Here is a 446027-nt window from a genome sequence, read left to right as displayed (position 1 = left end):
CATAGCGCGGGCTGTCATCGACCTGGTAGACGGTTTGAGACCAGGCGCCGCGCGACTGGTCCGGGCTCAGAACGTCCATCGTCCATTCGCCGAAGCCTTGATAGGCCATCAGGCGCGAAGGCTCGTACGCCCAGTCCTGACGCCAGTGCTTGACCACGAACGGGTCTTCCAGATCGCCGACCAGCAACAAATGCTGCAGCGAGATGAAGTCGCCGTCATCGGCGATCACATAGACCACTTCACGCGCGGGGGTGACCTTGGGGTCGGCCAGCTCATACCCGGCCGAGATCGGCAGGAATTCGGTGAAATCAAACGTCACTTCGTACTCGCCCGCCATGGCCAGGATCGCCTGACGGTCCGCTTCCAGGTCCGCCTGTAGAGGACTGTGCGTGTACGGCGCATCAGCGAATGACGCGTTGGGTTGGGCGCCGGTGCTGGCGCAGGCGCTGAGCGACAATGCGGCCAGGCTGGCGGTGGCGAGCGTCATGAAATGAAGTTTGGTCATCTGTGTCCCCCTGTCTGGGTCGCCGCTGCAGAACGGCGATCGGATCGTGGTCAGGCGTTTATCGCCAGTCTGCGATCTGCATAATGCGAAAGATTCTTACTTGCAATCGCAAATGACCTGCGCCATTCAGTCTCGTAATGAGAACGGTTCGCAATCAGGGGCGAGACATGAGACCAATGATTTCCAAATTCGACGGGCGCGGCTGGTTGGCGGCCAGCGTCTCGCTTCTGGCGCTGACAGCGCCGGCGCTGGCCAAGGCTGACGCCGGGCAAGGCGCAGAAGCCAGTGATGTGATCGTGGTCACCGCCACGCGCACCCAGTTGACCAATTTTGACTATCCGGGCCTGACCAGCGCCATCTCGCTGCAGACGCTGGATGAGAACCGACCGACCGACCTGATTGAACTGCTGGAAGATATTCCGGCGCTGCAGGTTTCGGGCGGGCCGCGCCGGACCGGGCAGACCCTGAGCCTTCGCGGGCTGGGGCGCGAAAACGTCACCTTGCTGATTGACGGCGCCCGGCAGAATTTCAACAGCGCCCATGACGGAGTCTTGTTTCTGGACCCGGCCTTGCTGGGGCGGGTGGAGAGCGTTCGCGGATCCGCCTCCTCCTTGTACGGGTCGGGCGCGGCAGGCGGCGTGATCGCTTTTGAGACGCTGGAAGCTGACGATCTTCTGGACGACGGCCAAAGCTTTGGCGTGCGCGCTTCGGCGGGGTATCGCTCGGTCAATGAAGAAAGCCGTGGATCGGTGGCCCTGGTCGGCGATGCTGGAAACTTTGAGGGCGTGGCCGCGCTCAGCGTGCGCCAGTCCGGCGATATCGAGCTGGGCTCAGGCGACGCCTTGACGGTTGAAGACGATATCGTGTCCGGTCTTCTGGGCGGCGAGTGGGATATCAGCGACGCCCTTGAGCTGGAGCTGGGTTGGCTGAGCTTCCGCAATGACAGCGTCGAGCCCAATAACGGGCAGGGCGCGGCAGGCGTGGACAGCCTGAACCCGCTGATGAACAAGGATGTCTCCTCTGACAGCCTGCGCGCAACGCTGCGCTTTGCTCCGTCCAATCCGCTGATCAATCTTGAGACGACGCTCTATCACAATATTGGCGCTGTGGATGAAACCGACGAGAGCATCAACCGCCTCGTCGAGCGGGATCTCACGACGACCGGCATCCGGGCTGAAAACCGCGCCGAGTTCGCTCTGGGCGGTCTCGACTTGGCGCTCGTCACCGGAGTGGAATGGTATGAGGACGAGCAAAAGGGCTTTGACTCCGCCACCCCGACCGGCGTGCGCGGCGGCGTGCCCAGCGGGTCGACCCGTTTCACCGGCGTCTGGGCGCAGCTTGAGAGCACGCTTGATCTGGGCGCGGCGGGCGAGTTGATCGTGCTGCCCGGCGTGCGGTTTGACCAGTTTGAGAGCGAGTCAGACCAGGCCGACAGCAATGATGACGATGCGATCTCCCCGCGCCTCGCCGCGACCTGGGCGCCCAATGACAGCGTGCGCGTGTTTGGCAGCTGGGCCGAGGCGTTCCGGGCGCCGTCGCTGAACGAGCTCTATCTCAGCGACACCCACTTCTCCCTGCCGCACCCGATCCTGGGCGCGCCGGTCTTCATCACCAACAGCTTCATCGCCAACCCCGATCTGAAGCCCGAGCACACCGAAACCCTAGAGATCGGCGCCGCCTTCAGCCATCAGGGCCTGTTCACGGGCGATGACCGGTTCGAGATCAAGGGCGCCTGGTTCCAGACGGACGCCGAAGACCTGATCAATCTCAATGTGGACTTCGCCTTCAACCCCACCTGTTTCGCGCCGCCCTTCCTGCCGTGCTCGGCGGGGACGACGTATTCGGAAAATCTGGCGGAAGCGGAACTGGAAGGCTTCGAGATCGCGGCGGCCTATTCGGTTGGCGCGTTCGAGCTGTCCGGCTCACTCTTTGAAGTGGATGGCGAGAACAAGGCCACGGGCGAGCCGCTGGGCGCGCTGCAGCCGGTGATGGGCTTTGTGAACGCGCGCTACACGTTTGAAGCCCAGCGTCTCACCCTGGGGGGACGCGTGGCTTTTGCGGCGGATTTCGACAAGGCCGACAGCGTCGCGCAAGAGCGTGACGGCTATGCGGTTCTCGATCTGCACGCCGGCTGGACGCCGCTGGCGGATCAGCCGCTTCGCATCAATCTGGGCGTCGATAACGTCTTTGACGAAGACTATGAGCGCGTGTTTGCAGGGGTCTCCGAAGCGGGCCGCAGCGTGCGCATTGACCTGACCTGGACGGGCGCTTGGTAGAGAGGGCCTGACGCCTGTCCCATGAAGGGCGCGTCCGGACGCGGGCGCGCCCTTTTTTCATTCATCGCTTGCCGCTTGCCCGTCGCCGGGACACAGTCCGGGAAAAGCGTATCGGGGAGGCTGTTCATGCGTTTGGGTCTGAAGTTGGCGGCGATCATGTCCGCCCTGTTTGCGGTGTCTGCGTGTACAAGCGTCGAGCCGACGCCCGAGCCGCATCCCGACACGCAAAGACTCCTGTCTTCCGGTCCCGTGGTCGGGTTCTTCAGTGAAAATGGCGCTCCGACCTGGCTGGGCCTGCCGTATGCGCAATCGACAGCCGGGGACAACCGCTGGCGCGCGCCCGCGCCGACGCCGTCCCGTACAGAGCTGTTTGAAGCGTTGCAGCATCCCGAGCCCTGTCCCCAGATCGTCAATCGGCTGAGCACGGAAACCACCGGCTTGCCGGTGGGCGCGCTCTATGGCGCGGAAGATTGCCTGAAGCTTGATGTCTACGCGCCCGCCGGGGCGGACGCGGACGGCCTGCCTGTCATGATGTGGATTCATGGCGGCTCGAACACCTGGGGCTACGCCAGCCAGTATGACGGCTCGAAACTGGCTCAGGAACAAGGCGTGGTCGTGGTGGTGGTCCAGTACCGTCTGGGACCGCTCGGCTTTTTCGCCCATCCCGACATTGACGAGGGACAGGGCGCCAATTTCGCGCTGCTGGACCAGGTGGCGGCCCTGAACTGGATCCGGGCTGAAATCGCGCAGTTTGGCGGCGATCCGGACAATGTCACGATCTTCGGTGAAAGCGCGGGCGGCCAGAACGTGGCCGCTTTGCTGGCTTCGCCGCTGGCGTCGGGATTGTTTCATCGCGCGATCGTGCAATCGGGCTTCTTTGACAGTGTTCCGCTGGACGAGGCGCGCAACGGTGACGTCAACAGCGCCATCCCCGCCGCAAACCGCATGGTGCAGGCGCAAGGAAACGCGGATTTGCGCGCGCTTTCGCTGCAGACCGTTTTTGACGCGTATAATCTGGGCGATCCGCGCGCCGAACTGCCCCGCGTCATCGCCGACGGGGTGAGCTTGCCAAGCGCTGGTCTGGCGAGCGCATTCGACAGTCCGGACACCTTTAATGCGGTGCCGGTCATCACCGGCACGAACCGCGATGAAATGAAGCTGTTCAATGCGCTCAATGACGATCTGACGCGCCGTCGGCTGGGTCTGTTCATCTCCATCCGGGACCGAGCGTATTATGACCGGTTGAGCCATTACCAATCGCGGCTCTGGCGTATTCTGGCTGTGGACCGGGCTGCCGAGCGGATGCGGGCGGCAGGCCATGATGAAGTCTGGGCCTACCGGTTTGACTGGGATGAGGGCGGGCGCCTTCTGACCATGGATCTGTCGGAAATTTTCGGCGCGGCGCATGCGATGGAAATCCCATTTGTGTTCAACCATTTTGACTTTTTCGGGCAGTTGGATCGGGCGCTATTCAATCGCAGAAACGCAGACCGGAGGGACGCGCTGGCGGCCAGCATGGGCGCGTACTGGGCGAGTTTTGCGCGAGATGGCGATCCCGGCGCGGCGGGCGGCCCGGACTGGCCCCGCTGGTCCTCTGAAGCGACGCTGATGCGGTTTGATGCGCCGTCCTCTGAACTGATCGCAGGATCGGACAGTCTGTCTGCATTGCTCTCCGATCTCAGCAGCGACCCCGCGCTCAATCCGGCGCAGATCTGTCGTGCGGCGCGGGCGCTGGGCAACTGGCGTGACGAACTGGAGGATCAGATCCTGACGCAGACCGATTGCGCGGCCTGAGGACGATCCCCTCTTGCGACATTGAAGTGAACAGTGTTCACTCTTGTCAGAAAACGAGCGGCTTGATCCGCCAGGGAGGAACTCATGTCGTCCACACTCGCCACGCCCTATGAGGCGGAGCTTGATGTTCTCATTGTCGGGGCGGGTCTGTCCGGCGTCGGCACCGCTTGGCATTTGCAGCATCGCTGTCCGGATCAATCCTATCTGATCCTGGAATCGCGTGAGGCCCTGGGCGGCACCTGGGATCTGTTCCGCTATCCGGGCATTCGCTCTGACAGCGACATGTACACCTTCGGCTACGCCTTCCGTCCCTGGACGGACGGCAAGGTGTTCGCCGATGGCCCCTCCATCCGCAAGTATGTCAATGATACGGCGGAAGAGGCGGGCATTTCCGAGCATATCCGGTATGGCCACAAGGTGATCGGCGCGCACTGGAGCACCGAGGACGCCCGCTGGACGCTGGAAGTCGCCGTCGACGGCTCAAACGAGATCAAGCGTTTTCGCTCGAAATTCATGGTGCTGTGCTCGGGCTATTACCGGTACGAGCATGGCTACATGCCGGAGTTTCCGGGCATGGCGGATTTCAAGGGCGATATCATCCATCCCCAGCTCTGGCCTGAAGACTATGACTACACCGGCAAGCGCGTGGTGGTGATCGGGTCGGGCGCGACGGCGATCACGCTGGTGCCCTCCATGGCGGAGAAGGCGGCCCATGTGACCATGCTGCAGCGATCGCCGAGCTATGTCGCGGCGCGGCCTTCCGTGGACAAGACCGCAGATTTCCTGCGCAAGATTCTGCCGTCCAAGGCCGCCTACTCGCTGACGCGGATCAAGAATGTGCTGCAGGCGATCCTGGTCTTCCAGTTGTCACGGCGCTGGCCGGACTGGGTGAAGAAGGGCGTGCTCAAGGCCATTCAGGACGAGCTGGGCGAAGACTTTGATGTCGAGAAGCATTTCTCGCCCAGCTATCGCCCGTGGGATCAACGCTTCTGCCTGGCGCCGGAAGGCGATTTCTTTGAGGTGCTGAAGTCGGGCGACGCCGATATCGTGACCGATCAGATCGAGCGTTTCACCGAAACAGGAATCGCGCTCAAATCCGGCGAGACGCTGGAGGCGGATTTGATCATTCCCGCCACGGGTCTTGATATGCTGGTGGGCGGCGGCATCGACATCAGCGTGGATGGCGAGCCTTTTGTGGCGCCTGAACACGTCACCTATCGCGGCATGATGTTGTCAGGCGTGCCCAATGCGGCTTTGGCCTTTGGCTACACCAACGCCTCCTGGACGCTGAAAGTGGACCTGACGGCGGAGCGGGTGTGCCGGCTGATCAATCATATGAAGGCGCGCAATCTCGACTATGTGGTGCCGGTCCCGCCCGCAGATCTTGAGACCCTGCCGCTGCTCGATTTCTCGTCCGGCTATGTCCAGCGCGCCTTGCCGACCCTGCCGCGACAGGGGGCGACGACGCCGTGGCGGACCTATCAGAATTATATCCAGGACATGCTGGCGATCCGCTTTGGCAAGCTGGCGGACGGTCATGTCCGGTTCGGCACCGCCGGCGATCAGGTGTTTGACGCCAAGGAGCCGTTCAGCGAGGCGGCGGAGTAGTCTATTCGGGCGTCCGTATCACCGGCGGCATCTCCCACGCGCCGCTCAGAGCGTCCGCCTGGGGTGCGTAGAGCCGCGCCGTGATCGCAAAGGGCTCGCCTGCACGGACGGGCAGCCAGTTGCTGAGTCTTGTGGGCGGGGGCTCGGCGCTGAACGTCAGGGTCAATCCGCCGTCAGCATCACGCACAAGACCTGACTGGCTATGGATCGCATACCGGTCGGAAGGCGTGTCCATCAGATAGCCTTGCGCGTCATAGACCGTGACGGACCAGAAGGCGTTCACGGGCGGCAATTGATCCGCTCCAAAGTGAATCTGGTAGGCATGATCGCCCGTTAACGGCGCGCCTTCGCTGTCGATGTCCGTATTGGGATAAATCGCGTCCTCGGCGCGGTTCGCCCCAAGGCCGATCAGGGCGACGCCCGCGCGCAGCGCATAATCCTCACCATACTCGCCGACGCCCTCTCGCAAGGTGCGCCAGTGTGTGGGGCCATAAGGGCGGTCGCGCAATCCCTCCTCAAGACGCTGCCGCGCGACGGAAACGCCGCGATTCACCGCCCAACGCGCCAGCGGCCCCAGCTTTCCAGGAGTGTCTTCCGACTGCGGTCCATAGCCCAGCGGTGTGAGCGCATTGAGGGCGTCTGGATCAGGGTCAGAGGCGGACATCACCTCCGCCATGCGGGTGAAAAACGCGTCAGCGCTCAGGGCGTTCACATACTCCGGCGGCAAGCTGTCGATGGGCGCGGGCCGCGCTATGGGAGCTTCGCCGGTCAGGCGCACAGCGTCTTGAAGCGCATGGATCGGGGCGAGGTCTTCGCCGGGCGCAATGGCGATGCGACCGATCAGCCAGGCGGTGTGAGTGGGAACGGTCATCACCGCCATGCTCGTGTCATCCGGACGGGGCTGGTCCGGGCCGAGGATCAGGACGTCCTGCGGGCCTGGACCGTTCAGCCGTCGGCTGGGCGCGCCTGCGACGTCGGTCCAGGCGTCCAGCACCTGAAACATCCAGTCGCGGTCATCAAAGTCCGGCGTGCTCAGCAGGAGGGGGCCTTCAGACAGGTCGAGAAAGGCCAGCGTGTACAGCGTATCGAGATTGGGGCGGACGACGGTGCGGTCTTCATGGGTCGGCCGCGTGCGCCGGTGATAGAGCGTGTTCAGGGCTGGGGTCTCGGCACGCGCCAGAAAGGCCTGACGGGTGACATCGCTGAGCACCAAGGGGTAGCCATAGATATAGGCGTGGCCGGACCGCTCGCCGAGCGCGCGCATGCCCAGCCCTTCGGGGTTTCTGGTCAAGGCGGGCCATGCGCCGATCGTGATGAGCCCCATCACGATCACCAGTCCCGCCAACACGATGATCTGTCGCATGTCTCGCCCTCTGCCCGGAGCGGATCAGCCTTGCGCGCTTATCCGACACGCGCAAGGCTGAAGCCATGGACAAGGATTTGTATAAAGCCGAGCTCTACCCGCTTCAGGTCAATCTGGTGGCGCTTCAGCGTCATCTGATCGCGGATGACCGCAAGCTTCTGGTGATCTTCGAGGGGCGAGACGCCGCCGGCAAGGACGGCGTCATCAAGCGCATCGTGCAGCATCAGTCGCCGCGCGAAACGCGCGTGGTCGCGCTGGGAAAGCCGTCTGACCGGGACCGGGCGAGCTGGTATTTCCAGCGCTGGGTCAATCATTTGCCGTCACAGGGTGAAATGGTTTTGTTCAACCGCTCCTGGTATAATCGCGCCGGGGTCGAGCGGGTGATGGGATTCTGCTCCGAGCAGGAATATGTGCGCTTTCTGCGTGATGTGGACCCGTTTGAAACCTTGCTGGTGGATGATGAGCTGATCGTGCTCAAATACTATCTCGACCTGTCCCGCGACGAGCAGGCGGACCGGCTGGAAGCGCGCAAGAGCGATCCGCTGAAAACCTGGAAGATCTCGCCCATCGACGCCGTGGCGATGGAGAAGTTTGACGCCTATTCCGAGGCGCGCAACGCCATGCTGGCCGCAACCGGCGACGCCGCCCCCTGGCGGGTGGTGAAGGCGGATGACAAGCGAGCGACACGCTTGGCGGTGATTCGGGATCTTCTCTCTGCGGTCCCCGGCATTGAGTATCCCTATCCGCTCGGTCCGGCGGACCTGGATGTGCTGCGGATCTGGTCAAAGGGTGACAGACCGACAGACTTTCTGGAACATTAGTGCTTAACTAACATTCGATGAGGCGGATCACCGCCCGCGCAATTTGGGGAGGACGCCATGGGTTGGGCCCTGGCCATCAACAAAGCCGATATTTCCGACGCCAAGCTGGTGGACACCCAGCCGCAGCCGTTGAGCGACGGGCAGGCGCGGCTTGCGATCAAACGCTTTGCGCTGACCGCCAACAACATCACCTACGCCGCGTTTGGCGCGCCCATGCGCTATTGGGACTTTTTCCCCGCTGAGGACGGTTCAGGCCGCCTGCCGGTCTGGGGCTTCGCCGATGTGGCGGAAAGCAAAGCGTCCGGTCTTGAGGTCGGCGAGCGGGTCTATGGCTATTGGCCGGCGGCGGACGAAGTGGTCCTGACCGTGGATGCGGTGAAACCCGGCTCGTTTCAGGATGTCTCGCCCCATCGCGCAGACCTGCCGGGCGCCTATAACCGCTATGTGCGCTGCGCGGGTGATCCGGGGTATGCGCCCGAGCGTGAAGCCGCGCAGATGGTGCTGCAGCCGCTGTTCATCACCTCCTTCCTGATTGACCTGCATTTGCGCGACCATGATTTTCTGGGCGCCGGGCAGATCACCCTGACCAGCGCGTCGTCCAAGACGGCGCTGGCTCTGGCGCATCTGCTGCACGCTGATCATCCTGAGGGCGTGAAAATCGAGGCGCTGACCTCGGCGCGGAATAAGGGTTTTGTCGAGGGCGCCGGCTATTACGACGTGGTCAGCACCTATGACGAGATCAAAGACTTCAAGTCTGAACCGCGCCGTCTGGTGGTGGATTTCGCTGGAGATTCCAAAGTGAACATGGCGATCCATGAGACGCTGGCGGACAGTCTTGTGGGCAATATCCGGGTTGGCGGCGCCCATTGGGAAAACTCCGCCCCGCCCGGCGCCATGCCGGGGCCGAAACCGGTGTTCTTCTTTGCGCCCGACCATGTGCGCGACCGCATGAAAGCCTGGGGCAGCGAGGAATTCGGCCGCCGCTATGGCGCGGCCTGGATGAGCTTCGCCGAGGCGGGTCAGAAACTGTTTGAAGAGCAGGAGCTGGAGGGCGGCGAGGGTGCGCTCAAGGCTTATGACGCGCTGATCGGTGGCCAGTTCGACGCCGCCGCCGCCATGACGATCAAGCTGGGGTAGGGTCTGGCTTTCCCCTCTCCCCCTTGAACAAGGGGGAGAGGGACGCTCACAAGCGTCGTGTTGTTTTCTGCGCTCACCCGCCTTCAATCTCTTCGCGCAGCATTTCAAGCTCCAGCCAGCGTTCTTCCTTGGCGGCTTTGTCTTCAGTGAGCCTGGCGTGCTCTTTCGTGGCGGCGTTGAAGCGATCAGGGTTCTTCATGAACAGATTGGCGTCCGCCAGCTCGGTTTCGAGCTGAGCGAGACTCGCTTCGATTTTTTCGATCTCGCCGGGCAGGGTCTCAAGGGCGTGCTTGTCCTTAAAACTCAGCTTTCCGCTGGACTTGGTTTTGGGCTTGTCGACTTTCGCCTTGCCGGCTTTGGCGACTTTCTCTTCGGCCTTGCGCGCTTTCACGCCTTCGCCGCGCTGGTCGATCATGTCCGAATAGCCGCCGGCATAGACCTGCCAGACGCCATCTGATTCCCAGGCGATGGTCATTGTCGCGGTGCGGTCGATGAAATCGCGGTCGTGACTGACCAGAAGCGCGGTGCCGTTATAGTCGCCGATCAGTTCTTCCAGAAGATCCAGCGTTTCCAGATCAAGGTCGTTGGTCGGTTCGTCCAGCACCAGAAGGTTCGAGGGCAAGGCCAGGGCGCGCGCCAGCATCAGGCGGGCGCGTTCGCCGCCGGACAGAGCGTGCACGGGCGTGCGGGCCTGTTCGGGGCTGAACAGGAAATCTTTCATATAGGCCTGAACGTGCTTGGTCTTGCCTGCCACCTCGATGCGCTCGCCGCCGCCCGGCGCGATGGCTTCAGTGACCGTCCACTCCGGCTTCAGCGCCGCGCGGCGCTGGTCCAGGCTGGCGATCTCGAGATTGGTCCCGAGCTTCACTGTGCCGGAATCCGGTTCGATCTGACCGGTCAGCACCTTGATCAGCGTGGTCTTGCCCGCGCCATTGGGCCCCACAAGGGCGATCCGGTCGCCGCGGGCGATCTTGATGGACAGATCGGTGAAGATCGGGCGTCCGTCATAGGCCTTGCTGATATGTTCGGCCTCGATCACCAGCTTGCCCGACCGGTCCGCTTCGCTGACCGACAGGCTGGCGGCGCCTTGTGGGCCGCGCCAGTTCTTCAGGTCCGACTTCATGGACTGCAGCTCGCCCACGCGGCGCACATTGCGCTTGCGGCGGGCGGTCACGCCATAGCGCATCCAGTCTTCTTCGCGCGCGATCTGGCGTTCCAGCTTGTGACGCTCAAGCTCTTCGGCCTCAAACACCTCGTCGCGCCAGCTCTCAAAATGCGCAAAGCCGCGATCGAGCCGCCGGGTCGTCCCGCGGTCGATCCAGATCGTCTGCCGGGTCAGGTTTTCCAGAAAGCGCCGGTCGTGACTGATCAGAACCAGCGCGCCGCGATGGGCGTTCAGCTCGCTCTCCAGCCATTCGATGGCGGGCAGGTCGAGGTGGTTGGTGGGCTCGTCCAGGAGCAGGATGTCGGGCTGGGGCGCAAGCGTGCGCGCCAACGCCGCCCGGCGCGCCTCGCCGCCCGACAGGGTGGCGGGGTCGGCCTCGGGATCAAGCCCCAGATGTTCGGCCAGATAGTCGGCGCGATAGGCGTCGTCCCCGGGCGCCAGACCGTCGCGGATATAGGCGATGACGCTGTCATAACCTGTCAGGTCAGGCTCTTGCGGAAGGTAGCGCAAGGTGGAGCCGGGGTGCACGAAGCGCTCGCCGCTATCGGCCTCGATGATGCCCGCCGCGATTTTCAGGAAGGAGGATTTGCCCGATCCGTTCCGTCCCACAAGGCCGATACGCTCATTCTCGCGCACGATCAGGTCGGCGCCGGTGAGCAGGGGCGTCGCCCCAAAGGTGAGGCGGGTGTCGGTGAGGGTCAGTAGCGGTGCGGACATGACTTAGCCGTTAGCGGAGGGGCGCAGCGCTGTCACCCTCCCAGATCAGGATGCGAGGGGGTTGAGGCGCAACTCCGTCAAGTTGTTTTGAGGCAGATGTGCAACCGGAAAAGAAAAATTCATATAAAAATACTGGATAATTGAAAATCGATTTGAAAATAACGAGTAAGTCCATGAAATGGATTCCGTCTCTGATTTCGTTTATAAGTAATCAGATTGCTAGCTTGTGGAGAAAAGAACCGTGAAATCTGAGAATGAGATTCTTGACCGGATTTACAACTTGAGTGGCGATCCTGAAGAGTGTCGAGATGCTTATAAGGATTGGGCGGAGAACTATGACACCGATACCGTGGAGGGCATGGGCTATGTGGCGCCGGCCGTCGCCAGCGACAAACTCCGCGCGCTCCATCCCGACACCGCCATCCGCATCCTGGATGCCGGTTGCGGCACGGGGCTCGCCGGTCTTGAGCTGAGCAAGCGCGGCTACGCCCATGTGGACGGCATGGACCTGTCCCCCGACATGCTCACTCTGGCGCGCCGCAAGGAGGTCTATGAGGACCTGCGCGAAGCGGATATGACCGAAAAGCTCGATTATTCCGACAACGCCTATGACGCGATCATCTGCGTCGGCGCATTCACCCACGCCCATGTGGGGCCGCAAGGCTTTGACGAGCTGGTGCGCATTACGCGTCCCGGCGGCAGCATTGTCGCGACGGTGCATGAGGATGTCTGGGACGAAGACAAATACCCCGCCCACCTCAAGGCGCTTGAAGCGTCCGGCAAGGCCAGGATCCGCGAGGCGGATGAAGCGGACTATCATGTCCACAAATGCCGGCTGGTGGTGCTGGAGCCCGTCTGAGGGCTCAGTCCAGCGGCAGGGCTGTCGTGCGTTTGACCGTGCCGAAGGCGAAGCTCGTTTCTACGGCGGCGATGCCCGGTACCGGATGCAACCGCTCGCGCATGAAGCGCTCATACCCAGCCTGGCTGTCGACCACGACCTGCAGCAGATAATCCTCAGCCCCGGAGGTGAGGTGGCATTCGAGCACTTCATCGAGCCGTAAAATCGCCTTTTCAAATCCGCTGACCGTGGCGGGGGCGTGGTTCGCCAGCTTGATGCGCAGGAAGGCGGTGATGGGCAGGCCCGCCTTTGTGCGGTCAAGAAGGGCGGCATATCCGGTGATCAGCCCCCGCTCTTCCAGAGCCCTCACGCGTCTCAGGCAGGGTGAGGGCGACAGGCCGATCTGGTCGGCCAGGGCCTGGTTGCTGATGCGTCCATCTTGCTGGAGCGCGGTGAGAAGGCGTCGATCTGTGCTGTCCATGGGCACATATTAGCAGAATCTGCCAAATTGAACACAGTTCGGGGCTGAAATGGCAAGCCTCTGCTCGTCCGTCCCCTGTAGTCTTCCGCGTGTCAGTCAGGGAGGACGACGTCGTGGACGGATCAGCACCAATCACCCGCCAACCCGGTTTTTCCACCCGCGCCATTCACGCGGGGTATGAGCCGGCCCAAGAAGGTGGTGCGCTGGTCCCTCCGCTGCATCTGTCATCCACCTTCGCTTTTGAAACGGTCGAAGATGCGGGCGCCGCGTTTTCCGGCGAGCGGCCCGCCCATTTCTATACCCGCATCTCCAACCCCACGCTGGATCTTCTGGAGCGGCGGATCGCCGATCTCGAAGGTGCGGCGGCGGGTGTCAGCTTTGGCTCCGGCATGGGCGCGATCACGTCCGTCCTATGGAGCCTTCTGGAGCCGGGTGATGAAATCCTCGCCGACAAGGCGCTCTATGGCTGCACCTTTTCGTTCCTGAATCACGGGCTCGCCCGGTTCGGGATCAAGGTGCGCCATGTGGACATGAGCGATATCGACGCGGTGATCGCAGCGTTCAGCGACAAGACCCGCGTGGTCTATTTTGAAACCCCCGCCAATCCCACCATGACCTTGGTGGACATCGCCGCCGTGTCAGCGGTCGCGCGCGCCCATGACGTGCTGACGGTGGTCGATAACACTTACGCCACGCCGCTGATCACCCGGCCGATTGAACTGGGCGCGGATGTGGTGGTGCATTCGGCCACCAAATATCTCGGCGGTCATGGCGATCTGGTGGCCGGGATCGCGGTCGGTTCGGCCGAGGTGATGGAGCGGGTGCGGCTTTATGGCCTGAAAGACATGACGGGCGCGGCGCTGTCGCCGTTCAACGCCATGCTGATCCTGCGCGGGCTTAAAACCCTGTCCCTGCGGATGGAGCGCCACAGCCAGACCGGACTGGCCGTTGCGCGTTGGCTTCACGCCCATCCCCAGGTGCGCACGGTGGCATATCCGGGCCTTGAAGACGGGCCTCAATACGCGCTCGCCAAGGCCCAGATGCGCCATTTCGGCGGCATGATCGCGTTCGAGCTTGAGGGCGGCTATGAGGCGGGCGTGACGATGATGAACGCCATGAAGCTGGCGCTGCGCGCCGTGAGCCTTGGGGATGCGGAAACCCTGATCCAGCACCCGGCCTCCATGACCCATTCCGCCTACAGCCCGGAAGAGCGCGCGCTGCACGGCATCTCAGACGGGCTGGTGCGCCTGTCGGTGGGGTTGGAGGATGCAGACGACATCCTCGCCGATCTCGAACAGGCGCTGATGGCTTAGGAGTTTTGAAACCCCGGCCAAGCGCAGCGCAGAGCCGGGGCCTCCATCAGGATGAGGCGCTTTTCGCGGAGGGAGGTCCCGGATCGCTGCGCGTCCGGGAATTCAGATGTTCTCTACTTCACGACCCGCAGGAACCCGCCGATACGATTGAGCGTATCGGTGATCTCGGGGAAGTCCTTGGCGCCTTCCGCCGCGATTCCGGCGGGCACGTCATGGGTCTCGGCGATGGCGTGCAGCGTCTTGTAGGCGGCGACGGTCGCGGGATCGTTGGCCGCAATGTCCCTGGCCAGTGAGGCGACGGCGTCGTCCAGCGCGTCCTTGCTGTCATGACTGGCGTTCGCCAAACCCCAGGCGGCGGCGTCTTTTCCGCTGAAGGTGCGCGCAGAGTAGGAAATCTCCTTGGCGCGGCGCAGCCCCACCGCATCCACCAGGGTCTGGCTCATCCCCCAAGTGGGGCGAATGGCGAATTTGGCGTGAGTGTCGCCGAACTTGGTGTCGTCGGTGGTGTGGATGAAGTCGCAATGCAGGGCGAACTCCAGCGCGCCGGTGAAGCAGGCGCCGTGCACTTTGGCGATGACGGGTTTGGAGCTGGCGCGCACCGCCTGCATGACCCGGCTGGCGGGTTCGTCAAACACTGACCCGACCCGGCCCGCTTTCGGCTGGGCGCCCGACAGCACTTTCAGATCCACACCGGCGCTGAAGGCCCGGCCTGCGCCCTCGACGATGATCACCGACGGGCCATTGGCGCTTTCGGCGCGGTGAAAGGCGTCGATCAGTTCTTCAAGCATGGGCGGGATCAGCGCATTCATCGCGTCAGGCCGGTGCATGCGGATGGTCAGCACGGCGTCGTCGCGATAGGTCTGAATATGGTCGTAAGTCATCTGCGCCTCTTTGCGTCGACCGCGCATTCGACAGGCGGTCACGTCAAGCCTGATCGGTTCTGGCGCCACGCTAGCTGTGCTCGTCTTTTGCGTCAGCAAAAAATCGTCTAAGACCAGCCTCCCTTCCGCTTTCTCATCAGACATATCGGTCCGCCACATGAAACCGTTTCCCAACAAGTACGACGCCAAAGCCTCTGAAGCCGCCCTGCGCGCCCGCTGGGCCGAGGACGACGCCTTCGTCTGGGATCCGAGCGCGCCGGCGGACTCTGATTATGTGATCGACACGCCGCCGCCGACTGTGTCGGGGGCGCTGCATGTGGGCCATGTCTATTCCTACACCCAGACCGACATCATGGCGCGCTATATGCGGATGAGCGGCCGAAACGTGCTTTATCCCATCGGCTGGGACGACAATGGTCTGCCGACCGAGCGCCTGGTGGAGAAGGTCAAGAAAGTGCGCGGCGGGACCATGTCGCGCGAAGACTTCGTGGCGCTGTGCAAAGAGGTGATCCCGCCTTACGAGCAGCAATTCCGCGATCTGTTCTCGCGTCTGGCTTTGTCTGTGGACTGGAGCCGCGAATACCAGACCATTTCCGACGAGAGCCGGACCGTCAGCCAGATGTCTTTCCTGGACCTGTTCCACAAGGGCCTGCTGGAGCGCCGCCTTGAGCCGACCCTGTGGGATCCGGCTGACCGCACCGCCATCGCCCAGGCCGAGGTCGAGGAGACCGAGCGCGAAGGCAAGCTCAACTATATCCCGTTCGAGATTGAGGGCGGCGGGCTGGAGCCTGCGATCATCGCCACCACGCGCCCCGAACTGATCGGCGCGTGCGGCGGCCTGATGATCCACCCTGATCATCCGCGTGCGGCGGAGCTGATCGGCAAGCGCGCCATCAGCCCGCTCTATAACGTGCCGGTCGAGATTTACGCCGAGGACACGGTGGACCCTGAAAAGGGCACCGGCATCGTGATGTGCTGTACGTTTGGCGATGTCACAGACATCCAGTGGTACCGCACCCACAAGCTGCCCCTGCGCCTCGTCATCGATCAGGCCGGCAAGATGATCGACACGCTGCCGCTGGGGACGGACGACTGGCCGTGTCAGGACCTTGAGAGCGCGAAAGCGACCATGGCGGCGCTGGCGGGCCTGAAGGCGGCGAAAGCCAAGGAGGCGATCCTTGAGCTGCTGATCGAAAAAGATCTGGTGATCAAGCAGGAAGCCACCCATCAGGTGATCCCGATCGCGGAACGCTCCGGCGCGCCGCTTGAGATCATCGTCACTCCGCAATGGTTCATCCGCACCCTCGATTTCAAGGAGCAGATCCTTGAGAAGGGCCGCGAGATCACCTGGCGTCCCGAATACATGCGCCAACGCTTTGAGTCCTGGGTGGACGGACTGAAATGGGATTGGTCGATCTCGCGCCAGCGCCATTTCGGCGTGCCGCTGCCGGTCTGGTATTCCAAGCGTCCCGGCGAGGAAGGCAAGATCCTTGTTCCGTCCAAGGACCAGCTGCCGGTCGACCCGACCACCGACCTTCCGGAAGGCTATGCGGCCCATGAGGTCGAGGGTGAGCGCGATGTGATGGACACCTGGGCGACGTCATCTGTCAGCCCCCAGCTCAACACGCGCTCGATCAATGAAGACTATGCGCTGGATATCGAGGCGCACCGTCGTCAGTTCCCGATGGCGCTGCGTCCGCAGGCGCACGAGATCATCCGCACCTGGGCGTTCTACACCATCGTCAAGGCGCTGCATCACGAGAACAAGGCTCCCTGGTCCAACATCGCCATTTCGGGCTGGTGCCTGGCGAGCGACGGCTCGAAAATGTCAAAATCCAAGGGCAATGTGATCGATCCGATCAAACTGCTCGACGAATATGGCTCCGATCCGGTGCGCTACTGGACCGGCACCTCGCGCCTCGGCCAGGACACGGCGATGTCGCCCAACACCCTTAAACAGGGCAAGCGTCTGGTCACCAAGCTGTGGAACGCCTCAAAGCTCGCCGCGATGAGCCTGGAAGCCGCCGACGCCGCGGGCGCGCTGAAGCCGACGACGCCGAAAGCCGATATCGAGAGCGGGCTGATCAGCCATCCGCTGGATCAATGGCTGTTGGGCGAATTGTCCCAGACCATCGCCAAGGCGACCAAGGCGTTCGAGAACTACGAGTACGCCGCGGCGCAGCGTGATATCGAGGATTTCTTCTGGCGCACCTATTGCGACAACTATCTGGAAATCGTCAAACGTCGCACCCGGTTTGAAGGCCAGCCCAATGCCGATGAGATCTCGGCGGTGCATACGCTGTGGCATGCGACCGACGCCCTGATCCGCCTGTTCGCGCCGTTCATTCCCTATGTGACCGACGCGTTGTACGAGGTCATGATCGGGGACCGCGAGGGCGCGCCTTCAACGGTTCATGCGCGCGGCATGTGGCCGAAAGCGGACGCGCAAGCGCCGACGGGGGTTTTCGCCGCGGAAGGCGAGGCCTTCGTCCAGATCCTGGCCGCCGCGCGGAAGGTGAAGTCTGAAGCGCAGGTCTCCATGAAGACCGCGGCGAACACGCTGACCATTTCAGGGCAGGGCGCTGGCTCGGTCGCTGCGCTGATCGGCGAGACGGCCGAAGACCTCAAGGCTGTGACGAGCGCGGGCGAGATCGTCCGGGCTGAAACCGCGCCGGCTGGCGTCGCCTCGGTCCCCTCGCCAGACGAGCGTTTCACCGTGTCCATGGATCTGATCATCGAGGAGAAGAAGGCGGAGGGCTGACCCTGCGTCTTGCCGCTCGCGGCGCCGCTGGTCCTGCGGCGCCGAGAGCGCTGGCGTTGAGGCGCGCAACAGCTATTGTGCAGGACTTTCCATAGAAGTCTCTGCCTCTGGAGCCACCGTTTTGACTGCCAAAGCTGCGCCGATCTTTCAGGTATCCGACCTCAATGTGCGTTTTGACACGCCTGATGGTGAAGTCCACGCCGTCCGCGGGGTCAATCTGGAAATCTCGCCGGGCGAATGCCTCGCCGTGGTGGGAGAGTCCGGATCCGGCAAGAGCCAGACCTTCCTGGCGGCCATGGGGCTTCTCGCCTCCAACGGCAAAGCGGAAGGCTCGATCAAATACGCCGGTCAGGAAATCCTGAACCTGCCGCCCTCCAAGCTCAATGCGGTGCGCGGCAAGTCCATGACGATGATTTTCCAGGACCCGCTGACCTCGCTGACCCCGCACATGAAAGTGGGCTCCCAGCTTGAGGAAGTTCTGAAGATCCATACCGACCTGCGGGGCGACGCCGCCACCAAGCGCTGCCTGGACTGGCTGGAGCGGGTTCGTATTCCCGAGGCCGCGCGCCGTCTCAAGCAGTATCCGCACGAGCTGTCAGGCGGCATGCGCCAGCGCGTGATGATCGCCATGGCGATGCTGTGTGAACCTGATCTGCTGATCGCGGACGAGCCCACGACTGCGCTTGACGTGACCGTTCAGGCCCAGGTTCTGGACATCATGGACGAGCTCAAGGCGGAAACCGGCGCGGCGATTGCGCTGATCACCCACGATATGGGCGTGGTCGCGCGCATGGCCGACCGGGTGCAGGTCATGAAGCATGGCGAGTATGTGGAAGGCGGCGATGTCTATGACATCTTCAACGCCCCCTCGCACGCCTATACCCAGATGCTGCTGGACGCCATGCCGCGCATCGACCAGCCCGACAAGCCCGGCCATGAAGCCCTGCCGCCGCATGAAGCCATCGGCGAGGACAAGGCGCTGCTCGTGGCCGATGACGTCAAGGTGCATTTCCCGGTCGTGGTCGGCGGCGGACTGTTCCCCAAGACCAAGCCCCTGAAGGCTGTGGACGGGGTCAGTTTCGAACTCAAAGAGGGCGAGACGCTCGGCATTGTGGGCGAGTCCGGCTGCGGCAAGTCCACCCTGGCGCGCGCGGTTCTGCGTCTGGTGCCCGCCAGCGCCGGCTCGGTGAGCTGGATCGGCAAGGATCTGCTCTCGCTCAAGCCCAAAGACATGCGCGATGCGCGTGAGGATCTGCAGATCGTCTTCCAGGATCCGCTGGCCTCCCTGAACCCGCGCATGAGCATCGGCGCCTCTATCGCCGAACCCATGCTGACCTTCCGCAAGGGCATGTCGTCCAAGGAGCGCGAGGTCGAGGTCAAGTCGATGATGGAGCGGGTCGGCCTCGATCCGAACATGATCAACCGCTATCCGCACGAATTGTCCGGCGGCCAGAACCAGCGCGTGGGAATCGCCCGCGCGATGATCCTGAAGCCCAAGCTGGTGATTTGCGACGAGGCTGTGTCCGCGCTCGACGTGTCCATCCAGGCGCAGATCATCGAGCTGCTGATCGGACTTCAGAAGGATTTCGGCCTGTCCATGCTGTTCATCTCCCACGACCTGTCGGTCGTGCGCGAGGTGTCTCACCGGGTCATGGTGCTGTATCTGGGCCGCATTGTGGAGCTGGCGGATCGCGAGGCGATCTATACCGACGCCCGCCATCCCTACACCCAGGCCCTGATCAGCGCGGTGCCGATCCCGGATCCCGAGATCGAGAAAAATCGCGAACGTCTGGAGTTGACCGGCGACCTTCCCAGCCCGCTCGACAGCCGCGCCCAGCTGCGCTTCATGAAGTCCAAGCTGATTGATGATCCGGATGCTGAGCAATACCGCCCGCAGCTGATCGAAGTGGCGCCCGGTCATTGGGTCGCCGAGCACGATCCGATCAAATAAGGCGCAGCAAGGGATAAATCCCAGCTTTTAACGGGAATTCATTTGCCTGTGATCGCGCTGTCCTTATTTTCGCCCTAATTGGCACATGCCCGAAACTGAGGTTCCTGATCATGGTTAAGCTCCACCCACGCGGTCTCGCCTGGTGTCTGATCCCAATCGCTGCTGCGGTGTTGTGGGCTTGCTCTGATCGCGGAGCGCTCGAGGGCGGGGAAGACCAGGCGAAGCTCGCCGCCGCTTTTGAAGCGGCGAGCTTTCCGCATGAAGCCAGCGACATCGCGGCCCAGTCTGATGTGCGCTATGGCGTGCTGGAGAACGGGCTTCGCTACGCGATCCTGGAAAACGACACCCCGACCGGCACGGCGGCCCTGCGCATGGTGTTTGATGTGGGGTCGCTGGCTGAAGAGGATGATCAGCGCGGTCTGGCGCACTTCATTGAGCACATGGCGTTCAACGGCACCACTCACGTGCCTGAAGGCGAGATGGTCCCGCTTCTGGAGCGTTACGGGCTGGCGTTCGGTCCGGACACCAACGCCTTCACGGGCCGTGAAGTGGTGGGCTATCAGCTGGATCTGCCCAGCAATTCCGAAGACATGTTGAATGTGGGTCTGTTCCTGTTGCGTGAAACCGCTTCGGAAATGGTCTTCGACAGCGAGGCGATTGATCGCGAACGCGGCGTTATCCTGGGCGAGGAGCGCTTCCGCAACACGCCGATCCGGCGCTTCTTCAACGCGTATTACACCTTCCTGTATCCCGACACGATCATCACCGAGCGTGACGCCATCGGCACGGTGGAGGTGATCGAGACCGCGCCGGCGGAACGGCTGGAAGCGTATTATCGTGATTATTACACGCCTGAGCGCGGCATGCTGGTCGTGGTCGGCGATGTGGACGCGGACCTGGTGGAAGAGAAAATCCGCAACGGTTTCGCCATCAGCCTGGACGGGCTGGACGTGGACTCTGTTGAAAGTTTCGCCGCCTGGGAGCAACCGCAACCGGCGGCGCCCGATCCCGACATCGGCACGGTCGAAGACCCGCAAGAGCCCGCCTTCGGCTTTTTCTATGATCCGGACGTGTTCACCCTGATCACGGTGGATGTGGTCGAGCCCGGCCCGGCTGCTTACGACACCAAGGCCGAGCGGTTTGAGGATTTGTTGCGTCGTCTGGGCGGCGCCATCGTGCAACGCCGCCTGCAACGCGAGATCAATCGCGGCGCTTCGCCTCTGGTTCAGGCCAGCCTGTCTTATGGCAATGAGTTTGGTCTTGTGAACAAGGCGGGCCTGTTCGCCGTCTCCAGCCCGGCGCGCTGGCGCGAAGGCGTGGCGGTTCTGGAACAGGAGCTGCGTCGCGCTCAGGAGCACGGCTTCACCCAGGCCGAGCTCGACGAACAGCTGGCCAATGTACGCACCAGCCTGCGGAACGCTGTCGATCAGGCCGATACGCGCGAAAGCGGCGATCTGGCCGATGGCCTGTGGTCGAGCTGGATTGAAGGACAGGTGTTCTCGTCGCCCCAGGACGCGCTGGCGCGTTTCGAAGCGCAGGAAGACCGCATCACGGTTGAAGCGGTTGAAGATGCCGTGCGAGCGGTCTGGGACGCCTCGCCGCCCATGGTGATGGTCGCCGTCAACCAGGATCTGGCCGACGGCGAAGCGGCCGTGCGCGAAGCCTGGCTCGCCTCGTCCGCTGAACCTGTGGAGCCGGTGGAAGACGCGGGCTCGGCCGAGTTCGCCTATACCGAGTTCGGCCCTGCCGGCGAGGTGGTCAGCACGGAGCGGGTCGAGGATCTGGGCGTCGACCAGATCGTCTTTGACAATGGCGTGCGCCTGAATGTCAAAACCACTGATTTTGAAGACAATGTCATCCGCGTGCGTGTGGATTTCGGCGCGGGCGATCTGACCCCGCAACCCAGTCCGGCGGCAGGCACCATTCTGGGCGCCGTGTTTGGCGGCGGGGGGCTGGAAGCCCATGACCGTGACGAGCTGCAACGGCTTCTGGCCGGGCGTTCCGTGGGTTATGGCCTGAATGTGGGGACTGACACCTTCTCGTTCAGCAACGCCACGACACCGACCGATTTTGAGCTTCAGATGCAGGTCCTGGCGGCGTTCATGACGGCGCCGGGCTGGCGTGAGGACGGGCTCAACCAGTTCCGCGCCATCGCCGAGGAGATCCGCCGCGGCCAGAACGCGCAAGCGGTTCAGGTGGCGGTGAACCGGGTCGGCCGCATGCTGCGCAGCGGCGATCCGCGCTGGGGCTTCCCGACCGCAGAGGAAGTCAGCGCTTTCACCATGGAGCATGCCCGCACCATGCTGGAGCCGGCGCTGAACAGCGCGCCGATCGAGATCACCATCACCGGCGACGTGACCACCGAACGCGCCATTGAGGTGGTGGCGACGACCTTCGGCGCCCTGGATGAGCGTGACGCCAGCTGGCCGGAGTATGAGGAGAATGCGCAGATCCGCTTCCCTGAAGCGACGCAGGATCCTGAAATCGTGACCTTCAACGGTCAGGACTATCAGGGCATGGCGAATGTGTATTACCCGACCACGGACGGCATCGATCCGCGCCAGCGTCGGGCCTATGACCTGCTGCGCGCCGTCTATAATCTCAAGGCGATCGACCGGTTCCGGGAGCAGGAAGGCGCGACCTATTCCGCCATTGTTTCCAGCCAGCAATCGCGGGTCTCTGAAGGCTATGGCTTCTTCTGGGTCGGGCTGGACGTGAACGTGTCCGAGATTGATCGCATGTACGACATCGCCGACGAGATTTCGCTGGCCATGGCGGCGGGCGACATCACCGAGGATGAGCTGCAGCGCGCGCGACAGCCGATCCTGGAAAGCCTGGAAGAGAATCTCGAACGCAATCCGTTCTGGGTGAACGCTCTGGCGCGCTCCCAGAGCCGTCCCGAGACGCTCGACCATATCCGCTCGGTGCAAGACGATTATCGCGCCGTGACGGTGGATGAGCTGGCGGCGCTGGCGGCGGACTCGCTCAAGCCCTCAGAGGCCTACCGGGTCACGATTCTGCCCCAAGCGATGTCTGGAGATGCCGGCGAGTAAACGGATGGCTCGCTTCAGGCCTTCACCGATGTGCTAGAGCTCAACTGAGCGCTTCACACACCCACTCGACGCGCGGCGCGGGCCTGATAAGCTCGCGCCGTTTCGCGTTCAGGCTCAGGCCTGACACTCCGCGCCCGTCGGCGCGTGAGGACTTAGGGGAGTTCACCATGAACCGTATTGCGCTTTTGACCACCGCTGCGCTTGTCAGCCTGGGCCTCGCCGCCTGTGGCGCGCCGTCCGCCGAAGAACCCGCCGCTGATGCGGGTGGTGAAGAGGCGCTGAGCGAGAGCGAAGCCCAGGTCAACGACATCCTTGAAGCCATGGCTGGCTCGGCCGCGATGTCTGAAGAAGAGACCATCGTCGCCGAAGCGCGTCAGTGCCGCGTCGAAGGTGACGATCCTGAATTCAACGTGCCCGAACAGGGCGAGGATCAGGCGCTGGCTGATTACAATGCTGAGGTGGGCGCCGCCTTCCTGGAGCAGAACGCCGTCAATCCGTGCGTGTTCACCCTGCCGTCGGGCTTGCAGTTCCGCATCAATCGCGCCCGGGACGGCGTTTCGCCCGATCCGCGCGGCGAAATGGTGGAAGTCGATTACGAAGGCACGCTGATCGACGGCACGGTGTTTGACAGCTCCTATGCACGCGGCCAGTCCGCCACCTTCCCCTCCAACCGTCTGATCGCAGGCTGGGTGGAAGCGCTGCCGCTGATGCATGTGGGCGAGGAGTGGACCCTCTTCATTCCTTCAAATCTCGCCTATGGTCCCACCGGCACGCCTGGCGGTCCGATCGGCCCGAACGCCACGCTGATCTTCCGCATGGAGCTGATCAGCCTGCCCAACCGTCCGATCGACGAGCAGTAAAGCCGATGCGCACCGCGACCGACTGGCTGGCCGAGCTGGTGTCCTTTGACACCACGTCTCGCAATTCCAACCTGGCTCTGATTGACCGGGTGGAAGCGTATCTGGCCGGTCTGGGCGCGGTGTGCCATCGCATCGCCAGTCCGGACGGCAAGAAAGCCAATCTGCATGCGGTCCTGGGGCCGGATGTGGATGGCGGCGTCGTGCTGTCCGGCCATACCGATGTGGTGCCGGTGGATGGTCAGGACTGGAGTTCTGATCCGTTCACGCTGACCGAACGCGACGGCAAGCTCTATGCGCGCGGATCGTGCGACATGAAGGGGTTTATCGCCTGCGCTCTGGCTCAGGCGCCGAGCTTCGCCAAGGCCGGTCTCAAGCGGCCCGTGCATTTCGCGTTTTCCTATGACGAAGAAGTCGGATGCCTGGGGGCGCCGGACATGATCGCCCAGATGGCGGGCCATACGCCCCGACCGTCTTGCGTGATCGTGGGCGAGCCCACCGAGATGGCGGTGGTGACGGGCCATAAGGGCCTGTTCTCGGTGCGGGTCGAGGTATTCGGCAAGGAGGCGCATTCCAGTCTTGTGGAGGATGGCGCCTGCGCCGCGACCAACGCCGTGCGCCTGATGAACTGGATCGTCGAGGAAGCCGATGCCCTCAAGGCCAAGGCCCCGGCGGACAGCCCGTTCAACCCGCCCTATGGCACGATGACCATCGGTCAGATGGGCGGCGGCACGGCGATCAATATTCTGGCGCGTCACGCCTGGTTTGAATCCCTGATGCGCCCGGCGCCCTGGGATGACGGGCCGGGGCTGGGCCGGCGTCTGGCGGAACGGGCGCGCGCGCTGGAAGCGGAGATGCGCAAGACCGCGCCGGACGCGAAGATCACCATCGAGATTCTCTCCGACGTGCCGCCTCTGCGGCCGGAAGAGATGGGAGAGGCGGAAACCCTCGCTCGCGCCCTGACAGGCGATAACAGCCCGCGTGTCGTCGCCTACGGCACTGAAGGCGGCCAGTTTCAGGAAGCGGGTTTCTCCACCGTGATTTGCGGGCCAGGCTCGATCGAGCAGGCCCACCAGGCCGATGAATTCGTCGCGATCAGCGAACTTGAGGCCTGCATGGCCTTCCTGAGAAAGCTCGAACAGCGCCTCTCCGCTTAGACGCGCCTAGCCGCCGGTGCGGGTGATCACACCGTCTTCGCTGATATGGATGCCGCATTCGGTCTTGTCCTGACCCGCCCAGCGTCCTGCGCGTGGATCTTCCGCAGGGTCTGAGACTTGCGTGGTGCAGGGCAGGCAGCCGATTGAGGGATAGCCGTCCGCCACCATGGGGTGAGGCGGCAGGTCATGGGCTTCGAAATACGCGTTGATCTGATCGCGTGACCAGTCAAAGAGCGGGTTGAGCTTGAGCTTGCCGTCCTGAATCTCGACCCGCGGCAGGGCGGCGCGGTCTCCGCCATGATGGCGTTTGCGCCCTGAAATCCAGACTTTATAGGGCCGCAGCGCGCTGATCAGCGGCAAGGTCTTGCGGATATGACAGCACAGATCAGGATTGGTCTTGTGCAGCGTGCCGTCGGGATCATCGGCCTTGAGGTGGTCCTGGTTGGGCGACAGGGTCCGAACATCGCTCAGGCCTAGCCGCTCTGAGAGAGCGTTGCGATAGGCGAGCGTCTCGTCAAACAGCTGGCCGGTATCCATGAACAGAACCGGCGTATCGGGTTTGGCCTGGGCGACCAGGTGCAGGATCACCGCGCTTTCCGCCCCGAAAGACGACACCACACAGGATTCGCCGGGATAAATGCCGGCCAGCACCCGGCGCACCGCGCCCGCGGCGTCGAGCCCGTCCAGCGCCGCGTCGAGCGCCTGTGCGCCAGCTTCCAGCGCCAGCCTGTATTCTGATTTCAACGCCGACATGGGCCACCTGTGATCGCCCTTGGCAGGGTGAGCGGTCAGAGCGTCCGCTTCAAGGGGCGGGGTGCGCGAAGGGGAGAAAAAAGGCCGGAGACAATGCTCCGGCCTTGGGTCGTCTGGCTCGGATCAGAGCGCTCAGCCTTTCTCAGACTGGGCGGCTTCACGATCCTTGTTCCAGTAAGAGACGGATTTGACTTTGGAACGGTCACAGCGATCGGAATATTTCTTCGCGATCTCGGTGACTTCCTCCATCAGGCCTTCGGCCAGGGTGATCGGCTTCAAACCCATGGACAGGAAGGTGTCGTTCTCCACGTGAAGCTCGTTCTCGTCAGCTTCATTGCGCGGATTAGGCAGATAGGCGACCTCGGTCTTCGTCATGTTGGCGATCATTTCCGCCAGTTCGCGAACCCGGTGGGTCTCGGTCATCTGGTTCATGATGCGCGTGCGCTCGCCATGTTCGGGCGGGTTCTCGACCGCCAGCTGGATGCAGCGCACCGTGTCCTGAATGTGGATGAAGGCGCGGGTCTGACCGCCAGTGCCGTGCACGGTCATCGGGAAATCGATGGCGGCCTGCATCAGGAAGCGGTTCAGAACGGTGCCGTAATCGCCGTCATAATCGAAACGGTTGATCAGGCGCTCGTCTTTTTTGGTTTCTTCAGTCTGGGTGCCCCAGACAATGCCCTGGTGAAGGTCGGTGATCTTCACCTTGTCGTTCTTGTTATAGAAGTGGAAGAACAGCTGATCCTGGGTCTTGGTCATGTGGTAGATCGAGCCCGGATTGGCCGGATACAGGATCTCCTGATCCTTCAGGCCTTCGCGGGTCTCCACTTTGACCTTCAGATAGCCTTCGGGGATTTTCATGCCCGCCGTGCCGTAGCCGTAAACGCCCATGGTGCCCAGGTGAACAAGGTGGATGTCCAGCCCGGTGTCCACGATTGCGGCCAGCACGTCATTGGTGGCGTTCAGGTTGTTGTCGACGGTGTAGCGCTTGTGGCGCGCGGACTTCATCGAATACGGCGCAGCGCGCTGTTCGGCGAAGTGAATGATGCTGTCAGGTTTTTCTTCAAGGATCAGGTCGACCAGTTCCTGATAGTCCTTGCCGATGGTGAGATCCTTGAAGCGAATCTCCTTGCCGGACACGTCCTTCCAGGCCGCCAGACGTTCGCCCATGGGGCGGATCGGCGTCAGAGAGTCGACTTCCAGCTCGATATCGATCTTCCGGCGAGACAGATTGTCCACGATTACAACGTCATGGCCACGCGCAGACAGATGCAGCGCAGACGGCCAGCCGCAGAAACCATCACCGCCGAGCACGAGTACTTTCATCTCAATCCCCAAAAAAAGACTGTCCTGACCCTGTCAGAATTTTGACGAGGTTTCTTGCAGTTCATGGGCTCGGATGCAAGGGCGGGACGCGGTCCCGGCGCCTCGCGTATGGACGGACAGTCGGGAACCGTCTAAACCGCGCGCGATATGTCTCAAGGCCGCAAGCGCTTGGCTGCGCGCGGCTCAAACTGGTTAAAGGAGCGGATCATGGCGCTGCGTGTGGCGATCAACGGGTTTGGCCGGATCGGCCGTCTGGCTCTGCGTGCCCTCATGGAGCACGAGCGGACGGACGAGTTCGAGGTTGTGGCGATCAATAATTCCGGCACCGCTGAAGCCATCGCCCATCTGTTCGCGTTTGACAGCGTGCATGGCCGCTATCGCGGCGATCTGACCACCGGCGAAGACTGGATGGATCTGGGCTTCGGCAAGATCACCAAGGTCAATGAGCGTGATCCGTCCAAGCTTCCCTGGGCCGAGATGGGCATTGATCTCGTGCTGGAATGCACCGGCGCCTTCAATGACAAGGCCAAGGCGATGGCTCATATCGAGGCGGGCGCCAAACGCGTTCTGTGCTCGGCTCCGGCCAAGAACGCCGACAAGACGATTGTTTATGGCGTGAACCATGATCAGCTGACGGCTGACGACATCGTGGTCTCCAACGCCTCGTGCACCACCAACGGCCTGGCGCCGGTGGCCAAGGTGCTTAATGACGCTGTCGGCATCGAGCGCGGCCATATGACCACCATCCACGCCTATACCGGCGACCAGCCGACGCTCGACCGGAACCACAAGGATCTGCACCGTGCGCGCGCCGCGGCGATGTCCATGATCCCCACCTCCACCGGCGCCGCCAAGGCGGTCGGCCTGGTGCTTCCCGAGCTGGCGGGCAAGCTCGACGGCTCGGCTGTCCGCGTGCCGACCCCGAACGTGTCGCTGATCGACCTGGTGTTCACGCCGGGCAAGCCGACCTCGGTCGAAGAGCTGTCGACGGCGATCAAGGCGGCGGCGGACGGTCCGATGAAGGGCGTTCTGGGCTATGACACGGCGCCGCTCGTCTCCATCGACTATAACCATGACAGCCGCTCGTCGGTGGTGGCGCTCGACAAGATCAATGTGATCGACGAACGCCTGGTCCGCGTCATGACCTGGTATGACAATGAGTGGGGCTTTGCGTGCCGTATGCTCGACACCGCCAAGGCCATGGGCCGCTTTCTCTAAGCTGACGGACCCTGAAGGGACGCTCCAATGATCCGCCGCATCGAAGACGCCGACATCGCCGGTAAACGTGTTCTGGTCCGTGTGGACTTCAACGTGCCCATGCAAGGCGGGAGCGTCAGCGACGACACCCGCCTGCGCGCGGCGCTGCCGACCATCGCCTTCCTGCGCGAGGCGGGCGCGAAAGTGATCCTGATGGCGCATTTCGGCCGCCCCAAGGGAAAGCGCGACCCTCAGATGAGCCTGGCGCCCGTGGCCACGCCGCTGTCCGATCTGATCGGCCATCCGGTGAAGTTCGTCTCTGATTGTGTGGGCGAAGATCCGAAAGGCGCGATCTCCTTCATGAAGGCGGGCGACGTGCTCTTGCTGGAGAACACGCGCTTTCATGAGGGCGAAGAGAGCAACGACCCGGAATTCTCCGCCCAGCTGGCGGAACTGGCGGACGTGTATGTGAACGACGCCTTCTCCGCCGCGCACAGGGCGCATGCGTCCACCGAAGGCGTGGCCCGGCTGTTGCCGGCCTATGCCGGTCTGGCGCTTCAGCGTGAAATCGATCATGTGACCGCGGCGCTCGACAATCCCAACCGCCCGGTGCTTGCGGTGGTGGGCGGGGCCAAGGTCTCAACCAAGATCGCGCTTCTCAAAAACCTCGTCAAAAAGGTGGACCGCCTGTTTGTGGGCGGCGCCATGGCGAACACCTTCCTGGCCGCGCGCGGTCATGATGTGGGCGCAAGCCTGTATGAGGTCGATCTGATCGACACCGCCAAGGCCATCGACGAAGCCGCCGGCCAGGCGCAGTGCGCCTTGCTGCTGCCCACCGACGTGGTGGTGGCCAAGGAGTTCAAACCCCATGCCGACCGCCGTGTGGCTTCGGTGGAGGATGTAGCCGCGACCGAGATGATCCTCGATTGCGGACCTGAAACGGTCGATCAGCTCGCTGACGCCATCGCCGCTTCGCGCACTCTGGTGTGGAACGGGCCGCTGGGCGCGTTTGAAACGCCGCCCTTCGACACCGCCACCGTGGAAGCGGCCCGCTACGCCGCCTCGCGCTGCAAGGATCATGGGCTGACGGCCGTGGCGGGCGGAGGCGATACGGTCGCCGCGCTCAACCAGGCGGGAGTCTCAGATGACTTCACCTTTGTCTCGACGGCAGGGGGAGCGTTTCTGGAATGGCTTGAGGGCAAGGCTCTGCCGGGCGTGGAAGCGCTTCGGGACTAAGGCTTGACCCTTCGCTCGCTCGGGGCGAAACACACTCAATCCGGCGAGCTTCGCCACACTTTCTTCTAAGGGGGACGACGGTCATGGACATCGATCAGCTCAACGAAATCGCGATCCGCATGACAGCGCCGGGCAAGGGCCTTCTGGCCGCCGACGAATCCACGCGCACCATCGGCAAGCGCTTTGACGGCATCGGTCTTGAAAACACTGAAGACAATCGCCGTGACTGGCGCGAGATGCTGTTCCGCACGACCCCCGCCATGACCGACCATGTCTCGGGCGTCATCCTGTTTGACGAAACCCTGCGCCAGAAAGCCGCCGACGGCACGCCGCTGGTGAAGCTGATCGAAGATGCGGGCGCGATTCCGGGCATCAAGGTCGACGCCGGGGCCAAGGCGCTGGCCGGCGCCGAAGGCGAGACCATCACCGAAGGCCTTGATGGTCTGCGCGAGCGTCTGGCCGAGTATCATGATCTGGGCGCGCGCTTCGCCAAATGGCGCGCTGTCATCGACATCAATGGCGAGGACATCCCTTCTCAATACGCCGTGGATGTGAACGTGCACGCGCTGGCCCGCTACGCCGCCCTGTGCCAGGAAGCCAATATTGTCCCCATCGTCGAGCCTGAGGTTCTGATGGATGGCGATCATTCCATCGAGCGCTGTTATGAGGTGACCGAGTTCACGCTCAAGCGCCTCTACGCCGAGCTGTTTGATCAGGGCGTGATCCTGGAAGGGACGATCCTGAAACCCAACATGGTCATCGCCGGCAAGAAGTGCGCGGATCAGGCCAGCCGCGAGGAAGTGGCCGAGATGACGGCCCAATGCCTGTTGAATACGGTTCCGGCGGCGGTTCCGGGCATCGCCTTCCTGTCGGGCGGTCAGTCCGATCTGGACGCCACCGCGCACCTCAACCTGCTCAATGAAGGCTTCGACATGCCCTGGCCGCTGACCTTCTCCTATGGTCGCGCGCTGCAGGCCGCCCCGCTGAAAGCGTGGAACGGCTCTGATGTGGACGCCGGTCAGAAAGCCTTCAACCACCGCGCCCGCATGAACGGCCTCGCCGCGCTGGGCGAATGGAATGAAGGTCTGGAAAGCGAAGGCTAAGCGCTTCGCCAGACGTGATGTCTTGCGCCCCGGTCCTTGCGGCCGGGGCGTTTTCGTTTCACGCTCGCCCCATGACAGCAAACCCGTTTGAACAGGGCGGCGAGCGCTACGCCCAAGGCCGCCCGATCTATCCGCCCAAGCTCGCTTTCACGCTGGAAGGTCTTGTGAGCAAGCACAAGCTTGCGGTGGATGTGGGCTGCGGGACGGGACAGTTATCCGTGCTGCTGGCGGAGTATTTTGATGAGGTGCGGGCCTTTGATCCCAGCGACAGCCAGCTCGCCCATGCGCGCGCCCATCCCAAGGTCAGCTACGCCAAATCCCCTGCCGAAGCCCTGCCGGTCGCGAGCGGCAGCGCCAATCTGATCACGGCGGCGCAGGCGGCGCACTGGTTTGACCGGCCGCGGTTTTACGCCGAGGTGCGCCGGATCGCGGCGCCGGGCGCGGTGCTGGCGCTGATCACCTATAACAACGCCGAGGCGGATACGCCCGCCATGAAGCCCATAGGCCAGCTTTATCATGCGCTTGATCCGTGGTGGCGGCCCGAGCGCGAAGATGTCGAAACCGCTTATGCACGGTTTGACTTCCCCTTTGACGAGATCGCCGTGAAGGGCGGCGCCATCGTTCATGACTGGACGTTTGATGAGATGGCGGCCTATCTCGAAAGCTGGTCGGCGCTGCGCGGCGCGCGGGCTGCGGGCGAGGATGCTTTGGTGGACGGTTATCTCGATCAGGCGCGTGATGCCTGGGGCGAGGGCGAGATCCGGGTGCGCTGGCCAATTACAGTGCGCGCCGGTTTCGTCCACACGCCGCCAAAACGCTAATCCGCCCCCTGTCGCGGCGCCGCGATACTGAGACCCGTTTTATCAAAGGGGTGTCAGATGACCGGAGACGATCTTGTCCATATCGCCAGCGCACATATTGGCGAAGCCTATCGCTTGGGCGCTGTGGTGGCGCTTGAAGATCCCGACTATGCCGGGCCGTGGGATTGCGCCGACTTTGTCAGCTGGTGCGTGTATCAGGCCTATGGGATCAAAGCGGGGCTCACACCAGCCGGGCATCCGTATTCGGGCGCCTGGATCGTCCATGCCGAAAACCCCGCCCACGCTCTGAGTGTCGAAGCGGCGTTTGAGACGCCGGGCGCCGTGCTGGTGCGTCGCCCCCATCATTACGGCGCGGGCCATGTGGCGATCAGCGACGGGGCGGGCGGCACGATCGAGGCGCGCGGCGAGCGCTATGGCGTGGTGCGGGCCAAGGGGCGGGGGCGGGTCTGGGATCTGGGTTGCACGATTGCGGGCGTTGCGTATCAGGAGCCGCCCTGAGCGCGACGGATACAGATTGTTCCTTTTCAGCCTGCGCCGGGTTAGGAGAAGGGCATGGCCGAGCTTTACCTTCTGACCCCGCCCAAAATCGACGATGACTTTGCAGACGTGCTGGCGCGCACGCTGGACGCCGGACGCGTCTCCGCCTTGCAGCTGCGCCTCAAAGAGCATTCGGACGCGGAGATCGAGGCGCTGGCGCCGAAACTGATCGAGATCGCGCATCAGCGCGGGGTGTCCGTGATCCTGAACGATGATGCGGCGCTGGCGGCGAAGCTGGGCTGCGACGGCGTGCATATCGGCCAGGAGGACGGTTCGATCCGTGACGCCCGCGCCGTTATGGGACCCAAAGCCATTGTGGGCGTCACCTGCCATGACAGCCGCCATCTGGCGATGACGGCGGGTGAGCAGGGCGCCGATTACGTCGCTTTTGGCGCTTTTTTCGACACCGCCACGAAATCGCCCAAGACGCGCGCTGATCTGGACATACTGGTCTGGTGGACCGAGTTGTTCGAACTGCCCTGCGTTGCGATCGGGGGAATAACCGCGGAGAACGCCTCCGAACTGATCGCCGCCGGGGCTGATTATATAGCAGTATGCGGCGGGGTCTGGTCGCATCCCGATGGACCGGAGGCCGCATGCGCGGGCTTGTCTCAACTCTTGGATTGATCCTGTGCCTGGGCGGCTCCGCCTGGGCTTTTCAGGACGCGCCGACCGTGCCGACTGCTGATGATGTGCAGGGGGCGCCAGCGGCGGAAACGGCCTTGCCGCCTTTGCCTGAAGGGCTCGCGGAAGACTTCTCGCGCGACGCCAGCGGTGATGCGGTGGAAGGCCGGTCGCTGACCAATTCCGCCATGGCGAGCGCGTCTGCGGCCTATCTGGTCGGCGATTATCAAGGCGCCTTGATCCACGCCCAGCGGGCGGCGGCGGGCGGTGAAGCGCGCGGCGCGACCCTGGCGGGGCATATCCTGCTGCATGGCCTGTCCGCTGAGGCGAGCGATGAAGACGCGGTGCGCTGGTTCCGCCGGGCGGCGGATCTGGGCGAGCCGGATGCGCTGATCATCCTGTCGCGACTGGCGGAAGAAGAACGCGGCGGGCTTCAAGTCTGGGAAGCGCGTGAATACCTCGCTCAGGCTGCGGAAGCCGGTGATGCGCGGGGGGCCCATGAATACGGCCTGTATCTGATGGAGCGCGGTGATCCCGGCGCGGCCGAAGAGGCGTTGAACTGGTTGCAGCTGGCCGCCCAGAGCGGACGGGCCGAAGCGTATGGTGATTACGCCTATGCGCTGGCGGACTGGGATCACGGCCCGCATGATCTGAGCTCGGCGCGCACCTGGTACGAGCGCGCGGGCGAGGCGGGCGATCCCAGTGCGGCGCTGATTGCGGGCCTGATGATGATGCAGGGCGAGGGCGGCGAGAGTGATGAGGCGGGCGGCGCGCGGATGATCCGCATGGCGGCCGAATACGGCCTGCCCGCCGCCATGGGCCAGCACGCGCTTTTACTGTTTCAGGGCGTGGCGGATCAGCCGCCTAATCCCTCGGGCGCCGTGGATTGGGCGCGCCAGGGCGCGGACGCCAATGATCCCGACAGCCAGTTCCTGCTCGCCTATGCGCTGGCGAGCGGCAATGGCGCGCCGCAAAATCTCGAACGCGCCTATTACTGGGTGCTGCGCGCCGCCGCGCCGCGGGGCGGTCGCACGCCGGAAGACTTTGACCGCGACCGGCTGGAGGCGTCTCTGGAAAACGCCTTGCCAGAACCCGTTCAGGAGCGTGTTCGGGTCGAGGCGGCGGTGCAATCAAGCCCGTTTTAACTGCGTCACGCCCGCTCCTGCGGGTCTCGCGTCAGACGTGCAGCTTGCCCGTACAGGGCGGCCCTGTTAAACGAGCGCGGCTGAATTCATGGGCGGCGCTGAAGGTTTGTGCGGCGCGCCTGTTCCAGAAACGGACCTTCCGATGAAAATCAACGGCAATGAAATCAAGCCTGGCAACGTGATCAAGCACCAGGACACCCTGTGGGTGGCGGTGAAAGCGGATCACGTGAAACCGGGCAAGGGCGGCGCGTTCGCCCAGGTCGAACTGAAAAACCTGCTCGACGGTCGCAAGCTCAATGAACGCTTCCGCTCTGCGGACAAGGTTGAGAAGGTGCGCCTTGAGCAAAAGGACCACCAGTTCCTCTACCCTGAGGGTGAAATGCTGGTGTTCATGGACACTGAAAACTACGAGCAGACCAGCCTGCCCATCGATTTTGTCGGCGAAGATCGCGCGGCGTATCTGACCGACGGCATGATGGTCGTTCTGGAAATCTACGAAGAGAAGCCCATCGGCATCGAGCTGCCCAAGCATGTGGAGCTCGAGGTGATCGAGACCGAGCCGGTGGTCAAGGGCCAGACGGCGGCGAACTCGTTCAAGCCCGCCATTCTCACCGGGAATGTCCGCACCGCCGTGCCGCCTTTCGTGGGTGTGGGCGAGCGTATTGTCGTGGCCACGGAAGACGGCTCCTATGTCCGTCGGGCGGAGTAAGTCTTGGCTCAAATTTCTGCATTGATGCAAGTCATGACCGACGCGGTCCGCAAGGCGGGCCGCCGTCTGGCGCGTGACTTTGGCGAAGTCGAACACCTTCAGGTGTCCAAGAAAGGCCCGGCGGATTTCGTCACCCAGGCCGACATGAAATCTGAAGAGATCCTCTTTGACATCCTGTCCAAGGCGCGGCCCGGCTATGGCTTCGTCATGGAAGAGCGCGGCGTTGTCGAAGGCACCGACAAATCCCACCGCTGGATCATTGATCCGCTGGACGGCACGCTGAACTTCATGCACGCCCAGCCCCATTTCGCTATTTCCGTGGCGTTGGAGCGGGAAGGCGAGCTGATGGCGGGCGTTGTCTATAACCCCGCGACCGATGAGCTGTTTCACGCCGAGAAGGGCCGGGGCGCGTTCATGAACGACCGTCGCCTGCGGGTGGCCGAACGCCGTGATCTGCATGATTGCGTGATCGCCACCGGCATGCCGTTCTTCGGCAAGAAGGGGCATGCCCAGTTCCTGAAGGAATTGCACCAGATCATGCCGATGACCGCGGGCGTGCGCCGTTATGGCGCCGCGTCGCTCGACCTCGCCTGGACGGCGGCGGGCCGGTTTGACGGTTTCTGGGAACGCAATCTGAAATCCTGGGACATCGCTGCAGGTCTCGTGCTGGTGCGTGAAGCGGGCGGCTATGCCGGCGCGATCGACCCCGGCACGGACGTGCTCGAAACCGGCCATATCGCGGCCGGCAACGAGATGGTGATCAAGGAATTGCGCGAAATGCTCGCAAAGGTCGCCAGCTAGCTCTGCGGTTTTTGAACGCTCTGCGCGGCGCGACGGCTTTCCGGCCAGGCGCCGCGCGGCGCGTCCAGCCGGCCTCTCACGGCCCGGACCGGCGCAGACGCCGGAACGCCATAGGCCCAAAGCTCGGAATGCACGCTTAGAAAGCCCGGCGTGACAATGGCTTTCAGCGGCATGGGCGGTTGAGCGGCTTTTATCTGAGAATCCAGCGTCAGCGGCCAGAAGCGGCAGCCGGAGGTCTGGACCAGCCTGTCGCCGTCTACGGACAGGCGCGCCTGCGCCCATCCCCACAGCGTATAGCCGCACTCCAGCACGATGTCGTGCCGGTTGATCCGGTAAGTCCAGCGTTTCAGTCTGAGCGACATGGCGGATCCGGTGCTGCGCTGCAACATCTGCGCTGCTATGGTTAATCCCGGTTAAGGGTTGCGGCAAGTTGAAACTGGCGAGTGCGCGTTTTGCAAGCGAGGGCGCCGCGGGTCTTCACCCGGCCCCATCCCTGCCTCATTCCCGCCAAGACCCTTGCGTTTGATAGCGGCGTAGGCCAAGCCTGCAGGGAAGCTGACGCGTCAGATGAGGGAGCCGCATCGCATGGCTGATCCGAAAGAACCGCGCCGCAAGGCCCGTTTCACCGGACCGGGAAACTACATTCTCTGGATGGTGGTGTTTCTCGCTATAGTGCTGGCGCTGGCGGCCGCGCTGCACCAACCTCTGATCCTGGCGTTCGAGGCCAATCCGGCCATCAACGGCCTGATCCTGGGCGTTCTGTTCATTGGCATTCTTTATACCTTCCAGCAAGCGCTGGCGATTGGGCCGAGCGCGCGCTGGCTGGTGCGCCTGAACGAAGCCGACCACCCTGATCAACTGCCCAGCCCGCCCGCCCTGATCGCGCCCATGGCGGCGCTGATCACCGATGCGGCGGACGGCCGGTCGCGCCTGTCGGCGGCGTCAGCGCGCGTGGTGCTGGATTCCGTTGCGGCGCGGATGGCGGAAAGCGGTGCCTTCACGCGCTATTTCGGCCGCCTTCTGATCTTTCTGGGCCTGCTGGGCACCTTCTACGGCCTGCTTCTGGTGGTGTCGGATGTGGGCGACGCGGTGCGCGCCGTCTCTGCGACCTCCTCCGGCGCCGGGGAAACCGACGCCATGGCGCTGATGAGCGCCATTGAAGAGCCCATAGCCGGCATGGGGACGGCCTTCGCGTCCTCGCTGTTCGGTCTGGCGGGCTCGCTGATCATCGGCTTTCTCGAATTGCAGGCGAGCCGGGCGCAGAACCGGTTTTATAACGAGGTCGAGGAATGGCTCTCCACGATCTCGCGCCTGTCGAACGCCGGCCCGCAGGGCGCCAGCGCGGACGAGGCGGGCGGTTCCGGCGCGTATGTGGGGGCCTTGCTGGAGCAGAGCGCGGATGCGCTGGACCGGCTGACCCACACGCTGGAGCGCCATACCCGTCAGCTTGAAACCATCATGACCCGCTTTGCCGACGATGCGGCGGAAAGCCAGCGCGAGAGCGCGCGTCTTCTGCGCGATGAGATCAAGGTTCTGGTGCGGGCGCTGGAGGCGCAGGCGCGCCTGAACCGGGAACGCGGCCAGGACCGGAACGAGTAAACCATGTCCCTGCCTCGGCACCTTCAGTCCAGCCAGAGCGATTCCGGCGATTACTGGCCGGGATTCGTCGATGCGCTCGCGACCTTGCTGCTGGTCATCGTCTTTCTGCTGGCGGTGTTCACCGCCGGGCAGTTCGCCCTGTCCCAGGCGCTGACCGGCCGCGATGAGCAGCTGGCCGATCTCAACAGTCGTCTCGCCACGCTCGCCGAAGAGCTCAACCTCGCGCAGAGCGAGAACGAGCAATTGAGCCTGCGCGTCAGCGTCCTCAATCAGGAAAACGGCGCCTTGCAGGAAACCAATGCCGGCCTCAGCTCTCAAATTGCGGGCTTGCAGGACGGTCTCGCAGCGGCGCGCGCGAGCCTGGCGGAAGAAGAAGCTCTCAATGAGGAGGCGCAGGCGACAGTCGCGCTCTTGAACAATCAGATGGCGGCGCTGCGCGAAGAGCTGGCCCGGCTCAACGAGACCCTGAACGCCTCTGAGGCGCGTGAGGCGGAGCTGGAAGCCGAAGTGGTCAATCTGGGACGACGTCTCAATGCGGCGCTCGCCAGCGAAGTGGCGCGGCTGGCGCGCTATCGCTCGGAATTCTTCGGTCGGTTGATCGAGGTGTTGGGCGACCGGTCCGGCGTTCGCGTGGTGGGCGACCGGTTCGTGTTCGAGACCGATGTTCTGTTCGCCTCCGGCTCGGCCGAGTTGAGCGAAGAGGGGCGCAGCTCGCTTGCGCCGATCGCGGATGCGATCATCCAGCTGACGGATGAAATCCCCGATGACCTTGATTGGGTGCTGCGTGTGGACGGGCATACCGACCGAGTGCCGCTCGGTCCTAATGCGCCGTTCGAGTCCAACTGGGAGCTGTCCACGGCGCGCTCTCTGTCGGTGATTTCCTATTTTGAGAGCCGGGGCGTGCCGCCCCGCCGTCTGCTGGCCGCCGGTTTCGGGCAGCATTACCCCATTGCGGAAGGCCGCACCCAGGAGGCCTATGCCCGCAACCGCCGCATCGAGCTGAAGCTGACCTCGCGTTAGGGGTTTGTGAACCATAAATGCAGCTGAGCGGCGATTAAGTTTTCGGTAAGTCCTTGTATTTGCGCTATCTGACTCAGGGCGCTTGAAACAGTCGATTTCGGGGTGTATACACCGCGCCTCAATTCATGCAGATTTCCACTTGTGGGCGGCTCTAACGGCCGCCTTCAAGCGTAAAGAGGGCCGGAGCGGCACGATGAAACAGGACACTCACCCCGACTATCACTTCATCGAAGTGGTGCTGCCGAACGGATCGCGCTTTAAGACTCGTTCTACCTATGGTAAAGAAGGCGCAGTGCTGCAACTGGACATTGATCCGTCCACGCACCCGGCCTGGACTGGTGGCAACCAGACCCTGCTGGACCGTGCGGGTCGCGTGTCCAAGTTCAAAGACAAGTTCAAAGGCTTCGGCGTCTAAGGCCCTATCCCCCCTCGATCGGGCAGAGCTTGGCTCCGTTGAAGTCTTTCGAGGAACGCCCGCAGTCTCCCCTCGGCTGCGGGCGTTTTTCTCGCCTGCTCGATACGCCTTTGGGGGTGTGTTGAACAAGAAAACGGCCGCTCCTCGGAGCGGCCGTTTTTCTGTCTGGAAACTGTTTGGGGCTCAGGCTTCCGAGAACGCGGCGCTCAGTTGCGACAGCTGGCTCGCGACCGGATTGTCCGCCGGCTTCACTTCGGCTTCAAACAGGGAATCGTCAAGCCGCATCAGGCGTTCGTGCAGCTCGCGCGCGCGCAGGGCCAGATCGCCCAGACGCGGCGGGCAGGGGTCATCCCCGGCCGGCCAGCTCGGCGGGCTGAACTTGTTCGGCGACAGGCGATACCGCTCTTCAGCGGCTTCATCGGCGTGCATGTCGCCTTCCGCCACGGCGCGCTGGGTCAACAGCCAGGAAGCGCATTGCATCAGTTGCGTGGTCAGGCCCATGGATTCCGAGGCGTAGGCGAGCGCGCCCGACCGGCCCAGACGCTTGGCGTCATCGCGGCCCGGCCCGTCCAGATAGCTGGCGGTTTCCTCAACCAGATCCATGCCGTCGCGAAACAGGCGGCGGAACATTTCAGACTCCGCGAAATCGGAAACTCGGGCGGCGGTGCTGGCGATGTGAGGCGTGACCGGGGTCATGTGGATATCCGTGCTGTCTCGTTACGCATCAGTTCAAGATTGTATAGGAACTCTTAAGCAAGGCTGAGGCCAAGCGCCCGTTACTGGGAGCCAGGCGTGGTGAAAAAGGCTTCTGCAGCCGACAACCCGGCCTTCTTGTCCTTGATCGCCGTTTCAGTCCGGGCCATTTCTTGGCGTAAGGCCTCAAGCCTGTCCGTCAGTTGTTCGACCCCCAGCTCGCTCAGGTCTTCGCCCGGAGTGATCGCCTCGGCGCCGGAGGTCAGCGGTTCATCTTGAAACATCTGCATCGCTCTCCTCTCAAGGAACAAGGCGACAGATACTAGTGCATTAACCCATCGGAGTCCCGTTCATGGTTGAGATTTCATCGCGCATCGTCGTCGCTCCCGAACCTGGCGGACCTGAAAAGCTGGTTGTGAAAACCGTCCAGCTGGCGCCGCCGGCGCCGGGCGAGGTGCTGATCGACGTGGCCGCCGCCGGGGTGAACCGGCCGGACGTGTTTGAGCGGATGGGCTTTTATCCTGCGCCTGAGGGCGCGCCTGAGGGGTTGGGACTTGAAGTGTCCGGCACAGTGCGGGCGTTGGGCGAGGGCGTGACGGAGTTCGCGATCGGCGACCCGGTCGTGGCGCTGGTGTCCGGCGGCGGTTATGCGGATGTGGCGCGCGCCAAGGCTGGCAGCGTTCTACCTGCGCCGGACGGCGTGTCGCTTGTGGACGCGGCCGGCCTGCCCGAAACCGTTTTCACTGTCTGGACCAATGTGTTTGACGCCGGGGCGCTGAAACCCGGTGAGCGGTTTCTGGTGCATGGCGGCGCCAGCGGTATCGGCACGACGGCCATCCAGATGGCCAAAGCGCATGGCGCATATGTCATCGCGACGGCGGGCGGCCCCGACCGGGCGCAGCTTTGCCGGGATCTGGGCGCAGATCGCGCCTTTGATTACCACGCCGAGGACTGGTCCGCGGCGATCAGCGCGGACGTGATCCTGGACATGGTCGGCGGCGATTATGTGCAGAAGAATCTCAACTGCCTGAACCGTCTGGGGCGCATCGTGATGATCGCCTTCCTCAAGGGCAGCCGGGTCGAGGTGGACCTGATGGGCCTGATGCTGAAACGCCAGACCCTGACCGGCTCGACCCTGCGCGCGCGACCGGATGCGGAGAAAGCTGCAATCGCCCAGGCGGTTCAGACCCATGTCTGGCCTTGGGTCGAGGCGGGGAAGGTGCGCCCACGGGTGGATTCCACATTTGCGCTTGATGAGGTCTCCAAAGCTCATGCGCGCATGGATGCAGGCGGTCACGCCGGCAAGATCCTGCTTGTTCCCTAGCGCCTGACGGCGGCGTGTCAGGGGTGTTTCCAGCGCGCCACAAGCGCGCTATAAGGAGGGACACACTTTCCCTCTTCAATCGTGACTGGCGTGATGAGGGGCGGTCGACGGCGACAACCCGGCGGTCCGCGCCGGGTTTTCTTTTGTTTCGTGTACGAGGACTGACATGGCCGAGATTCTCATGCCAAAGGCGACGGCGGTTTGGCTGGTGGACAACACCGCGCTGAGCTTTGAACAGATCGCTGACTTCACCGGCCTGCACCATCTGGAGATCAAGGGCATCGCAGATGGCGACGTGGCTGCTGGCGTGCGTGGGGCAGACCCGGTCGCCTCCGGCCAGCTGGACCGTGAAGAGCTGACCAAGGCGGAAGGCGACCCCTCCTACCGCATGAGCGCCTCCAAGCCGAAATACGCCGAGTTCCAGGAACGCAAGAAAGGCCCGCGCTACACGCCGTTGTCGCGGCGCCAGAATCGTCCGGACGCCATCGCCTGGCTGGTTCGCAATCACCCTGAACTCACGGATCCGCAGATCTCCAAGCTGGTCGGCACCACCAAGACCACGATCGAGGCGGTGCGTGAGCGCACGCACTGGAATTCGCCGAACATCAAGCCGACCGACCCGGTGACGCTGGGGCTGTGCACCCAGATCGATCTGGATGCGCAGGTCTCCAAGGCATCCGCCCGTCGCAAGCAGATGGAAGAAGATGGTCAGGTGATCATCGAGGAAGACACCCTCAAGCCGGCTGACGATCAGGACGGCGAATCCTCCAACTCGCCGACCACGCTGGATGAGTTGTTCGGCAAGCCCAAGGGCGATAGCGATTAAGCCTTCAACAGCTTGTGCATGAAAAAAGCCCGGCTCTGAGAGCCGGGCTTTTTGCTGTGCGATTGGCGCGTGCTCAGTCTTCGTAATCTTCAGGCCGCATGGTGTAGTTGAGCGCCAGTCGACCGCCGTCGGCGTAGATGCATTCGCCGGTGACATAGCTGGCGTCCTTGCTGGCGAGGAACCAGGCGACGCCGGCGATCTCGTCGGGATCGCCCAGACGGTTGAGCGGCGTCCGCGACAGAATGCGCTTCATCGCTTCGCGATCATCGGCCACGGCCTTGAGAATGTCGGTATTGATCGAGCCTGGCCCGATGGCGTTCACCCGCACGCCCCAGGGCGCCAGGGCCAGGGCCATGGATTTGGTCATCTGGTTGAGCGCGCCCTTGCTCATCGAATAGGCGAGCTGGTCAGGCAGGGAGACCACGGCGTTGACCGAACTCATATTGATGATGGCGTAGCGCTTGCGACAATCCTCGGCGCGTGTTTGCTCTTCCTCGATCTGCTCGACCATCTGCTTGGAGGCGGCCTTGGCGACCAGAAAGGCGCCGCGCATATTGACGTTCATCACGGCGTCAAAATCATCCGCCGACAGATCCATAACATCGCCCTTGGCGAGGGTTGCAGCGTTGTTGACCAGAATGTCCACCCGATCGAATGCAGACCGGGTCTCGGCCATCAGGTTGGCCACTGCAAGCTTGTCAGATACGTCGCAGCTGACAAACAGCGCGCGCTCCTTGCCGGCGTTGAGGGTTTCAACCAGGGCTTCCCCGGCCTCGTCATCAATGTCAGCGACCACGACGCGCAGGCCTTCTTCGACAAAGCGCCGGGCGCAGGCCGCGCCAATGCCTTTGGCGCCGCCCGTGATGATGGCCACACGATCAGAGACCGCCATGGGTAAACTCCATTTTCAATCAGTCGGCGGCGATCAAACAGATGCGCGAGAGCCCTGTAAACAACTCAGTCAGCCTTTGTGTGGAAGGCCTTAGGGCGTGGCGCCGAAGACGCGCTCATAATCTTGGGTGATTTCAGGATCATCAGGGGCCTGCTCATGGGCGCGCGCGTACAGGGCGTGCGCTTCTTCAACCTCGCCTACTTGTTCCAGCGCGGCGGCGAGCGAATGGGTGATCGAGCCTTCCTCCGGCGCGGCGTCTGACGCGGCGCGGCAAATCGTCAGGCCGTCGGCGGCCCGCTCGGCCCGCACCAGCGCCCAGCAGAGCGCGTTCAGCGCGCCCGGATCGTCAGGCTGCAGGCTCACCGCTTCACGCGCATCCTCGATCGCCAGCGTGCTCATGCCCAGCTCGACGAAAGCAGCGGAGCGCCCGATCCAGGCGGACGCGTAGGCGGGTTCAGCCCGCACGGCGGCGTCAAAGGCGGCGACGGCTTCGGCGGCGCGGTCCAGATCGAGATAGGCCGAGCCGGCCAGCACGGCGGTGAAGCCGTCTTCAGGGATCCGCGCCAGGGCGATTTCGAGATCAGGCAGGGCGTCTTCCGGACGATCAAGCTGCAGATAGGCGGCGGCGCGATTGCGGCGGATCAGCGGATTGTCCACATCGCCGTCATTGGCCTCCACCAGCGCAAAAATCTGATTATAGGCGATCAGTGCCTCTTCAGAGCGCCCGGAGGCCAGATAGGCTGCGCCCAGACGGGTTCGCAGCTCGGCTTCTTGCGGCCAGTCATAGAATTTCTCGGCCAGGCAGGCCTGGAAGGCGGTGATCGCGGCTTCCGCTTCATTGTCGGAGAGCGCGGCATATCCCTCTGGGCAGAGTTGCTGGCGCGCGCTCTGTGCGTGCGCGGGTTGGGCGATCAGCCCCAACATCACAGTAATCGTCAGAAGGCGGATGAGATGAAGCACGACCGAACTCGACTGTCAGCGGATAAAAAAGAAAAGGGCGGACGCGAGGTCCGCCCTTTTCGGTCAGGCTAGCAGGATACCTGGTTATTGTCGTCGCCTGAGGGCTTCAATCTCTTCTTTAAGTTTAAGCTTTTGTTTTTTAAGGGCGGCGACCGCGAGGGTGTCGCTGGAGGGACTTTTCATCTGCTCGACAATCTGATGATCCAGTCTGTCGTGGCGGGCGTCCAGTTCACGAATACGCGCGTCAGTGGCCATATATGCCTCCCTTGCTCTAGGACTCACATTGAACCATCTGATAGCGCCAGATGACAATTCAAAATCGGTTGCGACATTTTATCGGAGTTAATCAGCAGTGACGGATATGACCCCAGATCGGCTTGTGGTCGGGATTTCCGGCGCGTCTGGCGTGGTTTACGCCATGCGTGCGCTTGAGGCGTTGAAAACCTTAGGTGTGGAAAGTCATGTGGTGGCCTCCAAGGCGGCCGAGATGACCCTGTCCTACGAGATGGGTGAAAAGCCCAGCGTGCTGCGTGAGCGCGCCGACATGCTCTACAAACAGGCCGATGTGGGCGCGCCGATCGCGTCAGGCTCGTTCAAGACCCGCGGCATGCTGATCGCGCCGTGTTCGGTGCGCACCATGAGCGAGATCGCAACGGGCGTGACGTCCTCTTTGCTGACCCGCGCGGCGGATGTGGTGCTCAAGGAGCGCCGCCTTCTGGTGCTGATGGTGCGTGAAACCCCGTTTCATCTGGGCCATCTGCGCACCATGACCCAGCTGGCGGAGATGGGCGCGGTCATCATGCCGCCGCTGCCCGCATTTTATGCGCATCCCAAAAGCGTTGATGACATCGTCAATCAGTCGGTGGGGCGGGCGCTCGACCTGTTCGGGCTGGACTGGGACGGCACAAAGCGCTGGGGCGAGGATCTGGAGCAGGGGCGCCGCCCGCAAGCGCGGACGCGGGCGCCGTCCGAATGAGCGCGTTCTGGACTTTCTCCGTCAAACTCTATGGCAAGGACGGGGTCAAACCCGCCTGCCTGGCGCTGCAGGCGGCGGGCATGGACGTGAATGTGGGGTTGTGGATTGTCTGGACGGTGATGAACGGGCGTGATCCGGGCCCGGCGCTCGGGCAGGCGGTGGAGCTGTCCGCGCTGTGGAGCGCGCGCGTGGTCAAGCCGCTGCGCATGGCGCGCGACCATCTCAAACACCCGTTCGCAGACGTTGATCCCGACGCCGCGACCGCCTTGCGCCAGAAGGTTCTGACGGTCGAGCTGGAGGCGGAAAAGCTGGAACAGCATGGTCTTGAGTCCTTGGCCCAGGCCTGTCCCGAAAATCGCGAGGACGACCGGCGCGCCCTGGTCCTTCGCCGCCTGCATGAGTACGCCGCCCGCTGCGGCGCTCCGGGCGACAGTGCGACCGCATTTGTGGAAAACATTTTCGAGACGAGCAAAAATGTGTAATATGGGCCTCCTCGAATTGAAGTGAGCGCAAGCGAGACGCTTTTTGCGCCCGAGGTCTTTTCGATAATCTACTCAGCCGGATATGCCCGGCCTGTGTCTGATTGAAAGGGTCGATCTGGACAATGGATGGCGAGTTCGACGAAACCGCGCTCAAGCGCCAGCTTGAGGAATTACAGCTTGAGCACCGGACACTGGACGAAGAGGTCTCGGCTCTGGCGGAATGCGGCGTCACTGATCAGCTCAAACTGGTCCGCCTCAAGCGCCGGAAGCTCTACCTGAAAGACGAGATTTATCGTCTGGAAGACATCCTGAACCCCGACATCATCGCCTAAAGCGCTCTGCGGGCGCGCGCCCTAGCTGGCGGCGCGATCCTTGGCGGCTTGTTTGTGCGCGTACATGGCCGCATCCGCAGCAGCCATGGCGTCTTCCACCGCTATGCCCGATGAGAGCGGGTGCACGCCCCAGGCGGCGCCCAGATCCAGCGTGTGTCCATTATGGGTGATGGCGCTGTCCGAAATCGCTTTTGAGAGATCGCGCGCCTTGTCTTTGGCGGCGCTTTCGGGCGTCAGGGTCAGGACGATGCCGAACTCATCCCCGCCCAAACGGCCGACGGCGTCGGTTTCCCGCACATGATCTGTGATCAGATTGGCGATCTGCTCCAGAGCGGCGTCGCCGGCGGCGTGTCCATGCTTGTCGTTGATCTGCTTGAAGCCGTTGAGATCGAGATAGATCAGGCTGGACGGCGCATTATGCCGCTCCGCCAGCGACAAGGCCTTTGACACTTCCCGCAAAAAGGCGCGGCGATTCAGAACGGGCAGCAAGGCGTCCCGGTCCGCCAGACTTTCCAGCTCGCGCATGCGTCCGCGCAGGGCCTCGGTCTCGCGGCGCAACTGGTCGACCTCGCCCATCAAGGACAACAGGGCGCGCTGGACGTTGGGCGTCAGCTCGGCTTCGGGAACGCCCAGGATGGACGCGCTATCGGTCGGCGCGCTCGCTCCGCGCGGCGCAGCCTCGCTGCGCCGGGTCTCCTCGCGGCGACCCACAGGGCCGGCGCCAGCGAGCGGACCGCCGGATCGTATTCGCATGTCGCGGGCTCCATCACACGGGTCTCTCAGCCTAAGCCTCGGCGCGTGTGGTAAAAAAACCGTTCATTCCTGACTTTGCGGACAGAGTTTCAACCGGATCGGGATGAGGCTTTGCCCGCCTCAACCCAAGGTCATCGCACGGCGTCGCGATACAGTGTGATGGACCGGCAGGCTGGCAATCACTTCAGAGCTTCTTGAAGTATTGCGCCGGATCATTTATTTCAGAATTTCCTGAAGTGTCGGGGCGATTTGAAGCGGAGAGCCTGCGTGTCCGATGTCATGACTGATCCCCTGCCGAATCTGGCGATCGATTGCATTGCGCCGGTCCAGACAGAGAGTCTGGCGCCGCGCGGGCGTGTCACGCACAAACCGCGCATCCTGCTGATGTACGGCTCGCTCCGGGAGCGCTCCTTCAGCCGCCTGGCGGTGGAGGAGGCGGGACTCCTGCTCGAGCTGATGGGCGCCGAGACCCGGATGTTTCACGCCCATGGCTTGCCGTTGCCCGATGACACGGAGGCGGATCATCCCAAAGTGGCGGAGCTGCGAGAGCAGGTGACCTGGTCTGAGGGCATGGTCTGGTGCAGTCCCGAACGCCATGGCGCGATGACGGCGGTGATGAAGGCCCAGATTGACTGGATTCCGCTGGCGCTAGGGGCGGTGCGTCCGACCCAGGGCAAGACCCTGGCCTTGATGCAGGTCTCTGGCGGCTCGCAAAGCTTCAACACGCTCAACCAGATGCGGGTTCTGGGGCGGTGGATGCGCATGATCACCATCCCCAACCAGTCCTCGATCCCCAAGGCGTTCCTGGAGTTTGACGCGGCGGGGCGGATGAAGCCCTCAGGGCTTTATGACCGCATTGTTGACGTGATGGAGGAGCTGGTGAAGTTTACCTGGATGACCCGGGAAAACGCCGACTATCTGGTCGACCGATACTCCGAGCGCAAGGAAACCGCGGAGGAATTGATCGCGCGGGTGAAACAGCCCTCGCGCTGAATACAGTGCAGACTGGGGTTTTGCTTGACCGAAAGCGCGCCACAGTTAAGTTGACGTGCTTTCCAATCGCCTGTCAGGCAAGGCTATTATGAGCGAAAGCAATTCGAGCGGCGCACAGGCCGCTCCCATCTCCATCATCATGGGTTCGCGTTCGGACTGGCCGACCATGAAGGCCGGCGCCGATCTGCTGGATCAGCTGGGCGTGGCGTATGAGGCCAAAGTGGTCTCCGCGCATCGCACGCCGGACCGGCTGGTGGAGTTTTCCAAGTCTGCAGCGGATCGTGGCGTGAAAGTCATCATCGCCGGCGCGGGCGGCGCGGCGCACCTGCCGGGCATGGTGGCGTCGATGACCCATCTGCCGGTGCTGGGCGTCCCGGTGCAATCGCGTGCTCTGTCGGGCCTCGACTCGCTTCTGTCGATCGTTCAGATGCCCGGCGGCGTGCCGGTGGGCACGCTGGCCATTGGCGAGGCGGGCGCCAAGAACGCCGCCATCATGGCCGCCTCCATTGTGGGCCTGTCTGATGACGCCCTGATGGAACGCCTGAAAGCCTATCGCGCGTCGCTGACGGAGTCAGTGGACGAAAGCGTCGAGGACTGATCCATGGCTGACGCGCTCGCGCCTTGCGCCCGGATCGGCATTCTGGGCGGCGGCCAGCTGGGCCGCATGCTGGCGCTGTCTGCGGCGCGGCTGGGTCTGGACGTGGTGATCTTCGATCCTGAGCCTGATTGCCCGGCGAGCCGGGTGGCGGTGGAGACCATCACCGCCGCCTATGATGATCTGGACGCAGTCGCGAAATTCGCCGCCAGCGTCGACGCCGTCACCTACGAGTTCGAAAATGTGCCCGCCGCGACCGCCGCGGCGGCGGCCGAGCATGCGCCCCTGCGTCCGGGCGCTTTGGCGCTGGACGTCGCTCAGGACCGCCTGACGGAGAAAACCTTCCTGAATGAGCATGGGGCGGAGACCGTGGCGTTCAGGCCTGTGAGCACCCTTCAGGAGCTGCACACGGCGATTTCACAGCTGGGCCTGCCCGCCATTCTGAAAACCCGGCGCTTTGGCTATGACGGCAAGGGCCAGGCCGTGATCCGCGAGATGACGGACGCGGAAGACGCGTTCGCCGCCATGAACGGTCAGCCCGCGATTCTCGAAGCCTTTGCGGATTTCACGGTGGAGCTGTCCATCATCGCCGCCCGTGGGCTTGATGGCGAAGTCGCCGCCTATCCCTTGTCTGAAAACCGGCATTCCGGCGGCATTCTGCGTGAAAGCTTCGCCCCTGCCGAGATCAGCGAGGATCTGTCGCGCCGCGCCTTCGCCATGGCCGCCAGCGTGCTCAAGGCGCTTGAGTATGTGGGCGTGATGGGGATGGAGCTGTTTGCGCTGAAGGACGGAACGCTTCTGGTCAACGAGATCGCGCCGCGCGTCCACAATACCGGACACTGGACCCAGGACGCCTGCACGGTCTGCCAGTTCGAGCAGCATATCCGCGCCGTGGCCGGCTGGCCGCTGGGCGATGCGACGCCGCATTCCTCAGCTCAGATGATCAATCTGATCGGTCATGACGCAGACGGCTGGAAGCACTGGCTGAAGACGCCAAACGCCGTGTTGCATCTCTATGGCAAACGCGAGACCCGCGCCGGCCGCAAAATGGGTCATGTGAACGTGCTGGGTAAGCTCTAACACCTCTTTCCCGGCCTTGAGCCGGGATCCAGCGACCATAAAGCGCTGCGTGTCATGCTCTGGTTCCCTGCTTTCGCAGGCAAAGAGAAGAGATGGCTTACTTTGCTCGCCGCATCCCGTAGCGCAGATCGCCCATCATCGCGGTGAGGTCGGGCAAAGTCTTGGTGAGTTTGCGCACCTGACCCTTCGCCTTTTCAAACTGCATGATGTTGTCGATGCGGCGGCCGAGGAATTCTGCCGTTTTGGCGCGGTCCTCGCTGTCATCTTCCAGCCAGATGGCGAAGGTCGAGGCGTAAACGCCTGAGAGAATCGCCCGTTTGGAATAGAAATTCCCGTCTGTGCTGGTGTCGCCGATGGCGCTCCAGATCATGTGCGAAGTCGCCCAGATCAGCCGCGCGCCGCGATCAATCCCATCGGGCAATAGCAGGCGGGCGCGGGCGCGGGCGGCGGCCTCTTCCTCACCGTCATATTGCGCCAGACGCAGGAGCACGCCCTGGCTGACCTTGTCGCGAATTCGGTTGGCGGGATTGGCCTCGATCTCGGCGCGGGCGGCGTCGTCACAGCGCCGCGTCCAGGTCTCGATCACGTCGAGAATCCCTGCCGGACAATAGAGTTGCACCTCGCCTTCGCTCAGGCCGGCGTCCCTGGCGGCCTGGGCGAGAGTGGCCTCGCTCCAGCCGTCAAAGGCGGCGTTGGGCAGGGCGGCGTCCACCAGCGCGTCGCGTGCGGCCTGGGCGCGAGAGGGTGCGGAGTTTTGTGCTTTTGCGGTCATGATGGTATATTTAGTGCGCTTGAAGCCTGTCGTCACGGGGCGTTTCGCCGCGCTCTGTGCTGGACAGGGGCTTTCAGACCCGGTATATCGCCCGCCTCTGTTGGAAGCGATCCGGCGCGGACGGTGGAGCCACGCGGCTCTTTGTGTTCGCGTGAGCTATACCTTTCAAAGTCCGGAGCGGGCTTTGAGCACCTATTCGAAGGGAGAGACTACCATCGTTCAGATCGTCGTGCGCGATAACAACGTTGAGCAAGCGCTCAAAGCGTTGAAAAAGAAGATGCAGCGGGAAGGTACTTTCCGCGAGATGAAGCGCCGCAACCATTACGAAAAGCCGTCTGAGAAAAAAGCGCGCCAAAAAGCGGAAGCGATCCGTCGCGCCCGCAAACTGGCTCGCAAGCGCGCCCAACGTGAGGGCCTGCTGCCCAAGCGTGGCGCCGGTGCTCGCCGCTAGGACGCTGCGCCGGGCTTAACCGCTCCAAAGCAGACACGAAAAACCCCGTACGCCTCGCGTACGGGGTTTTGCTGTATCTGAGCATGCCTGAGAGAGCGGCGAAGCCTGAGCGTTTCCGCTCAGGCTTTTTTCTTGCCGCCCATCTTCAGGAGTTTGCGCACCGAGTCCGCATTGGCGTGGCCCAGCGCGCCCTGACGGAACACGGCTGCGGCGCCCCACAGAACGATGACAGTGGTCGCCACCATCAGCGCGCACGCGGCCGCGAGTTCCCAGAACGGCGGATCGGTGGGCAGACGCGCCATCATCACAAACGGCGTCCACAGCGGCACCCAGGAGCCGATCTGGATCACCATGGAATCGAGCGCATTGATCGAGAACACGATGATCAGCATGGGCAGCATCAGGATCCAGATCACAGGCCCCATCAGCGTCTGGGCGTCCTGCAGGGTGTCGCATAGCGAGCCCATGGCGAGGAAGATCGCGCCATACATCAGATAGCCGCAGGTGAAGAAGAACAGACCCGCGAGCAGCAGGCCCGGATCAAACACGGACGTCAGAAGCTCCAGAAGGTCAGGGTCGATAGAAGCGAGGGCGGAGCCGCCGAGCGTGCTCAGACCGACGCCCACCCCGCCCCAGACGGCGAAGAGGGTCACTGAAACGCCCGCCACGCCCAGAAGCTTGCCCAGAAGGATGTCTTCGAGCCGGGCGGTGGAGAGCAGAAGCTCGATGATCTTGCCGCCCTTCTCCTCGATCATGGAGGTGAGCAGCATGTTGGCGACCGAGAACACCGCCATCCACAGGATGAAGGCGAGGCCCAGCGCCACAAAGAAGGGCGCGCGATCGGCAAAGGTCACTTCTTCCTCTTCGCCGGCATCGCTGTTCACATCGAGGCTGGTGACCAAAGGCCGGATGTCGAGAATGGTGTTGATCTCGTCAGGGTCGAGCCCTTCGCTGACCAACGCGTCCTCGCGCATATTGGCGCGCAGGATGTTGCGCACATCGGTGCGCAAATCGTTGTTTGTCAGGTTGGCGGACAGATAGACCAGCTCCAGACCCTGTTCGGGATGCGGGCGAAGGAAAAACGCCGCGAACAGCGATTTCGGCCCTTCGGGGGTGTCCACGGTCTGATCGCCCGCCAGATAGGCGCGCAGGGCTTCGACAGTCTGCGCAGGCGGGTCGACCTGCACGGCCTTGGTGCGGCCGGCGTCCAGCGCGCTGGCGGCGTCTGAGAGCCCCACAGCCTGCAAGGCGTCCTCGGCCCGGCTGACGCCGTCGGGGTCTTCGTCAAAGATGGCGAGCGCACGCGCCGCGGCGTCATCGCCGCCCATGCCGCGGGCCATCATCTCGATGGCGCTGCGCACGCGCTCCCGGCGTTCTTCAAACCGGGTCTCCTCGATCAAACGGTCGAGCCCCTGGCCGGTCTCGTCGATGACGGTGAAATAGCGCACCGGCTGGCTCGACTGGATCAGGGCCGGGGTCAGCCCGCCAATGGCGGCGAAGATCGGCACCGCCAGCAGTGACAGCCAGAAGCCCCAGGTGGCGACATAAGACAGGTATTCGCGGCGGGCGATCAGGTATGCAGCGCGCATGATCAGGCCTCTTCGCTGACAGTTTCGACCGCATCCTCGCCCACAAGGGCGACGAAGGCGTCGTGAAGATGGGGGCGACGGGGCTCGAACCGGGTCAGCGGCACGCCCGCCTGCACGCAGGCGCGCAGCACGTCCTGCGCGTCCACGCCGGGCTTGAGCGTCAGGTGCAGGTTGATGGCGCCGTCGGGATCGGCCTCCAGCGTCTCCACCTCGCCCATATCGGCGATGACTGAGGCGAGGTCAGAGCCGGCCGCAGCGCCCAGCGTCACCTGACGCGGCACACGGGCGAGGGCTTCGTCCACGCGGCCGTCAAACACCTTCTGCCCACGCGCCATCAGGATGATCCGGTCGCACAGACGTTCGGCATGCTCCATCACATGGGTGGAGAACAGCACGGTGCGGCCTGCTTCAGCCTGCTCGCGGATGACCTGTTCGAGCATGGCCTGGTTCACCGGGTCGAGGCCCGAAAACGGTTCGTCGAGAATGATGAAGTCAGGCTCGTGGATGATCGCGGAGATGATCTGGATCTTCTGGGCCATGCCCTTTGAGAGTTCCTTGATCTTCTTGGTCGCGGCGTCCTTGAGGCCGAAGCGTTCCAGATAGACCAGCGCGCGACGCCGCGCTTCACCGGCCGACAGGCCTTTTAGGCGGGCGAAGAAGACGATCACGGCTTCGGCGGTCATCTTGCGATAGACGCCGCGCTCTTCAGGCAAAAAGCCGACCCGGTCCATGCTCATGGCGGTGGGCGCGCCGCCAAACAGCGTGACGCTGCCTTGATCAGGGGTGATCACCCCCAGCGACATGCGCAGCGTGGTGGTCTTGCCGGCTCCGTTCGGACCCAGAAAGCCGGTGATATCGCCTTTTCGAGCCTTGAACGACACATTGCGCACGGCGGGCTTGCCAGCGAAGGTCTTGCTCAGGCCGTCCACCTCCAGGGCGTATTCAGTCATCAGATTGGATGCTCCCGAAACACATTTCTTCAAGGTTTAGGGTGATGCGCAGCGGTAATCCAGCTATGAATAGCGCCAGTGAATCGCGCACGATGCAATCGCGCAGGATGGAGCATGAAAATGGCTGAGCGACCCTTCCCGCTGGATTTTGCGACTCTGGTCCCAGATGCGCGGCCGCGGCGCTGGCTGGTGCTGCCGACGGGATTTGATGCGGACGCCTCGCCTGATCAGCACAGCCCGGTCTTTGAGCAAACGCCAGAAGCGCTGCTGGAGGCCTTCAGGGCCGTTGCTCTGGCTGCGCCGCGCGTCGCTCTGGTCCGCGAAGAGGCGGGCCAGATCGAGCTGGTGCAACGCTCGAAACTCTTTCGTTTCCCCGATTACATCACGGTCCAGGCCTTTGAGGCGCAAGGCGGCGCCGCGCTGGCGATCTATTCGCGCGCCGTGATCGGCTATTCTGATATGGGCGTGAACCGCAAGCGCATCAAAGGCTGGCTTGAAAGCCTTCAGGCGTCGCCGGCCTAGGCGGTCGGCAGGGCGAAGTACAACAGGTCGAGCGAGGGCGGCTCGGCCACGCCCAGCTGACGCAGGATGTGGGTCGCCTGTCCGCGATGATGGGTCTGGTGGTTGAACACATGGGTCAGCACCACGCCCAGCGGCAGGGCTTTTTCTTCGCCGCGCGTGTTGACGTACTCAAAGACGTCCTCGAGCTGCTCGGGCTTCACAGTCGCGGCGTAATCCATCAGCCGCTTGTCCTCGGCCTCGCGCGCCTCGCGCAGGTCCGAGAACTGCTCGAACAGCACGGTGTCGAGCTTGGCGGGCGCATCGCCCTCGCCCGTGAGGCGCTTGAGCCAGATCCGGTCCGCCGTCAGCATGTGATTGAGCGTGCCGTGCAGGCTGGTGAAATAGGCCTTCACATCCCGCTTGCGCTCAAAATCGTTCAGCGCTGTCGCCGCGTCATACAATCGAGCGTTCGCCCAGGTGTTGTAAGCGGCCATGCGGGAGGGGTGGCTGTACAGCATTGCTCTATGACGTCACTTCTGCAGACGGCCCATCAGGATGCGGCCAGGGAGCCTAAGTGTAAGCAGGCTGCTCCACTCGGGGCCAGAGTGGTTTCAGGCCTCTGACCTAGCACTTTGTTATTGATGGATCATCGCCCTGTAAAGACGCACCATCGGCGCATGGACACGCCCGATTAGCGCAAACTGGCCGCCCCGGCATAGTTGAAGCTGGCGAATTTCGGGCTTTTGGGCAAATAGTCCGCCGTCATGTCCGTGATCGAAAACCCAGCCGCTTCGATCAGGGCGTCCGGACGCCGGGTCAGATGGCACCCGCCGCCAATGGGTTTCCATACCGGTTCGATGATCTTTTGCCAGCGCTGCACGCCGGGATCGGGCGCGAGGCCATGCTCGGAGAACAGCAGGCGTCCGCCCGGTTTCAGCACCCGGCGCATCTGGGCCAGGGCCGCGTCCACATCGGGAATGGTGCAGGCGGTATAGGTGAGCACCACGGTGTCCACGCTGTCATCGTCGAGCGGGATTTCTTCACCCGGCAGGTCAATCAGCTCCACCTCGACCGGGCAGGCTTCAATCGCCGCGGCGGCCTTGCGGCGCATGCCTTCCGAAGGTTCCAGCGCAAAGACGCGGCTGACCTTGGCCGGATCATAGAACTCCAGATTGGGACCGGCGCCGAAGCCGACCTCCAACACGCGCCCTTCCGCTTTGGGGACCAGAAGCGAGCGCTGTTTCATGATCTGCGGCGCGCCACAGGCGCAGCCGATCAGATGGGGCAGGATATGGTTTTCATAAAAGGACATGCGAAGAAGGCTAGCGCGCTTTCGGGACGGTGGAAACGCGGCCTTTCGTCAGCTCGGGCCGTGCGTCTTCCTGCGGAAGGATCGGGTCGATGACGCTCATATCAGGTGCGGCGGAAGACTGACCGCCCAGACAGGCGCAGCTTTCAGCGAAGAAGCGGATATGCTGGTTGAAGACGGCCTGGGTGTAGATGCCGAAATGGTTCGCCCCTTTCACAAGGGCTGCATATTTCGTCGATACGGCGGCGTCATACAGCCGTCGCCCGCGTCCCTGGGGGATCACCCGGTCCTGATCTCCATGAATCCAAAGCAGGGGCGAGGTCACCCGGCCGATCTGGCGGATGGAGTCGTAGCGTTCGCGAAAGATCGCCCGCGGCAACAGCCAGGCCGTGCGCGAGCGGACAAATTCGCGAAAGCTGTCATAGGGCGCATGAAGGATCAGCCCGCCCACGGGCCGCGCGGCGGCCAGCTGCACCGCGGTGCCCGATCCCAGGCTCTCGCCATAGACCACGATCCGGCTCGGCTGGATTCCCTCGGCCACCAATGCGTCAAAGGCGTGGATGGCGTCGGCGACATTCGCAGGCTCGCTGGGGCGGCCCGTGGAGCCGTTAAAGCCGCGATGGGCCAGCGCGCTCAGCCCCCATCCCGAGGCGATGAAAAGGCGAAAGAACCGCGCCCGCCGCCACAGCGCCCGGCGATTGCCATGCAGGTAGAGGATGTGGGGCAGGGCGTCGCGCTCGGCGTCGGCGCGCCAGATCACCAATGTCTGGCCGTCCGGCGTTTCCAGCTCGGCCTCGCGTGTGCGCTCCAGCCCGCAGTCTGAAGGGTGTATGCGCGTCGGGTCGGTGAAATAGAGGATGCGGCGCTGGGTGAAGAACAAGACCAGCCACAGGACGTAGACAAAAAGCAGAAGGATTGCGCCATAGCGCAGCCAGTCCGGCGCAAGCGTCCAGACTTCCCAGGCCCTGCCACATGCATGGGCCAGCCCCTGTATAGCGGCGTCCATCCCCGTCACGCCTGTCCCCCTTGGCGTTTGCCCTAGAAAGGCGGAGCGGTCGCTCAGAGTCCAGCTTCAAGCCAGGGCGAGGTCGTGAAATCAGGTCCGTGCGGCGCAGATGCCTCACATGCGCCTGACGCAAAACGCCCCGCCGCGGACAGATCCGGGCGGGGCGTTCAGGCCGTGACAGGCAATCGCTGTTAGTCGAGCGCCTTGACGATGCTTTCGCTCATCTTCTTGGCGTCGCCGAGCAGCATCATGGTGTTGTCGCGGTAAAACAGCGGGTTCTCGATGCCGGCATAGCCCGACGCCAGCGAGCGTTTGACGAAGAAGACGGTTTTCGCCTTCCACACCTGCAGCACCGGCATGCCGTAGATCGGGCTTGAGGGATCATCCTCGGCGGCGGGGTTGGTGACGTCATTGGCCCCGATCACGAACGCCACGTCGGCGGTGGCGAATTCGGAGTTGATGTCCTCAAGCTCGAACACCTCGTCATAGGGCACCTGGGCTTCCGCCAGCAGCACGTTCATATGCCCCGGCATGCGGCCCGCCACCGGGTGGATCGCGTAAGACACGTCCACGCCCTCTTCCTTGAGGGTGTCCGCCATTTCTTTCAGCGCATGCTGGGCCTGGGCCACCGCCATGCCGTAACCGGGCACGATGATGACCTTGCCGGCGTTCTTCATGATGAAGGCGGCGTCATCGGCCGAGCCTTGCTTGACCGAACGATCCACATCCGACGCCGCAGCGGCGGCCGTGGTGTCGGCGCCGAACCCGCCCAGGATCACCGAGATGAATGAGCGGTTCATGCCCTTGCACATGATGTAGGACAGGATCGCGCCCGAGCTGCCCACCAGCGCGCCGGTGATCAGAAGGGCGGTGTTCTCCAGCGTGAAGCCCAGAGCCGCCGCGGCCCAGCCCGAATAGGAGTTGAGCATGGACACCACCACCGGCATGTCCGCGCCGCCGATCGGGATGATCAGCAAGACGCCGAGCACCAGCGCCAGCACGGTGATGATCCAGAATGCGATCTTGGCGTCCCCGCCCGATGCGGTCAGGAAGGTGATGAAGACGGCGATGGCGACGCCTAGCGCCAGGTTCAGCCAGTGCTGGCCCTTGAAGACGATGGGCGCGCCGCTCATCAGGCCTTGCAGCTTCATGAAGGCGATGACCGAGCCTGAAAACGTGATCGCGCCGATGCCGACGCCCAGCGACAGCTCCACCAGCGACAGGCCCTTGAGCTTTCCGGTGGCGGTGGCGATGTGGAAGGCTTCAGGCTCGTAGAGCGCGGCGGCGGCCACGAGCACGGCGCACAGGCCCACAAGCGAGTGAAAGCCCGCGACCAGCTGGGGCATGTCCGTCATCGGAATGCGGCGGGCGATGACCGCGCCGATGCCGCCGCCAATGGCGACTGCGCCGAGGATCAGAATGAGGCCGAGACCGTCGAGCTGGACGTAGAACAGGCTGGTGCCGATGGCGATCGCCATGCCGGCCATGCCCAGATAATTGCCCTGGCGGGCGGTTTCTGGGCTCGACAGGCCGCGCAGGGCCATGATGAACAGAATGCCCGAGACCATGTAGAGAATTGCGGCGAGATTGGCTGACATGTCTTAGCCCTCCGCCTTCGGCTTGGCCGCCGGCTTTTCTTTTTTCTTGTACATCGCAAGCATGCGCTGGGTGACCAGGAAGCCGCCGAAGATATTGATGCTGGCGAGGATCACCGCGAGTACGCCGACGCCTTTGGAGAACTGTCCGGCCTGGTCCATGGCGGTGGCGCCCGCTGCGATCAGCGCGCCGACAATGATCACCGAGGAGATGGCGTTGGTCACGCTCATCAAGGGCGTGTGCAGGGCCGGGGTCACCGACCAGACGACATAATAGCCCACGAAAACGGCGAGGATGAAAATCGCCAGGCGAAAGACAATCGGATCAACGGCTTCCATATCAGGCTCCGTAAGCGGGGGCGGTCAGGGAATGAGGGGCGGGGCGAGAGGCGCGCATCGTCATCAGGCGTCTCCGCTCAGGCTGGGATGGATCACCGCGCCGTCCTTGGTCAGCGCCATGCCGACAATCACTTCGTCCTCCCAATGGGGAGCGAAGCCGCCATCCTCGCCCACCAGAAGGGGGAAGAGATTGACGAGGTTCTTGGCCAGAAGCTGGCTGGAGTCTGCAGCAAGACGCGCAGGCAGATTGGTGAAGCCGGCGATCTTCACGCCGTTATGCTCGACCACTTTGTCGGGCTCGCTCAGCTCGCAATTGCCGCCATTGCCAGCCGCGATGTCGATGATCACCGACCCCGGACGCATGCTCTCCACCATCGCCTTGGTGATCAGGCGCGGCGCGGGGCGGCCCGGGATCAGTGCGGTGGTGATGACAATGTCCTGCTTGGCGATATGGCTGGCCACCAGCTCGGCCTGCTTGGCCTTGTAGGCGTCGCTCATCTCCTTGGCGTAGCCGCCGGCGGTTTCCGCTTCCTTGAATTCATCATCCTCGACGGCGATGAATTTTGCGCCCAGCGAAGCCACTTGTTCCTTGGCGGCGGGACGCACATCGTTGGCCGACACCACAGCGCCCAGACGGCGCGCGGTGGCGATGGCCTGAAGGCCCGCCACGCCGGCGCCCATGACGAACGCCTTGGCCGGGGCGATGGTGCCGGCAGCAGTCATCATCATGGGGAAGGCGCGGCCATAGAGCTCGGCCGCCTCGATGACGGCGCGATAGCCCGACAGGTTCGATTGGCTCGACAGCGCATCCATGGATTGGGCGCGGGTGATTCGCGGCGTGTATTCCATCGCAAGGGCGTTGACGTGAGCGTCGGCGCAGGCCTTGGCGAAGTCGGTCGCGCCATGAGGCTCCAGAAGGCCGATGACCAGCGCGCCGTCCTTGAGGCGCTTGAGCGTCTCGTCATCGGGACGGCGGACGCAGAACAGGGCGTCCGCGCCTTTGACGGCTGCGGCGCGCGTGGCCAGCTTGGCCCCGGCGGCCTCATAGGCTGCGTCGGTATAGGCGGCGCGCTCTCCCGCCCCCTTCTGAACCGTCACCTCGGCTCCGGCCTTGATCAGCGCCTTGACGCTATCAGGCGTGGCGGCGACCCGGGATTCTCCATCCCGGGTTTCGGCGAGTACGGCGATGTGCATGCAAAGACCCCGTCGTCCGGTCGTTAACGTTGTGCGCAGTCTGCGACAAACGTCTAACGCCGGAAAGGGGTTAATTTGGCTTGTACGGACATAATCCCGTCAACAGGTGGTGAGCCGGTTGTGAGATCGGGGGTGAGTCCTAGCCGAGCAGGGAGACGAGACCGCCCGTGATGAAGCCGATGATGGCCAGAACCACCAGGGTAGCCCAATAGCCGGCGCCTTGCTTCAGAAACACGCCGCCCAGACCGCCGACAATGGCGGAGACGAACATGGCGGTCAGCCAATGAAAATGCGCGCCGAAGACGAGGATCACGCACAACAGCGTGACGGTCACGACCAGGGTGGAATACACCGACACGCTGATAAAGCCGTCGAAAGAGGCTTTATGCTCGGAGATGTCCATCTCTCCACGGGTGTATTCTTCAGCCATGATCGTCCTCATCTGAAAAAGAAGTCCTATGATCGCGCATGTATCACGCTCCTTGGCTCTCGCCAAGATGCGCAAGCGGTCTAGACTGGCTTGTGCGCCCATCCTTCGATCAGAGCGTCGAGCGCCGCGGTCACCGCCAGCGGGGCGTCCAGGATCAGATGGTGCTGGGTGTTCGGTATGCTGACAAAGGGCGAACGGGTGAAAGTCGCCTTCATGTAGGTCCAGGTCTCCTCGCCCATCAGCACGGAGTTTTCCCCGCGAATAAACGCCAGCGGACATTTGAGATTGGCCGCAGCGGCTTCGGGGTCGCGACGTTGATAGGTGAGCTTCGCCCAGAGATCGGGATCAAACAGCCATGTATAGCCTTCATCGACAGCTTTCAGGCTGCCGCGGGCGATATGATCGATGATCCACAGATTGTCGCACTCCTGCTCAGGCAGCAGCCGGAAGCGCGCCAGCGCCGCTGAAAGATCGGAATACACGCGCCCGCCGCGACGGGGCGGGCTGCCTTCGCGTTGCTTTTCGGGCTTGCGGATCGGGCTGTCGAGAATGATCGCCGCCTCCAGCTGATCGCCAAGCATGGTGGCGGCCTGAAGCGTGACGAAACCGCCGAACGAATGGCCGATCATGATCGGCTTGCCGGCCTGACACGCGCCGCCCGCTTGAGCTGCGACCAGCATATCCTGGGCGTGCTCGTCCATGGTGTAGACGTCCCGCCAGCCGCTTTCGCCCATGCCTGAAAGGTCCGCGGCGACGACGCGGCGTCCGCCGCCTTCTTTCGCCAGGAACGGCCCCATGGCGTCCCACCAGCCTTTATGGGCTGTGCCGCCATGCACCAGCAGCACGCCGGGCTTGCCGCGTTCGCCCCAGGCTTTCCAGGCGAGGGACACGCCGTCCCGGTCCGCCACGCCAGTTTCAACCTCGGTATCGAGCGCGTGGTTGAACCAGTCCGGCGCGGGCACAGGCTGGCCGTCAAACGGGGCGAGGGGTGGGGGTAAGCGGTCAGCTTTGGTCATGATCGGACCTTGGGTCTCTTATACTTAGGAGCTTCAGGGGTAGACCGCGCAGGGCCGACCCGTCAAACGGCAGAGTCTGAGCAGGGCCTTAAGAACAGGCTAACTCTCTATTTACCCTAACAATTTCTGAGTCGTCTCTACACCTCATCTTTACGCCGGGTGTCCCATAAAGGGTCACACAACAGGTGGGAGGGCGGTTTGGGCCGGCACGGGGAAAACCTCGGTCGGCCCGCACAAGAACCGCCCCGATAAATAAGCGACCGAAAAGGCGTGGGTGTGATGGCCAAGACCGTACTGATTGTCGATGACGATCCGACTCAGCGCCGCCTGATGCAGGCGGTTCTGGAAAAACAGGGGCATCTGGCGGAGACCGCCGAAGATGGGGAAGCCGGCCTTGAGCGCGTCAAGCGCGGCGGGGTGGACGTGGTCATGCTCGACATGGTCATGCCGGGCATGGACGGCATTGAGACGCTGGAAGCGATCAAGGCCCGAAACCCCGACCTTCCGGTCATCGTTCTGACCGCTCATGGCGGCATTGAAACCGTGGTAAAAGCCATGCGGGCCGGGGCTGTGGATTTCTTTGTGAAGCCCGCCAGCCCGGAACGCATCGCGGTGTCGATCCGCAACGCCCTCAAGGTCAAGGATCTGTCCGGCGAAGTCAGCCGCCTGAAGAAGAAAACCTCCGGCGCGCTGGGCTTTGCCGACATGATCGCCGGCGCTCCGTCCATGCGCCAGGTGGTGCGGCTCGGAGAACGTGCGGCCAAGTCCAACATTCCGATCCTCGTCACCGGGGAAAGCGGCGTGGGCAAGGAGCTGGTGGCGCGCGCGATCGCGGCGGGCTCTGACCGGGCGGGCCGTCCCTTTGTGGCGGTCAACTGTGGCGCCATCCCTGAAAACCTGGTGGAATCCACCCTGTTTGGTCACGAAAAGGGCTCGTTCACCGGCGCAGTGGCCAAGCATCTGGGTAAATTCCAGGAGGCCGATGGCGGCACGCTCTTCCTTGATGAAATCGGCGAACTGCCGCTCGACATGCAGGTGAAACTGCTGCGCGCCCTTCAGGAAGGCGAAGTGGATCCGGTGGGCTCCAAGCGTCCTGTGAAGGTGGATGTGCGCATCGTCTCGGCGACCAACCGTGATCTCGCCGAACAGGTGAAGACCGGCGCTTTCCGCGAAGATCTGTTTTACCGGTTGAACGTCTTCCCGATCGAGGTGCCGTCCTTGAGTGAACGCACCGAAGACATTCCGGCTCTGGTGCGCCATTTCATTGCGCGCTTCAACGCCCAGGAAGGCAAATCGGTGCTGGATGCGACGGCTGAGACCATGCACATGCTCTCCAGCCATCACTGGAAAGGCAATGTGCGCCAGCTTGAGAACGCAGTGTTCCGCGCCGTGGTTCTGTCAGACACCGATTATCTGACCGAAGAGGACTTCCCGCAGATTTCCGGGCTCGCCCCGACCCTGCGTGATGCGCCTGCTGCGCCGCCCGCCGCGGTCCAGGCCGTGCCGACCGCTGCGCCGAGCTTGCCGGCCGAGCAGTTTGAGGGCGCTGCGGCGCATGCGGCTGAAGACGAGCATCTGCCCGTCGACATCATGGATGAAGGCGGACATTTGCGCTCACTGGAAAGCATTGAACGCGATCTGATCGCCTTCGCCATCGAGACCTATTCCGGCCGCATGGCGGAAGTCGCCCGACGCCTGGGCGTGGGACGCTCCACGCTCTATCGCAAAGTGCGGGAATACGATCTCGACGTGGATAATTTCCGCGAAGCGGGCTGAGGCGACGCTGTATTCAGGGCTGGACGTCCAGTACGGCGTCCAGGTTTTGAGCCAAAACTTCATCGCGGTTCAGGCGTTCAGCCTGGGCCGCGATTTGTTGTTGGATACGGGTGAAGACCGGCTCCGCTGCGCCGCTCTCGATAAGCGCAGACAGGAACGGCGAATGGCGCAACGCGCCTGCATCGCGCCAGCCCAGGCTGACGGCGGTCTGCAAATCCTCTAGCGCGCGATCAAATTCGCCCTGCGCACAGGCCAGTTCAGCCCAGCGCACATGCTCTTCGGGCCATTGCCCCCTGTCTGCAGTTTGAAGGGGAGCGAGGCCTAGCGCGGCCCGTTCAAACCGGGCTTCGCCGCCCGCCAACTCAAACAGGGTGATCGCCCGGGCCTCGTCTCCATCAAGCAAGGCGAGCCGACCCAGGAGATGCTGGATGGACCCGGTCCTCTGATCGGGGGGCAGACGGGTCAGAAAATCATAGGCCATGTCGGTTTCGCCGCGCGCCAGAGCCGCTTTCGCCAGGCCTGACAGCACGACGGGTTGATCGGGATTGAGCAGCTGCGCGCGCGCCTCGAACCGCCGCGCGCGTTCCTCATCCCCCAGCAATCTCAACACGTTCGCCACTTGCAATTCGGTGTAGACCCGACCGCGGCCCAGCTCCAGCGCGCGCACATCCGCCCTGAGGGCTTCATAGAGCCGTCCCTGAACACTGAGCAGATAGGCCATGGAGGACAGAGCGGCGCCGTTATCGGGATCATAGCTCAGCGACTGGCCATAGGCGGCCAGGGCTTCGTCAGTGCGGGACTGGGCGTCCAGCGCATAGCCGAGCGCGCTCCAGGCCTGGGCGTTCTCGGGTTCACGATCCAGCGCGGACCGCGCCAGCGTTTCGGCCTCGGCGATGCGGTCGCCGCCATATTTGGTGGCGTCTGTGCTCAGGGCGACGGCGAGCAGAACCTCGACCCGGGGGTTTTCGGGCGCCAGCGTGCGAGCGTCTTCCAGAAGCGCAATGGCGCGGCGGGTGTCGTCTTCGTCCTGCAGCGCGATCATCGCGCCCGCCCGGCTGAGCAGGGCGTCAACGGGGCGGACGGGGCCGCTTGTCTCTGCAAGGGGTCGGGGTGAGGCATCCGTTCGGACATCGATCATCCAGTTGACGCTCAACCCCAGGATTGCGGCGACCAGCACCCCGCCGAGCGCCATCAGCTCAAGCGGCCAGCGGGCGCCGTCAGCCGCGTCCGTTCCCATTTGCACGGCTTCAAGAGGCGCGATCAGGGCATAGCCTTCTCCGCGCAGGGTGCGGATGAATTCAGGCGCGCGCGGATTGTCGCCAAGCGCTTTTCGAAGCTGGGCGATGCGCTGGGCCAGCGTGTCCTCACTGAGATGGGCCTGCCGCCAGGCTTGCTCCGCGAAGGTTTCAAGACTGACAGGCCCTGGCGCATGCGCGATCAGCACGTCCAGCGTCCGTGCCGTCAGGCCGGTCAGTTCGGCCTCAGCGTCCAGAGACGTCAGACGTCCGCTGGACGGCTGATAGGTCCAGTGTTTCAGGTGGAACGCAGTCTGGGGCACGGCGGGGTCCGTCAGGTTCAGGTTTCTTCAGACAGATTCAGGTGACTTCACACAGACACCAAGCCCATCGCTATGGCCGTGTTCCTGCGATCATGGAGGTTATCGCAATGCGGCTCAAATCCGTTCTTCTTCTGGGCGCGCTCGCCTGTGCTCTCACTGCCCCGGCCCGGGCTGACTGGGTCTTTTCAGACGAGACTGCTGAAACCCTCACAGCCGCCATCGAGGAGGGGCTCTATGGCCCCGTCACCAGCGCCCTGATCCTGCGCGAAGGCGAGGTGGTCTATGAGGGCTACTTCAATGACGCGGACGCGGAAACGCTGCATGACACCCGCTCGGTGGGGAAAACCGTCACCGGCATGTTGGCGGGGCTTCTCGTGGATCAGGGCGTCATGACGCTCGATCAACCGCTCGCGCCCCTGTTTGAGGACATTCAGCCCTTCGCCTATCCCGATCCGCGCAAGCAGGCGATCACGCTTGAAGATCTTCTGACGATGAGTGGTCCGCTTGATTGTGATGACTGGAACCAGTTTTCGCGCGGCAATGAAGAGCGGATGTACACCATGGAGGACTGGGACCGGTTCTTCTGGGACCTGCCCATGCGCGGTTATCCGTCCTGGACCACGCCGCCGCGCGACGCCGCCTATGGCCGAAGCTTTTCTTACTGCACCGCCGGCGTGCAGATCGTCGGCGAAGCGTTGGGGCGGGTGCTGGGCGAGGATCTGGAAGCCTTTGCAGAGCGCGAGCTGTTCGCGCCTGTCGGGATCGAGACCTATGACTGGCCGCGCGCCGGCTCCGGGCGCATGCATCTGGGCGGCGGCTTGCGCCTCGCCACGCGCGATTGGGCGACGCTGGGCGAGCTGCAACGCAATCATGGCCTGCACGACGGCCAGCAGGTGTTGAGCCAGAACTGGACCCGCGCCGCCGTGACGCCGCACGCCGCCATGGACGGGCAGGATTATGACTATGGCTATCTGTGGTGGCTGGGTCAGGCCGAGAGCCCGGCAGGCGAAGTGAGCTTCGCCATGATGACGGGCAATGGAGGCAATCGCGTCTGGGTGATCGAGGATGAGGGGCTGACCGTCGTCCTCACCAAGACCGAATTCAACACGGCCGGCATGCATGAGCGGGCCGATCAGTTTCTGTCCGACGCTGTGCTCAACCATCTGCAATAGCGGATGGACACGACTGTGTGCGGGTAGAGAATGCGGGCTGCCGTCTTCGGCAGCTTGCCTCATCATCAAAGGAGGACTGCATGTTCAATCACATCATGGTCGGATCGAATGATATCGAGCGGTCCAAGCGCTTTTACGACGCCGTTCTGGGTGTTCTGGGCGCGGGCGAGCCTGTGCGCAATGAAGCGCCGACCGGTCATGTCCGCTTGTTCTATATCCACGATGGCAGCGTCTTCTGCGTCAGCGAGCCCATTGACGGACAAGCCGCGACCGCTGGCAATGGCTCGACCTTCGGCTTCAAGTGCAGCTCGTTCGATCAGCTCAAGCAATTTCACGATGTGGCGGTCGCTCATGGCGGCGCGTCCATCGAGGATGCGCCCGGGCTGCGTGAGAGTGATATGGGCGCGATGAATCTCGCCTATGTGCGCGATCCGGACGGCAACAAGCTCTGCGCCATCCATCGCCCCTAACCGATTTCAGGAGAGGCGGGTGAAAGCCCGCCTCTTTTCATTTCCTGGCGCGTGGGGTCCAGACCAGCTCGAAGCGTTCGCAAACCACGTCGAGATCGTCTGAATACTCAAACCCCTCACGCGCGGCTTCGCGTCGCCAGAATTTGCGGTGCTCGGTGATCCAGTACGCATAAGACCGGTCGCCTTCGCCTTCGACCCAGGCGAAGTCGGCGTCCACCTGATGGATGGGCATGACGTCGACGCGCGTGGTTCGCGTGACGCAAGCCGGCGCGCCGCGCCCGTCTGTGATCAGCCACAGATCACCGGGTTTGGGCAGACCGAACGGATCGTCCACGAACCAGCGCGCCAGGCTGGCGGTGGCCTGTTTGGTCCGGCTCAGCACCAGAGCGAGCAGGTCATCCATCATCTCCGGACTGTCGCCGAAGGCGTCGACGCCGCGCAGCGGGGCCTTTATCCCGGTTTCGGCCTGAAACTGCGCCCAGAGCGCAGCCTGTTCAGCGGTCAAGTCAGGCGTCATTTCTAGTCCTTGCCGCCATCAATCACCCGAAAGCCGCCGCGCCGGGGCGGTTGGGGCGGAGCGTGCGTTTCAGACGGGCCGGTTTCAAGCGTGTCCGCCGGATCTGGCGGCAGGTCCTCTGACTTTGGCGGTGTCTGCACGACTTCCGGCGTGAAGCCCTTTCGCACCAGACCTGACTTGCGCAACTCGTCCACCGGGTCAGGCGATGTGTGCTCGACCGGCGCGATGACGTCTTCATGGATGTCGCGATCGCGGGAGCGGCGTTCAGGCCCTTTGCGCTTGAAGCCCGAGCCCGTGTTCTTGAAGCTCGACCCGCCGCCGCGCGCGAAGCCCTTGGGGGCCTTGCCCTGGGCTTTTTTCTCGATTTCCTTGAGCTTGGCGAGCTGCAGCCGGGACAGCGCTTCGCCTTCAGACCCCAGGGAGGGATCGGCATAGGCGGACCCGAACGTGTTCAGGCGCTCCTCGACGGAGGCCATGAACTCGTCTTCCCAATCGGTCAGCTCGACCCGGGCGGCTTCAGCGGCGTCGGGATCATCTGATTCCGCCTTGGCGATGGCGCGCTCCACAGCGGCCTTGGCCCGGCGGATGCGGGCCAGAGCCTTGCGGGTCGATTTATCCTCAACCTCACGCGCCATGATCAGACTTAGTGCTCGCCGACTGCGCCCAGATACAGCTCCAAGAGCGCTTCCATTTCCTGGCGCTCATGGGCGTCCTGTTTGCGCAGGGAGATCACCTTGCGCAGAACCTTGGTGTCATAGCCCATGGATTTGGCCTCGGCGTAGACCTCCTTGATGTCGGCGGCGACGCCGGCCTTGTCTTCTTCAAGGCGCTCGATGCGGGCCACCAGGGCGCGCAACTGGTCACGCGCGGCGGCGCCGATGGCGTCGGATTCGTCTTTTTCAGGCGTGGAAGCGGCAAAGTCGGCCATGAGGGTCTCCTGGCGGGGGATTTACGATCTTGCCCTCTTCGATAGGCGAGGGGGGCGGGGCGGGGCAAGCCGGTCGTGACGCCCAAAGCGCAGATCATGCAGACGCGTTGCATGCTTTCCTTCCGGCCCGGAAGCGATTAGAGCCCTTGCCAGCATGACAACAGGAGACTGACATGACCACGCTCTGGCGCATTGAAGGCCGCGGCCCCATGCCGATCATTCGCGCGGCGAATGCGCGTCTGGATGATGAGCTGGAGCCCTTGCCGGTCAGCTGGTCGGTGTTCGAGGACGGCTCGCCCGAAGCAGGCCGCATCGACATTCTGTTTGACCATCAGCCCGATGCGGACGCGTTCGTCGGGGACATCGGTCTCGATCATGATGATGTGGAAGTGCTGTTTGCGCCGCTGCCTGATGAAGACTGGATCGCCATGTCGCTCGAAGGCCTGCCCAGCGTCGAGGCCGGCCGCTTCCTGGTTTATGGCGAGCACACCTCAGGCGATCTCGCCGAGGGACAGATCGGTCTGTGGATTGAAGCCGGGCCCGCTTTCGGCACCGGTCATCACGGCACCACCAAGGGCTGTCTGGAAGCGCTCGACAAGATCGACCGCTCGGGCTTTCGCCCCGAAACCGTGCTGGACCTCGGGACCGGGACCGGGCTACTCGCCATCGCCGCTGCGAAGATCTGGCCCGACTGTGAAATTCTCGCCACCGATATCGACGAGGAATCAGTGATCGAAACGGTGGAGAACGCCGCCAAGAACGGCGTCAAACCCCGCATAGAAGCGGTGGTGGCGGACGGCTTCCATCATCCGGTTCTGGAGACGCGCTCGTTTGACCTGATCTTCGCGAACATTCTGGCCGGTCCGCTGATCACCCTGGCGCCGGGTATCGTCAGCCGTCTTGAAAAGGGCGGGCGCGTGATCCTGTCGGGCCTGCTTGAAGAGCAGTCTGACAAGGTCGAGGCCGCCTATGACGCGCTGGGCCTTAAACGGATCGACAAGGCGATCCTCGATGGCTGGGTGACCCTGGTCTACGCCGGATAAGACGCCGGGAACGCCTGAAACGAAAAAAGCGCGCCAGCTGTGAGGTCTGGCGCGCTTTTATTAAGCCGGTAAGGGGACCGGCTCAGAGTTTGCGGGCGCGGCCGCCGAGGCCGATTTTCTCAAACAATGAGTTGGCGTCGGTGTTGCGCGGACGGGCGCGCACGCCTGCCGTCTCGGCGCGGCGAACAGAGCGCAGGCCGTCGCAAGCGCTCAGGCGAAGATGGGCGTCATGATGAAACATGCGGGGGCTCCGTTACGGGCTGAAAAATCGTAACGGGGATATGAGCTTGTAGGGTTATTTGCGCCATAACCATTTGTGCAGGCCCGACCTGCAGAAATGCAAGGCGGGCGATTTCGCTGCGCACTGTCGCATGGATGAGATTGATAAGCCGCGGGCGCGGGCCTAGCTTTGGCTCATGACCCATCAGATCCAGCAATTTCACGTGAAGGGCGGGCCTCAATACGGGCGCGAAAACCTTCCCAAGCTCCGCGCCAGCCTGGCGAAAGCCGGCCTGGACGGATTCCTGATCCCTCATGAGGACGAGTACAATAACGAGTACTTGCCCGCCAATGCAGAACGCCTGGCCTGGGCGACCGGGTTCACCGGCTCCGCCGGCGCGGCGGCGGTGCTCGGCGATGTGGCGGCGGTCTTTGTGGACGGCCGCTATACCGAGCAGGTCAAATCCCAGGTCGATCAAAGCCTTTTTGACTATGAGGACCTGGTCAAGACCGGCATGGCGGGCTGGATCCGCAAGACGGCCAAGCCTGGCCAGACCATCGGCTATGATCCGCGCCTGCATTCGCCGGACGCGCTGACCAAGCTGCAGGACGCCGCCGACAAGACCGGCGCCAAGCTGGTCGCGGTTGAAACCAACCCGATCGATCAGGCTTGGGAGAACCGTCCCGCCGCTCCGCTCGCAAGCGTGCATCCCCAGCCGCTGGACGTCGCAGGCGAAGCCCATGGCGACAAGCGCAAGCGGATCGGCGAGGACGTGAAGGATGACGGCGCGGACGCCGCCGTGATCACTGATCCCGCCTCCATCGCCTGGCTGTTCAATGTGCGCGGCGGCGATGTGGCGTGCACGCCGCTGCCGCTGTCCTCGGCGATCATCGAGCCGTCCGGGCAGGCGACCTTGTTCATCAACGAGGCCAAGCTCACTGACGCCACCCGCAGCCATCTGGGCAATGAAGTGGCGATCCGGCCCGAGACCGAATTTTCGGACGGGTTGAAAGCGCTCTCCGGCAAAACGGTGCGTGTGGACCCGGCCACGGCCTCGGTCTGGGTCGTGCAGCAGCTGGAAGGCGCCAACGCCAAGGTTCAGCGCAAACCTGATCCGGTCGCCCTTCCGAAAGCGTGCAAGAATCCGGTCGAGGTCGAAGGCAGCCGTCAGGCGCATATCCGCGACGGCGCCGCCATCGCCCGTTTCCTGCACTGGCTCGACACCGAAGCCCAGTCTGGCGAGATGGACGAGATCCGCGCGGCGATGAAGCTGGAAGAGTTCCGGCACATGTCGCCGCAGCTGAAAGACATCTCCTTTGAGACGATTTCCGCCGCCGGTCCGAACGGGGCTTTCCCGCACTACCGGGTGAACACGGATTCCAACCGGACGCTGGAGAAGGGCTCGCTTTTCCTGGTGGATTCAGGCGGCCAGTATCCGGACGGCACCACCGACATCACGCGCACGGTGCCGATTGGCGAGCCGACCGCGCAGATGCGCCGTCATTTCACGCTGGTTCTGAAAGGGCATATCGCCCTGTCGCGCATCCGCTTCCCCGAAGGCACGTCCGGTCATGCGCTGGACGCTGTGGCGCGTCAGCCGTTGTGGAACGCCGGGCTCGACTATGACCATGGCACCGGTCACGGCGTGGGCAGCTATCTGGGCGTTCATGAAGGTCCGCAGCGCATTTCCAAGGCGCCGAACGCCATTGCGCTTGAAGCGGGCATGATCGTGTCCAACGAGCCGGGCTATTACCAGGTCGGCGATTACGGCATCCGGATCGAGAACCTGCAGGTGGTCACGCCTGCCGAACCGGTTCCGGGCGGCAACCGCTCCATGCTGGGCTTTGAAACCCTGACCATGGCGCCCATGCACCGTGCGCTGGTGGATGTCTCCTTGCTGGACAAGGACGAGCTCGTCTGGCTCGACGCCTATCACGCCGATGTGCGCAAAAAAGTCCTGCCGCTGCTGGACGGGGAGGCTGCGGCCTGGCTCGCCAAGGCGTGCGAGCCCATTCTGGGCGCAACGCCCTGATGAGCGCTTGGGCGCTCCGTATTGTGAAAGCGAGCCTGCGCGTCAGCGTCGGGCTCGCTTTTGCGTTGGCTCTGTCGGCGTGTTTCGCCAGCGAGACAGAGCTCGTGGGGTATTGGGGGGCGGACCGGCCTGTGGCCGAAGGTGTTTATACGCACACACCCACCCATCCCGATGGCCTTGAATGGGATCGGCCGACCTGGTCAGGGTCGATCGGTTTGTCACAGCGCCGGTATGTCTCGGACGCCGAGAATTTTCCCCATCAGAACGCGCGGTTCCATGCGCTGTTTGACAATGTCTATATTGTCCAGTCCCCGCGTGAGGATGGCGTGGGCTATGGCCTCGCCTTCGTCTATGAAGACGGCGCACTGGTCACTTATCACCAGCCCTCGTGCAGCGATGTGTCCGAGGCTGTTTTAGAAAGCGCCAATGTGGTTCTGGATGCGGAAGGCTATTGCCCGATCCACGATCTCGATCAGCTCACCACGCTGATGCAGGCGCTCTACAGAGCGCAAGACGGGCAGCTGCGTATTGACGGCGTGTATCGCCGGATCAGCGACTAATTTTTCTCAGCTTCTCCCTCGCCTCCGCTCAGTCGATCCTCGCTGACGCTGCGGACGGCCTTTGGCCTTGCGAACCCTTTGGGTTCGTCTTTGCTAGACGGTCCTGGCTGCGCTTGCGAACCTGCGGTTCGAGGCGGCGTTTCAGCGTTTGCGCGCGACCACGTCCGCCACGGCTTGCGTCACCTCGTGGGAATAGGCGTGGTGCAGATTGTGACCCGCTTTCGGCAGCAGCCGGAGCTCGCCGCGCGGCAAGGTCTTGGCGACCGGCTCGGCATGACGGCTGGTGCGCACCACCGTGTCCTTGGGACCGGCGAGGAGGATCACCGGCTGGGTGATCTCGCCATAGCGGGTTTCCTGCTCGGCCAGATGCGTGTTGACGCGGGCCATGTCCGCGGCGTTCGCCTTCCAGACGGATGGCGCGAACAAGCGGTCGAGGCGGGCGGTTTCGATATAGCCGGTCGGGACAGGTTCAGGATGGAACGCGCTTTTCACCCCTTTGGGCAATTGACCCGGCCCCAGCACGGGCGCGACCACATGGCTGATCAGCGGGCCGATCACCGGCCAGCCGGTCATCTTGTTATAGCCCGCCGCTTCACCGACCCAGGCGCGCGCCGCCGGGCTGATCAGAACGCCGCCGCCCGTGCGCTGGGGAAAGTCCATCAACAGGCGCAAGGCGATGGCGGCGCCCCAGGAATGGCCCAGGACCACGACGCGCGGCACGCCGATCGCGGTCAGGAAGTGCTCGATCAGTTCCGCTTCCCGGCCCGGCGACCAGGGGCCTTCTGGACGTTCGCTCCACCCCAGACCCGGCCGGTCCAGCCAGATCACGCGATAAGCCTCCAGCGCTGTCGAGAGCGCCATGAAGGGCTCAAGATAGGAGGTGGAGGCGCCGTGCAGCACCAGCAAAGCGGGCGCGTCCTCCGGGCCAGTGATGTGGTGGTGAAGTTGAACGCCGCCCAGCTCGATGAAACCGCCTGTCATGAAGTCATCCTCATTCGGTCGGTTTCCTCTGCGCGCCTAGAGCGCGCGTCCGGCGAGCTCACGCTCCAGCCGAGCCAGGGCGGGTCCAGCGGCGGGATGCAGCGGATACAGCGCCAGCGCTTCACGATAGGCCTCCATCGCCGCTTCACGCGCCTGTGCTTGCTCTAGCGCCCGGCCCAGAAGCGCCCAGGCGTCGTAGCGCCGCGCATCGAGCGTCACGGCCTGGTTCAACGCCTCAAGCGCGAAATCCCAGTCTGTTTCCTCGATGGCGAGTTCGGCGGAGACGACCCAGCCTTCGGCATAGTCAGGCTCCAGCGTGCGCAAATGGTCATAGCTGCGCCAGGCGGTGGTCTGATCGCCAGCCTCGCGCGCCTCGGCGCCGCGTTGCAGGAGAAGATCTGCGGTCGGCCCGGCCTGTTGCCGCCAGAGTGACCGGACCTGGCTGGCGATTTCTGCGGCGGCTTCTTCTCCGGGCGCGGTCAGCAGCTCATCGAGCTTTTCTTCCAGGCGCTCGGAGGCGGATTGATAGGCGCGCGGCGGTTCGGCATCCGGCGCGGGCGCCAGATCCAGTAGCGGCGTCGCCTGAACAGCGGCCAGAAGGCTCAGCAGCATCATGCAGGGGAGGATAAGCGAGACACAGGATGCGGCAAGCGCGCTATGCGGTTTTTTGAGAGATCAGTCCTGTCTTCATCAGGATGATGCTGATCGGCGCGCCAGCCAGAGATCCGGCGACAAAGGCGCGCAAGGCCTGGGGGATTTGAGGAAAGACCGTTGCGGCCGCCAGCTGAATGAGGATGGCGATCGCGAGAATGGCGAAACTGACCAATGTCCAGCGAACAGTTTTGCTCATAATGATCCCGTCGATTGCTCGACAGTAAAATTAGAAGGCCATCCGCCCGACTTCAACCGGATCGTCTAGAGATCGACGCCATGATCGCGCAGGGCTCTGACAGCCCCTTCGGCGCCTTTGAAGACATGGCCCTTGAAGCCCGCTTCGATTCCGGCGCGGATATTGTCATCGCGGTCATCGATGAACAGCACGTCTTCAGGCGCATGGCTGATGCGCTGGATAGTCAGCTGGTAGAGACGGGGATCGGGTTTGACCATCTTCTCGGCGCCGGAGACCACCACAGCGTCAAAGGCCGCGATCTTGGGATAGGTCTCTTGGATATGAGACCATTTCTCGGCCGGCAGATTGGTCAGGGCGTATTGCGCGACGCCCAGAGCGTTCAGGCGGTCGACCACCGCCTCCATGCCCGTGATCCAGCCGTCAAACATGTCCGGCCAGCGCGTCTCCCAGGCCGTGATCAGATCGGCCTTGTCGGGGTGCGCCTCGATCAGGGGCTTGCGGTTGTCCGCCATGGGCACGCCGCGATCATGCTCGGTGTGCCACGCCATCGTACAAACACCGCCGAGGAATTGCTCCACGGCGGCGTCGTCAGGCATAAGCGTTCTGTAGACCCGGCGCGGGTCCCAGTCGACCAGGGTATGACCCAGGTCCCAGAGAACCGCGCGCGACACGGCTGTCTAGCCGGCGCGGGCTTTGAAACGCGGGTCGGTTTTGTTGATCACGTAGACCTTGCCGCGGCGACGCACGACTTGGCAGTCGCGGTGGCGGTTCTTCAAGGACTTCAGGGAGCTGCGCACTTTCATGGTCGTCGCCCTAGCTTAATTAGGTATGAGGACGCAAACGGCCCCCGGAAAAATCAGGAGGGCGGGATTTACGCAAAGCTTAGAGCAGAGTCAACGCTTCTGGCGCCTCGCATGTGTGTGCGAGCAGCGCTATCATACAGCTTCGGTGAGGGGCGCAAGCATATAGTCAGGATCGTCATGACGCTAAGCACACTGTTCAAGGGCCTGGGTCTGGCCCTGGCCATATTCATGACCGCAGCCGCTGGCGCGCAGGAGATGAGCTTTGAGGACTGGGCGGACGGCTTCCGCCAGCGCCTGGCCGAGCATGGCGCAGAGCCCGCCACAATCGCGATCATGATGGACGGGCTGGAGCCTGATTCGCGCATCATCGATCGCGACCGCTCCCAACCTGAATTCGTGCGGCCGGTCTGGGTCTATCTCAATGGCGCCGCGTCCGACGCGCGCACCCAGAACGGGCTCAGCGCCCAGGCGCGCCATCGTGAGGCGCTTGATCAGGTCGAGGCGCAGTTCGGCGTCGATGCGGACATCCTCACCGCTATCTGGGGGCTGGAAAGCGCCTATGGCGTCATCATGGGGGATTTCGACATCGTGCGTTCGCTGGCGACGCTCGCCTGGGAAGGCCGCCGCCGACAGTTCGCCGAGAACCAGCTTCTGGCGGTCGCCGATATGCTCGAGCGCGGCTATGCGGATCGCGACCAGCTTGTAGGCAGCTGGGCGGGCGCCATGGGGCAGACCCAGTTCATCCCCACCACCTATCTTGAACGCGCCGTGGACATGCATGGCGATGGTCATCGCGATATCTGGACCACTGAAGCGGATGCGCTGGGCTCGGCGGCGAACCTGCTCGCCCGCGCAGGCTGGGAAACCGATGCGCCGGTGGTGACCGAAGTGACGCTGCCCGAGACCTTTGATTTCGCAGGCTGGGAAGAGCGCGACCGCCGCGCCGTCTCCGCCTGGGCCCTGGATGGCGTGCGACCGGCTCAGGGTGAATGGAGCCCGGACGATTTGTACCGTCCCGCCCGCATCGTCCTGCCGTCGGGCGCGCAAGGCCCGGCCTTCATGGCGTTTTCCAACTTTGACACCCTGATGCGCTACAACAATTCCACCGCCTATGCGCTGGGGGTCAGCTATCTGGCCAAGCGGCTGGGCGGGCTCGACGCGCTGCCGGACGGCTGGCCGGAAGACAATCCGCCGATCAGCCGCTCCCAGTCGCGCGAGTTGCAGCAGACATTGACCGATCTCGGCCATGACACGCGCGGCGTGGACGGCATCTTTGGGGCGAACAGCCGCCGCGCGCTGAAATCCTTTCAGGCCGCCAACGGCATGACGCCGGACGGCTATGCCGGTCAGCTGACCTATGAAGCGGTGATGGCGCGGGCGCGCTAGTCGCGTCAGGCGGGCGGCGTATCCTCGACCGCAGGGGTCAGGACCGCGTCGGCCGCCCGCACCCTGGGATGCAGCAGAGCCAGCGCGAAGCCGACCACGGCGAGTGCAGCGTTCAGCTCGAACGGGGCTGCGGGCGCAACGCTTTGATAGAGCCATAAGCCGGTGATCGGGGCGATCATGAAGCCCACCCCCGCCGTGGCGGTGGTCAGCCCCGCCGCCCGGCCTTGCTCTTCGGGCTCGACCGCCAGCGAGGCGCCGGCGGTGAAGCCCGAGCGGGCGAGGCCGAAGCCGAAACTGTTGAACACATAGCCGATCACGATGACCAGATAACCGGGCGCAAAGACCATGGTGACATTGCCCAAAACCACCATCACCGCGCCAATGGCCATCAGCACGCGCGGGCTGGTGTTCAGCACCGGGATCACCACCAGCTGAGCGAAGATCAAGCCGGCCGCGCCTGCCGTCAGCGCGATGGAGCCCAGCTGCAGCCCGCCTGCGGCGTCCATGCCCAGCCGGTCCATGATGTAAAAGCTCAGTGATTGCAGGCTGGCGGCCTGGGCCATCCACATGGCGCAGCCATAGATCATGAAGGCGGTCAGGCGCGGATCGCCCGCGAACTGGAACTGGACCAGCGGATTGATCGGCCGCCCTTTTTTCTTGGGCGGGGTCTGTTCAGGCAGGAACAGGCGCACGCAGATCGCCGCCGTCGCCACCATCACCGCCACCGCGATCATGAAGGTGGAAATGCCGATCCGGTGCGAGAAAAACCCCGCCAGCGCCGGGCCGATCACAGTGCCGAGGCCAAACGCCGCCGTCAGGCTCGACAGGGCGCGGGTGCGTTGGGCGGGTTCGGTGCGGTCAGCCACATAGGCTTGCGCGGCGGGGTTCGTCGCAGACCCCAGCCCGCCAAAGATCGAGCGCGCCATGGCCATGGCGATGATCGCGGCCATGGGCGGCAGCAGCCCCACCTGACCGGCCCAGGCGCCCGCGGCGAAGACCAGGCAGGATGAGGCGAAGGCGGACAGACCGAAAACAATCAGCGGACGGCGGCCATGACGGTCCGACAAGGCGCCCCAGACCGGACTCATGATCAGAAACAACAGGGCGGACACCGTGTAGATCGCGCCGACGAACACCTCGTCCACCTGAAGGTCCCGCGCCAGAGGCGGCAGGATCGCAAACAGCATGGAATTGCCGATCGAGGTCGCGATCAGACACAAAAACAACAGCCGGAAGGCGCGCCTGCGCGTCTGTTCACTCGAGGGATTGGCGGGATCATACAAAGGGGTCATGTGGCTACAGACTTAGGCCCGCGCTCGTCCCCCGTCCATGTTTATGAGAGCAGGGCCGCTATGCGCGCCGTCAGATGCAAGAGTCTTTCCCACCTCCTAACGGCTTGAAAACCGGGCTTTAAGCATCAGCGCGTATAACCGTCCCGAAATCGGACGTTGAAGGCGACAGAGTGGCAGGAGCCGCCGGGTCTTCAATGAACCTAGAACGGGTGGTGGGAATGTTTCAGATTATCGGGATTGTGGTCCTGTTTGCGATGGTGTTTGGCGGCTTTACGCTCGCCGGCGGCCATTTCGACATCATCATCAAGGCGCTGCCGTTCGAGCTGATGATGATCATGGGCGCGGCGATCGGCGCCTTCTTGATCAGTAACGCCTTTTCGACGGTCACCAAGACCGGCGCCGACTTCGCCAAGCTGATCTCGGGGCCCAAATGGGGCAAGCAGGATTATATGGACCTGCTGACGCTGCTCTTTCAGCTGACCAAAACCATGAAGACCAAGGGCGTCATCGCGCTGGAATCTCATATCGAGAACCCGCACGACAGCTCGATCTTCTCCGCCTACCCGAAAATCATGAAGGACCATTTCGCCATCGACTTCATCTGCGACACGCTGCGGATGATGACGATGAACCTGGAAGACCCGCACCAGGTTGAAGACGCGATGGAAAAACAGATCGAGAAGCACCACCACGAGGCCGCCACTCCGGCCCACGCCCTGCAAAGCATGGCGGACGCCCTGCCGGCGCTGGGGATCGTGGCCGCGGTGCTGGGCATCATCAAGACCATGGGCGCGATCGACTCCCCGCCGACCGTGCTGGGCGCCAAGATCGGCTCGGCCCTGGTGGGCACCTTCCTGGGCGTGTTCCTGGCCTATGGTCTGGTGGGACCGTTCGCGGCGCGTCTGAACGAGATCTACGAAGAAGAGGGCGCGTTCTACAAGATCATCCAGGCGGTTCTGGTGGCGCACCTGCACGGCAACGCCGCCCAGATCTCCGTCGAGATCGGACGCGGCAGCGTGCCGAGCTCCTTCCAGCCCAGCTTCGCCGAGCTTGAAGAAGCCAGCTCGAACGCGCCGACAATCTAACGCCTTCGGGCGCTCATAGAGACATTTCCCCTTGCGCCCGCCTTGGTCTTTGGCCATGGCGGGCGCTGTCATGACTGAAACCAGTGATCCTCACGGGCTCAAACGCCCGCACGCTGTTCTGGACTGGGCGGAAACCGGTCCGGTGGCTGTCGATGCGGGGGATGTGTACTTCTCTGCGGAGGACGGGCTGGCGGAAACGCGCTCGGTCTTCTTGCAGGCGGCGGGGTTTCCAGAGCGCTTCAACACGACGCGTCCCACGATCGTGGGGGAGCTGGGATTTGGCACCGGGCTGAATTTCCTGGCGTTGTGGGATCTGTTTGTGAAGACCGCGCCAGCGCATGCGCGGCTGCACTTCGTCAGCGTTGAAGGCTTCCCCCTGCGAAAGTCCGACGCGGAGCGGGCGCTGTCCGCCTTCCCCGAACTTCAAGCTCTGAGCGCTCAGCTCACCGCAGTCTGGCCCAGCCCGCACACCGGCGCGCACCGGCGTGTGTTTGAAAACGGCCGCGTCATGCTGACCGTGTTTCATGATCTGGCCGAGACCGCCTTGCCGAATATGGCGTTTGAAGCGGACGCCTGGTTCCTGGACGGGTTCGCGCCGGCCAAGAACCCCGACATGTGGGCGACCGATCTGTTCTCCGAGCTGGCCCGCTTAAGCGCGAAAGATGCGCCCGCAGTCACCTTCACAGTGGCGGGCGCCGTGCGCCGCGGGCTGGCGGCGGCCGGGTTCAGCGTCGAGAAAAAGCCGGGCTTCGGACGCAAGCGCGAACGGCTGGAAGCGATCTTCACCGGGGGGCGACCCGCAAGTGCGTCCACGCCGTTCCCGAACCCCGCTCCTATCGACGGCCCGATCGCTGTGATCGGCGGCGGCGTGGCGGCGGCGAGCCTGGTCAAGGCGTTCAGCTATCGCGGTCGTACGGTCGATGTCTTTGCGCATGGCGGTTGGGCGTCCGGCGCATCCGGCGCGCCGCGCGGATTGCTGACGCCGCGTCTGGAGCTGTCTGACCGGCCGCATAACCGGGCTTTGCTGGCCGCTTTTGACTATGCGCGCGTGATGTTTGGAGCCTTTGAGGGGTTTGAAGCGACCGGCGTGGCGCGGCTGGCCAAAGACGCGTCGGGCGCGGAGCGTCTGGCCCGGCTGGCGGAGGCGCTTGATGACGGCTTTTCATTTCTGGACGCGGACGCCGCCTCCTTGCGCAGCGGACTGGGCGGCCAGGCGGGCGCGCTGTGGATGAAGGGGGGCGGGCAGTTTCGTCCTGAGCGTCTTGTTCCGGCTCTGGCGAGCCATGCGGCGGTGCGGGACGGGCGGATCACCGGGCTTGAAGCGGTGGCGGGCGGCTGGCGACTGCAGGATGAAAAAGGTCAGCGTTTCGGCCCGTATGCCGGCGTGATTTTGGCGGGGGGCTGGGAGCAACACGCCTTGCTTGCAGGGCAGGGGCTGACGCTTGAGCCTACCGCCGGTCAGCTGGCGGTGTTTGAGAGCGGCTTTGATCTGCGCACGCCCGCCGCTTGGGGCGGCTATGCGGCGCGGCTGGACGGGGCGCTGATGGTGGGGGCGACCCATGTGAAACGCGCCGAGCCGGACTCAGATGACGAGGCGGAAGCGGCGCTTCGGGCGTTGGCGGCGGAGGCCCCGGGAGGCCCTGTGACGCTGGGCGCGCGCCTGGGCGGCTGGGCGGGCGTGCGCGCTGCGGTCGCGGATCGTCTGCCGCTGGCGGGCGCTTTGGCGCCGCGGGGCTTTGAAGAGGTTTGGCGCGGTCACGCCAAGGGCGGCCCGGCGCCTGTCTCTGTGAAACTGAACCCGTCCGGGCTGATGGTGCTAGGCGGGTTCGGGGCGCGCGGGTTCGCACACGCGCCCTTGCTCGCCGAGGCCCTTGTCAGCGCGCTCTGCAACGAGCCATCCCCGATGGAGCGCGCCGGGCTGGCAAGCCTGCATCCGGCGCGGTTGCTGTGGCGCGCCTTGCGTCGGGGCTGAAGTTTCAAACGACAAGGCCACCAGCGGACAGGCGTGCTCCAGGCAATTGGGGACCGTTTTGATTCGGGCCAGTCGCGGCCCGCCCAGCTGGACGGTCAGCGGTCCGGTTTGCAGTTGCAAAGACGGATGGCGCGACCGTTGTTCGGCGACGGGCCCGCTCACAAGCAGGACGCCGGCGGCGATGGACCCTACCGACAGGGCCAGGATGCGGTCGTAATGGGACACGGGCGTTCTCTCGTGTTTGTGCGTGTGTGCCTGTTAGATGCAGCCTGACCGGCTGTTGGATGCGGCGCCGAATTTGCTCGTTGAATTTGGACGCAGTTCTGGCTGGAGCATTTCGGCACGCATGACCGCCCACCTTGATTCCAAGAAGCTCGCTTCCCTGTCCTCCGGGATGTCCTGGCCGGGTGATGACCGGCGTCAGGGCGCGCGGCATATCTGGTTCCTGAACGCGGCGTTTGACCGGATCGCTTTCGACACGGCGCTGAAGCGCGTGGCGGACCGCCCCGCAGATCATCCCTTCGCCTTCGTCGTGACGCCGAATGTGGATCATCTGGTGCGGCTGCAGCGCGAAAGCGTGCTGGCGCATCTTTACGCACAGGCCTGGCTGACCGTGTGCGACAGCCGGGTGCTGGAGCTGATCGCCGACCTGTCCGGCGAAGCCCTGGACGTGACCACAGGCGCCGACCTGACGGCGGCTGTGTTCGAGCAAGTGATCGAGCCGGATGAGCCCATTGTGATCATTGGCGGCAATGACGCCGTCATTGCGGGATTAAAGGCGCGCTACGGGCTCAAGGACGTGCGCTGGCATCAGCCGCCCATGCACTTGCGCCACAAACCCGACGCGATTGCAGAGTGCGCCGCCTTCGTCGCTGATAATCCGGCGCGCTTCACCTTCCTCTGCGTGGGATCTCCCCAGCAGGAGCTGGTGGCCGAAGCCTGTCTGGAACGCGGCGATTGCACAGGGGTCGGCCTGTGCGTCGGCGCTTCGCTCGATTTTCTGTCCGGTCAGGCGCGTCGTGCGCCCAAATGGGTGCAGAGCTTGCGTCTGGAATGGCTGTTCCGTCTGGCCGAGCAGCCGCGCCGGATGTGGAAGCGCTATCTGGTGGACGGCTCACGCATCGCCTTTTTGTGGTGGTGCTGGCGTCGGGATCGAAAGCGCGTCCAGGCGTTTGAACAGCGACTCCTCGAGCGGCTCTGACGCCTGCCTGATACTCAAGTCATGACGCTGGGCGGCGCTGCACGCGCGGCCAGACGTCCGGCGCGCCAAAAGGCGCCGACAATTGGGTGGTATGGCTGTCATGCAAAAGAGTAGGGAATGGTGGGCGCGACAAGATTCGAACTTGTGACCCCTACGATGTCAACGTAGTGCTCTAACCAACTGAGCTACGCGCCCGCTATGGCTCGCCATAGGCTCTGTCCGCCCCAGGGGCGTCGAGAGAGGACGCGTAATAAGTCGGCGGGCTTGCTGGTGTCAATTGGCAAGGCTGCCGCTCGCTGATTGTTTTGCAGCTCTTCCGCTTTCGAGCCAGTGGCGCAACTATGCATCGGAATAGAACATTGCAAAAAAGCAACATGCATGGCGAAAGCGTTTCTAAAGTGTGTCAAATCTGTGATCCGGCCCTTTGACCCAACGCATTCCTGATCTAGAAAACCTGACAAGCGCATAACAATAGCGCGTACCGTCCCTGCCTTTTTTCAGGCGGGGTTCAAATCCGAAGGGGAACGATCGTGAGCATGACTAACAAAGAGCGCCTGTTGCGCTCGACCGTTCTGGCTGGCGTTGCGGCGCTGACCATGGGCGGCGCACCGGTTTTTGCACAAGAAGCCGAGCAGACCTCCGAGCAGGAAGAACAGGTTGAAGCCAGCGATGACCGCGTTGTCATCACCGGTTCGCGCCTGCGCCGCAACGAGTTCACCTCGTCGTCGCCGATCCAGGTGATCAACGCTGAAACCGCCGCCCTGCAGGGCATGGTGGATACGGCTGAACTGATCCAGGGCAGCTCTGTGGCCGCCGGTTCGGTGCAGTTCAACAACCAGTTCGGCGGCTTCGTCGTTGAAGGCGGCACCGGCATCAACTCCGTGTCTCTGCGTGGCCTTGGCGCCCAGCGTTCGCTGGTGCTGCTGAACGGCCGCCGCCCGGGTCCGGCCGGTTCCCGTGGCCAGGTCGGCGCGTTCGACCTGAACGTGATCCCGACCGCCATCCTGCAGCGTGCTGAAATCCTGAAAGACGGCGCAGGTTCGGTTTACGGTTCTGACGCCGTGGCCGGCGTGGTCAACCTGATCACCCTGACCTCCGTCGATGAGCCGACTGTGACCGCACAGTACAACGCGCCGTTCGAAAGCGGTGGCGAGACCTATGAAGTGTCCGGCGCCTATGGCCTGAACTTCGACAGCGGCAATGTGGTTCTGGCCGCCGAGTGGGGTCTTCGCGAAGACCTGTCCATTGGCGACCGCGATTACCTGTCCTGCCCGCGTGACGGCTATACCGATCCGCAAGGCAACAACATCGACCGCGAAGACCGCTCCATCCTGGCGGGCACCGAGCTGTCGGGTTGTAACAACATCTACTTCAACACCTTCATCGATGCGATCTTCGGCACCCGCTACATTCCGTCTCCCGATGGCGTGACGATTGGCGATGTTCCGGGCTACCGCCCGCGCCAGAACGGCCGCTATGACGATGCTGGCGGCGAAGCCTTCTACGAAGACGTTCTGAACACGCCGGAAGCGCTGACTGAAGACGCCATCAACAAGCAAGAGCGTTTCAGCTTCTATTCGCAGTCCAACTTCACGATCTTCAACGGCATCGAGTGGAACACCGAGTTCCTGTACTCCTACCGTAAGACGACCTCTGAAGGCTGGCGCCAGTTCTTCCCGCTGACCGGCGGCGCGACCTCTATTTTCGCACCGACCTACACCTATGCGAACGATCCGGGCTATGTGACTCCGGTCGCTTCGGGCATCGCACAGCCGGTTCTGCTGTTCCCGTCCAACAGCGAAGTGGAAGTGAACTACTACTCGCTCGCTTCCGGCCTTGACGGCGGCTTCGGCGCGGGCCTGGGTTTCCTGTCTGACTGGAACTGGGCTCTGGACGCGGTTTATTCGCGTTCCGACGCTGACTATGGCGGCATCGGCATTTCCGCCGAGCGTTCGGGCGACGTGCGTTTTGACGACGACGCACCGGTTCTCGACTACTTCTCCCCTGACATGCTGGCTGGCAATCAGGTCGACGCGCTGGTTGACGCCGTTGGCGTGGAGAACTTCGGCAACACCGTCTATGAGCAGACCACTGTCACCGGTTACGTGACGGGCGATCTGTTCACCCTGCCGGCCGGCCCGGTCGGCCTGGTGCTGGGCGCGGAATACCGCACCTTCTCCATCGACGATCAGCCGTCTGAAGCTTCGCGAAACGGCGACCTCTGGGGTTCTACTTCGGCTCAGGTCACCGCGGGCGAAGACACCGTGGTTGAGGCTTTCGCTGAAATCGAAGTGCCGCTTCTGGCGGGCCAGCCGCTCTTTGAAGAGCTGACCCTGAACGCATCCGGTCGTGTCTTTGATTACGACTCTGCGGGCAGCGACTCGGTCTACAAAGTCGGCCTGAACTGGCAGATCAACCCGCTGGTTCGCATGCGCGCCACGCAGGGCACCTCGTTCCGCGCCCCGGCGCTCTACGAGCTGTTCCTCGGCAACCAGTCTTCCTTCGTCGGCCAGCTTGCTATCGACCCGTGCGTTGACTGGGGTCAGAGCAACAACGACAACATCCGTACGAACTGTGCGGCTCTGGGCATTCCGGCTGACTTCGCTGGCGGTCCGAGCTCTGCAACGGTTCTGACCGGCGGCGGCGATGGCGTCCTGACGCCTGAGACCTCCGACGCTCTGACCATCGGCGCCGTGTTCACCCCGACCGATCTGAACCTGAGCATCGCCGTGGATTACTTTGAAATCCAGGTCGACAACCAGATCAGCCAGTTGGGTTCCGGCTCCATCGTGTCCGGTTGCTACAACGCGGACAACTTCCCGAACAACTTCTGTACGTTGTTTGACCGTAATGGCGACACCGGCGGCAATGACGCCTTCGCCATCACCGAAGTTCGCGACTCCTACATCAACGTGAACAAGCAGCGCACCGAAGGCGTGGACGTGACCGTGCGTTACGATCACGAGTTTGATTTCGGTGATCTGATCCTGGAAGGCCAAGGCACGTTTACGTTTGAAAACGTGGAAGAGCTGTTCGATCCGGCTCTGGAATCGGGCTTTGACTCCACGGACTTCACGGGCCGTATCGGTTACCCGGAATTCGTTGGCAACGCTCGCGTGGCGTTCCAGCGTGGTGACTGGACCGCGTCCTGGTTCATGGATTACGTCGCAGAAGTGTCCGAAGAAGGCTTCTTCGATCGCGAGACGACGTATTTCGGCGCCGATGCTATCCGTGATATCGAAGCTGAAGCTGTGATCTATCACGACGCATCCGTGCTGTATCAGCAGCCGACCTGGTCGGTTCTGGTTGGCGTGTCCAACGTGTTCGACGAGCATCCCCCGACGATTTCGTCCGGTTCCGTTGCACGTCGCGGCAATGTTCCGGTCAGCGGTTCCCAGTACGACCTTCGTGGTCGCACCGCCTTCGTCCGTCTCAACAAGACGTTCTAAGGACAGGGGCAGCAGGCCTAGGCCTGCGGACCAGACAGGGAAGGGCGGCGCACTGCGCCGCCCTTCTTTTTTTAACGTCTCCAGCGTGGTTGAACGGCGTTCAGCCCTTGCCGGAAACACATACAATCTTAAACTATGGTTGTGCTGGCCGGTCACCGGATGCCAGCTGTTATCAAGTAGGGGAGAAAGTCATGTTGAAGAAAGCGGCGCTCTCGGCCGCGCTCGTCATGACGACGTTCGCACCAGCCTATGGTGAGGTCACCGCGCAGCCGATTCCGATCGACGATTTTGCGCGTATACCAAATATCCAGTCCATCTCGTTGAGCCCTGAGGGGTCTGCGCTGTCCGCCATCATCGCTTTGCCCGGGTCCAATAATGAGGATACGGCGCTGGCGACGTGGGATCTCGACAACCCGTCTGCGCCTCCGGTGGTGACGCCCAGCGGCGACCGGATGAAGTTCCTGGCGACCACCGCACTTGGCGCCGACAGCATCTTCGTCATCGGCCGCCAGGAGTGGACAGGACGTCTTGCGGGTTGCGGCGAGGGCAGAACGACAGGTTCTACGGCCACGTTCGTGACCAAACCCTATTTGACGTCGGTCTCCCAGAATGATTTCGAAGAGGCGTTCGCTAGCGGCGGCCGCACGCTCGGCGTCAGTGAAGCGACCTTGCGCTGTTTCGAGCTGGCGGGGACCGCCGGCATCGTCAACACGCTGCCGCTTGATCCTGAGCATGTGATCATCAACCAGACCAATCAGGTCTCGTTCCAGTCCAATTATTACCGTTACAATCTGCGCACCGGTCAGCGCGAGTTGATCACGAGCGGTGGCGGCGGCTCGGCTCCCGCGCTGTTCAGCAGCCGTACCGGCGAACTGCTTGTTCGTAACGAAGTCCAACCCTCTGAAGGGGGCGACTTCGAAATCCGGACGCTGATCAAGAACCAACAGACTGGTGAATTCGAGCATCATACGGCGCTCGATACCCAGATCGGCGATCGCTATACGGTCAATCTGGTCGGTTTCACCGATGACGGGCAGTTCGCGTACGTCATCACCAACCGTTTCTCTGATAAAGCGGCGGTGTATCTGTATGACCTCAACACGCGTGAGTTCGACAGCGAAGCGCTGATGGCGCACCCCGACTTTGACGTGTCCAATATCGTGTTCGGCAATCAGCCGAGCAATTTTGGCGAAGTCATGGGCTTCACCTATCTGGGCCTGACGCCGACCACCTATTGGGTGGATGACCAGATGAACGCCATCCAGACCGGCCTCGAAGCGGCTTTCCCGGATCTGGAAGTCAGCATCATGGACTACTCGGACGGCTATGACATCGTGCTGTTCTCCACCGAGAGCCCAAGCAACCCGCCGACCTATTATCTCTTGCGCAACCAGTCCGAGGTTCAGCAGCTTGGCGCTTCGCGTCCCTGGATCGAGAGCGAAAACGTCGGCGAACAAAGCTGGGTGTACTATACGGCCCGTGACGGCCTTCAGATCCCGGCCATCCTCGACTTGCCTGCAGGTTGGGAAGAAGGCGATGCGCCGCTTCCCACCATCATCCACCCGCATGGCGGTCCCTGGGCGCGTGACTTTGGCGGTTGGGACGCGTCTGGCTGGGTGCCGTTCTTCACCTCGCGCGGCTATGCGGTTCTACGCCCGCAATATCGCGGTTCTGACAGTGTGGGTCGTGAGCTCTGGCTCGCGGGCGACAATGAGTGGGGCCAGGCCATGCAGGATGACAAGGATGACGGCGCAGCCTGGTTGGTTGAACAAGGCATTGCTGATCCCGATCGGATTGCGATCATGGGGTATTCCTATGGCGGCTTCGCCGCGATCGCTGCGGTTGTTCGTGAGAACAGCCCGTATCAGTGTGCGATCGCCGGTGCTGGCGTGAGCAATCTTTCGCGCATTCAGAACAACTGGAGCGAAAACTTCATCCAGCGCGTTCTGCAAGGCCGGACGCTTGGCGGCATGGATCCGATGAACAACACCGACAAGGCCAATATCCCGATCCTGCTGTTCCATGGTGATCGGGATGTTCGGGTGCCGATGTTCCACTCTGTGGATTTCTACAATGCGGTGCGCGATCAGGTGCCGGCGCAGTTGGTGCAGATCGAAGACATGCCTCACAGCCTGCCTTGGTATCCGCGCCATTTCCGCACCATGCTGAGCGCCATGGAAACCTATCTTGAAGAAGATTGTGGCCCTGGCGGTCTCTAATCTGACCTCAAGTCACGATAATAAAGAGCCCGCCCCGGAATGCCGGGGCGGGCTTCTTTGTGTCTTTAGGCTGCCGGTGGGGCTCAGGCCGCCGCCATCACCTTGGCGACTTCGTCCACGAGGTCCCGCAAGTGGAAGGGCTTGGAGAGCACTTTCGCCTGGTTCGGCGTCGCTTCGCCGGCATTGAGGGCCACGGCAGCGAAGCCGGTGATGAACATGATCTTCAGGCCGGTGTCGATCTGAGCGGCGCGGCGCGCCAGCTCGATCCCGTCAACACCGGGCATGACGATGTCCGTGAGCAGCAGCTCATAGGCGCCAGGGGCTTCCCCGAGCGCGTCCAGACCTTCCTCGCCATCGGCTACGGCGTCTACCTCATGACCGGCGCGATTGAGCGCCTTGGCCAGGAAGTCACGCATGGAGTCGTCATCTTCTGCGAGCAGAATGCGGGCCATCGCCGCCCCCTTGTTTGTTGTCCACCGGTATCGACGCTAGCGTGAACTCGTAAAAGTCCGCTGAACGCATGAACCCGGATGCAGGTTTTTTCTCAGTGCATCGTATGTCTCATTGACCTGGCTCGCACAGCGATGACAATCACGAAATGACGTCCGTTGATGATTATACCATTGGCCCGATAGAGGATCCGGTGATTGTCCACGCACCGGAGGTGCGGACTTCGCCGTTCATCTTCGCTTCCCCTCATTCAGGGCGGCGATATGAAAAGGACTTTCTTGACCAGGCGAGCGCGCCGCTCTCGGTCTTGCGCCGGTCTGAGGATGCCTATGTCGATCGTTTGTTCGCTCATGTCCCGGCTCTCGGCGCCAGTTTTGTGGAAGCGATTTTCGCGCGGGCCTTCGTGGATCCCAACCGAGGCCCCGACGAGCTTGATGCGCGCTTGTTTGACCGCGCGCCAGAGCAGGGGTTCAGTGCACCGAATGCGCGCACCTCAGCAGGACTGGGCGTGGTGCCGCGTCTGGCCGCAGACGGGCGATGTATTCATCCCGGCTTGATTTCCTATGCGGAAGGGCGCCGTCGGATAGACCGCTATTACCGACCCTACCACCTTGCATTGAAAGCAGAAATTCATGCCGCCACTGAGCGGTTCGGCTATGCCGTGGTGATTGACTGCCATTCCATGCCGTCCTCCAGCGCCCGCGGTGCGGACATGGTTCTGGGGGACCGGTTCGGTGCGTCTTGCGGTCGAAACCTCGTTAATCATGCAGAATCGTATTTTAAAGAACTCGGGTTTACGGTAACCCGGAACCGTCCGTATGCAGGGGGGTATACGACCGAGCATTATGGGCGCCCCGTCAGCGGCGTTCATGTTATGCAACTGGAAATCAATCGCGGATTGTATTTGCGAGAGGTTGAAGTTCGGCCTTCTGCGCGTATGGAGAGCCTGAAGGAGCGCCTGATAAAGTGGACTAAGTCCATGGTTTTTACAGAACACTCAGGTAGACTTGCAGCAGAGTAAAGTGTTTTGGAAAGCATATTTCAAACCTCTTGCCTCTGAAGAGTTTTGTGCTGTTGCGTTCACTTGCTACGCGAAGATGAGTGTGGCATATCTCAACAGTCATTGAAGTGTCGTGTTGCGGTGATGACGGGGGAGTCGCAACAGAAAGTTTGATCGAGGGTTTTCACAATGACCAATGCAATTGACCATCATGTGGGAAAGCGTATCCGTCGTCGCCGCCGTCTGCTGGGCCTGACGCAACAACAGCTCGCGCAGTCTGTCGGCATTCGCTTTCAGCAAATTCAGAAATATGAAAGCGGCGCCAACCGGGTGAGCGCATCGCGCTTGTTCGAGCTTGCAGAAGCGCTGGATGTTCCGGTTCAATATTTCTACGAAGGTCTGCAAGGCTCTGGCGAGTCTGCGGCTCCGGAAGGCGAGAACGTCGCTGCTGACGTGCTGTCGCAAAAGGAAACGCTGGATCTCGTTCGAGCATACTACAAGCTCAATGAGCGTCCGCGCCGTCGCCTGCTCGAGCTGGCGCGGTCTCTGGACCCGGATGCTCGTGGCGAGAGCGCTGCCTAATCTCAGGTCTGTGTAAACTGAGAGACTGATGCCTGATCTGGATATGGACGCAGAGCTGGCGATCGCTGCTCGACTTGCGGACGCCGCTCGTCCTATTGCTCTGAAACATTTCCGGACCGGGCTGAGCGTCGACGCCAAGCCTGCATCTGAATTTGATCCCGTCACCGAAGCGGACCGGGCGATCGAGGCGCAAATGCGCGCCTTGCTTGCTCAGTGGCGTCCGGAAGACGGCGTGCTGGGCGAGGAGCAGGCCGAGACTCCGAGCCGTTCAGGTCATACTTGGGTTCTGGACCCGATTGACGGCACGCGCGCTTTCATAGCCGGCCTGCCGACTTGGTGCGTGCTCATTGCGCTTTATGGCCCCGACGGCCCGCTGCTTTCCATCATTGATCAACCGTTTACGGGGGAGCGTTTCAGCGGCGTGTCTGGTCGCGGCGCGTGGCTTGACCATGCGAGCGGACGCGAGCCTCTGAAGACCCGCGACTCCGTGTTGCGTGTCGAAGACGCCATCGTGTCCACCACCGATCCGGGCCTGTTTACCGGCGCCGAAGCTGACGCGTTCGCCCAGATCGCGCAAAGCGCGAAGGTTCGGCGTTTCGGATTGGACGCCTACGGTTATGCAGCGTTGGCGTTGGGCGGTGTGGATCTGGTCATTGAAAGCGGGCTGAAGCCCTGGGATGTGGGCGCTCTCATACCCGTGGTCAGCGGGGCGGGCGGCGTCATCACCAATTGGCGGGGCGGACCGGCTCATGAAGGCGGCCAGCTGATCGCTGCCGCCAATCCTGGATTGCACGCCCAAGCGCTCGAGCGGCTTGCGGGCGCAGCGCTCTGATCCGTTAAAGAAAAAAGCCGGCCCGGATTGTTCCGGGCCGGCTTCTTCTCAGGCTTACCCGCCTGCATCACCTTCGGGTTTGAAGAACAACAGGGTCATGCGATCTGATTCACCGATTGCGTCATAGGGCGCGCGGTCAAACTCGGGGTCCGCAGGCTCGCCAAAGGCGGATGAACGTGAAACCGGCGGCAGGGTCCACACCCCGAACGGATGGTCCGCCGTGTCCATGGAATTGGCGTTGACCTCGCTGCTGTCGATCAGTTCAAAGCCCGCTTCCTCGGCCATGGAGATGACGAGGTCTTCTTGCACATAGCCGGTGCTGGCGCGGGGGTCCTGGACACGGTCCGCCGGCAGGCGGTGCTGCACCAGACCCAGAATGCCGCCCGGGGCGAGCACGTCATAAAAGTCGCTGAAGGCTTTTTCCGCCGCGCCGCGGCCCATCCAGGAATGGGTGTTGCGGAAGGTCACGATGGCGTCGACCGAGCCAGGCTCGCCCAGCGGGCCGCTTTCGCTGTCGAAGGTGGCGAGCTCGACATCGCCGAACCGCGGATCGTCGAACTTTTCCACGAAGCGCGCCTGAAAGGCGACGGCGCGTTCATTGTCGGCCGGAATGTCGGGCCAGACAGCGATGTACTGGCCGCCATTGGCCGTGATCCAGGGCGCCAGAATGTCAGTGTACCAGCCGCCGCCCGGCCAGATCTCCATCACGCGCCAGGATGGATCAATGCCGAAAAATTCCAGCGTTTCCATCGGATGGCGATAGGGGTCACGCGCCTGGTCTTCCTCGCTGCGCCACTCGCCGCTCATCGCCCAGGCCAGGGTGCCGGCTTCGGGGCGGTTTTCCTCCATCATCGCCGCTTCGTCGGCGGCCATGTCATCTTCGGTCAGCGCGGTTTCGCCGTCATCACTCATTTCGGCGGATGGCTCAGACGCGGTCATATCGTCCTCAGCGGGAGGCGCGCCGCACGCCGTCAGGAAGGCGAGGGCGGATGCAGCGGATAGTAGGGCGGTCAGACGTGTCATGGGCTCACTCCGGATTGGCCATAATTGCGTTTATCATAAAGGGATAACGATCCGCGCCACAATGGCGCTCGCGCGCCTCGGGACGCCAGTTTGAAAAAAATCTCCCCTCCCTCTTGCGAGGGCTGACGCGCTTTCCCAAATCTTTGGATGTAAGGCCGCCAAACGGGGCTTTACGGATTGCCGGACAGGCCGCGCTGCAACAGGCGGGCGGTTTGGATGGCGGACCTTGAACCATACACAGCCCTTGCGAGGGCCCGATCGCTTCCAAGGAGGATCGACACCATGCGTACCACTGATTTCACCCCGCTTTACCGTACGATTGTCGGATTTGACCGTCTGGCCAATATGATCGACAACGCGGCAAAGCTGGAGCCTTCGGGCGGCTACCCGCCTTACAATATCGAGCAGCTGTCCGAGCATGAATACCGGATCGAGCTGGCCGTCGCCGGATTTGGCGAAGATGATCTGGATCTTCAGGTTCAGGAAAACGTATTGACCGTTTCCGGCAAACGCATCCCGGCTGAGGATGCGGAGGACCGCAATTATCTGCATCGCGGCATCGCGGAACGCTCATTCGAGCGCCGCTTCCATCTGGCCGACCATGTCCAGGTGCGGGATGCTTCGCTTGCGAACGGTTTGCTGTCCATCCGTCTGGAGCGGGAGATTCCCGAGGCCAAGAAGCCTCGCCGGATCGCCGTAAACGGCAAGACGGATGCGAAACTCATCTCGGCGAACAAGGCGGACGCCGCCTAGCCGAGACAAGGCCCGGTCGGACGGACGTGCGTCGTCCCTCCCCCCGATTGTCGGCGTCTGGCTGATCGGGCCGCACTTTCTTTGACGACCTTCCCCTGATTTCAGACTTTGGCGGCGCTTCATCCTCAAGACGAAGCGCCGCTTTTTTATGTCAGAGAATTTCGTCCTTCAGGGCGGCGACGGCGTCACGCCACACTTTCGCGCTTGAATCAGAGGGCATGCGCCAGTCTCCGCGCGGGCTGAGGGCGCCGGCCGAGGTCAGCTTGGGGCCGTTGGGAACCGCAGAGCGCTTGAACTGGCTGGTCCCGAAAAAGCGCCGAGCGAACTCACCCAGCCAATGCAGGATCGTCTGACGATCAAAGGCGCGCTTGTCCGCCGCGCTCACATGGGGCGGCCAGTGGCCGCTCTCCGCGTCGCTCCAGGCCGCTTCCGCCAGAAAGGCGATTTTGGCGGGGCTGAAGCCGTGACGCACCACATAGTGCAGGAAGAAATCATTGAGCGGGTAGGGGCCGATGGCGTCTTCCGTGCTCTGGATCGCGCCGTCTTCGCCGGCCGGGATCAGCTCGGGCGAGATTTCGGTGTTCAGAACATCCAGCAGCGCTTTGGAAACCGGCGCGCCGTATTCCTCGCGCCGGGCGGCCCATCCGATCAGGTGCTGGACCAAGGTCTTCGCCACGCCGCCATTCACATTGTAATGGCTCATATGGTCGCCGACGCCATAGGTGCACCAGCCCAGAGCCAGCTCGGACAAATCGCCTGTGCCGATGACCAGCCCGCCCTCATGATTGGCCAGGCGGAACAGATAGTCGGTGCGCAAGCCCGCCTGCACGTTTTCAAAGGTGATGTCGTACTGATTGGCGCCGTCTGAATAGGGATGATCGAGATCGGCCAGCATGCGTTCAGCCGCGGGTTTGATGTCGATCTCGCGATGGGTGGCGCCCAGGCCCTCAATCAGCGCCAGGGCGTTCGACCGCGTCCCCGCCGAAGTGGCGAAGCCGGGCAGGGTGACGGCGAGAATGCCGGCGCGGTCCAGCCCCAGCCGGTCAAAGGCGCGGGCGGTGACGATCAGCGCTTGCGTTGAATCAAGCCCGCCGGACACGCCGATCACGGCGGTTTTGATCCCGGTCGCCTTCAGGCGCTGGACCAGTCCCTGGACCTGAATGTTATAGGCCTCGTAGCAATCCTCATCGAGCCGGTCGGCGTCGTTCGGCACGAAGGGAAAGCGCGCGACCTCCCGCTGAAGGGGGATGTCCGCCTCAAGGTCCGGGTCCAGCGTGAAGCCGATTCGGGAGAAGCTGCGCAGGTCCTCCACATGACGGGCGCAGGAGTCACGCCAGGTGGATAGGCGTGCGCGCTCAGAGGTGATGCGGTCAAGGTCGATATCAGCGAAAAGCGTAGCCGGCGCATCATTGAGGAAGCGCTCGCCCTCTGCGATGAGATCGCCTTGCTGGTAGGCCAGAAGCTGGCCGTCCCAGGCCAGGTCCGTGGTGGATTCGCCGGTTCCGGCGGCCGAGAAAATATAGGCGCCCTGGGTGCGGCGAGACTGGGCGTCGCACAGGGCGGCGCGTTCACGCGCCTTGCCGATCGTGGCGTTAGACGCGGAGAGGTTGACCATGACGGTTGCGCCCGCCAGCGCCCCATACAGGCTGGGGGGAATGGGCGACCAGAAATCCTCGCAAATCTCCGCATGCACCACGAGGCCCGGCGCATCCAGCGCTTCAAACAACAAATCGGTTCCGAACGGCGCGATGTGACCGCCAACCGCAATTGTATCTTCGATCACGCTCGAGGAGTCAGCGAACCAGCGCTTTTCATAGAATTCGCGATAATTGGGCAGATAACTTTTGGGCACGACGCCCAGAAGCTGGCCGTTCTGCACCGCGAGCGCGCAGTTAAACAGCTGCCCGGCGCTGCGCAGGGCGCAGCCGAAAAAGATGAGGGGGCGCAGACCTTCACTGGCTTCGATGATCCGGGCGGCGGCGGCTTCTGAAGCGTCCAGAAGCGCGTTCTGGTGATGCAGGTCATCCACCGAATACCCGGTCAGCCCCAGTTCGGGAAACAGCGCCACGGCGGCGTGACGTTCATGGGCGGTGCGCACCAGCCCGATCAGGGTCTCGGCGTTGCGTAGCGGATCGGCCAGATGCACCTCGGGCGCAAAGGCTGAAATCCGGGCGAAGCCATGGCGATAGATATTCGTGAAAGCGGTCATCAGGTCACCGGTCAGAGGGGCGTGCGCCCCTTATGCTCAGGATGAGTATTTATCGGCTGACGGGGGAAACGTCCACTCAGGCGGCGTTGATATCGATCGCGTCCGTCAGGTCTTCGACCGTTTTGGTGAAGTTTGCGCCCAGCTTGGCGCCGGTGAACAGGGCGCGCGTGAACACGGCCTTGCGGGCGTCTGCGCCATGAAGGCGAGCAAAGGACATATCCGCGCCTTCAGCGTTCAGATGATGCAAATCGGCGCCGGACAGATCCGCGTAGCGCAGGCAGGCCTCGGCGATAGAGGCGGCCAGAAGCCGGTCATTGGGCAGGACGAGCGGGCCCAGTTGCACTTCGCGCAGATCGGCGTTGTTGAGCTTGGCGCCTTTGAGGTCCGCGCCGCGCAGGTCCGCGCCGCGCAGCGAGGCCATACGCAGATCCGCGCCGGAGAGTTTCGCGCCCTGCAGCTCCACGCCCTCCATGTCGAGGCCGTAGAGAATGGCGTTGCGCGCCTGCAGCGCGGTGAGGTTCCGGCCAGCCAGAGATTTCAGCCCGCGCAAATCCTTGTCGTTAAACGTGGAGGGCTCTCCCTCCGCGCCGCCGGTTTCGCACCATCTTGCATGACGGTCGAGCGCCTTGGCCGTCTCCCCGCCCGGATCGGCGATTTCAGGCGGCGGCGCGTCGCGCAAGGCGCCTTCCATATTGGCGCGCTGGAACTGGGCCATGTCCGTCTTCGCGCCGATCAGCACGCAATCACGCATGTCCGCATCGCTGAGGTCGGCGCCATACAGGTCAGCGCCTTGAAGATTGGCGCCGGGAAAGCGCGAGCCGCGCAGATTGGCGCGAGTCAGGCGCGCGCCGATCAGAACCGCGTCGGTGAAGTCAGAGGACTGGGCGACGGCGCCGGTCATCTTGGTTTGTGACAGGTTCGCGCCCTTGAAGCGGGCTTCGCTGGCTTCGCCGGCGCGTTGCTCATGGGTGATGACGGCGAGGCCTTTTTCGCGATCCACCTGGGCGATGGCGCCTTCGCGCAGATCGGCCTGGCTGAGATCGGCGCCGGTCAAGTCCGCGCCGCGCAGGATCACGCCGCGCATATCCGCCCGGTGCAGCACGGCGCCCGACAGGTTCGCCTGGCGCATATCTGCGGCGAAAATGGTCGCACGGGTCAGGTTGGCGCCGGAGAAATTGGTGCCTTCCAGAATGGCGCCGGACAGATCAGCGTCGGCGAGATTGCGACCGGACAGGTCCAGGCCCTTGAGAATCTTGTAGGAGAAGTTCGCCCGCGCGCCGCCCATGCGCCCGTTCATCAAGAACTCGTGCTTGCGACAGGCGTCATCAACCTCAAGCTGGCTCATGGGCTGATACTGGATGGGCTTGCCGATCATCTGCGGTCCGTTGCGGGTAAGGGCTCACGCGCCCAGAGAGGCGTAGTGTGGACGCAGTCCTCTTAACGCTATCTTGTCGCAAAGCGCGCAGATGCGGTTTTTACACCTGCCGGATCCGCGTCAGGCCGGCTTTGCCGAGACGGTCCAGCGCCAAATCGACGCTTTCGCCCGGCTCAAGGTTCAGGTCTGCGTCGAAAAGCGCGGGCCGCAAATCGCGCGCCAGCAAGGGCCGTCCCGTCTTCAGCCTGTGAAAAAATCCGGCGTTCATCGCCAGAGCCTGCGCTTCCCGCACGCCCTCCAGAACGTCGATGCCCGCGTCTTCCAGCATGGCGGCGCCCCGTCCCGCCACATGCTCGAACGGGTCGCGGCAGGCGATGATCACTTCAGCGGGACGCGCCTTGATCAACGCCTCGGCGCAGGGCGGCGTCTGGCCGTAATGGGCGCAGGGCTCCAGCGTGACGTAAACGCTCGCGTCTTGCGCGGCGTCACCCGCCTGCGCCAGCGCCTGGGGTTCGGCATGGGGGCGACCGCCCGGTGCGGTGGCGGCGGCGCCGATAATCCGGCCTTGCCTGACGATGACGCAGCCGACGGACGGGTTCGGCGCTGTTGCGCCGAGCCGGGCATAGGCCAGCGCCAGCGCCGCATCCATGTAGCGCAAATCCTCGACGCTGACCGGGCGCGCGCTCATCGGGTCTTAATCCGCAAAACTCAGGGGCTGGGCGCGGTCTTCATCGAGATAGCGCGCGGAGGTCGGCTTGAGGCCGTCCAGCTCGATCATCAGCGGATTGCCGGTGGGCACCTCCACCTTGACGATGTCGTCGGCGGAGACGTCAAACAGCATCTTGATCAGCGCGCGCAGGGAATTGCCGTGCGCGGAGATCAGGATGTCTTCGCCGGCTTTGATTTTTGGCGCGATCGTGTTGTGGAAATAGGGCGCGACGCGATCAAGGGTCAGCTTGAGGCTTTCCGTGCCGGGCAGCAGCGCCGGATCGAGCTTGGCGTACCGATCGTCAAAGCGTGGATGGCGCTTATCGTCTGCATCCAGCGCGGGCGGCGGGATGTCATAGGAGCGCCGCCAGATCTTCACCTGCTCATCGCCATGTTTCTCGGCGGTTTCCGCCTTGTTCAGGCCCGTCAGCGCGCCGTAGTGGCGTTCGTTCAGTAGCCATGTTTTCTCGACGGGGACCCAGACCCGGTCGACGCCCTCGAGCGAAAACCACAAGGTGCGGATGGCGCGTTTGAGCACCGAGGTGCAGGCGAAGTCAGGTTTGAAGCCGGCTTCGGCCAGCAATTGACCGCCGCGCTTGGCCTGTTTGACGCCTTCGTCAGTCAGGTCCACATCCACCCAGCCTGTAAACCGGTTCTCAAGGTTCCAGACGCTCTGGCCGTGACGGGTGAGCACAAGACGGGTCATGATGGCGTTCCTTTGACGGACAGACTGCTGTGGCGCGCGGTTTACCCCTTTTACCGCCTGTCCGTCGAGCCCATCTGCAGACGCATCCGTGTCTAGCCTGTACGCGCCCGGCTTGGTACAGGGGGCGCCCACCCGCCTTAGACTCGGTTTAGAGCCGGGACAGACCAAGGGAATGGACCATGTCGCCGTCCGAAACCGCTCTTCAAACCGCTCCGATCCTGGAGGCCATGCGCCGCACCTTGAGCCTTGAACAGGACGGCCTGGCGCAACTGAGCGCCGCGCTGGACGAGGTCAGCGTTGAGGCTGTGCGCGTGATCAGCGGGCTCAAGGGGCGCCTGATCTGCGCAGGCGTCGGCAAATCGGGCCATGTGGCGCGCAAGATCGCCGCCACGCTCGCCTCCACCGGCACCCCGGCCTCTTACGTGCACCCGGCTGAAGCCAGCCATGGCGATCTGGGCATGATCACGGCGGATGACGCCGTGCTGGCGCTGTCAAATTCCGGCGAAACCAAAGAGCTGGGTGATCTGATCGCCTATTGCCGCCGGTTCGGCGTGCCGCTGATCGGCATGACTGCGGGCGCGGAGTCTACGCTGGCCAAGGGGTCTGACGTGGTGTTGCTGTGTCCCAAGGCGCCGGAAGCGTGCGGAGAGACCCGGGCGCCCACGACCTCGACCACCATGATGATGGCGTTCGGCGACGCCCTGGCGGTGGCCTTGATCGAGGCGCGGGGCTTCACCGCGACCGATTTCGCCCGGTTTCATCCCGGCGGCGCGCTGGGCTCTGCGCTGGCGCGCGTGGATGAGCTGATGCACGCCGGCGACGCCATACCGCTCGCGCCCGAACTCGCCAGCATGGGCGACGCCCTGATCGTGATGAGCGAGAAAGGGTTCGGCTGTATCGGCGTGACCGATGGCGACGGCAAGCTGTCCGGCATCGTCACCGATGGAGATTTGCGCCGCAAAATGGGCCCGGATCTCATCGAGCAATCGGTGAAAAGCGTGATGACGGCCAGTCCGGTCACCACCAAGCCCGGTGCGCTGGCGTCCGACGCCCTGCGGATCATGACGGCGGGGAACCGCAAGATCACGCAACTCTTTGTGTGCGACGATCAGGGCAAGCCCGTGGGCTTGTTGCATATCCACGATCTTCTGCGCGCCGGCGTCAGCTAGGCGCGGCGATACGGCCCTTTGCCTCTGGCCCAAACGCGTTTTATGACACCGCACACCGTTCAGCCTACAGCATGACAGGGCATCTCCATGACCAAGACGGCGACCTCTCCCTTGCGCGCAGGCGTTATCGGCGCGGGTGTTTTTGGCGGCTATCACGCTGGCAAATATGTCGAGAACCCTGACACAACGCTGACGGCGATCTTTGACCCGGACGCGGAGCGGGCGCAGGCGCTGGCGGGTCAGCATGACGCGACGCCGTATTCCGATCTCGACGCGTTTTTGCAGGCTGTGGACGTGGTCACCATAGCCAGCCCGGGCGTCACCCATGCCGAGATGGGCGCCAAAGCGTTGATGGCGGGCAAGCCGGTGCTGATCGAAAAACCGCTCGCCGTCACCGGTGAACAGGCAGACCGTCTGGTCGCGCTGGCGGCTGAACATGATCTGGTCCTAGCCTGCGGGCACCAGGAACGCCTGGTCTTTGACGTGATGGGGCTGACGGCGATCCAGACGCCGCCCAAGCGCATCACCGCCTGGCGCGAAGGGCCGTGGAGCGGGCGCAGCACCGACATTTCGGTGACGTTTGATCTGATGGTGCATGACCTGGACCTCGCCCTGACCCTGATCGGTCAGCCAGAGGCCGAAACACTGAGCGTTGAGGGCAAGACCGAGCGCAGCGACAGTCTGGACGAGGTGAGCATCGAGGCGCGCTTTGAGAACGGCGCTGTGCTTGACCTCAAGGCCAGCCGCATCGCTAACGACCGCCGCCGCGGCATGGTGGTGGAGTATGACAGCGGCGTCATCGAGATCGATTTCGTGGCGCGTACCTTCAACAACACCACCGGGTTTGACCTCAATCCCGATTACATGGACACGCCTGAAGGCCGCGACCCGCTGGGCGCGAATGTGGCGCGGTTTGTCGATGCGGTGCTGGGAAGGGCGGACGGTCCCGCCGCGTCCGGCGAAGCGGGCGCCGCCGCCGTGCGGTTCGCGCAAGCTATAGACGCGATGGCGGCGCAGTAGACGTCACACTTGTTTGCTAATTCCGTACGCGGCAGAGTTGAAATGAACGTGGGCGCGCCGCAGGCCGCGCCGGCAAAGGGGATGAGAATGCGCACCGATCTTCAGCCGAACACCTGGGATTATGAAACCGAGGCGTTCGTGACGCCGACCGGCTTTCGGGAGTATGACGCGCGCTGGTGGTTCGGCCATCCGGGCTCTGACAAGCCGCCCCAGATCAATCTCTATGGCATACAGGCGCTTGGGCTGGGCCTCGGCACGCTGATCCATGAACTGGGCAAAGAGCCCAAGATCGTCACCGGTCATGATTTCCGCAGCTATTCGCTCAGCGTCAAGCAAGCGCTGGAAGTGGGGCTGATGCAGGCGGGCATTGAAGTCCACGACATTGGCCTGGCGCTGTCGCCGACCGCCTATTTCGCGCAATTTCATCTTGATATTGAATCGGTGGCGATGGTCACCGCCAGCCATAACTCAAACGGTTGGACCGGGGTGAAAATGGGCGTGGAGCGTCCGCTGACCTTCGGCCCCAAGGAAATGACCCGCCTGAAAGAGATCGTCCTCAATGATGAGGGCGTGGCGCGGCCGGGCGGCGGATATGTGCGCGAAATGGGCGTGGCGGACGCCTACAAGGCCGAGCTGTCAGACAGTCTGTCGCTGAAGCGCAAGATCAAGGCCGTGGTCGCTTGCGGCAATGGCACGGCGGGCGCGTTCGCGCCGCAAGTGCTTGAGGCCATGGGCGTTGAGGTCATCGCCATGGATTGCGAGCTCGATCACACCTTCCCCAAATACAACCCCAACCCTGAAGACATGAAAATGCTGCACGCCATGTCGGCGCGGGTGAAGGAGACCGGCGCGGATCTCGGTCTCGCCTTTGACGGCGACGGAGACCGCTGCGGCGTGGTGGACAATACCGGTGAGGAAATCTTCGCCGACAAGGTGGGCCTGATGCTCGCCCGCGATCTGTCCGAGCGCCATAAGGGCGCGAAATTTGTGGTGGACGTCAAATCCACCGGCCTGTTCGCCATCGACCCGGTGCTGAAAGCCAATGGCTGCGAGACCGAGTACTGGAAGACCGGCCATTCCTACATCAAGCGCCGCGCCAATGAGCTGGGCGCGCTGGCGGGTTTTGAAAAGTCGGGCCATTTCTTCCTGCAGCCGCCGGTGGGGCGCGGCTATGACGACGGCATCGTCGCCGCGCGCTGCATTCTGGAAATGCTGGAACGCAATCCCGGCAAGACGGTCGCGGATCTGAAGAACGACCTGCCCGTCAGCTATGGCTCGCCGACCATGTCGCCGGCGTGCTCGGATGAAGAGAAATATGGCGTCGTTGATCGCATTGTGGCGGCTTTCCAGAAACGCCATGCCGACGGCGTACAGCTGGCGGGCCGTACCATCATCGATGTGAACACCGTCAATGGCGTGCGCTTCACGCTCGAGGGCGGCGCCTGGGGGCTGGTGCGCGCCAGCTCCAATACGCCCAACCTTGTGATTGTGGTGGAAAGCCCCGACAGCAAGGACGATGTGAGAGCGATCTTCGCCGCCATCAAGGACGAGCTGGCGAACCATCCCGAGATCGGCGCGTTCGATCAGGAGCTGTAAGAGCGCATCTCAGCCTGTTTTTTTGAGTTGTCACATTCTGGCCGGAATGGCCTATCACAGACGCCTTTTAGATCTCGACTGTCCCAAGGAGACCCCCCATGCGCGTAGCAATGATCGGCACCGGATATGTGGGGCTCGTGTCCGGAGCCTGTTTTGCAGACTTTGGTCACCATGTGACCTGCATCGACAAGAATGCGGACAAGATCGAACAGCTGCGCTCTGGCGGCGTGCCGATTTACGAGCCGGGGCTGGACCTGCTGATCGAGCGCAATGTGCGCGAGGGGCGTCTGGATTTTGAAACCGACCTGACCGAAGCGGTGAAGGCGGCGGATGTGGTGTTCATCGCGGTGGGGACGCCTTCGCGTCGCGGCGACGGTCATGCTGATTTGAGCTATGTCTATGCGGCTGCCGAAGAAATCGCTCAGGCCATGGACGGCTTCACGGTCGTTGTGACCAAGTCCACCGTGCCGGTCGGCACCGGGGACGAGGTGGAGGCGGTGATCCGCAAGACGCGGCCTGACGCGCAATTCGCTGTGGTGTCGAACCCTGAGTTTCTGCGCGAAGGCGCGGCGATCGAAGACTTCAAACGCCCGGACCGTGTGGTTGTGGGGGTTGAGGACGACAAGGCGCGCGAAGTGATGCGCGAGCTCTACCGGCCTCTGTTCCTGAATGAGACGCCGATCGTATTCACCGCGCGCCGGACCTCGGAGCTGATCAAATACGCCGCGAACGCCTTCCTGGCGATGAAGATCACCTTCATCAACGAGATGGCGGATCTGTGCGAGGCCGTCGGCGCGGATGTGCAGCAAGTGGCCAAGGGCATCGGGCTCGATAACCGCATTGGCGGCAAATTCCTGCACGCCGGTCCCGGCTATGGCGGGTCATGCTTTCCAAAGGACACGCTGGCGCTGACGCGCACGGCCCAGGAATATGACAGCCCGGTGCGTCTGGTGGAGACGGTGGTCGAGATCAATGACGCGCGCAAGGCGGCGATGGCCGACAAGGTCATCAAGGCGTGCGATGGCGATGTCGCTGGCAAGACCGTGGCGGTGCTGGGTCTGACCTTCAAGCCGAATACGGACGATATGCGCGACGCGCCCAGCCTCGACATCATTCCGGCGCTTCAGAAAGCCGGCGCGAAGATCAAGGCCTATGACCCGGCCGGCGCGCTGGAGGCGGAAAAGCTGCTCAATGATGTGGAGATGACCACAGGCGCTTATCTGTGTGCGGAAGACGCTGACGTGATGGTGATCATCACCGAATGGAACGAGTTCCGGGCGCTTGATCTTGACCGGGTCCGCGAGTGCATGAAGGGCTCAGTCCTGGTTGATCTGCGCAATATCTATGATCCCGCAGACATGACTGAACGCGGCTTCAAATATGTCAGCATCGGACGATAGCCACAGACTCGCCTGAAACCTGTCGCAGTAATTGTTGAAGCCTTTCGTGCGATTACGGCATGTCTTTCGCTAGTCAGGGTCCAGCGCTCTGACTATCGAAGACAAGCGCGAACGGTTTGAGCTCAGGAGCAGTCTATGTGCGGTATTGTCGGCATTGTCGGTTCGACCCAGGTCACTGAACGTCTCGTGGACGGGCTGCGGCGGCTCGAATACCGCGGATATGATTCAGCCGGCGTCGCTGTCATCACCCCTCAGGGCGTGCTCGAGCGTCGCCGGGCGCCCGGCAAGATCGCCGGTCTGGATCAGGCGATCGCAAGCGCGCCGACCGATGGCGTCATCGGCATCGGTCACACCCGCTGGGCCACTCATGGCGCTCCCACCCTTGAGAACGCGCACCCTCACGCATCGGGGCCGGTGGCGATTGTTCATAACGGCATCATCGAGAACTTTCAGGATTTGCGCGGGGAATTGAAGACTGAAGGTTTTGACTGCGTCACGCCGACCGATTCCGAAGTCATCGCGCATCTGATCGCATCAGGCCTCAAACAGGGCCTCGACATGGCCGCGGCCTTTAATGCGGCGGTGGACCGCTTGCGCGGCGCCTATGCGCTGGCGGCGCTGAACGTGGACGAGCCGGGTGCGCTCTATGTGGCGCGGTCGGGCTGTCCGCTGGTGGTGGGGCTGGGCGAAAGCGAAGGCTATGTGGGCTCGGACTCCCTTGCGCTCGCGGGCTGGACCAACAAGGTGATCTATCTCGAAGAGGGCGACCGCGCGGTTGTGACCGCCGATGACGTGCGCATCCTCGACGCGGAGAAGCGCCCCGCTAATCGCGAAGTGCATGTGTCTCGCGCCGTGGCCGGGTTCGCCGACAAGGGCGAGTATCGCCACTTCATGGAGAAGGAAATCCATGAACAGCCCGACGCCATCGCCCATACCTTGTCGCGCTATGTCGATGTGGATGCCGGGCGGTTCAACACGGGTGAGCTGCTCGATTGGGCCAATATCAATCGCTTGCTGAGCACGGCGTGCGGCACCGCGTATTACGCTGGCGCCATCGCCAAGCACTGGTTTGAAGCTCACGCCCGATTGGCGGTCGAGATCGACGTGGCGTCGGAGTTCCGCTATCGCGATCCGGTGATCGGCCCCAGGGACGCTGCGCTGTTTATCTCGCAATCGGGTGAAACCGCCGACACGCTGGCCGCGTTGCGGTACTGCAAGGCCGCGGGCGCGAAGACGCTGGCGGTGGTGAATGTCGCTGAGTCTTCCATTGCGCGGGAAGCGGACGCGATCGCTCAGACCCAGGCCGGCCCTGAAATCGGTGTGGCGTCCACCAAGGCTTTCACCGCGCAATTGACCGCGCTGGCGTGCCTCGCCATCGGTGCAGGCCGGGCGCGGGGTGTTTTGACCGAAGCGGACGAAGCGCGTTTCGTCACAGAGCTTCTCGAAGCGCCGCGTCTGATCAACGCCGCGCTGGCGGCGGAGCCGCAGATCGAGGTGATCGCTCATCGCCTGACCCAGGTGCGCGATGTGCTCTATCTGGGACGGGGAGTCTACCACCCGCTGGCTATGGAAGGCGCGCTGAAGCTCAAGGAAATCAGCTATATTCATGCCGAAGGCTATGCCGCCGGCGAGCTCAAGCATGGCCCGATCGCGCTGATTGAAGAGGGGACGCCGGTTGTGGTGGCCGCTCCGTATGACGGCCTGTTTGAGAAGACGCTGTCCAACATGCAGGAAGTCGCCGCCCGCGGCGCCGAGGTCATTCTGATCACCGATCAGAAAGGCGCGTCGCTTGCAGGCGACGCGGCGTCCCATGTGGTGACCATGCCCGATTGCCCGGATTTCATCCGGCCCATCGTCGCGGCGGCGCCGATCCAGCTGCTCGCCTATCACACCGCCTCGCTGAAAGGCACGGATGTGGACCAGCCGCGAAATCTGGCAAAGTCTGTGACGGTTGAATAAACCGGCTCGCGCAGACATTGCGGCGGGGCGGCCCACAAGCTATCAACCACGCAGAACACGCTAGGGGGTGAGTATGTCGCGGGCCGTTCGCAAAGCTGTAATTCCGGTCGCCGGGTTCGGGACGCGTGTCCTGCCCGCCACCAAGGTCATCCCCAAAGAATTGCTGCCGGTCTATGACCGACCGGCACTGCAATATGTGGTCGATGAGGCCATCGCCGCCGGGATCGAGCATTTCATCTTCATCACCGGGCGCAACAAGGGCGCGATCGAAGACTATTTCGATCACGCCTTCGAGCTGGAAGCGGCGCTGGCGCAAAAGAACAAGACCGCGCTTCTGGACACCCTTGATGCGCTGCGCCCTGAAGCCGGCGCGTGCAGTTTTGTGCGACAGCAGGCCCCCAAAGGCCTGGGACACGCCATCTGGTGCGCGCGCGATCTGGTAGGCGATGATCCGTTCGCGGTGATGCTGCCCGACATGATCATGGATGGCGCCAAGCCGTGCCTGAAGGGCATGGTCGACGCCTATGCCGGAACGGGCGGCAATATGGTCTCCGTCGAGGCCGTGCCGCATGAAGATGTCTCAAGATACGGCGTGATCGAACCCGGTGAGGACAAGGGCGTGCTTCTGGAAATGACGGGCATGGTGGAAAAGCCGCCCGTCGATCAGGCGCCGTCCAATCTGATGCTGTCGGGCCGTTATATCCTCGAGCCGCAGATCATGGATCTGCTGGGCGCTCAGGCGCCGGGCGCGGGCGGCGAAATCCAGCTGACGGATTCCATGGTCACGCTTTTGAAGAGCCGACCTTTCCACGCTTACAAGTTTGACGGCGTCACCTATGATACCGGCTCGCCGCAGGGCTATCTCGAAGCGTTTGCGGCGATGGCGCTGAAGGCGGACGAAACCGCGAGCACCGCGCTGCTGTCGGGTCTTCTGAACGGTGAGCGGCGGGTTTAGGACGCCGCTTGCCGGATCGCTTCGGCCAGATCTTCGGCCACGGAGGTGACCAGCTGGTCGTCGTCGCCCTGGGTCATCACCCGGATCAGCGGCTCTGTGCCTGATTTGCGCAAGACCAGACGGCCCTGATTGCCCAGTCGGGCTTCGGCGTCGGCTTGCGCCTTCTGCACGCTTTCAAGCTCCAGCGGCGAAGCGCCCTGATAGCGCACATTGATCAGGACCTGCGGGGCCGGCTCGAACAGATGGCAGATTTCGCTCGCGGGCTTCTGCGCGCGGACGCAGCTCGCCAGAACCTGCAGCGCGGCGATCAGACCGTCTCCGGTGGTGGCGTGATCAAGCAAGACCACATGCCCAGACTGCTCGCCGCCCACATTATAGCCGCCGCTGCGCATGGCTTCGACCACATGGCGGTCGCCCACCTGGGTTCTGATCAGCTTGAGGTTTTCTGACGTCAGGTAACGCTCCAGACCGAAATTGCTCATCACCGTGGTCACCACGCCACCGCCGCGCAGCTGGCCGGTGTCATACTGGTCCTTGCCGATGCGGGCGATGATCTGGTCGCCGTCGATCAGATGGCCTTTCTCATCACACAAAATGGCGCGGTCTGCATCCCCGTCGAGGGCGATGCCGATATCCGCGCCCAGCTCGCGCACGGCCGTGATCATGGCGTCTGGCGCGGTGGAGCCGCACTCGCGATTGATATTGGTGCCGTTGGGCGACACCCCGATCGGGTGAACGTCTGCGCCCAGCTCCCACAGGGCGATCGGCGCGGTCTTGTAGCCGCCGCCATTGGCGCAATCGACGACCACCTTGATACCCGCCAGCGACAGCTCGCGCGGAAAGCTCGCCTTGGCGCCCTCGATATAACGACCATAGGCGTCTTTATAGTGATCCAGCTTGCCGATCTTCTCGCCGTCCACGGATGAGGCGTCAGGATCCTGCTCGATCAGGCGTTCGATCTCCAGCTCGCTATCGTCCGCCAGCTTGAAGCCGTCGGGGCCGAACAGCTTGATTCCGTTATCGGTGTAGGGGTTGTGAGACGCAGTGATCATGATGCCGAGATCGGCGCGCATGGAACGGGTCAGCATGCCGATGGCGGGGGTGGGGCAGGGGCCGATCAGGCGCACATCCATGCCGGCTGCGGTCAGCCCGCCCACCATGGCGTGTTCGATCATGTAACCCGACAGACGCGTGTCTTTGCCGATGACGACCATATGCCGCCGTTCGCCCTGACGGACGAAAGAGCCGATGGCCCGGCCCAGCTTCAAGGCGACTTCGGGGGTCATGGGAGGTTGGTTCGCCCGACCGCGAATGCCGTCAGTGCCAAAATACTGTTTCATGGGCTCGGTCCCCGTGCTGGCTACGGTGCTGAGGTGGTAGGCTGATCGGCGGCCCGATGCAATCGCGCGCCCTTGTTGCGCATACGGTGAAATAAAACGACAGGCTTCGTGACTTTTCTCCAAACACCGAAGCCAATATGAGCGTGTCGTCATCTTATTCGCACAGCGTCAGGAATCCGCGCCATGCTGCCTTTCATCGATCTCGCCACACAGCGCGCCCGCCTTCAGCCCAGGCTTGATCAGGCCATCGCCAAAGTTATCGAGGAGGGGCGCTATATCTTCGGGCCTGAAGTCACCGAGCTTGAAGAGCGTCTGGCGCAGTTTGGCGCAGCCAAGCATGCGCTGACCTGCGCCAACGGCACCGATGCGCTGGCCTTGCCGCTGATGGCCTGGCAGGTGGGCGAGAAAGACGCGATTTTCGTGCCGAGCTTCACCTTCGCCTCGACGGCTGAAATGCCGGCGCATCTGGGCGCGCACCCGGTGTTTGTGGACATCGACCCTGACACCTATTGCATGGACCCTGCACATCTGGAGCAGGCGGTCGCCTGGGCGAAGGCGGAAGGCCTGAACCCGCATACGGTGATTGCGGTGGACCTGTTCGGCCAGCCTGCGGACTATCCGGCGATCGCCGAGATCTGCAAAGCCAATGGCATGAAGCTGATCGCTGACAGCGCCCAGGGCTATGGCTGCACCCTGAACGGTCAGCACCCCGCCCAATGGGCGGATGTGACGACCGTCAGTTTTTACCCGGCCAAGCCTTTGGGCTGTTATGGCGATGGCGGCGCGGTGCTGACCCAGGATGACGAGCTGCAGCATCTGATGAAGTCGCTGCGCAATCATGGCGAGGCGGATGAGCGCTATTACTATGCCCGCATCGGCCTCAACTCGCGTCTGGATACGATCCAGGCCGCGGTCCTGTTGCTGAAGCTCGAAATCTTCGCAGACGAAATAAAGAGCCGAAATGTGGCGGCGGACGCCTACGCCAAGGGCTTTGGCGATGTTGTGAAGGCCCCCAAGGTGATCGAGGGCGGCGTTTCCACCTGGGCGCAATACACTGTGGAAGTCGAGGATCGCGACGCCTTCCGCGCCAAGCTGGCCGAGCGTCAGGTTCCGACTGCGGTCTATTATCCGGTGCCGCTGCACCTTCAGGACTGCTACGCCGCGTTCAAGCAGATGCCGGGGGGGCTGCCGGTCACCGAGGCGGCGGCAGGCCGCGTCGTGTCGTTGCCGATGGATGCGTATCTGGAAGGCGAGCGGCTTGAGCAGGTGATCGCAGCGGTGCGTTCTGCGGTCTAAGTCAGCGCGGGCGCAGGGCTTTGATGCTGCGCCGCCAGGGCGAATCTGATGCGTGAAAGCGGGCGGTCCATTCGGGCCGCCCGTTTCATATTCGCTACAAGCGCCCAGAATTATGGTGCGCTGCACACAAGGTTTGATTTGACCGGTTTCTAGACTTTGCAAAAGTCCATAAACTGACTACCACAACCGCTGATCATCTCCTGACCAAGGGACGTCGACATGACCGACATCCACTCGCGTATTCGAGCTTATGCGCAGCGCTTCAATGGCAGCTCCGCCGAGCCGAGACGCCGCCTCTCGCCGCATCTGCAGGCGCTGGAAGCGGAAGCCATTCATATCATGCGCGAAGTGGCGGCGGAGTTTGAGCGCCCGGTCATGCTTTACTCGATCGGCAAGGACTCCACGGTCATGCTTCATCTGGCGATGAAGGCGTTTTTCCCGTCCAGGCCGCCATTCCCCTTCCTGCATATCGACTCCCTGTGGGAGTTTCAGGCCATGGGCGCCTTCCGCGATACGCTGAGCGAAGCGCTGGGGCTCGACATGATCGTCTGGGTCAACGAAGACGGTCGCAAGCAGGCAATCAATCCGTTCACGGACGGCTCGGCCCTGCATACCCAGGTCATGCGCACTGAAGGACTTTTGCAGGCGCTGAATGATGGTCAGTATGATGCGGCTTTCGGCGGAGGCCGCCGCGATGAAGAGAAATCGCGCGCCAAGGAGCGCGTCTTCTCGTTCCGCAACACGGCGCATGCCTGGGACCCGCGCAATCAGCGCCCAGAGCTCTGGCGCACGTATAACACCCGCATCCGCAAGGGTGAGAGCATCCGTGTGTTCCCGCTGTCCAACTGGACCGAAGTGGATATCTGGCAATACATCCTCGAAGAGGACATCCCGATCGTCCCTCTTTATTTCGCAGGCGAAAGACCCGTTGTGGAGCGTGACGGCACGCTGATCATGGTCGATGACGACCGGATGGATTTGCAGGCGGGCGAAACGCCGCAAATGCGCAAGATTCGCTTCCGTACGCTGGGCTGCTACCCGTTGACGGGGGCGGTGGAGAGCGAGGCGGAAACGCTGGACGACATCGTACTGGAGATGCTGACCGCGCGGACGTCTGAACGCGCTGGCCGCCTGATCGATTTTGACGAGGCGGGCTCCATGGAGAAGAAAAAGCGCGAGGGGTATTTCTAAGATGGCTGATGATGCGATCCGCACGGAAGTCACAGAACGCCTCACGCGTGCAGGTGAAAACGGCGTTCTGCGCGTCATTACCTGCGGCTCGGTGGATGATGGCAAGTCGACCCTGATCGGCCGCTTGTTATTTGATTCCAAGCTGCTTTTTGAAGATCAGATCAAAATTCTCGAGCGCGATTCCCGCAAGCACGGCACGGCGGGCGAAGAGATTGATTTCGCGCTGCTGCTGGATGGTCTGGAAGCCGAGCGAGAGCAGGGCATCACCATCGACGTGGCCTATCGGTTCTTCAACACCGAGAAGCGCAAATTCATCGTCGCCGACACGCCCGGCCATGAGCAATATACGCGCAATATGGCGACGGGCGCTTCAACAGCCGACCTCGCCATCATTCTGGTGGATGCGCGCAAGGGCGTGCTGACCCAGACCAAGCGTCATACCTATATCGCCAACATGATGGGCATTCGCCACGCCGTTGTGGCGGTGAACAAGATGGATCTGGTGGATCATTCGCGCGCGCGTTTCCATGAGATCGTGTCCGAGTATCTCGGCATCGCCGAAGACCTGGGATTTGCGTCCATCACGCCAATCCCGATTTCGGCGCGCTATGGCGACAACATCTTCTCGCGCTCGGACGCCATGAAATGGCATGACGGCCCGACGCTGATGGAGCATCTGGAGCGTGTGGACACCAACGCCGACAAGGAAGCGGCCTATGCCTTCCGCTTCCCGGTGCAATGGGTGAACCGTCCCAATCTTGATTTCAGGGGCTTTTCCGGCACGGTCGCTTCGGGGATCGTGGCGCCCGGTGATGACGTGGTGGTCGCCCATTCGGGCAAAAGCGCCCAGATCGCACGCATTGTCACGGCGGACGGCGACCGCGACAGCGCGAAGGCTGGCGATGCGGTGACCCTGGTCCTGGACCGCGAGATCGATATCGCCCGCGGCGACATGCTCACTGATCCGCAGCAGCGCCCTGACGTGTCTGATCAGTTCGCAGCCGAAATACTTTGGATGACCGACGAAGAGATGCTTCCCGGTCGGTCCTATCTGTTGAAGGCCGGCGGTCAGATTGTTCCGGCGTCGGTGACGACCCTCAAGCACAAGCTCAACGTCAACAGCTTTGAGAAAGAGCCGGGCAAGTCGCTCAAGCTCAATGAGATCGGCGTTTGCACCCTGTCGACCTCGCGTCCCATCGCGTTCGACCCTTATACCGATCAGCGCGAGACGGGTTCTTTCATCCTGATTGATCGCTTCACCAACCAGACGGTGGGCGCGGGCATGATCGAGTTCTCTTTGCGCCGGGCGAGCAATATTCACACCCACGCCATGGATGTGAACAAGGATCGCCGCGCCGAAATGAAGGGTCAGAAGCCCGCCGTGCTCTGGTTCACGGGGCTGTCAGGCGCCGGCAAATCCACGATCGCCAATCTGGTCGAGCGCAAGCTGGCGGAAGCGGGGCGTCACACCTATTCGCTTGATGGCGACAATGTGCGCCATGGGTTGAACAAGGATCTGGGTTTCACCGATGTGGACCGGGTGGAAAACATTCGCCGCATTGGCGAGGTGGCCAAGCTGTTCGTGGATGCGGGCCTGATTGTAACCTGTTCGTTCATCTCGCCCTTCCGCTCTGAGCGTCAGATGGTGCGCGAGCAAGTGGAAGCGGGTGAGTTTGTCGAGATCTTCGTCGACGCGCCGCTTGAGGTCTGCATCGAGCGTGACCCCAAAGGGCTCTACAAGAAGGCTCAGGCTGGCGAGATCAAGAACTTCACCGGGTTTGACAGCCCGTATGAAGCGCCAGAGACCGCCGAGATCCACCTCAAGACGGATGATTTGTCGGCGGAAGACGCCGCCGAACGCGTCATCGAGGCGCTGATCGAGCGCGGCTTTATCGGCTAGAGCGGCGTCTGGCTGAGCGTCAGCCGCGGTGACTAGCGCGGCGGCTGACCCCAGGCGACGAACGCGCCGTTCTTGTAGCCGTCAGCGGTCTTGCCATAGCGGAAAGGCGCGCCGTCCGGACCGGTCACCGCGCCGCCGGCGGCGTTCAACACCGCATGGCCCGCGGCGGTGTCCCATTCCATCGTAGGACCAAAGCGCGGATAGAGGTCTGCTTCGCCCCCGGCGAGTTTGCAAAACTTCAGCGATGATCCTGCCGAAATCGCTTCGACAACACCCCTGGCTTCGGCGAAGGCCTTGGTTTGGTCGTCTGCGTGAGACCGGCTCATCACGGCGGTCATGCCGGCGTCTGGCGTGGAGCGAGTTCGGGCTGCGGACAGCCGCGAGTCGTCCAGGGTTTCGCCAGGCTCGAACATGCCCGTAAAAGCGGTCTCGCCCCCCAGATAAAGCTGCTTGAGGGCCGGAGCATAAACTGCTCCTGCGACGGGCGCGCCGTTCCGGATCAACGCGATATTGATGGTGAATTCGCCCCGTTTGGCGATGAATTCCTTGGTGCCGTCCACCGGGTCCACCAGCAGGAACTCGTCGCTGACGCTGGGCCGCACGCCCGCCTCAAAGCTTTCTTCGGCGAGAACCGGCGTGTCGGGCAAAAGCTTCGCCAGCGCGTCCAGAATGATCACTTCAGCGCGTTTGTCCGCTTCGGTGACCGGAGACTTGTCGGCTTTTTGCTCGGGCGTGAAGTCGCTCTCATAAACCTCCATCACCGGGATGGCGGCCTCAAGGCAGATCTGACCGAAAGAACGTGCGAGAGCGTCGAGAGGCATGGTCAGATCCTTTGTCGGGTGATCGGCTAGCGGCGTTCCGACTTGAGCAAATTCTTCAGATACGCGCCATAGGCGTTGGGGATGGCGTTGGCCGTTTTCTTGAGTTGTTCGTCAGTGATGAAGCCGTTGCGCCAAGCGATCTCTTCAGGGCAGGCGATCTTGAGACCCTGGCGTTTCTCGATGGCGCGCACATATTCCGTTGCTTCCACCATGCCTTCGACCGTGCCGGTGTCCAGCCAGGCGACGCCGCGCGACAAAAGCTGAACCTTCAGCTGCCCGCGCTCCATATAGGCTTCGTTGACGGAAGTGATCTCAAGTTCGCCGCGTGCGGACGGCGTGATCGACTTGGCGATCTCGACAACGCTGGAATCATAGAAGTAAAGCCCGGTCACCGCCCAATTGCTGCGCGGTTTTTTCGGCTTTTCCTCCAGGCTGATGGCGCGACCCTCATCATCAAGTTCGACAACGCCGAAAGCGGTCGGGTCGGCCACATGATAGGCGAAGACCAGCGCGCCTTCGTCAAATTCGCCGGCCGTGCGCAAGCCTTCAACCAGGCCTGCGCCATGGAAGAGATTATCGCCCAGGATCAGGGCCACATTGTCGTCGCCGATGAAGTCTTCACCGATCAGGAAGGCTTCGGCCAGGCCGCGCGGCTCGTCCTGTTCGGCGTACTGGATGGTCACGCCATAGCGCGAGCCGTCTCCGAGCAGGGTTTCGTACGAGGATTTCGCCTCTGGCGTGGTGATGATCAGGATTTCACGGATGCCGGCGAGAAGAAGCGTCGAAAATGGATAGAAGATCAGCGGTTTGTCGTAGATCGGCAGGAGCTGCTTTGACACCGCCAGCGTAATCGGGCGCAGACGACTGCCCAGCCCCCCGGCCAGAATTATGCCTTTTGTTGTTTTCGACATGACGGATGCTCACTCAACCTATGCGCTGCTCATAGCGTTGAGCGATCACTTCAGGCAAGCCCGCGCGCCAGTCCCCGGCTCCGATTCCGGTCGCGTCCAGCAAGGCTTGCGCATCCAGTCGCGTGTCTTTGGGACGGTCTGCAGGTTGCGGAAAGGCGGTTGAATCCACAGCCGTGATCACAGGTCCGGTGCTCAGGTAAGGCCGCGCCAGTTCCGCTGCGGCGTGCGCGAAATCGTACCAGCTGGCATAGTCTCCGCCTCTATAATGAAAGACGCCGCTCGGCCGCTCATCTCTCGCGGCAAGGGTCAGGAGCGCCTGCGCCAGATCGGGCGCCCAGCTGGGCGTGCTGATCTGGTCATCGACGACCTTGAGAGGCTGCCCCTGGTCGAGACGGTTCAGGATGGCGTTGAGAAAACTGCCGCCGCGTGCGTCAAAGATCCAGGCGGCGCGGAGGATCAGCGCTGTATCGCAGACATCGAGGATGGCCTGCTCGCCCTCATGCTTGGTGCGCGCGTAGACATTGAGCGGATTGGTCGCCGCCGTTTCGGCATAGGGCGCCTGCCCCGGCGTTCCGTCAAAGACATAGTCCGTCGAGACGTGGAGTAACCCGACGCCGCGCGCCTGACAGGCCGCCGCCAGCCGGGCCGGGCCGGCGCAATTGAGCGCATGAGCGGCCATTTCGTCGTTTTCCGCGCCGTTCACATCGGTGTAGGCGGCGGCGTTGATCACGATCCGGGGGCGATGATGATCCAGCAAAGCAGCGGGGTCATGCTGGGCCAGGTCGAACTGATCCCGCCCGCAGGCCGTCACAGCGTCGCTTTGCGCCGCCAGCGCCCGCGCCAATTGACCATTGCGCCCGATCACCAGGATCGGGGCGTCGGCGTCCGTGCGGTCCGGCGTCATGCGCTGAGACCCAGCCGTTCACCCTGATAGCTCTTGTCGAGAATCGGTCGCCACCAGTCTTCATGAGCGAGATACCAGTCCAGCGTTGCGGCGAGGCCGTCTTCAAAGCTGACCGACGGGCTCCAGCCGAGCTTGGCTTTGATCGTGCTGGCGTCGATGGCGTAGCGCTGGTCATGGCCGGGGCGATCGGTGACGAACTGGATCTGAGCGGCGCGGTTTGAGTCTGCGGGGCGAACCGCATCCAGCCGGTCGCAAATGGCCTGAACCACTTGCAGATTGGTGCGCTCGGCGTCGCCGCCAATGCAATAGGTCTGCCCGGCCTCGCCCTGGCTGACCACCAGCTCCAGCGCCCGCGCATGATCATCCACATACAGCCAGTCGCGCACGTTTGACCCGTCGCCATAAACCGGCAGGGCTTCGCCTGACAGCGCTTTCAGGATCATCAGCGGGATCAGCTTTTCAGGAAACTGCCGCGGCCCGTAATTGTTGGAACAGTTCGACACCCGCACATCCAGCCCGTAGGTGCGGCCCCAGGCGCGCGCCAGATGGTCAGACGCCGCCTTGGAGGCGGAATAGGGCGAGGACGGATCATAGGCCGTGGTCTCTGAGAACTTGCCGTCGTCTCCCAGTGAGCCGAACACTTCATCTGTGGACACATGCAAGAAGCAGAACCGGTCCGCCGCGGCGCCGCGCGTGTCGCGATAGGCGCGCGCGGCCTCTAAAAGCGTGAACGTGCCCAGCACATTGGTGTCGACGAAATCCTTGGCGCCGGTGATCGAGCGGTCCACATGGCTTTCCGCCGCCAGATGCATCACGGCATCGGGTTCAAACCGGTCAAACGCCTGAGCCACCGCCTCGGGGTTGCGGATGTCGGCGTGCAGGAAGCTGTAGCGGGGATGATCCTCAAGGTCCGCCAGTGAGGCGGGTGAGGCGGCATAGGTCAGCGCGTCTATATTGAGCACGTCCCAGCCGGTTTCAAGCACCAGACGCCGCACCAGCGCCGAGCCGATAAAGCCCGATCCGCCCGTCACCAAAACCCGCATGCCTATGCTCCCTCCCACCCCGCCGGGAAGAGCGGGGCCACGTCTTTCAGGCGCGGGGCGGCGGCGTCTTTATCCGACAGAACCGGATCGTCCACCCCCCAGTCGACGCCCAGATCGGGGTCATTATAGGCCACCGATCCATCGTGTTCCTTGGAGTAATAGTCGGTCACCTTATAGGCAACCCGGGTGTTGTCGGTCAGCGTCACAAAGCCATGCAGGAAACCGGGCGGAACCCAGAGCTGGCGGCCGTTCTCCTCGCTCAGCTCCACCGCCGCCCACTGGCCATAGCTGTCAGAGCCGTCTCGCACATCCACCACCACATCGCGGATCGCGCCCGTCATCACGCCGACCAGCTTGCCCTGGGCGTGCGGCGGCGACTGATAATGCAGGCCGCGCAGCGTGCCGGCGTGTGCCGAGAAAGACAGATTGTCCTGCACGAAGCGCACGTCGAAGCCGGCCTCGGCCAGGCGGCGCTGATTATAGCTCTCGCTGAACCAGCCCCGCGAATCGCCAATCCGGGCGGGCGTGATCACGAGCGGCGCGTCGGGCAGGGACTCAAACCGGGGTTTGAACGGCGGCAAGGGAGAAACGGACATGAAAGCTCTGGCGCTGGAATGGAAGGCCTCTCGACCTACCCTAACACTGCGCGTCTGCAAACCCGCCGATGCGCCCGGTCGGGATTGTGCAGCGCGCTAGCGCCTCATTAACCTTACGCGGTCTATCTCTTGCCTTGCATGGGTCCCTGTTTGCAGGGCGGAGACGGCGTGCGTTGCGCGAATGTGACACACGCGACTTCGAACGCGTAAGCTGTGATCATGTACGCGGTTCGGGCGAATAAACGGTTGACACCACAGCCGCCTCTCGCCTTTACTCCGCGATGTTCGGCGCCTCGCTTGAGGGGGGCGTGAAACCGTGTTCTCTGCAGGAGCACGACAAATTCATGTTTGGCCCCATGGCGCTGAACAGCCATGGCTATATCAATTGGGGGATACCCAGATGAAACTGACGAAACTTCTCACCGGCGCAGCGGTTGCTGCCCTACTCACTGGCGCTGCTAACGCGCAGCTCGTCGTTGTCGACACTGACACTGACACCTCCGTCGAGTTTGCGTCGCAGGTCGACCTTGCTGCGGCTGCGTATCAAGACGAGCTCACAATTACGCTCAGCGCGGCTGACTACACCGCGATTACTGCTTTGGCGCCGACCGATGACGTAAACCTTTCGTTGACGCTTGACGGTGGTCTGTCTTTCTAGACGTTTCTGAGCAATGCAAACTCCACCCAAGGCGGTGTAGCAAACGCCAGCTGTGTGTTTGTAATTAGCTCTGGTGGCGCGAACGGTGGTCAATCCGTCTCTTTCGCAGGTGACGCATCCTTTGACCCGACATCTTGCGTCGGTGCTGGCGCAAATGAGAACATTCAGATCACACTGCCGATCGATATCGAAGGTGTGGGTAATGTTGCTTATGAGCTGACCCTTGATTCTACTGGCGCTGTTCTTGCGTCTGGCGAGTATGATGCCGATCCGGCCCCGACCGCGACCCAAGATTTCTACACGGCTCGCAACTCTCTCGATGTGACCTTCACGACGGACACCGCGGCCCCCGAGCTGGACGACAGCTATGAGCTGTTCGACGGCAGCGTTACGACCGATGTGGTCGGCACGCTTCAGGTTGATGATGTCGACGGTGGTGCAACTATCTACTCTGTCTCGGTTGGCGGTGCGTCTGTGCCCTTCGACACTGCGACTGCAGCACAATTTGATGGTGCTGAGCTGGTGGTGACGGTTCCGTCCCCGGCAGGTATCGCAAGCGTCACCCTGGCCGGCATTGGCACTGAAAATCTGGATGCCAATGGTCAAGCGACTTTTGCTCTCACTAACGCCAACCTGACCGCCCTTGCTGCAGCCCCGGTGAACATTTCACTGGTTGCTGACACCACCACCCCGGCAGCGATTGCGAACCAAGACATCTCGGCTGATCTGACGTTTGATGAAGCCACTGGCTCTGATCTCAACGTCGATGATGTGCTGGGCGCGGCTGTTGGTAACGTGGTTCGTGAAGGCTCCAACACGGGTCTGTTTGAGTGGGTTGGCGACACTTCTGCCAGCACCTCGAATGTGTTCCGTGCAACCGGTCTCGGCGCCACCCTGCCGACCATCCGCGTGACCCTCGCCAACTCCACCGCTGACGTGGACGACGAGTACGTGATGACCCCGGCTGGTACGCTGACCAACGGTGAACTGATCCTGACCGAGGCTGACATCGAAGCTGCTGTGGGCTCTGCCTTCGGCCGCGCTGATGTCTCCTTCTCCTTTGAAGCGGCCGGCGTGAACGTGCGTCGCTTTATGGTGACCAATGGCATCGTGTCTGAGAACTCCACCGATTACACTGTCCCTGGCGGCGAAATCGGCGGCTAATCCTTCTGATCTTCGGATCATCGGATGGGAAAGGGCGGCTTCGGCCGCCCTTTCTTTTTGTCTGGAGGTCTGGTGGATCGGCGCGAATTGACTGAAGGCGGCGGCTGTCCCCGGATGAGAGATGCAGTATGCTCTGGCCATGAGCGCCAGGCTGAGCGGCGTATCGGGGCAGGTGGTTTCATGGACGACAGACGGATTGGCGACATTCTGCTGGAACGCGGCTTTGTGACCGCGACCGATGTGGAACGCGCTGCGCGCTATCAGGGCGAGATCGGAGCGCTGTTCGGCCAGGCTTTGCTCAGATTGGGCGCGGTTTCTGAAGACGTGCTGCTGTCCGCCCTGTCTGATCAGCTGGATCTGCCCGTCCTGACGCCGGATCAACTGCCTGATGCGCCATCGCTCTATCGTCAGGCGGCGGATTCGCTGGGCGTGTCCGTGGACTGGCTCCTCTTGCATGATACCGTACTCTGGTTCGCACCCGCGGAAGGGGAGGAGGCGTCCTCATCAGACTTGGGTGAGGCCATTGGCGAGACGGCGGCTCCGGATTTCAGCGGCCGCACCTTGATCGTCTTCGCTCGGTCGCCGATGGATCCGGCCTTGCACGAAACCCTGTCGCGGCATGCGCAGGGCGACGTGCAGATCGTGCTCGGCCCCAATCGTTTGCTGGACACCGCCCTTGCGGGCCTGCGTTCGGCGGGGCGGGTGCAGTCGCGTGACGATATGGACGACGCGCAGCGCCTGCGCGAGATGGCGGAAGAGGCGCCGGTCATCGATTTTGTGAACGGCGTGTTTGAAGATGCGCTGCAGCGGCGCGCCTCGGATATCCATATCGAGCCGTTTGAAAGCCATTTCCAGATCCGCTTCCGCGTCGATGGCGTTCTGCACCAGATGCAGACCCTGCCGCGCGCCCGCTTTGACGCCGTGGCGAGCCGGATCAAGCTGTTGTCCAATATGGATATCGCCGAGCGCCGTCTGCCCCAGGATGGCCGCCAGTCGGTGCGGTTCGCCGGTCAGGATATTGATCTGCGCGTCTCTTCCCTGCCCGGCGCCTGGGGAGAAAGTCTTGTGCTGCGCCTCTTGCGCAAGCAGCAGGAATTGCCAAGCCTTGAGGGATTGGGGCTTGAAGGCCACGCCATGAGCGTGTTCCAGCAGCTGATCGCCGAGCCGAACGGCGTGATTCTCGTCACGGGCCCCACGGGGTCGGGCAAGTCCACCACGCTCTATCGTGGTCTGGAGCTTGTGAATGATGGCGAGCGCAAGATCATCACCATTGAAGATCCGGTCGAATACGACATGGCCGGCATCACCCAGGTCCAGGCGCGGTCCGAGATCGGCTACACCTTCGCCAAGGGGCTCCGCGCCATTCTGCGTCAGGACCCGGATGTCATCATGATCGGTGAGATTCGTGATGGTGAAACCGCATCCATCTCCGCCCAGGCGGCGCTCACGGGGCACCTGGTGCTGTCAACGCTTCACACCAATTCCGCGCTGGCGGCGATCGAGCGCCTGATTGATCTGGGGGTTGAGCCTTTCCTTGTCTCCTCGGCCCTGCGCGGGCTCATGGGCCAGCGGCTGGTGCGGCGCTTGTGCGAACATTGCGCCCGCCCCGCAGACGCCGACGATGTGCGTTTGGGCGAAAAGATGTTGGCCGAAGCGCGCAGCGACGGCGCGGTCGGTCTGCCGTCGCATTCCCAATGGCGCAGCGCGGACGGCTGCCATCATTGCGGCGGGCAGGGCTATACAGGCCGGGTGGCCGTGTTTGAAGCGGCGCGCGTGACGCCGGCCCTGCGCAGCGCCATCAATGACCGGGCGGACGCGGCGGGCCTGCTGGCCGCTGCGCGTCAGGACGGCTATCTGACCATGCTGGAAGATGGTTTGATCAAGGCGTCCCAAGGCGTCACCTCAATCGGTGAGATCTTGCGGGTTCTGGGCGCGGGGCAGATGCGTCAACAGGCCAGGGCCTGAACGGAGACGAAGCGATGAGTGCGCAGTACAGCCATTACGACGCCCTTGAAAATATGAAAAAGGCCGTGGCGGACGGTCATCATCGCGCCGTGATCGGCGGCATGTGGGATGAGCTGGGCGCGCTTCAGAAACGCTTTCTGTTGTCCCAGGGGCTCAAGCCCCACCATCGTTTCATCGATATGGGCTGCGGCTCCTTGCGGGCGGGCGTGCCGCTGACCGAGTATCTCGACCCGGACCGCTATTACGGCGTGGATATCAGCGCTGACCTGCTTGAGGCTGGGTATGAGCGCGAGATCGTTCCCGCCGGGCTCGACGCCAAACTGCCGCGCGATCATCTGGCTGCGAACGCGGACTTCGACGCGACCGGCTTTGGCGTGAGCTTTGACTATGGCATCGCCCAGTCGGTCTTCACCCATATGCCGATTGCGCGCCTGACCGATTGTCTGACGGCGCTGGCGCCGGTGTTCGCGGAAGGCGGCCGGTTCTATGTGACCTTCTTTGAGCGCCCGGCGGAGACGCCCGCCGATGCGCCCTTGCCCCATGAGCCAGGCGGGGTTGTGACCTATCCGGACCGTGACCCCTATGACACCACGATCGCGGCGCTCTCCGCCGCGACGCCCCAAGGCTGGCGGCTGGATGTTCTGAACCATTGGGATCATCCTCGCGATCAGCGCATGGCCCTGTTTGTGCGCGAAACCGGTCAGGACTGATCATGCCCACCTATCTCTATCGCGGTTTGAATTCTGACGGCGCAGAGGTGGACGGCCGCCTGACAGCCGCTGATGAGGTGGAGGCTCTGCGTCAGCTTGAAGTGCAGCGCATCGCGCCTTTCAAACTCAATGAAGCAGGATTGGAGCCGCGCAAATACGAGCGCAAGAAGGCGCGCCCTCAGGACCGCTTCCGCTTCATGCGGCAATTGTCGGTGTTGCTGAAAGCCGGTACGCCCTTGCTGGACGCGTTTGATTCGCTGAGCGCGGACGAGCCGTGCAAGGACCTGGCGGAGCAAGCCTTGAGCGTACGGCGGGATTTGCGGTCCGGGGCGCAGCTCTCGCTGGCCATGCGAGACGGGTTTCCTGACCTTCCGGCCTATGCGCCGCGCCTGATCGAGCTGGGTGAGGCGACGGGGCAATTGCCCAAGGCGCTGGCCGATATTTCCTCCCAGATGGAGCATGACCTGAAAGCGGCGTCGGAGATCCGCAATGCGCTGGCCTATCCGGCGTTTTTGGCGGTCGCGGGCGTGTTCGCCATTGTCTTCATCTTCCTGTTCGTGGTGCCGCGCTTCGCCAATCTGCTCGGCGATGACCGAAGCTCCTTGCCGGCGCTGTCGCGCTGGGTGATCGAGACCGGCGTCTTCATGAGCGAGAACATGGTTCAGACCGGGCTGTTCGTCGCGGGGGCGGCAGCGGTCGTGTTTGCGCTGTCACGCAATAAAGGCGTTCGAACCAGCGTGTCCGAACTGATGCACCGGATGCCGGTGGTCGGCAGCTTTCTGACGGCCTCGGAAGTGGCGCGCTGGGCGCGGGCGTGCGGCACGGCGTTGTCTGGCGGCGCGCCGCTGGTGGACGCCCTGGTGCTGGCGGAATCTGCGGTCACGTCGGCTCGGCGCAAACAAGGCCTGGCCGAGGCGCGACGCGCCATCCGCTCAGGCGAGCCCATAGACGCCGCGCTCAAAACCCATGCCGGATTTGACTCAATGACGGTCAATCTGGTGCGCACCGGTCGGGCGTCGGCCAGCCTTGATGAAATGCTGCTCTTTGTCGCCGACCTCTATGAGGAAGAATCGCGCAACCGGGCCAAGCGGCTGACCTCTCTGGCTGAGCCGCTCGCCATTTTGTTCATCGCCATGGTGGTCGGCACGATCGTGATCAGCCTGGTGCTGGCGATGACCAGCATTTACGACATCGCGATCTAGTCGCGAGGTTGCGCTCAGGCGCGCCAGCGCTTCGCGGGTTTGCCCGCCAAGCCCAATTGATCATCGAGCGCTTCGAGACGGCGCGGGTCCCGCGCGATCGCCGCCCATTGCGCGCCCGGATGGTGCCAGTTGATCAACTTCATCACCATGCCATTGTCCGCGCATTGCTGGTCGAGCCAGGGTTTGGGATAGGGCACGTTGAACGGATAGGTCCAGTCCGCCTCGGGCAGGGGCGTGTCGTCCTCGCCCAGAATGAAGCTGAACAGGAACAGGCCGTCCTGTTTCAGGCTTTGCGCTGCAGTCCGGATCAGGTTCGCGGTCTGCTTCGGGCCTGAATGGGTGATGATGGATTGCGCCATGATGAAGTCGAACTCGACGTCAAACACGCTGCAGTCAAATGTGTCGTCATTGGAAAACAGCGGCGCTTTCAGCGTGCGCAGCTGACCGCCGGTTTCATGGGTGAAGCCGTCCTGGATCAGCCAGTCATGGGGCTCGATCCCATAGTACTTGCCGCGCAGCAGGAACGGGATCAGGCATCGTCCCAGACGCAGCGAACCACAGCCGAAATCAAGCACGGTGTCTGTTTCCTCAAGACCCAGAGCCGTCAGCAGGTTCATCTGCAGCAAACCGAGCAAGCCATAGCGGCCCGGCGGGCCCACATAGGCGCGGTAATGGTCATCACCGGCTGAAAGCTGGTTGGCGTCGGTTGCGGAAAGATGGCGGGTCATGTTCGGCTCCTCTGGGTTCAAGAGCTATATCAGCGCCTTGCCCGTGCGAAAACCGATCAAACCGCACTTGCGTCTTTCATTGCCCGTTTGGCGGGTGGTATGAGTGTCTGAAGCGGCGAGGGGAGCCGCGTATGACACTCCAGTATCGGTGAGGTGCGCCCATGATCAGTCTGGCTCGACGCTTTCAGCCCATCACGCGGGCGACGCGGAAGACGCGCTCGGGGTATTCTCTCATGGAAGTCCTGATCGCGGTGGCGATCATCGCTGTCCTGGCGACCTTGGTGGGGCCGCGCCTTTTGGGGCAGCTGGACCGGGCGAATGTAACGGCTGCGGAGACGCAAATCCGTATGATTGAAACCGCGCTCGACACTTTGCGGTTGGATATTGGGCGCTACCCGACTGAAGAAGAAGGCTTGGCCCTTCTCGTCACTCCCAATGAAGCGGTGATAGGCATGTGGGCCGGTCCCTATCTTGATGGGGATGACGGAGTGCCGGCCGACCCCTGGGGGCGCCCATATCAATACCGGGTGGGCGGCGGTTCTGATCGCGGCCAGGTCTTCTCGTACGGCGCTGATGGTCAGGAAGGCGGATCGGGTCTCGACGCCGATATCGGCCTGTAAGCCATGACCGGTGGGCTGAGTCGCGCCCTCCTGGCTGTTCGGGCGGGGTACTCCCTTCTCGAGGTGATTGTGGTGGTTGCGATCCTGGGGATTGCGGCCACTCTCAGCGGACCCTCCATCGGCCGTATGATCACGGGCCAGCAGGCCCAGCAAGTCGTGCGCGGCGTGGCGACCGAGATGGGGGCCTTGCGGGCCGAAGCCTTCCTCAACAACGTCGCGTTTAGCGCAGATGACGTCCAGACCCGTCTGGAGGCGCACATCCCGTCTGACTGGCGTATCGAAGTGGATGAAACCCTTCATCTCGCGTCCAGCGGATATTGTACGGGGGCAGGCGTGGCTATAATCGCGCCAGCGGGGCGCCGCTGGGCGTTCGATGTGTCTGAGGGCGATTGCGCCCTCAGGCCGACGACATCCTAGAGCTGGGTCGGATCGCGGACCTGGATCCAGCCTACGCGCCGGATCGTCAGATCTCTCCGGGTATCGCCGTTTTCGAGCGTCGCCTGGACTTCAAACAGTCCCACCCCCCAGATGCTTGATCCCAGATAGCCGTCGGCAGGGCTTTCTGACGCAAGCTCACGGCTCTCCCAGCTGAGCCGCCAGTCGCCAAGCTGCATGTCGCCTGAGGGCTGGGCGATCGGGTCAATCGTTTGCAGCACGGCCAGAGCGCTTTCCTGTGCGTCCAGCAGATCTGACGCGGTTTGAAGCCGCGCGGCGGTGTTCGCCAGAGTTTGCTGAAACGCGTAGAGCGGAATGATGGCGATCGCCAGCAGGGCGACCGCGACCAGCGTCTCCATCACAGAAAAGCCGGGCCGGGTGCGGATCGAAGTCATGACAGTCTGTCTACGATAAACGCCAGGATGAAACCAGCAGCGAGACCGGGCGCGAAAGGGAGACGGGTCTGGCGGCGCGCTTTTAAAAGCACACCCAGAATCAATGTGAGTGCGGCGCCGACGCCCACGCCGAGCGCGGCTGTGACAGGTGGGCACCATAACCCCAAGGCGCCGACGAGCACGATGTCACCGCCGCCTAATCCCATCTCGCCGCGTCTCAACCGGCCATACAATCCTGCCAGTCCCAGAATCCCCATGGCCAGAAAGGCGGCGATCACCATGTCCAGACGTGTGAGACCAGGCGTCAGGAGCGGCGCCGCCATCAGGGCGGCGAGCGCGATTATGACGCTCGTGAGGTCGGCGAGCACGCCAAAGCGCCAATCCATGCTCACGGAGACGCATAGGGCAGTCATCGCGGCCAGAATTGCGCTGGCGAGGATCAGGTCGCGGGTGAGACCATAGGCGGCGAAGGCCAGAAGCCCGCCTATCCCGCCACAGAGGGTGGGGCTGATGCGGGACGCGGCGCCCGTATGCTGCACGCTGATTTCACGATCTATCCAGACAGCGGACAGGCTGGCCAGTACGCCCGCAAGCAGCGCCAGACCTGTCAGCAGGGTCATGTCTGATCCTTAGTCTTGTTCCGCTTCCTGATCCGCGGCTTCGCCCCCAGCGGCGCGAATCTGGAAGGGTTCGCTGGGCGGCAAGAGCGTGCCGTTGGCGCGGGTCTGGTTATGGAAATTATCGTTTAGGGCGCGCACCAGGGTGTCGACCACCTGCTGGCGGTCATTGCGGGTGTCGAGCACGAAGGGCGTGACCAGAACCACCAGCATGGTGCGTGTCGCGTTCAGGGTTTCACTGCGGAAGGGCGTGCCCAGGATCGGGACGTCCTTGAGCAGCGGGATACCAGAATTGCCGCGCGTGAACCGGTTTTCTATCAGGCCGCCCAGAACCGCCGTCTGGCCGTCTTGCAAAGACAGTTGGGAATTCATCGACCGGGTGGAGATGAGCGGGCTGGATATGGCGGAGTTGTTGTTGGCTTCCGCCGCGCTGGTTTCCTGAGAAATCTCAAGATCAATACGATTGCCTGAGTACACCCGCGGGGTAACGCTCAACAGCACGCCTGTGCTGCGGTACTGGACGGTCTGCAGCACATCGGTCGAGCCGCTGGACTGTGAGTTCGCTGCGCGTTGCGTGGTGATGATCGGCACATCATTGCCGACCTGGACCGTGGCTTCGGTGCCCGAACGGGCCACGATGCGCGGCGTCGACAGCACATTGACCTGGCTGTTATTGGCGGTCGCGCTGGCGTTCAGGGTGACCTGGCCCGTACGGACCGTGCCCGAGAAGCTGCCGTTACTGGTCAGAGACGTGCTGAAAGTCGGCGCGATTTCAGAGTCAAACACCGCATCGAGGCCATAAGATGAATCGTCGGTCAGCGTGACTTCGGCGATGGTGACTTCGATCATCACTTCAGGCACTGGCGTGTCCAGCTGGCGCGCCAGGCTGACGAATTCGTCATACTGGGCTTGCGTTCCGTAATAGATGACGCGATTGCCTTGCTCATCCACGGTGATGTTTTCAAAGCGGGTGTTGCCGCCGCTTTCACCGGATGAGGCTTCTGTAGAGGAAGCCTCAGGTGCGCCGCCTGTTCCGCCTGCGCCGGTTGCGCCCATCACGCCGGCAATGATTTCGGCAAGCGCGGTCGCTTCTGTATTCTGAGCCTGGTAGACATGTGCGGAACGCACTTCACCGTTGAAGGCCTCGCGGTCGAGGCGCACAGCCAGCGCAAGCGCCCGGTCCGCCAGATCGCGCGAGGCGGCGAAGATCATGACCTGATTGGTGAAGTCGAGCGGCAGCAGGGTCAGTGTTCGCGGCGCGGTGACGCCGACCCCGACCATATAGCCTTCAAGCGTCATGATCTGGCTCATGGACGCGGCCAGCTCTGCTGCGTCCCAATTGCGAACCCTGACCGTGACCACTTGCGTGCCCGCGAACCGCAATTCATCCATCTCCTGGACAATGGACATGGCGGCGTTGACGTCTTCGGCCAGTCCGCTGAGGGTCAGCGTGTTCAACAGGCGGTTATTGTTGATGGTCAGGACATCCCTGTCAGGGAAAGCCTGCTGCAGGATTTGCTGCATGTCTGCAGCGTCGATCGCCTGCAATTCGACGAACTGGACCACAGGGCGCAAGTCCGACGGAACATTGGCATGGGCGCGGGCGCGGATGAAACGCGGCATCTGGGCGCGCAGCTCCGAGAGTTCCACAATACGGAAGAGGCCGTCGTTATAGGTTACGCCCAGTCCGTAATCTTGCAGGGCTTGTTCAATCAGCGCCAAGAAAGTCGCAGGCGCCATATCATTGACGCTTCTTAGCGAAATCAGTTCCTGACGCTCGGCCACATTGGGGCCAAGACTGAAAGGCTGTTCCAGAATGTCGCTGAAAATGGTGTTGATGAAGACCGGCAGCGGCTGTGGCGGCAAGGTGACGTTGATCGAGGCTTCAGGCAGTTGCGGCGTATCTTGATATGAGACATCGCCGTTGCGGCCGGAATTGCGCAGCGATGGCACGGTGTTCCGTGTGACGGATGGAACCGTTTGCTCGGGAATGACCCCGCTATCCAATTCCTGTTGCGTTGTGTTGCGTGTCTCGTTCGCGTCCTGGGTCGAAGCCGCGTCAGGCAGGACAAGCCATTCAGGGCGAGTCGGACCGCCTTGTGTCGCACAGCCTGCAGCAAAGAGCGCAGTCGCGCAGGCGAGTGAAATGCGATGTGCGTTCATTGTGTGTCAGGCTCCGCCTTGAAAACCTCAATACGACGAGATTGCTCGCCCTTGATCAGAAGGACTGAAGTCGAGTCAATATTTTGAATGATCCAGCCGTCCGCCAGCTGGTCCCCGATCTCGCGCACTTGCGCCCCCTCGTCGTCACCATAAAGAAAGATCCGCCAGACGTCTTCCCGTTTGACAAGCGCGGAAAGGGAGGGGTCATTCAATGATTGCTCAAGCTCTGCGAGGGTTTGCGCTGCGTTCGCAGTCTCAGCTCCGTCATCGTCGGGCCGAAGCCGCGCATTTGGAAACAGATCCGATTGGTAAATCGACTGGACATACCGATCAACGTCGTCTGAGGCTGCGAGTTGCGGGGTGTTCAGACCTGTATTGCGTCCTGACGGGGCTTGGCCATTTGTGGCCACACCGTTGAACAGCCCCGCCAAGAGCGCGAGACAAGCTGCGATGGCGGCGGCGAACAACCGAAAGCGTGATGTCATGACGCGGCCTCCTGCGGTCCGATACGTGCAGGGGCCTGCAACCTGATATCGAGCGCTCCATTACTGCGCCGCCAGTCAAAGCGTGTGATCACAAGCTGGTTTTCGGTTCGGCTGAGTTCCTGAAACAGCGCCAGGAATTGGCCATCCGTATCCCGGGCCGTCAGGGAGACTTCGAAGGTTTGCGCCTGCGCGCCCAAAGAGTCTGGCGCTGATTCCACATTGACCCGAACGCGGGTCAGCTCGGCGTTGCGGGCCGCACGTTCCACCGCGCCTTGTAACTGAGCGGCGACAATGCCGTTGGTGTCGCCTTCCCAGAAACCCGCCTGGGTTTGTTGCAGTTGGGCTTGCAAGTCCGCGGCTTGCTCAAGCCAGTTCTGATCACTGAGAAGGCTGAGCTCCAGGCGCTGAGCGCGCTGCAATTCTTCAACATCCTGACGCAGGCTTGAGACATTGGCGCTCAGCTCGCCCAGGCCCCAGACCGCGAGGATAATCACAAGAGCCGCGAGGCCGGCCATGGCTCTGGGCGTGGCTTGCTCGCGCAGTTGCCTGCCCCATTGGCTGTCACGCATACGCTGGATCATTGCGCGCTCTCCAGCTGGGCGGTCAGAAGCCATTCTCCAGTGCCTCGCCCTGGTTCCAGTCTGACGCTGTTCATAAGCGGGTTATTCTCCATCGCACGAACCAACGCTTCCGGAGCGAAATCGGCATCCGCGTTCAGAGTCAACGACAGAAGGTCATCATTCTGCTCAAAGGCGTCCAGCCGTATGGAGAAGCGGGCGAGCTCCTCGCTGACGCTGGCCAGCAGCTCGGCGGGATGACGGCGATTGAGCGCCTGAGCGTACAGCGCCAGCTCGTTGGATGCGGTTTGTGCTATCAGGCGCGCCTCACCGATTTCAGCGGTCTCTTCAGACAGGGCGGACAGTTCGGCGCTGGCTGAGGCGCGCGTCTGACTCAAATGCGCCCATTGTCCCAGCAAATAAAGACCGGGTACGGCGATGCAGAGCAGGGCCAGGGCGGTCATGTCGCGCAGGCTGATGGATTTCACCCTGTCCACAAGCGCTGTGTAAGGTTGGCTGTGTGCGGGGCGGTCGGTCAGGATGAGGTCTTCAGCGACAGGTCGGTGCTGATCTGCGCCGGTTGAACGCGTCACGCGCAGGAAACTGGCCCAGTCCGCGTCGCCAGGCTGGCTCGGCCACCACCGGCTCGCTTTCAGCTGGCCCTCGCTCCAGACCTGGCCTTCATATCCGTCAATCGTCGCCATCAGGCGCGCTCCGTCTTGCAAGGGCGGATGCAAGACTGTTTCGGGCAGGATTTCGCCTTCAAAATCGGTCAGGTCGGCCGTGAGGCTCTTGGGCCAGCTCCAGACCCCGATCTGATCCTTGCCCCAGTCGAAATAGAAGGCTGGGTCGGCGATTGGCGTGCGCGCCCGCGCGCTAAGCTTGGCGGCTTCATAGCGGCGCAGGCTTTGCCCGCCGGGCAGGGCGTTCATGGTCTCGAAATGGCAAAGCGCACGGCTGATGATGACCCGTTCGCCCAAGACCAGGCGTTCGACGGGCCCGCCCCGGCGCTCGACGCCGCGCCTAGCGCTCAGTACGGATTGAGGTCGGTTGGGGAAGCGGCGCGACATCGTCGAGTCTCTCAATTCGCAAAATGTTTTGCGTATAATCTCCCCCAATAGCGTACTTGCTGTGAACCACAAAGGGCGAGATCAGGCTGTTCGGGGTGAGTTCAATAACGGATCGCTGAGCCACACGTGCATCCGGGGTGTGGGAGACCAGCGTCAACAGCGGCCCCGGGGCGCTGATGTTGCTCAGAGGGTCACGGATAATGTCAAACGCGTCAGCGCCGATTTGCCCGAAGCGCGTATAGGTCCTGTTGGCGTAGTTCGCATGCGCATCGGCGATGGCTTCAGCACTGGCGTCTGGCATCAAAATACCCAGCAGCGCTTCAGACGTCAGTCTGGGGTTGAGCCGATCACTTCTACGGGTGCGCATCGTCAGCAGCAATCTGGCTGGATCGTCACAAACGGGAGATGCCTCCCAGTACTTGATCGCACAAAGCTCCAAGGCGTCGCGTAAGGGTTTGTTGGTCGGCAGACCCGGCTGATCATAATCTGACGCTTCAGCGCCGCTGAGCGTTCTCAGATCATCTTCATCCTGGTAATCGCGTAGCGCAGCCGCATACCTGGAATGGTTGGTCCTGGGGATGCCAAACAGTGAGAGGATGTCGGAGACATAGGCTGGGTCCGAGCTGGCCGCGTTCAGAAAGGTCTGATCATCGTATAGCCGAATGATTACAGGCGTCGGCTGGCCGATTTGATACGGATGTCCGTTAGCGCGCACGACAGAGGAATCTGGTCTGGATGAGCTGGCGCCCAGAGCGAGCAGTGTGACATCGCTTTGAGCGCCAATCGCGACTCCATCAATCGTCATCGGCTCTGTCAGCATTTCATAGATCAGGCTTTGCTCGGCTGAAATGAGCGCGGTCTGGTATCGGATCTGATCTGAAAGCGCGCTGATGGTGCGCGTCGAACTGCGAACCTGTTCAGCCGCAATCGCTGCGACCAGTGCGATCACGATGATAGCTGCCAGCGTTAATGGCAGCGCATATCCGTTTCGTGTGGTCATGGTCCTAGAGTGCCTAACACGTCCTCAATCCGTGGCGTCGGCGGGGCGGTTGCCTGGATTTGAAAAACGATGATGTGCGCCTCTCCATTCGGCAGTTCAATTTCGGCGCGGATCGCTAAGGGCAAAGCCCGGAAGTAGGACTGATCAGATCGAGAGCGGAGACCGGACTGAAACGGCCATTCAGAGCGCCACACCCTGTCCGTCGGCTCGCCAGCGCGCGCAAAAAAGCCGCCTTGCCGTTCAAGCTCGGGTCCATAGTAAGAAAAACGACCCTGAGACTTGGGCCAATATGAAACTCGAAAGTCTCCTGACGGGTCCTCATACATGAGCGATACGCCGTCTGGCTCATTGATCAGACGAAGCGTATATCGCTGCGCATAAGGCCTGTCTGTCATGAGAGCCTGGCTCGTCAGCGCGCTGAATTGGGTTTCATCGCCAACAAACACGCCGGGTTCGTTCGTATATTCGGCGCGCGTGTTCTCCACAGTACGGCGGACGCCCGCCAGAGTGATGTAATCCTGAGACGCGTTCCGGGCGGCCTGTTCGATCCGCAAGCCGTTCGACGCAGAGGCGCGGACGGTTTCCAGCACCGTCGCTGCTAGGATCGCCGTCACCGCGAGCATGACAAGCACTTCAATCAGCGTGTACCCGGCGGAACGGTTCATGGTTTTCCAGATCGGTTCAAAAGCGCCCCTAGGCCATAGCACGGCTGAAAAGCGGTTTGAACGCGCTCGGCCTGTGTGCTGTGCAAAGTTAATCACGGCTGGAGACGCGCTCGCCTTTCCCGGTGAGCTTGGCGCCGCGTCGTGTCACCAGAACGGGCGACCAGATCATGGCGCGCATGAGGGATAAGACGGATCCGGTTCGGATGGCGCGCAAGCCCTTGCGTTGCCGCATCACCGCGCTCAAGCCCTGCCAGGCGGCGCCATAAGCGCGTTTGAGATAACCGCGCCGCTCTGTGTCGGCTCGCAGGTAAAGATAAAGGTTGATGGCCAGGTGAACCGGGGTCAGCACGGGCAGGAGCGCGGTCGGTGTGTTTTTGAAAAACACCCAGATCCGGTTGCGATGTCCGTGAAACAGAGTGAATTCCGAATGCCTGCCGGTAGTCCCCGAGCCGGCGTGATAGACGATCGCGTCCGTGAGCTGGATGCAGACCTGTCCTGTCAGGCGGACGCGATATCCGTAATCGACATCTTCGCAATAGCAAAAGAAGCTTTCGTCAAATCCGCCAAGCTCTAGAAAACGCTCGCGGTCATAGAAGGCGGCCGCGCCGCAGGGCGCGAAGGTCTCGCCCGCAGGCGGATTGTCTTTGAGGGGGCGGCCTTCCAGCGCCCGCCAGGCGACACCGCCCGCATACCAGACATCGCCGGCGCCATCGAGAATGTCCGGGTCATCCAACCGAAGTTGCGTCGAGCCGAACGCCGGACAGTCCGGCCAGCGCCGGGCGCCGTCCAGCAGGGCGTCCAGCCAGTTTGGCGCGACCCGGGTGTCCGGGTTCAGCAAGGCGATCCAGGGCGCGCGGGACTCGCGTGCGGCGCGGTTATTCCCGCCTGCAAAGCCCAGATTGGCGCCGGGTCTGTCGATGCGGAAACGCGCGTCCGGCAAGTCCAGCGTCTCCACGGCGCCGTCAGTGGAGGCGTTGTCGACGATCACCGCCTCGAAATCTGTAAAACTCTGCTTCGCCAGCGCATCCACGCAGGGCTGCAGAAAATCGCCGCTATTATAGGCGACGATGATGACGGTGATCTGCGGTGACGTCCTCGGGCTTGAAGCAGGCGTCATGATCGCCCACCCAGCAGCGGCCTGTCCGCGGAGAGAGATTCAAAGCGCTTCTGGATATATTGCTCGCCTGCTTCGCGCCCTTCCGCAGTCTCTGTCCTGGTCGCGGTGATGGCGTCGTATAGCGCCGCCGCCTCCTTGAAGCCGGCAAGCGCGCCCAACGTGTCGCGAATATCGGTTTCATGCGTTCCTGAAGAGTTCAGTCTGCGGTTCAGGAAAGCGACGCACTCCGAGCATGATGGCTCATTCAGAAACGCACAGATGTCACCCATCAGCGCTTCCGGGTCAGATTGCAGGCGGTCAAAGTCGACGCGGAAGACGCGGTCAGGGCCGAGCGCTCTTTCTGTGTTCCAGGCGGCGCGCACATGCTCCGTCCAGATGGCCACGGCCGCTTCGTGTTCGGTGGCGACGCCGCCGGCCACATCAAACTTTTCGAGCGAGGCGATGACGCCCTGCGGCGCACGCAGATGAAACAGGAATTGCGCGTCGGGGAACATTCGGGCCAGCGCCCAGGTGTAGAACGTGTTGATCGGCGCGCCGTCCACCCAGCGTGTCTTGGGGTGATCTGGATCGAGACGGATATGCAAGAACTCAGGATCGGCGAGTTGGTCGGCGCTGGGGCGGCCTTCGTCGCCATACTTGTCCATGAGCCGTCTGGCGAAAGCGTCATGAACCACGGCGTCGATCGCACGGCCCTTGTGCTCCAGGAACGCATCGAAGGGGAACCGGACATTGGAGAGATGAGAGAATTCTCCGCGTTCAGACCCCAGTCTGAACGATTGCAGGCTCGCCACGGCTTCTGCCGCGATCCAGGCCGTTTCCGGCATGGGCTGAATGTCGGGATGCTGGCCGAGCGCCCAGGTCATCACCGAAGTGCCCGAGCGCGGCGCGCCAATGATGAAAACGGGCCGGGGCGGTGACGTGGTCATGCGGGAAGAGCCTGGGGCGAACAGTAATCTGCACGAAGACAGCGTGTTTAGCATTTTTCCCTCCAGACGCAATCAAGCGCACACTTCCCGCCTTGACGGGGCGGCCCCGATGAGGGCTACACAGGTGGTCATGACAAGGCGCTGGCGGGACAGATGACGGAAAACACTTCAACGGCGATCATGGTTCTGGGCATGCACCGCTCTGGGACTTCGGCGCTTACGCGCATCCTCAACCTTCTGGGGGCGGATCTGCCGGGCGATCTGATGCCGGCGAACGCCTACAACAAGTCCGGCTATTGGGAGCCCACCGATGTGGTCGCGCTCAACGACGCCTGGCTGGCGAAGGCGGACGCAGCCTGGGATGCGCCCTTCCTGGAAGACGATACGCTCCATGGGGCGCTGCCGCGCACAGCCGTGAAGACGGCTGCAGACACGATCCGGACGGCGTTCGGCGACGGTCATGAGCTGATTGCGGTGAAGGATCCGCGCTGCACGCTTTATGCGCCGACCTGGCGTCAGGCGCTGCAACACGCTGGTTATGCGCCGGCGCAAGTACTGATCCATCGAGACCCGGCGGAAGTCGCGCAATCGCTGGCGCACCGTGACAAATTCACGGCCGATGAAGCGGGGTTGTTATGGGCCTGGTATAGCTTGAAAGCGCTCAAGGCGTTCCAGGCGGATGGCGGCGTGGTGGTCAGTTACTCGGCGCTACGCCAAGATTGGCGTTCGGTTATTGAGACAGTGCGCAAAGGGCTTGAGGTTGACGGGCTCAAGATCACTCAGGACGCCAGCGCACGGATTGATGAATTCCTCAAAGAGCCCCGGTCGGCGTCGGATGCGGTCTTCAGCACCGACATGACGAAAGTTCTCGATGCGATCAGTGACTTGTATGGCGAGGCTGAGGCCGGAGCACATTTGGCTGATCTAGGCGCGTTGGAAGACGAAGTCCTGAGGCTGGCCGGTCAGAGCCGGGCCTCCATTGTGCGCGTTCGCGCGGAAGGCCACAAACAGGTCGCAAAAGTTGAGCGTGAGCGCGATAAGGCTCGCAATGATCAGAAGGCGACCGAGCAAGGTCTGCTAAAGGAGCTGGATGCCGCTCGCGAGACTTTAGAGCAGGAAAAAACGCGTCTTTCCAAAGAGCGGGATGCCGCTCGCGAAGCGTTCGAAGTTCAAACGGCACGCCTCGCTAATGAACGAGATGCGGCTCGCGAGGCGTTCACTTCAGCCTCTGCCTTGGCGGAAAAGATTAAAACCGAGTTGGAGCAATCCAATCATGAAGTGCAGCAGGCGCGCGATGAACTGCAAGTGCTCACTACTGAATTTATAGCGCTCGAAGACTCTGTTCACGCTTATCAAGATCACGCGCAATCGCTGGAGAACGAGCTTCAGAAAACCCAGGCGGATTATGTGGCGGCTGATTCCGAACGCCGGGCCTTGCGTGCGGAAGCCGTGCGTCTGAAAGCCATCGAGGACAGCTCGATCTGGAAAGCCACTACGCCCGTGCGGGCTGTGATGACGCGCCTTCCGGGCGTCCGGAATCTCATCCGCCGGGGGCTGAAGGCTGCCTGGTGGACGGCGACCGGGCAGATCGGCGCGCGGCTGCGCGCTCGCAAAGCGTCTCAGCTGGCGTCTCAGCTTGATGCTTCGCGCGCGCCAGAAAGCGGCGCGTCCGCACCCTCAAACCGGTCACAGATAAAAACGCTCAACAGCATGCTGACCGAAGAGTTTGGAGATGCCGCGAGCTATATTCCGGAGCTGATCAGCCGATACGATCTCGCCTTTCAGTCAGAAGGCCAGCCGCCGATCAAGACCGTGGTGGGCGATGACGCCGCGCGCAAGCTGGCGGAGCGTTTGGCGAAGGTCGCAGCCAAGCGGCCTGTCGCATCCTCGCCTGACGTCTCCATCATTATCCCGGCCTATAATCAGATTTCCTATACGCTGGCCTGCATCGAGAGCGTCTTCGCCAGCAATCCGCATGCGAGCTTTGAAATTCTGGTGGGCGATGACCAGTCCACAGACGGCACTCTGGCGGCGGCCAACGTGCCGATGGATCATGTGCGCTGGGTGCGCCACGAGACCAATCAGGGTTTTGTCGGCAATTGCAATCTGACCGCGGAACAGGCCCGTGGCCGGCATGTGCTGATGCTCAATAATGACACGCTGGTGCTGCCCGACTGGCTGGATACGCTGGTGGAGACGCTGGACGGTGATCCCAAGGTCGGTCTGGTCGGCTCCAAGCTGATCTATCCTGACGGCCGGTTGCAGGAAGCGGGCGGGATATTCTGGCAGGACGGTTCGGCCTGGAATCTGGGCCGGTTTGACCACCCCCGACGTCCAGAGTTCAGCTATGCCCGGGACGTGGATTACATTTCCGGGGCTTCCATCGCATTGCCCCGGGGTTTGTGGGAAAAACTGGGCGGTTTTGATGATATCTTCCGCCCGGCGTATGCCGAGGATGCGGACCTGGCGTTCCGCGTGCGCGCCGAAGGGCTGCGCACCGTCTTTCAGCCCCGTTCCATGCTGATCCATTTCGAAGGGGTGAGCTCGGGCACGGATCTCGCGTCCGGGGCCAAGGCGTATCAGGTGAAAAACCTCGAACAATTGCGCGACCGCTGGTCGGACGTGCTGGCGGCGCACCGTCCCAACGGGCAGCAGCCCGAGCGCGAGAAAGAGCGCGGCGTCACAAAGCGTGTGCTGTTCATCGACATGACGACGCCCGAACCCCAGCACGACGCCGGGTCGCTGGTGGCGGTGGAGACGATGCGGGCTCTGCAGGCGCTGGGCTATAAGGTGACCTTCGTCCCGGTCGATAATTTCCTGTGGACCAAGGCGTATTCCGCACCGTTGCAGGCGATGGGCGTCGAGACGATCTATCACCCGTTTTATTCGCGCTTCGAACCGTTCATCACGGCGCGGGGGGCAGAGTTTGATCTGGTCATCGTGCACCGCTTCGCCGCCGCCGAGCGCGTGATGGGCGCTTTGCGCACTCACGCGCCGCAGGCGAAAATCGCCTTCATGCCCGCGGATTTGCATTTCCTGCGCGAGCATCGGGAGGCTGAACTGGCCGATGATGCGCTGGCCCAGGACTCCGCGGCGCAGACCAAGCTTCGAGAGTTGGCGATCATTCGTGCAGCGGATGCGGTGCTGCCGCATTCGGACACCGAAATCGCGTTGCTGGATGAAGAGGCGCCGGAAACGCCCGCGTTCAAATTGCCCCTGATCTATGACCCTGAGCCCATCGCAGCGGGCTTTCATCGCCGCGAAGGTATCGGCTTTCTCGGCGGGTTTGGACATCCGCCGAATGTGGACGCTGTCGACTGGTTCTTGTCAGACGTCTGGCCCGAGGTGCGCGCCCAGAAGCCGGATGCGCGCTTTGTCCTGGCGGGCAGCAAGATGCCCGATCGCTTCAAGGCGCTGGATGGCAAGAATGGCGTAAAGGTGTTGGGCTTTGTCGAAACAGTCGACATCTTCTTCAGTGAGGTCCGCGCCTCGGTCGCGCCGCTGCGCTATGGCGCGGGCGCGAAGGGCAAGGTTGCAGCCAGCCTGGCGCTGGGCACGCCTTGCATAACAACGCCGATCGGGGCGGAGGGCATGGGATTGACCCCGGGGGTCGATGTTCTGGTCTCTGAGGACGCAAAAGGCTTCGTGCGCCATATCCTCGCCATGCTTGACGATGAAAACCGTTGGAATGACGTGCGTCAGGCCGGCGTGGAGTTCGCCCGCCGGGAGACCTCGCGCGAGGTCGTCCGGGCCCGTTTGTCAGACATGTTGGCGCAGTTGAAGCTGAGCTGAAGGCCGGGCGCAGAGATTCTTTCAGGCTCGCCCTGTCACACTGCTTGAACTTTTGCCGTTAAAGGCGGATTTTAAGGGCATGAGTGCGCCTGAACCCCCTGCCGCCGACGATCCGTTGGCTGATGCCGTCGACCGGCTGAATCGGGCCGTGTCCCGCGTGGGCGCGCGTCTGGATGACTACCAGCTGCGCTTGAGCGCGGCTGCTGGCGATGTGGAAGCGGCGCGTGATCTCGATGATGACCGCGCCCGCCTGGCTGCAGCGCTGGATGAGGCGCAAGCGCGTGAAGACGAACTCCAGGCTGCTGCGACCGACGCCGCACAGGCGCTCGACGCGGCCATGAGCGACCTTCAAACCCTGCTCGCCGCGAGCGACGATGCAGAGGAGACAGCGTGAGCAAGGTCACCATCTCCCTGAACGGGCGCGCCTTCACCATCGGCTGCGAAGAGGGCCAGCAGGCCTATCTGCGGGAGCTGGCCGGACATCTGGACACCCATGTGCGCGATCTGGCGAACAAGGTGGGACAGATCGGCGATGTTCGCCTGCTGTTGATGGCGGCCCTGATCGTGACCGATGAGATGCGCGAGGCCCGGGGCAAGGTCGATGAGCTGGAAGACACGGTTCTGGACCTCAAAGGGAAGGTGTCTCAGGCTGACGCCCGCCGTCGTGCGGACCGGGCGCGGGCTGCGGAAGCCCTCATAAGTGCAGCGGAACAGCTCGAATCCATGACCGGCGTCCAGGCGGCGACCGATGCCATGACTGCGTCACCGGAGCCGTCTGATGGAGAAAGCGCTTGAGCGCGAGGCCCCGCGACCCCATCTATATCAGCGGCGGTAGCTGGACCGTTCGACAGGTCTTAACATCCCGAGGACCTTACATCTCTGAGAGGGAGCTGCCTCTGGACTGGACCGTGGTCCTATCTAAGCGGCGCCCACCTGGTTTACCGGGTCATCAGGGTTGGAAAACGACCACCGGCGGAATTGGCGCCGCCACCTTGCCTTTCCACCTTTCATGCTGACGGCCTGGCGCAAGACAAACGCCAGGCGCGCGGCGCGGGCCGCGCGGGCGGCGTCCTACGCCAAAGAGCCCGACGCCGGGCGCAGGCTGGTCGAACACTTCCCCGACAGCCTTTGGCCGAAGGTTCGGCAAGTGGTGGCGGGGTATGCCGCGATCGGCGACGAGATCGACCCTCAGACCTTGCTTGAGACCTTCGCGCTGGAGCAGGCGCGCATCGCCCTGCCCTGTGTCGTAGGCAAGGATCAGCCCCTGACCTTTCGAAGCTGGACGCTCGACCAGCCTTTGGAGCCCGGACCGTTCGGGACGCGGCAACCGGGAGCGGACCATGCTGAACTGAACCCGAGCCTCATCCTTGTGCCCCTCGTCGGATTTGACCTTAAGGGGCGGCGGCTGGGTTATGGCGGCGGGTTTTATGACCGCACGCTGGAAAAGCTCAGACAATCGGGTCCCTTGACCGTCGTCGGGCTGGCCTATGCCGCCCAAAGGCTGGCCAAAGTTCCCGCCGAGGCGCACGACATGCGTCTCGATTGGGTCGTCACGGAGCAGGGCGCGCACCAGATCGCCCCCTGAACCGCATTACAAAGCGGCAAGCTGGCGTTCACGCCATTGACCCCAAGCCGCCCTGCTGTCTGACTTGCGGTCCAAAACCAAGCGGCGGAATGAATGAACGCGCTCGCCTCCCCATCGTTTGCGGCGGTTTCCATGTCGAAACTGACCGGCGAAATCAGCCCGACTGTGCTGAAATGGGCGTCGGGCGCCGTGGCGGCGGCCTTGCATCTGGGGTTGGGCGCTGCGGCATTGTATCTGTTGCATGCGCCGAACCCGCAGCCGCTACCGGATCGCACGATCCATCTGACCATGGTGACGGTCCCCGAAGTCGAGCCCGTGCCTGTTGTGGAGCCGGAGGAGATTGTGGCGCCTCAACCCGTCCTGGAGCCGCTGCAAGAGGCGCCAGAGCTCACTTCTGATGCATCGCCTGCAGAACCTGTTCCTGCGCCCCAGCGTCCGGCCGAGGTTGCGACGCCGGCCCTTTCGCGACCCTCTGAACCGGCGCCGCAACAGGTGTTGACGGCGGAAGGCGGACAAGCGGGCTGGGCGCCGGATTCCGGCCCGGCCGTCAGCGAACGCACGGCGGGGGCCTTGCGCGGGTTGTTGTGTGCGGGCGGCTCTGAGCATACGCGCGCCGCAGCCGGCTGCGATCCGGCGGCGCAAACTGATCCCAATGGCTACGCCGCTTATGCGGATGCTGCAGGCATCGCGCAGATCGAGGCGGCCTTCGGCCCGGTCGAGAGCCTGGGCTATGCCGGCGGCTCCACCGTGGATATGGGGAGCTTCACCCTGCCCGGGCAGGTCAATAACAACCAGCCCCATTATGTCTCCGGCGTGCATTCGGTCTTTGGCCAGCTGCCGGTGTCCGACAAGGTCCGTGATCCCGGATTCGGCGACTGAGCCAGCCTGTCACGGGCGTGACCGCGCGCCGCAGCGCGAACCATTGGCAAGACCTCGGCTCCGGCCTAGAACGCCCTCACTTATCAACTGCACAAAGCGAGACGACGATGGGCGCGTTTACGGAAGAGGACGTTATTGCGGTTCGGCATTATACCGACCGATTGTTTTCATTCCGGGTGACCCGCCCGCAAAGCTTCCGTTTCCGCTCGGGCGAATTTGTGATGATCGGCCTGATGGTCGACGGCAAGCCGCTCTTGCGCGCCTATTCCATCGCCAGCCCGGCCTGGGATGAAGAGCTTGATTTTTATTCGATCAAGGTGCCCGACGGACCGCTGACCAGCCAGCTGCAGCATATAAAGCCCGGCGATAAAATCCTGATGGGAAAGAAGTCTGTCGGCACGCTGGTGCTCGATGCGCTGGAGCCGGGCAAGCGGCTCTATCTCCTCTCAACCGGCACCGGCATCGCGCCCTTCGCGTCGGTGATCCGGGACCCGGAGACCTATGAGCGCTTTGATCAGGTGATCCTGACCCATACCTGCCGCGAGGTCGCCGAGCTGACCTATGGCAAGGAGCTGGTGGACGCTGTGCGCGAAGACCCGCTGGTGGGCGAGTTTGTCGGCGACAAGCTGGTCTACTACCCGTCCGTCACGCGCGAGGAGTTCGAGCGCAAGGGCCGCATCACCCAGCTGATGGATGACGGCGTCATCTATGACGAGCTGGGCGTCCCGCCGCTCAACCCCGACACCGATCGGGTGATGATCTGCGGCTCCATGGAGATGCTCAATTCGTGCAAGGAGCGGTGTGACCGCGCGGGTCTGAAAGAAGGCTCCAACGCGCGCCCGGCCCAATATGTGGTCGAGAAGTCGTTTGTAGGCTGAGGCTTTAGAAGCTACTTTACTAAGATAGCTTCTATCTGAGCGTGCCATGCTTGTTACTGACCCATCCCGACTTGTTTCCAACTTGCTTGAGAAAGGCAAGGAGAATGAATGGTTGGAATTTAAAGAGAATAACTTTTCTGCAGACTCTTTGGCTAAGTATATTTCTGGATTGGCCAATTCGGCTATGTTGGCGCAGAAGCGTCACGCGTACATACTCTATGGGATCAAGGATAAGACACTTGAAATTGTAGGCACCTCTGTAGATCTTAGTTCTGAGACACAGGGTTCGGAACCACTCAAAAAGTGGCTTTCAAAGGTAATTCGGCCTAGATTAAATATTGAATTCTGTACAGCCTGGTTTGATGAGCTACGTGTTGAAGTCGTAGTGATAGATGCTGAAATGCTGAGCCCTGTTCAGTATAATGGCAAATCCTATATCAGAATTGGAGAGTCCCTATCTCCGCTATCGACATATCCAGAAAGAGAACGAAGCCTCTGGTCCGCTACTTCAAGATATAGTTTCGAAGGTAGTGTTTGTTGTGGCAACCTTTCTATCGCTGAGATATTCAATTTATTCGATGTCGAATCATTTTGTTCAATGTTGGACTGCGTGAGAGCCTCTCATGAGGCTTATATTGATTATCTTGTCGGTTTGGATTTGATATCCGAAGATATTGAGGGTGGCTTTAGTGTCACTAATCTTTTCGCATTGCTTGCCGCGAAAAACGTTAAGCAGTTTCCTGCATTGAAAGGAAAAACGCCTCGTCTAATTAAGTATAAGGGTAAAAATAAATTAGTTGCAGAGGATGATGTTATAGGTGCTCGTGGATATGCGATTGCCTTTCCACGGTTATTGTCGGCGATTATGCAGAGGTTGCCTCACGAAGAAGAGATGAAGCATGGGGTTAGGAGGGTTAAGCACGCAATACCTGAGTTGGCTGTGCGTGAATTCTTGGCTAATGCCTTGGTTCATCAAGATTTTTCAGAATCAGGTTCTAGGCCAACAATAGAAATTTTTGAGGATAGGCTTGTAATAACAAACCCAGGCGTTCCTCTTATTAATACTGATAGATTCATAGACGCTCCTCCGAAATCAAGAAACGAATCTTTAGCGGACATGATGAGGCTGGCGAAGCTATGCGAAAATAGAGGTTCTGGGGTTGATAGGGCGTTAGTTTCTATTGAAAAATCATACTTGCCGGCACCCATGTTTCAAGTCGTTGAGGGTGCAACGGTCGTTACAATCTATTGTAAGAAAGCATATGCGAAGATGACGAGCCACGACCGCTTGAGGGCATGCTATCAGCATGCATGTCTCAGGTGGGAGGCGTCTGAATATCTTACGAATATGAGTTTGAGAAAGCGTTTGGGATTGTCAGACAGCCAAATATCACAAGTTTCACGCCTTATTGCGGAAGCTGTTGAGGCTCGTTTAATCCGGCCGCTAGCTGACGACCAGCCTAAGAAAAATGCTAAATACGTTCCTATTTGGGTCGAGTAATTTATTTGCTTGTCAAACCGTGCTTAAGTGGTCGACGGTATTTTTTCTATATATATCAATAAATTAATTCTGGACTCGTAATTGATTCGAATCGCCAGCATGAGTCTGGTTAATAAGATATAAACTGTAAGGCGGGCGGCTGGAGTTAACATAGCACCGCTGGCCTAACAGGCTCGCTTCGCCTATATCCGCACGCCTGAGCAAGGATAGGCGGTTTCATGCGTATTGCGTTTTTTGGCGATGTAGTCGGCAAGTCGGGCCGGGACGGGCTGTGCGAGGCGTTGCCGGATCTGCGCAAGCAGCTCCAGCTCGATTTTGTCGTGGTCAACGCCGAGAACGCGGCAGGCGGTTTCGGCATCACCGAAAAGACCGCCAACGAGATGTACGACGCGGGCGCGGATGTTCTGACGCTTGGCAATCACGCCTGGGACCAGTCTGAAACCCTGTCGCACATTGAGCGCGAACCGCGCCTTCTGCGCCCGGTGAACTATCGTGAAGGCACGGCGCCGGGGCGCGGGGCGGGGCTTTATGACCTGCCGGACGGCCGCCGGGTGCTGGTGATGAATGTGATGCTGCGCCTGTTCATGCAGCCGCTGGAAGACCCGTTCGCCTCGGTCAGCCATGAAATCGATTCCTGCCCGCTGGGCGCCGTGGCGGACGCCATCATCGTCGACATGCATGGCGAGGCGACGAGCGAGAAAGTGGCGCTTGGCAATTATTGCGATGGTCGCGCCAGCGTGGTGGTCGGCACCCACACCCATGTGCCCACCGCCGATCATCGCATCCTGCCCAAGGGCACGGCCTATCAGACCGATGCGGGCATGTGCGGGGATTATGATTCCGTCATAGGCATGGTGAAGGACGAGCCGATCAATCGCTTCGTCACCCATATGCGCTCGGGCCGCTTCACCCCGGCCTCGGGCGAAGCGACCGTGTGCGGGCTCTATGTGGAGACCGATGACGCGACGGGGCTGGCGGTGCGCTGCGAGCCGATCCGCGTGGGCGGTCAGCTCGCAGAGATCATCCCCGAGGTCTGATCACAGACGCTCGCCCAGCCACCGCAAATGGTCTTCCATGAAGGTGGCGATGAAGAAATAGCTGTGATCATAGCCGTCCTGCCGGTGCAGGGTCAGCGGCTGGCCGGCCTTGCGGCAGGCTTCTTCCAAGAGTTCCGGCTTCAGCTGTTCAGACAGGAACTGATCGCTCAAACCCTGATCCACCAGAATGCCGGCCTCGCACCGGGCGCCGTCTTCAATGAGGGCGCAGGCGTCGTATCGGCGCCAGGTCTTCAGATCGTCGCCGAGATACCCGCCGAGCGCTTTCTGACCCCAGGGGCAATGGATCGGCGAGCTGATGGGCGCGAAGGCGCTGATCGCCTTGAACAGGTCGGGGCGCTTCAGGCCCAGGGTCAGCGCGCCATGCCCGCCCATGGAATGGCCGGTGATGGCGATGTCTTCCAGATCGAGGCAAGGCGCGGCCTCGCCCACGACCTTCAGAAGTTCGCCGGTGACATAGCTTTCCATACGATAGTGCTTGGCCCACGGGTCCTGCGTGGCGTCCACATAAAAGCCTGCGCCAGAACCGAAATCATAGCTGTCATGCTCGCCGGGCAGATCGAGACCGCGCGGTGAGGTGTCGGGCGCCAGAAACGCCAGGCCCAGCTCGGCGCAGACGCGCTGGAAGCCGCCCTTGTCGGTGACATTGGCGTGGGTGCAGGTCAGGCCTGACAGATAAAGCACGACCGGAACCGGGCCGTCTTCCGCGGCGGGCGGCAGGTAGAGCGAGAACGTCATCTGCGTGCCGGTCTCTTTGGAGTCATGGGTCCAGACTTGCTGGCGTCCGCCAAAGCTGCGGGTCTCTGAGTTGAGTTCCATAATCCTACCGTCCTCGTTTGAGATCCTGAAACAGGCGTTCGAGCCCGTTGAGAAAGTTCGACCGGTCGCGGGGGCCGAAGGGCTTGCCGCCACCGCCCTCCATGGTTCCGGCGCTGCGCAGATCCGTCATCAGGTCGCGCATGGCGAGTTTCGACCCGATGGAGTGGGCGTCAAACTCGGTCCCGCGATGGTCGATCGCCTTGCCGCCCGCCTTCAAGCAGCGGTCGGCCAGGGGAATATCCCCGGTGATGCAGATATCGCCCGGACCGATCCGCTCCGCGATCCAGTCATCCGCCGCGTCCGCGCCTTCCGGCACGATCACCAGCTCCGCCCATTGGCTTTGCGGGCGGCGCAGGCCGCCATCGCACACCAGCTTGATCTCGGTGCGATGGCGTTCGGCCACCCGGATCGCCTCGTCCTTCACCGGACAGGCGTCAGCATCGATGAACAGCGTCAGATCAGAACTCCACGACCGAGCGGATGCTTTCGCCCGCATGCATCAGGTCGAAGGCGGTGTTGATGTCATCGAGCGGCATTTTGTGTGTGATCAGGCTGTCGATATCGATCTTGCCGTCCATGTACCAGTCGACGATTTTCGGCACATCGGTGCGGCCACGCGCGCCGCCAAAGGCGGAGCCTTTCCAGACCCGGCCGGTGACCAGCTGGAAGGGGCGGGTGGAGATTTCCTGCCCGGCCTCGGCCACGCCGATGATGATGCTTTCGCCCCAGCCGCGATGGCAGCATTCCAGCGCCTGACGCATGACATTCACATTGCCGGTGCAGTCAAAGCTGTAATCCGCGCCGCCGCCGGAAATGTCGAGAATGGCCTCGACCACCTTGTCCATGCCGATCTCGTTGGGATTGATGAAGTCGGTCATGCCGAACTTCTCGGCATGGGCGCGCTTGGCAGGGTTGATGTCGATGCCGATGATCTTGTCTGCGCCGACCATGCGGGCGGCCTGGATGACATTCAGGCCGATGCCTCCAAGGCCGAACACAGCGACGTTCGCGCCCGGCTCAACGCCGGCGGTGAAGATCACCGCGCCCACGCCTGTGGTGACGCCGCAGCCGATATAGCAGACCTTGTCGAAGGGGGCGTCTTCGCGGATTTTCGCCAGCGCGATCTCCGGCATGACGGTGAAGTTCGAAAAGGTCGAGCAGCCCATATAATGGTGGATTTTTTCGCCATTCAGGCTGAAGCGCGACGTGCCGTCCGGCATCAGGCCCTGGCCCTGGGTGGAGCGGATCGAGGTGCACAGATTGGTCTTCTGGCTGAGGCAGCTTTTGCACTGGCGGCATTCGGGCGTGTAAAGCGGGATCACATGATCGCCCGGCTTCACACTCGTCACGCCTTCGCCGATTTCGCGCACGATACCCGCCCCCTCATGGCCCAGAATGGAGGGGAAGATTCCTTCGCTGTCCTTGCCGTCGAGCGTATAGGAATCGGTATGGCAGACGCCGGTCGCCATGATCTCGACCAGGACTTCACCGGCGCGCGGCCCTTCAAGGTCCACCTCATGGATTTCGAGCGGTTTGTTCGGGGCGAATGCAATTGCGGCGCGGGTCTTCATGAAAGCCTCCTCAAGCGATGGCGGTCTGATCGACGGCGTATGGCGTCCAAATACGCGTGCGCGCGGGTGGCGGCAAGGCGAGGCGCAGGATGAAATCAGGATATGCCCGAACGCGGCATTGAAATGCCCGGTCATTTAGGCACAGTGGTGCAACGCAACATGATCATTGGACGCCCTCATGGCCCATACACCTGAATACACCGCCCTTTTGCTTGAAAACGTGCACCCGGACGCTGACAGCGCGCTGCAGACTGCCGGTCCGGTCACCGTTAAGCGCTTGTCGGGATCTCCCGATCGTTCGCAGCTGGAGGCGGAGATCGCCAGCGCGCATGTGCTGGGTATTCGTTCGCGCACTCATGTGGACGCCGCCTTGCTGGACGCGGCCAAGGACCTTCAGGCCATCGGCTGTTTCTGCATCGGCACCAATCAGGTGGATCTGAACGCCGCCGCCGAGCGCGGCGTGCCGGTGTTCAACGCGCCTTTCGCCAACACCCGATCGGTGGCGGAGCTGACATTGGCGTCAGTGATCATGCTGATGCGGCGCATTCCCGAAAAAATGTTCGCGATCCAGCGCGGCGAATGGCTGAAAACCGCTGACGGCGCCAATGAAGTGCGCAAGAAGAAGCTCGGCATTATCGGGTACGGCAATATCGGCGCCCAGCTTTCTGTGCTCGCCTCGGCGCTTGGCATGCATGTCTATTACTATGACATCGCGCCCAAGCTGGCCCATGGCAATGCCCGCCCGATGGATACGCTCGACGGTCTTCTGTCTGAGTGCGACGTGGTCACCTTGCATGTGCCCTCCACCGCCCGCACCAAGAACATGATCGGCGAGGCCGAGATCGCCCGGATGAAGCCCGGTGCGTTCCTGATCAATCAGGCCCGTGGAGACCTGGTGGATGTGGATGCCTTGGCGGCGGCGCTCAATTCAGGCCATCTCGCCGGCGCGGCGGTGGACGTGTTCCCCGTGGAGCCCAAAAGCAAGGATGAGCGCTTTGAAAGCCCGCTCACCCAGTGCGCCAATGTCATCCTGACGCCTCATATCGGCGGCTCGACGCTGGAAGCGCAGCAGGCCATTGGTCTGGATGCAGCGGGCAAGTTGGCGCGATACCTCTATGAAGGGTCGACCACGTTTGCCGTGAACTTCCCCCATGTGGATCCCGGTCCCATTCAGCCGGGCCGCACTCGCGTTCTCGCCCCGCACAAGAACCGTCCGGGTTTCCTGCGGCGCTTGAATGACGCGGTCGAGCAGGTGGGCGCCAACGTCGCCGCGCAGTTCCTGCAAACCGAAGGGGATCTGGGCTATGCGGTCGCTGATCTTGAAGGCGATCTGCCGACGGATTTCCTGGATCGCGTTCGCGCTATCGACGGCACGATCCGCGCGCGCCTGATCCAGGGCTAGGGCATGACGGCGGCGGGCTAGACCAGCCCGTCGCGTCCTGTGGCCTTCCAGTCCGCCATGAAGGCGTCCAGTCCCAGATCCGTCTGGGGGTGCTTGATCAGCTGATCGAAGGTTTTCACCGGCAGGGTCGCGGCGTCACACCCGGCCAGGGCGGCCCCTTCCACATGCTTGAGATGGCGCAGGGAGGCGGCGAGGATCGAGGTTTCAAATCCGTACTGGTCATACATCGCCCGGATGTCTTCAAGCAGGTTGATCCCGTCTGATCCGGCGTCGTCGATACGGCCCACAAAGGGAGAGATGAAGGTCGCCCCGGCCTTGGCCGCCATCAGCGCCTGGCTCAAAGAGAAACACAAGGTGACATTGGTGGGCACGCCTTCGGCGTGGAATTCGCGGCAGGCCTGAAGCCCGGCCGCCGTCAGCGGCAGCTTGATCACCACATTGTCGCCCAGGGCGCGCAGCTTGCGGCCTTCTTCCAGCATGCCGTCATAATCTGACGCCACCACTTCGGCGCTGACCGGGCCAGACACCGCTTTGGCGATCTCCTTGACGCGGTCAAACACGCCAGCCCCGGATTTCGCGATCAGGGACGGGTTGGTGGTCACCCCATCGATCAGGCTGGCGCGAGCTTCAATCTCGGCGATTTCGGCGGTGTCGAGAAAGATCTGCATGAGCCACTCCGGTCAGTCATGAAACGTCGATATCTTGAACCAGCTTTAGTCCTCAATCATAACAGCACCATAAAACCGGTTTGAAAATGAGGAAGGCTGCATGGGCGCTGCAAACGCGGTCAAAACCTGGACGCATCAGACCCTGCCGCGGCCTCTTGTGAATTTCCTGTGGAATCTTGCAAGCGACGCCAGGGATTTGCCGGCCCGCTGGCGCGCGCCGGGCGAGCCGCGACCCTGGCGGGTCTGGCATAATGTGGGCGGCGGTGACTTCCATCAGATCGGTCACGCCTATTTCAGCTGGTTTCAACGTTCGGCCCGGCTTTCACCCTCCGCCCATGTGCTGGATATGGGCTGCGGCGCCGGACGGATTGCGTTTCGACTTGCGGAATATCTGAACGCGCAGGGGCGCTATACCGGTTTTGATTTGTCCGAGCGGGCGCTTCGCTTCGCCCGCAATCATGTCTCCGGCGAGGCGCACTTCGTCTTCGTGCGGGCCGATGTGCAAAGCCGCGAATATGGCGGCGCGGGCGAAAAGGCGACCGGGTATCGCTTTCCGGCCGACACCGCCAGCATCGACGCCGCACTTGCGATTTCACTGTTCAGCCATTTACTCCCCGAAGACGCCGCGGCCTATCTCAAGGAAGCCGGTCGCGTCCTGAAACCGGGCGGGCGCTTGTGCCTGACCGGGTTCATTGTGGAGCCGGGCATGGAGCTGTCAGGCGCGGTTCTGGCGTTGCAGCCGTTTCGCGACGGGGCCTGGGCGGCGGATCCGCGAGAACCCGAACGCGCGATCGGCTATGAGCGCGCCGTGTTTGAGGACTGGATGCGTCAGGCGGGGTTGAGGCTGGCTGAGCCTGTCGAGCCCGGACATTGGTCGACCCCTCAGCGTACGGGCGAGTTTCAGGACCGGATCGTTCTGGAAAGGCTGCCGCTTTAGCGCCCGGAACTGAACAAGACCTCGCGGACCGTCCGCACCAGGATCACGACGTCGCGCCACAAGGACCAGTTCTGGACGTAATGGCTATCAAGCCGGGCGCGTTCTTCAAACGTGGTGTCGTTGCGACCATTGACCTGCCACAAGCCGGTCAGGCCCGGACGCACGCGCTGATAATCCAGCATCGCCTGACCATAACACTCTTGCTGATCCAGCGTCATCGGACGCGGCCCCACAAGGCTCATATCGCCCTTGAGCACATTGATCAGCTGGGGCAGCTCATCCAGGCTGGTCACGCGGAGCAGGCGGCCGACCGGTGTGATGCGCGGATCATCGTCGAGCTTCTGATAGGCGCGCCATTGCGCTTCGCGTTCGGGGTCGCTCTCCAGTATTTCAGCCAGGCGCGCTTCGGCGTTGACCACCATGGTGCGGAATTTCAGACAGCCGAAAGGTCGGCCGTCTGCGCCCACGCGTTGCTGGCTGAACATCACCGGCCCGTCATCCTTGCGGATGGCGACCATGATGAAGACCAGGACCGGGCTGAGAAACGCCAGCGCGCAGGCCGAGGCGATGATGTCAAAGCCGCGCTTGACCATTTGAGCAAAGGGACGGTGCTGCGCATTGATCATCGACAGGATGACGCCGTCTTCGGGCGGGAAGCGGACCAGATCGAAGGATTCTCCGGAAATGGCGCCCAGGGCAGGGCGATAATAATAGGATGCGCCTGCTGCCGACAGGAGCCGCGCCAGCCGTGCGGCGATGTCTTGCGTCGCCGCGTCCGGCGCCAGAAAGACGGGGCGCTGGACGAGCGGTGCGATCTGTTCAAGCAGCGCCGCGTCGCTGAGCTGGGCGAACGGCTCCAGCGCGAGGCTGCGTTCGGCATGCAGACCATGACCCGCTTCGGAGCGGATGACGCTGTCGGGCGAGAGAGTCAGCGCTTGGGGGGCGAGCACTGTGACCGGCTGAAGCCAGCCGCCGCTGACGGTGAACAAGGCGCGCACGCCAAGCCGCAACGCCAGAATCAGAACCGGCACGCACAGCCAGGCCGCTATGAGGGGCCAAGCGCCCGCCAACTCACCATAGGCGTAAAGGCCGGCGATCTGGGCCAGACAGGCAAGGCCGCACGCCTTGAGGACCGAGCCTGCGACCCCCATCACCGGCTGTCGGCTGCGATAGTGTCCCTGGGCGTTGAACCAGCCCATGAGCAGAACGCCTGCGAGAAAGAAGATCGCCAGTTCGCCTTGGGCTGCGACGCCGCCGTTCACGGCGTGCAGCGCCTGAAGCGCAATGCCGGACAGGCTGATCGCGCTCATGTCGGACAGGACGAAAACCTGCACCGGATTGATCGAGCCCGCAGCGCGCGCAGGCGCAAATGACGGTGCGTGTGCATCAATCCGGGACGACATGGGCTCTCCTCGATCCACTGGCGCCGCTCTGCTGGCGGCTTTGAGTGTGAGGAGCAAGAATGGCGCCGCGCTGGGACGCGTTAATCAGGAGCGTCTGTCCTGTTCAGGAACGCTGCGAAAACACCCAAGGCGAGCGCGGCGTGATGCCATTCCTGATAAACGCCATAGCCCAGCATGACGGTGACCAGCCAGATGCCGCCCACATAAGCCAGGCCCGCGATCTGATCCGTGTTCAAAGGGGCGCGGCCAACAGCGCGGGCTCCGGCGAACAGCGTGGCGGCGCAGAGCAAGGCGCCGATCGCGCCTGCATCCATCCAGATGTGCAGACCGGCGTTGTGCGCGTGGAGCGGCAAGCGGTCGATGATGATGTCCCGGTAAGGAACGGGATCCGCCATGACCCGCATGCTGTCAAGCCCGTGTCCGATCAGCGGCGCTTGTCGGATTTGCTCCAGCACCGCTTTCCAGATTTCCAGCCGCCAGGCCCAGGACACTGGCAGGCCTTGCTCTACGCTTTCAGGCAGCAAGGCCAGCCCGATGCCCATGAACAAGGGCGCGCCCAACACCCAGACGCCAGCGCCCAGCAATATGACTTGCAAGGCTGTACGCGAGGCGAGCTGGGTCGCGGCGGCGGCGAGCAGGCCGAAGACAAGAGCCAGGATGTTGGCTTCGACATCAAAACTGGCTGACGCGAACGCGGCCATGGCCAGAAGCGTCAGGGCCAGCCCGCGCCGCCAGGCGCCCTCTCGACGCCACATATACAAGGCGACAGGACCCGCCACCATCATGAAGGCGGTGGCGCCGCGTGACAGCGTGACCTTGGCGTTGCGAATGGCTTCTGCGGGATAGTTTGAGTCTTCCAGCTCAAGCTCGATCCAGCCGCCGATCAGGCCGCCCGTCAACGCTTCAATGAGAAAATAGCCCCCCGCGAGAAGTGACAAGACGCTGAGTAGCTTGGCTTGCCGTCCGGCTTCTTCATCGGTCAGGCGGCACGCAATATATGCGCCCATGACGAATAACGGGATCAGAAGCGCGAGCTTGTAAGCCTGGTCGGCCCGCTCATACGGCGACCATAGATGTGAGGCGCATAGCCAGGCCACGCTCAGTACGCCAAGAAACGCCAGAGTCGGCGCACTCTTGAATGACCGCCAGCCGGACACGAAAATGACCGGCGTGAAGATGAAGCCGATCAGCGCCATGGATGTGGCGAGCCCCAGGCCGCCCGCGGCGATAAAGACGGCGCTCAGCGTCAACAGCACCCCGAGGGTGACCGAGGAGAGACGCCATCGAGTCGTCACGGATGCAGAGCCTTTACGAAGTCTTCTGGCGACAGGTTCCACGCTAGCAACTCGCGTCCGTCAGCGGTCACGCGCACAGCGCCCATATGGCCGGTTTTGACCTTGGCCTCTTCGCTCGGGGCGGAATCCTTGGCCAGAAGTGCATGGAAATATCGCAGTATCCCGTTGGACGTCAGGACGAAGACAACCGTGTCATCATTGCGATCGCGCGTCACTGAATCCAGTACGCTGCGGGCGTTGGCCTTGAGGGTTTCCACAGTGGGGCTCCAGCCTGCGCCATTGGGCGGAATAGAGCGCTCACGCCAGTCGGTGATGGCGCTTTCCCCCCAGCTTTCGGCGATTTCTGCGTCAGTCTTGCCGCCCCAGACGCCGTAATCGATCTCGCGCAAGCGGTCATCGATCTCGACCTCGCCGGTGAACCCGCAAATCTCGCCGACCAGCCGGGCGCCGGTGCGGGTGCGCTTGAGCGGTCCGGCGATGATCCGGTCGGGCAGTTGATTGAGCGTGCGCAGGGCTTCACCCATGGCGCGTGATTGCTCGAGGCCTTTTTCAACGAGGGGAAGGTCTTCGTTCGCTCCGACCCAGACAGGCGTGTCGTCCGGGCCGAATGTATTGCCATGGCGCGCCAGGATCAGCAGCATTTAGATAATCTCCCCTTCGCGAGCGATGATGTCCGCCGCGACGACGGCGTCCCGCGGCGAGTCCACAGAATACGGCGTTCGGCCGCGATAATCGGTCAGCACGATCCGGATCGGGATGCCGTTTTCCAGCGCCCGCAATTGCTCCAGGCTTTCGGCCAACTCCAACGGACTCGGCTCCAGCGCCACCAGCTTGGACAAGGTGTCGAAGCGATAGGCGTACAGCCCGATGTGCTTATAGATCGGCAGGCCTGTCTGTTCTCGTTTGAATGGAATGATGGCCTTGGAAAAATAAAGCGCATTCAGGGTCTTGTCGAATACGACCGTGGTGCCGCCGACTTCGCCGCGGCGTTTGGCTTCACTCAGCTTATCCAGTGCGTCTTCACTCAGCGCAACTGCAGGCGTGGCGAGCCGCAGGGTCGGGTCCGCCTTCATCGCGGCGGCGGCGGCGTCTACGACCCAGGGTGGGGTCAGGGGCGCATCGCCTTGAAGGTTGACGATGACATCGTTGGGCTGGGCGAAGTCGCGCACGGCTTCAAAGGCGCGCTCGGTGCCGTTCCGGCAGCTTTCCGGGGTCATCACGGCTTCGCCGCCGAAAGCCTTCACGGCCTCAAGGATTCGCGCATCGTCGGTGGCGACGATCACGCGGTCGATTGCGGGCGCGGCTGCGGCCAGTCGGCGCACGCGCTCGACCATGGGCACGCCAGCGATTTCATGAAGCGGTTTGCCCGGAAAACGCGTGGAGCCGTAACGGGCGGGAATAACGGCGATAACAGACATGAGGCGCCTATAAAGAACAGCAAAGCGGACTGGCTTGTTCAATGCCATGGCCCGCCGCTGAAGACCAGTGCGCGCGGTGAGCGCTCAAGGTCTTGGCCGAAGCGGTCTCAATAGGGTAGAAGGCCCGCTTCAAGAATTCATGCTGCCGCGCTTGGCAGCTCGCCATTTGCCTTCCGGAGGTTTCGACCATGGCCGGCCACTCAAAATGGGCCAATATCCAGCACCGCAAGGGTCGCCAGGATAAAGCTCGCGCTAAATTGTTCTCGCGTTTGTCCAAGGAAGTCATGGTCGCCGTGAAAATGGGCGGACCGGACCCGGACATGAACCCGCGCCTGCGTCTGGCGATTCAGAACGCCAAGGGCCAGTCCATGCCCAAGGACAATATCGAACGCGCGATCAAGAAAGCGGCGGGCGGCGATGTCGAAGAGTATTTCGAGATCCGCTATGAGGGCTTCGGTCCCGCCGGCATCGGCCTGATCGTGGAAGCCTCCACTGACAACAAGAACCGCGCAGCGGGAGAAGTGCGCGCCGCCTTTTCCAAGAATGGCGGCAATCTGGGTGAAACCGGATCTGTCAGCTTCATGTTCGATCAGGTGGGCGAGATCCGCTTCCCGCTTTCGGTCGCTGATGAAGAAGCCATGTTTGAAGCCGCCATTGAAGCCGGCGCTGAAGACGTGGTGCAGGAAGACCTGCTCGATGATGACGGCGAGCCGGCGCCCGAGCATGTGATCTATTGCGCCCGGGAAGACCTGGCCGAGGTCAGCTCGAACCTCCAAGAGCGCTTTGGCGACGCCAAGTCCGCCAACATCATCTGGAAGCCGCAAAACCTGATCGAGGTGACCGGCGACAAGGTGGCGACTGTGATGAAACTCATGGAAGCGCTTGAAGACCTTGATGATGTGAGCACCGTGTTCGCGAACTTCGATATTTCCGACGAAGACATGGCGAACCTCGAATAATGGCGGGTCAGTCGCGCCCCATCGTCATCGCCGTGGATGGTCCGCTCGCTTCTGGCAAGGGGACCATTGCGCGGGCGCTCGGGGCGCGTTTCGGCGTGCCGCATCTGGACACGGGCGCGCTCTATCGCGCTGTGGCGGTTTCAATGCTCGAGCAAGGTTTGCCGCCGGAAAATGCGGATGAAGCCGAGCGAGTCGCGCGGGAACTTGATGTCGCCGCCATCGACGAATCCAAGATCCGCACCGCCGGCGCCGGCGTGGCCGCCAGCGTGGTGTCGGCTCATCCGCGGGTGCGAGCGGCGCTTCTGGATGTCCAGCGCGCTTTCGCCGCCCAGGACGGCGGGGCTGTGCTGGATGGACGCGATATCGGCACGGTGATCTGCCCGAATGCGGATGTGAAGCTGTTCGTCACCGCAGATGAAGAATCGCGCGCCTGGCGGCGCCGGGCGGAGCTCGTCAATCGCGGCGAGGAGATCAGTTTCGAGCAGGTGCTGGGCCAGCTGCGCCAGCGCGACGCGCGCGACGCCAGCCGCGCGGACGCCCCGATGATCAAGGCCGATGACGCGATCGAACTCGACACGTCTGACATGTCGGTGGACGAGGCTGTGCGCGAGGCGATCAAGCTGGTGGACGCCAGGCTGGGCTGAGGCCCCGACCCCTTAAAGAGGCCGGGGCTCATCGGCTTTAGAAGCCCAGACGCACCTGCAGGCGCGCCTGCAGGCTTTCCGTGCCGTCGCCAGAACGACCCGCAGCCGTCAGGGCGACGCTCAACCGGTCGCGAATCTGGGCCTCATAGCCCAGCTGGGCGCGCAGCAGCCCATCTTCATTCCCGCCAATCCGGGCCGTGGACAGGTCGATGTCGTTCAAGAGAACGCCGACCGTTCGCTCGGCGTCATCTTCGCTCTCATACGCGAGGCCCGCTTGCAGTTTGCCTGCTTCAGACACCTGCCAGCTGGCGCGGACGCCGGCTTCATAAAGCGTGCTGCTGAAATCAAGCGCCTGGACGCGGCCGTTCAGAAGCACGCCTTGCTCGACATTGGCTGCGAGGTCGTAATCGGTGAACACCGCTCGCAGATAGGGCGTCAGCGCAAACGATTCGGACGCAGCGAAGTCCAGCCCGGCTTCAAGCGCCGTGAAGCTGTGATCCACGACCAGCTGGCCGGTCACCGTGTTGCGGGGAGCGAACCCGGTGGCCCTCACGGTGTCCATGTCGGTGCGGCCCAGACCCGCGCCGCCCATCAGGTAAAACGCGCCCGTCGACCAGCCGCCATGCACGGCGACGGCGAAAGTCTCTGCATCGCCAGAGGCGGGCAGAACGCCGCTAATGGTGCTGCTGGTGTCGGCGAAGCTGGCGCGCGCGCCGGCGAAGAAGCCGTTGTCGAGATTGGCGGTGAAGCCCGCAGAGGCGGACCAGCCGTCATAATCAACACCAGCTGCGCTTGCGCTGGCGTCTACGGACCCGTCCAGCCAGCCGCCGGTGATATAGCCGCCGGTCTCTGATTTGGCGCGTCCTGCGTCGTCGAGCGCGTCCACGATCAAATGGCGGCCGATCTGATAGGCGTGCTCGGTCAGGCCGCCGGCGCTTTGCCCGGCATAATCCGCGTTCGCGCCGCTGGCGACGACGAAAGCGGCCAGCACGGCGTGAGACTGCGTGGTCGGATGGATGCCGTCATAATCGCTCCAGTCCGACGGGCAGGCGTCGAGCAGCAAGCCCTGGCTGACGCAATCGGTGGACGTTTCGCTGAAGCCGTAAAGCGACGAATTGGCGTAGACGTCGAGAAGCAGGTCTTCGACATTGATGTAGAGCACATCTGCGCCGTATTGCGCGCTGATCGCGGCGTCCACGCCGCGCAACCCGATATTGAACTGCGCCGCAGCCTGATCGAACTGGGCGTCAAAGGGGGCGGGCGCTTCCACGGATGATCCGATGGGCGGCACGCCGAACAGCACAAAGCGCCGGGCGCCAGCGTCCGCCAGCGTTGACAGGGTTTGCTGGATGTCGGCCACGCCCTGATTGATATCCAGTGATCCGCCGCTCAGCGCCGCAAGGAAGTTGTTGCCGCCGATCCAGATGGAGAAGATGTCCGAGCTGTTTGGCGCCGCGATCTGCCCGCTGGCGACGCCGGCGGCGAAGAACTGTGCTTGCTCGATGGAGCCGGGCAGGATCGGACCGCCGGGTGTGCTGGCGAAGCCGGCGGTGCGCGCGCCGCCATGGGCGAAATTGATGCCGTTTGAGGCGTCGCCGAGTACGCCGGTCAGGAAGGGCGACAGCGCCAGCGTCTGCCCGGTCAGATATTCATGCCAGACCGGTCCGTTGGAAAAGCGGCCGTTGAAATAGACCGGCGGGCCGCCAGCGCCTGCCGCCAAAAACACATTGCCGGTGTCAGACAGGCTATCGCCAAAGACGTAAGACTTGCCGGCGGTGAAGTCCCACGATTGCGCAAGTGCTGGCGCAGACGCGAAAGACAGGGCGGCCAATGAGGCCCCCAGCATTTGTTTAAACATAAAGCTCCTCCCCAGAGCGTGTATCGGTGCGCATTATTTATTGTTCGCACACTGTGATTAGCTGTTCTGAACTGTAAGGTTGTCAAGTTGCACCGATTGGGCGAGGCGCGGAATCTGCACATGGCGGTTTGGGGTGGGACGGCTTAGCCTGTGGGAATGATGAAGTTTTCCGCTCTCGGCTTTGGCGTCTCCGGCGCCCATGGCACGCCCCTTGTTCCAGCCTCAGAGACGCTGGCGCTGATCAAGGCGGCGGTGGAGGGCGGCGTGCGAATGTTTGACACCGCGCCCTCTTATGGGGCTGGCGAGGCCGAGCGGCGTTTGGGTGTCGCTCTGAAAGCGCTGGATCGCTCGGACCTTGTCGTCTGCACCAAGGCGGGACTGACCAGCCATGGCCTTGCCGGGCGGCGGCGCGATCTGTCGCCCGATGGCGTTGAGGCCAGCGTGCGCGCCTCGTTGGGCCGATTAGGTGTTGAGGGGGTCGACATCCTCTTCCTGCATGGCGCGGCGCCCCATGAGCTGGATGCGGCTTTGCTGGCGCGTTTGCGGGCGCTCAAGCAGGCCGGCGCGTTTCGGTCTTTGGGCGCAGCGGTACGCGGTCCAGCGCTCGACTGGGCGCTGGATGCAGGATGGTTTGAGGTCCTCATGACCCCGATTCACCCTTTTCTGGACAGCGCGGAGACGGCGGCGCTCGACCGGGCTGCGCAGGCGGGGCTTCCCATCATGGCGATTGAAACCGCCGGTGATGCGCCTCCCAGATTGCGGGCGCCGCGTTCACTGGCGGACCTCTATCCGCTCGCCAAGAGAGTGCGCGCAAAAGGCGCCGGGCGCGGGCGAATCGCGGTTCCGGACGGGCTCAAGCTGGCGCTCGGTCGGCCGGGCGTGGTCAGCGCGCTCTTCACCACCACGCGCAGGGCGCATCTCAACAGCAATCTGGAGAGCGCCGGACTTTCCTGACGCAGATCCCGGTCTAGCTCCGCCCCGATGAGCCAGACAGAGTTATTCGCTTCGCCACCCGTGCCGCCAACGCCCGACCGCCAGGCGGGCCTGGAGCGCCTGAAAGCCTTCACGCCCATGATGGGGCGGCGCTATGCGACGCAGCGCAATTTTGATTTCGGTCCTGAAGACCGCTCCAACATCTCTGTGTTGAGCGCGCATGTGCGCCACAGGCTGGTTCTGGAGCCTGAACTGGCCCAGGCGGCATTGAACGCTCATGGGCTTCAAGCCGCCGAGAAATTCATTCAGGAGGTCTGCTGGCGGACCTATTGGAAAGGCTGGCTGGAGCTGCGCCCGTCGCGCTGGTCAGAGTACAAGACTGAGCTGTCTCAAGCCCTGGACGCGCTGGGCGAAGACGAGGCTCTGCGCCGCCGGTATGAAGCGGCCCGGGACGGTCTGACAGGGCTTGAATGCTTTGACGCCTGGGCGGGCGAGCTGATTCAGACCGGCTATCTGCACAATCATGCACGGATGTGGTTTGCCTCGATCTGGATCTATACGCTTGAGCTGCCCTGGGTTCTGGGCGCGGATCTGTTCCTGCGCCATCTGATCGATGGCGACCCGGCCTCCAATACGCTGAGCTGGCGTTGGGTGGGCGGCCTGCAGACGGCGGGCAAGACCTATCTGGCCCGCGCCTCCAACATCGAAAAATATACCGGGGGCCGCTTCTCGCCGGATGCAGGCGCGCTGGCGCAAGAGGCGCCGCCGCTTGATGCGTCGCTTGAACATCCGGCCCCGCAGACGCTTGCGGCTGGGGAGGCGCCAGACCCTGACTCCCCCACTCTGGTCTGGTTGCATGAAGAGGATTTGCATGCGGAAAGCTGGGCTGCGGACAGGCTCGACGTGCGTGCAGTGGTTTATCAGGCCGAACCTTTAGCGCGGGGCGCGCTGGCGTTGGGGGAGTGCGCGGCGCGCTTTACGCAGCAGGCCCTCATAGACGGCGCGCAGCGTGCGGGCGCTCATTTCGGGCGCACCGCGCAAGCTGCCCCGGACATTGACGCTGCTATCGATACGGCGCGGACGCTGGGCGCAAAGCAGGTTGTGACGCAGCGCCCGGCGGTTGGGCCGGGTCAGGACCAGATGGCGGCGTATCGAGCCGCGCTGGCGCAAGCCGACCTCACGCTGTGCGAGATGCAACGTCCGTGGGATGCGGCCTTCTTCCCCTATGCGACCAAGGGGTTTTTCAAGTTCAAAACAGCGATCCCGGCTGTCTTCGACCAACTCCGCCTGAGCTGACCGCGCCTTAAACCGCGCCGAAAAGATGACTTTTCGGCATTCTCCCGCTAAGCGGTGGGGGATAGGCTACAGGCGCGGTTCGGCGCTGGGTGGGAGAGACCATGCAATCTGATCTGTTGGCGAAGCTCAAGGCTCTTGCGGAGCCGACACGCCTGCGGATTGTGTCTTTGCTGGCGCAGGGCGAACTCACCGTCAGCGAGATCATGCAGGTGCTGGGACAAAGCCAGCCGCGTATTTCGCGCCATCTCAAACTTCTGGCCGACGCCGGTCTGTGCGAACGCTTTCCCGAAGGCGGCTGGGTGTTTTACCGCCTGATGCGCACCGGGCCGGTGAGCCGTCTCGCCGCGCTGGTGGAGGAATTCACCGAAGCCAACGAGCCTCAGGTCCATCGTGATCGTCAGCGCCTGCAGGAGCTCAAGCGTCTGCGCGCCGAAGAGGCTGCGAAGTATTTCGAAGCCGCCGCCCAGGAGTGGTCTCAAATTCGCTCCTTGCACTTTTCCGACGCCGAGGTGGAAGCTGCGATGCTGGATCTGGCCAAGGACCGCCGCTTCAAGCAGCATGTGGATGTCGGCACCGGGACGGGGCGTATTCTCGAGCTCTTCATTGATCAGGCCGATGAGGGCATGGGCGTCGATCTGAGCCGTGAGATGCTCCATGTGGCGCGGGCCAAGCTGACCGAAGCGGGCTTGTCATCCCGCTTTGTGCGTCAGGCCGATGCGTCAGCCCTGCCGCTGGATGAAGGCGCCGCCGATCTCGTCACCCTGCATCAGGTGCTCCATTACTTGCCAGACCCCCAGGCCGCATTGTCAGAATGCGCCCGAGTGCTGGCGCCCGGCGGCTTGCTGTTGGTGGTGGATTTCGCCGAGCATCACCACGAGACCCTGCGCATCCAGCATCATCACCGCTGGCTGGGCTTCCCGCCCGCTCAGGTCACAGCCTGGCTGCAGACCAGCGGGCTCACGCTGAAATCATTGCGGACGCTTGAGCCCGAAGGCATTGAGGGCGGGCTGACGGTATTGATCTGGGCGGCGGAGCGTCCGATCGAAGGGGATGAGGATGACGTCTGAGACGGGGATGAAGGCGATCGCCGCGGCGCAAGCCAGCGTCGACATGGCGAGCCTTCTGTCAGACGAGGCGCGGTCAGACGCGCTGCAGTTCGAGGCGGCGGGGCTTTATCTCGATTTGCGGCGACAAAAGCTGACCCTGCCGACCTGGCGGGCGCTGGTCGAGCGGGCTGACATGTTAGGCGTCGACGAACGGCTGGCGGCCCTGTTCGCGGGCGAGATCGTGAACGGCACCGAACAACGCCCGGCCCTGCACCCCGCCTGCCGTAATCCTGCGCTGTTGGGCGAGTCGGACGCCGCCGCGGCGATGATCGCCACCCGCAAGAAGACGCGCGCTTTCGCCGACCTCATGGGGCGGCCCGATGCGCTGGACGGACATCCGGTGCGGCGCGTGGTCAATATCGGCATTGGCGGGTCCGATCTGGGACCGCGCTTTGTCTATGACGCGCTTGGCGCGTTCCGCCGCGACGGCGTCGAGACGCATTTCGTCTCCAATCTCGATCCGGCCGATCTTGATGACGCGCTGGAAGGCGCTGATGCTGAGACCACGCTGATCCTGGTGATCTCCAAATCCTTCACCACCCAGGAAACCTTGATGAATGCGCGCGCGGCGCGCGCTTGGGTCGTCGAGCATCTGGGGGAGGCGGGCGTCAGCGCCCGCTTCGCCGCCGCCACCGCCTGTCCTGACAAGGCCAGGGCGTTTGGTCTGGATGACGAACGGATCTTCGCCTTTCTCGATGGCGTGGGCGGGCGCTATTCGCTGTGGTCAGCCGCCGGGCTGGCGCTGGAGACGGGTCTGGGCTCTGACGTGTTTGATCGCCTGCTCAAAGGCGCGCAAGCGATGGACGAGCATGTCGCGACAACGCCGCTCGCGCGCAACATGCCCGTGGCGAAAGCGTTGATCGACGTGTTCAATCGCGCGGGCCTGGGGCTGCCGTCTCGTTGTGTGGCGGCCTATTCCTCGCGCCTGGAGCGCCTGCCGAGCTATCTGCAGCAGCTGGAAATGGAAAGCCTGGGCAAGTCCGTGAACGCGGAAGGCGAGCCCTTGTCTGAGGGCCATAGCGGACCCCTGGTCTGGGGCGGACGCGGATCAGACCTGCAGCATTCCGTGTTTCAATGGCTGCATCAGGGGCTGGATGAAGCGCCGGTTGATTTCATCGCCATCGCCGATCATGGCCGGACGGATGAGCGCGTTCGGGCGCTAAACGCCAATCTCGCCGCTCAGGGCGCGGCTTTGACTCATGGCCGTACGGGCGAAGGCGATCTGGCGAAGCACAAGGCGATCCGGGGCGGGCGCGCCAGCGCCACATTCGTGATGGACCGGCTGAACCCAGAAACCCTGGGCGCGCTGATCGCGCTGCACGAGCACAAAGTCTTTGTGGAAGCCGTGATTTACGGCCTCAACCCGTTTGACCAATGGGGCGTCGAGCTGGGCAAAAGCCTTGCCCGCTCCATCCTTTCCGGCGACATGGCCGGGTTTGACGGCCCGGCGCGTGAGCTGACGCACCGATTGGGCCTTGATTGATGATGCTCAGGGCTGTGTAAACACTTTGCCGATACGCCCTTCGCACCCGCACACGATAAAGGCCAGCGATATGACCCAGCCCGCTCTTGATCCGGCCCGGATCCAGCCCCTCGCCAATGCGGTTCGCGCCCTGTCCATGGACGCTGTTGAAGCCGCCAAGTCCGGTCACCCCGGCATGCCCATGGGCATGGCCGATGTGGCGACGGTCTTGTGGACCCGGCATATCAAGTTTGATCCCAAGGACACCCAATGGGCCGACCGGGACCGGTTCGTGTTGTCGGCGGGTCATGGCTCCATGCTGCTCTATTCGATCCTGCACCTGATCGGGGTTGAAGAGATGACGATGGAAGAGCTCAAAAACTTCCGTCAGCTGGGCTCGAAAACCGCCGGTCACCCTGAATTCGGTCATGCGCCGGGCATCGAGACCACCACCGGCCCGCTGGGCCAGGGCCTGGCGACGGCTGTGGGCATGGCGCTGGGCGAGCGCATGATGAACGCGCATTACGGCGATGATCTGGTGGATCACCGCACCTGGGTGATCGCCTCTGACGGCGACCTTCAGGAAGGCGTCAGCCAGGAAGCGATCTCTATCGCCGGCCATCTCAAGCTGAGCAAGCTGGTGGTGCTGTGGGATGACAATTCCATCCAGATCGATGGCGACACCGCGCTGTCTGACACGGTCGATCATCGCCAGCGTTTTGAGAGCGCAGGCTGGACCACGATGGAAGTGGACGGTCATGACGCGGCGGCTGTCGACAAGGCGCTCAATGACGCCAAGATGTCTGACAAGCCGGTGCTGATCGCGTGCAAGACCACGATCGGCTTTGGCGCGCCCACCAAGGCGGGCACCGCCGGCAGCCATGGCGCGCCGCTGGGCGCCGAGGAGATCAAGGGCGCACGCGAAGCGCTGGGCTGGAGCCATGAGCCCTTCGTGATCCCCGACGAGATTTATGACGGCTGGCGCTTTGTCTCCGAGCTGGGAGCGCAGACGCGCGAGGCCTGGGACGCCCGCCTGAAGGCGTCTGACAAGGCCGCCGCCTTCACCGCGCAACTGGCGGCTGAACCGCCGAAAGCCGCTTTGGACGCGCTGGACGCGCACATCCAGAAAACGCTCAGCGACAAGCCGGCGCTGGCGACCCGCGCGTCGTCCGGCAAGGCGATCGAAGCCTTCTGGCAGGCCTTCCCCGGCCTCATCGGCGGTTCCGCCGACCTGACGGGCTCCAACAACACCCACGCGCCGGGCATGGCCTCGATCACGCCGGACGATTTCTCGGGCTCCTATGTCCACTATGGCGTGCGCGAGTTCGGCATGGCGGCGGCCATGAACGGCATGGCGCTGCATGGCGGCTTGCGGCCCTATTCGGGCACCTTCCTGGTGTTCTCTGACTATTGCCGCGGCGCGATCCGCCTGTCTGCGTTGATGAACCAGCCGGTGATCTATGTCTTCACCCACGACTCCATCGGTCTTGGCGAAGACGGCCCGACCCACCAGCCGGTCGAGCATCTGACCGCGCTGCGGTCCATGCCCAATGTGGCGGTGTACCGCCCCGGCGATGCGGTGGAAGCGGCGGAAGCGTGGAAATGCGCGCTCGAACGCACCGACGGCCCGACAGTTCTGGTGCTGTCGCGTCAGAAAGTTCCCCATGCGCGCCAGGACGACGGCGCGACGAACCTCTCCGCCAAAGGCGCTTATGTGATCCGCGAAGCGGAGGGCGAGGCGCAAGTCACCCTGATCGGCACCGGCACCGAGCTGAGCCTTGCCATCGAGGCGCAGGCCAAACTCAAGGACAAGGGCGTTCGCGCGCGCGTCGTCTCCGCGCCGTCGCTGGAAACCTTCCTCAAGCAGGATGCAGGCTATCGCGCCTCCGTGGTTGATCCGAAACTGCCCGTCGTGGCGGTCGAAGCGGCCTTGCGCTGGGGCTGGGACGGCCTGATCGGCCTGGAAGGCGGCTTTGTGGGCATGGAGGGCTTTGGCGCCTCGGCGCCCGCTGAAGCGCTCTATGAGCATTTCGGCGTCACCGCCGACGCGGTGGTGGAGCAGGCGCTCAAGCGCGTGTGACCTTTAGGACATAGGCGGTCTGGGTGTTTTGTGATATCCAGACCGCTTATGCGTAATACTCTGTCTGAGACCCGATAGGGCCTCTCCTCGCGGTTTGCGGGGGAGAGGCGGCCTTCAAGAGCCCGTTCGCTGCATGCCGGCGAGCGCCGTTTTCTTGTGTCTGCAGCCCGGCTGCGGACCCTCGGGACCGACAGATCCAATGGATATCTCAAAAGACGAACAGCGCGTGTTGCACGCGCTGGCCAAGGGCGGCTGCATTACAGCCGTCAAAACTTCATCGGGCCGCATTTTGACTGTGGAGCTGATCACGCGCGAAGGCTGGAAGATGCCCGGCGTGACGCCGCGCCTGTTCAGAAAGCTCAAGGCCAAACGCGCGCTCGCCTCCCGCAAGGGCGGACCCTATCGGGTCACGCGCCGCGGATTGGAGCTGGTCCGCGCCCAGCCTGATAACCGTTAAACGTGTGGCCTCGGGGAGGGCGGGGCGGGTCAGGCCCGCTCCGCCACCCCGTACGCGATCAGGCGCTCCATCACATCACGAGCCTTGGCGTCGTCCATGGCGCTGAAATCAGACAGGCTGATCGTTGCGCCTGAGAGCAGGCGCTCAAGCCCGGCCTCGGCGTCTCTGTCAAAGGTCAGCGCGCCGCCAGGGGCGACCAGGGCGATGTGCTCGTCATCCTCGGCGAGCTCCAATGCGATCAGCGGCCGGCGTTTGAGTTGCGTGTCCGGGGTAAGCGCGCCGAAGGTCAGCGCGCCGCGCGTGTCCGCCGGGCGCGAGGTGATGGCGGTGTCAGTGAACAGGCCGATCACCGCATCAAGATCAGCATTTTGACCCACATCGCGCAGCGCGCTTTTAAACGCCGCGTCAAAATGTTCGCGGCTGACCGCGCCCCTGGCGTAGCCCGGCGGCAAGGCCCGGCGCAGGGCGGGTGTGCGCAGGGCGGCTTCGGACACCGCTTCCAGCAGGAAGTCCGCCCATGTTTTCGCCAGCAGACCCGTTGTGATGTGAAGCGAGGCCTGATCATCGCCCTCATTGACCGCGTCGTGCATCAGCCCGCGCGGCACATACAGGACATCGCCCGGCTCCAGCACCAGCTCTTTGCGAGGCTCGGTCTGGGCGAAGCGGCCCGGGGTGAAGCGTTCGCCGCGATAGGGCGTACCCACCGGGGCGTCATAAAGCCGCCAGCGCTTGCGGCCCTCCACCTGCAGGACCAGAACGTCATGATTGTCGTAATGGGTCTGAAACCCCTGCGCATTGGGCGGCGTCAGGTAGATATTGGTCTGCACCGGGCAGGAAAAGTCCGCCTCCAGCTGGCGGCACAGATCCGCAAGAGGCCGGTGTCGCGCCTGCAATTGCGGCAGGATCAGCGTCGCGCCTTGCTGATAGAGCCGGGCGACCTCGCCGCGATCCACCAGGCCATCCTCGCGCAACCAGGCGCCGTCAGGCAGGCGCGGTTCGGCGCGCGCCATGGACAGATCGCCTTCGCGAAACAGACCTTCGGCCAGCATGGCGTCAATCGCCGCAAGGCTGATCAGGGGCGTGAACCGATCCGGCGCCGAGCCCGGCGCGTGCAGCGCCCGGGTCTCGAACACCGTCTCGAAAAAGGCTTCAGCCGCATGCGGAGCGATCAACTCGGCCAGCACGCCCGGCGTTACATCAGATAGGGTCATGTCGTTTAGCAGCGCCGGCCCTGATTGGCGGGATCGGCATACGGGCCGGAATCAGAATCCGAACACTGACGACCGCCGCGCCGGCCGCCTCTCTGACCGCCGCGACCCTGTCCGACCGGATCCGCGTAAGAGCCCTGATCGTTATCGGTGTAACCGCCGCCACGCTGGCCGCCGCGCCCTTGTCCGGGCGGGTCCGCATAGGGGCCCTGATCGCTATCGGTATGACCACTGCGCTGGCCGCCCCGGCCCTGACCCGGCGGGTCGGCATACGGACCCTGGTCATTATCGGTGTGACCGCCGCCGCGCTGGCCGCCACGCCCCTGTCCGGGCGGATCGGCGTACGGACCCTGATCGCTATCAGTATACCCGCCTTGCTGGCCCCCTCGGCCCTGTCCGGGCGGATCGGCGTACGGGCCCTGGTCTGCATCGGTGTAACCGGATTGGCCGCGGCAATTGCGTCCCTGATTGGCGGGGTCTGCATAATTGCCCTGATCGGCGTCCGTACAGTTGCGCCCGCCGCCATACCGACCATTGCGTCCATATCCCACAGCGTCCGCATAGGGGCCGGAATCCGCATCCGTTTGACCGGTGTAACCCTGACCGCTGGCGGTCGCGCAACCGGTCAGACCCGCCGCGCCGATCACTGTGACGCCGCCCGCGACTTGCGTCAGAAAAGAGCGCCTTGAGAGCTTGCGTTTCTTACTCATGTCCGTCTCCCCCATAGACTAAAACCTTACACGCATTATGGGTTGGAGAAAACTGAACGCGACCTGAACGGATGAACGTGCATGCAATGGTCGCCTTTTGTTCTGGGCGCCTTATGGTGTGAGCGATGAGCGCTTCGATTCGCATATTGGGCATTGATCCGGGGCTGAACGCCACGGGCTGGGGGGTGATCGACCAGACAGGCTCTCGCCTGTCGCTGGTGGAGTATGGCGTCATCAAAGCGCCGCCCAAGGCGCCGATGGCGGAGCGTTTGACCGTGATCTACAACGCCATCGAAGTGCTGGTTGAGCAGTTCAAGCCGCATGAAGCTGCCGTTGAGGATCAGTTCGTTCACGCCAGCGCCGTCAGCGCGCTCAAGCTGGGCCAGGCCCGGGCTGCGGCCATGCTGGCGCCGGCGCGCGCCGGGCTGGTGGTGGGCGAATACGCGCCCAAACTCGTGAAAAAGTCGGTCGTGGGCACCGGCTCCGCAGAAAAGGCGCAAGTGGCGGCGATGATCGCGATTTTACTGCCCGGCTCGAAGGCGGATGCGGACGCGGCGGATGCGCTGGCGGTCGCGGTCTGCCACGCTCACCACAGAACCGCTATGAAAGGACTGGCGTCATGATTGGCAAGCTGAAGGGCGTCGTGGACTGTGTCGGCGAGGAAGAAGCCGTCATTGACGTCAATGGCGTCGGATATCTGGTCAGCGCCGGATCGCGCACCCTCGCCCGGCTGGAGCCGGGACAGCCCGTGTCGCTTCATATCGAGACCCATGTGCGTGAGGATCAGTTCAAACTCTTCGGTTTCTTGAGCGATTCAGAGCGCGCCTGGTTCGTCCGTCTGCAATCAGTGCAAGGGGTCGGCGCGAAACACGCCCTCGCCATGCTCGATGCGATTGATGTGGGCGAGATTGAAAGCTCGGCGATCCTGGGCGATCCCATGCCGTTTGAACGCGCCAAGGGCGTCGGCAAAAAGCTCGCCCAACGCATCGCCACGGAACTGAAAGACAAGGCGCCGCCGCTCGGCCGGTCCCTGGGCGCCGGCGCAGCCGGACTCGCCGCCGCTCTGGCGCCTGCAGGCGCCGATACGCCAGCCGCCACGTCGTCTCGCACGGACAATGTCATGCGTGAAAGCGCCGTCTCCGCGCTGGTCAATCTGGGCTATGCGGAAAGCGATGCGCGCAAGGCCGCTGCGGAAGCCTTGCGTCAGCTCGGCGATGATGCGACCGAAGGGCTGGTGATCAAATCGGCCCTGAAGGAGCTGGCGCGTTGAGCGAGCCGGACGAGCGCATCATCTCTGCAGACGCGAACCCCGGCGATGGCCGGGACAAGGCGTTGCGTCCGCTCTCGTTTGACGAGTTCGTGGGCCAGCCTGCGGCCATCGCAAACCTGAAAGTCTTCACCCAGGCGGCCGGGCGGCGCGGCGAAGCGCTGGACCATGTCCTGTTGTCCGGCCCGCCGGGCCTGGGCAAGACCACTTTGGCGCAGATCGTGGCGAAAGAGCTGGGCGTGAACTTTCGCGCCACATCAGGCCCGGTCATCGCCAAGGCGGGCGATCTGGCGGCGATCCTGACCAATCTTGAAGAACGCGACGTCCTGTTCATCGACGAAATCCACCGGCTGTTGCCCGCCGTCGAAGAGATCCTCTATCCGGCGATGGAGGATTTCTGCCTCGATCTGGTGATCGGGGAGGGGCCGAGCGCGCGTACTGTGCGCATCGATCTGCCGCCGTTCACCCTGGTGGGCGCCACCACGCGCGCCGGCCTTCTGGCGACGCCGCTGCGCGACCGCTTCGGCGTGCCGGTGCGGCTTGAGTTTTATTCGGTTGAGGAATTGTCGGGCATCGTCGCCCGCGCCGCGCGCAAGCTGGGCGCGCCCATGAGCGAGGATGGCGCGATCGAGATCGCCAAGCGCGCCCGCGGCACGCCCCGCGTCGCTGGACGGCTTCTGCGCCGGGTGCGTGATTTCGCCGAGGAAGACGGCGCGCCGGAGATCGACGCCAAGGTCGCCGACGGCGCCTTGCGGCGGCTTGAAGTGGACGCGGTCGGGCTCGACAGTCTCGACCGGCGCTATCTGCGCGTCCTGATCGAGGGCTTTGGCGGCGGACCTGCGGGCGTTGAGACGCTGGCCGCAGCCTGCGCCGAGGCGCGCGATGCGCTGGAGGACGTGGTCGAGCCTTTCCTGATTCAGCAGGGCTTCATCATGCGCACCCCGCGCGGGCGTGTGGCCGCCAAGCGCGCCTATGAGCATCTGGGCTTCACCATGCCGCAACACTTGAATGATGATCTGTTTGGAAACTAGTTTTGCTTATCAAGGTCGGAATAGGCGAGGGGTGACAATATGATACTCAAGACAGCATCAGCCTTGATTGTTAGTCTTGCGGCGACGGGCGCCGCCATGGCGCAATCTCAGGATCTATCTGCTTGCGATGAGAGCGCCTACACGCCGCCTTTCAGTACGGTGGTGATCTCGGTCATCTGCTTTGTGCCGGCAGCGGGAGGCCCGAATCCGTCGCCGAGGGTGGGGCGGATGACTTTCTTTCCAGACCCCTCTCAACCCGGCAGGGGTGCTATCCAGACTTCGCTCCCTTCCCACTCTGATTGCAACTCGAGTGGCGAGTTTCACACCGGGTCCTGGCAGGTCATGCCCGGCTCGTGTGACGTGAGCATCGAGTTCACTCATTCCATGAATAGCGACTATTTCCTCAGCTCCGGCCTCTATGGCGCGCTAGGGTTCTCGATCTTCTCTGTCGGCTCAAGTGATGGAACCGGCCCTTGGAGAAATGTCTTTGATTTTAACAACGTCACTCATATCCAGTCGTTTGAATAGCCACCATGAGCCAACCCCATGCCGGCGTCTGGCTGGATGACAAGACGCACCATTTGCCTGTCCGGGTCTATTACGAGGACACCGATTTCACCGGTGTCGTCTATTACGCCAACTATCTCAAATTCCTGGAGCGAGGACGGACCGACGCGCTGCGCTGCGCGGGCGTCAGCCATGCCGAGATTCTGAAACTTGATCCGCCGCTCGGCTTTGCGGTGCGCAAGATTCAGGTCGAGTATCTCAAGCCCGCCCGCATTGATGACGCCCTGACCATCGAGACACGGTTCAAGACCGTCAAAGGCGCGCGTCTGGTCATCAGCCAGCGTGTCGTGTGCGCCGCCGAGGTGCTGGTCACGGCGGATGTGGAAGCCGCCTGCATTGATCTCCAGGGACGACCAAGGCGCTTGCCCAAGACCATGCTCGATCAGGTGCAGCGCTACGTAACCGGCTAGAATCCTCCCTGAATTCGCCTCAATCTGCGTCTTTTCTCAGCCTGTCACACTGACGAAGCCGAGTTCGGCTTGGCGTGACGCGTGCGTGCGGTTACACCTGCAGCCCGAGGGCGTTTCATTATGACGCATCCGTTTCGCCGGATGCGCGAGGGTCTAGCGGAGTTTCCATGGAAAGCGTTGCAGTTGAGCTGACGGGTCCGGCCACTGAACTGACCATCATGCATTTGTTCATGCGCGCCGACATCGTGGTGAAAGCGGTGATGGCGATCCTGGCGTTCATGTCGATCTGGTCTTGGGCCATCGCCATCGAGAAATGGCTGCAACTCAATAATGCCCATGCTGGCGCATCGCGCTTTGAAAACGATTTCTGGTCTGGCGGGTCGCTGGACGAGCTGGTCGCCAAATACGCCAAGCCCGCCAAGGAGCCGTTCGGCCGGGTGCTCGCTGCGTCCATGCGCGACTGGGACGGCTATGCGGTCGCCAAGAGCGGTGGCGCCGAAGCCAATCGCGAACTGAGCAAGATGGAAAGCGGGCTGGGCGTTCTGGCCATTATCGGCTCCGCGGCGCCCTTTATCGGTCTGTTCGGCACGGTGTGGGGCATCATGAACGCCTTCCGCTCGATCGCCGCGTCCGAGAACACCTCGCTGGCGGTCGTGGCGCCGGGCATTTCCGAAGCCCTGTTCGCCACCGCGCTGGGTCTGCTGGCTGCGATCCCGGCCGTGATCTTCTTTAACGCCCTGTCGTCAAACCTCTCCAAATACGCCTCCCGCCTTGAAGGTCTCGTGGATGATCTGGCGGCGCTGGCGAGCCGGGGGAGCTGATTGATGGCTGGCGGACTCGACACCGGCGGCGGCAATGGACGTCGCCGCTTCAAGCCCAACGCCGAGATCAATGTCACGCCCTTTGTGGATGTGATGCTGGTGCTGCTGATCGTGTTCATGATCTCCGCCCCGCTTCTGACCGTGGGGGTCGAGGTGGATCTGCCGGACACCGAAGCGCGCGCCATGACCACGTCGGAAGAGCCCTTGACCCTGACCATCCAGTCAGACGGCACGCTCTATCTGATGGAGACAGAAGTGGCGTTTGACGAGCTGGCGCCGCGCCTTCAGGCGATCACGGGAGCCGGGTCTGAAGCGCGCATCTATATCCGCGCCGACGATGGCGCGCCCTATGGCGACGTCATGCGCGTGATGGCCCGGGTGTCAGCCTCTGGCTACACCAATATCGGGCTCGTCACCGAACCGATCCGGGAATAGGGAGGCCGGGCCATGCGTCAGGCCCTGGGGTTCATCCTGTCCCTGTGCGTTCATGCGGGACTGGTCGCGAGCGCGCTGATCGCGTTTCCGCAATCGCGTCGCCTGACCGAAGAGCTGATGGTGGTTCCGGTGGAGCTGGTGACGCTGGCGCAGGAGACGAATGTGCGCGCGGCGCGTCCCGAGCCAGAGCCTGAACCCGAGATCGAGCCGGAAACGCCCGCGCCTCAACCCGCGCCGGAGCCTGAGCCTGCCCAGCCTGAAGCCGAGCCGGAAATCATTCCGCCAGCGCCTCAGGATGAACCGGAGCCGGAGCCGGAACCCGAACCAACCCCGACAGAACCCGAACCTGAGCCCGAGCCCGAGCCCGAGCCGACACCGAGACCGCGCGAGCCTGAGCCGCAACAGCCGTCCCTGGATCTGGGCGCATTGTCCCAGCTGGTGGACCGGTCGCGTGAGAACGCCGCGCCGCAAGGTCCCGCAGAAACTGGCGAGACGCGCAATCAGGTGGGGCCGGGCACGGCGATGACCGCCAGCCTGTCGGCGATGGCGGCGTCTCATATCAGCAGCTGCATCCGGTCAAACGCGGATGCGCCCGCCAATATGGACCTTCGCGTAGCCATGGAAATCAGACTGGAGCGCAATGGTCGCCTGTCGGTTCCGCCGCGCCTGATTGACGAAGCGCGTATCATGAATTCGCCCAATTCCTTCCTGAGAGTTGCGGGCGAGAAAGCTATACGTGGCGCGATCCGGTGCCAGCCCTATCCTCTGCCTCCCGAACACTACGCCCAATGGCGCGTGCTTCGGGTCAATGTCGACACGCAACGCAATCGCTGACCCCAGTCGTTCGAACCCGGGAGCTTCCCATGACCGCCCTGCGCCAATTCTTCGCCTCGATCTTTGCGCTGATCGTGATGGCCGCATCGGCTTTTGGACAAACACCCCTGGTGGTGGATGTGACCGAAGGCACGCTCGACCCGACCCCGATCGCCATTCCTGATTTTCTGGGCGAGGAAACCCGCGAAGCCGAGATTGGCGCCGACATTTCCCGCGTGATCACGAATAATCTTCAGACTTCAGGGCTGTTCGCCCCGGTCGAGCCCGAAGCGTTCATTGAAGACATCACCGACATCAATCTTCGCCCCCGCTTTGGCGACTGGCGGGTGATCAATGCGTCGGCCTTGTTGGTCGGCGAGGTCAGCATTGACGAGAATGACCGCATGCTGGTGGCGTTCCGGCTGTGGGACGCCAACACCGAGCAGCAGATGCAAGGGCTTCAGTTTGTGACGTCGCCGGACAATTGGCGCCGGATCGCGCACAAGGTGTCTGACGCCGTCTATCAGCGCATGACCGGCGAAAGCGGGTATTTCGACACCCGCATCGTTTATGTGTCCGAAGGCTATGGCCCCAATGACGAGCCCATTCGCCGCCTGGCGGTGATGGATCAGGACGGCGCGAACCCGTCCTTCCTGACCGACCGCTCCTATATGGCGCTGTTGCCGAACTATTCGCCGAGCGCCCAGCAGATCACCTATGTGTCGTTCCGCGACGGCCGGGCGACCAGCTATCTCTATGATCTTGAGACCGGGCGTCAGGAAGCGCTGTTTGATTCAGGTCCCTCGCTCGCCAGCGAAGGGCAGTCCCTGTCCGCCCGGTTCCATCCCGAGGGCCGCGCGCTGGTGGTCTCCGCCGAGCGCCATAGCGGGCATGACCTGTTCCGTTTTGATCTGCGCTCGCGCACCTTGCGCCAGCTGACCACGCACCCGGCCGATGATGTGGAGCCGTCCTATGCGCCGGATGGCGAGCGGATCGTGTTTTCCTCCTCGCGCGGCGGACAATCTCAACTCTATGTGATGAACGCGGACGGGACCGACCCGCAACGCATCACGTTTGGCGAAGGTCGCTATACGACTCCGGTCTGGAGCCCGCGCGGCGATCTGATCGCTTTCACGAAACAGCGCAATGGCCAGTTCATGCTGGGCGTTGTGGCTGCGGACGGCTCGGGCGAAGAGCGAATTCTCTATGAAGGCTACTTCGTGGATACGCCCGCCTGGTCGCCCAATGGCCGCGTCCTGTTGTTCACACGGGGCGACAGAACACGCGAGGGAACAACGTACTCGATCTGGAGCACTGACCTTGCGGGCTTCAACCTGCGTCGCCTGCCGACGCAGGGCCAAGCGAGCGACCCGGCCTGGTCGCCCTTGATCGACTGAGCTTTGCTCGGCTAAGGTCTTAACCGAGGTGCGCGTTTTGGGGTTTTTTTGGGGTGTGAAGCGCGCCAATTCTGATAGCATCCACACCGATTTGCCTATGCGGATCGCCATAGGCTTGGAGAGGGACGACACCAATATGAAACGCCTGTCAATTCTTGCCGCCCTGGCGCTCAGCGCCACGCTGGCCGCCTGTGCTTCCCAGCCGGAGCCGGTGGCGCCGATGCCTGAGCCTGAGCCGCAGCCGGTCTATGAGCCTGCGCCTGAGCCGGCTGGTCCGACCCCGGGTTCGGTTGAAGACTTTGAAGTGAATGCGGGCGACCGCGTTTTCTTCGCGCTGGATCAGAGCACGCTGTCCAGCGAAGCCCGCGCGACCCTGCGCCGTCAGGCCGCCTGGCTGGCGTCCTATCCGGGAGCTCGCATTCTGGTCGCCGGCAATTGCGACGAACGCGGCACCCGCGAATACAACCTCGCCCTGGGCGCTCGCCGCGCCAATGCGGCCCGCGACTTCCTGGTGAGCCAGGGCGTCGACCCGTCGCGCATCTCCACCGTGTCCTACGGTAAAGAGCGCCCGGTCTGCCGCCAGTCCAATGAAAGCTGCTGGGCGACCAACCGGAACGCCATGACCATGATCCAGTCGGGCGCCGTGTCTTAAGACCGGACCTGAAAAGGATTGATCGAAACGCCCGCAAGGTTCATCCTTGCGGGCGTTTCTGCTTGAGGGGGCAGCCTTATGATTATCAGAGCTTTCGTTGGACTTGTCGTTGCGCCGGTGGCCGCTGTCGCCGCGCTGTACGGTCTCTCCATGGTGATGGAGCCGTCACCGGGCGTGTATGGCGCGCCTGAGACTGAGCCGGTCGCCACTGAAGAACCGGTTTCCGAACCCCATGAAGAACCGATGGGCGAGCCGCCGATCGCTCTGCCCTATGACGAGGGCGGCGCTGCGGCGTTTCTCGCGGATGTCTTTGAAGGGACGGAGGCCTACTGGCTGTGGGGCGTGGACAGTCGCGCCGATCTTGCGAATTTTTCCGAGCAAGTGGCGCTGCCCGGCTCCGGCGGTGACGCGTCCTGCACGCCCAGCCATGTCCAGCTTCAATGCACGCTGCAGCGCGCAGACGGGTATGGCTATACGTTCGGGCTTCAGCAATCGGCGGATGGCGGCTGGTTCTTGGTGAACGATGAAGTCCGTCTGCTGGACAATTCCTGACTTCGCCTTGATTTCGCCGTTTGCTCGACGACACTAGCGCTCATAGCCCTGAGCCGCTTCACAGGACATGTGCGCCATGATTCGTTCGCTTTTCTCCGCCCTGTCAGCGCTTTTGCTGATGACCGCCCTGATCACCGTTCCAGCCGAGGCGCAATCGCGTCGGGAGCTTGCGGCGCGCCTGGATGCGGTGGAGGCGCGATTGGCGGAGGTCGAGGCGAGGGCGCTGCAAGGCGATCCTGTCGCGGAAACTCTGATGATGCGCGTTGACGATCTGGAGCGTCAGCAGCGGGTTCAGACGGGCGAGATCGAACGTCTGAACTTTGAAAACCGCCGCATGCGTCAGGAACTCGAACAGCTGGGCGTCAATGTGGACCGGCTGCTGTCAGGCGGCGGAGCCTATGGCGCGGCAGGGGATGAAACGGGCGCGACGGGGGATCCTTTGTCCCTGGGCGGGCCGTCAGACCTGTTGTCCTCTGACGAAATTGATTCAAGCGATCCTTACGCTGAAGCCCGCGCGTCCACCGTGCAGCCCTTGCGCGCGCCGACCCCTGGCCAAAACGCGCAAGCGCCACGCGGGTCTGGGAGTGAAAACCTGTCTCAGAGCGCGGCTTTGCCCCAGCTGAACGCAGACATCAGCGAACTGGACGCTCCGCCCGAAGTCGTGATGGACGCCGACACCTTGTACCAGACCGCAAACGCCCGCCTTCTGGACGGCGATTTTGGCGGCGCGCGAGAATTGCTGCGCGAGTTCACCCAGGCCTATCCTGAAGACGCCAAAGTCGGCCAGGCCTGGTACTGGCTGGGCGAAACCCATTTCATCAACGGCGACTTCCAGGATGCGGCGGACGCCTACATCGCGTCCTTGCAGGCGGATCGTCAGGGCGCGCGCGCGCCGGACGCTCTGGTGCGTCTGGGGGCGTCTCTCGCGGCGTTGGGCGAGACCAGTCGCGCGTGTCAGGTGCTGGCCACCTTCCCGTCCGAATTCCCGCGCGCCGGCGAGGACGCCCGCCGCAAGGCGCAACGCGAAACCGCCCGGATCGGCTGCCGATAGGGGGCGTGGTGTCTGAGGCGCTGGCGCTCGGGTATTCAGGCGGCGGAGATTCAACCGCTCTGCTGCATGCGTTATGCGCCTGTCACCCTGATCAGACCGTGCATGCCTTGATCGTCGACCATCAACTGCGCCCTGAAAGTGCAGAAGAAGCGGCGGACAATGCCGACTACGCCCGGTCTCTGGGCGCTGAGCCTCATATCTTGCGCTGGACGGCGCCCAGAAAAAGCCAGGCCGCCGCGCGTCAGGCGCGACACACGCTGCTGGCGGGCGCGTGTGAGGGGCTTGGCGTCAGTCTGCTGTGTCTGGGGCATACCCTGGATGACCGGGTCGAGACCTTGCGCATGCGGGCCAAGCGTGAGGGGGCGTGGCGCACGCTGACGGGCATGACAGCGCTCGACGCCTCTCCAGTCTGGCCTGAAGGGCGGGGCGTGACAGTGGCGCGCCCCTTTCTGGAGCTGAGACGCGCGCAATTGCGCGACTATCTCAAACGCCTTGACGCGCGCTGGATCGAGGATCCCTCAAACGAGGACGCTCAGTATGAGCGCGTGCAGCTGCGCCAGAAGGCGTACCCGCCCGGCGGCCCGGCCGAACATGGGTTGTTGAGCCTGTCAGACCAGAGCGTGGACGCGGAGCGCTTGCTGCGCGGCGCCGCCTGGCGCCTGGTCGAACGGGCTGTGAGCTGGACAGCCTGGGGCGGGGCGCGACTGAATGCGGACATGTTCTCGCTGGCGGCCAAACCCATGGCGCTGCGGGCGATGGAAGCAGTGATGCTGGCGGTGTCCGGCGAGGCGCGGACGCCCGCTCCTGATGGGGTGGCGGCTTGCCTGAAGGCGCTCGAGGCGCAAGAGGCGCATACGCAATCGGGCGTGTTGCTGACCGCAGACGGCGTGATGGGCCGGGACCCCGGTGCGGTGCTGGGCCGGGCGGATGGCGGCGCAGAGCCTGCGGTGCTGGAGCTGCAAGCGGGTGAAACCGGCCTGTTTGACGGCCGGTTCGAAGTGCGCGCAGAGACGGCCTGTCAGGTCGCAGCTCTCGGCGACAGGGCGACGCCGGAGGGCGTTTCCCTCTCGGATGTGCCGCCAGCGCTTCGCCAATCCTTAACTGTCATCTCATGTATTTCAGACCCGGAAGTGGTCGAGCTGCCGGGCTTGGCCCTATCTGAGACAGACAATTGGTCGCTGCTTTGCATGACACGCTTGCGGCGCTGGCTGCTTCCTTGCGAAGCGCCGACATGGTTTGATGGGGATAAATATGCGTCGCATATCCGCGCCGCACTGGCGAAACCGGTCTGACGCCCCAATATCAGACATAACATTTTGACGACGGCCTCAGATGCGCGCCCGGCTTGATGGCGGCGCGGACAAGGACACTGACGATGAATATGCGCAATATCCTGGTTTGGGCGATCTTGCTGGTGCTGCTTCTGGCGCTGTTCAACATGCTCCAGGGGCCGAGCCAATCGACGCCCTCCAACGAGATCAACTATTCCCAGTTCATGAATCAGGTCGAGAGCGGGCAGGTCAGCTCCGTCACCATTCAGGGCGACACGATCACGGGTCAGACAACGGGCGGCGCCACCTTCCGCACCACCATTCCGGCAGACGCCAATGTCACGGCGGCGCTGCGGTCTGCGGATGTGGACATCACCGCCCAGCAGCCCAGTGAAGGCGGCATCAGCCCGCTGGGCATTCTGATCAACTGGTTCCCGATGCTGCTGCTGATCGGCGTGTGGATCTTCTTCATGCGTCAGATGCAGGGCGGCGGTCGCGGCGCGATGGGCTTTGGCAAATCCAAGGCGAAGCTGCTGACCGAGAAGACAGGCCGCGTCACCTTTGACGATGTGGCCGGCATCGATGAAGCCAAGGAAGAGCTTGAGGAGATCGTCGAGTTCCTCAAGGACCCGTCGAAGTTTCAGCGCCTGGGCGGTAAAATTCCCAAGGGCGCCTTGCTGATCGGCCCTCCGGGCACGGGTAAAACGCTCACCGCGCGCGCTGTCGCCGGTGAGGCGGGCGTGCCCTTCTTCACCATTTCGGGTTCTGATTTTGTGGAAATGTTCGTCGGCGTGGGCGCATCTCGTGTGCGCGACATGTTCGAACAGGCCAAGAAGAACGCGCCCTGCATCATCTTCATCGACGAGATCGACGCGGTGGGCCGCTCCCGCGGCGCCGGTCTGGGCGGCGGCAATGACGAGCGCGAACAGACCCTCAACCAGCTTCTGGTGGAGATGGACGGGTTTGAAGCCAATGAAGGCATCATCCTGATCGCAGCGACGAACCGTCCGGATGTTCTGGACCCGGCTCTGCTGCGTCCTGGCCGTTTCGACCGTCAGGTCATGGTGCCGAACCCGGACATCACAGGCCGTGAGAAAATCCTCAAAGTGCATATGCGTGATGTGCCTCTGGCGGATGATGTTGACCCAAAAGTCATCGCACGCGGCACGCCGGGCTTCTCGGGCGCGGATCTCGCGAACCTTGTGAACGAAGCGGCGCTGCTGGCCGCACGCCGCAACAAGCGCGTCGTCTCCATGGCGGAATTCGAAGACGCCAAGGACAAGGTGATGATGGGCCCCGAGCGCCGGACCATGGTCATGACCGAGAAGGAGCGCACGCTCACCGCCTATCACGAATCCGGTCACGCCATCGTGGCGCTGAACGTGCCGGCGGCCGATCCCGTCCACAAGGCGACGATCATCCCGCGCGGTCGCGCGCTGGGCATGGTCATGCAGCTGCCCGAGGGCGACAAGCTGTCGATGACCCATCAGGAGATGACGTCGCGTCTCGCCATCATGATGGGCGGGCGTGTGGCTGAAGAGCTGAAATTCGGCAAGGAGAACGTCACCTCCGGCGCCGCCAGCGACATCAAGCAGGCCACCCGTCTGGCTCGCGCCATGGTCACCCAATGGGGCTTCTCTGAAGAGATCGGTCCGGTGGATTATGGCGAAGACCAGGGTGAGGTTTTCCTCGGTCAGCAATTGGTTCAGTCCTCCTCGATCTCGGCGGAAACCGCCGCCAAGATTGAAAAAGAGGTCAAAGGTCTGGTTGAGGGCGGTCTGAAAGAGGCCCGCCGCATCCTGACCGAAAAGAATGATGACTGGGTGGCTCTGTCCGAAGGGCTTCTTGAATACGAAACCCTGTCCGGTGATGAGATTGTTGAGCTCCTGAAGGGCAATAAGCCTCATCGCGACACTGAAGTGCCGCCCAAGGCTGACGGTGGGTCGCCGCCGTCCGGCGCCGTGCCGGTCATCGAAGATGACGAGGATGAAGCGCCGAACACGGGCGGGCTTGAGCCCAAGCCTGGCGGCGCCTGACAGGCCCCTCAGTCCAGACGATCGAACGGCCGCTCCAGCAGGAGCGGCCGTTTGTCATTCAGTGCGCCTCGGTGAGCATTTTGATCAGATGATCAAGCGTGGTCGGATCCAGAAAGGTCCGTCCGCTTTCCAGCGCCATCGCCTCGATCGTGCAGTCAGCGTCTTTGAACCAGTGTGTTCCCGCGCCCTCCTGACGCAAGACCTGTCCTTTGACGCAGAGCCAATGCAGGGCGGGACTATCTTGCTCGATACGGATGCCGCGATAGCCGAGCCTTGTGGGCGGGGTCCATTCCGGGCCGGGGGGCAATCCTTCAAGGGCTTCGAGCAAACGGGTTTCAAGCTCGCCCGTCACAAGCCATTCAGGATCACGTCGGCCGGAATATATTTGAAGGATCACACGAAGGGTCATTGAACCGGCCTAGCTGATCACCACGCCGGAATTGGTGATCATGTAACTGCAGAACTGCGTGTAGTGACCGCGGTCACAGGTCGCGGGGTCTGTGATCTGGGCGCCGGCATTGTCAGTGTTGATCACAGGGGTTGAGCCGGGTTTGTGCGACCAGCAGCCGTTCGTGTCCTGACGGTACCAGTGAAAATCAGTGTCCGGCCAGATGACCAACGCCACGTACCAGCCTGGCGTCTCGTCTGAAAAATTGGCCGAGGCGACGAGCCCGTCCGAGACGGCGCTGGGCTGAACCCCGCCGCAGCTCATACCCGCAATGGGCGTTCCTGAGGCGCGACCGGGCTGGGCGAAGGTGTTGGTGGCTTGGTTGTTGGCGTAATTATAGCAATTATTGTTCGCTAACCGCACAGCATTGTTGTTCCACCAATCAGGATCATAGGCGGGCGCGTTCTGGCCTTTGCAGTCCGGACAATCCACTTGCGGCAGGGCGGTGAGCAAGGGAATTTCATGCGCGTTTGAGAGGGCGGATTGCACGGAAGCGCTTAGCTCCAGACGCTTGAGCGCCAGCGCGATCAGTTCTTGCTCAAGCTCGGGCGCGCCCATGAGGGTCAGGCCGTGCGCGCTCGCGGCGCCGAGAGCGTCCTGGCTCATCGCGTCCATGTCTGATCCGGGCTCAACAGGCAGGAGCGTGAACCCTTGATATCCGAGCCCGCGGCTGGCGTTCGGGCTGGCGGGACCGGCTTCGAGCGCCCGTTTGAACAGGGATATCGCTTCTGTCTCTGACAGAGTGAAGCGCGGGTTGGGGCGGCCGGAGAAGATGTTCAATTGCACGGACAGGCTCATGGGATCCTCCCTTGATGAAGAGCGCCACAAGTATGCCCGAGGGTAAAATACAACCTATGAGTTTGTTCGGCGACACTGTCGCTCCACACATATCAGCCCTGCACGCTTGCGCATGCAGGGCTGATGGAGAAGGAGGTGCGATCAGTGCGCGATGCGGACGCCGTCCGCGTCTTCTAGCGCAGCGGTGACGCCCCAGCCGCCAAAGGTCTCAGACACCGCAAAGGTCAGGGTGTTTTCGCCGTCACGCAGGTTCAGCGGCACGGCCACATGCCGGGTGATGGTGCCCAGATAGCGATAGTCGCGGCTGCGCCAGTTGTTATTGCCGACAAACAGACGCTCGCCATTCAAGAACACCTGCACCCGGTCAGAATAACCAAAGCGGACCAGCGCGGTGCGGGGGCCGTCCGCGACAATCGTGGTCTCAGCAAAGACCGTGTCGCCTTCGGAATGGCGGGTGACGCTCGCCAGATTGGCGATCTCGTTATAAGCCGCGTCAAGCGCGGTCCAGCGATTGCGAGAGGCGTGCAGGCTTTCAAAGCTCTGCTCGGCCAGTTGGGCTTCGCTGAATGGCGCGGAAACGCGCCAGGTGCGCACGAGGTTCGCCGTAGGCTCCATCATGCTGCGTTCGGAGACGCCAATGATCTCAGGGTTCCTCTGAGGCGTGACCTGGACATTGCGCACATAGCCGGACGCCACGCCATTGGGCGCCAATTGCCAGAAGCCGACCCAGCCCGCGCCGTCTTCGCGCTGCAGGTCGGGAATGTGATGGATCCGCTGGCCGTCCATGAAGATGTCGGCCTGATCCTCGGCGACGACCACGCGCACATCCATCCAGCGGTTCAGGCCATGATTGACCTGGCTGATGGCGTCCGGATCGGAAAAGATCTGCCAGCCTGTCACAGCGTCATAAGCAGGGGTGTACTGAACCGAATCCGGCATGTTGTTGAGATGGTGCCGGAAATAGAACTTCTCCCAATCACCCACGCCCTGGCCGCGCCACAGAACGCCGGTATGGCCCGGAGAGCCGCTGATCGCCATCTCGAACGTGATCTCGCCGGTTTCAAACCGGGATCTGTCAATCCAGATCACGCCGTCGCGAAAATGCAGGGCGTCACGACCGAGAAACTCCGACCGTTCGGCCAGTTCAGCCTCGATGCGCCAGCTCAGGCCCTCAAATTCAAGCGTTTGCTGCGCCAGGGCGGGGGCGCTCATCGCCGTGCACAAGGCGGCGGTCATCAACAGTTTCATCACGGGGCTCCTGCCAGAAAGAACGATGGCTGGAGGCTGGCCCTAAAGTGCCGGTTCGGTCTTGAAGATTTCGGACTCCACGGACCTTTCCGCATGAAGCGCGGTCGGCGTCAGTCCGGTCAGGGATTTGAGTGACCGGCTGAGATGGGCTTGATCGCTATAGCCGCTGGCGATCGCAATGTCGGCCCAGTCCGGATGGTCGGAGCGATCGGCGCGTTCGATGGCCGCCAGGGCGCGGATCTGAGCGGAAAGGGCTTTGGGTCCGACGCCCAGACGTCCGCTCATGCAGCGATGAAGATGGCGTTCGCTCACCCCGGCGCGCGCTGCGAGGACATTGGCGCGGACACGGCCTTTCGTGGCGCGGACCAGCCGGGCCGCCCAGATCGCCAGCCGGTCTTGTTGACGCGGCGGATGCACAGGCAGGCGTTCCAGACGTGGGAAGTCGCTTTGCGGAAGAATGGCGTCGGTCAGCTCGTCAGGACGCACGCCCAGCTGACATAGGGCGTGCTCGGGCAGGATAAACGCGCCTTCCAGCACGGAGCCAGGCGGGGGCGCGTAAAGCCGAGGGGTTCGTATGGGGCCAAAAACCCAGTGCGCCTGGCTCAGCACTTCGCCAGACGGCGCATACAGGCTTTCGGTCACAAGGCTCAGCCGGCTTTCGGGGAGAACCCGGTGGGGCGCTGGCGGCTTCTGAAACCCGGCGTCATACCGCCACATATTCAGAGTGCGCCCGGCGGGAGACCGCGCTTCGCTATAGGGGCCCAGCTGAGTGATGAATTGCGCCGTCATAGGTTACCGGTTACCGGACAGACCCTGACGGCGCAAATCGCATTCCTGTGATCAGGTGATTAGTTGCCTGCGCCTGCGGACGGTGCGCCGGCCATGCGGGTTTGCACCGCAGACAGGTTGGACGCCAGCACGGTGTTGTTCGGCGCCAGGGCCAAAGCGGTTTCACACGCCTGAGCCGCTTCGGCGGTCTGGCCCAGCTGATGCAGGGCGATGCAGGCGTTGGCATGGGCGGCGATGCGCACGCTGGTGCGCGAGCCGCCGTCCAGCGCGGCGCGGCTGAAGTGCAGCGCGGTGTTCCAGTCGCCCTGATTGAGGGCGCGGACGGAGCCGCGAATATCGGAATCGGCCACACGGACCGGGGTGAAATCCTGGACCGGCGCGCCGGTCAGTTGCAGGGCGAGAATTGCAGTTGCAAACACGGACATATAAGCCTCCATTCAGTGATGGAACGAGTATGACGCGCCGCAGCATATGTGCAATTGACTGAAACTGCATAATTGGTATTCATAGTTGAATGGATAACTGGTCAGACTATTATCTCGCCCTCTCTGTTTTTGAAGCGGGGAGCCATGCCGCCGCCGGCCGTGTGCTGGGGCTCAGTCAACCCACGGTCAGTCGCCGGATGCGGGCGCTGGAAACCCATCTGGGCGGCGCCTTGTTCGAGCGCCGTGGCGATCTTCTGACGCCGACAGCGCTTGGCCGGTCGGTTCTTGATCACGCGCGCAACATGCAAGACGAGGCCGCCGCGATCGAGCGCGCGGCGCGCAGCGGCAATGAGCGGATCGAGGGGCGTGTCACCGTGGCGGCCAGCGACGGCGTGGGCGCGGACTGGCTGCCGGGCGCGCTGACGCCCTTGCTCCAAGCGCACCCGGACCTGTCGGTCGAGCTCAAGATCGGGTTCGAACCGGCCAATCTGGCGGGCGGCGACGCCGACATCGCCCTGCGTTGGGGCCAACCCGGGCCGCAGCACAGCCTGCTCGCCCGCCGCGCGGCGGAGGTGGGCAGCGGCATGTACGCCTCTGAGTGCTATCTCGAACGTCATGGCGCGCCGCAAACGCTTGATGACGTCGCCGATCACGTCGCGGTGGGCTGGGCGGCGCCGATCGCCTTTCAATGGCCGCGGACGCCCATTGGCGACGAGCTCAAACCCCGGCGGGACGTCATGATCGCGACCCATCCCAGCGCCCATCTGGAGGGGCTGCGCAATGGTCTGGGGCTTGGGGTGACCTCGCACCGTCTGGCGCGGGTCAGTCCCGGGCTTGTGCGCATCCTGCCCGATTTCGAGGTCTTGCTGGATTTGTGGCTGGTCGCCCACGGCGCCGTGCGCCGGTCCCGCGCGCAAGCCACGGTGCTCGATCATATCGCCGAAGCCCTGCGCGCGGATCGGGACCATTTCCGCAATGGCGAGCCGTCGCGCTATTCCAAGGCGTCGAGCCGTCCATGCTAGCCTTCCCGATCCGTCCGCACAGCGATGGTCGTCCGCAGGTCATGGGCATCGTCAACGTGACGCCGGACAGCTTTTCAGATGGCGGTCGTCACGCCAGCACGCAGGCGGCGCGCGATCACGGGCTGGCCTTGCTGGATGCCGGCGCGGATTGTCTGGATGTTGGCGGCGAGAGCACCCGTCCGGGCGCCGAACCCGTGTCTGAAAGCGAAGAACTGGACCGCGTCGCGCCAGTGATCGAGGCGATCCTTGAGGAACGCCCGGACACGCCGATCTCGATTGATACGATGAAGCCGGGCGTGGCGCGCGCCGCCGTGCATGCGGGCGCGAGCCTGTGGAATGACGTCAACGCCCTGCGCGCGGATACGGCGCCGGAAACCGCCATGGAGCTGGGGGTGCCGGTGTGCCTGATGCATATGCAGGGCGAACCGCGCACCATGCAGGCCGCGCCGCACTATGACGATGTGGTCAACGACGTGGCGCGCTATCTGGGCCAGCGCGCTGGAGTTTTGCTCGCCACCGGCTTTGACCGCGATCTGATCGTGCTCGATCCCGGCATCGGCTTTGGCAAATCGCTGGAGCATAATCTCCAGCTCATGGCCTCGCTCGAGCATTTCGTCTCGCTGGGCCTGCCGGTTCTGTTCGGCGCCTCGCGCAAACGCTTCATCCAGGCGATTGATCACACGGCGGAAGATGCAATGGATCGGCTGGGCGGCTCGCTCGCTGTCGCCCTGCACGCCGCACGGGCCGGTTGCGCCATTGTGCGGGTCCATGATGTGCGCGAGACGGTTCAGGCCCTCAAGGTGCAGGCGGCGGTTCTGAACGCCGGGGCCTAAGCCCAGCCCAAAGCCAGACGCAGGGCCTTGTCGCCCATGATCTGTTCGCTGTGCCGCCAGTCCGCGTCTGGCTGCAGGCCCGCTTCAACCAGCAGAGCGGCGCAGGCGATGTGCTCATCACGGGCGCCGCGGGGCGGCTCCAGCCAGCCTTGCACGGCCCATCCCAGCGGCGTGGCGCTGTACTGGGCGTCGCGCAGATAGATATAGACGCCATGATCCATCAGGCGTTTGACGAGATCAGCCATGCCCATGATCGCGGCCCAGTGCAGGGCGGTGGCGCCGAACAGGCCGCGCGGATCGGGATTGGCGCCCTTGTCGAGCAGGCGATGGGCGATGGAGGGGCAGGACAGGCTGATGGCGCTGATCAGCAGAGTGTCGCCATTACCCGGATGAACAGCATCCAGATCCGCGCCCGCCGAGATCAAGGCGTTGGCGAAGGCCAACCCTTGCGGTTCGGTCAGACGGCCGTCAAATACCCGATCACAAATGGCATGAAGCGGGTGAGGCGTCTGATCGCCATCCTTGACCGGTGCGTTGGTCAAATGCGGCAAGCGCCCGAGCAAATGGCTCAGGGCGATTGCGTCTTGGGTTTCAAGGCATTCAATCAGGCTCGACATGAATCAAGCCTGCCGCACGGCGGCAGGCTTGTCCTGTCCATAGCGTGACCGCTTGGTAAGCTAGCTGTCAGTTTTGCGCTTGATGCGCTTCAGCGGGCGATCGCCGCCCTCAGCTTTCTTGAACGCCGGCTTGGCGCCGGGGCCTTTCTTGAAGCCGCCGGGTTTGGCCGCATAGGGCTTGTCGCCATCGCGTTTCTTGAATGGCGGCTTGCCTTTCGGCGCCCAGTCGCGCTTGGGGCGGGTGTCTTCAGCAGAGCCGCCGAAGAAATCATCGTCATCATGACGCTTGGCGGCGCGTTCGTTCTTGCCAGGACGCGGCGCGCGCTTGGGCTTGCTCCGGTCACGATCGCCGCCGCGCGGACCCTTGTTGAAGTCCGGCGCCGCGGTTTCAAACGGTTCGTCGCCCGCCAGTGAGACCCGCACATTCTTGTCGGTTTCTCGCGGCTGGTTCATCGCCTGCTTGAAGCCTTCGATCTTGTCTTCGGCGATCTGGAAGCGGGTCGCAGAATCGCCAATCTTGATGGCGCCGATATCATTGCCCGCGACGCCGCCAACACGGCAGATCAGCGGCAAAAGCCAACGCGGTTCGGCGCGCTGCTTGCGGCCCAGATCAATCTCGAACCACTGGCCGTCGTCAAAGTCTTCGCGGCCACGGCGCGGACCCCGATCGGCGCGCTCTTCGCGCGGACGATCCGCTGGCGTTCCGGACAGCTCTTCCGGGGCCGGCATGCGGCGTTCAAGCTCGGCCAGGAAGCCGGCGGCCAGTTTTTCAGCGCCAAACTGTTCGATCAGGGCGCGGATCTCCTCGATCCGATCTTCATCCACATCATTGGCCAGCGCCGGATGTTCGGCCAGGCGTTCGCGGTCCTTCTCGCGGACATCGTCCGCGTCCGGCGCGTCCACCCATTGCGCTTCAACCTTGGCGTCGCGCAGCAGGCGGATGATCCGGCCCTTGCGGGAGCTGGCGACCACGAACACGCTGGTGCCTTTGGAACCCGCACGACCGGTTCGGCCAGAGCGGTGCAGAAGGCTTTCCGCATTGGTCGGCGGCTCGGCGTGAACCACCAGGTCAAGACCCGGCAGGTCGATGCCGCGCGCGGCCACATCGGTGGCGACGCAGACATTCGCCCGACCGTCGCGCAGCGCTTGCAGCGCCTTGGTGCGTTCGGCCTGGGTCAGCTCGCCCGACAGCGCCACAGCATGGAAGCCACGATTGTGCAGCTTGGCGGCGAGACGGTTCACTTCATCGCGGCGGGCGCAAAACACCAGAGCGCGCGGCGCCGCATGATAGCGCAGCACGTTGATCACGGCGTTCTCGCGGTCGTGACCGGACACGGTGTGCGCCACATAGCTGATGTCGGCGTGCTGGCCGGTGGCGCTGAGCTTGGAGATGCGCAGGGCGTCGCGCTGATAGGTCTCGGCGATGCGGGCGATCTCTTTGGAGACCGTGGCCGAGAACAACAGGGTGCGGCGCTCTTCGGGCGCAGAGCCGAGGATGAATTCAAGGTCCTCGCGAAAGCCGAAATCGAGCATTTCGTCCGCTTCATCCAGCGCGATGGCGCGGATATTGGACAGGTCCAGCGCCTTGCGCTCGATATGGTCGCGCAGTCGGCCCGGCGTGCCCACGACGATATGGGCGCCGCGATCGAGAACCCGGCGCTCGGTGCGGGCGTCAAGACCGCCCACGGCGCTGGCGAGACGAGCGCCGGCGTTAGCGTACAGCCAGTCGAGTTCGCGCTGAACCTGCAGGGCAAGCTCGCGGGTCGGGGCGATGATCAGCGCCAGCGGCGCGCCCGCTTGCGGCAGGCGGTCTTCGCCGGCCAGCAGGGTCTCGGCCATGGCCAGACCAAAGGCGACGGTCTTGCCCGAGCCGGTCTGGGCGGAGACCAGAAGGTCGCGGCCTACAGCCTCGTCGGTCAGAACCGCGGACTGGACTTCGGTCAGGGCGTCATAGCCCTTCGTCTCCAGCGCTGAGACCAGCGCTGAAGGAATGGTGGTGGGGAACTTCATATGTACCTCGCAAAGGACGTGCGCCTCACAATCCCTTGCTTGAGGCCAGCCCTGAAAACCTGATCGCGCGGAGTGCCCCAGCGCGACTGAGCGGCGGCTGATAGCAGGCCTCGCACCGAAAAGATACGAAAAACCTGCATCAGCCCCGAAATGGCCTTGATTGGGCCTAGCCCTCCGCCAGCGCTGCGAGGCGCGCATAAACGCCTTCACCCTGGGCGGCCAGCTCGTCATGCGTGCCCTGTTCGACGACCCGTCCCTTGTCAAAAACCAGGATGCGGTCCGCATCCCGAATGGTCGACAGCCGGTGCGCGATCACAATGGCGGTCTTGCCTTGGGTCACATCCGCCATGGCCTCTTGAACGTCGCGTTCGGTCTCGTTGTCCAGCGCGCTGGTGGCCTCGTCAAAGATCAGGATCGGCGCATCCGCCAGCACGGCGCGCGCGATGGCGATGCGCTGGCGTTCGCCGCCTGACAGCTTCACCCCGCGCTCGCCCACCAGTGTGTCATAGCCTTTGGGCAAGGTGACGATGAAGTCATGGGCGCGGGCGCGTTTCGCGGCGTCCACGATTTGCTCATCGGTGGCCTCCGGGCAGGCATAGGCGATGTTCTCCGCAATGGTGCGGTGAAACAGGGCCGGGTCCTGGGGCACCAGCGCGATGGAGCGGCGCAGGCTCGACTGGGTGACAGTCCGTACGTCCTGGCCGTCAATGACGATGGCGCCGGCATCCACATCGTGAAAGCGCTGGACCAGCTTGACGAAAGTGGACTTGCCCGAGCCGGTCGGACCGACCAGCGCCACCCGCTCGCCCGCCGGAATGGTCAGGGAGAAGTCTTCGTAAAGCGGCGTGTCCTGTCCCTGATAGGTGAAGCGCACATCCTTGAAGACCACTTCGCCGCGTCCGGGTTTGAAATCGGGCGCGCCGGGCAGATCTGCGATCTGGGCGTCGGTCCGGGCGAAGGCGGCGAGGTCCTGGATCTCGTCCAGACCGCGCTGGACGTTCTGCACTTCCTCGCCGAACCGGCGCATATAGCCCGCCATCATCAAGAAGGCGGTGATGCCGAACACCACGTCGCCCGCGGTCGCCTCGCCTTGCGTCCACAGCTGCAGCAACAGGCCCGCGAGGCCCGCTTGCAGCATGATGACGGCGGTCATCTGGATCAGCCAGGCGTTGGTGAAGCGAAGCCAGGTCTTTTTCGCTGCAGCGCGCCAGCCCCAGGCCAGGGTGTGAAACCGGCTGTCTTCACGCGCTTCCGCGCCGAAGCTTTTGACCGTGGCGACGCCGGAGATCACGTCCGCGATCGCGCCGCCGAGCTCTGAATCCTTGGCGTTCGAGATGACGTTCTGCGGGCGGATGTAATAGGTGGAGACGAGCACCGTCAGCACGATGAAGGTGAAGGTCACCGCCAGTGCATACAGCCCTACGATCGGCCAGTGCAGCAACATGTACACGCCCAGCGCCACCATCACGCCGATCGACGGGATCATCGAGAACCACAGCGTGGCGGTGATGGTGTCATACGCCCACATGCCGCGGGTGATCTTGCGCACCACCGCGCCGGCGAAGGCGTTCGCATGCCAGTCCGCGCTGAAGCGCTGGACCTTGGCGAAGGCCTCAGACGTCATGTCCGCCATGTTGGCGCTGGAGAACGGGATCTCGCAGCGAACCATGATCTGCCGGGCGGCGTTCACCAGAATGGCGAGTCCCACAAACACGATCAGCGCGGTCCAGTGGCTGTCGCCTGACGGGTCAGCGTTGGCGCCGCTGATGGAATCAATCAGCTGGCCGGCGGCCACGGGAATAAAGACGTCCGCCAAAGTGGCGAGCGCCGAGAACCCTACCACCAGGCTGAACAGCCAGGGACGGCGCGCCCATTGCCGGGCGACAAAACGGAGCACGTCAAAATTGGACAACACCCGCGCGCTGGGGGTGTTGTCGTCTTCAAAATCGTTGAAATCGGTCATCTCGGTCCTGCGTACGTGCGGGGCGTCATCAGCCGGATTCCGGCGACGGGCGACACGCATGATCTGTAAGGCTGCGGTACAGGCGAGGGATTTAGCGTTCGGGCCAGACGCGATGCGCGCCGTGGTCCACATTTGCTGCGACGCTCACCGCCTGGATTTCACCAGGCCGCCGCTGCTCTCAAGATCGTGGCACGGATCCGAATACTCCTTCTGGACAGAAAAGCCTGTCAGGTAAGCGGGTCTTAAATCAGCCCTGGACCGGAGACCAGAGTGAAGTTGGGCGTCCGTTGCGAATAAGCGTCAGTGTGTCTGTCTGGACACAGCCTCCCGACTTGCGCGGGCTGGCTGCACAGACTAGCTCACACCTGACATTGAGGGAGCACAGCCATGACCGACGAGACCGACATCGCAGAGGGCGAGTTTGAGAACCCGAAGGGCCGGGTCCTGATCGTCGCCGGGTCTGACAGCTCGGGCGGCGCCGGTGTTCAGGCCGACATCAAGACGGTGACGGCGCTGGGCGGCTACGCCTCGACGGCGATCACTGCGGTGACGGTTCAGAACACCAAGGGCGTATCGGGCGTGCATCCCATTCCTGATGATGTGATCGCCGCTCAGATCAGTGCGGTGCTGTCTGATATCGGCACGGACGCGATCAAGACCGGCATGCTGGGATCTGTCAGCACGATTGAAGCCGTGGTCAAGGCGCTGGATGACGAGGGCACGGTCGGTCTGCCGCTGATCGTCGATCCGGTCATGGTGGCGAGCTCGGGCGATTCCCTGGTCAGTGAAGACACCGCGGAGGCCATCCGCACGATTTTGCTGCCGCGCGCCAGCCTGATCACGCCCAATGCGCCTGAAGCCGCCGTTCTGGCGGGCGGAACCATCGAAGACATGGATGATCAGCGCGCCGCCGCCGACGAATTGCTGGAGATGGGCGCCAAGGCGGTGCTGGTCAAAGGCGGTCATCTGGAAGGCTCTCAGATCATCGATCTTCTGGCGACGCGCAATGGCGTGCGCCTGTTCACGCGCCCGCGTATTCACACCCGCCATACTCATGGCACGGGCTGCACGCTGGCGAGCGCGATCGCCGCGCTGATGGCCCAAGGGCAGGGCCTTGATCGCGCTGTCGAGATGGCGGGCGATTATCTGTATGAAGCGATCCGTCGCGCGCCCAAGTTTGGCGAGGGTCATGGCCCGGTCCAGCATGGCTGGACGGTCAATGCGTCCGAATTCGCTCACGCGCCGGTCCGCGGGGATCTCGACTAGGGCGCGGCTTTGGGTTTGCGCCGGGCGACATAGACGCCCAAGAGGATGACGCCGAGCGCGATCATCGTGGTCAGGGTCATGGGTTCGCCGCGCAGGAGCCCGATCGCCGCGGCGACCACCGGGACCATGTAATTGATCAGCGCGACAAACGACGCGCCCACCTTTCGCGCCACGCCCATATAGACGATGGTCGCGAGCGCGGTCGGCAACAGCCCGAGCGCCAGCACCGCCATCATGGACGGCAGGCTCGGCGTGATGGGGGCGCCGGCGAAGATGTCGTAAAGCGCCACCGGCAGGCTCAACAAAGCCGCGCAGATCATCGAGCCTGCTGCGATGACGCTGGGCGGGGTTTCGGGTGAGGCCTGATAGGTCACCGCATTGGCGGCATAGCTCAAGGTCGCGATGAAGATCAGAAGCTGGGCGAGGAAGTCCGCCTCCAGCATGCCCTTCAGCGCCGCAGGCTCCATCAGGATCACGATGCCGGAAAACCCGATCAGGAATCCCGAGGCTTTCCGAAGACTCAGGCGTTCATTGGGCAGGATGAAATGCGCCGCCGCGATCACGGTCAGCGGCATCATGCCCATCAGAATGCCCGCAATCCCGGACGGCACCGTCTTCTGACCAATGGCGATCAGGGTGAAGGGCAGGGCGTTGCCGAGGAACCCGAGCGCCAGGAACCAGAGCCAGCGCACGTCGCGCAGCGGCGGAAAGCGGCGACGGCGATAAAACGCCCAGCCCGTCAGGATGACGGCGGCGAGGCTCAGTCGTCCCAGCACGATGATCGAAGGCGGCAGGGTGTCGACGGCGACCGCAATGAACGCGAACGCGCTGCCCCAGACGAGCGCCAGAAGGCCGAGCGCGCTCCAGCCTTTCGCTCCCGGACTGTCCGACGTCATCCCAGTATGGCTTTCAAGGCGGAGACGAGGCGGCCCACGTCTTCGTCGGTGTTATAGATATGGGCGCTGATCCGCAGCCGCGGGCCGCGTTGGGAAGCGTGAATATCCTGCTCTCGCAGTCGCGCGGCGATGTCCGCGGGGGCGGTTTCAGGAAGGCTCAGCGACAGATAGTGCGCGGCCTGATCCGGAATGTCGGCCAGCAGGCCCAGCGGCGCGACACCCTCCTTGATCCGTGTGCTGGTCGCCGCGCACTGGCGTGCGATGTCAGCGACCCCAAGCCCGTTGATCAGCTTGAGGCTTTCAAGCGCGGCGGGCAGCAATTGGTGGTTGGAGCGTTCGCCCATGTCAAACCGCCGCGCGCCCGCATCATAGCTGTCGCGATAATCGGTCAGCCGGGTGAAGTCCTGCGCGTCGCTGCGATTGATCCAGTTTTGCTCCAGCGGCGCGCCCGATTGGTGGCGCGGCGCCACATACAAATACCCGGTCGCATAAGGGCTCAGCAGCCATTTATAGGCGGCGGCGACGGCGAAATCAGGATCGACGACTTTAACGTCAAACTCCATCACGCCCAGCGACTGGGTCAGGTCCAGCACAAGCGCCGCGCCCTGCGCCTTGGCGGCGTTTGACACCGCTTCAAGATCAATCCGGCCGCCATCAATCCAGTGCAACGCCCCGCAGGCCACAAGACGCGTGCGCGACGAGATCGTGGCGAGCAGCGCCTGCGTCCAGGTCCCGGTCTCGGTGCGTTTGGCGGTTTTAATGACTGCGCCGGTCTGCTGCGCCAGCGCGCGCCAGGTGTAGACATTGGAGGGAAATTGCCCGTCCAGAATGACGATCTCATCGCCTGGTTTGAGGTCAAGATTGCGCGCCGCGGTCGCCAGGCCATAGGAGGCGGCGGGGACCAGGGCGATGTCGTCGGCGGTCGCGTTGAACAGCCGGGCGGCTTCGCTCCTCACGCTTTCCGGCAGATCGAAGAACAGCTGGTTCGTGGTGTGCGCCCAGGGGCGCAGCTTGTCACGGAAGGCAGCCTGCCCGGCTTCCGCCGCGCGGATCGGCAAGGGCCCGACCTGAGCGGCGTTGAAGTAAGCGGTTTCAGCGGGCAGATCGAACAGGGCGCGATAATCGGTCATGGCATTTGCGCTACGGCGTGTACGGAACATGGTCAAGTCAGGATTTTTCCTCGCCTTGCGCAATTGACCGCATGTGCAGCACGGCCTACCGGTGGAGCCCTGTCGATAACAAAGCTGAGGTCATCGTGTCATGACGGTTCTCAAACCCACCAGCCGCCCCAATGACGCCCGCTTCTCTTGCGGGCCTACCAAGAAGCGTCCGGGTTGGGAATTGTCTGCGCTGGCCGCCGCGCCGCTGGGCCGAACCCATCGCGGCGGCACGCCGAAAGCGCGCCTGGCCGAAGCCATTGAGCGCACCGGCGCGATCCTGGAAATCCCCGACGATTACAAGGTGATCATCACTCCGGCCTCTGACACCGGCGCGATGGAAGGCGCCATGTGGTCCATGCTGGGCGCGCGCGGCGTGGACGTGCTGGCGTGCGACGAGTTTGGCGGCCGCTGGTTGATCGATGCGCGCGACGAGCTCAAGCCTGAGGGCCTGACCATCCATCACGCGCCTTATGGCCAGGCGCCCGATTATTCCAAGGTCGATTTCAACAATGACGTGGTCTTCACCTGGAACGCCACGGCGGCGGGTGTGCGCGTCACCGATGGCGACTGGATTGCGGACGACCGCGAGGGCCTGACCATCTGCGACGCCACGTCAGCCGCCTTCGCCATGGACATGCCCTGGGACAAGCTGGATGTGACCACGTTCAGCTGGCAAAAATGCATGGGCGGCGAAGCCCAGCACGGCATCGCCATCTTCAGCCCCCGTGCGCGTCAGCGCCTGCGCGAGTTCCGCCCCAGCTGGCCGGTGCCGCGCCTTCTGCAATTGTTTGAAGCGGGCGAGGAAACGGCGGCCATCTACGAAGGCTCCACCATCAATACGCCCTCGCTTCTGTGCACCGAGGATTATCTCGATGCGCTGAAATGGGCGGCGAAAGAGGGTGGCGTGTCAGCGCTGATCGCTCGGACCCAGGCCAATTTCGATGCTTTGGCGTCCTGGGTGGAAAAGACCGACTGGATCGAGTTTCTGGCTCAGGATCCCGCCACCCGCTCGCAAACCTCGGTGACGCTGAAATTCTCCGGCAAGGAGCTGGAGGGCAAGTCCGAGGCGGAACGCTGGGCGGTGTCGCGCCGCATGGGCGTGCTGCTGGACCGCGAAGAAGCGGCGTTTGACGTCATTCCCCACCCGAAGGCGCCCGCTGGCTTGCGCATCTGGTGCGGCCCGACGGTGGACGCAGACGATCTCGTGGCGCTCGGCCCTTGGCTGGACTGGGCGTACCACGAAGCGCTTGCGAACCCCGCCGATTAGGCGTCCTCAAAAGACTTTGCCAGCGCGCTTCTTGCCCCTGGGCTGAGAAGCGCGTAAGCCACCCCCGGTTTTTCCGCGATACGGAGTATGCGCGATGTCCAATGTTGTGGTTGTCGGCGCCCAGTGGGGCGATGAGGGCAAAGGCAAGATTGTCGACTGGCTGTCTCATCGCGCCGACGTGGTCGTGCGCTTTCAGGGTGGTCATAACGCCGGTCACACGCTGGTTGTGGACGGGGTGACCTACAAGCTGTCGCTGATGCCGTCGGGCGTGGTGCAGAAAAAGCTGTCCCTTATCGGCAATGGCGTGGTCGTCGACCCCTGGGCGTTCATCTCCGAGATCGAGAAAGTGCGCGAGCAGGGCGTGGACATCAGCCCCAAACTCGTGCGCGTGGCGGAAACCGCCACTTTGATCCTGCCGGTCCATCGCGAACTCGACGCCCTGCGCGAGAACCGCGATGACGGCATGAAGATCGGCACCACCCGCCGCGGCATCGGCCCGGCCTATGAGGACAAGGTGGGACGCCGCTCCGTCCGGGTCATTGATCTAGCCGATGAAACCCAGTTGCGCCGCCGTGTGTCCGAACTCTTGCATCACCATAACGCCCTGCGCCGCGGTATGGGCGTGGAAGAGGCGGATGAAGACGCGCTGGTCGCCGAGCTTCTGGATATCGCGCCGAAAATCCTGCCCTATGCGGACCCTGTCTGGCGCACGCTCGACCGGGCTATCGCAGACGACAAGAAAATCCTGTTTGAAGGCGCCCAGGGCGCATTCCTGGACGTGGATCACGGCACCTATCCCTATGTGACCAGCTCCAACACCGTCGCGGGTCAGGCGTCCGCCGGATCAGGCGTGGGGCCGGGCAAGGTCGGCTATGTGCTGGGCATTGTGAAAGCCTACACTACGCGCGTCGGCGAAGGACCGTTTCCCACCGAGCTGACCGACGAGATCGGTCAGAAGATCGGCGAACGCGGACGTGAGTTCGGTACCGTCACCTCCCGCCAGCGCCGCTGCGGCTGGTTTGACGCCGTGCTGGTGCGCCAGAGCTGCAAGATCAACGGCATCAACGGCGTGGCGCTGACCAAGCTTGATGTGCTGGACGGCTTTGACGAGCTGAAAGTTTGCGTGGGCTACAAGTTCAACGGCGAGATGTATGATCGTCTGCCCGCCGGCACGGGCGCCCAGGCGGGGGTCGAGCCGGTCTATGAGACCTTCGAAGGCTGGGACGGCTCTACGGCCGGTGCGCGCTCCTGGGCGGATCTGCCCGCTCAGGCTGTGAAATATGTCCGCCGTATTGAAGAGCTGATCGAGACGCCGGTGGCGCTCTTGTCCACCAGCCCAGAGCGCGACGACACCATCCTGATGCAGGATCCGTTCAAGTCCTGATCGGGCTGATCCAGCCGTGTGATGATGTTTAGAAAGGGCGGCCCGGACGGGTCGCCCTTTTTGTCTGTGCGCTGAGTCCAATTTGGAACGCGAGCCCTGACCAGGCGTTGAGTCAGAACGAACGCCCGATCACGAGCCCTGTGGCGCCCCCCCCGGATGACGCGGGCCGTGTTCAGAACTCCCATAAAGGAGACCAAACCATGGACACTTTGAAAGACCTCTACATCGACCAGCTGCAGGACCTTTACAGCGCTGACAAGCAATCGCTGTCAGTGACGAAAGAGCTTTCCGAAGCGGCGACCAATCCTGATCTCAAGGCCGCGCTCAAACGCGGCGCCGAGGGCGTCAAAGAGGGCATGGCGACGATCCAGGCCTTGATCGAAACCCATGACGCCAATCCCAATGGCAAGCATTGCAAAGGTATGGAAGGCCTGGTGGCGGAAGCCCGCGCTCATGCGCTGGAAGAAGATTTCAGCGATGATGATGTCCGCGACGCGTCCATCATCTCCCAATACCAGCGCATGACCCATTATGCGCTTGCGGGCTATGGCGTCGTACGGGCTTTCGCTCAACGACAGGGTCTGAAATCAGACGTCGTCCGCATTCAGGAATGTCTGGATCAGACCTATGGCGGTGATCGCGAGATGACGCGCATTGCCGAAACCCAGGTGAACGCGGCTGCGCTTGGCTGACCGATCAGGCGTCCGACCTGATCATCATTCAAACCAAGCGGAGATTCCCATGGGACACCAAACAGCTGCTGCCTTGAACAACATTCTGCCGATTCTCATCGACAGCCGACGCGGCTATGAAATGGCGTTGAACCTGGTTGAGGACGACTATGTCCACAAAGCCAAGTTCGCCAAGAAACTGGCCGAGCGTCAGGCCATGATCCTTGAATATCAGGCCCATGTGCGCCTGCAGGGCGAAGAGCCCAAGGATGAAGGCGGTCCGCTGGGCAGCCTGCACCGAATGCTCACCGGGATGAGCGCCAATTTCGGCAGCGAAGAGAAAACCGCGCTCAAGGCCATTGATGATGGCGAGGCCTTTCTGGTTCAGGCCTGCGAGACCGAGCTTGAAAAAGACGATGTCGACGACATCGGCCGGGGTCTGCTGAAACAGGCCTTGAGCTCGGCGAAAAGCGGTGAAGCCTATGCTGACGAGAAAGCCTGACAGGGCTCTCACATGCTGATGCATCCAGTCTGTTGATTGGCGGCATCTATTCAGAAGCCGGCGGGGCGTCCGCCGGCTTTTGTTGTTTTATGGGGTGGCGCCGCATGATCGCGCGCACGCTCCATTTCAGGACCAGGACAGCCGATGCTCCAGCCTCTCCAACCCAAACGCCGGCCCCTGGCCCGGTTCGAAGGCGCTGAGGTGATCCTGAGCTATTACCCGTCGGGGCATTACATGGCCGCGCATACGCATGAGTGCGACCAGCATTCCATGATCCTGTCCGGAGGGCTGTGTGAAGAGACGCCGTCTCAAATTGCGCAACCCTCGGCGTCTCATGTGGGGTTCAAGGCGGCCGGTCATAAACATGAGAACCGCTATGGTTCGAACGGCGCGCTCTTGGTGGCGGTGAACTCAGAGCCGTGTTCAAGCCCGGAGACGCTGTGGAGCTGGAGCCCGGCCGCTTGCGCGGCGGATGCAGCCCATCTTGTGCGGCTGATGGTGGAAGGCGTCGCGAACGATGATCAGGTGCTGATGGACCTTCTGGCGGTGCTCGCAGGTCCGGCTGAGCCGCCAATTTTGAAACCGCCGGCATGGTTGTCGCGCGTGCGCGAGGCGGTGCGGGACGACCCTGCCGAGATGAACGTTCAAGCGCTGGCGGATGAAGCCGGGGTGCACCGGGTGCATCTGTCGCGTAGCTATGCCCGGTTTTATGGCGCGCCGATCAGTCTGGACCGTCGCCGCATGCGGCTGAGCCATGCGATCCGCAGTCTGCTGGAAGAGGGTGTGAGCGCCGCAGAGGCCGCCCAGATCGGCGGCTTTTCAGACCAGCCCCATCTGGCGCGCACCTTGCGGTCCGAGACTGGACTGACCGCGACTGCGCTCAAGGCGGCGTTCGCCTGATCTCATGCTGCACAGGGTTACATGCGTACAAGACCGAGTGTCTGCGCGGGGCTAGCTTGCCGGTAAAGTGTGCGGCCTGAAATGGAGATTTAGATGCGTTTTTCAAACCTTGTCGCTGGCGCGGCGTTGGCCCTTCTGTCGCCGACCCTGGTCGCGCAAGCGCAAACCCCGGAAGCCGCCGCGGCGCGGATGCAGGGCTTTCTGTCGGGGTTTGAGGAACTTGGCCCCGGTTACGCCGTGGTGGCCGTAACGGCCGATGACGTGTTGCTGCGCGAGGTCTGGGGTGAGCGCAGGGCGAGCACCGGCGCGCCGCTGACCGCGGATACGCCGATCTACATCGCGTCCCAGACCAAGGCCTATATGGGGCTGTTGGCGGCTGAGCTGGATGCAGAAGGTGTTCTCAGCCTTGAGTCAACGCTGGCTGATCACTGGCCGGATGTGCGCTTTCCAGACGGGGTGAACCCTGCGGATTGGACCTTGCGCGATCTGATCAGCCACCAGGTCCCGGTCAGCGCCGATCTGATCGTGATCTTGGAGGCTTATGTCACGCGCATTGATCCGGCGGACTATCCCAGACTGATCGAAGCCGTGATGACCGCGCGCGAGCCCGGCTTTGATTACGATAATCTGGGCTACAACCTTTATGGCGCGATCCTGGAAACGGTGACGGGGCGCACCTGGCAGGACTGGCTGGAGGAGCGGGTCTTTGACCCGTTGGGCCTTGAGCACACCAGCGCGCGCACCTCGGATTTCGAGCTTGATGCGCAAAGCTGGAACCATATCTGGACCGGGGCCGAGACGGGCTGGTTTGAGGTGCGGCCCAAGACCGACGCACAGATGCAGTCTGCCGGCGGGATCACTACCTCGCCCGATGACATGATCACCTGGTTGCAGATGAATCTGCGCGGCGAGGGACCGGCCGGTTCCGGCCTGACCGAGGCGGTCGTGACCGAAGCCCACACCATCGCCGCCGAGGTCAGCCGTGAGGCGCGCAACGCCTATGAGCTGCCCTGCTATGGCTATGCACTGGGCTGGAATGTCTGCGATTTTGAAGGGCATGTTCTCTACGCGCATGGCGGCGGCTATACCGGCGCGCGCACCATGATGGCGTTTTCGCCGGATCTGGGCGTGGGGATCGGCGTGTTCTCCAACTCCGACAATATGACGGGCTGGCTGACCAGCCGCACCATGATCCAGTTCCTGCAGTTCGTGATCGACCATGAGGACGTGGATCGCTGGATGCAGATCCGTCAGGAGCAATACCCCCAGCGTGTCGAGCGTTTGCTCGGCATGCGCCGGCAGAGTGTGGATGAAGACCGTAATCATCCGGCATTTGGAGATTGGAGCTGGACGCCGTCTGCGTCTGACCTCGCCGTCTATGAAGGTGAGTACGTCAATGACGTGATGTACGCACCGGTGACGGTCTCTGTCGTGGAGGGACAGCTTCAGGCCGCTTGGGGGGATTATCGGTTCACGGGCGCGCCAGCCCAAACCGATGTTTTCGGGCTGCAACAACATCCTCTGGACGAAATGCTGCCCTTGCAGTTCGAACGCGATGAAGCGGGGGAGATCGTCGCGCTGACCTATGAGGACGCGCGTTTCGAACGGCGCTGATCCTGAATGCTTTATTCGCCGCCGCGTTCCGGCCTTGCTCCTCCGCCCCGCTGGGGACTAGCCTTCCCTGTCTTGGAAAAAAGGGGAGAGGGCGATGAAGGCTTGGATGGCAGGCGTTGCGGCGCTGGCGCTGACCGGTTGTGTGAGCGTGGAGTATTCCGAAGAGGCTGGCTACGCCCCTTCTGTTGAGACGGGGGCGCAGTCGCTACGCGGCGCGGATGCGCTGGGCGAGACGGATCGTTCGCTCCATGACCGGGTGCTGACCATGGACACCCATGTGGACATTGGTCAGGGCTACGCCACCGCAGCGCTTGATCCGGGCGGCTTCACCCGCGCTCAGGTCGATCTGCCGAAAATGCGCGATGGCGGTCTCGATGCCGCGTTTTTCATCGTCTATGTGGGCCAGGGGCTGATCAGCCCGATCGGCTATGAAGAAGCCGCCGATCAGGCCGAAGACAAGTATCAGGCCATCATGCGGATGATCCGCGGCTATCGCGATCAGATCGCTCTCGCCACCACCGCCGATGAGGTGGAGGCCATCCATGAGTCGGGCCGGCTGGTCGCGCTGATCGGCATGGAGAATTCCTGGCCGCTGGGTGAGGACCTGTCCAATGTGGGCATGTGGGCGGAGCGCGGCGTTCGCTATGTCTCCATCACCCATTTCGGCAATAACCAGTTTGGCGGCAGCTCCAACCCCAATCTGGCGCAGGGCGACCCCTCTGAAGATCCGGGGCTGACCGAGCTGGGCCGCGGCCTGGTGTCTGAACTCAATGATCATGGCGTGATGGTGGACGTGTCTCACGTGGGCAAACGCACCATGCTGGAAGCGATCGCCCTGAGCCGCGCGCCGGTCATGGCCAGCCATTCCGGCGCCCGCGCGGTTTATGATCATCCGCGCAATCTGGATGATGAACAGCTGCGCGCCATTCGTGATAATGGCGGCGTGGCCCAGATGGTGGCGTTCCGCCGCTATATCGGTGAGGTCGATCCGGAGCTTGCCGAAGCCGAGCGTGCTCTGGCGCAAGAGTTCGGATTCGCCAGCCGTCAGGATTTCGCGGCGGCGACCGAGCGCCAGCGGGACGCCTATCAGGCGCGCCTGCGGGAGCTTCGGGCGTCGATGAATGACATCACCATCTCAACCCTGGCCGACCATATCGACCACGCTGTCCAGGTGGCCGGGATCGATCATGTGGGCATTGCGTCAGACTTTGACGGCGGCGGCGGCGTCGGCGGCTGGGATGACGCCAGCACCACGCCGGCGGTGACCGCCGAGCTGATCCGACGCGGCTATTCTGAAAGCGACATCGCCAAGATCTGGGGCGGCAACCTGCTGCGGGTGATGCGGGCGGTTGAGGCGGCTGCGCGCTAGATATCTCAATAGTATAGCGAAAATGAAAGCGCCGGCGTGAGGGTTCACGGCGGCGCTTTTTCTGTGTGAGGGTGGCTGCCCCCTCAACGCGACTAGGACGTGCGCTCTTGCGCCTGTGCTTGCACGCCGCTGCGTTGCAGCCGCTGGACTGTGCGGACGCTGACCCCGCAGAGGTGCGCCACTTCCGCGGTGGACGCGCCTGCGTTGAGCGCCTCTACGGCGATGAACCGGCGAATATTCTCGATGAAGCCGGATTTGGATTGAATTTCCACATAGCCGGTCTGACCCGCATTGTTCATCACCACCGAGGTGAACCGGGAGGAGCCCGGAATATCGGCCAGGATTTTCTGGGTGCTGATCCGCTTGGAGGCGTGGCGATCCAGATACGCCAGCCCGCGTGCGACGCCGCATTGAAAAAACAACTCTACGGTGAACCAGTTCAGATGCGGCGTCAGCGCGTCAAAGTGGACCTCTATGAACTTTATCAAGGAGGGGTCCTGGGTCGCACCTAGCCGCGGGGCGATTAATTTGTATGGCGCATCAATAGCTTCGATGGATTTCGCCAGCATGTCGGCGCCTTTCAGGGGAAGGGGGTGCGAGGTCAATTGTACTCTCCTCAACGTCAAGTCTGAGCGCCTGAGCGCGGTTCCTCCTTTGTTCGGCTTCAATTTAAGCGCGAAGTCAATCTGCAACGCAAGGGACATTGTCGCCATAGCGACTCTCGTCAGGGTTGTTTTTACTCACCGGGTATTCAGGAGGTGAGAGATGGCGAGTTCTGACGAGGTCAACGGGAAGATCACCGATGCGGTGGCGCAAACCGCTGTCGGCGTGTTGGCCGAGGCGCCATCCGTGGCGATCGGGGCGCTCTACCAGAGTCTGGCGAACGCCAACGGGTTGGCGCTGACCAATTCGGTCTCCAACCAGCAAAACCTCAACCAGCTCAATCCTTCGATCGTCGCCCAGGCGATCGCCAAGATTAACGGCTCATAGAGCAGGAGGATCCGGCGATGGCGAGACAACCCACCCCCAGAACCCCGCGCACGCGGCTGGGCAAGGCCAAGCCCAAGCCCACCAGCCCGTCAGCGGCGCAAGCTGCTGAAGATGCGGCCCTGGACGACGCCGTCACCGACGCACAGGACCTGGCCGACGACGTCATCTCCGATGAGGGCGACACGCTGGCCAGCGCCAGCCTGCCGACGCCCACAACCGATGTTCAAAAAGCGGTGGCCTTCAATCAGGCCCAGCTGACCGCGCAGACGGGTGAAGTCCTCGCGGCGCTTGAAAACCCGGTCGCGGACCAGGCGGCGGTGATGATGCTCGAGGATTTGCGCGGCTACATGCAGGGCTCCGAACAACTGGTGCTCGCCGCCTCCGGTCAGGCGATGGCGCTTCTGCTCGACCCCGCCACACAGGATACCGGCAAGAAGGCGCTTCAAGAGCTGGCGACCTGGCAAACCTCGCTGATCACCTTCTCGAGCGGCGTCACCAGCACCGCCAGCAGCATCAAGGGAGACTTTGGATCATGAACCGCCAGGCCACAAAAAACGATCCATCAGACAGCTATGCGGCGCGGTTGAAGCCGGTCTTCACCCCCGGGATTCCGCCCATCGAAGCGCTTGAACCGCAAGTCTATCTGGACGCGCAAACTGAAAGCTATGACGCCGTCGGCGCGCCGCGCCTGCATCTGGGGGCGTCGTCGCCAGACACCGGCAATCCCCTGGTGCGCGTCATGCTGAACGGCAGCGCGCTGACGCCAACAATCCGCCGGGTCTTCATTCCCAGCAAATCTGGGTGCGCCAGCTTTCTGGTCGAATGGGCCGACGGCGAACCGGGGCTGGTGGTTCTGGCGCTGGAAGCGCTGAATCCCAACGAGATATCGGCTCAGGTCAGCTATCTGCCGATGACCGACATCGCCGACATCGCCCAGGGCGATCATGACGGTCTGTTGCAGATCACGGTGCCGACATCGTGCCTCGCCCAGACCTTGATCAGCATCCAGAAGAACGGCGCCGGGGATCTGAAATACCGGACCGAGAATACGACAATCGCTTTTGATGAGCTGTCTTCTGACGAAGCGGCCAATCTCAAGCGCTTCATGGATATGGAGCTCGCCGCTGAAGTGGCGTCGGTCTGCGGGTCTTTCGGGTTCGAGCTGACCGATATGACCGCCACGTCGCAACAGGCCGCCCTGGGGCTCGGCATTTCTTCCACCGCCAAGAAAGTCACGATCGGGGTTCTGCAAGCGGGCGGGTTGATCGCCACCGGGCTCAGCTTCGCCTTTGGCCCGATTGCAGCCGGGGTCGGGGGCGCGCTTCGGGGCGTAGCCGGACTGACCGGTCTGGTGACTCCGGAAGATGATGATCTTCAGAACGTTCCCGGTCGCGGTGCGCCGATGGTGGTGGGGCGTCGCTACACGCGCAATCCGGTCCCCGGTGGTGGTCCTAACGACGTCTTTTTCACGATCTAACGCGCTGAAGGATCACGAGGTTCAGCCATGAATGAAGCCTTCAAACAGCAAGTCCGTTCGATCGTGATGGCGGAGATCGAGCCTTTGAGCGCGGTCCTGAACCAGATCTGGGCGGATATCCAGGCGATGAAGGCGGACAATGGCGAGGTCATTCCCGATCCGCCCATCCCCGACCCGTCAATCCCGGACCCGCCCATTCCTGAAACCCGGGTCCCGCAAACGCCCATCGATATTCCGCCCATTCCGGGGTTCGGGCCGGGGGCGAAAATGACCGAGGCCGAGGCGCAAGCGTCAGACGAAGCGGCGATGCGTCAACGTCTCGAACAAGCGGCGATCGCCCGCCAACAGGAACAATCCGCCTCCATCGCCCGCCGCACCAGCCTGATCCAAGCCCGGATCGCCCAGAAACTCGCGGGCATTCCATTCTAAAGGAGACCATCATGAGCGAAGAAAAACAGATCACCCTGACCATCGACGAGCTCGGGGTCGTCAGCAGCGAAAGCATCGCGACGAACGCCAGCGCCAGCTCCCTGGCGAAGCTGTTCGAAGGCAATGTCCAGAGCCAGCTTCTCAACAACCAGACCGCAGCCGCCACCACAGCGACTTGCGTCGCCTACATCCTGACGCTCGGCCGCAGCGCGGAGACCATCTGGAATCCCAATAACGGCCCGTCGGTCAGCGTCAATCAGGACTGATCCCAAGTTTCTGAGGGCGTCAGCGCTCCAGAAAGCCTCGCAGATCCCGCTCACAGGGATCGGGTCTGCACTTCACCACGACACAACAATGAGGACTTGAAATGTCTACCCAAGCCAACGAACAAGTGAATTCCCAGGTCACCGACGCGGTGACCCAGTCAAACGTCAAAGTGGTCGGTGAAGCGCCGGCCATGGCGATGGGCAATGTCTATCAGGCGCTGGCGCACTCGCACGGCCTGATGTTCGAGAACGCGGTGAACGCCCAGTCGCACGCCTTCACCAACGCCCAGGCCGCCTCCACCCAGGGCGTGATGCAGATCTATTCCGTGGACACCATCTCCGACGCCATCGCCGTCGCGCGGATGATCTCGGCCAACTTCTCGTCGACCTAAATGCGATGAAGCCGACGAGATCGCTCTCGCCGGCTCCATGCGACTTGGACCTAGACCCGCTCCGGATCCCCCCGGGCGGGTCTTTTTTCTGTGCGCTTCTTATATCCGGTCAGTGCGCATTTGCCCAGAGCGAATGAACGCAAACCCTTGCCAAGCGCGTCAGGCGTCTTCAGTGTGGGAACAGTTCCAAGGGGTGTCCCGCACGGTGGTCGTGCGGGGCTGAGACGTCACCCTCAGGACCGGATCCGGGTCATGCCGGCGGCGGGATGGAGCAGCGCGATGACGCTCGAAGAGTATAATGATTTTTGTCAGTCCCTTCCCCATGCGGCCCATGTGGTCCAGTGGGGCGGCGCCCATGTCTGGAAAGTGGGTGGGCTGGAGAAGGGTAAGGTCTTCGCCATCGGCATGTGGCCGGACTCAAACGGCCCGCTTGCCATCACCTTCAAATGCTCCGAGATCGTCTATGAAGTGCTGCGCGACGCCGAGGGCTGTCGCCCCGCGCCCTATCTCGCCAGTCGCGGGATGACCTGGATCCAGCGCACCTCTGACGCCGCCGTCTCCGATAAAGACCTCACCGAACATCTGCGCGCCTCTCACGCTCTTGCCGCGCAAGGGCTGACCAAGAAGCGCCGCACCGAACTTGGCTTGCTGGACCTCTAGCAGCCCCGCTCCCTCTCACCTCTCTTGTGAAAGCCCCTCTCATGAACAAGCCCACCAACCAGGCCGAATTTCCGACCCCGACCGTGACCACTGGCCCGCTGGCGGGCTCGTCGCGCGTTTACACCTCGCCCAAGGCGGCGCCGCATCTGAAAGTGCCCCATCGCGAGATCGAGCTTCATCCCACGGCGATGGAGCCGCCGGTGCGCGTCTATGATTGTTCGGGGCCGTATACTGATCCGAACCAGACGATCGACGTGGAGAAGGGCCTGCCGCGCACCCGCATCGACTGGGTCAAGGCGCGCGGCGGCGTTGAGGAGTATGAAGGCCGCGAGCCGAGCCCGCTCGATAATGGCGGCGCCACGGGCAAGTATCTGGCGCGTGAATTTCCGGTGCGTCACCGCCCGCTGCGCGGCGTCGGCTCGGCCCCGATCACCCAGTATGAGTTCGCCATGGCCGGCGTCATCACCGACGAGATGATCTACGCCGCCGAGCGCGAAAATCTCGGCCGCGCTCAGGCGCTGCACGACGCCCATATCCGCCATGCGGATGGGGAGAGCTTTGGCGCGGCGGTGCCTGAATTCGTGACGCCCGAATTCGTGCGCGACGAGATCGCCCGCGGCCGCGCCATCATCCCCGCCAATATCAACCATGGCGAGCTGGAACCCATGGTGATCGGGCGGAACTTCCTGGTGAAGATCAACGCCAATATCGGCAATTCCGCCGTCGCCTCCTCGGTCGAGGAAGAGGTGGACAAGATGGTCTGGGCCATCCGCTGGGGTGGGGACACGGTGATGGATCTGTCGACCGGCAAGAACATCCACAACACCCGCGAATGGATTTTGCGCAACTCGCCCGTGCCCATCGGCACCGTGCCGATCTATCAGGCGCTGGAGAAGGTCGGCGGCGTCGCCGAGGACCTGACCTTTGACATCTTCGCCGACACGCTGATCGAGCAGGCCGAGCAGGGGGTGGACTATTTCACCATCCATGCCGGGGTGCGCCTCGCCTATGTGCCGCTGACCGCGGACCGGGTGACGGGCATCGTGTCGCGCGGCGGCTCGATCATGGCGAAATGGTGCCTCGCGCACCACAAGGAGAGCTTCCTGTATGAGCGCTTTGACGAGATTTGCGACATCATGCGCGCCTATGACGTCTCCTTCTCACTGGGGGACGGCCTGCGCCCCGGCTCCATCGCCGACGCCAATGACCGCGCCCAGTTCGCCGAGCTCGAAACCCTGGGCGAGCTGACCCAGGTGGCGTGGAAGAAGGGCTGTCAGGTGATGATTGAAGGGCCGGGCCATGTGCCCATGCACAAGATCAAGGCCAATATGGACAAGCAGCTCGAAACCTGTGGCGAGGCGCCGTTCTACACGCTCGGCCCGCTCACCACCGACATTGCGCCGGGCTATGACCACATCACCTCAGGCATCGGCGCGGCGATGATCGGCTGGTTCGGCTGCGCCATGCTTTGCTATGTCACGCCGAAAGAGCATCTGGGCCTGCCCGACCGCGATGACGTGAAGACCGGCGTCATCACCTACAAGATCGCCGCCCACGCCGCCGATCTCGCCAAGGGCCATCCGGCGGCGAAGCTGCGCGATGACGCGCTAAGCCGCGCCCGGTTCGAGTTCCGCTGGGAAGACCAGTTCAACCTGTCGCTCGACCCCGACACCGCCCGCGATTTCCACGATCAGACCCTGCCGAAAGAAGCGCACAAGGTCGCCCATTTCTGCTCCATGTGCGGGCCGAAATTCTGCTCGATGAAAATCACGCAAGAGATCCGCGACGAATTCGGCACCGCCCGTTCGCCCAATACCACCCTCGCCGCTGAAGAGGTCGACCAGGCGATGGCCGAGAAAGCCGAGGAGTTCAAGGCGAAGGGGTCGGAGATTTACCTCAACGACAAGGGCGAGACGCGCGAGCCGATTGATTAGGGGAGCAGGGCAAAGACGTAGGAAAATGGAGCAAGATTCGACGCCTTACTCTATTTTCCTGTGTTCGTTGGGTCGCGTCGAATGGCCCATATCAGGGCAGCAACTGATCCGATCACAGTCGACAAGCCGAATAAGAGCATCGGGTCCAAAATGAGCATAAGTTGTTCCTCTTGATCTGGTCTTCCATTGCCGCGCTTACAGCATCGATTGCAAGAAATTAGATGTGGATTTGGCTTCGAACCCCCATAGAAAAACAATGTCTTGGGCTTTCTATGTGGGACACCTTGGACAGCTACGCCAAATTACCCTTCAGTTTTCTCCATGGTTCGCTCTGAGCCGCAAGAAAGCAAAAGCGGGAAAAGGGAGAGGTGCTTCAGATATTTCTGACGCTTAGACCTTGGACCTCCCAACCTTTGGGCATTCCTGCCAAATTTCATGGTGTCAGTTGGTTATGTGACGAGCTGCCATGAGTTGCTAGAAATCGATTGTAGCCGATCCAGTTCCTTTTTGTTCGAAACCAACAGCTTAGGGGGAGGCGTGTGTCGGGTATTGGACAGACTGGCCACTATGTATTGCATAGCGATATCATGCCTGAGGTGCCCGCAGGCAAGAAATTGAAAGCGTTGAAATCTAGCGGCGCTCTATTTAAGTATCTGTATTAATTGTATTAAGTTTGATATTCAGGTTTGTGTGTAGAGAGTTTGGACGTCATGGCCTCATTCTGTAAGTCTTGGTTGCCATGCCTGTTTCCAAAATTGATGGTGGTAGAGGTGGCTAGTCTGTGTGTCGTTAAGTGACTTTCGAAATTTCACGACCGAAATGTAAGGTATTCCCTTTATCCTTAGAGCTTGTGACCATGTCGCGTCGATTGTCTGTAAATGCGACTTCAATCCCTCTCTCGGCGACGGAAACAAGTAATTCTTATAAGTGCTCTTATCTGTTTTGTGAGTAAGGGCCTTTTCAAGCCATGTCCCTGCATCTTTAGACACTTGTTCAAATCCGAGCCATCCTTCTGCCCATCGAAAGTTCACATGAGAGGCATGGGATTGATCGCCGTCCGTTGGGACCATAATTTCGAGTTGGTCCCAACATGCAGATAATAGTTGGGATAGGGGTATTCTTTTTAAAGATAGAAACAAGCAGATGGCGATACGAGATTGCCATGGTGCATCAAGATCATATATAAAATTAATAAAGCTTTCGGTGTCATCGTTATTCCAATCGTTTAGTTGTGTGATCGAAACTTTATCATTAAATTTTCGATCAATTTTGGATATGTCCCAATTCTTTATTGTTTCTATGGGGCCATAAAATTGAGCGAGCTTGTATGACCTTCCAATTAGGGGGCGGAGGACGTTAAAGTTGGAATCTGTCAAATGGTAATCGTTTAGTATTAAATTTATTTTTTCTATATCAATGCTTGTTATTTTGCATGATCGGATTGCATCGGGAAAGTATCTGTAAAATAGTTTTGCTGAGCGATCGATGTAATTTTGATCTATATCCCTATATTGCATTCGCTTTAATTCTAGCTCAACTAATTCCTCAAAGCTCAAATTGCTCATTTGGTTGCGCTTGAACGCTCTGAATTCCTCCTGTTCTGCCTCTTGTTCAGCTAACGTGGGCAGCCCTCTTAAGGCTAGTATCTGCTCGTTTGCCCACTCTCTCGCAAAGGGTAGAAGTTCCCCAAAAGTTGGCTCTTCAAGGTCACCATACATTTGACGCCAAAGTTGGTGTTCCTCGCGCCAATCGTACGCAAATCGCCAGCTTGGTCCTGTTTTGCGTACGTACTTTCCGTCGGAACCTTTGGCCCGGACGGCGTACGCGCAGCCAAAGGAGCCATGAGGCTGACGCCACACTCTAAGACCAAATCCGCGAACCTTGAGATCAGATATCCAGCGTTCACCGGCTTCTGGTGGCTCAACTGAATTGACGAATTCTGGAGTAAGAAGAACACGTTCAGGCATGTGCAACTTATAGCACACTGCTCCCCCCATTCACGCCCCCTTCATCCCCCATTGCGCAAACACTGCGAAATGGGAAAAGGCAAAAAGCGCGAGCCGATTGATTAGGGGCGGTTGGCGCTTGAGGGATTGCGAAAGGCCGGGCAGGGTCGCTCGGCCTTTTTGCCGTCTTCTTTTCCTCACTCACCTCTCTTTCCCTGCGAAGGCGGGGACCCAGAGAGGACAAGCGCAGGCGTTTCAAGGCTCTGGATCCCGGCCTTCGCCGGGAAAGAGAAGACAGGGTAAGAGCCCTTCCCCGTCCCCCTTATCCCCACCCCATCCCCCACGCTTTAAGCTGCGCGCACTTCCCTGAGGGTGGGGCGTGTCCGGAGGCGTCTTGACAGGTTCGGGGAGGGGGCATGCCTCGAGCGGCGGGTTCGCACCCTGTCGCAAAAGAGCGGACAGGCGCGCTGACGGCGGCGCGTGTGGGGTCCGGTCAGGTATGAAGCGGCCTGTGACGGTCTGTACGGACGGGATCTGATCGGATGTGTTCTGGATGACATGACTCGCCAGGGCAGGATCTCAGAGACCAAGCGTCAGGGGTAAGGCTTGAAAAGGGATCAACCGGGGCGCCATCCGCCCCGGCCCTTCATATCGGACCGGCGTAATCGGGCGCGTCACTGCGCCCGGCCCCACCCCGGATAACATGCTCGCGCGCGGGACTCGTCGGACCTCGCTGTACCTTGCTGCTTGCCGGCCTCGCCGGCCGAAGACGACAGTCTCGCGCGCGCTCGCCACCCTGCCGGACTGCTCCGTGCGGGGTAAACGTGCGGCGCGTCAGTCGCCGCCTCAAGGTCTCATTAACCTATAAAATCAAAGCGATCGGCCTCTATTCATCCCCCCTTCATCCCGGATCGCGCAGGCTTTGCGAAACGGGCAGAGGGGACAGCCATGACATCAGTACTGAAAACCGCTGCGGCGGGGCTGGCCTTGGGCGTGATGACGCTGGGCGTCGCGTACGCCGATGAGGCGGGCGCTTCGCCCGCCGGACAGTCTTATACGATCAATTTCGAGGACGAGCGCTGCATGCTCGAGATCGATTACGAGCTGGCTTTCATGTTCAGCTGTGATGGTGGGGCGTTCCTGCGTGAAGGCGTGATCGAGATGAGCAGCGGCGCGCCGCACTTTACCGGTGATGTCGAGCAGTTCTTGTCCAATGACTGCACGCATTGGCCGGAGATCGCCGAGGGCGAAACCACGCAAGATGTCTGCTGGATGGACGTCGATCTGCGCGAGCATGCTCTGGTGATGCGGATCCGATGAAACAGCTCCTTGCACTCTTTGCGCTCATCGCGACCCCCGCCGCTGCGTTGGCTCAGGAGGGCGTCCGCACGCCCGACGGCGAAGTCGTGGAGGTCGTCTACCAGGGCGATACGTGTCAGGTCACATTCACCGCCGACGGCGACGTCCTGTCAGAGGGCGACGATCCCCATACCTGCATGTTCTTTGTCGGCAGCTGGGAATCGACAGGGGAGACGATTATTCTTGAGTTCCCGCGTGGCCATTCGCTTTGCGATGTTTGGCCTGTGCTGGAGGCGGGCCAGGATTGGGACGGTCGACCCGACTATATCCGCGACAGTTCCGGGCCAGCCTGGCTCAATGAGGATGCAGGCTGCTGGGCCGAGCTGCATCACCCCGAGCGCTATGGCGCGATGCGGGTGATCTCCGGACCGCAAGGAGAGTAGGCGCCGGATAGGTCTTCATCAGGTCTTTGTGGGGCTTGTCCGCTGTTATGGCGCACCAGGCTGAGCTGTCAGCGAAGAGGGATGCATCATGAAAACTCCATGGACCGCTTTGGCGGTTCCGGGCGGGATCGCCTTCGCTTCCGGGTCATCGGTCATCATGCTGGATATATTGAACGGACAGAGGAAACAGCCATGATTTCAAACCTGATTTTTCTTGCGGGCAGCCTGGCCTTGGCGAGCCTGGATGCGTCTGAAGACGCCGCGCCAGAATACCCGTTGGGGCATCTCTATGACGTTATGATTGATCCCACACTCTCATGCTCGCTTCAGTTCGATGCTGAGACGACACAAGACGACATTCTGACGGGCAGTCTGATTTGCAGCGGCGCTCAGGATACTGCGAACAATATCTCGGGGTTCGTACTGTTAACGCTGTCGTCCTATGCGGTGCAATTTGATGTAGAGTCCGCAGTGCAACCGGTGTTTTTCGAAGACATCTATTGTAACGCCTGGCCAGACATGAGTGTGGGCGAGACCCGCACGGACGTTTGCTGGGTCAATGCGCATAATTATCGTGTGCGGCGTATAGAATAAGGTGAGCGCCGCTCATGCCCGACAGGATCATTCCATGATTGCGGGTCAGAATAAGGATGTGTCGTGAAACTCGTACTGGTCCTCACAGCGGTCCTCGCTGTCATGTTTGGCTCACCCGCACTGGCGCAAGACGCCCACGATGCGGCGTTTTATCCCGAACACGCAGACGCCGCCGCAATGGTCGACGCGGCGCTGGCGCAGGCGCGTGACGAAGACAAACAGGCGCTGATCGTGTTCGGCGCTGACTGGTGTCATGACAGCCGGGGGCTGGCGTCTAAACTTGAGGACGATGCGCGGCTCTCCGCCCTGATCGCGGATCATTACGTGCTGGTGCGCGTGGATGTGGGCCAGCGTCAGCGCAATCAGGACCAGCTCCAGCGCTTCGGGGTGATCGAGAGTTTCGGTACGCCGACGCTGGTGATCAGCGATGGCGCAGGCGTGCTGCAGAACGGCCTGACCGCCCATGACTGGCGCACGGCGGACAGCGCCGCGCTGTCGGATGTGGCGATGTATCTGAGCCGGTATGCCGACACTGACGCTGAAGGCGAGACCCCCGTTTCAGGCGCGGATCTGGACGCCGCGGCCCAGACCTGGCCGCCTTATATCCAGGCCCAGACCGAGATTGATGCGCGCCTGGCTGGCGGTGAGATGAGCGAGGCCGAGGCTGCGCGCGCCCGCATCTATGCACGCGGCATGGCGCGGTCCATTGCGCGCTTGGGGATGGGACGGGTGGCCGAGGCGCAAGAGGTCGAGATCGCCGATAGCGCTGATCTTCAGGCGCTCGGAGTCGCGCCCGCCACAGACCTGACAGCAGCGGTCAGTGAGCGGATTTCAGAGATTGATTTTGATCTGCTGGCGCGGCTGGCCTCACAGGACGCGGAGACCGCAGAGGCGATGGCTGAAGACGCGGCCTCGCCTCAACGGGTCGAATAGACAGGTCAGCCGCAGTCTAGCGAGGCGAGGCCGCGCCGTGTCAGGGCGCGGCGACAGACCCGTTATTTGCGGGTGCGGTCCATGACGCCGCCGACCGAAGTCGGGGACAGCGCCGCGCTGGCGGCTTTCTTGTCCGCTTTGGGCTTCTTGATTTCCTTGTTGGATCGTTTCTGGCCTTTGGCCATGGTGTGCTCCTTCGCACGGGGGCATCCAGCGGATGCGCTCACGCCATGATACGCCTTGCGCACAGCGATTGATATGATCATTCCAGCGCGGTCTGCGTCGGCGGCTTGAGGCGGTTCTGGGGGAGGCGCCTGTCTAAAAAGACATCTTTCAGACCCAAGGTTTCGCTGTCACGCAAGGGCGGAATGGATGAAGCTGAGGGTTCGTCACCTTGGAGTCTTGCTCATGTCCGTCTTGCTCGCCGCCGCCCTGATGTTCGCCCAGCCTGCGCCGGATGCGGGGGGTGAAGCCCCTTTGCTGGAAACGGTCATTGCGCTGGATGCGCAGGTGTTTGAGGCGTTCAACTCCTGTGACGGCGAGGGGTTCGGCGCCTATATCGCTGAAGGTATCGAGTTTTATCACGATGTGGACGGGCTGATCCTGGATCGTGCGGCGCTGATTGATTCCGTGAACACGTCGATCTGCGGCAATTTCCAGCGGCAGCTGACGCCAGGCTCCATCGAGGTCTGGCCGGTGCCGGGCTATGGCGCGATCCAGACCGGCTGGCACGCCTTCATCAATTACGGCGCGGACGAGCCGCATGGACAGGGGCGATTCCTGCATGTCTGGCGTCAGGACGCGGACGGATGGAAGCTCACCCGCATCGTCAGCTATGACCATGGCCCGTTTGACGGCGCAGGGCGCGCCCCTGACTAAAGCGCGTGATCGCGCAACGCTCACCTGATCTTAAAGACCTGTCGCCTAGTCTTCGCCCATCAAATTTGCATGGGGGAAGACGGCATGCCTTTGAGATTGAAAATGATCTGTGGCGCAGCGATTAGCCTGACGCTGACCTCGGCGGTCACGTGTGGGAGCGCGCTTGCCCGGCAGGATGAAAGCGCATCGCCGCTCAATCAGATCTATCGTGTCGAATTTGGCAGCGCCCCGCCTATTTATGGCGGCGCGATCTCTTTCTCGTTCGGTGACGGTCTGATCGACAGCTACACCGAAACGGGCATTGGCGGCGCTGATCAACCCGGCGGGACCGGTACCTGGTATGCGGAAGGGGGCGGCCGGATCTCCATTTTGGGCGATGCCGCGGATCCGGGTTATGAGGGTGAAGAATTACCGCCACGACCCGCTTTGCAGCTTCTCGCAGACGGGCAGAGCGAGGTCAGTTGCGAGTCCTGGCCGCACATTGACGTGGGCTCCAGCGCGCAGCCTTCGGACCTGTGCTGGATCACTAATTCAAACGTCCTTTCGGTGACGCGGACGCAATAGCGCTGAGCCTTTTCATGCCGCCAACACGGCCGCTCCAGAGCGGCGGAGACAGGATACGATTATGAACAAGACGATTATCGCCAGCCTCGCGCTAAGCCTTCTCGCGCCGTGCGCTTTGGCCAATGACGGCCCGGCGGGTCAGGTCTTTCAGGCCGTGGCGACCCGCAACACCGATTTCGCGCGGGTCGGCGACACCGCCACCATCCGCTTTGAAGAGGGCGGCTCGGTCACCGTCTCCGGCATTTCTGACGCCATGGGCAGCGATCCCTGGTCGACGGAGTGGAGCGAAACCAATAATGGCCGGTTTTATGTCGACGCCGACATTTTCTGGATGGATCCGTGGGGTGAACGTCCCGAATGCCGCAGCTGGCCCGATTATCCGATCGGTGAAGACATCACCTCGGTCGGCGGCGACTGGGAAGCCACGGGCGTCTGTTGGCTCGGACCAGAGGGCGGCGCGCTCGACTGGCGGATCACCCGTATCGAATAGGGCGGTCGAGCGGCGACGCCTGGTCTCGTTCGCTCCGAGAGCCCCAGCTCATCGGTCACCTGTTCGCTGGTAAGCGCGATCTTAACCCTGATTGTGCAAGCCTTCCGGGCAATTGAGCCGAAGGGGGCGAGACATGACGTCATGGATGATCGGGCTGTTGGCGAGTTTGGCCCTCGTTACTGAGGGCGAGGGGGCGGTCAGCCCGGCCGGGCAAAGCTATGAGCTGGGCGAGTTAGGCTCTGTCTTCTTTGGTGAAGGCCCCAGCTCTGGCGGTGCGGAGCTTCATAAAGACATTCTCTTCTGCACGGCGGAAGCACATTTGGACTGGCGTGTTGACGGCGACCAGATTGTGCTGAGTACGGGTAAAAATACATGCGCCGAGGCGGACGCTATGATGAGTGACGCCTTTTCCGCGGACTGTCCCGACGGCTGGCCTGATCTGCAGGTCGGCGAGAGCCGGGATGTGTGCTGGTTCACCCTTGGTCCCGTAATGCGCACCGAATAGCAGGCATAATCATGCGTTCAGTTTTCCAATATGGTCTTGCCAGTCTGGCGATGACCGTCTCCAGCGCGGCGGCCTTCGCCGAGATTCCGCCCGCTTATCGCAATCTTCTGGCTGAGGCGGACAGGCGGGACATCGACGACGCGCGATTTGTAGAAACCGCGGATATGGTGGCTGTGCTGGTTCCTGGCGGTCGGGCGGCGGTGCATGCTGATGTCATTGCGCATTTGCCCAGCCGGGCCGGCGCGCTCAGCGACTGGCCGCTGCCAGAGCCTGAGCCTGAAGCAGAAAGCGCGCCTCAGTCCGAGGCCGAGCCTGAACACGAGCATCGCTCTCTGGGCGGCGCCCCTGTGGCGCTGTCGGGCGCGCCGGAAGGGTCTGGCGGCTGGCTCGCCGCTCCGATCCGGGCGCTGCATGGCGAGCTATGGTCCGGGCAGATCCGCGCGGGCGTCCAGGTTGAAAACGGCAATTCAGAGCTGATTGATTTCTCGTTTGCGGTCGAGATCGACCGCCAATTGCCCCATGGCTGGCGGGTGGATAACCAGTTTGAGTATTTCCTGACCGAGCATGGCGACCGGACGAGCCGCGACAACTGGCTGGCGGAAAGCCGCATCTCCCGCGCGCTGGATTCCGGTTATGGGTATTACGCAGGCGGCTCGTACGAGCGCGATCTGGTCGGGGCCTATGAACAATCGGCCTTTGCGACGGCGGGCGGGGTCTGGCACGCCATTGACGGCGACCGGCTGGGTCTTGAGCTGCGGGCGGGTGTCGGCCATCGCTGGCGCGAGCGCGCCGGCAGCGGAGAGACGCTTGGCGATTGGGTAGCCGAGGCTGCGTCTGATCTGACCTTCCAGATCAGCGACACCAGCCGTTTTGAATCCAGGACCACTGTGTATGGCGGCGGCGGCTCGAAGGTGGATCAACGCTTCACTCTGACCAATCGCCTGTTTGGTCATTGGGCGGTGCAGACCGGGCTTCATATTGAGCACGAGTTTGAAACCGAGCCGGGCTTCGAGCCCACCGATACGCGACTGGACGTGTCGCTGCTTTACGGCTTCTAGGCTTCCACGTTTAAAATTTTGCCCCTAGTCTTGATGCATCTGCGAAGACACGGGGGAAAGATCATGTCGCGTTTGCTTATGGGAGTGCTGGCGGGCGCGACCGCCATCTCTGTCAGCTTTGCGGGCTGGGCCCAGACCGCAGGCGGCCAGTCAGGATACGATGAAAGCCTGGAGGCGATTTCGCCGACGGACGAAGCCGTCAGCATCGGCCTTGCCGGTGAAGATCCCGCTGACATTGCGCGCTATCTGCTGGCCGCCAATGGTGCAGCCGGCGGCGCGCAGCTCTCCCCGGATGGATCGCTCGCAGCGTTCCGCTGGTCGATCACCGGCGAACCCCAGCTGTGGATCATGCCGGCTGAAGGCGGACAGCCCACGCGCCTGACCTATGGCAATGGCGTGACCTTCTTTCGCTGGTCGCCGGACGGCGAGAGCCTGATCTATGGCGCTGACAATGACGGCAATGAGCAAGAAGCCTATTACCGCATTTCCGCAGATGGCCTGACCGAGCGCCAAGTCTTTCCCGCCGAAGCCGGCGCTTTCCGGGTGTTTGGCGACTTTGGCGCGGACGGAGAAACCATCGTCTTCGCCTCAACCGCGCGTAACAATCTCGATTTCGACATCTACGCCGCCAATCTCGAGACCGGCGACCGGCAGATGATCTATGAAGGTTCGTTCGCGAACTATCCGGGCGCCATGTCGCCGGATGGACGCTATGTGACCGTCAGCCAGTCGCGCGGCGAGGATTCAAACGATCTCGCCTTGCTCAATCTGGCCAATGGCGAATTCACTCAGATTTCAGCCCCTGAACGCCGTGCTGCGCATGGGTCGATCGCCTGGCAGGACGATTCCTCGAGCTTCTACCTGGTCTCAAACCGGGAGCGCGAATACAGCGCCCTGATGAAGTTTGACGTCTGGACCAACTCGTTCAGCGTCATTGAGACGGCGGAGCACGACATCGAAAGCGTCGATCTGTGCGGCGCAGATGACCGCTATCTGGTCTGGACCGTCAATGAAGGCGGCTATTCGCGTCTGCACGCCAGAGACCTTGAGACAGGTGAAACACTAGACACTCCTGTGCTGGCCGAGGGCGTTTACGGCGTCAGCTGCACCGATCAGTCCAGCCGCATCCTGATCAATGTGAACGGCTGGCGCACGCCGGGCGGGTTCCAACTCTGGGACATGCAAACCGGCGAGGTCTTCGAGACCTTCTCGGCGTCCATGGCGGGACTGGACGCGGATCGCCTGGTGCGACCCGAAGATGTGCGCATCACCGCACGCGACGGCGTCGAGCTGCAAGGTCTTTTGTATCTGCCCGACGACAGCTCGCGTCCCAGCGACGGCCTGCCGCCGGTGGTCTTCTTCGTCCATGGCGGCCCGACCGCGCAATCGCGACCGACCTTTGATGCGGTGGTCCAGTATCATGTGGATCGCGGCATGGCGGTGTTCGAGCCCAATGTGCGCGGCTCCACGGGCTTTGGTCATACCTATGTGACGCTGGATGATCGCGAAAATCGTCTGGAATCCATCGCGGATCTGGTGGACATGCTCAACTGGCTGGCCGAGGACGGCCGCGTTGATGCGGAGCGCGCCGCGGTCGTGGGCGGCTCTTATGGCGGGTACGCCGTGAACGCTGTGCTGGCGAATTTCCCCGGTCATTTCGCAGCAGGCGCGTCGCTGTACGGCGTGGCGGACTGGGTGACGGCGCTGGACATCGCCTCGCCAGGGCTCAAGGCGTCTGACCGGATTGAATATGGCGACATCACCGAGCAGCGCTGGCGCGATTACTACACCGAGAACTCACCCATCCGTCAGGCCGATCAGATCAATGTGCCGGTGCTCTACTCGCACGGCGTGATGGATCCGCGCATCGACATTTATGAGACCGAAGTGATGGTGCGCACCCTGCGCGAGAACGGCGTGCGGGCGGACTTTATCCGCATCCCTGACGAGGGTCATGGCTGGCGCAAGCTGTCCAATCAGCTGTTTTACTATCGTCGTCAGGCCGAGTTCCTGGAAGAGGTGCTGGGGCTTGTGGACGCTGACTGATCGCTGGAAGTGGTCTGAGAAACGAAGGAAGCGGCTGGATGTCCAGTCGCTTTCTTTGGTTGTGAGCTTGCGGCGAGCTTTGTGCTGGGCGCATAGACAGGCATGACCCAGAGCCCGCTTGACCCTGCTGCAGTGAAACCCGCTCCTCGCGCGGCCGCCACCGTCTTTATCACGGGGACCGTGGCGATCGATGCGCTGGGCTTTGCGCTGATCATTCCCGTCCTGCCGACCCTCCTGATGGAGCTGACGGGCGGCGGCGTGGGTGAGGCGGCGCGCTGGGGCGGGCTGGCGACCTTTGTCTTCGCGCTGATGCAGTTCGTCTTCTCGCCGATCATCGGGGGATTGTCAGACCGGTTCGGGCGACGTCCGGTGCTGCTGCTGTCGCTGACCGCCCTGATGATCGATTTCCTGCTGATGGGGTTGGCGCACGCCCTTGTGGTGTTCTTCATCGCGCGCTTGCTGTCGGGCGTTTTCGCCGCCACCCATTCCACCGCCAACGCCTACATCGCCGACATCTCCACTCCGGAACAACGCGCGCGCCGCTTCGGGCTTCTGGGCGCGGCCATGGGGGCGGGCTTCGTATTGGGGCCGGGGCTCGGCGGTTTGCTGGGGGAGTTGAGCCCGCGCGCGCCCTTCTTTGCGGCGGCGGCGCTGGCCGGGATCAACGCCCTCTATGGCTGGTTCGTGGTGCCGGAATCGCTCAAACCCGAAAGCCGTCGTTCTTTCTCCTGGAAACGGTCAAACCCCATCGCCACGCTGATGCGCTTGCGTCGGGCCGAGGGGCTCGGGGTGCTGGTCTGGGTCTATTTCCTGTCTCAGCTGGCTGGCTTTGTGTATCCGGCGGTCTGGGCCTATGTGGGCATCGCCAAGTTTGACTGGACCGAAGGCGAGATCGGCGTCTCTCTGGTGGCCTATGGCGTGCTGTTCGTGATCTGTCAGGCGGTGGTGACACCCTTGCTGATGCCCCGGATCGGCGAGCGCCGGGTCATCTGGATCGCCTTCGCCCTGGAGGCCGTCGCCCTGATCGGTCTGGCGACGGCGCCATCGCCCTGGGTGCTGTATCTCTGGCTCTTGCCCGCCCTGTTCACAGGCATGGAGGGGCCGGCGCTTCAGAAGGTGATGACCGAGCGCACGCCGCCGGACGCTCAGGGCGAGCTGCAGGGCGGATTGTCCGGCCTCGGCGCGATCGTGCTGATCCTCAGCCCGCTGATCTACACCCAGCTCTTTTTCGCCTTCCAGCAAGGGGTGGGCGGGGTGGTGTTTCCGGGCGCGCCGTTCGTCATGGCGGCGGTGTTCAACGTCATCGCGCTGACGCTGTTCGTGGTGCGAAAACGCCAGACGGGCGGTTAAAGCCCAACCCGCTTGCGCAGGCTGTCCGGCGTCTCACCAGCCTCCCGCAAGGCGCGCAAAGTGAGGGACTGATCGCGCTTGGCGAAGCGCTTGCCGTGCTCATCGAGCATCAGGGGGTGATGGCGATAGACCGGGACCGGCCAGCCCATCAGCTCCTGAAGCAGGCGGTGCAGATGGGTGGCGAAATACAGGTCCAGGCCGCGGATGACATGGGTCACGTCCTGCAGCGCATCATCATGGGTGCAGGCGAGATGATAGCTCGTCCCCACATCCTTGCGCCCCAAAATCACATCGCCCAGCGTTTCAGGTCGGGCGCGCACCTCACCGGTTTCGCCGTCCGGGCCTTCGCCTGTTTCGGTGAATGTCAGACGGTCAAAGTCCGCGCCAAGATGATCGCGGCAGGCGGTGATGGAGAGCCGCCAGGAGAAAGCGTCGCCCGTCTCCAGACGCTCGGCTTCCTCGTCCGCGCTCATCGGCTGGGACGGGCCAGGATAGATCACGCCTTCGGGGCCTTCGCCGGGATGATGGGGCGCGCGGGCGATGTCCTCGGCGATTTCCCGCCGCGTCTTGAAGCAGCGATAGACGAGCCCTTTTGAGTGAAGCTGCGCAAGGGCTGCGTGATACTCGGCGAAATGCTCGCTCTGCCGACGTACAGGCTCGGGCCAGTCACAGCCCAGCCAGCGAAGGTCTTCCAGAACCGCCGCCTCGTATTGAGGTTTGCAGCGCGTCGTGTCGATATCCTCGATCCGCAACAGACACATCCCGCCTGCCTCTCGCGCAGCATCGAACACCGTCAGCGCCGAGAAGGCGTGACCCAGATGCAGGAAGCCGGTGGGCGAAGGGGCGAAGCGGGTGCGAAAAGCGGTCATTGCGCTTGCATATCACCGTGCTGAAGCTTGTGCGAGGCTTGGGGTTTTCCCGTCCTCCAAGCGGTCTATGATCGCCTGCAGGCATAACAAAGGAACGCCCCTCCATGATCTTGATCGACGGTCCGCGCATCGCGCCCAAATCCGGGCAGGCGAAGAAACTGGTCATCCTGTTTCATGGCTACGGCTCTAATGGCGCAGACCTTGCGGGTCTCGCCCAGCACTGGGCGCCGCATTTTCCGGATGTGGCCTGGGCGTCGCCCGATGCGCCTGAACCGGTGCCCGGCGCGCCGGGCGGGTATCAATGGTTCCCGATTTCGCGTCTTGATCCGGCGCTGATGGAACAGGGGGTGCGCTCGGCGCACGCCACGGCGGAACAGTTTGTCCGCTCCGAGCTGAACCGCTGGGAAGTGGCGCCGGAAAACCTCGTTCTGATCGGGTTTTCCCAAGGCACGATGATGGCGCTTCACACCGCGCTCCGGCGCGAGGTCGCGCCCGCAGCGGTGATCGGCTATTCCGGCGCCCTGCCGGGGCCGGAGCGGCTGAAATCTGAAATGACCGTCAAGCCGCCGATCCTGCTGATCCATGGCGACAGTGATGACGTGCTGCCGGTGGGCATGACCTTGATGGCGGCCCAGGGACTTGCCGAGGCGGGTCATGGCGCCCAGTTTCATATCTCCAGAGGCATTCCCCATTCCATCGGCCCGGACGGGCTGGAGCTGGGGCGGCATTTCATGGAGGCGGCCTTTTCGGGGCGCCTGCGCGGCTAGGCGCCGATGTCAAGCAAGCGTCGAGCGAGCGTCATGGCGCCGTCACACGAACAGGGTTAGTGTTAGATCGTCTCAAGGAACGGGGCGTTGATTCGATTATGGATCAACGCGAAGGCTTAGAGGGAGGCGCGTCTTCAAGATAGCGCTTGCATATCAGAGGGATCACCTCCTGAAACTGCGCCGCCCGGCGCGTGTGTGCGGGGGCGGTGATGCGAGTCTTTAAGACGGCGCCCACCGATCTTCGATGCCTTGTCCTGAACGCGGACTTCCAGCCGCTGTCCTATTATCCTCTGTCCACCTGGCCCTGGCAGGACGCCATCAAGGCGGCGTTCCTGGAGCGCGTGGACATCGTCTCTGAATACGCCACAGAGATCCGCAGCCCGTCACGCTCGATAAGGGCGCCGTCAGTGGTGGCGCTGCGTGATTATGTCAGCCAGAATCGTCCGCCCGCCTTCACCCGCTTCAACGTGTTTCTGCGCGACGGGTTTCGGTGTCAGTATTGCGGCGCAGACAGTCTTGATCAGCTGACCTTTGACCATGTGACGCCGCGCGCCTATGGCGGCCGGACGACCTGGGACAATATCGTCGCCGCCTGCGCGCCCTGTAATCTCAAAAAAGGCGGTCGTACGCCGCGAGAAGCCAAGATGCCGCTGCTTCAGCAGGCGGACCGTCCCAGCCAGCATCAGCTGCAATCACAGGGGCGACGCTTCCCGCCCAAATACCTGCACGAAAGCTGGCTCGATTATCTCTACTGGGATGTGGAGCTTGAGGCCTAGCGTCCTGCGCTCTTGCCAATTGACCCAGATCAGGTTTCACCCTCGCCCATGACCCGCACCCCGACCATCGCCATCGCCTATGATTTTGACGGCACGCTGAGCCCGGGCTCCATGCAGGAGCATTCCTTCATCCCCGAAATCGGCGAGCAGATCGACGCGTTCTGGGGGCGGGTGAATGGCGAGGCGGCGCGGCTGGGCGCAGACAACATCCTCATCTACATGCATGAGATGGTGAAAGCCGCCCAGCGTGAGGATGTGCGCTTCCGTCGCGAGGATATCGAACGCCATGGCGCGTCCGTGGGCTTCTTTCCCGGCGTGGTCGAAGGCTGGTTTGAGCGTTTGCGGGCCTATGGCGCCGAGCGTCAGGTGCGGGTCGAGCACTACATCATTTCGTCCGGGCTCAAGGAGATGATCGCGGCCAGCGCCGTCGGCGATCAGTTCGACGCTATTTTCGCCAGCGAGTTCAAATACAACGCCGATGACGTGCCGGTCTGGGCGGCGTCTGCGGTGAACTACACCAACAAGACCCAGTTCCTGTTCCGCATCAATAAGGGCGCGCTGGATCTGTCGGACCACACCGAAGTGAACGCTTATGTGCCCGAGGATGACCGGCCCGTCCCCTTCCGCAATATGATCTATGTGGGAGATGGCGATACGGATGTGCCGTGCATGCGCACGGTGAAGGAACAGGGCGGCGTGTCGATCGCCGTGCATCCCGCAGGCGACGTGAAAGGCGCGGAGAAGACCGCCAAGCTCAAGACGGATCGCCGCGTGCATTTCACCACGGACGCCGATTACTCAGACGGCTCGAAGCTGGATGCGTACGTGAAGGCCGCCATCGACAAGATGGTCGCCGTGGAGCGGCTCAAAACGCTGGAGCGCTAGATCCGTTTGCACACCGCGATGGCGGCGTGGCAGCCGGCGGTGATCAGCGCGGAGAGGACCGGATAGCCGGCGGCGTCTTTAGCGCCTTCTTCCACAGCGAGCTCTTTGTGGGCGACCTCTTCATCGCGAAACTGGGCGAACTGGTCCGCCAGCGCGTCCTGTTCGGCGAGGCGCAGCTCCTGCACTTGTTCGTCGTAATGCCCCTCGATCACCGCTTCGACCGCTTCGGTGCAGGCGTGGGCCGCTTTCTCGCCCAGCAGCGCTGTTCCGGCGCCGAGCGCGAATCCCGCCAGATTGGCGATGGGCGCCAGCAGGGTCGGACGCGCTTTCCCGCTCAGGATGTGATCGTCAAACGCCTGCAGATGGTGCTGTTCGTCCGCTTCCATATGCACCAGCTGGCTGGCGATGCGGGCCTTGTCGGGGCGGCCTTTGAACACGGCGCGCTGGCCCTGATAGATCGCCACCGCGGCATACTCGCCTGCATGATCGACGCGCACCATGGATTCAATACGGGAAGCGTCTGCTTTCCGACCGGGGCGACGGACGGTTTTGCGGGTTTGCGGTTGAGACATCACACGCTCCGATACGGTTTGCGGAACACCACCAGGATCGAGATCAGCATCACGGCAGCGCTGATCAGAACATTATAGCCCGCCATGGATACGCCCAGCAGGGTCCAGGCTGGCTCATCACACAGCACCACATTGGTCGGCGTGTTCAGCGAGCTCAAGAGTGCATCCACGCTTAAGGACGTCGTGTCGCCCGCCTGGCATGACAGCGGCCAGAAGCCGTATTCACCCCCTGCGTGATAGCCCGCCACCCAGGCGCTGAACCCGGCCAGAACCGCGATGAGCGCGCTGGCTGCGCGGCAGAACAGGGCGTTGGCGGGTTTCAGGATGTGAAGGGCGGCGAACGTGATCAGCCCGCCCGCCAGAACATAGGCGTGCGCCCAGCGTTGCTCGATGCAGAGCGGGCAGGGGGCGTAGCGCCCGATCAATTCGAACCCGAAAGCCCCGGCGAGCAATGCGGCGGAAACGAGCGCCCCGATGAGCGGCCATTGATCCGGGCGTGTCCAGCGGTCGGCGAAGGTGGAAAGTTCAAGCATGGCGATAAACCTAGATCACAGACAGGGGCGAGGCGAGTACGGAGCTGAGCCGCAGGGCGACGCAAGTCTTAGCCGCCAGCGCCGAACACCCCCAGAATGAAGGTTTTCAGCACATCAATAAACGCCGCTCCAAAAAACGTGAAGCCGACGACCAGAAGGCTGACCCAGACGACGCCTAAGACCAGTCCCGCCAGAACCAGCAGCCCGTCGCGGGTGATCAGGCCGATGGAGGCGATGGCGATGGCGATGCCCGGCGTGGTGTTGGTGGCCGGTAAAGGGACGAGTATGGACGCGCAAAACAGGACGAAGACGCCGCCGACAATCCGCTCTGCGGTCGGGCCTGACAAGACACTCAGCCGCGGACGGGCCAGAGCCTCCAGCCACCCAAACCATTTGCGGGACCAGGTCGCGATGCGGACGAGACCGGGCTTGTCCAGCTGACGGTTGCGAAAGCTCTTCGGCATCCAAGGGTGCGCGCGTCCGCCCGCCATTTGCACGGCGATGGCCATCATGGGCAGAGCGACAATCTGAGGCACGCCGTAGAGAAAGGGCATGCAGACCGGAATGGCGAGCGCAAACAGCAAGGCGCCGAACACCCGTTCGCCCAGAGCGTCGCTGAATGCGCCAAGCGACAGCCCCTCTTCAGGGGCGGCGTGCGCGATTCGCGCCAACTCGGCCGTCAGACTGAGCGGCTGATCTTGCTCGGCGTCTTGCGAGCCGGCTTCATCCTGCTGGGATTGCACCATGGCGTGTCACCTTTGGGGAGGAGAGGCGCTTCTGTCTTAATCAGCGGGAGGCGAACCGTCCACGCAGCTCTGCGGTGGCGCTGGCTGAAATTCATGTCGATGACGGTACTGAAAGCCGGGGTCGACCAGGCAGAAATTTCGAGGCATATACACCGCTTGCGTCGACATGCGTGCGGGCGTGGCGGAATTGGTAGACGCAGGGGACTCAAAATCCCCCGGGCGCAAGCCCTTGTCGGTTCGAGTCCGACCGCCCGTACCATCTCGTCCCTGGTCAGTCTCGAACCGCCCAGGGCGAAAGCGATGTCGACCATCCACCTTTCCACAACAAAAGATGAAATGATTGCGAGGGCTTAAATGCCCTGAAACGTGATTTTCATTTTTTCGCTCAAGGTCTTGAAAGTTTTTCCGATAATTGAATTCGATATATTAATTCAATGGCTTGATAGGAATTGACGCGGAATGAAGGTCTGGCGCAAATTCTCTTTATGAGTGATACTTGCCGAACACACCTGAGAGACCTTGCGCAAACTCCTGTTAATCCTGACGCTTATCAATTGACCAAGAGTCTATACAAATAAGTTGAGGCCATTTCATTTTTCAGGACATGAATCATTGAACGCCAGTAAGCAGCCCTTGGTGATCATCGCCGCCGCGAACGCCGACGAGGCGTCCGCACAGAACCTGCGGCAAGCCCTGCTCGACAGGGGCGTTCGCGTGGCCATGGCCGCTGATGTGGGCGTGGCGGAGAAAAAGGCGCGATTGATCGTTCTGTGTTCTCCCGCCTCTTTGAAATGCCAGCCGCTCAACAATTTTCTGGAAGACTTTGTCTGGTCCAACGGGATGCACCACGTCCATGTCGTCGGACTGGAGAGCGAACGGCCCGTGCTGCCTATGGCGCTCCGAGCCGAGCGACGCAGCAACGGCGCCTTCTGGACCTTGCCGCGGCCGCCGGTCATCGGCGCGCTCTATAATGACACCATGAGCCTTGAGCATCTGGCTGACGACATCGCGCATGAGTGCAGTACGGATTCGTCCGCGACTTTGGCGCGCACCGCAGCCAGTTCTGTGGCGCGCCGGCCTCTGGCGACCGGACTTGCGGCCGCTTGCGCCCTGATGCTGGGGGTAAGCGTCTGGCAGGCAGACCAGATCAGCGCCTATCAGGATGAGGCGGAGGACGCAAAAGCGTTCTCAAGTCGCCTGTTGACCGACATCACACAACATTTGCCCAATACGGCGCGCCGGGAAACCTTGATCCGCCTGGCCGATGATCTGACCGAGACCTATCTCACCACGTCCGCAGCCGGACTGTCAGACGATGAGCTGGGCCGCCGCGCGCGACTGTTCAATCTGATCGGCGAAGCGCGTGACGTGCATGGCGACCCTGAGGGCGCACGGGAAGCGTTCTCGGCGGCCTTTGAGCTGACCCAGGCGCTTCTGGACCGGGCTCCCAACAATATGCAGCGCGTCTATGACCATGCGCAGTCCGCATACTGGGTCGGCAATCAGGCCTATCGCAGCGGTGATCTTATGACCGCTGATCGCTATTTCGACATTTACGCCCAGATGGCGGAGGTTCTGATTGCAGGCGAGCCCGGCAATCCCAGCTATCAGGCTGAACAAGGTTATGCGGCCTTGAACCGGGGCGTGATCGAACTCGAGAGCGGCAGCCCTCTGACCGCCGCGGATCTTTTTTCGCAGGCGGCCGACCGGTTTGGAGACGGATTGGTCCAGGCGGGCGTGGTGGGCGTGTCCGACCTTGGCAATACGCTGGGTTGGCTGGCGGACGCACAGCGCGAAACGGGCGATATGGGGGCGGCGCGCAGCAGTCGTGAGAGGCAGCTGGCGCTATATCAAGAGCAGCTTGCCCAAGCGCCGGGTGATTCCCGCACGCTGGTGAAAGTCGCACATACGCGCGCCCAGATCGCTTCGCTAGCAACCGATATGGGTGAAGATGAACAAGGCGCGCAGTTTCTGGACCTGGCTCTGGACAGCGTCAGCGCACTCTATGAAGCGTCGCCTGACAATGACCGGTATGCGCGGCTGTATGTCAGTTTGATTTTTCAGCGCGCCCAGATCGCTTTGATGCGCGATGACCTGATCAGGGCGCAATTGCTGATTGGCGAGGCGCGCCGACTGGCGGCGCGAAGTAATGAAAACGGTGAGAATGACGGGCGGTTCCTGAGCCGGTCCGCAGCCCTCACTCTCTCGGCTTCGCTCGCGTTGAAAGCGGGATCGTATGACACCGCCGTTCTGGAGGCGACCCAGGCCGTCAGCGCCGGCGAGCAATCGGTGGCCGCAGGCTTTGAAACCGCGCGTCCTTACCTGGCTGAAGCGTCTTATGTGCGCGCCGAAGCCTTGAGTGCGCTGGGGCAGCAGGGGGAGGCGGATATGATGTACCGCTCTGCGCTCAATCAGATCGCTCTGATCGCCGAACCGCGTCCGATGCAGGCGCGGGATCTGGAAGCGCGAATCGCCTGGCGCATGGGTGATGTCAGTCGGGCTTTGCAAGTAAGACAGTCTTTACAGGAATTGGGCTACGCTCGTCGCTCTTTCTTGGCGTTTTGGTCTGAAGTGGATCAGGCGAACACCGCCGAGAGTGGGGTATCTCAAGGGGGCTGATATGAGTGGCGTTCAATCACAGGTCGAGCGTGTCAAGGCGCTCGGATTCAGCGGGCGCGATGTTCGCCATATCGCCGTCTATGTAGAACCTGCCATCACCGAAATAGATAATGAGCTCGTTCAGACCTTTTCCGCCTATGTGGGCGAACGAAACGGCAATTTCTTTATCGACTTTCCCACCGACATGATTTTCGTCGTCATGACGCAGGGCTGGGAATTCGAGCGTTTCGAGCTGGACGGGAAAGTCTGGGACGGCATCGCCGTCATGCCTGAAGACACAGACTTTGAGGTGTCTTTCGGTGATGACGGCAGACAAAGCGTCGTCGTGCTGGATCGGTGCAACGAGTTTTTCACCTATCGCTATCAGATCGTTCTGCGAAACCAGGAGACGGGCCAGCGCGTCGTGGTTGATCCCGGAGTCGAGAACGAGGACCGCCTCCCCTTCCCCTAGGCGTTCGGGAAGAGGCGTCTGAACGCCGGGCTCGAGGCTCTCATCTCTTGTGTGGATCCTTGATCGGCGATCTCGCCTTTATCAAGAACCGCGACTTGATAGGCCCGCTCCAGCAGGCGTGCACGGTGCGTCACGATGAGCGTGCTGCGGCGTGCATCTTCATCCAGCCAGTCATCCAGCGCATTCAGGAAATCAGTTTCGGTGCCCGCGTCGAGCCCTTCTGTGGGTTCGTCGAGCAAGAGCACCGGAGCGTTCTTGACGAAGGCGCGCGCCAGGGCGATCCGGCGCGCCTGTCCCCCTGACACCAAGCCGCCCAGCTCGCCGGTCCAGCTCATCAACCCGTCAGGCAATTTGCGGACGAAATCCGCCGCGCGCGCGCGTTCCAGCGCATGCCAGAGCGCCTCATCGCTCGCCTCGGGATCCGCCAGGCGCAAATTGGCGCGGATGGTCGTCGACAAGAGCTCCGCGCGTTGATCGACAAGGGCGAAGCGGCTGCGGGTGTCGGCGATCGGAAGGGCGTCCAGCGCTGTCCCGCCCAAGCTGATTTCGCCGGACTGAGCTGCGTAAAAGCGCATCAAAAGTTTGATCAGGCTGGATTTTCCGGCGCCGGATGCGCCGACCAGCGCCAGCCGCCCGCCTTCGGGCAGGCCCAGATTTGCGTTTTGCAGGACGGGCGCATCCGTATCCGGATAGCTGAAATGAAGCTCCTTCACCTCAATATCCCAGCGATCAGGCAAGGGCTGAGGCGAATCGGGATCGCTTACGGCGGGTGTGATTTCCGTCAGCGCCTTGAGCCGGCGGGCGGAGGCTGTGGTCTTGCCATAGAGCTCGGCCGCCTGAACCAGTGGCGCGGCGGCTTCAAAAAGCGCGAAGGCGACAAAGCCCGCCAGCGCGGAGACTGGTGCGGAAGCGCCTGACGCCGCGGCCAGGCCAAAGCCAAGCACGAAACTTGCGGGCGCAGAGAGCGCCAGAAGCGCGCCATTCCACATGGAGATGCGGGCGATCTCGCGCTGCGCTGCGACGCATTTGGCGTTTGAGTCTTCCAGATGGGCGATGATGCGGTGTTCAGCTCCATAGGCCTTGAGTTCAGCCAGTCCGGAGACCAGGTCTGCGGCGTCCGCCCGCATGGAACTGGCGTTTTGCGTCAGGGCCTCGCCGGCCTTGCCTGCGGTCTTGGCGACGCGCAGAGGCAGGATCACGCTCGCCAGAACGAACACCCCCAAGACGCCCGGCAAGGCGGCTGGCGCCAGAAACGCCAGCAGCACGCTGGTGAACAGCGCGCCCGCCAGTGCGGCGGTGACAGGCGTCACAAAGCGCAGATACAGCGCATCCAGCGCGTCCACATCCTGGGTGACGCGGGAGAGCAGATCTCCCCCTCTTATGCGCCCGAGCCCGGCGGGGGCCAGCGGTGCGGCGGTTTCAAACACCCAGAGGCGCAGGCGCGAGAGAATCCGGAATGTGGCTTCATGGGTGACCATGCGCTCGGCATAGCGCCCGACCGTGCGGCTCAGGGCAAAGCCGCGTACGCCGCCTGAGGCGAACAGGTAGTTGAAGGCGCGTCCGGCGCCCGCCAGTCCGGCGACCGCGGACGCGGTGATGAACCAGCCTGACAAAGAGAGAAGACCGATGCCGGCCAGCAGCGTCAGCGCGGACAAGGCGGCGCCCAGGCGAAGCCACCAGCGGTCCGGACGCGCCAGGGCGAGGAAGAAGCGCAGATCCTTCATGACGCGCCCTCGGTCTCAAGCCTGATGACCTGATCTGCGACATCGCGCACGGCGGGGCTGTGGGTGGCGATGATCACGGTGCGGCCTTCGCTGATGCGTTTGAGCGCCGTGAGAAAGCGCGCTTCCGCCTCGCCGTCCAGATGGGCGGTGGGTTCGTCCAGCAGGACGATTTTCATATCCACCGCCCAGGCGCGCGCCAGCGCCAGGCGTTGCGCCTGGCCGCCAGACAGGCCGTAGCCTTGATCGCCGATGAGGGTTTCAAGACCATCAGGCAGGCTGGCGGCGAAATCCATGACGCCCGCGGTTTCCGCCGCGCTCTGGATACGATCAAGAGGCAAGGAGCGGTCAAACAGGCTGATATTGTCGATCAGACTTCCGTAAAACACATGGGGACGTTGCGCGATCCAGGCCGCTTGCCCGATCAGAGGCGCTGTGAGCTCGACGCCGTCCACAAGGACCTGGCCGTCCGTATGCGGCGCATAGCCCATCAAGAGTTTCAGCGCGGTGGACTTTCCAACGCCGGACGGCCCCCAAAGGGCGGTGATTTGGCCAGCAGGCGCTTCAAAGCTGAGCGGGTCGAGCCCGCGGCGCCCATCGGGATAGACGGAGCCTGCTTGCTCGAACCGGATTGCGGGAGGGGCGGGTATGTCTGTGGTGACGGTCGTCGCCAAAGTGGTTTGAGGCGTCGCGTCAGCCTCCGCCATGAAAGGCGCTAGCGCCTCAGCCCCAGCCTCGGCGTCCGCACGGTCATGATACGCCGCAGAGAGGCGTCGCAATGGCATATAGAATTCCGGCGCCAGGATCAGACAGAACAGCCCGGTCTGAAGCGTGATGGTCTCGCCGGTGCTGAACGGCATCTCGCCCAATAGCGAAAAGCCGATATAGATCGCGGATCCTGCAACAGACAGCGCTGCGAAAAACTCCAGCACGCCCGACGACAGGAAGGCCATCGCCAGCACCTTCATCGTGCGCCGCCGGAAGTCTTCAGACGCCTGGGCCAGGCCGTCGCGCTCGCGTTCCACAGCGTTAAAGGCGTTCAGGGTTTCAAGCGCACGCAGGCGGTCGTTGAACCGTCCTGCGAGACGCTGCAGCGTCGTGAGCTGGTCTTTGGACGCCGCAGCTGCGCCTGCGCCTACCAGCGCCATGAAGACGATCAGCAGAGGGGCGGTGATCAGGAAGATCAGGCCGACGATGTAGCTGGCGCTGAACGCCGCCGCCATGATGATCAAAGGCCCGGCCATGACCACGCCCATCAAGGGACGATAGCGTCCATAATACCCGTCAAGCTTGTCCACGGCGTCGATCAGGGCGGAGGTCGTCTCCCCTGAATCAAAGCGCTCCGTATAGCCTGGGCCGAGGGCTGCGAGCTTGCGGGCCGCCAGGGCGCGTACGGTCTGGCGCACTTTCAGGCTGGCCTCCACCCCGGTTCGGGTTTCTGCAGCCTGCAGGGCCGCCCGAACGCCTGCGCACACTAACGCAAGACACAGTCCGGGCCAGACTGCACCGCCGTTCACCAGGGCGCTGACCGCCCAGGCCGCCCCCCAGGCGAAGCCGATGAAAACGGCATACTGGGCCGCGCCGAAGGCCGTGCTTTGCCGGGTCAAGGCGGTCGCGGGTTCGCCCCACGCCTTCAGTAGGGCGCCCAGCTCCGCCTTGCGGGCTTTACGGGCTGCTGCTTCGGTGTCGGCTGACAATTCAGATGTGCTCATGGCCTGCGACATACACGCCCTTGCCCGGTTTTGACTGCGGCGCCTCGTCCCATGCGACACCTTGCAGACGATACAAACTAACGTTTCTGCCTGATAAGGGCGGCCAATGCGCTTTCGGGCGTACTCATTTAAAGACTGCTTTTAAAGCCTTGGAGGGTGAAATGGTCGATATGACCGTTGTGGAATTATCGCGGTGGCAGTTCGCGCTGACCGCGATGTATCACTTCCTCTTTGTACCGCTCACGCTTGGACTGTCCATCATACTCGCCATCATGGAGAGCGTTTATGTGATGACGGGCCGGCAGGTCTGGCGGGACATGACGAAGTTCTGGGGCACGCTGTTCGGCATCAACTTCGTGCTGGGCGTGTCCACCGGGATCACCATGGAATTCCAGTTCGGCATGAACTGGTCCTACTATTCTCATTATGTGGGCGATGTGTTCGGGGCGCCGCTGGCGATTGAGGGCCTGATGGCCTTCTTCCTGGAAGCCACGCTGGTGGGCCTGTTCTTCTTTGGCTGGGATCGGATGAGCAAGCGCGGGCATCTGACCGCGACCTGGCTGATGGCGCTGGGCACCAACCTGTCAGCGCTGTGGATTCTGATTGCCAATGGCTGGATGCAGAACCCTGTGGGCTCCGAGTTCAATCCCGAGACCATGCGGATGGAGGTCACTGACTTCATGGCGGTGCTCTTCAACCCGGTCGCCCAGGCGAAATTCGTACACACCGTGTCCGCCGGCTATGTCACAGGCGCGCTGTTCGTCCTGGCGATCTCAGCCTTCTTCTTGCTCAATCGCCGCTTTGTGGGCTTCGCCAAGCGCTCGATGACGGTCGCCGCCGCGTTTGGTCTGGCGAGCGCCCTGTCGGTCGTGGTGCTGGGCGATGAAAGCGGTTACGCGCTGACCGATAACCAGAAAATGAAACTCGCCTCACTTGAGGCCATGTGGCACACCGAACCCGCGCCGGCGCCCCTGACGCTGGTGGGCTTTCCCAATCGCGAAACCCAGGAAACCGAGCACGCCATCAGCATCCCGTGGGTGCTGGGTCTGATCTCGACCCGGTCTCTGGATGGCGAGGTGGAAGGCATTCTGCCGTTGGTCGAGCAGGCGGAGACCCGTATCGAAAACGGCGTTCTAGCTTATGACGCCATGATGCGCCTGCGCGAGGATCCTGAGAATGCAGACGCCCAGGCGCAGTTTGAAAGCGCCCGGGATGATCTGGGCTACGCCATGCTGTTGCGGCGCTATGTGGCTGACCCGCGCGAGGCGGGGCCGGACCTGATCGCGCAAGCTGCGATGGACACGGTGCCCAATGTGGCGGTGATGTTCTGGAGCTTTCGTTTCATGGCGGGGCTGGGTTTCTACTTCATCGCCCTGTTCGGGACCGCTTTTGTGCTGAGCTCGATGCGCAAGCATGAAACGCGCTGGTTCCTGAAGCTGGCCCTGGTGTCGTTGCCGCTGCCCTGGGTGGCCGCCGAGCTGGGCTGGCTGTTGGCGGAATATGGCCGCCAACCCTGGATCATTGAAGGCGTCTTGCCGACCTTTGAAGGGGTGTCGAGCCTTCATCCCACGCAAATGATCATGACCATTGTCGGTTTCACCGCGCTCTATGGCGCGCTGGCGGTCGTGGAAGTGATGTTGATGATCAAATATGTCCGCAAGGGACCGTATCCGGACGGTCCATCACGCGGCGCATCCCATAAGCCTCAGGGCGGGTTCGCCCCGCTGCCGGCCGAATAGGGAGGATGGATTATGGAAATTCCTCTGTCATATGAACTGTTGCGGGTGATCTGGTGGGCGCTTCTGGGCGTTCTGCTGATCGGTTTCGCGATTACGGACGGCTTTGATCTGGGCGTTGCGGGGCTGTTGCCCTTTGTCGCTCGCACAGACGCCGAGCGTCGGCTCGCGATCAATACGGTTGGTCCGACCTGGGAAGGCAATCAGGTCTGGCTGATCCTCGGGGGCGGCGCCATCTTCGCCGCCTGGCCGCTGGTCTACGCCGTCTCCTTCTCGTCGTTCTATCTGGCCATGTTCGTCGTGCTGGCGTCGCTGATCCTGCGCCCGGTGGCGTTCAAATACCGCTCCAAGCGGGAGGATCCGCGCTGGCGCAGCTTCTGGGACTGGGCGCTGTTCACCGGCGGTTTCGTCCCGGCGCTGATCTTCGGCGTCGCGGTGGGCAATGTGCTGGTGGGCGCGCCCTTCCGGATGAATGACGACATGCGCATCTTCTGGGACGGGTCGTTCTTCGGATTGCTGAATCCCTTCTCGCTGCTGTGCGGCCTTCTGAGCGTGACCATGCTGTTGCTGCACGGAGCCGCCTGGCTGTCGATGAAGACCGAATACGGCATCGTCCGGGACCGGGCGCGCGCCTATGCGCCGCTCTTCGCGTTCGCCTCAATCGTGCTCTTCGCTCTGGCGGGCGCCTGGGTGGCGTTCGGGGATATTGGCTATCAGGTGACAAATACGGTCGCCGCTGACGGCCCCTCCAATCCCAGATTGACGGAGACCGTGCGTGAGGGCGGCGCCTGGCTGTCCAATTACGGCCGGTACCCATGGATGCTGATCGCGCCTGTGCTCGGGTTCGGCGGCGCGGCTCTGGCCCTGTTCGGCCTGCGGTCGAACTCCGAGGCGCTGACCTTTGTCGGCTCCAAGCTCTCGGTGGTGGGCATCATCTCGACGGTGGGCGTCTCGATGTTCCCGTTCATCCTGCCCTCCAGCGTGGATCCAAATGCGTCACTGACGGTCTGGAACGCCTCGTCCAGCCATACGACCTTGTTCGTCATGCTGATCGTGACCGCTGTCTTGTTGCCGATCGTGCTGCTCTACACCGCCTGGGCGTTCAAGGTGATGTGGGGGCGGGTGACGACCGAAGCGGTCGCCAACGGCGATTATTACTGACACCAAGGAGAGACGACCCATGTGGTATTTCACCTGGATTTTGGGCCTCGGGCTGGCCTGCACCTTCGCCATTCTCAACGCCATGTGGCACGAGCTGTCGCTTAGCGACAGCGGTGACACTGGCAGCTCGGATGAAGCGTTCTAGCGCTGGGCGCCTGCTGAAAACAAAACAGCCCGGACCGTCTGGTCCGGGCTGTTTTGCAAGCAGAGTGGGAGGGGTTCAGGCCGCTGCGGTGTCGTTGGCGGCTTTGGGCTCGGACTCCGCTTCGTCATCAGCGAAGGTGCGCACCTTGATGGGGCCGCCCCAGTCTTTCAGAAGCTGTTGTTTTTCTTCTGCGGTGATCTGCACGTGCGCGCCATGCAGATACCAGCGGCCGGCGTCGTCTCGCACCGGGATTTCGGTGGTGCGCCAGTGGGAGACCGGGTCGCCTTCATTCTCGTAGGTCCAGGTCACCTGCATGGAGGCGATGCGCCCAGAGAAGGCGCCCAGATCCAGAAAGGCGTCCAGGATCTCGATCACGTCCGAGTTCTTGGATTCAAGAACTTCACCGGGGGTGAGCAGATGGAAAGGTGTTCCATGATCGCGCAGCGCTTCACTGACCGTGTCCACATGGACCTTGCCGTCGACCTCAGCGAGCATGCTGATCAGGTGCGGTGAATGGCTGATGGTCGTGCGGAAGTGCTCAAACAGCGGCCTGTGTTCAGGCTCCTGCAGCAGGCGCTCGAGTTTGGTTTCCAATTGTGTGGATGGCGACGCCGTAGAGTTTTCCAGTCGCGAGACATAGGCTTGGCTGACGCCGAGCAAATGAGCCGCCGCCTCTTGTTTGAGGCCGGTGCGTTGGCGGAACGCTCTAAGCTCTTTTCCCCAATTCATGATTTTAGACCCATTCAATTGTACGGAGCACTGCGGTGCGTTTATTGAATCTGACTCAGTGATTTATCCGGTCATATTCCCAATAGTGCTGCACTGCAACGCATTCGCGGTTGAAAAATGCGTCTGTGACCTGTCGAGCTGAACTTGACCGGACGTTTTCGGGCCGTACTGTCGCCTCAACAAAGCCGCCAAACGTGCGGCTACGAGGGAGGACAGTGCTATGGGCTTATGGTCGGCGATCCGTCGCGAGTGGTTTTATACGACGCAATTGGCGCGCATGCTGGGCGCACTGAAAAAAATCACGCCGGATTCTGACTATCTGACCCCGGACCTGTTTGAAGACAGCGTTGACAAGCACCAGCAACGTACGGCGTTCATCACTGAAAGCGGCGTTGAGATCAGCTACGCCCAGTTTGATCGCTACGCCAACCGGGTCGCCCATTGGGCGCTCACCCAGGGCCTGAAGCCCGGCGACACTGTCGCGCTCTACATGGCCAATCGCTGGGAATATGTGGCGATCTGGTACGGCCTGTCCAAGGTCGGCATCATGGCGGCGCTCCTCAACAACCAGATCACCGGGCACTCGCTGGCGCATTGCATCAACGTGTCGGGCGCCCAGCATGTGATCGTCGAGGGCGATATGGCGGAAGCGTATGAAAGCGCTTGCGAGTTGATTGACTGCGCCATGACGCCCTGGGTCAGCGACGGCGGACAGGCCAAGGCGCCCGGCGGCAAGGATTTTGATGCGGCGTTGTCCGGCCAGTCTGATGTGCGTCCTGACCGGTCCTATCGCGCTCAGTTCACCGCCAAGGACCCGTGCATGAAAATGTACACGTCGGGGACGACCGGCCTGCCAAAAGCGGCGATCGTGGCGCATACGCGCGCGCTGTATTACCTGCAGGTTTTCGGTGTATCCGGTCATGCGACCAAAGACGATCGCATGATGATGGTGCTGCCCATGTATCACGCCACCGGGGGGCTATGCGGGGTCGGCGCGGCGCTGTCGTTCGGCGGCGCTGTGATCGTGCGCAAGAAATTCTCTGCGACGCGCTTCTGGCAGGACGCCACCGAAACCGGCGCGACCATGCTGATGTATGTGGGTGAGCTGTGCCGCTTCCTGGTCGCCGCCGAACCCAATGAATGGGAAAAGAAACACAAGATCCGCATCGCCATCGGCAACGGTTTGCGCCCTGACGTCTGGCCCCGCTTTGTGGAGCGGTCCGGCATTCCGCGGATCATGGAGTTTTATGGCGCGACCGAAGGCAATGTGGGCCTGATCAATCTGGACTCCAAGCAAGGCGCCATCGGCCGCGTGCCGCCGCACCTGTCCAAACGCTTCAACATCAAGCTCGTCCAGTTTGACATGGACGAGGAAGCTCCGATTCGGGACGCCAACGGTCATTGCATCGAATGCAAACCCGGCGAGGTCGGCGAGGCGATTGGCGAGATTCGCGCCGATGACGCCCGCTATCGCTTTGATGGCTATGGCGATGAAGAAGCCACCAAGAAGAAGATTCTGCGTGACGTTTTTGACGAAGGTGATCTGTATTTCCGCACCGGCGATCTGATGAAACGCGACGCGCAGGGTTATTTCTACTTCGTCGACCGGGTGGGCGACACCTTCCGCTGGAAGTCGGAAAACGTCTCCACCAATGAAGTCGCGGAAGTGTTCGGCACGCACGACAAAGTCGTTCAGGCCAATGTCTATGGCGTGGAGGTGGCCGATTATTCGGGCAAGGCCGGCATGGTGGCGCTGGTGGCGGAAGACGGGCTGGATCTCAAATCGCTTCATGCGCATGTGACGAAAGAGCTGCCGCACTTTGCACGCCCGCTCTTCATTCGCCTGAGCAAAGATACTCAGGACGAGAACACGACCGGCACGTTCAAATTGAAGAAGACGGACCTGGTCAAACAGGGCTGGGACCCCGAAGCGATTCCCGAACCTGTATATTTCGATGATCCCGAAGCGGGGGAATACATTCCCCTGACCGCGGAGATTCGCGCCCAGATCATTTCCGGCGAAAAGCGGGTCTGATCATGGTGTTGTTGCCGGAAGACGTTCTCGACTTCTGGTTCGAGCAGGCTGGACCTAAAGCCTGGTTTTCGGTGGATGCGGCCTTTGACGCCCGTGTCCGCCGGATGCTGGGCCCGGCCTGTCACAGCTTTCTACAGACCCGTTCCGTGCTGGATCATCCCTGGATGGTCGAGCCCGACAGCGCACTCGCGCTGGTGATCGTGCTCGATCAGGCGCCGCGCAATGTCTGGCGTGGCTCGAACGCCGCGTTCAGGCTGGACCCGCTGGCGCGTGAAGCCGCCATGGCCATGCTGGAGGCCGGGTTTGACTGGGCCTTGCCCAAAGAGCGCAGGGCTTTCGTCTATTTGCCGTTCTCGCATTCTGAAGACATTGAGGATCAGGCCCTGGCGGTTCTGATGTGCGAGGAACGGTTGGGACCGGACAGCGAGAACACGCGTCATGCCCGCGCGCACATGGATGTGATCGCGCGCTTTGGCCGCTTCCCGCATCGCAACGCCGTGCTGGGGCGTACGCCGCGCGCCGAAGAGATCCGGTTTCTGGAAGAGGGCGGATATGCCCCCGGCTTGAAACGCCCGGCAAAATAATCCCAAGGGCAGTCCTGACTCAGCGCTGATCTTGAGAGTTTAATCTAACCAATTGATTTATTAGGCGTTGAGTTCGGCAGGCGCTTTGCAAGACGGGCAAGAAGCGATTTCTCAGGAGCCCCCGTTCATGTCCGCCCAACGCCAGTCCCGCATCACGCCGCTCGACATTCGCGCCATCGCCTTCACCCTGGTGGACCGCCATGGCGATCAGGCGCTGAACTATGCTGATCTTGCCGTGATGGAGCTTGAAGAAAAGGGCGAAGATGAAAGCGCCAACGCCTGGCGGGTGTTGCGCTGGGAAATTCAGGATGCTCTCTCGGGGGTGATTGTCCGTGAAAGTCCGATCCAGATGCAATAGTGCGCGGATGACATGGCAGTATGTCTTGCCATGCTGCACGCGCTCAGACAGCTTTAAGACATGAGCGACCCTTCACTCTTCGACACCTGGATCAGTCAGGCCGGGCTGAACGAATTGTTCAACCCGCAGAAAACCGTCACCGCCATGCGCGACGCCATGGCGCGGATGGAGGAACTGGTGGAGGTCGCGCCGCCTCCGGTCGCAGCCATCCATGATATCGAGATCGCAGGCGGCGCGGGTGCGCGCCCGGCGCGTGTGTATCTGCCTTATGGCGCGCAACCTGACAGCGGACCGGGCCTGATTTTCTATCATGGCGGCGGGTTCATGGTGGGCTCGCTCAAATCGCATGATCCGTTGTGCCGTCGTCTCGCGGCGGTGTCGGGCGTGCGCATCTGTTCGGTCGATTATCGACTGGCGCCCGAGCATCCTTTTCCCGCAGCCGTTGATGACGCCTTCGCCGCCATGGACGCCGCGCTGGCTGGGGAGCTTTCGGCCTACGGCTTTGATGCAGACCGTCTCGCGGTCGGCGGGGATTCTGCTGGCGGCAATCTGGCGGCGAGCGTCGCGCGTGAACGCCGCGATCAGCTGCACTATCAGCTCTTGCTCTATCCGCTGATGCAACTGTTGCAGACCAAGAAAGATCGTCCGCGCTGGCAGGAAGGTCCTTTGTTGTCCGAGTTCACGCTCGAAGAGATCCGCAAGCATTACATCGCCAGCGCCGATCCGGCTGATGTGCGGATTTCTCCGCTTCTGGCGGACGATCTGCAGGGCTTGCCGCCCGCCTATATCCTCGCCGCAGAGATGGACCCGCTGCTTGATGAGGGCGCGGCCTATCGCGATCGGCTGACAGCCTCGGGCGTCCCGGTGGAATACAAGCTCTGGAAGACCGTGCCGCACGGCTTCTTGAACATGTCACGCCTGTTTCCCGCCTGCATTTCGGCGATCGAGGCGTCTGCGCGCTCGCTCAGCAAGACCTTTGAGGCCTGAGCCTTGCCGAGGGCGGGGGCATATCTTAGCTCAACGCCATGAGCGTAACACCCAGATACCAAGCCGATCCGCGTTTCGCCGCTTTGGGCGACGCCTTTTCTGACACTGTGGAACCTGCCGACTTCCCCCAGGCGCATTTGCGCTGGTGGAATGCGCGCTGGGCGCAGGAGGTCGGGTTGGACGGGCTGGATGACGCAGAGCGCCAGGCGTATTTCCATCGCTTCTCGCCCTTGCCGGACAATCAGACCGAGCCGCGCGCCCTGCGCTATCACGGCCACCAGTTTCGCGTTTACAATCCGCAGATCGGCGATGGGCGGGGTTTTCTTTACGCCCAGCTTCGTGACAGCCATGACCGCTTGCTGGATCTGGGGACCAAAGGCTCGGGCCAGACGCCGTATTCGCGCTCCGGCGATGGGCGTTTGACCCTCAAGGGTGCGGTGCGTGAGGTGCTGGCCTCTGAAATGCTGGAGGCTCTTGGCGTCTACACATCCAAGACCTTTGTGGTGTTTGAGACCGGCGAACAGCTTCACCGCGGCGATGAACCGTCACCGACGCGCTCGGCTGTGATGACCCGGCTGCAGCATTCCCATCTGCGCTTCGGGGTGTTTCAGCGTCATGCCTATCATGACCGGCCGGACCTGATCTCTGAACTGGTCGAGTATGCGATTGAAAACCTGGCGCCAGAAGCCGCTGAGCTTGAGGGGGATCGGGCGACGGCCTTGCTGGAGGCTGTGGTGCGACGGTCGGCGACGCTGGCGGCGCAATGGATGGCGGCGGGGTTTGTTCACGGCGTTCTGAACACCGATAATCTGGTGGTGACTGGTGAGAGTTTTGATTACGGCCCCTGGCGCTTCCTGCCGTATTTTGAACCGGGCTTCACCGCCGCCTATTTTGACGAACAGGGGCTTTACGCGTATGCGCGTCAGCCCGAGAGCGTGTTCTGGGCGCTTCAGCAACTGGCGGCGGCGCTGAGCCTTGTGGGCGAACGCGACGGCCTGATCCAGGCGCTGGAACGGTACCCTGAGCTTTACAAGCGCGAGATCACCCACGCCTTTCATCACAGGCTGGGTGTTGAAGCGTTGGGCGATGACAGCGACGGCGAACTGGTCAGCGGTCTTTTGAACGCTGGTCGCGAGCTTCAGATCCCGTTTGAAGCCCTGTTTTTCGACTGGTTCGGCGGTGAGGCGTCGCGCGAACGCGCGCTGCATTCAGACCGGTCAGGCCTGTATCGTCAGGACGCCTTCGCGCCCGTGATCGAGGCGCTGAGTTCGCGGACGCCTGTGCGGCCCGAGCGCCTGTCTCATTCCTATTTCCAGCGCGAGGATCCTGTTCATATGACCATTGACCATGTGGAAGGCCTCTGGGCGCCGATCGCCGCAGATGATGACTGGTCAGCTTTCGAGCAGACATTGACGGATGTGAGCGAGGCTCGCCGCGCTTATGATCTGGGCCGGGACCGGATCGGCTTTCTGTCGGAGTAGGGCATGCTGGACATTCTACGTGCGGACGGGTTTGGCGATGACCGCATTGCGCATGGCTTCACCACGCGCACAGGCGGGACCAGCACCGGTCCTTACGCCAGCCTGAACCTGTCCTGGTCGCGCGGCGACGACAAAGCCGCCGTCGAAGCCAATCGCGCCCGCGTGTCACAGGCGTTCGACGGCGCCCGACTGGTCTTCGCCAATCAGGTTCATGGCGCGACAGTGCTGAAGGTGGACGCCGCCCCTGAGGACTGGTCCGCTGGTGAAGGCGATGCGCTGATCACCAATCAGCCCGGCCTCGCCTTGTGCGCCCAGACCGCCGATTGCACGCCGGTCCTGCTTTATGATCCCGAGAACGCCGCCATCGCCGCTATTCATGCGGGCTGGCGCGGAGTGATCGCCGAGGTCATTCCTGCGGCGATCAACGCCTTGAACCAAGCCTATGGCAGTCGCGCTGAAGCGCTGCAGGCTGTGATCGGCCCCGCTGTCAGTCCTGAAAATTACCGGGTCGGTCCGGAAGTGCTTGAGCAATTCGAGACGATGTTCGGACCGCTTGATGACGGACTAGCCTTGCCGCGCGACAGCGAGGGCGGCGCAGGGCTGAACGTCTCCGAAGGTGCGCGGCGTCAGCTGGTGCGCGCCGGGCTGTCAGAAGACGCCATAGAATGGCTGGAGGCCTGCACCTTTGCGGACGAGGACCGGTTCTTCTCGTGTCGCCGCGCGGCGCGGGACGGCCATGCCGGTCATTTCGGCGGTCAGTGCGGCGTCATCATGCTGACGGCTTAGGACAGAAGCTCGACCATGGCGTCGGCGATCACCGCCTCTTCATCGGTCGGGATCATCCAGACATCGACCGAGCTGTCCGCTGCGCTGATCCGGGCGGCGTCGTCGCGCACAGCCCGATTGGCGTCCTGGTCGATCGCGAGACCGAGATACTGAAAGCCTGAACAGATGCGCTTGCGCAGGGATTGGGCGTTCTCGCCCACACCGCCCGCGAACACCAATGCGTCCAGACCCTCCAGCACGCCCGTCAACGCCCCGATTTCCCGGCGACAGCGAAAGACGAAATAGTCCAGCGCCTGCGCCGCCTCTTGGGTCTCACTGGCTTCAAGCACGCGCATGTCGCCGGATAGCCCCGACAGGCCTTTCAGCCCGCTCTGTTTGTACAGAAGTTCGGTCAGGGCGGCGGCGTCCAGGCCTTCGGCCTCCATCAGGTGCAGCAGGACGCCGGGGTCGATCTGGCCGCAGCGCGTGGCCATGGGCAGCCCGTCCAGCGCGGAAAACCCCATGGTGGAACCGATGGATCGGCCATCCCTGACCGCGCACATGGATGCCCCGGCGCCCAGATGCGCCAGAATCACTTTTTGCGGCCGCCCGCCCGGAGACAGGTCCCCAAGACGCCGTGTCAGCCATTGATAGGACAGGCCGTGAAACCCGTATCGACGCACGCCCTTGTCAAAGTATTCCAGCGGCAGGGCGAAGGTGTCGTTCACCCAGGGATGGGTGCGATGAAACGCGGTGTCGAAGCATCCGATCTGAATGGCGTCAGGAAAGGCGCGCCGCGCCGCCTGCACGCCCGCCAGATTGTGCGGCTGGTGCAGAGGGGCGAGCGGGCTGAGCGCGTCAAGATCCGCTTCAACCTCCGGGGTCAGAATTACAGGATCGGTGAAGCGGGTCCCCCCATGTACGATCCTGTGCCCGACGCCGCGCACCTGATCGTCGATTTCATCGGCCAGGATGTCGAGCGCCGCCGCCATGGCGCCGCCATGATCAGCGGCGGCCGGGACAGCTTGCGTTTCTTCAGCGCCGTTTCTTTTCAAGGTCAGCTGCATGGCTTCGCCGACACCATCGATATGCCCGGTGAGCTGACGGTTCTGGCCATTGGCGGTGAAGACGGCGAATTTGAGCGAGGACGAGCCCGCATTCAGCACCACAAGGCTCATTGTGCGGCCTCTGGCACGGATTGAGTGAGGGCGGGCGCGGGATGACCGGTCTTGAGCCATTGGGCGTGCAGCGCCGCCACCGCGCAGGACATCAGGCGCGAGAACTCAGAATCCGCCCGGCTGGTCAGGATCACGGGGGCTGCCGCGCCCAGCACCACGCCGGCGCTTTCCGCGCGCGCTACAAATGTCAGCTCCTTGGCCAGCATGTTGCCCGCCTCCAGATTGGGCGCGACCAATATATCGGCGCGGCCTGCGACAGCGCCCGTCAGCCCCTTCACCCGCGCCGCTTCCAGATCCACGGCGTTGTCCATGGCCAGCGGCCCGTCCACCAGGCCGCCGGTGATCTGGCCGCGATCGGCCATTTTCGACAGGGCGGCGGCGTCGAGCGTCGACGGCAGGGCCGGGTTGATGGTCTCCACCGCTGACAGGATGCCGGCCTTGGGCAGTGCAATTCCAAGCCCGCGGGCCAGGTCGATGGCGTTCTGGGTGATGTCGGCCTTGGCCGACAGGTCGGGCGCAATGTTCACCGCCGCATCCGTGACCAGCAAAAGCTTGTCATGGGCGGGCACGTCCATCACGAAGACATGGGACAAGCGGCGTTCAGTGCGCAGCCCATGGCTGCGGTTCAGCACGGCGCGCAGCAGGGTGTCGGTATGCAAGTGCCCCTTCATCAGGCTTTGCGCCTGCCCGTCCGCCACCAGCTTGCAGGCGAGCGTCGCCGCGCTTTGGGCGTCTGGCGCCGCTTCAATGCGGATGCCGTCAAGGGAGCGCCCGGCAGCTTGTGCGGCCTTGGCGATGGCGTCTGGATCGCCCACCAGTATAGGCGTGATCAAGTCGCGATCCGCCGCCGCCATTGCGCCCGCCAAGGCATCTTCACTCTGGGGGCAAACGACGGCTGTGACGGCAGGGGCGATATCGCGGCAGGCGGTCAGCAAGCGTTCGAAATGGCGGTGGCGCTGCACCATCAGGTCCGGCAAGTCATACGGGCCGAAATGACGCGACTGGCTGGGCGGGACTACATCCAGTTCAGCGCTCAAGGCGGGGCCGTCGGGGCCATCTACGCTGGCGGAGAGGGTGACGTAATCCTTGTGCTTGGCGATGAGATGCACCCGGATCGCCACTTCATCGCCGATGCACACGGGTTCGCCCGTTTCAAAGCGCCATCTGCGTTCGCGCGAGCCCGGTCCGGGCAGGCGTTGGCCGACCACGGAAGAGATCAGGCTGGCGAGAAAGGCGGGCGGGCAAATCCCCTCGGGCTTGCCGTCGCCATCGCCATCCAGTTCCGGAATATGCAGCGGATTAAGGTCGCCCGACGCATGGGTATAGAACACCAAGGCATTGGGCGTGATCCGCCGTACCTCTTCCGCGCGTTGACCTACGCTCAGGGCGGATAGATCAAGACCCTGTCGGCCCGCTGTCTCGGTCATGGCGCACTCCTTGTATTCGAGCGCGCATTGTGTGCCCGAGCGCTACAAAGGTCGACCGTTATTGGCTTCAACCAGCATGCGGCGCAGTTTGCGCATGCCTCCGACCCAGCGGTCCCGCTCGCTGCCTTTCTTGGCGACGTATTCGGGGGTCTGGGCGTGGGTGGTCACCAGGAAACGGTTCTCCTCCATGGCCTTGAGCAGCGTCTCCGCGACCTCTTCAGGTTCGAGATAGCCGCTTAGCCCCTGGGCGCCGCCTTCAATGCCCTTTACCAGCGGCGTATTCACGCCTTCCGGGCACAGGCACTGAACCTTCAGGCCGTCATCGCCATGGGTGATCGCCAAACTCTCGGCAAACGATACCGCCGCCGCCTTGGTGGCGGAATAGGGGGCGTCGCCGATCTGGTTGAGCAGGCCGGCCGCCGAAGCCGTGATGATGAAGTGACCGTGCCGCTCCGCCATTGAGCGCGCCAGCATGCGTGCAGCGAAGACGCTGGCCATGACATTGACCTGCCAGCAGGCATCCCAGGACGGGGTTGGCGCATCGCCTGCGCCCCAACCAGGGCCGTCAGAGACGCCAATGCCGGCGTTTGACATGAAGATGTCCACAGGCCCCAGCTGACGCTCCACCCGATTGACCAGACGCGCCAGCGCGGATTCATCGGTGACGTCGACGCCCAGGCCGAACCCGCCGAATTGTTCACCCGCCGCTTTGGCGGCGTCATGATTGAGGTCTGCGATGACGACTTTGGCGCCGCGCGCATGAAAGGCGGACGCGCAAGCCTTGCCGATGCCGCTGGCGCCGCCGGTGACGATGGCGATTTTACCGTTGAGATCCACTGCTCTGTCCTCCCGCATGGTTTTGCAGGAAGCTTAAACGGTTAAGGACAAGTCGCAAGGCGCAAGGTGGGCGCCGGATCAGGCCACATCCAGCGCTGCGTGAAGGATCGCCATAACGATGGTCAGGGCGGCGCGATATTGCTCAAGCGTTTCAGGCTTGCGCACTGACGAGACCACATTGGCGTACTGTGAGCAGGCCTGTTGCAGGCGCTCTGCATCGCCTGAGAAGACAATCACCGGGATATGGGAGAAGGCGGGATTCTGTGACAGCTGCTCAAGAACCCAGACGCCGTCTTCACCCGCGAGCTTCAGGTCAAGGACAATACAATCATAATCAGGATTGGAGCGCACAAGGTCCAGGGTCTGCTCACCTTCCACGGCGCGATCGATAACGGCCGCTCCGGATTCTTCGCGGAGCATCTTCTCGAACAGAAAAGCCTCTTGGTCGTCATCTTCAACCAGGAGCAGAGTAGGTTTGTATGTTCCCATCGCCTTCATAGGGCATCCCCAAGCCTAAATTTTTGTCCATGTTGACGCTAATGTGACGTTTTGACTGTGAAAAGCGATATTTCGGATAATGTTGAATTTTGAACAGTTGCTAAGAAGCATTCTCAGGGGTCAAGTGAAAGCTTGTTCAGGTCGGGTGTGTTATTGCCTGTGATTGTGGTTGCTGCGCAAGTGCTTACGCTCCGGCAGTCTTGAAGACCGTTTCTGTTCATCTTTGTGTTCATTTTGTAACTGAACCGACAGGTTTCGGCGCGGCGCCTCCATTTCGCAATCCCGGTCTGCGACGGGTCGACAAACAGGCTCGCCTGCGCTGATTCGGCAATTGCGGCGCGTGAGTGGGGAGTCAGGTTGTCAGCTGGCTGGTGTCCCCGACTGGATTCGAACCAGTGGCCCTCAGATTAGGAATCTGATGCTCTATCCTGCTGAGCTACGGGGACACGCGCAGGGAAAATAAGCCGGGATGACAGGCGCGTCACCCCGGCGAATGCTTATTGCGGCGCCTGGGTCAGCGCGGCGCGGATTGCGGCGAGGTCCGCTAGTTTGAAATTCTGGCCGCCCGTGTCTTCGGCGTCGTCCTGCGCCAGGAACACGCCTTCGGGGTAGCCAGGCAAAGGCAGGGCGTGCACGTCGATGCCGTCTGTTTCGCTGGTGCGGTCGATCTCGCCGCCATTGATCTCGAAACGACCGATCAGGCCATTGTCAGCGGTGTTGAAGACAGCATAGGCGTTGTCGCCTTGGCTGGAGACGACGAGCCAGGGTGCGGCGCCGTCTTGCGGCCACAGGGCCACGCCTTCCGCATCGGCGATCAGGCTGTCAGAGTTCACGTCCGCCAGCTTGGAGCGCGCATCGCCGCTCTCAGGATCTGCGTCATAGACCCAGACCGCCACATTCTCTTCAGCGATATAAAGCGTGCCCGTCTGATCATCGACGGCGCAGCCTTCGGTGATCGTGCCCAGGGAGAAGCTGCGTACAGTCTCGCTGCGCATCGCCCCGTCTTCGAACCGCAGGCGTTGCTGCATCAGGCGACCGGTATCGTCTTCTGTGACAAAGGCGAACAGGGCGTTGTCGGACGGGCGCTGATACAGGCACAGGCCATAGGGATCGACAAAATCGAGCGGCAGGACCCCGCCGGGCGCCGCGCTCAGCGCTCCCGTTTCACGGTCGATGAAAAACACGGCCAGAGCGATATTGGTGCGATCCGAGGCGACCGCGATGTCCACGGTCTCATCGCCGGCCTCAAAGCCATAGCGCACATCGACATTGTTCATGCGCCCGGCGGCCAGGTATTGAGCGGTTTCTCCGTCCAGCGTGTAGACGTAGAGCCCGCTTTTCTTGTCTGTGCCGAGGATGCGCGACCGGGCCGGGTCTGCGGCGCGCCACAGGGCGGGATCATCCGCCGCGTCGCCAGCGCCGGCGACGGCTGCGGTTTCCATGCTGGCGGGGACAGAGACGCGCGGAAGGCTCGGCGCGGGAGCCCCGGAACAGGCGATTAAAGCGCCTGCGCACGCTGTCACAAAGAGCATAGAAACTGTCGTGCGCATAACGCATCCCCCTTTTGTCGGACTGAACCGGTTCTCTCGGCAGCTTGCATAAAGGGAGTGTCCTGTCTTGGACAAGTCGCGTTCAAGCATTGTCATATTGAGTGCGTACAGCCGACATAAAGCCGTATCGCAGGCAACATGAAAGTGTCGTCAGAGCTCTTCATAACCTCTTCCTCTCAGCGTGCAGTTTTGCGCGTGACTTATTGCGTCTTGATTTATGTCGGGGGACTTTCAGATGAAGCGTATGACCAGTTTGCTGGGTGCGGCGTCCATGATGGCGCTTGCGGCGGGGGCGGCCCAAGCGGGCGAGATTACCGGCCGTGTGACAGAATCGACCGGAACGGTCGGTCTTCAGGGCGCTATTGTCCGGATTTCCGAGACCGGTCAAACAGTGTCCTCCGCGCGTGACGGCTCCTTCCGTCTCAGCAATGTGCCGGCAGGTGATTTCACCCTGGTGGTGGATTATCTGGGCGCGGACGCCCAGACCCGTTCCGTCACCCTGATCAGCGCCGACGATCAGGTCGAGACCAATTTCGTGCTGGGCGCGGACGTCGCCGCCGATGACAATATTCTCATCATCGGTCAGCGCGGTCAGCTGACCAGCGCGCTGAACCGACAGCGGGCCGCAGCAGGTCTCATTTCTGTTCTGTCAGCCGACGCTGTGGACCGCCTGCCTGACGAAAACGTGGCGGAAGCCGCTCGCCGAATCGCGGGCGTCAACGTGCTCAACGATCAGGGCGAAGGCCGCTTTGTCTCGATCCGCGGCATCGACCCGAACTTGAACACCACCACGGTGAACGGCGTGCGCCTGCCGTCCCCTGAAGCGGACAACCGCCAGGTTCCGCTCGATGTGATCGATTCCGATGTCCTGTCCTCGATCGTGATCTCCAAATCGCTGACCCCGGACATGTCTGGCGACACCATTGGCGGCAATATCGAGATCGAGACGCTTTCGGGCCTGGATCAGGACGAGCGCCTGCTGCAGTTCAGCCTGCGCGGCATTTATGCCGATGTGGTGGAAGAGTTCGGCTATCGCGGCTCTCTGACCTTCGCCGACAACTTCATGGATGGCCGTCTGGGCGTCGCTCTGTCGATCTCCGACCAGCTCCGCAAGTTCGGCTCGGAAAACGCCGAAGTGGATGGCGGCTGGGAAACCGGCGTGTCGGTTCCGTTCCCGGGTGAGTTTGAGAACCGCAATTACGACATCACGCGCGAACGCACCTCCGTGGTCTTCAATCTCGATTTTGACGCCACTGAATCCACCAACCTCTATCTGCGCTCGACTTATTCCGATTTCTCCGATCAGGAATATCGCTCGCGGGTCGAGAACAAGTTTGAAGACCCTGATTATCTCGATAGCTCGTCGGGAGGCGGCGCCTTCTTTGACGCCTCCACCGGCGATGAGTTCGAAGTCGACCGCGACATCAAGGATCGTCTGGAAGAGCAGACCATCTACGCCATCGCTGTGGGCGGCGAGACCTTCACCGGTCCCTGGACGCTCGATTACCAGCTGGCCTACGCCTATGCCGAAGAAGCCGAGCCCGACCGGATCGATACCGGGTTTCGCGCCAAGTTCGATGAGGGCGTTTTCGGCGTCAACGTGAACGACGCCATGCTGCCGCAAGTGATTTTCGGCGACGCCGCCGCCGAGGCCGCCTATCTGGATGCGTCAAACTATGAGTTTGATGATCTGGAGTTCCTGAACGGCGTTGCGGAAGATGACGAATGGTCCTTCCAGTTCAACGTTCAGCGCGACATGGCGTTCGGTCAGTATTTCGGCTTTTTGAAATCCGGCGTTCAGTATCGCACCCGTGAAAAGTCCTATGATGCAACCACTTTGGTGTATGGCGGCTATGACGATGGATCCGGCGATGACCTGACCCTGGCCGGTTTCGCGTCGTCGGTGGAGTATCCGCTGGGTGAGTTCGGTCCGGCTGCAGTGCCTCAGACGGTTCGCGGTTTCTTCAACGCCAACCGCGCCAATTTCGAACTCGATGACACCGATACGCTGTTCGCCAGCGCCGGGGATGATTATTCCGCCTCGGAAGACGTCTTCTCGGCCTATCTGATGGGCTCTGTGGACATCGACGCCCTTCGTATCGTTGCGGGCGTTCGGGTTGAAGACACCCAGTTTGACACCACGGGCAACCAGATCGACGAAGATCTTGAGAGCGTCACCTCGGTCAGCGCCGAGAACGCGTACACTGACTGGCTGCCCAGCGTGAACCTGCGCTATGAAGCCGCCGAGAACGTGATCGTGCGCGGTGCGTACTACGCCTCGATCTCGCGCCCGAACCTGGCGCAGACGGCGCCGCGCATCGTCATCGACGATGATGACGAGGCCGAAGCCGGCAATCCGGATCTCGATCGCCAGCAGGCCCAGAACTTTGATCTGATGGTGGAGTATTATCCTACCGAAGACGCAGTGATCTCCGGCGGCGTGTTCTACAAGTCGATCGACAATCTGATCGCGACCTTCGTGGATGACAATCCGGGCCAGCTGAATGGCGCAGACATCAACGAGCTGACCACCTTCGCCAATATCGACGAGGCGGATCTGCTGGGCTTCGAGTTCAACTACCAGCAGGCGCTCACCATGCTGCCGAGCGTTCTGCAGCACACCCTCATCGGTGCGAACTACACGTATGTGGACTCCGAAGCGACGTTGGCGGATGGTCGTGAGATCACGCTGCCTCTGCAGTCCCAGAACGTTTTCAACCTGATGCTTGGCTATGATGACGGACGTCTCGATCTGCGCGCTGCGCTGTCGTATCGCGACGATTTCATTGATGAGCTGGGCGGCGAAGCGGCGGAAGACCGGATCGCTCTGGAACACACCCAGATTGATTTCTCCGCCAAGTACGATCTGACCGATAATCTGCGTCTGTATTTCGACTTCAAGAACGCCTTTGACGAGCCGTTCCGTGCGGCCTTCCGTGATGGCGGAGTTGAGTTGAACTCCCAGTATGAAGAGTATGGCTGGCAGACCCAGTTCGGCTTCCGCTACACCTTTGGCGGCTAGGCCTGAGCGTCTTTAACGACGCGCCATGGACTGCAAGCGCCCCGGAGCGAACAGCTCCGGGGCGCTTTGCTGTCCGCTGCACTATGTCGCGCGCCGGGTATTTCCAATAAAGGCGAGCTTGTCTTATAGCGCTGTCATGTTTCGTGCGTCTCACCCTGTCCTGTGCCGGATTGCGGCGGCCTTCATCGCCTTGCAGGCGTTGTGGTCGTCCATGGCGGCGACGGCCTATGCCGCTGGGTTTGATGAGGCGAAATATCTGTGCGGCACGCTGGCGATGGAGCTGGACGCGGAAGCCCGCGCCCAGATCGCCGAACTGGTCGCACTGACCGGACTGGAAGAGCCTCAAGACCACCCGTCAGGCTTTGAACCCTATGACTGCGTCGCCTGCGCGCTGGGGCATGTTGCGGCGGTGATCGCAGACGCGCCGCGCCTGGCGCACCGAACACCGATCCAGTCCGAACCCGCTTTCTTGCGGGTGGATCAGGCGAGCCCCCGCACGCCCACCGGCCCTCCCGTCGGGCTGCGCGCACCTCCGTTTTACAGCTGATCGTCTCCTCGCCGCGCCCGAAGGCGCGTGTCGGCGTCTGTCCCGTGGGGCGGGCGCGGAATCTGTTCTGTGAAATGAGAAACCATGTCTGTCATCCTGTGTGCGGGCGCGTCTGCGCTCGCCTTGTCCGCCGCAGCCTCAACCTCAACAGCCGAGGCTGCGCCCCAGTCTGACAATCCACGCTGGGTGGATGTCATCACCGTCACGGGCCGCTCGCCCTTGTCTCCAGACACGACTGCCGTCTCCACCGAGCTTGCGCCCGCGGTGGCGCCGGACGCCGCCGGGCTCGCTGCGCGCCTGCCTGGCGCGGCGCTCGTGGATAACGGCGCGCTATCGGGTCAGGTCCAGTATCGCGGCCTGTATGGCGCGCGTGTCGCTGTTCGCCTTGATGGGCAGGCCTTCCATTCGGGCGGCCCCAACCTTATGGATCCGCCGCTGCATTATGCGCCGGCGCCCTTGCTGGAGCGGCTGGAAGTGACACGCGGCCCGGCGCAGGTGAGCCAGGGTCCGTCCCTGAGCGCAGGTGTGAACGCGGTGTTCAAGCATGTCGACTATGCCGAGACCGCCAGCCCCGTTTTGAGCGCGGATATCACCTCCATCGTGCGCAGCGTCGACGAAAGCTATGCCGTCGGCGGCGTGGCCGGGATTGCGACGGATCGTCAGCGCTTTGAAGTGATCGCATCCACCGAGCGCGGTGAGGATCGAGACACGCCCTATGGCCCCCTGAATGGGACCGGCCATGCGCGCGATGTCTACGGTTTGGGCTATGGCCTGCGCCTGACCGCGAACACTGAAGTGACGGCGGACTTCCGGCGCCAGGAAGGCGGTGAGACGGGCAACCCGCCTTTCCCCATGGACATTCGCTATATGGACACCTCCACGAGCCGTCTGGGCCTGAATACGCAGGTTGAGGCATGGAGCTTGTCAGTGCGCGCCGAGCATGCGCGCGTCGATCACGCGATGAACAACTTTGATCAACGCCCGGCGCCGGCGCCCATGCGCTGGCGAGAGACTTTGGCGAGTTCTGAAACCGTGACATTCGGGTTCGATGCGGAACGCGCCCTGCGTGACGGCGTCTTGCGTCTCGGACTGGACCGCGCAGACATTCGTCATGACACCACCATCACCAATCCCATGAATGCAGACTTCTTCGTAACGCCGTTTCCTGATGTGGAGCTGGCGCGTACGGGCGCCTATGCCGAATGGGAGGGGCCGCTCTCGGCTTACGAGCTGTATGCCGGCGTGCGGCTCGACGCTCATGATGCAGATGCGGGCGAGCCGTCGCTTGGAGCGGCTCTGCCCATGGGGCCGCGCATGTTGGCGGCGGCGTTCTCTTCGGCGGATCGGTCCTGGGATGATATGACGGTGGACGGCCTGCTGCGCCTTGCGCGTCCCGTCACAGAAACCCTGACGCTGCGGGGCGCGCTGGCGCGCAAATCCCGCGTCGCCGGGCAGGTGGAGCGCTATGGCTGGCTGCCGATCACGGCGTCTGGCGGTCTGGCGGACGGCAACACCTATGTGGGGACGCTGGATCTGAACCCGGAAGTGGCGACCAGCCTGGAAGCGGGTTTCGACTATGCGTCAGACCGGGCGTATTTGCGGCCGACCGTCTATGTTGCTTGGGTCGAGGATTATATCCAGGGCGTTCCGGCAGATCCGAATACGCCGGGCGTCGCCGACACGCCGCTTGAAATGGTGTCGGCGATGAATGGGGATCCGACGCCCTTGCGGTTTTCCAATGTGGATGCGCGGCTTTACGGCATTGATGCGGATTTCGGTCTGGTCCTGACGCCGAGCTGGCGGTTGGACGGCGTGCTGACCTATGTGCGTGGCGAACGCGATGATGTGGACGATGACCTCTACCGCATCACCCCCGCCAGCTTGCGCCTGAGCGCCACCTATGAGCAGGCGGTGTGGTCCGCGACCGTCGAAACTTTGATGGTCGCCGAGCAAGACAAGGTGTCCGCCGAGAACAGCGAGCTGGAAACTCCGGGTCATGTGGTGCTGAACGCTTACGGGCGCTGGGCGGTCAATGATCAGGTCAGCCTGTCTGCGGGCGTCGAGAACATTCTCGACCAGCCCTATCGCGATCATTTGGCGGGCTATAATCGCAATTCCGGTCTCGGCGTGCCCGTTGGCGAACGTCTGCCGGGCGCTGGCGCGGGAGTCTGGTTGCGGCTCAATACCCGCTTCTAGGCTTTGATCTTGTGAGGCTGACAGGCAGTATGCTCCCCTTCTGGGGGAGTTCTAAATGCTCAAAATCGCGCTTTGCGTGTTGGTTTTGGCCAGCCTGTCAGCCTGTCATGCGCCGGAACGGGCCGAGGTTTCGAGCGTCGCGCCTCTGGGCGCGCGCTCGGGTCACAGCTTCACTTATCTGGATGAGGAGGGCGCACGGCAAACCGCCCTGCTTGCAGGAATACGAGGCGCGGAGACGCCGCACTCCCGTGAACAGCTTCAACGTCTTCTTGATGAAGCAGGGCCGGCGCTGATGTTGATCGAAACAGAGGCGGGACGCGACCGATATGAACGGGCTGTGGTTCTGGCGCTGTTTGATCGGATGGAGGATGAGGCGTATCTGGATGCTGAAATGGTGCGCTCCGGCCAAGCCATGGTCTGGCCCAGACCTGGCGGGGACGAGCGCGCCCATAGTCTGTATGCGCTGGAAGCTGAAGCGCGACTGGCCGCAGAGGGAGCTTGGGGCAGCGGTGATTTTACAATCCGAGATCCGGACCCGGACCGCCTGGCCCAGACTCTCGACAGCGCCCAGATCATTGAAGGCCGCGTCGTGGCGGTGGGAGAGGCGCGCAATGGCCGCCTTTATCTCAATTTTGGCCTGAATTGGCGCACGGATTTCACGGTGAGCCTGAACCGGGCGGACCGCGAGCGGTTTGAAGCGCAGGGGCTTTCGGACCCGGCCGAGTTGGAGGGCGCCGTCATTCGCGTACGAGGTTGGCTGTATGCCGAGAATGGACCCATGATCCATGTGTCGAGTCCGGCGCAGATCGAAATCCTCGATGCGCCAGACCCGACACCTTTGCCTTGAACGTCAGTCGGTAGGGATCAGGCCGGCTTCTTCCGGGTCTCCGACCACTTCGGTCAGATATTGTTTGAGTTTTTTCAGCGCTTGATGCTCGACCTGTCGGACACGTTCTTTTGAGATGCCCAGGCGTTCGCCCAGTTTCTCAAGCGTGACAGAATCTTCGCCCAGACGGCGCTCGCGGATAATGAGCTGTTCTCGCTCGCTCAACCGGCCCAAGGCCTGGCCGAGCCATTGCGAGCGTTGGTTCTGGTCGCGGCCTTCCATGACCTGCGTTTCGGGGTCCGGGTTGTCATCCTGTAGCAAGTCCTGCCATTCGCCTTCACCATCCTCGGTGAAGGGGGCGTTAAGGGAGCGATCCACAGCAGCCAGACGGCTCGCCATCTTCTCCACATCGTCTTCGCCGACGCGCAGGGCCTGGGCCACATAGGCGCGGTTTTCCGGCGTCAGCGCGCCAGAACTCGTGTCCTTGATCAGGGCGCGCAGACGGCGGAGATTGAAGAACAGGGACTTCTGGGCGGCGGTGGTGCCGGTGCGTACGATGGACCAGTTGCGCAGGACGTAATCCTGAATAGAGGCCCTGATCCACCAGGTGGCGTAGGTGGAGAAGCGAACCTCGCGTTCCGGTTCGAAGCGGGCGGCGGCCTGCATCAGACCGATATTGCCTTCTGAAACCAGGTCGGGGAACGGCAGGCCGTAATTGCGAAACTTGGCGGCGATGGAGATGACCAGCCTCATATAGGCCGTGGTCAGCGCATGCAGCGCCTCTTCATCGCCCTTCTCTTTCCAGGCGGTGGCGAGGTCCAGCTCTTGCTGACGCTCGAGCAAAGGAGCATCCATCGCCTGCTTCATGTAACGCCGATCAGGATCGACGGAGCGCGATGGGGCGGAGCGAGTCGGCGCAGATTGTGACATCTTGTTCGCTTTCGTTTCGCATGGGCCACTAACTTGTTCGTGAGCTTATACGAACGATGTCCGGACCTGGATCACGCTCTGATGTGATGGTTCACGATTTGCTGGGGTGGAACGAAAAACGCCCCGCCAGATCGCTCTGGCGGGGCGTTGAACTGTGAATGTCCTGACTGGACGAAGCGGGGTTTAGGCGGCTTTTTTGGTCAGGGTGGTGGTCAGAAGCTCAAGCGCTTCCTCGCGGTCGACTTTTTCGACCGCCGCCACTTCGCGGACCATGCGGTCGAGCGCGGATTCATAAAGCTGGCGCTCGGAATAAGACGGCTCGGGCTGGTCTTCCTGGCGGTGCAGGTCGCGCACGACTTCCGCGATGGAGATCAGATCGCCGGAATTGATCTTGGCTTCGTATTCCTGGGCGCGGCGGCTCCACATGGTGCGCTTGACCTTGGGTTTGCCCTTCAGGGTTTTCAGCGCGTTCTGCAGGACATCGTCACTGGCGAGCGGGCGCATGCCAGCATCGGTCGCCTTGGCGGTCGGCACGCGCAGGGTCATTTTGTCTTGCTCGAAGGAGACGACGTAGACCTCGATATCAAATCCGGCGACGCTTTCTTTTTCGACGCCCACAACGCGGCCCACGCCATGTGCTGGATAGACCACATAGTCGCTTTTCTTGAACGTCTTATTATCGTTGGCGGATTTCTTGGTCATACGAGGCCCTCTCGTCCAAAGCCTGCCGAACTGGTCATGTTCGCGGGTCAGAATAGACCACACGAAAACCCGTTCTGATCTAAGTGGAAGATCAGCGGTCGGACTTTCTATGATACAGTTACATCAAGGCGGTTGCTGTCCCGGAATACGCGCTTGTGCGCTTACCGAAGACGAAGATCATAACAGAAAAACTGCAAAAACTCAACTTGATGCGCAGTCGTGTCTATTCCGCACGCGGAGGGCGGTTAACCAATCGCTAAGATTTTGAATGAGTTCAGAGATTTTCAAGCCGGCTTTTCGGAGAAATATTTCTCCAGCTTGTTCGTGATGGTCTCGAACTCTTTATAGTCGGCGGGCGGGTCTTTACGCACCGTGATGTTCGGCCAGACGGTGGCGTATTTTGAGTTCAGCGCCAGCCACTTGCCGTCTGCATCGTCTTCCGTGTCCGGCTTGATGGCTTCAATCGGGCATTCAGGCTCGCAGACACCGCAATCAATGCACTCGTCAGGATGAATGACGAGCATGTTCTCGCCTTCATAAAAGCAGTCCACAGGACAGACTTCGACACAGTCGGTGAATTTGCAGCGAATGCAGGCGTCAGTGACGATATAGGTCATCGCGCGGGCGGCCTCGGGACAGGGATAAGAGACGATAAGTTGGCGGGGACATGGCCCCCTGCAGGGCGTTTGTCAACGTTCCGAGGCGGCTTGCCGCGCTTCGGCGCGGTCACGATCTGACAAGCCCAGCAGCGGCGCCAGGCGTCGGATCAATGCATCTTCATGCGCGTCCCGTTCGCCATCCGCCAGGACCACGCGCCACAGATCGGTCAGGATCGTGAGCCGTTGATCGCGCGGCAATTGCTTGACCACGCGTGTGAAGCGGTGATGGTCCACGGCGGCTTCCGCCAGTTCCTCCGCTTCTTGCAACACTTCGGCGGCCTTGGTTTCATCGAGGTCAAACCCGGTGCGAAGCACGGATACGATCTCGGCTTCCTCAACATCGGCGTAAATGCCGTCTGAGAGCGCGGCTTCAACCATCAGCGCAGCGGTGCACACTTCCGGGGTCAGAGCGTCCCGGGCTGCGGGCTCTGCGGATGTGAAAAGGCGTTTCAGGGTTTCAAACATGATCAATCCAGAAAACTTGATGCTTTAGTCAGTGGCGAGGCTGTAGCACGCCTGGGCTTCAACGGCAGGACCGCGCCGCTCTGGCAGGTCCAAGATGACAAGCCGGAAGGGCGCATCGCCGCGCCGGATCACCAGCTGATCGCCCGCGCGGACCGGGCTTGAGGCTTTGGTCAGGCGCATCACCTTGCCCCCGCGGTCAATGCGGACAGCGCCTTTCTCGACCATCTGACCCGCCAGCGCGCGCGACTTGAACAATCGTGTCCGGAACAGCCAGACATCGCAGCGCTGGGCTGGGCCGTGCTCACTCATGAGCGCTCTTGTGTCGTCTCCGCCGTGTCAGATGCGGCTTGGGTGTCTGCCTGGGTCTCATCTGCGGTCGTCTCTGCAGGCGTTGCAGGCGCAGCATGTTGCGCGTCCAGCGCATCGGTCGGCGAGGGCGACTGCTCGGATGCCGCCTCCGGCGCACTTTCGTCTGCATGCGCTTCGGCGGGCTTGGCTTTGGGCTTCTTGCGCGGCTTGCGGCGTTTCTGGGCGGCCGGTTTGGGTTGCTCCAACTCCAGCGCGGCGAGCGCGGCGAAGGGCGAATCCGGGTCGATCGGCCTGTCCTGAACCGGCGCAGGCTTGGCGGCGCGTGCATCCTTGCGCGGACCTTTGCCCTTGCCGTGGGGCTTGTTTCCGCCTTGCGCCGGACGGGCGCTGGAGCGTGATCGGCCCGCCCACAATTCGGGTTGCTCCTCGGTCGCAGTCTGGACGCGTCGATAGCCAAGGGCTTTCAGAACTTCTCTGAGATCTTCATTGGAGCACCCCAGCAGCGCCGTCATGGGCGCGTTGGGCTCAAACCGTCGCTCCTTGTTTTCAGAGCGCTGATCCCGGATCAGATCGGCGAGACGTTCCAGCATGTCGAGGCGCACTGCGCGCGGTCCACACGGCTGAAAGCCCGCCGCCGCATAATCAGCCAGGGTGTAACGGCGATCATTGGGAATGCTGGTCAGGCCTGGCGGCGGATTGACCGCCCGATCGATATCGCCCTCATGCACCGCCTTGAGCATGGACAGGAGGCGGGCCGCGCCGGGCTTGAGCAAGGCCGGCATGAACACCGCATGCTCGCCGATGCGCACGCCGGCGCGCCGCAAGGACTGGCGCTCGGGCACGGACAGGGCGGATAATTCATCCGCCAGCTTGGCGCGTGACATGGCGCCGAAATTTTCCACCAGCTGATAGGCGACGCCGCGCGCCAGGCCGTCGAGGCGACCTTCTTCCTTGAGCGCCTTGCGCATATCCAGAAGCGGTTCGAGCCGGGTGCCGGCCTGTTCGGCGGCGAACGTCATCAGGCGTTTTTCGGCCTGGGCGATCAGTTCGCTGGATCCCAGCTCGCCGCCGATCAGATCAACGCCCGGGGTGAACGGATCACCGCCTGCTCTCAGGCGACCCACAGGATCGTCTTTCCAGTTCAGCAGGCCGTCTTCGCCCAGAGCCAGTTCCGCATCGTCAGCCTGGGAGAGCTGGGAGAGGAGCCGGTTCACTTCCGGACGGACGGCTTTCATGGCGGCGTTCGCCACGGCCCGACGCGCCAAAGGCTCGCCTGCAGCGTCGGCTTCAAAGCTCAGCCCGTTCAATCGTCCCACGAAATGGCCCTCCACAGTGACCTCGCCCAGGCGGTTGAGCCCGGATTGCAAATCGGTTTTCTCACGCAGCCCTTTCATCAGCGCGCTGGTGCGCCGGTCGATGAAACGGGCCGTCAGGCGCTCATGAAGCGCGTCCGAGAGCTGATCTTCAACCTCTCGGGTACGGCTCGTCCAATATTCAGGGTCTTTTGTCCAGTCCTTCCGGTGGGCGGCGTAAGACCAGGTGCGGACATAAGCCAGTCTTTGCGCCAGCGCATCCACGTCTCCCGCGGTCTTGGCCAGACGCGTCAACTGGGCGTCCAGCCAGCTGTCGGGCAAATAGCCCTTGGCGCTGGTCAGGTGCATGTAAAGTGTTGAAACCAGACGCGCATGTTCTTCCGGGCTGGATTTGCGGAAGTCCGGAGTCCGGCAGACATCCCAGAGCCTTGCGGTCCCGTCGCGAGCGGCGGCGCGCTCTCGAATATCGCTGTCGCGCGACACAAGGTCGAGCACATGCTCATCGGCTGCATTGCGGACGCGCTCCAGCACGGGATCGGGAGACGGCTGGTTCAAGGACCGGCGAAGCGTGTCCAGCGAGCGCAGGTCAAGCTGGGTCTCTCGCCAGGTCAGCTTGCGGACAGGTTCAAAGGTGTGGTTCTCCACCCGCTCGATGATATCTGTGTCCAGAGGGCGGGCGTCCGCGGTTTGTCCAAACGTGCCGTCAGAGCGGAACCGGCCAGCGCGTCCGGCGATTTGCCCGATCTCATGGGGGAAGAGCTGACGGCGCTTGCGCCCGTCGAACTTTGAGAAGCTGGCGAAGGCCACATGGTCCACATCCATGTTCAGCCCCATGCCGATCGCGTCCGTCGCGATCAGGAAATCCACTTCGCCTGATTGGTAAAGCTCGACCTGGGCGTTGCGGGTGCGGGGGCTGAGCGCGCCCATGACGACCGCCGCGCCGCCGCGCTGACGGCGCACGAGCTCGGCGATGGAATAGACGTCCTCGGAGCTGAAGGCGACGATGGCGGAGCGCCTGGGAAGTTTGGTCAGCTTCTTTGCGCCGGCATAGGTCAGCACCGAGAAGCGTTCGCGTTCCTCGATCTCCGCTTCCGGGATCAGATGGCGCAGGATAGGCCGCATGGTGGTGGAGCCCAGAAACAGGGTCTCCGCCGTGCCGCGCGCATGAAGCAGCCGGTCGGTGAAGATATGTCCGCGCTCGGGGTCTGCGGCCAGCTGGATCTCGTCAATCGCGAGAAAAGCCGGGCGCATGTTCAATGGCATCGCCTCGACCGTGCACAGGAAGAACCGCGCGGTCGGGGGCACGATCTTTTCCTCGCCCGTGATCAGGGCGACGGCGGCGGAACCCTTGGCCTTGACGACCTTGTCGTAGAGCTCTCGCGCCAGCAGCCTGAGCGGCAGGCCGAACACACCGGTGCTGTGCGCCATCATGCGTTCAAGCGCCAGATGGGTCTTGCCGGTATTGGTGGGGCCTAGGATCGCGGCGATACGGCTATCGCCAGCGCGGGCGCGTGACATGACGCTCTCCAGCGTGGTTTCGCCTTACAGATAGGTGGGAAAGGGCTTATTGCGAAGCGTCGCCCGCATAGAGCTGCGTCGCGGTGATGTTGATCGACCCGATCCGGGTCTGGGCGCGGAACCGCACCGGCACATAGACGCTCTCGATCGGCGCCAGCCAGATCGTCACCGGGCGATTGGTTTCCTCCGCGTCGGGGCGATCGCCTTCATCATAGCCGCTGATCGGCTCGATATAGGCCTGGCAGCGGATAGCCTCGCCGCTCCAGCCGCGGGTGCGGACGTCATCCGGGCCAGCGTTATTAAAGCGCAGGTCATAGCGCGCCTTGCCGTCAAAGACGGGCAGGCGACCCTGGCAGATCTCGTCCTCGCCTGATTGGATCGACAGCATCAGCCCGAGCAGGGTCGAGATCGGATCAAGCGCGCCCGCGCGTTCTTCATCATTGGCGGGCGGCTCCCCCATGGAGCCGAAGGGCGGCTGAACGTCCGGCATGGCGACGCCGTCATCGAAATTGATGCCGACGACGCGTCCCTTGTTGCTGGCGTGATTGATGTGCTCATAGCGATAGGGACGCAGTGAGTCCGGCGCGCGATAGCCCGATGTGGTCGCCTCGATATTGGTGTCGTCGAACCAGCGCAGCAAACCGCCGCTCTCAAAGGTCGCGGCCGCTGAGTAGGTGCCGTCCTGAAAGGCGGCCGACAAGGAGATGTCAGCCACTTTCAGGATCAGCACCGAGCCTGAATACTGGGCGTAGATTTGCTGGGGCGGCTCAACGCTCTGAGCGCTGGCGGTCACAGGAAGGCTCGCGACAGCCAGGGTCGCCAAAGTCATGCGGGCGTAATTCGACACAGTCAGCATTTCACTCTAATTCCTTCGGCCCCAGCCGAGTTTGCATCCTATCTAACGCGATCTGGCTGCAAGATGAACGCCAGTCTCTGTGCGCCTACGCCTTGACGCAGGCGGTCCAGACCGGTACATCGCCCGCTCTCGCGCCGCACCTTGGATTTTCCATGTAAGCGGTCGCATATGATTTTACGACTGTTGTGGAACAAGGTGGAAGCTATGTCGCGCCGCTGCGAACTTACTGGGACGGGTCCGGTTTCGGGCAACAACGTTTCCCACGCCAACAACAAGACCAAGCGCCGCTTTCTGCCGAACCTGTGTCAGGTGACGCTGGCGTCTGAGTCTCTGGGCCGGTCTTTCCGTCTGCGTATCGCCGCCAAGGCTCTGCGCAGCGTCGACCATGTTGGCGGTCTGGACCAATTCCTGCTGAAAGCTCGTGATGAGCAGCTTTCTGGCGCCGCGCTGAAAATCAAGCGCGAGCTGAAGAAAGCCGCTGCAGCCGCCTAATCGGCTCTGAGCTTGACGCGAGACACAACGCCCGCCGGAAACGGCGGGCGTTTTTCTGTGCGTGATGCTAGGGACTCAGTCTCGCGGCTCGATGGCGAAGCTCAGCAGGAGCGTGCGTTGAGCCTCATTGAAATTGTCGTCCGAGATCAGGAACAGGCGCGTTTCGCCATTGAACTCGACGACCGCCAGACCTTCGAAATTATCCACCGTCATGTCGGGCGTGAGCTCCGCCAACAGCGCAGGCTCTAGCGCCGCCTCACCCGCCGCTGCGATTCGGTCCGCCGTGAGGTGCAGGATGCGGATCCGGTTGCCCACATCGCGCCGGTAGAAACGCTGCAACAGGTACAGACCGCCGGCGCTGTCGGTCTCAAGGCTGGTGATTCCGTAATCGGGATCGAGCGCGAGCTGAAATTCAGTTGGAGCCGCGTCCATGTCCGCGCGGTCATAGCGCCAGAGCGTGTGGGTCTCCTCGCCCCGGATAGGGTATTCTACACTGGCCCATAAAGAGGCGTCGTCAATCGCCAACCCTTCAAGGCCCGCATTGTTGCCGACGCCTTGCGTGCGAGGGGGCAAGGCCAGAGGCGTTGCGATCAACGGCGATTCGCGCTGGTACCGCCACACGCGGTGGTCGCGTTCGAAACTGACGGCCAGCTCAGTCCCGGAGAGCATCGCCAGGCCTTCCGCATCAGCGGCGGCGCCCTCCAGCGGCGCTCCGTTCAGGTCCGTCATTGGTTCATAGCGATCCAATTGAACAGAAAGCGGGCTCTGCCGGTCATCCAGTTCCAGCCGTCCATAAGCCAGCCCACCCCGGTCTGACGCCACGATCAGCTCAAGAGCGTCTGAGGCGCCGCTGACGTGCAAGGCGGACCAGCCGCCGAAGCGCTCGTCAGTGCTGCTCAGCTCAACTCCGCCGGTATAGCGAAGATCGCCGACGCGCATGCGGCCGGGGTCATCTGGAAACAGAACCACGTGCTCAGCGCTGACGGTCAAGCCTGCGTCTGATGGTGGTGACTCGTCCTGAGCCTGTCCGCCGCACGCGGCTGTCAGGCTGAAAAGGGCGGCGGTGAGAGCCGTACGGATCATGGCGAGCCTCTTGGGAAAGGCGCGCCCCTAGCGTCGAGCGCGCGTACCGGTCACAGCCCGTTTCATAGCCGAGCCGCCGGCCGGGCGCACCTTGTTTTCGCCTTTTGCGCGAATTTTACCGTCGGCTTTGCGGTCGCGTTTCTCATCGAACAGAGCCGCGAGCTGATCGGTCATGGCGCCCGCTAGCTGCTCCACATCCACGATGGTGACCGCCTTGCGGTAATACCGGGTCACGTCATGACCGATGCCGATGGCGAGCAATTCCACATCGGATTTGTTCTCGATCATGGCGATGACTTCGCGCAGATGCTTTTCAAGATAGGCAGGTGAGTTCGCCGATTGCGTGCCGTCGTCCACGGGGGCGCCATCGGAGATCACCATCATGATGCGGCGTTGTTCGGGGCGGGCCATCAGGCGTTTATGGGCCCAGAGCAAAGCCTCGCCGTCGATGTTTTCCTTGAGCAGGCCGTCGCGGAGCATCAGGCCCAGATTGGGTCGCGCCCGGCGCCAGGGCGCGTCTGCGGCCTTGTAGATGATATGGCGCAGATCATTGAGGCGACCCGGATTCGGCGGCTTGCCCTGGCTGAGCCATTCCTCTTTCGAGCGTCCGCCCTTCCAGGCGCGGGTGGTGAAGCCCAGAATTTCGGTCTTCACGCCGCACCGCTCCAGTGTGCGCGCCAGAATGTCGGCGCAGGCCGCCGCGACCAGGATCGGCCGTCCGCGCATGGAGCCTGAATTGTCGAGCAGCAAGGTGACGACCGTATCGCGGAAATCGGTGTCTTTTTCCTGCTTGAAGCTGAGCGGCATCATCGGGTCCATGATGATGCGGGGCAGGCGCGCCGGATCGAGCATGCCTTCTTCAAGATCGAACGACCAGGAGCGCTGTTGCTGGGCCATCAGGCGGCGTTGCAAACGGTTGGCGAGGCGTCCGACCGCGCTCTCCAACCCTTTGAGGTGCTGGTCGAGGGTGCGCCGCAGACGGTTGAGCTCGGCCGCATCGCACAGATCCGACGCCTGGATCACTTCGTCGAACTTGTCGGTGAAGACTTTGTAGGCGTTGGGATCTTCGCCGGGCGGGCTGACCCAGTTGGGTTTCGCCGACTGCATGGACTCGCTGGGCTCGTCATCGGCCTCGACGCGGGTCTGGCTGTCCTCGGCGAAATGGATGTCATCGGTGTCCGCTGCGGTGCCCTTGGCGTCGGCGGCGTCGTCCTCATCCTCGCCCTGATCGGGATCGTTGTCTGAATCGTCCTGGCCGGCTTCAGGCTCCTGCTCGACGCCGGAATCGTCCTGGCTGTCGTCTGTGTCGTCTTCGTCCTGGTCGTGCTCGCCCAGCTCGTCCGTCAGGTCGAGATCCCGGATGACCTGCCGCAGAGCATCCGCAAAGGCGCTTTGATCATCAACCGCGCCCGCCAGCGCATCCAGCGCGCCGCCTGCGCTGCTTTCCAGGTCCTCGCGCCAGACCTGCATCAGGCCCTTCGCATCGTCCGGAGCGGGCCGACCTGTTACGCGCTCACGCACCAGCATGGAGATGGCGTCCGCCAGGGGCGCGGTTTGCCGGTCCTCGGCATGGTTCCAGCCTTCGCGGCGGCAGCGATCAGCCAGCGCGGCGTCCAGATTATCGGCCACGCCGCGCATGGCGCGTGCGCCCAGGGCTTCCACTCGCGCCTGTTCGGCGGCTTCAAAGATTTGCCGCGCCCGGGCTCCGGGCGGCAGGGCGGTCTGATGCGAGCGTGCATTATGAAGCTGCAGACGCAGCGCCAGCGCATCGGCCTTGCCGCGCAATTTTGCTGCATCATCCGCGGTCAGTTTTTCCGGCGGATTGGGCAGCACGACCTTGCCGTTCGACAACGCCGCGGACTCGCCACCGAACTTCACGTCCAGTTCGCGGTCGTGAGAGATGGCGCGTGTCGCAGCGGACAGCGCGCGCCGGAACTGGTCAGCAGGCGAAGCGTCAGACATGAAAGGCCTTTAGGCTGCAGTGCCGGCGGCGAGGGCGCTTTCCGGCAGATCCTCGCCAAAGACCCGCTGATAGAATTCCGACACGATCGGGCGTTCCAGCTCGTCGCATTTGTTCAGGAAGGTCAGGCGGAAGGCGATGCCGGCGTCACCGAAAATCTGGGTGTTCTCTGCCCAGGTCAGAACGGTGCGCGGGCTCATCACGGTGGACAGATCGCCATTGATGAAGGCTTCGCGGCTGAGATCAGCCACCGTGACCATGTCGGCGATCATCTTGGCGCCGGCTTCGGACTGGCCAACTTCGCCCAGCTTGGCGGCGACGATCTCGCGCTCGGTCTCGGCTGGGAGATAGTTCAGCGTGGCGACCAGGGACCAGCGGTCCATCTGACCCTGGTTGATCTGCTGGGTGCCGTGATAGAGCCCCGTCGTGTCGCCCAGGCCCACCGTGTTGGTGGTGGCGAACAGGCGGAAATTCGGGTTCGGGCGGATCACCCGGTTCTGGTCGAGCAAGGTCAGAGAACCTGAGGCTTCCAGAACGCGCTGGATCACGAACATCACGTCAGGACGGCCCGCATCGTATTCGTCAAAGAGCAAGGCGACGGGGCGCTGGACGGCCCAGGGCAGAATGCCTTCCTGAAATTCGGTGATCTGTTGGCCGTCTTTCAGGACGATGGCGTCCTTGCCCACCATGTCGATCCGGCTCACATGGCTGTCGAGATTGACCCGGATCATCGGCCAGTTCAGACGCGCGGCGACCTGTTCGATATGGGTGGATTTACCCGTGCCGTGATAGCCCTGAACCATGACGCGGCGGTTGAAGGCGAAGCCCGCCAGAATGGCCCGCGTGGTGGCGGGGTCGAACACATAGGTGTCGTCAATATCGGGCACGTGGGAATCGCGACCGGAAAAGGCGGGGACCTCAAATCCGGGATCAAAGCCAAACAAGGCCTGACAATCGGCGGTCGTGTCGGGGGTGAGGCTGATCAGGGTATCGTCGGTCATACGCGGAAGGGCTCTTTGTTGCAGCGCGACAGGGTGGTTCAAACCATAAGCCCCAGACATAGAGCGTCCAAGCCCTGTCGCCACTGCTGTTCAGCACCGTGTCTGGTTCAAAGGGATCAGGCCGCGCAACCGCTCTCGATAAAGGTCGCTAGATCGTCAATCAGAGCGGCCTGACTGGACGGCAAATCCGAGGGGCTGGATGCGAGCCAGTCTTCCAGGCTTTGCCCGGATGCGAGCGTCTGCGCGAGCGTGTCAAAGACGACGTGAGAGCCGGTGCGCGTCATCAGATAATCCACCAGAGCCCGGGTCAGGCCGTAAAAACGCTCCGCTCCGATCATGTCCGCGCCCTGGCTCGAGAGCGCATCGCCCGACATCACCATGATCTGGGGGCCGTCCGCAGCTTCGCCCCGGGCGCGTGCGGCGGCGGCGGCGCGGTCCGCCGCCAGAGCCGCCATCTGCAACAAGGGATGCTCCATGGTGAAATACCGGCTCAATTGCGCGGAGATGTCATCAGGCAAGTCTTCGCACAGGTTTGATCGCCGCTCGCCCGTTAATTGCTCGCTTTCCATCAGCACGGCGGCGGTCTCGTCAAACCAGTCTGGCGCAGCGGCGGCGCCGTAGGTGCGCGCACCCCCAGTATCGATGTCGGGCCAATCATAGGTGTCGCGCAGCCAGAGATGACCCAATTCGTGCGCAATGATGGCTTCGCCGTGACGCACGCGTTCATTGCCGTCCACACGGTCTGACAGGGCGGAATTGATGGCCGCGTCGATCACGGCCTCTGGCGCGCCGGCCATTTGCGCCTCAAGCGCGGGTCGCAGTTGAGCCTCCAGCTGGTCGCGCATGGCCTGGGGGGAGACCCAGGGTTTGACGGTATAGCCTTGACCGTCCAGCTCCAGCGCCAGACCGGGAAATTGCGTGCTGTCCTCGATGACGGCGGTCAGGCCCGGCGTGCGCGAGAACACGTCGCCATAGCGCGCCTGCGCAGTCTGCATGGCGGACAGGATAAAGGCGGCGCGGTCCGGATTGGCGGACACCGCCAGTAAGGTCTCATCTTCAAGGCAGTGCGCCCCGGCCGGACAGGACGCGAGGCTTAGGGATGCGGCAAGTGCGGTGATGATCATGGAAACTCCCCCAGAGATTGAGGAAGTGAAGGTGACCGCAGTCACATTTCGGCTTGGTGTCCGGGTGATGAACTTTTAGACAGGCTCATCCCATGCCGCAGCTTTTGAGGATCTGGTAGGCCTCGACCACTTTCTGAAGCAGCTCTTCCATCGAGCGGTCGCCGCCATTTGAGTCCGGATGATATTGGCGCACCAGCTCGGCATAGCGCCGCCGGATGGCGGTCTTGTTCGCCTTGGGGTCGAGATTGAGCGTATCGAGGGCGCGCTTTTGAAGCCGCCCCATCCCGGCGTTCGGGTCTTCGGCTTCGCGCTGGGCGCGTTCCTGTCCGGGGGGCGGGCCGTCGCCGAACAGATTGAATGGATCGACGAAGCCGTCCTTGAAATCCTTGCTGGCGTTCTGCGCGGCGCGGCGGGCGCTGGAGCCGGACGCGAACCCCCAGGTGGGGCGATGGCCATACATGTCGGCCGCGGCATGGGCCTTGGCCGCATCCTCGCTCATGCCCTCAAAGAAATTCCATTCCTTGTTGTACTGGGCGGCGTGTTGTTGGCAGAACCAGTAGAACTCGGTGCGGTTGGCCGGGCTCTTGGGCGCGCGCGCGGTCGCTTTCGACCGGCACTGGGGATGCTCGCACACCTTATCTTCTTGCCGCGCCTCGGTTTTGGGCGGCTTGATGCGGATGTCTTTAAATTTGGGTCGGTATTTGTACGAGCCGTCCATAACCCCAAGTATGGGGCGCACCGGCCTGACGGACAATAAACAGAGGATGACAATGTCCAGCGTAAAGCAGCAAATCGAAGACCAACTGACCCAGGCGCTGGCGCCGACCCTATTGAAAGTTACTGATGACAGCGCGCTTCATGCCGGTCATTCCGAGCAGGCGCGTGCTGGTGAAAGCCATTTCACCGTCGAGATCGTGTCTGACGCTTTCACGGACCAGAGCCGCGTCCAGCGTCACCGTCTGGTCAATCAGGCGCTGGGCGAGCTGCTGAAAGCGCAAGTGCACGCCCTGGCCATCAAGGCCAAGGCGCCCGCCGAAGCGGGCTGATCAATCGTCCGTGTCTGCGGCCTCGGGCTCTTTCTTGAGCCGCATGCGGGTGATCTGGTTGCGGCGACGTTCCAGGATTTCAAATTGCACCCCGTGAAAGCGGAAGATCTGCCCCGCTTCGGGGATGGTCTGGGCTTCGTGGATCACAAGACCGGCAATGGTGACCGCTTCGTCGTCGGGCAATTCCCAGTCAAGCGCGCGGTTCACGTCGCGAATGGGCGCGCCGCCATCCACCAGGATGAAGCCGTCGGGCAGGGGGGTGACCCCCTCGACCGTGACATCGTGCTCGTCCTCGATCTCGCCGACGATTTCCTCGATGATGTCTTCCAGTGTCACAACGCCCATCAAGGCGCCGTACTCGTCCACCACCAGGGCGAAGTGCTCGCGCTTCTGCCGGAAGGCCGTCAGCTGTTCAAGCAGTTCGGTGGTTTCAGGGATGAACCACGGTTCGCGCTTGATCGCTTCAATGTCGAGCTTGCTGGAATCCCCGCCAGCATTGTGCAGTTCACGCGCCAGGTCGCGCACATGCAGGATGCCGACAATGTTCTCCGCGTCATCGCGATAGAGCGGCAGGCGGGTGTGCGGACAGCTCAGTGCATCGGCCACCAATTGTTCGACCGGTTGGTCGATGTCGAACATCACCAGGCTTTTGCGGTGAACCATGACGTCGTCCACCGTCAGCTCGCGCAGATCGAGCACGCCGCCCAGCATGTCGCGGTCGGTTTTCACCACGCCGCCTTCCTGGTGGTGCAGGTCGATCTGACCGCGGATCTCGTCATGGGCGGACAGGACCGGGCCCTCCACCGACAGACCCAGAATGCGCAACGTCGCGCGCACCAGCCATTGCACGGCGGCCACAACAGGCGCGAACAGCATCACGAAAATGCGGATCGGCAGGGACACGGTCAGCGCCATGCGGTCCGGGTTCGACAGGGCATAGGTCTTGGGCAGCACTTCAGCGAAGATCAGCACCAGAAGCGTCATCACCAAAGTGGCGATGGGGACGCCCGCTTCGCCGAACATGGCCAGAAACACCGCCGACGCCAGTGACGCCGCCAGGATGTTGACGAGGTTATTGCCCAGCAGGATCGCGCCGATCAGGCTTTCGCGATCATCAATCAGCAGATTGACCCGCCGCGCGCGGTGATCTTTTTCTTTTTCAAGGGTCAGCATGCGCGCCTTGGAAGTGGCGGTCAGCGCGGTTTCAGAGCCTGAAAAGAACCCTGAAAAGGCCAGCAGGCACAAAATGCCAAGTCCGGTCCAGGCCATCCACGGTTCAAAAGTCATTGGTCTTCAACCTCGCTCGACAAAAACGCCGCCAGATCCTTGTGATCCACATCGCGTGTGATGAAGGCATTCCCGATGCCGCGCGCAAGGATCAATGTAATCGCGCCGCCTGAATTTTTCTTGTCGTCCTGCATCCGCGCCAGCAAACGATCCGAAGTGTACGGTCCGCCGGGCAGTTGTGAAATCCGGGCCGGAAGCCCCACAGCCTTCAGATGACGTTCGACACGGCGCGCATCTTCAGGCGCGCACAGGCCCTGCCGTTCCGAAAACCGGAATGCGAGCGCCAAGCCGCAGGCGACGGCCTCGCCATGCACCAGCGCGCCTTTTTCCGCTTCCGCCTCAAACGCGTGTCCGAACGTATGGCCCAGATTGAGCAAGGCGCGCTCGCCGCTTTCACGTTCATCCTCGGCGACGATCCTGGCCTTGAACGCAACGGCGTCCGCGACGGCCTGGACCAGACCGTCTCCCGTCACGGCGTCCACGCCCTGAGCTTCAAGGCGGTCAAACAGCGGGGCATCCTGGATGAGGCCGGCTTTGACGATCTCGGCATAGCCCGCGAGCACTTCGCGCCGGGGCAGGGTGTCGAGAAAGGCGGTGTCTGCGATCACGAGGTCTGGCTGATGAAACGCGCCGATCAGGTTTTTACCGTGCTGCGTGTTGATGCCGGTTTTGCCGCCGACCGAGCTGTCGACCTGAGCCAACAGGGTCGTCGGGATCTGTATGAAGCGCGTGCCGCGCTTGAGAACCGCCGAAGCGAAGCCTGTGAGGTCGCCGACAGTGCCGCCGCCAAAGGCGATCACCGGCTCGCTGCGCTCCACATTCAGGTCCAGCAGACGATCACAGAGAGCTTCCAGCCCGCGCCAGCTCTTGGCGCTTTCGCCGCCCTCGATCTCGATGAGTTCGATCTTGAGGTTCGCCGCGTCAAACGCCTGGGTCAGGCGTGTCTTGTGGTGTTTGAGCGCGTGTGAATCCGCGACGATGACAACGCGTCCGCGTGGGGCGCGGTTCGCCAGCCGGTCCGCACGTGCGGACAGGGCGTCGCGCCCGATCACGACTTCATAGGCGCCTGAGGCCGCGTTCACCTCGATCACGCGCAGCACGCTCATCCGCGCACTCCTTCCTGATAAGTCCTGAGGGCGTCCATCACCTGGTCGGCCGATTGTTCATGGCTGCCGACCGAGGTGTCCACCACAATGTCCGCCTCGGCGTAGAGGGGAGAGCGTTCGCGTTCAAGCCGGGCCATGATCTCGGCGGGATCGCCTTGTGACAATAAAGGGCGTGCGCCGGGCTTGCGGCCCACCCGCTCGATCAGCACGTCGATATCGGCTTTGAGCCATATGGAGATGGCTTTGTCTTTCACCAGCGCCCGCGTGTCCTCCTGGATGAAGGCGCCGCCGCCCAGCCCGATGATTAGTGGGTCTGGCTCTTCCAGCAGACGGCCAATCACCTTGCGCTCACCATCGCGGAAGGCCGGTTCGCCGAAATCGGCGAAAATCTCGCTGACGCTACGGCCCGCGGCGCGCTCGACTTCTTCGTCAGCGTCGCGAAACTCGACGTCCAGCCGCCGGGCGAGCCTGCGTCCAATCGTTGTTTTGCCGACGCCCATCAGGCCGACCAGCGCCAGATGCCGGGTCAGCACGAGCGGGTTTTCAGAATTTGTCATCACACTGTAAGGCTATACGCCAATGCTGCGCGGGCGAGCAATCACTGCTGACGTCTGGAAAACGCCGCATTCGCCTGCTTTAGTATCCTCACAGGGCGAGCGACATGGAAAAGGCACTCTCATGAAAACCATTCTGATCGGCTTGGGCGTAGGGCTGGTGGTCATTATCGGCGGGTTCATTGCTTTGCTGGGACTGGCGGACAGTAATGCGCCGACCCCTGAAGAAGTGCGTGTCGAGGTGACTGATGCATTGGTCGATTAAAGCCGCTTTGCTGGCCGCAAGCGTGTTTGCGTGCGGCCAGGCGTTCGCCCAGGCCCGGCCTGCCGATGGTCAGATTGAAGTGGCCGAGCTGGGCGCTGTCGATCCGTTCGAAGTGGGCGTCAATTCAGTCCTGCCCGAAACGGTCTGGAATTCAGGGCATGCAGGCGCGCTGAACGGTGCGTTGTCGGTCCTGCCTGATCGCGCCAGCGCCGGATGGAGCAACCCGGCTGCGGCGAGACTGGCTTTGGCTGCTTTGCGGTCCTCGGGCGAGCCGCCCCGGGGCGGTCGGGACGATTTTGTGCTCGCCGCGAAACGCGCAGACCGGGCTTTATCCGCAGGCCGCGCTCAGCTGGTCTATGAATTGATGGCGCGCACGCCGCGGGTGAACGAATCAGACGCTTTGTCACGTGTCTATGCGGAAACCGCGCTGGCGATGGGCCGCACACAAGAGGCTTGCCGGGCCGCGGACGCGTTGCTGGAAGGTCGGGACGCGGCCTATTGGCTGCGGCTGCGCGCCAGCTGTCTGGCGCTGGACGGCGCCATTCCCGCTGCCGAGCTGACCGCTGAACTGGCGCGCGCCCAAGCGCAAACGCCCGCTTTCGATCAGGTGTTTGATGCCCTGACGCTCAATCAGCCGGCGCCTGAAGGCTTTCGTCCGCGCACCGCGCTGCAGCTGACCCTGCTGGAAGCGCTGGCGCCGGGCGTACGCCTGTATCCGCATGAGGATGCGCCCAACTGGCTGCATCTGGCGGCGGAACGCACCGGCCCCACCATCGCCCTGCCTGAAACCTTGCCAGAAGCGCTGGAAGCGGCGGTCGCCATGGACGGCGCAGAGCGCGCCGCGGCGCTGGGCGCCTTGATCGGCCAGGATCTCGATCGCGAGATCGCCGCCGAGGCTCTCGCCATCCGCCTGTCGGACGCGGCGCAGCAAGGCCTGTTCATGGAGGCCGCCCTGACGTTCGGGCCGGAAGTGGCGAGTCTGCCGATCACTGAAAACACGCTCGCCCATGGCGTCCATTTCGTCCTGGCCGCCATGGCGGCTGACGACCTCGTCGCCGCCGAGCGTTGGCGCGAAGCCCTGCTGGACGGACCGCCGGAGCCTGAGCCAGCGATGCAACCCGCATCAGAATTGGGCGGGTTGCCGACATTGGATGGCGCAGGTTCTGAACCAGACGCAGACGAGAAAACGCAGGCTCCGGCGTGGCAACCGCCTGCGCCGGGCCTGATGGTGGCGATTGATTTCGCCCACGCCATAGCGCTCGATCAGATCGAGGATGATGCGTTCATGGCGCTATTGGCGGCGCGACTGGAGACGGCGACCCCTGAACGCTTGTGTCAGGCGGCTGGCCTTGTGGCGCTCGGCGCGGATGATCAAGGCGAGTTGCAACAGGCGCTGTCCGGTCTGACCCGCCAGACGGGCGTTACGCCCCCCGCTTTGGGGCCGCTGCTGCTGGCGTCCGGGGCCGGGGCTCTGGGCGAGACGCAACTGCACGCTGCGTCCTTGCTGGAACGCCATCCCGCTGACGCTGAAACCTGCGCTGCGGCCATGCTCGCGCTCGATCATGCCGGTCTGCGTCGGCAGGCGCTGCAATACCTCTTGGCGCGGGTCATCGAGGACGCTGCGTGAGCGCGCGCTCGATTGATCTCTTCCTCGACATGATGGCGGCTGAGCGCGGCGCCGCTCGCAATACGCTCGACGCCTATCGCCGCGATCTTGAAGACGCCGCCGCGCGTCTGGGCGGGCGCGGTGTCGGTCTTGAACAGGCGCAAACCCGTGATGTGGAAGCCTTGCTTTCAGATCTCGCCGCGGACGGTCTGTCGCCCGCTACCGCCGCGCGCCGGCTCTCCGCGCTGAAGCGCTATTACCGGTTTTTGCTCAAGGAAGGGCTGCGCGGCGATGATCCGGCGAAGACCCTGTCCGGCCCCAAAAAACCGCGGCCTTTGCCCAAAGTGTTGAGTGAAAGCGAGGTCGAGGCACTGTTTGACGCGGCGGAGCGCATGGAGGGGGCGGAGGGGCTGCGACTGCGCGCATTGCTGGAGTTGCTGTATGCGGGCGGCTTGCGCGTCAGCGAGCTTGTGACCTTGCCGCTGTCAGGCTTCGCCCGCTCTGAACGCTGCCTGATCGTCACAGGCAAAGGCGGCAAGGACCGCCTGATTCCCCTGACCGACGCCGCGCTGGAAGCTGTGGACGCCTACAAGGCGGTGCGGGCGGAGCATTTGCCCCATCCGAAAGCGCCGGCCTATGCAATAGCTGCGCGGTATCTGTTCCCGTCGCGCACCGCGCGGGGCGGGCATCTGACGCGCGAACGGTTCGCCCAACGTCTCAAAGAACTGACGATGGTCGCGGGTCTTGATCCCCAACGGGTCAGCCCGCACGTGATGCGCCATGCCTTCGCGACGCATCTTCTGGCCAATGGCGCGGATCTGCGCAGCGTTCAGACCTTGCTGGGACATGCCGATGTCTCAACGACCGAGATTTATACGCATGTGCTGGAGGCTCGCCTCAAGGCTCTGGTGCATGACGCACACCCGCTGAGCCATGATGAGACAGGCTCTGAGGGATGAAACCGGCCCGGCATTTGCTCATAACAGTGCATAGATTGCTTCGCGCTTGAGCGCCCTTTAGTTTGCGCCCTCCACCGGGGCCCATCCACCAGGACCGTCCATGTCAGATACAACGCGCACCTATCTCGATTTCGAACGGCCGATCGCCGAGCTTGACGCCAAGATTGAAGAACTTGAAAGCGTCCTGTCCCGGAACGGCGAAGACGCGCCGGATGCGGCGGACGAGATCGCCAAACTGCGGCAGAAGTCGTCCGATCAGCTCAAATCGATGTACTCCAAGCTCGACGCCTGGCGCAAAACCATGGTGGCGCGTCATCCCGAGCGTCCGCACCTGCGCGATTATATTTCCGGCCTTGTGACGGATTTCGAAGATCTGGCCGGTGATCGCCGCTTTGGGGAAGACCATGCGATCGTGGGCGGTCTGGGCCGTCTGAAAGGCCGTCCGGTCGTGATCATGGGCCATGAAAAGGGCCATGACACCCAGACCCGCCTCAAGCACAATTTCGGCATGGCGCGCCCAGAAGGGTATCGCAAGGCCATGCGTCTGATGGACCTGGCGGAACGTTTTGATTTGCCGGTGGTCACTTTGGTGGATACGGCGGGCGCCTATCCCGGCATTGGCGCGGAAGAACGCGGCCAGGCTGAAGCGATCGCCCGCTCCACCGAGCGCTGCCTGACGCTGGGCACGCCTATGGTCAGCGTGGTTACCGGCGAAGGCGGATCAGGCGGCGCTGTGGCGCTGGCGTCCGCCAACACGGTGATGATGCTGGAGCACTCGATCTATTCGGTGATCTCGCCTGAAGGCTGCGCGTCCATTCTCTGGCGCGACGGCGCTCGCGCCCGTGACGCAGCGCTCGCCATGAAAGTCAGCGCGCAGGATTTGATCGAGCTCAAGATCATCGACTCAATCATCGAGGAGCCGCTGGGCGGCGCGCACCGCGATCGCGCAGACACCATCCGGCGGGTGGGGGATGCGGTTGAGACCGCACTGGCGAGCCTTGACGGGTTGAGCCCCGCTGAGTTGCGCCAGCGCCGCCGGGATCGCTTCCTGACTATTGGTCGTTCGCTTCTGGAGACCTGACGCCACCGTCAGGTCAGAGCGTCGCGATCCACATCAACCCAGTCCTTCATGGATGCGGGACGATAGTGCGCGTCTTCATCATCAAAGCGCACCCAGACGCTGGGATGGAAATACGCCACCGCCTCCTGTGAGGGGGGCGGCGCTTCACGCACCTTGTCGCCCAATGCGCTCAAGAGACCGCCCGGCGCTTTGAACGGACACAACGGGTCGGGGTCCAGCCGGGAATCAAGGACGGCGTATTCAATTGACAATCCTTGCTCGCGCGCCTGATCAGCCATCCATTTCAGGGCGATGTCCGATAAGGGCGTGTTGGCCGCTTCACCGCCCCCGACACCGCCATGCGGCCCGATAAACCAGACCTGCCGCAAGGGATCGATCTCGTTCAGGGCGTCTTTGGAGGCTTCCATCGGGGTGAGAGGAAAGGCTTTTCGCGTTTCATCCAGCGCGCAGGCATGACGGGCGTGAAGCACTTTGCGGTTCAGTTGCGCGTCGTGAAACCGGTATTCCTCGTTCAGGCGTTCATTGATCTCATGATCGTCAGAGAGGTCGGGGATGCCCAAGGCGCCCACCGTGTCCCAGCATCCCAGAAAATGAATGTCGGGCTCAAACCCGTTGCGTTCGCGAAACTCTCGGCACTTCCAGGATGAGGGCTTGAGGGCCTTGGAGCGATAAAGCTCATAGGCTTCAGACAGCTTGCCCAGATTGCGCCGATGCAGAAGCCCCGAATTATAGATGAGCCCCGCCAGCGAGCGCACGGTATAGGCGCCGCGTGAAAACCCGAACAGCCAGATTTCATCGCCCTCGCAATAGTTTAAGGACAAGAAGCGATAGGCGTCATAAATCTTCTCTTCCAGCCCCCCGCCGAACGCGCCCTGACGTTTCTTGCGCAGCGAACTGAGGATGCGTTTGAACCAGTTTGAATCGCTCTGGGTGAACGGCGTGCCGACGCCGGAATCGTAAAACACGATCTGCTCGATCGGGCGTTCAGGAGTGGTGGTGTCGGCAGCGCTTAATGAAAACGCCAGCTTGGCCACATTGGTGGGCACCTGCTGGCTGATGGTTTGCCATGTGCCGTCAGAGCATAAGATCAGTCGTTTCATCACCGCCTCCGTCCGTCATGTATAGAACACTGACTCAGAGGGGTGGATTATGCAATCAGGGATTTATCGTTTCAGGCGAGCCGGTGCTCCAGCCAGGGCAGGCTTCTGCCCGGGATAAGCCTGGAGGGGCGGTCCTCGATGAAGCTGGCGCCCATCGCGGTATAAAACCCGCGTGCGTTCGGGTCTGACAGGATTTGCAGGACATCGGCGTCCGCCATACGCGCTTGATCCAGCGCCCAGTCGTAAAGACGCTTGCCGAGACCCGACCCGATGGCGTCGGGGGAAATGAACAGCAAATCGAGCATGACGCAACGCCCGACAGTCTCGTCACGGGGGGCGCTGATTTGCGCCAGCCCGAGCGGGACGTCATCGGTCCACGCGGCGATGGCGCGACCTTCTCGCGCGGCGTCGGGGTCGAGCCGCAGCACCGTTTCCATCTTGGCCATCATGTCCTCGCCATAACCCCAATACGCCTTGGAGCGCAGGATCATGGCGTTGACGGCGTCAAACTGATCCGGCTCCAGGCGTGAAAGGCGTATGTCAGACATCAAGCGCCTCTAAGGAGTTCAGGCTCAGGCTTGGCCGATGGCGCCGTGGCAATGCTTGTACTTCTTGCCTGAGCCGCACGGGCAGGCGGCGTTGCGCGGCACGCGGCCCCAGGTGCCCGGATCCTTGGGGTCAACGCTTTGGGCGGCGACGCGCGTGGCGGTCGGGGATGGAGTGGATTGTGCGGGGCGGGCGTCGCTGTCATCCATCTCGTTCCGGCCCGTCTGCGGGTCGATGTGCTGAGCCTGGATGTTCTTGGGCGGTTGCGGCGCTTCGGGCGCGGGCGAGCTTTGCGCCATGCGCAGATGGAACAGGACGCGCGTGGTTTCATAGCGCAGCTGGTCAAGCAGGTGCTCAAACAGCTCAAACGCTTCGGTCTTGAATTCGTTGAGCGGATCGCGCTGGGCGTAACCGCGCAGGCCCACAGCCGAGCGCAGAGCGTCCAGGTTCTGCAAATGGTCGCGCCAGTTCTGGTCGATGGTCTGCAAGAGGATCTGCTTTTCGATCCGGCGCATCAGCTCCGGTCCGATATTGGCGGCCTTTTCAGCATAGGTCTCGTCGACGACCTTCATCAGGCGCTCGCGCATCTCTTCGTCCGCGATGCCTTCCTCGGCGGCCCACTCCTTGATCGGGAGCTCGAGATTGAAGTGCTTGACCACCTCTTCGTTGAGCCCGTCGATATTCCACTGGTCAGCATAGGCGCGCGGCGGGATATGCTGGGTGACCAGGTCCTCGACCGTGGTCTCGCGCATGTCGGTTATGACGTCAGAGACGTCTTTGGCGGTCATGAACTCGATGCGCTGTTCGAAGATCGCCTTGCGCTGATCATTCATCACATCATCGTATTTGAGGATGTTCTTGCGGATGTCGTAGTTGCGCTGCTCGACTTTTTTCTGGCTGGTCTCCACAGCTTTCGACATCCAGGGGTGCTGAATGGCTTCGCCTTCTTTCAGGCCGAGCGTGCGCATGATGCCGTCCAGGCGTTCCGGCGCGAAGATGCGCAACAGATCGTCTTCAACGGACAAGAAGAAGGCGGAGCGACCCGGATCGCCCTGACGGCCCGAACGACCGCGCAGCTGGTTGTCGATGCGGCGGCTTTCATGGCGCTCTGTGCCAATGACGAACAAGCCGCCCGCGTCCAGCGCCTGTTGTTTCTTGTCGGCGACTTCCGCTTCGAACTGCTCGCGCTTGGCTTTCAGCGCTGCGTCATCGGGTTCGCGACCGGCGGCTTTTTCCGCATCCACCCATTCTTGCAGATTGTAGTCCACATTGCCGCCAAGCTGGATGTCGGTGCCGCGGCCGGCCATGTTGGTCGCGATGGTCACAGCCCCTGGCGCGCCGGCCTGGGCGATGATGCCGGCTTCCTGCTCGTGATAGCGCGCGTTCAGAACCTGGTGAACGATCTTCTTCTTCTTGAGGAAGTCTGACAGGCGCTCGGATTTCTCGATCGACACCGTGCCCACCAGAACCGGCTGGTTTTTGGCGTGGGCTTCTTCGATGGCTTTGAGAATGGCCTGGAATTTTTCGTCCTCGGTCCGGTAAAGCTCGTCTTCCTCATCAATCCGCTGCACCGGGCGATTGGTCGGAATTTCATTCACGCCCAGCTTGTAGATGTCATGAAATTCGTCCGCCTCGGTGGCGGCGGTGCCGGTCATGCCGCCGAGCTTCTTGTACAGGCGGAAATAGTTCTGGAAGGTGATCGAGGCCAGCGTCTGGTTCTCAGGCTGAATTTCGACGGTTTCCTTGGCTTCGATGGCCTGGTGCAGACCATCCGACAGACGGCGGCCCGGCATCATGCGGCCCGTAAACTCATCGATCAGGACGACTTTGCCCTCGCGAACGATGTAATCCTTGTCGCGCACGAACAGCTTGTGCGCCTTCAGGCCCTGGTTGACGTGGTGGACGACAGAGATGTTCTCGATGTCGTAGAGGTCGGCGTCGCCATCGAGCAGCTCGCGTTCTTTCAGCAGCTGTTCGATATGCTCGTTGCCTTCTTCAGTGAAGGTGCACGAGCGGGCCTTTTCGTCGATGGTGAAGTCCTCATCGTCCAGCATCGGGATGATCTGGTCGATGGTCTTGTAAAAATCGGTGCGGTCTTCGGTCTGTCCCGAAATGATCAGCGGCGTGCGCGCTTCGTCGATCAGGATGGAGTCCACTTCGTCGACGATGGCGAAATGGTGCTCCGCCTTTTCAAGCGGCCGGCCGCCAAACTGGACCATGTCGTTGAGCGCGTACTTCATGTTGTCGCGCAGATAGTCAAAGCCCAGTTCGTTGTTGGTGCCGTAGGTGATGTCGCAGCCATAGGCGGCGCGGCGCTCGGGATCGCTCATGCCATGGATGATCACGCCGGTGGTCATGCCCAGCTTGGCGAAGACCCGGCCCATCCATTCAGAGTCACGCTGGGCGAGGTAATCGTTCACCGTCACCACGTGCACGCCCTTGCCCGGCAGGGCGTTGAGATAGGCGGCGAGGGTAGAGACCAGCGTCTTGCCTTCACCCGTGCGCATCTCGGCGATATTGCCCCGGTGCAGCACGATGCCGCCCATCAGCTGCACATCGTAATGGCGTTGTCCCAGGGCGCGCTTGGCGGCTTCGCGCACAGCGGCGAACGCTTCAGGCAGGAGCTTGTCCAGGCTTTCGCCGTTTTCATGGCGCTCGCGGAACTCGACGGTTTTCTGCGCCAAAGCTGCGTCATCGAGCCCCTGAAAGTCTGGCTCCAGCGCATTGATCTGGTCCACCATGGGACGCATGCGCTTGACCTCGCGGTCATTGGAGGAGCCGAAAAGCTTGCGGGCGATGTTGAGCATGACGTATCTGCCTTGACGGGCGAACAATGAATTAAAGACGACGTGAGCGCCCGAAGCGGCCGCCTGGGCGCAACTGTCACGTCGTGTAAGGTCAAAGGTCACTTAAGGAGGCCCTGATTGACTGTCAATCAAGCCCGCCGACTGCATGTAGCAGCCGCGCTCATCACAATCGCGTTTCTTTCGGGCTGTAACCCGCCAGAGGCTGAAGAATCATCGCCCTCCAGCGCCATGTCGTCACAGGGCGGACTGCGCTTCATGGCGGAGCGCGACGCGCAGCGATCCCAGATCGCCGCGCGCGTGGGCGGTACTGTCATCACCGTTGATGATGTGCGGCGAGAAGCGGCCGCTCTGGGGTTGAGCGAGGCGCCGCAAGCGCTGCGCCCTTCTGACCAGGCGTTCCGCGATACGCTCTCTGACCTCATCGACCAGCGTCTTCTGGCGCTGGAAGCGGTGGCGCGCGACATTCAGGACGAGGAGGAAGCCCGTCTCCGGCTCGCTGCTGCTGAGGAGCGCATCCTGGGCAATATCCTGGTGGAGAACGCCATTGCGTCGGCGGTCAGCGACGAAGCGGTTCAGCAGGTTTATGAGGAGCAGAGCCGTCTCGCCCCACGCACCGAAGAGATCCGGGCGCGCCATATCCTGGTGGAGACCCGTGAAGAAGCGGACGAGGTTGCGCGTCTGTTGGCTGAAGGCGGTGATTTCGGGCAGTTGGCCGCTCAGGTCAGCCGGGATCTCGCCACGCGCTTCAGCGGGGGTGACCTAGGCTATTTCACCCGGTCGGGCATTCTCACCGGCTTCGCCCAAGTGGCGTTCGACACCGGCGAGGGCGAGGTCAGCGCTCCGTTCGAGACCGAATATGGCTGGCATGTGTTGCAGGTGATGGACCGCCGTCTCCAGCCGCGTGAAAGCCTGGACGACGTGCGGCCCAACATCATCCGGTTCCTGACCTTGCAGGGGATTGACGATCTGCTGGAGGTGTTGCGCGAGCGCTATCCTGTGACCCGTGTCGCGGGGCAGGCGCCGAGCGCGCTCCGCACGACGGAGCCTGCTGTGGTCACGCCTGAGGCGATTGATGCGCCCTAGCGATTAATGACGCATACACCCTGTCTCCCAACTCCGCTTTAACCCAAACGGCTTATAGTTATGACTTCAAACCTGTTGCTTGTGGTGGCGTGTGCGCTTGTTGACCCGGACGGGCGCGTCCTGCTGGCCCAGCGCCCGACCGGCAAACAGCATGCAGGCCTGTGGGAGTTCCCGGGCGGCAAGGTTGAACCGGGTGAAACGCCTGAACAGGCGCTTGTGCGCGAATTGCGTGAAGAGCTGGGGATCGAGCCATGCGAGCAATGCCTGCAGCCTTTCGCCTTTGCATCCGAAACGCTCGAGGGCGGCGGACATCTTCTGATGCCGCTATTTGTCTGTCGACGCTGGGACGGGTTCATCAACCCCACAGAGGGCCAAAAGATCGTCTGGACGCGGCCCGATCAGTTTCGCGAGTATCCGATGCCGCCCGCCGACAAGCCGCTTGCGGCGGAATTGCGCGACAGGCTGGTCGGTGCGCGCGTCGGCTGATCCGCGATGAGCGGGGCGCGACGGCCATTGAATATGGCTTGATCGTCGGCCTTTTGGGCGTTGTGGTGATCACCGCGGTTTCGCTTCTGGGCGATCAGCTGTGGCAGCTTCTGCAAATGGTCAGCACGACGATCAGCACAGCCTCAGGCGGTTCTGGCGGCGAGGGCTGACCCTCTAGCCTACACTATCGCCTGATGAGTGTTCCTTGACCCCCAGGGCGTCAGCCAGTCGCACTTTCGCTGAGCCGGGGCGTTTGGGTTTGGGCTGGTCGGGATGTGGCGCCCAGCCGGCGAAATGGATGATCTCGAACGTCGCAGGCACCTTGCCGTCCGCTTCCGCAAAGCGCTCGGAATAGGTCTGCGCGGTTTTCACAAAAAAGCTTTTGGTGGCGGGCGTGCGCGGGCGCTCAACCAGGGCATTGGTTTCGCCCATGGCGCGCAGATCGCGCATTAGCACGAACGAATTGCCATAGCGCGCTTTCACCCGGTCCACGTCAGACACCGGCAGGGCGAAGCCGGACCGGCTGAGCAAGCCCGCCATGTCCACCGTATCCGCGAAGGGCGAAACCCGGCGTGGCGCGGGGTCGGTCTCATCGACGCTTTTCAGGCATTGGCGTAGTTCGGTCAGCGTCGACCCGCCCAGAATGGCGCCGGCAAAGAAGCCATCGGGCTTCAGCGCGTGATTGATCTGGATCAGGGCGCCGACCAGGTCATTGGTCCAGTGCAGGTTCAGACAGGCTAGCACCAGATCCACGCTTTCAGGCGCGACAGGCAACTTTTCCTCATCCAGGCAGACCGCCGTCTGATCGCTCAGTCCCGCCATGCGCGGGGAGAGGTCGGTCTCGATCAGATGGTTGATCTTCCGACGTGCCTGGGGCCGGTCCTTCAAGGCGCGGCCCACAGCCCCGCCGCCGCCCAGGACCAGGCAGGTTTCAAAATCGCGGCTGACGCTTTCCACCCGGTCCAGAAGATCATCGGCGGCGCGCGCGTGCAAAAAGTCGTATGCTGTAAATTCAGAGGCTGCGCGATCCCGGCGACGGGCCAGCAAGCGCCGGTCAAACAGGACAGGCGGTCCGTCTTCGGGCTGCGGGGCGGGTTTGGATGAAATCAGCGTTACCGGGGTCATGGGCCAGATATGGACCCAATGCGCTGTCAGGCAAAGCCTTGGGGCTGTGGCGCGTCTGCGCGAATCTGATCTGGCCACCGCTATGTCCCATCACCGGCGATCCGGTTGCGGCGCCCGGAGAATTGTCCGCCAAGGCCTGGTCGCAGGTACGCTTTCTGGACGCCCCCTGGTGTGAGAGCTGCGGGCTGCCGTTTGATTATCCCATCGGCAAAGGCGCGCTGTGCGGAGCTTGTGCGGCGCAAGAGCCGGCGTGCCGGCGGATGCGGTCGGCCTTTGTGTATGACGCCGAGAGCCGACGTCTGGTCCTGATGCTCAAGCATGCGGGGCGGACCGACGGGCTAAAAGTCTTTGGCCGCTGGATGGCGCGCGCAGGGCGCGATGCGCTGGACGGGGCGGATGGGCTGATTCCCATTCCGCTGCACGCCAGCCGGTTGCGTCGCCGCCGGTTCAACCAGTCTTTTCTACTGGCGCGCGCGGTGTCTGAGGTCACCTCACTGCCTGTGGAGCCGAACCTGGTGTTGCGGACACGCGCCACGCCCAGTCAGGGCGGGCTCAGCGGCAAGGCGCGCCAGCGCAACGTGGCGGGCGCGTTCCGTATTCAGAAAAATGCGAAACCTTTCATCGAGGGGCGGCGTTTTGTCCTTGTGGACGATGTGCATACCACCGGCGCGACACTGCAGGCGTGTGCAAGGGTTCTTAAACGCGCCGGCGCCGAAGATGTGACCGCGATCACGCTGGCGCGCGTTGTTAAACCTGTGGACCCGCTTACATAACAGGGCGATTGCGGACCCCCGCTCCCCTGAGATTGACTTGAAAACAAGGAGGGCCTGACATGGCCGTCACCCTTTATACTCGCCCCATGTGCCCGTATTGCGTGCGCGCTGTTTCGCTTCTCAAAAAGAAAGGCGTCTCCTTTGAAGAGATTGACGCCGGCTTTGATGTGAAGAAGAAAAAGGAAATGGTGGACCGCGCCAACGGCGCCCGGACCTTCCCGCAAATTTTCATTGGGGAGACCCATGTGGGCGGTTGCGACGAGATGATGGCGCTGGAGCGCGCGGGCAAACTCGATGATCTGCTACGCACTGAAGGAGCGCTATGAGCGCGATTAAACTTGCTTTGATACAGATGCGCTCCGGTACGGATCCGGAGCGCAATCTGGACGACGCCGAAGCGCTGATCCGCGAAGCGGCGGCTTCTGGCGCGAAGTTTGTCCTGACGCCTGAGACCACCACGCTGGTGCAGAAGGACGCCGAACGCCTGTTCGGCCAGATCCACACGCCGGATGTGGAGCCCGCCATTGTGCGCTTCGCGGATCTGGCGGATTCCCTGGGGATTGATCTTCTGATCGGCTCCATGGCGCTCAAAGGCGGCGCGAAATCTGACGATGGTCGCGACCGCGCGGTCAATCGCTCGCATCTCTTTGGCCCCGATGGCGCGCTCAAAGCCTGCTATGACAAGATCCACATGTTCGATGTGGCGCTGGGCGGCGGCGAGACCTATTCAGAATCCACCAATTACGCGCCGGGCGACCGAGCCGTGCTGACTGAAGCGGCGGGCGGAAAGCTGGGGCTGACCATTTGCTATGATGTGCGTTTTGCTACGCTCTATCGCCGCCTCGCCCAAGCGGGCGCCCAGATGATCTCGGTGCCGAGCGCCTTCACCCGTCCCACGGGCCGCGCGCACTGGGAGACCTTGTTGCGGGCGCGCGCCATCGAGACCGGCAGTTTCATTCTGGCGCCGGCCCAGGGCGGCAAGCATGAAGACGGGCGCAAGACCTGGGGGCATTCCATGGTGATCGGGCCCTGGGGCGAGATCATCGCCCATCTCGATCATGATGAACCGGGCGTGCTTCATGCCGAGATCGACCTTGACGAAGTCGCCTCCGCGCGCAGTCGTATCCCGTCCCTCAGCAATGACCGGGAGTTCACCGGGCCATGATCCGCTACGCCTTGTCTTGCGCGGACGGGCATGAGTTCGAGGCCTGGTTCCGCAATTCAGACGATTACGACCTGCAAAATGACCGCGGCCTGGTCGAGTGTCCGACCTGCGGCTCGCTCGAGATTTCAAAACAGCTGATGGCGCCGTCGGTGCGCACGTCGCGCAAGAGAGAGGCGACCGCCAACGGCGCGCCCGATTTTCAGACCCTCGCCCGTCAGGTGCAGGCGCATATCCGGTCCAATTTTGATTATGTGGGCGAGAGCTTTGCGCGCGAAGCCCGCGCTATCCATAAGGGCGATGCGCCCGAGCGGCTGATTTATGGCGAGACGACCGCTGAAGAACGTGAGCAGCTGAGCGAAGAGGGCGTGCCCTGCGCGCCTTTGCCTGAACCGTTCACGCCGACGCCGCCCAAGAAGGCGAACTAGGCGCTAGAGAAACACGTCCCCGGCCAGACCGAGCGCGAAACCGAGCACGGCGCCGAGAGGCGGGGCCCAGCGTCGTTCGAGTTTCACCTCCGGCGCCACATCCTGAAAGGTCAGGAACAGAACTCCGCCTGCGGCGAACACCATCAAGACCCCAAGGACCATGGGATTGGGCGCGAAAATCAAGACGCCCAGGATCGCCGCGATCGGTCCCAGCAGCGGCATCAGCAGATAGGGCGCATAGGTTTTCATCGCAGGCTCGTCGCTGCGGGCGGCGCGTTCCCGATAGGCGTTGAAGGCCTCGGGGAAGTTCTGCAAGCCGATCAGCAGCGCCAGCAGCAGGCCCGCCGGCGCCCCGGTGGCCAGCATGGCGCCGAGCGCGATCGCTTCGGGCAGATAGTCCACCAGCATGGCCATGAGCTGGCCCATGGACTGGCCGCTGCGCCCCAGGGTGCGGTCGATGAAGAAGAAACTCACGCCGCCAGAGATGAAAGCCGCCAGCGCCATCCAGCCCGGCATCAGCGCCACGCCTTCAGGGATCAGAACCAGCGCCACAGCGGCGATCAGCACGCCGCCGCCAAAGGCGATGACGCCATGGCGCAGCTCACCCGACATCCAGTTGGGGTGGATCTTGTCCCACAACGCCAGACCCGCGCCGAGCGGAATGGTCGCTCCCGCGAGCAGGGCGTAAAGGACGGCCTGGGTCAAAGGCTCGAACACGCCAGGCGTCCTAAGCTGGTTTCTCGGACGCCATCAGATAATTGACGCCGGAATCTGATGAGATGAAGAACAGGTCTTTCAGCGGGTTATAGCTCACTCCCACCGGTTCCATCAGCTTGAGCCCTTCGGCCTTGAGCGCTTTGCGAACTTCCTGAGGTTTGACGAGCTTGCTGAAGCGGTGGGTGCCGCGTGGCAGCCAGCCGAGCACGTATTCCGCGCCGAAAATGGCGGTGGCGAAGGCGCGCGGCGTGCGGTTGATCGTCCCCACGATCATCATGCCGCCGGGCTTCACCATCTTCGCGCAATCGCGCAGGAAGGTCTCAGGGTTGGCCACATGCTCAACCACTTCGAGATTGAGCACCACGTCAAACTGCTCCGGGCCGCCCTCTTCGAGCAATTGCTCGGCGGTGCCATGACGATAATCGATGGAAAGCCCGTTTTCCTCGGCATGCACGAGCGCGGTCTTGATGTTGGCTTCCGCAGCGTCCACCGCCGTCACGGATGCGCCCAGTCGGGCGATGGGTTCGGAAACCAGTCCGCCGCCACAGCCGATGTCGAGCACCTTGAGGCCCTTGAGCGGTTCTGCGCCGTCAGTATTGAAGTGCCGGCTCAACAGCTCGCGGATATAGGTCAGGCGCGCTGGGTTGAATTTGTGCAAGGGCGCGAATTTGGACTTCGGATCCCACCATTCGCCAGCAATGCGGGAGAATTTCTCGACTTCTTCAGGATCAATCGAGGGCGTGGACAACTGGGTCGGGGCTTCGGCCTGGGCCATGATGGGCTCCTTCGCATCCCGGCGGAGAACAGCAGATGCGCATTTGCGCTGGTTTCGCCGGTTTTGTACCTATTGCGCCGCAATATGGTCTCATCTCCCGCGATTATCGAGCCCGTTGCGCCGCAGAGCGCCGTTCTGCCGCTGATTGCCGTGTGTCTGGAGGATGTTAATGGCTACGCCCCGTCTTGTGCTGAAATTTGGCGGCACCTCCATGGCGAACCCCGAGCGCATTGCGCACTCCGCCTCGATCGTCGCCGTCGAGGCGCGGCAAGGCAAACAAGTGGCCGTCGTGGTGTCCGCCATGGCGGGCGAAACCGATCGCTTGCTCAGCGCGGCAGAAGCGCTGGGCGGCGGGCTGGGCGAGCTTGAGACCGATACGGTTCTGGCGGCGGGCGAGCAGGCGAGCGCGGCGCTGATGGCGCTGGCGTTAAAGCGTGAGGGCTTCAATTCTGAAGCGGTCATGGGCTGGAGCCTGCCCATTCTGGTGGAGGGACCGCCGGGCAGCGCCAAAATCACCGACATACACGGCGAACCGCTGGATGAGATGATGTCAGCCGGGATCATCCCTGTGATCGCCGGCTATCAGGGCCTGAATGCCGAGGGGCGTCTGGCCACCCTGGGGCGAGGCGGCACCGATCTCAGCGCCGCTGCGGTCGCGGCGGCGGTGGGCGCCGAGTGCGACATCTACACCGATGTGGACGGGGTTTTCACTACCGATCCGCGCATCGCGCCCGAAGCGGTCCGGGTGGAACGCATCAGCCATGACGCCATGCTGGAGCTGGCGGCCATGGGCGCGAAAGTGCTGCAGACCCGCTCGGTTGAATACGCCAAGGCGAAGGGCGTCACGTTAAGGGTCAAGTCGAGCTTTTTGCCGGCGGGGACGAGCGCGGGCACCGAAGTCACGCCGGAGTTGGAGATCGCAGAAAAACGCATCGTCTCGGGCGTCGCCTATGTGCGCGATCAGGCGCGACTGTCGCTGCATGGCGGGGAGGGGCCGCAGGCCGCGGAACTCCTGTTCGCGGCGCTTGGGGATGCGGATGTGGATGTGGACATGATCGTGCAGGCGCGCGCCCGGTCAGGCGGTTCGGTTGTTGAGTGCTCGGTGGCGGGGCGGGATCTGCCGCGTGCGCTGGCGGCGGCTGAAAACGCCGCGCGCCCCAACGGGCTGGAGGTGCGTTCAGAAACCGGCCTCGCCAAGGTGTCGGTTGTCGGTACGGGCTTGCGGGGACGGGCGGATGTGGCGCGCACGCTTTATGGCGTGCTGGCCCGTGAAGGCATCGCCGTGCGAATGACGGCGACGAGCGAGATCAAGATTTCCGCGCTTGTGGATGCAGACCTTCTTGAACACGCAGTGCGTGCGCTGCACAGCGCCTACAGGTTGGGGGCGGCGCCGTCGAAGGCTTGACGAACCCCCCTCAAACATTGCCTGTATCCCCCGAAACCGGACTCAAGGCAGGCGGCGCTCCGCCAGCCTCGGACCCAGACAGGATGCCTGACAGATCGCCATGACGCCTCAAAGCCTGTCCACGACCGTGCGCGGCCCTCGCCGTTTGCTCAGCCGTATCCGCGACCTCATGGCGGCCCAGGAGGATGCGCAAAAGCGTCTCGACCGGCTGACCGACATCATCGCGGAAGAGACCGGCGCGGATGTGTGTTCGATCTATCTGATGCGGCCCTCTGGCGCGCTTGAGCTGTCGGCCACCCATGGCCTGGACGCGTCAGCCGTACACCGTGTGCGCTTGCGCGCCGGCGAAGGCCTGGTGGGCGAAGTTGCGCGTCGGGCGCGGCCTTTCGCGGTCGAAGATGCGCCCTCTCATCCCAGTTTCTCGTATAAACCGGAAACCGGCGAGGAGCCGTTCAAGAGCTTTGTGGGCGTGCCGATCCTGCGTGGCGGCCGCCTTGTGGGCGTTCTGACGGCGCAAACGGTGGCGGTGCGTCCGACCACCGAAGAAGAGATCGAAACGCTGCAAACCGTCGCCATGTTGCTGGCGGAGATCGTCACCTCGGGCGAGCTGGTGCAGGCGGAAGGCTTCGCCGAACTGGAAGTCCGGCTGTCCAAGCCCGAACGCTTTCAGGGTCTGGCCCTGTCCTCGGGCGTGGTGCGCGGCGTTGCGGTGAAGCATGAGCCGCATGTGCTTTCCACCCGCCTGGTGGCGGATGACGCGGCGGCGGAAGAGGTGCGCCTGAACGAGGCGATCACACGCTTGCGCCGGTCTGTGGACCAGCTTCTGGATTCGGGCCGCGTCCCCATCGGCACGCCGTCGCGTGAGGTGCTGGAAACCTATCGCATGTTCGCCCACGATCGCGGTTGGCTCAATCAGCTGGGCGAGGCGATCCGGGCGGGCCTGACGGCGGAAGCGGCGGTCGAGCGGGTCCGGAACGAGCATCGTGCGCGTCTGATGAAAGCGCGTGATGCGCATTTCCAGGAACGTCTTCACGACCTTGAAGACCTCGCCAACCGCCTGTTGCGCCATCTGGCGCGCACCGAAGAGACGCAAGAGGACAGCCTGCCCGAGAACGCGATCATCGTGGCGCGATCGGTAGGCCCTGCGGAGCTTCTGGAGTTTGACCGATCGCGCCTGGCCGGCATCGCCGTCGAGGAAGGCTCGGTCACCGGACACGCGGCCATTGTCGCCAAGGCTCTGGGCATCCCCATGGTCGGGCGGCTCGAGGGGGCGCTCGACCGTGTTGAAGAAGGCGACAGCGTCATTCTGGACGGTGAATTCGGCCTTCTGCATGTGCGTCCCAACGAAGAGGTGAGCACCGCCTATGGCGAACGGATCGCCATGCTGGCCGAACGTCAGCGGACGTTCGAACATTTGCGCGATGCGCCCGCGAAGACCGCAGACGGTCAGGCGATGACGCTGGGCATGAATGCGGGTCTTCTGGTTGAAATGAACCGTCTGGAGGATACAGGCGCGTCCGGCGTTGGCCTGTTCCGCACCGAGTTTCAATTCATGGTGGCCGATACGCTGCCGCGGCTCAGCGCACAGATCGAACTCTATAAAGCCGTCTATGACGCTGCGGACGGCAAGCCGGTGGTGTTCCGCACCCTCGATCTGGGCGGCGACAAGGTCACGCCTTTCATCCCCTCCATGCGTGAACCCAACCCGGCCTTGGGCTGGCGGGCGCTGCGCATGGGGCTCGATCGGCCTGCGTTGACCCGATACCAGCTGCGCGCGCTGGTGCGCGCCTCGGGCGGACGCACGCTCAATGTCCTGTTCCCGATGATTTCAGTCGCTGAAGAGCTGGCTGCGGCGCGTGACGTGTTGGAACGGGAGCTCGATCTGGCGCGTCGGCACGGACATGACGCCCCTGATGAGCTGCGTGTCGGGCTGATGCTGGAGACGCCAGCTGTGGCGTTTGCGCCGGACGCCTGCCTGGAGCTGGCGGATTTCGTGTCGGTCGGCGCCAATGATCTGATGCAGTATTTCTTTGCGGCGGATCGTCAAAATCCGCGCGTTTCAGACAGGTATGATCCGATCAGCGCGCCAGCGTTACGGTTATTTAAGGATGTTCGGCAAGCGTGTGACGCTTACGGCAAACCTGTGAATGTCTGTGGTGAGCTAGCGGGCCAGCCGTTCGAGGCATGCGTTCTGGCGGCGCTGGGATATCGCAGCCTGTCCATGGCGGCGGGATCTATTGGACCGGTCAAGCAGGCGTTGGCGGGATGTGATCTGAGCCTTTTGACGCCTTGGCTGGACGATGAAATTCAGCAGGGCGCGAAAATCGGGGCTCCGTCATTGCGGGATCGGATGCTCCAAGCTGGAAAAGAAATCGGTTTGCCGCGAGAAGTTGTTGATAAAAACTAAAGCATTTGGTTGAATAGTCTTGAGTGAGGCTGGGGCGCCACACTTATGAGGGGAGCGTCCACTGTGACGCAGGAAATGGCGAACGCGAAGATGCGCGATTACGAACCGACGTCAGATGATTCAGGCTATGTGCCTGTTGACGCAGTGTTCAGCGCTCCAGCGCCGGCGCTGGAAGGCGTCAGTCTGGGCGAACGCCTGCGGCTGAGCCGTACGCATGCCGGTCTGACCCTCGACAGCGCTTCCGCCCGCACCCGCATCAAGCGAGATTATCTGGACGCTCTTGAGGCGATGGATTCCCGTGGCTTGCCCTCGAAAGCCTATGCTGTGGGCTATCTGCGGACCTATGCGGCTTTTCTCGGGCTGGACGTGGCTGACTGCGTCCGCCAGTTCAAAGAAGAAGTGGATTGTGACGCGGGCCGCGGCGAGCCGACCGCGCCTCAGGAACGTCGTGAAATCAAGCTGCCGCGCGGCCTGGTTGGCGCAGTGCTTATTCTGGGCGGCGTGATTGTCGCTGCGGGCTGGTACGGTAATTACGTGACCCGCGCAGAAGCCTTTGCAGGCGCTGCCGCGCCCATGGACGCGCTGATGCGCGCTGAAACCCCGCTTGTGGAGCTGGAAAGCTCCGGCGCGCCGACCCGCGCCGCAATCTGGTCAGGCCTGCCTGACGCCCATGCGGGCAATACGTTGGTTCTTGAAGCGGGCGGCCGGGTGGATATCGAAGTCCGTGACGCATCGGGCCGTATCCTCGCCGCGCGTGAGCTTGAGCCGGGCGAGCTGTATCGGGCGCCGGACGAGCCGGGTTTGACCATTTCGACCAATGACGCCGGCGCGGTTCTGGTGCGCGCTGCGGGGCGTCCCATGGGGCCGCTGGGCGAGCCGGGGCAGGCCGTGGACAATATCTCCGCCGCAGAGTTTGTGCTCACGGCGCTGCGCGAAGCCGACGCGGGCTAGCTGCGGTCGGCGCACCGCCATTGGATTGCAGGGCTCGCGTAACCGTTCCTCACAGCCTATATCACCTGTCAGACTGAAATCCTGCTCGAAGGCGAGGCGGCGATCATGGCGGTTGAAGATCACACCAAAGTCCGGCCCTGGCGGATGATTGACCGGCGTACGAGCCGGCAAATTCATGTGGGCGATGTGGCTGTAGGCGGCGACGCGCCGATCTCGGTCCAGTCCATGACCAATACGCTAACCTCGGACGCCAACGCGACGATCAATCAGATCCGGGCGCTGGAAGAGGCGGGCGCGGACATCGTGCGCGTGTCCTGCCCGGATACGGACTCCACCGCCGCCTTCAAGACCATCGCCAAGGCCGCGAAAGTCCCGCTCGTCGCGGACATTCATTTCCACTACAAGCGCGGCATTGAAGCCGCCGAGGCGGGGGCCGCCTGCCTGCGGATCAATCCGGGCAATATCGGGTCGATGGACCGGGTGCGCGATGTGGTTCAGGCCGCCCGTGACAATGGCTGCTCTATCCGTATCGGCGTGAACGCCGGCTCGCTGGAGCGCGAGCTTTTAGAGAAGTATGGTGAACCTTGCCCGGACGCGATGGTGGAGAGCGCGCTCAATCATGCGCGCATTCTCGAAGACCTTGATTTCCGCGAATACAAGATTTCGGTGAAGGCGTCAGACGTCTTCCTGACCGTGGCGGCCTATCAGGCGCTGGCGGAAGCCACCGACGCGCCCTTGCACTTGGGCGTCACGGAAGCGGGCGGCTTGCGTACGGGCGGCGTGAAAAGCTCGATCGGCATGGGCTCTTTGCTCTGGGCCGGGATCGGCGACACCATTCGAGTCTCCCTGTCCGCCGATCCGGTCGAAGAGATCAAGGTCGGCTATGACATCCTCAAATCTCTGGGTTTGCGCACCCGCGGCGTGAACATCATCGCCTGCCCAAGCTGTGCGCGGCAGGGCTTTGACGTCATCAAGACCGTCGAGGCGTTGGAGCACCGGCTTGAGCATGTTTCCGAGCCGATCTCGCTCTCCATTATCGGCTGCGTGGTGAACGGGCCGGGCGAAGCCGCCTATACGGACCTGGGGTTCACTGGCGGCGGCAAGGGGTCAGGCATGCTCTATTTCGCCGGTCAGGCGGATGAGAAGGTCTCCAACGAGACCATGATCGAGCGCATTGTCGAAGCGGTCGAGGACAAGGCCGCCAAAATGAAAGCCGAGCGCGAGGCGTCCGAAGCGGCGGCGGAGTAGGCATACGCCGCCGAGGCAGTGGCGTCGCGGCTGCCCAGCTCGATTCCGCTTCAATGTCTTGGACGGCCACCGCACCTTGAGTGCTGAGAACCGGTCTAATCGATATCGCGCGTAGGCGGTGCGCCATACAGGCAGCTTGGCTCAGATGCGCCGGGATCGCGTGCGCCCAGGACGTCCAGCTGGTTAAGAACGCCGGTCACCGCACTGAGCTGACTCTCCACGGTGCCCGCGATGGCGCGGTGGTAGTTGGCCAGATTCATTAACAGGTCACGCACGCCGGGCGCGTCGGCCATCGCTGCGTCATCAAACCCGATAACCGTATAGAACTCACCGGAGTTTGCGGTGCGAGCCCGTTCGAGATAGGCGTCGAAACGCGCGGCGCCGATGATCATTGCATTGATCTGTTCGACGGCGGCGACGTTGACGCTGGCTGTGCTTTGCGCCTGCAAGATCCGGCCGCGCAAGGTGTCGTCCCTGATAGTTTCGACCAGATCGCCCAGAACAAGCGCTTGCAGATTGCCCTCCAGGGGCAGGCCGGGTTGAACCGCGTGCGCCAGGGTCAGGGCATAGTACGCACGGGCTTGCTCCTCGGCGCTCAGCTCCGTCCCGCCGATGGCGGTGATGACATGATCCAGGCCCCGCGCGATCTCACCTTCGGTTTCGATCCGGCAGATCAACAGGCTTTGATAGATCGAAAAGTCTGTCGCCATGCCTGTCAGATAGCTGGTCTCGCGCGCCTCAAGCCGCGCCCGGTCATAGCCTTGTGTCAGCTGGAAGCCGACCGCAACGCCAATCACGACGATGACAAACTCCACGCAAACAGCGAACCAGTTGTGTTCGCGGATGTTGCGGTTGAGGCGGCTTAATAAGGTCATGGGCGACAGTTTAGCGCGGCCCCGACTGGGCTGCCAGCAGGAGCGTCTATCGCGCCAACATGACCGCTAGGAAGTTTGACCTGCCGTCGCGTGCGCCGCTTTCCATGAAGCCGAATATGCGCTTAGCTCTATCCCGAGCCGCCACAAGAGCGGCCTTCAAGGGGAGTTCCAAGATGTTTCAATCCATGATGACGCCGGTTCTGATGCTGGCGAGCTGGACGATGGTGATGTGGTTGTGGATGTACGCCACCCGCATTCCGGCGATGCAGAAGGCCGGGATCAAACCCGCCGAGCTGAAAGAAAAGTCCCAGCTCGACGTGCTGCCTCGCTCGGTGCGGCAGGTCGCGGACAATTACAATCACCTGCATGAGCAGCCGGTCATCTTCTACGCGCTTCTCACCTACAGTCATCTGGTCGGCGTGGCGGATCCGCTGAATGTGGGGCTGGCCTGGGCCTATGTGATCCTGCGCGTTGCGCACAGCATCTTCCAGGCGACGATCAATTTCATCCCGGTCCGGTTCGCACTCTTCGCCTTGTCGAGCGTGGTTCTGATCGTGATCGCGGTGCGCAATCTGCTGGCGTTGATGGTTTAGTCCGGCGGCCGGGCGTTCTCGGGCGTCCGGCCGACCGCCTCGGCGAACAGGCGCGTGATTTCTGGTTCTACGCTCGAGAAATCACTGAATTCATCGGTTTCGGTATTGATGTTCACCGCTACGGCGATGCCCAGCTCAGGGTAGAGGATCAGCCAGCTCATCGCGCCGCGGCTGACCCCGCCATGATGGACGATCCGGACCGGCGCATCCTCGCCAAAGCGGGAGACGCTTTGCGGGTTTACCCGCCAGCCGAGCGCATAGCCCTCTTCATTCACCTCGCCTGAATTGAGGCGCATCGGCGCCCAGAACCGCTCGCGCGTGGCTTCGGAAATATAGTCGTCATCGAGCCAGGCGCTGGCGACCTGCACCAGATCAACCGAACGCGCATAGAGCCCGCCGCTGGGCCAGCGCTGGCTGACATTCACCGCGCCGCGGGGGCGAATCTGCCCGTTGCCGCGAGACTGGTAGAATTGCGCCACATGCTCCGGTGTCGGCCCCGCATTGGCGCGAATGGGCGTGGCGAGATCGAGGGGCGTGCGGATCTCGCGGTCCAGCAAGCTGGCATAGTCTTCACCCGTGGCGCGCTCGGCCATGACCGCCGCCAGCACAACATCGAATGAGGTATAGTAATAGGCCTCGCCCGGCTCAGACAGCAGGCGGGCGTCATCCACCAGCTCCAGGCTGTCTTCCACCTGGTCATACTGACGCTTCATGCGCAGAGTTTCATAGGCGTCCGGCCAGTCAGAATTGTTCTCGTATCCGGGAAAGCCCGCGGTATGGGATAAAAGCTGGTCGAGTTCGATCTCCAGCCAGTCTTCATTGGGCGCATCGGGGACGTGTGCGCCGACCGTATCGTCAGGAACAAGGACGCCCTGATCGACCAGCCGGGCGATGACGGTCGCAGTCATGGCTTTCGAGGTGGAGCCGATGCGAAACAGGGTGTCCGGCGATGCGGGAGTGTCGGCGTCAAGATTCGCCCAGCCCGCGCCCGCCGCCCAGACCAGCTCGCCATCGACCGCGACGGCCGCAGTCACGCCAGGGACACCGAATTCACCGCGCATGGCTTCCAGTACGGCGGCGGCGTCTTCGCCGGCTTGCACGAACCGCTCATCATAGGCTTCGAAAGTCAGTGGAGCGGTCTCGGGCAGGGCTTTCCAGCCCCACTGGGTGCTGAAAAAGGTCCAGACCCCTGCGATCACGACGAGGCCCAAGACCAGCTTCAAGACGAGTTTGAGTGATGACGGCATGTCTGTCCCCCGTGAAGTCCCTTGCTGCAGGGCCAGTCTTGCCTGTAGGGCCTGACCCGGCGATGAACAGGGGCATATACGACATTAGGGGCGAGACATGATCACCATTTTCGGACTCAAAAACTGCGATACCTGCAAGAAGGCTGTGAAAGCCCTGCAGGCGAACACCGTCGCGCATGAGTTTGTGGATATCCGCACTGAAGCGGATCTTGCCGATCGCGTCCCGGTCTGGCTTGAGGCGGTGGGTTCAAAGGCGTTGATCAATACCCGGTCCACAACCTGGCGCGGCCTTGACGAGGCTCAGCGCGGACGCGCCGAGACTGATCCGGCGGCGCTTCTGGTCGAGAATCCGACCCTGATCAAACGCCCGGTCATCGAAGCTGGCAGTGCGGTGACGGTTGGATGGTCTGATGTGATCGAGCAGGGGCTGACGTCACGCTGACGCCAGCCCGCACAGGCTCGGTCTTTAGAGCTGAGTGATGCAGCTTATGAGCGCCACCACGCCGCCGCGGGCGTCATTGACGGTGGATTCAAGCCGCAGATCCTTCTCGGTCCGGGCGATATGAACCTTGCGTGCATTGTACATGTCCCGGAACAGGGCATCCATGTCGCTCGGAGCCTTGTCCAGCGTCTTGATGTTGGTGCCGTTGTCGTTGGTATAGGGGACCGCAAACTGAAGCGCGATCCTGAGATCAGACTTTTCCTTGGACGAAAAGACCATCACGCCCTCTGACCCGCGGAACCCGAAATTGCGGTCCGCGAAAAAGACGCCGGCGCACACTGAATTGTCCGGATCGCCCGGCGCGAAGAAGAAGCGCGACTTGAGCTGGACTTTGGGAGAATCCAGGTTTCCGGTCTCATTGTCCTGCATGAACGACTTCATCTCGCCATGGGCCATGTAGAGATCAGAGCCTTCATCGCCGTCCAGCCCTTTGCGCCAGTTGTTGACGACGAAATTCTGGTCGGTGTTGTTCAGAACAATGCCCAGGATCTTCTTCGGGTTCTCAAGCAGCAGGTACAGCAGGAAAGCGACCAGAATAATCACAACGGTCGCGATGGCTGTTTTCATCCCCAGTGATGTCACGCCGATCTTCACCGCACTGAGAAGCGCAGAGCCGGCGCGCAGAGCCTTGATCGTGTAGAACGCCATGGGCACGCCCACCGAGACCAGGCCGCCCGAGACGATTTCAATGGCCAGAGCGCCTTCGCTTTTGGCCGCCGACATGTTCTCGAACCGCTTGGTCAGCGTGAAGACATAGTCATAAAGATCCTGGCCGCGATATGTGGCGATGACTTCGGCGTTGTGTTCGGAGACGATGTAATTGGGTTCAATCTCGACGGCGTCGCCTTTGGCTTTCAGCAGTTCTTCAAATTCGGGCGCCAGCGTCGACGGCTCTTCATTGCTGTCTTCCTCGGCGCGCGAAATGTGTTCCACTGCCGCTTCAATCAACATGGCTTGAGCCATGCGACGTCGTTCGGGGAGGCTGAGCGCCGGGTTGGTCAAGACCAGGTCAAGCCTGATCCCGTATCGGGCGTTCAGGCGCTCTATGACCTGCATGGCGAGTTCGGCCGGTTGCAGGCCCTCATGGGTTTCGATTTTCATAACAATGCTCCCTGTGCGCGTATTATACGCTATCAGGAGTCGTATAGGCTTGGGGCGCACTTAACAATTAATAAGCGAAAAAATCCCCTAAAAGGGGAATTTTATTGTGTCGGCAGTTCGTGATGTCGGCTATGCGTACAAAAGACTTTCCGCGCCCTGATCACGGCGCTAAATCACTAGATATGAAAAAATCAATCTGTGTGTATTGCGGCTCCAATCCGGGCGCCGCACCCGAATACGCCCAGGCCGCGCAAGCGGTGGGCGTGAAACTGGCTCAAAACGACATTCGTCTGGTCTATGGCGGCGGTCAGGTGGGGCTGATGGGCCTTGTGGCGGACGCCTGCATTGATGCGGGCGGCCAGGTCTATGGGGTCATTCCCGACTTCCTGCATCAAAAAGAAATCGCTCATCCGCGCGTGCAGGACATGCATATCGTTCCCTCCATGCACGAGCGAAAGCTGAAGATGGCGGACGCGTCTGACGCCTTCATCGCCATGCCCGGCGGTATTGGCACCATGGAGGAATTGTTCGAGGTCTGGACCTGGTCACAACTGGGACGCCACGAAAAGCCGGTCGGCGTGCTCAATGTGAACGGCTATTATGACAAGCTGCTCGAGTTTATCGATCACATGACCGGGGAAGGCTTTTTGCTGGACAAGCATCGCGCCATGCTGATGCGCGGTGAAAGCATTGAAGAGCTGCTTGAGCAATTTGAAGCCTTCGAACATCCCGGCATGATCGCCACGCTGGCGGCGGGGCAGGTCTAGGTCCTGTCGACTGAACAGCCCCTCACCCTTTCCAAATCCTCTTGCCGGGCGTAACTGATCAAGCATGAGTATTCAGGACGCAAAACTGGACCAGGTCATTGACCGGTTCGATCAGGTCGAGGCGCGTTTGGGCGCCGCCGCTGATCCAGAAGAGATCGTTTCGCTTTCCAAAGAGCACGCCGAACTCAAAACGGTGGCCGAGAAGGCGCGCGAGTTGAAAACCGCGCGCGACAGCCTGGCGGAAGCCGAAGCGATCATCGAGGACGGCTCGGACAGGGATATGGTCGAGCTGGCCGAAGAAGAGCGTCAGGATCTCAGAAAGCGCCTGCCTGCGCTGGAGCGGGATTTGCAGCTTCTGCTGATCCCCAAGGATCGCGATGACGACGCCTCGATCATGATCGAGATCCGCGCCGGCACCGGCGGCGATGAGGCGGCGCTGTTCGCCGGCGATCTGTTCCGAATGTACGAGCGCTATGCCTCCAACCAGGGCTGGAAGGTCGAAGTGGTTGAAGCCAGCGAGGCGGAAGTCGGCGGCTACAAGGAAATCATCGCCTCGGTGAAGGGCAAGGGCGTCTTCGGCAAGATGAAGTTTGAATCCGGCGTCCATCGGGTTCAGCGCGTCCCGGTCACCGAATCCGGCGGCCGGATTCATACCTCCGCCGCGACGGTCGCCGTGCTGCCCGAGCCTGAAAATGTCGAGATCGAGATCAAGGACGAAGATCTGCGCATCGACACCATGCGGGCCTCCGGCGCGGGCGGTCAGCACGTGAACAAAACCGAATCTGCGGTGCGCATGACGCACATCCCAACAGGCATCGTCGTGGTCAGCTCTGAGAAATCCCAGCACCAGAACCGCGCCATCGCCATGCAGGTGCTCAAGACTCGCCTGTATGAAAAAGAGCGCCGCGAGAAGGACGAGGCCCGCGCCGCAGAGCGCAAGGGCCAGGTGGGGTCGGGCGACCGGTCCGAACGCATTCGCACCTATAATTTCCCGCAAGGCCGTGTGAGCGATCACCGTATCAATCTGACGCTCTACAAGCTCGACGAGATCCTGTCCGGCGACGCGCTGGACGAAGTGATCGACGCGCTGCTTGCAGAAGATCAGGCCGCTAAACTCGCGGCGATGGAAGACGCTTGAGCGAGGTGACCCGGGCTGCGCATTTGCGCGCCGCCGCTGAGCGGTTAGGCGCGGCGGGGCTGGATGATGCGGCGGATGAAGCGCGGCGATTGCTGCTTGCGGCCAGCGATCTGAGCCCGGCGCGACTGCTCACCGAGATGACGCAGCCCATGCCGGCTGAAGAGCGCGCGCAGTTTGACGCGTTGGTATCGCGCCGCGAACAGCGCGAACCGTTGTCGCATATCCTCGGCACGCAGCCCTTCTGGACGCTCGAGCTGAAAGTCACCCGCGACGTGCTGACCCCGCGTGCGGACACCGAGACCGTGATCGAGGCGGCGCTCGCCGCTTTTCCGGATCGGTCGGCGCCCTTGCGGATTCTGGACATTGCGACGGGGTCGGGCGCGATCATTCTGGCTTTGTTGAGCGAATTTCCGAACGCCTCGGGTTTGGCCACCGATCTCAGCGAAGCGGCGCTCAAGGTCGCGGCGGAGAATGCCGTGCGCACGCAATTGACTGACCGTGTACGTTTTCAAACAGGCAATTGGGCGGATGGCGTATCGGACGCTTTTGATCTGGTGGTGTCAAACCCGCCCTATATCGCGACCGATGTGCTTGAGACACTGGAGCCGGAAGTCCGGGTTTTCGAGCCTCGGTTAGCGCTTGACGGCGGCGTGACCGGATTCGGTCCATATCCGAATCTGTTCGCCGAGGCCGCGCGATTATTGAAGCCTGGCGGGTTGGCTTTGTTCGAGATCGGGTACGATCAAGGGGCCATGGCGCTGCAGGCGGCGCGTGAAGCCGGCGCTCAAGAGGTCTGCATCTTGAAGGATTTGGCCGGCAATGACCGGGTTGTCAGCCTGAACTTTCCACTCTGAGCGCATGTGCGTGCAGAAAAGTGTTGGAATCTGCCTGCACCTGCGTCTAGGGTGCGGACAAGTCCAGCGGGTGATGCATGTCGGGGCAGGGGCTGTCCTGACGCGATTACCGAGCGCCCCGCTGACCGATCGGCCCACACGCTATCGAGTTCGGACGCAATCTTGGTTGCGCTCGCGCCGATAGACGCGAATTTCGCGGTGTCGTGTCGGCCTCAATGGTATCAACAACCCGAAAAGAGATCAGGTTCTTGAACATGAAGCGTCAACGCGGACGAGGGCGAAAGCCCGGATCGCCCAGCAACCGCTCATATGAGAGCAATGGGCCGGACGTAAAAGTTCGGGGCGCCCCCTCTCATATCTACGACAAATACATGCAGCTCGCCCGCGACGCCTCGTCCGCCGGGGATCGGGTGATGGCTGAAAACTATTACCAGCACGCCGAGCATTATCTGCGGATCGTTCAGGCCAACCAGCCCAAGCGCGATGAGCGTGAGGATAATAACGGCAACCAGGACGATGCTGACGGCGCTGACGATGCGGCCGAGACGCAGAACGAAACCGGCTCTGACAATTCAGGTGCGGCGCAGAGCGAAGAGTCGCCACGTCAGCGCCGTCCGCGCGGTCGTCGTCGCCGGGACGAACCGACCGGCAGTGATGACCCGCTGCAGGTGGTTGACCCTGAGAGCGCGGGCGCTTCGTCTGCAACGCCGTCTGAAGAGGGCGACAGCCAGCCTTCGACCGAAGAGAAGCCGAAAAAGCGCACGCGCACCCGCCGCCCGAAAGCGGATGTGGACGCCCAGAAAGCTCTGGACGCGGCTGACGGCGAGGGTGAGAAACGCTCATCCAAGGACGCCGGAGAGGCTGCCTGAACCCTTGGGGTTTGACGCACGAAAAAAGGCTGGAGCATTGCTCCAGCCTTTTTTGTGTTCAGGATGGCCCAACTGATCAGCCGCGGCGGCCCAGCCGGCGCAGGCGGCGCCAGAACCGGCGTCGCTCGGGGCGAGGTTGGGGTTTCAGGTTCTGCACGAACTCTTCCGCGCATGACCGCCAGGAGTATTTCTCGGCGTAGGCGCGGCAGTCTTCGCGCTTCATCTCCAGCGCCTCAAGGCATGCGGTTTTCAGATCGTCATTGACTGAGCCCGCCTTGGAGCCAGGGATGATGTCCTTGGGCCCGTTCGCCACATAGGCGGCGACCGGGGTGCCGGTCGCCATGGATTCCAGAATCACCAGTCCGAAGGTATCGGTGAAGCTGGGGAAGACCATGACGTCGGCGTCTGCAAAGTGACGCGCCAGTTCGTCGCCGGACTTGTTGCCGGTGAAGACGACTTCGGGATATTTTTTCTTCAGTTCTTCAAGCTGCGGGCCGGGACCGACGATGACCTTTGTGCCGGGCAGGTCGAGGTCGAGGAAGGATTCGATGTTCTTCTCGACGGCCACGCGGCCGATATAGACGAAGATCGGACCCTGAAGTCCTTCATAGACGCTTTCCCCGCCCATATGGCGCTTGTCAGGGTGGAAGAGTTCAGTGTCCACGCCCCGCGCCCAGGGGGTGATGTTGTTGAAGCCGCGCTCGGTCAGCATGTCGCGCATGGACGGGGTGGCGACCATCAGCCGGTTACCCGAATTGTGGAAGCGCCGCATGAACCAATAGCCTGCCGAGATCGGAATGAACGGCAGGCGCGCATTCACATATTCGGGGAACTTGGTGTGATAGCTCGTGGTGAAGGGCAGCTTCCACTTCAGACAGATCGCCCGTGCGGCCTGGCCCAGCGAGCCTTCGGTGGCGATGTGAATCGCCTCGGGCTCGAACGCCTTGAACCGGGCTTCCAGGTCCTTGCGCGCGCCGACCGCCATCTTGATTTCGGGGTAGGTCGGCAGGGGGAAGGTCTTGAAGCCGAGGCCGGGGTGAATCACCTCCACCTCATGGCCCATGGCGCGGCACTCTTCCACGGTGCGTGAAAGCGTCCGCACGACGCCGTTGACCTGAGGCTCCCACGCATCGGTGACGAGCAGTATGCGCAGCGGAGCGCTTTCCTCCATGGGATGGATCTCCAGAACCATGTGACTCTTCGCGCCGGTTTAGCGTGTTTTACCCGTTTGTCGAAGTCCTGTCGGCGCCAGACGCTCTTGCTCGGGGCCTTTCAGCCGATCTTCCGGATGTGTCGTGGAACGATGATTGCGTTCGGTCGTTGGTGATGTGAGCAAGCTTTGTCTGCGTTCGCGCAACGCAGCGCAGGCGAGGGATGAAATCTTCAAAGAAGGACGTGTCAGCAGGAGGCGCCCGGTCAAAAAGTCAGACTTTGCAGATTTCGCGCGGAAAACCGGATGTAATTCCTTTGTATATACGTTGAGATAAATAGATTTATCAAACTATACAAAGACTTGCGAATTGATTGAAATAGAAAATTTCGATTGGGAAATGTGGCGCATTCAGGATTGCTGCCATTAAAATCTGCGGTGAAGTAAAGCTGAGACTTCAGGGTTGAAGGGTGTTCTGTAGTCGATATTACTGAAATCAACTTACATGTTTTCAGCTCAAAATAAATTCTATTCAGTCATGCTGCAATGCGGTGCTGTGCGGACTTATACTGATTTCGTATAGCGGGGCTTGAATTCTATGGCCTGAGCAAGCATTGTCATTTTCGACAGGGCCGGATGCGCCGGCCGCTCTGGGTTCGAGAGGCTTTCGACCATGCGCGATTGGACAGATGTAAACATCGATTGGGATGTTCTGGACGGCGAGAAATTCGCTGATGAACGTCAGGCGGCCCGCCTGCTGGACGACGCGGTGGGCCTCAGCCCGCAAGCGCGCCAGGCGGCGAGCGACGAGGCGGTCGATCTGGTCGAGCGCGCCCGCGCCACCCGTCATGGCGGCGGGTTGATGGAAAGCTTCCTGCAAGAATTTGGTCTCAGCAATAAAGAAGGCCTGGCGCTGATGTGCCTGGCCGAAGCCCTGTTGCGCGTGCCTGACGCCGAGACCGCTGACGCTTTGATCGCCGAAAAGATCGGATCAGGGGCCTGGGTCGAACACGCCTGGAAGTCCGATAACTGGCTGGTCAACGCCTCCACGCTGGGTCTGATGATGACCGGCTCCATCCTGAAGGTGGACAAGGGCGCTCAGAAAAACCCCGGCGAGTACTTCAAGCAAATGGCCAGCCGGCTCGGAGAGCCGGTCATCCGCACCGCCACGCGTCGCGCTATGGGCATTCTGGGAGAGCAGTTTGTACTCGGCCGCAATATCGAGGGCGCGATCAAACGCGGTCGAAACTGGAAAACTTACGGGTCGATCAAGCCGCTCTTCAGCTTTGACATGCTGGGTGAAGGTGCGCGCACCGATGCTGACGCCCAGCGTTATCTGCAGAAATACCGTGAAGCCATCAAGGTCGTCGCCGCCAAGCGTCAGACCGGCGGCGTGGAGGATGTGGATGGTGTGAGCGTCAAGTTGACGGCGCTGCACCCGCGGTATCAGGCGGTCAAGCAAGACCAGGTGATGGACGAGCTCTATCCGCGCGCGCTGGAGCTGGCGCAAGCGGCGAAAGCCGCTGATCTGGGCTTCAGCCTGGACGCGGAAGAGAGTGATCGTCTGGTCATTCAGCTGAAGATATTCGACCGGCTGGCGCGCGATCCGTCCCTGGCGGGCTGGGATGGCCTCGGCATTGTGATCCAGGCCTATCAAAAGCGCGCCTCCGCAGTGCTGCAGAAGCTGATCGAGCTCGGCCAGGATTGCGGGCGCCGTTTCATGGTGCGTCTGGTGAAAGGCGCCTATTGGGATACCGAGATCAAATTCGCCCAGATGAACGGTCAGCCCGATTTTCCGGTCTGGACCACCAAGCCGGCGACCGATCTCAACTATCTGGCCTGTGCGCGTCTGATGTTGGCGGCGCCGGACGCCATCTTCTCGCAATTCGCCACGCATAACGCTCACACCCTGTGCGCGGTGCGTCAGATTGCAGCCGAGACTGGCAACCCACCTTATGAGTTCCAGCGTCTGCACGGCATGGGCGAGCCGCTTTACGCTGCCGCCGCCCAAGCGTTCCCTGATTTGGGCAATGTGCGCGTCTATGCGCCAGTAGGCAGTCATGAAGACCTGTTGCCGTATCTGGTGCGGCGCCTTCTGGAAAACGGGGCGAACACCTCGTTCGTCAACGCGTTCCTGGATGAAGACGTGCCTGCAGCGGATGTGGCCGGCGGCCCGTTCAAGGCGGCTCCGACTCTGGACCGGCACCCGTTCATCTCCATTCCGCCCAAGCTCTATGGTCCGGCGCGCTTGAACTCCAAGGGCATGGATCTGACGCAGTCGGCGGTGCGGGACCGCTTGGCGGACGCTCAGGAGGCGTTTGACGCCGATGCGCCCTATCCGTGTGGGCCGATCATCAATGGCCAGGCGCTGACCGATTGGGGCGCGCCGATGACGAGCCCGGCCGATGAGAGCTTTCAGGTCGCGACCTTGCATGAATCCACGGAAGAGGATGTGGAGCGCGCGTATAAGGCCGCGCGTGAGGCCCAACCGGGCTGGAACGCCAGGGGCGGACCAGCGCGCGCGACAATCCTGCGCGATATGGCTGATGCGCTGGAAGCGAATACGGATCGCCTGCTCGCCCTGATGGCGCGGGAAACCGGCAAGACCTTGCTGGACGGCGTCGCGGAAGTGCGCGAAGCCGTAGACTTCCTGCGTTACTACGCTGTCGAGGCGGAGACCAAGTTCGGTGAGCCTGTGCGCATGCCGGGTCCGGCGGGCGAGACCAACCATCTGGGCCTGGGCGGTCGCGGCGTCTTTGTCTGCATCAGTCCGTGGAATTTCCCGCTGGCGATCTTCACCGGTCAGGTGGCGGCGGCTCTGGCGGCGGGCAATAGCGTGCTGGCCAAACCTGCCGAGCAAAGCCCGCTGATCGCGTTTGAAGCGGTCAAACTCTATCTCGAGGCGGGCTTGCCGGAAGGCGTGCTGCATCTGATTCCCGGCGACGGCAAGATCGGCGCGGCGCTGACCGGACTGCCGGGTGTGGATGGCGTGGCCTTCACCGGCTCTACCGATGTGGCGCGCATCATCAACCGGACGCTGGCGGCCAAGGACGGCCCGATCGTGCCGCTGATCGCCGAGACGGGCGGCCTCAACGGTCTGTTCGTTGATACGTCAGCCTTGCACGAACAGGTGATCGACGATGCGATTCTTTCCGCTTTCGGGTCTGCCGGGCAGCGCTGCTCGGCGCTGCGCCTGTTGCTGATCCCTGACGAGATCGGCGATCTTCTGATCGAGGGTCTGAAGGGCGCGATGGATATGCTCAAACTGGGCGATCCGGCGGATCCGGCCACGGATATCGGCCCGGTGATCGATGCGGACGCCTATTCCATGCTCGAAAGCCATGTGGAGCGCATGGCGTCAGAGGCGACGGTGCTGCACCGCGCGCCGCTGAGTAGTGAGCTGGCGGCCAAGGGGCGATTCTTCTCTCCGGCTCTGGTCGAAATCAGCTCCATGGATCAGCTGACGGATGAGAAGTTCGGACCGATCATGCATGTGCTGCGCTACAAGCGGTCAGAGCTTGAGGCCGTGGCGCGTCAGCTCGCTGACAAGGGCTATGGGCTGACCCTGGGCGTGCACAGCCGACTGGATCGATTCGCCGAGCGCGTGCGCGCGATCGTTCCGGCGGGCAATTGCTATGTGAATCGCAACATCACCGGTGCGGTGGTGGGCGTGCAGCCTTTCGGCGGCGAAGGCCTGTCGGGCACCGGACCCAAGGCGGGCGGCCCTCACTATATCTACCGGTTCGCATCCGAGCATACGGTCACCATTAACGTGGCGGCGCAGGGCGGGGACCCCGAACTTCTGTCCTTGGGTTAACCCGACCCCCAATAGGGGCATCGGCGCTCTCGCCAGATATCCACAAGAAACCGCATTTATCCCCGGGCCCGGACTCCTTAACGAGTCCGGGCCCGGAGCGTTTTCTGGTAGGACTTTGTTTACTAAAAAAGCGGCTTGGGGCCGGTTTGACCCGTTGACGGTCTGACCCGACCCAAGCACTATATGTTGCGGTTTCCGGGGGAAGCCGCACACCATGTATAGGTTTTTCTTAAGCAGCGCGCGGGAAAACGGCCTCTCGCAGGTCAGATGTGCGATGCTGAAATGGAGCGGGTAGAGATGACGCCTTTCGACCAAGCCCACGCTACCGGAGCTCGTGCACAGGAATCCGCTTCCAGCCTGCGCGGCAAGCCCAAAGCTGTCCAGCTCCGACTGGTTGATAAGGTTAAGATCGACCCCTCGCGCGATGCGCTTCTGACCGATTTCGGCAAGAAGACTCTGGTCGACCGTTACCTGCTGCCCGGCGAATCCTACCAGGACATGTTTGCGCGCGTTTCGACGGCTTACGCCGACGATCTCGAACATGCGCAGCGCCTTTATGATTACATGTCCAATCTGTGGTTCATGCCGGCGACGCCGGTGCTGTCCAATGGCGGCGCGGATCGCGGCCTGCCCATTTCCTGCTTCCTGAACTCGGTGGACGATTCGCTGGGCGATATCGTGTCGACCTGGACCGAGAATGTCTGGCTCGCTTCCAATGGCGGCGGCATCGGCACCTATTGGGGCAGCGTGCGCTCGATCGGCGAGAAGGTCGGTCAGAACGGCCAGACGTCCGGCATCATTCCTTTCATCCGTGTGATGGATTCGCTGACGCTCGCCATCTCCCAGGGCTCGCTGCGCCGTGGTTCGGCGGCGGTGTATCTGGACATCCACCACCCGGAAATCGAGGAATTCCTCGAAATCCGCAAACCCTCGGGCGACTTCAACCGCAAGAGTCTCAACCTTCACCATGGCCTCAACGTGTCTGACGCGTTCATGGAGGCCGTCGCCAAGGATGAGGACTTCGAGCTGATCTCCCCGCGGTCCGGCGAGGTGGTGAAAACCGTCAACGCTCGCAAGCTGTGGCAGAAGATCCTGGAAGTCCGCCTGCAGACCGGCGAGCCGTACATCCTGTTCTCCGACACCGTGAACAACAACATGCCCGCCCACCAGCGCAAGCTGGGTCTGAAGGTGCGCCAGTCCAACCTGTGTTCGGAAATCACCCTGCCGACCGGCGTGGACCACCTGGGCAATGACCGCACGGCCGTGTGCTGCCTGTCCTCTCTGAACGCCGAGAAATTCCTCGAGTGGAAAGACGATCCGCGTTTCCTCGAAGATATCTTCCGTTTCCTCGACAATATCTTGCAGGACTTCATCGAGCGTGCGCCTGATGAGATGGAGCGCGCGAAGTACTCCGCCGCGCGTGAACGCTCCGTCGGTCTGGGGCTGATGGGCTTCCACTCCTTCCTGCAGCGTTTGAACGTGCCGTTTGAATCCGCCATGGCCCAGTCCTGGAACAAGCGCATGTTCCAGCATATCCGCCAGGGCGCGGACAAAGCCTCGGTCAAGCTGGCTGAAGAGCGCGGCGCCTGTCCCGATGCGGGCGAGAACGGCGTCAAGGCGCGCTTCTCTCACAAGCTGGCGATCGCGCCGACCGCGTCGATCTCCATCATTTGCGGCGGCACGTCTGCAGGCATCGAGCCGATCCCGGCCAATGTCTACACGCACAAGACCTTGTCAGGCTCCTTCACCGTCAAGAACCCGTATCTCGAACAGGTGCTGGAGGAGAAGGGGCAGAACACGCCGACCATCTGGTCTTCCATTCTCGAGCATGAAGGCTCGGTCCAGCATCTGGATTGCCTCGATGAGCTTGAAAAAGACGTGTTCAAGACCGCGTTCGAGCTCGACCAGCGCTGGGTCATCGAGCACGCCGCTGATCGTTCGCCCTATATCTGCCAGGCTCAATCGCTGAACCTGTTCCTGCCAGGTGATGTGAACAAATGGGATCTGCATATGCTGCATTGGTCGGCTTGGGAGAAGGGCGTCAAATCGCTCTACTATTGCCGCTCCAAATCGGTGCAGCGCGCCGCCTATGCGGGATCGGGCGAGAAAGACGAGATGTCCAAAGCCATGGGGGACGCCGCTCCCAAGGATTATGACGAGTGTCTCGCCTGTCAGTAGCATCAGGTTTTTTGTGAATATTGTAAGAACCCCGGCCTCGCGCCGGGGTTTTTCATTGTATCTGCATGAAAGAATTGAGCTTATATATTTTATGATCTGTTAACCCTAAAGAAGCCTCCTTGATCTCAATATGGCCATTGTTCATGCTATGATTTGAACATCGCAGGTTGAAGCCGATGGGGACCGGTATGACCACGCCTAACGCAAGCACAGTGCTAAAACCGACTCAGGGCTATGCAGCTCTGGTGGGTGGGTGCGCGGCGGCGTGCCTGGTCTCTCTATCTTCTTTCGGCGCAAGCGCTTTCGCCCAGCAGGTGCAGGCGTCCCAGGAAATGCGCGCGATGATTTTAGGCCCGCTTCAGGCCGAGTTGTCGCAGCCTCGAGCTAATCCTGGCGGTTCGCGCTACACGTCTTCTCAGACCCTGGGCTGGTCGCCGAGCTATACCGATTTCATCGGTTCTGATTCGCAGTCTGCAATGCCGGATGCGGCGCGTCTGGCCGGGGTCGCACTCAGCGTTCGCTCCGACAGCGCCGCCATGGAAGGGTTTTCAGCGCTCTATCAAGCTGGAACGACTTTGATGCAAACACCGCAGGGGGGGCGTATTTCGGTCTCTCTGTTTGACGGACGAGCGCCGGATGCCGCTCTGTCAGCGCTCTCTGAATCCTATGCCGACATTGCAGGCAGCACGCTTGATCCCGCTGGCCGGTCAGCGAGCCGCATGACCTTGCGCTATGAAAATACGTTTGACGCCCGCGGCGGTCTGGACGGGCTGGATGTTGGCGTCGCGCCTCGCGCCGGCGTCTCCATCGGTCAGGACGGCCCTGCGGCAGAAGCGGGCGCGACCGTCCGGCTTGGCCAGTATCTCGATGAAGGGTTTGGGGCGGATCGTCCTGCCTGGTGGTTCTTCGCCGGCGCTGACCAGCAAGCCCTGATGTATGATCCGGGCGCCGGATTTAACATGCGCAATGCGTTCGCCATGGGTCCCTATGCGACGGTGGGCGACGCGCAGGCCGGTGTTGCGGCGCGGTTTGGCGGCGCGGATCTGTCCTTCGCCTATATCCAGCGCGAAACACGCTATGCCTTGCCCAATGAATCCTGGGAAACATCTGAAGGATTTGCGGCGTTCTCATTGACGCTGCGGCGGTAAGGCTGGACGCATGCGTCTTTCGGCGCGTGTCAGAGGGGCGTGCATTGAGAGTGTCAAGGTTTGCGGCTCTGCTCACCCTGTGTTGGTGTTTGGTCGTTGGAGCCAGCGCAGCACGCGCCTCGGACTTTCCCGACTTTCCGGAACTCTTTCAGCCTGAAGACGGTGAGGTGCTGACTGTCGTCATTGAAAACGACATGTTTGGCGGCACGGATCGGCATTACACCAACGGCCTGCGGCTTGAATGGGTGTCAGCTGCAGAGGCGGTGAGCCCCTGGCTGTTGCACGCCGCTCGCACCCAGCCTTTCGTCCAGCTCAAGGGCGCGACCCTGCGTGAAGGCTATGCGCTGGCGCATACGCTCTACACAGCCAGTGATATTACGGTGGAGACCCCGCCGCTCGATGACCACCCCTATGCCGCTCATCTCAGCCTGAACTGGTTTGCGTCTGCCCGAACGGCCAATAGCGAACACACCATTCTCATTGATGTGGGCCTGATCGGGCCAAGCGCGCAGGGTGAGTTTGTTCAGTCGCGCTGGCACCAGCTGATCGACGGCAAGGAGCCGCGCGGCTGGGGTGCGCAATTGCATGATGAGCTGGTGTTCGCCATTTCGGGCCAGCGGACCGAACGCCTGCATCAATGGGAGGTCGGCTCATACCGGGCGGATCTGATGGGCCATGGCGGTTTGACCTTGGGCACATTGCGCACGGATCTGTCTGTGGGCGCGACAGTGCGATTCGGAACGGATCTGCAGGACTCTTTCGCGCCGCCGCGGATGCGCCCGGCCTTGTCCCCCTCCAGCATCTTTACGCCGAACCAGCCGGTGTCCGCCTATGTGTTCGCGAGCGTAGGCGGCTATGCCGTGGGGCGCGATATTTTCCTCGACGGCAACACGTTCCGCGACTCAGCCTCTGTGGCGCGCAAAATCTGGGTCGGGGATGTGCAAGCGGGCGCAGCGCTCCATATCAACCACTACCGACTGGCCTTTACCTATGTGGTGCGAAGCGAGCAGTATGCCGGGCAGAACGGGCCGCAACGGTTCGGCGCGATTGCGCTGTCACGCGCCTTCTAGCCGACCCGGTCACTTGAGTCGTTTGGGGTCAAGTTTCTTCCAGCGTGGAAAACCCGATTAATACACTGGAAACCAGACTCGTTGTGACACAATATCTAGTGGACCTGAGGGGCTAAAGCGCTATCTGTCGTGCCTGCAGCGCTATGCAGCCCTTGAATGATCGCCAGAGCCGAGAAAGAAATCGCCATGCTATCCGTCGCTTCAGACCGTCCGGGCCTTTTGTCTCCCAGCCTGACCTACAAGCCGTTCCGCTATCCGTGGGCGTATGACTTCTGGAAAATTCAGTCCCAGGTTCACTGGCTGCCTGAAGAAGTGCCGCTGGGCGAGGACTGCAAGGACTGGGCGACTAAGCTGACCGACAAGGAGCGCAATCTGCTGACGCAGATCTTCCGCTTTTTCACCCAGTCAGACGTGGAAGTCGGCGCGAACTACATGGAAAACTACATGCCGCTCTTCAAGCCGGTTGAAGTGCGCATGATGCTCGCCTCCTTCTCCAATATGGAGACGATCCATATCGCAGCCTATGCGCTGCTGCTGGAAACCATCGGCATGCCTGACACCGAATTCTCCGCCTTCATGGAGTATGAGGAAATGGCGGCCAAGCATGACTATCTGGGCAAGTTCGGCTGCGACACCGAGAAAGATATTCTCACGTCGATGGCGGTGTTCGGCGGCTTTACCGAAGGCCTGCAATTGTTCGCCAGCTTCGCGATGCTGATGAATTTCCCGCGCTTCAACAAGATGAAGGGCATGGGGCAGATCGTGTCCTGGTCGGTGCGCGATGAATCGCTGCACTGCGAAGGCATGATGAAGCTGTTCCACACCTTCGCCGAAGAAACCGGCGCACTGACCAAATCGGTCAAGGACGACATCGCCGATTGCTGCCAGACCGTGGTCAAGCTTGAAGACAAGTTCATCGATCTGGCGTTTGAAGCGGGTGAAGTCGAAGGCATGACGCCTGAGGACATCAAGACCTACATCCGCTACATCGCCGACTGGCGGATGAAGCAGATGAAGCTGCCCACGATTTACGGTGTCAAAGAGCACCCGCTTCCGTGGCTGTCTGAAATCCTGAACGGGGTCGAGCACGCGAACTTCTTTGAAGCGCGCGCGACCGAATACTCCAAGGGCGCGACCCAGGGTGATTGGCATGGCGATGCCGGCGTCTGGTCGAACTTCGACAACATGATGCTGAAGCGGTCCGTACACGGCGCGGCGACGCCGGCCGAATAGCGCTTGCGTCACAGCGTATTTTCAAACCCCGGCGGGTCCTCCTGCCGGGGTTTTTGTATATGTGTCACCGGCTCGTGATTGGGCGGGCGGCGTCTGGCCTTATAGGCTCGCGGTCATGACCACCCCAGATCATCACGTGTCGATCCGTTTCGGGCGCTTGAGCGACGTCTCCGCCAGTCAGCTCCTGACGCATATGAATGACCCGCGTATCGCCGCGCACCTGCCTTTGCTCACCCAGCCCTGGACCGATGAAGACGTGGCGGCGTTTCTCGCCGCCAAGCAGAAACGCTGGGGTGAAGACGGTCTGGGCCATTGGGCGATCCATGAGAGTGATCGCTATGTGGGCTGGGGCGGCTTTGAGAAAGAGGGCGAGGTCTGGGATTTCGGACTGGTGCTCACACCGGACGCCTTTGGTCTGGGGCGGCGGGTGTTTATGAAAGCGCTCGACTTCGCCCGGCAAGATAAGCGGATCAAGGTGATCAGCTTTCTGCTTGCGCCATCGCGCACGTCCTTGTCCGCGTTGACGCGTTATGGCGCAGTCTTTGTGGGCGAGGACGCCCATGCCGGGCAGCGTTTTCTCAAATATCAGCTGGACGTTCGCCCATAAAAAACCCCGGCGCGAGGCCGGGGTTCTTCAGATCAGATGCGTGACGCCTAAAGATTGACGCGGCGTGCTGATTGCAGGCTGTCGAGCACAGCCTTGGCGTCGTCGCCCGGCTTGCGCTTACGCTTGGCCTGCGGCTGGTAGGCCAGCTGGGCGTGGGCTTCGCAATAGGCGTTGCCGACGCCGGAATGGCGGCCGCAAAAGCGGAATTCAGTGTCGGTTGGGTCGCCGATCGGCCATTTGCACATGCCCTCGCGCAAAGTCAGCACCGTGGCGTATTCGCCATTGGGCAGACGGGCGGCGTCTTGCGGCGCGACCAGGGCTGCGGGCTTGGCCTCAGCAGCGACAGGCTTCGCCTTTGACGGGGCGGCGGCCTGCGGGCTGGCTTTTGCGACCACGGGTTTCGCAGCCGGACGCGGCGCGGGCCGGGGCGCCGGGCGACGCGCAGGGCGCGAGGGCGCCGCACGGCCTGACAGGCCCAGGCGGTGTACTTTGCCGATCACGGCGTTTCGGGTCACCCCGCCAAGTTGCTTGGCGATCTGGCTGGCGCTCAGGCCGTCAGACCAAAGCTTTTTCAGAGTTTCCACACGGTCTTCGGTCCACGCCATGGCGGTGCGCTCCTCGCCCAATTAAGCTCATCCACATATCCCACACCTAGTGATAGGGTCATTTGCTTGCCCTATATCTTGGGTGTGAACACGACATACAGTATCTCCTGAGCCGCTAGGCACAAGATGCCGACTTGATTCGTCCGTGGATAACTTCATCCGCACCGCATGGCCTGCACAGGGCGGCGGGAGCGTGCTAGATGCGCGTACAGAGCCTTAAGGGGAGTCGCTCATGTCAGATCAAGTCGCTTCGGCGCCGCAATCCACAGCTGTCTCCGACGGCCCCCGGCCACGCCGCCTGGGCGCGGTGAACTGGCTGGGCCTGTGGACGCTGTACAAGAAGGAAGTGCGGCGATTTCTGAAGGTCAGCTTCCAGACCGTCCTGGCGCCGGTGGCGACCACCTTGCTGTACATGATCGTGTTTTCGCTCGCGATCGGCTCGCGCCGCGGCGAGGTGATGGGCGTTGACTTCACGGCCTTCGTGGCCCCGGGCCTGATCATGCTGGGCATGCTCAACAACAGTTTCGCCAACTCGTCCTCTTCGCTGATCGTGGCGAAGGTGCAGGGCAACACCGTCGACTTCCTGATGCCGCCCCTGTCTGCGGCCGAGCTGGCGGCGGCCTTTATCGGCGGGGCGGTCACGCGCGGCGTGATCGTCGGGACGGCGACCGCTTTGGCCGTGGCGCCGTTTGTGGACATCACCATCAGCCACATCTGGGCGATGGCGTATTTCGGCCTCTCCGCGACCGCGATGATGGCGATGATTGGTCTGATCGCGGGACTATGGGCGGAGAAGTTTGATCATCTGGCGGTGATCACCAACTTCATCATCATGCCTTTGGCGTTCCTGTCGGGCACCTTTTACTCGGTCGAGATCCTGCCTGAACCGTTCTATTCGATCAGCCATGTGAACCCGGTCTTTTTCCTGATCGACGGCTTCCGTTACGGCTTTATCGGCAGTCATGACAGCCCGCTTCTGATCGGCTGTCTGGTGATCGCAGCGATCAATGCGGCGCTTCTCGCCGCATCCTATCTGCTGCTGCGCTCAGGCTGGCGCTTGAAGAGCTGACGCGTCTGGTTCTAGATCAGCACACTCATAATTTTCTCACCCCTTTCCACCCAGGGAGCCTTTTATGCCCAAGCCGTTGATGGACACCTATTCGCCGCCCAATCTTGATTTCGAACGCGGCGAGGGCGCTTATCTGATCGAGAAGAGCGGTGAGAAGTATCTCGACTTCATCTCGGGCATTGCGGTGAACGCGCTGGGCCACGCCCATCCCAAGGCGGTGGCGGCGCTGAAGGACCAGGCGGACAAGCTGTGGCACACCTCCAACATGTTCCGGGTGCCGGGTCAGATCGAGCTGGCTGAAAAGTATTGCCGGGACAGCTTTGCAGACCGGGTTTTCTTCACCAACTCAGGCACCGAAGCGGTGGAGTGCGCGCTGAAGTCGGCGCGGCATTACCACTTCGCCAATGGCCGCCCCGACAAATACCGCATCATCACCTTCACCGGCGCATTCCATGGCCGCTCCTATGGCGGGATCAATGCGGGCGGCAATCCGAAATATCTCGAAGGTTTCGGTCCAGCCATGGAAGGCTTTGACCAGGTCGAGTTCGGGGACCATGAGGCGCTGAAGGCTGCGGTGACCGAAGAAACCGCCGCCATTCTGGTCGAGCCGGTGCAGGGCGAAGGCGGCGTGCGCGCCATTCCCGATGTCTGCCTGCGCGGCCTGCGGGAGCTCTGTGACGAACACGGCCTGCTGCTCATTTATGATGAAGTGCAGTGCGGCGCCGGCCGGACCGGCAAGATATGGGCGCATGAATGGGCCGAGACGGCAAAGCCGGACATCATGGCCGTGGCCAAAGGCGTGGGCGGCGGCTTCCCGATGGGGGCTTGCCTGACCACGGATGCGGCTGGCGCGCACATGGTGGTGGGCACGCATGGGTCAACCTTTGGCGGCAACCCGCTGGCGATGGCGGTCGGCAATGTGGTCTATGACGAGCTCTCAAAGCCCGGCTTCATGGAGCATGTGGTCTCCATTTCCAACACTTTGCGCCAATCGCTGTCAGGCGTCGTGGACGCGCATTCCGACAAGGTCGAAGAGCTGCGCGGGCGCGGATTGCTGGTCGGACTGAAGCTCAAGGACGGCTTTGGCAACCGCACGCTTGTCGGCAAGGCGCGCGAACACCATTTGCTGATGGGCGCGGCCGGCGACAATGTGGCTCGGATGGCTCCGCCGCTGATCATCAACGAAGATCATGTGCGTGAAGCAGTCAGCGCCCTCGACAAGGCGCTCGGCGAGCTGCAGCCTGAGTAGTTAAGCGGAACGAGACGGACGTATGACTGATATGACCTCTACACCTGGCCCGGACTCCTTGGGGGCAGGCGACAATATCGTCCTGACGTTCCAGCTCGAAGGTTTGAGCGTGCGCGGTCGTTTCGTCCGTCTCGGAGAGACGATGGACACGATGCTGGCCGCGCATAACTACCCTGCCTCTGTCGCCCGTCTCGTCGGAGAATGTGCGCTGGTCGCTATCCTGATCGGGGATTCGCTGAAGTTTGACGGTCGTCTGATCGTTCAGGCCAGCGGCCCCGGCGCGACTGGACAGGCTGTGGAAGGCAATGGCGCGGTCGGCTTCGTCGTCGCGGATTTCGTGCCCGGGCAGGGCGTTCGCGCCTACGCCAAATATGACGCTGATCGCGTGCAGGCTCTGGAAGCCCAGGCCAGCGGCCCGCTGGGGCCGCTCGACCTTCTGGGCAAGGGCAATTTCGTCATGACGATTGATCCCGGCGAGAGCATGGAACGCTATCAGGGCGTCACCGCTATCGAGGGCGACACTCTGGCCGCCAGCGCCGAGCACTATTTCGCGCAATCAGAACAAGTGCCCACCCGGTTGCGTCTGGCGGTCGGCCAGCAAGTCATGGATGGCGGCAAAACCGTCTGGCGCGCAGGCGGCGCACTGATCCAGAAAATCGCCGCCGATGACAGCCGACCCGCAGAAGACGCCGAGTTTGATCATGCGCTCGCCCTGTTCAACACGATTGAGGATGACGAGCTGCTGGATCCGGAGCTGACGGCGGGGCGCGTGCTGTACCGTCTGTTCCACGAAGACGGCGTACGGGTTCAGGCAGAGCGTGAGGTGAAGCGCTATTGCACCTGCGGACGGGCGCGTCTGGCCAAAATGCTGGCGCGCTTCCCGGCTGATGACCGCGAGCATATGAGCAAGGAAGACGGCTCGGTTGAGATGACCTGTGAGTACTGCAAGAGCGAGTGGCGCTTCACGGCTGAAGAGATCGATGCTGCGGCCGTTGCAAACGACTGATGTCAGATGACTCAACGCTCTTTCAGCTCAGTCCTGATCTAGACGAATGCCGCCGTCAGGCGCAGGTCGCGTTTGAGAAATGGCGTCGCCAGCACGCGCGCGCCTTGCCCGCCGAGGCGCTGATCGAGCATGTGGGCGCGACCGCTGTTCCAGGTTGTGAAACCAAGGGTGATCTCGACGTCGCAGTGCGTGTCGCCTCGGCGGATTTCCCTGCGGCGTTGGCGTATCTGGACACAAGCCACCAATCCAATGTGCGCTCCGCTCGGCGCGAAGGGTTTGCGGCCTTTATAGCGCCCGGCTACGCCCTCGAAGTCGGCGTTCAACTCGTCGTGCGCGGCGATAAGCTGGATCAATTCAGTGCGTTTCGTGACGCCTTGATCGCGGACAAGGTTTTGGTGGCGCGCTATAACGCGCTCAAGCGCGCCTATCGGGGGCGTTCGATGGCGCAGTATCGTGACGCCAAGGCGGAGTTCATAAAGACAGTGCTCGGCGCGTGAGAGACAGCGTTTGCACCCGATAAGAGCGGTGCAGGCCTATGGTGGACATCCAGCGGCTTCAGGTCCATTAATGCCAACTCTCAAAGGGCTTAATTATCAAGTGAAGCAGTTCTGATGCAGCGTCCCAAACTGACTTTCCCGGACGATGTGGCGAAGTATGTCACCGAGGCCTACGAGCGCCATGATAGCATTCTGGAATATGGCAGCGGCGGTTCGACCGTTCTCGCCTCAGAGCTTGAGGGCAAGCATGTCGTCTCCGTGGAGAGTGATAGGGACTGGGCCGGAAATCTGTGCGCATTTCTGGAGCAGGCTGATGCTGTTCGGTCCATGCCGCGGGTTCACCACATCGATGTGGGTGAAACCGGAGCATGGGGTCGCCCTGTGAACCATGACAAGCTGCATCTGTTTCCCTGGTATGCTTTGGCGCCCTGGGTCATGCAATCTGACCGCACCCCTCAGGTTAGCCTGGTTCTAGTTGACGGACGCTTTCGGCCTGCGTGTTTCCTCGCCAGCATGGCTATGGGGCGGGGCGAGCTGGAGCTGATTTTCGACGATTATCTCGACCGTCCGAAGTATCACTTTATTGAAGAGTATCTGCGTCCCGAAAAAAGCATCGGGCGGGCTGCCGTTTTTATTCGTGATCCAGAAACTGATTGGGGTGAAATTGCGCTTCGCCACCAAGATGCTTTTTACGACGTGAACTGAGACAAGCCATGTCTATCACCGTATCTGCAGGTCGCACCCGGATTCCCGCTTCTGCGCTAAGCGCTTCAGTTCCGATGCCCGAGCTGTGCCGTTTACGGTTCCGGTTTGACTGGGCGGACGGATTGCAAGGCGCTGACGGCAAGATCGAGTTCGTGCATGGCGCTGTGGTTCTGGCGAGTGTTGACCTGGCGCAATACGGTTTCACTTCTATTGATATGATCATCCGGGGGCTGGATCCGTCGCATGAAATTTTGTGTGACTTTCAGCTGACGGGTGTGCCCGTTTCTTTTCCCGTCAATGCCGGGCTCGGCGTAGAGGCCGTGGGAACGCTCGAACTGCTCACATTCGAATCCATCCAAGATCCGGTTGGCGCACGCAGTCAGTTGGCGCTGGCGGCGCGTGATGTTTCGGAGCGGCTGGGCTTGCGGGGCGTCTATATGCGCGGGGAGCGACGCGAGCGGTTTGCGCACAGGGTTCTGGGCGCGATTGAGCAGCGCCAACCCTATAGCGTGGTGCGTCTGGGTGATGGCGAGGGGCGTATTCTGGGCGCTGGCGCCACCTTCAGCGCAGCTGAGGTCCTCACCCAGGTTCTGTACTATCATTTTGGGCCGCGCTCTGTAGAGCTGAACCGGGACCGGGACCGGGACTGGGTGCTCACGACGAGCGCAATCTTGCGCGACATGCTCCAGCAAGCCTGTAAAGGCGCCGATGAAATAGGTCTTCCTGTCTGGGACTTCTTCAGAGGCATCGAAGAGACATGCACATCCGGCATGGTCGCATACTCGGATGCGATGTTTTATGCGTTGTCACTTGATCCTCACTGGAAGGATGAAGACCGGATCGGAACGAATGTGTTTCAGCAACTCGCAGAAACGCCTGACTTCTTCCAGGCTGTGACTCGCAAAGCGGATCGGATCGTTCTGGTCGGACCTTGGGATCTGACGAGCCAGCTTCAGAGCGCGCTGTCTCCCAAAGCGTTGTCTTTCATTGAAGTGCCGCACCATCACACTTGGGGAGACGGCGATGGTTTCGGCCAATACCCTTTCCTTTGCAGCGCTGTGGACAAACGTATCGCATCGCTGGGAGATTTGCGCGGTTCTGTCTTCCTGATCGGGGCGGGGCTTTACGGCAAGCATTATGCGAATCTCGCCAAGAAACAGGGTGCTGTCGCTTTGGACATCGGTTCAGTTTTCGATTCCTGGGGAGGCAAGGGATTGCCCTATGCTGTAAGGAACCCTCGTTTGGGACTGGATAAGCTTACCTGACCCCCTATTCCTCATAAGGTGACCTACCATTGGTCAGATGAGGGTTGTTCAAGCCGTTAACGTCAATTTTCAGAGTGCGCGTGTGTCGTCTTTTCCTCGCTTTCGTTCCAATAGCAACCCGGTTTCAGACGCCTGGTTTGATCTCAAGGAGGGGCTGGAGCGGCACAGCCTGTGGATCAATCTGGGCCTTCAGGAAGTCAAACAGCTCTATCGCGGCTCCTTGCTGGGCGCGGCGTGGATCGTGGTGTCCTTCCTTGTGTTCGGCGCAGGGCTGATCTGGTTTTTCGGCGCTTTGAGCTCGACAGATGCACGTTGGTTCGCGGCCTATCTGCTGATCGGCTTGTGGGTGTACCAATACATCGCGACCGCGATCACCGGGGCCTGCACCGTCTTTATCGCAGCGGAAGGCTGGTTGAGATCGCAACGTTTGCCGATGAGCCTCTTCGCTTACAAACTGACCTTTCGCAACGTCTTCAACCTGGCTTTGACGGGATTGTCGGTGGCCATGGCGCTGGCTTTCTTGCGCCACCCGCTGACCTGGGGCGCGTTATGGACGATCCCGGCGCTGGTGGTGATCATCTACACCTCGGTCTGGGTCAGCTTGCTCTTGGGCTTCCTGACGGCGCGGTTCCGTGATTTGCAGCATATCGTCGCCACCATCATGCGCTTCGCCTTTCTGATGACGCCGGTCTTGTGGGTCGCGGACGAGCTGGGGACGCGCGGCAAGTTCGCCAATATCAATCCGCTGACCCATTTCATCGCCATTGTCCGGGAGCCGCTGCTCAACGGTCAGGTGGTGATGTTTCATTGGTGGGTCGTTCTGGCGATGACAGCGATCGGCTCACTGGTCACGTTCGCGGTGTTCGCGCGGTTTCGTCGCGATCTGATTTTCTGGTTGTAACGCCATGGCTCGAGTTCTTCTCAGAAATGTCGACGTCACCTTCACCTCGCGCCGGGTGAAGCGTAAGAACGCGGACACGGACACAGCGAGTGAAGAGCGGGTGTCCGGCGGCCTGATCGAGCGTCAGGGCTCGAACCTGAACGTGCACGCCATCCGCAACATGTCGCTTTTGCTCAAGCCGGGAGACCGGCTGGGCGTCGTCGGCCGCAACGGCGCCGGCAAGACCACATTGCTGCGCACCATCGCCGGCATCTATCCGCCCAAGCGCGGCATGGTGGCCGTGGATGGGCATATCGCGACCATGTTCAACATCGGCCTGGGCATGAACATGGACGCCACCGGATATGAGAATATCCGGCTGGCCGGCATCGTGGCGGGCAAGAGCCAGCGCGAAATCGAGGGCATGCAGGAAGACATCATCCGGTTTACAGGGCTGGGCGATTATCTGGACCTGCCGATCCGCACCTATTCGCAAGGCATGGCCATGCGGCTCAAATTCGCCTGCGCCACGGCGTTTGATGCGGATATCTTGCTGTTTGACGAATGGCTGGGCGCCGGCGACGCGGCCTTTCAGGCGCGGGCCAAGGAGCGGCTGGACGACATGGTCAAACGCTCACGCATCCTCGTGCTGGCGACCCATAACGTCAAACTGATGCAGTCGGTCTGCAATCAGGCGATCTTGATGCAGGAAGGCGTGATCACCCATCGCGGCGATGTGGATGAGGTGATCGAGCGCTCGAAGGCCCTGAACGCCTAGCCGCGCCAGAAGCGCGGCGCCAGCATCACGAAAATCACCATGATCTCCAGTCGGCCAATGATCATATTGGCCGTCATCACCCATTTCGCTGGGGCTGGCAGGTCCTGGAACGAGCCGGCGGGGCCGATGATCTCGCCCAGCCCCGGGCCCACATTGGCGAGCGTGGTGGCCGCGCCGCTGACGGCGGTCACAGGGTCGAGCCCGATCAGGCTCAGGATCGAGGCGCTGATCCCGAAAGTCAGAAAGAACAAGAAGAAGAACCCCAGCACCGAGCGTACCGTCTCGTCGGGAACGGTCTGGTTGCGGTAGCGGATGGGCTTGACGGCGTTGGGCCGCGCGTACTGGGCGATATAGGCGTTCATGGCCGAGGCTGCGATCTGATAGCGGAAGATCTTCACCGAGCACGTGGTCGACCCGGCGCAGCCGCCGATGAACATCAGAACGAAGAAAATGCCCGCCGCGCCCCCGCCCCAGAGCCAGAAATCAACCGAGGCGTACCCGGTCCCGGTCAGCACGGAGACGCCGTTGACCGCCGCGATCCGCCAGGCGGGCAGGTGCGCATGATCATGGGGGTCATGGACCACCAGCCAAAGCGTCAGCAGCACGGACGCTGTCAGCGCCACCATCAAGAAGGCCCGCGCCTGCGGATCGAACACCAACAAATCCGGCCGTCCCTGGGCGGCGCGCAGAAACAACACGAAGGGCAAGGCCGCCAGCACCATGAACACCAGAGCGACCAGGTCCGCGCCGCCGTCGACAAAGGCCCCGATGGAGCCGTCATGGGTGGAGAAGCCGCCCGTCGCCACTGTGGTCATGGCGTGATTGATCGCTTCAAACGGCGTCATCTCCGCGCCCAGATAGGCGAGAAAGCACAGGAAGGTCAGCACCAGATAGACCAGGCCGACCGCGGCCGCGATCTGACCGGCGCGCGGCAGGGCCTTCTCTGAATTGTCAGAGCTTTCAAGCCGGAAGAGCTGCATGCCGCCAATCCCGAGGAGCGGCCAGATCGCCATGGCGGTCACGATGATCCCGACCCCGCCGATCCATTGCAGGATCGAGCGCCACAGCAAGATGCCCGCGGGCATGTCCTGCAAGCCCGTCAGCACCGTGGCGCCGGTGGTGGTGATGCCCGAGGTGGCTTCAAACAGGGCGTCCGTCCAGCTGATGTCGAGGCCTGAGAGTTTCAGCGGGATGGCGGCGGCGACTGACAATACGATCCACGCGCCGCCCGTCAGCAGAATCGCGCCGCGCGCGCTGAGATCCTTGGTCGAGCCGCGGCCCATCAAGGTCATGATCCCGCCGAGCGCCAACCCCAGCCCGCCCGCGCCGAAAAAGGCGTGCGCGGCCTGGGCGTCGTCATTCAGGTCCGCGATCGCCGGCGCGAACATGGCGGCGGACAGGCTGGCGAGCATGACGCCCAGCACAAAAAGAACGGTGCGGCCCGAAGCGTTCACAGGATTTCCCGAAGCGGCTCTAGTGCAAGGTCACGGTGTTGAACGGAGAGTCCAGCGCAAAGCCTGGAATGACCGCGTCAAACTTCTCGCCATCCTCGGTGCGCATGGTGTAGGCGCCGCGCATGAAGCCTGACGGCGTGCCCAGCGGCGCGCCGGAGGTATAGGCGAACACCTCGCCCGGTTTGATCCGGGGCTGTTCGCCGACCACGCCGGGCCCGCGCACGATCTCGGTCTGGTTGAAGGCGTCGGTGATGCGCCATTCCCGGCTCATCAACTGGACGACCGCCTGGCCCTTGTTCTCGATCTCGATGGTGTAGGACCAGAAATAGCGCCCCTCATCGGGTTCGGACTCCTCGTCCCGAAAAGCCGGGCGCACGCGGATCAGAATGTCCCGAGTGACTTCTTCATACATGGGCGGGCCTTCCCTTAAAGAGCGAGCGCGTATCAGACCCAGATAGCGCCCATGGCTCAAGCAAAATAGTGCCGCACGCAGCGCGGCGCTTGTGCGGCGGCCTGGCTTGCTGGACAAGGCGGGGGTCAAGCGCGGACACTTGAGCCGCTGAAATGATTCTGTTGTGAAGCCCTGATCTGATGACTCTTCCCCCCGGCATTCTGCCTGACCGCGCCCTGTCCGAAGCCGTCGCTCAGGGCTGGATCGCGTCTGATAAGTCGCTGGAAAACGGGCAGATCCAGCCTGCGAGCCTTGATCTGCGTCTGGCGCGCCGGGCTTGGCGCTTGCGGGCGAGTTTCCTGCCCGGACCTGCGCGCGCCGTGCTGGACTGCCTGGATGAAGACGTAGTGATGCACGAGCTCGACCTTGAGGGCGGGGCGGTGCTGGAGACGGGCTGCGTTTATCTGGCCGAAATTCAGGAAAGCCTGAGTTTGCCCGACGCGGTCGCGGCCTTCGCCAATCCCAAAAGCTCCACCGGGCGCCTGGATGTCTTCACCCGCGTGATCGGCGATCAGTCGAGCGCCTTTGATCAGGTGCGCGCCGGCTATCAAGGCCCGCTCTATGTGGAGATTTCCCCGCGCACCTTCTCGGTGCTGGCCCGCCCCGGCGACCGGCTGGTGCAGGTGCGCCTGCGCGCGGGCGAGATGACGGCGCTCGATGCGGTCACTCTTTCCGTCGACCTCAAGGCCGGGGACGGCCAGCCCGTGGGGTATCGCGCCAAGCGTCACAGCCCGCTCGTGGACCTGATGAAAGTCGGCGCGCACGATCCTGCGCGCTTCTGGGAGCCGATCTACGCCCCCAATGGCCGCATCGTGCTTGATCCCGGCGAGTTCTATATTCTGTGTTCGCGCGAAGCCGTCAGCGTGCCGGTGGATCAGGCCGCCGAAATGGCGCCCATCGCGCCCGAAATCGGTGAGTTCCGCGCCCATTACGCCGGCTTTTTTGATCCCGGTTTCGGCGTGGATGCGGCGGGCGGCGCCGGTTCGCGCGCCGTGCTGGAAGTGCGCGGGCGCGACGTGCCCTTCATCCTTGATCATGGTCAGGCCGTGGCCCGCCTCGTCTATGAACCGATGTCGTCAGACGTGAAAACGCCCTATGGCGTCGCCGGCTCGAATTATCAGGCCCAGGGCCTGAAGCTCGCCAAGCATTTCAAGCCGGGCTAGGACGCACACAGACACGTCCTGCGTCTGCTTGCTTGCCGGGTTTGTTCAATCTGATAAAAACAACGCGCTCAAGCGGGTGTAGCTCAATGGTAGAGCGAGAGCTTCCCAAGCTCCAGACGAGGGTTCGATTCCCTTCACCCGCTCCAGGCTTTTCCTGACATTGCTACCCAATCCCCTACCTGCGGCGACACGCCGGGTGTGCGGTTAACGCTTCCGGTGTAAGTCAGTCTCATGAGCGAGACCCGCGCGCCTTTCAAAAAACCCAGAAGCTGGCGGCGCCGGCTGAGGCTCTGGCGCGCGCGGCTCGACCGTATGGCGCGCGGGCCGTTGGCGCTTCCGGCGCTGTTTGCCGGCTCGGTGCTGGAAAGCACGCTTTTGCCCTGGCCGATCGAGTTTCCGCTTCTGGCGTACATGTTGCGCGGCCGCCGCCAAGTGGTCGAGGCGACGCTGGTGGTGACATTGGGGTCGGTGCTGGGTTGTGTGCTGAGCTATTGGGCGGGGCGTCTGGCGCTTGATCTGGCGGAGGCGTTCATCAGCGCACGGCCCGATCTGGCGGTGTCGCTGGAGGGTGCGCGGGCGCGGATCGACGCCTATGGCGCCTGGGCGGTGGGCGTGTCCATGCTGACGCCGGTGCCGGTGCAGCTGAGCTCGTTCGCCGCGGGCGCAGCGCTGATCCCGGCGCCCCTGTTTGTGCTCGCGGCGTTTTCGGGGCGGCTGGTGCGCTATGGCGCCATGGGCGTTTTATTGTTCATCTTTGGACGCCGCGTGCTCTGGCTGTGGGCGCGCCTGCCAAGCGGGCTGCGCCTTGTTGTGCGCGTCGGGGTGGTGGCGCTGTTCGCCCTGATGATGGGGGCGGCGATCATACTGGTCGCGGGCGGTGCTAGCGCGGCATGAAGCGCTGACCGGTTTCAAAACCGAAATGGCTGAACACATGCGCCAGCAGCATCATGAAAAAGACGCCGCTAGCGATGCTGAGCAGAGTCCAGGGAATAAGACGCGGCTTGAGCGGATTTGAGGGCCTGCCGCTGCGCCAGGCGGCGAGCGCGAACAGGCCGGCGGTGGCGAGCATGAGCAAGAGTGTGATCGGCAGCGTCATCAGGCGTTTCTCTGCGGGCGCGGGAAACGCCGTGTTGGGTCTTGTCCCACAGATAGGGCTGCCGGTGCAGCTCGCGCAAGGCCTTGAGCGCGGCGGGCGCCTGCAGCAACCAATAGGCAGGCATGCTGATCACAGAGCTGAGTGTCGGGTGGAAGCCCGCCCGGCGCGCGCCGGTGAACGCGCAGACCATGGCCGCGCCATAGGCGAAACCCATCATCAGCGCCCCCAGCGTCCAGAGCGCGACCCAACCCGGAACTAGCCCCAGAAGGGTCGCGCCGAGCGCCATCGCCAGCACGGTCGGCGCATGGATCAGCGCGCTGAGCATGTTGGCGAGCACGGTGAAGCTGAGGCTGAACACGCCGCCCCAACCCAAGCTGTCGATTAGTCCGCGCGGATCGCGCATATGCACCAGCCAGGTGACGAAATGGCCTTTCAGCCAGCGGCTGCGCTGATTGGTCCAGGCGCGGGGGGTGAGCGGCGCTTCCTCCAGCGTGCCCGGCTCGATTAGCCCGGCGCGCCAACCCTGGCGTCCCAAGCGAAAGCCCAGGTCTGCGTCTTCAGTGACATTGAACGGATCCCAGGCGCCGCACTGCTCCAGCGCGGATCGCCGGAACACATTGCTGGTCCCTCCGAGCGGCAGCGGCCAGCCCAGCCGAGACAGCAGCGGCAGGAGGGCGTGAAACTGGGTGGCGTATTCCAGCGCGAATTGGGCCGTCAGCCAGTTTTCTTCACGATTATACCAACCCAGCGGAGCCTGAACGACGCCCAGGCCCGGATTCGCCGCAAAGGCCTCGGCGGCGTGACGCAATTGCTGGCGGTGGGGCGAGTCTTCGGCGTCATAGACCGCAATCAACTCACCCCGCGCCGCCTGCAGCGCCATGTTGAGCGCGCGCGGTTTTGTCATCGGCCCCAGCGGGGGCAGGACCACGACGCGCAAGGCCTGCCGGGCCGCCAGCGCGCGGGCTGTGGCGCGTGTGGCCGTGTCATGGGCTTCCAGCGCCAGGATGATGTCGAGCTTGCGCCGCGGATAGTCGAGCCGCGACAGGGCGGCGATCAGACCGGGCAACACCTCCGCCTCGTCATACAGCGCGATGATGACGCTGATCACGGGCAGGTCATGGTTTGAAAGACGCGTGCGCGGCGCATAGCGCGCCGGGGTGAGGGCCGCGGCGAGCCGCAATGCGCTCAACATGATCACGCCCAGAGCGGCAGCCCAGAGCAGCGCGATCAGCACGAGCCCCTGAAACAGAACCGCCAACACCAGGATAAAACAAAGCGGTCCGATCACGAGCGCTGGGGGCGGGTTCAAGGCGTGTCCGGCGCTGGCCAGAGGATTGAGATCACGCAGGCCATAGGCGGCGGCGTGCAGATCAAGCGGTCGTCCGCTTCGAGCGGAGCGCGCGCGTCCTGAAAAAGCCGGTCTGATCACAGACGGCATGCCGCGCTCCCCCGTTGAGTACCAGCCGGGGCGTAGTTAATATTCTCTTAACAGGAGAATCAAGACTCTTTGGGGTTGAAATACAGGCGGCGCCGGTTTGCGGTCAGACGCTTGCCGTCCAGCAAGACATCGAATGCGGCGAAGGCGCTGGTCGGCCAGCCATAGGGCAGGTCGGAGGCGGCTTCGGCCTGACCGGCGAGCGTATGCACCAGGGCGCCGATGCCGGGATTGTGACCCACCAGCATGATCGCCTCTGCGCCCTGATCGAGCTGTTCGGCGACGGCGCGCTCCAGCATTTCCGGCGAGGCGTGATACAGCGCCATGGGATCAGTCACGGGCAGCTCGCCCAGTATGGCGCTGAGGCGTTTCCAGGTCTCGCGGGTCCGTCGGGCCGGGCTCACAAGAGCGTGCGTGGCCTTAACGCCCGCCCGGTTCAAGGCTTCGGCCGCCCGGTCGGCGTCGGCGACGCCCCGCTCGGTCAGGCCACGGTCAAAATCGTCTTCAGCCATCATACGGTCGACGGCCTTGGCATGGCGCATGGCGATCAGGAGGGGCATAGGGGCGAATCCTCATGCAAGGGCAATTACACGGCTTACGGGTTGCGTTGCACGGCAGCCCGCGCCAAGTAAAGCGGTGTTTGACGCCCCTCGCAAATGCTCTGATGGAGATGAATTATGGGTCTGCTGCTTGGCGATATCGCCCCGAACTTTGAAGCGGAAACCACCGAAGGCAAGATCAAGTTTCACGACTGGATCGGTGATGACTGGGTGGTGTTCTTCTCTCACCCCGCCGATTACACCCCGGTCTGCACCACGGAGCTCGGCTACACCGCCAAGCTGAAAGACGAATTCGCCAAGCGCGGCGCCAAGGCGATCGCTCTGTCTGTGGACCCGATCGCGGACCACCATGGCTGGGTCAAGGACATTGAAGAGACCCAGGGCGTGAAGATGAACTTCCCGATCATCGCCGACACTGATCGCTCTGTGTCCGAGCTTTATACGATGATCCACCCCAACGCCGATCCGAAAGTGACCGTGCGGGCCGTCTACATCATCGACCCGAACAAGAAGATCCGCGCCACCTTCACCTATCCGCCAAGCGCCGGTCGGAACTTCAACGAAGTGCTGCGCCTGATCGACTCCCTGCAGCTGACCGACGGCTACAAGGTCGCGACCCCGGTGAACTGGGAAGACGGTCAGGACGTGATCGTGGTGCCGTCCATTTCCGATGAAGAGGCCGACAAGCTCTTCCCCAAGGGCTACACCAAGATCAAGCCGTATCTGCGCACCACGCCGCAGCCTGACAAGTAAGGCTTTCAAAGCTTTAGAGATGAATGCGGCCGCTCCGGACATCGGGGCGGCCGTTTTTTTCATTTTCTGAGTAAAGGGTGCTTGACGTGAAGTGAACTTTACATCATATGTGAAGCACGCTTTACGCAAAGAGGAGGGCGTCATGTCTGCTGATGGTTTGAAAGCCCTGCCCTGGCTGGCGCTCTATGCGCTCGCCTTCCTGACCCAGCCAGCAGCTGAAGCGCCTAGTTCGCAAGAGCCGCTCGCTCAGGACAGGTCTCACAGTGAAGCGACGCAGCAACCGGGCATATGAACGCCCCGCCTCATGGCGCATAGAAAGGAACCATCATGAAACAGGGACAATCCATCCGCCGCATCGCCGCCTTCGCTCTGATCGGGCTGTGTGCGGCGTCCTGGGCCGCGCTGGGCCTGTCGCTCGCCTTTGACCTCCCACGCGCCTTGAAGATCTCCGCCGTCATCGCGGCCGCCTTCTCGACCGAAGCCATGATCTGGGGCGGCGGCGCGCTGCTGGGATGGACGGCGTTCGCCAACCGCGCTCGCCTCTGGAAGAAAATCACCGGTTCAGCGTAAAGTCTGCACCTTCATCAAAGGAAGCGCTCTTGAGCCGTCTGTTAGATTTTTTCATGCCTGAAACCGCGTCTGCGCCTCCCAAGGCGCGGGCGCGCTACATTATGCGGTCCTGCCTGGTGGGGCTCCCGCTGGGGGGGCTCGTGGGAGCGAGTCTGGTCGACGGTGTCCCAGACAAGGTTCTGGCCGTCGCGCCGGTCTTGATCATTATTCTGGTGTATGAGTTCAGCATGCTCATGCGGGCGCTGGATGAGCTGCAGTTTCGCATTCATATGACCGCACTGGCGCTTTCAGGCGGGATCGGGGCGACGTTGATGACAAGCTGGGCGATCCTTGTGGCCGTTGATCTGGCGCCCAGAAGCGATATTGAGCTGGTCTTTGGCCTGCCTGTGCTGGGGCTGGGCTATTACATCGCCCTGTTTTTCGTCTCGCGCCGCTACGCATGAAGAACCGTCTGAAAGATATGCGGGCTGATCTCGGCTGGAGCCAGGCGGCGCTGGCGGACAAGCTCGACGTCTCGCGCCAGACCATCATCTCCATCGAGAACGGCAAATATGATCCATCCTTGCCGCTGGCGTTCAAGATCGCGCGGGTGTTCGGCCAGCCGATCGAAGCGATCTTTGATGACGAACACAGCTGACCTCAGGGATACGGCGGCGACATGGCTCTCGGCCAAACCCGAGCTGCAAGCCTTTTCGGCGTATTTCAACGCGAAACAGGCTGGCCTCAAGGCGGCGGCCAAACAGGCCGTCGACACCTTCGCGGCCCAGCTGGAGCAAGCCCCGCTGGCGGAGGCGATCTCATTGGTGCGCACGCTTGATGAAGCAAGGCGTCTGTTTGGCGCAATCCCTGGCTTCATGCCCTATCCGGTGGCGATGGCGGCGAGCCGGGTCTGCCAGAGATGGGAAGAGGAAGACGCCGCGGCGGCGGATCCGCTGGTGTTCAGGGCCGGATTTGAATGGAACCCAGACCTGTTCGCACAGGCGTTGGAGCGCGACCCTCATCACCCGGCGGCCTTGCGTGGGCGCATTCTTGATCTGCTGCGGCGGGTTTCCGACGCGTTTCATACTGTCGAGCGCGGCGCCCTGTCAGAACCCGAACCTGATGTGCGCGCCACCATGCAGGCTCTCGCCACTCTGTGCGAACAGCTTCAAGCGCCGGACTTCACACAGGCCGTACTGGAAGAGCTGAACCTCTTTCAAGAGGTGCTGGCGGGCCTCGACGCATGGCGCGCCGCTGGTCAACCCGGGAGCTTCACCGCCTATATGCAGGCGCAGGGGCTGGATCTGAACGCCTTGCCGGGATTCTTCGCCTGATCCGCGTGCGCGTTCTTCGCCATCGCGTGTCGCTCAGCGCCCGCACAGTTGACCAAACCCGCTGGCGGTTCTACTTGCCCTGCTTCAATCCAACTCGCAGCAGGAAAAGAGACCCGCGATGACCGATTTCGCCGCGCTCGCCCAGAACGCCAAGGCCTGGCCCTTTGAGCAGGCCCGCCTGGTGAAGAAACGGGTGGAGAAAAGCGGGATGAAGGGCGGCGCGGTCATTTTCGAGACCGGCTATGGCCCGTCCGGCTTGCCGCATATCGGAACGTTTGGCGAAGTGGCGCGCACCGCCATGGTGCGCCACGCCTTTCGCGTGCTGACAGACGATCAGTATCCCACCAAGCTCATCGCCTTTTCCGATGACATGGACGGCATGCGCAAAGTGCCGTCGAACTTGCCCAATCAGGACATGCTGACGGCGCACCTGGGCAAGCCGCTGACCGATGTGCCCGATCCGTTCGGCACGCATGACGGCTTTGCTCAGCATAACAATGCGCGCCTGCGCGCCTTCCTCGACAGCTTCGGCTTCGAGTACGAATTCCGCTCCGCCACGCACGAATATCGCTCCGGCGCGTTTGACGAGGCGCTGATCCGGGCGCTCGAAAAGTTCGATGACATCATGGCGGTGATGCTGCCGACTTTGGGCGCGGAACGTCAGGCGACCTATTCGCCCTTCCTGCCGATCTCGCCGACCACGGGCCGGGTGCTCTATGTGCCGATGAAGGCCTTCGACGCCAAGGCCGGAACCATCACGTTTGAGGATGAGGACGGGACCGACATCACCCTGCCGGTGACGGGGGGCAACACCAAGCTGCAATGGAAGCCCGATTTCGGCATGCGCTGGGCCGCGCTGGGCGTGGATTTCGAGATGTTCGGCAAGGATCACCAGGCCAATGCGCCGGTCTATTCCAAGATCTGCCGCATCCTGGGCGTCGAGCCGCCGGTGCAATATGTCTACGAGCTGTTCCTGGATGATCAGGGCGAGAAGATTTCCAAGTCCAAGGGCAATGGCCTGGCGGTCGAAGACTGGCTGCGCTACGCGCCGCAGGAAAGCCTGTCGCAATACATGTTCCAGAAACCGCGTACCGCCAAGCGTCTGTATTTTGACGTGATCCCCAAGGCGGTCGACGAATATCGCCAGCATTTGCGCGCTTATCCGGATCAGGAACCGGCCAAACAGCTGGAAAATCCGGTCTATCACATCCATTCGGGCGAGCCGCCCAAGGCGGGCTCTGATATCGGATATTCCTTGCTGCTCAATCTGGTCTCGGCGGCGAACGCTCATGACAAGGCGACGCTGTGGGGGTTCATCGCCAAATACGCGCCGGATACCACGCCGGAAACCGATCCGTTCCTGGACCGGCTCGCGGGGTATGCGCTGGCCTATTACGAAGACCAGGTGAAACCGCATAAGACCTATCGCGCCCCGACCGATATGGAGCGGGCGGCCATGGAGGATCTGGTGCAGCGCCTGAAGGCGCTGGATCCGGGCGAAACCGATCCGGAAGTCATCCAGACCGAGGTATACGCTGCGGGCAAGAGCCAGGACTTTGAAAACCTGCGCGACTGGTTCCAGGCGCTCTATGAAGTGCTGCTGGGCCAAAGCCAGGGGCCGCGCTTTGGCGGACTGGCGGCGCTCTATGGTCTGCCGGGCGCGATCGCGTTGATTGAACGGGCTCTAGCAGGCGAGGATCTCAGTCAGGGTTAAGCCGAGATTCCCGTCTTGCCGATGACAGTGAAGCGCCGGGCGATAGCCCGGCGCTTTTTTATGCGCTCAAGCTCTCTTGCGTGTGATGGGAAGGCCTATTTGCCTGTAATTATTATTTTATTTGGGTTATCAACAGCCTTGCGATTTTTGTGACATAAAACTGAAAAATATCAAATTCAGCTAAGTCTTTATCAGAATTGCGTTTTTGATGAAGCGGTATAATCCGACATTTCTGATCGCAGCGGATGGTCCGGAATATTTTCTAATAAAAACAGTATTTTGTGCCGGATTAGGGATGTGTGAAGCTTGTTGCGCGGCCCTACTTTTCATCCGTATCCAGATGTATTACATTTATATGACTGTTGGGTGACAGAACAATAACCGAGACGGTCGTCGAGGCTTCAGCGCGCAGGATTCACCCCCCTGGTGAGGATCTGAACCGACCTTCCGTCCATAGAGCAATTCGTATTGCCGAGAGGCATGGCGGATTGCGACAGAATGAGGAGTGAACCCAATGAAGCATTTCATCAAAACCTTCGCGGCGGCCTCGGTCCTGGCGTCTGCCGGCCTGTTCGCGGCTTCCGCGCAGCAATCTGAAGAATTCACCTTTGCGGTGGATCGCGCCGAGCTGACCTCCCAGTCCGCTGTTCGTGTGGCGTATCAACGTCTGAATGCGGAAGCTGAACGTTACTGTGGCTCGCTGCCGCTTCAGTCCGACACCGAAATGGCCTATTGCCGGGCCGATGTGGTGGATCATGTGATCAGCGCCGTGTCCCATGAGGGGCTACAGGCGCTTCATGTGGAGCGCACCCGCGAAGCGCGCTACGTGGCTGACCGCGGCTAAAACCGATCGCCGACGCCGTATCTGCGGCACGGATCAAAACGGGCTCGTCAGCAAACGCTGGCGGGCCCGTTTGTTTTGCGGCTTGAGCGCTTGACGCTGCATGCGCCCTCTTCAATGCTCGGCCTGACACGGGCAGGGTGCGCCTGCCTTTTTTTATCCAGCCGGAGCGCCCTATGGACCACATCAAGTCCGCTATTCGCACGATCCCCGATTATCCCAAGCCAGGCATCATGTTCCGCGACGTCACCACGCTTCTGGGCGACGCAGGCGCGTTCCGCGCCGCAGTGGATGCGATGGTGTTTCCCCATGCGGGCAAGAAGATCGACAAGGTCGCCGGGATCGAGGCGCGCGGCTTTATTCTGGGCGGCGCGGTGGCGCACCAGCTTAGCGTCGGGTTCGTGCCGATCCGCAAGAAGGGCAAGCTGCCGCATTCCACGCTCAGCCAGAGCTATGAGCTCGAATACGGCACCGACGAGGTGGAGATCCATACGGACGCCATCAAGCCGGGCGAAACGGTGCTGATCGTGGATGACCTGATCGCCACGGGCGGTACGGCGGAAGCCGCGATCAAGCTGATCCGTTCGGCCGGCGGCGAGGTGGTCGGCTGTTCCTTCGTCATCGACCTGCCGGACATTGGCGGCGCGAAAAAGATTGAGGCCCACGGCGTGAAAGTCGCGAGCCTGGTGGCGTTCGAAGGCGAGTAGACTCTCCACTCACTCCGTACAAAAAAGCCCCGGAGCAGCGCTCCGGGGCTTTCTCGTTATCGGTAGGCCTTACGCCTATTCGATGAAGTCACGCACGTCTTGCGCCAGCTGCTCGATGGAGGGCTGGTGCAGATACATCATGTGGCCGGCCGGATAATAGGTCAGCTCGATGCGGTCCTGGTCGTAATAGCCAGGGCGATTGAACGTCATCTCGGTGGCGAAGAACGGCGTCGCCAGATCATAGATGCCGTTGGTGGCGAGCACCCGCAGATCCTGGTTCTGGCGCATGGCGCGCTCGAGCCAAACAGACGTGTTGACGTAATTATTGTTGCCGCCGGCGGGGCCAGCGTCCCAGTTCCACTCGCGCACGCCGCCCAGCGTGGTGTAGGGGCGGGTTTCATCCACGCCCAGAACGCGGGTGTAGTAATCCATCATTGCGGCGGTATAGGCGCCGTCAATGCCATAGCCGGACGGGTCGCCCTCCGGGCTGTCGGCCACGCCGATCGGCTCCACGCCTGTGAAGCGAGAGTCAAAGCGTCCCACGGACAGGCCCTGATCGCGCAGCAATTCGGTGCGGAACCGCGATAGCGTCACACGCATGTCGGAGCGTTCGATATATTGCTCTGACAGGCCGGTCAGCGCGCTCATGCGGGAGATGACGTCAGCCTTGCGGGCGGCGTCGATGTCATGACCGCGCACCAGCGCCGGCAGGTATTCGTCCGTTGCGAAAGCACGCGCGTCATCCAGGAAGGCGTCACGGTCATTGTTCCAGGCGGAGCGGTCCACCAGATTGTGATGCCAGGCGGTTGCGGCGTAGCCGGGGATCAGGCCCACATAGCCGATTTCATTGCCGGGATCGGTGGCGTCCAGGCGGAAGTCGAGCACCACGGAGATCAGCACGACGCCATTGATGGAGACGTCGTTCCAGCCCGCTTCAAGCTGGCGCATCAGCGCGCCGATGCGGGTGGTGCCATAGCTTTCGCCGAGCAGGTATTTCGGCGAATTCCAGCGCTGATGCTCGGTCAGCCATTTACGAATGAAGGCTGCGACGGAAGCCGCGTCTTCATCCACGCCCCAGAACTCTTCAGCCGGGTCGGTGTCGCCCAGAGCGCGGCTCCAGCCGGTGCCGACGGGGTCGATGAAGACGAGATCGGCCTCATCCAGAAGCGTTTCAGGGTTTTCGCGCAGGTCGAACGGCGCGGCGCCGTCATCGCGGGCGTCGCTGGGCAGCACCACGCGTTGCGGGCCGAACATGCCCATATGCAGCCAAAGCGAGGCCGAGCCGGGCCCGCCATTGAAAATGAAGGCCACCGGGCGGGTGCGTGGATCAGACACGCCCTCGCGCAGATAGGTGGTGGAGAAGATCGAGCCGGTAGGCTCGCCCTCGTCGTTTTCCAGATACGTCTCGCCAGCAATGACGCTATAGCGGATGCGCTCGCCGTCAGCGGTGACCTGGCCGGTGGATTCCCAGCGTTTCGGTTCTGGAATGTCGGGCGTCTCGTCCTGAGCCATGAGCGGGCTGGCGAGCATAAGCGCCGCGCTGAGCGCGGCGGCGGCGGTGCGGATCATATCCGTCTCCTTTTCCCCGTTTTTCCCGGCTCTTCGACGTCGCCGTCCGGGCCGGTGTTATAATAGTACGTTGTGCGGTCTTGGCACTTGTCAGGTCAAGTCCAGACATAAGGGCGAGCCCAAACGCAAACCGCCCCCGTCCAGAGGACGGGGGCGGCGCAAGGCGTTGATCTTAACCTTCGAAGGCGTTGATCAGCGTGCGCAGATGCGCGCGGTGCGCTTTGGCTTCGCGCGAACCCATCAGGTCGGGCATCCAGTCTGGGCCGACCCAGCCTTTGACGTCGTTGATGGCGGCGAGGGCGGCCGACCGGGCCACCGGCGCATAATCGCCGTTTCCGACAATCGAGATCAGCTGGCGCAGATACTCCACCTGCAGGTTCTGGCGATAGGTGTTCGGTTCACCGCGAATGTCGGCGGCGTACACCACTTGCGTCAGGTCCTGCAGATAATCGGCCACCGGATACTCCCCGCCATACTGGCGCGCATCATTCATACGCTCGAGCATGTTGGGATGCAGCAGATGCGCCATGACTGCGCGTTGCTGGTTGAACGCACGCTCATGAAGCGCCGGGTCTTCATCGCTGCCGAAATGATCAAAGAAGCGCCGCTGACGCTGCAGATGATCAAGATAGGCTTCTTCCGCAGCGAACGCGTCCGGACCGAACAGGGCCGCATCGAGCACGTCGAGCGCTTGTTCCTGCGTGTCGCGAGGAACCGGGATGAACGGCGTCTCGGCGCCGGGCTGACCCACCACCGAGCGGTTGTTGTAGATCCCGCCGATATGACGGCTGGCCACATTGGCGGCGCCGAAGCGCTGGCCAGAGAGCACCAGATAGCTCGTCAGAAGAGGCTGATAGGTTTCCCCTTCAATCTCGAAGTTTTCCGGCAGGGTGCGCAGGGTGTCGTTGATCAGCTCGACGCGTTGGCCGGCCCAGGTCACAGGGTCGGACGACAGGTCATTGATCATCACGCGCGGATCGGAGTGGCGGCCCGGCGAACGCAGGTCGTCGGCGTCATTGCCGAAAGCCAGCGCCGGATCCGTCGATTGCTCCAAAAGTGCGGGCAGGGCGTCCGCATCCGGGGTGTAGCCATAGCTGATCGCCCAGATGTCATAGGGCCCCGGGACTTCCTGGGAGTATTGCACGCTGGCGCCGTCTTGCATCGGCAGGTTCAGCGCCGGGTAATCCATGATGGAGCCGGTCACGGTCTCGCCGTTCGCCAGATCATCGAGCGAGATGGTGGAGGTCGCCCGCATATTGTGCATCAGGCCCAGCGTATGGCCGATCTCGTGGATCACGAGATAGTGCAGGGACTGACGGATCAGTTCGTTCATTTCGACCGTGGTCGCGCCTTGCGCCTGCAAGGCGGCGACGCCGGACAGCGTCTCCATTTGCAGATGTTCAGCGAAATTGCACATCGCGCCATGGGCGTCGTGATCATGTTCGATCACCGGCTCGCCGGTCGCTTCCGCCAGCTGCTCGGCTGGCAACCACTGGCTCAGGCCCGCCACGTCAAACAGCTCCGAATACCGGATGCGGTTCGTCATGAAGACGTATTCCAGCATGATGTCCGCGCCCATGATCTCGCCGGTGCGCGGATGGGTGAAGCTGGGGCCGTAGCCGCCGAAGGGCGGCGTGGGCGACGAGGTCCAGCGCAGCACATTGTAGCGAATGTCGCCGGCGTCCCAGTCTGCGTCATCCGGCTGGACCCGCACTTCCAGAGCATTGGAGAAGCCCGCAGCTTCAAAAGCGATGTTCCAGGTCAGGGCGGCGTCGCGAATAGTGTCACGCAGTTCGACCGGCGTGGTGTTCTCGATCCACCACACGATCGGTTCGACCGGATCGGAGATCTCGGCGGTCGGGTCCTGTTTGACGAGGCGCCAGCGGTTGATCACATCGTCATAGGGCGTGACGCTGGTGTCGGTCAGATTGGTGACGCGCTGGCCAAAATAACCCACGCGGAAATCGTCTGCGCGCGGCTCATAGCCCTCTTCGGGCAGGGCCAGGAAGCTGTGCTGCACCGTCACCGCCACGGCGCGAGCGTCGGTGATCTCGGCGCCGCCGCCATTGCGCGGGGAGTCCTCGGTGTAGACGTACTCGACGACCACATCGGTATTCTCAGGGTAGTTGCGAATGTCCAGAACGCGGGTGCGGTCACCGGACAGACGGCCCATCGAGAACGCGTCTTCGGCGCCGGGGCCGCGCGGAGCGTTAGGCTTGATTTGCGAAAGGTCTTCGCCGCTCAGAAGCGAATCAATCTGCACCAGGAACCGGTCCGGCGCGTCGTCTTCGCCTTCGGTTTCTGCTTCGATCTCTAGCACGGCCAGCGGCGCGCGAGTGATGTTGGCGCTGGAGGCGCGTGACAGCGCATTGTCTTCATCAAAGGAGAAGCTGGTGTTCTCGGCGCTGATCTCGATTTCGCCGTAATGGCGGGCGAACGTCAGAACGCGATTGTCGCGGAACTGACCGCGGAACAGGCCGGTGCGCGGCGCGCCGTCTTCAGCATAGGTGAAGTAGACGAATTCATCATCGAGCTGATCAGCGGCGATCTCCATATAGAGCGCGCCGTCTTCAGGGTTGCGATAGAGCGGAAACAGACCGTCGATCGTTTCAAACTCTTCGGTGAACCCTTCAATGGTCTGCGCTTCGTCCTCATCGCCCTCGTCTTGGGCGAATGCGGGCGAACCCGCTGTAATGGCGGCTATGGCCGCCGTGAACCACAGGCTGCAAAACTGCGACATTTCAAAGCCCTCCCCTCTTGATTGCCGTACAAAGATGACAAACTAGGCTGGAGATGGGGCGAGAGCAAAGTCGTGATCGGTTACAGTTTGGTCACATTGTAAGTCGCCCGTATACAAACCGACCTCATCCAAGGCGCAAAGCGAGCCCATATGAACTATCGTCACGCGTTTCACGCCGGTAATTTCGCGGATGTGCTCAAGCATCTGGTGCTCGCTCAATGCCTTGAGCATCTGGCCGCCAAACCCAAGCCCTATCGGGTGATCGACACGCATGCAGGCGTCGGCGCTTATGACCTGACGGGTGACGAGGCCCGTCGCAGCCCTGAATGGATGCAGGGCATCGGCCGCCTGATGGAAGCGGACATTCCCGCGGAGCTTCGCGATTCGCTCGACCCGTATCTGAATGTGGTGCGCGCGATGAATTCCGGCGACGCGCTGACCAGCTATCCCGGTTCGCCTGAAATCGCGGCCCGTCTGGCGCGCGCGGAAGACCGCATCCATCTGTGCGAACTTCACAAGGATGATAGCGTCACCCTGGACAAGCGCTATGCGCGCGACGCCCGTGTGAAAGTTCAGGCCATGGACGGCTATCGGGCTTTGCCAGGGCTGGTGCCGCCGCGTGAAAAGCGCGGGCTGGTGATGATCGATCCGCCGTTCGAGCATCGTGACGAGATGGCGTTCATGGCGCAGGCGGCGAAGTCTGCGCTGGAGCGCTGGCCGACAGGCACCTTCATTTTCTGGCGACCGCTGAAGGATCTGTGGGCGCAGGAGCGCTTTGACGTCGGCCTGGCGGAATGGCTGATCGCGGATCAGGGCCTTGAAGGCGAGAAGCTGTTGCGCGCGGACATGTGGGTGCGCGAGCTCAAGGAAGAGGGACCGCTCGCCGGCGCTGGCGTGGTGGTGGTCAATCCTCCCTTCAAGCTGGAAGAGCGCTTGCTGAAACTCTTGCCCTGGCTGACCGAGCTTTTGGCGCAAGATGAGGATGCGGGCTGGCGTCTCGACGGCTGCATCAATGATGACAGCCTGATGGTGGATGAATTCTAGGCGTCCGCCTCATCACTGGTTTCGCCGACGCCAAAGAGCTTGCCTTTTTCCGTCCACAGCACCGTCAGCAGGGCCAATGCGCCCAGCACCGTGAACCCCATGGTGATCGGCAGCACCGTGCCGTTATAACCCTGACCGATCAGCGAGCCGAGCACAGCGCCCGCCATTGCGGTGGATGAGCCATAGAGCGCGGCGGTGGTCCCGGCGCGTTCGCCCGCCGGCTCCATGGCGAGGGCGGAGAAATTCGCCCCGATCATGGAAAACAGCATCAAGGCGGCCATCAGCAGCACGAAATAGACGATGAAAGGCGGCTGACCGAACAGGGCCAGCGTCATGTTCACGCCATTGACCAGAAGATAGGCGATCAGGGCGGAGTGCGAAATCCGGCGCATGCCCAGCCGACGCACGATCTTGGCGTTGACGATATTGGCGCCCGCCAGCCCGATCGCGATGACCGCGAAGGCGAGCGGGAACCATACGCCCAGCTCATAAAGCTCCGCCAAGACCTGTTCAGAGGTGGCGATGAAGGCGAAGAGCGCCCCCATGATGAAGCAGGACGCCGTCAGATAGCCCAGCGTGATGCGGTTGGAGGCGGCCAGAACATAATTGCGCATCGCCGATCCGAACCGCAGCGGGGTGCGTTTGTCGGGGTGCAGGGTTTCAGGCAACCGGATCAGCATCCAGACCGACAGCGCCGCCGCCATCACGAACAGGAAGACGAAAATCACCCGCCAGCTGCCGCCGAACAGGATCAGCTGGCCGATGCTGGGCGCCAGGATGGGGGCGACGGTGAAGACGGTCATGGCGAAGGACATGATCTCCGCCATCCGGCGTCCCGACACCAGATCGCGCACGATGGCCACGGCGATGACCCGTGTGGCCGCCGCCGCGATCCCTTGCAGGGCGCGGGCGGCCACCAATTGCCACAAGCCTTGAGAGCCCAGGCACAGCAATGTCGCCGCCAGATAGGCGACCAGCGCGATCAGCAAGGTCCGGCGGCGTCCCAGGGAATCTGACAGCGGTCCGAAGCCGAGCTGCGCCAGTCCAAAGCCGAAGACGTAAGAGGTGATCACCAGCTGGCGGTCATTGCCCGGCGCGCCAAGTGCATTGCCGACCTCGGACAAAGCGGGCAGCAGGATGTCGATGGACAGGGCGTTGAGCGCCATCAGGAAGCCGACCATGGCGATCAGCTCCCGCGTGGAGATTTGCGGGCGGAGCGGGTCGGGAGAGGGCAGGTGCTGCAAGCGGGCCTCCTGGGCGCCGTCCCGACCGCGATTGGGGCTGGGGCTTAGTATTGCGGGTCCGTATCCCAGGGCCAGCCTGCTGGATAATCAGCAGGAACCTGGCCGGGGAAGTTCGGGGTACGCTTCTCCAGGAAGCTTGTCACGCCCTCAGCCGCATCTGGCGACATGCCGCGATGAAGGATGGCGCGGCTTTCCAGCCGGTGCGCCTCCATGGGATGGCTCGCCCCCAGCATCCGCCAGAGCAGGCGACGGTTCATGGCGACGGAAACCGGGGCCGTGTCTTTCACGAACAGGCGCGCCCGCTCCAGTGCGCGCTCAAGAACTGCTTCGGGCGTGTCCTGCAGTTCGCTGACAAGGCCGCGCGCCAGAGCTTCCTCAGCCAGGAAAGTGCGGCCTGACAAACCCCAGTCCAGCGCGGCTTCGACGCCCACAAGGCGGGGCAGGAACCAGCTGGCGCAGCCATCCCAGGCGATGCCGCGCTTGGTGAAGGGCAGGGCGAATTTCGCGCCCGCCAGCGCCACGCGCGCATCCATGGGCAGAATCATGGTGGCGCCGATGCCGACCGAGGCGCCGTTGATGGCGGCCACGACCGGTTTCTCGCTGTCAAAAATGCGCAGGTTCAACCGCCCGCCGAAATCGCGCCATTGCGGATCGGTGTCCACCAGCTCGCCTTCGGCCTGGGCCGTGGCGACGGCGTTGAAGGTTTCAGCGCCCAGCGACAGGTCCGCCCCGGCGCAGAAGGCGCGGCCCTCGCCCGTGACGACCATGGCGCGCACGGAAGGATCGGCGTCCGAGCGATCAAACGCGTCCGCCATTTCCTCACCCATTTGCGTGGTGAAGGCGTTCATGGCGTCTGGCCGATGCAGGGTCAGCAGGCTGATGCCGTCCTGAACCTCATAGCGAATGGTGGAATAGCTCATATCACTCCCCGAAAGTCTGTTTTTCGGAGAGCTTAAGCGCTTAACGCCCGGTCGTCAGCTGCTGTGTCGCGCTTTAGACGTTGAATTTGAAGAGCATGACGTCGCCGTCCTGGACGACATACTCCTTGCCTTCCTGACGCAGCTTGCCGGCTTCGCGCGCGCCGCTTTCCCCGCCGTTGGAGACGTAATCGTCATAGGCGGTGGTTTCGGCCCGGATGAAGCCGCGTTCAAAATCGCCATGGATGACGCCGGCGGCCTTGGGCGCGGTCCAGCCCTTGCGGATGGTCCAGGCGCGCGCCTCTTTCGGGCCGACGGTGAAATAGGTCTGAAGATCCAGCAGCGTGTAGCCCACATGGATCAGACGATCGAGGCCGGGCTCTTCAAGGCCGATCTCGGCGAGATATTCCGCGCGTTCGTCATCGTCCAGCAGCGCCAGCTCGGATTCGATCTTGGCGGAGATCACCACGCAGGCTGCGCCGTCCTGAGCGGCGCGCTCTTCGACGACCTTGGAAAAGGCGTTGCCGGTTCCTGCGGACTCCTCGTCCACATTGGCGACGAACATGACAGGCTTTGAGGTCAGGAGCTGGAGCATTTTCCACTCCTTGGCCATGTCTTCAGGCACGTCCGCATTGCGGGCCGGGCGGCCTTCCTGCAGCTCGGCCAGGGCCAGATCCACCAGCTCGATAGTGGCCTTGGCGTCCTTGTCGCCGGACTTGGCTTTTTTCTCGAGATTGGCGCGGCGCTTTTCAAGGCTGTCCATGTCGGCGAGCATCAGCTCGGTCTCCACGGTCTCGAAATCGGCCAGCGGATCAATTTTGCCTGCGACGTGGGTGATGTCGCCATCTTCAAAACAGCGCAGCACGTACAAGATCGCGTCGGTTTCGCGGATATTGGCCAGGAACTGGTTGCCCAGGCCTTCGCCCTGCGACGCGCCTTTCACCAGGCCGGCGATGTCCACAAAGTTCATCCGCGCCGGGATCACATTGGCGGACCCGCCGATCTCGGCCAGCTTTTGCAGGCGCGGTTCAGGCACCGCCACTTCGCCCACATTGGGTTCAATGGTGCAGAAGGGATAGTTCGCCGCCTGGGCCGCCGCCGTCTGGGTCAGCGCGTTGAACAGGGTGGATTTGCCCACATTCGGCAGACCGACAATCCCGCATTTGAAACCCATGGCGCGCGCCTCTCTTCAGCTCAGCGTGTGTAGCGACTTTGGCGGGCCGTATAGGCCGAACGCGGGAGTGAGGGAAGGGGGGCGGGCAGAGAGGCCGCGCTATGCGGCGTTCACCGCCTCCAGAAAACCGTCGATCCGGTCAGACAGATCATTGGCGTTGGTGCGCAGCTGGTTGGCCATGTCTGCAATCTGGTTCGCGGCGGCGACGGCGTTTTGCGCGCCTTGCATCACCTGCACGCTGTCTTCATCCACAGCCTGGGTTTTCTGGGCGGCGGTCTGGGCGGTCCCGGAAATTTCGGCGACGGCGGCGGTCTGCTGTTCGACAGCGGAGGCGCTTTCCGCGGACGCCGCGTCGATCTCGGTGATCTCCTCCACAATCGCAGCCGCCGTCTTGGACGCGTCCTGAACGCTGGCTTCAAAGCGAGAGATACGCTCGCCAATGGTCTCGGTCAGCTTTGTGGTCTGGGTGGACAGGGCTTTCACCTCGCTGGCCACAACCGCAAACCCTTTACCGGCTTCGCCGGCGCGCGCCGCTTCGATGGTGGCGTTGAGCGCCAGAAGATTGGTCTGCTCGGCCACGGCGTTAATGCCGGAAATGATCTCGACCATGTCCGCCAGCGCCGAGGCCATCTCGTTCATGCTGGCCTGGCTCTCCTGGGTGCGCTCGGCGGTGCGTCGGGTGAGGTTTGACACGCGTTCGGCGGAGCCGCGCACTTCATTGATCGAGACATTCAGTTCTTCAGTGGCCGCGGCCATGGTCTGCACGCCATTGCTGGCCTCGCGCGCGGCTTCGTTCATAGAGCCGGCGCGGGACTGGCCGTCTTCAGCGGCGGTTCGGGACGTCTCGGCGGCCTCGACGACTTGCTCAAGCAAAGCTTCAACGGCGCGCAAGGTTTGACCCGCGCCGGTCTTGAACGTCTCGATTTCAGCCTGCAGAGCCTGCGCCTTTTGCGCCTCTTGCTCCTTGCGCGACAGTTCGCCCGCCTGGGCGGTTTCCGCTGCATGCAGCTGTCGGGTCATGTGATTGAGGGCCTTGGCGATCCGGCCGATTTCGTCGGCCCGACCTTCAAACGCGTCGTCAGCGCTGCGATCGCCTTGCGCCACAGCGTCCATGCGCTGGGCAAGATCGAGCATCGGCTTGAACATGCGCTGGATGACGGGCCAGGCGAGCGCCGCAGTGATGGCGCCGGCGATCGCGGTGGCCATCAAAAAGCCCAGCCAGCCTGCGCCGAAGGCGGCGTACAGCCCGGTCTTCAGCAACACCCCAAAGGTCATCAGGCCGAGAAAGACGAGGATGAAGCGAACGGAAAGCGGCAGCGCGGGCATCACAGATCTCAGTTGATTGAACTGTCAGTGTGATGGGGTCATGAGGGTTAATGCCCCCCTAAAAAGTGTGGGGTCTCACACGCGATAGGGGCCGATAAGCTCGCATAGTCTCATGCTTAGGCCGTTCTGACTGAAAGCAGAAAGTCGTTGATCGTCTTCGACATGCTGGCGGCGTTGCTTTCCAGTTCCGAGCAAAGCTGGGCGATCTGATCCGCATTGGCCACCGAGGCCTCCGCGCCTTTCATGACCGTGCTGGTTTCTTCGTCCACCAGTCCCGTGCGTTCGGCGGCGGTCTGGGCGGAGCGGCTGATTTCAGACACGGCGGCGGTTTGTTGTTCGACCGCAGAGGCGCTTTCAGACGACGCCTGGTCGATCTGCATCATGGCGTCCGCCACGCTTTGCGTCGCCTGACCCGCGTCCTGGACCAGGGATTTGAAGTTCACGATCCGGGCGTTGATGGTCTCGGTCAGCTTGGTGGTTTGCTCGGCCAGGGCTTTGACTTCGCTGGCCACGACCGCGAAGCCCTTGCCGGCTTCACCGGCGCGCGCCGCCTCGATGGTGGCGTTCAGCGCCAGAAGGTTGGTCTGTTCGGCCACAGCGTCGATGCCGGCGATGATTTCAGTCATGTCGGTCAGGGAGTCGCTGATGTCCTCCATCTTGGACCGGCTTTGCAGGGTCTGATCTGCGGATGCGGACGTCAGCTCGGCCACCCGCGCTGCGGACCCGCGCAGCTCGCCGATGGAGGCGTTCAGCTCCTCGGTGGAGGCGGCCATGGTCTGGACGCCTGCGCTGGCGGCCTGAGCCGCTTCGCTGACCTTGGCCAGACGATCGCGGCTTTCGATGGAGGTCGAACGGGTGGATTCAGCAGTTTGCTGCACGTCCTGTGCGGCTTTGATGACGGTGCTCAGGACCTGATTGGCGGTTTGTTCGAACTTGGCGATTTCGTCAGCCAGGGTTTTGGCGCGACGCGCCTCGACCGCCTGTTTGTCCATTTCGCCTCGCCGCAGGTTTTCCGCGTCCTGAAGCTTGTTGCACAAGGTGGTGATTGACCGGGCGATCTGCCCAATCTCGTCTTTGCGGGCGGAATAATTCGTTTGGGTTTCATACTGGCCAGAGGCCACGTGGTCGATGGTCTGGGTCATTGCGTTCAGGGGCGCCAGCGCGCGGCGGCTGACCCAGAAGCCGACCCCGCCGGCGACGCCGAGCGACAACAGCGCCAGCAAAGCGGTGACGAGCAAGACATTGTTGCGCGTGGCGATGATCGCCGCTTTTTCCACGCCCACATACAAGATGCCGATGGTATCACCCTCGGGGGTGAAGACAGGCTGGTAGGCGGTGAAATAGTCCTTGCCCAGAATGGTCGCCTGGCCGCGGAAGCCCTGCCCGGCCATCATTGAATCATAAACGGCGCCAGCGCCCAGCGGCGTGCCGACGGCCCGGTTTCCATCGGGTTTGACGATATTGGTGGTGCGCCGGAAGAAATCGTTCTCGGCTTCTGACCAGATAAACAAGGTCGCGGTCTGGCCGGTCTGGCGTCCTACGGAGTCAATCATTTCGTGGGAGGTGAACTCAGGCAGCGCCGGCGCTTCAAGCCGTGTGATCTCGCCGTCCGAGTTATAGCGGATGTCCAGTTCCGGAAGGCGCGTGGTTTGCAGCGTGGCGGCTGCGACACGCAAATTCATTTCCTGCGCTTCAGAGGCCGAGCGGGAGATCGAGTTGTTGATCACCCATCCTGCCGAAAGCGCTGTCAGGGCGATCCCCACCGCGACGAGCCCAAGAATGAGCGTGACGAGACGTGTAACCAGGGAACTGAACATAATAGTCTCTCTTGCTTGTCGGATGCCCTCTTTGGTGACGCAGATATGGATAACAAAGTCTGAAGCACTGTTTCCCTGAGCCCGTCTCAATAGACATTGTGATCGGATAGACTGGTTTTATTTCAGTCTTGCTCTTATATGCGGCCCTCTTTTGTAATTCGCTTCCGGCCTTGAACCGGTAGGGGAAAGATAATGACGACGCTGATATCCAACGCCCCGCGCCCTGGCGCGGGCGCTGTTTCCACTCCTGTTTCCAGTCCGGTGCTCGATACGGCGCGGGTTGACGCGCTGATGGCCGAGTACGGGCTGACGGGTGAATTTCTCAATCTGGGCGGGGAGCCCTCTGACCACCGCGTGGTCGCCGCCATGTCTGGCGGCGTCGACAGCTCGGTTGTGGCCGCGGTGCTGCACCGCGCCGGCTATCAGGTCGTGGGCATGACGCTGCAGCTGTACGATCATGGCGAGGCGGTGCACCGCAAAGGCGCGTGCTGCGCCGGTCAGGACATTCACGACGCCCGCCGCGTGGCCGAAGCGATGGGGTTCGCCCATTACGTGCTCGACTACGAAACCCGCTTCCGCGAAGCGGTGATCGAGGATTTCGCCGACACCTATCTGGCCGGCTTCACGCCCATCCCCTGCGTGCGGTGCAATCAGTCTGTGAAGTTCGCCGACCTGCTGGCGACGTCCAAGCAACTGGGCGCGGACTGTCTGGTCACGGGGCACTACATCCAGCGCACGATGAACGGCAACCGCCCCGAACTGCGCCGCGCCGCGGATGCGGGCAAGGACCAGTCCTATTTCCTGTTCGCCACCACTGAAGAGCAACTTGATTATCTGCGCTTCCCGCTGGGGCATCTGAACAAGGACCAGACCCGTGAGCTGGCCGCCGCCCTGGGGCTGATCGTGGCCGCCAAGCCCGACAGCCAGGATATCTGTTTTGTGCCCGACGGTGATTACGCCAGCGTGGTCGAGAAAGTGCGTCCGGGCGCCTCGCGTCCGGGCGAGATCGTGCATCTGGACGGCCGGGTGATGGGCCGTCACGAAGGCGTGCTGCGCTATACGGTGGGCCAGCGCCGCGGCCTTGGGATCGCGACGGGCGAGCCGCTGTATGTGGTGCGTCTGGATGCGGAGGCGGCGCAAGTCATCGTCGGCCCGCGCGAGGCCTTGCAAGTGCGCAAGATCACGCTGACGGATGTGAACTGGATCGGCGATGGCGATCTGAGCGAAGCCGATGGTCTGACGGTCGGCATCAAGGTGCGATCCACCCGTCCGCCCAAACCGGCGGTTCTGGAAGTGGGCGAAGACGGCGTCTTCGTGCTGCTTGATCAGGGCGAAGAAGGCGTCGCGCCCGGGCAGGCCTGTGTCTTTTATTCCCACCCCGATCATGACCGGGTGCTGGGCGGCGGCTGGATCCGGGCGACGGGTTAGCGTCTGGCTTCGAGAATCTGCTGTGATCTGTTTCTCGCTCAAAGCGGGCAAGGCGTGACTCTGCGCGCCCGGACGTGGAAATAGATCCGGATCATTTCTGCTTTCGCCCTTACGCTCATCAAAAAATGAATGGGACTCATAACTCTGTGAATGGGTCTGGGCCGAGCCAGAAAAGGCCTGTTGCGCAAGCTGTTTCAGTCGTGATTGCTGCGCTGTGGCGCGACTGAGCCGCCCTGCTGCGTATGCGAGCACTCTTGACGCGGTGCGAAACAAGGCCTTTCTCTGACCGCAATGACCGGCCCGAGCCGGCCGAGATAAAACTATTAGGAGACGGACCATGAGTTCCGAAGATCCGATTGTCATCGTAGGTATGGCGCGCACCCCTATGGGCGGCCTGCTGGGAGAACTGGCGGGGATGTCCGCCAATGAGCTGGGCGCGGAAGCCGTCAAGGCCGCGCTCGCTGAAGCCGGCGTCGCCGGCGACGATGTGGACCTTATCTACATGGGCAATGTGCTGAGCGCCGGCCAGGGCCAGGCCCCGGCGCGCCAGGCGGCCATCAAGGGCGGTCTGCCCAAATCGGTCGAGGCGACCACGCTGAACAAGATGTGCGGCTCTGGCATGCAGGCCGCCATCATGGGCCGCGCTTCCATCGCCTCGGGCGACGCCTCGGTGATCGTGGCCGGCGGTATGGAATCCATGACCAATGCGCCGCATCTGATGCCGAACCATCGCACCGGCTTCAAGTACGGCCATGACGTGATCAAGGACCACATGGCCCAGGACGGTCTGGAAGACGCGTATGAAGGCAACGCCATGGGCGTGTTCGCCGACATGATCGCGCGTGAGCACCAGTTCACCCGCGAAGACCAGGACGCCTACGCGCTGGAAACTCTGGCCCGCGCCATTCGCGCGACCGAAAAAGGCGATTTCAAGCGCGAGATCACGCCGGTGACCATCAAGAGCCGCAAGGGCGATGTCACCGTTGAAACCGACGAACTGCCCCGCAAGGCGCGTCCGGAAAAAATCCCCAGCCTGAAGCCTGCGTTCGGCAAGGACGGCACGGTGACGGCGGCGAACGCCTCAGCCATCTCTGACGGCGCAGCGGCGCTGGTCATGATGCGCCAGAGCGAAGCCGAGCGTCGCGGCCTGAAGCCGCTGGCGAAGATCGTCGCCACCGCCGCTCATGCGCATGAGCCGGCTTACTTCACCACGGCGCCGGTTCCGGCCATGCGCAAGGTTCTGGAGAAGGCGGGCTGGACCAAGGACGATGTGGATCTGTGGGAGATCAACGAAGCCTTCGCCGTGGTGCCGATGATCGCGATGAAAGAGCTGGGCCTCAGCCATGACGTTGTGAACGTCAATGGTGGCGCCTGTGCGCTCGGCCACCCGATCGGCGCGTCCGGCGCCCGCATCATGGTCACCCTGATCGCGGCTCTGGAAAGCCAGGGCAAGACCAAAGGCGTCGCCTCGCTGTGCATCGGCGGCGGTGAAGCCACGGCGGTCGCGATCGAACGCCTGAACTAATCGGTTTGAACGCCGTATGAAAAAGCCCCGGTCAGCTGGCCGGGGCTTTTTTAGTCGAGCAAGAAGACGTCGTCGTCTTCATCGCCGTCGTCAGCAGGAGCGGTCAGGCCCGGCAAGGGGTCTGGCGTCGTTTTCGGCAGGCCGACCGTCATCAGCGCGGCTTGCCAGTTCAGACAGAATTGCGACAGCGCGCCTGCTTTCTGAGCCGCCTGCGCCAGTTGTTGGGCGGCGTTCGCGCCATGGGTATGGGCCATCCAGGCGATGGGCAGGCCATGCGGCGTATAGGCTTTCAAGCCTTTCAGAAAGCCGACCCAGTCCTGTTGCGGGTCATATCCTTCAAGCTTTCGGAAATCGATGATGGCGCCGCGGATATGCTCTTTTTCGACCCGTTTTTGCAGCTCTTGCAAATTGCCCATCGCGCCGTGGACAGTCTCGATCCCGCCTACAGCAAGATACCAGATGCGAGGGCGTTGGGAGATCAACTGGTTTGCAAGATTCACACGCGTCATGTGGCTCAACCGCTTCATCAAAACGCTTCATGATTGCACGCGGCGTAACTTATGATGTCTAAATCAAGTGGTTCTGATCACGCATTCGCCTTGTGGCGCGGCTTGGCGGATACCGGACATGCTTCGAATTGACGTCTGTTTTTCATCAAAAACAGAAGAATTATGACGCGCTGCAACATGATGCTGCTTGCCGCGCTTCGCTTGCCAAAACCGATTCTGAACGCTACCTCGCGGCCTGAAAAGCCTTGTATGGCTTGAAGAAACGTACGGACAAAGCATGTCGAACGGACAGACTCGTTTCCACGTTCCGACCCCGCCGTATCGGCCGGGGGACGAGCCCGACTTCGCCCATCTCGATCTTCAGAAAGCGGGCGAGGCGCTGCGGCCTGATCCCGCCGCATCCTGGCAAGAGACCCAAGACCTGGCGACAGGGCTCGTCGGCGTTCTGGATCACAACCATCAGGCTGTTGGCGCGTGGAACCCCGAGCTGAGCCCCGAAGTTCTGCGTGAAGGCCTGAGCCATATGGTGCTCACCCGGATCTATGACGAACGCATGCTCAAGCTGCAGCGTCAGGGCAAGATGAGCTTCTACATGAAGTCCACGGGCGAGGAGGCGGTCGCCGTCGCCGCCGCCATGGCTCTGAAGCCCACCGACATGGTGTTCCCCAGCTATCGCCAGCAGGGCATCCTGTTCGCGCGCGGGCGCAATATCGTCGACATGATGTGCCATTGCATCTCCAACAGCCGCGACAATCTCAAAGGTCGCCAGCTGCCGGTGCACTACACCTGGGCTGAAGGCAATTTCTTCACCATCTCGGGCAATCTGGGCACCCAGTTCCCGCAAGCCGCCGGCTATGCCATGGCCTGCGCCTATAAGGGCGAGGACCAGATCGCGGCGAGCTGGATCGGTGACGGCACTACGGCGGAAGGCGATTTCCACGCCGGTCTGACCCTGGCGTCCACCTATCGCGCGCCGGTGATCTTCAACGTCGTGAATAACCAATGGGCCATCTCGTCCAACCAGAACATCGCCCGCGGCGATGCGCCGACCTTTGCGGCGAAAGGGCTGGGCTATGGCCTCGCCTCGATCCGGGCGGACGGCAATGACTTCCTCGCCGTCTACGCCGCCACCCAATGGGCCGCAGAGCGCGCCCGTCAGGGTAAGGGCGCGACCCTGCTGGAGCTGTTCACCTATCGCGCCGACGCGCACTCCACCTCGGACGATCCCACCAAATACCGTCCCAAGACCGAGTTTGACCGCTGGCCGCTGGGCGATCCCATCGAGCGCCTGAAACAGCATCTGATCGGCAAGGGTGAGTGGGACGAGACTCGCCACGCAAAGCTTGAAGAGCAGATGACCGCGCTGGTGGTGAAATCCTACAAGGAAGCGGAAAGCCACGGCACGTTGCATGAAGGCCCGCTTTCGCCCACCGAAAGCATTTTCGAAGACGTCTACGCCAAGCCCGATTGGCGGCTGCGCCGTCAGCGCCAGGATCTGGGGGTTTAAGTCATGCCAGCGATGAACATCATTCAGGCGCTGAACTCCGCCATGGACGTGCTTCTGGAGCGTGATCCGGACGTTGTGGTCTTTGGCGAGGATGCGGGCTATTTCGGCGGCGTTTTCAAGGCCACCGACAAGCTTCAAGAGAAGTACGGCCTCGACCGGGTGTTTGACACCCCGATCAACGAGGCGGCGATTGCCGGCATGTCGGTGGGTATGGCGGCGAAAGGCCTCAAGCCCATCGCTGAGATCCAGTTTTCGGACTACATCTTTCCCGCGATCGACCAGATCGTCTCCGAGATGAGCCGTATCCGTTATCGCTCGGCGGGTCAGTTCACGTCGGGCTGCGTCGTGCGGTCGCCCTGGGGCGGCGGCATTCGCGGCGGCCAGACTCACTCGATGAGCCCGGAAGCCTTCTTCACTCATGTGCCGGGGCTTCAGGTGGTGGTCCCGTCCAACCCGTATGACGCCAAGGGCCTGCTGATCTCGGCGCTGGAAAGCGGCGATCCGGTGATCTTCTTTGAGCCCAAGCGGATTTACAATGGCCCGTTTGACGGCGTGCCGGACACCCCGCTGAAATCCTGGGCCAAGCACGCCAAGGGCGAGGTGCCTGAAGGTCATTACACCGTCGAGCTGGGCAAGGCGGAAGTGGTGCGTGAAGGCGAAGCCTGCACCGTCATCGCCTATGGCACGCTGGTCCATGTGGCCCAGGCCGCCGCCGAAGCGTCCGGCATCGATGCCGAGATCATCGATCTCAAGACGCTCGTGCCCTATGATGTCGAGACCATCGCCAAATCGGTGAACAAGACCGGTCGGGTCGTCGTCGCTCAGGAAGCGCCGCGCACGTCCGGTTTCGCCGCCGAGCTGGCCGCCCAGATCCAGGAAGAATGCTTCTATGCGCTGGAAGCGCCGATCTTCCGCCTGACCGGCTGGGACATTCCTTATCCGCACGCCCATGAATGGGCGTACTTCCCCACGCGCGACCGCTTTGCGCGCGCGATGAAGACCGTGACGGAGGCCTGAGCATGAGCGAATATAAATACAAGCTCCCCGATGTGGGCGAAGGCGTCGTTGAGGCGGAAATCGTCGAATGGCACATCAAGGCCGGCGACAAGGTCACTGAAGACCAGCACATTCTGGATGTGATGACCGACAAGGCTACGGTCGAAATTCCGTGCGCGGTGAACGGTGTGGTGAAATCCATCGTCGGCGAGCCGGGTGAAGTGATCCCGGTGGGCACCGAAATCCTGATCATTGATGTGGACGGCGAAATCCCCGACGATGTCGAGAACACGGCTGAGCCCGAGACCAAGGAGGCTCAGAAAGAAGAGCCCAAGGCTGACGCGCCGAAAGCGGAGCCCAAGCCCGAGCCGAAGCCGGACCCCAAGCCCGAGCCGAAACCGACCCCGGCTGCGGCGGCCCCGGCGAAAACCGCCGCGCCTGTACGCTCCAACGGCGAGCGCCCGTTGGCGAGCCCGGCGGTGCGTCAACGCGCCCTCGAAGCTGATATCGACCTCGCCCATGTGCCGGGCACGGGACCCGCGGGCCGGGTCACTCACGGTGATCTCGACGACTTCATCGCTGCGGGCGGCCGTCTTATCTCGAAAGCGGGCGGATCTGGCGCAGGCAAGGCGCCGCGCACCGGCAAGGAAGACATCAAGGTCATCGGCCTGCGCCGAAAGATCGCCGAGAACATGGCGCACGCCAAGCGCACCATTCCGCACATCACCTATGTGGACGAGATTGACCTGACCGCGCTCGAAGACCTTCGCGCGCACATGAATGCGAAGAAGTCAGACGATCAGACCAAGCTGACCATCATCCCCTTCCTGGTGATGGCGCTGACCAAATCCCTGCCGAAATTCCCGCAAGCGAACGCGCATTTCGACACCGACGGCTCGTTGCTGACCCAGCATGACGGCATTCATTGCGGCATCGCCGCCGCCACGCCCAACGGCCTGATGGTGCCGGTGATCAAGCACGCGGAAAGCCTGGACATCTGGGAGGTCGCCGCCGAGACCAAGCGTCTGGGCGACGCCGCCAAGGCTGGCAAGGCCACCAAGGACGAGCTGACCGGCTCCACCATCACCATCACGTCTCTGGGCGCCATCGGCGGCATCGTCACCACCCCGGTGATCAACCATCCCGAGACCGCTATTATCGGCGTGAACAAGATGCAGACCCTGCCGCGCTATGATGCGGAAGGCCGCGTCGTGCCGCGCAAGATCATGAACCTGTCCTCAAGCTTCGATCACCGCATCGTGGACGGTTATGAAGCCGCCCTGCTGGTGCAGGAGATGAAGGGGTATCTGGAAAACCCCGCGACCCTGTTCATGGAGTAGGGTTCAGCCCCGTCCAAAAGCTCAAAGCCCGGCCCTCGCGCCGGGCTTTTTGTTTGCGAGCAATCAAATGTCTGTCACCCCGGACGCGAAGCGATCCGGGATCTGGCGGAAACGCTCTGTTCTGATCACAGAGACGCTGTCACCAGATCCCGGCGCAGGGCCGGGATGACGGGTTCTGTGTGACCAACGCGTTCCTCAAACCTGTCATCCCCCGCTTCATGCGGGGAATCCATGCCGGTTGGTTAGATCACAGGTCACGGCATGGGTTCGCGGGATAAACCGGCGAATGACAATGGAGAGGAAAGGAGCCGCATGGGCCTCCGGATCAAGTCCGAAGGCCGAAATGTTGAGGCTTCTTCCTCTCGGTCCTGGGGCTTGACCCAGGGACCCATAAAAACAGGTCGGCTGCAGGAATAACCCCGACTTAGTCGTGCGTCGCTCTTCCCTTGGACGAGGGGGAGAGGAGAAATCAGTCCGCCCAACTTTTCCTTGCCGTTCGCACTCACGCCTCCTAATGTCACCACTGGTGACATTAGGAGGGTTTGATGTCGATTTACGAGATGATCCGCGATCATATGGACAAGTCGGTGCCGTTCGCGACGGTGACGGGCGTCGAGCTGGTGGAGGTCTCGCCCGAACGCGGCGTGGCGCGTCTGGCCAAGCGCCCCGAAGTGGAGAACCACATCCAGACCATGCATGCGGGCGCCATGTTCACCCTGGGTGAGGCGGCCTCGGGCGCGGCCTCGGGCGCGGCGCTGGGCGGCGTGCTGGGCGATCAGTTGCTGGCGGCGCGGCCCGTCGCGGCGGACGCGAGCATCAAATACCTCAAGACCGGCAAGACCGATCTGACGGCCACAGCGGTCGCCAATTCAGACGCCGAGACGATCCGGAAGGAATTGGAGGAGGCCGGCAAGGTGGTGTTCGACATCAATGTCGCCATCACAGACGCCGAGGATGTGACCGTCGCAGAAATGGTGGTGAACTGGCACGTCAAGAAAACGGGCTGATGGCGAAGGCGCGCAAATATCATCATGGCGATGTGCGCGAGACGGCGACCCGGGCTGCGCTTGAGATGATCGAGCAGGACGGTGTGGACGCGCTGACCATGCGGGCGTTGGCGAAAGCGGTGGGCGTCGATCATCGCGCGCTCTACCGCCACTATCCTGACCGGGACGCCGTCCTCGCCGCAGTGGCGGGCGAGGGCTATCGCCAGCTTCTCAGCATCCAGCTTTCCGGGTGCGTCGACTCATCGAGCCCGCTGCAGACCGCTTTTGAGGTCTATGTCCATTTCGCGCTCGACCGGCCGCATCTGCACGCATTGATGCTGACCCGGTCCCGTCAGGAGATGGACGCCCATGCCGCGCTGGGCGAGGCGGTGAAGGCCGAGCTTGATCAGCTGATGGTCTGGGCGCGTCTGGCGCTGGGAGTGGAGCGTGGAGAACGCGAGACCGACGCGCGCGATCTGGCCTTCGCGGCGCTCGGGGCGGCCTATGGTCTTTGCAGTCTCGCCTCAAGCGCGTCGCTGGCGCCGCGCAGCGCCGAGAATCTCAGGCAGTTCGTCTCTGATCAGGTGGCCGGTGTTCTGGAAGGGCAGCTGTTGCGGCTTACGCCGAATTCACACCGGTAAGGCGATGTCTCTGATAGGCTTTCTCCAAATAGGAGGACGGTGATGATGAAACGGACTGCCTGGGCTGCAAGCCTCGCGATCCTGACCGGCGCCCTGGCGCAAGCTCAAACGCCCGCCGAGACCTTTGAAGGTGGACTGGCGGAGTACCGGCGCAGTCATCATATTCCCAGCCTCTCGGTTCTGGTCTTGCGGGACGGAGAGCCAGAAGTTGAAGCCTATCTTGGGTGGTCGGATGACGAGGGTGAGGTCGCGACTGACGCCGACACCGCCTATTTCGTTGCGTCCGTGACCAAGACCATCACCGGAACCACGCTGTTTCTCGCCGATCAGGCGGGCGAGATTGATCTCGACCGTCCCATGTCGGACGCCGAGGACTGGCGCGGTCTGTGCGAATGGTTCCCTGAGTCCGACATTCCGCTCGCCGGCGGTGATGTGGACGGGGTGATGTTCCCGGACTTCACCTGTCAGGGGCATACCCTGCGTCAGGTCGTGAACATGCAGGTCAATGGCGAGCCCGGAACTGATTTTTATTACAATGCACTGGTCTTCGCGCGGTTGGGACGCTTCGTGGACGAGGTGCATGATCGCGATTTCCGGTCGCTTGTGCGCGGCTATGTGATCGACCCGCTTGAGATGACCGACACCATGGCGGGCTGGCGCGACATGCAGAACTTTCATGTGCTGAGCCATCTGGCGCCGCCCTTCGAGTTTGACGGAGAACGCCTGGTCAAACAGCCTTTTCCTGACGACGACTTCCGTGGCGCGGCCGGGCTTTATATGACGCCGCTCGATCTGGGGCGGTTTGACCGGGCGCTGGATGACGGCGCGCTCTTGACCGCTGAGCAACGCGAGGCGCTGTGGACTCCGCCAAACAATGCCGACGGCACGCCGTCTGAGTACGCCCATGGCTGGTTCTTGCAGGAGTATAACGGCGAGCGTCTGGTCTTTCATTCGGGCTGGCAACCAGACGCCTATTCCGCGATCTATCTGAAAGTGCCCGATCGCGGGTTGACCCTGATCGCCTTCGCCAACACCGAAAGCCTGTGGTGGGGCAACCGCGCGGACCGGTCGGAAGTCGACCGCTCTGATCTGGTCCAGGCTTTCTTCGCCGCCTATGGGATTGGCGCTGAGACGCCCTGATCCAAAAAGCATGGGCGCAGACAAGGCGCGCTAATCTGTCCGGACCTTTTTATGAAGACGGGGCGGGTTTCAGCCTGCCCCTTTTTTGTTGCGCGCCAAGCGTCTAAACCTCAGCCAAATCCCTCTCGGACCCAGCAGGAGTTTTACGCATGGCCCAGTCGAAAACATGTCAGGTTCTCGTCGTCGGCGGCGGTCCGGGCGGCTATCCCGCTGCGATCCGTGCGGGCCAGCTGGGTCTCGACACCATCATCGTGGACAAGCACGGCCTGGGCGGCACCTGCCTGAACCGGGGCTGCATCCCTTCGAAGGCGTTTATCCACGCCGCCTCCAAATATGAGGAGATGGTCCATCACGCCCAGAAGGATGAGATGGGGCTGAAGGTCTCTGACCCGACCCTGGACATGGCGGGCGTGACGGCGTGGAAGGACGGCATCGTCTCAAAGCTCACCAAAGGCGTCGGCCAGCTCATCAAGGCGGCCAAGGTCGAAGCGATTTCCGGCTGGGCCACCTTCAAGAACGCCAAGACCTGCCTCGTCGAGATGGAAGACGGCGAAACCGTCGAGATCACGGCGGAGAACGTCATCCTCGCCACGGGCTCCAAAGAGACCGAGCTCCCCTTCATGACGTTTGGTGGAAACGTTATCGGCTCGACCGAGGCGCTGGAGCTGACCGAGCGCCCGGAAAAACTGGTCGTCGTGGGCGGGGGCTATATCGGCCTCGAGCTGGGCATCGCCTTCCGCAAGATGGGTTCAGAGGTTGCTGTGGTGGAAGCCGCGGACACGGTCCTGCCCAGCTATGACAAGGAAATGATCCGTCCGGTCCAGATGTGGCTGAAAAAGAACAAGGTCGCGCTGCACACTGGCTGCAAGGCCAAGGGCGCGGTCGAGGAGGGGGGCAAGACCTGCCTCGAATTTGAGGACGCCAAGGGCGAGACCCAGCGTATCGAAGCCGACAAAATTCTTGTCGCCGTGGGCCGCAAGCCGGTGACGGAAGGCTGGGGTCTTGAAAATATGGGCCTCGATATGGACGGCCCGTTCGTGAAGATCGACCATCAGTGCCGCACCGCCATGCGCGGCGTGTACGCCATTGGCGACTTGGTGGGTGAGCCGCTGCTGGCGCACAAGGCCACCAAGCAGGGCGAGCTGGTCGCCGAGATCATCGCCGGTCACAAGCGCGCCTATGACCCGGTCTCCGTCGCGGCGGTGTGCTTCACCGAACCCGAACTCGTCGGCGTGGGCCTGACGCCGGATGAAGCAAAAGCCAAAGGCGAGAGCGTCATCACCGGCAAGTTCCCGCTGGCGGCTTCGGGCCGGGCGCTGACCATGGAAGGCGGCGCGGATGGCGGTTTTGTACGCGTCACCGCCCGCGAGAGCGATCATGTGATCCTGGGCATTCACGCGGTCGGCAAGCACGTCTCTGAACTGTCGGGCGAGTTCGCCCTGGCGCTGGAGATGGGCGCGACGCTGGAAGACGTGGCCGGCACCATTCACGTGCACCCGACCCTGACCGAGGGCTTCGCCGAAGGCGTGCTGACCGCGCTGGGTCACCCCATCCACATCTCGGCCTAGCCGAAACGTTATGTCATCGCTTTTCCCCGCCCGCCAAAGCGGGTAGGGGACAGTGATGACCGACGAACCCAACCCTTCCCACGCCCCGCATCATCACAACCCTGAGCATGACGGCCATGACCACCATCATGGCCACGGGCATTCTCACGCGCATCCTGTTGATGGACGCAACGAGACGCGCACGCTGATTGCGGCGGCGCTGACCGGCGGCTTCATGCTGGCCGAGGTGATCGGCGGGCTGCTGACCGGGTCTCTGGCGCTGCTCGCCGACGCGGCGCACATGCTGACGGACTTCGCCGCGCTGCTGCTGGCCTGGGGCGCGTTCCGTCTGTCGCGCCGTCCCGCCACGTCAAAGCGCTCTTACGGCTATGACCGTATGCAGATCCTGGCGGCGTTCGCCAACGGGGTGACGCTGTCGATCCTGGTGGTCTGGATCGTCTGCGAGGCGGTGATGCGCCTGTTTGATCCCAATGAGATCGAGGCGACCGGCATGGCGGTGATCGCGGTGCTGGGCCTTGTGGTCAATATCGCCGCCTTCGCGGTCTTGCATGGCGCGGATACGAACAACCTCAATATTCGCGGCGCGCTGGCCCATGTGATGGGAGATCTTCTGGGATCGGTCGCAGCGATCATTGCGGCGGGCGTGATCTGGTGGACGGGCTGGACGCCCATTGATCCGCTTCTGTCCTTGCTGATCGCGGGGCTGATCGGCGTGTCCGCCTGGCGGCTGGTGCGAGATGCAGGCCGGGTTCTTCTGGAGGCCGCGCCGGACCATATCGACCCTGAAGCGCTGCGGGCTGACCTGATGGCCTCGACGCCGGGCGTGCTCGATATTCATCACGTCCATGTCTGGTCGCTGACGCCGGACCGTCCCATGGCCACACTTCATGCGCGAATTGAGTCGGATGCTGACGCGGCCCGGATCGTGCTCCAGCTCAAGGCCCGCCTGGCGGAAGAGTACCGGCTGACCCACGCCACAGTAGAAGTGGAGACAGGTCCCTGCGCGGACCAGACGCTCTAGGCGCGCAATTTTACCGATTGTTAGTCATACCCTTTAAACGAAGATTCAGCCCTTTCTGTCACAAACATGCCTGTCGATTGTCGGAAGAGCGGACAACACGCTCAGATGACGACGTTTTGGGAAGTCAACGGGCCTCAAAACGAGGACCCTTTTGCTAGGTTTGGGTGTGACTATGAAAAAGTTTGCTGGTGTTTTCGCTGCCGTGTCTCTGATCGCTGGTCTGGGCGCAGCCCCCGCTTATGCGTTCCAGGAGCCGGAACTGGTTCAGGCCGAGGCCCCGGAATTTCCGCGCGCTGCTCAGCGCCGCGAGATCGAAGGCCATGTGGTCGTGCGCTACAACGTCTCCGCTGACGGCGCCGTGTCTGATGTGGAAGTGGTCGAAGCGACCCCCGCTGGCGTGTTCGAGCGCTCCGTGATGCGCGCTCTTGAAGGCTGGCAGTACGCTACCGGCCCGGGCGCTGAAGGTGTCGAGCGTCGTTTCGACTTCAACTTCGGCGACTAAACCATTTGTAAAGGCGGCGCAGTCAATCTCTGACTGCGCCGTTTTTTTGCGCATTACCGAGTTAACCTTAATTGGGGCTGATAGATGGCGATCTCGATCCATTCCGTCCAGACACGCCTGCTGGCCGCTTTTGCTGCAGTGATTGTTATTACTCTGGCGACGAGCGCTGCGGGCTTGTTTGCATTCTCCAGCTCCAAGAATGCGCTCGACGCCATTGTTGAAGAATCTGCGCCTCGCGCGGCCGCCGCTCAGCGGCTGGAAGCAGCGTCCGGCGCCCTGACCGGTGAACTGGCGGCGTTCTCACGCTCGCGCGACACCATCGACCAACAAGTTTCCGCCTCGCGGCTGGATGCGCTGACGCAAGAAGCGAGCGCCGCGATCGACGCCCTGCGCCAGGCGGGGCTGAGCACAGAGAACGCCAATGCGCTGAGCGAAGCGTTGAACGGATTGAGCGCGTCAGTGAATGACGCGTCCGGCCCGGTCGGCGCCAAGCTTGAAGCCAGCGCAGCGCGCGAACGCGCCATGCGCGACGTGCTGCGTCAACGCGCGGCCGTGTCAGAAATGCTCGAAGGCGCGCTGGATGAAACCAGCGATGAGGGCGTGATCGAAACGCTTTTGCGCTCTTCCATGTCGGTCAATCTGGCCGCCGCGCGGTTCGCCGAGCTGAGCACGGCGAGCAGCGCCAGTGAAGTCACCAGCATTCAGGACGACTTTTATATCGCCGCCGATGATCTCAGCATCAACATGGCCATCCTTGGCGATGTGGCGACGCCCGAGCTGCGGGACGCCGTGGATACGCTTCTGGCCTATGCAGAAGGCCCGCAAGGCATGTTCAGCCTGCGCGAGACCGAGCTTGAGATGATCGCCGAGACCGAAATGCTGGTTGAAGACGCACGCATCATGGACGCCGCGCTCGCCGAGCTGGTCACCGCCACCCGCGAAGGCGCGCTCAATGAGCAAGACGCCGCCAGCAATGCCGGTCTGAACGCCATGGCGTTCGGTTCGGCGCTGATGTGGGTGTTCGCCATCCTCTCCGTCGCGGTCGGCGGAGCCGTGGGTTACTTCTACGTCTCGCGCAATCTGCTGGATCGTCTGACCCGCATCGCTCGCGCCATGGCGACCCTCGCCAAGGGCGATCTGGGCAATGAGATCGAAGACGACTCCAAGGACGAGATTGGCGAGATGGCCAAGGCCGTCGCCGTCTTCCGCCAGAACGCCGTCGAGCGTCAGCGTCTGGAACAGGAAAGCGAAGCCGAGCGGATCGCCCGCGAAGCCCGCGCCAAGAAGATCGAGGAGCTGGTGGCCCAGTTCGACGATGTCTCGCGCCGCGCGCTGGACGCCGTCGGCACCGCCGCGGAAGAAATGGAAAGCGCTGCGACCGCGCTCGATCATTCCTCACGCAGCGCTGGCGAAACCACCGCACGTGTGAATTCGTCGGGCAGCCGCGCCGCTGAAAACGTGGACACTGTGGCCGCCGCCGCCGAAGAGATGACCGGCTCGATCGCCGAGATCGCCCAGCAGATCTCGCGCTCCACCGAGATCGCCCAGGACGCCGCCAACCGTGTGCAAGCGACCAATACGGACGTGGCTCAGCTGGATGAAGCCGCCGCCCGGATCGGCGATATCGTCAACCTGATCGAAGGCATCGCCGAGCAGACGAACCTCCTGGCGCTGAACGCCACGATCGAGGCCGCGCGCGCCGGTGAAGCCGGCAAGGGCTTTGCGGTCGTGGCCAGCGAGGTGAAAACCCTGGCTGAACAAACCGCCAATGCGACCAAATCCATCTCCGACCAGATTTCCGGCATTCAGGGCGCGACCACCAAGACTGTGGGCGCTATCGAGAATATCGGCGAAGTGATCTCTGAGATGAACAATATCTCCGCCGCCATCGCGGCCGCCATGGAAGAGCAGCGCGCTGCGGCGTCCGAGATCACCCGCGCCGCCCACGAAGCCGCGTCGGGCACCCGCGAAGTGTCTGAATCCATCGGCCAGGTGGACGCCGCCGCCTCTGAAACCGGCCAGTGCGCCGCCCAGGTGAACGCCGCCAGCCACGCCCTGACCGAAGAATCCACCGGCCTGCGCAAAGCGGTCGGCGAGTTCCTCTCCTCGGTCCGTGCGGCCTAACTGATTTATGTGACGCCGCATCAGCGCGGGCCCCTTGCAAGGCGGCCCGCGCGCGGTTATACGCCTCCCTCCGGTTCGCAGCCGACCCAGTTGCGAACATACGGTTTGGCTGGGTAGCTCAGCTGGTTAGAGCGCACGACTCATAATCGTGAGGTCGGGAGTTCAAGTCTCCCCCCCGCCACCACTTCTTTTCCTCTTTATCAAGTTGCACCAACGTCCCATCGGGACGTTTTTATGCGTTTCAGGGTCCTGCCGCTTCAGTCTCACACCCCCAGGTGCGGCAGAGCAGCGCGGGGCGGTGACAAGTCTCTCACACTTATCTATTTTGATAAGTGTTCAGCGCGGCGGGAGGCCTCCCGCGCTCGCGCACAGGGAGAGACTGCATGATCCGCTGGCTGGCTTTGGGATGTCTTGCGCTGGGTCTGACCCCAGCTGCGAGTTGGGCGCAAGATGAGCCCTATCAGGTTTCCGAGACCGAAATCACTGATCAGAAGGCGGTCTTCGCCACCGTGCAGAGCGTGGACGTGACCATGGCGCGCGCGCGTTTGTCCGGTACCATCGGAGAATTGCGGATCGACGAGGGCGACCGGGTCGAGGCCGGCGAGGTGATCGCGGTGGTCGTGGACAACCAGATCGCGCCCCAGATCGGGTCTTTGAATGCGCAATTGGCGGCGGTCACCGCTCAGCTGGAGCAAGCGCGGGCCGATCTGGCGCGCGATCAGCGCCTGTATGATCGCGGCCTTGTGGCTGAAGCGCGGCTGGAAGCGGCGCGCACCCAGGTCGAGGTGTTTGAAAATCAGGTGGCCTCCGCGCGCCAGCAACGCGCGGTGACCGTCCAGCGTTCGCGCGAGGGCGATGTGCTGGCGCCCGCGACGGGCGTGGTGCTGTCGGTCCCGGTGACGGCGGGCAGCGTGGTGATGCCGGGCGAGCAGATCGCCGAGATCGCCACCGATCTTTATGTGCTGCGGCTGTCCCTGCCCGAACGCCATGCCCGTTTTGTCCGGGAAGGCGATCCGGTCCAGCTGGCGGGCGGGGCGTTGACCGAAGACGGCCTGGCCGCGACCGGCACGATCCGCCAGGTCTATCCGCGTATCGAAGCGGGCCGGGTGACGGCGGACGCAATGGTTGAGGGTCTTGGCGATTTCTTTGTGGGCGAGCGTGTGCGCGTGCTTGTGAGCACCGACGCCCGGCGCGGCATCGTCATTCCCGCCGCGCTGATCGAGACCCGCTACGGGCTCGATTATGTCAGCGTGCTGGATGACGCCGGCCACCCCCATGACGTGGTGGTGCAGCGCGGCGGGCGGCAAGACGGGCCGGACGGTGAGGCCCGCGTTGAAATCCTGTCCGGCCTGCAGTCCGGCGACCTGCTGGTGCAGCCATGAAGCTGGGCCTGTCTGGACATCTGGCGAACGGCTTTATCCGTTCGCCGCTCACCCCGCTGTTTTTGCTGGCCGCACTCGGCCTGGGTCTGATCGCGCTGTTGACCATTCCGCGCGAGGAGGAGCCGCAAATCTCCGTCCCCATGATCGACATCATGGTGCGCGCGGACGGGCTGGCGGCGGCGGACGCCGTCGAGCTGATCACCGAACCGCTCGAAGCGATCATCTCCGGCATCGCCGAGGTCGAGCACACCTATTCCAACACCATGGATGATCAGGTTCTGGTCACCGCCCGTTTCAAGGTGGGCGTGGCTGAGGACCTGGCCGTTCTGCGCGTGCATGAGGAGATCCGCGGCCATTACGATCAGCTGCCCCTGGGCGTGCCCGAACCCTTGATCATCGCGCGCGGCATCAATGACGTGCCGATCCTGACCCTGACGCTCAGCCCGGAACCGGGGCTTGGCGAACGCTGGACGGACGCGTCGCTGCTGACGCTGGCCGAAGAGCTGCAATCGCGGCTGACCTCGGTGGACGGCTCCGGCTTGAGCTTCATCGTTGGCGGCCGCTCCGATCAGGTGCGCATCGAGCCTGATCCTGAGCGTCTGGCGCTCTATGGCGTCACCTTGCAGCAGCTGGCGGGCAAGATCGGGGCGGCCAATTCGGCGTTTCCGGTGCGACCCGTGTTTCAGAATGGCGCGGTGGCGCAAACGCTGGTGGGGGAAACCCTGCGCGATCCCGTCTCTATCGGTCTTCTCTTGCTGACAACGCGTGACGGACGCCCCGTCTATGTCCGCGATGTGGCGGACGTGGTGATCGGGGCCGAGCCCTCTGATCACCGCGTCTGGTCCCTCTCTCGCGAAGGCGACGCTCATGCTGAAGACGCCCAGGCCGAGGTGGGTCATGGCGCGACCGGTGACTGGGTGCGCAGCCCGGCGGTGACGTTGGCGCTGGCCAAACGCCCTGGCGCGAACGCCGTGGTGGTGGCCGAGCAGGTGCTTGAGACCGTCGAGACCCTGCGCGGCACGCTGATCCCTGACGGCGTACGCGTCGAGGTGACCCGCAATTACGGGGAGACGGCGGCGGAAAAAGCCAATGAGCTGTTCTTCCATCTGGGGCTCGCGACGATCTCCATCGTGGTGCTGATCGCGCTGATGGTGGGCTGGCGGGAATCCATCGTGGTGCTGGTGGTCATTCCCACCACCATCCTGCTGACGCTATTCGCCTCCAATACGCTTGGCTTCACCATCAACCGGGTCAGCCTGTTCGCGCTGATCTTCTCCATCGGCATTCTGGTGGATGACGCCATCGTGGTGATCGAAAACATCGCCCGCCATTGGGCGATGAAGGATGGCCGACCGCCGATCCGGGCCGCGGTCGAGGCCGTGGCCGAAGTCGGCAATCCCACCATCGTCGCGACCCTGACCGTGGTGGCGGCGCTCTTGCCGATGCTCTTCGTGTCCGGGCTGATGGGGCCGTATATGGCGCCGATCCCGATCAACGCGTCTGCGGCGATGATCTTCTCCTTCTTCGTGGCGATGATCATCACGCCCTGGCTGATGGTGAAGATCGCCAGCAATGCCGGCGAGCATGGTCATGACGTGGAAGACTCTGAAACCCGGCTGGGCCGCGGCTATCGCGCCATTGCGGGCTGGGTGGTGAAAAGCCGCGCCCGCGCCTGGGCGTTCCTGATCAGCGCGGGGGTTCTGACGCTCGTCGTCATGCTGGCGATTCCGCTTGGGATCGTCACGGTCAAGCTCCTGCCGTTCGACAACAAATCCGAGTTTCAGGTGATCGTGGACCTGCCCGAGGGCGCGAGCCTTGAAGACACCGAACGGGTCCTATTCGAAGCGGCGGACGTTTTGTCGGGCGTCGAGGAAGTGATCTCCATCCAGGCCTATGCCGGCGCGTCTGCGCCGTTCAACTTCAACGGTCTGGTGCGCCACTATTTCTTCCGCAGCAATCCCGAGCAGGGCGACCTTCAGGTCAATCTGGCCTCCCGCCATCACCGCACCCGCCAGAGCCATGACATCGCGCTTGAGGCGCGCGCGCTGTTGAGCGCGATTCCCATGCCCGACGGCACAGTGATCAAACTGGCCGAAACGCCACCGGGGCCGCCGGTGCTCGCGACCTTGCTGGCCGAGATTTACGGCCCCGATGGCGAGACCCGCCGCGCCGTGGCGTCTGAAGTGCGCCGCATCTTTGAGGACGTCGACTTCATCGTCGATGTGGATGACAGCTTTGGTCAGCCGCGCCCGCGACTCCAGATCGTGCTCGATCAGGACAATCTGGAATTTTACGGGGTGGAGCAGGGCGATGTGTTTGACACCCTGCGCATCCTGCTTGATGGCCGCGCAGTGGGCTACGCCCAGCAGGGCGATGGCCGCAATCCGCTCGAAATCACGATTGATCTGCCCCGGTCTGAACGGATCTGGGCCGAACGCCTGCTCTCCACGCCCGTCCCCGCCAATCTCCTGCCGGGCGATCGCACCGTGGTCGAGCTCGGCGATGTGGTCAGCGTGCGCGAAGTGGAGGGCTCTCCGGTGGTCTATCGCCGGGACGGCCGCTTCGCCGACATGGTGATGGGCGAGCTGGCGGGCCGCTATGAAGCGCCGATCTACGGCATGGGCGCAGTCGCCGAGCGGATTGAGGGCGAAGACTGGCCCGAGGACCTGCCGCGTCCGGACATCCGCCTGTTCGGTCAGCCGATCAGCGATGATGCGCCGACCTTGCTGTGGGATGGCGAGTGGGAGATCACCTATGTGACCTTCCGCGATATGGGCGCGGCCTTCATGGTGGCGCTGGCGGGCATCTATGTGCTGGTTGTGGCCCAGTTCGGGTCGTTCCGGGCGCCGCTGGTGATCCTGACGCCTGTTCCCCTGACCCTGATCGGCATCCTGATCGGACATGCCCTGTTCGGGGCGCCGTTCTCGGCGACCTCGATGATCGGCTTTATCGCGCTGGCGGGGATTATCGTACGGAACTCGATTCTGCTGGTGGATTTCATTCGCCATGAAGCCAAGCCGGACGAAACCCTGCGCGAGACCGTGCTGAGGGCAGGGGCGATTCGCTTCAAACCGATCCTTCTGACCGCCCTGGCGGCGATGCTGGGCGCCTCGGTGATCCTTTTTGACCCGATCTTCCAGGGTCTGGCGATTTCGCTGCTGTTCGGCCTGTTGTCCTCGACCCTTCTGACCCTGCTGGTGATCCCGGCGGTCTATGTGGTCTTCAAGGATCCCGACACGCCCTACCGCAGTGATGTGGGAAAAGCGCACGCCGAGGAATAAAAAGGGGAACTCACCGAAACTTGATCCGTTCTGGTTGCCGGGCAGGCGTCCTAAGCGTACGTTAACCTTAACAGGGGGTAAACGCTTGGACGAGGCGGGACAGGCGCACATGCACGAACGAGATCAATTCTCATACGGACTGGGATGGGTCTGGGCCCTGGCGGGCCTGATCCTGATTGGATTGCTCGTCTATGGCGGCTGGCGCATGAGTGACATCATGCGCGGCGGTGAAGAGAGCGAGCCCATCTATGCGGCCTGCATCGACACTTATGGCGACAATAATTGCCGGTGTTTCTCGGGCGTGCTGAGCGTTCAGCTCTCGCGCTACGGCTATCAAAGCTATGTGCGCGAGCTGGAGCGTGACGCCTATCGTCGGCGCTATTTTGACGGACGGCTGGCGCAAAACACCCTGACCGGACGCGACGCGCGGGTCTGTGTTGACGCGTCTGACATTTGCGGCGTCCCGGTCTGTGAGCCGCCCCGGTATGATTATTATCAGAATGATCTGGACGCGGATCCGGCCTACGCCCCGCAGACGCAAGAGCGCCCGTTCGGTGAAACCCAACGCGGCTGGGGCGAGGGATCATGAACCGCTTCTCCATACTTGTGACGCTGGCCCTGGGGCTGGCCCTGGCGGGCGTGACGGCGGCTTTTCTCGTTTCTGAGAGCGCCGCCCGGCAGTCCCTCTTCGACTTTCAGTCTGATTCCGAAGAAAACGATGACCGCATGGCGCGTCCCGCTTCAGACGATGACTGGCAACCGCGCACCTTGTCCGAAGCCTCGCGCCAGCAAGGGCGCTGGACGCCGCTCGGAGGACGCGCGCCCGGATACCAGCCGCCGGTCTATCAAGGCTCCAGCAGCTGGCTGAACCCGAACCGCAGCTGGTTCCCGCGTCAGCGCGACGCGTTTCCGTCCGAACCCTGGACGTATCATCTTGAGACAGCAGACCCTGACACCGGCGAGACGAATGCGAGCCTGGTCTGCGTGGACGGCGCCGCGGAGTGCGTGCCGAGACCGGTCGCGGCGCGGGTTTATAGCGAAGCGGCCCGGTATTGGCTGCTGCGCGGGGATGCCGAGCTGACCACGCTGGAGCTTGATTGCGGCGACAGTTTTTCCTCGCTGATCGATTTTGGCTGCGAGCAGGCGGGCGGACGCCCGCACATGCCGGAATCGCGCGAAGCGGCCATGCGCTTCTGGAACCGGTCCGTCGCCTGGGGACGCCCCTTCGGCGCGCAATCCTCGATCCTGGCGCAACGTCGTCTGCAGGCGCATCTGGTCGACTGCCCGGTGACCCAGGACAGCCTGGCGCGCATCGCGCGTGACCCTGAAAGCCGCCTGGCGGATGTGATCGGGCTCAATCTGCGACAGGCGGCCTTGTCCGCGCTGGGCTATTACAATGGATCGATCGACGGAACCTATGGGGCGGAGACCCGCCGGGCCGTGCGCGCCTTCCAGCGTGAGCTTGGCTATGATGAAACGGCGTCGCTGACGCCGCGCCAGACCGCCCAGCTGATGTGTCATGCGGCCCAGACCGCCCGCGATCCCGGCGTTCAGAACGTTCTGGGCATCATGCATGCCGTGGGGCTTGGGGTGGTGCAGAATACCGACTTGGCGCTTGAATGGCTGGAGATGGCGGCTGTGCGCGGCGACGCGGACGCCAATTTCAATCTGGCGGTCATTTACGGCACGGGGGCCGTGTTCGGCTCGTATCGCTTGTGCGCCATCGTTGAGAACCCGGAACGCGCTGACGCTTATCTGCGCGATGCGGCTGAACTGGGTCATGGCCTGGCCCGGCGTTTCCGTTCAACGCCCGAACTGTCGAGCGCGCCGAACGCACATGTGCGGTGGGCCCGGATCCGCGAAGAAATCGAAGAAGAAGCCATGTCCGAGCCCGGCCGGGGCGCCCGGGCGATGGAAATTTTGCGCAACGCCATGCGCGCCCGCGTTCCGCCGGCTGACGCCGGATGCCTGGACGCCAATGCGAGCCGATGACCGGCGAGATCAAGAGGACAGGACTGATGCGCAATTCAATCTTACTCAGCGTGCTGATCAGCGCCGCCGCGCTCGCAGGCTGCACGACCGAGCCTGGTTACATCCCGCCGGTGGACCCGTATTACCCGCCGGCCAGCGCGCCGGTGGAGGCCACGGCGGACGCCATCGCGCTCGATACCGCCATGCAGGTCTGCGAAGTGGAGTCCCTGCGCGCTCAGCGTGATGAGCGCATCGAGACCGCGCGCGCGCTTCTGATTACGGGCTATGCCTCTGGCGGGGATGTGAACGAGCGCTGGGAGGACCGTGAAGGCACGCTTCGCGTGGACCAACCGCCGTCAGGACCGCAAACCGAGCGCACAGAAATGCTGCGCGCCTTCGAGCTGGATCTGGACGCCGCCTATCGCTTCGCGGCCGGATCCTGCCGCGCCTATTCCGCTTGCATGCACCAGCGCGATTACGAGGAGCGCGATTGCGTGGCCTCGCTGAATTCGTGGGAGCGGGCGCAGGATCGCTTCACGGACGTGTCGCTATCCCTGGCGGAGATCCGCGCAGATATTGCGGCGCCGGCGCGCCATCATGGCGCGCACGGCCGGGATCGCTATGACCGCCGTCATGCTCGACCGCGCCGGGATCGCGATTGCGAGGGGGTGATCGCGGACCTGTTCACGACGGACGCTTGCGACCGCCAGCACTAGGCTAGAGCGGTCTAGCGCACCTGATAGGGTTCGACCGAACGCACCACCATGGAATAGGCGGTGGCGGCGAGGTCGGTGTCCACGCGTTCGATCTCCATGCGGCCTTCCACCCAGACCGGCTCCCACAGGCTGTCGAAACGGACGGGCTCCAGCGCGCGCAAATACACGATCTGATTGGGCGGCGGCGGCGGGACATGCACGCATGCGCCGTGATAGGGCAGCAGCAGGAATTCTTGCGCTGACCCGTTCTCGGAGAAATCGAGGGGCAGGATATAGCCGGGCATCCTGACCACGAGTCCATCCAGGTCTTCGACAATATTGAAGGTGCCGATCTGGCCCTCAATGGTGCTTTGCTCTCCCAGCTGACTCATCAAGGACGGGTCGGCGCGGCCTTCGGTGAGCGCCTCCAGCGCTTCCAGGTCTGAATCCGGCAGCAAATCACGCCACACCAGAAGTTCTGCTTCAGCATTGGGGTCAACCGCCACCAATCCCGAAACGCTCTCGACACGTTCTGTGGGCTCTGCGCCGCAAGCGGTGAGGGCGAGAAGGGTGAGCAGACTCAGACCAGATATGCGCAGCATAAGGGCAAGGCTCCAGTAAACGGCATTGGCGTCTCAAGAACTGTCAGAGCGAAATGCACGCAGTTTTAAGAACTTCCTGTCATAAACATACCTAAGAGCCGCGAGAAGCGGTCCTGGAGGTGGCTTGATGGGTCAATTTAACCCGGCGGACGACATTCAAACACACGATATCGCGCAACGCGCCAGACAGGCGCAGTATGAGCTGGTGTCCAAAGGCGCACTCCGCGCTGTCCCGCTGAACATCGTCAATGCGCTGCTGCTGACAGCGATCATCCATCCTTATGTGGCGCCGGTCGTGTTCTGGCCCTGGCTGGCCGTACTGTGCATCGGCCCGATCTTGCGCTTTTCAGCCATGTTGCGGGCGCGCAAGGCGGATCGTGCGCCGAATGACGCCGAGATGTATCTGTATATCGCCTTGTCCGGCGTGGTCGGTGTGGCGTGGGGGATGACGCCGCTCATCCTGTCAAACGCAGCGCCGTCTCTGGTCGCCCAGACCGTTGGCCTTGTGATCGCAGGCATGGCTGCGGGCGCCGTTCTGACCTCTGCGGGCGAACGACGGGTCATTCTGTCTTACGCAGGTCCGGCGCTTGGATTATGGGCGGTGTCGCTGATCAACGTTGATCCTTTGATCGGCTCGTTCGGCGCCATGATGCTGCTTGGCTTCCTGGCCGGCATCACCATGCTGGCCAAGACATATGCCGAGACCTTGAAGGAATCGGTCGCCGCAACCGTCGCTCTGGAAAGCGCCAACACGAAAACCCTTGAACAGGCCGCGGCTCTGGCTCGGCTCGCCGAACATAATGATCAGGCGGCTCGCAAGGCGGAAGAAACGGCGCGCGCAAGCGCGGTCATGCTCGCTAATATGGGTCACGAACTGCGCTCGCCGCTCAACGGCGTTCTCGGCATGGCTCAGTTGCTCAACAAGACCTCATTGACCGATGAGCAGGCCCTGATGGTCTCCGGGCTTCTTGAGAGCGGTGAAAACCTTGAAGGCCTGATCAATACCGTTCTCGAGGTGTCGCGCATTGATGCGGGCCGTATGGAGCTGGTGGTCGAGGACCTCACGGCCAGCGATCTCGCTGACCGTCTGCGTCGTGAACACAAGCCGCACGCTTTGGCCAAGAAACTTGATCTGAACATTGAGCTTGAAGGCGATGCCGAGCGCACGCTGCGCGCTGATGGCGGTCGCCTCATGCATATGTGCAGGATTCTGACCGGCAATGCGATCCGCTTCACCGATTCCGGTGGCGTGACGATCCGGCTGAGCGCCGGTGAGGCCAGCAATGCGAGCTCTTCATTGCGTGTTGAGGTCTGCGATACGGGATCCGGCGTGCCCGAGAGTTCTCGAGAGCAGCTGTTCATCGCCATGGGACGCGACACCATTGACCCAAACATCAAACAGGCCGGCACCGGACTGGGGCTGCATCTGGTGCGTAAACTCGCTGAGATGATGCACGGCGATGTGGGGTATGCGCCCGCCAAAGACGGGACTGGCTCGATTTTCTGGTTCGAGGTGAAGCTGCGTCACTCCGCAAAAGCGGATCGTTTCGCCGATGGCGAACAGATGTCTGTGTCCAGCCGTCGCTTGCGTGTCCTGGTCGGTGAAAGTGAACCCGCATTGCGGTCTGTGCTGCTGGGCTATCTCAAATCATTCAATTGCGTGGTCACCTGTTCCAGCAATGGCTCGGAGCTTTTGGATGCGCTGAGCGCTTCGGCCTATGACGCGGTCATTCTGGGCCATGAGCTGACGGACACGGCCCCTGAAGACGCCGCTGCTGACGTGCGCGCCTTGCCCTCTACAGCCGCGATGACGCCGGTGCTGCGTCTGGTGGAAGGTCTGGATGCGGCGCTGCGGGTGAATGCGATGGAGACGCTGATACGCTCACCGGTCACCGCTGAGGTGCTGATGGAGGGGCTTAAACAAGCGCTCGCCAACGATCCGATCGCCAACGCCCAGCTCTACCGGATCGCCTGACCGCGCAAGCGAAGGGTCAGGACGTCTGCTCAACAACCCAGGTCTGAAAGCTTTCCGCGCTGAGTGCGCTGTTCACGTCGAGCGCCAGAATGCAGGGTTCGTCATACGGGTGCAGCGCGCTGATCTCCGCCCGGGCCTGACGCGCAGAGGCGCTTGAAGTCTTGAACAGAGCGATGATTTCACGCTCGCTCTGCACCTCGCCTTCCCAGCGATAGATGGACTGGCTCCCGCCCAGAATATTCGCGCAGGCGATCAGGCCTTGCTCGAGTAATCGGTGCGCTGCGCGCGTCACGCTCTCTTCATCCGGCCAGGTCGTGTACAGCAGGCAGATCGTGGGGGCGGTGTCGGGCATGGATGTGATCCTTGCAGGCGCGGCTCATAAGCAAGATATACTGGCTACATGGATATACGCTCTTCTTCAAACGCGGCTCTGGTGCTGTTTTCCGGCGGACAGGATTCCGCCACCTGCCTCGCCTGGGCGCTCAGCCGGTTTGAGCGGGTGGAGACGATCGGCTTTGACTATGGCCAGCGCCATGATGTGGAGCTGACCGCACGGCAAAAGGTGCGCGAGGCCATGCTCGATGCCTTTCCGCACTGGGCGGACCGGCTGGGCGAGGACAGGCTTGTGGATTTGTCAGGGTATGGCGCGCTCGCGGAAAGCGCGCTGACCGCGGACATGGAAATCGTCATGACCGAGGCGGGCCTGCCCTCAACCTTCGTGCCGGGGCGCAATCTCGTCTTCCTCACCGTCGCCGCCGCGCTCGCCTATCGGCGCGGCATCGACGTGCTGGTGGGCGGCATGTGCCAGACCGATTATTCGGGTTATCCCGACTGCCGCGAAGACACGATCCAGACCCAGGCGAAAGCGCTGGGGCTCGGGCTTGATCGGCCGACACTGGTTGAGACCCCGCTGATGCATCTGGACAAGGCCCAGACCTGGGCGCTCGCCCATGAGCTGGGTGGAGACGCGCTCGTCGATCTCATCGTTGAGCACAGCCATACCTGTTATCGCGGCGAACGCGGCCAGCGTCATGACTGGGGCTATGGCTGTGATGATTGCCCGGCCTGCGATCTGCGCAAGACAGGCTGGACTCGATGGCGCGAAGGCGCGACAGGCGAATGACCTATTCCGTCAAGGAAATGTTCCTGACCGTGCAGGGCGAGGGCGGCCAGACGGGCCGTCCAGCGGTGTTCCTGCGCTTTGCAGGCTGTAATCTGTGGAGCGGGCTGGAACGGGATCGCGCCAGCGCCATCTGCCAGTTCTGCGACACCGATTTTGTGGGCGTGGACGGGGTGAATGGCGGCAAGTTCAAAACGCCCGAGGTGCTGGCTGAAGCCGTCGCCAGCCTGTGGCCGGGCGGGGGCGAGCCCTATGTGGTCTGTACGGGCGGCGAACCGCTGTTGCAGCTCGACGCTCCCCTGATCGACGCTCTGCACAAGGCCGGGTTCAAGATTGCGGTGGAGACGAACGGCACCATCGAGGCGCCAGAAGGCATCGACTGGGTGTGCGTCAGCCCCAAATCCACCGCTCCTCTGAAACAAACCTCAGGTGACGAACTCAAGCTCGTCTATCCCCAGCCCGAAGCCATGCCCGAGCTGTTCGAGCATCTCGATTTCAGGCAATTGCGGCTTCAGCCCATGGATGGACCAAGGCAGGCGGAAAACGCGCAAGCGGCGTTCGAATATTGTCTGAAACATCCCAAATGGATGCTCAGCCTGCAGACGCATAAATGGATCAACGTGCCCTAGGCGGGCGTCTGCTCGCAAAGCTCGGTGATGAACTTGTCCTCAGGGGCGGTCTTTCCGGGCGTGACGATGTCCACCGCGCCGCCCACCACCTTGCCGGCGGTTCCCACCACGGCGCCGGTTGCGCCCACCGCGAGATCGGCGGTTTGCACCACGATGCATCCGGGCGTCAGCATCAGGCCGGCGGCGGCGATCATCATCAGGCCATAGCGCGTCATGGTCGGCTCCAAAAAAACCGGCGGAGCAGTGGGCTCCGCCGGTTCTTAGTCTGGCCCTGCGGCGCTTAAGGTCGGGTGAACGCGAGCGTCACAACGAGTCCACCAGTACGATTTCGGCGTCTTCGATCGCTTTGATCTCGATGCTCGGCTCATCGACGATCGCGGCGCCGTCGCGCGGGCCCAGGGTTTCGTCATTGACCGTCACCGCGCCCTTGGCGAGCGCCAGATAGGCGTGACGGCCCGGCTCCAGCGCATAGGTCGCGGACTGGCCGGCATTCAGCGTGCCGCCCAGAACCCGCGCATCGGCGCGGATGGGCAGGGCGCCGTCATCGCCCTTGCGGCCTGAGGCCAGCACCACCAGCTCGCCCGCCCGGTCATTCTTGGGAAAGCTGCGGCTGTCCCAATAGGGCTCGCCGCCGCGTTCATCGGGCATGATCCAGATCTGGAAGATCCGGGTCAGCTCGTTTTCCTGATTGTACTCGGCGTGGCGAATGCCTTTGCCCGCGCTCATCACCTGAACATCGCCCGCCACCGTACGGCCCTTATTGCCCAGGCTGTCCTGGTGGGTGATCGCGCCGTCACGCACATAGGTTATGATCTCCATCTCTGCGTGAGGATGCGGGGGAAAGCCCGTGCCGGGTTGGATCTCATCATCGTTCCAGACCCGCAGCGCGCCCCAGCCCATCCGCTTGGGATTGTGGTAGGAGCCGAAGCTGAAATGGTGTTTCGCGTTCAGCCAGTCGATCCGGAATGCGCCCAGATCCTCGAAATATCGAACATCAATCATGACGAACCTCCTTAGCTCGCTCGTGTTGGAGACACAGATAGCGGCTGAAGACGCTCGGATTAATGGGAGGGGTGGACGGTGAGTTTTGCCGTTCTGGAAAGGATCGGCGTTAGTCGCCCTCGCGTCGCCAGGCCAAGGCGAACAGGCCCAGCACCAGAAGCGCGATCAGAAGCCCCGGCGCCAGCGGCGTGGATTGCGCATCAGTGACCCGATAGGCGGCGTTGCGCTTGAGGCCCGCCCAGTTGATCCCCGCCTGACGCGCGCGCTCATTGGTGCGGCGCAGGTCGGGCAGGTCGATGCCGTCGCCCAGGGCGAACACGCCGCCGCCGCTTGAGTCCACCAGCGTGGCGAAGCCTTCAGGATCGGGGCGCAGATCGCGATATTCCAGCGGGTTGAGCGGACCAGAGGCCGTGACCGTGGTTAGCTCGCCCGACCGCAACCGGACCAGGCCCTGTTCGCGCGCGGGCAGGCGCTCAATGTAATCGCCGAAGCCGTTTGACGTCATTGCAATCGTATCACGGGCGCCGGACGGCCATTCGATCTCAAGATCGGGCACATCGCCTGACAGCGTGTTGCGCGTCACCTCCAGCTCGCCATTCACCACACGGGCGCTCAGGCGTTCCTCGTCAAGCTCGGGTTCGCCCATCAGCCAGTGCGCCACACGGCGGAACAGCTCGTCATGGGGGCCGCCGCCTTCATAGCCGCGCGCCCACAGCCAGGCCTGGTCTGACAGCAGGATCGCCGCGCGGCCCTGACCCTCTCGTGACAGGGTCAGCAGCGGATCGCCATTGGGCGCCTGCAAGACGGTCTCGCCGGACAAGGCGCGGGCGCCGATGCTGCGGAACCAGGGACCCCATTCGCCTTGCCCCGTCAGCATAGGGCGGGTGACCGGGTGCCTTTGGCCGATATCGCTGATCTGCGGGGTGAAGCGCTCTTCGCTGATTTGTCCGGTGGGAACGGCGGGCAGGACGCTGGCCAATGGCGAGCGCGCCACGCTTTCCGGTCCGGCGAAGGGCGGGCCGGTGGTCACCAGAAGCGCGCCGCCGTTCTCCACATAGTTGGCGATATTGTCGAAATAGAGCGGGCGGAGAATGCCGCGGCGGCGATAGCGGTCAAAAATGACCAGATCAAATTCCTGCAAGCTCAGCTGGAACAGTTCGAACACCGGAAAGGCGATCAGCGCCAGCTCGTTGGGCGGCACACTGTCATCCTTGTCCAGCGGGCGCAGAATGGTGAAGTGCACCAGATCGACGCTGGGGTCAGATTTCAGAAGATTGCGCCAGGCGCGGGCGCCGTTATGGGGCTCGCCCGTCACCAGCAGCACGCGCAAGCGATCCCGCACGCCGGTGACGTTCACCGCGGCGCGGTTATTGATCAGAGACAGCTCGCCGGGGCCGGGTTCGACCTCGATTTCGACCACATTGGGACCGCGATTGGCGATCTCGGCCTGCACGGTCACGTCCTGACCGATCTGCACACGAGCGCTGATCGGATCACCCCCGTCCACGTACAGATTGACCATGGCCGTGCCGGTGGCGGCGCCTTCATCCTCAACGCGCAGCGTGAAGCTGACCGGATCGCCGACAAGACCATATCGGGGCGCCTGGGAGACGATCAGGCGACGGTCGCGCGCGTTCGGATCGCCCGTGAGGAAATGATGCACAGGCGCGTCCAGCCCGAGCTCTTCGGCGCTCGGCGGGGTATCATGCACCTGGCCGTCAGACGCGATGATCACGCCCGCCAGCCGGTTGCGCGGCGCTTGCGACAGGCCCTGTTGCAGCGCGCGGCTGAGGCGGGTGCCGTCTTCGGACGCGCCGCCGCTCACTTCGATCAGATCCAGAAGCGGATCACGCTCGGCCAGCGCGCGCATGGCTTCGGCCACCTGATTTGCGGCGTCGCTCCGGGTTCCGATCTGCATGGAGGCGCTGTCATCGCTGATCAGCACCGCCACATCACTCAGCGGCTCTCGGGTTTCCTGAACCAGGGCAGGGTTGAGCAGCGCGCTCGTCAGCACCAGCGCCGCCAGCGCGCGCCAGAGCCAGCCCTTCAGGCCGCGCACCAGCGCGAACCCCGCCACAGCCAGCGCCATCGCGCCTAACCCATACGCCAGAACCGGCGGGATAAGCGGGGAGAAGGAGAGCGTGACAGCGTCCATCAATCCTGTCCCAATCGTTCCAGAATGGCGGGCACATGCACCTGATCGGCCTTGTAGTTTCCAGTCAGGGCGTACATGGCGAGATTGACCCCGAAGCGGATGGCCAGTTCGCGCTGGCGCGGTCCGCCCTCCACCGGGGCGAGCGGGCGGCCCTGTTCGTCAATCGCCCAGGCCGAAGCCCAGTCCGCCGAGCCGATCACCACCGAGGAGGCGCCGTCGCGGCCCGAACTTTCCGGGTTGGCTTCCACCCAGATCCGAGTATCGGGATAGCGTCCGGGGAACTCAGTCAGAAGGTAAAACGCCCGGCCCAGCACGTGATCATCCGGCATTTGCTGCAAGGGCGGCACTTCGACGGAATCCAGAAGCCGCACCAGCCCGGGATGCGGGGCGAGCCCGCGGCCGCTGGCGCGCCCGTCGCGGGTGTCAAAGACGATCAGACCGCCCGCATTCATATAGGCGGTGACGCGGGCGGCGGCCTCTGGCGACAGGCCTTGCGCGTCTTCGGTCACCGGCCAGTAGATCATCGGATAGAACAGGATCTCGTCGGTTTCGATATCAACGCCGGCGGGCGTGCTGGGTTCGACCGCGCTGCGCCGCGTGCTCTCGCGCGACAGACCGGCGAGGCCCGCCCGGCTCAAATCGTCAATGCGCGCATCGCCCGTGCGCACATAGGCGAGCCGGACTTCCAGGGCCTGCTGGTCGATACCCGTCATGTCTTGCGCGTGCGCGTCTTGGGGCAGGCCGCCCAGGGCCAGCGCGAGCAGGGCGACTGCGCCGAAATTGCGTGTGGCCAAGGGCATGCGCCCTGACAGAACCAGGGTGATCAGGCCGTCCAGGCACAAGATGATCAGGGCCAGACTCAAGAGCGGTCCCGCCAGTCGCGTCTCGATCGCGCCATCGCCTGTCCGATAGGTCGCGCCGGGCAGGTCGCGCGCCATCAAGGCCAGATCATCTCCGGGCTGCATCACGTTGAGCGCGGCGCTCGCGGCGCCCAGGCTCCAGACGCCGGGCGGCGTCTGGGCGCTGGCGCGCGCTTGGGTGAACTGGTCCGCAGCGATCATCTGCGATTGTCCGGCCGGGTCCGTCAAAAGCCCGTCCGCGGTCAGCTGACGCTCCAGCCCCCAGGCGCCGCCCTGGGGGGGAGTCGGATCGGCGCCGCCGCTCAGCGACAAGACCCGTTCCAGCATGGCCGGATAGAGCCCGGACAGGGGCAGGGATGACCAGTCAGGCCCGGCGGTAACGTGAAACAGCACGATCCAGCCTTGCCCGCGGCGGTCCGCGGTCACCAGCGGCGTGCCGTCCGACAAACGCGCCCAGACCTTGGCGTCGAGATCGGGGCCGGGTTCGGCCAGAACCTGCCGGGTGACCTGCGCTTCGGTCGAGACCTCAAGCCCGGTGAACGGGCTCTCATCAGGGAAAGCGGCAAGGCGTTGGGGATCTTCCCACGCCATCGCGCCGCCAAACAGGCGCCCGCCTTCACGCAGGCGCACCGGCAACAGATCATCGGCGCGGGTGGCCAGATTCGGTCCGGAGAAGCGGATCAGGAGACCGCCTTCCTCGACAAAGGCGGTCAGGCGGTCATCTTCTAGACGGGCGTTGTCCACCATCACCAGCGCTGAGGGCTCAGTCCCCAGCAGCGTGTCGAGATCCCCGCTCACCAGCTCGGCGGCGCCCGCCAGCGCTTCGCGGGCGTAGTGATAGTCAGACAGAAGCGGTTGCCGGTCGCCGCCGGTTTCCGGCGTCAGCAAACCCACGCGCGGCCGCCGCCAGCGATCGCCGGTGATATGGGTCGCGCCAGCCGAGCCAAAGCGGTCGAGCGCCAGACGCGCAATCTGATTGCGAAGGTCCAGCGGCAGGCTGGCGGACAGATCCAGGCGGGTTTCGCCGGCTTCAAATACGCCCTCCAGACGCGCCAGCGCCTGACCGTCCGCGCCTGTGGCGGTGAGGGTGACCGGGCGTTCGGTGTCGCTGTCTGCCCGCACCAGCCGCACCGTGAAGCCATCGGGCGCCACACCGACCCGCGTCAGGCCGATGGCGGTGCGCTCCGGCGCGGGCAGGATGATCGTCACTGGTCCAGAAGCGCTCAGCACGCGCGCCAACGCACGATCGTGGTCGTCATTCGAGACGCCGTCGCTGATCCACACCGTATCAAAGCGCTCAGGCGCGCCTTGCTGGTCCAGGCCTGTTTCAAGGCGCTCCGCGGTGACATCGCGAGCGGGCGGCCAGGCGCGCAGCTCATGGGCGTTCAGGCGCGCCAGGGCGTTGCTGGCGGGACCGAAGGACAGGTCGGTCTGGCTGGCGGGCGCGGCGGTGAAGACCAGCAAGACATCACGGCCTTCACTGCGCGCTGCGATCAATTGGCTGCGGGCCTGCGCCTGCATTTGCGGCCAGTCCGGCGCCGAGCGCCAGCCATCATCCACCAGCAGCAAAAGCGGGCGATCCGTACTGATATCGGTCTGCGGGCTCAGGATCGGCCGGGCCAGCGCCAGAATCACCAGCGCCGCCATGAGCAGCCGCAGCAGCAAGAGCCACCAGGGCGTGGATTGCGGGGTTTCCGGCGTCCGCGCGAGGTTTTGCAACAGGCGCAGCGGTGCGAAGACGATCCGCGCCGGGGCGGGCGGAGTGGCGCGCAAGAGCAGCCAGAGCAGCGGCAACACAGCGAAGGCGGCCAGCGCCCAGGGCGCGGCGAAGGCGAGCGGACCCAGGCTGATCATGAACGGGGCTCTGACAAGGCTTGATAAAGGGCGAGCACGGCGCTCGCCGCCGGGCGGTCGGTGCGATGGGTGATCAGCCGCCAGCCATACTGACGCGCCAGATCATTGAGCTGCGCGCCATGATGGCTCCAGGCCTCGCGATAGGCGGTGCGGGCGTCTTCAGCGCGACCAAACAACAAGCTGTCTCCGCCGCCGGACGCGGCTTCAAACCGGGTGCGGCCCTTGAAGGGGAAATCATCTTCGGCGGGATCGATGATGCGCAACAACGCGCCGCTCGCGCCCTGGGCGGCGAAGCGGCTGAGCCGGGCCTGCCAGGTTTCGACCGGGTCGAGGAAATCACTGGCGATCACAAGCCGGGCATGACGCGGCAGGTCAGCGGCTTCAACGCTGTCCGCGTGTCCGTCGCCGAGCGCCAGAGCGCGGTTGACGGTTTCAAACCCAGCCCGTCCGGCGCGGGCGCGTCCGGTTTCACCCAGTACGGACAGGCGCTCCCCGCCGCGATTGAGCAGGCTGGCGATCGCCATCAGGGCCACCGAGGCGCGCTCGACTTTTGACGGCAGTCCCGGCGAATGCAGCTGCATGCCAGCGGACCCGTCGCGCCAGAAATGGATCGCGTTCGCGGCTTCCCATTCCACTTCGCGGATATACAGATGATCGCCTTGGGCAGACCGGCGCCAATCCACGGAGCGCGCGCCGTCTTCAGGCCGGTGATGGCGATATTGCCAGAAGGTTTCGCCCTGACCGGCGCGCCGCCGCCCGTGCACGCCATGGGCGACGCTGGCGGCGATACGCTCCGCCTCGGCCAGCAAGGCCGGAAAACGCGCCGCCGCCTGCTCCGCATCATGGCGCAGGCGGGTCAGTCGGGAAGGGGCGGGAGCCTGGCTCATCAAGATGTTACGCGGCGGCTTTCGCAAGGCGGTTGATCAGGGCGTCCAATTGCAAGCCCTCGGCTCTGGCGGCGAAGCTGAGCGCCATGCGGTGCTTGAGCACGGGCTCGGCGAGGGCGAGCACGTCGTCAGTAGATGGCGCGAGACGCCCTTGCAGCAAGGCGCGCGCACGCACCGCCAGCATCAGCGCCTGACCGGCCCGGGGGCCGGGGCCCCAGCTGACGCCGTCGCGGACTTCCGGGTCATTGGAGCGGTCCGGGCGGGCTTGTTCGAGCAGCGCCAGAATGGCGTCGAGCACGGCTTCACCCACCGGCATGGCGCGAACCAGCTGTTGCAGATCGAGGATTTCCTGTGCGTTCAGAACAGGCTCGGCGACGGAGTCTTCAGATCCGGTGGTGGCCAGCAAGATGGCGCGCTCCTGATCCTTGTCAGGATAAGGCACGTCGATCTGCATCAGGAAGCGGTCGAGCTGGGCTTCAGGCAGCGGATAGGTGCCTTCCTGCTCGATCGGGTTCTGGGTCGCCAGCACATGGAAGGGTTGGGGCAGGTCATGGCGTTCGCCCGCCACGGTGACGAAGCCTTCCTGCATCGCCTGCAAAAGAGCCGCCTGGGTGCGCGGGCTGGCGCGGTTGATCTCGTCCGCCATCAGCAAGCGGCAAAAGACCGGACCGGGGATGAACCGGAAATGGCGCTTGCCGTCCGCGTCCTGGTCGAGCACTTCGGAGCCCAGAATGTCCGCCGGCATCAGGTCAGGCGTGAACTGCACCCGCTTGTCTTCAAGCCCTGTGACCACAGCCAGCGCATGCACGAGGCGGGTTTTCGCCACGCCCGGAGGGCCGACCAGCAGGCCATGTCCGCCTGAGAGGATCACGGCAAGTGATTGTTCGACCACGTCATCGAGCCCAATAATGGAGCGGGCGATGGACTGGCGAACCTCGGCCAGGCGTGCGGTTGCAGCGTCTGCGCGTGTTGAAAGCGCCTGTACGTCTTCCTTCGAGGTGGGCATCGGCTTACATCCTTGAACGAGGCTGTTTTCTAACCTCAAACATGGCCGCAGCCAGAGGAGGTGTCCATGGGCGCACCGAAGTCTGAACAAGATGCAATGCAGTCGCTGCTCTCGGCGGCGGAGGCGATCGACACCGCAGACGGCTATCCCCCGGTGGATCGGTGGGAGCCGGACTATTGCGGGGAGATGGATCTCGTCATCAAACGCGATGGCGGCTGGTGGCATGAAGGCGCGCGAATCGGGCGCGAAAAACTCGTGCGATTGTTCGCGCGCATCCTGCGAAAAGACGAGGACGGCGAGACCTATCTCGTCACCCCGGTCGAGAAAATCAAAATCAAGGTCGAGGCCGCGCCCTTCACCGCTGTGCGCGTGGACCGGTCAGGTTCAGGCCAGGACCAGAAGCTGGCTTTTCTGACCAATCTTGATGACGCGGTGATTGCGGGACCGGAGCATCCCTTGCGCGTAGAGATCGCAGAGGACGGCGAGCCGGAACCCTATGTGCATGTGCGCGGGCGTCTTGAGGCGCTGATCACGCGCGCGGCCTTTTATGATCTCGTGGAATTCGCCGAACGCGGAGAAAATGATCAGGGCGAACCGGTGATGGGCGTGTGGAGCCGCGGTGTGTTCTTCCCTCTGGGGCCGGCCGCATGAGCGTTGAGACGGATCGTATTCTCAAACGCCTGAGCACGGTTCTGGACCCGGTCGACGCGCCTATGGAAGCGCGGCCGACTCGCGGCGACGGGGATCTGAACGAGGATCTGGCTCTGCCCGCCGGCCGTAAGCTCAAGCCCGCTGCGGTGCTGGCCTTGCTGGTCAAGCGCGAGACCGGGCTGACCGTGCTGTTCACCCGGCGTGCGGACCATTTGCAGGCTCATCCGGGACAGGTCAGCTTCCCCGGCGGGCGCCAGATGGCCGGACGTGAGAGCTTGTGCGAGTGCGCCCTGCGTGAGACCGAGGAAGAAGTGGGCTTGCCCCCAAGCGCGATCACGATGCTGGGGCGCTGGGAGAGTTATGAAACCGGCACCGGCTACGCCGTCACGCCGTTCGCCGGCGTGATTGAGCCAGGATTTGATCTGTCGCCAGATCCGGGAGAGGTGGCGGAGGTGTTTGAAACTCCGTTCGATTTCCTGATGGATCCGGATAATCACAAGCTCGAGGAGCGCGAGTTCGCCGGCATGCTGCGACGGTTTTACGCCATGCCGCACAAAGGACGGTATATCTGGGGCGCGACGGCGGGCATGCTGCGCGCCTTGTCCATCCGATATGCGCAAGGGCGACCAGGCGAACCCGTCAGGCGTTCAAAGGAGACCAGCCTATGACCCGCATTTTTCTGTTGATGCTGGCGGCGTTCGCTCTGCCCTACATCGTCGCTCGGGTTTTGTCGGCGGCTGGCGTGCTCGCCCGGCCCATGTCTGTGACCCTGGGCGTGTTGTCGGGCATGGGCGCAGCTTTGGTCATGCTGGTGGTTCTGGTGCTGCTTGAAACCGACGCCAGCTCCCGGGACGGCGCCTACCAACCGCCGCGTCTGGAAGATGGGGAAATCCGCCCCGGCCAGTTTGAAGAGCGCGACCCGCCGCCCACTGACGAACCGATCTAGCGAAGGTGTGAGGGATGAAGCTCGATCCCGATCAGCACGCCTTTCTGACGGACCCGGCGACGATCGCGGTTATGGACGCGATCAGTCCTGCTGACGCGGATACGGCGCGCTTTGTCGGCGGCTGCGTGCGCAACGCCCTGCAAGGCGAGCCGGTCCAGGATGTGGACATCGCCACACAGTTGACGCCAGACGAGACGCTGGCCGCGCTCAAGACTGCCGGTATTCGGGCGATCCCCACCGGGCTTGAACACGGCACGATCACGGCAGTGGTCGATGGCGCGCCTTTTGAAATCACGTCCCTGCGCAAGGATGTGAGCACCGACGGACGGCGTGCGGTGGTGGCCTTCACCACGGATTGGGCGTTGGACGCCGGACGGCGCGATTTTCGTCTCAACGCAATTTACGCGCGGCGGGACGGCAGCCTGTATGACCCCTGGAACGGCGTGGCGGACGCAATGGCGCGACGCGTGGTCTTTATCGGTGATCCGGATCAGAGGCTTGCCGAAGACGTTCTGCGCATCCTGCGCTTTTATCGTTTCAATGCCTGGTATGGCTCGGCGCTCGATGCGGCGGGCCATGCGGGCTGCATCCGCGCCGCGCCCAATCTGGCGGGGCTGGCGCGTGAACGGGTGTGGAAAGAGCTCAAGAAACTGCTGGCCGCGCCTGATCCCGGGCCTGTGGTCAAAGCGATGCATCTGGGCCACGTTTTACAATCGGTTTGGCCGGAACCGCTCGACTTAAACCTTCTCTTAAGCATAATTAACGCCGACAGAGGGAAAGGGCGCGCGCCCGACACGCTCTTAAGAGCGGCGGCGCTGTGCGGGGGAGAGGGTGACGCCGTGCGTAGCCTGTGTGACCAGATGAAAGCGTCAAACGCGGAAGCGAGCCGTCTCGTCGCCATGTGTGGCCCTGCGCCGGAGCGGGCAGGAGACGTGCGTCCCGGGCTTGATGGCAAGGCTCTGTCTCGCGCGCTCTACGTGCTCGGCTGTCAGACTGTATCGGATCGCTTGCGCCTGGCTGAAGCGCTGGGCGAGGGCGATGCGGACGCGGATTTGCGAACGGCTGCGGCCTGGCGCGCCCCTGATCTGCCGATCAATGGCCGCGACCTGATTGAAGCGGGGTTGCACACCGGGCCGCAGCTGGGGGCCGTTCTCAGCCAGCTCGAGGAGGCCTGGATCGAATCACGATTCACGCTGGACCGTCAGGCGCTTCTGGCGATAGCGAGCGAGGGGCGGGGATGAGCCTGTCCGAGCTTTTCTCCCTGCGCTATCGCGCCCGGGTCGGCAGCGGCGAGCTGTTCGCCGCTGACCTGCACCTGCACGATCGCCGCGCGCTGGAAGAGAAGGCCAAGGCGCTCAACTACACCGAAGACGAGGTCGAGAACGCGCTGGTGGACGCGGAGCTGGCGTTACGCATCCAGCTGGCGAAAACCATCAACAACGCCAACGAGAAGCGCAAGATCAAGGACCTGCCGCGCCGCGCGCGCCAGATCATGGCGGACGCCTATCTGCAGGCCAATCGCGCGCACTGGTCGGCGGTTCTGGACGCGCCGGGTTTCGAGAACCTGTTCCAGGCTGAAGGCGGCGTTAGCGCGCGCGATCCGCTCAACGGCAAGAAATGGAGCATCGCCGCCAACCTCATGATCTTTGATTATGTGGAGGCGTTCTTTGATCTCTTGCCCGGCGAGGAGCAGCTCGAGTTCAGCCGCGATCTGAACCAGCGTCTCCAGCGCGGGGAATCGCGCTGGTATTTTCAGCTGGGCCGCTGGCGCCGTGATGACTGGCCGCGGGAACGCGACAGCCAGTTTGACCAGATCCTGTACTCGCTCAAGAGCCAGGCCGATCAGGCGCTCACCGCCCAGGACAACAAGATCCGCAATGGCGAGACGGTCACGGCGCAAACGCTGGACCCTCAGAAAGTCTCTGCGTCTTTGTCAGAAGCGGCGCGCAGCCTGTGGGAAGCGGATCGCCTTCTGGAATCGGATCTGTTGTCCAAGAAAGTGCGCCATGGCGCCGCCGTGCGCGCCGCGCGTCATGCGCTGGATCAGTGTCTGGTGCATTTCCGGGGCAAGCTGGACGGACCGTTCGTCAAGGCCAAACCGCCCAAGGACAAGCGACCCGGCAAGGGGCTGGGCCGACTGGCGGCGCCGACCCTGGACAAGAGCGCGCTCAAGGGCGTCTCCGAAGGCGTGGCGGCGGCGATCCGTATCGAAATGATCGGCAAATGGCTGGCCCATGGCGGCGGTCTGAAAGATCAGCGCCTGAACGCGCTCGACCGGGCGGGGCTGGCGGAAATGCTGTTGCGGCTGGTGCTGTTCGGTCTGCCTGAGGACAAGGACAGCCCCTACGATATCGAGGAAGCGGAAGCGGACGAGATTCGCAGCTATTCCAAGATCACCGCGGTGCGAGACGTGCCGAAGCGGGACGGCAAGCTGCTCAACCACGGCGAAGGCAGCCTGATGCTGCACATGGACGATGAAGCCAGCGCTCGGCTGGCGGTCGATGTGCTGGCCCGACTGTGCCAGTTTGCGACAGGGGCGGCAGGGTCGCCTAAAGATGCGGCCGAGATGCGGGCTGACCAGCCTATCCGTAAAAATCTGGGCGCCCCCCTGGAGACGCGCCGTGCGCCGAATCCGATCTGGCTTCAGATGACGAACTGGCTGATTTTGGGCGGTGTCGCCGCCTCGTTAATCGGGCTTGGCTTCATCTTCGGATTGCTCACGGCTGGCTGGTCTCCAGCCTTTTTGTCACCGTGAAGCTATTCGTCCGTACCGCTTTCAGACATCGGGGCGATCTCGACACGGCCCTCTGACAAGGCTTCCAGTCGCGCATAGGCCTTGTCGTCGCCGCGGCGCGCCTGTTCGATCAGCGCCTGCAAGGTGACATAGCGGCTTTCCAGATCCTGGCCTTCGCGTTGGCGCGCTTCCGACCCGATCTGGGCTTCCATACGCGCTCGGAACTGCTCAACGACCGTTTGGCTGTCACGCTCGGCGATGCCGCCTTCGCCGTCCGACAAGGCGTTCAACAACGCATCAAACGGGCTTTGCGACAGGCTCAAATCAGGCGCTTCAACCCCGGCCTTGGCGGATTCTTGCTCCACGATCGCCTGCATGGTCTCACGGGTGCCGCGATAGCGCTCGGAGTTCTGCTCGTCCTCAGACAGGGAATCGTAGAACTCGATATAGGCGCGCGCCCGGGTCAAGACGTCGCCGGTATGTTCTGGGGCGGTGAACGCTTCGCGCTCGCGGGCAAGCATCTTCATGCGGGTGTCGCGCGCGACGTCAGGGTCGAGGCCGGGCTGTTCCAGCGTAGCGGCGAAATTGTCCTTGTAGGCTCGAGCGCCAGACAGAGCGTTGCGGAAAATCGCGTCTCCGCGTTCGCCGAGCAGGGCGTCCACGCGCGCGGAGGCGCCGTTCAGCACCGCTTGCGCCGCCGCGGACAGGCTGACGGTGTCATTGGTTTTTGAAGAATTTTCACCCTGCCCGGCGGCGCCGGACCGCGCTTTTGCGATCTCGGTTTGCGTAGCTGCATTGGCGCCGTTCGGGCCCAGATATGGACCTTGGGTTCCAACCGTATTGACCATGTAACGCTCCATAGGCGGGGTGCCGTTTAAGGATAGCGTTCGATGAGTCTGCTAACCGGTCGTTAACGCAGATTAAGATTTCGCTTATGGCCAGCGGGCGTGGGGCGGCATGGAGGACAGGATGGAATTGATGTTTCCGCCGGTCTCGAGCCCGAATTTGGTGCCGCGATCATACAGAAGGTTGAACTCGGCATAGCGGCCGCGGCGCACCAATTGTTCTTCGCGGTCGTCCTCTGACCAGGGCGTGTCCATGCGCGTTTTGACGATCTTGGGGTAAGCGGTCAGGAAGGCTTCGCCCACATCGCGCGTAAAGGCGAAGTCCGCCTCATGATCGCCGGTGTCGAGATGGTCGTAGAAAATCCCGCCCGTGCCGCGTGATTCCTGACGGTGCTTGAGCCAGAAATACTCGTCGCACCAGTCTGTGAAGCGCGGGTAATACGTCGCGTCATGGGCGTCGCAAGCGGCTTTTGCGGCCTCATGAAACAGCACGCTGTCCTCAAACCCCTTGTCACGCTGGTAATCCTGGGTCGGGTTCAAATCCATACCGCCGCCAAACCAGCTTTGCGTGGTGGTGATGAAGCGCGTGTTCATGTGCACGGCGGGGATGTGGGGATTGCGCATGTGCGCGATCAGGGACACGCCGGTCGCGTAAAAGCGCGGATCGGTCTCGGCGCCGCGGACGCGCGCGGCGAATTCCGGGCTGAACTCGCCGAAAACCGTGGAGACGTGCACGCCGACTTTTTCAAACAAGCGGCCGTGCATCATGCCCATCACGCCGCCGCCCAGCTCTTCATCACCGTCGCCGCGCACCCAGGGCGTGCGTTCAAACCGTCCCGCCTCTCCGGGATAGAGCTTTGGATCGGCGACGTCCTCGAGCGCTTCGAAGGCGCTGCAAATACGGTCGCGCAGCGATTCAAACCAGGCTTTGGCGCGGGCGCGACGATCCGAAAGGATGTCGGCGCTGGGTTTGGCGGTTGCGGACATGCTCGCTCCTCAAGGGTCCAGGCTGTGTGGAAAAGATACATCTGAGCTGACGCTGGCAAGTCTAAACGGCGCCTGAAGCGCTGGCGCGTGCGACAGGCGGGCATTAGTGTTCGCCGCCTTATCAAGCCGAGTTTGAGTGTGGATGAGTGTCGCCATGATTGATCCGTTGACCGACCTGCGTGATGCGCGAGCCCGACAAGACCTGCTGGCTGTCTCAGTCGAGGCGCGCCGCCTGATCGAGGCTGCGCCGCAGCTGGGCAGCCAATGGGGCGACGTGGCCAGTCTGGCGCTCGAGGTGGGCGACGAAACCGGCGCCTTGCTGGCGGCTGAACGCCTGACCGAAGCCTCTCCGAATTATCAGCAATCCTGGCTCTGGCTCGTTTCCGCGCTGACCGGGCTGGGGCGACATCAGCGTGCGCTTGAGGTGCTCGAAACGCTGATCGCCCAAGCGCCCAATGATCCGGCGCTGCAAAGACGGGCGGGACGCACGCTTCTGTCGCTGGGGCGCACTAATCTGGCGGCGCTGAGCTTTCGGCGCGCCATTTCTCTGGACCGGTTCGACGTCATGGCGTGGGAAGGCCTGTCGGAATGCGTGACCTTTGAAGCGGGCTCCGCCGAGCTGGCCGCACTCGAGGAAATGCGTATCCAGAACTCAGACACCATGTCCTCCACCCAGCGCGGCGTGCTGGCCTATACGCTGGCCAAGGCCTATCGCGATGTGGGCGAGGATGCGGTGGCGGCCATGCGCGTGGCCGAGGGCGCGTCCTTCTGTCTGGCGGATACCGCGTTTGACACCGGTCGCCATGAAGAATCCGTCAAGGCGCTGATCGCCAGTTATGAGCCAAACTTTGTGGATCAGCATGAAGAGGCGGGCGTCATTGACGGGCGTCCGGTGCTGCTGATCGCACCGCCTTGCGCCGGCGCGGACTGGCTGAGCCAGGTGCTGGCGGCTGACGCCGATGCGGGCGCCTTGATGCGCAATAACGGCCTGTTCTGGCTCAACGCGACGCCTTTGGGCGATCAGACCCTTTCAGAGATTTCAGCGGCAATCGAGGCGGGGTGGGGCCGCAATGTCCTGGGCGATGTGGCCAAGCGCTATCTGAGCCAGGTCGAGGAAGCCTTGGGCCAGCCTGCGTCACGAATCATTGATCCCAGCTCGCTGTCTGAAATGGCCGCGGGCGCATTCGGCGTGTGCCTGCCGGCGGCCCGGATGGTGCGGATTTTCCGCGATCCGCGCGATCTGGCCTGGTCGATCTACAAGACCCGGTTCCGCAAGGCGCGGCACTGGACATACCACCCTGATGACATCGCCCGTGTCCTGGCGTGCCATAACCGGCTGTGCGAGCATTGGGAATCCCTGTTTCCAGAGCGGATTCTCACTATACGCTATGAAGACATCCTCAGCGATCCGCAAGCGGCGGCGCGAGAGGTGGCGGCGTTTGTCGGTGTGGACGCCGATGCTGCGGCGTCTGAGGCCTGGTTGCGGAGCGAAGCGCTGAACGCGGATCCCGCTGGCGTTCATGCGGAAGCGGGTGATCGCTTTGAACCTTTGAGCGCTGCGCTGGAGCGTGCGGGACTGATTTGACCGTGCACGCCTGTATTTGCGGGGGATAACCGCCATCACCGGCAAAATCTGATCCTTTTTACGGGATAATCAGGTTGAAAAATATGGGGGCGCACATTAATCCGCCCCGATGACACGTTGTATGTTCAGCGGGACTGCGTCAGCAAGCCGCACCGCAAAACAGCAACGGTGCGCTAAGTCTGAGATCGCGCGCTAGCGTGCGTGGGGCCTGCCAGGTTCTGCGGGGCGGGCAGTTCGAATTCAAGAGGTCGGCACGTGACGGACGTGAACAGCAATCCTGAGACCGGCGGCGACGAGCCGTCGCGCCGGGACTTTCTCTACATCGCATCGGTTGGAGCAGTGGGCGTCGGTGGCGCTCTCACGCTGTGGCCGTTCATCGATCAGATGAACCCGGCGGCGGATACGCTTGCGTTGTCCACCACCGAGGTGAATGTCGGCGCACTCGAAGAAGGCGCGGAAATCACGGTGATGTTCCGTGAGCGTCCGCATTTCGTGCGTCGCCGCACCGCGACCGAAATTTCGGAAGCGGCGGAAGTGGAGGTGTCTCGCCTTCCTGACCCGCTGGCGCGCAATGCTAACCTTGAAGACAGCGCGCCTGCGACTGATCAGAACCGATCCGCATTCACCGCCCTTATCGACGCAGGCGTCGAGGTGGATGAAAGCCTTCGCGGGTCCTTGCTGGTCTCCAGCGCGAACTGCACCCATCTGGGCTGCGTGCCGACCGAAGGCGCTGGCGACTATGACGCCTGGTTCTGCCCGTGTCATGGCTCGCACTACGACACCGCCGGTCGGATTCGCCGTGGCCCGGCCCCGGAAAATCTGCCTATTCCGCCGATGACCTTCATCTCGGCGACGACATTGCGTCTGGGCTAGGGAGAGCGAAGAATGAGCGGACCGAGCACGTACGAACCGAAAACCGGTGTGGAGCGCTGGCTGGACCAGCGCCTGCCGATCGTGCGCCTGGGCTGGGACTCCTTTGTGGATTTCCCGACCCCGCGCAACCTGAACTACTGGTACACATTCGGCGGCATCCTGACCGTCTGCCTGATGATCCAGATCCTGTCCGGCATCGTGCTGGCCATGCACTATGTGCCCCACATCGATTACGCGTTCGCTTCGGTTGAACGTATTGACCGCGATGTGAACTTCGGCTGGCTGCTTCGGAACATTCACGCCAATGGCGCGTCCATGTTCTTCCTGGCTGTCTACCTGCACATGCTGCGCGGCCTGTATTACGGCTCCTACAAGGCTCCGCGGGAGCTGTTGTGGATCCTGGGCGTGGTGATCTACCTGCTGATGATGGCTGCCGCCTTCCTGGGCTATGTGCTGCCCTGGGGCCAGATGTCCTATTGGGGCGCCATGGTGATCACCAACCTGTTCGGCGCGCTGCCGCTGATCGGCACGCCGATCACCGAATGGCTGTGGGGCGGGTTCTCAGTGGGCAACGCCACGCTGAACCGCTTCTTCTCGCTGCACTATCTGATCCCGTTCCTGATCGCCGGCATCGTCGGCCTGCACGTCTGGGCGCTGCACGTTCCGGGCAACAACAACCCGACGGGCCTGAGCATCAAGACCAAGGCGGACACGCTGCCTTTCCACCCGTACTACACGGTGAAGGACGGCTTCGCGATCATCGTCTTTATGATCATCTTCGCCTTCTTCGTGTTCTACTGGCCGGACGCTCTGGGCCATGCCGACAACTATATCGAGGCGAACCCGCTGGTGACCCCGGCGCACATCGTTCCCGAATGGTATCTGCTGCCCTTCTACGCCATCCTGCGGGCTGTGCCTGACAAGCTGGGCGGCGTGATCTTGATGTTCGGCGCCATCGCGGTGCTGTTCATCCTGCCCTGGCTCGACACCTCCAAGGTGCGGTCCATGCGCTATCGTCCTCTGGGCCGCTGGTTCTTCGTGTTCTTCGTGATCGCGTGCATGGGCCTGGGCTGGTGCGGAGCTGAGCTGCCCGACAACAAGGTGCCGGTGCTGGGCGCAGTGGGGCTGGACTTCCTGTGGCTGGGCCGTCTGCTGACGCTGTACTACTTCGCCTATTTCCTGGTGATCCTGCCGCTTTTGGGCTTCATCGAGAAACCGACCCAACGTCCGGCCTCCATCGAGGAGTCGGTGCTGGGTTCAGGCAAAAAAGACATGCCGGCGGCGTCCGCCGCTCCGGCCGAATAAGGAGAGCGATAGATGAAAACGATCCAACGCCTCCTCACCGTGGCTGTCGGCGCTCTGGCGCTGGCGACCCCGGCCGCGCTGGGCGCGGGCGAGCAGTATGAGCCCGCCGAGCACACCTGGTCCTGGGAAGGACCGTTCGGCAGCTATGACCGCGGCGAGCTGCAACGCGGCTTCTTGGTCTACCAGCAGGTCTGTTCGGCCTGTCACGGTCTGGAGCAACTGCATATTCGCAATCTGGGCGAACAGGGCGGTCCGTTCTACACCGAGGAATATCCCAACCCCAATGACAACCCGATCGTTCGGGCCATTGCGGCGGAATATTTCATCGAAGACGGTCCTGATGAATATGGCGACATGTTCGAGCGCGCTGGCCGTCCGGCTGACCGCTTCCCGAGCCCGTACGCCAATGATGCGCAGGCTGCGGCGTCCAATGGCGGCGCCATCCCGCCTGATTTCTCGGTGATCGTGAAAGCACGCCATCATGGTCCGGAATACATCCGCTCCCTGATGCTGGGCTATGACTATGAAGTCCCTGAGGACGTCACCGTGGCGCCGGGTCAGTACTACAATCCGTACATGTCTGGCGGTCTGATCGCCATGCCGCCGCAATTGCAGGACGGTCTGGTGGAATACGCTGACGGCACCGAAGCCACCAAGGAACAGATGGCGCATGACGTCGTCACCTTCCTGACCTGGGCGTCCGAGCCGCACATGGAAGTGCGCAAGAAGATGGGCCTGATGGTCATGATCTACTTGCTGGCGCTGGCGGGACTGCTGTACGCCGCCTACCGTCAGGTCTGGTCGAACGTGAAGCACTAGGCTTTCGCGTTTAGACGGAACAAGATTGCGGGCCGTCCGGACATCCGGGCGGCCCGTTTGTTATGAAGGCTGCCGGTGTTAAAGGACCGATCATGAGCCGCGATCCAATCCATGTCTCACCTCATGATCCTGCCTGGGCCGCCGAAGGCCTGGCGTATGCGGACGCTGTCTGCGTCGCTCTGGGATCGCGCGCCTTGCGCGTCGACCATGTGGGTTCGACGGCCGTGCCGGGGCTCGCCGCGAAGGATGTGATCGACATTCAGGCGCTGGTCATTGATCTGGACGATGAAGGGCTGATCACGGCGATGAAGGCTGCGGGCTTCACCCATCGCCCCGACAACACCGGCGATGACCCGAACCTCGACACCGCGCCGTCCCTGGGCCCGGATGACTGGCGCAAGGTCTATTTCAGAGAAGCCAAGGGTCAGCGCCGTCTGCATATCCATGTCCGGCGCAATGGCGCGGCGGCCGCGCGCAACATGCTTCTGATGCGCGACTTCCTGCGCGATAACGAGAGCGCGCGCCGGGACTATGGCGACTTCAAAATGGCGTTAGCGGACAAGACACGCAGCGACCGGACAGCGTATCAGGCGATCAAGCGTCCCTTCATCTCGACCGTGCTGCGGTCGGCGGAAAGCTGGGCGGAGATCCATCACTGGGCGCCGGGCGTGCCTGATTCATACTGGAGAACCGAAGAATGAGCTGGAAACTCGGGATTATCGGCGGCTCCGGCCTTTATGGTCTGGACGGTCTGGAAAACGTGCGCAAGGAGACGGTGGGCACGCCGTGGGGCAATCCCTCCAGCACGCTGGTGCACGCCACGCTTGAGGGTGTGGAGCTGGTGTTCCTGGCGCGCCATGATGAAGGCCACCGAATCCCGCCGAGCGATCTCAATTACCGCGCCAATATCGACGCGCTCAAACGTGCAGGCGTCACTGACGTTCTGTCCCTGTCTGCGGTAGGCTCGCTCAAGGAAGAGCTGGCGCCGGGCGCGTTCGTGGTTGTGGACCAGTTCATCGATCGCAGTTTCGCGCGCAATAAAAGCTTCTTCTCTGAAGGCTGCGTCGCCCATGTGGCGATGGCGGATCCTGTGTGTTCGCGCCTGTCCGCCATGGCGGCGGATGCCGCCGAGGCGGCTGGCGTTGAAACCGTTCAGCGCGGCGGGACCTATCTGGTGATGGAAGGCCCGCAATTCTCCACCCGCGCGGAAAGCCAGCTTTACCGCCAATGGGGGTGCAGCGTGATCGGCATGACCAACATGCCTGAAGCCAAGCTCGCCCGTGAAGCCGAGCTGCCCTACGCCAGCGTCTCCATGGTCACAGACTATGATTGCTGGCGCACCGAGGACGCCGATGTCGATATTTCCGACATTCTTCGGACCATGCACGCCAACACCGTCCATGCTCACGCCCTGGTGCGCAACCTGGTGAAGGCGATGGCGGCGACCGAGCGCACCGACAGCCCGCAAGGCATCGAGAAAGCGCTCGAATACGCCATCATCACCGCGCCGGAAAAACGCGATCCAGCGCTTCTGGCCAAACTCGACGCCGTTGCGGGCCGGGTGCTGAAGGCCTAGCTTCATGCACTGATGATGCATGAAAGGGCGTTCTGATGGTCTGTCACTCTCCGCTTCAGGGCGCGATGCTGTCCGCTCTGGCCGCCTCTGTCATGGTGCTGTCCCCACCGGCGCACGCCCAAGCGCCCGCGCCGGCGATGACGGCGTTCGAGACGGGCCAATGGGGCGTCGCGGAGAGCGCCGCGGCCAGTCAGACCTCTGATGTGGAGGCGCTGATTCTCGCCTCTGAAGCCGCGCTGATGCCCATTACGCTCGACCAGGCCGAGGGTCTGTCACGCCGGGAGCGCCGTCAGGCGGCTCTGCGCGCGCAAGACTATGCGGAAGCGGCGCTGGCGCTGGAGCCCGAGAACGCCCAGGCGCATCTGCGCCTCGCCGCCGGGCTGGGGTATCAGTCCCGCTATGTGAACACGGTGCGCGCTGTGATGATGGGCCTGCCACAGCGCGGGCGCGATCATATGGTTGAAGCGTTGGCGCTTGACCCTTCAGAGCCCTGGGCTCCGGCGATGCTGGGCGCCTGGCATCTGGAAGTGGTGCGCCGGGCGGGCGAGGGCATGTTTGACGCCAACGAGGCGGAGGGCCTCGCCCTGATGCGTCAGTCCGTCGAGATGGAGGGCGCGCCCGCCGCCATTCCCTATCGCTTTGCTGTGGCGCTGGTCGCCGTCGACCCGGCCGCTCATGGCGAGGAAGCCAATCTGATGCTGAACCGGGCGATCACCGCCTCTTCTCAGGATGCGGTGGGACAGGCGGTCTCGGCGCTTGCAGGGCATCTTCTGGGTCTTCTTGAGACCGATTCCGCTGCGGCTCAGACTGAGGCCGTGCGCCTTCTCGAAGAGTAATTTCAATCGCTTAGCTTGTCAGCTCGGCTTTCAAGTCAAAAATTTCACCCATTGGGTCAAAAATAATTGACATGGGGTCTGCGCTCTTTTACATCTCGACATGTCAAAAAAATTCGACATCAAATCAAAGGAGTTTGACATGTCGTTTCAAGAAAAAAGCAATCTGGTCATGACGGTCATCATAGCCTTGGCGTACGGCGTATATTTCGCAGTGGTTATGCCGCCGGCCTTAATCGATGGACCGTCCATGGAGGGGGTTGGGCCCTATCTGTTCGCCGCGGTTGTGTTCCTCGTCATCGGTGGTGTGGTCGCCCACATCCTCGTCGCTATTGCTGCGCCCAAGGAGGCCGATGAGGCTGACGAACGTGACAAGCTGATCGAAATGCGCGCCGACGCCCGCTCAGGCTATGTGTTGGGGACTGCGGCTGTCTTGTCGCTCGGACTGGCGTTGACCGAGCAGCACCTGTTCTGGATCGTGCATATGATCCTGGGGGGGCTTGTGGCGTCCGAGCTGGTCAAGGGCGTGCTGCGCGCCATCGACTACCGCAGGGGTGTCTGATCATGGCCAAATCCACCCAGATCAAGAACCGTATCCGCGAGCTTCGCTTTCACGCCGGAGAGATGACCCAGGCCGAGCTCGCCAAGCGGGTCGGCGTCACCCGGCAGACGATCCTGGCCATTGAACAGGGCAAGTACTCGCCCTCGCTCGAAGTGGCGTTTCAGATCGCAGCGGTGTTTGAAACGCCTTTGACCGAGGTGTTTGAGTATGCGCCGGAGCGCTCCTCCTGACACATCTCTGGCGTTCAGCGCCCTCGCAGTTTCCAGTGCGGGGGCGCTGGCCTATTGGCTGGCCCAGACGATGCGGGCCATCCACACAATGTCACGGGTGGCCAGATTGCGGTTGTCATAGGCGGGGTTGAGCGAGATCAGCTCGACGCTGTCGGCGGTGACCCGGCCCAGCTCCTTGGCCATCACTTCACCCTCGCGGGTTTTCACCACGACCCGGTCGCCGCGACGCGGGGGCGCTTCGGGGTTGACGACGATGCGGTCGCCATGGCGATAGACGGGAGCCATGGATTCGCCGGAAATTTCGAGCGCGTAAGCGCCGTCGCCTTCCTCGCCGGGAAACAGGATGTCTTCCCAGCCCGAACCGGACGGAAAGCCCGCATCGTCGAAAAAGCCGTCATTGCCGGCTTGCGCAAAACCGATCAACGGCACGGAGCGGCCCTGGCTGCGGCCCATGGCGAGGGCGGCGAATTCGTCAAAGCCCACTTGAGTCGCGTCCAGCGCCTTGGCGAGGCTTTCCGTCGAGGGCCAGCGCGGTTTTGCGCCGTCCGCGCTTTTGCGCTTGGAGGGGTTGAATGTGGTGGGGTCCAGCCCGGCGCGGCGCGCCAGCCCGGACGGCGTCAGGCCCACGCGGTTCGCCAGCCGGTCAATCCCGTTCCAGATCTGGGCATGGGTCAGCATAAGCATACCGTATAACGCGACTCTTAACGCTCTTATAGCAGGAAAAAAATCCTTGAGGAATGCCGAGGGCTCTTGAAGGCGCAGTCTGAAGGCACGCACGCTTGCGCCAGGCCCGTTGGCGTCGTATCGGCCTGTGTCATGACCGAGCTTATTTATCGCATCGCTGATCCGGCGGCTCTGGCCGCGGCATCGCTCGCCGGCGCCTATGAAGGCGAGGCCCATGACAAGGCTGACGGCTTCATCCACGCCTCGTCGCTGGACCAGCTGGCGGACACCCTGCAGCTGCACTATGCCGACTCCGAACGGTTGGCGGTGGCCGAGATCGATGCAGCGGCCCTGGGCGAGACGTTGAAATGGGAAAAATCCCGCAATGGCGCCCTGTTTCCTCATGTCTATGGCGACATTCCGTTCAGCGCGATCACGGGCATTCACTTGCTGCAACGTGATGAGCGCAGCGGGTGGCGTCTGCCTTCGGAGTTGACCCGATGAGTGACGCCCTCGCCAAGCTGCTCACCCTGTTGCCGGCGGAAACCGCACACCGCACCGCCCTGATGGGATTGAAGGCCGGGTTTGGCCCGAAAGCGCGCACGGCCGCTGATCCGGTTTTGAAAACCGCGCTGGCGGGCATGGAGCTGAGCCATCCGGTCGGGCTCGCCGCCGGATTCGACAAGAACGCCGAAGCGCCGGACGCCCTGCTCAACGCCGGGTTCGCCTTTGTGGAAGTGGGCGCGGTGACGCCCCGTCCGCAGCTCGGCAATCCGCAGCCGCGCCTGTTCCGCCTGCGCGAGGATAAAGCCGTCATCAACCGGATGGGCTTTAACAATGAGGGGCTGGATGCGGTCAAAGCCCGGCTTGAAGCGCGGCAGGACAGCCCGACGAAAGCGACGGGGGCTGTGGGCGTTAATCTGGGGGCCAACAAGGATTCTGAGGACCGGGCGAATGATTACGCGGTTCTACTGAAAGCTCTCTCAGGTCTGGCGGACTTCTTCACCGTCAATATCTCCTCGCCGAACACGCCCGGCCTGCGCACGCTGCAAAGTGGCGATGCGCTCGACGAGCTTTTGAAGAAGGTCAATGACGCGCGCTGGGCCGAGCCGGTGTTTCTCAAGGTGGCGCCCGATCTGGTCGAAGCCGATATCGACGCCATCGTAAAAGCGGTTCAAGTGCACGCCCTGTCCGGCCTGATCGTGTCCAACACCACGCTGGAACGCCCTGAGAGCCTGAAAAGCGCCCATAAGGGCGAGGCGGGCGGTCTGTCTGGCTTGCCGCTCAAGACGCGCTCCACAGAGGTTCTGCGCCAGTTCCGTCAACGCACCGGCCCGGATCTGCCGATCATCGGCGTGGGCGGGATTGACGGGCCGGAGGCGGCGTACGCCAAGATCCGCGCCGGCGCGAACGCCGTTCAGCTGTACACGGCCCTGGTGTATCAGGGGCCGGGTCTGGCGCTGAAAATCCGCGACGGCCTGGCGATGCTGCTGAAAGCGGACGGGTTCGATCATGTGTCAGAGGCGGTGGGCGTCGACGTCTAGGCGACAAAGCTGCGCTTGAGGCTCGGCCAGCCCACCATCAGGGTTCCCGCCCGGGCGACATAATACGCCAGGAACGCCAGCCACAGCCCGTGCGCCCCGAAGGCGGGTCGCAGCACCGCGTCGAGCGCCAGATAGATCACCAGCGCCGCAATCATGGCGTTGCGCATGAGCGGGCCCTGGGTGGCGCCGATCATCAACCCGTCCAATTGCCAACTGGGCATGCCGAGAAGCGGCGTCAGCGCGCACCAAATCAGGAAACTGCGGGCGGTGGCGCGGGTGGCCTCGTCAGTGGTCATCATCATGATGAACTGATCGCCCAGCAGCAGGAAACCGACGCTGAGCAGGATCGAGAAGGCCAGCGCCAGCTCGCTGGTCAGCCGGAAGGCGCGCAACAGCCGCTTCCAGTTCTTCGCCCCGGCTGCGCGACCGGTCTCGGCTTCGGTCACATGGGCGAAGGCGTCGAGGAAGAAGGCGCAGATCGAGATGTACTGCATCAAAATGGCGTTGCCCGCCATAACGTCCGCCCCCTCACGCAGGCTGGCGATGTTGAACCAGGTGAACCCGGCCAATAGCGCCATGGTGCGCAGGAAGATGTCGCGGTTGACCGAGACCAGGCGGCGAATGGCGGTTCCGTCAAACAGGGCGCTGGCGGGGGACGGGCCGCGATTGCGCAGGATCAGGACGATCAGTCCGGCCGCCGCCAGAAGGTGCAGCCATTGCGCCGCGGCGCTGGCCGCACCCACGCCCGCCACGCCCATGTCAAACCCCAGAACGAAGAGCACGGACAAGCCTGCGTTTGTGAGGTTCAGCACCGCCTGCAAGACCAAAGCCCGTCCGGTGAGCCCCAGCCCGATCAGCCAGCCATAGACCGCAAACCCGGCGAAGGCCGCCGGCGCGCCCCACAGCCGCGCATCCACATAGGCTCGGCCCAGCGTCTCGACCTCTTCAGGGCTGTCAAAGAGAGCGAAGGCGGCTGCTTTCAGCGGCCATTGCGCAAGCAGCAACACCAGGCCGATGGCGACGCCGATCAGTCCTGCTCGCCACAGAACGGCGCGCACTTCGCCTTCATCCTCGCGTCCGTCCGCCTGGGCGGTGAGCGCTGTCGCGCCCATGCGCAAAAAGGCGACAGACCAGAAAAAGACGTTGAACACCAAGCCGCCCAGCGCCACGGCGGCGATGGCTTGAGTGTCGGCGGTGCGTCCGATCACGGCCAGATCCACCAGCCCCACCAGAGGCGAGGCGATGTTTGCGCCCATTATGGGCAGAGCGCGCAGGAAGACTTGCTTGCGGGTCAGGGGCAGGGCCGTCATTCAGGCTGGATAACCGCTCAGTCCTCAGGAGGCGAGCGTCAAATCAGTCCGCCAGCGCGTCACCCAGGGCGTCACCGGACTCCCAGGCGAGTTCAGCGCGCGGGCCCAGCCGCCAGTCTCCCGCACACCCCAACGTGCCGGTCGGGTCCAGGGCGAAGGGTGTTCCAGGCGCTTCGGTCACCAGCGCATAGCGCCAGCGATGGGCCTGGCTCCACACCGGCAGGGGCAGGCCAAATCGGATGAAGGCTTCTTCTGTCAGCGCGCGAGCGACAGTCTCAGGATCGCTTTCCAGAAACGCTTCAGACCAGTCCGGCGAGGCATGAAGCACCCAGGACTCAGGGCCCGTCTGGCCGGGGCGAGAGGTCATGCGCGCCATCCAGCGCAGCGCGCCACCCAACAGTTTGGCGCCGTCAAACCCCGGATCAGCCGCTGTTTCCGGTACGGTCATCACCGCCCAGCAGGGCGAGAGTTTCGCCGCCAGCGCTTCAGCAATCATGGCGGAGAATTCACCGTCGCTCCGCGCCAGAAACTCGATCAGCTGTTCAGGGGGGATCGTAAGAGCGAGCTTCTGGAATGGGCCTTCCGTCTCTCCGTCCTCAAAATGAATGATCCAGGCGCCGTCTTCACCGCTGACCCGGACCGCGCGGCGACCGAATCGGACGCCCATTCCAGTCAGGGCGGTCTTCACGATCGCGTTCATGCCCGGCACCCCGACCCAGCGCGTTTTATCACGCAGGCTTTCCGCATTGCCGCCACGGTCGATGGAAACGGTGCGGCCCGTCCACAAATCGGCTGCGCCTGCGGTTTGCGCTTCGGTCAGCAGAGTGCTGAAGCTTTCACCGGTGGCCGTCAGGAATTGAGCGCCATGATCAAAACTGACATCACCCAGCGGCGTGCTGGCCCGGCGGGTGGACATGCGTCCGCCTGGTCCGCGCCCTTTATCGAACAGAACGACGTCCAGTCCGCGGGCGGACAGGGCTCTGGCTGCGGCTGCGCCCGCCAATCCGGCGCCGATCACTGCTGCGCGTTGCCTGGCCACCTGTCATCCTCTTCGCTGCGGTCTAGTTTGATGAATGTTATGGATCAGAAAAATACAAAACCCAGTGAATCCAAACCCGATGATGCAGTCGCAGGGGCGCCTGTCGAGGTCTTTTATGATGGCGGATGTCCGCTCTGCCGGGCGGAGATCGGATATTATCGCAACTCAGGCGCCAATGCTCAGTTCACGGACGTAACTCAGGACGGCGCGTCGCCGTCAGGCGTCAGCTGTGAACAGGCGCTCAAGCGCTTTCATGTGCGTGATGCAAAGGGCCGGTTGAGATCCGGCGCAGCGGCTTTTGCGGCGCTCTGGCGCGTCACGCCGGGCTGGCGTTGGCTGGGCGTTATTGGCGGCGCTCCGCCCTTTGTCTGGATCGGTGAAGGCGCCTACAGGCTGTTCCTGCCCCTTCGGCCCTATCTGCAGAAACTGGTGGGGCGATGGTCCAGGGCGGGTGTCCGATGAAAGGTCCAGCGCCGCGCTCCAAAAAGGGCGATTTGCCAGAAAAGATTTGTCCGGTTTGCAAGCGCCCCTTCGCTTGGCGAAAGAAATGGGAGCGCAACTGGGAGAGCGTGAAATATTGCTCCAAGCGGTGCGCCTCAAAACGCCAGACTGTTTAATGTACGGCACATGACGGAAGTCTCATGTAGCGGCCAGCACGCGGTTAGGTGAGGCGACCTAGGGTCAGCCTTATGGACAGAAGAGATCCGCTCCGAAGAGGGCGGTCCGCGTCCAAAGGTCGAACTTAGGAGATAGGTCATGTCTACGCTTTCCGTGTTGCTCGCCAGCCTGGCTGGACTCACGCTCGCCCCCGCTTCTGAACTCCCGTCTGAAGATGTTCTGACCCAAAGCCGGGTCGTGAACTTCGCAAGCGAACAACTTCTCACTGACGAGGGCGTCGAGTCCCTCCGTCGTGAGATCGCTCACACAGCGCGCCGTGTGTGCCGTGAGCCTGGGAGCCTTCATTCTCGTATCAGCCGTGAAGCCCGGGCCTGCGCTCAAACTGCCTATGAGCAAGGGCTTGAACAGCTTGAAATTCAGATCGCCGAGGCCCGCGCTTCAAGACGCCAATACGCGCAAAGCGCGATTGAATCCGATCAGGCGGCCCATTAGGTCGCCTTGGATTTCAGATCCCGGAACAACAGCCACACTGCTCACGAGGCTGTTCCCACTGACCTCCTCCCTGACTCAGGGTGGAGGTCTTTTCTTTTTGGCGGCGAGTTCCGGTTTCATGGCTCGCCATGCATTTTTGCAAGACAGAGCTGCAGGCAAGCTGGCGCAAGTGTCACAGCCGCGTAGCAAAAGGCGGGCAATACGTCTCCCAGCCGGTTCCTCCGGCCTGGTTGGATCCGAGCCGCCACAAGAGCGGTTCGCTTACGAAATAAAGGACATCCCCGATGCGTTTCATCGCTGCCGCCCTGATCGCCGCCGCTTCCCTGACCGGCGCCGCCTCTGCTTCCGAAACCTCGAAATCCGTTGAAATTGGTTTCCGCGCCTCTGACCTGACGAATGTCGAGCGTCTGGAGACCCTGCGCGATCGTATCCGCAGCGCCGCTCTGAACGTTTGCGAAGTCTACGAAGCGCGCACCCTGGCCGAGCGCCGCATCGCGCGTGAGTGCATGATTGAAGCCCAGCGTCAGGGCGAATCCCAGCTGACTATCGCTGTCGCCCGCGTCAATGGCGTCATCGAGATGGCTGCAGAAGTTCGCTAGGTCCGGTTCGTCTCTTTGACGGTCTGAAAAGCCCCGCAGGATATCCTGCGGGGCCTTTTTGTCTGAGCGGACAGGGGCGGGCCTGACCTAGCCGTTCGCCTTCACCGGCTTGATCAGGAAATGCCCGTGCAGATTGGCGATGGGCGCGGCGCGGCGATCCTGCCAGGCGTCCACGCGGAGATTGGCCACGCGTGAGCCCTGCCGGGTGATGGACGCGCGAGCGTAGACATCCTGTGGTTTGCCCGGGCGCAGATAATCCACTGACACGTCAATGGGTTTGGGTAATGCGGCCAGCTCGGTGAAGGCCAGAAGCCCGGCCGAGGCCGTGATCTCCATGAAGGCCCCGATCGCGCCGCCATGAAGGGCGGGGATCAACGGGTTGCCGATCAGCCATTCGTCATAGGGCAGGATCGCAGTCAGTTCGTCGCCATGATCGTCAAAGCGAACGCCCATGCGGGAGACATACGGGCTCGACTGAAGTTTCAGAAGGCGATCATTCATGAGCGGGCGCCTCCGGTTTTCGTAGCGCCGGCCTGTTCATCGAAATCGGCCTTGGCGCGCTCGGCGGCGGCCTGGCTGACGCGGCTGACCATGAAGGCGGCATGGGCGGTCGCCACAGGGTCTTCCGTGTCGCCGTCATGGGCGAAGGCGCTGACAAAGGCGATCAGGCCGGACACCTTGATGGTCCTGGCGACGGCGATCACATCCTGACCCGGCCTGGCGGGGCGCATGTAATCAAGCCGCAAATCCAGAGTGGCGACCGCCTGATCCCCGCCGAGCCCTGCGAAGGCCGCGGTGCCGCAGGCATGGTCCAGCAAGGCTGTGACGACACCGCCATGCATGACGCCGGTATCGGGGTCCCCGATTGAGGCGTCTTGATAGGGCGCGCGGATCACGGCTTCGCCGGGGCTGACGCTGACCAGCTTCAGGCCCAGCGCCACGGCATGGGGGCTGCCGTCGACCAGAAGGCCGGCCAGCGTATCGAGTTTGTCTTGTAATGGGTCGCTCATACGCCCGCTTGTAATCAGATGCGGCGGAGCTTTCCAGCCTGATCAGTCGCGGACCTTGCGTCGCACCAGCGTTTCCAGGCCCTCGACCACTTCCATGCGCGTTTGCTCGGGCTCACCCTGCAGATCAGCCAGGCGTCCCAGGGAGGCGCGGTGCAGCTGGATGATCTCGCGTTCGCGCTCGCCCAACGCCTCGACGCTGGACAGGAAACGCTCCAGGGAGCGGCCGATACGGGCCGACAACTGATCGCCTTTGCGCAACATGTTGAAAATGATCGACTGGGCCTGAGCCCGAGCGGCTTGCAACGGCGAGGTCAGGCCGGCGGCCACATCCATGTCGCGTTTGAACGCGCTGGCGCGGGTTTCACCCCGCACACGGCGATCGGGACCATTATAATTCAGGGTCTTCACAAAGGGGCGGGGGCGCTGGGTGATCTCGGTCAGACGCTCGGTGACGGCGCGCGGAGAGACAGGGCGCAACGCCAATGTGTCAGCGCCGGCGTCGCGCGCCGCTTCGATGTCCAGAAGCGTGTTCTTGGTGGACAGGATCATGGCCGGGGTCCGGCGAGCGGCGCTTTTCGTGCGGCGCAGCTTGCGAATGGTGGTCGCCGCGTCGAGCCGGTCATCGCGCCAGTCCACCAGCATGACGGAATGATCTGCGTTCTCAGCAAACCAGATCGCAGAGTCAGGCGTGGTGCAGGTTTGAATGCGCTCCGCGCCCGCATACCGCAGGATATCCACGGTCAGGCGGCGTGAGAACGGCGTGGGATCGCACACGATGACGGCGCGCTGGCGCCAGTCGACGGCGTCGTCAGACGAGTCATCGTTAAAATCAATGTCGAGTTCAGCCGCCACTCTTCCCCCCAAAGGCATACCTTAGCCTTCGTACAAGAAAGAAGTGGAGATTGTCTTATGAATTCGAGGGTTAGTCTTACCGGCGGGTAAACGCCCGGATCAGGTGCACCGCCAGCCAGATCGGCAGGACGATGACCGCGCCCAGGAAGAAATAGCGCAAGGCCCAGCGCAAGGACGCGCCGATGGAGTCAAAGAAAGACGCCCAGGCTTCGCCCACGGTCTGGAAGAAATCCACCCACAGATCCGCAGGGTCGACGCGAAACACCGCCAGGACCAGGCCCACCAGCACACACAGGAGAACGACGACCATGAGGTCTGCGAACCGCACGCTCAGAATGCGATGGATCACGGACTGACGTCCGGAGGTCTGCGGTTTGTCTTCACTCATGATCGTCTGTGTCTCATGCAAATAGGGCGTAATCGCGGCGATCAGCCCTGTTTCTGGATTTCCACCTGGTGGGGGTAGGGGATCTCGATGTCATTGGCGTCGAACGCGATCTTGACGCGCTTGTTCATGTCAAAATGCAGATCCCAGTAGTCTGACGCCTTGCACCAGGCGCGCACCACATAATCGACGCTGGAGGCGCCATGGGCTTTGACTTCCACAAACAGGGCCGGCTCGGCCAGAACGCGGCTGTCGGCCTCGAAAGTGGCGCGCAGAACACCGATCACCTTGTCGATGTCATCGCCATAACCGGCCGAGAACACGAAGTCGCAGCGGCGGGTCGGGTAGGCGGAGAAGTTGGTGATCACATTGCCCCAGGACTGGCCGTTCGGGATGATGATCTGGCGATTATCGGGGGTGTTCAGCTCGGTGTAGAACAAGGTGATGTCCTTGACCGATCCTGCAACGCCCGCCACCTCGACATAATCGCCGATCTTGTAAGGGCGGAAGAAGATGATCATCACGCCCGCGGCCACATTGGACAGCGTCCCCTGAAGGGCGAGGCCGATCGCCAGTGACGCGGCGCCGAGCACGGCGACCATGGAGGTGGTCTGAACCCCGAACCGGGTCAGCACGGCGATGATCACAATCGCCAGCACCAGATATTTGGCGATGGACGCGAAGAAGCTCGCCAGCGTCTGGTCCATCTTGGGATTGCGATCCGGGATAGAGCGGATGGTGCGGCCGATCGCGCCCGCGATCATGAAACCGACGATCAGAATGATCCCCGCCATCGCCACATTCATGGCCATCTGCAAACCGATGGTGGTCAGGTATTCCTGAGCCCGTTGAAGATCAAAAGCGGAAGTGTCCATGAAGTGCGTCCCCAAATGTTCAGACGAAGGTCCTGATTAGAGCCTTGAATATCACTGTTTCGCCGAAGGTGTGAGAGGCTCGGGAAGCATTTTCACAACCGTGTCGAGCGTATCCGCCTCCCCCGCCGGCTTGTCCCAGCGAATGCGGTGAATGCGCGGAAAACGCATGGCGACGCCGGATTTATGACGCGGCGAGCGATTGAGACCTTCAAACGCGATTTCCAGAACCAGACCGAAATCAGGCCGTGCTGCAACGGATCGCACGGGACCGAAACGTTCGACCGTGTTGTCGCGCACGAATTTGTCGAGCCTTTTCAGTTCCTCGTCGGTGAAACCGAAATAGGCCTTACCCACCGGCGCCAGAACCTGTGCGCCGTCGTCTTCGCGCCAGACGCCGAAGGTGAAATCTGAATAGAAGCTCGACCGTTTGCCATGGCCGCGCTGGGCGTACATCAAAACGGCGTCAATCAGGAACGGGTCGCGTTTGTATTTCCACCACGGACCTTTGGGTCGTCCCGTCAGATAGGGGCTATCCTTGCGTTTGATCATCACGCCTTCAGCCTGAACATGGGGCGGATCAGCCCGCAGGACGTCAAGGTCGGACCAGTCCGAGAAGGACACCTTTTCAGAGAGGTCAATTCGCGTCGAAACGGTATGCGCCAACATGCGCTCAAGCCGTTCGCGGCGCTCTGTCAGGGGCAGGTCGCGCACATCGTCCTCGCCCTCCACCAGGATGTCATAGGCCCGTATGAAGCCGGGCAGGCGGGTCATCATCGCCTTGGAGACGGTCTTGCGATTAAGCCTTTGCTGGAGGTCGGAGAACGGCGCGACCTGCCCGTCTTCGGTGCGGATCAAGAGTTCACCGTCGATCGCCCCTTCGAAATCGAGCGCAGCCAGCACGTCGGGGAAGGTGTGGGAAATATCGTCGCCCGTACGCGTGTAGAGCCGTCTGACGCCGGCTTCGCTCACCGCCTGGATGCGAATGCCGTCCCATTTGTATTCGGCGAGAAAATCTTCCGGGTTCAGGCGCTCAAAGGCGCCGTCATCCACAGGATGGGCCAGCATGACCGGCCGGAAGGGCGCCTTGGCGGCGTTGACGGGTTTGTCGGCCGCGCCGTCGAGCCAGGCGAACAGGCTTTCATAGGGCGGCTCGAGCCCGTGCCACAGCTCTTCGATCTCGGTGATGTCCACATCGCCGAAGTGCGCCAGGGCGGTTTTCGCGAGTCGGGCCGAGACGCCGACGCGCAGCCCGCCCGTAACCAGTTTCAGAAGCGCCCAGCGGCTTTGCGCGTCCAGCGCATCCAGCCAGCTTTCAATGAGCGCAGGCGCGCCCGCGCGTGTCACCGTGCTCAGGCCGTCGATGACCTCGACCAGGTCCGGCGGGCGGTTCGCGCCATGCTGTTGCGGCCAGATCAGCGCGGCGGTTTCGGCCAGGTCGCCGACATAGTCATAAGACAGCTCGAACAGGACCGGATCGACCCGCTCGCTCACAAGGCTGCGGATGGCGGCGGCCTTGGCGGTCTTGAAGTCCAGCGCGCCGGTCAGCGCCGCCAGCGCATAGCCGCGGTCTGGATCAGGCGTCGTGCGAAAATGATCCGCCAGCAATCGCAATTTGCCGTTGCGCTGGGGCGTATAGGACAATCGGTCCAGAAGGGTGGCGAAGCGTTCCATGCCCAGACCATATAGGATCGCAGCTCGCTTTTGCCGCCCGGACGCCCATTCAGGTGATAACCCTATACGCTTTGGGTTTTCGTTTGCGCCGAGGCCCTGTATCCCTGTTTGCAATGAACAGGTTTAGCGGCGCGCTCAACATAAAGGGCCGCTGTGGTGATGGGGAGCATCATGAGCGAACAAGGGCGCGACAGCGCGCAAACCGAACACCAGACAGGCTTTCTGGGGCTGATTGAACGCACAGGCAATCGTCTGCCGGACCCGGCCTTTCTGTTTTTGTATCTGATCATCGCCATGGTGGTCATCTCGGTGATCACCGCGATGATCGGCCTGTCCGCGATCCACCCCACCCAGACCAATCCCGACGGCAGCGCGCTGATCGTGAACGCGCGCAGCGTGCTCAATTCCGAAAGCCTGCAGCACCTGCTCGTTGAAATGCCTGACATCTTCACCGGCTTCCACCCGCTGGGCTATGTGCTGGTGGTGATGCTGGGCGCGGGCGTCGCCGAACGTGCGGGCCTTTTTGGCACCGCCATGCGCGCGGCTGTGCGTGACGTGCCGAAAATGCTGCTAACCCCAGCTGTGGCGCTGGTGGCGATGATGGGCAATCTGGCGGCGGACGCAGCCTATGTGGTGCTGATTCCGCTGGCGGGCGTCATCTTCGCCGCCGCCGGGCGACACCCGGTTGCAGGCATCACGGCGGCGTTCGCCGGCGTGTCGGGCGGGTTCTCCGCGAACCTTCTGCCCGGCCAGCTCGACGCCCTGCTGTTTGGCGTGACCGAGGCGTCTGTGATCGCGCTGGTGCCGGACTGGACCATGAACATTGTCGGCAACTGGTATTTCATCGCCGCGATGACGTTTGTCTTCATGCCGGTGATCTGGTTTGTCACCGACCGCATCGTCGAGCCTCGCCTGGGTCCGTGGACCGGCGGCGCTTCCACTGCGGCTCAGGACGGCGAGGATGATCCCGACGCCCCGCTGACGGATGGCCAGAAAAAAGGCATGTGGCGGGCGCTCTGGGCGGTTCTGGGCGTGTGTTTCCTGTGGCTCTTGATGGCGGTCGACCTGGTCGCGCTCGTCAGCTTCGGCGCATTTTCCATGTATGGCGGCGACGTGCCGCTGCTCAATGAAGCCGCGCTTGAAGCAGGTCAGGGCGTCGCCATCGCCATGGTGCCGTTCTTCCAGTCTCTGGTGGCGGGCTTCATGATCCTGTTCCTTCTGGCGGGCGTCGCCTATGGCCAGGCTGCGGGCACGGTGAAAAGCCATCGTGACGTGGTCTCGATGATGGCCGAAGCCATGAAGGATATGGGCTATTATCTCGTGCTCGCCTTCTTCGCCGCCTATTTCGTGGAGATGTTCAACCAGTCGAGCCTGGGCATCATCACGGCGGTGAACGGCGCGAACGCCATCGAGCAATCGGGCCTGCCGCTGCCGCTGGTTCTGGGCCTGATCGTGCTGTTTTCGGCGGTGCTGAACCTGTTTGTGGGCTCGGCCAGCGCCAAATGGGCGCTGATGGCGCCGGTTCTGGTGCCCATGCTGATGCTGCTCGGCGTCAGCCCGGAAATGGCGACGGCGGCTTACCGGGTGGGTGACGGCTCCACCAACATCATCACCCCGCTGATGGTGTATTTCCCGCTGGTTCTGATCTTCTGCCGCCGCTGGGTGGACAATTTCGGCATCGGGTCCCTGACCGCCAGCATGCTGCCCTATTCGATCTGGCTTCTGATCTCGGGCATCATCATGACCATGGCCTGGGTGTTCCTCGGCCTGCCCCTGGGGCCGGGCGCGGAAGTGGGCTACGTCCTGCCGAACGCCAACTAATCAGATAAACGCCGGGGGCTCTGCTCCCGGCGTTTTCATTCAAGTCCGGAGGCGCTCATGCCTGTTACGCTGCACCATCTCGAACTGTCCCGCTCCGAACGGATCATCTGGCTGCTGGAAGAGCTGAATGCGCCCTATGAGATCAAGCGCTACAAGCGCGACCCGCAAGTGCGCCTCGCCCCGCCCGAGCTGGCGGAGAAGCATCCGCTGGGCAAGGCGCCGCTCTTGGAGCTGGAAGACGGTACAGTGCTCGCGGAAACCGGCGCCATCGCGCAATACCTGCTGGATACGTTTGACCCCGACCACGCTTTGCACCCCGCGCCGGATGCGCCGGGGCGCTTGAAATTCCTGGAATGGATGCACGCTTCGGAAGGCGCGGTCTTCCTGCCCTTCCTGATGAGCACCTATTGCGAGGCGACGGGGCTCAAGGACTCCCTGCTCGATCAGTTCATGGAGGGCGAGCGCGCCAAGGCCTTCGCCCATATCGAACGTCATCTCAGCCAGAATGATTATTTCGCAGGCGAACAATTCAGCGCCGCAGATTGCCTGATGGGCTTCCAGCTCGACGCGATCTCAAAACGGGGCGGCGTGAAAGACGGCTCGGCCCTCAAAGCCTGGCTCGACCGGGTGCAGCAGCGCGACGCCTATAAGGCCATGCGCAAGTTGACGGCGGAGGATTAAACCTTCATCGCCTCAGCGATCAGATCCTCGCTGGCGTCTTCCAGGATGGCGTCCATCGCCTCGCCATGACGGATGGGCTCGCGGCCCACTTCCAGCATGACGGGGACGGCCAGCGGGCTGATCTGATCCAGATGCACCGCCTCCACATGCCCCGCCACGCGCACCAGCGCATCTGACAGGCGGCGCACGTCCAGCAGGCCCGCGGCGGCGTCCGCCCAGGCGGCCTGCATCAGGATGTGATCAGGCTCATGATCGCGCAGCACATTATAGATGAGGTCGGCGGAGAAGGTGACTTGCCGACCCGTCTTCTCCTGCCCCGGAAAGCGGCGCTCGATCAGACCGGCGATCAGCGCGCAGTTTCGGAAGGTGCGCTTCATCAGATCGCTTTCGGCCAGCCAGGCGTCGAGATCGTCGCTCATCATGTCTTCGGAAAACAGCGCGCTCATGTCGACATCTGAGAGGTCTTTCCGCCCCCAGACCGCCAGCGCATATTCATTGGCCACAAAGCCCAGGGGCTGCTTGCCCAGGCGCTCGAGCCGCCGCGTCACCAGCATGCCCAGCGTCTGGTGCGCCAGCCGACCTTCAAATGGATAGCAGACCAGCCAGGATTTACCCGCGCGCGGAAAGGTCTCCACGAGCAGGCTGTCGGGCGCAGGCAGCTTTGATTTCAGTTTCTGGATCTCCAGCCAGTCGCGGACCTGTGTGGGCAAAAGAGTCCAGCGGTCAGGATTGTGCACCAGCTCGCGCACGCGGGCGGCGAGATAGGTGGAATAGGGGAATTTGCCGCCCTCAAAGCTGGGGATTTTCGGATTTTCCGCGCTCGACCGGCTGACCAGGCAGTCGCCGCCGCTCACCCCTTCAAAGCTCAAAATCTGACCGGCGAACATGAAGGTGTCGCCGGGGCTGAGCTGATCAGTGAACCATTCCTCGACCTGACCCAGCATCTTGCCGCCCATCAGGGTCGAGCCCTGGGCGCCGCCCGCGCGGGAGACTTCGCCCGGCCGCACCAATCCCTGGTGACCGCGCCCGTGTCGGGGCTTTGACGCGCCGGTCCTGCGCGCCAGTCGGACATTCAGCATGGGCGCTTCAATGATGGTGCCCACATTCATGCGGTGGCGCTGGGCCACATCGCGGTTTCGAGCGCGCCAGAGCCCGTCGCGGGTCTTCACCAGGCGCTTGAACCGGTCATAGCTGCCCAGCGCATAGCCGCCATCGGCGATGAAAGTCAGCACCCGGTCAAAGGTCTCGCGGTCCAGCTCGGCATAGGGGGCCGCTGCGGTGACTTCAGAATACAGCGCATCGGCGTCGAACGGATCGCCGCAGGCGCGGCCCATCACATGTTGCGCCAGAACGTCCAGCGCCCCCGCTTTCAGCGGATCGCCGTCGAGCGCGCCGGCCAGCACCGCTTCGCGGGCGCAGGCGCATTCCAGATGCTCGAACCGGTTTGTGGGAACCAGCACAGCGCGGCTCGCCGCATCGAGCCGGTGATTGGCGCGGCCCAGACGCTGCAGCAGCCGCGAGGTGCCCTTGGGCGCGCCCATCTGGATCACCAGATCCACATCCCCCCAGTCGATCCCCAGATCGAGGGTGGAGGTGCAGACCACGGCCTTGAGAACGCCCGCACCCATGGCCGCCTCGACCTTGCGGCGTTGCTCGACCGACAGCGAACCATGATGAAGCGCGATGGGCAGGTTGTCGTCATTGATGGACCACAGCTCCTGAAACACCAGTTCGGCCTGCGACCGGGTGTTCACGAAGATCAGGGCCGTGCCCGCGCCTTTGATTTGCTCGTAGACGTCCTTCATGGCGTGGCGGCCCGAATGTCCCGACCAGGGGATGCGCTCGTCGGGCGTCATCACCTCGACCTCCGGCGCCGCGCCGGCGCTGCCGCGGACGATGCGGGCGAAGCGAGCGTCCTCGCCTGAGCCTTGCGCTGTCAGCCAACGCGCATGGCCCATTTCATCCTTCACCGTAGCGGACAGGCCCACCCGGCGCATCTTGGGCGCATAGTGCTGCAAGGCGGCGAGGCCCAGCGCCAGCAAATCGCCCCGCTTGGCGGGCGCGAGGGCGTGCACCTCGTCAATGATCACGCATCGCAGATCTTCAAAAAAGGCGCTGGCGTTTTCCTGGGCGCAGAACAGCGCGATCTGTTCGGGCGTCGTCAGCAGGATGTCGGGTGGTTTGGCGCGCTGGCGCGTGCGTTTGGAGGCGGGCGTGTCGCCGGTGCGGGTCTCGACGCGCAAGTTCAGCCCCATCTCCTCGATCGGCGTCATCAGATTGCGCGCCACGTCCTGGCTCAGCGCTTTCAGCGGGCTGATATAGAGGGTGTGCAGGCGGTGGGGGCGATCCTTGCCGCCGGCGTCGGCGATCTCAGCCAGATCCATCAGGCTGGGCAGGAAGCCGCCCAGCGTCTTTCCGCCGCCCGTGGGCGCGATCAGCAGCGCGTCTTCGCCCGCTTGCGCGGCGGCGACCATCTCGCGCTGGTGCGCGCGCGGCGTCCAGCCGCGGCGTTCAAACCAGGCTTCAAACCGATCAGGCAGGGCGGGCAGGCGGGCGTGCTTCATCCGCGAAAGAGATAGCATGCGCGCAGGGCGGGCACAGTCTTTCCTCTGCGCGCGTCTCGCCCTAGTCTCCTGCGCAACACAATAACCCTCGAGGAGACGCCCGATGCGCGCAGCCCTGTTCGCCTTCGCATCCGTTCTGGCCCTGACCGCTTGCAGCCAGCCGGCCGCCGAGACTGAAGCGCCCGCCGAAACGCAACCGGTGAGCGCTGAACGCGTAGAGATCGCGGCGCCAGCCTATCCGGAAACCCGCACGGTGGACCAGGTGGATGTCTATGCCTCCGCCGCCGAGGGCGAAGTGGCGGTGTCCGACCCGTATCGCTGGCTGGAACAGGATGTACGCGTCTCTGAAGATGTCGCGGACTGGGTGACCGCGCAGACCGAAACCACCAACGCCTATCTCGACCAGCTGCCCGGTCGCGAGCGCATTGCCGAGCGCTTGGCGGAGCTGTGGAATTACGAGCGCTATGGGCTGCCGACCTCGCGCGAGACCGCAGACGGGCTTCGCTATTTCTTCTCGCGCAATGACGGGCTGCAGGACCAGTCGGTCTTCATGGTGCAGGACGGGATGGAGGGCGAGGCGCGCGCGCTCATCGACCCCAATGAATGGGCGGCGGACGGCACGACGGCGCTGGCCGGCACGGTGCCGAGCCCCGACGGCACCAAGCTCGCCTATCTGATCGCCGATGGCGGTTCGGACTGGCGCTCGATCCGCGTGATGGATGTGGAGACCGGAGAACAACTGGGCGATGAGATCGAATGGGTGAAGTTCTCGCCCTTGAGCTGGGCCAAGGACGGCTCGGGCTTTTACTATTCGCGCTATCCTGCGCCCGAAGAAGGCGAAGCGTTCACCGCGCTCAATCTCAACCAGGCGATCTATTTCCACACGCTGGGGACCGATCAGAGCGAAGACGTTCAGATCATGGCTGATCCCGACGCCCCAGACGTGGGCTGGCGCGGGTCTGTCAGCGATGACGGGCGCTATCTGATCATCAATTCCTCCACCGGCACGGACGGCAATGGCGTGCATGTTCTCGACCTTGAGGACGAGGGCGCGGCGCCGGTCGAGATCTTTGAAGGCTTTGGCAACAACCATGGCTATGTCGGCAATGACGGCGAGACCTTCTTCTTCCAGACCGATCTTGGCGCGCCCAATGGCCGGATCGTTTCGGTCTCTCTGTCAGACCCTGAAACCCTCACGGATGTGGTGTCCGAAGGCGACGGTCCGATCACAGGGGCGGACCATGTGGGCGGACACCTGATCGTTGAGACCATGCGCGATGTGGCGAGTGCGATCAGCGTCTATACGCCGGACGGCGCGTTCGTTCGCGAGGTTGAGCTGCCGGGCCTGGGCGTGGCCTCGGGCTTTGGCGGCGACCCTGAACGATCCGAGACGTTTTATGCCTATGAAAGCCTGAATCAGCCGCCGGCGCTCTATCGCTATGATGTGGTGACGGGCGAGAGCACGGTGTTTCGCGCGCCGGACCTGACCTTCAACCCCGATGATTATGTGGTCAGCCAGACCTTCTATGAGAGCACGGGCGGGGCGCGCATTCCGCTGTTCGTGGCCCATCACCGCGATGTGGACCCCAATGGCGTGCGCCCGACACTGATCTATGGCTATGGCGGCTTCGCCATCACGCGCCGTCCGGACTTTGACGTGCGGCGCTTGCAGTGGATGGAGATGGGCGGGGTGTACGCCATCGCCAATCTGCGCGGCGGGTCGGCCTATGGCCGCGACTGGCATGACGCCGGGCGCCTCGCCAACAAGCAGAACGTCTTTGACGACTTCATCAACGCCGGACACGCCCTGATCGACATGGGCTGGACCAGCCCCGATCACCTCGCCATCCATGGCCGCTCAAATGGCGGCCTTTTGGTGGGCGCGGTGGCCAATCAGGCGCCGGACCTGTTCGCGGCGGCCCTGCCGGCGGTGGGCGTGATGGACATGCTGCGCTTTAATCAGTTCACCGCTGGCCGGTTCTGGGTGGATGATTATGGCAACCCGCAAGATCCTGAGATGTTTGACGTGCTCTATGGCTATTCGCCCTATCACAACATCCCGCAGACGGGCGCGTATCCCGCCACCCTGATCACCACGGCGGACACCGATGATCGCGTGGTTCCGGGCCATTCGTTCAAATACGCGGCCGCTCTTCAGGCGGCCCAGACGGGTGACGCCCCGACCCTGATCCGGATTGAAACGCGCGCCGGGCATGGCGCCGGGACGCCGGTGTCAAAACTGATCGAGGAAGCGGCGGACCGCTGGGCGTTCATCGCCTATCACACCGGGCTCGAGATCGAAGAGTAGAGCGCTGTCAGAGTTTGACTTGAAAACCCCGGAGCCTGGCTCCGGGGTTTTTTGTCTTCCGGACCGACGCGAGCTAAAGTGGAACCTCAGTTATTTAGAGTGAGGCTATCATGAGCGACGCAGAAAACCTGGACCGCCTGGAAGCCTTGTTTGAGGCTTTGCGGGCGGCGCGTCCGCGTCCTGAAAAGCTGGCCGCCTGGCTGTCCGCCTCCACCTTGCTGACCCGCGAGGAACCGGCTGAAGTGTTGGCGAAGACCGTGGGCGAGACATACGCTCAACTGCGCGCCGAGCTGGGCTGGCGTTCGCCGACCGGCGTTTTGCGCTGGCTGTACGCCGCCATGTTGATCCAGAGCGATGTGCAGGTGGAGCGCTTTCTCGCCGCCCGGGCCGCGGTGCGCGGCGGTGCAAGCGGCTACAAGCGGATGAGCCTTCATGCTGGCGGGGCCCGCGCAGCCTTGATGCTCTGCATCGGGTCAAAAGACGACACGCCGGTCGAGCGCTTTTTCGAGATGCGCGACGCCTTGGCGCCGCCCTGGTGGCGCGCGAATGCTGCGGTGACGGACACTTATGCAGCGATCCATGCGGCGCGGGGCGATGATCCATCCGAGGTGCTGGCGCGGCGCACGGCTGCGGAAGAGGTGTTTCACTCTCATCCCCGCGCCCGCGGCCATCGTCGGGACGGCGCCAAGTTGTGCGCGTTGCTCGGGGTCGATCCTCGCGAGGCGCTGGCGCGGTTCAAGGCTCTGGATGCCGCGCGACAGACGTACAAACCCTTGCGACGCTACGCGTTCCGTCAAAGCTATCTGCTTTGGGCAGTGCAAGGGCTGACCGTGGAGGACGCCCTCGCTATCGATCGGGTGCGGGAGGCTCTGCCGCGTTCGGTCAGCTCGACCGGCGGGGCGCGCACAGCCCTGGCTCATCTGGTCCACACCGCAGGCCGCAACGGCGCCCAGGATGGCGCGCTCAGTGCGATGGACGCCGTGATCGCGGCGCAGACCGCCATGATGGTGTCTGTGATCGCCGCCACCAGCGTTGTGACGACCACGAGCGCCAGCTCGAACGGATCAAGTACTTAAGGTCGTATTGACTCTATCATTCGCAACTCTGTGACGAGCCGTTAACCGGAGCAGGCGGACACTTCTGCCCGCACCGATTTTCGTGCGCTCAAGTCTACGGGACAGGTTGGAGTTGTTTATGCGTACGAGTTTTTTGACAGCCGTGATGGCGACAACGGCGAGTGTCGCGCTCAGCGGCGCTGCGAGCGCACTCGACCATCATGGTCACGCCTCCTGGGGTTATGACGGCGAGGGCGGACCAGAGCATTGGGGCATGTTGTCTGCCGACAACGCCTCATGCGGCAGCGGCCACGAACAATCGCCGATCGACCTGCACGCCGTCAGTGACGTCGCAGGTTCCGTACCTGCGCTCCATTGGGATGCGGGCGAAGGTTCTGTCACGGATAACGGCCATACGATCAAGGTGGGTCTTGAAGATGCCGGATCCTTGCATCTGGACGACCGTGACTATGACCTGGTCCAGTTTCATTTCCACGCTGGCAGCGAACACACGGTCGACGGTCAGCAATATCCGCTGGAAGTTCACTTTGTGCATGCCTCTGACGACGGCCATCTGGCGGTTGTGGGCGTGTTTTTTGAGGAAGGCGCCGCCAATCCGGCGCTGGACGCGATCTGGGCTGCGATCCCCCATGAAGGCGAGCATCATGAGGTCGACGATGTCGATCCGGGCGCGTTCCTGCCCGATGATCGCAGCGCCTGGCGCTATGCAGGATCACTGACCACGCCGCCCTGTTCTGAAGGCGTGGCCTGGACGGTGATGCAGACCCCGATCACCGCGTCTGCGGCTCAGATCGAGGCCTTCACCGCGCATTACTCGAACAATTTCCGACCGGTTCATGCGCTTCATGCGCGCACCCTGTCTGCGGGCGATACGCACTAGCTTTGCCCGTATTCGGGCGGCGCTGCTTTCTCTCCCCCCTCGAGCAGCGCCGCTCACCTCTCCTCAGGATCATTGGTTTCCCGGCGCGTGAAGACGCCCTATGTCTGTGTGAATGATCCGACCTGATCAGCTCTTGCGAGAAACAGACCGCGGCCTCTGGTGCGAACCGGGGGGCTTTTTTATCGATCCCATGCGTCCCGCAGAGCGCGCGCTCGTCACCCATGGCCACGCCGATCACGCCCGTGCGGGACATCAGCGTGTTCTGGCGACGCCCGAAACCCTCGCCATCATGGCGGCGCGCTATGGCGCGGATTTCACCCCTGATCCCGCCTCCATCGCCTATGGCGAGCGCCTTAAAATCGGAGAGGTGGAGGTCAGCTTTCATCCGGCCGGACATGTGTTGGGGAGCGCGCAGATTCGTCTCGACTGGAAGGGCCTGGTGATCGGCGTATCCGGTGATTACAAGCGCCGCCGCGATCCCACCTGCGCCGGGTTCGAGGTCTTTCCCGCCCATGTCTATGTGAGCGAAGCGACCTTCGCCCTGCCGGTGTTTCGTCATCCAGACGATGCCGGAGAGATCGCCAAGCTGCTGACAAGCGTCAGGCAGAACCCCGATCGCGCCCATCTGGTGGGCGCGTATGCGCTGGGCAAGGCGCAGCGGGTGATCTGCCTTCTCAGAGAGGCGGGCTATGACGCGCCGATCTATATTCATGGCGCGATGGAGCAGCTCTGTGCGCTGTATGAAGATCATGGCGTCGCGCTGGGGCCGCTTGAAAAGGCGACGGTCAAGAACGCCAGCGGCGCCAAGCAGGACTTCGCCGGGCAGATCGTCATCGCGCCGCCCTCGTCATTTCAGACGGCGTGGGCGCGGCGCTTCCCAGACCCGGTGATCTGTTTCGCCTCAGGCTGGATGCAGGTGCGCGCACGGGCGCGACAGCGCGGGGTCGAGCTGCCGCTGATCCTGTCAGACCATGCCGACTGGGATGAGCTGACCCAGACCATAAGCGATGTGAACCCTGAAGAAGTGTGGATCACTCATGGCCGCGATGATGCGTTGGCGCGGTGGGCGGAACTGGAGGGTTACAAGGCGCGCCCCTTGTCTCTGGTCGGCTATGAAGACGAGGACGACTAGCGTCTTGCCTCGATCCTCTGCGTTCGCCTAAGTGAGGCCATGACCAACGCTCTCCGTACGCCGCTGGCCGACCCTGTCTTCATGACGGTGAACGGCGCCCGCCTGATCGCGGATCCGTCCGGCGTGGCCTATTGGCCGGATGAATCGGTTCTGCTGGTCAGCGATCTGCACTTTGAAAAAGGCAGCGCCTATGCGGCCCGTGGTCAGCTCTTGCCCCCGTATGACACCCGCGCCACCTTGCAGCGCCTGGCCGCCGCGATCACGGTTTACCAGCCGGAGTCAGTCATCGCCTTGGGCGACAGCTTTCACGATCTGGGCGCGGACGGACGCATGGCGCCCGATGACGCGGAAGCCCTGTCAGCGCTTGTCGCGTCGGTGCAGGACTGGCTGTGGATCGAGGGGAATCATGACCCGAAACCGCCTGCGCGATTTGGCGGGCGGGCCGGGTTTGAACTGGCGCTGGGGCCTTTGCATCTCCGCCATGAGCCCCAGCCGGGCGCCCGACCGGGCGAAGTGGCGGGGCATCTGCATCCCTGCGCCAAGGTCAGCGGCCAGGGGCGCCGGGTGCGGCGGCGCTGTTTCGCGACCGACGGCGCGCGGCTGATCCTGCCTGCGTTCGGCGCGTATACGGGCGGGCTCAATGTCTGTGACGCCGCCTATGCGCCGCTCTTCCAGACACGTCCCCACGCCTACATGCTGGGTCGCGAGCGGGTCTATGCCGTCAACGGCGCCAAGCTCCTGGGCGATTAGAGGCTGAAAGTCGGCGAGCTGCGCACGAACGCGGTCAGCCCGAGGCACAATACCGCCACGGCAGTCAGCAGAAAGCGCAACGGCAGGTACCAGCGCGGGAAGGTCGCGCCGCGAATGGCGGTGCGGTCCCACAGGAACTGGATCACGAAGCCAGCGATCAGCACGCCCCAGCCCGTCATTTCCAGGTCCAGCGGCAGTCCGGGACGGTTCCACACCTGCATCACCACCGCGAGCCAGCCTGCCAGGCTGAGCGTGATGGACAAGAGCAACACGCCCGAGCGGGGCGTATCCGAGCGGATCACCAGCTCGCTGGCCCAGCGGCCGCCCGCCAGAAACGACAGGATCACGGCGGCGTAGACGGGCAGGGCGGTGGCGGCCTGCAAGGCGGCCTGGCCGCCCACCATGACGCCGAGCGCGCCGGCGATGAAGGGCAGCAATCCGCCAAATCCCAATATCAGAACCAGGGCGGGAGCTTCGCTAAGGCGTTGCATCGAGAGGCCTCGTATAACAATTGGAGCCTGTATTAACGGCGCTGGGTGACCGCCGCTGCAGTCCATCCGGCCAGCATGGCCAGCAAGACCGAGATCAAGGCGTACACGACCGGACGGTTCTGGGCCAGATCATAGATGGTGCGTTCCGCGCCCGCCTTGACCACCGTCAACTCTGTGCGCCGGGTCGCTATGGGTTGTCCATCCCGGAACAGATACACATCCGCGTTATACTGGCCTGTGGGCGTGGTGGGCGGCAAGACGACCCGCGCCCGGAACAACCCGCCTTCGAGAACCTCGACGCCGCCAGGCGCTTCCGCATAGAGCCCGCGGCGGGCCTTGTTGCGCACCAGGGCGGCGCGATAATCGACGATCTCGCCGCCCAGATCGGTCACCAGCACGTCGCGCACCCCGAACAGGGTTTCGCGGCGAATGCTTTCGGGCGCGAACAATCGCACATGGTCCATGCCGATCTGGTTGCGCCGCAGCGCTGAAAAGCTCGCGAACTCAGCCAAGGGGCGCGTTGAGGCGACGGCGTAATAGCCCGCCACATCCTCAAAGCGCACCGGCGCGGCGTTGATCCAGATGCCCAAAACCCGGCGTTTGCGCATGACGCGCAGATCGTCTTCGGGGCCGCGCACGGCCACCACGATGTCATCACCCTCTTCAAGGCCGATCGCTGCGCCGTACAGCGTCAACTCGGCGCCGGCGAAGGTCGAGCGGATTTCAACCACATCCTCGGTGAGCGCCGCCGCGATCTGGGCGGGCGGCTGCACCCCTTCAGGCGGCGCAGCAAGTGCGTCTGCGCTGGCGAGAAGCGCCCCCAGAAGACAGAGCATCAGCGCATGGGCGGTCATCACATCCCCCCGCGCGCTTGCATCAGCACGAACATGTCCACCGGCGTGCTGGTCAGATCCCACAACAGTTTCAGGCAGACGCTGACCACCATAAGCGCCAGTAAGGCGCGTAATTCTTCCGCAGGGATTTTACTGGTGAACCGCGCCCCGATCTGCGCGCCGACCACCCCGCCCACGATCAGAATGCCCGCGAGCACCATGTCCACGGTCTGGTTCTGCACCGCTTGCAGGAAACTGGTCAGGGAGGCGACGAACAGGATCTGAAACAGCGAGGTGCCGATCACCACATTGGTGGGCATGCGCAACAGATAGATCATGGCGGGGACCATGACGAAGCCGCCGCCCACCCCCATCAGCGCCGCCAGAACGCCCACCAGAAAGCCGATGGCGATGGGCGGGATCACGCTCATGTAGAGACCGGAGACGGCGAAGCGGGTCTTGAAGGGCAGCGTGTCGATCAGTCCGCGCTTGCGGCGTTTAGGGCGCACCGGCCCGCCGGCGCTGCGGCGGCGGCGAATGGCGTTGACGCTCTCAAACAGCATCAGGCTGCCAATCACGCCCAGAAAGCCCACATAGCAAAGCGAGATGACCAGATCGATCTGTCCCAGCCTTTGCAGCAGGCCAAAGAGCTGTACGCCGGAAACAGAGCCCACAATGCCGCCCGCCAGCAGCACCAGCCCCATTTTGACGTCCAGCGTCTTGCGTCTGAAATGGGCGAGCGCGCCCGAGACCGAGCTGGCCACGATCTGATTGGCCTGGGTGGACACCGCCACGGCCGGCGGGATGCCCAGAAAGATCAGGATCGGCGTCATCAGAAAGCCGCCGCCAACGCCGAACAGGCCCGACAGGAAGCCCACGCCCAGACCCAGGCCGAGCAACAGCCAGAGGTTCAGGGAAATCTCGGCGATGGGCAGGTAGATCTGCACCGCCCCGCGCCTAGCCGGCGGCGGCTTGTTCAAGCCGTGAGATCAGCGTGCTGTCCACTTGATCTGACACCGTCAGGCCCTGGGCGCGACGGAAGCTGCGAATGGCGTCACGCGTGCGCGCGCCCATCATGCCGTCCGCGGGGCCGGGCTGATAGCCGAGTTGAGACAACAAGGCCTGGGCGCGGGCGATCTGGGCCGGGCTGGCCAGCGCGCCATTGTCCCAAGGCTGAGGCGGATACTCGCCCTGCGCTTCGGGGCGGCTGGCGCGCGGCGTGAAATTGCGCGCCACTGATTCCGCAGCGGCGCGTTGCTCGGGCGTCAGCATGGGGCGCAGTTCAGCAGCGGAATTGCGCGCTTCGGCGTCGCCTGCGTTTGCTGCAATGGTGAACCAGGCATAAGCGTCGGCGGGGCTTTCGGGAACGCCGAAGCCTTCCTTGAACAGAAGCGCCATATTGACCTGGCTGTCGACTAGGCCATGCAAGGCGCCTTGCTCGAACCAGCGGGCTGCGATCGCCTGGAAGTCGGGCGTGGATTCAGCGTTGATGAACATGCCGCCTGCGTCATGCATGGCTTGAACATTGCCGTTCTCAGCAGCTCTGGCCATCCACTCTCGTGCTGAAGCGGGGTTGGCGGGCACGCCCTCTCCATTGGCGAGCATCAGCGCGAAACGGCGTTGAGCGGCGGGCACGTCCTGTTCGGCGGCGCGTCGCATCAGGGCGGCGGCGTCGCTGAACCGGCCTTCGTCAAGTTGTTGCAGCGCCAGTTGGTAGCGCGCGACGGCGTCGCCATTGGCGGCGGCGCTTTCAAGGCTGGGGGCCGCCGGTGCGGCGGAGGGGCGCGGTGCAGGCGCTGCGACGCTCGGCGTTTGAGTGGGCGGGGGCGCCGGTTGAATGTCAGGCGTAGACGACTCTGCCTCTGAAACGGCGGGCGTTTCAGTCAAGGCGTTGGCTGTGCCGTCATCAGCCTCTGCCGTACGCAGGTCCGGCGTGGCGGACGTCGACAGATCCGCCGGCTCTGAGAACAGGCTGGACAGGGTTGCGCTGGGGTCTGAATTCAGAGCGGATTGTTCAGGCCCGTTGATGGCCTCCATCACCAGCATGCCCGCCGCTGCGGCGACCGCCAGAAAACCAAGCGCGCTGGCGCCCAGCAGCAAGGTGCGGTTGGAGCTGCGCTGCTCCGGTTCGGCAGGTGGAGTCCAGCCTGCTTCGCCGCCGCGATTGGCGCGAACCTGTTTGCGGGCCTTGGCGAGGAAGTCTGCATCCGCCGTCGCGCCCATGGCGGCCGGTTTGCGCGCCGCAGGGGCGGACTCTGGCTCAGCTGCGCGGTGCTGTGGCGCCGGTTGAGGCTTGGGCGTCGGAGCAAGAATAGGCCCCGGTTCCGCAGGCGTGAAGGATGAAGCGCGCGCCGGCTCCGCCTTGATGTCGAAGTCATCATGGGCCGGCAGCGCGAAGTCATCGTCTGCTTCGGCATTGCTGACCCAATTGTCGGGCGCTTCAGGCAGCGGCTTGGTGAAATCGTCAATCGCGTCTACGGCCTCGCGCACGACGGCTTTTGACGGGTCTTTGTCCTTAGATTTGCCCTTGCGGCCTTCAATCGCTTCAAGCCGCTCGGCCAGCGCATTCATCGCCTTCTGGACCGGCGACAACGCTTCGCTTGTATCGTGTCGCGCCTGGTCCAGCCGCTCGTGCAGGCCGGACATGGCCTTGTCGATGCGCTCCGCTGTGCGCTCCTCAGAGGCGCGGATGCGGGTTTCAAGATCCTGCTCGCCATTGGATGAGCGTGCGTGTTCGAGACGTTCTACAACCTGGGCCATGCGTTCGCCCGCTGCTTCGACCGCCTCCGCCGAGCGGTGCTCGGCCTGCTGGACGCGGTCCGCCAAGTTTTCCCCAAGCCTCGCCACCTGTTCTCCAATCCGCCGCATGGCGACGGTGTTATCCTGGCGCACCTTTTCAAGGCGCGCTTCAAGATCGGAGCGGTCTTGTTTTGATTGGCGTTTGGCTTCGTCTTCGTCCAGGCGGCGCTGAAGGCGCTGCTCTGTGCGATCCAGTCGCTGATCGACGGCGCGGGCCAGACGCGCCACTTCGCCGCCAATGCGTTGCAAGGCGTCAGACTGGCGCTGTTCGGCGGCGCGAAGCCGGGTTTCAGCCTCCGCCAGCGCGCGTTCAAGTCGCGGGCTGTCGGCGTTCTTTGAGACTTCCGCAATCTGGCGCGCGCATTCGCTGCGCGTTTCGCGGATCACGTCAGCGACTTCGCGCGCCAGCGCGTCGATGCGGCGCTGCACGTCCTCATCCTTGATCGCCTGAGACTGGACCGTCTCCAACTGGCGCAGACGATTGTCGAGTTTTTCCTGAGATCCCGCCAGCGCTTCGGCGGCCCGCTGGGTGGCGCCCTCTGCGGAGATGATGCGGCTTTGCAGCGAGCGCGAAGTGTCTTGCAAATCGCTGAGCAGGGATTGAGTGCGCTGGTCACGCGTCTCCACAAGCTCACGCAGATCGCGAGTTTCGCTGCTCAGCGTCTTTTCAGTCTCTTCAAGGCGCTGGCCGAGTTTTTCCAGCCCGCGTTCGGCGCTGTCGCGGCGGCGCTCTTCCTTGTGGGCGAGGTTGTCGAGTTCGGCGCGGACATCGCGCTCGGTCTCGTACATCCGCCCCGCCAGCTTGCCGACCGTGGTCTCCACCGATTTCAGCGCAGCGGGATCTGCGCCAGCGCCAGGCCCGGCGCGCTCCAGTCGGCGCACGCGTTCCAGTATTTCGTCTTGCTGAGCACGGGTGCGCTTGATGGCGTCCTGCGCGGTTTCGCCCTCTTCATCCACGCTGTCCTCGATCAGATCGAGACGGCGCGAAATGGAGGTGACCGACTGGTCGATATGAGAGAGCGCCTGGGTGGAGCGCCGTTCTGACGCTTCCATGCGGTCTGACAGACGTTGCACAAGTTCGGTCAGCTGGTCGTCATGTCCGGGACCACCGTCATCGCCGCCGCCAAAGCCCGGGAAACGGGAGAGTTGATCATCCCAGTCCTTGGCGTTTTCAGATACGCCGTCATCGAGAATGACGCGGTTCAGCCATTCGCCCAGAGTCATGCCTTCACGCCTCGCCGCTGATTTGGCGAGGGCGCGGGCGCGGGGATCAATCCCCTTCACACTCCAAGGCGCCACAGGCGGCATGCCGACTCATCTCCACACTTCCATGCTCGACCCTATAGACGCGGTTAATATTGTGTAAACCAGTCAGGCAGGCGCCATATCTGGTATTCCACATGGAATCACCGCCCACGAGGCGAACGCATGGACTCAACTCTTAATCAAGAGCAGGTGATGCGGTTAACGCCTCGTAAATCTCTCTTAAACAGGAGAGAATCGTTTCACTGGGCGGTTTCGACATGGGGCAGCCAGTACGGCGCAAGGTCCGACATCCGGAGTTCGAGCGTGTCGGCCTCCGCCAACGGCGTATCCTCGATCGGCCGAGGCAATTGACGGCCAAGATCAAACAGGGACCAGGCGGGTCCTGGCGCGCCCGCCGCCAGATAGCGTTGTCCCAGCCGCCAGTAGACGTCTGGAGCGAAGGGATCCATCACCAGCGCTTCGGCCAGCAATTGCGCCGGATCCAGATCGGGGCGCGCCTGCAGGCCGACCCGCCCCCAGGCGATCAGGGCGTTCGCCGTTAGAATGCGCGCCGCTGCGCCGGCATGCCCTTCACGATCGATGAAGGGCGCAAAGCGTTCGACCGCCCGCGCCGCATCATTGCGCTCCAGCGCATCCAGTCCCGCCGCCAGCTCTAGAAAAGCGTCGTCGTCCTGTCCGGAAAGCGTCAACGCGCTGGCATAGGCGCAGGTCAGCCGGGCGCTGCCGATGGAGGCTTCGGGGCAGGGGCCGAAATGATGCGTTTCCTGAATTTGAACCAGCAAGGCGCCGGCGTAATCGCCTTCTTCCTGAAGGCGCTGGCTTTCTTCAAAGAAGGCTTCCGAATCCGGTCCGGCCCCATAGACGCCGGCCAGCGTGTCGGTCGCAGCCGTCAGCACGGCGCTCAACCGGTCGGCGCCGGCATACACCGGAGTGCTGTCTTGCGGCATCGGCGGGATAACAGGCGCTGGCGCGTCGTCTGTCGTGGTGCGGGTCCAGCGTTCCAGGCGCCCGGCCGGGCTGTCGGGGCTATAGACCACGAAAGAAAAGGCGCAAGGAAAACGGGCGTCTTCAGCCAGACGCTCAAGAATGTCGGGATGGATCGGCGCGACATAGGGCAGCCAGGCCAGGGCGCTGGCGGAATGCTCCGCACCGATCGATGACGCATCGCAACGCGAGCCTTCTTCTGCGCCATAATCAGCGCTGAACACGACTTGGTCGTCATACAGGGCGATGAAACCGGTCGGCGTATCGGTCAGCGCCAGCGTTCCGGTCTGGCTCGCCACCCCGGTCGCCGCTTCCAGCCAGACCCGGTCAAAGGTCCCGGCATTGCCAAAACTGATCACGTCCCGGCGGCCGCCCTCGCTCAGCGCCACATAGATGTCCAGATGGCGGCGGGCTTCCGCGTAAAGGCTGGTGCGCACCACTATGTCCTGACCCTCCGCTTTGGCGAACAGGGCGCCTTGGGACATGTCGAGCCACATCTGAGCGCCTGATTGCGTCACCCAGCTGGCCCAGTCGCGGCCATAGCGCGCGACACGGGTCTGGTCGTTCAGGATATCAATCGCGCTGGTGCGTGAGGTTTCGACCCGCCAGGCGGCGCTGATTTCCTCTGGCGCCATCAGCATGTCCGGCGCAGTTTGAGCGCCCGCGCAGGGCGTCAGTATCAGGCAGGCGGCGAACGCAAACAGGCGCATTGCAAATCCTTGGCCGAGGCTTCGGCGAGTCTGTTTCAGTTAAGCGCCAAATCAATCGAGGAATGCGGCGCGGTCAAGGCGTCTATGAGACAAGGTTGAGAGTGTCACATCGAAGCCAACAGATTGACGTTGACGTTCACGTCAAGCGGCATACACTCATCGCCATGACTCATGCTGCAATCCCTGAGGCTGATCTTTCCATCCGCGAGATCGCGGAGAAGTTTGATGTCACGCCTCGCACCTTGCGCTTTTACGAGCAGAAAGGCTTGCTCAATCCCAAGCGCCGGGGCGGGTCGCGTTGGTATACGGCCGGTGATGTGGCGCGTCTGTCCTTGATCCTGCGGGGTCGCCGGGTCGGTTTCTCTCTCGAGGAAATCGGCGAAATGCTCGATCTCGAGGCGTTGGCCACCCGCTCGCACGAGACCTTGTCGCGTAATCTGGGGCGTTTTCGCGCCCGTATCGCCGCGCTTGAACAGCAGCGCAATGATATTGAAGATGCGCTGGCGGAATTGAATGCGGGCTGCGCCTGGCTGGAAGAACGCCTGGCGGATCGAGAGCCTTCTGAAGACATCAAGCGGCGCGCCGCCGCGTTTGAAGCGCTGGCGTCCGCACGACTGACCCAATGGTCCGGGCATTCGCCCGATGATCCCACATGACGCTTTCGCGAAGAGGCCGTGACAGGACTCGACGCGCACCGGCCGACATGGCCCCATACCCATAACCCCCTCGTTCCCTACGGAGACGGTTCAAATGCCCGATTACAAGGCCCCAAATCGCGATCAGAAGTTCGTCCTGAACGAGCTGCTCAACGTCCAGCAATACAATGACATCCCCGGCTTCGCGGACGCGTCCGAGGACATCGTCAACGCCATCCTGGAAGAGGGCGGCAAGTTCTGCGAAGGCGTGCTGCATCCGCTCAACAAGGTGGGCGACCATGAAGGTTGCTCCTTGAAAGACGGCGTGGTCACCACGCCGACCGGCTTCAAGGGCGCCTATGACCAGATGACCGAAGCAGGCTGGACCGCGCTGTCCGCGCCCGCCGAATTCGGTGGTCAGGCTCTGCCGCATTACCTCAACCTCGCCTTCAACGAGATGGTGACCAGCTGCAACATGGCGTTCGGCATGTATCCGGGCCTGACCAACGGCGCGGCGCAAGCCCTGCTGGTGGGCGGCAGCCAGGAGCAGAAAGAGCTCTACCTGCCCAAGATGTTCTCCGGCGAGTGGTCGGGCACCATGAACCTGACAGAGCCGCATTGCGGCACTGATCTGGGTCTACTGCGCACCAAGGCGGTTCCGAACGGCGACGGCAGCTACAAGATTTCCGGCCAGAAGATCTGGATCTCCGCCGGCGAGCACGAGATGAGCGGCAATATCGTTCACCTGGTGCTGGCGCGTGTTGAAGGCGCGCCGCAGGGCGTGAAAGGCATCTCGCTGTTCGTGGTGCCGAAATACCTGCCGGACGCGGACGGCAATCCGGGCGAGCGCAACACGCTTCAGTGCGGCGGCCTGGAAGAGAAAATGGGCATTCACGGCAACGCCACCTGCGTCATGAACTATGACGAGGCCAAGGGTTGGCTCGTGGGTGAAGAGAACAAGGGCCTCAAAATCATGTTCGTCATGATGAATGAGGCGCGTCTGGGCGTGGGCCTGCAGGGGCTGGGCCTGGCGGAGACCGCCTACCAGTACTCGCTCGCATTTGCGAAAGACCGCATCCAGGGCCGCTCCCTGACCGGGCCGAAAAACCCCGACGGTCCTGCCGACCCGATCATCGTGCACCCCGATGTGCGCCGTATGCTGATGGATCAGAAAGTGTTTGTCGAAGGCGCTCGCGCCTTCACCTACTGGACCGCGCTGCAAGGCGATCTCGAGCACAAGGCCGAGGATGAAGCCCTCCGCGAAAAAGCGGGCGACTACATGGCGCTGCTTACCCCGATCGTGAAGGGCTACCTGACCGACAAGGGCTATGACAGCGTCTCCACCGGCTTGCAGGTTCATGGCGGTTCAGGCTTCACCCGCGAATGGGGCATCGAACAGCTGCTGCGCGATGCGCGCATCACCTTGATCTATGAAGGCACCAACGGCGTTCAGGCGCTTGACCTGGTGGGCCGCAAACTGGCGATGGCCGGCATGCGTCCGATCAACACCTTCTTTGGCGAGCTGGACGAGTTCATCGCCGAGAACCAGGGCGACGCGGATCTGAAGCTCTATGTGGACGGCCTGGCGGACGTGAAAGCCAAGCTGCAGAAAGCCACCAACTGGCTGGTCGAAAAAGGTCTTGAGAACTTCGACAACGCCGGTGCGGCCTCGACCGATTACATGCATCTCTTCGGTCTGACCTGCTTTGCCTATATGTGGGCGAAAATGGCGAAAGTGGCCGCCGCCAAGAAGGGCGACAACGACCCGATCTACGCCACCAAGCTGGTCACGGCGAAATACTTCGTCGAGCGCTGGCTGCCCCAGGCGGACGCGCATCTGGCCCGGATCGAAACCGGCGCCGAGACCATGATGACGCTGGAAGCCGAAGCGTTCTGAGACTGATCGTGAAAGCCCCTCGTTCTGAGAGCGGGGGGCTTTTCCGCAATAATGAATTTGGGAGGAAGACACTAATGACGGCGCAAGTTTTAAACGTGCCAAAGCCGGAATGGCTGGACCAGGAAGACGTGAATATTTTCGACGGGGCCGTGCGCGGTTTCATTGAAAAAGAATGCCTGCCCCATGGCGATCGCTGGGAGAAAGAAGGCTCGGTGGATCGCGATGTCTGGACCAAGGCCGGCGAAAGCGGTCTTCTGTGCCCAGCGGCTCCTGAGGAGTTCGGCGGCGCGGGCGGCGACTGGCGCCATGACTACGCCTTCCACATGGCCGTCGCCGAGATGGGCGTGGATGGCTGGGGCGCCAGCCTGCACAATTCCATCGTCGCGCCCTATGTCTGGCATTACGGCACGGAAGAGCAGAAAAAACGCCTGCTGCCCAAACTCATCTCGGGCGAGTATGTCGGCGCGATCGCGATGACCGAGCCGGGCGCCGGCTCTGACCTTCAGGGCATCAAGACCAATGCCGTCAAAGACGGCAATGGCTACAAGATCAACGGCTCGAAGACCTTCATCACCAATGGCGGCATGGCGAACTTCATCGTCGTGGTCGCCAAGACCGATCCCAAGGGCGGCGCCAAGGGCACCTCGCTCTTCCTGGTTGAGACCGACGGGTTGGAAGGCTTCCGCCGCGGTCGCAATCTCGACAAGGTCGGCATGAAGTCCCAGGACACCGCCGAGCTGTTCTTTGAGGACATGAAAGTCCCCGCCGAAGCGCTGCTCGGTGAAGAAGAGGGCCAGGGCTTCTTCCAGCTGATGGAGCAATTGCCCCAGGAACGCCTTCAGATCGGCGTTCAGGCCGTGGGCATGATGAAGCGCGCGCTTCATGAGACGATCACTTACGTCAAGGAGCGCCAGGCGTTTGGCAAGCCGGTGATCGGTTTTCAGAACACCCAGTTCAAACTTGCGGAGCTCAAGACCAAGGCGACTATAGCTGAAGTGTTCGTCCAGCATTGCTCTGATCTTCTGATCAAGGGCCAGCTGGACGCCGCGACAGCGTCCATGGCGAAGTACTGGACGACCGACATCCAGTGCGAGCTGATTGACGAATGCGTGCAGCTGCATGGCGGCTACGGCTTCATGAACGAGTATCCCATCGCCCGCATGTGGCGGGACTCGCGGGTGCAGCGAATCTATGGCGGCACCAACGAGATCATGAAGCTGCTGATCGCGCGGACGCTGTAGATGATCAAACGGCGTGTCATACTCTGCGCAGCGAGCTTTGTGCTCGCCGCCTGCACGCCGGACACGGCGGAATCGGAAGCGGCTATGTCTGAGCCGTCTCCGGTCCGCGCCTATTTCGAACAGACCTTCTCCGGACTATGGGGCCTTGACGCCTCTTGCCCGGAGGAGGGGATGTTCCGCCTCTCGCCCGATGCGCTCGAACTCTACGAGCGCTCTTGCGAGGTCCTCAACCTGAACCGGGACGGCGACATGATCGCCGTGCGCACCCGCTGCCAGGCAGAAGGCCAGTTGATGGCGGACAATACGCACATGCTCACGCTCGTCAGCGAAGACACCATCAGCGTGTCGGACGGGCATTACGAATGGATACGCCACGCCTGCGGCGCGGCGCACGCCTCAACCCAGGGAGGATCCCTTTATGACTGACGCTTATATTTATGACGCTACGCGGACACCGCGCGGCAAAGGCAAGAAAAACGGCTCGCTGCACGAAATCACTGCGCTGCAGCTCGCCACCCAGCAGCTTCAAGCGATCCGTGATCGCAACAATCTCGACACGTCTTTCATCGACGACGTGGTGCTGGGCTGCGTGTCGCCGGTGGGCGAGCAGGGCGCTGATATCGCCCGCGCCGCCGCGCTGAACGCGAACTATGCCGAGACCGCCTCGGGCTTTCAGGTCAACCGCTTCTGCGCCTCGGGCCTGGAAGCCGTGAACCTGGCTGCGGCGAAAGTCATGTCCGGCGAAGCCGATCTGGCCATTGGCGGCGGCGTGGAAGCCATGTCGCGCGTGCCCATGGGTTCAGACGGCGGCGCCATGGCGGTCGATCCGGAAATGGCGTTTGACCATTACTTCGTGCCCCAGGGCGTGTCCGCGGACCTGATCGCCACCAAGTACGGCTATTCGCGCGATGACGTGGACGCCTATGCGATCGAATCCCAGAACCGCGCCGAGAAGGCCTGGAAAGAGCGCCGCTTCGACAAGTCCGTCGTGCCGGTGAAGAACCAGCTCGGCCTCGTCCAGCTTGACCATGACGAGCATATGCGCCCCGGCACCGACATGCAGTCGCTGGCGAGCCTGAAGCCGTCCTTCAAGGATCTGTCGGCGTTTGTGGGCCTCGATAAGGTCGCGATGCAGAAATACCCTGATGTGGAGAAGATCAACTTCGTCCACCATGCGGGCAACTCCTCGGGCATCGTGGACGGCGCCGCCGCCATCCTCGTAGGCTCCAAGGAAATGGGCGAGAAGCTCGGCCTCAAGCCGCGCGCCCGCATCCGCGCCATGGCGTCCACCGGCTCCGAGCCGACCATCATGCTGACCGGCCCCGCGCCGTCTGCGCGCAAAGCGCTGAAGAAAGCCGGCATGAGCCCGTCCGACATTGATCTGTTTGAGATGAACGAGGCGTTCGCCTCGGTCGTGCTGCGCTTCATGGAAGATCTGGGCGTGGATCACTCCAAGACCAACGTCAATGGCGGCGCCATCGCCATGGGCCACCCGCTGGGCGCCACCGGCGCGATGATCCTCGGCACCGTGCTCGACGAACTGGAACGCACCGGCAAGTCCACCGGCCTCGCCACGCTCTGCGTCGGCGGCGGCATGGGCACCGCGACCATCATCGAGCTGGTCTGATCTGATGGCTGAAGCGAACAGCAAACCGGCTGACAGCCAGAACGCCTTGCTCAAGGGCTTGCCGTTCGGGCTGGCCATTGGCGCAGCGCTGGGGATTTCCCTCGGCGTCGCCTTCGGCGTCTCGCTGGACAACCCGCTTCTGGGCGTGGGGCTAGGCCTCGCGTTCGGACCCGGCGTCGGTTTGCCGTTCTCTGTCGCTATCGGAACAGCTCTGCTGAACAAGCAAAACGACACAACCGATCAGACGAACCCTGATCAGGAGATTTGAAGCATGACCTACACGCATTTCAAATTCGAGGTGGACGGCGACGGCATCGCGCTCATCACCTTTGACTCGCCCAACGTCTCCATGAACGTTCTGTCCAATTCCGTCATGGAAGAGATGGGCCAGATCGTCGAGAAAATCAGCTCTGACGACGCCATCAAGGGCGCGGTCATCACGTCGGGCAAGAAAGCCTTCTGCGCCGGCGCCGACCTGTCCGAGCTGGGCGGCGGCATGGCCGACCTCAAGGGCATGTCCGAAGAGGACGCCAAGGCGAAACTGTTTGAGACCGCCTATCGTCTCAACCAGTCCCTGCGCAATCTTGAAACCTGCGGCAAGCCCATCGCAGCCGCCATCAATGGTCTGGCGCTGGGCGGCGGCTTTGAAGTGACGCTCGCCTGCCATTACCGCGTCATGGCGACCGATACGGGCGCCAAGCTGGGCCTGCCGGAAGCCCTCGTCGGCGTTCTGCCGGGCGGCGGCGGCACCCAGCGTCTGCCGCGCCTGATCGGCGTGATGAACGCAGCCCCGATCATGCTGCAGGGCAAACAGCTCGACGCTGAAAAAGCCAAGCAGCAAGGCGTGGTGAACGAGATCGCGCCGGTGGCCGAGATCGTCGCCAAGGCCAAGGAACTGGTCAAAGCCGATCCGATGGGCGGCAAGCAGCCCTGGGATCAGGACAAGTTCAAGATCCCGGGCGGCGGCCCTTACCATCCCGCCGGCCTTCAGGTGTTCATGGGCGCATCCCCGATGCTGCTGAAGGAAACCTACGGCAATTATCCGGCCCAGCGTTACATCCTGTCGTGCGTCTATGAGGGCCTGCAGGTTCCCATCGACGCGGGCCTGCGCATCGAGAGCCGCTATTTCACCAAGCTGCTGATGCGACCCGAGAGCCGGAACATGATCCGCTCGCTCTTCCTGTCCAAGCAGGCGCTTGAAAAAGGCGCACGCCGTCCGGCGGGTGAGCAGAAGGCCGAGATCAAGAAGGTCGCCGTCATCGGCGCGGGCTTCATGGGCGCCGGCATCGCCACCGTGTCGGCTCAGGCCGGCATCGAAGTGGTGCTGATCGACGTCAACCAGGAAGGCGCGGACAAGGGCAAAGCCCATGTGGCGGCGCACTTCGCCAAGGGCGTCAAGCGCGGCAAGCTCACTCAGGAAGCGGCGGACGCGAAGACGAACCTCGTCACCGCGACCACCGATTACTCGCTCCTGAAAGACGTCGATCTGGTGGTCGAGGCGGTGTTTGAAAACTCCGAACTCAAGCACAAGATCACCAAGGCGGCTGAAGAGCACATGCCGAAAGACGCGATCTTTGGTTCGAACACCTCGACCATTCCGATCTCTTCTCTGGCCGAGGCCTCCTCGCGTCCGGAGAACTTCATCGGCGTGCACTTCTTCTCGCCGGTCGAGAAGATGATGCTGGTCGAACTGATCGTGGGCGAGAAAACCGGCGGCCGGGCCATCTCGATGTGCCTGGACTTCGTGGCGAAGATCAAGAAGACCCCGATCGTCGTCGCCGACACCCGCGGCTTCTACGCCAACCGCTGCGTGATGCGTTACATCGAGCAGGGCATGTACATGCTGACCGAAGGCGTGAAGCCGGCCCTGATCGAGAACGCCGCCAAGATGGCCGGCATGCCGGTCGGCCCGCTCTCGCTGCAGGACGAAGTGGCCATCGACCTGGGCTACAAGGTGCTTCAGCAGACCAAGAAGGATCTTGGCGACGCGTTTGAAGACACCCCGAACGCGGAAGTCATCGAGAAGATGTACGAGCTGGGCCGCTATGGCCGCAAGAACCAGAAGGGCTTCTACGTCTATACCGACGAAGGCAAGCAGCTCTGGGACGAGCTCGATCAGTTCGCCCCGAACGGCAAGCTGCTCGACGAGCAGCCCGACGTGCAGGAAATCAAGGATCGCATCCTCTACGCCCAGGCCATCGAAGCGGCCCGGACGATGGAAGAAGAGATCGTTGCCGACCCGCGCGAAGCCGATGTCGGCTCCATCCTCGCCTGGGGTTTTGCGCCCTATACCGGCGGCGTGCTGAGCTTCATCGACACCATCGGCGCCAAGGCCTTCGTGGAACGCGCCGATGCGCTGAAAGCGAAATACGGCAAGCCGTTCGAAGTGCCCGCTTTGCTGCGCGACATGGCCGGCAAAGGCGAGACCTTCTACGGCCGCTTCGCCCCGGCGAAAGCTGCATAAGTCTGGTTACAGACCGAACTGAAAAGGCCGGGCGTTTCGCCCGGCCTTTTTAATTGTAACTCGTCTTCTCGGCGATGAACTGTCACGCTGGCGCTGCATCCACGGGGACGGGATGCGGCATTTCCTGATCCGAGATCGCTAACGGGGATAGACGCCATGCTCACAGCTCTTGCTGCTTTCACCACACTGACGCTTGCTCAGGCCGCCGAGCCGATGATTGATTTCTCAGGCGTTCAGGACCCCCTCGGCGGGGAGCCGACGCGGGTTCTGGTGCTGGGCACGGCGCACCTCAACCAATTGCCCGAGGGCGCGCTCAATCCCGGCGATCTCGATCTGGTGCTCGCGCGGCTTGAGGCGTTTGAGCCTGACATCATCGCTATTGAAGCCATTGGCGGGCGCGGTTGTGACGAGCTGCGCCGCTATGCGGCGCTCTATGAAGGCCTCGCGGGCACCTATTGCCGCGACCCGCAGCCTGCGCTCGATGCGCTGGGGATGAGCCAGCCTGAGACTTTCATCGCCGCGCGCGCCCGTTTGGCGGACTTTCCTGACGCGCCGAGCGCATCGGAGCGCCGGGCGCTGGCGCTGCTGCTGTATGGCGCAGGGGAGCCCTGGTCCGCAGCCCTGCACTGGGCGCAACTTGAGCCGAGCGACCGCATTGCTGCAGACGACCTGACCGAGGCGCTGGCAGGCGAGTTGAACGCCATGCTCGGTTCGCGCGGAGAGAATAACGCCATCGGCGTCGCGCTGGCCGCACGCCTGGGGCTGAATTCGCTGGCGACCATGGATGATCACACCGCCGATTCCATCTACGCCCATGCGCCTGAGACGCTGGGGCCGACGATCCAGTCGGTCTGGGCGCAATCCGACCCGGACACGGACGCCGTGTTTGAAGAGGCGCAGACCTATCTGGGCTCGCCTGAGCGGGTGCTCGCCGGGTATCGCTTCATCAATGCCCCAGCCTATCAGCAGGCTACGATCAACGCCGATTTCGGCCTGGCCGCCGCGACACCCGACAATGATGCGGTGGCGCGCCAGTATGTCAGCTGGTGGCAGACCCGCGGTCTGCGCATGGCCGCCAATGTCGTCGAAGCCGCCGGCAATGAGCCGGGCGCGCGGGTGCTGGTGATCGTTGGATCGTCGCACAAGGCGTATTTCGACGCCTATCTTGATCAGATGCACGATTGGGAGCTGATCGGCGTGGACGCGGTGCTCCACGACTGATCTTTCTCGGAACGCGGCGGCTGTGTGTGCGTTGCTTTAAGACAAGCAACAGCAAAGAAGGAGGATCCCAATGGCCTCCCATCACACGACCGAGACCGCACCCGCCGACAATCAGGCGTTTTCTGAAGCGTTTGACGAAACCAAATCGGTGGACCGCAAGGGTCAGCAGCGTCCCGACGACACCAAGATCGGCGACGAGACCATGCCTGTCGATCAGGCGCTGGATGGCGGTCGCGGCGAGCGTTTCGGAGAGAAAGTGGCGCAGGATTCCGCCGGACGTCTCGGCGCGCGTGAGGACGAAATTGAGCGCGTGCCGGACGCGGAGCGCGAGAACACGCCAGAAAAACCCGATCAGAGCGAAGACGAGAAAGACGACAAGCTTGATGAGGCGCTGGACGACACCTTCCCCGCGTCCGACCCGCCGCCCATGCGGCCCGGTCAGGACTAAGGCAGACGGACCTTGAAGTTATGAAGGAGGACGGTGTGAGCGACACATCTGATCAATCAGACCCGAAGGCGAAAGAAACCCTGGATCAGGAAGCCCAACGCCGGCGTGAGGCTGGCGCAGACGGGGCGGAAGCTGACAAGATTCCTGAGCCAGGGCCGTCTGAACACAAGTCTGCGAAAAAGGACTGAGCGTCTGTTCAGAAAAGGCCGGCAGGGCGAGACTCAGCTCAAGCCTTACCGGTTTTCAGTCGCGAATTCCCGTATAAGCCGAACCAAACCCGCATTGCTACCATTTGAAAAAATGCAGGTATTCCATTTATTAACATTTTTGTTAACCAAGGTGCTTGAGTAAAGGGGGCGCTATTGCTTTACTTTGATCATCGGAAACAGACATTGTCTTGAGCAGTTTATTTCACCTCAAGACCATATCATCCGATAGGTGTCAGGCTTCCCTCGGTCCTGACGGGCGGCTTCCCCTCAGCTGCCGCCCAACTGCCCGGCCTCTCCCCTGGAGGCCGTCAGCCCTGGGTCCAAGGCCATTGGTCTTGCCAAACCCTGGTGCTTCCATCGCCCGACGCCCCGCTTCATCCAGCGGGGCCGGGCGATGGGTCCGTGGTTTTTGCTCATGATGCCCGTCTTTAGACCGACGCACGCTTTGCGGGCATTGGCGCGAGGCTGCGGGAGGTGAGATGACAAATCCTTGGCTGGCTTATAATACGGTCATATTGTGATTTACTCTTTCCCTTAAGGAAACACATGGATCGGATCGACGCGCTTCGCCTCTTCGCTGCTGTGGCGGAACTGGAAAGCTTCACCCGCGCAGCGGAACGGCTCGGCATGACGGCGGGCGCCGCGTCCAAGCAAATTTCCGCTCTTGAGGACCGCATGCAAGCGCGCCTTCTGGAGCGTACGACACGCTCTGTCCGGCTGACGGATGCGGGGCGGGCGCTGCTGGAGCGGGTCGGGCCCTGGCTTGCCGAATATGACGCGATCGAGAACGGTCTGGTGGCGGAACAGGCCGCGGCGGCGGGCGTATTGCGGGTCTCGGCGCCCGTTGATTTCGGCTCGTCGCGCCTGATCCAGCCCATCACGGGGTTCATGGCGCAATGGCCGGGCGTCGAGGTGCGGCTGGAATTCTCTGACCGCATGGTCGACCTGGTGGATGAAGGCTTTGATCTGGGCGTCCGGATCGGCCAGCTGGGCGATTCCAGCCTGATTGCGCGCCGCCTCGCGCCTGCGCCGCTCAAGCTCGTGGCGAGCCCGGCCTATCTCAGTGCGGCCGGCGCGCCCGAGCATCCCAATGATCTCGCACGGCATGACTGCATCATCGACCGCAACAAATCCGCCCCCAATCAATGGCGGTTCCAGCGCGGAGATGACTCCGTCGAGGTGAAAGTGTCCGGCCGATTGACGCTTCATGGCGCCCGCGCGGCGGTTTGCGCCGCTGCGAATGGAGCCGGGATCGCCTCATTGCCGGCCTGGGCGGCGCATACGTCCCTGGCTGATGGCAGCGTGGTCGAGATCCTGCCGGACTGGGCTCCGGATCATCGCGATCTGTGGGCGGTCTTCCCGTCAAACCGTTTTCTGGCGCATCGGGTCCGTTTGCTGGTGGATCATCTGGTGGACTGGTTTTCAGACGGGCTCTAGCGCAGAAAATCGCGCAGCCGCACCGCCAGCGCGTCGCGATCCTTCAAGTCACATTCCCACAGCACCAGCGCCTGCCAGCCTTGGGCGTCCAGCGCTTGCAGGTTCGCCGCGTCGCGGCTGATATTGCGGGCGATCTTGGCGCGCCAGTACTCGGCGTTGGTCTTGGGTTGGCGTGACCCGCGCGCGCAGTCATGACCGTGCCAGAAGCAGCCATGCACAAAGATGACTTTCTTCCTGCCGACAAAAACCAGATCCGGCTTGCCCGGCAGGTCCTTGCGATGCAGGCGGTAGCGATAACCAAGGGCGTGCGCCATCCGCCGCACGATCAGTTCAGGTTTGGTGTCCTTGCCCTTCACCGCCCGCATCACCCGAGAGCGGTCTTCCGGGGTGAAAACGTCATGAGGTGAGCGTGGTTTCACCATGGCAAACGACCGCGCCCGACCAGGGTCCAGCTCATCCAGTTGCGCAAGACCGGCAGCCGGCAGAACACGCCCATGAAAGTGTCGCGCAGCATCCCGATAATGCGAGAGCTCGACTGGAAGACGGGGGTGAGCGAGCGGCTCATCAATGAGTAATACCGTGCGACGGGTTTGCGGTCTGTCTCGAAGGCTTTGAGAGCATGGGTGACGGGGGCGTGGTCCTTGAGCTGCGCCGCCAGGCTGACTGCGTCCCCCAACGCCAGGTTGGCGCCTTGACCCAGCTGAGGGCTCATGCCGTGAGCGGCGTCGCCGATCAGGACCGAGCGCCCCTTTCGCCAGCTGGGGCAGACGCAATCTCGATAGCGCGCCTCTGCGAATACGGCGGGGTCCGTGACAGGCTCGACCAGCTCCGCAGCGCGAGGCCAGAGCGATCGCAGGCGTTTCTTGAAGGCCTCCAGACCCTCAGCTTTCCACAGCGGGATCGCATCCCCGCGCAAGGACCAGAAAAAGCTGACTCCCGGGCGACCGTGAGGGTCTGAGGGGTTTGCGCCGACGGGGAGCAGGCCGATCATGACGCTGCAACCGTCATAGATCTGGTCAAGTTCGCCACCGTGAGGGTTTTGAGTTTCCGGCAGGATCGCCCACATCGCGCCCCAGGGATAAACCGGGGCGTGCGCTTTTGGACAGATTTGACGGCGCAGGCCGGAATGTGATCCGTCAGCGGCGATGACGAGGTCGAAGCGTTCGGTCTCCTCGCCATTTTCAAGCACCAGACGTGGCGCATCCTCAAGGTCGAGCAAACGCTCCACGCCCTGACCCGAACGCCAGTCAATGTCGGCTTCAAGCGCGCTTTCGTGCAGCAGGTTGAACAGGCTGGCGCGGTGAATGCCAACGCCCATATCGCCGGGCTTGCCGTCCGCGTATCTCAAATCCAGCACTGTACGCCCTTTGGGGGTGCGGCCGATGAGACGTGAGACTGGCGCGCCTTGCGCCACCGCCTGGTCAACTAGGCCCAGCCGATTGAGCGCGAGCAGCCCGGAGGGTTGCAACAATAGCCCTGCACCGAGCGGGCGAGGGGCGTCAAAGCGTTCAAAGACGCTGACGCTGTGGCCATCCCGGGAGAGCAGGGCGGCGCTCGCCAATCCCGAGATCCCGCTTCCAATGATGGCGATCTTCATGATCTATTCCGCGGGTTCTTTCGCGGGCAGTACGGCCTGAGCGTGTTCGAGAATGGGTTCGAACAGGCCTTCGCGCAAGAACGCCACCACCGGCGCCGCGACCCCGTCGCCGGCTAGATGCAGACCCGCGCTTTCGCGCTGGGGCAGCTTGTACTCATCCGGCAATCCCATCAGTCGGGCATATTCGCGCGCCGTCATGGGGCGGGTTCGGACCCGGCCAGAGCGGACGGAGACGATGAACTGACGGGACGAGCCGCCGCCGGGCGTGCGCAGGCATCCCGCCAGCCCGTCAAAGCGGACCTCGGCGCGCTGCTTGCGCTCGCCTTTTTCGATCCGCGTCCGGCGATACAGCGCGCCGATCATGGGGCGGTCAGACTGGCGCGCCTGTTTGAGCTTGGCCATGTTGGCCGGGCTCATCATGGCGAGCAACCGCCTGGTTTCTTCCGGGCTGTGCCAGGGCGTGCGCCGGCTTGGCTCGATCAGATCGCCCAGAACCTGGTTGGGCAGGGGCGGCACGGGCAGAGCCCACCACAGCCAGTTGGCTTTGAGGGCGTCCGGCAAGCGCTCTGCGGCGCGTCGCACGGCGCGGGTATGGAAGGGCGAGATTCCGTCCGGCGCATCTTCCAGCACCAGCTCGTCGGGGATGGGAATGTCCTTGCGCAAGGCCACCACGAACAGGCGCGGGCGCGATTGCGGCACGAACCAGCGCGCATCGATCTCCATGGCTCCGACCCGGTAGCCGCCTTCGTCCAGGGTCCGGCACAGGGCTTCAAAGTCGGCGCCGTCCGAGCAGGTCAGAAGCCCGGTGACGTTTTCCAGCGCGATCAGCTTGGGCGCCCGGCCTTCGGCGTTCAGCGCCTCGATCAAACGCCAGAACCCGTAGAACACGCCTGAGCGTTCGCCCGCCAGGCCGCTGCGGTTTCCCGCCAGGGACAAATCCTGACAGGGAAAGCTGGCCCAGGCGAGATCGGCTTCGCCGGGCAGGTCAGCGGCGTTCAGCGCGCACACATCGCCCTGGTGGAAGTGGTCATCGCCGAAATTGGCGCGATAGGCGTTGGCCTTGTCGGCATCAATGTCATTGGCGAACCGGCAACGCCAATGCGCGCCGAGCCCCAGGCGCGCCATCCCGCCGCCACAGAAGAATTCGTAATAGCCGTATCGGGAATCACTGCGCATGATGGTCAGCATACAGGCTTGGCTCTTGGAGCGAAGCCGGGCTGGACGCTAAACTGCCCGGCAATTGTCAGGGGCTCGGCCCATAAGCGCCGGGATCAAATGCTATGACGCCAAATTATCTCCGTTACATCACCCTGTGCGGTCTCGCCCTGGTTTTGACAGCCTGCGCTCAGACTTCCCAGTCCGCTCTCTCGCCTGTCGCCGGTTTCGCCCCATCCACATCGGATTCTGAGGCGCCGTCGCCTTCGCTGGCGCCGTCAGACCGGCCCGGCGACGTCCCGCGCTCGGGGTATCAGATCGATGGCGAGGGGTTTTATGGCGATTTGCATTATCTCGAAGAGGGCGACCGGGTTCGCGCGGTTTACGCGCATGCGGTTGAGGGGGATGTGACCCGTCATGCCGATCTGCGGCCTGAAGCGGCCTGGCTTCATGATGGCGTGCGCCGTTTTGAAGGTCAGGATGAAAACGGTGAGGCCATGCTGATTGAGCTGGAGGCGGGCGTCTGCCGGGTGAACGGGCGGGTCTATGCGCGCTTCGCCAGGGTTGAGGCCGCCGACGGAGCCTATGAAGGCTGCGCCGCCGAGATCGGCCCGCATGTGAGCTGGAGCGAGGCCCTGCCGCGCTATCTGCCCCTGATCCGCGCCTGCCTCGAGGAAAGCCGGGCCTCGTCCATGACCTTCGTGCGCGGTGCGGGCCGCGCGCAGGTGCTGCATGTCGCCGATCACGACGAGACGCCCGTGGTGCGGATGCGCTTTGGCGAGTCAGGGCGTTGGGATTGCGTGCTTGAAAATGGCGCTGCGCGGTGGCGCGTGGTGTCGGAGGGCGCTCCGCTTCAAGCGGGCGAAGCCGATCCTTTCTTTATTGTGGACGCGGTTCCGGACGCCGGAGAGGCCTGTGCGGTTTATGAGCGCGTGATTTCGGAGGATGGCGAGATCCTGGGCGCGCTGGGATACGATGTCTGTCAGTCCGGCCCTGTCGCCTTGCTGGGGTCCGGAGCCCGATAATGAGAGCGCCCCACTGATGTCTGGCGCGGGCCTAACGACTCGCGGCACAAGGACGCCATGATGATACGGCTTCTCACTGCATCGGCTCTGGCCGCTTTGTCCTGCACCGCCGCTCACGCGGAGCTGCGTGATGTCTCCCTGCTTCAGTCAGAGGGGCGCACCCAGCTTTGGCTGGCCTTTGACAGCCAGCCGCAGAGCGTCGAAATCCAACCTGGGTCCGGGCTCGTCCTGCATGTGGACGGAGTGAGCCTCGACCGCTCGCGCCATATCGAACCGGCGGTGCGCGGACCGGTCTCCGCTCTGGCGCTGAGCCGGGCGCCCAACGGCGTTTCGATTTCGATGTCCGGCGCCTTTGCAGGCGGTGAGGCCGAAGTGCGAGAGGGCGGCGTACTGGTCACGCTCTCAGGGGTCACCGGACAGTCTGCGCCGATCCGGCGCTCGCCGCCGCGCGCGCCTGTCAGCGAGCAGGGGGCAATGTCCGGCCCGACCGCTTCACCCGCGTCAGAGCCCGCCGCGTCTTCGTCTTCCTCTACGCCGTCCTCAGCATCGGAGCCTTCCGAACAGCACAGCGCTGGCGGCGCCGATGCTGCTTCGTCCGAGCCTCAGGATCTGGCGCCCGCTCCCGCTCCCGCTTCGGCGGGCTCGGCCGCCGGCACACAGGCGCAAATGCGTGAGCTGGGCGGTGATCTGGTGATTGATGAGAGCGTCTGTCCGGACAGCGCGGCCCGGCTGGCGGATGCGCCCTGGGATCTGAACCTGCTCTCCACCCACGCGGATTGTCTGGTCAGTGTTGGCGACAGCGAAAGCGCAGTGTCGCTTTACCAGCGTGTGCTCGCCTTTGACCCGCGTCATTTCCAGGCGGCGCTCGGACTGGCCCGCATTCTGAGCGATCAGGGCGATCATCAGGCCGCGGCTGAGTTGTTTGAAACCGCCGCCAGCGCCGCCCGCACCGATGGGCAGGCCGTTCAGGCCCGCATGGCGGCGCGTCGGGCGCGTGAGCTGGCGGGATCTGGCGGGTAACGGATCGGGCCGCGCGATTAATACGCCAGTTCCGGCTGCGTCTTTGATTGCAGCTCCGCGAGTCGCGCCGCTGAAACCGGCGCCAGACGCCGGGTCTCCAGATCCAGCATGCAGGCGACCGCCTCCATGCTCCACAAGGGCTTGCCCGAAACCGGATCGAGCGCCCAGTGCACGAGCGTACGCACCTTGTCAGTGGCGGACTTCAGCCCGGAGCGGAGCACATAGCCTTCGCCTTGCGCGGGGAAGCGGCGGAAATTCAGACGCGCTTCCAGCACGGCGCTGGCGACGGTGAGCGGCTCGCCCTTGGCGAACGCCTCCCATTGCTCGGGAAAGCCGTCGCTGAAATGGATGACGCTGTCTGAAACCTTGCCGATGCCGAACTCGGCGCGCATGCGACCGAAGGCGTCCAGCTCGTCGCGATTGATCCGGCCACGCCCGATCTCCTGAAGGTTCAGGGCGTTCGCCGCGGCCAGGGAGAGCTTGGAGCTGGCTGGCGTCTCACCCAGACTGCGCGGCGTCATCAGGGCGGGGCGCTCCACCTCGATCAGGCTCAGCGCTTTCAGGCTGCGGGCAGGCCAGTTGAACACCCGGCCCGTAACGGCGTCACAATGTTCGGCGCGGATTTCAAATGTGGCGGCCGGCGTGTCGCTGGCGGCATGATACAGGACCATCGCCACCGTCAGGCTGGTGGCGTCATGGCTGGTCACCCCGCCTGAAATCCGTAAAGGCGCCCCAGGGCGCGCTTCGGCGAGAAACCGGATGACGATGTCGCGCGGGATCAATGTGGCGGTGGCGTCCGGAGCGAAGGCGAGATGCATGCCGAGCCGGTCAGCAAGCCCGGCCAGCGCTTCCTGGGCCTTGGCCATGTAAAAGCGGACATTGAGATGGCCTAGCTCGTCGCATTCCCAACTGTTCGCGTTGCCGCGCCACAAAATCTGCATCCGACTGGCTCCTCGATGATCGAGTTTAAGGCTAGGGCGCTTCGCGCGATCTGTCAGGGCCAGACCAGGGAATGTGACGGGAGGTCAGCTCACACACTTGCGGCACTGGCCGTAATGCTCGACCACGCTGCGCGTGATGACAAAGCCTTCAGGCGTATCCACCACAGGTCTGTGCATGTGACGCTCTTCCACTGTGCCGCAGGCTTCGCAGATGAACAGTTCAGCGGACCCGGTGCACGGATCATGCTCGTCACCGTTCAGACAAGCGGTATAGGCGTTCAGCGCCTCCACCTTGTGCGCCAGCCCGGCGCGCGTGAGAAAGTCCAGTGCGCGATAGACGGTTGGCGGCTGTGCGGCGCCGCCGGGTTTGAGAGCGGACAAAAGGTCATAGGCTTTGACCGGTCCGCCCGCCTCCACCAGTAATTCCAGAACCCGCCGGCGCATGGGCGTCAGCGACAGACCGCGTTCGGTGCAAAACCGTTCTGCGGCGTCAAGCGTTTGAATCGCAGTGTTCATGATTTCATCCTAGCGGCTTTCGTGGGGCGGGGCGAGCCTGAGGGCCAGCCCGTCGTGAGGCGCGGCGTCGGGCGTCAATCACATATAGGTGGGAGTCCGGACTTGATGCGCCAAGAGGGTGACGTTATGACATAACGCAGTGCGATACTATAACATTACGGGGTCTTCATCATGTCCGCTCACACTCCCTTTGCTTGCCGGCTCGCTGCGGCCGTCAGCGTGCTGGCGCTGGCTGCGCCGCAGGCGTTTGCTCAGACTGATGACGCGACGCTTGAAGACGTCATCGTGGTTCTGTCTACCCCGATGCAATTGCAGAGCGACGAGATGGTGGGGTCAGTGGACCTTATCTCGGCGCAGGAAATCGAGCGCAATCTCAATGGCAATATCGCTGACACGCTCAGCCGGATGCCCGGGGTGAACAGCACGTATTTCGGTCCGGCGGCGGGGCGCCCGATCATTCGCGGTCTGGGCGCTGACCGGGTGCGGATGCTTGTGAACGGTCTGGGCGCGCTCGACGCCTCCAGCGCCAGCCCCGATCATGCGGTCTCAGCTGAAGCGCTGGGCGCTCAGCAGATTGAAGTGTTGCGCGGTCCGGCAGCGATCGCCTATGGCGGCGGCGCGATTGGCGGCGTCGTGAATGTGCTCGACGGCCGGATCCCCACAGAGCGGAATGACGATCTCATCGACGGCTTCGCCTATCTGGGCGCCACCAGTGTCGATGACGGCGTTCAGGCTGCAGGACGCGTCACCGCCGACTTTGACGGATTGATGATCCAGATTGAGGGGCTGCGTCGGGAGGGGAGCGATTTCGACATTCCCGGTTTCGCCGAGACCGAAGCCCTGCGTGAAGAGCACCATGATCACGATGACGATCATGACGAGGATGAAGATCATCACGACGAACACGAGGGCGAGGAAGAGGCGGCCTATGGCGAGGTTCCCGATTCTGACTTCACCTTCGAGACCTATTCCGGCGCGGTCTCCCTGGTTCGTGACTGGGGCTATATCGGCGTTTCCGTGAAAGAAACCGACGCTGAATACGGCCTGCCCGGCCACAGCCATGCTCATGAAGACGAGCATGATGACGATCACGACGAAGACCATGCGCACGAGGGCGAGGAAGCAGCGCCGCGTCTGGTGCTGGATCAGACCCGCATTGATTTGCGCGGCGAGCTGAACCGGGACGCGACCTTCAATCGTATCCGCTGGAGTTTCGCCCACGCCGATTACACACACGCCGAGCTGGAAGACGGCGAGATCGGCACCTTGTTCAAGAAAGACGGATTTGAGGGCCGGGTCGAGCTGGCTCATGATCATGGCGATAATCGCCAGGGCGCCTGGGGCGTCCAGATGCTGACCCAGGATTTCTCAGCCGAAGGCGAGGAAGCCTATATCGAACCCGTCACCACCCAGGACTGGGGGCTGTTCGTCACCGAACGCTGGGATAATGGCGTCTGGGGTGTTGAAGGCGGCGTGCGCGCGGAAACCCGCGAGCTGAGCGGTCAGCGGGCGAACCGCTCATTTGACACCTATTCGGGGTCAGGCTCGATCTTCACGCGCCCTGCGGACGCCTGGTTCCTGGCGGCGACCCTGTCGCGCACCGAACGCGCGCCGACCGATGCGGAAGTCTTTGCTGACGGCCCCCACGCCGCAACCCGCGCCTATGAGCGTGGCGATCTTGATCTGGATACGGAAGTGGCCTGGTCCGGCGAAGTGACGGCGCGCTATGCGCAGGGCCGGATTTCCGCCGAAACCAATCTGTTCTTCGCCGATTATGACGGCTTTATCGGCCTGTTCCCGACCGGTGAGGAAGAAGACGGGTTCGATGTCTTTGAGTATCGCCAGGCGAATGCAGAGCTTTATGGCTTTGAGGCGCAAGTGAACGCCGAGCTGGGCGAGGTCCGCGGATGGGCGCTCTCCGGTGAGGCCAGTCTCGATTATGTCCGCGGCGAGCTGGATGACGGCGGAAACCTGCCGCGTATTCCCCCTCTGTCCTCGAATCTGGCCCTGATCGCTGAACGGGGCGTGTGGTCGGTGCGCGGCGAGGCGCATCTGGTCGCGGAGCAGGACGAGACCACGAGTTTCGAAACGGAAACCGAGGGCTATGCGATGTTTAACGCCGATCTCGAGGTTACGCCGTTCGTTGAGCGGGATGTGCGCGTGATCCTGGGCGTGCGCAACCTCACTGATGAAGAGGGCCGGGTGCATTCCTCCTTCCTCAAGGACATGGTGCCGCTGCCGGGCCGGTCCTTCCGCATCGCGGTTCGCGCCGGCTTCTGATCGCGGGGACTCCCCTCCCTGCGGCAGGGCGCCGCGCGTCAGCCGGACGCGCGGCGCCTTGCCATATATCCTGCGCGCGAAAGCAGGCGCAGAAAGTCCCCATCCAAACTATGGGAAAGGGGACGAACCCATGAAAAAGCTACTTCTCGCCGCCGCTGGCGTTGTCGCACTGACTGGCATGACCGCTCCTGCGGCTCTGGCTGAAAAAGGCGACTGGCAGTTCCGCGTGCGCGCCATCACGGTCCAGCCTGATGAAGGCGCAAACATTCAGACCATTGGTGGCGATGTGGATATCGACACCTCGGTGGTGCCGGAATTCGACATCAGCTACTTCTTCACCGACAACATCGCTGCAGAGCTGATCCTGGGCGTCACCCCGCACGATGTGACCGCCGTCGACACGGCGGTGGGCGACCTTGATCTGGGAGAAGTGACGCTGCTGCCGCCGACCCTGACGGTGCAGTATCACTTCAATCCTGAAGGCCAGATTCGTCCGTATCTGGGCGCAGGCGTGAACTACACCATTTTCTTCAATGACGACCTGCCGGCGAACACCATTCTGGACGGCATCGATTACGACCCGTCCTTTGGTCTCGCGCTGCAGGCTGGCGTGGACTACGCCCTCAATGAGCGTTGGTTCCTGAACTTTGACGTGAAGAAGGTGTGGATCAATACGGATGTGGAAGTTGATGCGACCACAGCGCTGAGCGCCGTCGTCAATGCGGACGTGGACATTGATCCGTGGATTGTCGGCGTTGGTTTCGGCTGGCGTTACTAGGTCCGCTTAAACAGCAGGACTATGGACGGGCGTCTCGTTTTACGAGGCGCCCGTCTTGCATTGGGACGGATGATCGTGGCGCGTGTGTCCCGTTATGTTGCCTCGGGGGCAGGTCTGCGCTAACGATCCATCAACGTTTCAAGAGGGGGAGCCCCATGGCTGACGCCGCCGCCAACAAGCCGACCTTGTCCGGGTCCTTGCCGCTTTACAAAAATCCTGAGCCGCTGAACCCGCAAGACCATAAGGGCAAGGGTCTGCGCTACACGGACCGTCCGTTCGATTTCCTGAAGGACTCGCACTTCGTGCCGGTCACTCTGGGTGAATTCGGCGCCGCCAGCGCTCGTTTCCCGATCATCTTCCTGGGTGAGAACAAAACGCCGGTCGCGGCCATGGGCCTTCAGGCTGGCGCGAACCTGTTTGTGGATCCGGCGACGGGTGATTACGAGCGTTTCGCGTATCTGCCGGCTTTCGTGCGCCGCTATCCGTTTGTGGCCGCCAATCACGGCCCTGACAGCGACCGCTTCACCATCTGCGTGGACACCGGTTCGCACCTGTTCTCGGACAATCCCGAGCAGCCGTTCTTTGATGACAAGGGCGAGCCGACCGAGTTCACCAACCGCGCCATCGATTTCGTGCGCCGGTTTGAATCCGACGTCGCTCTGACCGAAGCGTTCGTGAAGCGCCTGGTCGAGCTGGACCTGTTTGACCAGCAGCAAGCAACCTTCCAGCCGCGCAACGCCAATGGCGAGCCGCAAGGCGAACCGCAGGTCGTGGCCAGCTATTGGGGCATCTCTGGCGAGAAGCTGCAGAAGCTTGATCCGAAGGTTCTGGCTGAGCTGCGTGACAACACCTATCTGGGCGCAATCTACGCGCACATGCTGTCCATGCCGCAATGGGAAACGCTGATCGCACGCGCGACCCAGCGCAATGCCGGTGCAGGCGCTCCGCCGCCGCCCGCAGCGCCTGAAGCCTAAGCGCTTTAAAAGCTGACAAGATGAAACCGGCCGGGGCTTCGCCTCGGCCGGTTTTTCTTTGCGCTCATGTCGGGGCATCACAACCCCGTCAGAGCGGTTTCGCCTTGCAGGGGGAAGCGGCTATATCAGGGCTGACATGATCAGATCGCTGATCAGTGACGCGACCCAAGGAGTCCCCCGACGTGTTCCGACTGCTCGCAGTACTTTTGATCCTGATGACCAGCGCACCGGCGTTGGCTCAGTTCGGCTCCGGCGACCCCATGGTGGATGCGCGGCTGGTGTCTGACCGGCGCGCGGTCGAACCTGGCGAGACGTTCCATCTCGCCCTGCACCAGACGATCACGCCAGGCTGGCACACCTATTGGCGCAATCCCGGCGATTCAGGAGAGCCGACTCATCTTGAGCTGGCGCTGCCGGATGGCTGGCGCGCGGGCGACATGATCTGGCCTGCGCCGCATAGCTATGATCTCGGACCTCTGACCAATTACGGCTATTCCGCAGAGGTTACGCTGCCGCTTCAGGTGACCGTGCCAGAGAACGCCGCACCGGGACCGCTGACGATCACCGCATTCGCCACCTGGCTTGTCTGTGAAGATATCTGCATCCCTGAAGAGGCCGATGTCGAAATCACGCTTGATGTGGGCGGGTCTGCCATAGATCCGGCGGGCGAGGCGCTGATCGCGCAGGCTCTGGACCAGGCGCCGAGCCGTGATGAGAGTTTGCGCGCGGGGCTGGATGGTGACAGCTCTGGGCTGGTGCTCACCGTCAGCGGCGCACGTTTTTCAGACGTTCGGCTCTCGGACCTGACCTTTTATCCGTATGAATCCGGCGTGATCGACCACGCCGCCGATCAAGCCCTGGCGCATGAAGGCGAGAATCTGCGTGTGGATCTCACCGCCGGGTATCTGAGCCGCAATGGCGTGGATCAGGCGCGTTCAGGCGTACTCGTCTACACCGCGCAGCGCGGTGATGTCTGGACAGAAGAAGCGCTCGAGATCACGGCGCGCAACGGGCTGCGGGTCAATGACCTGAGCGCGGGGGCTGCAGCATCTGTGAGCCCGGCTCCGGGCGCCGGTGAACAGCGTGCGCCCGCGCCGCGATCGGTCAACTTCCTCCAGGCCGCCGGGCTCGCGCTTCTGGGCGGGCTGATCCTGAACCTGATGCCGTGCGTCTTCCCGGTGCTGTCGATGAAGGCGCTGACTTTGGTTGAGAAGCGCGGCGCAGAGAAGAGCGAAGCGCGGACGCTGGGACTTGTGTTTGCGGCCGGCGTGATCGGGACCTTCCTGGCGCTGGGCGGATTGCTTTTGATCCTGCGCGTCGCCGGCCTGCCTGCGCTTTGGGGCATGCAATTGCAGGCGCCGCTTGTTGTGGCGGGGCTGGCCACCTTGATGTTCCTGATCGGTCTGAACTTCATGGGCGCGTTTGAGATCGGAACCTCGCTGCAGTCAGTCGGGTCCGGCGTCAAGGATAGCGGACGCAAGGGCGCCTTTCTCACCGGCGTTCTCGCGGTTTTCGTCGCCGCGCCCTGTCTGGCGCCGTTCATGACCGGCGCGCTGGCCTTCGCCTTGACCCAGCCCGCGCTGGCGTCTTTGACCATCTTCGCCTTTTTGGGCGTCGGCTTGGCGTTTCCGTTCGTGCTGGTCACTTTCATGCCGGGGGTTCTGGCGCTGCTGCCCAAGCCGGGTCTCTGGATGACGCGGTTCCGTCAGATTCTGGCCTTCCCGATGTTCGCCACCGCGATCTGGCTGGTTTGGGTGCTGACCGCCCAACTGGGTCCCAATGGCGCGCTATGGCTGATGCTGGCCTTGCTGGCGGCCAGTTTTACGGTCTGGGCGCTGGGCTTGTCAGGCCTGGCGGGCCGCGCGACGGCGCTTCTGGGTGTCGTATTGACGCTAGGCGCCTTGTCTGTCACGGCCCGGATGGAGCCGGTCAGCCAGACGGTCCAGGGGCAAAGCGAGTGGGCGGTCTGGAGCGAAAGCGCCGTGAGGGAGGCGCAATCCGCCGGGCGTCCGGTCTTTGTGGATTTCACCGCCGCCTGGTGTGTGTCCTGTCAGGTGAACAAGCTCGGCGCACTGTCTGAAAGAGGCGTGAAGGCGGCGTTCGCCGAGCATGATGTGGCGTTGTTTCGCGCTGATTTCACGAATAGAGATCCAGAAATCGCCGCTGCTTTGGCGCGTCACGGCTCGGCGGGCGTGCCGCTTTATCTGATGTATCCCGCCAATTCCGGCGCGCCTGAAGTTTTGCCGCCGCTCTTGACCGGAGGGTTGGTGATCCAATCTGTGAACGAGGCCGTACAATAAGCCGCACACTAGGGGAGTTAATCTTATGGTAACCGTATCTCGCCGGTCTCTGGGCCAGCTGATGAGCGTTTGCGCCGCCGCCGCCCTGACAATCACCGCTTTCACACTTGAAGCCCGCGCCGATGTCGTAACCGGTGAGGCTGCGCCAGCTTTCAGCGTGCAGACGGCGACAGGCGAGGCGCTGTCACTTGAGAACCTGTCGGGCCAGACGGTTGTTCTGGAGTGGACCAATCATGGCTGCCCCTATGTGCAGCGTCATTACGGCTCTGAGCATATCCAGAACCTGCAAGCCTCCGCCGCTGGCGATGACGTGGTCTGGGTTCAGATCATCTCCTCCGCCCCGGGCGAGCAAGGCTATGTTGAAGCGGAGGAGGCTCTGAGCCTGAATGAGGAGCGCAGCGCAGCGCCCGCCCATGTGGTGCTTGATCCGTCTGGCGATCTGGGCCGTCTTTATGATGCGCGCACGACCCCGCATATGTATGTGATCGACGGCGAGGGCGTGCTGCAATACGCCGGCGCGATCGATGATCAGCCGCGTCCGCGAGCGGATTCCCCTGAACCAACGGATTACGTGACGATGGCGCTGGCGGCGGTCAGCAATGGGCAAAGCCCCGACCCTGCCCAGACCCAGCCTTATGGCTGCAACGTCAAATACGCTTACTGATCGGTCGCCTCGACCGGGCAGGAATAGGCGCTAAGCGCCGCCGCCTGCGCGTCGGGCGTGGCGGCGATCTCGGCGGCCTGTCCGGTCAGGCGCGCAACCTCCTGATAGACCCTGGCATGATCAGCGCGCGTCGCCGTGTGTGACAACAGGTCGGCGCGATGCTGGGCATCCTCGCTCATGCCCCGGAAGATGCATCGCAGATCGGTCGGGCCGCCGCTCTCATCGACAGCGCGTGACAGCTGATAGGTTCGCAGGCTGAATTCGCTCAGCTCGGTCAGGAACGGATCCTGGACCGGCAGAGCGTCCACCGGGGCTGCCGGGCTGCGCGCCATATCCTGCGCGCGGCGTTGCGCTTCCGCCTCAAGACTGTGCGACAGCGTCACCAGCGCCTGGGCGGCGTCCGGCGCCAGATGGGGCGCGCTGGCGGCCTGAACAATGATCAGAAGCGTGTGAGCGAACATGGACGACATCCGGTTTTTCGTGCTTAGAGCGCCTTGCAAACCCGGCGCCGCTTGATCCTTGTCGCTGGCAAGGCTAATTCGCAGGCCCTTCGATACCTTTAATCTGAGCGAGCATCCTCATGGCCAAGACCAAGGCGTTTCGTCCCAAAGCCCGTCGTCCCCGCGGTTTTGAGGATCGTGCGGCTCATGTGTTGCGCGCCGAGCGCGCCCTCGTGAGCGCCGCCAGCGCGGTTTATGAGCAATGGGGCTTCGAGCCGCTCGAGACCCCCGCCTTCGAATACGCTGATGCGCTTGGCAAATTCCTGCCCGATGAAGAGCGTCCCAATGAGGGCGTCTTCGCCATGCAGGATGATGACGAGCAATGGATGGCGCTGCGCTATGACCTGACCGCGCCGCTGGCCCGCTTCGCCGCCGAGAATTTCCAGGATCTCGCCAAGCCGTTCCGCCGGTATCAGTTCGGCGAAGTCTGGCGCAATGAGAAGCCCGGCCCGGGCCGTTTCCGCCAGTTCGTCCAGTGCGACGCCGACAGCGTCGGCGCGCCGGGACCGGCGGCGGATGCCGAGATGATCGCGCTCGCCAGCGAAGTCATGGGCTCTGCAGGGCTTTCGGAGGGCGAGTACGTCATCCGCGTCAATGATCGCCGCCTGCTGGACGGGGTTCTGGAACGTCTGGGCGATGCGGCGTCTGACAAGCGCCTGCGTGTCCTGCGCGCCATCGACAAGATGGACCGGCTGGGCCTTGAGGGCGTCGAGTTGCTGCTGGGCGAGGGCCGCAAGGATGAGAGCGGCGACTTCACCGAAGGGGCGGGGCTGGACGCGGATCAGCGCCGCCATGTGCTGAGCTTCATCGAGGCGGGTCAGGTGGAGGACGCGCTGACCGGCGCTGCGCGCAACACCGAAGTGCTCAAGCGCCTCACACAGGCTCTGGGCGATACCGAAGCGGGCAAGCTGGCGGTCGCCGACCTTGAAACGATCACGTCTGTGCTGGACGCCTTGGGCAAGTCCGAGAACTGGACGCTCGACACCTCCGTCGTCCGCGGTCTGGGCTATTACACCGGCCCGGTGTTTGAAGCCGAGCTTCTGGCCGAAGCCACCTATGACGACGGCTCGCCCATCCGCTTTGGCTCGGTGGGCGGCGGCGGTCGCTATGATGATCTCGTCAGCCGATTCACCGGCCAGGCCGTGCCGGCGACCGGGTTTTCGTTTGGCGTCAGCCGCTTTGCGGCGGCCCTGTCCGCGCTCAAGCGTCTGGACGCCGCCAAAGCCTACCCACTGGTGATCATCGTGGCGGCTGAGAAAGACCGGATGGCGGATTATTTCGCCCTGGCGGCCGATCTTCGCGGCGCAGGCTTGCGGGCGGAAGCCTTCATTGGCGGTGGCAATATGGGCAAACAGCTCAAATACGCCGATCGTCGGGATGCTGATTTCGCAGTGATCATTGGCTCTGACGAACGCGAAGCGGGCGAGGCCCAGATCAAGGATCTCAAACTGGGCGCGCGCTTGGCCGCCGAGATCACCGATAACAAGGCGTGGCGCGAGGATCAGCCCGCCCAGTTCACAGTGGCGCGCGATCAGATCGTAAGCGCCATAAAGGCGCGTCTGAGCGGCGGATAAATGTGTCGAAATTGCAGCAGAGCGAAACTTCGCCTGACTCTAGGGGCTTGACGGTCCTATGACGCTTAGGCCAACGTTTTATCAGACAGGGCCTGACCGTCTTGTCTCTTAAGTGGTGTCTCTGGGGAGGAGACGTCTCTTAATCGACCAACCAGAATCTTTAAGCCCGGCGTTTTTGACGCCGGGCTTTTTTTCTGTCGATGGATTGAAGCGATTACCGGCGCGGCGGCAGCGGCGGCCGCGGAGGGGCGCCCGGCCCGCCTTCAAGCCCATGCGCCTGTTCAGAAGAGCGCCAGGCGTCCAGCCAGGTCTCTTTCTCTGCGCCCAGCAATTCGCGTCCATTCACCCAGACCCGAGTTTCGCCATCGCGTTCGATGATGCGCACCTGACGGTCTTCAAAGTCATGGGCATGATGCGATGCGGCTTCCTCGCGCTCATGACGTTCGTGACGTTCATGGCGCCATTGCGCGCGCTCTTCACGCATCTCGCCCAAGCTGTCTTCGAGCTCTTCCCGGGCGTCACGCAGTTCTCGCCGATCTTCCGCGGTCAGGGGAACCCGCACGCCGTCCTCGGTCTTCCAGCCGCGCTCCAGCGTGCGGTCAATCGCGCGCAGCCCGGCTTCAAGGCCGTGCTCGGCGGCGGCGAGGCCCGCCTGAGCGATGGAGTCAGCGTCAATGGAAATGGACAGCGCATGGCGCTCGGCCTGATGCGCGCGTTCTTCAGCGCGGCGGGCGGCGCGTTCGGCGCGGCGTTCCGCCCGTTCGGCCATGCGGACGGCGTCACGTTCGGCGCGCTCCGCAGCGCGTTCGGCATGGCGTTCCGCGCGCATCGCCCGGCGTTCGGCGTCCTCGACGATCACTTCGATCCGCGCCTGCATCTCGTCTTCGGCAAGATTGAGACGATCAAGCTGGATGTGGAAGTCCGAGCCTTCGGCGAAATGCTCGACCAGGGTCTCAGACAGCGCCTCCATCTCCTCTGCGAAGGCTTCGATCTCGTCCTCGTCCCAGCGGTCGGCATCAATGTCGAGGTCCAGGCTGATGGAGGTGTCGTTATCCCCATCGAGCGCGGTTTCAATCACGCGCACAGCATGGGCGCCGTCGCGAATGACAATACGTTGGCCATTGACGACCAGCACATGGTCATGTCGCTCATCGGCTTCGGCATAACGTGTTTCTGCGGCGCCCGCCGAGGCGCAGGCGACCAGAAGCGGCGCGGCGGCGACGGCTGCGGCGGTGGCGATCCAGTGTTTCATAAAATGTCCTCCCTTTGCCTGCACTCTGGGGGAACGCGCCTTACGGCGTGACGTCTGCAGACTTAAGTTTTTGTCATTCTCGTATTCACGCTCCCTCTCTTCGTCTGGACAGGCGACCAACGGCGCTCTAGCAATCACCTCTAAGGATGAGGGATTTTCAGGAACACCCATGATGATTTCACGACGCGGGCTGATGGCCGGCATGGCGGCGCTGTGCACGGCGCCTGCTTTCGCGGCTCAGGCCTCTTTGGACGCGCTGGTCGGCAATTGTCTGATCCTGGGGTTTCTGGGTGATCATGCGCAGGCTGAGGGCGCGGCCCGACTGGAAGCTGACCTCGCCGCTGGCCGTGTGGGCGGCGCATTGTTCCTGCGCCACAATGCGCGCAGCCGGGACGGCGTGCTGGGTCTGTCGGAACGCTTCCAGTCTGCAGCGCCGAACGCCTGGCTGGCCATTGATCAAGAAGGCGGCTTTGTACAGCGCCTGACCGATGAGATGGGCTTCACCGACATTCCCACCGCCGAGGCGTTGGCGGAGATGGGGCTCGACGCCGCCCGCCCGGTGTTCGCCCAGGCGGCGCGCGAACTGGCGCAAAGCGGGTTTTCCATGAACCTCGCTCCGGTCGCGGATCTGCGCCATGAGGGCAACCAGGTGATTGATCGTTGGGCGCGCGCCTTTGGCGATGACCCCGACACCGTGGCGGCATTCTGCGGCGCCTTCATCGAAGAGATGGAAGCGGAAGGCGTCGCCTGCGCCATCAAGCATTTTCCCGGACATGGGCGCAGCCAGGGCGACAGCCATGACGGGTTTGTGGACATTTCACAGACTTGGGGTGAGGTGGAGGCCGCACCCTTTGAACGCCTTATCGAGCAGGACAAGGCCCATCTGATCATGGGCGGGCATCTGATCAACCGGCGGCTGGACCCGTCAGGGCGCCCGGTGACCCTGTCGCGTCCGGTTCTGCAAGGGCTATTGCGCGAACAGATGGGCTATCGCGGCGCGGTGATCACCGATGATCTGGATATGGGCGCGATCCGGAATCAGTATTCGCGCGAACAGGCGATCGTGGACTCGCTGGCGGCGGGCAATGATCTGCTGCTGATTTCCAATTCGGCGGATGCTGATCCGGACTTGCCTCGTCGCGCCGTAGACTGGGTCGGGCAGGCGATAGAGGACGGACGGCTCAGTCTTGAGCGTCTGGTCGACGCCAACGCTCGCATCGCCGCTTTGAAAATGCAGGTGCGACGGGCTTAGCCCCGCCTTTCACCCTGACTTATCGGAAGCGGTAGCTCATCCGAAGGCCCAGCTCGTCCAGGCCCTGATTGCGGCCGCTGGCAAGGATCTGACCGTGGGAATGGTGTTCATAAAATACGCCTAGCGACCAGTGGTCATTGAGCGCGTAATCGGCGGCGAAGCCGGTGCGGAACAGCCAGTCAGACCCCAGTAGAGCACGCGTGTCCTTGATCCGCTGGGCCTCCACCGGGCCGTCGCGATCAGGATACACCTCTAGCACGCCGTCATTATAGCTCAGCCCGAAAGAGGCCTCGAGGCTCAGACGGTCAGTGACGCCATAATCCCAGGCGAGACCGGCCGTGACCAGATTGGTGTAGCCCTGGGTGCTGATATTGGCGGATACGAACGGCCGCGGCGACCAGATGGGGTCCAGAAAATCCGGGCTCGCAAACATCAGATCACCAACGATCTGCGGACCGTCTTCGCTGTGGTCGGTCAGGTCATGCGCCGCGACTCCCAGGCGAATTTCCTGAAGGCCGAAACCCGGGCTTTGCGCGGATGCGGCGCTGGTGAGGGACAGCGCAGCGAACGCAGTCAGGTAACGAAGCATCTGGTCATCCTTCTGATCTTGCCATTTCGCAATACCGCCAAGCTGAAACCCTGACCAGTCTGATGATGGGGCTGAGAAGCCTTTATGCGTGCGTTGTTGATTTTGCGCCGCGCTGGAGACGGGGCATCTGGAATCGCATTCCCCTCATTGGGGAAATATTTGCAACAAGCTCGCTCTTTGGGCTAACTGGGGCTGCGCATAGTGGCGCGAAACAGGAGGAGACTGACATGAACAAGATGACACTGACCGCTATGGCGTCGTCCGCGCTATTGGGGCTGTCGCTCTTTGCGACCGGCGGCGCGATGGCTGGCGACCCGGTTCAATGCCAGCAGCAGGCGGAAGAGGATTGCGCCCTGTTCGTGCCGCGCGGCAGCGCAAGCTGGGCCTATTGCGTGGAACAGCTCACGCAGATCTGCATCGAATACCAGTCTGCGCCGAGCTTTGACGCGACCAAGGCGCTGCGCGAAGGCTGCGAACTGCCCTGAGGCCGAGGCTTGGAGGGCGCGGAAGGCTGCGCCCTCCAAGCCTATTGCAGAAGGCGGCGCACCAGTTGACCGGCCAGGTCGGGGCGATCGGCGCTCAGATGCACGATGATGATCATGCCGGTGTTGAGCTCATACAGCGCCATGCTGGCGTATCCGGCGATCGAGCCGCCATGCATGACGACATCCAGACCGCGCGGGTCACGTATGCGCATGGGCCCCAGAACCCGACTGCGCCCGTCGCCGCGATCAATGTCTTCGCTCAGCATCAACCGGCCCAGCTCTGAAAGTTCGCCATCAGGTGAGAACAGGGCGGTCAGCGTATTCGCGAGATCGCTGGCGCTGGTGAAGACGCCGCCATCGGGGCCATGGTTTTCAATCAGCGTATAGACGTCTCGCTCTGGCTCGTCTGGCGCGCCATAGCCATGAATGACGTCGCCGCCTTCAAGCGCCTGATTATAGCTTGTGGCTTGAAGGTTCAGCGGGCCTATGATGCGCGCCTGCATCAGGGCGTCAAAGCGCTCTCCGGTCACGGCTTCGGCGATCAGCGCCAGATACTGGTAGTTCGAGTTTGAATACCCATACCCTTCGCCGGGCGGGAACTCGGCGGGACGGCCATGGATATAACCCAGCGTGCGTTGCGGGGTGTTGCCCTGGACTGTGTTGACCGTCTGAAACCAGACATCGTCATAATAGTCGGCAATGCCGCTGGTGTGGGTGAGCAGCTGGCGCACAGTGGCGGTCTGCGCGTTGGCGATCCCGTCCACCCAATGGGGGGCGACAAGGTCAGCCAGTCTGTCGTCCAGCGAAATCAGTCCCTCCGCGATCAGGCTATGGATGATGGCGGCGGTGTGGACCTTGCCGATGCTGGCGACCCGCAATTGCGCGTCTTCGGGGATGGGGGCGCCCGTCTGGCGGTTCGCCACGCCGCGCGTGATGATCCTGCGGCCTTCAGCGTCCTGAACCAGAACCACAGCGCCAGCGATGTCGCCTTCTTCAAGAATGGAGTCGATCGCGGCTTCGACGGTGGGCGTGTCGGGCAGGCGGGCTTCAGCCGGGCTCAAGACAATCAGGCACAGGCCTAGGGCGAGCAGAGGGAGGCGGATCATGGGCGTCTCTTTTTTTAATTGGCCTGAATGATAGCAAGGGGCTCTTGCTCAATCTCGCCGAAATCAGCACTTTAAACGCCGAATTTCGAAGGTGGCGCTCATGCTCGATGAAATGGACAGGACAATCCTGAGACTTGTGCAACGCGATAACCGGCTGTCCAATCAGGCGATCGCGCAGCAGGTGAACTTGTCTGAGACCGCTGTGCGGCGACGGTTGGCGCGCTTGCGTGAGGAGGGCGTCATCGTCTCAGATGTCGCCGTGCTGGACCGCGCACGCCTGGGCCAGACCCTGATCGTGGCGGTGACCTTTAATGATGACTCGCCGCAGACCTATGCGCAGTTCCGGTCTGTGATGACAGCAGACCCCCAGGTCACCGGGCTCTATTCCGTGGCGGGGGAGGTCGACTTTCTGCTCCACGTGCATGCGCCCAGTCTCGAGGCCTATGAAATCTGGGCTGAGGCGAGCCTGCTCAATGATCCGACCGTGAAACGCTATGAGACCACCGTGGTGCTCAGCACCGTCAAATTCACCACCGAAGTGCCGGTCTAGGCCATGAAAGCAGCCTGTCGGACACGTTTTTGCTCCCTGTCCTGACACGGTTCCGATAGCGTCAGAGCGTTCGAAGTCTCTTTGTCGGAGCCGCCATGAAACGCGACCGGATCGAAAATCTCAAACACAACGCCAAGCTTGATGTGCGTCTGCCCGATCAGCTCAAGGACGAGTTCCTCGCCCGCTGTCGGGAGGAGGGCGTGTCCAGCGGCGCTGTGATCCGGTCGTTGATGATTGATTATGTGACAGCCCGGCCCCGGCGATGGTCGGTCATGGCGGCGGGCGTGTGGGAGACGATTATGAAACGTGCGAAATGGATAGCGGGCGGGGTGGGCGGAAGCGCGCTGGCTGGCCTGGCGGCGATGAGCTTTGTCTTTGCGCCGATGGCTAACGCTGAGGATTACGCCGTAAACTTTGATGTCCAGCTGGTCAAACACGAAGGCTATCAGACAAGACGCAATCGAATGGAAACGACGGTTCGACTGGATTCGGGTGAGCTGCATCGCATGAACTTTCCGAACCCGGGCGGTGAGCCGTCGGCGGCGTTTGCAATCGAGTTGCGCCTTGACCCTTGCTCGGGATCAAGCCCCGAATGTCCGGAAGGCGGGGTGGATATTCAGATGACGATCATTCGCATGCATGACGAGACTGTTTTGTCCTCGCCCCGGTTTTTCGTCCTGGCAGGGCAGCCTGCCAGCCTCACCATCGATGGGGAGGAGGGGCCAGAGATCAACGTGGCTATTCGCGCCGAGGCGCTAAGCGCTGACTAAGCTAGCGAATCAAAAAGGGCGGCTCGATTGAGCCGCCCTTTCCGTTCGTAGCCTTGGTATGGCTGAGCTTAGAAGCCCATGCCGCCCATGCCGCCCATGTCAGGCGCCGCCGGAGCTGCGCCTTCTTTTTTGGGCTTTTCAGCGATGGCGGCTTCGGTGGTGATCAGCAGGGACGCCACAGAGGCTGCGTCCTGCAGCGCGATGCGGGACACTTTCACCGGATCGATGACGCCGGATTTCACCAGGTCTTCGTACTCGCCGGTCTGGGCGTTGTAGCCGAAGTTCACATCGTTGTTTTCCAGCACTTTGCCGACAACGATGGAGCCTTCGACGCCTGCGTTTTCAACGATCTGGCGGATCGGAGACTGCAGGGCGCGCGCCACGATGGCGATGCCCTGGTTCTGGTCTTCGTTATCGCCGGTCACGCCTTCAAGCGCCTTGGTGGCTTTCAGCAGCGCGATGCCGCCGCCCGGCACGATGCCTTCTTCCACCGCAGCGCGGGTGGCGTTCAGGGCGTCGTCCACGCGGTCCTTGCGCTCTTTCACTTCGATTTCCGAAGCGCCGCCGACCTTGATCACTGCAACGCCGCCAGCGAGTTTCGCCAGACGCTCTTGCAGCTTCTCTTTGTCGTAATCAGACGAGCTGTCCTCGACCTGACGGCGGATCTGGTTCACGCGGCCTTCGATGGCCTCTTTCTCACCGGCGCCGTCCACGATGGTGGTGTCGTCTTTGGTGATGGTGACCTTCTTGGCGGTGCCCAGCATGTCGAGGGTGACGTTCTCGAGCTTGATGCCCAGGTCTTCGGAGACGACCTGACCACCGGTGAGAACGGCGATGTCCTCGAGCATGGCTTTACGGCGATCGCCGAAGCCCGGCGCCTTGACGGCTGCGATTTTCAGGCCGCCGCGCAGCTTGTTGACCACCAGGGTCGCCAGCGCTTCGCCTTCAACGTCTTCTGCAATGATCAGCAGCGGACG

The 446027-nt window shown here is 62.7% G+C and carries 432 protein-coding genes, 5 tRNA genes, 1 other RNA gene and 1 riboswitch (2 of these 439 cut by a window edge); of the genes, 268 read left to right on the top strand and 170 right to left on the bottom strand.

Annotated features, from left to right (window positions below):
• Positions 1-505, bottom strand: partial view of a DUF6607 family protein gene (locus G405_RS0105770; RefSeq protein ID WP_022700560.1) — the 5' end (the start) only. Its footprint begins 518 nt before the window's first position; 505 of the gene's 1023 nt are visible here — the first part of the coding sequence; its start codon is at positions 503-505; the stop codon falls past the left edge of the window.
• Between the two features lie 167 nt (positions 506-672).
• Between G405_RS0105770 and G405_RS0105765 the strand changes: the two genes are divergently transcribed.
• The 3 genes from G405_RS0105765 (at position 673) to G405_RS0105755 (ending at position 6183) form a co-directional block, all read left to right on the top strand.
• Positions 673-2781, top strand: a complete 2109-nt coding sequence (locus G405_RS0105765) for a TonB-dependent receptor domain-containing protein (protein WP_233345993.1) — start codon at positions 673-675, stop codon at positions 2779-2781.
• Between the two features lie 126 nt (positions 2782-2907).
• Positions 2908-4575, top strand: coding sequence for a carboxylesterase/lipase family protein (locus G405_RS15125; protein ID WP_022700558.1), 1668 nt, complete (start codon positions 2908-2910; stop codon positions 4573-4575).
• A gap of 84 nt (positions 4576-4659) precedes the next feature.
• Positions 4660-6183 (top strand): flavin-containing monooxygenase, encoded by a 1524-nt coding sequence (locus tag G405_RS0105755; RefSeq protein WP_022700557.1) that lies wholly within the window; start codon positions 4660-4662, stop codon positions 6181-6183.
• Between the two features lies 1 nt (position 6184).
• Here G405_RS0105755 and G405_RS0105750 read toward each other — a convergent pair whose 3' ends face one another.
• Complete coding sequence (locus tag G405_RS0105750) at positions 6185-7546, bottom strand: DUF1254 domain-containing protein (RefSeq protein ID WP_022700556.1); 1362 nt, start codon at positions 7544-7546, stop codon at positions 6185-6187.
• Between the two features lie 65 nt (positions 7547-7611).
• Here G405_RS0105750 and ppk2 point away from each other — a divergent pair, with 65 nt between their 5' ends.
• Both ppk2 and G405_RS0105740 read left to right on the top strand, forming a co-directional pair.
• Complete coding sequence (ppk2, locus tag G405_RS0105745) at positions 7612-8367, top strand: polyphosphate kinase 2 (RefSeq protein ID WP_022700555.1); 756 nt, start codon at positions 7612-7614, stop codon at positions 8365-8367.
• Positions 8368-8424: 57 nt separating this feature from the next.
• The gene (locus G405_RS0105740; protein WP_022700554.1) at positions 8425-9504 is read left to right on the top strand and encodes a DUF2855 family protein; all 1080 of its coding nucleotides are present in this window, start codon (positions 8425-8427) and stop codon (positions 9502-9504) included.
• 73 nt (positions 9505-9577) lie between these two features.
• On the opposite strand, the gene G405_RS0105735 is transcribed toward G405_RS0105740, so the two are convergent.
• Complete coding sequence (locus tag G405_RS0105735) at positions 9578-11386, bottom strand: ABC-F family ATP-binding cassette domain-containing protein (RefSeq protein WP_022700553.1); 1809 nt, start codon at positions 11384-11386, stop codon at positions 9578-9580.
• A 241-nt stretch (positions 11387-11627) separates the two neighbouring features.
• Between G405_RS0105735 and G405_RS0105730 the strand changes: the two genes are divergently transcribed.
• Complete coding sequence (locus tag G405_RS0105730) at positions 11628-12245, top strand: class I SAM-dependent DNA methyltransferase (protein WP_022700552.1); 618 nt, start codon at positions 11628-11630, stop codon at positions 12243-12245.
• Between the two features lie 4 nt (positions 12246-12249).
• Here G405_RS0105730 and G405_RS0105725 read toward each other — a convergent pair whose 3' ends face one another.
• Positions 12250-12705: an Lrp/AsnC family transcriptional regulator gene (locus G405_RS0105725; RefSeq protein WP_022700551.1), complete on the bottom strand. Its 456-nt coding sequence runs from the start codon at positions 12703-12705 to the stop codon at positions 12250-12252.
• A gap of 131 nt (positions 12706-12836) precedes the next feature.
• On the opposite strand from G405_RS0105725, the gene G405_RS0105720 reads away from it, so the two are divergent.
• Positions 12837-14018 carry a methionine gamma-lyase gene (locus G405_RS0105720; RefSeq protein WP_028284568.1) on the top strand — a complete coding sequence of 394 codons (1182 nt, stop codon included), beginning with the start codon at positions 12837-12839 and terminating at the stop codon, positions 14016-14018.
• A 113-nt stretch (positions 14019-14131) separates the two neighbouring features.
• On the opposite strand, the gene G405_RS0105715 is transcribed toward G405_RS0105720, so the two are convergent.
• The gene (locus G405_RS0105715; protein ID WP_028284567.1) at positions 14132-14899 is read right to left on the bottom strand and encodes an enoyl-CoA hydratase/isomerase family protein; all 768 of its coding nucleotides are present in this window, start codon (positions 14897-14899) and stop codon (positions 14132-14134) included.
• A gap of 157 nt (positions 14900-15056) precedes the next feature.
• Here G405_RS0105715 and G405_RS0105710 point away from each other — a divergent pair, with 157 nt between their 5' ends.
• From G405_RS0105710 to argE, 5 genes are all read left to right on the top strand, one after another.
• Positions 15057-17660 carry a valine--tRNA ligase gene (locus tag G405_RS0105710; RefSeq protein WP_022700548.1) on the top strand — a complete coding sequence of 868 codons (2604 nt, stop codon included), beginning with the start codon at positions 15057-15059 and terminating at the stop codon, positions 17658-17660.
• Positions 17661-17781: 121 nt separating this feature from the next.
• The gene (locus tag G405_RS17260) at positions 17782-19611 is read left to right on the top strand and encodes an ABC transporter ATP-binding protein (RefSeq protein WP_022700547.1); all 1830 of its coding nucleotides are present in this window, start codon (positions 17782-17784) and stop codon (positions 19609-19611) included.
• A 110-nt stretch (positions 19612-19721) separates the two neighbouring features.
• Complete coding sequence (locus tag G405_RS0105700) at positions 19722-22664, top strand: M16 family metallopeptidase (RefSeq protein ID WP_022700546.1); 2943 nt, start codon at positions 19722-19724, stop codon at positions 22662-22664.
• A gap of 167 nt (positions 22665-22831) precedes the next feature.
• Complete coding sequence (locus G405_RS0105695) at positions 22832-23524, top strand: FKBP-type peptidyl-prolyl cis-trans isomerase (RefSeq protein ID WP_022700545.1); 693 nt, start codon at positions 22832-22834, stop codon at positions 23522-23524.
• A gap of 5 nt (positions 23525-23529) precedes the next feature.
• A complete protein-coding gene (gene argE, locus G405_RS0105690) occupies positions 23530-24678 on the top strand; it encodes an acetylornithine deacetylase (protein WP_022700544.1) in 1149 nt (382 codons plus the stop codon).
• 6 nt (positions 24679-24684) lie between these two features.
• Here argE and G405_RS0105685 read toward each other — a convergent pair whose 3' ends face one another.
• Both G405_RS0105685 and G405_RS0105680 read right to left on the bottom strand, forming a co-directional pair.
• Positions 24685-25431, bottom strand: a complete 747-nt coding sequence (locus G405_RS0105685; protein WP_022700543.1) for a phosphoadenylyl-sulfate reductase — start codon at positions 25429-25431, stop codon at positions 24685-24687.
• A gap of 132 nt (positions 25432-25563) precedes the next feature.
• Positions 25564-26754 carry an NAD-dependent epimerase/dehydratase family protein gene (locus G405_RS0105680; RefSeq protein WP_022700542.1) on the bottom strand — a complete coding sequence of 397 codons (1191 nt, stop codon included), beginning with the start codon at positions 26752-26754 and terminating at the stop codon, positions 25564-25566.
• A gap of 207 nt (positions 26755-26961) precedes the next feature.
• Here G405_RS0105680 and gap point away from each other — a divergent pair, with 207 nt between their 5' ends.
• From gap to G405_RS0105635, 9 genes are all read left to right on the top strand, one after another.
• Positions 26962-27972, top strand: coding sequence for a type I glyceraldehyde-3-phosphate dehydrogenase (gene gap / locus G405_RS0105675; protein WP_028284566.1), 1011 nt, complete (start codon positions 26962-26964; stop codon positions 27970-27972).
• A gap of 27 nt (positions 27973-27999) precedes the next feature.
• Positions 28000-29187, top strand: a complete 1188-nt coding sequence (locus G405_RS0105670) for a phosphoglycerate kinase (protein ID WP_022700540.1) — start codon at positions 28000-28002, stop codon at positions 29185-29187.
• 83 nt (positions 29188-29270) lie between these two features.
• Positions 29271-30290, top strand: coding sequence for a class I fructose-bisphosphate aldolase (locus G405_RS0105665; RefSeq protein ID WP_022700539.1), 1020 nt, complete (start codon positions 29271-29273; stop codon positions 30288-30290).
• 71 nt (positions 30291-30361) lie between these two features.
• Positions 30362-31111, top strand: a complete 750-nt coding sequence (locus G405_RS0105660; protein WP_022700538.1) for a class I SAM-dependent methyltransferase — start codon at positions 30362-30364, stop codon at positions 31109-31111.
• A gap of 57 nt (positions 31112-31168) precedes the next feature.
• Positions 31169-31609, top strand: a complete 441-nt coding sequence (locus tag G405_RS0105655; RefSeq protein ID WP_022700537.1) for a CHAP domain-containing protein — start codon at positions 31169-31171, stop codon at positions 31607-31609.
• 54 nt (positions 31610-31663) lie between these two features.
• A complete protein-coding gene (thiE, locus tag G405_RS0105650) occupies positions 31664-32275 on the top strand; it encodes a thiamine phosphate synthase (protein WP_022700536.1) in 612 nt (203 codons plus the stop codon).
• Entirely contained in the window at positions 32245-33417 is a 1173-nt protein-coding gene (locus tag G405_RS0105645; RefSeq protein ID WP_160092676.1) for a tetratricopeptide repeat protein, read from the top strand. The genes thiE and G405_RS0105645 overlap by 31 nt, the downstream gene beginning before the upstream one ends.
• Positions 33418-33559: 142 nt before the next feature.
• Positions 33560-34126, top strand: coding sequence for an elongation factor P (gene efp / locus G405_RS0105640; protein ID WP_028284565.1), 567 nt, complete (start codon positions 33560-33562; stop codon positions 34124-34126).
• A gap of 24 nt (positions 34127-34150) precedes the next feature.
• Positions 34151-34927, top strand: a complete 777-nt coding sequence (locus tag G405_RS0105635) for an inositol monophosphatase family protein (RefSeq protein ID WP_022700533.1) — start codon at positions 34151-34153, stop codon at positions 34925-34927.
• Here the strand turns inward: G405_RS0105635 and G405_RS0105630 are convergent.
• On the bottom strand, positions 34924-35316 hold the full coding sequence (locus G405_RS0105630) for a hypothetical protein (protein WP_022700532.1): 393 nt from the start codon (positions 35314-35316) through the stop codon (positions 34924-34926). The genes G405_RS0105635 and G405_RS0105630 overlap by 4 nt on opposite strands.
• 196 nt (positions 35317-35512) lie before the next feature.
• On the opposite strand from G405_RS0105630, the gene G405_RS0105625 reads away from it, so the two are divergent.
• From G405_RS0105625 to rpmE, 3 genes are all read left to right on the top strand, one after another.
• A complete protein-coding gene (locus G405_RS0105625) occupies positions 35513-36526 on the top strand; it encodes a hypothetical protein (RefSeq protein ID WP_022700531.1) in 1014 nt (337 codons plus the stop codon).
• A 3-nt stretch (positions 36527-36529) separates the two neighbouring features.
• Positions 36530-37546, top strand: coding sequence for a peptidoglycan -binding protein (locus G405_RS0105620; RefSeq protein WP_022700530.1), 1017 nt, complete (start codon positions 36530-36532; stop codon positions 37544-37546).
• A gap of 193 nt (positions 37547-37739) precedes the next feature.
• The gene (rpmE, locus tag G405_RS0105615; protein ID WP_009802014.1) at positions 37740-37961 is read left to right on the top strand and encodes a 50S ribosomal protein L31; all 222 of its coding nucleotides are present in this window, start codon (positions 37740-37742) and stop codon (positions 37959-37961) included.
• Between the two features lie 183 nt (positions 37962-38144).
• Here rpmE and rcdA read toward each other — a convergent pair whose 3' ends face one another.
• Positions 38145-38657, bottom strand: a complete 513-nt coding sequence (rcdA, locus tag G405_RS0105610; protein WP_022700529.1) for a protease adaptor protein RcdA — start codon at positions 38655-38657, stop codon at positions 38145-38147.
• Positions 38658-38737: 80 nt separating this feature from the next.
• Positions 38738-38938 carry a DUF1192 domain-containing protein gene (locus G405_RS0105605; RefSeq protein WP_156861380.1) on the bottom strand — a complete coding sequence of 67 codons (201 nt, stop codon included), beginning with the start codon at positions 38936-38938 and terminating at the stop codon, positions 38738-38740.
• 68 nt (positions 38939-39006) lie between these two features.
• Between G405_RS0105605 and G405_RS0105600 the strand changes: the two genes are divergently transcribed.
• Both G405_RS0105600 and G405_RS0105595 read left to right on the top strand, forming a co-directional pair.
• Positions 39007-39978, top strand: a complete 972-nt coding sequence (locus G405_RS0105600; protein WP_022700527.1) for an NAD(P)H-quinone oxidoreductase — start codon at positions 39007-39009, stop codon at positions 39976-39978.
• Positions 39979-40144: 166 nt separating this feature from the next.
• Positions 40145-40804, top strand: a complete 660-nt coding sequence (locus G405_RS0105595) for a DUF1013 domain-containing protein (protein WP_022700526.1) — start codon at positions 40145-40147, stop codon at positions 40802-40804.
• Between the two features lie 73 nt (positions 40805-40877).
• Here the strand turns inward: G405_RS0105595 and G405_RS0105590 are convergent, their stop codons facing one another.
• From G405_RS0105590 to G405_RS15120, 3 genes are all read right to left on the bottom strand, one after another.
• Positions 40878-41696 carry an SDR family NAD(P)-dependent oxidoreductase gene (locus G405_RS0105590; protein ID WP_022700525.1) on the bottom strand — a complete coding sequence of 273 codons (819 nt, stop codon included), beginning with the start codon at positions 41694-41696 and terminating at the stop codon, positions 40878-40880.
• A gap of 90 nt (positions 41697-41786) precedes the next feature.
• Positions 41787-42656, bottom strand: a complete 870-nt coding sequence (locus tag G405_RS0105585) for a tetratricopeptide repeat protein (RefSeq protein WP_233345990.1) — start codon at positions 42654-42656, stop codon at positions 41787-41789.
• A gap of 84 nt (positions 42657-42740) precedes the next feature.
• Positions 42741-42911, bottom strand: a complete 171-nt coding sequence (locus G405_RS15120; protein ID WP_022700523.1) for a DUF465 domain-containing protein — start codon at positions 42909-42911, stop codon at positions 42741-42743.
• Between the two features lie 106 nt (positions 42912-43017).
• On the opposite strand from G405_RS15120, the gene G405_RS0105575 reads away from it, so the two are divergent.
• The 3 genes from G405_RS0105575 (at position 43018) to G405_RS0105565 (ending at position 44446) form a co-directional block, all read left to right on the top strand.
• Complete coding sequence (locus G405_RS0105575) at positions 43018-43632, top strand: UbiX family flavin prenyltransferase (RefSeq protein WP_022700522.1); 615 nt, start codon at positions 43018-43020, stop codon at positions 43630-43632.
• Entirely contained in the window at positions 43629-44114 is a 486-nt protein-coding gene (locus G405_RS15115; protein ID WP_022700521.1) for a TIGR02444 family protein, read from the top strand. The genes G405_RS0105575 and G405_RS15115 overlap by 4 nt, the downstream gene beginning before the upstream one ends.
• Positions 44115-44236: 122 nt before the next feature.
• Positions 44237-44446, top strand: coding sequence for a YdcH family protein (locus tag G405_RS0105565; RefSeq protein WP_022700520.1), 210 nt, complete (start codon positions 44237-44239; stop codon positions 44444-44446).
• A 21-nt stretch (positions 44447-44467) separates the two neighbouring features.
• On the opposite strand, the gene G405_RS0105560 is transcribed toward G405_RS0105565, so the two are convergent.
• Positions 44468-45199: a GGDEF domain-containing protein gene (locus tag G405_RS0105560; protein ID WP_022700519.1), complete on the bottom strand. Its 732-nt coding sequence runs from the start codon at positions 45197-45199 to the stop codon at positions 44468-44470.
• Between the two features lie 279 nt (positions 45200-45478).
• On the opposite strand from G405_RS0105560, the gene arsH reads away from it, so the two are divergent.
• The 3 genes from arsH (at position 45479) to G405_RS0105545 (ending at position 47867) form a co-directional block, all read left to right on the top strand.
• Entirely contained in the window at positions 45479-46192 is a 714-nt protein-coding gene (gene arsH, locus G405_RS0105555) for an arsenical resistance protein ArsH (protein ID WP_022700518.1), read from the top strand.
• Between the two features lie 88 nt (positions 46193-46280).
• Positions 46281-46790, top strand: a complete 510-nt coding sequence (purE, locus tag G405_RS0105550; protein ID WP_022700517.1) for a 5-(carboxyamino)imidazole ribonucleotide mutase — start codon at positions 46281-46283, stop codon at positions 46788-46790.
• A 3-nt stretch (positions 46791-46793) separates the two neighbouring features.
• Entirely contained in the window at positions 46794-47867 is a 1074-nt protein-coding gene (locus tag G405_RS0105545) for a 5-(carboxyamino)imidazole ribonucleotide synthase (RefSeq protein ID WP_022700516.1), read from the top strand.
• A 97-nt stretch (positions 47868-47964) separates the two neighbouring features.
• Here the strand turns inward: G405_RS0105545 and G405_RS0105540 are convergent, their stop codons facing one another.
• On the bottom strand, positions 47965-48639 hold the full coding sequence (locus tag G405_RS0105540) for a COQ9 family protein (RefSeq protein WP_028284561.1): 675 nt from the start codon (positions 48637-48639) through the stop codon (positions 47965-47967).
• Between the two features lie 184 nt (positions 48640-48823).
• On the opposite strand from G405_RS0105540, the gene rpsU reads away from it, so the two are divergent.
• Positions 48824-49090, top strand: a complete 267-nt coding sequence (gene rpsU / locus G405_RS0105535) for a 30S ribosomal protein S21 (RefSeq protein WP_022700514.1) — start codon at positions 48824-48826, stop codon at positions 49088-49090.
• A 119-nt stretch (positions 49091-49209) separates the two neighbouring features.
• Here rpsU and G405_RS0105530 read toward each other — a convergent pair whose 3' ends face one another.
• Both G405_RS0105530 and G405_RS0105525 read right to left on the bottom strand, forming a co-directional pair.
• A complete protein-coding gene (locus G405_RS0105530) occupies positions 49210-50679 on the bottom strand; it encodes an ABC transporter permease (RefSeq protein WP_022700513.1) in 1470 nt (489 codons plus the stop codon).
• 2 nt (positions 50680-50681) lie between these two features.
• Positions 50682-51629, bottom strand: a complete 948-nt coding sequence (locus G405_RS0105525) for an ABC transporter ATP-binding protein (protein ID WP_022700512.1) — start codon at positions 51627-51629, stop codon at positions 50682-50684.
• Between the two features lie 120 nt (positions 51630-51749).
• Here G405_RS0105525 and G405_RS15110 point away from each other — a divergent pair, with 120 nt between their 5' ends.
• The gene (locus tag G405_RS15110; protein ID WP_233345988.1) at positions 51750-52151 is read left to right on the top strand and encodes a DUF1499 domain-containing protein; all 402 of its coding nucleotides are present in this window, start codon (positions 51750-51752) and stop codon (positions 52149-52151) included.
• Here the strand turns inward: G405_RS15110 and G405_RS0105515 are convergent.
• The 8 genes from G405_RS0105515 to G405_RS0105480 all read right to left on the bottom strand — a co-directional run bounded on the left by G405_RS0105515 (position 52148) and on the right by G405_RS0105480 (position 59019).
• Entirely contained in the window at positions 52148-52648 is a 501-nt protein-coding gene (locus G405_RS0105515) for a DinB family protein (protein ID WP_022700510.1), read from the bottom strand. The two genes, G405_RS15110 and G405_RS0105515, sit on opposite strands and share 4 nt — an antisense overlap.
• Positions 52649-52821: 173 nt before the next feature.
• Entirely contained in the window at positions 52822-53442 is a 621-nt protein-coding gene (locus G405_RS0105510; RefSeq protein WP_022700509.1) for a class I SAM-dependent methyltransferase, read from the bottom strand.
• A gap of 10 nt (positions 53443-53452) precedes the next feature.
• Positions 53453-54445 carry an alpha/beta hydrolase gene (locus tag G405_RS15105; RefSeq protein WP_022700508.1) on the bottom strand — a complete coding sequence of 331 codons (993 nt, stop codon included), beginning with the start codon at positions 54443-54445 and terminating at the stop codon, positions 53453-53455.
• Between the two features lie 191 nt (positions 54446-54636).
• Positions 54637-56043, bottom strand: a complete 1407-nt coding sequence (locus tag G405_RS0105500; protein WP_022700507.1) for an NAD(P)(+) transhydrogenase (Re/Si-specific) subunit beta — start codon at positions 56041-56043, stop codon at positions 54637-54639.
• A 3-nt stretch (positions 56044-56046) separates the two neighbouring features.
• Complete coding sequence (locus G405_RS0105495) at positions 56047-56379, bottom strand: proton-translocating transhydrogenase family protein (protein WP_022700506.1); 333 nt, start codon at positions 56377-56379, stop codon at positions 56047-56049.
• Positions 56380-56442: 63 nt separating this feature from the next.
• Positions 56443-57573, bottom strand: coding sequence for a Re/Si-specific NAD(P)(+) transhydrogenase subunit alpha (locus G405_RS0105490; RefSeq protein WP_022700505.1), 1131 nt, complete (start codon positions 57571-57573; stop codon positions 56443-56445).
• 139 nt (positions 57574-57712) lie between these two features.
• Positions 57713-58003 (bottom strand): aa3-type cytochrome c oxidase subunit IV, encoded by a 291-nt coding sequence (locus G405_RS0105485; RefSeq protein ID WP_022700504.1) that lies wholly within the window; start codon positions 58001-58003, stop codon positions 57713-57715.
• Between the two features lie 80 nt (positions 58004-58083).
• Complete coding sequence (locus G405_RS0105480; RefSeq protein ID WP_022700503.1) at positions 58084-59019, bottom strand: alpha/beta fold hydrolase; 936 nt, start codon at positions 59017-59019, stop codon at positions 58084-58086.
• 279 nt (positions 59020-59298) lie between these two features.
• Between G405_RS0105480 and G405_RS0105475 the strand changes: the two genes are divergently transcribed.
• The gene (locus G405_RS0105475) at positions 59299-60795 is read left to right on the top strand and encodes a sigma-54-dependent transcriptional regulator (protein ID WP_022700502.1); all 1497 of its coding nucleotides are present in this window, start codon (positions 59299-59301) and stop codon (positions 60793-60795) included.
• Between the two features lie 13 nt (positions 60796-60808).
• On the opposite strand, the gene G405_RS0105470 is transcribed toward G405_RS0105475, so the two are convergent.
• The gene (locus tag G405_RS0105470) at positions 60809-62353 is read right to left on the bottom strand and encodes a tetratricopeptide repeat protein (protein ID WP_022700501.1); all 1545 of its coding nucleotides are present in this window, start codon (positions 62351-62353) and stop codon (positions 60809-60811) included.
• Positions 62354-62460: 107 nt separating this feature from the next.
• Here G405_RS0105470 and G405_RS0105465 point away from each other — a divergent pair, with 107 nt between their 5' ends.
• Both G405_RS0105465 and G405_RS0105460 read left to right on the top strand, forming a co-directional pair.
• The gene (locus G405_RS0105465; protein ID WP_022700500.1) at positions 62461-63525 is read left to right on the top strand and encodes a serine hydrolase domain-containing protein; all 1065 of its coding nucleotides are present in this window, start codon (positions 62461-62463) and stop codon (positions 63523-63525) included.
• 80 nt (positions 63526-63605) lie between these two features.
• A complete protein-coding gene (locus G405_RS0105460) occupies positions 63606-63995 on the top strand; it encodes a VOC family protein (protein WP_022700499.1) in 390 nt (129 codons plus the stop codon).
• Between the two features lie 37 nt (positions 63996-64032).
• Here G405_RS0105460 and G405_RS0105455 read toward each other — a convergent pair whose 3' ends face one another.
• Genes G405_RS0105455 through G405_RS0105445 form a run of 3 tightly spaced genes read right to left on the bottom strand, consistent with a single transcriptional unit; the run spans position 64033 to position 65440 of the window.
• On the bottom strand, positions 64033-64512 hold the full coding sequence (locus G405_RS0105455; protein WP_022700498.1) for an ASCH domain-containing protein: 480 nt from the start codon (positions 64510-64512) through the stop codon (positions 64033-64035).
• Between the two features lie 2 nt (positions 64513-64514).
• Positions 64515-65147: a hypothetical protein gene (locus G405_RS16420; protein WP_022700497.1), complete on the bottom strand. Its 633-nt coding sequence runs from the start codon at positions 65145-65147 to the stop codon at positions 64515-64517.
• Between the two features lie 8 nt (positions 65148-65155).
• Positions 65156-65440, bottom strand: a complete 285-nt coding sequence (locus G405_RS0105445; RefSeq protein ID WP_009801976.1) for a DUF2312 domain-containing protein — start codon at positions 65438-65440, stop codon at positions 65156-65158.
• Positions 65441-65613: 173 nt separating this feature from the next.
• On the opposite strand from G405_RS0105445, the gene G405_RS0105440 reads away from it, so the two are divergent.
• A complete protein-coding gene (locus G405_RS0105440) occupies positions 65614-66483 on the top strand; it encodes a 50S ribosomal protein L11 methyltransferase (RefSeq protein WP_022700496.1) in 870 nt (289 codons plus the stop codon).
• Between the two features lie 82 nt (positions 66484-66565).
• Here G405_RS0105440 and G405_RS16930 read toward each other — a convergent pair whose 3' ends face one another.
• A complete protein-coding gene (locus G405_RS16930) occupies positions 66566-66724 on the bottom strand; it encodes a hypothetical protein (RefSeq protein WP_022700495.1) in 159 nt (52 codons plus the stop codon).
• A 175-nt stretch (positions 66725-66899) separates the two neighbouring features.
• Between G405_RS16930 and G405_RS0105430 the strand changes: the two genes are divergently transcribed.
• Both G405_RS0105430 and G405_RS0105425 read left to right on the top strand, forming a co-directional pair.
• A complete protein-coding gene (locus tag G405_RS0105430) occupies positions 66900-68735 on the top strand; it encodes an aminopeptidase P family protein (RefSeq protein WP_022700494.1) in 1836 nt (611 codons plus the stop codon).
• The gene (locus tag G405_RS0105425; protein ID WP_022700493.1) at positions 68735-69295 is read left to right on the top strand and encodes a hypothetical protein; all 561 of its coding nucleotides are present in this window, start codon (positions 68735-68737) and stop codon (positions 69293-69295) included. The genes G405_RS0105430 and G405_RS0105425 overlap by 1 nt, the downstream gene beginning before the upstream one ends.
• 141 nt (positions 69296-69436) lie before the next feature.
• Here G405_RS0105425 and G405_RS0105420 read toward each other — a convergent pair whose 3' ends face one another.
• The 5 genes from G405_RS0105420 to ykgO all read right to left on the bottom strand — a co-directional run bounded on the left by G405_RS0105420 (position 69437) and on the right by ykgO (position 71929).
• Positions 69437-70276 (bottom strand): alpha/beta fold hydrolase, encoded by an 840-nt coding sequence (locus G405_RS0105420; protein WP_022700492.1) that lies wholly within the window; start codon positions 70274-70276, stop codon positions 69437-69439.
• Between the two features lie 36 nt (positions 70277-70312).
• On the bottom strand, positions 70313-70891 hold the full coding sequence (locus tag G405_RS15095; protein WP_022700491.1) for a tetratricopeptide repeat protein: 579 nt from the start codon (positions 70889-70891) through the stop codon (positions 70313-70315).
• 40 nt (positions 70892-70931) lie between these two features.
• Positions 70932-71126 carry a hypothetical protein gene (locus tag G405_RS16925; protein WP_156861374.1) on the bottom strand — a complete coding sequence of 65 codons (195 nt, stop codon included), beginning with the start codon at positions 71124-71126 and terminating at the stop codon, positions 70932-70934.
• 65 nt (positions 71127-71191) lie between these two features.
• Positions 71192-71797 (bottom strand): HAD family hydrolase, encoded by a 606-nt coding sequence (locus tag G405_RS15090; protein WP_022700489.1) that lies wholly within the window; start codon positions 71795-71797, stop codon positions 71192-71194.
• Positions 71798-71803: 6 nt separating this feature from the next.
• Entirely contained in the window at positions 71804-71929 is a 126-nt protein-coding gene (gene ykgO / locus G405_RS0105400; protein ID WP_009801967.1) for a type B 50S ribosomal protein L36, read from the bottom strand.
• 177 nt (positions 71930-72106) lie between these two features.
• On the opposite strand from ykgO, the gene G405_RS0105395 reads away from it, so the two are divergent.
• Positions 72107-73315: a lytic murein transglycosylase gene (locus G405_RS0105395; protein WP_022700488.1), complete on the top strand. Its 1209-nt coding sequence runs from the start codon at positions 72107-72109 to the stop codon at positions 73313-73315.
• Positions 73316-73320: 5 nt separating this feature from the next.
• Here the strand turns inward: G405_RS0105395 and G405_RS0105390 are convergent, their stop codons facing one another.
• A complete protein-coding gene (locus G405_RS0105390; RefSeq protein WP_022700487.1) occupies positions 73321-74607 on the bottom strand; it encodes an MFS transporter in 1287 nt (428 codons plus the stop codon).
• 218 nt (positions 74608-74825) lie between these two features.
• On the opposite strand from G405_RS0105390, the gene motA reads away from it, so the two are divergent.
• The 3 genes from motA (at position 74826) to G405_RS0105370 (ending at position 78865) form a co-directional block, all read left to right on the top strand.
• On the top strand, positions 74826-75692 hold the full coding sequence (gene motA, locus G405_RS0105385; RefSeq protein WP_022700486.1) for a flagellar motor stator protein MotA: 867 nt from the start codon (positions 74826-74828) through the stop codon (positions 75690-75692).
• 70 nt (positions 75693-75762) lie between these two features.
• Positions 75763-77664, top strand: a complete 1902-nt coding sequence (gene mnmD, locus G405_RS0105380) for a tRNA (5-methylaminomethyl-2-thiouridine)(34)-methyltransferase MnmD (RefSeq protein WP_169447496.1) — start codon at positions 75763-75765, stop codon at positions 77662-77664.
• A gap of 346 nt (positions 77665-78010) precedes the next feature.
• A complete protein-coding gene (locus G405_RS0105370; protein ID WP_022700483.1) occupies positions 78011-78865 on the top strand; it encodes a WecB/TagA/CpsF family glycosyltransferase in 855 nt (284 codons plus the stop codon).
• A 118-nt stretch (positions 78866-78983) separates the two neighbouring features.
• Here the strand turns inward: G405_RS0105370 and G405_RS0105365 are convergent.
• A tRNA-Val gene (locus G405_RS0105365) sits at positions 78984-79060 on the bottom strand.
• 341 nt (positions 79061-79401) lie between these two features.
• Between G405_RS0105365 and G405_RS0105360 the strand changes: the two genes are divergently transcribed.
• Together G405_RS0105360 and G405_RS0105355 are read left to right on the top strand one after the other, a co-directional pair.
• Positions 79402-82314, top strand: a complete 2913-nt coding sequence (locus G405_RS0105360) for a TonB-dependent receptor plug domain-containing protein (protein ID WP_022700482.1) — start codon at positions 79402-79404, stop codon at positions 82312-82314.
• Between the two features lie 191 nt (positions 82315-82505).
• Positions 82506-84533: an alpha/beta hydrolase family protein gene (locus tag G405_RS0105355; protein ID WP_022700481.1), complete on the top strand. Its 2028-nt coding sequence runs from the start codon at positions 82506-82508 to the stop codon at positions 84531-84533.
• An 83-nt stretch (positions 84534-84616) separates the two neighbouring features.
• Here G405_RS0105355 and cpdR read toward each other — a convergent pair whose 3' ends face one another.
• Positions 84617-84985 (bottom strand): cell cycle two-component system response regulator CpdR, encoded by a 369-nt coding sequence (gene cpdR, locus G405_RS0105350; protein ID WP_022700480.1) that lies wholly within the window; start codon positions 84983-84985, stop codon positions 84617-84619.
• A gap of 146 nt (positions 84986-85131) precedes the next feature.
• On the opposite strand from cpdR, the gene G405_RS15085 reads away from it, so the two are divergent.
• The 3 genes from G405_RS15085 to hisN all read left to right on the top strand — a co-directional run bounded on the left by G405_RS15085 (position 85132) and on the right by hisN (position 87397).
• Entirely contained in the window at positions 85132-86004 is an 873-nt protein-coding gene (locus G405_RS15085; RefSeq protein ID WP_022700479.1) for an N-formylglutamate amidohydrolase, read from the top strand.
• Positions 86005-86172: 168 nt separating this feature from the next.
• Complete coding sequence (locus G405_RS0105340; protein ID WP_022700478.1) at positions 86173-86565, top strand: helix-turn-helix domain-containing protein; 393 nt, start codon at positions 86173-86175, stop codon at positions 86563-86565.
• A gap of 28 nt (positions 86566-86593) precedes the next feature.
• Complete coding sequence (hisN, locus tag G405_RS0105335) at positions 86594-87397, top strand: histidinol-phosphatase (protein WP_022700477.1); 804 nt, start codon at positions 86594-86596, stop codon at positions 87395-87397.
• Between the two features lie 54 nt (positions 87398-87451).
• Here hisN and G405_RS0105330 read toward each other — a convergent pair whose 3' ends face one another.
• Positions 87452-88420, bottom strand: a complete 969-nt coding sequence (locus G405_RS0105330) for a class I SAM-dependent methyltransferase (protein WP_028284556.1) — start codon at positions 88418-88420, stop codon at positions 87452-87454.
• A 282-nt stretch (positions 88421-88702) separates the two neighbouring features.
• On the opposite strand from G405_RS0105330, the gene G405_RS0105325 reads away from it, so the two are divergent.
• Positions 88703-89173 (top strand): Hsp20 family protein, encoded by a 471-nt coding sequence (locus tag G405_RS0105325; RefSeq protein ID WP_022700475.1) that lies wholly within the window; start codon positions 88703-88705, stop codon positions 89171-89173.
• A 151-nt stretch (positions 89174-89324) separates the two neighbouring features.
• On the opposite strand, the gene G405_RS0105320 is transcribed toward G405_RS0105325, so the two are convergent.
• The 4 genes from G405_RS0105320 to gpmA form a co-directional block, all read right to left on the bottom strand.
• A complete protein-coding gene (locus G405_RS0105320; protein WP_022700474.1) occupies positions 89325-91382 on the bottom strand; it encodes an NAD(+) synthase in 2058 nt (685 codons plus the stop codon).
• 76 nt (positions 91383-91458) lie between these two features.
• Positions 91459-92757: a pentapeptide repeat-containing protein gene (locus tag G405_RS0105315; RefSeq protein WP_022700473.1), complete on the bottom strand. Its 1299-nt coding sequence runs from the start codon at positions 92755-92757 to the stop codon at positions 91459-91461.
• Between the two features lie 100 nt (positions 92758-92857).
• Positions 92858-93445 (bottom strand): bifunctional diaminohydroxyphosphoribosylaminopyrimidine deaminase/5-amino-6-(5-phosphoribosylamino)uracil reductase RibD, encoded by a 588-nt coding sequence (gene ribD / locus G405_RS0105310; protein WP_022700472.1) that lies wholly within the window; start codon positions 93443-93445, stop codon positions 92858-92860.
• A 6-nt stretch (positions 93446-93451) separates the two neighbouring features.
• Entirely contained in the window at positions 93452-94171 is a 720-nt protein-coding gene (gene gpmA / locus G405_RS0105305) for a 2,3-diphosphoglycerate-dependent phosphoglycerate mutase (RefSeq protein WP_022700471.1), read from the bottom strand.
• Between the two features lie 179 nt (positions 94172-94350).
• Here gpmA and G405_RS0105300 point away from each other — a divergent pair, with 179 nt between their 5' ends.
• From G405_RS0105300 to galU, 6 genes are all read left to right on the top strand, one after another.
• Positions 94351-95340 carry a KpsF/GutQ family sugar-phosphate isomerase gene (locus G405_RS0105300; protein ID WP_022700470.1) on the top strand — a complete coding sequence of 330 codons (990 nt, stop codon included), beginning with the start codon at positions 94351-94353 and terminating at the stop codon, positions 95338-95340.
• 87 nt (positions 95341-95427) lie between these two features.
• Positions 95428-96360 (top strand): Gfo/Idh/MocA family protein, encoded by a 933-nt coding sequence (locus tag G405_RS0105295; RefSeq protein WP_022700469.1) that lies wholly within the window; start codon positions 95428-95430, stop codon positions 96358-96360.
• Positions 96361-96447: 87 nt separating this feature from the next.
• Positions 96448-97956: a phosphomannomutase/phosphoglucomutase gene (locus G405_RS0105290; RefSeq protein WP_028284554.1), complete on the top strand. Its 1509-nt coding sequence runs from the start codon at positions 96448-96450 to the stop codon at positions 97954-97956.
• 71 nt (positions 97957-98027) lie between these two features.
• A complete protein-coding gene (locus tag G405_RS0105285) occupies positions 98028-99356 on the top strand; it encodes a UDP-glucose dehydrogenase family protein (RefSeq protein ID WP_267878758.1) in 1329 nt (442 codons plus the stop codon).
• Between the two features lie 135 nt (positions 99357-99491).
• The gene (glmS, locus tag G405_RS0105280; protein ID WP_022700466.1) at positions 99492-101315 is read left to right on the top strand and encodes a glutamine--fructose-6-phosphate transaminase (isomerizing); all 1824 of its coding nucleotides are present in this window, start codon (positions 99492-99494) and stop codon (positions 101313-101315) included.
• A 73-nt stretch (positions 101316-101388) separates the two neighbouring features.
• Complete coding sequence (gene galU, locus G405_RS0105275) at positions 101389-102270, top strand: UTP--glucose-1-phosphate uridylyltransferase GalU (RefSeq protein ID WP_022700465.1); 882 nt, start codon at positions 101389-101391, stop codon at positions 102268-102270.
• On the opposite strand, the gene glmM is transcribed toward galU, so the two are convergent.
• On the bottom strand, positions 102267-103610 hold the full coding sequence (glmM, locus tag G405_RS0105270) for a phosphoglucosamine mutase (protein WP_022700464.1): 1344 nt from the start codon (positions 103608-103610) through the stop codon (positions 102267-102269). The genes galU and glmM overlap by 4 nt on opposite strands.
• A 183-nt stretch (positions 103611-103793) precedes the next feature.
• Here glmM and G405_RS0105265 point away from each other — a divergent pair, with 183 nt between their 5' ends.
• From G405_RS0105265 to cysN, 3 genes are all read left to right on the top strand, one after another.
• Positions 103794-104906, top strand: coding sequence for a DegT/DnrJ/EryC1/StrS family aminotransferase (locus tag G405_RS0105265; RefSeq protein ID WP_022700463.1), 1113 nt, complete (start codon positions 103794-103796; stop codon positions 104904-104906).
• A 219-nt stretch (positions 104907-105125) separates the two neighbouring features.
• Positions 105126-106097 carry a sulfate adenylyltransferase subunit CysD gene (gene cysD, locus G405_RS0105260; protein WP_022700462.1) on the top strand — a complete coding sequence of 324 codons (972 nt, stop codon included), beginning with the start codon at positions 105126-105128 and terminating at the stop codon, positions 106095-106097.
• A 1-nt stretch (position 106098) separates the two neighbouring features.
• A complete protein-coding gene (cysN, locus tag G405_RS0105255) occupies positions 106099-107997 on the top strand; it encodes a sulfate adenylyltransferase subunit CysN (protein WP_022700461.1) in 1899 nt (632 codons plus the stop codon).
• A 32-nt stretch (positions 107998-108029) separates the two neighbouring features.
• Here cysN and cysQ read toward each other — a convergent pair whose 3' ends face one another.
• The 5 genes from cysQ to rfbC are packed head-to-tail and all read right to left on the bottom strand — an operon-like array spanning position 108030 to position 112272.
• Positions 108030-108818, bottom strand: a complete 789-nt coding sequence (cysQ, locus tag G405_RS0105250) for a 3'(2'),5'-bisphosphate nucleotidase CysQ (protein WP_022700460.1) — start codon at positions 108816-108818, stop codon at positions 108030-108032.
• Positions 108819-108844: 26 nt separating this feature from the next.
• Positions 108845-109729 (bottom strand): glucose-1-phosphate thymidylyltransferase RfbA, encoded by an 885-nt coding sequence (rfbA, locus tag G405_RS0105245; protein ID WP_022700459.1) that lies wholly within the window; start codon positions 109727-109729, stop codon positions 108845-108847.
• Positions 109730-109742: 13 nt separating this feature from the next.
• The gene (gene rfbD / locus G405_RS15080) at positions 109743-110633 is read right to left on the bottom strand and encodes a dTDP-4-dehydrorhamnose reductase (RefSeq protein WP_022700458.1); all 891 of its coding nucleotides are present in this window, start codon (positions 110631-110633) and stop codon (positions 109743-109745) included.
• Positions 110630-111676 carry a dTDP-glucose 4,6-dehydratase gene (rfbB, locus tag G405_RS0105235; RefSeq protein ID WP_022700457.1) on the bottom strand — a complete coding sequence of 349 codons (1047 nt, stop codon included), beginning with the start codon at positions 111674-111676 and terminating at the stop codon, positions 110630-110632. The genes rfbD and rfbB overlap by 4 nt, the downstream gene beginning before the upstream one ends.
• Before the next feature lie 2 nt (positions 111677-111678).
• Positions 111679-112272 carry a dTDP-4-dehydrorhamnose 3,5-epimerase gene (rfbC, locus tag G405_RS0105230; protein ID WP_022700456.1) on the bottom strand — a complete coding sequence of 198 codons (594 nt, stop codon included), beginning with the start codon at positions 112270-112272 and terminating at the stop codon, positions 111679-111681.
• A gap of 400 nt (positions 112273-112672) precedes the next feature.
• Between rfbC and G405_RS0105220 the strand changes: the two genes are divergently transcribed.
• The 5 genes from G405_RS0105220 to G405_RS0105200 all read left to right on the top strand — a co-directional run bounded on the left by G405_RS0105220 (position 112673) and on the right by G405_RS0105200 (position 117971).
• Positions 112673-112930, top strand: a complete 258-nt coding sequence (locus G405_RS0105220) for a hypothetical protein (protein WP_022700454.1) — start codon at positions 112673-112675, stop codon at positions 112928-112930.
• 54 nt (positions 112931-112984) lie between these two features.
• Complete coding sequence (locus G405_RS0105215) at positions 112985-114094, top strand: hypothetical protein (RefSeq protein ID WP_156861372.1); 1110 nt, start codon at positions 112985-112987, stop codon at positions 114092-114094.
• A 180-nt stretch (positions 114095-114274) separates the two neighbouring features.
• Positions 114275-116059, top strand: coding sequence for a GspE/PulE family protein (locus G405_RS0105210; RefSeq protein WP_022700452.1), 1785 nt, complete (start codon positions 114275-114277; stop codon positions 116057-116059).
• A 14-nt stretch (positions 116060-116073) separates the two neighbouring features.
• Positions 116074-116769: a class I SAM-dependent methyltransferase gene (locus G405_RS16415; protein WP_022700451.1), complete on the top strand. Its 696-nt coding sequence runs from the start codon at positions 116074-116076 to the stop codon at positions 116767-116769.
• Between the two features lie 2 nt (positions 116770-116771).
• Complete coding sequence (locus G405_RS0105200) at positions 116772-117971, top strand: type II secretion system F family protein (protein WP_022700450.1); 1200 nt, start codon at positions 116772-116774, stop codon at positions 117969-117971.
• Positions 117972-117985: 14 nt separating this feature from the next.
• On the opposite strand, the gene G405_RS16410 is transcribed toward G405_RS0105200, so the two are convergent.
• A complete protein-coding gene (locus G405_RS16410) occupies positions 117986-118699 on the bottom strand; it encodes a methyltransferase domain-containing protein (protein WP_022700449.1) in 714 nt (237 codons plus the stop codon).
• A gap of 161 nt (positions 118700-118860) precedes the next feature.
• On the opposite strand from G405_RS16410, the gene gspG reads away from it, so the two are divergent.
• Entirely contained in the window at positions 118861-119319 is a 459-nt protein-coding gene (gspG, locus tag G405_RS0105190; RefSeq protein WP_022700448.1) for a type II secretion system major pseudopilin GspG, read from the top strand.
• A gap of 3 nt (positions 119320-119322) precedes the next feature.
• The gene (locus G405_RS15065) at positions 119323-119736 is read left to right on the top strand and encodes a pilus assembly FimT family protein (protein WP_022700447.1); all 414 of its coding nucleotides are present in this window, start codon (positions 119323-119325) and stop codon (positions 119734-119736) included.
• Here the strand turns inward: G405_RS15065 and G405_RS0105180 are convergent.
• From G405_RS0105180 to G405_RS0105135, 10 genes are all read right to left on the bottom strand, one after another.
• Positions 119733-120149, bottom strand: a complete 417-nt coding sequence (locus G405_RS0105180) for a PulJ/GspJ family protein (RefSeq protein ID WP_022700446.1) — start codon at positions 120147-120149, stop codon at positions 119733-119735. The genes G405_RS15065 and G405_RS0105180 overlap by 4 nt on opposite strands.
• Complete coding sequence (locus G405_RS0105175) at positions 120146-120769, bottom strand: A24 family peptidase (protein WP_022700445.1); 624 nt, start codon at positions 120767-120769, stop codon at positions 120146-120148. Before G405_RS0105175 ends, G405_RS0105180 begins: the two co-directional genes overlap by 4 nt.
• A 9-nt stretch (positions 120770-120778) precedes the next feature.
• Positions 120779-122929: a secretin N-terminal domain-containing protein gene (locus G405_RS0105170; protein ID WP_084683414.1), complete on the bottom strand. Its 2151-nt coding sequence runs from the start codon at positions 122927-122929 to the stop codon at positions 120779-120781.
• Complete coding sequence (locus G405_RS0105165; protein ID WP_022700443.1) at positions 122926-123414, bottom strand: hypothetical protein; 489 nt, start codon at positions 123412-123414, stop codon at positions 122926-122928. Before G405_RS0105165 ends, G405_RS0105170 begins: the two co-directional genes overlap by 4 nt.
• A complete protein-coding gene (locus tag G405_RS0105160) occupies positions 123411-123995 on the bottom strand; it encodes a hypothetical protein (RefSeq protein ID WP_028284550.1) in 585 nt (194 codons plus the stop codon). Before G405_RS0105160 ends, G405_RS0105165 begins: the two co-directional genes overlap by 4 nt.
• Positions 123992-125041: a hypothetical protein gene (locus tag G405_RS0105155; protein WP_156861370.1), complete on the bottom strand. Its 1050-nt coding sequence runs from the start codon at positions 125039-125041 to the stop codon at positions 123992-123994. The genes G405_RS0105160 and G405_RS0105155 overlap by 4 nt, the downstream gene beginning before the upstream one ends.
• Positions 124995-126041 (bottom strand): type II secretion system protein GspK, encoded by a 1047-nt coding sequence (locus G405_RS0105150; RefSeq protein ID WP_022700440.1) that lies wholly within the window; start codon positions 126039-126041, stop codon positions 124995-124997. The genes G405_RS0105155 and G405_RS0105150 overlap by 47 nt, the downstream gene beginning before the upstream one ends.
• Positions 126038-126706 (bottom strand): type II secretion system protein, encoded by a 669-nt coding sequence (locus G405_RS15060; RefSeq protein ID WP_022700439.1) that lies wholly within the window; start codon positions 126704-126706, stop codon positions 126038-126040. Before G405_RS15060 ends, G405_RS0105150 begins: the two co-directional genes overlap by 4 nt.
• An 88-nt stretch (positions 126707-126794) precedes the next feature.
• Positions 126795-127823 carry a glycosyltransferase family 2 protein gene (locus G405_RS15055; RefSeq protein WP_022700438.1) on the bottom strand — a complete coding sequence of 343 codons (1029 nt, stop codon included), beginning with the start codon at positions 127821-127823 and terminating at the stop codon, positions 126795-126797.
• A complete protein-coding gene (locus G405_RS0105135; protein WP_022700437.1) occupies positions 127820-128749 on the bottom strand; it encodes a sulfotransferase family protein in 930 nt (309 codons plus the stop codon). Before G405_RS0105135 ends, G405_RS15055 begins: the two co-directional genes overlap by 4 nt.
• Before the next feature lie 153 nt (positions 128750-128902).
• On the opposite strand from G405_RS0105135, the gene G405_RS16405 reads away from it, so the two are divergent.
• The 9 genes from G405_RS16405 to G405_RS0105100 all read left to right on the top strand — a co-directional run bounded on the left by G405_RS16405 (position 128903) and on the right by G405_RS0105100 (position 138421).
• Complete coding sequence (locus tag G405_RS16405) at positions 128903-132541, top strand: glycosyltransferase (protein ID WP_022700436.1); 3639 nt, start codon at positions 128903-128905, stop codon at positions 132539-132541.
• A gap of 79 nt (positions 132542-132620) precedes the next feature.
• Positions 132621-132935 (top strand): DUF4164 family protein, encoded by a 315-nt coding sequence (locus G405_RS15045; RefSeq protein ID WP_022700435.1) that lies wholly within the window; start codon positions 132621-132623, stop codon positions 132933-132935.
• Positions 132932-133336 (top strand): cell division protein ZapA, encoded by a 405-nt coding sequence (locus tag G405_RS0105120; protein ID WP_022700434.1) that lies wholly within the window; start codon positions 132932-132934, stop codon positions 133334-133336. The genes G405_RS15045 and G405_RS0105120 overlap by 4 nt, the downstream gene beginning before the upstream one ends.
• A 34-nt stretch (positions 133337-133370) precedes the next feature.
• Positions 133371-133530: non-coding RNA, 6S RNA (ssrS, locus tag G405_RS16770), on the top strand.
• A gap of 20 nt (positions 133531-133550) precedes the next feature.
• Positions 133551-134126, top strand: coding sequence for a 5-formyltetrahydrofolate cyclo-ligase (locus G405_RS0105115; RefSeq protein ID WP_022700433.1), 576 nt, complete (start codon positions 133551-133553; stop codon positions 134124-134126).
• Positions 134127-134258: 132 nt separating this feature from the next.
• Positions 134259-135005: a hypothetical protein gene (locus G405_RS0105110; RefSeq protein ID WP_022700432.1), complete on the top strand. Its 747-nt coding sequence runs from the start codon at positions 134259-134261 to the stop codon at positions 135003-135005.
• Between the two features lie 107 nt (positions 135006-135112).
• Entirely contained in the window at positions 135113-135883 is a 771-nt protein-coding gene (locus tag G405_RS0105105; protein ID WP_022700431.1) for a ferredoxin--NADP reductase, read from the top strand.
• Positions 135884-135929: 46 nt separating this feature from the next.
• Positions 135930-137384, top strand: coding sequence for an ATP-binding protein (locus G405_RS16765; RefSeq protein WP_084683412.1), 1455 nt, complete (start codon positions 135930-135932; stop codon positions 137382-137384).
• A 218-nt stretch (positions 137385-137602) separates the two neighbouring features.
• A complete protein-coding gene (locus tag G405_RS0105100) occupies positions 137603-138421 on the top strand; it encodes a TIGR00282 family metallophosphoesterase (RefSeq protein WP_022700430.1) in 819 nt (272 codons plus the stop codon).
• Here G405_RS0105100 and fghA read toward each other — a convergent pair whose 3' ends face one another.
• From fghA to G405_RS0105085, 3 genes are read right to left on the bottom strand one after another with little or no spacing between them, the layout of a single operon-like run.
• On the bottom strand, positions 138422-139258 hold the full coding sequence (gene fghA / locus G405_RS0105095; protein WP_022700429.1) for an S-formylglutathione hydrolase: 837 nt from the start codon (positions 139256-139258) through the stop codon (positions 138422-138424).
• A 4-nt stretch (positions 139259-139262) separates the two neighbouring features.
• Positions 139263-139754 (bottom strand): YaiI/YqxD family protein, encoded by a 492-nt coding sequence (locus G405_RS0105090; protein ID WP_022700428.1) that lies wholly within the window; start codon positions 139752-139754, stop codon positions 139263-139265.
• Complete coding sequence (locus tag G405_RS0105085; protein WP_022700427.1) at positions 139717-140829, bottom strand: S-(hydroxymethyl)glutathione dehydrogenase/class III alcohol dehydrogenase; 1113 nt, start codon at positions 140827-140829, stop codon at positions 139717-139719. The genes G405_RS0105090 and G405_RS0105085 overlap by 38 nt, the downstream gene beginning before the upstream one ends.
• A gap of 178 nt (positions 140830-141007) precedes the next feature.
• On the opposite strand from G405_RS0105085, the gene serA reads away from it, so the two are divergent.
• Complete coding sequence (gene serA, locus G405_RS0105080) at positions 141008-142231, top strand: phosphoglycerate dehydrogenase (RefSeq protein ID WP_022700426.1); 1224 nt, start codon at positions 141008-141010, stop codon at positions 142229-142231.
• A gap of 17 nt (positions 142232-142248) precedes the next feature.
• On the opposite strand, the gene fsa is transcribed toward serA, so the two are convergent.
• Positions 142249-142899 (bottom strand): fructose-6-phosphate aldolase, encoded by a 651-nt coding sequence (fsa, locus tag G405_RS0105075; protein ID WP_022700425.1) that lies wholly within the window; start codon positions 142897-142899, stop codon positions 142249-142251.
• Positions 142900-142999: 100 nt separating this feature from the next.
• Here fsa and G405_RS16400 point away from each other — a divergent pair, with 100 nt between their 5' ends.
• Positions 143000-143836, top strand: a complete 837-nt coding sequence (locus G405_RS16400) for a class I SAM-dependent methyltransferase (protein ID WP_022700424.1) — start codon at positions 143000-143002, stop codon at positions 143834-143836.
• Here G405_RS16400 and G405_RS16395 read toward each other — a convergent pair.
• The 4 genes from G405_RS16395 to kdsB form a co-directional block, all read right to left on the bottom strand.
• A complete protein-coding gene (locus G405_RS16395) occupies positions 143833-145239 on the bottom strand; it encodes an exopolysaccharide biosynthesis polyprenyl glycosylphosphotransferase (protein WP_022700423.1) in 1407 nt (468 codons plus the stop codon). The two genes, G405_RS16400 and G405_RS16395, sit on opposite strands and share 4 nt — an antisense overlap.
• An 80-nt stretch (positions 145240-145319) precedes the next feature.
• A complete protein-coding gene (locus G405_RS0105060) occupies positions 145320-146534 on the bottom strand; it encodes an O-antigen ligase family protein (protein WP_156861368.1) in 1215 nt (404 codons plus the stop codon).
• Positions 146531-147175, bottom strand: a complete 645-nt coding sequence (locus tag G405_RS0105055; RefSeq protein WP_022700421.1) for a histidine phosphatase family protein — start codon at positions 147173-147175, stop codon at positions 146531-146533. Before G405_RS0105055 ends, G405_RS0105060 begins: the two co-directional genes overlap by 4 nt.
• On the bottom strand, positions 147176-147952 hold the full coding sequence (gene kdsB, locus G405_RS0105050) for a 3-deoxy-manno-octulosonate cytidylyltransferase (RefSeq protein WP_022700420.1): 777 nt from the start codon (positions 147950-147952) through the stop codon (positions 147176-147178).
• 188 nt (positions 147953-148140) lie between these two features.
• On the opposite strand from kdsB, the gene G405_RS0105045 reads away from it, so the two are divergent.
• Together G405_RS0105045 and cmk are read left to right on the top strand one after the other, a co-directional pair.
• Positions 148141-148911 carry a YebC/PmpR family DNA-binding transcriptional regulator gene (locus tag G405_RS0105045; protein ID WP_022700419.1) on the top strand — a complete coding sequence of 257 codons (771 nt, stop codon included), beginning with the start codon at positions 148141-148143 and terminating at the stop codon, positions 148909-148911.
• Complete coding sequence (gene cmk, locus G405_RS0105040) at positions 148911-149555, top strand: (d)CMP kinase (RefSeq protein WP_022700418.1); 645 nt, start codon at positions 148911-148913, stop codon at positions 149553-149555. Before G405_RS0105045 ends, cmk begins: the two co-directional genes overlap by 1 nt.
• A gap of 37 nt (positions 149556-149592) precedes the next feature.
• Here cmk and G405_RS0105035 read toward each other — a convergent pair whose 3' ends face one another.
• Complete coding sequence (locus tag G405_RS0105035) at positions 149593-151413, bottom strand: autotransporter domain-containing protein (protein ID WP_084683411.1); 1821 nt, start codon at positions 151411-151413, stop codon at positions 149593-149595.
• A gap of 159 nt (positions 151414-151572) precedes the next feature.
• Between G405_RS0105035 and G405_RS16390 the strand changes: the two genes are divergently transcribed.
• The 6 genes from G405_RS16390 to G405_RS0105005 all read left to right on the top strand — a co-directional run bounded on the left by G405_RS16390 (position 151573) and on the right by G405_RS0105005 (position 158747).
• Positions 151573-152367 (top strand): aldo/keto reductase, encoded by a 795-nt coding sequence (locus tag G405_RS16390; protein ID WP_169447495.1) that lies wholly within the window; start codon positions 151573-151575, stop codon positions 152365-152367.
• Between the two features lie 27 nt (positions 152368-152394).
• Positions 152395-153642, top strand: coding sequence for an FAD-binding domain-containing protein (locus tag G405_RS0105025; RefSeq protein WP_051143334.1), 1248 nt, complete (start codon positions 152395-152397; stop codon positions 153640-153642).
• A 101-nt stretch (positions 153643-153743) separates the two neighbouring features.
• The gene (locus G405_RS0105020) at positions 153744-154709 is read left to right on the top strand and encodes an ArsR/SmtB family transcription factor (protein WP_022700414.1); all 966 of its coding nucleotides are present in this window, start codon (positions 153744-153746) and stop codon (positions 154707-154709) included.
• Positions 154699-156231, top strand: coding sequence for a glucose-6-phosphate isomerase (gene pgi, locus G405_RS0105015; RefSeq protein WP_022700413.1), 1533 nt, complete (start codon positions 154699-154701; stop codon positions 156229-156231). The genes G405_RS0105020 and pgi overlap by 11 nt, the downstream gene beginning before the upstream one ends.
• 70 nt (positions 156232-156301) lie before the next feature.
• Positions 156302-158290, top strand: a complete 1989-nt coding sequence (gene tkt, locus G405_RS0105010; protein WP_022700412.1) for a transketolase — start codon at positions 156302-156304, stop codon at positions 158288-158290.
• Positions 158291-158489: 199 nt separating this feature from the next.
• Positions 158490-158747 (top strand): YjhX family toxin, encoded by a 258-nt coding sequence (locus G405_RS0105005; RefSeq protein ID WP_022700411.1) that lies wholly within the window; start codon positions 158490-158492, stop codon positions 158745-158747.
• Between the two features lie 29 nt (positions 158748-158776).
• Here the strand turns inward: G405_RS0105005 and G405_RS16385 are convergent, their stop codons facing one another.
• Both G405_RS16385 and G405_RS0104995 read right to left on the bottom strand, forming a co-directional pair.
• On the bottom strand, positions 158777-159958 hold the full coding sequence (locus G405_RS16385) for a cupin domain-containing protein (RefSeq protein WP_022700410.1): 1182 nt from the start codon (positions 159956-159958) through the stop codon (positions 158777-158779).
• A gap of 5 nt (positions 159959-159963) precedes the next feature.
• A complete protein-coding gene (locus G405_RS0104995) occupies positions 159964-160665 on the bottom strand; it encodes a hypothetical protein (RefSeq protein ID WP_028284546.1) in 702 nt (233 codons plus the stop codon).
• 125 nt (positions 160666-160790) lie between these two features.
• Here G405_RS0104995 and ruvC point away from each other — a divergent pair, with 125 nt between their 5' ends.
• The 14 genes from ruvC (at position 160791) to ftsH (ending at position 172968) form a co-directional block, all read left to right on the top strand.
• Positions 160791-161288, top strand: a complete 498-nt coding sequence (gene ruvC, locus G405_RS0104990; RefSeq protein WP_022700407.1) for a crossover junction endodeoxyribonuclease RuvC — start codon at positions 160791-160793, stop codon at positions 161286-161288.
• Positions 161285-161935, top strand: coding sequence for a Holliday junction branch migration protein RuvA (gene ruvA / locus G405_RS0104985; RefSeq protein WP_022700406.1), 651 nt, complete (start codon positions 161285-161287; stop codon positions 161933-161935). The genes ruvC and ruvA overlap by 4 nt, the downstream gene beginning before the upstream one ends.
• Positions 161932-162963 carry a Holliday junction branch migration DNA helicase RuvB gene (ruvB, locus tag G405_RS0104980; protein ID WP_022700405.1) on the top strand — a complete coding sequence of 344 codons (1032 nt, stop codon included), beginning with the start codon at positions 161932-161934 and terminating at the stop codon, positions 162961-162963. The genes ruvA and ruvB overlap by 4 nt, the downstream gene beginning before the upstream one ends.
• A 39-nt stretch (positions 162964-163002) precedes the next feature.
• Positions 163003-163491 (top strand): hypothetical protein, encoded by a 489-nt coding sequence (locus G405_RS0104975; protein ID WP_022700404.1) that lies wholly within the window; start codon positions 163003-163005, stop codon positions 163489-163491.
• Between the two features lie 5 nt (positions 163492-163496).
• Positions 163497-163940 (top strand): tol-pal system-associated acyl-CoA thioesterase, encoded by a 444-nt coding sequence (gene ybgC, locus G405_RS0104970; RefSeq protein ID WP_022700403.1) that lies wholly within the window; start codon positions 163497-163499, stop codon positions 163938-163940.
• Positions 163941-164107: 167 nt separating this feature from the next.
• The gene (locus G405_RS0104965; RefSeq protein ID WP_022700402.1) at positions 164108-164761 is read left to right on the top strand and encodes a MotA/TolQ/ExbB proton channel family protein; all 654 of its coding nucleotides are present in this window, start codon (positions 164108-164110) and stop codon (positions 164759-164761) included.
• Between the two features lie 3 nt (positions 164762-164764).
• Positions 164765-165196, top strand: coding sequence for an ExbD/TolR family protein (locus G405_RS0104960; protein WP_022700401.1), 432 nt, complete (start codon positions 164765-164767; stop codon positions 165194-165196).
• 12 nt (positions 165197-165208) lie between these two features.
• Entirely contained in the window at positions 165209-166030 is an 822-nt protein-coding gene (locus tag G405_RS16920; protein ID WP_051143333.1) for a hypothetical protein, read from the top strand.
• A gap of 29 nt (positions 166031-166059) precedes the next feature.
• Complete coding sequence (gene tolB, locus G405_RS0104950) at positions 166060-167406, top strand: Tol-Pal system beta propeller repeat protein TolB (RefSeq protein WP_022700399.1); 1347 nt, start codon at positions 166060-166062, stop codon at positions 167404-167406.
• Positions 167407-167542: 136 nt separating this feature from the next.
• Positions 167543-168058, top strand: a complete 516-nt coding sequence (gene pal / locus G405_RS0104945) for a peptidoglycan-associated lipoprotein Pal (RefSeq protein ID WP_022700398.1) — start codon at positions 167543-167545, stop codon at positions 168056-168058.
• A gap of 78 nt (positions 168059-168136) precedes the next feature.
• Entirely contained in the window at positions 168137-168610 is a 474-nt protein-coding gene (locus G405_RS0104940) for a hypothetical protein (RefSeq protein ID WP_022700397.1), read from the top strand.
• 76 nt (positions 168611-168686) lie between these two features.
• Positions 168687-169661 carry a tol-pal system protein YbgF gene (gene ybgF / locus G405_RS0104935; protein ID WP_169447494.1) on the top strand — a complete coding sequence of 325 codons (975 nt, stop codon included), beginning with the start codon at positions 168687-168689 and terminating at the stop codon, positions 169659-169661.
• An 8-nt stretch (positions 169662-169669) separates the two neighbouring features.
• Entirely contained in the window at positions 169670-170953 is a 1284-nt protein-coding gene (gene tilS / locus G405_RS16375) for a tRNA lysidine(34) synthetase TilS (RefSeq protein WP_169447493.1), read from the top strand.
• A gap of 77 nt (positions 170954-171030) precedes the next feature.
• On the top strand, positions 171031-172968 hold the full coding sequence (gene ftsH, locus G405_RS0104925; RefSeq protein WP_407667928.1) for an ATP-dependent zinc metalloprotease FtsH: 1938 nt from the start codon (positions 171031-171033) through the stop codon (positions 172966-172968).
• A 58-nt stretch (positions 172969-173026) separates the two neighbouring features.
• Here the strand turns inward: ftsH and G405_RS0104920 are convergent, their stop codons facing one another.
• The 5 genes from G405_RS0104920 to G405_RS0104900 all read right to left on the bottom strand — a co-directional run bounded on the left by G405_RS0104920 (position 173027) and on the right by G405_RS0104900 (position 176676).
• Positions 173027-173365: a hypothetical protein gene (locus tag G405_RS0104920; RefSeq protein WP_156861366.1), complete on the bottom strand. Its 339-nt coding sequence runs from the start codon at positions 173363-173365 to the stop codon at positions 173027-173029.
• A 21-nt stretch (positions 173366-173386) separates the two neighbouring features.
• The gene (locus tag G405_RS0104915) at positions 173387-174214 is read right to left on the bottom strand and encodes a hypothetical protein (RefSeq protein ID WP_022700392.1); all 828 of its coding nucleotides are present in this window, start codon (positions 174212-174214) and stop codon (positions 173387-173389) included.
• A gap of 141 nt (positions 174215-174355) precedes the next feature.
• On the bottom strand, positions 174356-175462 hold the full coding sequence (locus G405_RS0104910) for a hypothetical protein (protein WP_022700391.1): 1107 nt from the start codon (positions 175460-175462) through the stop codon (positions 174356-174358).
• 42 nt (positions 175463-175504) lie between these two features.
• The gene (locus tag G405_RS16370) at positions 175505-176251 is read right to left on the bottom strand and encodes an AraC family transcriptional regulator (protein ID WP_022700390.1); all 747 of its coding nucleotides are present in this window, start codon (positions 176249-176251) and stop codon (positions 175505-175507) included.
• Between the two features lie 59 nt (positions 176252-176310).
• A complete protein-coding gene (locus G405_RS0104900; RefSeq protein WP_040704932.1) occupies positions 176311-176676 on the bottom strand; it encodes a tetratricopeptide repeat protein in 366 nt (121 codons plus the stop codon).
• Between the two features lie 89 nt (positions 176677-176765).
• Here G405_RS0104900 and G405_RS0104895 point away from each other — a divergent pair, with 89 nt between their 5' ends.
• The gene (locus tag G405_RS0104895) at positions 176766-177698 is read left to right on the top strand and encodes a LysR family transcriptional regulator (RefSeq protein WP_022700388.1); all 933 of its coding nucleotides are present in this window, start codon (positions 176766-176768) and stop codon (positions 177696-177698) included.
• Positions 177692-178531: a dihydropteroate synthase gene (gene folP / locus G405_RS0104890; RefSeq protein ID WP_022700387.1), complete on the top strand. Its 840-nt coding sequence runs from the start codon at positions 177692-177694 to the stop codon at positions 178529-178531. Before G405_RS0104895 ends, folP begins: the two co-directional genes overlap by 7 nt.
• Here folP and G405_RS0104885 read toward each other — a convergent pair.
• The 3 genes from G405_RS0104885 to G405_RS0104875 all read right to left on the bottom strand — a co-directional run bounded on the left by G405_RS0104885 (position 178528) and on the right by G405_RS0104875 (position 183121).
• Positions 178528-179148 carry an ankyrin repeat domain-containing protein gene (locus G405_RS0104885; protein WP_022700386.1) on the bottom strand — a complete coding sequence of 207 codons (621 nt, stop codon included), beginning with the start codon at positions 179146-179148 and terminating at the stop codon, positions 178528-178530. The genes folP and G405_RS0104885 overlap by 4 nt on opposite strands.
• 60 nt (positions 179149-179208) lie before the next feature.
• Positions 179209-181158, bottom strand: coding sequence for a DEAD/DEAH box helicase (locus G405_RS0104880; RefSeq protein ID WP_022700385.1), 1950 nt, complete (start codon positions 181156-181158; stop codon positions 179209-179211).
• A gap of 166 nt (positions 181159-181324) precedes the next feature.
• The gene (locus tag G405_RS0104875) at positions 181325-183121 is read right to left on the bottom strand and encodes an ABC transporter ATP-binding protein (RefSeq protein ID WP_022700384.1); all 1797 of its coding nucleotides are present in this window, start codon (positions 183119-183121) and stop codon (positions 181325-181327) included.
• Positions 183122-183508: 387 nt separating this feature from the next.
• Here G405_RS0104875 and thiD point away from each other — a divergent pair, with 387 nt between their 5' ends.
• Positions 183509-184387: a bifunctional hydroxymethylpyrimidine kinase/phosphomethylpyrimidine kinase gene (gene thiD / locus G405_RS0104870; protein ID WP_022700383.1), complete on the top strand. Its 879-nt coding sequence runs from the start codon at positions 183509-183511 to the stop codon at positions 184385-184387.
• Here thiD and G405_RS0104865 read toward each other — a convergent pair.
• Together G405_RS0104865 and G405_RS0104860 are read right to left on the bottom strand one after the other, a co-directional pair.
• Positions 184384-185283: a DMT family transporter gene (locus G405_RS0104865; protein ID WP_022700382.1), complete on the bottom strand. Its 900-nt coding sequence runs from the start codon at positions 185281-185283 to the stop codon at positions 184384-184386. The two genes, thiD and G405_RS0104865, sit on opposite strands and share 4 nt — an antisense overlap.
• The gene (locus G405_RS0104860; RefSeq protein ID WP_022700381.1) at positions 185280-186413 is read right to left on the bottom strand and encodes an aminotransferase class V-fold PLP-dependent enzyme; all 1134 of its coding nucleotides are present in this window, start codon (positions 186411-186413) and stop codon (positions 185280-185282) included. The genes G405_RS0104865 and G405_RS0104860 overlap by 4 nt, the downstream gene beginning before the upstream one ends.
• Positions 186414-186543: 130 nt before the next feature.
• Here G405_RS0104860 and G405_RS0104855 point away from each other — a divergent pair, with 130 nt between their 5' ends.
• The 7 genes from G405_RS0104855 to G405_RS0104825 all read left to right on the top strand — a co-directional run bounded on the left by G405_RS0104855 (position 186544) and on the right by G405_RS0104825 (position 194150).
• Positions 186544-187710: a phosphoserine transaminase gene (locus tag G405_RS0104855; RefSeq protein WP_022700380.1), complete on the top strand. Its 1167-nt coding sequence runs from the start codon at positions 186544-186546 to the stop codon at positions 187708-187710.
• Positions 187711-187804: 94 nt separating this feature from the next.
• Entirely contained in the window at positions 187805-189094 is a 1290-nt protein-coding gene (locus tag G405_RS0104850) for an adenylosuccinate synthase (RefSeq protein ID WP_022700379.1), read from the top strand.
• A 200-nt stretch (positions 189095-189294) separates the two neighbouring features.
• Positions 189295-189786 (top strand): DUF892 family protein, encoded by a 492-nt coding sequence (locus G405_RS0104845; protein ID WP_022700378.1) that lies wholly within the window; start codon positions 189295-189297, stop codon positions 189784-189786.
• Between the two features lie 49 nt (positions 189787-189835).
• Positions 189836-190267: a PA2169 family four-helix-bundle protein gene (locus tag G405_RS0104840; RefSeq protein ID WP_022700377.1), complete on the top strand. Its 432-nt coding sequence runs from the start codon at positions 189836-189838 to the stop codon at positions 190265-190267.
• 144 nt (positions 190268-190411) lie between these two features.
• Positions 190412-191167 (top strand): AraC family transcriptional regulator, encoded by a 756-nt coding sequence (locus G405_RS16365; RefSeq protein ID WP_022700376.1) that lies wholly within the window; start codon positions 190412-190414, stop codon positions 191165-191167.
• Positions 191168-191260: 93 nt separating this feature from the next.
• Complete coding sequence (locus tag G405_RS0104830; protein WP_022700375.1) at positions 191261-192781, top strand: serine hydrolase domain-containing protein; 1521 nt, start codon at positions 191261-191263, stop codon at positions 192779-192781.
• 94 nt (positions 192782-192875) lie between these two features.
• Positions 192876-194150, top strand: coding sequence for a dipeptidase (locus G405_RS0104825; protein ID WP_022700374.1), 1275 nt, complete (start codon positions 192876-192878; stop codon positions 194148-194150).
• A gap of 92 nt (positions 194151-194242) precedes the next feature.
• Here the strand turns inward: G405_RS0104825 and G405_RS17075 are convergent, their stop codons facing one another.
• On the bottom strand, positions 194243-194638 hold the full coding sequence (locus tag G405_RS17075; protein ID WP_166643782.1) for a helix-turn-helix domain-containing protein: 396 nt from the start codon (positions 194636-194638) through the stop codon (positions 194243-194245).
• Positions 194639-194915: 277 nt separating this feature from the next.
• Between G405_RS17075 and G405_RS0104815 the strand changes: the two genes are divergently transcribed.
• The 8 genes from G405_RS0104815 to thiC all read left to right on the top strand — a co-directional run bounded on the left by G405_RS0104815 (position 194916) and on the right by thiC (position 200298).
• The gene (locus G405_RS0104815; RefSeq protein ID WP_022700372.1) at positions 194916-195140 is read left to right on the top strand and encodes a RebB family R body protein; all 225 of its coding nucleotides are present in this window, start codon (positions 194916-194918) and stop codon (positions 195138-195140) included.
• 17 nt (positions 195141-195157) lie between these two features.
• On the top strand, positions 195158-195676 hold the full coding sequence (locus tag G405_RS0104810; protein WP_022700371.1) for a hypothetical protein: 519 nt from the start codon (positions 195158-195160) through the stop codon (positions 195674-195676).
• The gene (locus G405_RS0104805; protein ID WP_022700370.1) at positions 195673-196617 is read left to right on the top strand and encodes a hypothetical protein; all 945 of its coding nucleotides are present in this window, start codon (positions 195673-195675) and stop codon (positions 196615-196617) included. Before G405_RS0104810 ends, G405_RS0104805 begins: the two co-directional genes overlap by 4 nt.
• Positions 196618-196644: 27 nt before the next feature.
• Positions 196645-197046 carry a hypothetical protein gene (locus G405_RS0104800; RefSeq protein ID WP_022700369.1) on the top strand — a complete coding sequence of 134 codons (402 nt, stop codon included), beginning with the start codon at positions 196645-196647 and terminating at the stop codon, positions 197044-197046.
• A gap of 11 nt (positions 197047-197057) precedes the next feature.
• Positions 197058-197312, top strand: a complete 255-nt coding sequence (locus G405_RS0104795) for a hypothetical protein (protein ID WP_022700368.1) — start codon at positions 197058-197060, stop codon at positions 197310-197312.
• Positions 197313-197413: 101 nt separating this feature from the next.
• Entirely contained in the window at positions 197414-197704 is a 291-nt protein-coding gene (locus G405_RS0104790) for a RebB family R body protein (RefSeq protein ID WP_022700367.1), read from the top strand.
• 179 nt (positions 197705-197883) lie between these two features.
• Positions 197884-197988, top strand: a riboswitch (TPP riboswitch).
• Entirely contained in the window at positions 197984-198364 is a 381-nt protein-coding gene (locus G405_RS0104785; protein WP_028284543.1) for an MmcQ/YjbR family DNA-binding protein, read from the top strand. Its footprint overlaps the riboswitch before it by 5 nt.
• Positions 198365-198405: 41 nt before the next feature.
• Positions 198406-200298 (top strand): phosphomethylpyrimidine synthase ThiC, encoded by a 1893-nt coding sequence (gene thiC / locus G405_RS0104780; protein WP_022700365.1) that lies wholly within the window; start codon positions 198406-198408, stop codon positions 200296-200298.
• A 716-nt stretch (positions 200299-201014) separates the two neighbouring features.
• Here thiC and G405_RS16915 read toward each other — a convergent pair.
• Positions 201015-202265, bottom strand: coding sequence for a hypothetical protein (locus G405_RS16915; protein WP_156861362.1), 1251 nt, complete (start codon positions 202263-202265; stop codon positions 201015-201017).
• Positions 202266-203192: 927 nt separating this feature from the next.
• Between G405_RS16915 and G405_RS0104775 the strand changes: the two genes are divergently transcribed.
• The 4 genes from G405_RS0104775 to G405_RS16360 all read left to right on the top strand — a co-directional run bounded on the left by G405_RS0104775 (position 203193) and on the right by G405_RS16360 (position 205513).
• Positions 203193-203564, top strand: coding sequence for a hypothetical protein (locus tag G405_RS0104775; protein ID WP_022700364.1), 372 nt, complete (start codon positions 203193-203195; stop codon positions 203562-203564).
• Positions 203561-203986: a hypothetical protein gene (locus G405_RS0104770; protein WP_022700363.1), complete on the top strand. Its 426-nt coding sequence runs from the start codon at positions 203561-203563 to the stop codon at positions 203984-203986. The genes G405_RS0104775 and G405_RS0104770 overlap by 4 nt, the downstream gene beginning before the upstream one ends.
• A gap of 99 nt (positions 203987-204085) precedes the next feature.
• Positions 204086-204580: a hypothetical protein gene (locus tag G405_RS0104765; RefSeq protein ID WP_022700362.1), complete on the top strand. Its 495-nt coding sequence runs from the start codon at positions 204086-204088 to the stop codon at positions 204578-204580.
• Between the two features lie 63 nt (positions 204581-204643).
• Complete coding sequence (locus G405_RS16360) at positions 204644-205513, top strand: thioredoxin family protein (RefSeq protein ID WP_156861360.1); 870 nt, start codon at positions 204644-204646, stop codon at positions 205511-205513.
• Positions 205514-205575: 62 nt separating this feature from the next.
• On the opposite strand, the gene G405_RS17240 is transcribed toward G405_RS16360, so the two are convergent.
• Positions 205576-205698: a hypothetical protein gene (locus G405_RS17240; RefSeq protein ID WP_267878754.1), complete on the bottom strand. Its 123-nt coding sequence runs from the start codon at positions 205696-205698 to the stop codon at positions 205576-205578.
• A gap of 223 nt (positions 205699-205921) precedes the next feature.
• On the opposite strand from G405_RS17240, the gene G405_RS14990 reads away from it, so the two are divergent.
• From G405_RS14990 to G405_RS0104715, 7 genes are all read left to right on the top strand, one after another.
• On the top strand, positions 205922-206392 hold the full coding sequence (locus G405_RS14990; protein ID WP_022700359.1) for a nuclear transport factor 2 family protein: 471 nt from the start codon (positions 205922-205924) through the stop codon (positions 206390-206392).
• 84 nt (positions 206393-206476) lie between these two features.
• Entirely contained in the window at positions 206477-206956 is a 480-nt protein-coding gene (locus tag G405_RS0104740; RefSeq protein WP_156861358.1) for a hypothetical protein, read from the top strand.
• 61 nt (positions 206957-207017) lie between these two features.
• Complete coding sequence (locus G405_RS0104735) at positions 207018-207446, top strand: hypothetical protein (RefSeq protein ID WP_022700357.1); 429 nt, start codon at positions 207018-207020, stop codon at positions 207444-207446.
• Positions 207447-207579: 133 nt separating this feature from the next.
• Positions 207580-207951 carry a hypothetical protein gene (locus G405_RS0104730; RefSeq protein WP_022700356.1) on the top strand — a complete coding sequence of 124 codons (372 nt, stop codon included), beginning with the start codon at positions 207580-207582 and terminating at the stop codon, positions 207949-207951.
• 11 nt (positions 207952-207962) lie between these two features.
• On the top strand, positions 207963-209009 hold the full coding sequence (locus tag G405_RS0104725; protein ID WP_022700355.1) for a DUF481 domain-containing protein: 1047 nt from the start codon (positions 207963-207965) through the stop codon (positions 209007-209009).
• Between the two features lie 63 nt (positions 209010-209072).
• Positions 209073-211055, top strand: coding sequence for an alpha/beta hydrolase family protein (locus G405_RS0104720; protein ID WP_022700354.1), 1983 nt, complete (start codon positions 209073-209075; stop codon positions 211053-211055).
• 102 nt (positions 211056-211157) lie between these two features.
• On the top strand, positions 211158-212405 hold the full coding sequence (locus G405_RS0104715; protein ID WP_022700353.1) for a TCR/Tet family MFS transporter: 1248 nt from the start codon (positions 211158-211160) through the stop codon (positions 212403-212405).
• Here the strand turns inward: G405_RS0104715 and gluQRS are convergent.
• The gene (gene gluQRS / locus G405_RS0104710; protein WP_022700352.1) at positions 212402-213274 is read right to left on the bottom strand and encodes a tRNA glutamyl-Q(34) synthetase GluQRS; all 873 of its coding nucleotides are present in this window, start codon (positions 213272-213274) and stop codon (positions 212402-212404) included. The genes G405_RS0104715 and gluQRS overlap by 4 nt on opposite strands.
• A gap of 104 nt (positions 213275-213378) precedes the next feature.
• Here gluQRS and G405_RS0104705 point away from each other — a divergent pair, with 104 nt between their 5' ends.
• The 3 genes from G405_RS0104705 (at position 213379) to G405_RS0104695 (ending at position 215702) form a co-directional block, all read left to right on the top strand.
• The gene (locus G405_RS0104705; protein ID WP_022700351.1) at positions 213379-214041 is read left to right on the top strand and encodes an alpha/beta hydrolase; all 663 of its coding nucleotides are present in this window, start codon (positions 213379-213381) and stop codon (positions 214039-214041) included.
• A gap of 209 nt (positions 214042-214250) precedes the next feature.
• The gene (locus G405_RS0104700) at positions 214251-214817 is read left to right on the top strand and encodes an HNH endonuclease (protein ID WP_022700350.1); all 567 of its coding nucleotides are present in this window, start codon (positions 214251-214253) and stop codon (positions 214815-214817) included.
• Between the two features lie 48 nt (positions 214818-214865).
• Positions 214866-215702, top strand: a complete 837-nt coding sequence (locus G405_RS0104695; protein WP_022700349.1) for an HAD family hydrolase — start codon at positions 214866-214868, stop codon at positions 215700-215702.
• Here G405_RS0104695 and G405_RS0104690 read toward each other — a convergent pair.
• The 3 genes from G405_RS0104690 to G405_RS0104680 all read right to left on the bottom strand — a co-directional run bounded on the left by G405_RS0104690 (position 215699) and on the right by G405_RS0104680 (position 217553).
• The gene (locus tag G405_RS0104690) at positions 215699-216274 is read right to left on the bottom strand and encodes a demethoxyubiquinone hydroxylase family protein (protein WP_022700348.1); all 576 of its coding nucleotides are present in this window, start codon (positions 216272-216274) and stop codon (positions 215699-215701) included. The genes G405_RS0104695 and G405_RS0104690 overlap by 4 nt on opposite strands.
• Positions 216274-216807: a disulfide bond formation protein B gene (locus G405_RS14985; RefSeq protein WP_022700347.1), complete on the bottom strand. Its 534-nt coding sequence runs from the start codon at positions 216805-216807 to the stop codon at positions 216274-216276. The genes G405_RS0104690 and G405_RS14985 overlap by 1 nt, the downstream gene beginning before the upstream one ends.
• A gap of 68 nt (positions 216808-216875) precedes the next feature.
• Positions 216876-217553 (bottom strand): exopolysaccharide biosynthesis protein, encoded by a 678-nt coding sequence (locus tag G405_RS0104680; RefSeq protein ID WP_022700346.1) that lies wholly within the window; start codon positions 217551-217553, stop codon positions 216876-216878.
• A 172-nt stretch (positions 217554-217725) separates the two neighbouring features.
• Between G405_RS0104680 and G405_RS0104675 the strand changes: the two genes are divergently transcribed.
• From G405_RS0104675 to G405_RS0104665, 3 genes are all read left to right on the top strand, one after another.
• Positions 217726-217812, top strand: a tRNA-Leu gene (locus tag G405_RS0104675).
• Between the two features lie 353 nt (positions 217813-218165).
• Positions 218166-220172, top strand: a complete 2007-nt coding sequence (locus G405_RS0104670) for a tetratricopeptide repeat protein (protein ID WP_022700345.1) — start codon at positions 218166-218168, stop codon at positions 220170-220172.
• Between the two features lies 1 nt (position 220173).
• Positions 220174-220623, top strand: coding sequence for a hypothetical protein (locus tag G405_RS0104665; RefSeq protein WP_022700344.1), 450 nt, complete (start codon positions 220174-220176; stop codon positions 220621-220623).
• Here G405_RS0104665 and cydC read toward each other — a convergent pair.
• On the bottom strand, positions 220620-222347 hold the full coding sequence (gene cydC / locus G405_RS0104660) for a thiol reductant ABC exporter subunit CydC (protein ID WP_022700343.1): 1728 nt from the start codon (positions 222345-222347) through the stop codon (positions 220620-220622). The two genes, G405_RS0104665 and cydC, sit on opposite strands and share 4 nt — an antisense overlap.
• Positions 222344-224056, bottom strand: coding sequence for a thiol reductant ABC exporter subunit CydD (gene cydD, locus G405_RS0104655; protein ID WP_156861356.1), 1713 nt, complete (start codon positions 224054-224056; stop codon positions 222344-222346). Before cydD ends, cydC begins: the two co-directional genes overlap by 4 nt.
• Before the next feature lie 161 nt (positions 224057-224217).
• Here cydD and G405_RS0104650 point away from each other — a divergent pair, with 161 nt between their 5' ends.
• Genes G405_RS0104650 through cydX form a run of 3 tightly spaced genes read left to right on the top strand, consistent with a single transcriptional unit; the run spans position 224218 to position 227098 of the window.
• Positions 224218-225795 carry a cytochrome ubiquinol oxidase subunit I gene (locus G405_RS0104650; RefSeq protein ID WP_022700341.1) on the top strand — a complete coding sequence of 526 codons (1578 nt, stop codon included), beginning with the start codon at positions 224218-224220 and terminating at the stop codon, positions 225793-225795.
• A gap of 12 nt (positions 225796-225807) precedes the next feature.
• Positions 225808-226953, top strand: a complete 1146-nt coding sequence (gene cydB, locus G405_RS0104645; protein WP_022700340.1) for a cytochrome d ubiquinol oxidase subunit II — start codon at positions 225808-225810, stop codon at positions 226951-226953.
• 19 nt (positions 226954-226972) lie between these two features.
• Positions 226973-227098, top strand: a complete 126-nt coding sequence (cydX, locus tag G405_RS0104640; RefSeq protein WP_022700339.1) for a cytochrome bd-I oxidase subunit CydX — start codon at positions 226973-226975, stop codon at positions 227096-227098.
• Positions 227099-227173: 75 nt separating this feature from the next.
• On the opposite strand, the gene G405_RS14980 is transcribed toward cydX, so the two are convergent.
• Positions 227174-227827 (bottom strand): helix-turn-helix domain-containing protein, encoded by a 654-nt coding sequence (locus G405_RS14980; RefSeq protein WP_022700338.1) that lies wholly within the window; start codon positions 227825-227827, stop codon positions 227174-227176.
• 220 nt (positions 227828-228047) lie between these two features.
• On the opposite strand from G405_RS14980, the gene G405_RS0104630 reads away from it, so the two are divergent.
• The 6 genes from G405_RS0104630 (at position 228048) to pgeF (ending at position 234058) form a co-directional block, all read left to right on the top strand.
• The gene (locus tag G405_RS0104630) at positions 228048-229862 is read left to right on the top strand and encodes a long-chain-acyl-CoA synthetase (RefSeq protein ID WP_022700337.1); all 1815 of its coding nucleotides are present in this window, start codon (positions 228048-228050) and stop codon (positions 229860-229862) included.
• Positions 229863-229864: 2 nt separating this feature from the next.
• Positions 229865-230446, top strand: coding sequence for a DUF924 family protein (locus tag G405_RS0104625; RefSeq protein ID WP_022700336.1), 582 nt, complete (start codon positions 229865-229867; stop codon positions 230444-230446).
• A 127-nt stretch (positions 230447-230573) separates the two neighbouring features.
• Positions 230574-230804 (top strand): hypothetical protein, encoded by a 231-nt coding sequence (locus tag G405_RS0104620; protein WP_022700335.1) that lies wholly within the window; start codon positions 230574-230576, stop codon positions 230802-230804.
• 60 nt (positions 230805-230864) lie between these two features.
• Positions 230865-231791, top strand: a complete 927-nt coding sequence (locus tag G405_RS0104615; protein WP_022700334.1) for an alpha/beta hydrolase — start codon at positions 230865-230867, stop codon at positions 231789-231791.
• 38 nt (positions 231792-231829) lie between these two features.
• Positions 231830-233272: a protein adenylyltransferase SelO family protein gene (locus G405_RS0104610; protein WP_022700333.1), complete on the top strand. Its 1443-nt coding sequence runs from the start codon at positions 231830-231832 to the stop codon at positions 233270-233272.
• A gap of 3 nt (positions 233273-233275) precedes the next feature.
• Positions 233276-234058 (top strand): peptidoglycan editing factor PgeF, encoded by a 783-nt coding sequence (gene pgeF / locus G405_RS0104605; protein ID WP_022700332.1) that lies wholly within the window; start codon positions 233276-233278, stop codon positions 234056-234058.
• On the opposite strand, the gene G405_RS0104600 is transcribed toward pgeF, so the two are convergent.
• The 6 genes from G405_RS0104600 to G405_RS0104575 form a co-directional block, all read right to left on the bottom strand.
• Complete coding sequence (locus G405_RS0104600) at positions 234055-235215, bottom strand: acetate/propionate family kinase (RefSeq protein WP_022700331.1); 1161 nt, start codon at positions 235213-235215, stop codon at positions 234055-234057. The two genes, pgeF and G405_RS0104600, sit on opposite strands and share 4 nt — an antisense overlap.
• On the bottom strand, positions 235212-236642 hold the full coding sequence (locus tag G405_RS0104595; RefSeq protein ID WP_022700330.1) for a bifunctional enoyl-CoA hydratase/phosphate acetyltransferase: 1431 nt from the start codon (positions 236640-236642) through the stop codon (positions 235212-235214). The genes G405_RS0104600 and G405_RS0104595 overlap by 4 nt, the downstream gene beginning before the upstream one ends.
• A gap of 42 nt (positions 236643-236684) precedes the next feature.
• A complete protein-coding gene (locus tag G405_RS0104590; protein ID WP_022700329.1) occupies positions 236685-237479 on the bottom strand; it encodes an SDR family NAD(P)-dependent oxidoreductase in 795 nt (264 codons plus the stop codon).
• Positions 237480-237557: 78 nt separating this feature from the next.
• Entirely contained in the window at positions 237558-237968 is a 411-nt protein-coding gene (locus G405_RS0104585; protein WP_267878753.1) for a response regulator, read from the bottom strand.
• A 378-nt stretch (positions 237969-238346) separates the two neighbouring features.
• Positions 238347-238423: transfer RNA gene (locus G405_RS0104580), tRNA-Arg, on the bottom strand.
• A 51-nt stretch (positions 238424-238474) separates the two neighbouring features.
• Positions 238475-239509 carry a phytase gene (locus G405_RS0104575; protein WP_022700327.1) on the bottom strand — a complete coding sequence of 345 codons (1035 nt, stop codon included), beginning with the start codon at positions 239507-239509 and terminating at the stop codon, positions 238475-238477.
• A 253-nt stretch (positions 239510-239762) separates the two neighbouring features.
• Here G405_RS0104575 and G405_RS0104570 point away from each other — a divergent pair, with 253 nt between their 5' ends.
• From G405_RS0104570 to G405_RS16355, 4 genes are all read left to right on the top strand, one after another.
• Positions 239763-242549, top strand: coding sequence for a TonB-dependent receptor (locus tag G405_RS0104570; protein WP_169447492.1), 2787 nt, complete (start codon positions 239763-239765; stop codon positions 242547-242549).
• Positions 242550-242685: 136 nt separating this feature from the next.
• Positions 242686-243096, top strand: a complete 411-nt coding sequence (locus G405_RS0104565; protein ID WP_022700325.1) for a hypothetical protein — start codon at positions 242686-242688, stop codon at positions 243094-243096.
• An 84-nt stretch (positions 243097-243180) separates the two neighbouring features.
• Positions 243181-245292, top strand: a complete 2112-nt coding sequence (locus tag G405_RS0104560; RefSeq protein WP_022700324.1) for a TonB-dependent receptor plug domain-containing protein — start codon at positions 243181-243183, stop codon at positions 245290-245292.
• 55 nt (positions 245293-245347) lie between these two features.
• Positions 245348-246139 (top strand): hypothetical protein, encoded by a 792-nt coding sequence (locus G405_RS16355; RefSeq protein WP_022700323.1) that lies wholly within the window; start codon positions 245348-245350, stop codon positions 246137-246139.
• Between the two features lie 3 nt (positions 246140-246142).
• Here the strand turns inward: G405_RS16355 and G405_RS0104550 are convergent, their stop codons facing one another.
• The 7 genes from G405_RS0104550 to G405_RS0104520 form a co-directional block, all read right to left on the bottom strand.
• On the bottom strand, positions 246143-247048 hold the full coding sequence (locus G405_RS0104550; RefSeq protein WP_022700322.1) for an RNA polymerase factor sigma-32: 906 nt from the start codon (positions 247046-247048) through the stop codon (positions 246143-246145).
• Positions 247049-247231: 183 nt separating this feature from the next.
• Positions 247232-247750, bottom strand: coding sequence for a CarD family transcriptional regulator (locus tag G405_RS0104545; RefSeq protein ID WP_022700321.1), 519 nt, complete (start codon positions 247748-247750; stop codon positions 247232-247234).
• Positions 247751-248034: 284 nt separating this feature from the next.
• Positions 248035-248367 carry a ferredoxin FdxA gene (fdxA, locus tag G405_RS0104540; protein WP_022700320.1) on the bottom strand — a complete coding sequence of 111 codons (333 nt, stop codon included), beginning with the start codon at positions 248365-248367 and terminating at the stop codon, positions 248035-248037.
• A 72-nt stretch (positions 248368-248439) separates the two neighbouring features.
• Positions 248440-248874: a tellurite resistance TerB family protein gene (locus G405_RS0104535; RefSeq protein WP_040705221.1), complete on the bottom strand. Its 435-nt coding sequence runs from the start codon at positions 248872-248874 to the stop codon at positions 248440-248442.
• Positions 248875-248898: 24 nt separating this feature from the next.
• On the bottom strand, positions 248899-249183 hold the full coding sequence (locus tag G405_RS0104530) for an RNA-binding S4 domain-containing protein (protein ID WP_022700318.1): 285 nt from the start codon (positions 249181-249183) through the stop codon (positions 248899-248901).
• Positions 249180-252014, bottom strand: coding sequence for a helicase-related protein (locus tag G405_RS14970; protein ID WP_022700317.1), 2835 nt, complete (start codon positions 252012-252014; stop codon positions 249180-249182). Before G405_RS14970 ends, G405_RS0104530 begins: the two co-directional genes overlap by 4 nt.
• A gap of 46 nt (positions 252015-252060) precedes the next feature.
• Positions 252061-252870, bottom strand: a complete 810-nt coding sequence (locus tag G405_RS0104520; protein ID WP_022700316.1) for a DUF3108 domain-containing protein — start codon at positions 252868-252870, stop codon at positions 252061-252063.
• 204 nt (positions 252871-253074) lie between these two features.
• Here G405_RS0104520 and rpmB point away from each other — a divergent pair, with 204 nt between their 5' ends.
• Positions 253075-253362, top strand: a complete 288-nt coding sequence (gene rpmB, locus G405_RS0104515) for a 50S ribosomal protein L28 (RefSeq protein ID WP_022700315.1) — start codon at positions 253075-253077, stop codon at positions 253360-253362.
• A 75-nt stretch (positions 253363-253437) separates the two neighbouring features.
• Here the strand turns inward: rpmB and G405_RS0104510 are convergent, their stop codons facing one another.
• The 5 genes from G405_RS0104510 to G405_RS0104490 all read right to left on the bottom strand — a co-directional run bounded on the left by G405_RS0104510 (position 253438) and on the right by G405_RS0104490 (position 259164).
• The gene (locus tag G405_RS0104510) at positions 253438-254445 is read right to left on the bottom strand and encodes an esterase-like activity of phytase family protein (protein WP_084683406.1); all 1008 of its coding nucleotides are present in this window, start codon (positions 254443-254445) and stop codon (positions 253438-253440) included.
• A gap of 27 nt (positions 254446-254472) precedes the next feature.
• On the bottom strand, positions 254473-256407 hold the full coding sequence (gene cobT / locus G405_RS0104505; RefSeq protein WP_022700313.1) for a cobaltochelatase subunit CobT: 1935 nt from the start codon (positions 256405-256407) through the stop codon (positions 254473-254475).
• Positions 256408-256416: 9 nt separating this feature from the next.
• A complete protein-coding gene (cobS, locus tag G405_RS0104500; protein WP_022700312.1) occupies positions 256417-257406 on the bottom strand; it encodes a cobaltochelatase subunit CobS in 990 nt (329 codons plus the stop codon).
• Positions 257407-257522: 116 nt separating this feature from the next.
• Positions 257523-258530, bottom strand: a complete 1008-nt coding sequence (locus tag G405_RS0104495) for a hypothetical protein (protein WP_156861354.1) — start codon at positions 258528-258530, stop codon at positions 257523-257525.
• 85 nt (positions 258531-258615) lie between these two features.
• On the bottom strand, positions 258616-259164 hold the full coding sequence (locus G405_RS0104490) for a J domain-containing protein (RefSeq protein ID WP_233345984.1): 549 nt from the start codon (positions 259162-259164) through the stop codon (positions 258616-258618).
• Positions 259165-259300: 136 nt separating this feature from the next.
• On the opposite strand from G405_RS0104490, the gene G405_RS0104485 reads away from it, so the two are divergent.
• Positions 259301-259576, top strand: coding sequence for a BolA family protein (locus G405_RS0104485; protein WP_022700309.1), 276 nt, complete (start codon positions 259301-259303; stop codon positions 259574-259576).
• On the opposite strand, the gene G405_RS0104480 is transcribed toward G405_RS0104485, so the two are convergent.
• The 3 genes from G405_RS0104480 to G405_RS0104470 are packed head-to-tail and all read right to left on the bottom strand — an operon-like array spanning position 259577 to position 262526.
• The gene (locus G405_RS0104480; protein WP_022700308.1) at positions 259577-260863 is read right to left on the bottom strand and encodes an HlyC/CorC family transporter; all 1287 of its coding nucleotides are present in this window, start codon (positions 260861-260863) and stop codon (positions 259577-259579) included.
• Positions 260860-261969 carry a 3-dehydroquinate synthase gene (gene aroB, locus G405_RS0104475; protein WP_022700307.1) on the bottom strand — a complete coding sequence of 370 codons (1110 nt, stop codon included), beginning with the start codon at positions 261967-261969 and terminating at the stop codon, positions 260860-260862. Before aroB ends, G405_RS0104480 begins: the two co-directional genes overlap by 4 nt.
• Positions 261966-262526, bottom strand: a complete 561-nt coding sequence (locus G405_RS0104470) for a shikimate kinase (RefSeq protein ID WP_028284533.1) — start codon at positions 262524-262526, stop codon at positions 261966-261968. The genes aroB and G405_RS0104470 overlap by 4 nt, the downstream gene beginning before the upstream one ends.
• A gap of 121 nt (positions 262527-262647) precedes the next feature.
• On the opposite strand from G405_RS0104470, the gene G405_RS16910 reads away from it, so the two are divergent.
• From G405_RS16910 to G405_RS0104450, 4 genes are all read left to right on the top strand, one after another.
• Positions 262648-262788, top strand: coding sequence for a hypothetical protein (locus G405_RS16910; RefSeq protein ID WP_022700305.1), 141 nt, complete (start codon positions 262648-262650; stop codon positions 262786-262788).
• Positions 262772-264415 (top strand): hypothetical protein, encoded by a 1644-nt coding sequence (locus G405_RS0104460; protein ID WP_022700304.1) that lies wholly within the window; start codon positions 262772-262774, stop codon positions 264413-264415. The genes G405_RS16910 and G405_RS0104460 overlap by 17 nt, the downstream gene beginning before the upstream one ends.
• Positions 264412-265353 (top strand): site-specific tyrosine recombinase XerD, encoded by a 942-nt coding sequence (locus tag G405_RS0104455; RefSeq protein ID WP_022700303.1) that lies wholly within the window; start codon positions 264412-264414, stop codon positions 265351-265353. The genes G405_RS0104460 and G405_RS0104455 overlap by 4 nt, the downstream gene beginning before the upstream one ends.
• A gap of 100 nt (positions 265354-265453) precedes the next feature.
• Complete coding sequence (locus G405_RS0104450) at positions 265454-266434, top strand: acetyl-CoA carboxylase carboxyltransferase subunit alpha (RefSeq protein ID WP_022700302.1); 981 nt, start codon at positions 265454-265456, stop codon at positions 266432-266434.
• An 8-nt stretch (positions 266435-266442) separates the two neighbouring features.
• Here the strand turns inward: G405_RS0104450 and G405_RS0104445 are convergent, their stop codons facing one another.
• The 3 genes from G405_RS0104445 to secA all read right to left on the bottom strand — a co-directional run bounded on the left by G405_RS0104445 (position 266443) and on the right by secA (position 270887).
• The gene (locus G405_RS0104445) at positions 266443-267534 is read right to left on the bottom strand and encodes a DUF2235 domain-containing protein (RefSeq protein WP_022700301.1); all 1092 of its coding nucleotides are present in this window, start codon (positions 267532-267534) and stop codon (positions 266443-266445) included.
• Between the two features lie 71 nt (positions 267535-267605).
• Positions 267606-268082, bottom strand: coding sequence for a GNAT family N-acetyltransferase (locus G405_RS0104440; protein WP_022700300.1), 477 nt, complete (start codon positions 268080-268082; stop codon positions 267606-267608).
• A gap of 24 nt (positions 268083-268106) precedes the next feature.
• A complete protein-coding gene (gene secA / locus G405_RS0104435) occupies positions 268107-270887 on the bottom strand; it encodes a preprotein translocase subunit SecA (RefSeq protein ID WP_022700299.1) in 2781 nt (926 codons plus the stop codon).
• 117 nt (positions 270888-271004) lie between these two features.
• On the opposite strand from secA, the gene G405_RS0104430 reads away from it, so the two are divergent.
• The 3 genes from G405_RS0104430 to G405_RS17235 are packed head-to-tail and all read left to right on the top strand — an operon-like array spanning position 271005 to position 272626.
• Positions 271005-271970: a peptidylprolyl isomerase gene (locus G405_RS0104430; protein WP_028284532.1), complete on the top strand. Its 966-nt coding sequence runs from the start codon at positions 271005-271007 to the stop codon at positions 271968-271970.
• A 60-nt stretch (positions 271971-272030) separates the two neighbouring features.
• A complete protein-coding gene (locus tag G405_RS0104425; protein WP_022700297.1) occupies positions 272031-272456 on the top strand; it encodes a (deoxy)nucleoside triphosphate pyrophosphohydrolase in 426 nt (141 codons plus the stop codon).
• On the top strand, positions 272354-272626 hold the full coding sequence (locus tag G405_RS17235; protein WP_267878757.1) for a Flp family type IVb pilin: 273 nt from the start codon (positions 272354-272356) through the stop codon (positions 272624-272626). The genes G405_RS0104425 and G405_RS17235 overlap by 103 nt, the downstream gene beginning before the upstream one ends.
• 4 nt (positions 272627-272630) lie before the next feature.
• On the opposite strand, the gene G405_RS0104415 is transcribed toward G405_RS17235, so the two are convergent.
• Complete coding sequence (locus G405_RS0104415; protein ID WP_022700295.1) at positions 272631-273581, bottom strand: methyltransferase domain-containing protein; 951 nt, start codon at positions 273579-273581, stop codon at positions 272631-272633.
• Positions 273582-273619: 38 nt separating this feature from the next.
• Between G405_RS0104415 and G405_RS14965 the strand changes: the two genes are divergently transcribed.
• The 4 genes from G405_RS14965 to G405_RS0104395 are packed head-to-tail and all read left to right on the top strand — an operon-like array spanning position 273620 to position 275944.
• Complete coding sequence (locus tag G405_RS14965; protein WP_022700294.1) at positions 273620-274354, top strand: ComF family protein; 735 nt, start codon at positions 273620-273622, stop codon at positions 274352-274354.
• Between the two features lie 59 nt (positions 274355-274413).
• On the top strand, positions 274414-274680 hold the full coding sequence (gene grxC, locus G405_RS0104405) for a glutaredoxin 3 (RefSeq protein WP_022700293.1): 267 nt from the start codon (positions 274414-274416) through the stop codon (positions 274678-274680).
• The gene (locus G405_RS0104400; protein WP_022700292.1) at positions 274677-275519 is read left to right on the top strand and encodes a carbon-nitrogen hydrolase family protein; all 843 of its coding nucleotides are present in this window, start codon (positions 274677-274679) and stop codon (positions 275517-275519) included. Before grxC ends, G405_RS0104400 begins: the two co-directional genes overlap by 4 nt.
• On the top strand, positions 275516-275944 hold the full coding sequence (locus G405_RS0104395; RefSeq protein ID WP_022700291.1) for a DUF1178 family protein: 429 nt from the start codon (positions 275516-275518) through the stop codon (positions 275942-275944). Before G405_RS0104400 ends, G405_RS0104395 begins: the two co-directional genes overlap by 4 nt.
• Before the next feature lie 3 nt (positions 275945-275947).
• On the opposite strand, the gene G405_RS0104390 is transcribed toward G405_RS0104395, so the two are convergent.
• On the bottom strand, positions 275948-276661 hold the full coding sequence (locus G405_RS0104390; protein ID WP_022700290.1) for a ZIP family metal transporter: 714 nt from the start codon (positions 276659-276661) through the stop codon (positions 275948-275950).
• 10 nt (positions 276662-276671) lie between these two features.
• Positions 276672-277436 carry a bifunctional 2-polyprenyl-6-hydroxyphenol methylase/3-demethylubiquinol 3-O-methyltransferase UbiG gene (ubiG, locus tag G405_RS0104385; RefSeq protein WP_022700289.1) on the bottom strand — a complete coding sequence of 255 codons (765 nt, stop codon included), beginning with the start codon at positions 277434-277436 and terminating at the stop codon, positions 276672-276674.
• Between the two features lie 169 nt (positions 277437-277605).
• On the opposite strand from ubiG, the gene G405_RS0104380 reads away from it, so the two are divergent.
• From G405_RS0104380 to ispG, 4 genes are all read left to right on the top strand, one after another.
• On the top strand, positions 277606-278841 hold the full coding sequence (locus G405_RS0104380) for an aspartate kinase (protein WP_022700288.1): 1236 nt from the start codon (positions 277606-277608) through the stop codon (positions 278839-278841).
• A gap of 100 nt (positions 278842-278941) precedes the next feature.
• Positions 278942-281248 carry a phosphoenolpyruvate--protein phosphotransferase gene (ptsP, locus tag G405_RS0104375; RefSeq protein ID WP_022700287.1) on the top strand — a complete coding sequence of 769 codons (2307 nt, stop codon included), beginning with the start codon at positions 278942-278944 and terminating at the stop codon, positions 281246-281248.
• 75 nt (positions 281249-281323) lie between these two features.
• Complete coding sequence (locus tag G405_RS0104370) at positions 281324-282199, top strand: helix-turn-helix domain-containing protein (protein ID WP_022700286.1); 876 nt, start codon at positions 281324-281326, stop codon at positions 282197-282199.
• 105 nt (positions 282200-282304) lie between these two features.
• A complete protein-coding gene (gene ispG / locus G405_RS0104365; protein ID WP_022700285.1) occupies positions 282305-283447 on the top strand; it encodes a flavodoxin-dependent (E)-4-hydroxy-3-methylbut-2-enyl-diphosphate synthase in 1143 nt (380 codons plus the stop codon).
• A 95-nt stretch (positions 283448-283542) separates the two neighbouring features.
• On the opposite strand, the gene G405_RS0104360 is transcribed toward ispG, so the two are convergent.
• Positions 283543-284322, bottom strand: coding sequence for a hypothetical protein (locus tag G405_RS0104360; RefSeq protein ID WP_022700284.1), 780 nt, complete (start codon positions 284320-284322; stop codon positions 283543-283545).
• Between the two features lie 173 nt (positions 284323-284495).
• On the opposite strand from G405_RS0104360, the gene G405_RS0104355 reads away from it, so the two are divergent.
• Positions 284496-284915, top strand: a complete 420-nt coding sequence (locus tag G405_RS0104355) for an MAPEG family protein (RefSeq protein WP_022700283.1) — start codon at positions 284496-284498, stop codon at positions 284913-284915.
• Here the strand turns inward: G405_RS0104355 and G405_RS0104350 are convergent.
• A complete protein-coding gene (locus tag G405_RS0104350; RefSeq protein WP_084683405.1) occupies positions 284912-286162 on the bottom strand; it encodes a serine hydrolase domain-containing protein in 1251 nt (416 codons plus the stop codon). The two genes, G405_RS0104355 and G405_RS0104350, sit on opposite strands and share 4 nt — an antisense overlap.
• Before the next feature lie 97 nt (positions 286163-286259).
• Here G405_RS0104350 and G405_RS0104345 point away from each other — a divergent pair, with 97 nt between their 5' ends.
• Positions 286260-286604 (top strand): ArsC/Spx/MgsR family protein, encoded by a 345-nt coding sequence (locus G405_RS0104345; RefSeq protein WP_022700281.1) that lies wholly within the window; start codon positions 286260-286262, stop codon positions 286602-286604.
• A 24-nt stretch (positions 286605-286628) separates the two neighbouring features.
• On the opposite strand, the gene G405_RS0104340 is transcribed toward G405_RS0104345, so the two are convergent.
• Positions 286629-287765 carry a hypothetical protein gene (locus tag G405_RS0104340; protein WP_022700280.1) on the bottom strand — a complete coding sequence of 379 codons (1137 nt, stop codon included), beginning with the start codon at positions 287763-287765 and terminating at the stop codon, positions 286629-286631.
• Positions 287766-287947: 182 nt separating this feature from the next.
• On the opposite strand from G405_RS0104340, the gene G405_RS0104335 reads away from it, so the two are divergent.
• The 4 genes from G405_RS0104335 to G405_RS14960 all read left to right on the top strand — a co-directional run bounded on the left by G405_RS0104335 (position 287948) and on the right by G405_RS14960 (position 291393).
• Positions 287948-288532, top strand: a complete 585-nt coding sequence (locus G405_RS0104335) for an LOG family protein (protein ID WP_022700279.1) — start codon at positions 287948-287950, stop codon at positions 288530-288532.
• Between the two features lie 64 nt (positions 288533-288596).
• Entirely contained in the window at positions 288597-289670 is a 1074-nt protein-coding gene (gene prfA, locus G405_RS0104330) for a peptide chain release factor 1 (RefSeq protein ID WP_022700278.1), read from the top strand.
• Positions 289671-289675: 5 nt separating this feature from the next.
• Positions 289676-290524: a peptide chain release factor N(5)-glutamine methyltransferase gene (gene prmC / locus G405_RS0104325; protein WP_233346042.1), complete on the top strand. Its 849-nt coding sequence runs from the start codon at positions 289676-289678 to the stop codon at positions 290522-290524.
• Positions 290525-290739: 215 nt separating this feature from the next.
• Positions 290740-291393, top strand: coding sequence for a DUF4167 domain-containing protein (locus tag G405_RS14960; protein WP_324603193.1), 654 nt, complete (start codon positions 290740-290742; stop codon positions 291391-291393).
• Between the two features lie 76 nt (positions 291394-291469).
• Here G405_RS14960 and G405_RS0104315 read toward each other — a convergent pair whose 3' ends face one another.
• Positions 291470-292546, bottom strand: coding sequence for a glycosyltransferase family 4 protein (locus G405_RS0104315; RefSeq protein WP_028284528.1), 1077 nt, complete (start codon positions 292544-292546; stop codon positions 291470-291472).
• 670 nt (positions 292547-293216) lie between these two features.
• Between G405_RS0104315 and putA the strand changes: the two genes are divergently transcribed.
• The 6 genes from putA to G405_RS0104285 all read left to right on the top strand — a co-directional run bounded on the left by putA (position 293217) and on the right by G405_RS0104285 (position 302596).
• Positions 293217-296360, top strand: coding sequence for a bifunctional proline dehydrogenase/L-glutamate gamma-semialdehyde dehydrogenase PutA (gene putA / locus G405_RS0104310; RefSeq protein WP_022700274.1), 3144 nt, complete (start codon positions 293217-293219; stop codon positions 296358-296360).
• A 297-nt stretch (positions 296361-296657) separates the two neighbouring features.
• Positions 296658-298538, top strand: coding sequence for a ribonucleoside-diphosphate reductase subunit alpha (locus G405_RS0104305; protein ID WP_028284527.1), 1881 nt, complete (start codon positions 296658-296660; stop codon positions 298536-298538).
• A gap of 188 nt (positions 298539-298726) precedes the next feature.
• Entirely contained in the window at positions 298727-299686 is a 960-nt protein-coding gene (locus G405_RS0104300) for a lipid A-modifier LpxR family protein (RefSeq protein ID WP_160092497.1), read from the top strand.
• A gap of 89 nt (positions 299687-299775) precedes the next feature.
• Positions 299776-300756: a lipid A deacylase LpxR family protein gene (locus G405_RS0104295; RefSeq protein ID WP_022700271.1), complete on the top strand. Its 981-nt coding sequence runs from the start codon at positions 299776-299778 to the stop codon at positions 300754-300756.
• 186 nt (positions 300757-300942) lie between these two features.
• A complete protein-coding gene (locus tag G405_RS0104290) occupies positions 300943-301989 on the top strand; it encodes a ribonucleotide-diphosphate reductase subunit beta (RefSeq protein WP_028284525.1) in 1047 nt (348 codons plus the stop codon).
• A gap of 115 nt (positions 301990-302104) precedes the next feature.
• Positions 302105-302596: a GNAT family N-acetyltransferase gene (locus G405_RS0104285; protein ID WP_022700269.1), complete on the top strand. Its 492-nt coding sequence runs from the start codon at positions 302105-302107 to the stop codon at positions 302594-302596.
• Between the two features lie 47 nt (positions 302597-302643).
• On the opposite strand, the gene G405_RS0104280 is transcribed toward G405_RS0104285, so the two are convergent.
• Positions 302644-303201, bottom strand: coding sequence for a GcrA family cell cycle regulator (locus tag G405_RS0104280; protein ID WP_022700268.1), 558 nt, complete (start codon positions 303199-303201; stop codon positions 302644-302646).
• A 232-nt stretch (positions 303202-303433) separates the two neighbouring features.
• Here G405_RS0104280 and G405_RS0104275 point away from each other — a divergent pair, with 232 nt between their 5' ends.
• From G405_RS0104275 to G405_RS0104240, 8 genes are all read left to right on the top strand, one after another.
• The gene (locus G405_RS0104275) at positions 303434-304270 is read left to right on the top strand and encodes an ABC transporter permease (RefSeq protein WP_022700267.1); all 837 of its coding nucleotides are present in this window, start codon (positions 303434-303436) and stop codon (positions 304268-304270) included.
• Positions 304271-304334: 64 nt separating this feature from the next.
• A complete protein-coding gene (locus G405_RS0104270; RefSeq protein WP_022700266.1) occupies positions 304335-305519 on the top strand; it encodes an aspartate aminotransferase family protein in 1185 nt (394 codons plus the stop codon).
• A 22-nt stretch (positions 305520-305541) separates the two neighbouring features.
• Positions 305542-306525, top strand: coding sequence for an Hsp33 family molecular chaperone (locus G405_RS0104265; RefSeq protein ID WP_022700265.1), 984 nt, complete (start codon positions 305542-305544; stop codon positions 306523-306525).
• On the top strand, positions 306525-307022 hold the full coding sequence (locus G405_RS0104260) for a GrpB family protein (protein ID WP_022700264.1): 498 nt from the start codon (positions 306525-306527) through the stop codon (positions 307020-307022). Before G405_RS0104265 ends, G405_RS0104260 begins: the two co-directional genes overlap by 1 nt.
• A 114-nt stretch (positions 307023-307136) precedes the next feature.
• Positions 307137-307727, top strand: a complete 591-nt coding sequence (locus G405_RS14955) for a hypothetical protein (protein WP_022700263.1) — start codon at positions 307137-307139, stop codon at positions 307725-307727.
• A gap of 122 nt (positions 307728-307849) precedes the next feature.
• Positions 307850-308992: a GT-D fold domain-containing protein gene (locus tag G405_RS0104250; protein ID WP_156861352.1), complete on the top strand. Its 1143-nt coding sequence runs from the start codon at positions 307850-307852 to the stop codon at positions 308990-308992.
• A gap of 82 nt (positions 308993-309074) precedes the next feature.
• Positions 309075-309893, top strand: coding sequence for an ABC transporter permease (locus tag G405_RS0104245; protein WP_022700261.1), 819 nt, complete (start codon positions 309075-309077; stop codon positions 309891-309893).
• A gap of 4 nt (positions 309894-309897) precedes the next feature.
• Positions 309898-310650, top strand: coding sequence for an ABC transporter ATP-binding protein (locus tag G405_RS0104240; protein WP_022700260.1), 753 nt, complete (start codon positions 309898-309900; stop codon positions 310648-310650).
• Here G405_RS0104240 and G405_RS0104235 read toward each other — a convergent pair.
• The gene (locus G405_RS0104235; protein ID WP_022700259.1) at positions 310647-312104 is read right to left on the bottom strand and encodes a TrkH family potassium uptake protein; all 1458 of its coding nucleotides are present in this window, start codon (positions 312102-312104) and stop codon (positions 310647-310649) included. The genes G405_RS0104240 and G405_RS0104235 overlap by 4 nt on opposite strands.
• A 19-nt stretch (positions 312105-312123) precedes the next feature.
• Positions 312124-312516, bottom strand: a complete 393-nt coding sequence (gene apaG / locus G405_RS0104230) for a Co2+/Mg2+ efflux protein ApaG (protein WP_022700258.1) — start codon at positions 312514-312516, stop codon at positions 312124-312126.
• A 179-nt stretch (positions 312517-312695) separates the two neighbouring features.
• Here apaG and G405_RS0104225 point away from each other — a divergent pair, with 179 nt between their 5' ends.
• The 3 genes from G405_RS0104225 (at position 312696) to G405_RS14945 (ending at position 314612) form a co-directional block, all read left to right on the top strand.
• Positions 312696-313718, top strand: a complete 1023-nt coding sequence (locus G405_RS0104225) for a 2'-deoxycytidine 5'-triphosphate deaminase domain-containing protein (RefSeq protein WP_022700257.1) — start codon at positions 312696-312698, stop codon at positions 313716-313718.
• A gap of 72 nt (positions 313719-313790) precedes the next feature.
• Positions 313791-313864 (top strand) — tRNA-Gly (locus G405_RS0104220).
• Positions 313865-313949: 85 nt separating this feature from the next.
• Positions 313950-314612 carry a YqaA family protein gene (locus G405_RS14945; protein WP_084683402.1) on the top strand — a complete coding sequence of 221 codons (663 nt, stop codon included), beginning with the start codon at positions 313950-313952 and terminating at the stop codon, positions 314610-314612.
• Positions 314613-314680: 68 nt separating this feature from the next.
• On the opposite strand, the gene G405_RS14940 is transcribed toward G405_RS14945, so the two are convergent.
• Positions 314681-316252, bottom strand: a complete 1572-nt coding sequence (locus tag G405_RS14940) for a glycosyltransferase (protein WP_022700255.1) — start codon at positions 316250-316252, stop codon at positions 314681-314683.
• 59 nt (positions 316253-316311) lie between these two features.
• Complete coding sequence (locus G405_RS14935) at positions 316312-316809, bottom strand: SixA phosphatase family protein (protein ID WP_022700254.1); 498 nt, start codon at positions 316807-316809, stop codon at positions 316312-316314.
• 117 nt (positions 316810-316926) lie between these two features.
• Between G405_RS14935 and G405_RS0104200 the strand changes: the two genes are divergently transcribed.
• The 9 genes from G405_RS0104200 (at position 316927) to G405_RS0104165 (ending at position 322707) form a co-directional block, all read left to right on the top strand.
• On the top strand, positions 316927-317562 hold the full coding sequence (locus G405_RS0104200; RefSeq protein WP_022700253.1) for a peroxiredoxin: 636 nt from the start codon (positions 316927-316929) through the stop codon (positions 317560-317562).
• 142 nt (positions 317563-317704) lie between these two features.
• Positions 317705-317854 (top strand): hypothetical protein, encoded by a 150-nt coding sequence (locus tag G405_RS16905; protein WP_156861350.1) that lies wholly within the window; start codon positions 317705-317707, stop codon positions 317852-317854.
• Positions 317855-317889: 35 nt separating this feature from the next.
• Entirely contained in the window at positions 317890-318132 is a 243-nt protein-coding gene (locus G405_RS0104195; RefSeq protein WP_022700252.1) for a hypothetical protein, read from the top strand.
• Positions 318133-318161: 29 nt separating this feature from the next.
• Positions 318162-318575 (top strand): hypothetical protein, encoded by a 414-nt coding sequence (locus tag G405_RS0104190; protein ID WP_022700251.1) that lies wholly within the window; start codon positions 318162-318164, stop codon positions 318573-318575.
• Complete coding sequence (locus tag G405_RS0104185; RefSeq protein WP_022700250.1) at positions 318572-318769, top strand: helix-turn-helix transcriptional regulator; 198 nt, start codon at positions 318572-318574, stop codon at positions 318767-318769. The genes G405_RS0104190 and G405_RS0104185 overlap by 4 nt, the downstream gene beginning before the upstream one ends.
• Positions 318753-319445, top strand: coding sequence for a hypothetical protein (locus G405_RS0104180; protein WP_022700249.1), 693 nt, complete (start codon positions 318753-318755; stop codon positions 319443-319445). The genes G405_RS0104185 and G405_RS0104180 overlap by 17 nt, the downstream gene beginning before the upstream one ends.
• A gap of 118 nt (positions 319446-319563) precedes the next feature.
• Entirely contained in the window at positions 319564-321159 is a 1596-nt protein-coding gene (locus G405_RS0104175; RefSeq protein ID WP_022700248.1) for a lysine--tRNA ligase, read from the top strand.
• A 514-nt stretch (positions 321160-321673) separates the two neighbouring features.
• Complete coding sequence (locus G405_RS0104170) at positions 321674-322003, top strand: UrcA family protein (RefSeq protein WP_022700247.1); 330 nt, start codon at positions 321674-321676, stop codon at positions 322001-322003.
• Positions 322004-322176: 173 nt separating this feature from the next.
• The gene (locus tag G405_RS0104165; protein ID WP_028284521.1) at positions 322177-322707 is read left to right on the top strand and encodes an adenine phosphoribosyltransferase; all 531 of its coding nucleotides are present in this window, start codon (positions 322177-322179) and stop codon (positions 322705-322707) included.
• 75 nt (positions 322708-322782) lie between these two features.
• Here the strand turns inward: G405_RS0104165 and G405_RS0104160 are convergent, their stop codons facing one another.
• Together G405_RS0104160 and G405_RS0104155 are read right to left on the bottom strand one after the other, a co-directional pair.
• Complete coding sequence (locus tag G405_RS0104160) at positions 322783-324276, bottom strand: S10 family peptidase (RefSeq protein WP_022700245.1); 1494 nt, start codon at positions 324274-324276, stop codon at positions 322783-322785.
• Positions 324277-324448: 172 nt separating this feature from the next.
• Positions 324449-327016, bottom strand: a complete 2568-nt coding sequence (locus tag G405_RS0104155) for a zinc-dependent metalloprotease (protein ID WP_022700244.1) — start codon at positions 327014-327016, stop codon at positions 324449-324451.
• Between the two features lie 150 nt (positions 327017-327166).
• On the opposite strand from G405_RS0104155, the gene G405_RS0104150 reads away from it, so the two are divergent.
• The gene (locus G405_RS0104150; protein WP_022700243.1) at positions 327167-328060 is read left to right on the top strand and encodes a 23S rRNA (adenine(2030)-N(6))-methyltransferase RlmJ; all 894 of its coding nucleotides are present in this window, start codon (positions 327167-327169) and stop codon (positions 328058-328060) included.
• On the opposite strand, the gene G405_RS0104145 is transcribed toward G405_RS0104150, so the two are convergent.
• The 5 genes from G405_RS0104145 to G405_RS0104125 all read right to left on the bottom strand — a co-directional run bounded on the left by G405_RS0104145 (position 328057) and on the right by G405_RS0104125 (position 334538).
• Positions 328057-329304, bottom strand: coding sequence for a multidrug effflux MFS transporter (locus G405_RS0104145; RefSeq protein WP_022700242.1), 1248 nt, complete (start codon positions 329302-329304; stop codon positions 328057-328059). The two genes, G405_RS0104150 and G405_RS0104145, sit on opposite strands and share 4 nt — an antisense overlap.
• 44 nt (positions 329305-329348) lie before the next feature.
• Complete coding sequence (locus tag G405_RS0104140) at positions 329349-330224, bottom strand: enoyl-CoA hydratase-related protein (protein ID WP_022700241.1); 876 nt, start codon at positions 330222-330224, stop codon at positions 329349-329351.
• Positions 330225-330297: 73 nt separating this feature from the next.
• Positions 330298-331395 (bottom strand): redox-regulated ATPase YchF, encoded by a 1098-nt coding sequence (gene ychF / locus G405_RS0104135; RefSeq protein WP_022700240.1) that lies wholly within the window; start codon positions 331393-331395, stop codon positions 330298-330300.
• Between the two features lie 99 nt (positions 331396-331494).
• Positions 331495-332721, bottom strand: a complete 1227-nt coding sequence (locus G405_RS0104130; protein ID WP_022700239.1) for a methyl-accepting chemotaxis protein — start codon at positions 332719-332721, stop codon at positions 331495-331497.
• A gap of 116 nt (positions 332722-332837) precedes the next feature.
• Complete coding sequence (locus G405_RS0104125; protein ID WP_022700238.1) at positions 332838-334538, bottom strand: methyl-accepting chemotaxis protein; 1701 nt, start codon at positions 334536-334538, stop codon at positions 332838-332840.
• Positions 334539-334829: 291 nt separating this feature from the next.
• Here G405_RS0104125 and mnmA point away from each other — a divergent pair, with 291 nt between their 5' ends.
• Entirely contained in the window at positions 334830-335966 is a 1137-nt protein-coding gene (gene mnmA, locus G405_RS0104120; RefSeq protein WP_040705205.1) for a tRNA 2-thiouridine(34) synthase MnmA, read from the top strand.
• 337 nt (positions 335967-336303) lie between these two features.
• A complete protein-coding gene (locus tag G405_RS0104115) occupies positions 336304-337491 on the top strand; it encodes a thiolase family protein (RefSeq protein WP_022700236.1) in 1188 nt (395 codons plus the stop codon).
• 50 nt (positions 337492-337541) lie between these two features.
• On the opposite strand, the gene G405_RS0104110 is transcribed toward G405_RS0104115, so the two are convergent.
• Complete coding sequence (locus G405_RS0104110; protein WP_028284518.1) at positions 337542-338000, bottom strand: hypothetical protein; 459 nt, start codon at positions 337998-338000, stop codon at positions 337542-337544.
• Positions 338001-338277: 277 nt separating this feature from the next.
• Between G405_RS0104110 and G405_RS0104100 the strand changes: the two genes are divergently transcribed.
• From G405_RS0104100 to G405_RS0104025, 16 genes are all read left to right on the top strand, one after another.
• Positions 338278-339507 carry a thiamine pyrophosphate-dependent enzyme gene (locus tag G405_RS0104100; RefSeq protein WP_022700233.1) on the top strand — a complete coding sequence of 410 codons (1230 nt, stop codon included), beginning with the start codon at positions 338278-338280 and terminating at the stop codon, positions 339505-339507.
• 3 nt (positions 339508-339510) lie between these two features.
• Positions 339511-340524, top strand: a complete 1014-nt coding sequence (locus G405_RS0104095; RefSeq protein ID WP_022700232.1) for an alpha-ketoacid dehydrogenase subunit beta — start codon at positions 339511-339513, stop codon at positions 340522-340524.
• 2 nt (positions 340525-340526) lie between these two features.
• Positions 340527-341843, top strand: coding sequence for a dihydrolipoamide acetyltransferase family protein (locus tag G405_RS0104090; RefSeq protein WP_022700231.1), 1317 nt, complete (start codon positions 340527-340529; stop codon positions 341841-341843).
• Positions 341844-342388: 545 nt separating this feature from the next.
• Positions 342389-342850: a DUF4442 domain-containing protein gene (locus tag G405_RS0104085; RefSeq protein WP_022700230.1), complete on the top strand. Its 462-nt coding sequence runs from the start codon at positions 342389-342391 to the stop codon at positions 342848-342850.
• Positions 342850-343470, top strand: a complete 621-nt coding sequence (locus G405_RS16350; RefSeq protein WP_022700229.1) for a TetR/AcrR family transcriptional regulator — start codon at positions 342850-342852, stop codon at positions 343468-343470. Before G405_RS0104085 ends, G405_RS16350 begins: the two co-directional genes overlap by 1 nt.
• A gap of 42 nt (positions 343471-343512) precedes the next feature.
• Positions 343513-344610, top strand: coding sequence for a serine hydrolase domain-containing protein (locus G405_RS0104075; RefSeq protein ID WP_022700228.1), 1098 nt, complete (start codon positions 343513-343515; stop codon positions 344608-344610).
• A 149-nt stretch (positions 344611-344759) separates the two neighbouring features.
• Positions 344760-346178 carry a dihydrolipoyl dehydrogenase gene (lpdA, locus tag G405_RS0104070; protein WP_022700227.1) on the top strand — a complete coding sequence of 473 codons (1419 nt, stop codon included), beginning with the start codon at positions 344760-344762 and terminating at the stop codon, positions 346176-346178.
• Positions 346179-346233: 55 nt separating this feature from the next.
• The gene (locus tag G405_RS0104065; RefSeq protein WP_022700226.1) at positions 346234-347199 is read left to right on the top strand and encodes a cation diffusion facilitator family transporter; all 966 of its coding nucleotides are present in this window, start codon (positions 346234-346236) and stop codon (positions 347197-347199) included.
• A gap of 172 nt (positions 347200-347371) precedes the next feature.
• Positions 347372-347701, top strand: coding sequence for an energy transducer TonB (locus G405_RS0104060; RefSeq protein WP_022700225.1), 330 nt, complete (start codon positions 347372-347374; stop codon positions 347699-347701).
• A gap of 84 nt (positions 347702-347785) precedes the next feature.
• Positions 347786-349825 carry a methyl-accepting chemotaxis protein gene (locus G405_RS0104055; RefSeq protein ID WP_028284516.1) on the top strand — a complete coding sequence of 680 codons (2040 nt, stop codon included), beginning with the start codon at positions 347786-347788 and terminating at the stop codon, positions 349823-349825.
• 107 nt (positions 349826-349932) lie between these two features.
• A tRNA-Met gene (locus G405_RS0104050) sits at positions 349933-350009 on the top strand.
• Positions 350010-350208: 199 nt separating this feature from the next.
• Positions 350209-351207, top strand: a complete 999-nt coding sequence (locus tag G405_RS0104045; protein ID WP_022700224.1) for an efflux RND transporter periplasmic adaptor subunit — start codon at positions 350209-350211, stop codon at positions 351205-351207.
• A complete protein-coding gene (locus G405_RS0104040) occupies positions 351204-354488 on the top strand; it encodes an efflux RND transporter permease subunit (RefSeq protein WP_022700223.1) in 3285 nt (1094 codons plus the stop codon). The genes G405_RS0104045 and G405_RS0104040 overlap by 4 nt, the downstream gene beginning before the upstream one ends.
• Before the next feature lie 109 nt (positions 354489-354597).
• Complete coding sequence (locus G405_RS0104035) at positions 354598-355077, top strand: hypothetical protein (protein ID WP_022700222.1); 480 nt, start codon at positions 354598-354600, stop codon at positions 355075-355077.
• On the top strand, positions 355074-356480 hold the full coding sequence (locus tag G405_RS0104030; protein ID WP_022700221.1) for a peptidoglycan-binding protein: 1407 nt from the start codon (positions 355074-355076) through the stop codon (positions 356478-356480). The genes G405_RS0104035 and G405_RS0104030 overlap by 4 nt, the downstream gene beginning before the upstream one ends.
• Positions 356481-356506: 26 nt before the next feature.
• On the top strand, positions 356507-357175 hold the full coding sequence (locus G405_RS0104025) for a hypothetical protein (RefSeq protein ID WP_022700220.1): 669 nt from the start codon (positions 356507-356509) through the stop codon (positions 357173-357175).
• An 11-nt stretch (positions 357176-357186) separates the two neighbouring features.
• Here the strand turns inward: G405_RS0104025 and G405_RS0104020 are convergent, their stop codons facing one another.
• Positions 357187-357756 carry a DUF3299 domain-containing protein gene (locus G405_RS0104020; protein ID WP_022700219.1) on the bottom strand — a complete coding sequence of 190 codons (570 nt, stop codon included), beginning with the start codon at positions 357754-357756 and terminating at the stop codon, positions 357187-357189.
• A 127-nt stretch (positions 357757-357883) separates the two neighbouring features.
• Between G405_RS0104020 and G405_RS0104015 the strand changes: the two genes are divergently transcribed.
• On the top strand, positions 357884-359731 hold the full coding sequence (locus tag G405_RS0104015; protein ID WP_022700218.1) for an ATP-binding response regulator: 1848 nt from the start codon (positions 357884-357886) through the stop codon (positions 359729-359731).
• A 16-nt stretch (positions 359732-359747) separates the two neighbouring features.
• Here G405_RS0104015 and cutA read toward each other — a convergent pair whose 3' ends face one another.
• Positions 359748-360083, bottom strand: a complete 336-nt coding sequence (gene cutA / locus G405_RS0104010; RefSeq protein ID WP_022700217.1) for a divalent-cation tolerance protein CutA — start codon at positions 360081-360083, stop codon at positions 359748-359750.
• 48 nt (positions 360084-360131) lie between these two features.
• Here cutA and queC point away from each other — a divergent pair, with 48 nt between their 5' ends.
• Together queC and queE are read left to right on the top strand one after the other, a co-directional pair.
• On the top strand, positions 360132-360854 hold the full coding sequence (gene queC, locus G405_RS0104005) for a 7-cyano-7-deazaguanine synthase QueC (RefSeq protein ID WP_022700216.1): 723 nt from the start codon (positions 360132-360134) through the stop codon (positions 360852-360854).
• Positions 360851-361480, top strand: a complete 630-nt coding sequence (queE, locus tag G405_RS0104000) for a 7-carboxy-7-deazaguanine synthase (protein ID WP_022700215.1) — start codon at positions 360851-360853, stop codon at positions 361478-361480. Before queC ends, queE begins: the two co-directional genes overlap by 4 nt.
• Here queE and G405_RS14925 read toward each other — a convergent pair.
• The 6 genes from G405_RS14925 to G405_RS0103970 all read right to left on the bottom strand — a co-directional run bounded on the left by G405_RS14925 (position 361477) and on the right by G405_RS0103970 (position 369244).
• Positions 361477-361695, bottom strand: a complete 219-nt coding sequence (locus G405_RS14925) for a hypothetical protein (RefSeq protein ID WP_156861348.1) — start codon at positions 361693-361695, stop codon at positions 361477-361479. The two genes, queE and G405_RS14925, sit on opposite strands and share 4 nt — an antisense overlap.
• Positions 361696-361783: 88 nt before the next feature.
• Positions 361784-362482, bottom strand: coding sequence for a pirin family protein (locus G405_RS0103990; protein ID WP_022700213.1), 699 nt, complete (start codon positions 362480-362482; stop codon positions 361784-361786).
• Positions 362483-362591: 109 nt separating this feature from the next.
• Positions 362592-364637, bottom strand: a complete 2046-nt coding sequence (locus tag G405_RS0103985) for a hypothetical protein (RefSeq protein ID WP_022700212.1) — start codon at positions 364635-364637, stop codon at positions 362592-362594.
• Complete coding sequence (locus G405_RS0103980) at positions 364637-367351, bottom strand: DUF4159 domain-containing protein (RefSeq protein WP_022700211.1); 2715 nt, start codon at positions 367349-367351, stop codon at positions 364637-364639. Before G405_RS0103980 ends, G405_RS0103985 begins: the two co-directional genes overlap by 1 nt.
• Positions 367348-368238 (bottom strand): DUF58 domain-containing protein, encoded by an 891-nt coding sequence (locus G405_RS0103975; RefSeq protein ID WP_022700210.1) that lies wholly within the window; start codon positions 368236-368238, stop codon positions 367348-367350. The genes G405_RS0103980 and G405_RS0103975 overlap by 4 nt, the downstream gene beginning before the upstream one ends.
• A 7-nt stretch (positions 368239-368245) precedes the next feature.
• Complete coding sequence (locus G405_RS0103970) at positions 368246-369244, bottom strand: AAA family ATPase (RefSeq protein ID WP_022700209.1); 999 nt, start codon at positions 369242-369244, stop codon at positions 368246-368248.
• Positions 369245-369310: 66 nt separating this feature from the next.
• Here G405_RS0103970 and G405_RS0103965 point away from each other — a divergent pair, with 66 nt between their 5' ends.
• From G405_RS0103965 to G405_RS0103945, 5 genes are read left to right on the top strand one after another with little or no spacing between them, the layout of a single operon-like run.
• Complete coding sequence (locus G405_RS0103965) at positions 369311-369895, top strand: DUF1285 domain-containing protein (RefSeq protein WP_022700208.1); 585 nt, start codon at positions 369311-369313, stop codon at positions 369893-369895.
• Entirely contained in the window at positions 369892-370563 is a 672-nt protein-coding gene (locus tag G405_RS0103960) for an NUDIX hydrolase (RefSeq protein WP_022700207.1), read from the top strand. The genes G405_RS0103965 and G405_RS0103960 overlap by 4 nt, the downstream gene beginning before the upstream one ends.
• A complete protein-coding gene (locus G405_RS0103955) occupies positions 370560-370841 on the top strand; it encodes a hypothetical protein (protein ID WP_022700206.1) in 282 nt (93 codons plus the stop codon). The genes G405_RS0103960 and G405_RS0103955 overlap by 4 nt, the downstream gene beginning before the upstream one ends.
• Before the next feature lie 14 nt (positions 370842-370855).
• Positions 370856-372082: a CCA tRNA nucleotidyltransferase gene (locus G405_RS0103950; protein WP_022700205.1), complete on the top strand. Its 1227-nt coding sequence runs from the start codon at positions 370856-370858 to the stop codon at positions 372080-372082.
• Positions 372079-373596, top strand: a complete 1518-nt coding sequence (locus tag G405_RS0103945; protein WP_022700204.1) for a hypothetical protein — start codon at positions 372079-372081, stop codon at positions 373594-373596. Before G405_RS0103950 ends, G405_RS0103945 begins: the two co-directional genes overlap by 4 nt.
• 2 nt (positions 373597-373598) lie before the next feature.
• On the opposite strand, the gene G405_RS0103940 is transcribed toward G405_RS0103945, so the two are convergent.
• On the bottom strand, positions 373599-374423 hold the full coding sequence (locus G405_RS0103940) for a hypothetical protein (protein ID WP_156861346.1): 825 nt from the start codon (positions 374421-374423) through the stop codon (positions 373599-373601).
• 84 nt (positions 374424-374507) lie between these two features.
• Positions 374508-375407 carry an oxygen-dependent coproporphyrinogen oxidase gene (gene hemF / locus G405_RS0103935; protein WP_022700202.1) on the bottom strand — a complete coding sequence of 300 codons (900 nt, stop codon included), beginning with the start codon at positions 375405-375407 and terminating at the stop codon, positions 374508-374510.
• Positions 375408-375561: 154 nt separating this feature from the next.
• Between hemF and G405_RS0103930 the strand changes: the two genes are divergently transcribed.
• From G405_RS0103930 to G405_RS0103890, 9 genes are all read left to right on the top strand, one after another.
• Positions 375562-376992, top strand: a complete 1431-nt coding sequence (locus G405_RS0103930) for a sulfotransferase (protein ID WP_169447491.1) — start codon at positions 375562-375564, stop codon at positions 376990-376992.
• A 255-nt stretch (positions 376993-377247) separates the two neighbouring features.
• Positions 377248-377865 (top strand): ubiquinol-cytochrome c reductase iron-sulfur subunit, encoded by a 618-nt coding sequence (gene petA, locus G405_RS0103925; RefSeq protein WP_022700200.1) that lies wholly within the window; start codon positions 377248-377250, stop codon positions 377863-377865.
• 12 nt (positions 377866-377877) lie between these two features.
• The gene (locus G405_RS0103920; protein WP_022700199.1) at positions 377878-379170 is read left to right on the top strand and encodes a cytochrome b; all 1293 of its coding nucleotides are present in this window, start codon (positions 377878-377880) and stop codon (positions 379168-379170) included.
• Positions 379171-379182: 12 nt separating this feature from the next.
• Positions 379183-379989: a cytochrome c1 gene (locus G405_RS0103915; RefSeq protein WP_022700198.1), complete on the top strand. Its 807-nt coding sequence runs from the start codon at positions 379183-379185 to the stop codon at positions 379987-379989.
• A 92-nt stretch (positions 379990-380081) separates the two neighbouring features.
• Entirely contained in the window at positions 380082-380690 is a 609-nt protein-coding gene (locus G405_RS0103910; protein ID WP_051143329.1) for a GrpB family protein, read from the top strand.
• Positions 380687-381565 (top strand): S-methyl-5'-thioadenosine phosphorylase, encoded by an 879-nt coding sequence (locus tag G405_RS0103905; protein ID WP_022700196.1) that lies wholly within the window; start codon positions 380687-380689, stop codon positions 381563-381565. The genes G405_RS0103910 and G405_RS0103905 overlap by 4 nt, the downstream gene beginning before the upstream one ends.
• Positions 381566-381600: 35 nt before the next feature.
• Complete coding sequence (locus G405_RS0103900; protein ID WP_022700195.1) at positions 381601-382401, top strand: tetratricopeptide repeat protein; 801 nt, start codon at positions 381601-381603, stop codon at positions 382399-382401.
• 139 nt (positions 382402-382540) lie between these two features.
• The gene (locus G405_RS0103895; RefSeq protein WP_156861344.1) at positions 382541-382960 is read left to right on the top strand and encodes a hypothetical protein; all 420 of its coding nucleotides are present in this window, start codon (positions 382541-382543) and stop codon (positions 382958-382960) included.
• A gap of 2 nt (positions 382961-382962) precedes the next feature.
• Positions 382963-383190, top strand: a complete 228-nt coding sequence (locus tag G405_RS0103890) for a helix-turn-helix transcriptional regulator (RefSeq protein ID WP_022700193.1) — start codon at positions 382963-382965, stop codon at positions 383188-383190.
• A gap of 51 nt (positions 383191-383241) precedes the next feature.
• On the opposite strand, the gene G405_RS0103885 is transcribed toward G405_RS0103890, so the two are convergent.
• Complete coding sequence (locus tag G405_RS0103885; protein WP_199285739.1) at positions 383242-383874, bottom strand: S24 family peptidase; 633 nt, start codon at positions 383872-383874, stop codon at positions 383242-383244.
• A gap of 132 nt (positions 383875-384006) precedes the next feature.
• Here G405_RS0103885 and G405_RS0103880 point away from each other — a divergent pair, with 132 nt between their 5' ends.
• Together G405_RS0103880 and G405_RS0103875 are read left to right on the top strand one after the other, a co-directional pair.
• Complete coding sequence (locus tag G405_RS0103880; protein ID WP_028284511.1) at positions 384007-384357, top strand: DUF952 domain-containing protein; 351 nt, start codon at positions 384007-384009, stop codon at positions 384355-384357.
• Positions 384354-385397, top strand: coding sequence for a quinone-dependent dihydroorotate dehydrogenase (locus G405_RS0103875; RefSeq protein ID WP_022700190.1), 1044 nt, complete (start codon positions 384354-384356; stop codon positions 385395-385397). Before G405_RS0103880 ends, G405_RS0103875 begins: the two co-directional genes overlap by 4 nt.
• Here G405_RS0103875 and G405_RS0103870 read toward each other — a convergent pair.
• On the bottom strand, positions 385394-386707 hold the full coding sequence (locus G405_RS0103870) for an MATE family efflux transporter (RefSeq protein WP_022700189.1): 1314 nt from the start codon (positions 386705-386707) through the stop codon (positions 385394-385396). The genes G405_RS0103875 and G405_RS0103870 overlap by 4 nt on opposite strands.
• 43 nt (positions 386708-386750) lie before the next feature.
• Positions 386751-387746, bottom strand: coding sequence for an NAD(P)/FAD-dependent oxidoreductase (locus G405_RS0103865; protein ID WP_022700188.1), 996 nt, complete (start codon positions 387744-387746; stop codon positions 386751-386753).
• 39 nt (positions 387747-387785) lie between these two features.
• Between G405_RS0103865 and G405_RS0103860 the strand changes: the two genes are divergently transcribed.
• The 4 genes from G405_RS0103860 (at position 387786) to G405_RS0103850 (ending at position 389455) form a co-directional block, all read left to right on the top strand.
• The gene (locus G405_RS0103860) at positions 387786-388208 is read left to right on the top strand and encodes a thiol-disulfide oxidoreductase DCC family protein (protein WP_022700187.1); all 423 of its coding nucleotides are present in this window, start codon (positions 387786-387788) and stop codon (positions 388206-388208) included.
• Complete coding sequence (locus tag G405_RS17230; protein WP_084683401.1) at positions 388205-388363, top strand: DUF2256 domain-containing protein; 159 nt, start codon at positions 388205-388207, stop codon at positions 388361-388363. Before G405_RS0103860 ends, G405_RS17230 begins: the two co-directional genes overlap by 4 nt.
• A gap of 139 nt (positions 388364-388502) precedes the next feature.
• A complete protein-coding gene (locus G405_RS0103855; protein WP_022700186.1) occupies positions 388503-388856 on the top strand; it encodes a UrcA family protein in 354 nt (117 codons plus the stop codon).
• A 284-nt stretch (positions 388857-389140) separates the two neighbouring features.
• On the top strand, positions 389141-389455 hold the full coding sequence (locus G405_RS0103850) for a UrcA family protein (protein ID WP_022700185.1): 315 nt from the start codon (positions 389141-389143) through the stop codon (positions 389453-389455).
• 87 nt (positions 389456-389542) lie between these two features.
• Here G405_RS0103850 and G405_RS0103845 read toward each other — a convergent pair whose 3' ends face one another.
• The 6 genes from G405_RS0103845 to G405_RS0103820 form a co-directional block, all read right to left on the bottom strand.
• Positions 389543-389956, bottom strand: coding sequence for a PaaI family thioesterase (locus G405_RS0103845; RefSeq protein WP_022700184.1), 414 nt, complete (start codon positions 389954-389956; stop codon positions 389543-389545).
• Positions 389953-390465, bottom strand: coding sequence for a PaaI family thioesterase (locus G405_RS0103840; protein ID WP_022700183.1), 513 nt, complete (start codon positions 390463-390465; stop codon positions 389953-389955). The genes G405_RS0103845 and G405_RS0103840 overlap by 4 nt, the downstream gene beginning before the upstream one ends.
• Before the next feature lie 42 nt (positions 390466-390507).
• On the bottom strand, positions 390508-391317 hold the full coding sequence (locus G405_RS0103835) for a response regulator (protein WP_022700182.1): 810 nt from the start codon (positions 391315-391317) through the stop codon (positions 390508-390510).
• 76 nt (positions 391318-391393) lie between these two features.
• Positions 391394-391705 carry a DUF6460 domain-containing protein gene (locus G405_RS0103830; RefSeq protein ID WP_022700181.1) on the bottom strand — a complete coding sequence of 104 codons (312 nt, stop codon included), beginning with the start codon at positions 391703-391705 and terminating at the stop codon, positions 391394-391396.
• Positions 391706-391746: 41 nt separating this feature from the next.
• Positions 391747-392577: a mechanosensitive ion channel family protein gene (locus G405_RS0103825; RefSeq protein ID WP_022700180.1), complete on the bottom strand. Its 831-nt coding sequence runs from the start codon at positions 392575-392577 to the stop codon at positions 391747-391749.
• Between the two features lie 51 nt (positions 392578-392628).
• Entirely contained in the window at positions 392629-394248 is a 1620-nt protein-coding gene (locus tag G405_RS0103820; protein WP_022700179.1) for a cisplatin damage response ATP-dependent DNA ligase, read from the bottom strand.
• A 171-nt stretch (positions 394249-394419) separates the two neighbouring features.
• Here G405_RS0103820 and G405_RS0103815 point away from each other — a divergent pair, with 171 nt between their 5' ends.
• Both G405_RS0103815 and G405_RS0103810 read left to right on the top strand, forming a co-directional pair.
• Positions 394420-396069 (top strand): AbgT family transporter, encoded by a 1650-nt coding sequence (locus tag G405_RS0103815; RefSeq protein WP_233345983.1) that lies wholly within the window; start codon positions 394420-394422, stop codon positions 396067-396069.
• Between the two features lie 57 nt (positions 396070-396126).
• Positions 396127-396750, top strand: coding sequence for a glutathione S-transferase family protein (locus G405_RS0103810; RefSeq protein ID WP_022700177.1), 624 nt, complete (start codon positions 396127-396129; stop codon positions 396748-396750).
• On the opposite strand, the gene G405_RS0103805 is transcribed toward G405_RS0103810, so the two are convergent.
• Positions 396747-399314, bottom strand: a complete 2568-nt coding sequence (locus G405_RS0103805; RefSeq protein WP_028284507.1) for a ligase-associated DNA damage response DEXH box helicase — start codon at positions 399312-399314, stop codon at positions 396747-396749. The genes G405_RS0103810 and G405_RS0103805 overlap by 4 nt on opposite strands.
• Positions 399315-399417: 103 nt before the next feature.
• Between G405_RS0103805 and G405_RS0103800 the strand changes: the two genes are divergently transcribed.
• From G405_RS0103800 to pdeM, 5 genes are all read left to right on the top strand, one after another.
• Complete coding sequence (locus G405_RS0103800) at positions 399418-401622, top strand: prolyl oligopeptidase family serine peptidase (protein WP_022700175.1); 2205 nt, start codon at positions 399418-399420, stop codon at positions 401620-401622.
• Between the two features lie 110 nt (positions 401623-401732).
• A complete protein-coding gene (locus G405_RS0103795) occupies positions 401733-402698 on the top strand; it encodes a hypothetical protein (RefSeq protein WP_022700174.1) in 966 nt (321 codons plus the stop codon).
• 118 nt (positions 402699-402816) lie between these two features.
• Positions 402817-403578: a carbonic anhydrase gene (locus G405_RS0103790; protein ID WP_233345982.1), complete on the top strand. Its 762-nt coding sequence runs from the start codon at positions 402817-402819 to the stop codon at positions 403576-403578.
• A 112-nt stretch (positions 403579-403690) separates the two neighbouring features.
• Positions 403691-404710, top strand: a complete 1020-nt coding sequence (locus tag G405_RS0103785) for a ligase-associated DNA damage response exonuclease (protein WP_022700172.1) — start codon at positions 403691-403693, stop codon at positions 404708-404710.
• Positions 404711-404749: 39 nt separating this feature from the next.
• The gene (pdeM, locus tag G405_RS0103780; protein WP_022700171.1) at positions 404750-405460 is read left to right on the top strand and encodes a ligase-associated DNA damage response endonuclease PdeM; all 711 of its coding nucleotides are present in this window, start codon (positions 404750-404752) and stop codon (positions 405458-405460) included.
• On the opposite strand, the gene G405_RS0103775 is transcribed toward pdeM, so the two are convergent.
• The 5 genes from G405_RS0103775 to G405_RS0103755 form a co-directional block, all read right to left on the bottom strand.
• Positions 405457-405951, bottom strand: a complete 495-nt coding sequence (locus G405_RS0103775; protein WP_022700170.1) for a DUF3429 domain-containing protein — start codon at positions 405949-405951, stop codon at positions 405457-405459. The genes pdeM and G405_RS0103775 overlap by 4 nt on opposite strands.
• Before the next feature lie 32 nt (positions 405952-405983).
• Entirely contained in the window at positions 405984-406805 is an 822-nt protein-coding gene (locus G405_RS0103770) for a TIGR02186 family protein (protein WP_022700169.1), read from the bottom strand.
• Complete coding sequence (locus G405_RS0103765) at positions 406805-407731, bottom strand: sulfite exporter TauE/SafE family protein (RefSeq protein ID WP_022700168.1); 927 nt, start codon at positions 407729-407731, stop codon at positions 406805-406807. Before G405_RS0103765 ends, G405_RS0103770 begins: the two co-directional genes overlap by 1 nt.
• A gap of 10 nt (positions 407732-407741) precedes the next feature.
• Entirely contained in the window at positions 407742-410891 is a 3150-nt protein-coding gene (locus G405_RS0103760; protein WP_022700167.1) for a peptidoglycan-binding protein, read from the bottom strand.
• Positions 410892-411088: 197 nt separating this feature from the next.
• Positions 411089-412543: a hypothetical protein gene (locus G405_RS0103755; protein ID WP_022700166.1), complete on the bottom strand. Its 1455-nt coding sequence runs from the start codon at positions 412541-412543 to the stop codon at positions 411089-411091.
• A gap of 164 nt (positions 412544-412707) precedes the next feature.
• Here G405_RS0103755 and G405_RS0103750 point away from each other — a divergent pair, with 164 nt between their 5' ends.
• The 11 genes from G405_RS0103750 (at position 412708) to G405_RS0103700 (ending at position 423722) form a co-directional block, all read left to right on the top strand.
• On the top strand, positions 412708-413199 hold the full coding sequence (locus G405_RS0103750; RefSeq protein ID WP_022700165.1) for a MerR family transcriptional regulator: 492 nt from the start codon (positions 412708-412710) through the stop codon (positions 413197-413199).
• Positions 413200-413293: 94 nt separating this feature from the next.
• Positions 413294-415075: an acyl-CoA dehydrogenase C-terminal domain-containing protein gene (locus G405_RS0103745; RefSeq protein ID WP_022700164.1), complete on the top strand. Its 1782-nt coding sequence runs from the start codon at positions 413294-413296 to the stop codon at positions 415073-415075.
• 74 nt (positions 415076-415149) lie between these two features.
• Positions 415150-416316 carry an acyl-CoA dehydrogenase family protein gene (locus tag G405_RS0103740; protein WP_022700163.1) on the top strand — a complete coding sequence of 389 codons (1167 nt, stop codon included), beginning with the start codon at positions 415150-415152 and terminating at the stop codon, positions 416314-416316.
• Entirely contained in the window at positions 416317-416742 is a 426-nt protein-coding gene (locus tag G405_RS0103735) for a hypothetical protein (RefSeq protein ID WP_022700162.1), read from the top strand.
• The gene (locus G405_RS0103730; protein WP_022700161.1) at positions 416735-417943 is read left to right on the top strand and encodes an acetyl-CoA C-acetyltransferase; all 1209 of its coding nucleotides are present in this window, start codon (positions 416735-416737) and stop codon (positions 417941-417943) included. The genes G405_RS0103735 and G405_RS0103730 overlap by 8 nt, the downstream gene beginning before the upstream one ends.
• A 4-nt stretch (positions 417944-417947) precedes the next feature.
• A complete protein-coding gene (locus G405_RS14920) occupies positions 417948-418211 on the top strand; it encodes a hypothetical protein (protein ID WP_022700160.1) in 264 nt (87 codons plus the stop codon).
• 3 nt (positions 418212-418214) lie between these two features.
• On the top strand, positions 418215-420407 hold the full coding sequence (locus G405_RS0103720) for a 3-hydroxyacyl-CoA dehydrogenase NAD-binding domain-containing protein (protein ID WP_022700159.1): 2193 nt from the start codon (positions 418215-418217) through the stop codon (positions 420405-420407).
• Between the two features lie 156 nt (positions 420408-420563).
• The gene (locus G405_RS14915) at positions 420564-421628 is read left to right on the top strand and encodes a DUF5694 domain-containing protein (protein WP_022700158.1); all 1065 of its coding nucleotides are present in this window, start codon (positions 420564-420566) and stop codon (positions 421626-421628) included.
• 70 nt (positions 421629-421698) lie between these two features.
• Complete coding sequence (locus tag G405_RS17135; protein WP_022700157.1) at positions 421699-422076, top strand: hypothetical protein; 378 nt, start codon at positions 421699-421701, stop codon at positions 422074-422076.
• Between the two features lie 35 nt (positions 422077-422111).
• Complete coding sequence (locus tag G405_RS16900; RefSeq protein ID WP_156861342.1) at positions 422112-422264, top strand: hypothetical protein; 153 nt, start codon at positions 422112-422114, stop codon at positions 422262-422264.
• Positions 422265-422831: 567 nt separating this feature from the next.
• The gene (locus tag G405_RS0103700; protein WP_022700155.1) at positions 422832-423722 is read left to right on the top strand and encodes a LysR family transcriptional regulator; all 891 of its coding nucleotides are present in this window, start codon (positions 422832-422834) and stop codon (positions 423720-423722) included.
• Here the strand turns inward: G405_RS0103700 and G405_RS0103695 are convergent.
• From G405_RS0103695 to G405_RS0103685, 3 genes are read right to left on the bottom strand one after another with little or no spacing between them, the layout of a single operon-like run.
• Positions 423719-424144 (bottom strand): very short patch repair endonuclease, encoded by a 426-nt coding sequence (locus G405_RS0103695; RefSeq protein ID WP_022700154.1) that lies wholly within the window; start codon positions 424142-424144, stop codon positions 423719-423721. The genes G405_RS0103700 and G405_RS0103695 overlap by 4 nt on opposite strands.
• A complete protein-coding gene (locus tag G405_RS14905) occupies positions 424138-425319 on the bottom strand; it encodes an FAD-dependent oxidoreductase (protein WP_022700153.1) in 1182 nt (393 codons plus the stop codon). Before G405_RS14905 ends, G405_RS0103695 begins: the two co-directional genes overlap by 7 nt.
• Positions 425320-425322: 3 nt before the next feature.
• Positions 425323-426507, bottom strand: coding sequence for a DNA cytosine methyltransferase (locus tag G405_RS0103685; protein WP_022700152.1), 1185 nt, complete (start codon positions 426505-426507; stop codon positions 425323-425325).
• A gap of 92 nt (positions 426508-426599) precedes the next feature.
• Between G405_RS0103685 and G405_RS0103680 the strand changes: the two genes are divergently transcribed.
• Positions 426600-427499, top strand: a complete 900-nt coding sequence (locus G405_RS0103680) for a hypothetical protein (RefSeq protein ID WP_022700151.1) — start codon at positions 426600-426602, stop codon at positions 427497-427499.
• Between the two features lie 57 nt (positions 427500-427556).
• Positions 427557-428519 (top strand): tetratricopeptide repeat protein, encoded by a 963-nt coding sequence (locus G405_RS0103675; RefSeq protein WP_022700150.1) that lies wholly within the window; start codon positions 427557-427559, stop codon positions 428517-428519.
• Positions 428520-428536: 17 nt separating this feature from the next.
• Here the strand turns inward: G405_RS0103675 and G405_RS0103670 are convergent, their stop codons facing one another.
• Together G405_RS0103670 and G405_RS0103665 are read right to left on the bottom strand one after the other, a co-directional pair.
• Positions 428537-429460, bottom strand: coding sequence for a thioesterase family protein (locus tag G405_RS0103670; RefSeq protein WP_022700149.1), 924 nt, complete (start codon positions 429458-429460; stop codon positions 428537-428539).
• An 84-nt stretch (positions 429461-429544) separates the two neighbouring features.
• On the bottom strand, positions 429545-429976 hold the full coding sequence (locus G405_RS0103665) for a transcriptional repressor (RefSeq protein WP_022700148.1): 432 nt from the start codon (positions 429974-429976) through the stop codon (positions 429545-429547).
• Positions 429977-430147: 171 nt separating this feature from the next.
• On the opposite strand from G405_RS0103665, the gene G405_RS0103660 reads away from it, so the two are divergent.
• From G405_RS0103660 to G405_RS0103640, 5 genes are all read left to right on the top strand, one after another.
• On the top strand, positions 430148-432256 hold the full coding sequence (locus tag G405_RS0103660; RefSeq protein WP_022700147.1) for a TonB-dependent receptor: 2109 nt from the start codon (positions 430148-430150) through the stop codon (positions 432254-432256).
• Between the two features lie 130 nt (positions 432257-432386).
• Positions 432387-433034 (top strand): OmpW/AlkL family protein, encoded by a 648-nt coding sequence (locus tag G405_RS0103655; RefSeq protein ID WP_022700146.1) that lies wholly within the window; start codon positions 432387-432389, stop codon positions 433032-433034.
• Between the two features lie 155 nt (positions 433035-433189).
• Positions 433190-434008, top strand: a complete 819-nt coding sequence (locus G405_RS14900; RefSeq protein WP_022700145.1) for a SapC family protein — start codon at positions 433190-433192, stop codon at positions 434006-434008.
• 182 nt (positions 434009-434190) lie between these two features.
• On the top strand, positions 434191-436308 hold the full coding sequence (locus G405_RS0103645) for a protein-disulfide reductase DsbD family protein (RefSeq protein ID WP_028284504.1): 2118 nt from the start codon (positions 434191-434193) through the stop codon (positions 436306-436308).
• A gap of 25 nt (positions 436309-436333) precedes the next feature.
• Positions 436334-436972 carry a redoxin domain-containing protein gene (locus G405_RS0103640; RefSeq protein ID WP_022700143.1) on the top strand — a complete coding sequence of 213 codons (639 nt, stop codon included), beginning with the start codon at positions 436334-436336 and terminating at the stop codon, positions 436970-436972.
• On the opposite strand, the gene G405_RS0103635 is transcribed toward G405_RS0103640, so the two are convergent.
• Positions 436966-437433, bottom strand: a complete 468-nt coding sequence (locus G405_RS0103635; protein ID WP_156861340.1) for a hypothetical protein — start codon at positions 437431-437433, stop codon at positions 436966-436968. The two genes, G405_RS0103640 and G405_RS0103635, sit on opposite strands and share 7 nt — an antisense overlap.
• 119 nt (positions 437434-437552) lie before the next feature.
• Between G405_RS0103635 and hisS the strand changes: the two genes are divergently transcribed.
• Positions 437553-439046, top strand: a complete 1494-nt coding sequence (gene hisS / locus G405_RS0103630) for a histidine--tRNA ligase (protein WP_022700141.1) — start codon at positions 437553-437555, stop codon at positions 439044-439046.
• Between the two features lie 214 nt (positions 439047-439260).
• On the opposite strand, the gene G405_RS0103625 is transcribed toward hisS, so the two are convergent.
• Positions 439261-440298 (bottom strand): hypothetical protein, encoded by a 1038-nt coding sequence (locus G405_RS0103625; protein ID WP_022700140.1) that lies wholly within the window; start codon positions 440296-440298, stop codon positions 439261-439263.
• A 169-nt stretch (positions 440299-440467) separates the two neighbouring features.
• Here G405_RS0103625 and G405_RS0103620 point away from each other — a divergent pair, with 169 nt between their 5' ends.
• A complete protein-coding gene (locus G405_RS0103620) occupies positions 440468-441550 on the top strand; it encodes a glycoside hydrolase family 3 N-terminal domain-containing protein (RefSeq protein ID WP_022700139.1) in 1083 nt (360 codons plus the stop codon).
• 19 nt (positions 441551-441569) lie between these two features.
• Here the strand turns inward: G405_RS0103620 and G405_RS0103615 are convergent, their stop codons facing one another.
• Positions 441570-442139 carry an acyloxyacyl hydrolase gene (locus G405_RS0103615; protein WP_022700138.1) on the bottom strand — a complete coding sequence of 190 codons (570 nt, stop codon included), beginning with the start codon at positions 442137-442139 and terminating at the stop codon, positions 441570-441572.
• Between the two features lie 227 nt (positions 442140-442366).
• Here G405_RS0103615 and G405_RS0103610 point away from each other — a divergent pair, with 227 nt between their 5' ends.
• Entirely contained in the window at positions 442367-442624 is a 258-nt protein-coding gene (locus G405_RS0103610; RefSeq protein ID WP_022700137.1) for a hypothetical protein, read from the top strand.
• Positions 442625-442665: 41 nt separating this feature from the next.
• Here G405_RS0103610 and G405_RS0103605 read toward each other — a convergent pair whose 3' ends face one another.
• Positions 442666-443730 carry a serine hydrolase domain-containing protein gene (locus tag G405_RS0103605; RefSeq protein WP_022700136.1) on the bottom strand — a complete coding sequence of 355 codons (1065 nt, stop codon included), beginning with the start codon at positions 443728-443730 and terminating at the stop codon, positions 442666-442668.
• Between the two features lie 100 nt (positions 443731-443830).
• Between G405_RS0103605 and G405_RS0103600 the strand changes: the two genes are divergently transcribed.
• Both G405_RS0103600 and G405_RS0103595 read left to right on the top strand, forming a co-directional pair.
• Entirely contained in the window at positions 443831-444280 is a 450-nt protein-coding gene (locus G405_RS0103600; protein ID WP_028284502.1) for an Lrp/AsnC family transcriptional regulator, read from the top strand.
• 95 nt (positions 444281-444375) lie between these two features.
• Entirely contained in the window at positions 444376-445050 is a 675-nt protein-coding gene (locus tag G405_RS0103595) for a hypothetical protein (protein WP_022700134.1), read from the top strand.
• 68 nt (positions 445051-445118) lie between these two features.
• On the opposite strand, the gene groL is transcribed toward G405_RS0103595, so the two are convergent.
• On the bottom strand, positions 445119-446027 hold the 3' portion of the coding sequence (gene groL, locus G405_RS0103590) for a chaperonin GroEL (RefSeq protein WP_022700133.1). It continues 732 nt past the right edge of the window; only the last 909 of its 1641 coding nucleotides appear in the window; the start codon falls outside the window, past its right edge — the gene reads right to left on this strand; its stop codon occupies positions 445119-445121.

Source organism: Oceanicaulis alexandrii DSM 11625, assembly GCF_000420265.1.
Classification (GTDB): domain Bacteria; phylum Pseudomonadota; class Alphaproteobacteria; order Caulobacterales; family Maricaulaceae; genus Oceanicaulis; species Oceanicaulis alexandrii.
Note: the sequence above shows the minus strand (reverse complement) of the source record. Positions and strands in the feature narration are given on the sequence as shown.

What these genes read in the sequence shown, in the direction of transcription:
- G405_RS0103790 (WP_233345982.1), top strand. Translation starts at nt 402,817, where the DNA reads ATGCGTACGAGTTTTTTGACAGCCGTGATGGCGACAACGGCGAGTGTC.
- G405_RS0104130 (WP_022700239.1), bottom strand. Translation starts at nt 332,721, where the DNA reads ATGCCCGCGCTGCCGCTTTCCGTTCGCTTCATCCTCGTCTTTCTCGGC.
- G405_RS0103850 (WP_022700185.1), top strand. Translation starts at nt 389,141, where the DNA reads ATGCGTTTCATCGCTGCCGCCCTGATCGCCGCCGCTTCCCTGACCGGC.
- G405_RS0103915 (WP_022700198.1), top strand. Translation starts at nt 379,183, where the DNA reads ATGAAAACGATCCAACGCCTCCTCACCGTGGCTGTCGGCGCTCTGGCG.
- G405_RS0104855 (WP_022700380.1), top strand. Translation starts at nt 186,544, where the DNA reads ATGACGGTTCTCAAACCCACCAGCCGCCCCAATGACGCCCGCTTCTCT.
- G405_RS0105710 (WP_022700548.1), top strand. Translation starts at nt 15,057, where the DNA reads ATGAAACCGTTTCCCAACAAGTACGACGCCAAAGCCTCTGAAGCCGCC.
- G405_RS0103755 (WP_022700166.1), bottom strand. Translation starts at nt 412,543, where the DNA reads ATGCGCCTGTTTGCGTTCGCCGCCTGCCTGATACTGACGCCCTGCGCG.
- G405_RS0104730 (WP_022700356.1), top strand. Translation starts at nt 207,580, where the DNA reads ATGACGTCATGGATGATCGGGCTGTTGGCGAGTTTGGCCCTCGTTACT.
- G405_RS0104695 (WP_022700349.1), top strand. Translation starts at nt 214,866, where the DNA reads ATGACCCGCACCCCGACCATCGCCATCGCCTATGATTTTGACGGCACG.
- G405_RS0104075 (WP_022700228.1), top strand. Translation starts at nt 343,513, where the DNA reads ATGATGAAACGGACTGCCTGGGCTGCAAGCCTCGCGATCCTGACCGGC.
- G405_RS15120 (WP_022700523.1), bottom strand. Translation starts at nt 42,911, where the DNA reads ATGGCCACTGACGCGCGTATTCGTGAACTGGACGCCCGCCACGACAGA.
- G405_RS0105620 (WP_022700530.1), top strand. Translation starts at nt 36,530, where the DNA reads ATGTCCCTGCCTCGGCACCTTCAGTCCAGCCAGAGCGATTCCGGCGAT.
- G405_RS0105100 (WP_022700430.1), top strand. Translation starts at nt 137,603, where the DNA reads ATGCGTATTGCGTTTTTTGGCGATGTAGTCGGCAAGTCGGGCCGGGAC.
- fdxA (WP_022700320.1), bottom strand. Translation starts at nt 248,367, where the DNA reads ATGACCTATATCGTCACTGACGCCTGCATTCGCTGCAAATTCACCGAC.
- G405_RS17240 (WP_267878754.1), bottom strand. Translation starts at nt 205,698, where the DNA reads ATGGCCAAAGGCCAGAAACGATCCAACAAGGAAATCAAGAAGCCCAAA.
- G405_RS15055 (WP_022700438.1), bottom strand. Translation starts at nt 127,823, where the DNA reads ATGACGCCTGCTTCAAGCCCGAGGACGTCACCGCAGATCACCGTCATC.
- G405_RS0105715 (WP_028284567.1), bottom strand. Translation starts at nt 14,899, where the DNA reads ATGACTTACGACCATATTCAGACCTATCGCGACGACGCCGTGCTGACC.
- G405_RS0104495 (WP_156861354.1), bottom strand. Translation starts at nt 258,530, where the DNA reads ATGATCATCACCGCACTTGCCGCATCCCTAAGCCTCGCGTCCTGTCCG.
- G405_RS0104060 (WP_022700225.1), top strand. Translation starts at nt 347,372, where the DNA reads ATGAAAAAGTTTGCTGGTGTTTTCGCTGCCGTGTCTCTGATCGCTGGT.
- G405_RS16350 (WP_022700229.1), top strand. Translation starts at nt 342,850, where the DNA reads ATGGCGAAGGCGCGCAAATATCATCATGGCGATGTGCGCGAGACGGCG.
- G405_RS0104380 (WP_022700288.1), top strand. Translation starts at nt 277,606, where the DNA reads ATGGCTACGCCCCGTCTTGTGCTGAAATTTGGCGGCACCTCCATGGCG.
- G405_RS0104570 (WP_169447492.1), top strand. Translation starts at nt 239,763, where the DNA reads ATGAAGCGTATGACCAGTTTGCTGGGTGCGGCGTCCATGATGGCGCTT.
- G405_RS16415 (WP_022700451.1), top strand. Translation starts at nt 116,074, where the DNA reads ATGAGTGCGCAGTACAGCCATTACGACGCCCTTGAAAATATGAAAAAG.
- apaG (WP_022700258.1), bottom strand. Translation starts at nt 312,516, where the DNA reads ATGTATGAAGAAGTCACTCGGGACATTCTGATCCGCGTGCGCCCGGCT.
- G405_RS0103670 (WP_022700149.1), bottom strand. Translation starts at nt 429,460, where the DNA reads ATGCAGATTTTGTGGCGCGGCAACGCGAACAGTTGGGAATGCGACGAG.
- G405_RS16400 (WP_022700424.1), top strand. Translation starts at nt 143,000, where the DNA reads ATGGGCGCTGCAAACGCGGTCAAAACCTGGACGCATCAGACCCTGCCG.
- G405_RS0103905 (WP_022700196.1), top strand. Translation starts at nt 380,687, where the DNA reads ATGAGCTGGAAACTCGGGATTATCGGCGGCTCCGGCCTTTATGGTCTG.
- G405_RS0105560 (WP_022700519.1), bottom strand. Translation starts at nt 45,199, where the DNA reads ATGCGAATACGATCCGGCGGTCCGCTCGCTGGCGCCGGCCCTGTGGGT.
- G405_RS0105755 (WP_022700557.1), top strand. Translation starts at nt 4,660, where the DNA reads ATGTCGTCCACACTCGCCACGCCCTATGAGGCGGAGCTTGATGTTCTC.
- rcdA (WP_022700529.1), bottom strand. Translation starts at nt 38,657, where the DNA reads ATGACCCCGGTCACGCCTCACATCGCCAGCACCGCCGCCCGAGTTTCC.
- G405_RS0104160 (WP_022700245.1), bottom strand. Translation starts at nt 324,276, where the DNA reads ATGATCCGCACCGCCGCCGCCGCGCTCAGCGCGGCGCTTATGCTCGCC.
- rfbD (WP_022700458.1), bottom strand. Translation starts at nt 110,633, where the DNA reads ATGACGCCGGACCGCACGGACGCCGACGCCCCGATCCTGGTGATCGGG.
- G405_RS0105135 (WP_022700437.1), bottom strand. Translation starts at nt 128,749, where the DNA reads ATGACCACGTCACCGCCCCGGCCCGTTTTCATCATTGGCGCGCCGCGC.
- G405_RS0104440 (WP_022700300.1), bottom strand. Translation starts at nt 268,082, where the DNA reads ATGTCTGACATACGCCTTTCACGCCTGGAGCCGGATCAGTTTGACGCC.
- G405_RS0103900 (WP_022700195.1), top strand. Translation starts at nt 381,601, where the DNA reads ATGGTCTGTCACTCTCCGCTTCAGGGCGCGATGCTGTCCGCTCTGGCC.
- G405_RS0104015 (WP_022700218.1), top strand. Translation starts at nt 357,884, where the DNA reads ATGGGTCAATTTAACCCGGCGGACGACATTCAAACACACGATATCGCG.
- G405_RS0105355 (WP_022700481.1), top strand. Translation starts at nt 82,506, where the DNA reads ATGTTGAAGAAAGCGGCGCTCTCGGCCGCGCTCGTCATGACGACGTTC.
- hisN (WP_022700477.1), top strand. Translation starts at nt 86,594, where the DNA reads ATGCCTGATCTGGATATGGACGCAGAGCTGGCGATCGCTGCTCGACTT.
- G405_RS0104815 (WP_022700372.1), top strand. Translation starts at nt 194,916, where the DNA reads ATGGCGAGTTCTGACGAGGTCAACGGGAAGATCACCGATGCGGTGGCG.
- G405_RS0103730 (WP_022700161.1), top strand. Translation starts at nt 416,735, where the DNA reads ATGACTGACGCTTATATTTATGACGCTACGCGGACACCGCGCGGCAAA.
- G405_RS15095 (WP_022700491.1), bottom strand. Translation starts at nt 70,891, where the DNA reads ATGATGCTGCTGAGCCTTCTGGCCGCTGTTCAGGCGACGCCGCTACTG.
- G405_RS0104790 (WP_022700367.1), top strand. Translation starts at nt 197,414, where the DNA reads ATGTCTACCCAAGCCAACGAACAAGTGAATTCCCAGGTCACCGACGCG.
- G405_RS0103895 (WP_156861344.1), top strand. Translation starts at nt 382,541, where the DNA reads ATGTCGTTTCAAGAAAAAAGCAATCTGGTCATGACGGTCATCATAGCC.
- G405_RS0105180 (WP_022700446.1), bottom strand. Translation starts at nt 120,149, where the DNA reads ATGACTTCGATCCGCACCCGGCCCGGCTTTTCTGTGATGGAGACGCTG.
- G405_RS14960 (WP_324603193.1), top strand. Translation starts at nt 290,740, where the DNA reads ATGGTATCAACAACCCGAAAAGAGATCAGGTTCTTGAACATGAAGCGT.
- putA (WP_022700274.1), top strand. Translation starts at nt 293,217, where the DNA reads ATGCGCGATTGGACAGATGTAAACATCGATTGGGATGTTCTGGACGGC.
- G405_RS0104535 (WP_040705221.1), bottom strand. Translation starts at nt 248,874, where the DNA reads ATGTTTGAAACCCTGAAACGCCTTTTCACATCCGCAGAGCCCGCAGCC.
- G405_RS0103625 (WP_022700140.1), bottom strand. Translation starts at nt 440,298, where the DNA reads ATGAAACACTGGATCGCCACCGCCGCAGCCGTCGCCGCCGCGCCGCTT.
- G405_RS0105395 (WP_022700488.1), top strand. Translation starts at nt 72,107, where the DNA reads ATGACGCTAAGCACACTGTTCAAGGGCCTGGGTCTGGCCCTGGCCATA.
- G405_RS0103760 (WP_022700167.1), bottom strand. Translation starts at nt 410,891, where the DNA reads ATGCCGCCTGTGGCGCCTTGGAGTGTGAAGGGGATTGATCCCCGCGCC.
- G405_RS0104690 (WP_022700348.1), bottom strand. Translation starts at nt 216,274, where the DNA reads ATGTCTCAACCGCAAACCCGCAAAACCGTCCGTCGCCCCGGTCGGAAA.
- G405_RS0104510 (WP_084683406.1), bottom strand. Translation starts at nt 254,445, where the DNA reads ATGATCCGTACGGCTCTCACCGCCGCCCTTTTCAGCCTGACAGCCGCG.
- G405_RS0105465 (WP_022700500.1), top strand. Translation starts at nt 62,461, where the DNA reads ATGCGGCTCAAATCCGTTCTTCTTCTGGGCGCGCTCGCCTGTGCTCTC.
- G405_RS0105480 (WP_022700503.1), bottom strand. Translation starts at nt 59,019, where the DNA reads ATGACCAAAGCTGACCGCTTACCCCCACCCCTCGCCCCGTTTGACGGC.
- G405_RS0103660 (WP_022700147.1), top strand. Translation starts at nt 430,148, where the DNA reads ATGTCCGCTCACACTCCCTTTGCTTGCCGGCTCGCTGCGGCCGTCAGC.
- G405_RS0103955 (WP_022700206.1), top strand. Translation starts at nt 370,560, where the DNA reads ATGACCCGCATTTTTCTGTTGATGCTGGCGGCGTTCGCTCTGCCCTAC.
- G405_RS0103880 (WP_028284511.1), top strand. Translation starts at nt 384,007, where the DNA reads ATGACCGAGCTTATTTATCGCATCGCTGATCCGGCGGCTCTGGCCGCG.
- G405_RS0105055 (WP_022700421.1), bottom strand. Translation starts at nt 147,175, where the DNA reads ATGCTGCTGATCCTGGCGCGCCATGGCAATACATTCGGCCCGGACGAC.
- G405_RS0105665 (WP_022700539.1), top strand. Translation starts at nt 29,271, where the DNA reads ATGGACATCGATCAGCTCAACGAAATCGCGATCCGCATGACAGCGCCG.
- G405_RS0104055 (WP_028284516.1), top strand. Translation starts at nt 347,786, where the DNA reads ATGGCGATCTCGATCCATTCCGTCCAGACACGCCTGCTGGCCGCTTTT.
- G405_RS0105150 (WP_022700440.1), bottom strand. Translation starts at nt 126,041, where the DNA reads ATGACCACACGAAACGGATATGCGCTGCCATTAACGCTGGCAGCTATC.
- G405_RS0104805 (WP_022700370.1), top strand. Translation starts at nt 195,673, where the DNA reads ATGAACCGCCAGGCCACAAAAAACGATCCATCAGACAGCTATGCGGCG.
- G405_RS0104100 (WP_022700233.1), top strand. Translation starts at nt 338,278, where the DNA reads ATGTCGAACGGACAGACTCGTTTCCACGTTCCGACCCCGCCGTATCGG.
- G405_RS0105425 (WP_022700493.1), top strand. Translation starts at nt 68,735, where the DNA reads ATGAGCGCTTGGGCGCTCCGTATTGTGAAAGCGAGCCTGCGCGTCAGC.
- G405_RS16410 (WP_022700449.1), bottom strand. Translation starts at nt 118,699, where the DNA reads ATGACCCGCCATCTTTCCGCAACCGACGCCAACCAGCTTTCAGCCGGT.
- G405_RS0105595 (WP_022700526.1), top strand. Translation starts at nt 40,145, where the DNA reads ATGGCCGAGATTCTCATGCCAAAGGCGACGGCGGTTTGGCTGGTGGAC.
- G405_RS0104825 (WP_022700374.1), top strand. Translation starts at nt 192,876, where the DNA reads ATGAAGGCTTGGATGGCAGGCGTTGCGGCGCTGGCGCTGACCGGTTGT.
- G405_RS0104115 (WP_022700236.1), top strand. Translation starts at nt 336,304, where the DNA reads ATGAGTTCCGAAGATCCGATTGTCATCGTAGGTATGGCGCGCACCCCT.
- G405_RS0105430 (WP_022700494.1), top strand. Translation starts at nt 66,900, where the DNA reads ATGACCCATCAGATCCAGCAATTTCACGTGAAGGGCGGGCCTCAATAC.
- G405_RS0104665 (WP_022700344.1), top strand. Translation starts at nt 220,174, where the DNA reads ATGAGTGGCGTTCAATCACAGGTCGAGCGTGTCAAGGCGCTCGGATTC.
- G405_RS0104180 (WP_022700249.1), top strand. Translation starts at nt 318,753, where the DNA reads ATGACGAACACAGCTGACCTCAGGGATACGGCGGCGACATGGCTCTCG.
- G405_RS0103810 (WP_022700177.1), top strand. Translation starts at nt 396,127, where the DNA reads ATGCCTGTTACGCTGCACCATCTCGAACTGTCCCGCTCCGAACGGATC.
- G405_RS0104700 (WP_022700350.1), top strand. Translation starts at nt 214,251, where the DNA reads ATGCGAGTCTTTAAGACGGCGCCCACCGATCTTCGATGCCTTGTCCTG.
- G405_RS17135 (WP_022700157.1), top strand. Translation starts at nt 421,699, where the DNA reads ATGGCCTCCCATCACACGACCGAGACCGCACCCGCCGACAATCAGGCG.
- G405_RS0105105 (WP_022700431.1), top strand. Translation starts at nt 135,113, where the DNA reads ATGGGCGCGTTTACGGAAGAGGACGTTATTGCGGTTCGGCATTATACC.
- G405_RS0103875 (WP_022700190.1), top strand. Translation starts at nt 384,354, where the DNA reads ATGAGTGACGCCCTCGCCAAGCTGCTCACCCTGTTGCCGGCGGAAACC.
- G405_RS15105 (WP_022700508.1), bottom strand. Translation starts at nt 54,445, where the DNA reads ATGGACGCCGCTATACAGGGGCTGGCCCATGCATGTGGCAGGGCCTGG.
- tolB (WP_022700399.1), top strand. Translation starts at nt 166,060, where the DNA reads ATGACCGCCCTGCGCCAATTCTTCGCCTCGATCTTTGCGCTGATCGTG.
- G405_RS0104705 (WP_022700351.1), top strand. Translation starts at nt 213,379, where the DNA reads ATGATCTTGATCGACGGTCCGCGCATCGCGCCCAAATCCGGGCAGGCG.
- G405_RS0104860 (WP_022700381.1), bottom strand. Translation starts at nt 186,413, where the DNA reads ATGACCGATTATCGCGCCCTGTTCGATCTGCCCGCTGAAACCGCTTAC.
- G405_RS15085 (WP_022700479.1), top strand. Translation starts at nt 85,132, where the DNA reads ATGACGTCCGTTGATGATTATACCATTGGCCCGATAGAGGATCCGGTG.
- glmS (WP_022700466.1), top strand. Translation starts at nt 99,492, where the DNA reads ATGTGCGGTATTGTCGGCATTGTCGGTTCGACCCAGGTCACTGAACGT.
- G405_RS0104035 (WP_022700222.1), top strand. Translation starts at nt 354,598, where the DNA reads ATGCACGAACGAGATCAATTCTCATACGGACTGGGATGGGTCTGGGCC.
- G405_RS14905 (WP_022700153.1), bottom strand. Translation starts at nt 425,319, where the DNA reads ATGAAGATCGCCATCATTGGAAGCGGGATCTCGGGATTGGCGAGCGCC.
- queE (WP_022700215.1), top strand. Translation starts at nt 360,851, where the DNA reads ATGACCTATTCCGTCAAGGAAATGTTCCTGACCGTGCAGGGCGAGGGC.
- G405_RS16370 (WP_022700390.1), bottom strand. Translation starts at nt 176,251, where the DNA reads ATGACGGCGCAATTCATCACTCAGCTGGGCCCCTATAGCGAAGCGCGG.
- G405_RS0105735 (WP_022700553.1), bottom strand. Translation starts at nt 11,386, where the DNA reads ATGTCCGCACCGCTACTGACCCTCACCGACACCCGCCTCACCTTTGGG.
- G405_RS0103805 (WP_028284507.1), bottom strand. Translation starts at nt 399,314, where the DNA reads ATGAAGCACGCCCGCCTGCCCGCCCTGCCTGATCGGTTTGAAGCCTGG.
- G405_RS0105390 (WP_022700487.1), bottom strand. Translation starts at nt 74,607, where the DNA reads ATGACCCCTTTGTATGATCCCGCCAATCCCTCGAGTGAACAGACGCGC.
- G405_RS0104470 (WP_028284533.1), bottom strand. Translation starts at nt 262,526, where the DNA reads ATGACAAATTCTGAAAACCCGCTCGTGCTGACCCGGCATCTGGCGCTG.
- G405_RS0104865 (WP_022700382.1), bottom strand. Translation starts at nt 185,283, where the DNA reads ATGACGTCGGACAGTCCGGGAGCGAAAGGCTGGAGCGCGCTCGGCCTT.
- G405_RS0103655 (WP_022700146.1), top strand. Translation starts at nt 432,387, where the DNA reads ATGAAAAAGCTACTTCTCGCCGCCGCTGGCGTTGTCGCACTGACTGGC.
- G405_RS0104800 (WP_022700369.1), top strand. Translation starts at nt 196,645, where the DNA reads ATGAATGAAGCCTTCAAACAGCAAGTCCGTTCGATCGTGATGGCGGAG.
- cydC (WP_022700343.1), bottom strand. Translation starts at nt 222,347, where the DNA reads ATGAAGGATCTGCGCTTCTTCCTCGCCCTGGCGCGTCCGGACCGCTGG.
- gpmA (WP_022700471.1), bottom strand. Translation starts at nt 94,171, where the DNA reads ATGACCCGTCTTGTGCTCACCCGTCACGGCCAGAGCGTCTGGAACCTT.
- G405_RS0104995 (WP_028284546.1), bottom strand. Translation starts at nt 160,665, where the DNA reads ATGAGTAAGAAACGCAAGCTCTCAAGGCGCTCTTTTCTGACGCAAGTC.
- gap (WP_028284566.1), top strand. Translation starts at nt 26,962, where the DNA reads ATGGCGCTGCGTGTGGCGATCAACGGGTTTGGCCGGATCGGCCGTCTG.
- G405_RS0104195 (WP_022700252.1), top strand. Translation starts at nt 317,890, where the DNA reads ATGAAACAGGGACAATCCATCCGCCGCATCGCCGCCTTCGCTCTGATC.
- ruvC (WP_022700407.1), top strand. Translation starts at nt 160,791, where the DNA reads ATGAGCGCTTCGATTCGCATATTGGGCATTGATCCGGGGCTGAACGCC.
- G405_RS0103735 (WP_022700162.1), top strand. Translation starts at nt 416,317, where the DNA reads ATGATCAAACGGCGTGTCATACTCTGCGCAGCGAGCTTTGTGCTCGCC.
- G405_RS0103990 (WP_022700213.1), bottom strand. Translation starts at nt 362,482, where the DNA reads ATGATTGATGTTCGATATTTCGAGGATCTGGGCGCATTCCGGATCGAC.
- G405_RS0104485 (WP_022700309.1), top strand. Translation starts at nt 259,301, where the DNA reads ATGTCCAGCGTAAAGCAGCAAATCGAAGACCAACTGACCCAGGCGCTG.
- G405_RS0104300 (WP_160092497.1), top strand. Translation starts at nt 298,727, where the DNA reads ATGACCACGCCTAACGCAAGCACAGTGCTAAAACCGACTCAGGGCTAT.
- G405_RS16365 (WP_022700376.1), top strand. Translation starts at nt 190,412, where the DNA reads ATGCTCCAGCCTCTCCAACCCAAACGCCGGCCCCTGGCCCGGTTCGAA.
- glmM (WP_022700464.1), bottom strand. Translation starts at nt 103,610, where the DNA reads ATGAAACAGTATTTTGGCACTGACGGCATTCGCGGTCGGGCGAACCAA.
- G405_RS0105605 (WP_156861380.1), bottom strand. Translation starts at nt 38,938, where the DNA reads ATGTTTCAAGATGAACCGCTGACCTCCGGCGCCGAGGCGATCACTCCG.
- G405_RS16925 (WP_156861374.1), bottom strand. Translation starts at nt 71,126, where the DNA reads ATGAGCAAAACTGTTCGCTGGACATTGGTCAGTTTCGCCATTCTCGCG.
- G405_RS0104610 (WP_022700333.1), top strand. Translation starts at nt 231,830, where the DNA reads ATGAGCGTAACACCCAGATACCAAGCCGATCCGCGTTTCGCCGCTTTG.
- G405_RS0103960 (WP_022700207.1), top strand. Translation starts at nt 369,892, where the DNA reads ATGAGCGTTGAGACGGATCGTATTCTCAAACGCCTGAGCACGGTTCTG.
- G405_RS16395 (WP_022700423.1), bottom strand. Translation starts at nt 145,239, where the DNA reads ATGTCGTCCCGGATTGATGCACACGCACCGTCATTTGCGCCTGCGCGC.
- G405_RS16355 (WP_022700323.1), top strand. Translation starts at nt 245,348, where the DNA reads ATGCTCAAAATCGCGCTTTGCGTGTTGGTTTTGGCCAGCCTGTCAGCC.
- G405_RS14945 (WP_084683402.1), top strand. Translation starts at nt 313,950, where the DNA reads ATGAGCGAGACCCGCGCGCCTTTCAAAAAACCCAGAAGCTGGCGGCGC.
- G405_RS15125 (WP_022700558.1), top strand. Translation starts at nt 2,908, where the DNA reads ATGCGTTTGGGTCTGAAGTTGGCGGCGATCATGTCCGCCCTGTTTGCG.
- G405_RS0105485 (WP_022700504.1), bottom strand. Translation starts at nt 58,003, where the DNA reads ATGGCTGAAGAATACACCCGTGGAGAGATGGACATCTCCGAGCATAAA.
- G405_RS0104965 (WP_022700402.1), top strand. Translation starts at nt 164,108, where the DNA reads ATGGAAAGCGTTGCAGTTGAGCTGACGGGTCCGGCCACTGAACTGACC.
- ychF (WP_022700240.1), bottom strand. Translation starts at nt 331,395, where the DNA reads ATGGGTTTCAAATGCGGGATTGTCGGTCTGCCGAATGTGGGCAAATCC.
- G405_RS0104305 (WP_028284527.1), top strand. Translation starts at nt 296,658, where the DNA reads ATGACGCCTTTCGACCAAGCCCACGCTACCGGAGCTCGTGCACAGGAA.
- tkt (WP_022700412.1), top strand. Translation starts at nt 156,302, where the DNA reads ATGACCCAGCCCGCTCTTGATCCGGCCCGGATCCAGCCCCTCGCCAAT.
- G405_RS0105700 (WP_022700546.1), top strand. Translation starts at nt 19,722, where the DNA reads ATGGTTAAGCTCCACCCACGCGGTCTCGCCTGGTGTCTGATCCCAATC.
- G405_RS0103950 (WP_022700205.1), top strand. Translation starts at nt 370,856, where the DNA reads ATGAAGCTCGATCCCGATCAGCACGCCTTTCTGACGGACCCGGCGACG.
- G405_RS0105725 (WP_022700551.1), bottom strand. Translation starts at nt 12,705, where the DNA reads ATGGACAGCACAGATCGACGCCTTCTCACCGCGCTCCAGCAAGATGGA.
- G405_RS0105490 (WP_022700505.1), bottom strand. Translation starts at nt 57,573, where the DNA reads ATGCACATCGCCGTACTCGCCGAAACCCGGGATGGAGAATCCCGGGTC.
- G405_RS0105420 (WP_022700492.1), bottom strand. Translation starts at nt 70,276, where the DNA reads ATGACAGGCGGTTTCATCGAGCTGGGCGGCGTTCAACTTCACCACCAC.
- fsa (WP_022700425.1), bottom strand. Translation starts at nt 142,899, where the DNA reads ATGCAGATCTTTCTCGACACCGCCGAAATCGCCGAGATTGAAGCTCGC.
- G405_RS14925 (WP_156861348.1), bottom strand. Translation starts at nt 361,695, where the DNA reads ATGACGCGCTATGGCCTGATGATGATCGCCGCCGCCGGCCTGATGCTG.
- G405_RS0105165 (WP_022700443.1), bottom strand. Translation starts at nt 123,414, where the DNA reads ATGACATCACGCTTTCGGTTGTTCGCCGCCGCCATCGCAGCTTGTCTC.
- G405_RS0105460 (WP_022700499.1), top strand. Translation starts at nt 63,606, where the DNA reads ATGTTCAATCACATCATGGTCGGATCGAATGATATCGAGCGGTCCAAG.
- gluQRS (WP_022700352.1), bottom strand. Translation starts at nt 213,274, where the DNA reads ATGACCGCTTTTCGCACCCGCTTCGCCCCTTCGCCCACCGGCTTCCTG.
- ubiG (WP_022700289.1), bottom strand. Translation starts at nt 277,436, where the DNA reads ATGGCCCAGGCCGAAGCCCCGACCCAGTTGTCCACGCCCTCGATTGAT.
- G405_RS0105765 (WP_233345993.1), top strand. Translation starts at nt 673, where the DNA reads ATGAGACCAATGATTTCCAAATTCGACGGGCGCGGCTGGTTGGCGGCC.
- G405_RS0104355 (WP_022700283.1), top strand. Translation starts at nt 284,496, where the DNA reads ATGTTTCAATCCATGATGACGCCGGTTCTGATGCTGGCGAGCTGGACG.
- G405_RS16420 (WP_022700497.1), bottom strand. Translation starts at nt 65,147, where the DNA reads ATGGCGCGTGAGGTTGAGGATAAATCGACCCGCAAGGCTCTGGCCCGC.
- G405_RS0104370 (WP_022700286.1), top strand. Translation starts at nt 281,324, where the DNA reads ATGGCGAACGCGAAGATGCGCGATTACGAACCGACGTCAGATGATTCA.
- cutA (WP_022700217.1), bottom strand. Translation starts at nt 360,083, where the DNA reads ATGCCCGACACCGCCCCCACGATCTGCCTGCTGTACACGACCTGGCCG.
- rfbA (WP_022700459.1), bottom strand. Translation starts at nt 109,729, where the DNA reads ATGTCGAAAACAACAAAAGGCATAATTCTGGCCGGGGGGCTGGGCAGT.
- G405_RS15065 (WP_022700447.1), top strand. Translation starts at nt 119,323, where the DNA reads ATGACCGGTGGGCTGAGTCGCGCCCTCCTGGCTGTTCGGGCGGGGTAC.
- G405_RS0105370 (WP_022700483.1), top strand. Translation starts at nt 78,011, where the DNA reads ATGACCGCCCACCTTGATTCCAAGAAGCTCGCTTCCCTGTCCTCCGGG.
- G405_RS0104285 (WP_022700269.1), top strand. Translation starts at nt 302,105, where the DNA reads ATGACCACCCCAGATCATCACGTGTCGATCCGTTTCGGGCGCTTGAGC.
- mnmD (WP_169447496.1), top strand. Translation starts at nt 75,763, where the DNA reads ATGACTGAAACCAGTGATCCTCACGGGCTCAAACGCCCGCACGCTGTT.
- G405_RS0103745 (WP_022700164.1), top strand. Translation starts at nt 413,294, where the DNA reads ATGCCCGATTACAAGGCCCCAAATCGCGATCAGAAGTTCGTCCTGAAC.
- G405_RS0103980 (WP_022700211.1), bottom strand. Translation starts at nt 367,351, where the DNA reads ATGATCAGCCTGGGTCCGCTCGCCTTCGCCGCGCCCTGGGCGCTGGCC.
- G405_RS0105655 (WP_022700537.1), top strand. Translation starts at nt 31,169, where the DNA reads ATGACCGGAGACGATCTTGTCCATATCGCCAGCGCACATATTGGCGAA.
- G405_RS0105200 (WP_022700450.1), top strand. Translation starts at nt 116,772, where the DNA reads ATGCCCACCTATCTCTATCGCGGTTTGAATTCTGACGGCGCAGAGGTG.
- G405_RS0105035 (WP_084683411.1), bottom strand. Translation starts at nt 151,413, where the DNA reads ATGTTTAAACAAATGCTGGGGGCCTCATTGGCCGCCCTGTCTTTCGCG.
- G405_RS0105045 (WP_022700419.1), top strand. Translation starts at nt 148,141, where the DNA reads ATGGCCGGCCACTCAAAATGGGCCAATATCCAGCACCGCAAGGGTCGC.
- G405_RS0105025 (WP_051143334.1), top strand. Translation starts at nt 152,395, where the DNA reads ATGAGCCAGACAGAGTTATTCGCTTCGCCACCCGTGCCGCCAACGCCC.
- pgi (WP_022700413.1), top strand. Translation starts at nt 154,699, where the DNA reads ATGACGTCTGAGACGGGGATGAAGGCGATCGCCGCGGCGCAAGCCAGC.
- G405_RS0103885 (WP_199285739.1), bottom strand. Translation starts at nt 383,874, where the DNA reads ATGCTTATGCTGACCCATGCCCAGATCTGGAACGGGATTGACCGGCTG.
- G405_RS0103910 (WP_051143329.1), top strand. Translation starts at nt 380,082, where the DNA reads ATGAGCCGCGATCCAATCCATGTCTCACCTCATGATCCTGCCTGGGCC.
- cydD (WP_156861356.1), bottom strand. Translation starts at nt 224,056, where the DNA reads ATGAGCACATCTGAATTGTCAGCCGACACCGAAGCAGCAGCCCGTAAA.
- G405_RS0104175 (WP_022700248.1), top strand. Translation starts at nt 319,564, where the DNA reads ATGACCGATTTCGCCGCGCTCGCCCAGAACGCCAAGGCCTGGCCCTTT.
- G405_RS0104630 (WP_022700337.1), top strand. Translation starts at nt 228,048, where the DNA reads ATGGGCTTATGGTCGGCGATCCGTCGCGAGTGGTTTTATACGACGCAA.
- thiD (WP_022700383.1), top strand. Translation starts at nt 183,509, where the DNA reads ATGACCGACGAGACCGACATCGCAGAGGGCGAGTTTGAGAACCCGAAG.
- G405_RS0103700 (WP_022700155.1), top strand. Translation starts at nt 422,832, where the DNA reads ATGGATCGGATCGACGCGCTTCGCCTCTTCGCTGCTGTGGCGGAACTG.
- ruvA (WP_022700406.1), top strand. Translation starts at nt 161,285, where the DNA reads ATGATTGGCAAGCTGAAGGGCGTCGTGGACTGTGTCGGCGAGGAAGAA.
- G405_RS0104625 (WP_022700336.1), top strand. Translation starts at nt 229,865, where the DNA reads ATGGTGTTGTTGCCGGAAGACGTTCTCGACTTCTGGTTCGAGCAGGCT.
- ribD (WP_022700472.1), bottom strand. Translation starts at nt 93,445, where the DNA reads ATGAGCGCGCGCCCGGTCAGCGTCGAGGATTTGCGCTACATGGATGCG.
- G405_RS0104720 (WP_022700354.1), top strand. Translation starts at nt 209,073, where the DNA reads ATGTCGCGTTTGCTTATGGGAGTGCTGGCGGGCGCGACCGCCATCTCT.
- G405_RS0104850 (WP_022700379.1), top strand. Translation starts at nt 187,805, where the DNA reads ATGTCCAATGTTGTGGTTGTCGGCGCCCAGTGGGGCGATGAGGGCAAA.
- G405_RS0105210 (WP_022700452.1), top strand. Translation starts at nt 114,275, where the DNA reads ATGGACGACAGACGGATTGGCGACATTCTGCTGGAACGCGGCTTTGTG.
- G405_RS0104240 (WP_022700260.1), top strand. Translation starts at nt 309,898, where the DNA reads ATGGCTCGAGTTCTTCTCAGAAATGTCGACGTCACCTTCACCTCGCGC.
- G405_RS0105020 (WP_022700414.1), top strand. Translation starts at nt 153,744, where the DNA reads ATGCAATCTGATCTGTTGGCGAAGCTCAAGGCTCTTGCGGAGCCGACA.
- G405_RS16920 (WP_051143333.1), top strand. Translation starts at nt 165,209, where the DNA reads ATGCGTCAGGCCCTGGGGTTCATCCTGTCCCTGTGCGTTCATGCGGGA.
- ptsP (WP_022700287.1), top strand. Translation starts at nt 278,942, where the DNA reads ATGACGCCTCAAAGCCTGTCCACGACCGTGCGCGGCCCTCGCCGTTTG.
- G405_RS14940 (WP_022700255.1), bottom strand. Translation starts at nt 316,252, where the DNA reads ATGCCGTCTGTGATCAGACCGGCTTTTTCAGGACGCGCGCGCTCCGCT.
- pdeM (WP_022700171.1), top strand. Translation starts at nt 404,750, where the DNA reads ATGACCAACGCTCTCCGTACGCCGCTGGCCGACCCTGTCTTCATGACG.
- G405_RS0105320 (WP_022700474.1), bottom strand. Translation starts at nt 91,382, where the DNA reads ATGACCGCTTTCACGAATATCTATCGCCATGGCTTCGCCCGGATTTCA.
- G405_RS0103970 (WP_022700209.1), bottom strand. Translation starts at nt 369,244, where the DNA reads ATGCCCACCTCGAAGGAAGACGTACAGGCGCTTTCAACACGCGCAGAC.
- G405_RS0105575 (WP_022700522.1), top strand. Translation starts at nt 43,018, where the DNA reads ATGACCCCAGATCGGCTTGTGGTCGGGATTTCCGGCGCGTCTGGCGTG.
- G405_RS0105540 (WP_028284561.1), bottom strand. Translation starts at nt 48,639, where the DNA reads ATGACCGCAAAAGCACAAAACTCCGCACCCTCTCGCGCCCAGGCCGCA.
- G405_RS0103640 (WP_022700143.1), top strand. Translation starts at nt 436,334, where the DNA reads ATGGTAACCGTATCTCGCCGGTCTCTGGGCCAGCTGATGAGCGTTTGC.
- serA (WP_022700426.1), top strand. Translation starts at nt 141,008, where the DNA reads ATGGCCCATACACCTGAATACACCGCCCTTTTGCTTGAAAACGTGCAC.
- G405_RS0104395 (WP_022700291.1), top strand. Translation starts at nt 275,516, where the DNA reads ATGATCCGCTACGCCTTGTCTTGCGCGGACGGGCATGAGTTCGAGGCC.
- G405_RS0103605 (WP_022700136.1), bottom strand. Translation starts at nt 443,730, where the DNA reads ATGATCCGCCTCCCTCTGCTCGCCCTAGGCCTGTGCCTGATTGTCTTG.
- G405_RS0104910 (WP_022700391.1), bottom strand. Translation starts at nt 175,462, where the DNA reads ATGAAACTGTTGATGACCGCCGCCTTGTGCACGGCGATGAGCGCCCCC.
- G405_RS16930 (WP_022700495.1), bottom strand. Translation starts at nt 66,724, where the DNA reads ATGTTTCATCATGACGCCCATCTTCGCCTGAGCGCTTGCGACGGCCTG.
- G405_RS16915 (WP_156861362.1), bottom strand. Translation starts at nt 202,265, where the DNA reads ATGCCTGAACGTGTTCTTCTTACTCCAGAATTCGTCAATTCAGTTGAG.
- G405_RS0103675 (WP_022700150.1), top strand. Translation starts at nt 427,557, where the DNA reads ATGATGATACGGCTTCTCACTGCATCGGCTCTGGCCGCTTTGTCCTGC.
- G405_RS0105525 (WP_022700512.1), bottom strand. Translation starts at nt 51,629, where the DNA reads ATGACTGAATACGCCCTGGAGGTGGACGGCCTGAGCAAGACCTTCGCT.
- cmk (WP_022700418.1), top strand. Translation starts at nt 148,911, where the DNA reads ATGGCGGGTCAGTCGCGCCCCATCGTCATCGCCGTGGATGGTCCGCTC.
- G405_RS16905 (WP_156861350.1), top strand. Translation starts at nt 317,705, where the DNA reads ATGTCTGCTGATGGTTTGAAAGCCCTGCCCTGGCTGGCGCTCTATGCG.
- G405_RS0104225 (WP_022700257.1), top strand. Translation starts at nt 312,696, where the DNA reads ATGACTCTTCCCCCCGGCATTCTGCCTGACCGCGCCCTGTCCGAAGCC.
- G405_RS0103890 (WP_022700193.1), top strand. Translation starts at nt 382,963, where the DNA reads ATGGCCAAATCCACCCAGATCAAGAACCGTATCCGCGAGCTTCGCTTT.
- queC (WP_022700216.1), top strand. Translation starts at nt 360,132, where the DNA reads ATGGATATACGCTCTTCTTCAAACGCGGCTCTGGTGCTGTTTTCCGGC.
- G405_RS0104940 (WP_022700397.1), top strand. Translation starts at nt 168,137, where the DNA reads ATGATTATCAGAGCTTTCGTTGGACTTGTCGTTGCGCCGGTGGCCGCT.
- G405_RS14980 (WP_022700338.1), bottom strand. Translation starts at nt 227,827, where the DNA reads ATGAATTGGGGAAAAGAGCTTAGAGCGTTCCGCCAACGCACCGGCCTC.
- G405_RS0104600 (WP_022700331.1), bottom strand. Translation starts at nt 235,215, where the DNA reads ATGAGCCTTGTGGTGCTGAATGCGGGCTCGTCCTCGCTCAAATTCGCC.
- G405_RS0104340 (WP_022700280.1), bottom strand. Translation starts at nt 287,765, where the DNA reads ATGAAAATCGAAACCCATGAGGGCCTGCAACCGGCCGAACTCGCCATG.
- G405_RS14915 (WP_022700158.1), top strand. Translation starts at nt 420,564, where the DNA reads ATGCTCACAGCTCTTGCTGCTTTCACCACACTGACGCTTGCTCAGGCC.
- G405_RS0104650 (WP_022700341.1), top strand. Translation starts at nt 224,218, where the DNA reads ATGGTCGATATGACCGTTGTGGAATTATCGCGGTGGCAGTTCGCGCTG.
- G405_RS16405 (WP_022700436.1), top strand. Translation starts at nt 128,903, where the DNA reads ATGACGGAAAACACTTCAACGGCGATCATGGTTCTGGGCATGCACCGC.
- G405_RS0105495 (WP_022700506.1), bottom strand. Translation starts at nt 56,379, where the DNA reads ATGGAAGCCGTTGATCCGATTGTCTTTCGCCTGGCGATTTTCATCCTC.
- G405_RS14920 (WP_022700160.1), top strand. Translation starts at nt 417,948, where the DNA reads ATGGCTGAAGCGAACAGCAAACCGGCTGACAGCCAGAACGCCTTGCTC.
- G405_RS0105695 (WP_022700545.1), top strand. Translation starts at nt 22,832, where the DNA reads ATGAACCGTATTGCGCTTTTGACCACCGCTGCGCTTGTCAGCCTGGGC.
- G405_RS0103600 (WP_028284502.1), top strand. Translation starts at nt 443,831, where the DNA reads ATGCTCGATGAAATGGACAGGACAATCCTGAGACTTGTGCAACGCGAT.
- cysN (WP_022700461.1), top strand. Translation starts at nt 106,099, where the DNA reads ATGGCTGATGATGCGATCCGCACGGAAGTCACAGAACGCCTCACGCGT.
- G405_RS0105290 (WP_028284554.1), top strand. Translation starts at nt 96,448, where the DNA reads ATGCGCACCGATCTTCAGCCGAACACCTGGGATTATGAAACCGAGGCG.
- cydB (WP_022700340.1), top strand. Translation starts at nt 225,808, where the DNA reads ATGGAAATTCCTCTGTCATATGAACTGTTGCGGGTGATCTGGTGGGCG.
- G405_RS0105515 (WP_022700510.1), bottom strand. Translation starts at nt 52,648, where the DNA reads ATGCTGTACAGCCACCCCTCCCGCATGGCCGCTTACAACACCTGGGCG.
- G405_RS0104150 (WP_022700243.1), top strand. Translation starts at nt 327,167, where the DNA reads ATGAACTATCGTCACGCGTTTCACGCCGGTAATTTCGCGGATGTGCTC.
- efp (WP_028284565.1), top strand. Translation starts at nt 33,560, where the DNA reads ATGAAAATCAACGGCAATGAAATCAAGCCTGGCAACGTGATCAAGCAC.
- rfbC (WP_022700456.1), bottom strand. Translation starts at nt 112,272, where the DNA reads ATGTCCGTTTCTCCCTTGCCGCCGTTCAAACCCCGGTTTGAGTCCCTG.
- G405_RS0105475 (WP_022700502.1), top strand. Translation starts at nt 59,299, where the DNA reads ATGGCCAAGACCGTACTGATTGTCGATGACGATCCGACTCAGCGCCGC.
- G405_RS0104840 (WP_022700377.1), top strand. Translation starts at nt 189,836, where the DNA reads ATGGGACACCAAACAGCTGCTGCCTTGAACAACATTCTGCCGATTCTC.
- G405_RS0103845 (WP_022700184.1), bottom strand. Translation starts at nt 389,956, where the DNA reads ATGAATGATCGCCTTCTGAAACTTCAGTCGAGCCCGTATGTCTCCCGC.
- G405_RS0104450 (WP_022700302.1), top strand. Translation starts at nt 265,454, where the DNA reads ATGTCAGATACAACGCGCACCTATCTCGATTTCGAACGGCCGATCGCC.
- G405_RS0105090 (WP_022700428.1), bottom strand. Translation starts at nt 139,754, where the DNA reads ATGCGGGCGAAAGCATCCGCTCGGTCGTGGAGTTCTGATCTGACGCTG.
- G405_RS0104775 (WP_022700364.1), top strand. Translation starts at nt 203,193, where the DNA reads ATGACATCAGTACTGAAAACCGCTGCGGCGGGGCTGGCCTTGGGCGTG.
- G405_RS0103945 (WP_022700204.1), top strand. Translation starts at nt 372,079, where the DNA reads ATGAGCCTGTCCGAGCTTTTCTCCCTGCGCTATCGCGCCCGGGTCGGC.
- G405_RS0103680 (WP_022700151.1), top strand. Translation starts at nt 426,600, where the DNA reads ATGACGCCAAATTATCTCCGTTACATCACCCTGTGCGGTCTCGCCCTG.
- G405_RS0105600 (WP_022700527.1), top strand. Translation starts at nt 39,007, where the DNA reads ATGGTTGAGATTTCATCGCGCATCGTCGTCGCTCCCGAACCTGGCGGA.
- G405_RS0104040 (WP_022700223.1), top strand. Translation starts at nt 351,204, where the DNA reads ATGAAGCTGGGCCTGTCTGGACATCTGGCGAACGGCTTTATCCGTTCG.
- purE (WP_022700517.1), top strand. Translation starts at nt 46,281, where the DNA reads ATGAGCGAAAGCAATTCGAGCGGCGCACAGGCCGCTCCCATCTCCATC.
- G405_RS16910 (WP_022700305.1), top strand. Translation starts at nt 262,648, where the DNA reads ATGAAAACCATTCTGATCGGCTTGGGCGTAGGGCTGGTGGTCATTATC.
- G405_RS0104530 (WP_022700318.1), bottom strand. Translation starts at nt 249,183, where the DNA reads ATGAGTGAGCACGGCCCAGCCCAGCGCTGCGATGTCTGGCTGTTCCGG.
- G405_RS0104575 (WP_022700327.1), bottom strand. Translation starts at nt 239,509, where the DNA reads ATGCTCTTTGTGACAGCGTGCGCAGGCGCTTTAATCGCCTGTTCCGGG.
- G405_RS0105530 (WP_022700513.1), bottom strand. Translation starts at nt 50,679, where the DNA reads ATGCGCGCTGCATACCTGATCGCCCGCCGCGAATACCTGTCTTATGTC.
- G405_RS0103775 (WP_022700170.1), bottom strand. Translation starts at nt 405,951, where the DNA reads ATGCAACGCCTTAGCGAAGCTCCCGCCCTGGTTCTGATATTGGGATTT.
- argE (WP_022700544.1), top strand. Translation starts at nt 23,530, where the DNA reads ATGCGCACCGCGACCGACTGGCTGGCCGAGCTGGTGTCCTTTGACACC.
- cobS (WP_022700312.1), bottom strand. Translation starts at nt 257,406, where the DNA reads ATGACCGACGATACCCTGATCAGCCTCACCCCCGACACGACCGCCGAT.
- G405_RS0104280 (WP_022700268.1), bottom strand. Translation starts at nt 303,201, where the DNA reads ATGGCGTGGACCGAAGACCGTGTGGAAACTCTGAAAAAGCTTTGGTCT.
- G405_RS0104200 (WP_022700253.1), top strand. Translation starts at nt 316,927, where the DNA reads ATGGGTCTGCTGCTTGGCGATATCGCCCCGAACTTTGAAGCGGAAACC.
- pal (WP_022700398.1), top strand. Translation starts at nt 167,543, where the DNA reads ATGAAACGCCTGTCAATTCTTGCCGCCCTGGCGCTCAGCGCCACGCTG.
- G405_RS0104165 (WP_028284521.1), top strand. Translation starts at nt 322,177, where the DNA reads ATGGACCACATCAAGTCCGCTATTCGCACGATCCCCGATTATCCCAAG.
- galU (WP_022700465.1), top strand. Translation starts at nt 101,389, where the DNA reads ATGTCGCGGGCCGTTCGCAAAGCTGTAATTCCGGTCGCCGGGTTCGGG.
- G405_RS0105155 (WP_156861370.1), bottom strand. Translation starts at nt 125,041, where the DNA reads ATGTCGCGCCGCTTCCCCAACCGACCTCAATCCGTACTGAGCGCTAGG.
- aroB (WP_022700307.1), bottom strand. Translation starts at nt 261,969, where the DNA reads ATGAGCGTGCTGCGCGTGATCGAGGTGAACGCGGCCTCAGGCGCCTAT.
- G405_RS0104125 (WP_022700238.1), bottom strand. Translation starts at nt 334,538, where the DNA reads ATGTTCAGTTCCCTGGTTACACGTCTCGTCACGCTCATTCTTGGGCTC.
- G405_RS17230 (WP_084683401.1), top strand. Translation starts at nt 388,205, where the DNA reads ATGAAAGGTCCAGCGCCGCGCTCCAAAAAGGGCGATTTGCCAGAAAAG.
- G405_RS0103615 (WP_022700138.1), bottom strand. Translation starts at nt 442,139, where the DNA reads ATGCTTCGTTACCTGACTGCGTTCGCTGCGCTGTCCCTCACCAGCGCC.
- G405_RS0103695 (WP_022700154.1), bottom strand. Translation starts at nt 424,144, where the DNA reads ATGGTGAAACCACGCTCACCTCATGACGTTTTCACCCCGGAAGACCGC.
- G405_RS0104155 (WP_022700244.1), bottom strand. Translation starts at nt 327,016, where the DNA reads ATGTCGCAGTTTTGCAGCCTGTGGTTCACGGCGGCCATAGCCGCCATT.
- G405_RS0103965 (WP_022700208.1), top strand. Translation starts at nt 369,311, where the DNA reads ATGGGCGCACCGAAGTCTGAACAAGATGCAATGCAGTCGCTGCTCTCG.
- G405_RS0105740 (WP_022700554.1), top strand. Translation starts at nt 8,425, where the DNA reads ATGGGTTGGGCCCTGGCCATCAACAAAGCCGATATTTCCGACGCCAAG.
- G405_RS0105630 (WP_022700532.1), bottom strand. Translation starts at nt 35,316, where the DNA reads ATGTTGCAGCGCAGCACCGGATCCGCCATGTCGCTCAGACTGAAACGC.
- G405_RS0103740 (WP_022700163.1), top strand. Translation starts at nt 415,150, where the DNA reads ATGACGGCGCAAGTTTTAAACGTGCCAAAGCCGGAATGGCTGGACCAG.
- G405_RS16390 (WP_169447495.1), top strand. Translation starts at nt 151,573, where the DNA reads ATGAAGTTTTCCGCTCTCGGCTTTGGCGTCTCCGGCGCCCATGGCACG.
- G405_RS14900 (WP_022700145.1), top strand. Translation starts at nt 433,190, where the DNA reads ATGGCTGACGCCGCCGCCAACAAGCCGACCTTGTCCGGGTCCTTGCCG.
- G405_RS14970 (WP_022700317.1), bottom strand. Translation starts at nt 252,014, where the DNA reads ATGTCACGCGCCCGCGCTGGCGATAGCCGTATCGCCGCGATCCTAGGC.
- G405_RS0105265 (WP_022700463.1), top strand. Translation starts at nt 103,794, where the DNA reads ATGCTGCCTTTCATCGATCTCGCCACACAGCGCGCCCGCCTTCAGCCC.
- G405_RS0103930 (WP_169447491.1), top strand. Translation starts at nt 375,562, where the DNA reads ATGATTGATCCGTTGACCGACCTGCGTGATGCGCGAGCCCGACAAGAC.
- fghA (WP_022700429.1), bottom strand. Translation starts at nt 139,258, where the DNA reads ATGGAACTCAACTCAGAGACCCGCAGCTTTGGCGGACGCCAGCAAGTC.
- G405_RS0104260 (WP_022700264.1), top strand. Translation starts at nt 306,525, where the DNA reads ATGTCAGATGACTCAACGCTCTTTCAGCTCAGTCCTGATCTAGACGAA.
- G405_RS0104345 (WP_022700281.1), top strand. Translation starts at nt 286,260, where the DNA reads ATGATCACCATTTTCGGACTCAAAAACTGCGATACCTGCAAGAAGGCT.
- G405_RS0105545 (WP_022700516.1), top strand. Translation starts at nt 46,794, where the DNA reads ATGGCTGACGCGCTCGCGCCTTGCGCCCGGATCGGCATTCTGGGCGGC.
- G405_RS0103800 (WP_022700175.1), top strand. Translation starts at nt 399,418, where the DNA reads ATGCGCGCAGCCCTGTTCGCCTTCGCATCCGTTCTGGCCCTGACCGCT.
- G405_RS0104350 (WP_084683405.1), bottom strand. Translation starts at nt 286,162, where the DNA reads ATGCCGTCATCACTCAAACTCGTCTTGAAGCTGGTCTTGGGCCTCGTC.
- G405_RS0104045 (WP_022700224.1), top strand. Translation starts at nt 350,209, where the DNA reads ATGATCCGCTGGCTGGCTTTGGGATGTCTTGCGCTGGGTCTGACCCCA.
- G405_RS0103940 (WP_156861346.1), bottom strand. Translation starts at nt 374,423, where the DNA reads ATGGTCAATACGGTTGGAACCCAAGGTCCATATCTGGGCCCGAACGGC.
- G405_RS0104030 (WP_022700221.1), top strand. Translation starts at nt 355,074, where the DNA reads ATGAACCGCTTCTCCATACTTGTGACGCTGGCCCTGGGGCTGGCCCTG.
- G405_RS14990 (WP_022700359.1), top strand. Translation starts at nt 205,922, where the DNA reads ATGTCCGTCTTGCTCGCCGCCGCCCTGATGTTCGCCCAGCCTGCGCCG.
- G405_RS14935 (WP_022700254.1), bottom strand. Translation starts at nt 316,809, where the DNA reads ATGCCCCTCCTGATCGCCATGCGCCATGCCAAGGCCGTCGACCGTATG.
- G405_RS0103825 (WP_022700180.1), bottom strand. Translation starts at nt 392,577, where the DNA reads ATGGACACTTCCGCTTTTGATCTTCAACGGGCTCAGGAATACCTGACC.
- G405_RS0105315 (WP_022700473.1), bottom strand. Translation starts at nt 92,757, where the DNA reads ATGATCGGCAAGCCCATCCAGTATCAGCCCATGAGCCAGCTTGAGGTT.
- G405_RS0104715 (WP_022700353.1), top strand. Translation starts at nt 211,158, where the DNA reads ATGACCCAGAGCCCGCTTGACCCTGCTGCAGTGAAACCCGCTCCTCGC.
- G405_RS0103610 (WP_022700137.1), top strand. Translation starts at nt 442,367, where the DNA reads ATGAACAAGATGACACTGACCGCTATGGCGTCGTCCGCGCTATTGGGG.
- cydX (WP_022700339.1), top strand. Translation starts at nt 226,973, where the DNA reads ATGTGGTATTTCACCTGGATTTTGGGCCTCGGGCTGGCCTGCACCTTC.
- G405_RS0104480 (WP_022700308.1), bottom strand. Translation starts at nt 260,863, where the DNA reads ATGACTTTTGAACCGTGGATGGCCTGGACCGGACTTGGCATTTTGTGC.
- G405_RS0104560 (WP_022700324.1), top strand. Translation starts at nt 243,181, where the DNA reads ATGTCTGTCATCCTGTGTGCGGGCGCGTCTGCGCTCGCCTTGTCCGCC.
- cobT (WP_022700313.1), bottom strand. Translation starts at nt 256,407, where the DNA reads ATGTCTGACGCTTCGCCTGCTGACCAGTTCCGGCGCGCGCTGTCCGCT.
- G405_RS0104880 (WP_022700385.1), bottom strand. Translation starts at nt 181,158, where the DNA reads ATGAAGTTCCCCACCACCATTCCTTCAGCGCTGGTCTCAGCGCTGGAG.
- G405_RS0103685 (WP_022700152.1), bottom strand. Translation starts at nt 426,507, where the DNA reads ATGCTGACCATCATGCGCAGTGATTCCCGATACGGCTATTACGAATTC.
- G405_RS0103860 (WP_022700187.1), top strand. Translation starts at nt 387,786, where the DNA reads ATGGATCAGAAAAATACAAAACCCAGTGAATCCAAACCCGATGATGCA.
- G405_RS0104445 (WP_022700301.1), bottom strand. Translation starts at nt 267,534, where the DNA reads ATGAAACGACTGATCTTATGCTCTGACGGCACATGGCAAACCATCAGC.
- G405_RS0105085 (WP_022700427.1), bottom strand. Translation starts at nt 140,829, where the DNA reads ATGAAGACCCGCGCCGCAATTGCATTCGCCCCGAACAAACCGCTCGAA.
- G405_RS0104725 (WP_022700355.1), top strand. Translation starts at nt 207,963, where the DNA reads ATGCGTTCAGTTTTCCAATATGGTCTTGCCAGTCTGGCGATGACCGTC.
- G405_RS0104265 (WP_022700265.1), top strand. Translation starts at nt 305,542, where the DNA reads ATGACTGATATGACCTCTACACCTGGCCCGGACTCCTTGGGGGCAGGC.
- G405_RS0104740 (WP_156861358.1), top strand. Translation starts at nt 206,477, where the DNA reads ATGCCTTTGAGATTGAAAATGATCTGTGGCGCAGCGATTAGCCTGACG.
- G405_RS0104185 (WP_022700250.1), top strand. Translation starts at nt 318,572, where the DNA reads ATGAAGAACCGTCTGAAAGATATGCGGGCTGATCTCGGCTGGAGCCAG.
- secA (WP_022700299.1), bottom strand. Translation starts at nt 270,887, where the DNA reads ATGCTCAACATCGCCCGCAAGCTTTTCGGCTCCTCCAATGACCGCGAG.
- prfA (WP_022700278.1), top strand. Translation starts at nt 288,597, where the DNA reads ATGAGTATTCAGGACGCAAAACTGGACCAGGTCATTGACCGGTTCGAT.
- G405_RS0104565 (WP_022700325.1), top strand. Translation starts at nt 242,686, where the DNA reads ATGTTTCGTGCGTCTCACCCTGTCCTGTGCCGGATTGCGGCGGCCTTC.
- G405_RS0103595 (WP_022700134.1), top strand. Translation starts at nt 444,376, where the DNA reads ATGAAACGCGACCGGATCGAAAATCTCAAACACAACGCCAAGCTTGAT.
- G405_RS0104680 (WP_022700346.1), bottom strand. Translation starts at nt 217,553, where the DNA reads ATGGTGCAATCCCAGCAGGATGAAGCCGGCTCGCAAGACGCCGAGCAA.
- grxC (WP_022700293.1), top strand. Translation starts at nt 274,414, where the DNA reads ATGGCCGTCACCCTTTATACTCGCCCCATGTGCCCGTATTGCGTGCGC.
- rpmE (WP_009802014.1), top strand. Translation starts at nt 37,740, where the DNA reads ATGAAACAGGACACTCACCCCGACTATCACTTCATCGAAGTGGTGCTG.
- pgeF (WP_022700332.1), top strand. Translation starts at nt 233,276, where the DNA reads ATGCTGGACATTCTACGTGCGGACGGGTTTGGCGATGACCGCATTGCG.
- G405_RS0105440 (WP_022700496.1), top strand. Translation starts at nt 65,614, where the DNA reads ATGACCACGCTCTGGCGCATTGAAGGCCGCGGCCCCATGCCGATCATT.
- G405_RS0103920 (WP_022700199.1), top strand. Translation starts at nt 377,878, where the DNA reads ATGAGCGGACCGAGCACGTACGAACCGAAAACCGGTGTGGAGCGCTGG.
- G405_RS0104770 (WP_022700363.1), top strand. Translation starts at nt 203,561, where the DNA reads ATGAAACAGCTCCTTGCACTCTTTGCGCTCATCGCGACCCCCGCCGCT.
- folP (WP_022700387.1), top strand. Translation starts at nt 177,692, where the DNA reads ATGCTAGCCTTCCCGATCCGTCCGCACAGCGATGGTCGTCCGCAGGTC.
- G405_RS0105635 (WP_022700533.1), top strand. Translation starts at nt 34,151, where the DNA reads ATGCAAGTCATGACCGACGCGGTCCGCAAGGCGGGCCGCCGTCTGGCG.
- G405_RS0105325 (WP_022700475.1), top strand. Translation starts at nt 88,703, where the DNA reads ATGCGTACCACTGATTTCACCCCGCTTTACCGTACGATTGTCGGATTT.
- G405_RS0103620 (WP_022700139.1), top strand. Translation starts at nt 440,468, where the DNA reads ATGATGATTTCACGACGCGGGCTGATGGCCGGCATGGCGGCGCTGTGC.
- G405_RS0105175 (WP_022700445.1), bottom strand. Translation starts at nt 120,769, where the DNA reads ATGACCCTGCTGACAGGTCTGGCGCTGCTTGCGGGCGTACTGGCCAGC.
- G405_RS0104460 (WP_022700304.1), top strand. Translation starts at nt 262,772, where the DNA reads ATGCATTGGTCGATTAAAGCCGCTTTGCTGGCCGCAAGCGTGTTTGCG.
- G405_RS0105360 (WP_022700482.1), top strand. Translation starts at nt 79,402, where the DNA reads ATGACTAACAAAGAGCGCCTGTTGCGCTCGACCGTTCTGGCTGGCGTT.
- G405_RS0104895 (WP_022700388.1), top strand. Translation starts at nt 176,766, where the DNA reads ATGGATAACTGGTCAGACTATTATCTCGCCCTCTCTGTTTTTGAAGCG.
- G405_RS0104885 (WP_022700386.1), bottom strand. Translation starts at nt 179,148, where the DNA reads ATGTCGAGCCTGATTGAATGCCTTGAAACCCAAGACGCAATCGCCCTG.
- G405_RS0104140 (WP_022700241.1), bottom strand. Translation starts at nt 330,224, where the DNA reads ATGAGCTATTCCACCATTCGCTATGAGGTTCAGGACGGCATCAGCCTG.
- G405_RS0104025 (WP_022700220.1), top strand. Translation starts at nt 356,507, where the DNA reads ATGCGCAATTCAATCTTACTCAGCGTGCTGATCAGCGCCGCCGCGCTC.
- G405_RS0104270 (WP_022700266.1), top strand. Translation starts at nt 304,335, where the DNA reads ATGCCCAAGCCGTTGATGGACACCTATTCGCCGCCCAATCTTGATTTC.
- G405_RS15115 (WP_022700521.1), top strand. Translation starts at nt 43,629, where the DNA reads ATGAGCGCGTTCTGGACTTTCTCCGTCAAACTCTATGGCAAGGACGGG.
- G405_RS0105625 (WP_022700531.1), top strand. Translation starts at nt 35,513, where the DNA reads ATGGCTGATCCGAAAGAACCGCGCCGCAAGGCCCGTTTCACCGGACCG.
- G405_RS0104960 (WP_022700401.1), top strand. Translation starts at nt 164,765, where the DNA reads ATGGCTGGCGGACTCGACACCGGCGGCGGCAATGGACGTCGCCGCTTC.
- G405_RS0104810 (WP_022700371.1), top strand. Translation starts at nt 195,158, where the DNA reads ATGGCGAGACAACCCACCCCCAGAACCCCGCGCACGCGGCTGGGCAAG.
- G405_RS0104735 (WP_022700357.1), top strand. Translation starts at nt 207,018, where the DNA reads ATGAACAAGACGATTATCGCCAGCCTCGCGCTAAGCCTTCTCGCGCCG.
- G405_RS0104415 (WP_022700295.1), bottom strand. Translation starts at nt 273,581, where the DNA reads ATGACCCCGGTAACGCTGATTTCATCCAAACCCGCCCCGCAGCCCGAA.
- G405_RS0103840 (WP_022700183.1), bottom strand. Translation starts at nt 390,465, where the DNA reads ATGAGCGACCCATTACAAGACAAACTCGATACGCTGGCCGGCCTTCTG.
- G405_RS0104595 (WP_022700330.1), bottom strand. Translation starts at nt 236,642, where the DNA reads ATGACCGAGACAGCGGGCCGACAGGGTCTTGATCTATCCGCCCTGAGC.
- G405_RS0104785 (WP_028284543.1), top strand. Translation starts at nt 197,984, where the DNA reads ATGACGCTCGAAGAGTATAATGATTTTTGTCAGTCCCTTCCCCATGCG.
- G405_RS0105295 (WP_022700469.1), top strand. Translation starts at nt 95,428, where the DNA reads ATGACCAAGACGGCGACCTCTCCCTTGCGCGCAGGCGTTATCGGCGCG.
- G405_RS0105005 (WP_022700411.1), top strand. Translation starts at nt 158,490, where the DNA reads ATGGATATCTCAAAAGACGAACAGCGCGTGTTGCACGCGCTGGCCAAG.
- G405_RS0105340 (WP_022700478.1), top strand. Translation starts at nt 86,173, where the DNA reads ATGACCAATGCAATTGACCATCATGTGGGAAAGCGTATCCGTCGTCGC.
- ykgO (WP_009801967.1), bottom strand. Translation starts at nt 71,929, where the DNA reads ATGAAAGTGCGCAGCTCCCTGAAGTCCTTGAAGAACCGCCACCGCGAC.
- cysQ (WP_022700460.1), bottom strand. Translation starts at nt 108,818, where the DNA reads ATGCCTCTCGACGCTCTCGCACGTTCTTTCGGTCAGATCTGCCTTGAG.
- G405_RS0105685 (WP_022700543.1), bottom strand. Translation starts at nt 25,431, where the DNA reads ATGTCGGCGTTGAAATCAGAATACAGGCTGGCGCTGGAAGCTGGCGCA.
- G405_RS0104170 (WP_022700247.1), top strand. Translation starts at nt 321,674, where the DNA reads ATGAAGCATTTCATCAAAACCTTCGCGGCGGCCTCGGTCCTGGCGTCT.
- G405_RS0103820 (WP_022700179.1), bottom strand. Translation starts at nt 394,248, where the DNA reads ATGGAACGCTTCGCCACCCTTCTGGACCGATTGTCCTATACGCCCCAG.
- G405_RS0105500 (WP_022700507.1), bottom strand. Translation starts at nt 56,043, where the DNA reads ATGTCAGCCAATCTCGCCGCAATTCTCTACATGGTCTCGGGCATTCTG.
- G405_RS0104620 (WP_022700335.1), top strand. Translation starts at nt 230,574, where the DNA reads ATGTCCGCCCAACGCCAGTCCCGCATCACGCCGCTCGACATTCGCGCC.
- G405_RS0103750 (WP_022700165.1), top strand. Translation starts at nt 412,708, where the DNA reads ATGACTCATGCTGCAATCCCTGAGGCTGATCTTTCCATCCGCGAGATC.
- G405_RS0105660 (WP_022700538.1), top strand. Translation starts at nt 30,362, where the DNA reads ATGACAGCAAACCCGTTTGAACAGGGCGGCGAGCGCTACGCCCAAGGC.
- G405_RS0103665 (WP_022700148.1), bottom strand. Translation starts at nt 429,976, where the DNA reads ATGAACACTGCGATTCAAACGCTTGACGCCGCAGAACGGTTTTGCACC.
- G405_RS0103770 (WP_022700169.1), bottom strand. Translation starts at nt 406,805, where the DNA reads ATGACCGCCCATGCGCTGATGCTCTGTCTTCTGGGGGCGCTTCTCGCC.
- ybgC (WP_022700403.1), top strand. Translation starts at nt 163,497, where the DNA reads ATGAGCCAACCCCATGCCGGCGTCTGGCTGGATGACAAGACGCACCAT.
- G405_RS0104400 (WP_022700292.1), top strand. Translation starts at nt 274,677, where the DNA reads ATGAGCGCGATTAAACTTGCTTTGATACAGATGCGCTCCGGTACGGAT.
- G405_RS0105445 (WP_009801976.1), bottom strand. Translation starts at nt 65,440, where the DNA reads ATGGCCGACTTTGCCGCTTCCACGCCTGAAAAAGACGAATCCGACGCC.
- hisS (WP_022700141.1), top strand. Translation starts at nt 437,553, where the DNA reads ATGGCCAAGACCAAGGCGTTTCGTCCCAAAGCCCGTCGTCCCCGCGGT.
- G405_RS0104795 (WP_022700368.1), top strand. Translation starts at nt 197,058, where the DNA reads ATGAGCGAAGAAAAACAGATCACCCTGACCATCGACGAGCTCGGGGTC.
- G405_RS0105330 (WP_028284556.1), bottom strand. Translation starts at nt 88,420, where the DNA reads ATGACACGTCTGACCGCCCTACTATCCGCTGCATCCGCCCTCGCCTTC.
- G405_RS0104830 (WP_022700375.1), top strand. Translation starts at nt 191,261, where the DNA reads ATGCGTTTTTCAAACCTTGTCGCTGGCGCGGCGTTGGCCCTTCTGTCG.
- G405_RS0103855 (WP_022700186.1), top strand. Translation starts at nt 388,503, where the DNA reads ATGTCTACGCTTTCCGTGTTGCTCGCCAGCCTGGCTGGACTCACGCTC.
- G405_RS0103815 (WP_233345983.1), top strand. Translation starts at nt 394,420, where the DNA reads ATGAGCGAACAAGGGCGCGACAGCGCGCAAACCGAACACCAGACAGGC.
- G405_RS16765 (WP_084683412.1), top strand. Translation starts at nt 135,930, where the DNA reads ATGCTTGTTACTGACCCATCCCGACTTGTTTCCAACTTGCTTGAGAAA.
- G405_RS0104085 (WP_022700230.1), top strand. Translation starts at nt 342,389, where the DNA reads ATGTCGATTTACGAGATGATCCGCGATCATATGGACAAGTCGGTGCCG.
- G405_RS0104290 (WP_028284525.1), top strand. Translation starts at nt 300,943, where the DNA reads ATGCTATCCGTCGCTTCAGACCGTCCGGGCCTTTTGTCTCCCAGCCTG.
- G405_RS0104335 (WP_022700279.1), top strand. Translation starts at nt 287,948, where the DNA reads ATGAAAAAATCAATCTGTGTGTATTGCGGCTCCAATCCGGGCGCCGCA.
- G405_RS0105160 (WP_028284550.1), bottom strand. Translation starts at nt 123,995, where the DNA reads ATGATCCAGCGTATGCGTGACAGCCAATGGGGCAGGCAACTGCGCGAG.
- G405_RS15060 (WP_022700439.1), bottom strand. Translation starts at nt 126,706, where the DNA reads ATGAACCGTTCCGCCGGGTACACGCTGATTGAAGTGCTTGTCATGCTC.
- hemF (WP_022700202.1), bottom strand. Translation starts at nt 375,407, where the DNA reads ATGTCCGCAACCGCCAAACCCAGCGCCGACATCCTTTCGGATCGTCGC.
- G405_RS0103635 (WP_156861340.1), bottom strand. Translation starts at nt 437,433, where the DNA reads ATGTTCGCTCACACGCTTCTGATCATTGTTCAGGCCGCCAGCGCGCCC.
- G405_RS16385 (WP_022700410.1), bottom strand. Translation starts at nt 159,958, where the DNA reads ATGACCCTATCTGATGTAACGCCGGGCGTGCTGGCCGAGTTGATCGCT.
- G405_RS0103795 (WP_022700174.1), top strand. Translation starts at nt 401,733, where the DNA reads ATGAGCGACGCAGAAAACCTGGACCGCCTGGAAGCCTTGTTTGAGGCT.
- gspG (WP_022700448.1), top strand. Translation starts at nt 118,861, where the DNA reads ATGATCAGTCTGGCTCGACGCTTTCAGCCCATCACGCGGGCGACGCGG.
- ispG (WP_022700285.1), top strand. Translation starts at nt 282,305, where the DNA reads ATGGCGGTTGAAGATCACACCAAAGTCCGGCCCTGGCGGATGATTGAC.
- G405_RS0105110 (WP_022700432.1), top strand. Translation starts at nt 134,259, where the DNA reads ATGTCGAAACTGACCGGCGAAATCAGCCCGACTGTGCTGAAATGGGCG.
- rfbB (WP_022700457.1), bottom strand. Translation starts at nt 111,676, where the DNA reads ATGCGGGTTTTGGTGACGGGCGGATCGGGCTTTATCGGCTCGGCGCTG.
- G405_RS0105455 (WP_022700498.1), bottom strand. Translation starts at nt 64,512, where the DNA reads ATGACGCCTGACTTGACCGCTGAACAGGCTGCGCTCTGGGCGCAGTTT.
- G405_RS0105680 (WP_022700542.1), bottom strand. Translation starts at nt 26,754, where the DNA reads ATGAAAGTACTCGTGCTCGGCGGTGATGGTTTCTGCGGCTGGCCGTCT.
- G405_RS0104065 (WP_022700226.1), top strand. Translation starts at nt 346,234, where the DNA reads ATGACCGACGAACCCAACCCTTCCCACGCCCCGCATCATCACAACCCT.
- mnmA (WP_040705205.1), top strand. Translation starts at nt 334,830, where the DNA reads ATGGCCGAGTACGGGCTGACGGGTGAATTTCTCAATCTGGGCGGGGAG.
- cpdR (WP_022700480.1), bottom strand. Translation starts at nt 84,985, where the DNA reads ATGGCCCGCATTCTGCTCGCAGAAGATGACGACTCCATGCGTGACTTC.
- G405_RS14985 (WP_022700347.1), bottom strand. Translation starts at nt 216,807, where the DNA reads ATGCTTGAACTTTCCACCTTCGCCGACCGCTGGACACGCCCGGATCAA.
- G405_RS0104090 (WP_022700231.1), top strand. Translation starts at nt 340,527, where the DNA reads ATGAGCGAATATAAATACAAGCTCCCCGATGTGGGCGAAGGCGTCGTT.
- G405_RS0104845 (WP_022700378.1), top strand. Translation starts at nt 189,295, where the DNA reads ATGGACACTTTGAAAGACCTCTACATCGACCAGCTGCAGGACCTTTAC.
- G405_RS0105300 (WP_022700470.1), top strand. Translation starts at nt 94,351, where the DNA reads ATGTCGCCGTCCGAAACCGCTCTTCAAACCGCTCCGATCCTGGAGGCC.
- arsH (WP_022700518.1), top strand. Translation starts at nt 45,479, where the DNA reads ATGACTGATCCCCTGCCGAATCTGGCGATCGATTGCATTGCGCCGGTC.
- G405_RS0104275 (WP_022700267.1), top strand. Translation starts at nt 303,434, where the DNA reads ATGTCAGATCAAGTCGCTTCGGCGCCGCAATCCACAGCTGTCTCCGAC.
- thiC (WP_022700365.1), top strand. Translation starts at nt 198,406, where the DNA reads ATGAACAAGCCCACCAACCAGGCCGAATTTCCGACCCCGACCGTGACC.
- G405_RS0104900 (WP_040704932.1), bottom strand. Translation starts at nt 176,676, where the DNA reads ATGTCCGTGTTTGCAACTGCAATTCTCGCCCTGCAACTGACCGGCGCG.
- cysD (WP_022700462.1), top strand. Translation starts at nt 105,126, where the DNA reads ATGACCGACATCCACTCGCGTATTCGAGCTTATGCGCAGCGCTTCAAT.
- G405_RS0103985 (WP_022700212.1), bottom strand. Translation starts at nt 364,637, where the DNA reads ATGGACGCTGTCACGCTCTCCTTCTCCCCGCTTATCCCGCCGGTTCTG.
- G405_RS0104110 (WP_028284518.1), bottom strand. Translation starts at nt 338,000, where the DNA reads ATGACGCGTGTGAATCTTGCAAACCAGTTGATCTCCCAACGCCCTCGC.
- G405_RS0104360 (WP_022700284.1), bottom strand. Translation starts at nt 284,322, where the DNA reads ATGACCTTATTAAGCCGCCTCAACCGCAACATCCGCGAACACAACTGG.
- G405_RS0105115 (WP_022700433.1), top strand. Translation starts at nt 133,551, where the DNA reads ATGCTGACGGCCTGGCGCAAGACAAACGCCAGGCGCGCGGCGCGGGCC.
- G405_RS0105170 (WP_084683414.1), bottom strand. Translation starts at nt 122,929, where the DNA reads ATGAACGCACATCGCATTTCACTCGCCTGCGCGACTGCGCTCTTTGCT.
- G405_RS0105750 (WP_022700556.1), bottom strand. Translation starts at nt 7,546, where the DNA reads ATGCGACAGATCATCGTGTTGGCGGGACTGGTGATCGTGATGGGGCTC.
- G405_RS0104915 (WP_022700392.1), bottom strand. Translation starts at nt 174,214, where the DNA reads ATGAGCCTGTCCGTGCAATTGAACATCTTCTCCGGCCGCCCCAACCCG.
- G405_RS0104425 (WP_022700297.1), top strand. Translation starts at nt 272,031, where the DNA reads ATGACTTCAAACCTGTTGCTTGTGGTGGCGTGTGCGCTTGTTGACCCG.
- G405_RS0104095 (WP_022700232.1), top strand. Translation starts at nt 339,511, where the DNA reads ATGCCAGCGATGAACATCATTCAGGCGCTGAACTCCGCCATGGACGTG.
- G405_RS0103830 (WP_022700181.1), bottom strand. Translation starts at nt 391,705, where the DNA reads ATGAGTGAAGACAAACCGCAGACCTCCGGACGTCAGTCCGTGATCCAT.
- G405_RS0103785 (WP_022700172.1), top strand. Translation starts at nt 403,691, where the DNA reads ATGATCCGACCTGATCAGCTCTTGCGAGAAACAGACCGCGGCCTCTGG.
- G405_RS0104585 (WP_267878753.1), bottom strand. Translation starts at nt 237,968, where the DNA reads ATGGGAACATACAAACCTACTCTGCTCCTGGTTGAAGATGACGACCAA.
- G405_RS0104765 (WP_022700362.1), top strand. Translation starts at nt 204,086, where the DNA reads ATGGACCGCTTTGGCGGTTCCGGGCGGGATCGCCTTCGCTTCCGGGTC.
- G405_RS0103720 (WP_022700159.1), top strand. Translation starts at nt 418,215, where the DNA reads ATGACCTACACGCATTTCAAATTCGAGGTGGACGGCGACGGCATCGCG.
- G405_RS0105670 (WP_022700540.1), top strand. Translation starts at nt 28,000, where the DNA reads ATGATCCGCCGCATCGAAGACGCCGACATCGCCGGTAAACGTGTTCTG.
- G405_RS0104875 (WP_022700384.1), bottom strand. Translation starts at nt 183,121, where the DNA reads ATGACCGATTTCAACGATTTTGAAGACGACAACACCCCCAGCGCGCGG.
- rpmB (WP_022700315.1), top strand. Translation starts at nt 253,075, where the DNA reads ATGTCGCGCCGCTGCGAACTTACTGGGACGGGTCCGGTTTCGGGCAAC.
- G405_RS0104020 (WP_022700219.1), bottom strand. Translation starts at nt 357,756, where the DNA reads ATGCTGCGCATATCTGGTCTGAGTCTGCTCACCCTTCTCGCCCTCACC.
- G405_RS0104615 (WP_022700334.1), top strand. Translation starts at nt 230,865, where the DNA reads ATGAGCGACCCTTCACTCTTCGACACCTGGATCAGTCAGGCCGGGCTG.
- G405_RS0105220 (WP_022700454.1), top strand. Translation starts at nt 112,673, where the DNA reads ATGAAACTGACGAAACTTCTCACCGGCGCAGCGGTTGCTGCCCTACTC.
- G405_RS15045 (WP_022700435.1), top strand. Translation starts at nt 132,621, where the DNA reads ATGAGTGCGCCTGAACCCCCTGCCGCCGACGATCCGTTGGCTGATGCC.
- lpdA (WP_022700227.1), top strand. Translation starts at nt 344,760, where the DNA reads ATGGCCCAGTCGAAAACATGTCAGGTTCTCGTCGTCGGCGGCGGTCCG.
- G405_RS0104550 (WP_022700322.1), bottom strand. Translation starts at nt 247,048, where the DNA reads ATGTCACAATCTGCGCCGACTCGCTCCGCCCCATCGCGCTCCGTCGAT.
- G405_RS0103975 (WP_022700210.1), bottom strand. Translation starts at nt 368,238, where the DNA reads ATGAGCCAGGCTCCCGCCCCTTCCCGACTGACCCGCCTGCGCCATGAT.
- ppk2 (WP_022700555.1), top strand. Translation starts at nt 7,612, where the DNA reads ATGGACAAGGATTTGTATAAAGCCGAGCTCTACCCGCTTCAGGTCAAT.
- G405_RS0104520 (WP_022700316.1), bottom strand. Translation starts at nt 252,870, where the DNA reads ATGCTGACTGTGTCGAATTACGCCCGCATGACTTTGGCGACCCTGGCT.
- G405_RS14955 (WP_022700263.1), top strand. Translation starts at nt 307,137, where the DNA reads ATGCAGCGTCCCAAACTGACTTTCCCGGACGATGTGGCGAAGTATGTC.
- G405_RS0105565 (WP_022700520.1), top strand. Translation starts at nt 44,237, where the DNA reads ATGGATGGCGAGTTCGACGAAACCGCGCTCAAGCGCCAGCTTGAGGAA.
- kdsB (WP_022700420.1), bottom strand. Translation starts at nt 147,952, where the DNA reads ATGTCTGTTATCGCCGTTATTCCCGCCCGTTACGGCTCCACGCGTTTT.
- G405_RS0104545 (WP_022700321.1), bottom strand. Translation starts at nt 247,750, where the DNA reads ATGACCAAGAAATCCGCCAACGATAATAAGACGTTCAAGAAAAGCGAC.
- ybgF (WP_169447494.1), top strand. Translation starts at nt 168,687, where the DNA reads ATGATTCGTTCGCTTTTCTCCGCCCTGTCAGCGCTTTTGCTGATGACC.
- G405_RS15110 (WP_233345988.1), top strand. Translation starts at nt 51,750, where the DNA reads ATGGCTGAGCGACCCTTCCCGCTGGATTTTGCGACTCTGGTCCCAGAT.
- G405_RS0105510 (WP_022700509.1), bottom strand. Translation starts at nt 53,442, where the DNA reads ATGTCCTTTTATGAAAACCATATCCTGCCCCATCTGATCGGCTGCGCC.
- G405_RS0103870 (WP_022700189.1), bottom strand. Translation starts at nt 386,707, where the DNA reads ATGACGGCCCTGCCCCTGACCCGCAAGCAAGTCTTCCTGCGCGCTCTG.
- G405_RS0104975 (WP_022700404.1), top strand. Translation starts at nt 163,003, where the DNA reads ATGATACTCAAGACAGCATCAGCCTTGATTGTTAGTCTTGCGGCGACG.
- G405_RS0105645 (WP_160092676.1), top strand. Translation starts at nt 32,245, where the DNA reads ATGCGCGGGCTTGTCTCAACTCTTGGATTGATCCTGTGCCTGGGCGGC.
- thiE (WP_022700536.1), top strand. Translation starts at nt 31,664, where the DNA reads ATGGCCGAGCTTTACCTTCTGACCCCGCCCAAAATCGACGATGACTTT.
- motA (WP_022700486.1), top strand. Translation starts at nt 74,826, where the DNA reads ATGTTTCAGATTATCGGGATTGTGGTCCTGTTTGCGATGGTGTTTGGC.
- G405_RS0105590 (WP_022700525.1), bottom strand. Translation starts at nt 41,696, where the DNA reads ATGGCGGTCTCTGATCGTGTGGCCATCATCACGGGCGGCGCCAAAGGC.